The following is a 461,373-nucleotide window of genomic DNA, read 5'->3' on the forward strand; positions in this document are numbered from 1 at the left end:
TTACCCCGTAGGGAGCGATTGATCCTACGGGCACTGGCGATCGAGATCCGGTCGATCGTTTTGCGTTTGCCAAATGAGCAGGAGGTGCTCACCAGATGTTGACCGAACGAGGACTTAGAATTCTCAATATGATCTTAGAGGCCTCCGAACCTTCCTCTTTAAAGGAACTGGCCGATCATTTCGATCTCAGCGTACGGAGTATCCGCTACGATGTGGATCATGTGAATGAGGTGCTGGCGGATGAGGGCTTGCCCACGATCCTGCGCCAGCGCGGTGGTATCCTTTCCATTGAAGAGAAGGAACCGATTAAAAAGTACCTCCTTTCCCTGGATGACTTCCTCTATTCAGTGGATGCAAGGAGAAAGTACATCCTGTGCACCATCGCGCTCACCGGCGAGATCAATATCACAGCGGTGGGCAAGGAGCTGGATGTCAGTCGCACTTCGGTAAAGAACGATCTCGAGGAGATTAAGGTCATTCTCGCGTCCCATCAGCTCGAACTCGTCCAGTCGCACCGGCGTGGCCTTGCTCTCGAAGGAAGAGAAAACGATATCCGGAACCTGCAGATGGAAGTGCTCATGGAGCAGTTAACGGCTTCGGGTGTGATGGATCTGCTGACGGAGCCGGTGCTCGAGGCTTATCTCGAGGGAATCGATGTGTCAAAGGTGGAGGATTTTCTCTACGCCATCGAGCTAGCGACGGACAACATCATTTCCGACCATGCCTATGAGCTGCTAAAGGCCTATCTGATCGTGGCGATCAAGCGCAACCAACATCATGAGAAGCTGGCCCCCTACCCGAATGCAGTCTATTTGGCCTCCACATCGGAGTTCAGGATCATCAGAGAGAAGCTGCATCTCTTCCGAGAAGGCTGCGGTGTGACGCTGAATGCAGATGAGCTGGCGGAGTTCGCGGATCTGTTCATCGGTAGCCCTTCTTATCATTTCCCGAATACCTACTATAAGAACTGGTTCGAGGTGGAGATCATCGTGAACAAGTTGATCGGTCGATTCAGCGCCGCCTACGGACTCGATCTTTCCTATGACAAGGAGCTGATCAAAGATCTGATCATCTTCATGAAGCCCACACTACACAGCCACTACCGGCACATCAAGCACCATCCCTTGGTGGAGGAGGATCCGAGGCGCCTGTACCCTAAGATTTTCGCAATCCTCGAGGATCTTTTAGGGCGTATCGAGGGGTTGCCGGTCGATCATTTCAACGAGGTGGAAAAAGCGCTGATCACACTCTACCTCAGGGCTGCCATCGACCGAAACCAGTACCGGTTGAAGACCAATCGTAAGGTCCTCCTGGTCTGCGGTTTGGGCTACGGAGCATCGAAGCTCCTGGGTCAGCAGATGAAACAGCACTACGATGTGCAGATCATTGATTCGATTCCGGTCCACCACCTGAAGAAGTTTGATCGCATGGACGAGGTGGATGTCGTGGTCACCACGACCAAGCAGGATTTCCCGGAGATCGGGAAGCCAGTGGTGGTCGTGAACCCGATCCTGACGACACGGGATTTCGATATCCTGGACCAGTGCAACTTCCCAAAGATCCGCAAGCGGATACGACTTTCGAAGTTGCTGAGTGCCCTGAAGGAAGATGTGGATTCACAGGTGCGCCGCAAGTTGGTGGAGACCATCAAGCAGGATATGGGTGATATGATTATCGATGATTTGGATCAATCGAAAAGGGGGCTGGTGGAGCACTTGCCGCTCGATCACATGCTCGTGAACGTAGAGGCCGACAGCTGGCAAGAGGCCCTGGCCATCGCCGGCAACCACCTGACGCGACTTGGCTACGTGGAAGACAGTTACACCCGGTCTCTGATCGATAGTTTCGAGAAGTTCGGGTCTTACATGATCATCAAAGATGGCATCGCCATCCCCCACGCAAAAAACGAAAACAATGTGCTCGGAACGGGCTTCGTTCTGATCACATTGAAAAATGAAGTGATGACACCCTTTGACAAGTACTTGAAGGTGATCTTGGCCTTTTCGTCGATCGACAATACAGATCACCTGCACGCGCTGACGGAGTTCTCCAATCTACTGGTTGATTACGATCTTAGGAAGATTTCCAAACAGATCCAGACCCCCAAGGAGCTGCTGACCTACATCCACATGGCCGATGATCTGTCGATGGACTAAACAAAATGGTCGTGACGCTGACCACAGCTCAAAAATAAAAAGCAACATGTCCCCCATTTTTTTTGAGCGGGGGCATGTTGCTTTTTCGTTGACGCGAGTGTGTTACTCCGATCGAGTCAAGGCGACGAGTTTGGCTAGGGTCTTGATATTCCTCACAGTCCCCTCCTGGTCCAAGGGGAAGCTCAGCTTGGAACGGCCCATGCCCTTGGGATAGTGGATGTACAGTTCCCTACCCTGTAGGCTGACTTCCTCTGGTCCTGGATTGTTGATCCTTGACATGAGATCGTCGGGAAGAGGGCTCCTGAAAAACATGACACCTACTTTGGAGGGCTCTGCATCCGGAAAGGGATTGTGCGCAAGTACCCGCTCAAGGTCACCTGCCGTCCGTATCATGACGGGGATATGTTTTTCCTGTCTCTCCTGCAGGGCACGCTCTAAGATTACGGTCAGCTCATTCTCCGTGCGATCGCTCGTGAAGAGGACGTTCCCGCTGTTGATATAGGTGCGCACGTCCCCAAGTCCCAGCTCAACGCAGATCCTTCTGAGCTCTGCCATGGGTAGTTTGTTTCTTCCTCCCACGTTGATCCCGCGTAACAAGGCAGTGTATGTATTCATTTTAATCACTCTCCTATTTTCCTCTACATCGTGACCGGCGACATGATCGGGATTTTCTGTTGCCCCAAAAGGCTGTGAGGTCCACGAACCACTTATTCTAAGCGATCCACTCGCTTCTCCGCGAGCGCCTTGATCCTCTCGAGCGCCCTCGGTAGACGGGTGTCGAAGGTTTCTTCCTGTTCAGCGGGTACTTCGGTCTCTATTGTTAGTGTCGTGGTCCCATTATTTTCAGTGAGGGCATAGCTTTCCCATCCGCCCGTCCACTCCTTCGCTCGCTCTTTTTTCCCTAGTTCTTTAGTATCCGCTTTATGTCTGAACAGCACGTACGCATGAGGCACCAGCTTCTCGACCAAGCTCTTTACTCCGTAGCCATTGACCGACGACATGAAGTGGACCTCGCTTCCCTTTTTCATGGTTCCTTCCATGTACATACCCTCGTCGATCGTGTCCGCCCAGTCGCGAAAGGAGGTATCCCCCCACAGGCTCTTCCATACGATTTCTTTAGGAGCAGAGATCCGGATCGAAAATCGAAGTGTTTTCATCATGTGCGCCCACCTTTTCTCTACATACAGTTAAGGGTCCAAAGTTTCAGTATGAGCCACACCCTTCGATCAACTCCCGTCGTTTCCCCTAGTTCGAAGAGAAAAGGCTTCATTGAACAGAACCGAGGAACACGGCACAAAGGGCAAAGCCCCTTACTGCGTGCGTGAATCCAGCCAAAAGCTCAGGTCCATCTCCTGTTCCTTTCCCTCTTCTGGAAACAAACGACCTGAGACCAGATGATAGCCTTGGTAGGTCAGCTCGTGGGTCATGCGGACGCCGGCGATTACTTCAGAGTAGTTGTCATCCGATTCAAGCAAACGGCGGAGACCAGAGCGTGTGAGGAGCCAGAACCCGCTCACGTCATCCTGTGCGCCGATAAAGGCCATGCTCATCAGTTGCTTTTGCGTCCTCTGGGTCGTTTGCCAGCCCTCATCCCCGCTGCTTTTCACTTCAATGCCCACCGCCTTCACAATGCCGTTTTCCACGACCATCTGGTGGTCGGGCCAGGAGGTCAGGGATTCGATGTGGATCACAGGGCCAGAATCGCTCGTTGCCTTCATCCACTCGCCCTTGCTGGTCAAGCGACGACCGATCTCCGGTGTGTCGGGACGATCGAGGAGGTCGTTGATGTTCTCTGCGTAGGCCGCAGGCGTCAGGTCTCCTCGGTTGACTGAATATTTCGCGCTATGAGCATCACCGGTACGGTTGATCAGCAACATCTGTACGGTGTTTGAGCATCAGCAATACGGTGTTTGAGCATCACCCGCTTAATTATGGGATCTTAGTAAAAGCATGGATAGAAGAGGGCAACCTATCGATAGTTCTTATATGCTACTTGAACACAATGTATGAGCTATGATCATCTAGCTATGTTGGTCTTTCTTGGATCAAACTGATCCTTGCCGAACCGATCATTTCCCATAGGTGACAGGACTGCCCTCATCTTTTATAACGCCATTACCGATAAGCCTACCACCAAACTTCAATGTAGTCTTGTGGAGTTATCGATTGACAAAGCTCTGAGCTAATATCCAGCATTCATTCCATTACGTGAGCATCTCCTTGGACATCATTAACTCTCTCATGTTTAAGGTGCCTGCAAATACCCAATTTGCATTATGGACAATCCGATCCATGATGGCATCAGCATGAATACCACCACCAAGTGATTCATGCCACTCTCCTTTTTTTCTTTGAGTACAGAATATCGTTGAGGCTACATTGTGTCTGAGCTCTATTAGCTCAAAGATAAAGCTATGATCCTGAGCTGAGAGATCATCAAATAACCACTCATCAATAATCAGCAATTCATAACGAGCCATTTTCTTGATCAGTTTTGGTATGCCCAAAGCTTCTAGAGATGCTTCATCCCTTAATATCATTAGGTCTGACATTCTGATATATCTCGTTCTTATACCGAGAGAGCAAGCTTGATTACCAAGTGCGCAAGCTAGATAGGTTTTGCCAGAACCCGTAAATCCATGAAAAACCACATTAGCATTTCTATAGAGGAATTTACAACTGGATAGAGATAGAATTTGATTTTTGTCCAGTCCCCGATTGTTTCCATAGTAGATACTATGTGTAGAAGCATTGGAAATACGGAACTTCGCTCCTTTTTTCAGACGTTTAACTTTATCATTGTGCTTCTTCTCATAAACAACATCAACGAGCAGCCCCATTCGTTCTTCGAAGGATAGCGAAGTAAAATCAGTATTATGCTCCTGAAACTCAAGGGCTTCAACCATCTCATAGAGATTCAGTTCACGTAGTTTGCGGCGTGTTTCTTCTGATACCAATGATCTGATCATTTTTGATCACCACCATAGTACTGAGCTCCACGCACATAACCCGTCGTACCTTCACTTTTAGAAGGAGGATTCTCCTTTGTGGCCATGTAGATGTGATCCTGATTAGATGCGAGTATTGACTTCAAATGTGAATAACGTGGCACTCGAATTTTTTCAAGTGCTAGCGAACAGGCTGCTTCTAACCTTTCACAGGAATATTTTTTACTCAGACGAAGCACGGATAACGAGGGATTGAAAGCCTGACTTTTGGTTTTCATGCTGTTGAAAATTCGATTGATAACTTCTGTTGTAGCGGGACCAATGGATGAAGCCCAGCTTAGAATACTCTCCTCATCCGGATAATTTTGGGTAAAGTAGTCTGGAAGATGCTCCGGACACGTAATCCATTGATGTTTCATATAGTCTGGGGTTCTGGGATAACTCCAGAGTCTCTCGTTCTTTAGGTATATTTCAACAGTCGCCTGATTTGCCTTGATATCTACCTTGGAACCGACATATTTATAAGGGACAGAGTATCGATTTGTCTTGAACGCTACATGACAGTCTGAGTTGACAAGGTGTCCGTATGACCATTCCGAAATCTCATATGGAAACTTGGGCAAGGGCCTTAGTTGTTCTTGTTCCATCTGATAGAAAATGCTGTCTCGGCTACCCTCACGCTTTTGAAAGGGCTTTTGATTATAGTCTTTGAGGTGGTCGTTAACTGCTGCTCTTATCTCATGTAGAGAGTTAAATGAATCATTCCGATGTTTGCCGATAAAGCTCTTAACGCTTTTATCAACGGCACCTTCAACAGAAGCCTTGTGTTTTGGCTTTTTGATGCCTGCTGGCATTATCGCAGTATAATAGTGATTCCCGAATTCTTCATATTGCTCGTTGAGTACTATGTCTCCTTCTTTAGGATTGGTGATCACGCCGGTTTTTAGGTTGTCACAAACGATCCTGACCGTTGAGCCACCAAAATATTCGAACATGTTGACGTTGCAGGTAATCCATGTATCCTGTTTCATATCCAAACATGGTTCAACATAGGTGTATTGACTATAGGGTAGGACTGCAACAAAAAAGAATACTTTGGCTACATCCAGTGTAGTCGGGTCTATTAGTTCTATTGAGGGACCTGCCCAGTCAACTTCACAAGTAACACCAGGTTTATGAACGATATGATTCGTCAGACTATTTGCTTTCACATATGCATTATAGCCTTCACAGAACCTGGTGTACCCCATCGCCATTGCTTCGGAATTTCGGCAGTAGTCACGGTATTCTTGCCATAAGGACTTTAAAGTGACACCAACCTTTTTTAGCTCTCCGTGCACATAAGAATAATCTGGGTTCTCATACAATGATTCGTGCACATGCCTATTAGGATAGAACAATCGATAAACTTCGTCATCCGTTCGATCTCTGACCTCTTCAAATGTCAGATCCATCTCTGCAGCTCGTTTGAAAACCTCACTAACAGAGTGCTGCGACACCTTACGACTTTTGCTAATTGCTCTCTGCGACATGTTGGCATCTCGAAGCTCCATAATGAGCTTCACCGGAATCTTTCTGGCCATGATGGCCTCCCTTCATGAACGTGAGATAATCCTCTCGATTCATTCTACATCCGGTGATGCTCAAACGCGTATTGATGATGCTGATGGGCGTACTGTTCCTATTCTATATAGTGATGCTGAAGCGCGTACTGATGATGCTGAAGCGCGTACCGGTGATGCTCAAACTGCGAAATAATCAGTTGACCGGCAGCTGGGACTGAAGCCCCACCCAGAACAGTCCGAGAAACAGAACTAGATAGATTGCGATGAGCAGCACAATACGCCAGAGCGTTTCTGTGTAGTGAGACAAAGACATGGGTCTCCTCCTTGGTGGTCTAAACCTTGTGTACTCCTGTCAAAGGATTGTCATGTTGCTGGAACTAGGAAAGAAAGGATGGCTCCTGCTATCTCTTCTTACTCTTACCATATTTTAACTTATCCTTGCTGATCCGCCGTCCCTTGACCCAGAGGAAATCCTGTTCGTAGGTAATCTTACGGAAGTTTTCCAGGCGCTTCTGGCCGAGATGGCCGTCGGCCACGGCCGCTTTGACCGCGCATCCTTCTTCTGTGTCATGCCGGCAGTTGTTGAAGTGACAGTAGATCGACCACTCTTCGATGTCTTCGAAGCCTTTTACCGCTTCACCGGACTGATTGATCACGCCGAACTCCCGCATGCCGGGGGTGTCGAGGAGGATAAAGCCCTTTTCAAAGGCCCTTAGCTGTTTACTGGTGGTGGTGTGACCGCCCTTTCCGGTCTTGGGGTTAACTTCTTTGACCCTCTGGATTTCGTCACCAAAGAGGGTATTGACGATGGTGCTTTTCCCCACACCGCTGGAGCCAAACAAGGCGATGGTCTCTCCTTTCCTCAGGAAAGGTGTAAGTTCCTCTAAGCCCACGGCGCCCCGGTAGGAGGAGATGGCGATCACATCTCCACCGGGATGGATCTTCCGGGCAATTTCCTTGTAAAAATCGATGCGGTCAGTGAGGTCGGCCTTCGACAATACGATGGTTACAGGAATATGATCATGCTTGGCCTGCGTGATGTACCGTTCGAGCCTCCTGGGGTTGAAGTCATCGTCGACGGCGGTGACCACGAAAATACGGTCGAGGTTCACGCCGATGGTCTGCTCCTCATTGATGGTACCGGCTCTTCTGCGGACGAACTTGTTCCTGCGCTCGAGCAACTCTTCGATCATATAATTGCTTTCATCGATCTGGCGGATAAAGACCCAGTCCCCGGAGACGACAAAATCGTCGGATCGATTGAAGAGTTTGTTGCTCATCATGCAGCTGATCAGTCCCTCCTCGGTGATGACATCTACGCGCTTGGCGTTAAAGGCCGTGATCACCCGGCCCAGGATCATCCCCTCTTTGGCCGCCCACCTTTCGATTTGCTCATCGGTCAAGCCGTAGTCGGTTAGGTAGCCGAAACCTTGGTCCTTTTTTCTGGTGCTTTCTACCATAAGTCACCCCTTCAAAGAGTATGCTCTCCTACTGGAATAGAAGAGACCTAATCGGATCTTATCGGTATTGACGGTCAACAGGTACAGAAACCCCGTGCAAGGGTCCTCTCGCATTCATGCGTGCAGAGCCACTAGCCATATCTCTCGCTCTGATTTTTCTTCTTCTATTCGCATTGTAACATGCCTGCCTAGTCATTTTCTCTCATTCGGAGGAGGATCGTCCGATCGGTAGGGATATTTAAGAAACATGCAAATCAAGCTTTCTGTAGATATTCCCTGTGTTCACTCGACCTTTCACAATGCCGTCAAAGCCATGTCCTTAGCTCAGGTACGAGTAGGCTGTAGCAATTCAATCTCACCCGTTGCTCCATTGACCCTCACACGTTGTCCATCCTGCAGTACGGACGTAGCAGAAGGAATCCCAACGACGGCAGGAATGCCATACTCTCTGGCAACAATTCCTCCATGACTCATTGGCCCACCGTATTCCATGATCAAAGCACCTGCGATGGCAAACAAGGGTGTCCAAGAGGGATTCGTGCTCTCTGTCACGAGGATCTCACCTTCTTTGAGCATTGTGGTCTTAGGATCGCATACAACCCGGATAATCCCTTCGTAAGAACCTGGTGATAAGGCCAGTCCTTTTAATACGTCAGCGTTAGGGGCGATTACGGTTGATGTGTAATAAGTCGCACCGTTGCTAAGGACCATGCGGGGGATAGACGTGCGTTTCATTTCCCTATCGTAAGTTTTTTTATGCTGCGCTACCAAGCCCTTCAAATCCTGATTACTGAAGATTTCCTCTTCGTAGAGGAAGAAGATCTCTGAAGGGACCCCCAATTGACCTCTGCTCACGAGATTCTCACCTACCTCTAACAGCGCCTTTCTCCCCAGTTCTAAAAATCTAACAATTTCAAACTTGGGGTATTCTCTCATAGCAAGAGCATATCGATAATTCACCATCATCGTATTCATTTTTTCCGCCAAGCGCTTCTTCCCCATCGAGCGTAGATCCTCGCAAATCGCCTCAATCATTTTCTCTGATTCCCTGCGCTTGGCTTCGTGATCTGCTAGGTTTCTCACGTACATCTGATCCACCCTATAGTTTTCTACCAAACCAATTAAATAAGCAGGATCTTCACGCCATCGTTCGGTCCCCAAATCCAACTCTATGTTCGCCCTATGTCCATAGGTTTCTAGGATCTGTTGAAATTCCGGATGTTCAACACTCGTTTCTAAACCTCTTTCATCTAATGACTTGGCATGTTTGTTCAGATCCACCATCATCTTCTGTGTGATACAACCCGGCAGAGACTGGATCAGCTTTGCCGGTTGGTATCTATTGGGGAGATACTTGTCTAAGACTTTCTCAATCTTCGTCAGGTTATTCACATCGATGCAATACATTGCCATGGTTTGAGATAATTTAAATGCTTCGACCAACACCTCTCGTGCGAAAGCTACACGCTCTTCATCCGTTTTCAACCCGTTGAAGATCTCCTCTTGTACTGCGAACGCTTCATGACCAAGAGCACGAATTTTATCATATCGCTCGTCGTTGGGAATCTTATTGGCTTCGCGCAATGTGCCTAGCAAAGACAACCCGTATTTTACAGCTCCCAGAGGAAGTTTGAAGTGATCGCCCTGCTTCTTAAAACGCTTACCATACTTGTCGATCACGCTGTACATAACCCCTTTGAAAGGTAAATCATTACCCGAAAAAGAAGAAGCAAACTGCTTTGCTACAAAATGATTGGACATCAAGTAGGTGATATCCATATACATTCTGTAGGCCGTGTGCTTCACAAAGTCATTGGTCAAGGGGTTCTTCTTGCGAGCTGTCATGACGTTGATGACCGTTGGATACATATTGCTCATTACGCTGAATCCAAGCGGCGTAAACGGCTCTTTCATTCCTAGCAAAACCGTGCCGGCATTCATGTAGGCTCTGAACTTACCATCTTTCGCGAATGTATCCATGGGGAACAATGTCGTGATCTCGCGTGATTGGAGCAAAAAAAGATCCCCGCTTTTATCAAATGCGAATTCAATATCCTGAGGCTTACCAAAATAGTTTTCTACCTTAGCGCAAACCTCAACGAGTTTTTTGAGTTTCTCCTCATCCATTGATCCTTCAGTTAGTGTAGCATCCAGGATTTCACCCGTATGCTTTTCCACGATGTATTGATCGGGTGTCACCCCACCACTGACAATTGCTTCACCCAAACCAAATGCTGTGTTCAGGACCAACTCATCCCTCACACCACTGATCGGGTTCGCGGTAAAGGCGATGCCCGACACCTGTGATCTCACCATTTTTTGAACAACCACGGCATGGGAGTATCCTTCTTCAATATTATGCCTGGCGCGATAGTCTGTCGCCCGATCATTATCCAGCGAATCCCAGCATGCTTTGATCCTCTCTTTCAAATCATTTTTGGTCACATTGAGGTAGGAGGAATACTGACCGGCAAAACTCATACCCGGTAAATCTTCAACTGTAGAACTACTCCTAACGGCTACATGTTCACTGTTCAACTTGTCAAAAGCCTCATAGATGCTTTCCATCAGCATTTCCTCCACCGAATCGAACGAACCGTATGCATCGTAAGCTGTTGAAAGGATCACAAAACCATTGGGTACCTGCATACCTTGATTGTACATTTTGGAAAGATTGTACCCTTTGCCACCCACTAGATCGAAATCCGAGTCGGTGATTCTATCGAACCATTTGATCATCTATAGCACCCTTTCTGAAACAGCCTCTTTCATTGACTGAAGATAGGCTTCTCCCATCTCGACCAAATGCACCGATGGATCCGAAAGACCCAACTGGCTATTGATTAGTGATTCGTTGAATCTAAGCATTTCATAGAAATCACCTTCGTTGTCTTTAACACCGGTATAGATGTATCTAGACATCTGATAGAATCGGATCACTTCCCGACTCCACAGTGTACCCAACTGTTTGGGGTACGATACATGAAACTCTCCATTCCGGATGCCCTGCTGAATCAAACGACAGTAGAAATCCGCGGTTTTTTCTTCAAAAACTTCTCCCATCCGTTTTAGCAACAGATGGTTGCCTTGAAACGTGTAGCGTTTCTTGATCTGATCCCAATTCTGGACGGATGCTTTCTTCACTTCATTCAAGCGGTAAAAGGCCTCGGTGAACTTCTCCACCACCGTGGAGGACTGGTCCTCCAACAGCTCTTCGTAATAATCCGTTACTTCCTCCATAGACATAGCAATTATTCTCTCGAGAATCTCATCCTTGGATTTAAAATGATAGTATAGACCACCTTTTGATGAATCAGCGGCTTTCATGATATCCGAAATCGTAGTTTGATCATATCCTTTTGCTACGAATAAATCACACGCCGCATCGATGATTCGATCCTTTAGTCCCACAGGACGCCCCCCTCTCACCAATAACAAACCGACCGTCGGTTTGTTATGATTTGAGCATATACCTCTTGCTCGCACTTGTCAAAAAATTCTCTCTTTAGGATTATCCTCTGTAATTACTCCCTTACCTCTTTCTTTCAAAAAAAGGACCCTCAAAACCTTGCGATGGCAAGGTTTGAAGGCGAAAAATCTCTGTATGCTATTAAGCGGGAACAAGCAAACACCATGACGTCATCGATCGAAGGGCAATGGAGGGATCCTGCAGGGAGAGACACCGCCCGCTTCTTAATCGGTCCTCAGCTGTCCTCGCGAAGGATCTTCTCCATGGCTTTTCCCCTCGCCAGTTCATCCACCAGCTTGTCGAGATACCGAACCTTCTTGGTCAGGGGCGTCTCGATGTCCTCGATCCGGTAGCCGCAGATGGAGCCCTTGATCAGGTGGGCGTTGGGGTTTAAGGTTGCTCTCTTGAAAAACACTTCAAAGGTCACGGCTTCTTCGATAAGCGCCTGGAGATCGCTATCGTCAAAGCCCGTTAACCAAGTGATGACCTGACGGAGCTCTTCCTTGGTTCTTCCCTTTTTCTCTACCTTGGTGACATAGTGAGGGTAGACTTCTGCAAAGGTCATTTTAGCCATGCGCGCGTCGTGTTCGGCTGTTGTGGTCATTTGATCACTTCTCACTTTCCCTAAAGAAACCTATGGTATCTCTCGCACCGATTGCTTGTATGAAAACCGCAACAACCCTCGGATCGAATTGACTTCCACTGCACTTTTGGATCTCTTCTATCGCCTCAACATGTGTCATTCCTTTGCGATACACCCGATCTTCCGTCATCGCGTCGTAGGCATCCACCACCGAGATGATCCTTGAAATCAATGGAATGTCTGCACCTTGCAGATTATGCGGGTAACCACTACCATCCCAACGCTCGTGGTGATGTAGAATATACTCTGCGATCGGCGCGAGATTGGGACAAGACATGGCGATTCTGTAACCAATCTCCGGGTGTTTTTTCATTTCAGTCCATTCTTCAGCACTTAATTTGCCAGGTTTCTTTAGGATCTGCTCGGCAATACCCACCTTCCCGATATCATGAAGAGTGGCCAAAAGCTCAATCTGTGCAAGCTCAATCTCTGACAGATTGAGACTCAAACCAATTCTTCGCGACAAGAGTGCGAGTCGTTCCGAGTGCTCTTTGGTCTCATGGCTCTTTTCGAGCAGAGTAGCCTGTATGGAAGAGATGATCGCACTGTACGAGCTATTCTTGTCGAGTAGCTTGCGCTGGTTCATAGCGTCTTCAGCTCTGGTAGAAACCTGGGCGAAGTCTTCGCTCTCTGAGATTTTCGTGCTTACACCAAAGGATAGGTTGAGTCGGTAGGCCTCGCTCATGACTTTAGCGTTAAAGGCATCGCAGGCCGCTTGGATGATCTTGAGCCGTTTCAAGGCTTCTTGGACACTTGTTCTTGGCAACAGAATTCTGAACTCATCGCCACCGGTCCTGGCAAGAATATCCTCCTCACGACTACATCGGCTCAAGAGCTCGGCCGCCTCGATGATGATCTTATCCCCCTCTGCAAATCCGAAGGAGTCGTTGATCAACTTAAGGCCATTGATATCGGCTATGATCAGCGACAGCGGTAGCTGGCTCGAAATATCCATTCGACGCAGCTTGTACTCAAAAAATCGACGGTTCAATAGATCGGTGAGTTGATCATAATTGTTCATATGAAGCAAGTCTTCCTCTGCTTTCCTGCGCTCCGTGATATCTTGGATTGTACCGGTAACCCCAACACAATGCCTGCTCTCGTCAAAAGTTGGCCCCACTCGAAAGTCTATGATCCGCTTCTGGCCATCCTTCCTGATGAGTGTTAGCTCAGATTTTTGAATAGACTTTTCGCTTCTGGCTTTTTCAAAAAGGCCGAAGGCATACGCCCGATCTTCCGGGTAGATGAACGCTGTGACCTCGTCCAATGTCCCTGTGAATTCCTGGTCGGTGATTCCAAAGATTCTCAAGGCTTCGAGTGATAAGGTCAAACGCTGACTGACCGTATCATAATCAAAGCTCCCGACATGAGCTATTCTTTGCGCCTCTCTCAGGTTCTTCTCGTTCTTCTTTAGTTCTTCTATTAATCTGATCCGCTCTGTGATCACCTCCGTGTAGACGATGATCCCGCCGATTGACCCATCCGACTCATACCAAGGGCGGCATTCCCATCGCGTCCAATCAGCGGCCCCGTTTTCTCGCAAGTACAAGTCCTTGTCTTTGGAAGAAACCACTCCCTGCAAGGCCTTCTGATGAACATCTCTCCATTTTTGAGGTAAGTCAGGAAAAACCTCATAGTGATGTTTACCAATGATCTCTTGGTCGTCGATACCATAAACATCAAGATACCGCTGGCTAACATACAAATAGTTCAAGTCTCGATCATGCACAGCTACTGCACTTCTGTTGTGTTCGATCACATAGCGCATCAAGTCGTGGGAATGATGGAGCGCATCTTCAATACGTTTTCTGGCTGTAATATCAGCGTCGCTCCCCCGATAACCTGTCAAAATTCCATCTTTGTTGAGTATGGGAAAGCCGTTGGTGGAAAGCATCACGGTATCTCCGGTTTTTGTTACAGCTTTGTTTTCCAAATCACGGAAAAGACCCTTTTGTTCGAAAACGGCAAACACTTTCTGCTTGAACGCCTCACGGTCTTCCTCAGGGTAGAGGTCATAGAAATGAACCTTGCCGATCAGTTCCTCGGGGTGGTAGCCTAGGACTTTTTCACCGACATGATCAACAAAAGTAAACAAACCCCTTTCGTCAACCTCCCAAGTGAACGTACGGCTCTGCTCGCTCAACCGTCTGTACCGACTCTCACTTCTGACGAGCGCCTCTTCCGTCTTCCTCTGTTCTGTGATATCTTGCATGATGCCGTGGGTCTGTATAAAGTCACCATTTGCGTCATAAGCAATTTTCCCTTCGAAGGCTATGAGCAAACGGTGATCGTCACTACAAAGCATTTCAACCTCGCTCTGTACCGTCCCTTCTGTTTTGAAGTCTTCAAAGCGATGGCGAAATGCTTCGACATCTTCCGGGCTGAGGAAATTCCCCAACCACTTGCCAATGACCTCTTCTTTTTTGTATCCAAAAGTATCGAGCCATTTCTGATTCACTTCAACGAAGCAACCATTAGCGTCCAGTGCCAAATACCCCAGTGGGGCTTGCTCAAAAAGAAGTTGAAACTTCTCTTCGCTTTCTTTTAGCCTGCACTCAATTTTCTTCTGCTCCGAGATGTCCTGCGCAGCTCCCCTGAGAGACACAATCTTACCAGAGCTATCTTCTATTGCCTCTCCTCTCACCCACATCCAACCGTTGCTACCATCACTTGTCACCGTTTCGAGCTCTAGCTCGTAAGGCACTCCATTTTTTCTGGTGAGGTCTAGGGCTGTCGATAGTCTCTCCCAGCTTCTCGGAGTGAATAACTTCATATGTTCCCTATAGGGCGGTGGTGGCTCACTCGGGTCAAAACCATACATTCTATAAAGCTCTTCAGACCACACCACTTGGTCCGTCGACAGATCCAGTCTCCATGTTCCTACCCCTGCAATCCGTTGTGACTCCAGTAGATCGTCCATGTTCTGATTGAGTTGGGCTTGATTCTCCAGTAACGTCCTCTCGTTCTTCTCAAATTCTTGATTCAGAGCCTTATGCTCGGTTTTTTCATTTGTCAGTTCAATGATCATCAGGATCATGTCTTTCAGAAATTTCATCGCCGTTTCAACGTTTTCTTTTGATACAACCGGGACTTCCTCTAAGGCTTGTAGATAGGAGAACGCATCAAATCCAAATTCTTCGGCTTGTTTCTTAAAGAATGCAACGTCCGGCTTCTCAAAAAAGAACTGACCTGAATAGAGGTTTGCAACATGCTCCCCACCGAATACAAGCGGTACACTGACATCGATCAAGCCGTTGAAGCACCTGTTGAAATGAAAACGCTCATCTTCACGATTATGATCGGCCAGCAAAAGATCACTGAGCGTGCATTTCGCAGCGGTTTGAGGGTTCTTGCGGTGAAAATCTATACAGATCTTTCTCCAACCCGATTTCGTTAAAACGGTCCCTTCAAGATCCAAAATGGCGGTAACAAACCCTGTCGATTGATTGAAGCCTTCGAGCAAAGCATTCGTCTTTTCGAAATCGAGTTTATCTATGATTCTTGATTTCATCGGTTGATCCCTCTTTTCCTTCGATCATATGATGGAGAGTGGTGAAAAATTTCAATATCTTAGCCCGCAGACCCCTATCTCCGACCACTGCCTAGCCGATCAGATGGCTTTCGCAAGAATCGTTTCCGCTTAGAGGATGTGAAAGAGTATTCACCAGTAATCACCCCATGAAGCGCACTGCCGTTAGGACAGTCTCCCTTATCGGATCCACCTCTGCGTATTGCCTGTAGAAACCTAGGCTTCTCGGGATAAGCATACCACAAATCTAATCGATTTATCCGCATCTTCGCAGCCAGCAACTCCTTTCGCAAAACTTTTGCCTGGTAGAGCCTTCCTTCAGGTGCTCCGCTTTGCTTTTGCATTAAAAATGCACATCGATAGACGCCCTCTGGCTGGAGAAATGCACTATCATTCGCTCGTCTCTTTCAAGCTCGAGTTCGATCTTCCCGTCGAGCGACTCTTTGATTCGCGAGCTCATCTCCCCATGGGCTGGAGAAGCCAGAGAAACGGGATTGAATTGTTCTGCCTGGAGCGTTAATCGAATTCCCCTCTTCTGTATCGTCACTGAGAAGGCGTCCTCCGACACGTCAAAATCCAAGATCTTGCTGCCCTCGATGCTAGAGAAGCGGTACTCTTCCCCCTCGTGGTGGAGGACTAGGAAAAAGCCCTTGGCATACTGTCCGAGCATAGGTACCGTGGCGTAGCTGAAAACGACGGATGTCTTTCCCCGATCACTTGCCTGAACCCACACGTATTCTTTCGGGAAGCCCGTTCCCCAGTCTTTCTCGATATAAGCGTCCGCATCTTGAAGAACCCAGGAACGATCACCGATCTGCAGTCTTCCCTTCACTGTATGGTGCATGCTGATGATCGAATGATTGCACTCGTTGGGTAGATAGGTGAGCCATCCCATGATGTTGGGCTTGAGGAGCGACCGGTTGATGGGAGAGAAATCGCCAAAGTGAAGGGTCCCCTTTACTGGAATGCCTTTCATCACAAAGTCGAGCGTCATACCATCTTTTGATAGCTCGTTCTTTCCAATACGGAGAACGAAGGGATCTTCATCCCACTCTAGTTCTTCGATGGGATAAGAGACATAGGCCGTGCCGTGGTCCAGGTTATCTTGAAACTGCAAAAAAGCGTGTTTGCTTTCCCCGTGGGTCGAGTAACCCCAGATGACAGAGCACATCAACCCACTTTCCCGGTCATCCACCTTGCAGAACCAGCCCTCGAAGGCGTTTTCTTTCTTCAATCCAACCATGATTCCAAATTGATCCATCGTATCAGCCACGCTTTCTTGAATGCTAGTGTACGTCGATTCGGTAAGGGATAGCCTTCACCACTCCACCTATCACCCTTGCCGACTCCTGATCTACCGCTATCGACTAAAGCGAATCGGGATCCCAAACGGATCCCGAACATCGCGAACGCCCTCTGCACACAATGGCGCAGAGGATCTTTTAACCTTCCCTTGGCATGCTTCGATCCCTTGCTTTATGATAAGGCGTTTTCTTCTCCAGAATCGAGTGTGAAGACACAGGTGGCATCGAGCCTTTGGCTGTAGGTTCTCAGCTCTTCGAAGTCAATCTCTTGGGGTAGTGTAAATACGTTCAAATCCGCCCATGGGATTTGATCCGATTCTGTCGCTAGCAAGGATTGTCTCCCTACATCAGATAGCCTGCTGAATTCCGAAACAAGCTCCAGGAACTCATCTGCCTGTTCTCTTTCCGATTCACTTTCGATCTTGGCGACAAACTGCAGATCAGCGTTCCAGTTGAGCTTGAGTTTATAGGCGATGAGCACGGCCAGATCGTTTTCTCCCAGTTCTACATCGATGTCCCAGTTTCCAGCTTGCCTCTCAAACCAGATGTTGATTTTGTTCTTCTTGCCCATTCTCCTGATCTTGTGCTCGTCGACTAGTAAGACGCCGATTCTATTCTCCCTACATGTGTTGATCACGTTCATAATCTTATCCTCTCGTTCGGTGTCCTCAGGCATGGTCAGCAAGATAAAGCTCGGCTTTAAAAAGGAACTTCGGAAGGTCTCGATCCCTGCCGTCAAGTTCTTGGCGAATTCTGCGACGGTGATCAGGGACCAAGTGGCAAAGATTCCCTCGGCCTTAATGGCTTCGACGAAGCGCTTGACCTCCCTGGTCAGCACCTCTTCATTCTCGTCTCGTGTGAGGCCCACGATCTTTAGAAATCCCTTGGGGTAAGAAAGATCTTTGACAAAATCATAGTAGCGATCGGCATGGTCGGGTCTTTCAATGGGAAACAGTAGGTTCGCCTTCCAAACGCGCTCCACGGGTACATCCAGGTTACCGATCTTTTTTACTGCCCATTCGGCCACTGCAACAAAGATACCGCTTCTCACGTCGCCAAAGGGAGCGTTCAGACTGCGCTTGATCAGCATGGTGTGAATCACGACGACCACGGCCACAGCGATCAAGCTGAAGACCGGATTGATGATAAACATCGCGAAGATACAGCCGACCATCCCAAGAAGCGGGACCACATAGGGCACCCTGAAGGTGGGACGGAAGCTGATGAGCTTCAGGTTTTGCTCGATGAAGACCACCATATTGATCATCGTGTAGGTTAACAAGAAGAACATGGTGATCAGCGGTGCGATGGTATTCAGGTCTCTGAGCATCAACACGGCCAGGGTAATGGCCCCTGTCAAGTACAGGGCATTGCGAGGTTCTCCCTTGGGTGAGAGCTCTCCGAACCACTTGCCTTTCGGAAGGATGTTATGGGTCCCCAGGGCCTGTAGGATCCGGGGCGCACCCACCAAGGAGGAAAGTGCCGATGAAAAGGTTGCACCCAATAGGCCGGCCAGTACTGCGGGACCCCAGGCTGCCTTGTCGATCATGATGTTGTAGTTTTCCACAAGTTCTTGTGGCGTAGCAGAACGGGCCAACCAATAGGCCAGCACCAGGTAGACAACAAGGCTCACGCCGATGGCACTCATGGTGCCCAGAGGAATGTTCTTCCGGGGATTTTCCAGCTCGCCCGACATATTGGCGCCCGCCATGATTCCCGTTGAAGCGGGAAAGAACACCGCGAAGATCGCCCAGAATCCGATGCCCGAGAAGTCGTTCTCGACGGAGCCGGGAAACTCCCCCCACCACTGGATGGGGTACTGCATGGATCCCTGCAGGGCCGAGATCCCGATGGACAGCAAGGAAATCCCGATGACACCCAGGATAAAGTACTGGATTTTGAAAGCGAAGCCAGCGCTGGTAAAAGCAATGGCAAAAACGATGGCAAAAACGACCAGATCAACGACCAGGGCAGGGTGTTCTGGAAACAGCCACTGCCAGCCACTACGGAAACCAAAAATATACATGGCCACGGCCAGTGCTTGGCACAGGTACAGCGGGATGCCGATGCTACCCCCGACTTCAAGGCCCAGGGACTGGGAGATCACTGAAAAAGCGCCCCCCGCACCGATCCGGATGTTGGTCGTAATCGATGACAAACAGAGTGCCGTGCATATGGTGATGCTGAAGGCCAAAAGAATAATCAGCCATGCCCCGAGCAGACCCGCGTTACCCACGACCCATCCCTGACGCAAGAACATGATCACGCCCAGTATAGTCAGTAGTGTCGGCAGGAATACACCGGTAAAGGTACCGAATAATTTTGTCTTCTTCTTATCCTCTGCCTGTTTCTTTAGGTTCTTGCTTTCTTGTGGTTCTAAACCTTGCTTTTCACTCATATCGATCCGCCCTCCCTCAGAACAACTTTCACATATTCTTCTTTTACCCCTAGGACGTTAAGAATACGCGTCAACCCTCAAGGCAGGCTACTGCCTATAACAGTGAGCCTCCCGAGGCGCCAATACGGCGGCTCAGAAAGCTCACATTAAAACATCATTCTTTTCTGCTTCGAGGAACAAAATGTTATCGCTCTCTCTAAATTACCATGCCTTGCTCGCAAGCTTTTCAACTCGTGCTCGTTTCCTTTGCTATAGGATCAAAGACTTAGTACCAATTGCCGCTACTAACTCTGATTCTGGTGATGTTTCTTCAAATTCTTCCTTCCTGGGGACAGGTTCTTTCGTTGATGAATCATTAATCACTAATCTCCATAGTTGTTCATTTAACAGAATTGCAGATAATGATCCACAAAGTTTTTTCAACGTGATTACCTGTCCCCGAGGGGAAAAATCGAGCTATAGTTTATAATGCATACCGGGGTGGCCTTCACGCTCGCGGTAGTGGCCTTAATTAAGCGTGAAGGTGGCCCTGTTTCACCGTGTCGATGGCCTTCCGGAATCGTAATATACACTTCACTAACAGCGTGCTACGACACCTTACGACTTTTGCCGATTGCTCTCTGTGACATGTTGGCATCTCAAAGCTCCATAATGAGTTTCACCGGAATTTTTCTGGCCATTATGGCCTCCCTTCATGAACGTGAGATAATCCTCTCGATTCAATCTGCATCCGGTGATGCTCAAACTGCGAAATAATCAGATGACCCCCACTTAGCAGCGATATGTCGCTGCTAAGATTTAAAAAACCCGCGGCAAAATAAGAGAGCACCGTGCGGCAAAACTAGTGAGCAAGGCATGATCGATCAGAGAGCTATAACACTAAGCCTTAACATCGTCACTTCTTTTTCTCATAACATGTCTAATGATGTTATCTAACTCTTCACCCAGCATCTCTTTCGCCGCGGCATAATAATCATTCAGGTTATCAATATCGTCAGGATTTCCCGGCCATAGTACCCTCATGGAATCCCTACTGATAACATCCGTACTAAACCCTTCAGAAATTGTACTTATTGCTACAATGATGTCATCAAAGAGACCAAAGGCATGCATAATGGCTTCGGGTACCACATCAATCGGGGAGACGATGTAAATGATCGCCAATACCAATTTGATTTTGAACCTTTCATCAACCTCTTTCGACGCGAGTAACCTACACAAGTAAACGAATAGATCAGGTAAGATCAACAAGGCTTCTAGAAAACGGTTCTCATATTCGACCTCTAAATGATTTACTTGACTCCTTAACTCCTGATAATGCTTATCTGCTTCCTTCAGTATCCTATCGATCTCCACGTATAGATTTTTACCTCTACTGAGATACTCAAGAACACTACGTATAAATGCATCCATCGTACTTAAAATTCGTTTTCTTATATCATCATCATGAAATGATGAATGCGCTGTAGAGTAGTTTACTATCGGCAATAGGAACTCAGGAATTTTGTTATTGTCGCTCGTAGAACGCATTGATGGTAAATCTTCACCAAAGTCGTCGATGCGATCCAATGATATACCATCCGCACGATGAGAAATATACCTATGCATCGGTGAGCGTTCTAATGCTTCTACAATCATCTGATAATCCAATCGATCAAAATCCTTTGCCTTTCGAACACCCTTTATTTTCTTCAATCCTTTTAGTACATCCTTTAGTTGCTCATCATTATACACATATCCCATTCTATGGCTCCTTCGCAACTCATCCTCACCCGTCAAGCAAGGAAGTTCTAAATTCGGGATTATCATCGGTTTAGAATTTAATCATGCCAACAAACGACCAGCTCAGAGACCAATCCTTTCTAGGTAATCGATAGGGTACACTTTATAATAGTTCGGCCATACGTAACCCTAAAGAGTAAACACTGTAGATGTTACCATAATCAGTTCTCATTTGAATTCTGATTTGATGAAACAAAATGCCATTCAATAGAATACGCTTTACCAGTAGCCGCTCCAATGTTCATCACATATTCCTCCAGCAACTTTTGAGCACGTTGTTGCGCGCTCGCTAACAAGGCCAGATCTTCTTGAGCTGATTGAACCATTCTTTCCTCAGCTTCTGCAAATGCTTGAGATTCATCAACTCCTGTGATGTCTGCAGAGTCCTTGTCTTTGATTAGGTTCGCCTCATTCAGAGCCACTTCATCCACTTCTGTTCTCAGTACCCTAGCTTCGGGCATTGTGATGGTCACTGTATCGTCTTTCACTACAATATCTAGAAGAGATGCGTCTATGCCGATCTCGACTATTCCGCTATATTCTATCCAAAAATGCTTGTCCTTTTTCCACAGCCAGAACCCTTCAGCGTCTTCCTCTTTGAACTTAGCAACATTGTGATAGTAGCAATCCATTACGGCCAACTCACTGATCGTTCTCATTTGAGAGACTTGCGGACTCATCTCTATCGGTTGTGCGCCCAATAGTGCACAAGAACTTATCACCAAGACGATTAACGATAAACTAACTAATAAGAACAACTTCTTCTTATTCATCATCGTTCACCTCTGATTACAATCTCATACTCAGGATCGTACTGCTGAACAAAAGGGCTGATTAGAGCTTCAACTATGTTTACAGCATTTTGTTCCGCCAATTCGAGAATTTGCTCTTCATTTTTACTTTCTCTCTCTACATCCTCTAGGCACGCTTTGTACGCAAGTTTTGTGATCATGTCATCATCAGAGACCTTATTCAAGTAAATGTAATCTAGTGATCCGATATCTACATGAATGTCACCAATTACAATCCCGGGCATCGTAATGATCATTCTCTTGGCCTCGATATCATTGACAATTCCTACCTTCTCAAAATCAAATCCAGCATTCACTTTCGCTTCATAGGATACATAAAAATCGATTTCGCTCTCATTTTCTTCGTTCATCACTTCAGCTACACCATTGTAGACAGCCTGATAAGTGTTCAAATCACTTATGTTGATAATCTTGTTCAAAAATGATACCGTGACGATTTCCTTCTGGGGTCTCAATCCATTTACGTACGAGTAACCACCGAAGGCAACAAGGATGACAATAATGATGAGAACTACCCTGTATGCAGACTTATGCCTAATCAGTTTCTTTAATCGATCCATACTATGTTTTCCATCTCTATCATTGCCCATAAACTCGCTCCTTCCAATTTTAATTAAGCGCCCTCACTTCATACTGTGTAATTTTCGCGACTTGCGTTCAGATCTTAGGAACCGCCTTTGCAGATAAGTAAAGCTTCAACAGATTACGAAGTGAACACTCAACATCACTAAGGAAGCTGGTCTCTTTCATCGTCCACTCCGCTCTTAGTCTGAATATTCTGTTAATTTTGGGCGCAAATTCATTCCGTCTTTTGCTTTTCATTCAACTACTGGACGTCCCTCACAATTCCCACAACCACACCCTCTCTAGCCCGTGTCACAGCGACATACTTCCGACAGGCGATCTGATGGGCTACTCGGCTCTCAGGCCCTTTGAGATAATATCCAGCGTTCTGCGAGTCTGTGATGAAGACATGTCGGAATTCTAGACCCTTTGCTCCTTCTATGGTCACGACGTTAAGCGTGTCGTTGGGCTTCGGGTACACATCATCCACAAGATCTGTGTAAGGTATACCATGGTAGTACAGGACACCCAGTACATGGCTCTTATACTCTGATGTGATCAGTGCGATCTCGTGCAGAGGAATACCCTCCTCTTGGAGTGTACGGATCTCAGCAACGAAGGTATCCATTTGCTCTTTGTATGTCTCAAAAGGCACGACCCTCGGTTCTGGTCCCGTAAGGATACTCTTGTAGCCGTTATGGCTCAACCTCTCCTTATCTGAGTTTCCAAAGTATCCGTAGGCAAAGGCATGGATTTCCTTGGTGGTTCGATAGTTCAACCCGAGGTGAACCGTTCGTCCCACCACGGGAATCCCGGTCTCCTGCTTCCAACTTTTCATCTGGAAGATCCTTTGGTTTTGGTCGGCCAAGATCATCAGGTTATCGGGGCCTTCCTCCACAAGTTGCCCCAAAGCCCTCAATCTGACGGGGGTCAAGTCCTGTGCCTCGTCAATGATCATGTGAGAAAAGCATGCCTCTACACCGGAGATAACTAGCAAGGCCGCCAGATCATCCCAGTCGGCCACATGCAGTCGCTTTTTTTCTTTGTTGACCCACTTGAAGAGATGCCAGAGCTCTTTTCGCTGCCGTAGCGAGAGACGGAATCCGCGCCTGCTTCGATCGGCGGTCAGATAATCTACTTCCTTAGAGTAACCCCGCTGCTGCACCATCACCCGGTACTCATCCTTGGCTTTCGATAATGCTAGCGACAGTCCACAGACCTTGGCACCCTCAACAAAGATTTCCTGGACACGTTTTAATGATACTGTGGGCACCACTTGATTACAGTATTTTTTCAGTGCGCCGCGAATCACTTCATCAGCACTGAGCACTACTATACGATCCGCTATCTCACCATCGCATAACCTTTTGATTTTTTCTTCCATCTGTCGTGCAAGCTTGATGCTGAAACTGCACAGAACCACCTGATCCTCTGGGTAGATCCTGGCCAAGTGGACAGCCCTGTGGAGGGCAACCACGGTCTTTCCGGTGCCCGGACCACCTTCTACCAAGATCGGGCCACTGTGCGTTTTCTCCACCAGTGCCCGTTGGTCCGGGTGGAGGAATAGCGCCAGCCTTCAAAGTCTCCTTCTAACAGTGCTCTCGAGATCGTACCGGGTACAAGTGGGGCGAAGCGCCTCCTGGCTTGGGGATGGTCGATGGCCTCCACCGCTTGCGTCTCCTCCTCATGGAGTTTCGCATAAGCGCCAGTGACATCCAACGACCCGGTCGCTAGATCGATCAAGACCTCGGCGATCTCCTCAGGGTAGATCTCGATAAATGCCATGAACTCTGTATCATCGCATATTCCGCAGAGAAGGTCTGCATGGCTCTCTGGTATACCTAGCTTCTCGAGATCCTTCACCATCACCCCCTTCAGTTCGAGTAGCCCCGGTGGCTGATACTCCGCCATCTGGCTCTCCTGGGCTACAGCTACCCGCTCCTCGACCTTGACCTGATCATAGAGAAAAAGGGCACCGTGAGATTCAATTTCTAAACGCTTCCCCCGGGCCCATGCATAGGCATCATCATGGTGATCAGCATGCAGTAATATCAGATGATCACTCTGATGTGATAACACAATCCTCAGATCCAGTGATGAGCGTACCGTTCGAAAGGTCTCATCACAGCCTTCGCCTGATAAAACGTGCATATGGAGGGATTTGCTCCGATGGTCTTCCGCAAGTTTCTCTAGGGTATCCTGGATACTCTTACGGTCCTTCCTCGAAAGCGGTCCCAAACTCTCTAGAAATGTAGGTGTTATATAGATTCTCATCGACCACTCTCCTTTGCTCACTGATTCACTTTTTAAATACTGATATCGGCCAGAGTAACTCCTTGTCGCTGGCAAATCCACCATTATCGGACACGGACTCACAAAAAACGGACTGAAGGCCACATGGTTCTCAGAGTTTCTTCACTTTCTTCCTTCTTGGGGACAGGTTCCTTAGTGGAAGAAACTCATTTATCGAATCTCCACACCCGTTTATTTCACTGAAGTACAGTGGACTGGCCATAAAGTTTCTTCTTCAAAAGTGCCTGTCCCCGCAGTGTTCACAGTGGACTGGCCATAAAGTTTCTTCTTCAAAAGTGCCTGTCCCTGTGGTCTGGTGGAAACTCTTAACCAAACTGGTGGGGGAATGTTAAACGGAATGGGTGGGCTTTCAAGCCGAAATACTCACTGAAGACCACTCAGATTACTAGGCTTTCTTCACTTTCTTCAGCGATAGGGACAGGTTATTCTGCGGAAGAAACTCATACCATCAGCTTCTACATGCTTTCATTTTACTGAACTACAGAGATTCTATCAAAAAGTTTCTTCGTCAATAGTGCCTGTCCCCGTGGTACGAGAGGATTAGCCCCAGTAATGATGGCCCAATTTCTGAAGCCATCATTGATCGTATTATCCATAATGCTCATGAAGTGATGATTGATGGGAATGTATCTATGCGCGAAAGGCACGGGCTGAACTCCAAAGAAAAATCGAGCTGCAGTTTATAATCCATGGCAGGTGTGGCCTTCACGTTCGTGTTAGTGGCCTAAATGAGCGTGAAGGTGGCCCTGTTTCACCGTGTTAATGGCCTTCCGGAATCGTAATATACAACTAGGCTTGAGGAGCGATTGGTCGATGGGTGAGAAATTGCCGAAGCGAAGACTCCCTCTAACAACAATGCCTTCCACCGAAAAATCGAAGGTCATGTCCTCTTCTGACAGATTGTTCTTACCAATCCGCAAGGTGAAGGGATTTGCCTCATAGGCCAGTGCCTCGATGGGATAAGAGACATAAGCCGTGCCGTGGTCCAGATTATCCTGTTACTGCAAAAAGGCGTGTTTACTGTCGACGGGGGTGGAGTAGCCCCAGATCACCGAGATCATCAACCCGCTTTCCCGATCATCCACCTTGCAGAACCAACCCTCAAAGGCATTATCTTTCTTTATTTCACCATGATTCCAAACTGATCCATCATAGCTTCACACCTTCCCGGTCCTGCTTTCCCCACCTTCATTGATCAGATTTTGGCACTACCTATGCATCATGAGCACCCCATGTTCTAATTGTTTCCGACCATGCTTATAAGCGGAGACCCTAAGCGTCGCGATCGTCTTTCCTCATACAGCATTTCTTATACTTCTTACCACTCCCACAGGGACAGGGAGCGTTTGGACCGATTTTTTCTTTCTTAACTGCAATGTATTGATCCGGTATGGGTATAGTATGCGGTCTATCTAACAGATCAAACATCTCCTGTGGAGTGTGCCCGTTGTTCTCCCAAATCCTCACGTTGTTCGCGAGCTCCATGACCAGCTGCAGAACCTCGTTCATTTGGTCTTCGTCATTGAAGCTGATCTTCCTACGATTGAACTCTGCCATGACCCACTGAATCGAGAAATCGTATCGACAATCCAAGTAGAGATCCTCACAAACAGCCACGGCCTTCTCCTCGTCTTCAAAAATGTGTTTTTTCATATAGGCGATGAGCTTTCGATATGCCTTGTTCTCTTTAATATAGAGTTGATCCACGTATTTTAGTAGCTCCTGCTTCTTTGGAACATAGTAGGGTTTGCCTGCTTTCTTTGCCATGTAGATGTCGAACTCGCCAAACTCATCAATGGATTCGTTAACGAAATGGTCTGGATAGACGTACACGAATCCCTTTTCGAGGTCTTCCGTGGATACGGCACCTAGATCAGCATAAGCAATCTTATCCTCATTCTGCTGATTGTAGATTTCGACAACTTTTTCCTTGGGGACAATACCGTAGAGATTGGTCAGTGCCACAATATAGTCCCGAATCATCTTTTCCGTCAAACTCGATCGCTCCTTTGGTGTTGCGTATTTAGGTTTATCCCTACCTCATTTGGCTAAGATTTCCCTCCGCTACGGAGTAAATATGATTCTCTGATAATCATATCGTCACCTCATTATTACACTATAGCAAATTGAAACCACTTCCTCACATATGATTCGATTTGGCAAAATAAAATCAATGTACCTATTCGTAATCTATTACAACAAAACAAATCTATGAGAAAGAGCAGAGAAGTCGAAGAGATCCTCTCTGCCAAAAATGATTCTTTATTGAGCGTGTATATTGCGATTCTGGAGATAATTTTGATTATTACCACTTTACTTCACTCAACCGACTAGTACTACTATCCTAGCACATAGAGGGGTGGCCTTCACGTTCGTGATAATGGCCTTAATTGAGCGTGAAGGTGGCCCTGTTTTACCGTGTTGGTGGCCTTCTGGAATCGAAATACTCATGCCAAAACGTCTGGCAATGAGGATTGTATTCTTTATTGCCGAGAATTGTACTTCTTGTTGCCAAACACAATTAGTGCCTGTCCTAGATTCATGGGGTAATAATGATTTGCCTTAACATCTCGATGACCTTTTCTACTTCTTTCGAAGCAGAAGCCTTTGGCGAGAATTCTGTGATGACTATACCAGCTATTCTCTTATCGTGGCAAATAGGCTTTAATAACCTGGTGATCGTCTCCATACGAAGACCCTTGGGGCTTGGCATGTATACGCTAGAAAGCTCTGACTCACTGATCACGTCAAGATCCAGGTGTATGAGAACCCTGGCTTCCTCTGATAGATTGGATAGGAACTCTTTCGCAACCTTTTCAGGGTCAGCTACTACCATTGATTTTTCATACTTCTTGACACCCTCAACCGAATAACTTTCATCCAAGGTTTCGGGGTCAAATCCCATGGCGGTCACTTTCTCATTGGTAAAACCTTCGAATGGACTTACCCACTGGTTTTCATGAGTAAGGAAATACAAAGTATAAGCCGTCGCACCCACACATTGTTCTGGAGAGGGTACCGGTAGATGTCAAGTTAGTTGTCCAGATTATCGATTGTGATACTACAAGTAGTCTAAGAGTGCGCTTGCATCTTTTCAATATATTTACATTCGGTTCTAGTATGCTACCCTGCGCTCGAGTTCTCCGTGCTATCATCAAGTTCAGTCTGGTTAACCGGATTCAGATAAACCGTATCTTCAATAGACCAGTTCCTAGTACTGCCTGACCATCTCTCGGGATGAGCAGCTTTAGCGGCTATGTAAATGGCATCTCGTTTTGCCAAGATCTCTTTTCCTAAGCCCTCATGGCGTTGGTGCGGTGTCAGATATTTGATGCCACTGTGCTTATGCGTGTGGTTGTACCAGGTCACTAAATCTTTACACCATGTGCGTGCGTCGCTGAGTGTTGCAAATCCTTTGAACGGATAGTTCGGCCGATACTTGATCGTTCTGAAAACCGCTTCTGCATAAGCGTTATCATTGCTGACCCTAGGGCGGCTACGTGACGGAACGATTCCGAGTCGCTGGAGTGTATCTAGTAGAGCAGCACCTTTCATCGGGCTTCCGTTATCGCTGTGAAGAACCAGGGGCTTTCGATTTAGAGCCAAGTTCTCCTTTAGCGATGCACGACGAATCATTCGGGCTGCATGCTCAGAAGACTCTTCTAAGTGGACTTCCCAAGCGACGATCTTTCGACTGAATAAGTCGGTGACCAGATAGAGGTAGAAGAACAGTCCTTTCACCGGCCCGGGGAGCCAGCTGATATCCCACATCCATACCTGATTGGGACCATTGGCTGAATGCGTTGCCAGCGGCTTACTTTCGGGTTTCTTGGACCTGCCTCGGTGATTCTGCTGCTTATGCTTTTTGAGTACTCTATAGTATGTGGACTCCGAAGCGATGTAAGTACCGCGGTCTAACAAGGTCGGGATAGCGTAGTGAGGGGAAGAACTCTTGAACTCATCGCTATTCATGATTGCTATAATCTTTTCTTCTTCCTCTTCCGTCAGCTTATTAGCGGGTGTAGGGCGATCCGCTTCCGGCCTTTGATCATCGAGAGGTGTCCGCTGATCAGTCCATCGCTTATAGGTTTTCTTCGTAACCCCCATCATGCGGCAGGCCATTTTTAAACGAGCTCCTGCTTCAACTGCTTCGTCAATCAGCGAGATTGCTTTTCTGCGATCAGGGGTGCTGATCATTCTTCCTCGTTTTCCCCCCAGATCGCATGCATCTTTTTTCTGAGCACCAGTAGTGCAGCTGTTTCAGCCAGTGCAGATTCCTTTCTAGCCAGTTCTTTCTTTACCTGCTTGTATTCCTTATCCCGATCTCTCAGCTCTTTGCTCAGGCGCGCTGCCTCGTCTGCTAGTCCACCGTTAGCCGTCATGCAGGCGTTCTTCCAAGCCTCGATCTGCTCAACATAGAGCCCTTTCTCTCGGCAGTAGGCGCTGAGCTCCGATTCGTTTAACGACGCTGTTTCAAGGACGATTTGAAACTTATCTTCCGAACTCCATTTCTCGCTGTTGGTTTCTCCATCGGTGACTACGAACCCTTCCTTCTTGGCTTCTCGCTTCCACTTGTAAAGGGTGTTCTCGGAGATTCCAGTTTCTTTTGAAATGCTGGCAACGCTCTTGTTGGACGGGGGCATCATCATTCTTTTAACCTTGTATTTGAACTCTTTGTCGTACCTAGCCATTGAATTTCCTCCTCGGGGGATCTTGGTTATTACCACTTTACTTTATTCAAGCAGCTGGTACAACTATCCTAACACATAGGGGTACCTTCATGTCGATATGATGATCTATTGATAGCAACTCCGCCTGCTTTCCAAAAACCCCGTAAATGTTTCGAAAGATCCACGCGAGAATACTACAACCACCGCCGATCACGATGGTAAACTTGGAGGCTTTAAACAGTTCATCTACCTTAGCCACTTCATCCCACATGAGTAAAGGTGCGGGCTAATTCCGAATGGGACCGTAATTATGGCGGTAGCTCTCGTTATCGATCTGTACGTCATCTAAATCCATCACTTCATGGTTCTTTTGCAGTGTCTCTAGCAAACCACCATTTCTAAAGGACGATGAACCTAACTCTGTTCCTTTATTGAGCATCCCTACATTAGAGGGTACCCCGATTATTCTTAAGTTCATGCGACCTACTCGTAACTAATAATACCTATTGCAGCTTCTCTGGTTTGATTGCGAATCCTTGAGCCTCACTCAGGTGGTCAGAGCACCACTTGTCGCTAACGAATCCACCGCCATTGTAGGCGACTCACCATGACGAACTGAAGGCCCACTAGATAAGCAGTATAAAACCTACGGGTCATTACGCTTTTGCCTTCATCATCAAGCATTCCGTTATACCATTTCTATACAAGTTAGGGATGTCACCAATTTCTGAATACCCAATTTTCTTGTACAATCTCTTTGCATCCGGATTAAAATCCGATACCACTAAAAATAGTTTTGAGTACTCTTCAAAATAGACATCCTCAACAAACCTCATGAGCCTTTTTCCGATCCCCTGGCCACGACTCTCACTTTTGACAGCAAGCATATGTACGTAGGGAGACGAGTGAAAGATTCCATTGACGATCACCCAAACAAATCCCTTACAGTTGTTATGACTATCGACTGCAACATACAGATCGTTGTCACGAAACCCTTTTTCCAATGCTCTTCGGGCTTTTCCCTTTTCCGAAAAATATCTCTTCCCCAGTTCTGAATTGACCAAGGCATCTTGGCAATCATCCATATGATTTATGCTGCCCTTAACGATTGATATTTCCATATTCAGTACACCCCATTATCATAAGCCTACTTCGCGGTATACCGCGAGAGGTGTTATAATTCTCTCTGATTGACCATGCCTTGCTCGCTAGTTTTGCCACTCGTCGCTCTTCTACTTTGCCATAAACTCAAAGACTTAGTACCAAATGCCTCTACTAACTCTGATTCTGGTCAAGTTTCTTCACTTTCTTCCGCGAGAGGGACAGGTTGTTCCGAGGATGAAACTCATAACATCAATTGCTACATGTACTCATTTTACTGAACTACATAGATCCTCTCGAAATGTTTCTTCAACAAAAGTGCCTGTCCCCGTGATGGATGGCCTCCACCGCTTGCGTCTCCTCCTCATGGAGTTTCGCATAAGCGCCAGTGACATCCAACGACCCGGTCGCTAGATCGATCAAGACCTCGGCGATCTCCTCAGGGTAGATCTCGATAAATGCCATGAACTCTGTATCATCGCATATTCCGCAGAGAAGGTCTGCATGGCTCTCTGTTATACCTAGCTTTTCGAGATCCTTCACCATCACCCCCTTCAGTTCGAGTAGCCCCGGTGGCTGATACTCCGCCATCTGGCTCTCCTGGGCTACAGCTACCCGCTCCTCGACCTTGACCTGATCATAGAGAAAAAGGGCACCGTGAGATGCAATTTCTAAACGCTTCCCCCGGGCCCATGCATAGGCATCATCATGGTGATCAGCATGCAGTAATATCAGATGATCACTCTGATGTGATAACACAATCCTCAGGTCCAGTGATGAGCGTACCGTTCGAAAGGTCTCATCACAGCCTTCGCCTGATAAAACGTGCATATGGAGGGATTTGTTCCGATGATCTTCCGCGAGTTTCTCCAGGGTATCCTGGATACTCTTGCTATCCTTCCTTGAAAGCGACTCCAAGCTCTCTAGAAATGTAGGCGTTATGTAGATTCTCATCGACCACCCTCTCTTGAACAACACGTTCACTTTTCATATACTGATTCCACTCTGAGGACCACCTTGTCGCTGGCAAATCCACCATTATCGGACACGGACTCACAAAAAACGGACTGAAGGCCACATGGTTCTCAGAGTTTCTTCACTTTCTTCCTTCTTGGGGACAGGTTCCTTAGTGGAAGAAACTCATTTATCGAATCTCCACACCCGTTTATTTCACTGAAGTACAGTGGACTGGCCATAAAGTTTCTTCTTCAAAAGTGCCTGTCCCCGCAGTGTGGCTCGCGTGACTGCCACGTATTTTCGACAGGCGATCTGATGGTCTACTTGACTCTCAGGCCCTTTGAGATAATACCCAGCGCTCTGCGAGTCTGTGATAAAGACATGTCGGAATTCTAGACCCTTTGCTCCTTCTATGGTCACGACGTTAAGCGTGTCGTTGGGCTTCGGGTACACATCATCCACGAGATCTGTGTAAGGTATACCATGGTAGTACAGGACACCCAGTACATGGCTCTTATACTCTGATGTGATCAGTGCGATCTCGTGCAGAGGAACACCCTCCTCTTGGAGTGTACGGATCTCAGCAACGAAGGTATCCATTTGCTCTTTGTATGTCTCAAAAGGCACGACCCTCGGTTCTGGTCCCGTAAGGATACTCTTGTAGCCGTTATGGCTCAACCTCTCCTTATCTGAGTTTCCAAAGTATCCGTAGGCAAAGGCATGGATTTCCTTGGTGGTTCGATAGTTTAAACCGAGGTGAACCGTTCGTCCCACCACGGGAATCCCGGTCTCCTGCTTCCAACTTTTCATCTGGAAGATCCTTTGGTTCTGGTCGGCCAAGATCATTAGGTTATCGGGACCTTCTTTCACAAGTCGAGCTAGGGCCCTCAATCTAACGGGGGACAAATCCTGTGCCTCGTCAATGATCATGTGAGAAAAGCATGCCTCTACACCGGAGGTAACTAGCAAGGCCGCCAGATCATCCCAGTCGGCCACATGCAGTCGCTTTTTTTCTTTGTTGACCCACTTGAAGAGATGCCAGAGCTCTTTTCGCTGCCGTAGCGAGAGACGGAATCCGCGCCTGCTTCGATCGGCGGTCAGATAATCCACTTCCTTAGAGTAACCCCGCTGCTGCACCATCACCCGGTACTCATCCTTGGCTTTCGATAATGCTAGCGACAGTCCACAGACCTTGGCGCCTTCAACAAAGATCTCCTGGACGCGTTTTAATGATACCGTGGGTACCACTTGGTCACTCTCATCTTTCAGTGCACCACGGATCACCTCATCAGCGCTGAGCACTACTATGCGATCCGCTACTTGACCATCATCGCATAACCTTTTGATTTTTTCTTCCATCTGTCGTGCAAGCTTGATGCTGAAGCTACAGAGAACCACCTGGTCATCTGGGTAGGTCTTCGCCAAGTGAACAGCACGGTGGAGGGCAACCACGGTCTTTCCGGTGCCCGGACCACCTTCTACCAAGATCGGGCCACTGTGCGTTTTCTCCACCAGTGCCCGTTGGTCCGGGTGGAGGAATAGCTGCCAGCCTTCAAAGTCTCCTTCTAACAGTGCTCTCGAGATCGTACCGGGTACAAGTGGGGCGAAGCGCCTCCTGGCTTGGGGATGGTCGATGGTCTCCACCGCTTGCGTCTCCTCCTCATGGAGTTTCGCATAAGCGCCAGTGACATCCAACGACCCGGTCGCTAGATCGATCAAGACCTCGGCGATCTCCTCAGGGTAGATCTCGATAAATGCCATGAACTCTGTATCATCGCATATTCCGCAGAGAAGGCCTGCATGGCTCTCTGGTATACCTAGCTTCTCGAGATCCTTTACCATCACCCCCTTCAGTTCGAGTAGCCCCGGTGGCTGATACTCCGCCATCTGGCTCTCCTGGGCTACAGCTACCCGCTCCTCGACCTTGACCTGATCATAGAGAAAAAGGGCACCGTGAGATGCAATTTCTAAACGCTTCCCCCGGGCCCATGCATAGGCATCATCATGATGATCAGCATGCAGAAGTACCAGATGATCACTCTGATGGGATAACACAATCCTCAGATCCAGTGATGAGCGTACCGTTCGAAAGGTCTCATCACAGCCTTCGCCTGATAAAACGTGCATATGGAGGGATTTGCTCCGATGGTCTTCCGCAAGTTTCTCTAGGGTATCCTGGATACTCTTACGGTCCTTCCTCGAAAGCGGTCCCAAACTCTCTAGAAATGTAGGTGTTATATAGATTCTCATCGACCACCCTCCTTTGCTCACTGATTCACTTTTTAAATACTGATATCGGCCAGAGTACCACCTAGACGCTATCAAATCCATCATTATCGGTATGAAATCCACAGAAAACGGATTGAGGACCACTCAGACCAGTAGGGTTTCTTCACTTTCTTCCGCGTGAGGGACAGGTTGTTTTGTGGAAGAGACTCAAAACTTCAGCAGCTACATGTACTCATTTCACTGAACAACAGAGATTCTCTCCAAAAGTTTATTCTTCATTAGTACCTGTCCCCTTAGTGAGTGCCTATCCCTGTGGTCCATGTACTCATTTTTCTGCACTACAGAGATTCTCTCGAAAGGTTTTTCATCAATAGGGCCTGTCCCCGTAGTAATATTAAGACCATCTGAACTTATTTAATTGTTAATATAGCTCTTTAATAGCTCAATACACTCAACTTTCTCATATTTATCTAAAGCTTTAAACAACTCGATGACTGATTCTACTCTCAGGTCTTTCATTCTTATCATAACTCTATCTCGATACGAATTAATAATCTCTACATTTTTCTCAAGCAAAAAATCGGGCAGAGATTCCGTACTCATCAAATACGATTGACATTCCTGGGCATTCCAATTACTCAGTATCTCATCAGTACTCAGTTTTCGTGTTTCCATCCAGAACTCATTCTCTTTGTTAATCTCTTTCTCAATCTCTAACTTATAGTTTTCAAACATGTCCACTAAATCAACATCTTCTGAATACTGTTCATACTTTAACTTCAGTTCATCAACTCTAGCAATCCTATGAGCTAAAGAATTATTAGCGTTAATCTCATTAATATCGTAAATGCATGTGGTTAGAGCACGTCCAATGCTTGTTATATACTCTTTTTCATCATGTCGGATTCCTCTTTCAAGTAGATCATTGATTAACTCTCTAACTTCCTTGACATCATTAAAACTCTTAATAGTAAACGCTCTGTCATATATTTGAGTAATCTGTCCAGTGATACTCTCAAGATGACTCTCAATCTGTTCCAAAGTAGCCCTTAAGTCACTCTGATAATTCTTTTTCGTTCGAGCATCCATAATCTTATTCTGCTCAATCAATTCTAGTAATTGATTACCTTCATTCTGATAGTTTAACAGTTCTTCTTGAGTAGAATATTTAGTTGGCCTTGTTACCTTAAGAAATGTATCACATTTCTCTACAGCTTCTTGTACTCTTCTAATTCTTTTTAAATCCCCAGTCGTTTCTTCCATATACTCAAGAGTTTCTACCGCATATTTATCGTAACCAAGTTTTCTAAGATTGCTTGCTATCCTCTCTAGCCATTTTCTATATGGCCCCACATTTGATACAGACATACACTTTTGTTGCTTAATGTAGTTCATATACTTGTCTTCAATTATTTTCTTTCCCTTATCAAATAATTCTTCGATCTTGGCAATCTCATCACTTGGAATAGCAAAACTTCCGGTGTCGTGTTCTTCCGCTTCGACTAACTCTTTTCCTTTTACCATTGCTGTTAGTAAGTACTTAAAATCCAAACCATCTGTGGTTCCTTTATAGAAATCTCCTTGAATACTAACAATTTTGTTTTGAAAACCCTTTAACTGATTGAGGCCAATATCAAGTCGCATGTGTGAAGCCTGAACCTTTTCAAATAAGGATTCGGGCGGGTCATTTTCTAGTTCTAGTGTCTCCAACTTTTGTTTCAATGCAGAGAACCTAGAGAGGTTAGTTTCATTCTCAATTTCATTGCATAGAACTTGGTATTTCTTTAAATATCCCTCGATATTGACCTTGATTATATTTGAATATTCTAACACTTTTAGGTCTATAAACTTATCTTTATAAAAAATGTTACTCCATTCTGAGTTCTTGATAACTTGTTCTTTGTAAAGAATTTTTGCTTCAACTCCTTTCAGTCTTAGATATACAGAAAGAAGCAGTGCAAACGAATAATCATTTAACCCTATAGGCGCGGAAACACATTTACGATAAATAGTGCTCAAAAGTATTTTTGCATCTGAGTAGAAGTGTTTATCTAACTCAGAAAATAATTTGTTCAAGTTCCGATTAGAAGGATACTGCATCTCATAATTCTTATTAAGAACACCCCAACCCACAATAGGATTAACAAAAACGCTTGAAACAATATTTCTCATCTTCTTATCCTGAAGTTGAATCCAAGAATAGTCAATTGCATCTGCAATCATACTTTTTGCAATCAAGCTCAGATTTTTCTTTGGTATAGATAATTGCTTATTTGTAAAACCCTCAAAGGGAAATGGAATTATGTCTGGATATAGCACCTTGAATCTTTCGTTCAAAAGTATTTTCATTCGTTTATCTGTTTTTGTAATACCTTCAGATGCAATTAACTCTCTTTTTGCTTGTAATGCTTTGAACGTTTGTTTCATATCAATATCATTACTGTCTAAGAATCTATCAATGAATCTACGGAACTTCATCGTTTCCTCTTTCGTAAACTTACTGACAATCTTCTCATTTAGTAACGTTTTGTATAGCATCCCATCATTATCATCTAACAACCACATAACTACTGGATACTTATCAATTTTATACTCATTATACAAATCTACAACATCTGTATATGAGTTCTCATCAGATAGGTATACATTAATAAAAACTCCCCGAGCAGAAGTTACTTGAGTACTGTTTTTAATATCTTCAATTAAAGATTTAAAGTAACTTCTGTCTAGTTCTTCAGTTGTTCGAAACTCTTGCTTGTATGTCCACTCATTTGTCCTTATGCTATTAATTTTTCCGAAATCCGTTTGCATGTCCGATAATAATCCTAATTTTTTCTTAACTTCTCCGGTTATCAATGACTCCATGGTAATATAGTCTAATCGATTCCGAACTCTACTAAAGAGTGCTCGAAAATCATTTTCACCCGTAGCATCCTCAACAAAGTCATATACATTTCTGTTCTCATCATAGACAATTACTCCAACACTATTCTCTAGAATTCCGAGACTATCTACAATTGTTTGAATACCACTACCAGACAGCGATGATAATGCTCTTAGCAACTCTTCCTTGGAGTTTACGCTTAATCTCAGGAGCTTAAACACCAGAATTGACGATAGTGTTCTTCTTTGTTTATCATTAAATTTTTCCCCATGTTTGGTGAGAATCCTTTCAAACATGATGCAGTTTTCGCTGCGTTGCCTGCCTTCCTTTTCTGCCAACAATAATTCTGTGAATAACTCTCCTTCAATAATATCAGTTGCAAATATCTCTGGTAAAACAGCCAGCTTTTCAATACTTTTATCTCCAATTTTTTTTATTGAGTCCATAAAGAAATTTAAAGCAGATCGTTGCTGATACCAATCTGATAAACTAGTTAGCAATAAGACAGATAGCGGATTCATTGGATAGATACCGTGTACAAGTACTCCAAAAAATTTCTTCTTCTCTTTCCATACGCCTTTAGTACTCGCATACATTGACCAATTTTTAATATCTTTAAATAATTCGCTATACTTTCTAGTATTCTCCGATGATTGCAAGTTATCAAGGATATAGTCATTGTACATTTGTTTATCTTTTTCTTTAACTAGATTTGCAAATATTGTCTCTAAGTTGCTTGATAAATATAGTTTCTCACCAGATTCATACCTACCTACATACCTAGCAATACTTGAAGACTTGTTCACTCGTGCCATATAAGTTTTTAAATCAGATTGCACAAAGGCGACAAAAATAATATTATTGTTTCCATCTTGTATCGTCTCAAAAATCTGCTGTAAGGCTGAATCACCAGCTAATTCTGGTCTATCTGCAGCAAACTCAATATATCTCCCAAATTCATCAAACAGAATTAGAATTTTATTGAACTCACCATTGTCGCCACATAGTCTTTCATTAAGCTTACCTATTACTTCACTAGCAGTTATCCCTTCATCCCAACGTATTCTTGTTCCATTAATCTTCTCATACACATTGTTGACGCGATTAAAAACGTCATCTCTAAAGATATTACTTGAGATAAACTCATGCAAGCTATCATTAGGTATCAAATCTTCCTCAAACTCTTTCAAAAACTGCTCTTCGTGCAATACATAGTTTCTTTCAATAAAAATTTTTGCAATAGTATATGCTTTTGTGATGTCTGAGAAGAAATCTTCACTATAACCATATGAAGCTAAAACTTTTTTTGCAGTTTCCATGATCTCAATATTCAAATTGAAATCTTTCATTCCATTTAGCACAAGCACCAAGTTCTTCCTATCGTTATTTGACTCAATTACGCTCGATAAGGATGCATCCGCACTTCTTAAATTACTCATAACTCTTTCTACAATATTTTTATCTCGATTCTCGAACAATTTGCCTATCGTGACTGCTAAATGCGATTTACCAGTTCCATACCCAGCAATTGTAAGCATGATGGGGTTGCCATTATCACTATACAACTTCTCCGAAATATGTTTCACATATGTGCATGTATCCATTAACATGTGATCCGAAAACTCAATATCTTCTTCTGTAACACCAAAAAATTCTGGTCCGTGAAATATGAAATTCTCAGCTATGACTTCCGCTTTCTCTTGATAAAACCAATCTACTTGAACAGCTCCCCCAAAAACAACATCATCTCTAATTCTGATTAGCTCTGATAATTTAGGCATATCTACACCCCTTAGATTAATTCAGAATACACTTGTGCTAGCAACTCAACGATACTTCTTTTAAAGACTATCGTTATTGGATTTAGTTGACGGTTAATATTGATCCATTCTCGTTCTGATGCTTCTTCAAGAAACTCTAAAGCTCTCTTCTCACTCCAGTTTAACGCCAAATGCCATTTTAGATCTTCAAAAATCTCAACTGAAGAGTACTCACTTCTGTTAACATCTAGTGATTTCAACTCAATAAATAAGCTGTACAGAATTCCATAGAAGAATTCATCTTCATAATGAAAGCTATAAAATCTTATACAATCTGAAATAACATCAATCAAGCAGAGATTTCCTAAAGAATTATCATTTACGTAAGTAGAATTATATGCTGATAGTTTTGTTGTGTTTCTATAGTATTGGTAGATATCATGTTCAATTACATCTTTACTTATCACTTGTCCATAGCGATGTTGTAATATTCTATTAATAAAGCACCATAGGCTTGATCCTACTTGTGGAGAAGTTAAAAACACATGGCAAATAAGTCTGCTTATCTTCTCTGAGAAAAAAGGATCTTCAACATGTACAAGTTGTCCAAAATCAGTTAGTTTTAAGATGAACTTTCCACTATGAACTTCGTATTTCAACAAATTCATATATTCTGAGTATTTGATATGTGGAACAACCTTTCCTGATGAGATTCCCGTAGGAATCCCAGTCATTCTAGATATTTCATCAACGCTTAGCATTTTTCCACTGTTAGCAATACTCAATATTTTTCCTACATAATCAAAATTGGGGTAGAAAGTCTGGTGGAAGTTAATACTATTGCTTAGCATTATACACTTCCTGGCTCACTTCAATAAAAGCTTCAATTTCTTCTTCTGTTACAAATGGAGATTTTGCTCTTAAGAACTCAGAAGACGAAGCTGTTTTCAATAACATGTCACCCTTACCCAATAAAGTCTCAGCTCCTGAAGAGTCTAGAATCAAGCTCGAAGCATGAGAATCCGAAACTCTTAAACCTACTCTAGCAGTCATATTATTACGAATTATTGTTGTAATAATGTCCGCTCTTGGAGATTGTGTGCATATGATCAAGTGGATTCCTGCTGCTCTAGCCTTTTGAGACAGAATTTTTATTGCACTCTCAAGACGTTTCGCTAAATCCTTATTCTCCTCCATTAACGCTGCATATTCGTCAAATACCATCAATATTCTTTTCATTTTTTTGCCTTTTGTCTTCTTGTTATATGACGACAAATTCTTCGACTTTGACTCCATAAAAGAGATGTAACGTTCATTCATCACAGATACTAATCTCTCAAGCTCTTTAACAGCCTGTTCAGCTTCTGTAATCACAGTCTTAGTATAAGGGCTCTCACTAAATGTGCTTAACTCAATAAATTTTGGATCGACTAAAATCATCTCTACTTCATCAGGTGTATAAATCATCATTACTGAAAGCAACATACTATTTAGCAGCACACTTTTACCACTCCCAGTTTGCCCCGCGATCAATAGATGAGGTGTGTTTGAGTCACTAAAGTCAATTAAGAGCGGATTTCCCAATATATCCGCACCTAATAATGCATAAAACTTCTTGTCCCAATCATTTATTACTCTAGATTCAATTACTTCATCCAGCATGTTTTTTAGTCCGATTGTTTGCCTATTGTCTCTAATGATATCCATAACAATTTTCCCATCTTTGATATAGATAAATGGCTTTTCATTTATGCTTAGCCAATACTTCATATCATTATCATATTTCTTAAGTTGATTAATGTTAACTCCTGTTGCTAGATCTAACTCGATGCGTATTATGTCGGGGCCAAATACAAACCCATTGATGTAGATTTTTGTTTTTCGATCTTTTAACTCTTTGTCTAAACGATCGAGCTTAGACTTCAAATCCATTTCCTCATCTTCAGTAAAAGAGACATTGTGACCATGAAAGATATTTCTGAACTCTTCAAAATGAATCATCCTATCCGATGAACTATAGTTTCTTTTTGCAATTAAAGATTGTGTAATGTCATTTTCATCTAGATGTACCGGATTCCTTTCGACTTCTTTTTTTACTTTCGATGATTCATTCAGTGTTGTAGTTTCAACGATGTTTTTAGTAACAAGCTCCCCAACAAGTCCACTTGTTTCTCCGTAAGGATTAATGTTTTCTGCTGAGATCATATTTGGCTCGACTACAGCAAGATCTTTCTTAGAATTATCGTTATGCATAGAGGAAATAAATTCATAATCAGAATTATCCAAGGTATCTAATAGGAGATTTCTTGTAGTAATCGAGCCAATATTGAAGTGTTTTATCTTGATACCATTATGAATAATATCTAGTTCAAAGTTGTTTGTTTTCTCTAAGTTAAATGAGTAAATGCAATTTGCAAACTGAACACTGTAGAAGTCACCAAAGATACCCATTACCTTCTTAGTGTATTGATCAAGCTCTTCATCATTTAAATTAATTGAGTTCTGTAAGGTTAGAATCTTATACAATTGATTATGCCAATATCTTCTCTTAACTCCTTTGGGCTTATCCCACAGATTCTCTAGTTTTGAAAATCCTGAATAAACTTGCTTTTTTGCTTTATCAATTGCTGTACCCATATAGGTGTTACTACCCATTTTACACTCAATAATTTTAATATTGACTCTTAGTAAAGAGTTATCTGATAAGCTATTGCTTTCACGTGGAACTTCAATCAGTAGAAAATCTGGTCTCATTTGATCATTTCCATAATCAAGCTCTTCACCAAAGATTTGATCATATAAATCCAGACTTAGTAATTTGCGATAATAATGGCTTGACTGATTAGCTGTATCAAGCTCAATTTTTGTCGACAAATAAAAAGCTAAGTAATCTTTTATTGCTTCATCATTGGGATTAATTGCCTTCAGTACTTCGGCACCATCCAGTTTATTAGCATAATCAATACATTTGTTTGCAGCTTTCTTTATCTCTGCGTTATCCCAAGTGCTAAATTCTTTTTTCATTCGCTTCACTAAATGCCGTCTGATATCTGTGAGAATTGCATCGGAAGAAGAAATTGTAGCATTCAGCTCACCAAAATATCCTTCACCTGTTGAATATCCGATTATTTCATTCCCTGTAAACTTAATCAACGACGGGTCAACATTCTCATCCAATATCACTACCCAATTAGATTTTTCATGTAGGATCTTAATTATTTCGATAAACTCTTCCCTAAGCTTACTCTCAGTCTGAATCTGGTAACTTTTCCTCTTGATATGAGGACTCTTAATTGTGGTGATAAGTTGAGTATATTTATCCTCACATTCAAACTGAAGCTGACTAATTGAAAGAAATCGCCTAGTCTGATCATTCTTTGGAATAGGTAAATAAGTACTAGGAAACATCATTTCCATGCTTCTATCTACTTCTATTGGGACTTCTTTGAGTTCAACATCTTCCATAATCTCGAACATAAAAGTAATGTCGCTATCTTGGATTGCATCATCAATTACATGTTTTGAGTTCCCACTTGAATAATCAACATATTGTATTCTTACTAATAAATCAACCAAATCATCTTCTGTGATGTTACTATCAATCCATGATTTTACATAATTATACACTTTGCATCTGTAATCTGTCGTATAAATTACAATTTCTATTCGAATCTCTTCATTTTTTCCCTTATAATCATCAACAATACCTTTTAAAGCTGCAATGATATCACTAAAGTTCTTCGGATTGAAAAACATTATAATTAATCCATCTTGTTTATATGGATAGATTGATAAGTAGTTTCGTATCGTTTTTCTTATATAATTTGAGACTGGTGTTGAAATCAGCTTGCCAGAAACACTTTCTAACTCATCATCCTCTTTCGTGAAAGAAGTGTTAAAATTGACATCCCCTTTTGCTTTTCCAAATAAAGTGGTATAACCATATGATTTCATGGTCCCTTCAAAGCGGTTCATTTCATTTATCGTAGTAGCTGTAGCAGAGGTAATTGTTGCGAGTTGATCTAACATAGCATACTTCTTATCAATGAAATTATTGGAAATTTCTGCATTCGGAAAATCTGTGTTTAAAATCTCGTCGATGCCAATACACAAATACAAATACCTTTGAATCATTTTCTCTAACATTACAGGATGATATGCAGGAATCATTGTAATCTGAGCACCTTTTTTATCTAGATGTTTTTCTTTTGATACGATTGTCATAGCTTTACTAAATCTATATACTTTAGTTTCTAATGAAGAATTCTTTACACTATCTAGCATTATCTCAGTATACTCTCTAAAATGCTTAAAATACTCTCGCGGGATATCACTTTGCATTATCCCCAAAAAGCCCTTTTCTTCTACATTTCTTAAGAGTTTAATGAAACTTTTTCCATAGTGGTACGCTTTTGTATCGAGTGTATCACCGTCAATAGCATTTACATTACAAAACAGATAATCAATTTCTGCCCTATCGTAAACTTCAAAAAACTCATCATCATTGTTTGCCTCAGTGGCAGATTCAAGATCCTCACATACTCCAATAGGTAAATAATGAGAAATCTCATCAATTTTCTTATCCACCAGTTTAGGAGAATCATCAATAATATCAAAAGCACTCACCCATGCGTCTTTATCAAAAATATACCAGACATATCTCTCTGAGCTGATAACTGAATCATCTTGGAAAATCTCGATTGAAAATGTGATTTTTGAAACACTGTCTCTAAAAGCAGCGGCTTTCAATATCCCAGATTTCACTAAATTCTGAACATTATTATTATCAAATGGATCAAACACCACATCATCGATTGACGTAGAAATAAGAAATACATTAAACTCTTCATTGAAATTATTCCTAATAGAAGCCTGAAGTATTGTATCAATACCTTTAATGAAACGTCTTACTTTATTCCACTTTTTCACTAAACCATCTTGATTCGAGTCTTCATCATCAATAACATTCGCAAGTTTAATCTGTTCTATTTCGATTCTAGAAGAGGAAAAATCTTCCTCGCCTACATTCCTTAAAGCCATTACTTGCTTGATGAACGACAAATGTATTGCGTTTATTGGATTCCCATATACTTTGATATCTCGATTCTTTGATTTTTGTGTCTTCCCAACCTTCATTCCTATGATTTTATCTAGAGTAGCGAAATCACATCTAATCAACTTTTCTCGCTTTGCGTCAATGTCTATGCCACTATAATAGTCAATCAAGTCATTCTTAACTTCGGAATAAGTGGTGTATCCTGGAAATACTAACTCAAACTCGCTATCAACATCAAGTCTATATTTCTCATAATATTGGTCAATCTTTTTTGATAGATTAAAGATTTTCTTCGCACTGGGCAGATTATCCATCCCAATTCTTCTGTTAAACTTGTGTGCTTTGTTAAATACCCCAATCCTTTTTGACATGTTAGTTAGTACTCTTGGCTCGATCATTCGAAAACTAGGGAACCCCCAAGCTTCATCCAGACTCTCCAAAATACAACTCTTGATCATTACTTCTTGATCCAAATCAGAATTTTCTTGAGCAAACTTATCAAGCTTAAATAAATCTTTCTCTACGTAGTAAAAAAGATTCTTATATATATTATTTATTGCATCACTTTTCATGTTATGAAAAAACTTTGAGTACTCGTCACCAATAGATCGTTCTATAGTATCCGGAGAGATTGTATAGAAATCTGCCAAGCCTCCAGTATCTACTACGAGTTCAGTTCCCATCAACAGAACGAAAGTTTTTTCATTTTCTATTGAAAGAAAATTTTCGTTTCTCCACTTCGTTAACGATCCATCTACTTCCACATAACCATTCTCATTTAACAACTCAATGTCACGGTGAAAACTCAGGTCTTTTTTCCACTCCAAATATTTCTCGCGAGATAACTTTGCAATAAGGTTTACCTGAGAATCTTTAAGCAATTCTTCAACTTTTTTACACAAATCAAAGTACAAACCAGGACTCTGAAAATTCTCTAACTTGATTAGTGCATAGTCCTCCATATGGTCTAATTGCTTTTCAATTTGACTTACTATCTCATCGACATATCTCATACTACAAAATCCTCCTTGCCATATGGATTATAAACAATTGCTGTAGCATCTGATAGCTCTCTTAAGTAACCATTGTTTCGCAACTGAATAACAAATTCTTCTAGGTTCTTAATCAGTGACGGTGCATAGACCTCTTCAGTGTGTACCCCCCGATAATGCCTAGAGTATTCTTCCTCACGTATGACAATGCCATAATGCTCATATAGTGTACTAAGGAAACTATCTAAAGTAATCGATGTCCCAGGCTCAATTAATGCCAGTACAAAAAAACGCATTATATCATCATTTAGGGACATTCTCATATTACGACCAGTAATTGGAACTATGAGACCGATCTCTTTCCCTAGTTTCCTTAATAATTTATGAGAGTTTGTATAAGCATTCTTTAAGCTCTTAATGTCATCATTACGATCATATTCCACTTGATCATTATTCCCTTCAGCTTTTTTCTTATGCTCTAGTTGCACTGATAATGCATTGGTCATATAATTCTCAATTTCACTATAATACTTAACTGCCATCATTTTGACTTTGTGGTTTACTTTACTAATAGCAGGTACTTGTATCAACCAAATCGGACTGCTTTCATCCTCTCCTATAGTGACAAAATATGCTTCTCTTACCATAAGTCTAAATATCTGCAAAATGATTCCTGTGTTTAGTAATTCGAGTTTTTCAAGTGGATTAATGTCTGTACGCAAAATATTTCTTATTTCCTTCAACGTATATGGAGCTACTTTAGAATAGTTCGCCTTAATCCAATGACATTCCATTTTCTGCCTATGGTATTCCTCAACTGAGTCATATCCGTTATGATCCATGTTCTCGTTTAAGTGTCTACTCCATAAACTCAGAATAAAAGTGGATAAAATTTTAAATTGAGGAAAGGAATTCAGTAAATCATTTATCCCCTTTTCAATTTCCTCAGCAATTACTTGGGCTTGATTATAATCTTCATGTTGCTGTAACCCTTGCAACAAGTGAAGATAGTATACCTCTCCACCTCGCCCTAGAAAACTATGCTTGGTGAAAGCAAAATCTTTATCTACACTTTTGTTTATGGAATCATACTCATAATAGTTCATCGCTTTTCTTTTAGTGTTGTTCTGCGCTTCAGCAAAAACTAGCTCTTTGCTTAGTGGCATCATAGATTGAGCAAACCAACTTCTTTGCTTAGTAATCAAACTAAACCCGTAAAATAGATCTTTTACTCGATGTGCCACTTGGCTAGTCAAATACATCTCCGTTTCAATACTTTCTTCAAGTAATCTATTGATTTCGTGACTAGCTTCTCTGTCAATCTCATGTCTATTCTCATTTTTACTGTTCTCAAAGAAAATAAATCTCTTTAATCCAATATTCGGGTTAGTGAAATACTCAAATCTTTTTGTTTGATCATAATCAATATTTAACCCGCCTTTACCCTTGTTACTGCCTATAAATACTAGCAAGAATTCAAGTAAGTACTCACCAACAGTTTGTCCTTCATATATTCTCTTACCATAAAGTTGTATCGCTAAGTTCTCTTTTGCGACTTCACGCTCATTCTTTAACTCCTGCAGATTCGGATAGTACATTGATTCTCCTCCTCCAAGTTTCAATAAACAAATAGTTTGCCTTCGATTTCATCAACTTGTATGTTCATTTTACATATTCTTTCACCAGTGATTAATAAAAGCGTCATTGCTTCATTGTCATGAACCTGATATTCTTCTAGTATTTGAGTCTTCAATTTTGATACTCCATGAGAGAAACTCGGATCTAGGTTCGTGAAAACATACCCCTCAAAAAACTTAAACATATACACCATGAATTCTGAAGTTATTGGAAACTTAACATTCTTCCCGATTTTTAAGTACATCTTGTTGATAATTCTGCCAGGCTCGTATTTGTGATTATCTTTTTCGATGACAACCTTAATGTCATGTCGTGGTACTTTGGCTATTAGCATTTGCGTATTCTGAACTTCATTGAAATCTTTTCTAAGTGTGATGTATAGACTTTCTTCATCCTTTGTCGGATATACTCCAACAAAGAATCTAAACAACGCTTCAAAAATAATTTTTTCAATTCTTCGCTTTTCTTTTTTAGAAAAATAGTCGTCATTTGTAACTGCCCTATAATAATCCATAAATGGCTCTGATATTATCGAGTTTTCAATTAAATGTTGATCTTCGGGACTATAGGCAAACAGGATGAAATACCTTCTGATTTCATTTCTTAAATTTGATGCTAATGGTAGATTCTCACTAATCCCCACTCCTGATCTCTGAACGAGACTACTAACTCTCTCTTTAACCAAATTAGGAAAGATATCATAATCTTCTCTAACAAATAACTCGTCATCAAACTTGCCGAGCGATTTTTTGTCCATAGATAAATTATTCAACTCTCTGATAGGTTTGATATTCATAGCGTCAAAATTTAAATTTTTTTGATCTCTAAAGCTCCCAAAGAAACCATTAGCGAAAGAGTACTTATTCAAAAGTGAATCACTCCCACTAAAATCTTGAATATTCTTACAGTTTAAGTTGGCAGTTATGCTGAAAGTTATATGCGCTAACATTTGTCGGATGGTCAATCTTGATCCCTTTTCTGATAACCAGTAATATATCAGACTAATTCTCTTTGCCATTAGAATAGGTTTTTCTGTTATCATCTTATAGTTGTTATAGATTGGACACTTTTCTCGATGATTACATATGAAACAATCTTCCCAAAGATCTGTGCTCAATACTTTCGGTAAAATTTTTTCGACAATGTATGAATTTTCGATATTCGCAATATTAATCATTCTAAACTCATATACTTTACTATTTGAGTTAACGACTATCGGTTCACTATCAACACTTTCTATACCACTTAGAATCTTTTTCTCAATATCAATAGCTGAAATATCTTTCTTAAACAACTCCTTAAAGGTATTGATTATTGGACCTGTGTTTGAAACAATAATCGCAGACTTTCCATTTTCTCTGCACTGGAGAAACTTTAGCAATAATTCTCTTTGAGCTTCATTTGATAGTTCGCTCATATCTTTAATGTAGAATAAGTCATTAAAATCATCACTTACTTCCAATGGACGCATCCCTTGATCAAAGTACCCAAAATCTTCTAACACTTGTACAAGTATGCTTGTTTTTCCATCCCCAGCGTGTCCTGTTAGAATAATGGCCTCGTGATTACCCTTGTCATTCTTTAAGTATGATGAGATTTTTTTTGAGATATCTCTCTTAACCTCAATTCTTGAGTAGTAATCTGACATCAACTGAGATTCCGCTAATGTGTTCTTGCTATCACTTTTAGCATTATGCATTGTATTTAGATAATTTATGAACTCATTCATATTCCCAGCCCCTCATCTTTGATACTAAAAAACAACTGATTAAAGTACTTTCCTAGAAAATGTTCAGTTCCTGATAGTTTCACTAAACTCTCAACTAGTTCAATATGAGAACTAGAGTATCCATATTTTCAGAGAACCATAGTTCACTGCTCTAAGATCTCAACGTCAGTCAGTATTTCGCGATCTCTAAGTAATTTAGCCTATCTTGAATGATTATGATGCAATTTGGGTTATCTAAACTTAACCACAGAAATTTGTATAGGTAAAACAAAATCGATTTTTGCTCCGACTATTATTTCTGGTCTCAAATCATCATAAAAGGTGGTATACATCAACGTTACAGTAGTAATCATTGTTCGAAATACTCGCGGCTTTCTTATTCTAACAATCATCCGAAACATGTATTGATCCTCTGATACTAACGGCAGTTTTCTTAACTGGGTATGGTTATAAATAGTACATGCACCATTTTTTTTGATAACCTATGAAACTAAATATTTTTCAGTGCTTGTATAAGAAGATTAATATCATCTTCATTATTCATTTCACTTAAACTGATTCTCACAGTACCATTTGTGCTCTTCGTTTTTAACAAATCATGGATAAGTGGAGCACAGTGGAATCCACTTCTGACTGCAATGTTAAAGTCCTCGTCAAGAATCATTCCTAAGTCATCAGATTTATATTTCTTATGAGTGATCGATACGATTGAGATATGATCATTTCTACTTTCAGGCAAGTAGAGTCGAATATTTTTCAAATGAAGTAAGTTATCAATTAGTAATTTTGTCAAATTAGACATCTTATCATTTAACTTTTCTAAAGTTGTATTATTTATCCATTCTACAGCGAAAAAAAGGCCCGCTAGTGCACTAATATTCGGACTAGCAACTTCGAGATAGCCTTCGTTATCAATATTTATCGAATCCGATCCGGTACCTCCGAGTACTAACGGATTCATGTGAAATGAGTCTCTTTTCACCATCACTCCTACTCCAAAAGGACCATAAAGATGTTTGTGGCCAGCAAAGAAAATACTATCAAATTCCTTGCTGAACCGAACATCCAGTAGACCCAGGGATTGTGACGCGTCAATTATGATTTTACATTCTGAGTTAACTCTTTTGGCGCATTGAGCCAGTCCGAGAATATCCACAATCTTTCCAGTAACATTACTGATGTGATTTATAAAGACGTAATCTGGTTTTTCATGATTTATCAATTGCTGAAACTTGTCATTAATTTGGTTCATTCCACTATCATAAGGGATGGTTATTAACTTGAAACCGATTATCTTCTGATAGTGTCTGAGAGGCCTCATCACAGCATTATGTTCAAATGGAGTAACATAGACATTATCTGATTTCCTAAAATTACATGAAGCTATGATCTGATTAGCTGCATGGGTTGCTGATGGAAAAAAGCTCACCTCGTTACTGGTAGCACTCAATAATTTTGCAATTGATTTTCTTAGGTTTTCTATCATTTCGGAAGCAACACGTGCCTGATAATAACCACCACGTCCTGCATTAACCCCATAATTCATAACAAACTGATTTGTTTCTTCAATAACTGTACTAGGCTTCGGCCAAGTGGTAGCGGCATTATCAAAATATGTTATCTGCCGAACTGATGGACTATTTAACAACTAAACCACCCTATTCTTATTCATCAAATACTTTAGTATTGACTTTCTCTCTTGAGAGTTAATACCTTCTCCATACTCTTCAATAATCTCTTCGAGTTCTCCCAAGAGATTCTTTCCATGATCCGATAAGTCTTCGATGCGAACACTCATTTCGGGTTTTGTATCTTCTGAGCTCCGTTGTGCAACAGATGCAAAGTAATCAAATGCAAGTTTTAATGATTCCTTAAAACCCATAACGTTATCTTCCGTCCAATCACTAATATGAAGTCCCGTTAATTGTTTTGCCAGTTGATTCACAATGTGGTGATCACTATAGGAATCCATCCTAGACACTTCAACTAGTGATTCTACATTGGCAGGTAATCCACCTAATTGAGCAATATGTTCGAATTTCTCGTTTTCATGATGAAGTAGTGAAGATAAACTCCCATCATAATTCGGGTCAATTGTTCGGAGTGCATACTTGATTACTTCAGACTCAAGTTCATCCAGATACCTAGACGATTGGTCCTTAAACTTCTTAATATTCATAAATATTTCCACGTAATCACTGCCCTCATAGATTTCGTAAACAACATTTTGAAAAAATGTACGAGGACTTATGGAGCTTTTTATCATTTCGTTTCGTAACTGTACAATTTCATCTTCAATTGAATTTTGTGTCTTAGCATCTTTTAAAAACCGTTGAGAAACTCTCGGGAGTTTTCTGAAAAATGAACGCATAGCATTATACGCAACGAAATAATGGTTACTCTTAGATTGGTTAGGCTCTGTAAACTCGTGAAACTCGTCTAGTATTAAACTCAAAAGCTTAATCATTTCGCCTTCATTTGGATCATCGCACACGATGGAATAATCTTCAGGATTCGATGTGATTCGATCTAGTATGTTTGACGTTATGACTAGTTCCTGATCCCGATAATATACCGAAAGCTCTTTTAAGTAGTTTTTCATTACGTATGCCAAATAAACTGGAATGATTCCTTCTCGCACTCCATAGGGAGCACTTGTCAATCTGCCCAATAGTTTTGAGAAATTGATTTTTTCATCTATAGATTTTTTGATTTCTTCATCGACCAATTTCAAAACTTCGTTTAGATGATTGTCATTACTACTATTTGACTCCCTTAAACCTTTATTGAGTATCATCACTCTATACAACGTTGCTTCCAAACTAAGTCCTTCTAATTTTTCCGAGAACTCACCAGTATATTCATTTAGAATATAATCAACAATCTCATCTCTTGCTCTCTTAACTTGTGAGGATACATTATGCTTATTGATCAGTTCATTATTTATAACCGGTGTGCGAGGAAACTTCGAGTGAATCACTTTTGAAGAGATCTTTGAAAGTACAGAATCACTTAGTATATCCTTCTTCTTTATAAAATCGTTCTCACTCATATAAAAAGCATAGGTCTCATTTTGATAAAAACTCATTTGTAACCGGTTGTCTATACTTCTGTAATAATCCTCAATCAGAAAGTTCAACTCCCCAATGAGTTCTTCATCATAATCACTCTTTGCTTGTGACTGCAACTTTGAAATGGCGTAGTAATCACTGAGGTCGTCGATAAAACTACTATCAAACCTATTGATACTTAATCTAACGATTACACCCGGGTAATCATCAATCAGTTGATATATTGCTTCTAACAGTTCACGGTTTTCCACAGGATCCATTCTACTCGTATTCAATATATTGATGATTATTCCATCATAATCAGAACCAACATATTGAAGCATAAGATCGCGTAGTTGCTCTGCTTGGGTATCGAGAAGAAAAACATGCTTGAGATAACGTGTCATCTTGTGTTCGTGATTATACTCTCTAGGAAGTGTATACTCAAAAATGAAATTCTCACTCAAGGTTTCCAAGATTTTATCATTATCGAAGCGACTTACCTGCGCATTGTTTATCAGTTCATTGATGTCCTGGGTTCTAGCTGATGTTAGTTCATAAGTCTGATCGTGTTTACTCAATCTAATTTTCCTATTATCAAGAAGTTTATTAAGCAGCTCGCGTGAACGATTTTCATCTATTTGCAATGCAAATCTGATGCTATCCACACTACTACTAATTATCCTCGGATTGTTGATCATTTGAATTAAGCCGATAGATTTTACTAGTCGTTTTTCCATTTCATCAATTTCGGCATCACAATGATACGATACTAATCTATACAGCCGTACGATATTTTCATCATACTTTTCTTTCCTAAACATTGGCTCAAAGTAATCAAATAGAACATCAATCGAAAGAAGTGGTGCTTGACCATCGTTCATCAGATAATCGGTTAAACTTGATCTATCATTTTCATGTAAGAAAGTAAACATACTTCTTTCATTCTGGCCAACTCGCTCACTCATTGCCACTAATGCCCCGACGGCGAATGGGTTCATTGGGAAACACTCATACTTAATCAAGTTAAAAGCATCTGCAAACTCTGTGCTTATCCAAGAAGAACAACCCTTAAGGGTATTCATATCCAATTCTTCATAAACTTTATCGATAAACTCCCTGTAGCCAGGTCTTTTAACAATTGATTCTCCAATCAACTTAACATGTTGTTCTGAGGATACCTGAAAAAACAAATCATTGTAACGACCTTCTACAGCTCGCCATGCATTAACCTTTTCTTCTGAAATCTTCGCAACGTATTGTTCAATGGGTTTATGAGTAATCAAGGTAACTGCCAAGGATGGATTATTACTCCTATCACTCAACTCCGCCAATGTCTGAAGAGTAATCAAATCTTTTGATAATTGATTTGCGCTAATCCTTTCTAAGTACTTACTGAACTCATCGAAAACAATCAAAATACCATTGTATTCGCAACTTTCCTTTAATTGAGAGTTGACCGAAATAATTAATGATTCGATGTCATCACTCGCCAAAGGATTAAACTTCGTACCTCCTGTCAACTGTTCGAAAAACTCGTCAAAGACATCAAGAGAACTATTATTGAAATTCTCAATAGAACGCATAAAAATTTCTAAGTTCTGATCTTTTCGTTCTAAATAAGAAGAAAACAAATCTATGATACTTGGATGCTCTGACTCCCAGCGATCAATTTGTACTAATATTGAATCAAAACGAGATTCATAGTGAATCTTATTTATGCCTCTCGTTTCTAATGCATTACTCAAAGCAACTCTAATCCCTTGATCTATTGATTCGGCTTTCGGATTAACGATTACCGGCATTATACTAGATCCAGTTATGTAGTCGAACAGCTCTCTAAACTCACGATCAAGTTTAGAAAATCTACTTTCGAGGAGCTCAGAATTAATTGAATGATCTAGCAACCCAAGTGCGGCTAAAATGAAATGGCTTTTCCCTTTACCATACGCACCTATAAGTACCCGGTTCTTACCAGATGAGTTTTCTGCTTTAAACCCAGAGATCCCTTTCAAGTAATCTTTCATCATTATTGCTATTTCTTCATTTGGAATGTATTGATTTACCCGCTTTTCATCATCTATGTCATATAGAAGATTGATAGAAAGCCGAAAATCTGAAGATAACTCAAACAACTCTTTATACATGAGCTCCTCCATTCTTCGCATGATAATAATCTAACAAAATATCCTTTCCAGAAATCGATTGATCAGATATAATCACTTGGTTTAATCCTGCTGTTCTCGTAAAAGATAGATATCTGTCCTTAGATAGCTCATCGATGTACTCAATCATTTGTGTTTTATCGAGATTGAATATTCTTCCAGGAGAATTAACTGCAGATACCAAATCTTCTAAAGGGATAAAATGGTTCTTTTTCTTTCCAATAGATTCATTTCTCATTCTGAGAATCGCGTAAAGCACCACCAACTTATCGAGTTGATCAATATCTGGTGTATTCTTTCGATAAACTACTCTCCCATCTACAGTGTTGTCTTTATCAATTAATCCTAGCTTTTGAAATGGAGAACGAAAATTTTCTTCGGGTGATAAGTGCCTAGAATCTTCATTAATATATGTTCTAATTAAGCAAATCACATCATCATTTAATGATTTTGATGAGAATTTCTTCCCATAATCTGAATTAAGCTTCTCGTTGATTTTTTGGAAAATCATTTCTCTTGTAAAAGTCTTTGAATCCATAGTGTTAAAAAATAAGTTCCATGTAGTTGCCAATTCTAAATTTCTAACAAAATGATAGTGTAAGATCCACATTGAGAACTCATCTTGTAAATACTTGTCGTACGTATAGATGACCTTGCCCAATTCATCCGTTAACATAAAAGACTTTTTCTTGCTATCAGATTTATAAGTCTCAATGACGTCCATTGCTTCAAGATAATATTTAATTGCTTTAACCATGGCTGATCCAACACCAAACTCATCGGTTGGAAACTCACTACTAAAAATTTCATTATTCTTATCTACTAGCTCCATTCCTTTGCTTAACCAACCTTCGCGGAGGTAAAAGGAGCTATGACCTTTTAGTTTGATTTTCTTTAGTACCATACAATCATTCCTTTATTTTAACTCGAATAATCTTCTTCAAGTAACATCCGTTATCAAAATGATCAATGCAGTTCAAGCAATGAATACATTTGCTTTCGTCGATAATATATTGTGTATCCTCTGGCTTATAAGTGTTCTCTCGATTCTTCCATGTAACCTTAATGGCATCATACTTACATGCACTTGAACAACCACCACAAGATAGACAAGTCTGATATTTAGTGATTTGACAATCAACCTTTTGCTTGATGTCTATGAAACTCTTAACCCTTCCTTTGGTTATTTGAGGATAGCGTTTATAAATCTTCTTAATGTGCTCCATGCTGATGATCGTTACTTTTAGATTTTTTCTCCCTTTTCTGCCCTGCAATTTTATCAAAGGATTATCATATGAATCTAATACATATACTTCGCCAAGTCTTTTGTCACCTATATCAGTATCAATTCTCCCAAATGGTTTAAAAAGCTCATATAGATCATCTGAAATCTCTCTCGTGAGATGATAATTAAATAAGTTCACTTCTGTTACACAAGGTTCATAATCAACAACGCCATTATTGGAAATTTCCAAACCATTGCCACCTTGTCTAGCTTTCCAGTTTCCACCACTGACATACTCTTCAGGATCACTTTTGTTTGTTTTCTCTGCAAAGTTTATCAGAACTCTATTCCAACGTGCTGAGTCTTCCGGGTGAAAAACGGCAGAAAGATACTCAGCCCAACTACTGTTATTAGGACAGCACCAACAACCCACACGTGAGAATCCTTTTCTGTATGCATCGTTAAAATCAACTCTTCTAGAAAGGATGTACAACCATACATCAAAATCAAGCCAATCAATAATCGGAGATACTACTCTTTGCTTTGCGATCTTTGGACTATCTGATTCACGCTCATACTTATTTCTGTTATTCGATTCGGCTCTTCTAATGCCTTGAAAAGAAAGAATCTTATTGGTGTTCTTAAATGCTCTATCTAGTCGATCTGATATTGGTCCTGTCTTGAAGTACACACAACACCATCTCATCAATCTACTTGGGGGTCCGATCACTTCAGACAGTTCAAAAAAATCATCTTTCTTGTTTTTTGGCTTAAATAGTGGCAAATGTTTCGTTTCTTTTTTTAGTCTCTCAACATACTGATAGGTTTCTGGCATCTCTAAAGTGGTATCACCAAAAAAACGTGGAACTTTTTTATTTGCTAACGACCGAATGACCAAATCATGAACAACAGTAGAATCCTTACCTCCTGAAAATGAAATGAACATTTCGTTTTCAGCGTAATCTGCTGATACTGATTCGATGAAGTTCATGGCTTCGTGTTCAATTCGATTGTATCTATTAGCATTCACTTCGATGAATTTTTGGTGATCCAAGTGAGCATTTTCTTCTAGTTGCTCTAACATAGGGGTAAGCTTTTCCATTTCATCACGTACCATTTCAGGAGAGTAACTCTGCAGCTTTTTCTTAGATACACTAAGTGACTTACCATCAAAATAATAATGTGTCGAACTTGCCCAAACAGATTTCGATTCAATTCTTCTAATCAAATCTTTGTTTGATTTATTCAGAGTCAGTAATGTCATCAAGAAAAGTCTTTCTTCTCCAAATACCGGTCTCAAATCAGTCGATAGATAGCTTGAACTATTCTCCAATTTTTGAGTTTCACAATAATTACATTTAGTATCAAAATGGGGAACATCATGGGTTGAGCAATAATAAATCTCTGATTTGATATTTAAGAAACTGTTGTCATAAACCCTTTTGAAATTGCTATATTCTTGTGATCTTTCTGCTCCTAGCTTCTCTAACTCATTCTTGCAGTAATTACACTTGTTCTTTTCAGGGTCCCGGTACACTCCAGAATCTTCTTGACCACATTGCTCACAAAAGAATTTTATCATTTATGTCATCCTTACTATACTCATGTACTTAAGTGCTCGTGTTTTACTTCACTTCATAAAAATGTTTCGTTTCTTTGGCACACTGGACAAATAAAACCATTGCCATCATTAGAAATGATAAACTTCGAGAGCTGTAAGATGTTTGCAACGGGATCATTTTCAAGATCCCTGTTACATTTAATGCACTTCTTCGGATTAAACGCATGGAACATGCAGTATAACTCTAAATCAGATTCAATTTCTGACTCAGCATCGCTAAACATGTTATGGTTTAAAAACTCAATATCGTAAACACCACTTCCATTTTCATGAAACAGAATCATATTCTTTTCAAAGTTTTTTGAGACAAACCTCTGAGTATGTTGCTGAAATTCATTTCGCCAAGTTATCTTTCCACGATAAGACTTCTGTCTATAGGATATGGATAGTTTCAGCTTAAAAACTTTATCTCTATGCCGCACGAAGATCTTAGTGAAACATTCGTTGAGATCAGCAATTCCAAACTTATCTAATATCTCTTGAGGAACCCCCGTGTTGTTATCATAATAAAATGATTTGTCGATTATCTTTATTAAGAAGGTATCATTAATTACACGCCATGAATAATGCTCTTTAATCAATTATGTCGCCCCCTCAGGTGTCTTACGTCTAGTCAGAGTCTATCATATAATCATCAAGCATTACCCAACCAAAATAAAATATTCCGGTAAACACTCTTCCCAAAAACTCTCAGAATTATCACATCCCAAGAGGGTTATTCTATCGTCCTTTCATAAGCGATTCAAACTCAATAAGGATCTAATTGTATAAAGAGAAGGGCTTCAACGAAAAAATTGAACCCTGCTTAGTTAGTCTCCTTCTACACCCACGCCACCATCTCCTGCTCGAAATTCCTCTACTTTTGTCGAACTCAGCATTATTTCTCTGTCTTTTCTGAACTTTTACTCCTCCGGCTCCTCATCCGCCAGATTTTCCTTCCAGAGCTCATACTTCTTCAGGTCCGACTTGATCTGCTTCCAGGCAAAAGCCACAATCACCGCATCATCACTAAAGCCCGCAAAAGGAATAAAATCTGGTATGAAGTCCAGCGGGGATACGAAATACAAAATCGTTGCCACGATCATCACGATCGACCCCACTGGAATCGCACGGTAAGAACCGTTCACCCAATCCCGCATCAAGGACAACATGGTAGCCATCTCTCCCAGCACACCATCGAGGGGGCCCTTGGCCGCCGACATCTTTTCCGCCGCTTCCTTGATCAACCGCTGCATTTTCTTTGGGTCGTGCAGATAAACCTCTGCCTTCTTCTCTCGTTTCGATAATTGCTCTCTGGCAGTGGTCTCATCCATTTGTTTTTTTGGTTCCATCCTCCTGCTCACCTCTTATCCACGTACTGTTCTCTAAAGACACTCAAGATCATCAACAGTTCCTCATCCAGGTAGCTCTGTACTTGCTTCTTCAAGTGTTCGGGGACATCATAGTAACCTTGGGCGATACTCCCGGCTATGGCCGCCTGGGTATCGCTATCACCACCCAGGCTCACCGCATTTCGGATGGTATCCTCAAAATCCTCCGACTCTAGAAAGGCCACGATTGCCTCTGGAACCGATCCCTGACAGGTCACGTCAAATGCGTATGTCGGTCGGACGCTATCCAAGGTAAAGGACAAAGCGTAGAAGTGGTCTTCTAAGAAATCTTTGATTTTTGCTTTCGACGCACCCGTCCGCGCCAGATAAATCGCCCCGGCCGTTGCCTGCGCCCCCTTGATTCCCTCCTGATGATCGTGACTCACCGAAGCCGTCACCTCCGCAAGTGCCAATGCCTCCTCCAGATTACGTGCCACCCAGGCTGTGGGCGACACGCGCATGGCCGACCCATTGCCAAAAGACCCGTAGGGCTTCGGCTCCTGGGCTTCTAGCCACTTTTTGAAGTTACCGCCGTATCCTGCATTGGGATACTGCCTACCCAAACGCTGCATCTCCTCGACAAGAACCCGCTCCAGCCCCTCTCTACCGGTATCTCTCTCCCACAGTAAAAGAGCAGAGGCCACCGCACAGGTCAATACCGTATCATCGGTAAAACGACCGTGCTCTGAAAAAAACGAAAATGCCTTGGTCTTGATCGGACGCACCTCGTAGACGGATCCCACGACATCGCCGATAATCGCTCCGTACATGGCCTCATTCCTCCTTTACATTTTCACGAACTTCGCCTTGCTACCCGCCGGTGTCTGCTCGATCGTGAGCTTCGACTCGATCCGTTCTTTGAGTTCCGGCACATGGCTGATGATCCCGATCAATCGGCCGTCGGCCTGGAGCTCGATCAACATCTCGATCGCCTGGTCCAAACTCTCCGTGTCCAGCGTTCCAAAACCCTCATCGATAAAGAGCGTGTTCAGCTGGATGCCCCCCGCCGTGTGACGGATGATATCCGACACACCCAGGGCAAAGGCCATGGCCGTCTTGAAACTCTCCCCACCGGAAAGACTCTTCACCGACCGCTTCTTACCCGTGTAAAAGTCATGGACCTCCAGATCCAGACCCGCGTTCTTCGACTTACCTGTGCTGTGCTCCGCCATAAACAACGTGAACCGTCCACCCGTCATGGTCTTCAGCCGTGCATTGGCCGCCTTGAGCACCCGGTTCAAGTAAATCCGTAGCACATAGCTGTTCAGGTGCATCTTTTGGCTGTTCTTACCTAACGCAAGATCCGCCAGGGTTCTGACCTCATGGTAGGCGTTCTCCCGCTCCTCGATCTCTTTCGACAGCCGCTTGGTCTCACGGAGCACATGCCCCATGATCTGCTCATCCGTCACGCGCTTCTGCTCGCGGTCCACCAAATCATCCAGCGCCGTCCGGAGTCCTTCTCGCTTTTCCTTCAGGGCCGACAGATCCACCTCCGCATGTCCCGCCAGCTCCTTGTCTAGGTCTTCTACCTGGACTTGCAGGGCCGCTAGTTGCTTTTGATAGCTCGTGACCTCATGCTCCAGCACCACTGTATCGAGACCTGACAGGGTCTCTTTTTCCTTCTCATAGGCTTCCTTGTCTGCAAAGCCTTCTTTCTCCAAGCCCATATCAAAGGTCTTTTCCGCCTCTTGTCTGGCCACCGTCTGCTCCGCCAGGTCTTTCTCCTTGATCGCGATCTCCGCACGCTTGCTACCTAGTGTTTCGCTCGCCTCCTTGAAGGCTTTTTCCACCGCGTCGATCTGTTTCTTGAGCCTTGCAATCCTTTCGTCCAGGGCACGCATCCGCTCGTCATAGGTCTTTCGATCCGGCAGATCCTCCGGGATCTGCTTTCTCGTCCCGGAAAGACTCGTCTCTGTGATGTCGCGTTTTCTCGTCGTCTCCTCCACTTGTAGGCGCGCCTTCTCCAGCTGGTCCTCCAGCACAGTCAACTGATCTTGCAGATCCGACAGACGCTTCTGGTCTTCCAGCCGTTTTTTCTTTGACCCCTGAAGGTTCCGGTAATGGTCTTGTTCTTTTTTGTGGGCCGCCACAACGCGTGCCAGCGCCCGGTCGGCCTTCTCCCCCGCCTCCAGCGTCACCAGTTCCAGTTGCGACGCCGCCTGGGCCTCGATCACACCGATCTCTTTCTCCAGCAACTGCACCGCCGTCTGGGCCTCTTTCACGGCCTTATCGGCAGCTACCAGGGCCTTTTCCTTTTCCTCCAGAAGGGCCTCTGACACCCGGTCCTCCTCACCCGAAGGGTGAGCCGGCGCCGGATGGTCCTCCGATCCGCAGACCGGACAGGGCACCCCCTCCTCCAGCGCTTCCGCCAGCACAAAGACCTGGTGGGCCAGGTGCATCTCGCGCAGTCTCTCCAGCTCACGGTCCGCCTGCTCGCGCCCCTTGTCCCTAAAATCCAGCGCTTCTTTGGCCTTGGCCAGGAGCTTCCCATGGGTCTCCCGGTTCGTCTCCAGCTCACCATAGGCCTCCAGGGCCTTCTTCTCTTTTCCGAGCTGCCGACCGCGCTCCTCAGAAGTCACCAGCTCGCCACCCACATCCTCCGACGCGCGGATCGACGCTTCCAGTGCTTTGATCTTCTCGGTCATTACCTTCCGCTGGTCTTGTAGCGACTTCAGGACCTTATCTTCCTGGTCCCTCGCTTTCGACAGGCGTTCAATTTCCTTCTCCAGTGCATCCAGGTTCCCGTAGAGCGCCGCCAGCCCCTTGAGCCGCGACTGGACGTCCTGCGCTTCTTCTAGGGCCTTCTGCCACGCTGGTCGTTTTTCGTACTTTTCTTTGGCCTCTGTATAATCTTTCGCCAACTTCTTCTCTGTCTCTTTCAGCGTCTCCAGTTCTTTTTGAATCAAAGCCAATGCTTTCTCCTCGCGAGCGAAAGCCTCCCTTAGCCCCGAGAGGCGCGCCAGGATGCCGAGGCGCTTCAACTGATCCTTCTTCTGGTCAATCTTCTCCCGGTCCTTTTCCAGCGCTTCCAGCGCTTCTTTTCTTTCTTTCAAAAGAGCAAAGCGCGCGTTCTTTTGTTCACCGATGGTCATGGTCGCCGAAAGGGCCTCGATCTCTTCCCGCTGGGCTTCCATCTTTCCCTTCTGAACAGAAATCCGCTCTTTCAAATCCTCCCGCTCGCTCGCGAGGGCCACTAGGAGAGCCTCGTAGTGGCGGTTTTCCTGACCAAGGGCCTCCTCCAACACCTTTTCATTCAGATGGCCCAGCTGATCGAACTGGTTGTTCCGCTCCTTCTCCAGGTCCTTCAGCTCTCCGTAGGCCGTCTTGGCCTGCTGGTCCATGGCGATCTCAAAACGCTTGTAAAAAACCGTATCGAAAATCTCCTGGAAGGCCGCCTCCCGCTTGGCACTATCCGCCGTGAGCAGCTCGCGGAACTCCCCCTGGGGAATCATGATCGTCTGCTTGAACTGATCGTAATCCAGACCGATCAGCGACGTCACCGCGCTGTCGATCTCGCTTTTTTTCGACAGGGTCTTCTCCTCTTCCCCCACGGGATAGAAGGCCATGTCCGTGGACTTGAAACTCTTGGACCCCTCGCTCACCGTCACATCGAGCCCCCGCTGCACGTAGTAGGCCTTACCGCGGATCTCAAAGGTCAGGCCCACCCGGGCCTTCTCCCCTTCCTCTGCGAAATCACTCACCAGGTCGTACTCCGTCTTGTGGGTCCCGCTGGGTTTTCCGTAAAGTGCGTAGGTCATGGCATCGAATATCGTGGACTTCCCCGCACCTGTAGGCCCGGAGATCAAAAAGAGCGATTCTTTTTCAAGGTCCGAAAAATCGATGGTCTCCTCCCGGTAGGCCCCGAAGGCCTTCATCTGTAGTTTCAACGGTTTCATCGGAATTCCCCCCTGGCCAGCTCTTCAATCGTCTCGCGGATCATTGTCTCCTCCGACTCCGACAGCGCCTCTTCCTTGATGGCCCGGTAGAAGTCCCGGACCAGCTCGTGGGCATCCAGATTCTCGATTTCCACCTCTTCATCCATCAGGCTCAGCGTGCCCTCGAAGCCCTCTCGCTCGAGCTCGAGCACATTGGGGTAAATGGCCTTGAGCCGGTTGATGGGATCACGCAGGGCTCCCTTATCCAACAAGCGAATCTTGTAGTAATGATTCCGCTCTTGGTCCTCATAGAAATCGCTTGACAGGAGGGTCTCCAAAGTCCCTTCCAAGAGCCTCAGGTCTCTGGCAGGTGCCAGCGGCACGTGCCGCATCTCAACCAACCCCTTGGGTCCCAGGTCCACCAAGGTGGCGCCGTTGTTGGCCCCCACCTCGGAGAAGGAATACTTCATCAAGCTACCGGCATAGCGAATCCTTTCCCCACCGGCCTTCTGCGGCCGGTGCAGGTGACCCAGGGCCACGTAATCGAAATCCAAAAAATGCGCGTGGCTTACCAGTTCCGTACCGCCCACGGACAGGCTCCGCTCGGAATCGCTCACCTCCACGGATTCGCGTTCCTTGCCCACGAAACCGTGGGCCACCATCACCTGGCGCTCGGAGAAATCGTGGTCCTTCTTGATTTTTTCCACCACGTGGGCGTGCACATCGTCAAAGGTCTTGACCTCCTCGTTACCCGTGACAGCCCGGACCACCGCCGGGATCTCAAAGGGGACCAGGTGGAAGGTCACCGGACCATGGTCATCCGCGAGCTCCACGGACTTCACCCCCGCCTCGAACTTACCGGCGATATGGATGCCCAGGGCATCGAAAAGAGTGGAGCCGAAACCGACGCGCTCGGGGCTATCGTGGTTGCCGCTGATCAGGAGCACCTGGTCCACGGGCGTCTCCTTGACGATCCGAGACAAAGTCCGGTTGAAGAGGTCAACGGCCTCCACCGGTGGCACCCCGCGGTCGTAGAGGTCGCCCGCGATAATTAGCACATCCACTTCCTCGTCCTTGAGCAGCGTCACGAGTTGATCGAGTACCACCGCCTGGTCTTGCGTCATGTGGATCCCGTGGATCAGCTTCCCCAGGTGCCAATCCGATGTATGACAAATGCGCATTGATACGCCCTCCTTCATCACTTAACAGTTGCCCTTATTATACCAGTTTTAACCACTTGCCGTTAGTGGGACCTTTTGTCGATTTCTGTCGATTTAGGACCCTTAGTTCCCTTGAGTTCCGTATGTTCTGTAGAATCGGGTAAGGAGAACGAACCCTTCACCTGTGCAAGCACATCGAAAGACCCCCTACTCCTTCCCCCTGTTCTGGATATGGAAACAAACAGCACCCACGATGGCAAAAGCTAGAAAGAACAGGGTCCTGCTGGGACTGAAATAAAGCGCCATGAGAAAAAGCATGAACAGCATGATTCCCGTCGATGTCGACATCCCATCCTCACCTCCTGATCTCATCTTACCGTCTTTTGCGGCGCTATTTCGTCACAACCCCAAAATAACAAAATTCCTCTATAGATCCATCACCTGCACCTCTGTCCACCCTTTGGAAGAATTCTCCCCTTTGTATTCTGCATCCAATGGGGTAGAAAGTAGATACACCCAAAGAAAGTCAACGAACCCTCCTTTAGGAGTGAATCCCATGAAACGGATCTTTAAAAAATCCCATAGATCACGATTACCCCAGCCCAACACCTGGTGGTTCTTCGCCACCCTATCCCTTGCGAAAATATCCTGGCTACACCTGGTCATCGGTGTGCAGCCCCTGCTTTTTATACCCGTCACCCTTTTCAACGGGGCGACCCTCTTTCTCCTCTACCGGTGGATCACCGTCAGGGGAAAAAAGGTTTCGACCACACGCCTATTGGTCCTACAGCTTGTCATCACCGTTCTCGTGATTGCCGATCTCATGTACTACAGTCATTTCTACACCCTCCTGCCCGCACACAGCATCCTCCAGGTAGGCCAGCTCGGCCCGGTGACGGGAAGCATAGTGGCCCTCTTTCGGCCTACCTACCTGATTATGACCATCGATGTCCTCTACCTCTTGTGGGCCCGCTTGCAAGAAAAAAAGTCCTTTCTACTCGTGCGTCAGAAACTCCGGTTAAAAATAGTCCTGCTCTCCTTATCTATGGTGCTCCTTCTCGGTTACAGTTTTCCCACCTTTCTCGGTGCCGCCGATCACCTGACCCCACAGAACCTGGGGGCCCTTCATTACCACCTCTACGATTTGGTCACACTGACCTTACCGAAACCCGCCGATGAAGACCAGGTGCAAGGCGTCATGGAACCGGTGACCGCGGAGACGGACAATCCCATGCGGACAGGACTTCTTGAGGGAAAAAGTCTGATCGTTATCCAGGCAGAATCCATCCAAGCCTTTGCCCTGGGACGCACCACCGCCGGACAAGAGATCACCCCCACGCTCAACGCCCTCTTAGAGGACGACAGCTTTACTTTCACAAACTACTTCGAACAGGTGGGCTGGGGCAATTCCTCCGATGCGGAGTTCGTCACCCACACGGGCTATTACCCCGCCCTCCAGTCCTACAGCTACGAAGCCTACGAGGACAACCACCTCCGTACGCTGCCGAAGGAACTAAAAAAATCTGGCTACACCACCATGGCCTTCCACGGCAACCGGCCGAGCTTTTGGAACCGCGAGACCATGTACCCAAAGATCGGTCTCGATACCTTTTACAGCAGTGAGAAACTGGACATGGACGAGACCATCGGCATGGGTCTCAGCGACCGGTCCCTCTTCCGCCAGGCCATTCCGATCCTGTCCCGAGCAGAGCGTCCTTTCTACGCCCTTCTCATCAGCCTCACCTCCCACCACCCCTACACCCTGCCGAAAGACCACCGGGGTCTTACCCTCCCCGCTCGCTATGAGGGTTCTGCCCTCGGCGACTACCTGCAGACCGTCCACTACCTCGATGCCTCGCTCGGTGCCTTTATCAAAGACCTCAAGCGCGCCGGACTCTACGATGAATCGGTCATTATCCTGTACGGGGACCACCAGGGACTCGACCACCGCGATCCGGAAGTTGACGACGACATGAGTGACTTCTTGGGGCGTCCCTACCTAGAGGAAGATATGTTCAACGTGCCTTTCATCATCCACATCCCCGGCATGAACCGCACGGAAGGGATCAAAACCGTGGGCGGTCAGATCGACTTCTACCCCACCCTGCGCAACCTGCTGGGCTGGGCGCCGGAGTCCGACCGCTTCATCGGCAAAGACCTGCTGAATGCCGAGGAGGGCTTCGTCGCCAAGCAGGTCCACGTCTCCCGCGGTTCCTTTATCAACGACCAGATCAGCTTCCTCTTTTCGCCGGACGGCATCTTCGAGAACAGCACCGCCCGCGACCGCGACACCGGTGCTCTTGTACCGCCCGAAGTCGGGCGCGCCGGCTACGAACGCGCCATGGGCGAAACCACCCTCTCCGAGTACATCATGGAGAACGACCTTGTCGAAACCGTCACTGAGAAGGGACTTCCCTTTATCCTGGAAATGATCGAGAGCGAAGAAGAATAACCCACCCGCTTCACCCCATCCCACAAGACAAGAGACCGTGTCAGGTACCCAATCAAAGGGCATCGTGACACGGTCTCTTTTACCGGTGGCGCATCCAACATCCGATCCGCCCTCTTTCCTACCTTTCCATAGCCGCCGTTCTGTATCTTTTGATCTGAACTGCATTGAAAAAGACCCAGTCTTTCGACCGGATCATGAAAAGGCTGTTCATCAGTTGACCGAGACCCGCCTGTTCGCCCCGTTGATAATCTCCTCGGGAAAACCCATGGCGTGCAAGAGGCGGATGGCATTTCTCGTTTGCGACACACCCTGGTTGATGATGTAATCGAAAACCACATCCTTTCCCTGCATCCGCTCGGCGAAGTAGTACTTTCCGTACTGCTCGTCCGGGATTTCCGTCAGTTCAGAATCATGAGAGGCCACGATGGCCAGACAGTGCTTGTCATCGAGAAACGCCAGGATCGAAGCCGAGGCCGCCACCCGTTCCTCGTTGTTGGTTCCCCTCAAAATCTCATCGATCATGCAGATCACCAGCCGGTCCTCGTCCAGACTGTCCAGGATCCGCTTGATGTAGCGGATCTCCCTGATATAGTAGCTCTCTCCCGCCATCAGGTCATCCCTGACGGCCATCGAGGTGATGATCTTAGCCCGGGGCAGCACCATTTCGATCGCCATACAGGTGTGGATATTTTGTCCGAGAATAGCGCTCAGGGCAACGGACTTGATAAAGGTCGACTTCCCCGAGGCATTGGAACCGGTGATGATGCAGCTGTTTTCCAGCTCCACCGAGTTGGGCACCGGCTTCTCGATCAGCGTATGGTAGAGTCCTGTCATACGGAGGGCGGTTCGGTCGGTAAATTTCGGTGGACAGTAGTAGGGCAGACTCTCTCGATAGGAGGCCACCGCGATCGCCGCGTCGATCTCCCCCAGTCCCTCGTAAAGGGAGAGAAAAGCACCCTTGTGATCGCGCAAGCGACAAAGGATCCGGTCGTAGGTCACAAAATCCCACAAGGTGGCTCCCACTAAGTAATCGTAGACCAGCGCCACAAGATCTCCGGTGAAAACGGCATCCTTTCTCACCTGTAGGAAACTGGTCGCCTTCCACAGGCGCTTGAAGGGCTTGAGATCCGCAGTGAGATGCGCGAAGATGGCTTCGTTGGTGAACTTCTTCTTGTTCGTCAGGGTGGTCGCGACACCGATCACGCTGTTCACGCACCGGATCATATCGAGGTGCTGTTCGAACCGATTCTTGCCGACGGCATAGAGCACCAGGTTTACAGAGAATACCGAGGCTACTGCCAGTTGTGCCGGAGCGGCTCCCGTGACCAATGCTGTGACCACAGAAGCGGCCAATAGAAGTTGCAAACCCTGCATCACAGGCTTACTCCACAAGCCCATGATCCGGTAAGTGTCGATGTCCTCTAGAAACCGTGGTAAATGATAGCTCTTCCTGTCCGTCCCCAGGTCCGATAGAAGTAGCTGGACCTGCTCGCGTTCTCGATCCTTCGAGCTAAAGTGGTCCACGCGTCTCTCAAAAGCTTCGCCGACTCCAGATGCCTTGGGTAGCCAGTGGAGCCTTGAGAAGAGCACCTGGTCTCCGGCAAAGGAGCGACACCCGTTGATCCGTTTGTACACCTCTTGCATCTCCAGGTCGTTCCAGGTGATGTCATCGATCCGTTCCTCTTCCGGGATCCGGTGGATGAAATGCTCCCAATGGTAGGCGATCTTGTCGAAATCCAGTTTTCTCTCCGCGGGTTTCTTGCCGAACTGTTCCTTGATCGTTACACGCAGTTTCCTTTTATGCAACCTTTTCTCGATGAGCATCAGTCCCTGTACGAAGAACAGAACGCCCATTACAATCCAAATCTGCATGGTCCTACCTCCCATCGGGTGCTAGCTGAGTAGCCCACCGGTCCAGCTCATGGTGCCAAATTTCGTATCATAGCCCGCCCGGATGATCTAACGACTACAAAGCCCCTCCCACACCAAATTGGTCTTTGAAGAAGCGGTACACACGCTCGCTGTACACAGGATCATTTTCCGGATGGAAAAAGTCCTCCCCCTCCAAGATCATGTGGTGGTTGCCCTCCTTTAAGAAGACCTCGACATGATCCGGCGCTACTTCTAGTATTCGCTCGAGATTTTTCACCGGCACTTGATCGTCGCCCTCTGAATGCATAAAGAGAGCCGGTCGATCCCCCAGGTGCTCGATCGCCATCTGGGGTGATCTGTGGCGCGTCGCGCGACCAAAGCGAAGCGTGGTATAAGTTTTCACGATCGGCCGCTGGAAGGTGGTGAAGAGTTTCGGTGCGCCCATCAGCACCATCTGGTCCACGAACTGGTCCTCGAAAGAGGAATAGGCCGAGAGGCTGACCAGGCCGTCGATCCCTGGCAGTTCGCCTACCGCGTTGATCGCCACGGTGCCGCCCATGGACAGGCCGTAAACCACCACGGGTAGGTCTTCGAACCGCGGGTCCGCTTCAATCACTTTAAGGACAGCCCGGACATCTTCCACCTCCGTGAAACCGAGGCCAATCTCCTCACCAGCGCTCGCCCCGTGGGCGCGCATCTCCAAGAGGTAGCTCTCGTATCCCCAGGCTCTTACCATCGCCGCATGACCGTAAAAGGCCGTCACCGATGGCTTGTGAATGCCCGAAAGAAAAATCACGGCACCCACTGGGTCATCTGCTTTTACGCGGTAGACCGCCAGATCAAATCCATCCTCGGTTCGAATATCCATTTTCTCGCTCTCGATCCCATGGTCCTCTGACGCGTGGATTTCACCGAAGGCCACCGGTGAACCGGCCATGTCGTCCACCACCTGGTGAGCGATGAGAAATCCACCACCCACGACCACCAGAACCGGCACCAGAAGGACCACAACTAGTATCTGCTTCCATTTTCTTTTTAACATATGAACGCTCTCCTTTTCTCCTCCCTTCAGAGTATCGCATTCCTCCTGATGTGGGTAGAGGATTTCTCTAGCGACCGACGGATTTAAGATTTATCGGCTCCCGCTTATGATAGGATGGCGCTGGGAACAAATATTCTTTACCATAGAGAAAGGAGCATCCCATGCCACACATCACCCGTTCCGACGTCAACCTGGACTGGGCCCATGCCGGCGTCGTCGAGGTCGGCGACCTAGTCTTCATCAGCTACTGCGTCGGTAACATCGGACAATCTATCGAGCGCCAGGTCCACGGTGCCCTCGACCACCTTGAGAAGCGATTGGCCTCTGTCGGCCTGACGCTCGATTCCGTGGTCAAGGTCGACTGCCTCTTTCGCGACATCTGGCAGATCCCGGTCATGGAAAAGGTCTTCAAAGAACGGTTCAAGGAACAGTATCCCGCCAGAAAGTCCATCCAGACTGCCTTCGCCCACAAGGGCGGGAACGAGGGCCTGCTCTTTCAGCTCGATGCTATCGCCAGCAAATGAACTCCTTTTAACTGAGTGGCGAACTGACACGAAAAAAAGAGGACCATGAATCCCTGCTGCTATCGCAGCTGATGTCCGTGGTCCTCATTGCTTTTTCATTCATTTTTTGCTAAGAGGCTTCTTGTAGCTTCAACTGGGCGACGACCGCCTGTAGGGGGAGGGCCTGGCACAAGCGCAGGATTTTCTCCTCGGCCCGCTGGAACTGCTCGAACAGCCGATCCGAGAGCGTCGGGTCCCCGTAGACCTTCCACGCCGTGGTCTTCACATGCTGGAGGCTCGGGTGCCCGATGAAACCCATGACATCCTTCAGCGGATAGCCGAAGAACACGCCGTACTCTTCCGGCAGTTGGTTGTCGATCAGGCAACGGTGTAGGTGGTCCATATAATCCTCCGCCGTCATCTCAGCTGAAAAACCACGGGAAGTAAGAAAGCGGAGGACGCGCTGGTCTTCGAGGAGTCTTGTCATGGTCTCCAGATGGTAGACGATCACCTTGATCGAGTTGTTTCGGCTGTAGACCAACTGGTAACGAATGCTCTCATGGGTGGAGAAGAGCATCTCCAGGTCCGCCAGCAACCTGTCGACGAACTTAAAGTCTTTTCTGAAACACAATATGTGCATCGGCTTGACACCCAGCAGGGTGGGCCCCAGTCGCATCATGAAATTGATCTCTCGGTATTTCTCATAGGAGGCCAGGCAATCGGCCACGTTGCATAGGGAGGTCATCACATCACCCCTTTCTTGAAAATGATAATTGTTATCAAGTATATTTTACACCAGTTTTCAAGCCTTGTAAATACACTTTTTCAGGGTCCATAGCAGGATCTTACTTTGGGGTATGAGGCCCTCGTTGCGAGATTGGGGGTGGTCAGCTTGTACAAAAACAAGTACAATTTTGGTAGGAGCACCCACGAAAGGAGAGAGAGCAGATGACACAAGTCACCATCACGGAAATGGAGCGCGGCGACTGGCCCTCCGTCAAGCGGATCTACAACGAGGGGATCGAAACGGGCATCGCCACTTTTGAGTCCAAGTCCCCTGGTTGGGAGATCTGGGATGCCCACCACATGCCCACCTGTCGCCTGGTCGCCAAGATCGGTAACGAGATCGTAGGCTGGGCTGCCCTCACCGCTTACTCCCACCGGCGTGTCTACTCCGGTGTGGCTGAAGCCAGCCTGTACATCGGCCGCGATCACCGCGGACAGGGAATCGGTAGCCAGCTCATGGAATCGCTGATCGAATGTAGCGAGGAGAACTTTTTCTGGACGCTCCAAGCAGATATCATTGCCGAGAACTCCCTGAGCCGCACGCTCCTCGAAAACCACGGCTTCCGACTCGTGGGGGTTCGGGAACACATCGCCCGCCGCGAGGGCATTTGGCACGACACCTTGGTCTTCGAACGCAGGAGCACCGAGATCGGCGCAGAGGCCACATAGAACGACAAGACAAGGAGTGTCTTATCATGCCCCTATCCCCCCTTCACATCCTGATCGTGGACGACCACGCTTTCTTTCGTAAAGGTGTGGCCCTCTTTTTAAAAAGTCATCCCGAGATCGGCTCCACTTATGAAGTGGCCTCCGGCCTAGAGGCACTAACATATCTCGAGACTACCGTGCCAGATCTCGTGCTGATGGACCTCATGATGCCCGACATGGATGGCATCGAGACCACCAGGTCCTTGCTCTCTGACCATCCGGATCTCAAGATCCTGGTGATGACCAGCCAGGACACCGGTGACCAGGTGAGAAGAGCCCTTACCGCTGGTGCCGCCGGTTACTGTCTCAAAGACGCCCCACCGGAGGAACTGCTGACCGCCATCACGGCCGTGGCCTCCGGTGGTACCTACCTCGGCCGTGGGATCAACCCCACCACCTTGACAATAACGGAGGATTCCCCCGGCTTAGACGACCTCACCGATCGGGAAAAGGACGTGCTTGCCCTCATTGCCGAAGGACTCTCGAACCGGAGCATCGGGGAGGCCCTCTTCATCTCGGAGACCACCGTGAAAAGCCACGTGGCCCGCATCTTGTCCAAGCTGGAGGTCAAGAGCCGGACGGAAGCCGCCCTGGTCTACAAGGAGCGTGGTTCCTCGTGATGCGCATGGTGGCCGAGACCATGTTGGTGGGGTTTCTAATCGGTCTCGTCATCGCCTCCAGCGCCCAGTGGCTGGGACTGACCTTTCCCATGGACACCCTTTCCCTCCTACCCTTCTATGCCGCCCTCTTGAGCGGCCTGGGCACGGTGGTGGCTACCGGGGTGACCGCAAGGCTCACCCACGCATCGCGTCCCTACGCCCAGATCGCTGGTTTTCTTGCAGCGGCCCTGGTCAATGCCGGTCTTGCCTATGGCCTCTTGACCCTCCACGGGACCACAGCGCTCTCCCCCTACATCCTGATCATCCTGTTCTCGGGTCTGGCCCTGGGGGGCCTCTACGGCCTCTATGCCGACCGCAGGGCCAAGGACCGGGAACGCCTGGAGATGCTCGAGACCTTGGCTGAGAAGAACAGAGAGATCGAGAAGACCACCCGCCTCCTGACACTCTCGGAGGAACGCCGGCGCATGAGCCGCGAGCTCCACGATGGGATCAGCCAGGGGATCCACGGGATGTTGTTTTCCATCGCCACCCTGGAACGCACCCTCGAACCCTTGGGGGAAAAGGAAAGAGACCTCCTCGACCATCTCAAAGAGACCGCGGAGAACACCCGCGACGAACTGAAGAATGTCCTGGAGGCCCTGGCCCCGGGCATGCTGGAAGACCACACGCTGACGGAGGCCCTGCACCTCTTGCTCGACGGGCTCGAGAAACGTTCCGATCTCAAGATCGAGCGCAAGATCGATCCTATCCAGGGCCTTGATCCCCACCTGGAGCTGTCGCTCTACCGAATCGCCCAGGAGGCCATCGCCAACGTCGAGCGACATGCCCAGGCAAAGCGCGTCTCCTTCCTCCTGACCTACGAGCAAGACGTCGTGCGTCTAGAGATCAGAGACGACGGCATGGGCTTTGACACGGAAATGCAGTACGCCGGTCACGGCCTTTCGAATTTACAGGCCAGGGCCAATGAAATCGAGGCTCATCTCACCATTAAAAGTCGGCCGAATCAAGGGACACTAGTCGAGTTAGAGATCCACCCATCATGATCCGCTTCTATTAGCGGATTTTTTTATGCCATTTCATCCTTACGGAGGATGCCCATTTCATTCTTACGGCTGTTTCGGCATAGTTTCGATCCCTGTACACTTAAACCATAAAAGCACGTACAGGAGGTTATCGATCATGTTCAAGAAACAATACCCGCTCCTTCACTGGTGCCTGGTATTCATGGGGCTTCACCTGGTAACTGCACTCATTCTCTACAGGATCTTCGGTTGGTTGTCCGGCCTGTTGCCCGTCGGGCTCTCGGCCCTCGATTTCTACGGGACCTTTTCCCTTTCGCCCGTGGATCACCTGATCCGCGGTCTTGTCCTAGCTCTGGTCCTCTACCCCATTAAGAAAAAGGGCAGGCTCAACTGGAAAAACACCCTCACCGCACTCTTCGTCGTCGGCCTCATCGGCAGTGTAGAACCGCAGCCCGGCACCATCGAAGGACTGATTTACACCATTACCACCCCTTTTGAGCATCTCCTGGTGATTTTGGCAGAGGGTCTCCGGATCCTGCTTTTTCTGATCCTCCTCAGGCGAGGGGGTCTGCTCGATGAAAACCTTGCGGATACCGACATCCCCACACGGTCCTACCGACGTTTCCTGGTCCTCCATCTTGTCACCTACTGGGGTGTGGGCATGCTCTTTTATCAGATCAGCGGTTACGAGGAGGCGCTGGCCACGGACGCCGCCTTTCTGCTCTACAGGGATTTAGAGAGTCTTTCCATGGTAGGTCTTGTCTTTTTCGGTCAGATCTTCCGTGGCCTGCTCCTCGCCGTCTCCATCCTGCGCCTGACGGGGCCACGCCCCTCGACCGGTACCCTCTTTCTCGAGCTCTTCGGTTTAACGGCCCTCGGGGGTCCACTCTTCGCCGCCAGCTTTTTCGACGGACTCCTCCAGGTGGAGAGCATCAGTGGCTTCCTGGCCAGCCTTGTCATTGGCATCCCGGAGATCACAGCCCAGATGCTCGTCTTTTCACTACTATTCGTTCACGGAATTCCTCGAAAGAGAGTCCACCGTTAGCTCACTGACTGCTCTGCACGCATGAATGCGGCAGCTTCCTTGCGCAGATTCTTGTGATTATATTCGAAAATTATATGCAATAAGCGAGGACACCCGTGACTTTAGTCGTGGGATGAACCTGTTGACTTTGTCCTAGAGTCACTGATAAACTAGACATGAACATATATTCTCATAAAATTTTTGCAAGGAGGTGGTTTTTTGTTAAAGCATAGGGCGTACAAGTTCAGAATCTATCCTGACAACGCTCAAAAAGAACAGATCGCAAAGACAATCGGCTGTAGTCGATACATCTTCAATCACTTCCTTCACGAATGGGAAACCGCCTACAAAACCACCGGCAAAGGATTAACCCGCAGCATTTGTTCGCGTCAGCTTCCTTCGCTTAAGAAAGAGCTCTCCTGGCTAAAGGAACCTGATGCCATTGCTCTTCAAGCGTCAATTGAAAACCTCCAAGATGCCTATACACGGTTTTTCAAAGGAGAATCAAAACATCCACGGTTCAAGAGCAAGAAAAATCCCGTCCAGTCTTACAAAACAAAATTCACCAATAACAACATCGAAGTCAAAGGCAACCGCCTCAAGCTTCCGAAACTGGGTTGGGTGAAGTTCGCCAAAAGCCGCGAGGTTGAAGGGCGGATCATGAATGCTACCGTCCGCAGAAATGCTGCGAACAAGCATTTTGTTTCAATTCTTTGCGAAGTCGACATTGAGCCATTAAAAAAGACGGGTTCTTCTGTCGGCATTGACCTTGGACTGAAGGATTTTGCCATTCTTTCCGACGGAACGGTCTATGACAACCCTAAATTCTTTCGTTCGCTCGAGAAAAAATTAGCTGAAGAACAGCGCATTCTTTCTCGCAGAAAAGAGCGAGCGAAAAAAGAGGGACGGAAACTGTCCGAAGCGAAGAACTATCAAAAGCAGAAGCGAAAAGTCTCTCTCCTTCATGAGAAAATTAGGAACAGACGCGAAGACTACCTCCATAAGCTTTCCACCGATATCGTCAAAAGCCACGACGTGATCGGCATCGAAGATCTTCACCTAAAAGGTATGGTGAAGAACAAAAAGCTTTCGAAGGCAATCTCCGAGGCAAGCTGGGGGCTTTTTCGCGAAATGCTCGAGTACAAAGCAGACTGGTACGGTAAAACCGTAGTAAAAGTTGCCCGGAATTTCCCTTCAAGCCAGCTCTGTTCATCATGCGGGTACAAGAACAAAGCCGTTAAAGATCTCTCTGTGAGAACATGGACATGTCCTGAATGTGGCACCGCTCATGACCGAGATGTTAACGCAAGCATGAATCTTCAAACCGAAGCTTTACGGCTTCTAACCGTGGGGACCACGGGGCTAGCCTAATAAACAACTGCCCGTTAGGGCGGTCTTCCTAGGAATCTTGGCACTTCAGTGCCGAGTAGTTCAACTCTTCGTAGATTTTCTCTTTCGTTCTAAGATGATCAACAGGCTTGAAATCGAGGCCGACGTCAACAACGTGGGCAGTAGAAGAATTGCAGAAAAATGTGGCTTTGTTGCCGAAGGAATCAAGAAGCAATCCTCCTATGTGAACGGCACATACAATGACAACGTACTCCTGGCCCTGGTGAAAGAAGACTATCATCGCCTCTACCGCAAAGAAGACTAATAGGGGCGTCAACAAGGGCCTTATCATCCTGCATACTAGAAAAGACCGTTCAGGGGTATTTCCCTCCGAACGGTCCTTCTTAATTGGTAGCTAGTGTAAAGATGCACTTGGTCAGCATTCCCTGCTTATATTCCTAATCCCAGCATTCTTTCTGTGACAGTGGATAACCGGCTTTCAAAGTTGCTACCATTGTACTTGCCCAGAGCGACTTCATCACAAAATTCGCCATCCAACAAGAACTTGACGCGATCGGATACGGAGGCGACTTTAGCATCATGGGTGACCAAGATGATCGTAGTACCTTTGCGATTGATCTCGCAGAAGATCTCCATGATTTCTTTGGAAATCGTTGAATTCAGAGCTCCAGTGGGTTCGTCCCCAAAAATGACGCTGGGCTCATTGATCAAAGCCCTGCAGATTCCCGCACGCTGCAGTTGTCCCCCCGAAACCTGGGTGACGTCTCGATCTCCCAAGTCATGAATCCCCACGGATTTCATCAGCTCGACCGCTCTTTTCGCAATCGCTTCTCTTGATTTTGCGTTCTCGCGAATGGCCGGAAGTATAATGTTATCCATCAGATTCAAATTGCTGAGAAAGGTGGGTTGTTGAAACACAAACCCCATCTTATTTCGTCGCAAATCAGCAAGTTCCCGCTCATGTAGCTTGGTCATCTCTTCCCCTAGGAAGTGCACTTTGCCCTCATCGATGTGGTCCATACCACTTAACGCGTACATCAGAGTTGATTTTCCCGATCCAGAAGGGCCCATGATGGTTAAGAAGTCTCCTGCTTTCACTTCAAGTGAAACCCTATTCAGTACATATCTGGCTCCGTCGATGAACTCAAATTTTTTGGTAATCTCACTACCTTGGATAATCGTCATTTTCTCACCCCTTTATATTGAGAGATATCTCTACGCGTTCCAAATCCCTTGTTCCGATCAAAATGGAGATCCAGACGGTCATACATATGGCCAGTGGTAGTATGAGGTAGGTGAACAGTACATTGATGCTAAAAGTAAAGGCGGTTACGCCAAAGTTCGCGATCATCAGCTCTGCCAGACGCTCTCCTACCGTGAGGGACAAAACAATACCGATTAGAATGGCCAACACCGTCACAATCAACCCTCGATAGATGAACTGAGATCTTAAGTCGACAGTGGTGAACCCCAGTATTTTTAACACAGCTATTTTATAGCGTTCTTTTGCCACAAGCATGCGGATAAACAACACAGTGATCAAGAACACGATGAACAGGGCCACAACGGTGCCCACCAAGGACGCGTTTCTGAATGAAGTCTTCGTCGTACCAAAAGTCTGATCGATAAATGCATCGATATCAGACACCTTTACGGTTGGGAACAGATCTTGATAGTCAGAAACGACTGCAGCTTTTCTAGCCGGATCAATCAAATCAGCATACACAATGCCCCACATGATTTCACTGTTTTCATCAACGAAGCCCGCTTTTGCTGTTTTGCCACCATTCGTCAGATCAGAATAGATGCCACTGATGAACAGCTCTTTTTCCGTTCCATCATGAAAAATCGTTAGGTGCTCACCGACTGACAAGCCCACCTCTTCGGCATTGATCGAAGACAAAGCGATTTCATCCTCGGCAACAGGCATTTTTCCCTCGGTGTACTCAATCGGAAAAGCCTCGTGATCACCTAATTCGATTTTCAACCTCACTTCATTTCCATGTTCATCTAAGGCCGTATAGGATCTAGCAACAAAGACTGAGAATGTTGAGATCCTTGCATCTTGATCCATTTGCATCTCTACACGGCTTAGCACCTTCTCCAGGTTTTCACCTTGTTGTACATCGATCCGAAGGTCACACTCCCCAACCCCCATATAGGTGATAAAGGACTCAGAGTCGATGGTATAGAACATGTTGGTCGGCAGGTTAATGATGAACACACTTAAGATGATCACCATACCCATGGTGAGGTAGAGCTTCTTCTTGCGCCCGATATCCTCTAATGCTAGGAATACATTCGTGTTGCGAATCCTTGTTTTTTCGAGAGACATCTTTAATCTCTTCTTTGGTTGATCGTGAACAACACCGAAACGAATGGATTCCGTTACCGAAACCCTCTTGATCCTTCGCAAGACCATGGAAACATAAGCGGTGACCAAGACGGTAATGAATACCGCGGCGAGTAAGCCCATCGTCATCTCACCCACCAGTGTGGAGGAAATACCCATAAACAATCGTACATTCTCCAAGAGGGCTCCTTTGAGTCCTAAGGATACGATGAATCCCAATAGGGAACCCATTGCAGCGATCAAGAAATATTTAAACAAGTACATTCTTTTGATATCTCTCACGTGGAAGCCAACCGCTTTTAAAACACCGATTTCCTTGTAATCGTCATCAAGCCTTGCCAGTAGCGTGAAACGGATGCATAAGAAGGCTATGATGACCACGATAAAGCTGACCAACAGTATGACAGCCATCATCAGACCGTCGGAGACACCATTGATCATTCTGAACAAAGGGTCGGTCAGTGTTGGTCCATTGGACTCTAATCCACTTTTCACATAATCTGCTTCGAAGGCTTGAATCGCATCGGGTCCGTTTAATCGAAACTCGATCAAGTACTCAACTCTCCCCAGCTCAAGAATGCTCTCGAAATCTGACGCATGAACAAGAAACCGCTTTGATGAAGACAGTGGTGAGTTCATCTGGGCATCTCTCAAGTAACCCTTTACGGAAAAAGGGATCCCGTGAAACGCTATTGTATCTCCGATCTTTATGGAACGATCCTTGAAATAGGCCAGGGGTACAAAGATCTCTCCTTCACGTGCCTGAATAGGTTGATTGTCGAGATCCAAAAGAAAATCAAAATTTTGATTCTGCTTCACGATACCGTTGTCTTGTACCGTATTTTGAAGCGGTCTTCCATTGATCAGCATATGCTCTGCATCAATATTCACAAATTCAACCAGCTGAAAATCCGACACAGATTCATTGGACGCTACGAATCGATCCATCCTAGGATGATCAATACTTCCCGTGTGCATTTGCATGAAATGAGGTGTTTCAGCTGCATTCATCATTAGCTCAATCGAACGCGAGAGATTAACAAATAGAATTGCAGAAAGCGATAGAAGCATGGAAGCTGCCCCAATGAACAGAATCATTGAAATTGTAATCCATCTACTCTTTTTAAAATCATTCTTCACCATTCTGAGTAACATGTTCCACCTCCTGCTCAACGGACAAGACCCTTTTCCAACGACTATGATCCCCTCTTAAGGCAGTTTCGGTATCTCACCTTCACTTGTCAGCCGAACACTGCGGGTTTTTCCAATCATTCTTCCTATCTCATCTACCGTAGTCTACCACACAGAGCAGAGGGAGATGATTGAATTGTCAGATTTTAATACTTTCTCTATTCGAGCTTAATCTCCAGAGTATACCTTTCTCCTTATTCCGATAAAAAAATCTCCCCACGATCACAAATCATCTTGATCGAGGGGGAGATGTTCCACTGAGCTAACCTTTCATCTTCTGCTTAAGTATCTTAAGATTTTTCACGACCTCTTGCGAATAACCATCGATAGCAATCAGCGCCTCATCCGCCTTCTTCAGATCACCGCGGTTGTAGGCGGAGATGGCTTGCTTAGCTGTCTCGTGAAGTCGCTTATGCGGTCTCTCCATCTCGTCCATAATCCTTTTGATTTCTGCACCCGTCACGGTCAGATCATCGACCCACTGGCCCAGCCGGCAGGTGTGGTGATTGCCGACGGTCTTTTCATCGAGGGTCGTGTAGCCCAAGATCATATTGTAGATCCGCCATTTCCACATCATGTGGTCGGTATGGAGAGCTCGATGGATAGGATCTCGTCCGAAGCATTTTGATCCTCCACTATCGACAGACGGATCTCATCGATCTTCTGGGAAATGGTGAAAAAAGCCTCCCCCGTCATCTCGGCCTCGCGGCTCAGAGCATTGGCCTTCTCGTTCACGTCCATCAGGTGAGCCGACATCTCTTGTGTTACAGCCGTCTGTTCTTCCGTATTTGCCGAGATATCCCGGAATCGGTCGCCCACTTCCTCCAGCGATCGAGTGATACCCTCGATCCCCTCGGAGGCTGACCTCATGGTGCTTCTCGACGACTCGAAGGAACGGGAAACGGTGTCCATCCCGTTTGAGGTACTCTTGATCTTATCCGTCAGCGTCGATACCGTCCGCTGGATGTTGATCACCTGCTGGCGCGTGTTCTCCGCTAATTTCCGGATTTCATCCGCCACCACGGCAAAGCCCCGTCCTTGTTCCCCGGCACGCGCTGCCTCGATTGATGCGTTCAGAGCCAAGAGATTCGTCTGGTCTGCCACGGCTTCGATCACGTCCACCATCTCGTTGATCCGTCCGGTTTCCGCCGTCACCTCATCCATGGCACGCTTCACCTTGTCGATCTCTTCAATATTCTTCTCCAATACTTCGAAAGAAGTCTCGATCCCTTGAAGGCTCGAACGGGTATCACCTACCGTCTGGACCATGTTGGTGTTCGATTGTTGCACAAATTCCGCGATGTCTTCTGCCGCCGCTGTCAGCTCCTCGCTACTCGCCGCCACCGTTTCGATCGTTTCCGACTGCGATTTTGCGTCTACAATCATTCCCCGCACATAATCGAGCTCCGTCATGTACTTCAAGAGATCGTTGACGCCACTGAGTGTCTTCAGCGAACAGCTCTCTTGGTAGGTATAGTTTTCTAGCAGTGCATCGTATTTTTCTTCGACTTCCTTCTTCTGAACAGCTTCTGGTGAGATCACCGGGCTCTTTTTCCGACCGAACATGAAACACACTCCTTTTGTTTAAATATTTCGACATTGATAACGATTATTCTCAGTATATCGTTCCACGATGAGAATAGATACAAGTCATCATGCACTCGGCAACATGTGAACCATTCTCAAAATAATCCCCTGCTCATGTATTATGTGCATTTGTCATGTCTCGGTCTACTGGTACTGGGCAATGTGATCACCACCATACCCAGGGAACCGCCAGTCCATGGACAGCACCCCAATAGTTGAACTCGCCATGACTGAATTCACGAGTGTGCGGGCGCGAAATCATCAAGTGGAAAGCCGTTTATTCTATGCGACCTCTCAGGGGTTGCTTTTCTTTGTGATGGTAGTGCTCAGCGAACGACTTTGATCCACTTGATCACGTCTCCCACCCTGTGTTCGACCGTTATGTTTTCGAACCCCGCTCTTTCAATGTTTTTAACCGTCTTTCGGTTAATGTTGGCACCGATCAAGCGGACGACGATCGGGTTCAGTAGATCCATCATGAGTCCAAGAAGGGATTTTTCGCTTCTGACATGCTCTAACATCACGAGCTCTCCTCCGGGTTTCAGCACACGTCTGATCTCCCGGAGACCCTTTACGGGATCGGGCACCGAACAGAACACATAGGTAGTGAAAACATAGTCAAAGCTTGCATCGTCAAAGGCCAAATTTTGAACATCCATCTGCCTCAGCACTGGTGGATTCTTCAATTTCTCAGCCTTTTCCCTAGCCTTTTCCAGCATGCTTTCACTGAAGTCGATCGCCGTGATCTCAGCATCTTCCGGGTAGTATTTCAGGTTCTTCCCCGTCCCGACACCAACTTCAAGCGTTCTGTCGTGCGCTCCACTGAGAATCTCCTGCCTCCAGTTCTCGGGCGTGATCCAGTCCATCGGTTTATCCATCCAATCGTAAATCCTAGACACACGGTCATATCTTTTCTTGATCCTCTTGGTCAGCTGATCCATGTGATCAATCTCCTTTTCTTCGCCCTAGATACCTTGTTGTTTGCCATCTCAATACTTTGACGGCTCTCCCTGACTACATACTATCATGCTCCCTGCAAAAAAAACGCCCCTTCAAAGCACATGCTCGTGCTCCGTTGGGGCGTATCTGTATGCCGATGTGTCCTCGCTCCACCTGAAAGAGAAAGGTATAGGCTCTCTCCGTCCTACGGGATCCTCTTTCGGAGGAGGATGGTGCGTCATAAAACTTGAAGCAGCAATTCTCGAATGGATTCATTGAGCGATGCATCGAAGTCTTGCTTGGATAAAACGTCTTCTAGAGCCTGTCGATCCAGTTGCATGCCCGCGAGAGCTGTTTCGATCTCTTGTATGGGGATTTCCTCTAACAAGTCCGTATAGCATTTTACCTGCTCAATGTGACCATCGATCAGGTCCAGATGCAGACTCATCAGCCCCAGTGGACTCTTATGCTCTAGGATGACAGAAAACTGGGGACTCTCGCCAAAGTTCCAGGACCAGTCTTTGTACTTATCGATGAAAGATTGTATATCCTTTTCCTCTCCAGTGATCCACTCGGTTGCCACCGGCTGATCACTACTCGATATGAAAGCCTCTATCAATGCTTCTTTGAGATCCTCCAGAGTAAGCGTGGGAACCAGCGTCTTGAGATTCACCACACGGGACCGTACAGAAGCAATCCCTTTGGTCTGTAGCTTCAGGGGAGAAACGCTCAGGAAACGCACCATCTCTGGGATCTGCACATCGTAAAGTAAAGTTCCGTGATGACAGTGAACGCCTTTCTCGGTGAAAAAAGCACTTCCAGATATCTTCTTGTCTGCAACCGTCAGGTCATTGCGACCCGAAAAGGCCGCTGTGATCCCCAGGGATTTGAGCGCCTGGATCACGATGTCCATATTATGGCTCACATCGGCTTCTTCCTCCTTTGATAAAAAGGTGAAGTTCAGATTCCCTTCATCGTGGTAGACCGCGCCACCGCCGGATAAGCGACGTACAAGGCGGACTTCCTCCTCCTCAAGGCGATTCACAGGGCACTCTTGGTAAGGATTCTGATTGCGACCAATGACCACTGTGCGCCGGTTCTGCCAGAGAAAAAGCAGGTGCTCATGATCAGCCAGTGTCTCCATCAACCATTCTTCTGATGCCAAATTGACAGCAGGATCCATCGAAGTGGAGAAGACCACACGCAAACGATCAGGCAAAGTGGATACCCCTCTTGTCCACCGATAACAGCGCCTCATGGATAGACTCTGCAGTGGTGGGATGTGCCACGATCACATGCGCCGCCTCATCGATTGTCTTTTTACTTGCCATCAGGTAGCCGACTGTGCTGATGAGATCTGTCGCATGTACCCCCACGATCGTGGCGCCTAAGAGCACCCTAGACTCCGGATCTGCCAGTAACTTCACAAAGCCCTTAGTCTCACCAAGTGCCTGGGCTTTTCCATTGGCTGCGAAGGGGAAGATCCCCAGTTGGTAAGGGATATTCTTTGCGATAGCTTCTTTTTCTGTCAGTCCCACCTGTCCTACAGGGGGCATGGTAAAGATGGCGCTGGGTACGCCGTCGTAGTGCATGCTCGCCTTGACACCACTCAAATGATCGGCAGCCACGATCCCCTGATGGGAAGCTACATGGGCCAGTTGGAGAATGTTCGTTACATCACCGATAGCATAAATTTTCGGATTAGATGTACACATGTGTTCATCCACCTCAATTCCGCTACCTTTTTCGTTTAGCTTCACACCCAGCTTCTCGAGATCCAGGGCATCCAGTGCCGCGCGCCTTCCCACGGCCATGGCCACCCGTTCGCTTGTCAGTAGCATACGTGCACCTTCTTTTTCTAGTGTCACGATCTTCTTGCCATCGAGGCTCTCTTCAATCGACAGGGCTTTAGTAGCCTCATGAAGATGTATCCCCTTCTCTCGAGCAGTCTCACCGATTACCTCAACCACATCCTCATCCAGTAGATTCAAAATCTGCGGGAGGAACTCCACCACATGCACCTCCGTACCGAGTGCATTGTAAAGAAAAGCGAATTCCATTCCGATGACACCGCCACCTATGATGACCATCGAAGCCGGTGCTTTTTCTAAACTGAGCAGCCCACGGTTGTCCAGCAGATCCTCTGCTTCGGCTCCTGGAATCGGCAAACGGAAGGGCTTAGACCCCGTTGCAATGATCAGGTGTTCAAAGACAATCGTGGCATCGAGTTTCTTATTCTTGACCACCAAAGTGGTTTCGTCCTGGACTTCAGCCGTTCCCTGTATGGTGATAATCTCATGGGTTTCCATGAGGTACTCAATGCCCTCCACCAGGGTATCCACCACTTGGTCTTTTCGTTTCATGATTCTTCCCACATCAAAACCAATGTTATCAGCAATCAGACCAAACTCGCAGGCACGGTGCATCTTCTCAAGGAGCTCCACACTGCTCACCAAAGCCTTGGTGGGAATACAGCCCCAGTTGAGACAAGTACCTCCGAGTCTTTCTTTTTCGATCAGGACCACTTTCTTCCCCTGCTGGGCTGCCCTGATTGCCGCCACATATCCACCAGGACCTCCGCCGACAATCGCAACGTCTGCCGTGTGATTCACTTTTTTCGGTGCCGCCAGTCCAAAGGAATAGCTCTTCTTTTTGTCGCCCTTCGCTACACCGGCAACTTTCTCACCTTCGATCGTACCGATCACTTGCCCTTTTTCTACTTTGTCTCCCTCGGCGACCGTCAGTGTTTTTAAAACCCCTTCTACTTCTGAGGTGATCTTAACGGTCCCCTTCTCAGACTCAATGACCAGCACGATATCGCCAGAAGCAATCGTATCACCAGCTTTTTTATTGATCTTTCCCACTTTCCCTGAAGTAGCATGTCCCGAAAGCTTGTGAACCACCAGATTGTGTAACATCATGTATCCTCCTCTTCATGTGGACTCAGACGAAAAAAGGGGCCAAGCCCCTCTTCTCTACTACAGAAAATCGCCTACGAATTCGTCCAGACACTCTTTGAGCAATGTTACAGAATAGGCCATGGACGGCCCGCCGCCAAAGGCCACAGAAACCATAGCCGCCTCAAGGATTTCCTCTCTTGTAGCCCCAGATTCGAGTGCCTTGTACGAATGATAGACGATGCAGTATTCACAACGATTGTAACAACCGATGGCCACACTGATCAGCTCTTTCATCTTTAGATCCAGCGTTCCCGGCTCGTAACTTGCACCCAAAAGACCCATGAAAGCTTCCACATGCTCTGGATTCGTCGCTGCCAAACCCTCTAATCCACCCACAAAATCATTCAGCATTTGTCTCACGTTGTACGCCATTGTATACTCCTCCTTTGAGATTGTTAGCAGTGCAATAATTGCTATGACAAGTAATATACTTAGTATAGCAAGTTGTTCGTTAATTTTCAAACGATTTTTGCAAAAAAAACAAAAAGTCTTTGGCAATTCCAAAGACTCTTCGTCATCCGATCCTCAAGGTCCTTAATCAGACGTTGGATCGTCAATATTCTGAAGCATTTGCGCTAGGACACGTTCATATGCCATTAGGTCATTCTCATCGATTCCTGCGATCAAATCGTTATTGAAGGTCTCCCCAATGGGCAGGAGTTCTTGAATCAACTTCTTGCCCTCAGGTAACAACTCAAGGGTTACCACACGTCGATCTTCCTGGCTGCGCACCCGCTCTACATATCCATCCCTTTCGAGTCGATCGATCAAACGACCTACGCTGGACTCGGCCACGTGCATTTTCTCCGCCAAGTCCTTCTGAGCGATTCCCTCATAGCGGTGGATATAATAAATAGCAATCCACTGGACCCGCGTGACACCTGTATCTTTTAGCCTTCGACCAAAGGCTTCTGAGATTTGCTTGGAGGCATTCTCAGCAATATGGCCCACTCACATATCTATATTGAAAAACACTTGCTCACCCTCTTCCCAAACTCCATTATGGAGGTCACTCTTTTCTCTCTTTTTCGTCTTCTTATCTTTCATTATACATGAATGATAGATCAAAAGAAAACACCCCACAAAAGCACTCCTGCTTTTGTGGGGTGTTTAGCACACAGTTCCCTATTTGATCGGTACCTGCAGTTCTGTCAGCCAATCCTCATCAGACTCCTTGTTCCAAATGCCGTCAATATAGCTCTCTCGGGGATTACCGACCATCTCGTAGCCATTCTCCTCGATCCACTGGAAGAGGTAGGCGTAGGCTTCCCTCAGTCCAGCGTAGGGACCCTTGTGGAGGACTGCCACGACGGTGGCCGACGGCAAGGTCTCGAAGGTGATCGCTTCCGTCCCCACACCAAAATCCGTCACAGCCTCGCAGTGGGCAATGCGCATGTTCTCTTCCCTGTACTCACCGTCGAGGTACTCGATGAAGCAGTACTCGGGCTCTGCGCAGGTTAAGCCAGGGTTGGTCTTCGTCACTTCTTCCCCGATGGCGGGGATCAGTTCAAAATAGCTCTCGTAGTTCGGGGCGACAAGCTCTTTACGGTAGATGATCTGCTCGGGAATCTCCTTGATCACAGCGTTGTACATGGTCATCTCTCCTTCTCTCAGGTTCCGGTTGAAGTAAGCCAGTCGCGAAAGCTGATCACGTGTTTCGGCGAGCTGTTTCTCTAGCATCACCTGACGGCGCGTGATGATCTCCTCCGCACCTTTTCCATCAAGGACCGCTGCAATCTCTTCTAAACTGAGTCCAACCTGCCTGAGGGACAGGATCTGATGCAGCTGTTGCAACTGGTCCGTAGTATAGTAACGGTAGCCGCTCGTCTCATCGATCCGAGCCGGTTTCATAAGACCAATCTCATCGTAGTATCGTAGGGTCTTGACCGTGGTTTTGGTGAGCTTTGAGAACAATCCGATCCGGTACACGTTTCTCACTTCCTTTCGCTTCTATCTTAAGTCTAGAGCCTCCTCCAAGGGGAGAGTCAAGCGATCCAATTCTTAACGTTTTGCGTGGGTTGCGATGGCGTCGCGCAGAAGTGTAACCACATCTTTCCCCGCGCGGTCATTGTAGTACTTAGCAAAGCGCTCATCGGCCACGTACATCTCGGCAAGTCCGATGTGGGCCTCCGGCGAGTAGCTCGGCCAGGTGTAGCCCAGCCACGCCCTGTGCTTCTCATAGACGCGCTTGCCAACTTCACCCTGCACATCTTTCGACCCGACCAGTTCCTCCAAGGCCTCGAAAAGTTCGCTTTCCACCTGCTTCATAGCCTCGAAGTCCGCTTCCGACAGGTTCATGAACTGCTCGTTCGAAGCCGCCACCATCTCCTCACCGTATTTCTCGCGGACCTCCGAGCCGTACTGTTTTTCATTTTTCTCCAGCTGTTCTTTCTTGAATCCCTCGAATTTTTCCTTGTCCGTCATTTCTACCTCTCCTTTGTAGTATCCGATTGTCCTGTCCACTGTCTGGATCAGACGGTCGAGCATCTCGCGCCGTTCGACGAGTTGCTTGCGGTGTGCCGCTAGCGACGCCTGCAGATCGAAATCCGGTCGATGGATAATCGCCCGGATCTCATCCAGGGGCATCTCCATCTCGCGAAAGAGCAAAATCTGCTGCATCCGGTCCACCTCCTCCGGCCCGTAGACCCGGTAACCGGAGGACGCATCCCTGTCCGGTGCCAGCAGGTCGATCTCTTCGTAGTAGCGGAGCGTTCGGGGGCTCACACCCGTCAACCCGGCCATTTCTTTGATTGTGTAAGCGATAGCTGCACCTCCTCACAAGTTCATCTTAAGGGATGACGTAACGTCAAGGTCAAGGGATTCAAGTGAAAAAATTAAACGAGGGACAAAGTCCAGGTCGTGCCGTAGCGATCGACCACGGTCCCCGACCGCCTGCTCCAGAGCGACCCACCAAGCGGGTCCAGCACTCTAACCCCATCAGCCAGTCGATCGAAGCGCTCTTCTAGAGACGGTTCATCATCGAAGCTAAGCTCCAGGTGCGGATGGCACCCGGACCCGGGATCAGCGATCCCGTCTCGATCGGAAAACACGAGGCTCACACCCCCAATCTCCAGGTGCCCCGAGAGCAACCTGGACCTTTCTTCTCCAAGGCTAGGGTAACATGACCCATCATCTCTTCATCCGACAAGATTTGCTCCGCCGGCGAAACACCAAAGGCTTCCGTGTAATACATCATAGCCTCCAGGGCGTTTCTATTGAACTGCATCCGTACTGACAAAACCATAGGGACAAGACTTCCTTTTACTATAGTTTACCATGCTACCGACCCCTATGGCGATTGACCGACCAGAAGGTAAGCTAAATACTTTTGCCAATACTCCGAATCATTACTCTGCTAAAGATTGACATTTCTTTCACGTGGGCGTACGCTATAGATGAACCGTTACGTACATACAGGTCAAAGGAGGTATTCACGTGAAGCTAAAGGGAAAAGTAGCCATCGTCACCGGTGCCAGCTCCGGTATGGGAAGAGAGATCGCCCGCCACTATGCGGCAGAAGGGGCATCGGTCCTGGTCGCCGCCCGAAGAGAAGAACGTCTGAAGTCCCTCGTGGAAGAGGTCGAGGCCGCGGGTGGCGTGATGAAAGCCTGCTCCTGCGACCTGGCCGACCCTGAAGAAGCCGAGCACCTGGTGGACAAGGCCATCAAGGCCTTCGGACATCTGGATATCCTGGTGAACAATGCCGGGATCATGGACAACATGTCCGGGGTGGGCGATGCCACCAACGCCCTCTACCAGAAAGTTTTCGACATCAACGTCCGGGCTCCTTTCATCACCATGCGTAACGCCATCAAGCATTTCGAAGAACGCGGCGGTGGTGTGATCATCAACATCGCCTCCGTAGGCGGCCTCTACGGCCACGTGGCCGGCGCCGTCTACACGGCCAGCAAGCACGCGCTCATCGGTCTGACCAAGAATACCGGTTACACCTACGCCACGAAGAACATCCGCTGCAACGCCATCTGCCCCGGTGCCGTGGCCACCGAGATCGGCCAGACGGAAACCATGCAGGACCTCAACCCGGAGGGCGCCGCCCGCTACGGACTGGGCTTCGCCATGAACCCCAGGACCGGCAAAGGTTCCGAAATCGCCATGGCCGCCCTCTTTCTCGCCAGCGACGACTCATCCTTTGTCAACGGCGAGGCCCTCGTCGTCGACGGTGGCTGGACTGCCTAGACCCTGACCCATAAAAGAACCCCTCTGTTCCTTTCGGGAAGAGAGGGGTTTCTCCTTGCTTTCAAACCATCCGTAATACGCTTACTTCCTATTCTCCGAACAAACCCGGTGCCTCCACCGTCATCAGCGGCGAGATCGGTGTGACCGACACCACCCGGTCCCGGTGGACCGCATGGATATCCGTCCCCACCGCCGCATACTTCACTTGCTCGTTCTGCTCCCAGGCCAATTGAAACCCTTCGTCTAAAGAACGGGTCAGGGGCTTCACGTAACTTCCGAAGTTCATATCGGCCTGCTCGGTCAATCGAACCTCGGTCTCCTGGTCAAGTCCCAAGGGAAAGTTCACATTGAGGATCTTGACCTGTCTCGGGAGTCCCTTCTCGAGCACTTGCTCCACGAGCTGTCGCACGTGGTACTGCTCCGCACACCAGTCGAGCGCTTCAAAGTCTGAAGAACGTTGGTGTTCCAAAGGAATCGCCCTGGAAAAGGCAATCGACGGAATGCCAAAGGTATGGGCTTCAAAAGCAGCTCCCACCGTTCCACTGCAGGTCAGGGCCAGTCCGAGGTTCTCACCGTAGTTGATCCCGCTCACGCAAAGGTCGGGCTTCCGATCGGCAATCTCCACCAACGCATGGGCCACCGCCTGGGCCGGTGAACCCTCGACAGCGTAAGCGTCGATCGATCGACCGTTGATCACCATCGTCCTGCGTTCAAGTCGGCCGACGGTTTCTCCTTTGAGCGAACCTCGCCCCATATTGGTCTGTTGTGACCGCGGGGCAACGACCAGTAGCTCGGCCATGGGCATCAGAGCTTCAATCGCGGCATTTAACCCCGGAGAGGCGATACCATCGTCATTGGTCACGAGAATCAGTGGTTTCATTCGACCGTAGTCTCTCCTTCCGCTGTCTTTACGTCCTTCACTTCTTCCATGTTAGACATCTCGTCAAAACTGGCAGGGTCCCGCATCACCACGAATAACGACGCGATGCTGAGCACACCCAGGAACAGGGCCGGAAAACCACCCAAGTAGGACAACATCTTGATGCCATCGAGACCGAGGGCCGTGATGAAGATCAGAGAAACCGCACCGATGATCACACCCCATGTGATCTTGATGGCGAGCGGTGCTTCCTCACTACCATCCCGTATCCCCGTCGTACAAATACTGGCCATGGCGTTGGTGGTTGAGTCCGTCGCCGTGATGAAAGAGATCATGACGGCGGTCAAGTAGAGGGCGATGAGGACACTCGACAGGGGAAAGGCTCTGAGGACCGCATAGGCAGCCGCTCCCGACCCTTGTTCGTTCATGATCGCCAGCACATCCACTCTACCGGTCAGCTGGAAGTTGATGGTCGTACCCGAGAGAATGGTCATCCAGACCGTACTGAAAACACTGGGCACGATGAAATTCATCATGACCACTTCTTTGATCTTGTAACCGTAGGCGATTCGAGCGAGGAAAACCGCCGCCACCGGCGCCCAGGCCATCCAGTTCGACCAGTAGAACATGGTCCAGTCAGATGCCCAGGTATCCCCTGCCGCCGTACCCGTGAAGAGGGCCTTGGAGAAGAGATTGTCCATGAAACCGCCGAAAGCCTCCGTTCCGAGTCCGAAATTAAAGACCGTAGGACCCAAGATCAAGAGAATCGCGATGATCACGTAATAGATGTAGACATTGATATCCGATAGGATCCGGATTCCTCTCATGAGACCAGTACCGGATGAAATGATAAAAGCAATGGTCCCGAGTACTGTGATCACCACCCAAAGCGTTTTGGAGTTGTCGATCCCCAGTAGTGCATTGAGTCCACCGCCCATGTTCATCACCGCCGTACCAAAGGAAGCCCCGATGCCAGCTGCCACGGTGAAGAGAACGATGGCATCGATGAGACCATTGATCTTTTCCTGGCGTTCTCTCGAAATCAGCGGTGCGATTTGGGACCCCACGCTGAAGGACCGCTTCATGTTGTAGTAAGCGAAGGCAAAGGCGATCGTTGGCACCGCGTAGATGGCATAGGGAACAAAGGTCCAGTGGAGGAAGATCGTTTCCATCGCGAACTTAGCGGCCTCCGGTGACATGGGCTCAATACCGAGGGACGCCGGTGGATAGGCCAGGTGCCACATGGGTTCTGCCGTCCCCCAGAACAAGATCCCAGCGGCTATGGTCGTACACAGGGTAATCGCAAACCACGAAGATTTCTTCAAAAGCGGCTTGGCCTTTTCCCCACCGAGTCGGATGTTTCCAAAGGGAGAGAAGAAGATGAGGACCAGCACGATCACCGATAGGATGCCCGAGATGCTGAACATCCACCCCATGTCCACGACCATGAAATTCTTGGCCATGGTCGTGACCTCTAAAAAGGCACTCGGGTTCAGTCCATTCAGTAGAATGGTCATCAGTAACAAGATTAGCGCTGGAAAAAATACAAAAGGACGTAATTTGTGTTTCGTCACCTGAGCTGTTGTTGTTTTCTGATCATCTGTCATCTTGAATCCCCCCGATGTGAATATCTAGTGTTTTAACCGCCACCACCTCGACCGCCATCCATTAGGATATGAGCAAACAGATGACAGGTTGGAACCCGCCATCTGTTGCATTGAAACTGAAACTCATCTCATTGGTATAGATTTTATGCTGTTACATTACCCGTTTCTTCGGTAAGTTCGTTTGCCTTCTGAGATTTATCAGAAGCTCGTTTTAGGAATATCAAGCTGACGAAGGCGATTCCGAGGAGCACCAAGATATAGGTGAATACCATTTTGTACCCAGCGATCCCAGGGTTCGTATCGAGAATTCTGCCCACGATTTTGAAGTTGAACATATCCGATGTAAAAGCGATCGTAGAGATCAAACCCATAGCGGCTCCCAGCAGACGCTTGGGTGTGCCCACTTCACCAACCGGCGCGAAGTACAGACCGCGCAGTACAAAGGTCATCAAACCGATCAGCGCGATGACCACGCTGATGATCAGGACGAAGGCAGCCGATACAGGTAGGATCATCGTGATTCCGATCAGCACGGCGAGGAAGACAACACTGATCTTCATCGATGGAATCGAAGAACCGGTTCTCGTTGTCAAAAAGGTACCCACGATACCAGATACGGGTCGGAACAGGTGGTTCTTGAAGGTCGCTACCAGCGCCGCTGCCGCAGCAGAGACACCGAAGACTTCCGTCATGAAAGGTGTAAAATAGCTTGATGTTGTATAAACCGTATAGATTGCGAAAATACATACCGCCAGGATCCATGTGATCGGCATCTTGGCCACTTCGAACATGTCCTTGATCACGTTCATACCGTTTTCACGTTCTTCTTCCGCGATGTTGTTATGGGGTACGAAAATGAGGGAGGCGACGCCTGCCAACATACAAAGGCCTGAGTATAAATAGAGTACAACGACAAATCTTTCCGGTGTGCTACCCACGCCAGCGATCATAGCCGTAGCGGTCAAGGCTGCGATCGAAGTGATCACGCCACGTCCACCTTCCGTCAAGGAGAAGAGTTTTCCCTGCTCACTCTTGTCACCGAGCATACTGATGGCCTTCAGGAAGGTTGCCCAGAAGGTAAAGATCGTGGTGATCCCCCAGAAGGCAAAGAGCATTCTGGCACCGTTGAAACTCGGCCATGTGGAAAGGTAGATACCGCCCAACCCCGTACCGATCAGCGAAAAGGCCAGCAGGTACTTGTGCGACAATCGGTCGGCAAGCCAACCACCTGGGATGTAGAAGATAAAGGCCAGCGTACCGTAAAAACTCATCAGTTCGCCGAATTGTTCGTGGGTTAAGTTCAGTCCCTCGCGAAGCGGATCATAAAATGTGTAACGCATGTAGGGAAGTTCAAAGATGATACCAGCAGCAGTCGCGAGGATTGCTACGACGATCCATTTCTTAGTGCTCTCTTTCATGTTTTCCTCCTTATAACCAATACAACACGCAATACGCCAATGAGTTTCAGGTTACAATCATCAGACTTCAGGATGGAATCAACCGAGCATCAATCGTTCAAGATCTTGTGAGAGATTTTCAACAGTTCGTCGGTGTGTGCCGGAATGTGCCGGTAGACTTTCTCGTTGATCTCAGCATAGAGATCCACATTCTTCTCCACGGGGACAAAAGTATCCCGTCTTCTCACCATATGGTCAACGGCCTGATCGCGGTCTTCGTAGATCCCTAGCGCAAGTGCGACGCAGATGGCTGCTCCCATGCTAGCAGAACCATTCACCACGTTCCTGTGCGCCGGAATACCAAAGACATCGGCGAAGATCTGCATGAACAGTTCGCCGTTCGATCCACCACCGCTCACGATGAGATCTTTCATCTCGACACCGCGCTCATCGCACATGGCCTGGGCGCTGTTCTTCATGGTCATGGCGATGCCCTCGAGCACTGAACGGAACATATGCGGTCCCCTGTGGCTACCGTTGAAACCGATCATCATCCCCCGCTCATGGAGATGAGAAGGTCTTGCCAACCAGTGGAGCACCGTGTAGAGACCATTCGAACCCGCCGGCACATCTTGGGCCAGCACATTGAGATATCCTTCAGGTGTCAGACCGCGCTCTTCGGCCCCTCTCACAATATCGGACCCGAGGAGATCCTTGACCCATGTTACCGTCGCCATGCCCCTGCGAATCCCACTGCTCTCGTAGAGGAACTCACCCTTGACCGCTCCAGGATTGCTCCAGTAGGCCGTTGTGTTGGGATCGTTGAAGTCCCCCACCATCATCGAGGTGATGTACGTTCCGAGCGATACCAGGACCGAACCATCGTTCTTGAGTCCTGCGCCCAGCCCTTCGACCGCCTTATCGTTGGCAGTGGTCACCACGGGGATTCCTTCCGGTAGGCCTGTCGCCTCACTAGCGAAGGCATTGACCCTACCCACAACTGTTGCAGGGTCCGCGAGATCGAAAAGCATCTCCCGGGGTACTTGGTAGGCGTCGAAGGTTTCTTGGTCGTCAAACCACTCCAGTGTCATGGGATCAATCGGCCAGGGACCCACGTAATTGCTGCGGGTGTCCTTGGTCTCACCGGTCAAGCGGTGGGTCAAGTACCCCGTCAAGGTTGTTACATAGCGGACGGCATCATCCTCATGTTCATAGGGTCTGGATAACCGGAGGTCCATCCAGCTCTGTACCGGTGAGGCCAGGTTTCCATCCTCCTTGACAAGCGCTCGACAGCAACGGATTGAGCCGAGACCCACGCCGATAATATCCTCCAGATTACCGTGGAATTTTTCGAACATACCTTTGCAGGCGGTCTTAAGGCTATCCCACAGGTCATCGTCCGGGTGCTCTGCCCTGCCCTCGCCATATAAGACGATTTCTTTTAGTTTCGTCGTGTGCGAGCATACTTCCGTGCCGTGAATATCGAATATTGCGACTTTTGTGCTTTGCGTTCCCCCGTCGATCGCTACAATATACTGATCTTTCATTCTCGTCTCCTCACTTCTATCTTTTCGATTGGTTACCGCATCAAGTAGCCGCCGTCGACGGTAAGGACCGTTCCGTTGACGTAGTCTGATGCCGGGCTCGCCAGGAATACCGTTGCGCCCATGAGATCCGCCGTGTCTCCCCAGCGGTTAGCGGGAATGTGCGCTAGGATCTCAGCGTTTCGCTTTTCGTCGCTGCGCGTCATGGCCGTAAGCGGCGTTGCGTAGTAACCGGGAGCGATGGCATTCACCTGGATGTTAAACTGACCGAGCTCATCACACATAGCTTTCGTCAGACCCACGATGCCGTGCTTTGTCGATGCATAGGCCGGCGACCATTGTCCACCCAAGAAGGAATAGAGGGATGCGATATTGATGATCTTACCGCTTTCTTGCTTGATCATATGTTTGCATGACTCGTGGATCATCTCGAATGCGGCGGTCAGGTTGATTGACACCATCTTGTCCCATTCTTTTCTCGTGTACTTCGTGACATCTTGGACGTTGATGCTGATGCCAGCGCAGTTCACCAGAATATCCACACTGCCCCAGGTATCCACGCAAGCATCGACGATCCTCTTGCACTCACCATCAGCCGTGATGTCCGCTTCCACGAATTTGTAAGCGGCACCGGTTTCTTCGATCAACTCTTTCGTGCTACCGTCATCATCCACCAAACTCGCAACCAGCACATTCGCCCCACCTTTGGCTAGGGCTAGTGAGAATGCCTGACCCAGTCCACCGTTACCACCTGTGACAATTGCATTTTTGCCCTCGAGTGAGAAGAAATCCAAACTAAAATCCTTAATATCCATCATTGACCTCCTTATGGTTTTGACACGTTGCTCTGTCGGATCTTTTCGGTGATTCTTTCAACGAACTCCAAGGCGTCCCCTTCCACGACCAAATCGGAGAGGGAGCAGATCGGAGCGTCCTTGTTGGTATTGACCGAGATGATGTGCTCTACATTCTTCAAACCTTCCACGTGCTGTATCGCTCCGTTGATGCCGAGTGCGATGTACAACTTGGGACTGACCGTTTTGCCCGACTGACCCACCTGGATCCGTCTGCTCGCGACCCCTTTATCGATCACCTTCCTGCTGGCCGACACATGGCCCCCCAGGTAATCGGCCAAAGTAGAAAGCTGATCAAACTGCTTGAGCATACCGCCACCACCGGAGATCAGCACTTCACTGTCCCGGATATCATAGGTCTGCGGTTTCTCCTTTGTCTCCAAAAGCTTCAAGCCCTGGTCTCGGACTTTGCGCGGTTTGAACGCGATGATCTTCGTTTCTTTTTCCCGAGCGTCTTCATACTGAAAGACATTGGGTCTGACGCTCATCATCAAGGGTCCCTCGCCCATCTGCTTGATCGCTGCCATGATCTTCCCACTGAAAGCGGGACGGATCATCTCGAGTTGATCGCCTTGGTACTGGATGTCCGTTACATCTGCCACCAGTCCCACGTGCAAGCGCATGGCGAGCCTCGGGGCCAGCATCCTACCTTGATGGGTTGCAGGAATCAAAATGCAGTCGAAAGCATACGTTTCATGCAGCTCCTCAAGAACATCCGTCACCATCATCGCATCGGATTGGAAAACCTTTTCCTCTTCGACATGGATAAATTGATCGAAGGCCCCCTTCACTTCTCCGTAGGTTTGGTTTACACTGACTGCTATGGTCTCGCACGCATCTCCGTAAATACGTCTTGCGACCTCGCGGAGATCCATGGCACTCTTGATATTTTCCGGATCGATGTAAATCATGCATCTCTTCATCTATAAAAATCCTTTTTCTTTTAAGAAAGAGTAGACCCTGTCGATGCCCTGTTCATCGTTGTGGACAACGACCTTGTCTCTCTTCTCATACTTTTTGACGAATGTCCGATTCACCCAGGTGAGTGAACCTTTCATCCCGATTTCCTCGGGGAAAAACCCAAGGTCCCCGTTGTTCAGCGTCTGGATCTGGTCACTCACATCCCTGTTGATATCGGCATACTTGATGTAAGGGAGTTTGTACTTGCTCTCTTTGCTCAAGCTCAGGATACCCGGCAAGTTCATCTCAAAGGTATCGACCGATTGTTCATTGTCGACGGTAAAAACAGCCGCCGAAGCATCCAAACGATCCAGATCGATGTGCATGACATGGGACATCTGTCGGTGGTTGAGCAGTTCTGCTAATTGTCCGGGCACATGTGAGGTGTCGCCATCGATGGCATGTGTTCCGGTCAAGAGCAAATCGTAGGTTTGGCTCTGGATGTATCTGCCTAGGATCTTGCTCGTTGCATAACTATCGCTACCGGAAAAGAGCGGATCAGAAATGTGGATCACCCGGTCGACCCCCATCCGGATCAAATCTTGCAGGATGGGCACGGCAGACTTAGGTGCCATGGTTACCACTTCGATCGCGACGTCTTGTCTCGCTGCCTTTGCTTTCAAAGCAAAGGCAACGCTACAAGCATCCTCTGGATTCAGGATCATCCGGACATTTTCCCGGACAACCGTGTTCCGTTCAAAATCATACTGAAATTTATCCACGTCCGGCACAATCTTCACTGAACATAGAAGTTTCATGGTCCTATCCTTTGTAGATGTATTTTTGAATAGCGTCTTCTTGTGGGAAGATCGTCCCGTAGTTCATGATGCCCTTGGGATCAAAGACTTCTTTGAGCTTCTCGAGCATGTAGAAGGCTGAACCGTGCTCTGCCTTTGACCACTCGTTTCGGAATTTCCCGATGCCGTGGTGGTGACACATAGATCCACCGAACTTAAGCGTCTCTTCCACAATGATCTTTTGAATCGGGTGGTGGTAGACCAGGAGCTCGTCTTCAGGTGCACAGTTGATTTCGTAGTTGTACACGAAGTACATGTTGGTACCGTTGATATAGCTATGTGAGGAGTGACCACCGAGCATCGTCAGTTCGTGGGCACGTGGGAACTCTGTGCGGATTTTGTCGATCACGCTGTTGTAGATTTTGGGAATCGTCTCCCAGTCGGCCGAGATCTCCGTGGTGTAGCCTGCGTGTGAATCGTTCTCCAGCATCCCCTCGAACTCATCGTCGATATCCTGCTGCGACCAGTTGAGGTTCTCAAACCAGTTTTGAATGTGCTTGCTGTCGACCTCTTTGATCACGCCGTCTTTGAATTTTTCAACGGCCTCTTCAATGGCCTTGCCCGTGGCATCTGCAATCCCCTTGGGGCCTTCTGCCATGAACAAGAGGACGCATTTTCCTTCGTAGAAGTGGTAGAAGTGCTGTGCGGCATCTTCCTCCGAATAGGCTCTAGCCACAGAAGGTCTGAATCCGTTGACCATCACTTCACGCAGCACGCTGACGCCGGTTTCAATGTCTTTCACAAGGTATCCGAAGAACTGGTTGTTCTCTGGGAAGTACTTGAAAATCTTCACGGTTACTTCTGTGATGTAGCAAAGGGTCCCCTCGTTACCGATGGCGATGTGTCGGATGTCCGGTCCTCCGGCTCGCCTCGATACGTTTTTGATCCGAGAGATATGTCCATCGGGGAAAACACACTCGAGACCGATGACCATGTCCTCGATACCACCGTAAAGTGTAGAGAACTGACCGATGCTTCTCGTGGCGACTAATCCACCGTACTTGGCAACGGGCTTTGATTGGGGCGAGTGACCAGTCGTGTAACCGATTTTTCTCAGTTCATCCTCTAGATCCTCCAGAGGTACACCGGCCTGAACGGTCGCCTGGCTATTGTAGGCATCAATCTTGATGATCTGGTCGAAATGCAGGGCATCGATTACCAGCGTGGTATCCTTCCAGTTCTCAAGTCCACCCTCGGTTGCTGTTTTGCCGCCTCTGGGAATGACATTGATCACGTTTTCGTTACAGTATTTAAGGAGCATACTCACTTCTTCTGTATTCTTGGGATAGACGATGGCTACAGGTAGCGGAACGTCCAAGACTCTTCGGGCTTTCGCATACTTCTTGTAACGGTCTGCCGATGCATCATAGAGATCTTCTTCATCGGTATTCACCTGTTCCGCGGACAACATTTCTTTCAACTGTTGAATGATCTGTTCTTTTTCCACTGTCGTTTCCTCCTAAATCATTTTCCTTCGATGGTTCCCGTTTTCTTCTGACATAAAATTCTGAATGACATCAAAGTGATGTTTTTAACTTAGGCTCATTATACGTAGTGAAAGGACCCATTGTCAATAATTTTCTGGAAATTTTTCTGATTTTGATTGAATAATGCATACTTTGTGGAAAACTTTCCATCTGATTCTTTTGTATTTTCAGACTTCTACACATTCTGTAGGGATAGTGATATAATGAAAAAGTAAGACAAAATGTAAAATGTTGGAGTTGAAAACATATGATCAAATTGAACATGGAACAACTGAATCCTCTTGAAGTGCAGATTTACGACATACTCTTAGCATACTCGAAATCACACCCCAAATTTCGAATCAATCAAGCTGCAACGTTGTGCGGTTGTTCTGAATCCAAAATTTCGAAGTTCGTAAAAAAGCTAGGCTTTGCAAACTTCAAACAATACCTGGAGTTTCTCTACGGATCGGAGCTACCGGTATCCGAACAATCGAACGAACTGGCGCGTATCGACCAGTTCATCGAAACCTTTGATCCTTCCTTGGTCGAGGAGCTACTGGAGCTGATTCTCACCCACGACAAGATCGTCTTTTTCGGTTATGGACCCTCTCTCCTCTGCGCACAGTATTTTGAATACCGTCTGCGCACCTGTTCGAACAAGATGGCCATGTCCGTTTCCGATGAAATCTCCGTGTCTTCCCTGGTCGATGAGAACACGCTCCTGATCATCTTGACCGTCACCGGTACCTTCCATTCCTTCGAAACCGTTTGCGACAATGCCAAGCGCAAGGGATGTGAAGTCGCCATGGTAGTAGAGGAGTACAACACCGATCTGTTCGATCAGTGCGACAAGATTTTCTGGTTGGCCAAAACGCCCCAACCGAATGATCTGAAGGCTTATGAGAAATCGCGCACCATTTTCTTTGTCTTCCTAGAAGAGGTCATCCAGCGCATCCTACATCATCAGAAAGCTTAGCATACCCCACGAAAAATAGTTCGCAGGAAAAAGGCTAGGGCATCGTTGCCCTAGCCTTGCTTTATGCCTGCGTAAGCGCCTTCGGTTGTCTCCTGCGTTTTGAACCGATCCAGCTCATCACGCTTCCTTCAGATGCTCTGCCACCGTCTTTGCAGTCGCGCTGGTGATCGCAATCCCGCCGAACAGACCCAAGGTCCAATTAGCATCCTCTGGGTTTACTCCTGCCAATAAGAAAAGGATGAACAGTCATCTGTCCATCCTTCGGGTCGTTACGATCGTGCATGATACGGTTCGAGGCGGGTATGAAATAGACAAATCCATAGTCAATGCTCTACTCGATGGTACAAGGGATCTTCAGATGATCATCTGGAAGAACGTATAGTTCAGGAGGAAAAGACCGATCTTGGACAGCGGAATCGCGCGTACACGTGCATCCTCATGAAGGCGCATCCAGCCACCGGTTTCTACCAACCCGAGGACGGATACAGATCCCGTCATACACCCGCCGCCGGCAAAGGAACTCCCGTCGTAAGGTAGGCCGTGGGTCATTTGTCGCGTCAGGCGTTCGATCAAGAGCATCATAGACAGGATGATCCAGACGAAAAAGAAATTGTCCAGTCGATCGGGACGGTAAATGATATAGCTGATCCCCTCGACCACAAGCCATACCGGTAATTGGTTGTATACGATCCATCTCTTCATAAAAATCTCCCCCCTTGTTTCCTTCTCTATACCTATCATACAAAAAAATGGATGTGAAGTTGTTAACACCCCTTCATGACTTTCTGACAATTCTGTCATCTTTTCTTTGACCAAAAGGAGGTTGCCATGCCGTCGATTCTCCCGATCTTGCTCATCGTCTCCATACCGATGATCCTACTGCTTCTCTATTTTCTGATCAAAATGAAAAAAGAACCGGGTACCACAGCGCCCGTGATCTCCCCTTCGGATGCCCTCGCCATGGTGAGGGACAAAGATGCCGTCTTGATCGACGTGCGCTCACAAGCAGAGCACGACTGGGAACAGGTACCGGGCGATGTGCTCATCCCCCTGGACATCCTGGTGGATGAGGTTAAAATCCGATACAGCGACAACACACGACCCCTGATCCTCTACTGCCGCACCGGCAGACGTAGCGCCATTGGAGGTGAGCAGCTTCTCAGGGCAGGCTACGTAAAGGTCTTTGACGCAGGCGGCATCGCATCTTGGGAAGGAGAAAAAACAGGAGACCGCTATCGCACGTGACGCGATGGCGGTCTCTCTCTAGTCTTTTCTCTTGTATAGCAAGGCCGTCACAATACAACCGAACACAAAGGTCGACAAAGCCGTCTCCACCATATGGGAGAAGCGCACGCTGGCCTGAGGAATCAGGGGATTGGCCAGCAGATGACCGATGTTCTGGGGAAGTGCGAACAGCGCCCCTACCAGGAGCATCGTGGGCACTAGGGACCACCGGGAACCGCGGATCACAGGCCAGGCGAAAAGCGTCCAAAGCATCGCACGTAGCACCTGGAAGGGAAAAAGGAATGGGTCCTCCCTGAGCGTCATCATGGTGTGGGTCCAGAAGGGGGCACTCGGCCCCGGGCTTCCGTAGAAAGCCCTGAGCTCAGGGTTCTGCCAGGCGATAAAATACCCTGCCAACCAGTAGACCACCACATAGGCAAAGGCGATCAGCAGAAGTCGCCAGATCACTTGCCCCAATGACCTGATCTGTACCCTGCGGACACTCTCCAGCGTGGATCCCCGTCCCTTGCCAAGGAGCCACACCGCCAACGGCACGTATAAAACGGCCACGGGAAGGCCCATGAGAAACAGTCGCGGTAAGAGCGCCGGATCCACCGTGAGCCCCGAGAGAAAGTACCAGGTCTCGATCTGCATGACAAAGGTGGTGGTGCCGTAATAGGCGAATCCCACCGATGCCATCAGCTTGACCCCACGCCACCGTGAGCTTCTGATCATCGCCGCGATGACCAGGACATGTACCCAGATCACCAGGAGCAGGGCGATCTCCGCCCGCACGGGACCCGGCTCTGGCATGATTTCAGGCAGATACCCGCCCACGAAAGACGATCCCCACAGGTAGATCGCCACAAAGGATACAAACAACGCCGTCCACCGGCCCACTTCTTTCAACACACGCACCATCCAAAACGCCCCCTCTATCCCTTCAGTATATCCCCAGGGACAGCAGAAGTGGGACGAATCAAGAAAATTTAAGATATGAAAGAGCGAAGCCGCGGGGGGGTTACCGGCTTCGCTCTTTTCTTAGCTCCATGGCTCGTTCTATGGTTTGTCTCTTATTCCATCTCAGCGATCATTTTCTCAAGGACCGGGGCCATCTCAGCCTCGTCAGGCCCATCGACCTTCAGGGTCACTTCAGCGCCCTTGGCCGCACCGAGACTCAAGATGCCCATGATCGACTTGGCATTGACCTCTCGGTCCTTGTAGCCGATGAATACCTCGGACTGAGCCTCATTGGCTTTCTTGACAAACTCCGATGCGGGGCGGGCGTGGAAGCCCTGGGGGGCTTGTAGTGTAATCTTCTTCTCAATCATATCAAACAGTCTCCTTCATAAACGCTTCCAGGGTCTCGCGGACCTCAGCTTCGGTCGATAGGTTCATGACTTCTTCCACAAGGGATTGTAAAGCCTTGGTATCGTGGGATCTGACCAGTTGCCGAGCGCGCAGGATGCTGCCGGCAGACATGCTGAACTCATCAAGACCCATACCGAGCAGGAGTGGGATCAACCGCTCATCTCCGGCCGCCTCCCCGCACATGCCTACCATGATTCCTGCCTCACGGCCGGCGTCGATGGTCATCTTGATCAGATGGATTACCGCCGGATCAAAGGGGGAGTAGAGATCCGTCAACCGTTCGTTCATCCGGTCGCAGGCCAGCGTGTACTGCGTCAAATCGTTAGTGCCGATACTGAAGAAATCCACTTCTCTTGCAAAAGCACGTGCCATCACCGCCGTGCTCGGAATCTCCACCATGATCCCACACTGGATCGATGGATCGAAAGTCATTCCCTCGGCTTCGAGCTCGCCCTTAGCTTCCTCGAGTAGGGACTTTGCTTCTCTGAACTCTGCTAGCGTCGTCACCATGGGGAACATGATCTTGATCTTGCCCCGCGTCGAGGCCCTGAGCAGGGCCCGTAGTTGTGTCTTGAAGAGAGCCTTGTCGTCGAGACAGATCCGCAGGGCCCTGTAGCCCAAGAAGGGATTGAGTTCGCTCGCTACGTTCAGGTAGGGCACATTCTTATCTCCACCGGCGTCGAGGGTCCGGATGATCACCGGGCGGCCGTCCATTTTCTCGGCTACCTCGCCGTAGACCGCTGCCTGCTCATCTTCCGAAGGCGGCGTCTTGCGGTCCATGAAAAGAAACTCGCTCCGGAAGAGCCCGACGCCCTCGCCATCGTTGGCAAGGACCGGTTCCACATCCGCCGGGCGGGCGATATTGCCCGCCAGCTCCACGCGTCTGCCGTCCTTCGTAACACTCTCCATGCCGATCAGACGATCGAGTAGCGCCTGCTCCTCGCGTTCCTTCTTCTGCAAGGCCAGGTAATGGTCGATCTCCTCCTGTTCCGGGTTCACCAGGATTTCCCCGGTACTCCCGTCCACGATGATCATTGCGCCGTCCTCGATCTTATGGTCGGCCGACAGGCCCACGAGCGCCGGGATGCCCAGACTCTTGGCGATGATCACGCTGTGTGAGGTCCGGTTCCCCTTCTCTGTCACAATGGCCACCACCTGCTCAGCATCCATCGCCGCCGTCTGCGACGGCGACAGATCCTCGGCAATCAGCACCGTTGGCTCATCGAAATGCGACAAATCTTGTTTTTTCACACCGGTCAGGTGACCGATCACGCGATCGGACACATCCACTAGGTCCGCCGCACGGGCCTTTAGGTACTCATCATCGATAGCCTCGAACATGGCCACCAGCGCATCCGTAGCGTTCTTGAGAGCAAAGGCTGCGTTCAGCGACTCCTTCTCGATCACTTGTTTGGCCTTGCCCGTCCACTCGGGATCGTGCACCATCATCAGGTGTGCATCGAACACCGCAGCTTCCTCGGTCCCCACGCGCTCTTTGGTGCGGTCCCGGATGACTTCTAGCTCCGATGTGGTCTGCGCCAAGGCCTCATCGAGCTTCTGCAGTTCAAGGGCAGGATTTTCGATCGTCTTTCTTTCGATGACCGGCACCTCGTCGATCACACACACGGCGCGACCGACGGCGATACCCCCTGCTGCTGCGATAGCTTTCATGCAAGCCCACCTACGCTTTCTTCAGTACGGATACGAGTCCACCGGCCACAGCTGTTCCAGCAGCGATAGCCACGAGATACATCACAAGATTGGTCACGGCATTCGGGATGAAGAAGACGAAGACACCACCGTGCGGTACGGCTAGGGCTGCGCCAAAGAGCATCGACAGCGCACCGGTCACCGCAGAACCCGCCATGAAGCTCGGAATCATACGCAGGGGATCGGCAGCGGCAAAGGGAATGGCCCCTTCCGTGATAAAGGATGCCCCCAGCGCCCAGGCGGCCTTACCCGCCTCACGCTCATCAGGTGTGAACTTGTTTCTGGCGATCAACGTGGCCAGACCTACGGCCAGCGGTGGTACCATACCGGCTGCCATGACAGCTGCCATGACCTGTGAGGACTGCCCCGCCACCAAGGTCCCCACACCAAAGGTGTAGGCCGCCTTGTTCACTGGACCACCCATATCGAAGGCCATCATCAGCCCCAGGATCAAGCCTAGGATCACCGAGTTCGCACCGGACATGCTAGTGAGCCAGTTGTTGAGTCCCGTGTTGATCGCCGCAACGGGCGTTCCGATCACGTAGACCATACCGAGACCAACGATCAGCGTACTGATCACTGGAAGCACCAGCACCGGCATGAGACCGGCCAGGGACTTCGGCAACTTGATGGTTCTCTTTAGAAAATTAACGGTATAACCTGCGAAGAAACCGGCCAAGATACCACCGAGGAAACCAGAACCCGTGGAACTGGCCAGCATACCACCGACCATACCAGGTACGAGACCGGGGCGATCGGCAATGGAAAAGGCAATGTAGCCGGCTAGGATCGGTACCATGAGCGCGAAGGCCGAGCCGCCACCAATGTTCATGAGCGTGGCCGCCAGGGTCCCCTCCTCTTCAAAAGCCGTGATCCCAAAGACAAAGCTCAGTGCGATCAGGATACCACCGGCGGTCACGAAGGGAATCATAAAGGACACACCGTTCATGAGGTGCTTGTAGGGCCCCTTGCGGTCCCCCTTCTTCTCAGCCTTGGCCGCTTCCACAGCATTGCTAAGATCCTGCTTCTGCCCGTAGACCGATGCCGTCTTCGCCTTCTCAATCAGACCCTTGGCGTCCTTGATCGCATCCTTGACGGGCACCTCGATCATCTTCTTGCCGGCAAAACGCTCCTTGGGAACCGCCGCATCGGCCGCGATGATGACCGCATCGGCCGCGGCAATATCCTCGGCCGTCAGTTCATTCTCCGCACCCACGGATCCGCGGGTCTCTACCTTGATCTCTGCGTTCATTTCTTTTCCTGCGATCTGCAGGGCCTCGGCTGCCATGTACGTGTGGGCGATGCCCGTGGGACAAGCTGTTACAGCAACAAATTTCATCGTGAATACCTCCTTATTCAGCGAGCAGCGCGATCACGGCATCGTAGCCGTCGGCCTGCATCAGTTTTTCTCTCAGATCAGCGTGCATAAGTTTGCGCGAAAGTAGGGAAAGGACCTTCAGGTGATCATCGCTCGCCTTCTCCGGTACGGCCACGAGAAAGAGCAGGTGGGCGGGCTTTTCATCCATGGAATCAAAGTCCACGCCAGCCTCGCTCTTGGCAAAGACCAGGGCCGGCTCTTTCACGCCGTCACTCTTTCCGTGGGGAATGGCGATACCCATCCCGATGCCCGTGGAGTACTCCTCCTCACGCTTGAATACAGCCGCCTGAAAGGCTTCCCGGTCCTGCAGTTTGCCGGCACGGTCGAGCACGTCGACCATCTCTTCGATCGCACCCTTCTTTTCCTTCGCCTGAAGTTCGTTGATCACGAGTTCCTCTGATAAAAGCTGTTTGATCATTGGATTTCCTCCCCTTCTCTCGTCAGTTCAGCTACCTGTACCTGTTCCATATAGTTCCTTAGATTCTCTAGATCCCCCGTATGACTGCCCGGGGTTTCAATGACCGAGGAAGCTGTTGCCACTGCCCGCTTCAATGAGGTGACGGGAGACTCTCCCGCCGCCATGGAGAAGGCGAGACCGCCCACCAGGGCATCCCCAGCGCCGACGGTAGACTTCACGTCCACCTTCAGGGCCCTGGCGAAGTAAACGTTTCTTTCGTCCACCCACAAAATTCCCTCTTCACCGAGTGACAGGACCACACACTTGGCACCAGACACCAGTAGCTCCTCACAGGCTGCAATCTGCTCGGCGCGTCTGGGTAGTTCGCGCCCCACGTGGTCCTCGAGTTCCTTGAGGTTTGGCTTCACCAGGGCAGGACGGGCCTTTAATCCTTCTGTGAAGGACGGCCCGTAGCCATCCAGGATCACCCGGACCGCACCCTCGTGGATCGAGGCGAGGTCTCGGTAGATTCCCTCCGGCCATCCAGGAGGTAAGGAGCCCGAGAGCACCAGCACGTCGTTCTTCTGTAGCTCCTCGCCAACCTTCTCTTTGATAGCATCGAAGGCCCGCGCTTCTCCACTTGGCCCCTTCTCATTGAAGTCTGTGTAAGTGCCACCGGCTTCATCGACAATCTTGATGTTAATCCGTGTTTCACCGGAAACGGGGATACACGCGTGGTCGAGGCCCAGCTGAGTCAGCTGCCTGTCTACCACCGACAGATTCTCTTCTCCCGCGATGAGCAGGGCCTTCGTCTGGCCACCCATCTTCTGGAGTGTTTTGGAAACGTTGATGCCCTTGCCACCAAGTACGGTGACGGTTTCCTTCACCCTGTTGATATGATCGATCGTCAGATGATCAATGTACAGGGTCCGGTCCATGGCCGGATTGAGCGTTACGGTAATAATCATCGGTGCCGTTCACCTCCTGCAATCCACTTTTCCTTGAGCCGATCGTACCCTGGATCCTCGATTTCTGTGTCCGAGATGATTCCATCCAAGGCCTCCAGCGAACAGATTCGGTTGAACTGTGTCCGTCCCACCTTACTATGGTCGAGAAGGCAGTAGCTTTTTTTTGCGATTTTGAGCATGGCCCGCTTGGTCTGGGCCTCCGTGGCGTTGGCCGTCATGATGCCACTGTCATCCACCCCGTTGGCACCGATGAAGGCGTACTGCACACGGAAGGTATCCAGCGTGCGATCGGCCACGGGTCCCACGAGGGCCCGCGTGTTCCAGCGGATGTCCCCACCCGTCAGAATCACGGTGACCTTGGGGTCCTGTTCGTAAAGCAGGGCGATATCGATGGCATTGGTCAGAATCGTCACTTCTCGGTTCTTGAGCAAGCGGGCCAAGGCCAGCGTTGTGGTCCCCCCGTCGAGAACCAGGGTATCGCCGTCGCGGATCATGTCGGCCGCGATCTTGGCGATGCGTTCCTTTTCCTCGCGGTAGCGGTCCACCTTGTCGTAGTAACTGGGCTCTGTCTCCTCATCGAGGAGCATGGCCCCACCATGGGTTCTAAGTAGCAGTTTTTTTTCATCGAGTTCTGCGATATCACGTCGGATCGTGGCCTCGGAGACGTCGAAGGCAACGGCGAGCTCCTGTGTCGTCACCTTTTTCTTTTCTTGTAGCCTGGATAGAATGGCTTGTTTCCGTTCTTCGGCGAACACGAGACGACCTCCCTTTTCACATTTGATCGTTTTGCTTGTTTGTTTATGTTCATATTATATCGTTTATGCACTTTTGTCAACGCTTTCATGGCGAAAAACGAAAATTATCTGTCTATTTTTGCGCATTGTTTATAAATCCAGACAAAAGAAAAGGTGCATTGAAATTTCTCGCACAAAAAAAACGCTCCCCATCATAAGATGTAGGGAGCGTCTGATGATTTTTGCTTATTTTTCGTCCATCAAATCCTGTACTGCCGAGAGATCCCGCTTTCTCTTGACGATTGGGGTCTCGTCTTCTCGGTAGATATTGATCTTTTCCTCAAAAGACTCTTTCCCCTCCACCTGATACAGGATGCCCAGTGGATACTTATCACGCTTGAGCGCTAGGGTCATAGCCGCCGCGTGGTCCGTGGGGTCGTGGTCCTCTAGATAATAGGAGTTCTCCTTGTACCAACGGAAGTTGTTTACCTTGTTGAAAGACACACAGGGCTGAAAGATATCCACGAGGGCGTATCCCTTGTGCTGGATGGCCGCCTTCATGATTTCTGTCAGCTTCTCCACATCTCCTGAAAAAGCACGTGCCACAAAGGTCGCTCCAAGGGAGAGGGCCACGGCCAGCGGGTTAAAGGGTTCGTTGATCACGCCATCCACCTGGACGGGCGTATGGAAATCCATTTGGCTCGTCGGCGACGCCTGTCCCTGCGTCAGACCGTAGACCATGTTGTTGTGGACAAAGTGAGCGATGTTCGGGTTCCTGCGAATATTGTGGATGAAGTGGTTACCACCCTCTCCGTACATGTCCCCGTCACCACCCTCGGCGATTACCGTCAACGCTGGGTTCGATGCCTTGATGGCCACGGCCAGCGGTAGACCCCGCCCGTGCAGGCCATTGAAAAAGTTCGTATTCACATACTGTGGCATTTTGGCCGCCTGTCCGATCCCCGAAGTCATGACCACCTGGGTAGGATCGAGTTCCAGCTCCTGTAGCGCCGCGATGAGCGCCTTGCGGATGCTAAAGTCTCCGCAACCAGGACACCATGCGATATCGATGTTCCGATCAAATTCAAAATTCATCATACGAGCACCTCCTCGAGCATTTCGTCGATTTCTTCGATACTAAAGGGTTCGCCATTGTACTTGAGGATCGAATCATCGGCTTCCACGTCGAGTTCAAGTTTCATTAACTTGGCAAATTGACCCGTGGCATTGTTCTCGATAACCACGATTTGCTCGGCCTGATCTGTCAAATCCAGGATCGAGTTGTGCAGTGGATAGACCTGCTTCACATAGAGGAAAGCCACATCCTCTCTATCGCAGGTATCGATATACTCCTTGAGCACTCCGTAGGTCGATCCCCAGCCGATGATGAGCTTCGCAAAGTTCTCGGGACCGACCAGCTCCACGTCCTGATAATCATCAAGGAGCAGGTCTTCCTTGGCCAGTCGTTTCTCGTTCATATCGATGCGCACGTTAAAGTCCTCGGTGATGAGACCTTCTTCCGTGTGCTCATCGGAGTCCACCTTCACAAGTCCCTTCCCTCTTCCGGGAATTCCACGCGGTGACAGGGGATGGTCGGAAAGCGCGTAGCGTAGATAGGTCTCCTCGGTCTCCACGATGGATTCTTCTAGGTAGTCCTCTTCGAGTTCGAAGCGTTCCATCTGCCAGAAACTATCCACGAAATACTGGTCTGTCAGGATAAAGACCGGTACCTGGTACTTGTCCGCCAGCCAAAAGGCACGCTGTGACAGCTTGATGGCATCCTCAGGATAACCCGGTGCCAGCACGATCCGTGGGAACTCACCGTGGCCGCCGTAGACGGCTAGGTTCAAATCCCCCTGTTCGGTACGCGTCGGTAGACCCGTGGCCGGTCCCGGCCGCTGGGCAATGTGGATCACACAGGGTGTCTCGGTAATCCCCGATAAACTCAGCGCTTCTTCCATCAAGGCGAAACCGCCACCGGAAGTCGTGGCCAGTCCCCGCGCACCAGCGTACCAGCCGGCGACGACCATATTGAGCGCCGCGATTTCATCTTCCGCCTGTTCCACCAGCACCCCGAACTCTTTCGCATGTTGGGACATAAAGACCAACAGGGCCGTGGAGGGTGACATCGGATAGGAGCTGACAAAGTTGCATCCCCCGGCCAAGGCCCCTATACCGACGGCCGCCGTACCGTTTAGGATCTTCAGCTCACTGGCCTTCTCGTTCTTCTTCACGGTCTTGGGCAAGTCGACATCCTCAGATTTCGACCGTCCCATCTTAAAGGCCTCTTTGTTCTCCTCGAGCACCTTTTCTTCCAGATGGCCGAAGCGCTCGTCGATCAATTCATTGCAATAGTCTTGGTCAAACGCCAGAAGACCGGCGATGTAACCGAACAAGATGGTGTTGGCGTAGAGCTTGTTACCCGCCTCTTTCGCCAACTCACCCAGCGGAAAGATCTGTGGCTTTCCCTTTTCTTTCCCCGAGAAGAAATCCTCTTCTCCAAAGATCATCGTTTCCTCCGTCACACGTTCTGTCAAACGATCGTAGGCATGGTCGTTGAGTAGGAAGAGGTAATCGATTTTCTCCTGGTAGGCCATGACCCGCTCATCGGCGAGGCGAATCTCCACGGTATTGTTCCCACCCCGTACGCGGCTCATGATCTCTTTCGTACTGAAAACATAGTAGTCGTTCCCCGCAGCCTCGACGATAAAATCCTCGAGCGTCTGCAGCCCTTGACCGGCTTCGCCAGATAGGACTATGGTCAAACTATGCTGCATAATGGTCCCTCCTTTTCTTTACTTGCACTGGTACATAAATACCCTGTTGTCCTCGGATAAAAACAAAGGGATGCCCCTGACATGAGAAATCCTCCTCCGATCTACTCGGCTGGTAGTCGGAGATCGAATCGGGTATACCTATCAAGGAAAAGATAATATAAGGAGGCAACTTATGAAGACTTATGATCTGGAAAGCCTACAGCGCACCACAAGAGAACTCTTGAAGAAACGCGGTGTCGAGCTCACCGATGTCGCCGACATCGTCTACATGCTCCAGGAGAAGTACAACCCGGGGCTCACCATAGAACGGTGTCTGGAAAGTGTGGAGGCCGTGCTACAGAAGAGAGAGGTCATCCACGCGATCCTGACGGGTGTTGCTCTCGATGAACTGGCGGAGAAGAAGCTATTACCCGAGCCCCTGCAGTCCATCGTGGAAGTGGACGAACCCCTCTACGGTATCGATGAGATCCTACCCCTGTCCATCGTGAATATCTACGGGACCATTGGCCTGACGAACTACGGCTACCTCGATAAGGAGAAAAAGGGGATCATCAAGAAACTGGACGAGCTCAAGGGGAAGGAAGTCCACGTTTTCATGGACGATATCGTGGCCGCCCTGGCCGCCTCGGCCGCCAGCCGCATCGCCCACGACGTAGAAGATTAACGAAACACGAAGCTCCAGATTTCCCAAGGGAAATCTGGAGCTTTCATTTTCTTCACCGCTTCTTTTATCCGCTCTTCCTACACATCACTGCCTAGAAAGGTCCAAAGCCTATGTTGTGGGCGATGACCACCAGGATACCACCGACGATATACTGGACCAGGATCAGCGGTAAGAACCACTTGGCCCACTTCGTCCACGGGATCTTGGCAAGGGCCAAACCCGCCATGAAGTAGCCTGAGGTGGGGGTGAAAATATTGGAGATACCATCTCCCAGCTGATAGGCGAGCACCGCTGTCTGGCGTGTCACACCCACAATATCCCCCAGGGGGGCCAAGATCGGGATAGAGACCGCCGCCTGGCCACTGCCCGATGGAATCAGGAAGTTCAGGAAACACTGGAAGATGTACATGCCCAGTGCAGCGAAGGACGTCGGTAGGCCCGAGACCAGATTAGAGGCAGCGTACAAAATCGTATGCATGATCTGCCCCTCGTTGAGCACCACCAAGATCCCGCGTGCAAAACCGACCACCAGGGCACCGCCGGCGATGTTGGCCATACCGTTGGCCAGGCTCTTGGCAAAACCGTCGAGACCCAGCCCACCCACGAGACCAGCCACGATGGCCATCCCGAGAAAGAGTGCTGAGAGCTCCATGATATACCAACCATACTGGGTCACGCCGAAGACCAAAAGTGCGATGGTGCCTGCTACGATCCAGAGCACCAGCTTGCGCTGCGTGTTAAAGGTTTTCAACGCATCGAGATCAATCTCATCCTCGCGGGCCAGGTCCTCGTGGTACATCAGACTACTCTTTGGATCCTTTCTCACCTTGCCGGCGTACCAGTAGACAAAGCTCACCGAGACCGTCAGCATCACCAGGTACACGAAGATCCGGTAACCCATTCCCGAAAAGAGCGGGAGCTCGGCGATGCCCTGGGCCACGCCCACGGTAAAAGGATTCATGAAGGCACCGGCAAAACCCGCACCCGCACCGAGAAGGACCATGCCGGCGCCCGTAAGCGAGTCAAAGCCCAGGGCCACGGCCAAGGTCACCATGATCGGAATAAAGGGTAGGGTCTCCTCTGCCATGCCGAATACCGCTCCCCCAAGGGAAAAGGCGATCATCACGATCGGCACGATGGCCCGTTCCTTGCCGGCCATGGTCTTGGTGATCCGCCCCAGACCGGCCTCGATGGCACCCGTATCATCGATCACGGCAAAGGATCCACCCACGATGAAGATAAAAAAGATGATCGTGGCCGTCTCCGACATCCCCTTGGGTACGGACTGTAGAAAATCGAAGACACCCAGCGGCTGGTTCTCTACGAAGCTGAAGGTCGTGGAATCTACCACCTCGCGACCGTTGGCCGCCTCCATCATCTCGTACTGGCCTGCAGGAACGATGTAGCTCATGACAACGCCAATTGCAATCAACACCAATAAAATCACGTATACATGCGGTACTTTGAACGCTTTCTCTTCCTTTTTTACGATATCTGCCACAATTTCTCCCCCTCGTTCAATCCTGTGGTTCGTTACAAAACGCTTGAGCAATCTGTTTGTACACTAGCATCCCAGGCACCAGATGTGCGATGGGGATGTGCTCATCTGTCGAGTGCGCCGACGATAGTTTCCCCGGCGCCAAGACGATCGTCGGGATTCCCTCCCGGTCGAAGAGGCCCCCATCGGACCAGGCTGGAAAATAGGTGTGCCTGGCCTTCAACTCCGTCACCGATTCCACCGCATCTGTTGCGATCCCCACCAGCGGGTGGCGCGGATCAATGGACATGGGCGCGTGGACATACCCCTCCTTCATCACGCTCTCCGGCATGATCTCGAGCCTACACTTGAACGTCGGATCCTCGGTGGCCATCTGTTCGATCACCGCCTGAATCTGTCCTGTGATCTCGGCATGGGTTTCCCCCGGTAGCCATCGCCTGTCAAAGGTGATCACGCATTCCCCGGCCACGGTACTGGGTTGGGTTCCCCCGTGGATGGTACCGAAGTTGATCGACCCCTTCCCGATAATCGGGTGGGCGGTCTTCTCGATATGGATCGAAATCTCACGCTGGAGGCGGCTGATGAGCTCGCTGGCATGGAGAATTGCATTGACTCCTTCCGCCTGGTTTCCACCGTGGACTGTCTTCCCCTCAATGGTTAGCGTGTACCACTCGAGTCCCCGGTGGGCCAGGCACAAGCCGAAGTCCGTCGGTTCGCCGATAATGGCCGCATCGACCTCGATCCCCTGTTCCAAAAGAGCAATGGTCCCGAGACTACCGGCCTCCTCGTCAATGACCCCGCCGAAGACGAGATCTCCTTTGAGCGGTGCTCCCTCTCTTTTGATCGCCACCATGGCTGCGATCATACAGGCCAGCGGCCCCTTCATGTCCACGGTACCCCGTCCGTAGAGACGGTCCTTCTCCTCGATCACCTCATAGGGGTGGGCCATCTCATAAGGGGGGACCGTATCCGTGTGGCCCGTGAACAGCAGGCTCCTACCACCACCCCTTCCCTCGAGCCGGGCCACCACATTGCACCGGCCATCGGCCACCGGAATCAATTCCGAGGAAATGCCCTCCTTTTGAAAGAGATCGTGGATATAGGCCGCCGTGGCCGTCTCCTGTCCCTTCACTCCACTGTGGCTCGGACGAGCCACCAGTTCTTCGATCCAGCGGATGATTTCCTTCTCCGACACCGAAGCCCCGTCTGTTTTGAGCTCTCTCTCCATAAACACCCTCCTTTTTTACCTTGTTCAAACTGCGAACAAGATGTTCATATATAGGATTTAATTCATTCTACCATAAATAATCTGAAAAGTACAAATGCGATGTGACCGTTAAGAATTGAGCCGTTAAATGCTCCCTTGAATCCGCTTCTCACCACCTAGTAAGTGTGGTATGATGAAGCATAATATCGTCAGCCTATTAACAGTCGAAGGGAGCTTCTTATGAATCTATCGCGAAAAATCGCCCTGTTCGTTGGGGTTTTACTCTTGGTCGTCTCATTGGGTCTGGGCTTCACCGCCGTCTACTTCGCCAGCGACACGGTGACAGAAGAAGTGGAAACCGCCCTGATTGCGGCCTCCGATACTGGAGCCCGCGAGGTGGAGATTACCGTCAATAGCCATCTGGCGATCTTACAGGAAGTCGCCAACCGCTCGGAGATGACAGGTCGCAGTTGGGCAGATAAACGCAACTCGCTGGCCGCCGACGTCGAACGCCTGGGCTACCTGGATATGGCCATCGTTGATCCCGATGGCACGGCCCGTTACGCCCTCAGCGGTGACGTGGCCTCTCTCGGCGATCGTAGTTACGTACGGCGCGCCTTCGCCGGTGAACCGAACCTTTCCGATGTACTGATCAGTCGCGTCACAGGAGATGCCGTTCTCATGTACGCGGTTCCGATCTACAGCCAAGATCAGGTGGTCTCTGTTCTCATCGCTCGTCGTGACGGGAATTCCCTGAACGAAATCACCGATGGGATGGGCATCGGTCAGATGGGTTACGCCTATGCCATCAACCAATCGGGAACCACCGTGGCCCACCCCGACCGCGAGATGGTCATGAACCAGGTCAATGTGATCGAACGGGCCGCAGAAGACGCCGCCTTTACCGATGTCGCCCGTTCCATCGAAAAGGCCCTGGCGGAAGGCCGTGGTGTGGACACCTACGACTACGCGGGGCGCACGAACTACGTAGCTTATGCCCCTATTCCCGGCACCGAGTGGACGCTGCTCAACGTCGCCGTAGAAGAAGAGGTGCTGGGGAACCTGGCCGACATGCGCAACCTTCTGATGCTCATCACCGGAGGCTTTCTCCTCGCCGGAATCCTTGCAGCTCTCTTCCTGGGATCCTCCATCGCCAAGCCCATTTCCCTTTTATCAGACCGAGTCGAGAAGATCGCTAACTTCGACCTAAGACAGGATACCGAACAAGCCTTACAGCGTTACGGTGACCGTCGGGATGAAGTAGGTACCATCGCACGCTCGGTGGAGAGTATGCAGCAGAAGCTCCGCGGTCTGGTCGAAGAGATCGCCAGTGGCTCTGAAAGCGTCTCCGCCTCGTCAGAGGAGCTCACGGCTACTAGTCTGCAGTCGGCCACGGCCGCTGATGAGGTCGCTCGCACCATAGAGGAAATCGCCCGCGGTGCCACCGATCAGGCCAAAGAAACCCAAGATGGCGCAGAACAGATCCACACCCTCGGCGAAATCGTAAACGAAGACATCCGATTGGTCAACGCCCTCAACCTCTCGGCCGACGAGATGAACCTGCTGAAGGACGCTGGCATCGCTGCCCTCGCCGACCTTCGGGAAAAAACCCGGCAGAACAATGAGGCAGCTCAAGAGGTGCACGAGATCATCTTGGAAACCGACGGCAACACAGAGAAGATTGAACGGGCCAGCGATATGATCAAGTCCATCGCCGACCAGACGAATCTCCTGGCACTTAATGCTGCCATCGAAGCCGCAAGGGCCGGTGACGCCGGCCGCGGTTTCGCCGTCGTCGCTGAAGAGATTAGGAAGCTTGCCGAGCAGTCGAACACCTTCGCTGAGGAAATCTCTGAGATTATCGCTGGACTCTCCCAGCAGACATCCAAAGCCGTGAAGACCATGAACGCAGCCGGTCAGATCGTGACCGCCCAGATGGATAGCATGGAGCAGACCCACACGAAATTTGACGGGATTGCCAGTGCCATCGAAGCCGTGAGACAGATCGTCGACGAACTGAATCACTCGAGCCAGTCCATGACCGAGAAGAAGGAAGAAATCGTCAAGGTCATCGAGAACCTCTCGGCCATCTCGGAGGAAAATGCCGCGGGTACCGAAGAGGCCTCGGCCTCCGTGGAAGAACAAACGGCAGCCATGGCACAGATTGCCGATGCCAGCGAAGGACTTGCCGAACTGGCCGCCCAACTTCAGAATCAGATCCGACAGTTCCAGCTATAAGGAACACCCTCTCCCATGCAAATGAGACCGGTCATCGCACCGGTCTCATTTGTTCTTTTTGGTTTCCAGTACTTTTTACTGTTTTTGATCTCAACAAAAAAGCTTAAAATTCTGTGAAATTTTTCCTATCTTTCCGTTAATGCTGCCTGTCGGCCTGTAGGGTTGTGCTATGCTCTTTCCATAAGAAGACAAGGGAGGAAAAACACATGCACAGCCTCACAAAGGAAAGACTCCTCGTTATTGAGGACGACCGGGAAATCGCCGATCTCATCGGTCGCTACTTGACTGTTGAAGGGTTTGATGTGGACATCGCCTACGATGGACTGCAGGGACTATGCTTTTATCGCGAGCACCGTCATGAATTGATCCTCAGCGACATCGCCATGCCGGGACTCAATGGGCTCGATCTCGTGGGAGAGATCCGGGCCCTGGGCGATCCCGCCATCCTACTTCTCACGGCAAAGTCCAGTGAAAACGAAAAGATCCTGGGGCTTAATGTAGGCGCCGACGATTACATCACCAAACCCTTCTCCATGCCAGAGGTCCTGGCCCGCGTACATGCGCACCTAAGAAGCCAGCGGAGAATACGATCCGGTGCCCGCCCTCTCCACATCGGCCCCTTTGTCATCGATCCCCAGAAGCGTCTGGTCAAGAGACATGGCCTGTCTATTGATTTTCGGCCGCGAGAGTTCGACATCCTGCTGCTCCTCGCCACGCATCCCGACCAGATCCTAAGCAAAGAACAGATCTATGCCCAGGTATGGAAGGAACCCTTCCTGGGCGATGACAATACCATCATGGTCCATATCCGGCGCATCCGGGAAAAGCTCGAATCAGACCCCTCCCATCCCGAGTGGCTCGAAACGATTTGGGGACTTGGCTATAGACTCCGCGGGGAAAGCAGAGAAACCTCATGATCCTGTTCTTGGCCGCGCAGGTCCTCCTTCTCATGCTTTGGTTTCTGCAGTGGCAGAACCATCACCGGCGGGAAGAGTTGCGCAGGGAGACCCTCCGTCTATATGAAGACGGACATCACAATCTCCGGATTCCACTGCGTCTGCCTGCTAAGCCGGACACAAGCGACGCCACGATCAACCGAATTCTCGATACCCACCAAAGGCAGCACCTCCAGATGATACGTCGCGAAGAGCAGCGGGTCCAACTGATCGCTGATCTTTCCCACGATCTGCGCACACCGCTGACTGCTGTTATCGGGCACCTGGAGGCTCTCGATCACGGCGTGATCACAAGGGAAGCCGAACGCACCCGCTACATCGAACGTAGTGCCGTGCGAGCCCGACAACTGGCGAACCATCTCGACCGCCTTTTCACCTACGCCAGGACAGAGAGTGGTGATGACGCCAGGCCGCCTGAATCCTTCGATCTTTGTGCCCTTTTGCGTGAGTGCTTGATTAAAATGTACCTCCAGATTGAGGCGAGAGACGTAAGACCCGAGATTCATCTGCCGGATCGGCCCGTCCAGGTGACCCTCGACCCCACTGCTGTGAAAAGAATCGTGCAAAATCTCCTGGATAACGCCCTCCACTATGGCAGCGAGGGGAAATGGATTCAGCTTCGGCTGGAGGTGCACGGGGAAGACTGTGTCATCACTGTCGCCGACGGTGGCCAGGGGTTCACCCTCCCCCCAGACCGGCTTTTCGAAAGACGTTTTACCACTGGTGGTACGGGTCTCGGACTTGCCATCACTTCTAGGTTGGTCGAACGGTTGGGTGGTCAGATGAATGCCGAGAGTATCCCTTGGCACCAAACGACCTTTTCCGTGACACTACCCAAGTACTGAATCCGCTTTAAGGAACTGTTCAGGTTCTCGTCAGGAACACTTCAGGTTCATGGTGTATCATGGGTTCAGATCAGAAGAAAGGAAAGGAGAACTTATGACCATGATCCGAACGACCCATCTATCTAAGAAATACGGAGCCGTTCCGGCGGTGGAGGAACTCTCCTTGACCGTTAACAAAGGAGAAATCTATGGGTTTCTCGGCAACAACGGGGCGGGCAAAACCACAACGCTCCGCATGCTCCTGGGACTCGTGCGCCCCGACAGCGGCACAATCGAGATCTTGGGGAAGGACATTCAGCCCGGTGAAAAGATGCTCTCTCGTGTGGGCGCCATGATCGAGTCCCCGGGTTTCTACCCGAACCTGACCGCCAGGGAAAACCTGATGATCTTCGCCCACCTGCTCGGCATCTCCAAACAGGATCAGATCGACCGTCTGCTGGAAATGGCTGGTCTCAGCGCCGCGGGAGATAAGAAGGTCGGCTCCTTCTCCATGGGGATGAAGCAACGCCTGGGCATCATCCGGACGCTGATCGCCGATCCCGAGCTCTTGATCTTGGACGAACCCACGAACGGACTCGATCCCAACGGCATCGTGGAGGTGCGCCGGTTTCTCAAAAAACTGAGCCGGGAACGCGAGATCACGATTCTCCTCTCCAGCCACCAACTCTCCGAGGTGGAACTTCTCGCCGATCGCATCGGCATCCTCCACCATGGAAAACTCCTCGACGAAATCACCCTATCGGACTTTGCCCGGTCCAAACGCCGGTACCTGCGGCTCATGGTGGACCGCCCCCCGACGGCTGCTCGCCTCCTCGAACAGGAGCTAATGATCACCGACTACCGTGTCCACGAAGAAGAGCTGCGCATCTATGAACGTCTCGATGAGGCTGCCCTCATCAACCGACGTCTGCAGGAGGGCGACGTGTTGGTGCACCACCTGAGTACCATCAGGCCGACGCTCGAGGACCATTACATACAACTGACGAGCGGGGGGATCATCTCATGATCGGTTATCTTAGGGTAGAACTTTTGAAACTCAAGCGCTCGAACATGCTGTACCTTCTTTTCGCCGGCACCCTGTGCTCACCGCTATTGAACTTCATCGTCTATCGGTCTCAGGCAAAATGGGCGGAGGAAGCCCCCCTCTTCTATGATTTTGTCAACCAGACCATCCTGCTCAACAGCCTGATCATCGGCACCCTGCTCTACGGTTTGTACGCAACTTACCTCATAGAACGGGAGTACAGCGACGATATGATGAAGCACCTCTTTTCCCTGCCCACCGGCCGAGGCCGTTTCCTTTTGGCTAAGGTCTTCATCCTGGCGCTTGGTCTCATCGCCATGGCCACCTCGGGATACGTGACCACGCTGCTCTTTTCCCTTCTCGGCGGATACCGAGAGATCACGATGGTCACCCTCCTCCAGTCTGGCCGGCTCTTCTATACGAACACGCTCCTCTTCCTCCCCCTGCTCATGCCCATCTTTTTCGTAACCCTTCTCTTTAAAAACTTCGTGGCACCGATCGCCGTCGGAATCGTGATCGAGGTGTTCCTCTTCATGGCCACCCAATCGAAGTACATCGCCTACTTCCCCTGGTCGGCCCCCCTGCTCCTCGGAGTGGATCTCAACAGCCAGCATATCGAACTGACGATGGGTAGACCTTCGCTCAGTTTGTATCTCGCCATGGGCGTCGGCGTCTTTTCCTTCCTCCTCTCACTCGTCTATCTCAAGCGGTCGGAAATCTACTGATCAAAATGAGAAAAATCCGCCGGTCAGGGACTGTACCGGCGGATTTCTTCTGCGTATTTGAATAAAATGTCCTTCAGCTCTTCGATGCGTTCCTCGTGGTCCTTCTGCTTGAGGTAGGAAATTGCTACACACACCTTTACCTCTCCCTCTTCGTTGAAAATCGGAATGCCCACACCCACAGCATAGGGGAAGGTTTCCTCGTCGCTCACCACGTATCCCTGTTTTCGGATCTTCTCGTACTCCTTCAGGATTTCGTCCCTTTCGGTCAAGGTGTTCTTGCACACCTTCTCGAAGGTCTGCTGGTCGAGCAGTTCCTCGACCCGATCCTGATCGTAGTAGGCCATCAGGCATTTTCCATAACATCCGCGGTTCATCGGGTAGAAGAGCCCCGGCTGGTAATTCATTTTCATCGGCTGGTTGATCTCCAGCTCGTACAAGGAGATGATCCGCTCGTGGTCCCTGATTGCCAGCCCCACGGACTCGCGTGATTCCTCAGAAATCTTGGACAGCACCGCCGTCAGCTTGTTGTTGAATTGCAGCTGTTTATAGTAGACGGACCCCATCCGGTAGAGTCCCGGTCCCAAGCGATAGGCTTTTTCCTCTTCCTCTTTCATCACCAGGTTGCTGTCGATCAGATCGTCCAGCATCCGGTGGATCGTTGTTCGATTGATCTGGAGCTTCTCCGAAAGCTCGGCCGCTTTGAAGAGATAAGGAGGTTCGCTCAGGGCTTCAAGCAGAAGCGTCGCTTTTTTGATGCTCGATAATTTTTCGCCGGCCATGTCACTCGCCTTCTTTCTTTTTGTCTACCTTCATTATAGGGGAAAATCCCTGTTCTGTCATATGCTCGGCCGGATGAATCTTTTCATTGATTCTCATTTATTCTGTTAACCATTCCCATCCGGTGGTATCTATAGAATAGGCAATTGTTCATAAGTGTAGAGAAAGGATGGTTCCATGGCTAAACTCAGTACGATTGAAGGCGTTGGAGCTGCTTATGAAACAAAACTCAAGGAGGTGGGCATCGGTTCCATCGAAGCCCTTTTGAAAACGGGGGCATCGAAGAAGGGCAGAAAAGAAATTGCCGAGAAGACAGGCATCCAGGAGAAGACGATCCTCACCTGGGTCAACCATGCCGATCTGATGCGGATCAAGGGCGTTGGTGGACAGTACGCGGAGCTTCTGGAGGCCGCGGGCGTCGATACGGTGCCAGAACTCGCCCATCGAAACGCAGAAAATCTTTGCGAAAAGATGAATGAGATCAACGCGAAAAAGAACCTCGTGCGCGTGCCCCCCACCGTGAAGCGCGTGGAGAATTGGGTGGCCGAAGCCAAGGGCCTCGGTCGCATGGTCGAGCATTAAAACGATAGGAAAGGAGCGATCTTTTGGACTTTAAAAAGAAATTCAACGAACTAGCAGGTGACCTCAAAGAACAGTTCAATTTGGACGATCTGGATCTCGACAAGCTGTTGTCCGATGATTTTATCAAGAACAACACGACACTGGAATCGGTTCGCGATTTCATCGATAAAAGCGGATTCAACGTCGAGAACTTATCCGATTTAAAAGACGTCCCACAGGAAAAGCTCGACGGTTTCATCTCGAACGTCAGTGACTTCGATTCCCTCAAGGATATGCTGAACAAAGCCATGAACCGTTAGATAACATGTGAGAGCATACAAACGCCCATCTGAATCGATTCAGATGGGCGTTTTCTTGTCCACTGTGTTGTCATCGGATAAAGGTGAGGGTGCGGTCCGTCGAATCCTCTTCAGAAAAGACGTAACCGAGACCATCGAAGTGCTTCAGGTTATCCACCGTGGTCGGTTTCGTCATGGCGGCAAACCGCAGGAAGGCACCCCTCGCTTTTTTCGCGTAGGTGGCCACTGTCCTGAGCTTCCCATCTTCTCTGCGTTCCTTGATGTCGATGGTAATCAGCCGATCACCCACTTGCTCCCTGTCAATCAGTTTCATGTACTCCTTGGAGGCAAGGTTCACAATGAAGTCCTCCTTGGGAAGTGCGTCCCGAATCGTATCCCGCCAATAATCCACCAGATTGAGGTCCATATCATCCACTAGGTCCAACCGGTAGGGCGCGAAACGTTCAGTCGGCCGTAAGTATCCGTAAAGAGCCGAGAGTATCCAGAGATGGGCATCGAGATAAGCACACTGATCCGGTCGAAGCGAGGCATAGTCCAGTTCCTTGAAGATCAGGCCTGCATAGCCCGGAAGTGCCCGGTAGTAGCCGGGATCCGCAAGGAGTTTCTGCGCCTCCGCGACCACCTGGTCCGAAGCACCGTAGACTTCCTTCAGCTCGTCGTGGTTCATCTGCTGAAGCTTATCTCTCAGGTGCATGGCCTTATGTTGTCGGTCTTCATCCGGCCATCGGCCATCTTGTCTACCACCGAGTTCCATCGTCTTACTGGGGCTGGTGAGAAAAATCATCGCATAACTCCTTTAGTAGATTCTCTTTCATAGGTCGATAAAAATAATAGCCCTGTAGCACATCGCAGCCCTTCGCCTGCAGGTAATGCCACTGCATTTCCGTCTCAACGCCCTCCGCCACGACCTCGAGTCCCAGACCATGGGCGAGGGCCACGATCGAACCCACTAGGTGCTTGCCCTGGTCAGGGTCAAGAAGATCCTCGATAAAGGACTTATCGATCTTCAGCGTGTCGATGGGCAGGCTCCTCAGGTAATTCAGGGAGGAATACCCGGTCCCGAAATCATCGAGCGCCACGCGAACGCCTAAATCCTTCAGGCGGTGCAGCGTTCGCACCACTTCCTCCGGACTCTCGATCAGCACGTGCTCGGTGATCTCGAACTCCAGACTCTTGCCGGATAACCCGGTTTCTGTTAAGATCCCAATGACCTCCTCGACAAAATGTTCCTGGAAGAACTGCATGGGGGATAAGTTCACGCTGACCACCGTATCATGGCCCAGACACATTTGCATCCTCCGGTTCACCTCGCATGCTCTTTTCACCACGTAAGCTCCAAAGGATAGAATCAACCCCGTCTCCTCGAGCACTGGGATGAATCGATCCGGCGATACGATTCCGAATAGCGGAGAAGACCACCGCATGAGGGCCTCAAAACCCCTTATGCGTTCATCGGAACTGCGGATCAACGGCTGGAAATGCACATCGATCTCACCATTTTCCATGGCTCGGCGGATGTGCGTTTCAAAAAGGGCCGTCTCCAGTGTGGACTCCTCCATACCCATATCGAAGATGCGGAAGGTGTTCTTTCCCGCCGCCTTCGCCACGTACATGGCCGTCTCGGCATTCTTGATCAGGGTATCGTAATTGCTCCCGTGGTCGGGGTACACGACACCACCGATGCTGATGGAAATGGAAAACTGAAATTCCTCGATATGGAGCATCTGATCCATGACCTCCGTCAGGACTCTGCTCTTATCGGTAAGACGCTCCCGGTGGCTCTCCACAGGCCCGTGGTTGAAGCTGAGGAGTGCGAACTCATCACCTCCAAGCCGAGCGAATACATCATCCGGCTCCAAGCGTTTTTTCAACTGGGTCACCAGATCGCGAAGTACTTGGTCGCCCACGCGGTGCCCCAGGGTGTCGTTTACCTTCTTGAAATCGTCGAGGTCGAAAAGGAGCACAGCACATTTGTCGCTCCCCGATGCGATCGCCTCTTCCACAGACTCTTTGAAGAAGACTCGATTCGGGAGACTCGTCAGGTTGTCGTAAAAGGCCAACCGTTCGATGCGCTCTTCCTTCTCCACGAGGGGTGTGATGTTGTTGTGGATCACCGTGATCACTTCGATTTCACTGTTGGGGGTGATCTTGGGGGTCATCACAAGATCGTAAACCTTCTGCTCCCCTTCCACTGCCAGGGCCACGCGACGCGAGACAGCACGTCTTTTCTCCTTGACCTCTGTCATCAGATTTTCATAAGCACTGGTCAGCACGGGAGGTGCGCCAACCATCGCGTAGTGCGCGCCAATCACCTGATGCACATCACAACCGATGAGGCCACAAAAATGGCTATTTACCATCTGTATGACCCCCTGACGATCCATCAGAAAGATGACATTGGGAGAGGAGGCCACGATCGCACGGTGTATTTCCAGTTCCATCTCTTGCGACGAGAGCAGTTTTTCTTTTCTTCGAATTTCGTGAAGGAGCACCTTCTGTTCTGATAGGAGTTCCTCAAAAGTCACCCGAAACCGCTCGGCCAAGAAATAGAAAAGACCACCCACCGTAAGGAACAGCATTAGGCGGTTGATGAAAGTCTCGTAAGAGGCGGCATAGTAAAGTACGTCATAGCGGATCTGTAATACCCCCACCACCCACAAGAACATGGTCACAGTGAGTAGGGCCGCCAGCGTCAGGGCCATCCACCGTGCGCTTTCACGGCGCAACAAAAGGGCGCCGAACCCCACGTTCATGCCCATCAAAAACAGACCGGGGCCCGCCATGCCGATAAAAAGGAGGCTAATGCAGCCTAGTAAGGTCAGGATGCTCAAAAAAAACACGAGCAAATGCCTGAGTGACAGTGTGTTCCTTCTGTAGGTCACCACGAGCAACAGCAAATAGACTGGTATCACCGCTAGGGTCAATCCCAGTCGTCCGATGCTCCACTCGCTGATCAGATTGGTCAGGAAGAGGGGTAGCCCCACGATCGACATGATCACGAGTAAATCCCCCACCCATTTTCTGACCAGCACATCCATTTGTGTACCAATGTGTTTCGTCAACGGAAACACCTTCTTCCCTAGCATATTTATACCTCGAAACGATCGGAATAAGCAGCTGATCGGACGACCTTGACCTGTTCATTTTTGCATGAAAAAAGACACCTGCGATCATGTTGATCACGCGCGTCTTTTCTAGCGACAAGCTTTGGCCTTCTGACAGATCAGGTAAACGGCCACGGTATCGTACCGTGCATCATGGGCACGGGCGCCACGTGCATCGTAAAGGTAGTCGAGTGCCCCTTGGATTTCCAGATCACTGATTCCCAAGCGCCCCGTGAGCTTTGACAGCTTCGGGTACCGGTGGAAGCCCAGCTCGGCACCCAGCTCTTTCATCGTACAATACGACCTCGGCACTTTCACACGACTACCCGCGCGTCTGAGTTCGGTCGCAAGGAACTTCGCATCGAAAGCTACATTGTGGGCGACGAACACATCCGCCCACCTCAGGTCCGCCTCGATCTCCGCCAGATGATCGGAGAACAATCGACCCCCGGAGATGCGGCGGAGTCCTTCTACGCTCATCCCGTTCACACGGGCGGCACCGGGCGAGATACTCTCTACCCTGAAGAAAAAGTTCTTAGCTACAGCCGATGGCATTTCATCTGCATCCAAAATGTAAGACAGCTGGCAGATCTGGCCCGGAAAACGATCTGTCGTCTCCGTGTCACAGTACATATACCTCATGAGGTGTCCCCTCCCTTCACCTTGGTCGCGTAATGATGAGCGTAACTTGCGAAGGCGACCACCTGCGAAGCAATCGCGAGGTACAGAAAAATGGTGACGACCATCTGCGCGTCGAGAAGTAGGACCGTAGCGATCGCAAAGAAGAACATAACCGTTGATAATTTACCGAAAACATTCGAAGGAATGACCACCCGCTCTTCACGAATAAAGTACAGGTAGATGCCACCGCCGATCATGAACAGTTCTTTGGCTAAAGGGACGAGCAGAATAACCAGAGGAATGAGTTCGCCTATGTAGAGGGACAAGAGGACAGTCAAGAGCATCAGCTTATCGGCGAGCGGATCCAGTACCGCCCCCAGTTTCGATTGCAGGCGGAACCTGCGTGCGATGATTCCATCGAGCACATCGGTGAATCCCGCCAAGGCGTAGACGAAGAAGGCCCAGCCGTAGGCCCCTGGATCACCCGAGAAGAACACGTTTACGAACACTGGTATGAGTGCGATTCGAAAGAGCGTCAATAGATTGGGTATATGTTTGAGCATTTGGCACCTCTTTCCGTACAGTCTTCTTTTTAGAATGATGCCCTATTTTCGCCCTGCTAATCACCAGGGTGATGAAGCACTTGACAAGAAACCTTATATTTTGTATATTTATATTGCACACAACTAAATTGTACATAAATAAAAAAAGGAGATGTCCTATGGAAAAGCATACACTATCCAACCATGAGCTCATGACCATCGATGGCCACCCGATTAAACTAGATGCCTATCAAGGCAAGGTTCTCGTGATCATCAACACAGCCAGCAAGTGTGGCTTCACCCCACAATATGCCGATCTCGAAAAGCTCTACGAGACATACAAAGCGCGAGGATTCGAGGTGCTCGGATTTCCCTGCAATCAGTTTGCCGACCAAGAACCAGGTACGACCGATCAGGTGAAGAGTTTCTGCGAGCTTAATTACGGGGTCAGTTTCCCCCTCTTTGACAAGGTCCACGTGAAGGGTCCCGAGGCACATCCCCTCTTCAGAGAACTGGTCGCCGCCAAACCCTTCGAAGGTTTCGACCTGTCTCACCCCGGTGGCAAGATGCTCCATGCCTTCCTCAGCGACAGTGCCCCTGCCAGCCTCACGGATGATAGCATCAAGTGGAACTTTACCAAGTTCCTCGTCGATCGTGACGGCCAAGTCGTCAAGCGCTTCGAATCCCCCGTGGATCCATACGATATGACTTCAGAAATCGAGGCGCTGCTCTGATGCGTCGAACCGAGGAACTCCTCAAACTCGATCATCAGCTTTGCTTCTCCCTCTATGCAGCTTCTAAAGCCATTGTGAACGCCTACAAGCCCCTTCTCGAACCGTTGGGCATCACCTACACCCAGTACCTGGCGCTTCTCGCCCTCTGGGAGGAGGATGGAGTCACTGTCAAACACCTCTCGAGTCGTCTGCACCTCGACTCCGGTACCCTCTCCCCCCTGATCAAACGGCTCGAGTCCACAGGACTCCTCTACCGCGATCGTGATTCCAAAGATGAACGTAGGGTCCTCGTCTTTTTGACCGAAAAAGGCATCCGCTTGAAAGAGCGTGCACTGGAGATTCCGGTGAAAGCCTTCGAGAAGAGCGGACTCACTCTCGAGCGCGTGTTGGCGCTCAAACACGAGCTGAACGTCCTCACTGAACACCTGGAGGGTGAATTGAAGGATTAATGCTTTCTTCCGATGTGGTCTTGTGCTAGAATGAGTCTAGTTAAGGAATGGAGGTAATATTTGTGAATCCAAAGGTAAATATTCGTATCGAGGGCTATGGCACGTTAACCGCTGAGCTGTACCCAGAAATTGCACCCACATCCGTCAATAACTTCCTGACACTGGCGGGCGAAGGCTATTACGATGGCCTGATCTTCCACCGTGTCATCCGGGGCTTCATGCTCCAGGGCGGTTGTCCCCAGGGCACCGGGATGGGTAATCCTGGCTACGCCATCAAAGGGGAGTTCAACGCCAATGGCTTCAAGAACGACCTGAAGCACACACCCGGCGTTCTCTCAATGGCCCGGTCCCAGCATCCTGATTCTGCAGGCTCTCAGTTCTTCGTCATGCACGAGACCTCACCCCATCTCGACGGACAGTACGCTGCCTTCGGTCAGGTAATCGATGGCCTCGACATCGTGGACCAGATCGCCAAGGTGAAGACCAACTTTAGCGACCGTCCGCTGGAGGAAGTCAAGATCGAACACATGGAAGTTGAACTGAACGGATACGAAATCGGCGAGATCGAAAAACGCTGATCCGCATCAAAAAAGAACGCCGTCCGGCGTTCTTTTTTTGTCCCTTTTATCCTCTGGGAAAGCGGATCGTGAAGGTCGTTCCTTTGTCCCGCTCGCTCTCGAGTTCAATCGTCCCACCGTGCAGTTCAATCACCTTGCGTGCAATGGCCAGGCCGAGTCCCGTGCCACCGTCAGATTTCCTTGTATCATCTCCCCTTACCAGGGCTTCAAAAATGAGTGGTTGTAGGGCCTCATCAATCCCGACACCCGCGTCTGCCAGGACTACGGTATGGTGATCCTCCGTGCTGATCAGGTTGACAAAAAGGACCGTGCCCGATGGGTTATACTTGATCATGTTGGACAGGATATTGGAAAAGGCCCGCTCCAGCTCCACGCGGTCGAAAGAGAAGAGCGTTTCCTTCTCGGGGAGCGCAATCTGGAGGTCCATCTCTTTCTCCTCGATCTCCCCGTAGAAGCGAATCAAGATCCGCCGGAGAAACTCGCCTAGGTCATACTCGCGTCTGGACAGATCGTACACCGAGCTCTCGAGCTTTGAATACTTGAAAAGGGTATCGATCATATCCGTCATCACGTGGGACTTGTCGAGAATATAGCGAAGGTACTTTCTTTTCTCCTCTTCATTCTCTATGAGGTCTTCGTTTAGCACCTCAGCGTACCCCTGGATCGTGGTAGCCGGTGTCCTCAGATCGTGTGAGATGTCCAGCAGGAGTTTCTTCTTGGACTCACTGATCGCCCGGTTCTCTTCTTCTGCCCTCTCTAGTTTCTCCGCCATGAAGTTGAAATCATCTCTGATCGATTCGAACTCCTCCGCCCCTTTGAATGCCAGCCGTGCATCGTATCGTCCACGCCTGACTTCATCGAGTCCCGATTGCAATTTCTTGAGCGGCCGGAGGATCTTCTTGGTGGTCAGCTGACTAAACAAGACAATGATCGTCAAGAGCGCAGCCACGAAACCCAGGCGCAGTCGGTTCAAACGCATCTCAAGTTTACGTTCGAACTCCGTCCCCCTGAGGGCCATGGGTAGATTGACCCCTAGGCGGATCATCCGTTCGATACGGTTCGGCTTCACGTAGAGGAGCGTGTACGGCTTCCCGTCCGTACCCTCGAACAGATGGTACTCGTAGAGAAATTCCACACCTTTGATTAGCTCGTCTACATTGAGCGCGATGTCATTGAGCTCCGACTGGGAGTAGGCCATCTGCTCGGTTCTTTTCTCGCCACGGACCTTTACCACCTCGTTTCCATCGAGTACTTCCAACCAGCTTTCTGCATCGAGCTCACCCTGGATGGTGATCCCCCCGCTCGCATCGGGGTACGTGATGTCCCCAATCTCGCTCATCATATAGCTGGCCACGTCCGGCGTGTCCGCGATGCTATCCACGAGGGTATTGATCGTGAGCGTGAGGTACAAAAAGGTAGCCACAACCGCCGCACCCAGAAAGATCAGGTAGCGGAGGATCAATGACCAGTAGAGCTTTTTAAAAATTCTAGGCATCATCTTCTCTTGCCCTGGAACTTGTAACCGAGACCACGGACCGTCACGAGGTACTTTGGATCCTTGGGGTCGTCTTCGATCTTATCCCGTAGGTGGCTGATATGCACACGGATTGCGTTCTCGTCCCCGTAGTAGGACTCCTCCCACACGTTCTCAAAAATCTGTTTCTTCGTAAAAACCCTCCCCGCATTGGACATCAGGTAGGTCAGCATCTTGTACTCGGTGGAGGTAAGAGAAATCGGTACATCGTTCTTCAACAGTTCACAACAGTCCAGATCCAAGGACAGTTCCCCCACTTCGAGGGGCGCCTTCCGCTTCGGCTCATCCGGCCCTTCGTCATTGAGTTCATAACTACGGCGCAACTGGGCCTTCACACGCGAGAGAAGCTCTAGCGGGTTGAAGGGCTTGGTCATGTAGTCGTCCGCCCCGATATCAAGCCCCAGCACCTTGTCGGAGTAGTCATCGCGTGCCGACAGGATGATCACGGGGAGATTCTTCTCCTCACGAATCGATTTGATCACTTGAAAGCCACTGAGCCCCGGCATCATGATGTCCAAGATCGCCAGATGGTAGGACTCACTTTGCAGCAGGCCCAAAGCCTCTTTCCCATCGTAGGCCGGCATCACTTCGTACCCTTCTTTCTCGAGGTACAGGGTCATTAGTTCTACGATCTCCCGTTCGTCATCCGCCACTAGAATTCTCGTCATTAAGCTCCCACCCTTCTTCCTTCATTGCACCTTATCGTCCGGCCCTTTCTTCCCCTCGACCCGACCTTTATCCCATTATATCAGAAATGGGCTTCAGCTCGTGATTTCCTTGCGTTTGAACTGCCAAGTGCCCCAAGCTCCGAAGCACAGGATGTACGCCAGCGACTGCAGTGTGATCTCTGTGTAGGCTCCTTGACCAAACCAGGTAGACACGCGTGTAAAGAAGACCAGGGACAAGCTGTCGGGTAGAAGCAGTTCAAACAGGCTCATCCCGATGTACAGGGCAACCCCAAGACCAATGGCCGCTCCCATGTGTTCGAAGCGCGTGAAAAGTAGCAACAATAGCGCGCAAACGCCTGTGAAGGCCAAGGCGGCCATGCCCACTTCAAGCGCCCAGTTGACGATTACAGGGCCCTCAGGGCCCGCTGGAAAACCAAGGGTCGCCACCACCAGGTTCACCAAACCGATGGCCGAGGCCATCAGCACAGCGATCGAGAAAAGAGTCAGTAGTTTTCCCCCGTAAAGCGCCACACGGTCTCGCATCAACAAGGTGTACTTGAGGGTTCCCTCTTTCAGTTCTTCCGTCATCAGATTGGCCACGATCACCGAGAGGACAATATAGACGGTTCCTCCGGACAATCCCTGGGCCATGCTCGTCCTGAGGTAATCCGTACCACTCGTCCCCAGCATCTGCCGGGATAACTCTCCGGCTCCTTCGAGGTTTAGATAGATGACCAGACGCATGATGATGAAGTTGAGTGCAGTGAGCAGGGCCATCAGGCCTATACTGAGCGGAAGCATCTTTCCTCGGAGCAAACGGTACCACTCGCTTTTGAAAACATAAATCATAAGGCATTCACCCCTTCGGTGAGCGAGAGAAAGTAGTCCTCAAAGGGCATACGATTCTTCTCGAGCACTGCCAATTTTTCGCGATCGAACTCCTCGATCAGACGACCATGGTGGATGACCCCCACGCGTGTGTAGATTTTCTGTACTTCACCGAGGAGATGGCTGGACAGCAGGATCGTTTTTCCGTGTGCACGAGAGAGACGCGTGATCAGCTCTCTGATCTCACGCATCCCCGCCGGATCGAGACCATTAGTAGGCTCATCGAGCACCAACAGATCGGGATCGGCGAGCAACGCCCGGGCGATGGCAAGTCTTTGCCGCATTCCCAGGGAGTAACCACCCACCTTTTTCTTGGAGGAACGCTCGAGTCCAACGATCTGGAGAACCTCGCCGATTCGATTCTTCTCAATTCCCCCATGCAGGAGGGACACGACCATCAGATTGTCACGACCGCTAAGATGGTCGTAGAAAGCAGGCGTTTCGATCATGGCCCCCACGCGTCCCCTGGGTCCCCGACCGTTCCAGGCCATGGCCTCTCCCCCAATGTAAACCGATCCCTTTGTCGGCTTCAAAAAACCCAACAGCATCTTGAGCGTCGTGGTTTTTCCAGCGCCGTTCGGACCGAGGAGACAGTAAATCTCGCCCTCCTGGATTGTCAGGTTCACCGAACGGACGGCCTGTTCTTTCCCAAAGGTTTTCGTCAGTCCCCTCGCTTCAAGTATCCATGCCTGTTCCATCACAACATCATCCTTTCGACTACTTCTATTGCTACCATCATATCCCCTATGCGTTAAAGCAGACTTAACCGAACCTTTCGATCGCATAAAAAAAATGACCCCTCGGGGTCATAATTCGTTGGGGTGCAGATAAAAGCGCCCGATAAGCGTCCGCAACCACAGGGGATAACGACGAATTTTCGCGTAGAGATCAAGTTGCAAGTGAAAGGGTGCAAAGTGGAAGGCCACATCCTCATTGTAATAGATCGTGTCGACTTTGCGCACTTCTACAGGACGCCGGTTGCTTCCCCGGTAGAAGCGGAGGCGGTGCGGTAAAGCATAACCCTCCACCTCACGATAACGGTCGTAGCGGACGCGGAAGGGCAGTTCCCTCTGCATCTCGTGATCCCACCGGCTACCGTAGAGGACCGATAGGTGCGCGGACTCGTCAAAGGCTAGGAAAAGACGGTGCTCCTGCGTCCTGTGCTCCACATCGATCGCTAGGTCCTTGGCCGCTTCCGAAGCTTCTCTGTAGATCAAACGGTAGCGCCGCCCGAAGGCCAGCGGCATCAAGGGCATGTCGGCCCACATACTCTTGAGCAGCGATACATCGAGGGCATCGTACTTGAATGTCTTGTGATCAAAACGGAGCCGCCCCTCACCCGATCGAAAATCCTCCTCAATCTCCAAAAAGGGTTTGCCGTAAAAACAGTACCGTACGCGGTGCATGCGCTCGAGACCCGGTAGATAAAAGGTTTCGAAACTCGTGGCCACATCGAAGCCCCACAATCGTCGCTTGCCACGACCGATCAGCACGGCTGTTTGGGTCATTGTCGGATCCTCAGGGGTCACCTGCTCAAGATACCGCGCCATCAGGTCCGGTAAGTCGGCCCGTTTCTCTTCGAAGGCCGTGGTGTTGATCACACCATAGGGACAATAGACCCTGTGGTAGCCCGGCCACTTGATTCCCACGATGAACCACAGATAAAGCATGACCACAAATAAGCAAACGACTTTCAACAACATAACCAGCCTCCTTCATTACCATATATTTACATTATATGGTAGCAGGTGGCTTTTGTCATCAAAAAAAAGCCTGGAAATTATTCCAGGCGGTTTCTTTCTTTGAGATGCATCAGGGTTTCGATGGTCAAAATGGCCTTCCATTCGTCAAGTGCCTGTTCCATACCGTCCACATAAAGCGACGTATCCCAACTGGGTAGCACGGCGAACTCCTCGTTGATCATGGTAGCCTCTTGGTCCAGTTGCGCCTCGATCAAAGGTTCTGGTACCTCGAAGGCATTGACGCCTTGCACCACAAAATCCAGCGGTCGTGCCAGGTACTCTTTACGCCAGGCTTCCGGATCCTCGGGAAGAACAGCCTTGACCGCACGACAGATGCCATCGTAAACCTGCTCTTTCATCTCCTCGCCCACCAAATGGTAGAACCAGACCATACAGAAAACCTCATTGAAGGATGGGTATTCTTCTTTACTTTGAATATAGGCGATCACACGCTCCACCAGATCGTCCACATCGAAATCCTTCAGGTAGTCTCGGTAGAAACTCATGAATCCCGCCAGTTCTATGGTCGGATTCCCCCAGTTGTTATCGATAAGACAGGTACCCGTCTCTTCATTCACATGCCACCAAGGCATATGGTCGTAGTCATTGACTTCGGCTGTCACGGCATACCAACCACCGCGCTCCTCGTCATAGGTGTCCTCTAGGTAATGGATCGCCTTATTGATCGCAATCTGAGCAATCGGGCTATTCCCATACCGGTGCAGGTGCTCGAGTCCCCGGCTGGTGGCCATAGGTGTCGAGGCATACAAACGGAAGTCAGGCTCGTAACCGTTGCCGAAGCCACCATCGGTATTCTGGTACTTGCGTACTTCAGAGATAATGGCACGTTCAGATCCTTCACCGAAGTGGAGGGCAAAAATCTCCCGTTCGATGGCTCTGGAGGTAGAGAACAACCTCACCTGCGTTTGACTGAGCGCGCGTTCTGTTACTTTTACCATAGACCGATCATCCTTTCTCATACCTGCGACAATGATTTCTACCTGGAGATGCATCGATGCACTGGGGTCATATACCTTATTATATCATGTTTTGACCTTTGGCGTGAACGGAGCCCTTTATGAGCACGAAAAAAAGGTCCCCATCGCGTGGGAACCTTTTGGGTTGTGCTATTCGATCAGACCCTTTTCGCGCAGGAACTCTTCTGCGACCACGGCTGGATCCATACCTTCTTCATCCACCATATAGTTGAGTCGCTGTACTTCCTCTTCGTTTGTGATCTGTCCGAGGAGTTCAAGCGCTTCCACTACTTCGGGGTACTCCGTGTAGATTTCCTCTGTGACCACAGGTGCCACGTAGTAAGGTGGGAAGAATTGCTTATCGTCTTCGAGGATTGTCAGATCGTATGCTAGGATCTTACCATCCGTACTAAAGGCATCGATCAGGTCTACTTTCTCCTCGGCGATCGCATTATAACGCAGGCCTGGATCAAGAGCCATCTCTTCTGCAAAGTCAAAATCACCGTAGTGTAGTTTCACACCTGGAAGACCATCTTCACGCTCAAGGAACTCCATGGTAGAACCAAATACCAGTTCGTCGGCTACTGCGGTCATATCCGATACCGTCTCAAGACCGTACTGATCGGCAATCTCTTTTCTCACGCTGAAGGTATACGTGTTGTTGTAGCCGAGCTCTTCCAACCAGTACAGATTGTACTCATCTTCAAAGACTTGAGCCACGTGGTCGTATACCGCCTGGGGATCCGTCAGTCCGGACTCACCGAGCAGTGCGCCGTAAGCTGTACCGGTAAACTCACCATACACATCGACGTCTCCTGATCTCAATGCTTCGAAAACGAGACTCGTGGAACCGAACTCTGTGACGTTGGCCTCGTAGTCCGTCTTCTCCTCGATCAATCGGGCGAAGATCTGTCCTGTGATCCGCTGTTCCGTATAGTTCTTATGTCCTACTTCGATGACCTTGGCCTGTTCGCCGCAACCGGCGAGCACACCGAGTGCAAGTACGCTGACAAGTGCTAAAATAAGTAGCTTCTTCATTTGATCATTCCTCCTCATACTTCGTTAAATCCTACGCTGCGTCTTTTTGACTAGTGATTCCCTCTGGAGTCAACTTCGTTTCAAAGAGTCCCATCAATTTGTCGATGGAAATGGCTAACAGTGCTGTGGGCACAGCGCCTGCGAGGACCATATTGTTGTTCGCCATACTGATCCCTTTGAAGATCATCTCACCGAGACCACCGGCGCCGATCAGGGCCGCTATGGTTGCCGTACCGATGTTGATGACCGTCGAAATCCGGATACCACCCATAATGACCGGTAGGGCCAAGGGGATCTCGATCTTGGTCAAGATCTGATTGGATGTCATACCCATCCCACGCCCGGCATCGATAATCGCTTCATCCACACTGTTGATCCCGATAAAGGTATTCTTGATAATCGGGAGCAAGGCGTAGAGAAAGAGGACAAAGACTGAAGGCGTGTAGCCGATTCCCAGTAACGGGATAATCAGACCGAAGAGCGCAAGCGAGGGGATCGTCTGAAAAATATTGGCGATGCCCAGCACGGGGCCCCTTACACTTCTTTTCTTACTGATCCAGATGCCCACTGGGACACCCAGTATGATCGCCAGGATCACGGCGAGGCCTGTGATCTGGATATGTTGTATTGTCAAGCCGATGAGCTCATCGGACCGCGAGGCCAGGAACTCGAAAAAATTCATTCTATTCATCTATGAACAACCCTCCTCTTACTGGTGTTCTTCTTCGTAGTCGACAACAGCCTTGGTGATGATGTTCAAGATCGATGCGCGGGTGATCATGCCGATCAGGTTCCCATCATCGTTCACAACGGGCAGATAGCGCACCTGCTTCTCTTCCATGAGCTGAAGCACATCCACCATGTTGGTGTGTTGATGAACGGTGATGAAATCTCGGTTCGCGATTTCTTCCATCTTGATCCGGTGCTCACCCTGTTCTCTGAGTGTTTCACGCGTGATGAAACCAAAGGGAGGCTGTGGTTTTTCGCCTTCTTTCTCCACGACGAAGAGTACCTCGAGGTCCTTTTTCTTCATGACCTCCGTCACCTGAGCCGGTGTTCGTTTCTTACCGACGGTCACGAGCGTTTTGTGCATGATGTCGCTGGCAAAAAGCATCTCTGGTGATTTCCAAAGACGATCCTTCCCGACAAAGTACTCGACAAAAGCATCCGCCGGATGCTTCAAGATTTCCTCTGGTGTGTCATACTGTAAGATCTTACCGTCTTTCATAACAGCGATACGATCGCCGATCTTAAGCGCTTCATCCATATCGTGGGTAACAAAGACGATGGTTTTACCCAACTCATCCTGCAACTTCAATAGTTCCTTCTGAAGCTGTTCTCTCGTCAAAGGATCGAGCGCACTGAAAGGCTCGTCCATCAGAATAATGTCCGGATTCACCGCCAAAGCTCTAGCCACACCGATCCGTTGCTGCTGTCCACCGGACAGCTCGTGCGGATACCGGTTGTAGTAATCTTCGGGTGCTAAGTCGACGAGCTCGAGTAATTCGAAGGCGCGCTCTTTTCGTTTTGCCGCGTCCCACCCCTCGAGTTCGGGAATTATCTCAATATTTTTCCCCACCGTTAGGTGAGGCATGAGACCCACTTTCTGGATCACGTATCCAATTTGTCGACGCAGTTCGATCTTGCTTCGCACTGTGTAATCTTCCCCATCGATCAAAATCGTCCCACTGGTGGGCTCGTTCAAACGGTTGATCATCCGCATGGTCGTCGTCTTACCGCAACCGGATTCACCGATCAACACGACGATCTCTCCTGTGTTGATCTGCAGGTTTAACTCCTCGACGACGTTCGTCTTGCCATCATAGGATTTGGTCAAATTCACGAGTTCTATCAATCTCACGACCTCCTCTTTTTCCAACTGATTTCATGTCATATGAACATATGCACACAATTCGCTATTTTATAAACGTATTTTCTCTATTTCAAAGTATATCAGAGGATTGTACAACTGTCAAAAAATGTGGCCATGAAAGCGTTTCCGTATTTTAAAAATCTATAGTTCCGGATTAAACATCATTTTTCATGAAAAAACACCTTCCATTAGTATAGAAGGTGTTGATGTCTACAAATCCAACTCACCAGATCGAATCTGCTCGATCAGATGCTCTACCTTTTCTTTGATCAGATCTCGCGTCTTCCGGAAACCCTCGATGGGGCCGCCCGATGGATCGTCTAGACCCCAATCTTCTTCGTGTTTGCTTGGGACGAAGGGGCATACCACGTTGCAACCCATGGTGATCAGGATATCCAGTTCACTGGGTATGTCGGATAAAAGCTTGGGGTGGTGGTCTGACATATCGATCCCCGCCTCTACCATCACTTCAACGGCTCGTGGTTTGACCTCTGGATACTCCTCGGTCCCGGCAGAATAAGCTTCAATCAGGTCGCCACCCAGTGCCTTTGCCCACCCTTCTGCCATCTGACTTCTACATGAATTGTGCACACATACAAACGCCACTTTATAAGCCATAGAATCCTCGCTTTCACATCACCATTACCTGTTATTCATTCTCATTTATATTATAGTGCATCGCGCGCCCTTCGTCCAATGGGTTAACAAAGGCTTAACAAAAAACGCGCACTTGAAAAGGACGGTCCCACGGGACCGTCCTGACTTTCGATTTAATATTCTCGGACCTTTAGGTAATCACTCGCGCTCTTGAACATCATGCTAGGCGCGTTAATGGTATTGTCGTAGGTCGAATCAATGATCGCCCATCGGTCTTCGTCGGCCAAATAAACTTCGTTCCAGGCGTGGTAAACATCGATGCCGGTTCGGTAGCCTTTGACGAGCTTCGTAGGAATCCCTTGACTTCTCAGCATCGCACCGAGCAGAGCCGAGTAGTCATAGCAGATGCCCGTTCCAGTGGCCAGCACTTCATCGATCACCGGCACGTAATTGGTGTCGATGGTATTGATCTTGTTGTAATCGTAGCTCATCATTCCCACGACATAGTCGTACAGTATTTCAATTTTCTCGCGATCATCCATGGCGCCTGCCACGAGGGTTTCGGCCAGTTTAATGGCTTCCATCTCCGCGTCCCAGTCTACCGGTTGTGCGGACTGGAGGTAAACGCTCGTATCTGCAGTCATCGATGCGACGATTGTCTTGCGCTCAAGCACACTGTACTTGTTACCGCTCGATTGTCTGAGCAGCGTCATGCGGTAGGATCCGCTACCCAGCTGCAGCGGGACATTCAGATTGTTGGCATCAAAGGTGTAGTAGTACTTCGCCTCATCTTTTTCCACCATCAGTTTCAGCGTTTCGCCGGCGGTTTGTCGTTGTAGAGAAACGACACCCTGTGCGATGGCTTCTTCATTGAAAGCTACCTGCGTGTTCGCGAAGGCCACAGCGGTAGTTGATAATATCAGGATCAATACAAATAGGCTGGCGATGAATTTTCTCATCGAAAACTCTCCTTTCGGTAGCTGGCTGCCCCCTATGGGCCCTATAGCTTTGCGTCACCAGATTCCTCTGGTTTTGCCTTTGTCGCTTGAGAGTGTACTCTCGATTGACGTCTATGCAATTAATTGTAAAATATTTCCTAGTGAAAATAAAAAAACTAACCACTTCGGTAGCCAGGCTGCCATTTGAAAGGCCCTGTAGCTTTGCGTCCCCGCATTTCCACGGGTTTGCCATTATCGGAGGATAGTCCTCGCTAATATGTGAATAGTATACCACAGCTCTTTTGTTTATGTCAACCGTAAAGAGGGCGCCGAAAGATAACTTTCAGCGCCCTCTTTGAGCTATCCTTCATGCGATGGAACTTGCCTTCAGTGCAAGGCACCATCGCTTCTGACCAGTGAAAGAAAAGTATTGGTGATTTCTGGATCAAACTGATTGCCCGCTCCAGCTTCGATCTCCTTGATTGCCTCCTCGAGGGATTTCTTCTCTCGATACGGTTGATCGTGAACCATCGTATCATAGGCATCGAGCAGTGCGAAAACGCGATCCACAATCGGGATCTCTTCTCCCTTCAGTCCGCTCGGATACCCACGGCCGTCCCATCGTTCATGGTGGTCGAGCACCAGTTCGTCGATGTAATGGATCTCGTAGATCGAGCTGGCAAGTCGATACCCGATTTCCGCGTGTCTTCTGAGAATCTCCCACTCTTCTTGAGTCGGTGGTTCGCGCTTGAGCAGAAGCTCTTTGGGGACAAAGACCTTGCCGATATCATGGTACTCTGCCAAAAGCTTCAGATCCCGTATTTGCTCATCACTGAGACCAACGGCCTTGCCTACCTTCTCCGACAAACGCTTGAGTCTCGCGAAGTGTCCTTCTGTCTCGACTTCCAGTTCATTCAACCACTGGAGTATATGCCGGACGATCCCTTCCTTCATTTGTTTGCTCTCGATCAACTTGTGATGGTACATCCGATCATCCGCACGTTGGTAGACATCGATCAAATTTTCCCCTTCCTCCGTTTTCTCGGCTACACCGAAACTAATGGACAGGTTGAGGTACTCTAGGGGACGATCGGAACAGGCTGACTTGATCCGCTGCACGATGAGTTCTGCCTTCTCCCGAGGCATCCTCGGTAAGAGCGCTGCAAATTCATCGCCCCCGACGCGCGCCAGGATATCCTCTTCTCTCAGCGATCCCTTGATAATCTTTGCAGATTCACGAAGCACCAAATCACCCGTGCGATGGCCGAAAGCATCGTTGATAAGCTTGAGTCCGTTGATGTCGCCCACGATAATCGTGAGGGGGAGCTGACGCTTGACATCCAGGCGGATCATTTCCTCTTCAAAATAATGGCGATTGTAAATACCCGTTAGTCGATCGATGAACTGGGCATGATGGCGATCCTCTTGCCCTTTTCTCCGCATGTACTCGGGAAAAGAGGGCCCCATTTGAATTTCCTGCTGCTCCGCGTCAAGTGAAGCGCCCCCCATCTGATTGCGTATCTCCGTAATATCAGATAGATACAGATAAAGATGGTTCGGATCATCGGCCATGATTGTAACCAGGTACCAGGCTTCTTTCTCCGGGATATACTTCTCGAACTTCTTGACTGTATTGGGGATCATCGCGTTGTATATATCGTTGAGACGCAGAAAGTGATCTTCATACTCTACCACGAGGTCCGACATCCTGCGACCGATCAGTGCGGTTTTCGGCGCACCAAAAAGCGTTTCAAAATTCGAACTAGCCTCGATAAACAAATAGTCCATGAAATGTCCACTGTTATCGTAAAGCGCCTTGAACTGCATGAACAGATCTTTCTTAGCACTGTATTCCATCATTTTGATCAACTCCTCACGAAATCTTCTACCCTAAAGGTAACACAGGACGATGTCAGCCTTCGTGCGTTTCAATTGCAAGGAGCATAGGAATTCATAACAAAAATCGTTCATATGCGTTACAGCCCGGGCACAAGAAAACCGCTCGCACATTCTTCCGCGAACGGTTAAAACATCATCATCTCAATGCGATTGAAAGAGAAAGACAAGCGGTGAGGCTTCTCGCACTTTTCCTCGAAAGCCGATCGAATACGCTGTTCGATCACCCCAATGTGTTGGTAGTCCGCATGATCGAGCAACATGAGGAGTTGCCTATCGTTCCACTGTGCGTAAAGGTCACCCAAACGCAATGACTCCCCAATCACACTTTTCAACTTGGACATCGCCAGTGCCTTTTCCGCAGGCAAGTCGATCGGCTCCAGGGTTACAAGCGCCAGCATCCGCGTCTCGTCATCCCGTCGTGATTTTCTTTTCTCTACATTGTAAACGAAGCGGAGATACTCGAGATCACAGTAGTATGCGCCACTGGCCTCCTGCTCGGTCAGACGGGCTTCGATACTATTGAGATCCGTCAGCGCCTTCTCTTCGCTCTCGAACTGAATCCTGCGGTAGACAGCTTTCATGGCTGACGTCGGTTTGATATCATAATCCTTGTACAGTTTATAGGTCGTGTACTCATAATGACTGAGAGCCTGCTGTACCAACCCCTTGGCAATCATGGCCTCAAGGTAAAGGATATGGAAACTCTCCTCAAAGGGTTGGAGGGCAATGGCCCGCTCGCAAACCTCCATGATCTCTTCATACCGCTTGCGCTCTTTCAATAGGTTGAGCAGCTTGATCATATTCTGGTAATACAGCCGGGCGTAACGATTCTTGATCGGGACGGTCCAGTCGCCGTAACCACTGGAATCAAGGTACTCTCCCAAATAATACCGTAGTCCATCACGATATCGTTCGATCGCTTTTTCAGGGTTACTATCCACCAGTTCCTTGGCCTCGCGCATGGCAACCTCGAACTGATCGGAATCGACCACGCATCGGTCGCACAACATCAACATGTAGTAACCGTATTCGAAGGTAATATGAAAGATCGGTCCTTCGAGTGGAAGTTCCTCTTCCATCTCCTCTAGCATTTTTCGCAACCGGAAGATCTGGGTTCTGAGGACATTCTTGGGATCATTGTGATCCTTCTCCTCAAACAAATGGTTGACGATCGACTCCGGTAATAACCGCTTCTCGCGAAAGGCAATGAAATACTTGAGAAGCTCCAGGATTCGGTAAGATCGACCCATGGTACCGAGCATGCTCTCCCCCTGGTACAAAATATCGAACTCACCGAAAGTTCGAATAGATATGCTGTTGTCCTGCTTCATCTCCTGATGCGCCATGGAATGAACTCCTATCTGAACATACAATCGAAGGAGGAAGTTCGCATTGCCAAAAAATGGTACAACGGAACCAAACTCCTGGCCCTCAACGGCCAAAAAGATATCATTTCATAACTACCCCAAGCACAATGCTTCAATCTTTTTAAAAAAAACGCACCGGAGGATCCTCCGGTGCGTGGTCGTTGCTTAAGCTTCGTTTTCTGTTTCCGGTGCCTTCAAAGCGATGCCCTTCTCCGTTATCTCGATCAGGTTTTCCTTGAGGAGACGTCCTACGGCCCGTTTGAAAGCACGTTTGGACATCTGTAGCTCCGCCTGGATCCGCTTGGGTTCCGAGTGATCGTTGAGCGGCAGGTAACCGTCTCTGGACTGGATCCGCTTCATGATCTTGTGCGCATCATCATCGATTTGCTCATGCGCAGGTTTTCTCAGGCTAAGCTCCAGCTTGCCATCCTCTCGCACTTTCTTGATGCGAACGGACACGGTATCCCCGGGCTGGTAGTAACCGTAAAGCTCATTATTATGGATCATGCCATGGTACTTGCCTTCCACCGCCACAAAAGCCCCGAGGTCCGAGAAACTGTATAGAATCCCATCGCACTGATCGCCTTCTTCAAAAGGACCGGAACTGGCCAGATTCGTGTATACATTCATCGTGGCCGAGAGCCGATCGCTATTGTCCACGTAAAGAAGGACAACCACTTCATCGTTCTTGCGTACGGTGCCCTTCTGTTCACCGAAGGGCAAGAGGAGATCCTTGTCTAGACCCCAAGCCAGGAACGCTCCTACTTTGGTCACATCGATCACACGCAGGCGACCGACTTCTCCAACTTGCAGGGCGGGTTCCTCCAGCGTCGCAGTCAAGCGATCCTCTGAGTCACGGTAGATAAAGACCTCCAGTTCATCCTCTAGTTGGAAGTCATCGGGGACTTCCTTATTGGGGAGCAGGACCTTTTCCTCATCCTCAAGGTTTTCTTTCAAGTATAGACCGAAGGGTGAATCCTCGGCCACGAGCAACGTTTGTTTGATTCCCAGTGTAATCACGTGCATGCCTCATTTCTTAACACTCTTGCTAACGGACTTCATATCTTTCTATGATACAGGAAAACACGTCAGAACACCAGAATTATTTGATCACCACCGCTGTACCAGAGGCCGTTACCATCAACATGTTGCCACCTTGACCGAGCACTTCATAATCAATATCCACGCCAATCACGGCATTGGCCCCCATGGATCGCGCCCTTTTCTCCATCTCGGCAAGTGCTTCTTCACGCGCCTTGATGAGCTCCCCTTCGTAGGATCCGGAGCGACCTCCAAAGAAATTCGATAGCCCAGCGGCAAAATCCTTGATAAAGTCTACTCCTGCGATGACCTCCCCAAAGACAATGCCCTTATACTCGGCCACGCTCTTGCCATCGATACCCGGTGTTGTTGAAACGATCATAGAATCTCCTCCTTGCTCACTTTACCATATTATGTCATCTCAATCAGTATATCATATTTCCACTGACAACCTTCCAAATTGCAGACAAATTTCATCGATTCTTAAGAATCATTCCGTCTCAAAAAAACACAAAAACACCGCCCCGAAGGACCGTGTTAATATGATGTTCACCGACCAAGCCGTTAAGCCGAGTTCTGTCTTGGACAATCATCTATCTAGGCGCATTGTTGCCAATACGCTCGTGCGACCTACCACTGGGAAGGACGAGCAGCCCCTTTTTTCTCCCTAACTTGGTCTTGCTCCAGATGGGGTTTACAGAGCCACAAAGTCGCCAATGTGCTGGTGAGCTCTTACCTCACCTTTCCACCCTTACCACAATGAAGTGGCGGTATATTTCTGTTGCACTTTCCTTGGGGTCACCCCCACTGGGTATTACCCAGCACCCTGCTCTACGGAGCTCGGACTTTCCTCATGCCATTTGCATGACATGCGATTGCCTAGCTTACTCAATGAACGACTTTTATGATACACTAGGAAAAGAAAAAATGCAAGACCATTAGAACGGAGGATATAGTATGAGATATCAATTGGTCGCCATCGACCTGGATGGTACCCTATTACGTACCGACCACACCATCAGTCCCTATAACCAAAAGGTCATTCGCGAGCTGATTGCCCGCGGTGTACACATTTTGATTGCCACGGGGCGTACCTTCACTGCGGCGAAACAATACCACAATTTACTGGGGCTAGAAAGTCCGATGATCAACTGCAACGGTGGCTTCGTTTACGACCCGGTGGCCAAGGATGCTCTCTTCGGCTATCCGATCAGCAAGCGAGAGCGCATGCGCATCGCAGAGCTCTTTGAAGAAGCCGAAGCCTTCTACATGTTCTATACGGACAACACCATCTATGCAAAGGACCATCGCTACCTCATCGAAAAGTGGGATGAAGAAAACCAGCGTCTCGACGAGGAGAATAAAATCAACATCGTGGTCTCTCAAGATCTTGCTAGTATCTTGAAAGAACTCGATGAACCGATCTACAAATTCCTGGGCATCGAGGAGAACGAATCCAAGTGGCGCGTCCTCTACGATACCCTCAAGAAAGAAAAGGAGCTTGAGGTAGTCAGTTCTTTCAAGGCCGCCATCGACATCATGGAGAAAGGCATCACGAAAGGCAAGGCCCTCCAGAGCGTGGCCGATTACCTCAAGATTCCCATGGAGGCAGTGATTGCTCTCGGCGACAATGACAACGACGCCACCATGCTCGAGGCAGCAGGTCTCGGCATCGCCATGGAAAATGCCACCGACGCGGCCAAGGCCAGCGCCGATGATATCACCCACCACCACGAGGACGACGGTGTGGGGCGCACCCTCAACGATCTCTTTCATCTGAACATCGAAAGGCACCCAGAGTAGGGTGCCTTTTTTAAGTGTTTTTAATGCCCTCCAGGAGCAGGGTGTAGATTTCTCCGGCTTCAAGCCATTCCTGTCTTTGCTCTTCCGAAAGGGTGATGAACCCCTGTAAAAAGACGAGAAAATAGTTCAAGAGCAGTTCAACTGGCATCTGCCGGATTTCACCTCGGACCATCCCCTGCTTGATCATCACCCGCCAAGGTTGCACGACCCCTTCATTGAACCCCTGTTCGGAGAGAGCCGTGTCCGTTGTTTCTGGATTCAGCGCCAGATCAAGGAAGACCCGGTCGAAGGCTTCGCAGTGTCTGGACCGGACCCCGCAGTAGACGTCAATACACCGGATCAACTTCTGCTCAAAAGTCAGGGTTGCATCTAACTGGACCGAGGCGACGCTTTTAAGCTCCCTTTCAATCGAGCTATAGGCTCTATTTACCATTTTTGAATCCTTCATCTCCACACCCCTTTGCATCGAGTGAGCGCTCATTCTATTCTGGCCTGTGAAAATGGGATCATGCGATCCCATTGAAAACGATATCGAGTAGCGTATCACTGAGCTCTGCCGGCGCCATACCCCCGTCGAGCATGGTACCGTAGAGTGGAATCATCAGGTGCATCGAGAGAAGTGTGCTCGTCACCAGCGAATCGGGTACCTCCCGAATCTCTCCATTGTTCAGTGCGTGAGAAACCAAAGAGGTGTAGATCGTCTGTAATTTCTCCCGATAGATACGTCGTGATTTTAACGTGTGTCCCTCGTGGGCAGTGTTCATCTCCGTCAGCAAGAGACGTGAACGCGATGCGTCGGAGAGATAGGCCTCCATCTCATACTGCAAGAGTCGCCTGCATTTCTCTCGAAAAGCGATGCGTGGATCTGACATCTGGACAAAAATCTCGGCGCGATCCTGCATTTCCTTTTCAAAGATATAGTCAAGTATATCATATTTCGTTCTGAAATAATTGTAGATTGTCCCCACCGATGTCTGGCTAGCGTGCACCAGGTCATCGATCGACGTGTAGGAAAAACCCTTCTTTGCAAAAAGCACCACTGCATGCGAATAAATGACCTCTTTCTTGCTCATCGATCCAACCCCTTCGGTCCAGCACTGCTAGAAAATGTCTCTCTATTTCCATGATAATACAATTGCAAAGGTTCCACAACAACCTTTTGCTGGACGGATCATTTCCGGTACACGCTGACTGCTCTGCAAGCATGAATGCGGCAGGCTCCTTGCACCAATTTTTGTGTGGATGACAATTTCACCCCCGCGGTCTATGATCTCTACGAGCTAAAGCTCATCCTCGAAAAATGGCACGCTGGTATGGAAGGCGAGGCGTGTCCCTGGTTCCTCAATAACCACGACCTACCCCGTCTGCTCAGCAGCTGGGGAGACAAGGGCGCCTTCATCTATCAGGGCGAGGAATCGGGATGATCAACGTGGCCTTCGGGCGCATCGAGGACTACAACGACGTGGAGACCTGCAACCGCTACCGGGGTTTTCTCTCCGACGGGCTCAACGAAAAAGAGGCCCTCGAGCTCATCCACATCGGCAGCAGGGATCACGCGATAACGCTCATGCAGTGGTCTGACGCACCACAAGCCGGATTTTCCACCGGCACACCATGGCTCGGTGTCAATCCCAGTTACAAGACGATCCATGTCGCGGCCGACCTTGCCGAACCCGAGGGTATCGATCACTTTTACCAGCGCTTAATCGCGCTGAAGCAAGAAGAACCCACATTGATCCACGGTCGCTTTGAACTCGCTCCTTCCGTCCGCCGCCTCTTGCTGCCCGCCGTCTGCAAGAAGACCGCGAGCTCCTCTGCCTGTAGAATTTCTAAAAAGAGACCGCCACCACCGCCTTCCCGGGAGATCGAGAGGGATTTTAGGTGCTCGAGCAAAACATGGACATGGATCTACATCACGCTTCCTCCCTTTGCGGCCCTGTGGCTCAAAAGGAACTGATTTCGAAGAAAAAAAGCCTCCGATCGCTCGGAGGCTTTTTTCTATGCAAGGTTATGCGTTTTCTTATACTTCTTTGATTTCATCGGCGTAGATCTTCGGAGCGGGTCTCGGTGCCAGCACCACGAAAACAGACATGTCCTCGTCACCATCATTGATCAACTGGAACATCTCCTCACCCTTGGTGTGGATAACGTCCCCGGTCTCCACCGCGTAGGTTTCTCCCTCGACCTTGAGGGTGCCTTTTCCGTTTAACACATGGAGGATCAGGTCGCTCGACTCATGGGTATGTGGGGGGAGCTCCTGCCCGGGACGGAAGTTCAGGACAAAATTCAGTACTTTCTCCTCGTTAAAAAGCAAGCGCTTGGTAAAGGTCTGGTCATTGTATGCGATACGTTCTGCAATCTTCTCAAGTTTCATATGAATCTCCTCTCATTTCCTTTTGATGGTTTTAGTGTACCAGCAATCGGGACCAGGAGATGTGACCTATATCAAATACCCAGCACATTTTTAAAAAGTTCTTCAGAAAAAGGAATCATCGCGCGCTGGTCACCATCGATGGGCAGCAAATAGGCCATGGCATGCTCGCGGCTCTGCACCAACTGGAGCCGATCCCCATCGATTACAATCGCCGCATGGTCCTCGATACCCACTCCTACCTCGTCGGTGCTCCTTAGCGCCACCATATAATCCTTCTGACGCTCCGGATCATTGAAGTGGGGGCACACGTATCCCTTGAATAAGCCGATCCCTGTCACGGCATCGTAGGCGCGTTCCACTTCGCTCACGTCACAATGGGCCCTTTCAAACCACCAAATGGCACCTGCGCTGATGCCCACCAGCACTTTGTTCGTTTCCCGGTAGATGCGTAGTAATTCTGCATCTAGGCCGTAAGCCCGCCAAAGGGCCAGCATCCGCCGGGTCTTCCCGCCACCGATGTAGATGATCTGTGCCCAGTCCAGGGCCCGCCTCATGTCCTCGACGCTGGGACCGTGGCGGATAATCTCGAGAGTACGCACATCGCAACCCAACTGCTCTCCATAGAGAGTGTGAAAGGCCTCGATCCCATCTTCTCGATCCATACTGGCCGTCGGTATGAAGAGGACCGTGGGATGCTCGTGTCCCGACATCTCGACCACATGCCGGTCGATGCTCAGGGTCTCTCCACCCGCCGGCTGTCCACCACCGATCAGTGCCAGTCTACCCACGATCGGATCCTTTCATGCGGATTTTGAGTCCGTAGAGCGAATCACCTATTTCAAAACGCTCGACGCTCTCCAACCCGTAGGTCTCGAGTAAATTGATCACATGGTCGGCTTCGATCCGGTGCTTCACCGGCGGTCCTTGTTTTGTCTCTGCCTTGATGAAATCCACGATACCGAGCCGTCCACCGGAACAGAGGGCGCGCATCATCTCGGCAATATAATCCTCAAGCACAGGGACCTCATGGAGCACATTGACCACCAGGATGAAATTCACCGACCCATCCGGCAGGGAAATGGCTTTGGGATCTGTATGATGGATAATCAGATTGTCGATTCCCAGCGCCTCTTTTTCCCTCGTGATCTCATTGATCATCTCTTCCGAGATATCGAAAGCATGGACCTCCTTGGCGATTCCAGCGGCGGGGATTGAAAAATAACCGATACCACAACCCAGATCAGCCATCCGATCACCAGGCTCTAGCCCAAGTCGCTTCAGCGTTTTCTCCGGTGGCATCGTCCTTCGTCTTTCCGGATTGTCCAGCTTTGCTCTCTTCTTCGGGTCAAATAAATAGGACATGGTGCTCCTCCTCTACTGTACAATCGTTTGTATACAATCGAACAAAATCTGAGCGGCACGTTCTACCGCAGCACGTTCGGTACGCTCATAGGTCTCCTTCGCGCGTTCATCTGCGAAATCTGAGATTGCTCGGATTGACAAGAATGGCACCCCGTGGATGTAGGCGGTCTGAGCCACGGCAGCCCCTTCCATTTCCACGCAGAGCGGATCGAATCGATCCATGATCCGTTCACGGTCTACACTGCCGCGGATAAATCCTTCGCCGGATACGATCCGACCGAAGGACACACCTGCCACTGTGCTCTGGATGGTACGGAGCAAACGCTCGTCAGCAGGATATATCGATCGGTAGGGGAAAAATGTATCCTGCTGCTTTCGGCTCACATCGTGATGCACGAGTTCCGTGGCCACCACCACATCAAGCAGAGCAAGTTCGCGTCCAAGTCCACCGGCGACACCGACGTTCACGATCACATCCGGTGACTCGGTAAGAATGAGCAGTTGGGTGGCCAGTGCTGCATTGACCTTGCCCACGCTACTGGTCATCACTATCCATTGATTACCCTGAAAATGACCTTCGCAAAAAGAAAAGCCCCTGAGTGCAGAGGCTTTTTTCTGTTCGCATCGGTCCACGATCGGTGCTGCTTCGACGTCAAGTGCACAGATGATACCGATCTTCATGGGTTGATTCCTCCCGTTTCTCTTGCGTAGGTCACGAGCAGGTCCACGATGGAGGCCAGTCGCTCGGGATCCACCGCCCGATCCGGCGTATCGTAGACACTGTGCAGGTAAGAAAAATCATCGTGGATCAACGTAACCGCTACCGCTTCGGTCCCAGCGAAAGAATGGTGGTCCGATGCATAATCCTTACTCAAATCATACGCTATATCCAGCTCCTTGGCAAGGTCCCTGAGCGCCTTCTTGAGTTCGACCGCATCGTTCGAAGCCACCAATATCTTGAGCGGTACTTCGCCGGAGGACCCCACCATATCCAGGTTCACGACCTCAGTTCCCCCGGTCAGGGGGATCGGCGGATGGGTAGCGAAATACCGCGACCCCGTGAGAGACTCCTCTTCACCGTTGAAGGCAGTAAAAATCACCGGACGGTCCAAACGCTCACCCGAGAGGACACGTGCCGTTTCGAGCAAAGCGCCAATACCCGAGGCATTGTCCAGCGCACCGGGTTGGTAGGAACCGTCACCGTTGGCCCCCACGTGGTCGAGATGGGCCGAAATGATCAGCGGCGGTGGCCCATCTAGGTCTCCCAGATAGCCGATGATATTGGCCGTCTCTACCTCGACAAGACGATCATCGGCCGATAGGGTCAAGCGTTCCTCCGCCTTTGTCACCAGCACCTCGTAGGTTTCCGGGCTGATGTAGGCAACGAAGGGTCCCATCTCATCGAAATAATCGGTATAGCCGAGGCTTTTGCTCACGGGATAGGTGTCGAGCACCCGATGGTCAAGACCCACCAAGATGGCCTCGTAACCGTGATCTTCAGCGATCAGGCTATTGATCTCGGTGATCGTGGACAGCGTCTCTCCGAGCGCCGGATGGATCACCAAGACGCGGTCCCCGCCGCCAGTGGCCTGCTTCATCTCCTCGCGCGTCGTCGCAAACACCATCTCTCCGCTCCGCTCACCCTGCAGGGCTGATCCTGTGAAGAGGGTCCTGAAACGAAAGTCCTTCAGATGCTCAAAGGTCTCACCAGAGGCAAGTGCCATCACAGGTGGTGAGAGGCGGTGGACCACTTCCTGTTCGTAGAGCTGACGATAGGCTTCCATTCCATCAAAGGACTGCAGCCCGTACTCAGCGAAGAGACCACCGATGTAATCCATGGCCCGCTCGTTTCCCTCGGTTCCGGTCAGACGACCGGCATAGGCCTCTTCCGCCAGTTCCACCACGTGCCCGTAGGCCACCGCACTATCGATCGCCACCGCTTCAACGGTCTCATTGACCACCGGCTCCTCTTGAACAGACACCGGTGTGCATCCGGCGAGCAACAAGAGCACCAACAACCATCCCATGATCCTACGCATACAAATCACCCTTCCTTTGCACTAGCATAGCAGAAAAGTCGTCGGAATTCTTTTAACTTTTCGACAAAAAGAGGGCCCGATTCCTCGGGCCCCTTGAGCGGGAGATTAGAGATCAGCCTCTGTGGCTTAATCGTTAGTTGACGTAATCCTCAGTGTTTTCCATATAATCGTTATAATCGAACCAGATCAGATAGTCTCTATCGAGCAGGATCTGGCCTGCAGCGATCATATCTTCTAGGTCCTCGATTTCTGCCGCATCGTCGTCTTCATCGAGCAAATCGATTTCATCCTGTAGCGCATCCATGCGCGCTTGGATATCGTCGAGCGCTGCTTGCCCAACGATGACGCTATCTTCAAAGCGATCGATCATTGCTTCCACATCAACAATTGCCTCACGGAAATCGTCAGCTGTTGCATCTTCATCATTGAGCAATACAAAGATTCTAAAGTACTTTTTCATCAGGCTGTTTTGTAAACCTTTTGGGTAGTCGCCCTCTTCTTCGCCGTAGTCAGCTTCAGTCACCAACGTGTACAGTGTATCAAGAGCTTCTTCAAGTTCTTCGCGATACATATTGCTGTAGTCGATGAAGTCTTCCGATCGTTCGATCAGATCTTTGAACTCCTCAAGCGTGAGCTCTTCATCTGCAATGAAACCTTCGATATCTTCAATCAGCTCTTCTAGGTCATCTGAAGGATCATCAATCTCTTTGAGATCTGCAAGCAAGAGTCCAAGTTCTTCGATTGCAGACTCACCCAGAATCTCACTGTTGAGATAGGCTTCAAGGGCTGCCTTCAGATCGTCGATTGCTCCTTGGATATCTTCTTCATCCTCTTCAGTGAAAGGTTGGTCGTCTTCATCGTCCAGAGCGTCGAGAACAGCCTCGGCATCTTCGATCTCATCTTCCAATGCTTCGCCAAGATCTTCATCGAATTCTCCAACGTCTGTTCCGTAGTCGTCTTCATCAAGGGCATCTTCAGCTTTATCGATCCAAGCCGCTAGCTTCTCGAGAAGACTCATTTCGGGCGCATTCATCTCACGCTCTGCAAGACCAGGAGGTAAGATTTCTCGCTTGGCCAGTCCATAGGGAAGCTCTGTGCGCTTGGCAAGACCAAAGGGCATCTGCTTGAACTTCTCTTCTAATCGGTGACGACGTGTGTACGTATTCTCATTGCGGAACTTATTCTCGTCGTCGTTGTCTTCGTCTTCTTCTTCTTCGTCTGCTTCGAAAACATCTTCATCATCATAGACCATACCTGACATTGCATCCACATAGTACTCATACTCTTCGTCTTCTGTTTCGAACTCAATCTCATAGAATAGATTGCCGTCTTTCTCTTTGAGTTTGATCTCGAGCTCGTCGACATCTTCTTCGTCGACTTCGGCTTCAACTAAAGCGTTTCCGATTGCTTCCTCTTCATCGATCTCCACTTCCACGTCGTCGACATCCACTTCCACTTCCACTTTCCAGCTTTTGTCCTGACCGCGTCCCTGACCGGGAATGTTCGTGTCTGCAAAGGTCACGGAAACCGCGAAGACCAGTACAAGGGTTAAAACCAGTGTTCTTGTTAAGTTTCTTTTCATAGAAAAATCATCCTTTCTGCCTGTTTTCACTATATCATACGGGCATCAGGATGATTTAGGGTCTTTTTTTGAGATTTTCTTAAAAAAACTTCAGCACATCGGTCTCAACAGTGGAAACAGCCAGGGCTACCTCATAATGCTTCTCTTCAAAGCGCCTTTCCAAGATCTTTCTGAGTTCTTCTCTCATGAGGTGCTCCGTGGCAAAATGCCCTGCGTCGACCACATTGAGATGCAGCTGTTGGGCCCTTTGGGCCTCGTGATACTTCACATCACCCGTGAGGAGCACATCGGCACCGGAGCCCGCCGCAAGCGGGATCAGATCGGCCCCTGCTCCTGTACAAAGGGCCACTTTTCGGATGGGACGATCTCGTCCCTCGACGAACCGCAGGTGGTCGATCCCCAGGTTCATCTTCACATGGGACAGAAATGCCTCCCGCTCCATCGGCTCAGGCAGCACACCCAGAAGTCCTAGTCCCCAGGACGCTCCCTCGAGCACAAGAGCGATCAAATCGTAGGCCACCTCTTCATAAGGATGTGCGTCTTTTACCGCAGCGATCACCGCATCGAGAAGATGCACAGCGACGATGGCCTCTACGCGGGCCTCCTCCACCAAGCTCATCACTCCCACCTGGCCGATGTGAGGCTGTGCTCCCTCCTGAGGACGAAAGGTACCGTGGCCCTCGACCGTGAAGGTGCACCCCTCGTAATCGCCAAGGCGTCCTGCACCCGCATCGACCATGGCCTCTCGCACCGCCTCTGCGTGGGTGAGCGGTACGTAGACGATCAGTTTCTGGAAGCGATCGCTCCCTTCCACAGAGAGCACCTGCCGCTCCGCTAGTCCCAGCTTCTCGAAGAGAAAATCATTCGTCCCACCCTCAGTGACATCCATATTCGTGTGGGCCGCATACAGGGCAATCCGGTTCTCGATCAAACGCAGGACCATGGCGCCCCCCATCGTCTCAGTCGTCACACTGGACAGGGGTTTGAAGATCAAAGGATGGTGGGTGATGATCATATCGGCTCCCTGTTCGATTGCCTCGTCGATCACCGCATCGTTAACCTCCAACGCAATTAAAATCCGGTCCACACGCCCATCGGGGTTGCCCACCTGAAAGCCCACGTTGTCCCAGCTTGCCGCGCGCTGTGGCGGATAGAGCTCTGCCATCACCTTGGCTATCTTTTGTCCATTGACAAACATGCCTTCGCCTCCTTGTACTTCTCGAGCTTGCCCTCGAAACGCCTGCGCGTTTCCATGTCTTTCGACCGTTCGAGCGAACGCAGGATCCGTTCGATCTTCTCGATGCGATGCGAGAGAAAGGCACGCGTCAAGGCATCGTCCTTCAATAGGAAACGGCCGAGCTCATCATCAAAGGTCTGGTGCGGCGTCCCCGACGTAGGTTCCGCCGCTATAATCTCATAAAACTTTTCCCCTTCTCTCGCCAGGGTCTCATCCACGATCTCGTAACCATGGGTCACCAGATACTGCCTCAGTTCGGCCTGGGCGTTCATCGGTTGGAGGACCAACCGTCTGGCGCTCCTGGCCACCTCCACCCCGGTCTCTAAGATCCCGGCGATGAGCAGCCCCCCCATACCCGCGACGGCAATGGTGTCGGCCTCTCCCGGTGCGATGGAGGCTAGCCCATCTCCGATCCGCGCGTCAATCTGATCCGCGTAGCCCTTTTCTCTGGCATTGGCCACCGCTGACTCGAGGGGCCCTTGGTTCAGATCACTGGCTACAGCCCACTCGATCCTTCCGCTCTCGAGAAGGGCGATAGGCAGGTACGCATGATCCGTTCCGATATCCGCAAGACGCTTTCCCACCACATGCAGGGCAACGGCCTGCAACCGTTCGGTCAACACGTCCGACCACTCCTTTCTTCCCCCTTGGAAAAAAGACCCTGCTCTCGCGGGTCTATTCCAGGTAATCTTTCAATTTCTTGCTGCGGGAAGGGTGCTTTAGCTTGCGAAGCGCCTTGGCTTCGATCTGCCGGATACGCTCGCGCGTCACGTCAAATTTCTTGCCCACTTCCTCTAGTGTTCTGGCCCGACCATCCTCTAGGCCGAAGCGTAGTTTGAGTACCTTCTGCTCCCTCGGTGTCAGCGTATCGAGCACCTCGATGAGCTGCTCCTTGAGCATGGAGAACGCCGCCGCATCGGCCGGGGCCGGTGCATCGTTGTCCGGGATGAAATCCCCAAGATGGGAATCCTCTTCCTCACCGATGGGTGTTTCCAGAGAAACCGGCTCTTGGGCGATCTTCAAAATCTCCCTCACTTTTTCCGTGGGAATATCCATTTCCTCGGCAATCTCCTCCGGCTTGGGCTCGCGGCCGAGATCCTGAAGCAATTGTCGCTGGATGCGGATCAACTTGTTGATCGTCTCCACCATATGCACGGGGATACGGATCGTACGCGCCTGATCGGCAATGGCCCTCGTGATGGCCTGTCGGATCCACCAGGTGGCATAGGTTGAGAACTTGTATCCTTTTCTCCAGTCGAACTTCTCAACGGCCTTGATCAGACCCAGGTTTCCCTCTTGGATCAGGTCGAGGAACAACATACCTCTACCGACATACCGCTTGGCGATACTGACCACTAGGCGCAGGTTGGCTTCGCAGAGCTTCTGCTTCGCATACTCCTCGCCAGCCTCCATCCGCTTGGCCAAGTCCACCTCTTCCTCTGCCGTGAGCAGTGGTACCTTTCCGATTTCCTTGAGGTACATCCGAACCGGGTCGTCGGTGCTGACCCCTTTGGGCACAGCGATCTCCGCACTGCTGTCGTCCTTGTCGTCCTTGTCTTCTTTCCCATCGGACTCATCGTCGTCCTGAGCGTCTTTCTCTTTCTCCGTCATGATGTCGATTCCCTCCGATGCAAGCGCATCGTAGATATCATCCATCTGATCCGAATCCAGGTCCACCTCATCCAACAACTTCTCGATTTGGGAATAAGTCAATACGCCGGTCTTTTTGCCTTCTTTCAGCAATTCAACCACGATTTTTTTCGCATCTGGCTTGCTACTCAATTGACCTTCCTCCTTTCCAATGCTCCAGGTGTCTTTCTGCTTTATATTTCTTCTGCTTGAGTGCAGTTTCTCGCACAAACAATGATTGGATACTCTCGGCTAGGGCGGTGTCTTCCGGTCGTTTCTTCTTCAGCGCTTCGTACCGCTGCCGTTCACCCTGGATCTCGATAATCTCTTCCTTCGTCCGCTCGATCTCCAAGCGCTTCATCAAAAGCACCAGTTGGTAGTCATCCTCCGACAACTCGACCTCTTCCTTCAAGAAGGGTTCGATCCGCTGTAGGATCTCTAAATCGAAGAGTTCGGACAGCGCTTCAATGGTGATGACCTTTCCCCGTGTGTAAAAATCATGCAGGGACAAGATCACGCTTCGGATTTCGGCGTCAGCGATAAGCCCCAGATCGTAGGTCGAGAGCAACTCCTCGTAAAGCCGGCGATCGTGCAAACACAGGGTCAAAACTTTCTCCTCCAGCTTCTGCCGAGGTGTCTTTCTGGGTTTTACCCGCTGCTGCCCAGGAGGTTCTGCTTCATTTATACCCCTCGGCCTGTTGTCGAACACAGGTGCATGACCGTAAATCTCTCGAAATAACACCCCGACGCCTAGATTCGTCCGTTCGGCCAGGGCATCGACGTATAGTTTCTTCTCGATCTCATGACCGAGCGCCTTAAAATACGGCTTGAGCTTCTCTAGATAGTCCACGAGATCCGTCTCATCCTTCAACTCCGTCTCAGACAAGAACCGATCCATCAGATAAATCATATAGGGTGGCGCCGCCTCCAGCCGCACCGTGAAAGCCTGCAGACCTTCTTCTCTGACAACATCGTCCGGGTCCTTGCCCTTCGGCAGCACGAGCACCTTGATCTTCGGCACATGGCTCCGTAGGATCTCTATCCCCCGCAGGGCGGCCTTCTGTCCGGCCTCATCCCCATCGTATGCCAAGATGACCTCATCGGCATACCGTTTGATCAAGCGGCCGTGCCCTTCCGTGAGCGCAGTCCCCAACGTGGCCACGACGTTTCTCACCCCTGCCTGGTGCAGGCCGATCACATCCATATACCCCTCCGTGATCACGAGGCGCCTGTCGCGCAGGTGGTCTTTTGCGATATTCAAACCATAGAGGGTTCTTCCTTTATCGAACACAGGCGTCTCCGGCGAATTCAGGTACTTGGGCACATCATCACCCATCACCCGTCCACCGAAGCCTAAAATTCTCCCCCGTACGTCGATGATCGGGAACATCAAGCGATCTCTGAACCGATCGTAGGGTCGGTCGTTCTTCCCCTCGAGCACAAGTCCCGATCCGAGCACAGCCTCGCGGTCATACCGTTTCAACAGCTGGTCCGTCATGAACTGCCAACCGGCTGGCGCATACCCGAGACCAAATCGCTTGGCCACATCGGGTGCGATGCCCCGTTTCTTTAAGTAGGCGAGGGCCTCCGGACTTTTTGCCAGCGCCTTGTAGAAAGCGATTGCCGCCTCCCGGTTCATCTGGAAGATCAGACCGCGTAATTTCTGTAGCTTATCATCTTCCGGCGAGCGCTTCTCCCGGTAATCGTCCATGTTCAATCCGGCACGCTCGGCCAAGATCCCCAGGGCATCCTTGAAATCCACATGCTCAAGACCCATGACCAGATTGAAAACGTCTCCCCCAACGCCGCAGCCAAAACAGTGGTAGAGCTGCTTGTCCTCGGAGACCATAAAGGAAGGACTCTTTTCCTGGTGAAAGGGACAGAGCCCCTTGTAGTTGCTACCTGACTTTTTCAGTTGTACGTAGGACGAGGCCACATCGACCAGGTTCAATCGATCCAAAATGTCCTGTGTCAATCTATTGTCGTATGACTTTGGCATAGTGGCTCCTTTCGCCGCACATTATTCTTTTATATCATATTTCCATGCAAATGAAAAGCATTAGTCCCAAAAGACAGGGACAAATAATGCCTCGAATCGGCGAACGGCATAGCGGTCGCTCATACCAGCGATATAATCGCGTACCGCATCGATTCCCTCACCCTTGAGATAGTCTGAATACCGTTCCTCCGGCATTTCCTCAGGATGTTCCGAATAGTGTCCATAGAGCAAACGGAGAAGCTCGCGCGCCCTCGCCTCCTGGTGCTTCGCCTCATTGTTGAGATACACCTCTCTGAACATGAACCCACGCAAGCGATGGAAATGGTCGGACACCTCCGGCGACAGGGCGATCACGTCACGCTTTGCGCTGGTCTCGATACAATCGATAATCAACCGGTTGATCCGCTCGCTGTGAGTTCGGCCGAGCACCACCAGGTGTTCCTCCGGAATCTCGTCCGCCAGCAGGATCCCCGCCCGGAGCGCATCGTCGATATCGTGATTGATGTAGGCAATCCGGTCGGAAAGCTTGACGATCTGCCCCTCCAGGGTAAAGGGGAGGGCACCACCGCGGTGATTCAGGATTCCATCGCGCACCTCTTCAGTCAAGTTCAATCCATAGCCCTCGTCTTTTCTCTTCTCAAGATAGTCCACCACGCGTAGGGACTGCTCATTATGTTGGAATCCACCCTCGTGGATCTCGTTGAGTAGGGCTTCCCCGCAGTGGCCAAAGGGTGTGTGGCCCAGGTCGTGTCCGAGAGCAATCGCCTCCGTAAGATCTTCATTGAGCCGCAAAGCCCTAGCGATGGTCCTCGAAATCTGGGCCACCTCCAGCGTATGGGTCAACCGCGTGCGGTAGTGGTCCCCCTCCGGGGAGAGGAAAACCTGTGTTTTGTGCTTCAGCCGTCTGAAACTCTTGGCATGTAAAATTCGATCGCGATCCCTTTGATAGGCTGTACGAACCGTGCAGGGCTTCTCCTTGAGTCGTCGCCCTCTGGTCTCTGCAGCCTTCGATGCACGGTCGGATAGTATCTCGTGTTCCATCGCTTCTGTTCTCTCGCGTATCGTCATATTGATCACCTATTCTTTAGTATTGTACACAAAAGTTAAAAGTCCTTCTTTTTTTCGGTTTTTCTATATTTTTTTTTTCGGATTGTCACAAAATACTTTTACATCAAACTAATTCGGGTATGTAGTGCATAAGCAGTTAATACCCTTCGAAAGGATGGTGAAACCCGTGAAAAAGTATATCCTGATCAATGACACGTACAAGCTACAATATGAAAACGGTGAAGTTCTCTCGCTCGAAAAAGGATTGCACCCCCTGTCTGATGACATCGAGAAACTCTTAGAGGAAGAAAAGGTCATCTATGTGAAGCACCACGAAGATGTCCCCAAGGCAGCACTCGCTAACGTCCATGAGGACTGCGTGTACTGCATGGAGGAAGACGAGTTCATCAGTCATTACAAAGAAAAACTAGATAACGACTGGAACACCAAGAACCTCAATGCCAACGAGATCCTAGACAGCCCGATCTTCAGTCACTACGATAACGAAGAGGATACGTATGCCTTCTTCGATGAGAAGAGACAGAAGGATCTCTCCCCAGCGATTATCTACGTGGACGAACTAGGTATGAAATACGTAGTTCGCATCGAAAGCGATTGACAAACGGACCTTCGTATACTAATCTATTAATGAAATAGAGGGAGTAACCTCCCTTCGCACTGTCGAAGGGATCAGGGTCGTCAGGTCGGAAGAAACTTTCCCGGCCCTGGTAACGTATACGCATACGTCTGGTGAGACTCTACGATCACGGTGTGATCGTAGAGTCTTTTTTTGTTCTTTTCACCCACTGCTCACAAGCCAAGAAAGGAGCCCACTCACTTGGAAGCTTTCCTGCACTCATCTTTATCCGAACTGCACATCACCTTTCTATTCGGCATCATCGCCTTCTCGCTCTTCACCCTCTCTAAGGGGGCTGATATTCTAGTGGAAGAGGCCGTGAGCCTATCCATCCACTGGGGTGTCCCCAAGATGATCATCGGGGCCACTATCGTCTCCCTGGGCACCACCCTGCCGGAGGCCTCGGTCAGCGTGATGGCCGCCGTAGCCGGCAATCCTGACCTCGCCCTGGGTAATGCCATAGGATCGATCATCGCTGACACGGGACTGATCATCGGACTGGCCGCCATGATCGGACAGCTACCGGTGGACCAACTGGTGGTCGACAAGCAGGGGAAAATCCAGTACCTCACCGGTATTCTCCTTGCCGTAGTCAGCCTCCCCTTCTTGTCCGCCGGACCCGGCGGGCGTATCGTTCAACCCATGGGCTTTGTCTTCCTGATCCTGCTGGCCCTCTACATTCACAAGAGCCTCGTTTGGGCCAAGGAAGACAATACCGTTGAAGTGCTGATCGAGGAAGAAAAGAGCCCGATCTTCCTGCAACTCTTTAAACTCCTCGTCGGCATCACGCTGGTGATCCTGTCCTCGAAGGTCCTGATTCCGGCCGTCGAGATCACGGCCCTACGCGTTGGCATCCCGCAGAGCGTCATCGCCGCCACCCTGGTGGCCTTTGGCACGAGCCTGCCGGAACTGGTCACCGCCATCACCGCCGTGCGAAAAGGACATGGCGAGCTGGCTGTCGGGAACATCGTGGGTGCGGATATCCTGAACGTTCTTTTCGTCATCGGTGCGGCAGCCGCCGTCACACCCGGTGGCCTCCCCGTTCCCTCTGCCTTCTACAAACTCCAGATCCCCGCGATGCTCATCATCCTCTTTGCCTTTAGGCACTTCACCAAGAAAAAGAATGATACCATCACCACGAAAGAGGGCCTCTTCCTCTTCGGGATCTATGCCGTTTACATCGTGCTCAACTACACGTGGATCTAACCCCTCAAAAAGGTGCCTCTCCAACCGGATGAGGCACCTTTTTTTCCATCCACCCTTCACTCTCTCCGCTTCGCGGGTCATCCCGTCGGGTCCACCACAGCTTGAACTACCCATGAGTGAAGTCACGGGATTCGGTTATCACCTTTTCGCGACGACCACTTTTTCCTGTTTCACCGGCTACCGCTTAGATTGCAGGAGCAACCCAAGTCTTACAAAGCCTCCTACAGAGCTTGGCTCTGCTCACAAATGTGACAGGCACTTCCCGTTGTCCCAACGGTGCAGGTACACTTGATACCACTTATCCTTAAGCTGAGATGCCTAGTGTATCTAAACCCTGTTTTCTGATGTTGATGGCTGCATTCTCATCTCGTTCGTGCTCAGCGCCACAGTGACTACAACACCACTTTCTGTCGTTCAGCGTAAGGGCGATGTGTTTCTCCCCACAGGAAGAGCAAATCTTAGACGAAGCGTACCAACGATCGATCTGTACAAGATGCTTTCCTTGCCACTCAAGTTTGTACTTCAGGAAGGTGATGAACTGAGACCATCCCGCATCTGATATGGCTTTCGATAATTTCTTATTCTTGACCATGCCCTTGATACTCAGCGTTTCCAGTACAACCACTTGGTTTTCGTTGGCCAACCGGGTACTCAGTTTGTGGGCGAAGTCTTTTCGCTGGTTTGCTATATGAACATGAAAATTTGCTATTTTTTGTGCTACCTTCTTGTCATTCTGTGAATCGAACTGTTTCTTTGCCAACCTCCGTTGGAGCCTGGCCAGTTTCTTCTCCGACTCCTCGATGTATTTGGCTCTTTCGGTGAACTCGGTATTTTCACCATTCGAGATATTTATTGTAGATCATCCTGGCACATCCGATGGTCTTGTTGATGAGAATCGCCTGCTCCTCAGTAGGATAAACGCGAAGAACAAGGCCATAGTGTTTCAACTGAAGACCCTGTTTAGCCAATACCTCGTTTCTTACTTTGACTGTCATTCGTTCGCCCATAAATTTCCCTTCTCCTTTTGAGACTGGCGTATCTTCGGATTTGATTTTCATCAATAGATGTGCATGATCCCAGTCGTACTCCGCTTTCAAGAATTTCGAATCTGTGTGTTGCAGCTGACTGCATTCATTTCATTCTTGGCGAATCTTAAATATTATCACTCATCGTATCCTTTTGGTTTACAAAAACCCAGAGAGTTACGACTCGAATGTAGATCGTTACCTCTTCAAAGTTCTTCTGTTAATGAAATCACCTTTCCATTATTCAAATATATGTTCTATTTTTTCGACAGGGAATATTGAGCATATTGCGCGAAAAAAACGCCCTAACTCACGACTGAAGTCACGAGTGTGCGGGCGCTAAATCATCAACGCCCACACACCAACAAACGCCAATAAAAAGAGGTCCCCTCCCCCGACGGACTGGAGAGGATACCTCTTTTCGATATGAACGATGCCGAAGGTGACGATTTCGGCTAAGCCTTGTTACGGATCGCCGCCTGGGCCGCTGCCAGTCTCGCGATGGGCACGCGGTAGGGGGAACAAGACACATAATCGAAACCAAGACTATCACAGAAATCAATGGAGGGTGGATTCCCGCCGTGCTCTCCGCAGATACCAATCTTGAGCTTCTTCACACTTCTCGCCTTGTCCACGGCAATGCGCATCAACTCGCCCACGCCCTCGGTATCGAGTCGCTGGAATGGGTCGTAGGCCAGGATGTTCTTGTCCTTGTAGATCTCGATAAATTTCCCCGCATCATCTCGTGAGTAGCCAAAGGTCATCTGTGTGAGATCGTTTGTCCCAAAGGAGAAGAAGTCGGCCTCCTTGGCGATTTGATCCGCCGTCAGAGCGGCCCGAGGTACCTCGATCATGGTTCCGACACTGTAGGTCACCGAGGACTTGTTCTTCTCGATGATCGCATCGGCCGTTTTCACAATCAGTTTCTTCAGGTTAATCAGTTCTTCTACAACGCCCACCAGCGGCACCATGATCTCTACCGTGGGATGGATGCCACGCTGTTTCACCGCACAGGCGGCTTCGATAATAGCCGTGGTCTGCATCACGGCTATTTCCGGGTAGGTGATCGCGAGGCGACACCCGCGGTGCCCGAGCATGGGATTGAACTCCCTGAGCCCTTCGGCAATCTGGCGGATCTCCTCCACTTCTTTACCACTGAGCTTGGCCAGCTCTTTGATGTCCTTGTCTTCCTGTGGAATGAACTCGTGTAGGGGCGGATCGAGCAGTCGGATGTTCACCGGTCGTGAACCCATGACCTCGAAGAGCGCTTGAAAATCCGATTGCTGGAAGGGCAGAATCTTGGTCAGTGCCCTTTCCCTCTCCTCCCTGGTCGAGGCCAAAATCATCTGGCGCACGTGTAGGATCCGCTCGGCGTCAAAGAACATGTGCTCTGTGCGGCAGAGTCCGATCCCCTCGGCACCGAAATCAATGGCCGCTTGCGCATCCTTCGGCGTATCCGCATTGGTACGCACGTTCAGGCGTCGTACCTCATCCGCCCAGCGCATGACCTTGGCAAATTCACCGGACACAGAGGCTTCGTGCGTTTCAATCGCACGATCGTACACAGCACCGGTGGATCCGTCCAAACTGATCGTATCACCATGCTGGAAAACCCGATCGCCCACCGTCATGGCTCCCAGACTCTCATTTACCTTGATCTCGTGGCAACCGGCCACGCAGCATTTACCCATTCCCCGGGCGACCACGGCAGCATGTGAGGTCATCCCGCCCCTAGAGGTCAGAATGCCTTCGGCATTTACCATACCCTCGATGTCCTCGGGTGATGTCTCCGTGCGCACCAAGATCGATTTTTCGCCAGCTGCCTTAAACAAGAGGACCTCCTCGTTGGTAAAGGCAATCTTTCCCACCGCAGCACCAGGTGAAGCGGGCAGACCCTTGGCGATCGACTTGTATTTCGACAGGACACCCGTATCGAATCCCGGGTGAAGCAGTTGATCGAGCTGGTCCGGATCGACAAGCATCAGAGCCTCTTCCTTGGTCACCTTACCCTCTTCGAAAAGATCAACAGCGACACGGACGGCCGCCTGGGCCGTACGCTTGGCATTACGCGTCTGCAGTAGGTAGAGCTCACCGCTCTCGATGGTAAACTCAATATCCTGCACGTTCTTGAAGTGATCCTCCAGTGTTCTCGTCACCGCGACAAAATCTTCGTACACCTCTGGCATCACGTCACCGAGCTCTTCGATCTTCTTGGGTGTCCGGATTCCTGCCACCACATCCTCACCCTGTGCATTGAGCAGAAACTCACCATAGAGCTCCGATGTGCCCGTGGCGGGATTGCGGGTGAAAGCCACGCCTGTGCCCGAGGTCTCCCCTAGGTTTCCAAAGACCATCGATTGGATGGTCACGGCCGTCCCCATGGCATGGGGAATATGGTTGATCTCACGGTAAATCCTGGCCCGCTCGTTGTTCCAAGAGCTGAAGACCGCTCGGATCGCCATGAGCAGTTGTTCTTTCGGTTCCTGGGGAAAATCAAACCCCTTTTCTCTCGTCACGAGCGCTTTGTAGCCCTCGATGATCGCATCCAGGTCTTCTTCCGTCAGTTCCGTGTCGAGTTCACGACCGGCGTCTTCCTTCTTCGCCTCAAAGATCGCATCAAACTTGGCCTTCTTGATTCCGAGCACGACATCACCGAACATCTGGATAAAGCGCCGGTAGGCATCCTTAGCGAAACGTCCGTCTCCCGTGACATTCTTGAGACCCCCTACGCTCTCATCGGTCAGACCGAGGTTCAAGACAGTGTCCATCATACCGGGCATACTGATGGCCGCTCCACTGCGCACGGATACGAGCAGCGGATCTCTGGGATCGCCCAGCTTCTTTCCTCTTTTCTCCTCAAGTGCCTCGAGATAGCGATCGATCTCCTCCTGGAGTTCATCCCAAATCTGCTCGTCCTCGTCGTAGTAACGGATACATGCCTCCGTCGTAATGGTAAAACCAGGGGGCACCGGTAGACCGATGGCCCTCATCTCAGCCAGGTTGGCTCCCTTACCACCCAGCAGTTTCTTCAGCGAACGATTCCCCTCTTCAAATGCATAAACATACTTTTTCACAACCCTCACCCTTTCTGCTCTCTACCCTTCGATGTATACACCCTTCTTGATGTACTGGATGATCAGCCCCGCAGTCTCCTCGATCGCTTTGTTGGCCACGTTGATCACCGGGCACCCCAATCGAGTATAGATTTTGTTGCTGTACTCGATCTCCTCGTCAATACGGTCCGCACTGGCGTAAGAAGCGGTATTTTTCAGTCCCAGTGCTTTCAAACGTTCCATCCGGATCTCGTTGAGCTTCTCCGTGGTGTTCGTCAGACCCACTATTTTCTTGGGGTCCATCTTGAAGATTTCATCGGGTACCGGCACCTCTGGCACCAGCGGAATGTTGGCCACCTTGATGTTCTTGTGGGCCAGGTACATCGACAGCGGAGTTTTCGACGTACGCGAGATCCCAAGGAGCACCACATCGGCCTTGAGGCAACCGCGGGGGTCCTTGCCATCATCGTACTTCACGGCGAATTCCACCGCTTCTACTTTGCTGAAATACTTATCATCAAGCCGGTGGATGATCCCCGGCTGGTGAAGCGGTTTTTCCTTCAGGAACGTTTCGAAGGTACGAAGCGCCGGTGTCATGAGATCGATACACGGAATCTGGTACTTCTCGCACTCGCTCATGAGAAATGCCCGCAGATCCTCCACCACCGTGGTGAAGACCACGATAGCCCGCTCGTGCTCCCGGGCATCGGCCACCAGATCCATGATCTGTTCCTCGTTGCGGATATATGGGAATTTCTTCAGGATATAGTCGTTATCACGAAACTGTTCTGCCGTGGCTTTGGCCACCTGCTCAGCGGTATCTCCAAGTGAATCCGATGCGATGAATAGGTAATATTCTTTTTCCATAGTAAACCTCCGTTAGCGCACTAGCTCGTAGATGGCCCGCGTGATGCTGGTCTTTGTCACCTTCCCCAGCACTCGGTACATCTCTTCTCCCCCCACGAGGACTGTTTCCACCACGGGGATGCCGTCTATTTCATGTTCGATGATTTTAACGATCGCCTCGATCGCCGGTGATTTGGGTGTCACCGTCACGATGTTTGGCATGCGGGTCATGATCATCCCCACGGGGATGCTGTTGATGTCGCCGCCGGCGACAGTGGCCTTCAGGAGATCCTTACGACTCACAACACCCGCCAGATGTCCGCTCTCCGTGACGATCAGGGCACCTGTGTCCTCCATGAATAGCTGGACCACCGCATCGTACACGGAGGTGTTCACATCCACCATCACGGGCATGCTCTTCAGATCGTCTACCTGAAGCGTCTTCAAATAGTCCTTCAGCGGACCCATGTTCTCGGGCTTAACGTAGAAGTACCCCACCTTCGGTTTCGCCGAGAGGAGGCCCGTCATCGTCAGCACCGAAAGGTCCGAACGGATCGCGCTGCGCGAGAGTCCCAAGCGATCGGCGATCTCTTGCGATGTCATGGGTTCTGATTCCTTTACCATCTCCAAGATGGTCTGTTGTCGATCGTTCAAGTCCATATAGCACCTACTTTTCTTCTGAATATAGTATATATGTTACACTATTCAGCTTTTAACGTCCACTAATCAAGGGAATTTAAACGAAATATTGTAGCATTGTTAAAAAAGTAGCAGCTTATTGTTCTTTCCATGGAGAGGGTCTCTTCTCGAGGAAGGCCTCGATCCCCTCTTTCGCCGAGGGCGTATCAAGGAGCAGGGCGAAATGGTCGTTCGTGGCCTCGAGCGCCCGTTCGAAGGGAAGATCCACGATGCTGTAGAAACTCTCCTTGCCCAGGGCCAATGCCACGGGGTTCTTGTCGGTCAAACGACGGGCCAACCGCAGGGTTGCTTCCTCGAGCTCATCGTGGGCCACCACCTCGTTCACGAGCCCCAGTCTAAGAGCCTCCGCAGCATCGATGGTATCCCCCGTCATCAGAAGCTCCAGTGCTTTCTTTCTGCCGATGGATTCCTTCAACAGCACCGCCGGTCCCATGCAAAATAATCCGACCTTCACAGCCGTCGCACCAAAGACCGCTCTTTCGGAAGCCACGGCGAGATCTGCTGCTGCCACGAGGCCAACACCGTTGGCCACCGCAGCCCCCTGCACCGAGCAAAGGATGGGTTTGGGTATCTTGCGCATCAAGGGAAAGGGACTTTCCATCAACCCTACCCACTCCTTGAGTGCTTGGGCACCGAGTCCCTCGGCATCCTTCAAATCGATACCGGCACTGAAGGCCTTTCCCGAGGCCTTGATCACGATGCACCGGACCTCTGGGTCCTTTCCACAGGTCTCGAGTGCCTCGTTAAAAGCACGGACCATCGCAGGCCGGAAGGTATTGTACGTATCAGGACTGTTCAGGGTGATGATGCCCACCCCTTCCTTCTTATGGAGCTCGATAAATGACGCTGTCATCCGATCACAACCTTTCTCATAGGAGCCCTGGCGATCGAACGATCGACAGAGCGGTGAATCCTCTACTGTATAGTTACCGCCAAGAATACGCGTTCACGCAAAAACTACCCTTCTCCTTGTCGAACTTCTCCTTTAACCCATGAAAAAGATCCCGACCACAGGAGGTCGGGATCTTGGTGGTCCTGCTCGATCGGCTAGGCCCGCTGATAGGCTAGCCAGTAGCCCACGGGTGTAAAGCCAAGGTCGCGATAGAAGGATAGGTCGCTATCCACGAAAGCGCGTTTGGCACCTCGCGAGCGGAGCGTATCGAGCGAACGGAGGAGCGCCGCTCTGGCAAGGCCAAGCTTTCTATGATCGGGATCAGTGACCACCGGCTCCACATAGCCGTACCCCTGTCCTGTCTCGTGCCAGAGGCCCGCGTAGGAGGCGTAGCGACCATCGGGGGCCACGATAACACTCTGCAGCTCCCTGTCGAAGTTCGGGGCCATCTGCATCAGTCGAATGCCCGTGCCGCTTGAAGCCGGCGGTTCCTTCCCGTTGCCAAATCCCCTGTACACCACGCGGGCGATCTCACCGACGCGGTTCTCACGGGTGAGGTCGGTCAGACGATACCCTTCGGGGAGTGGTTCGTGATCCGGGAGTTCCTCGAGATCGATCATCAGGATCGATGTGCGGTCTACCTCTTGGTAGCCCAGGCTCTCCAGATGTTCCGAAAGCACCGCATCGGCGCTCGGGATGATGAAGCGCAGTCTTCCCTTTGTACTCAACTGCTCCTCCGACCGTTGGATAAGGGCTGGTAGGGCCCCGTCGGTTCCCGACAGACGCTGGAGATACGTTTCCCCGAGAAAAAGTTCGGCATGTGCAATCGCTACGATGCGCCCTGCTTCCTCGACGACCGTAAAGCGGTCCTGTTCATCGATCAAACTGCTCTCGATAAAGATCGGATGGTAGTGCATGTAGTGCCAACGAGACGCCGGCCAATTACGGTAGGCCGCCCTCTCGGGCACTCGGGAAGTAGTCAAGAGTTCAAGGACACCCGCTGCATCGTTCAGGCCGTCGTAAGGCCGAATGATCTTCATAGGAGACACCACGCGATCGGTTCTCTTCCCACTTCCCTCAAGTAAGCATTGGCCTTGGAAAAATGGCGACAACCGAAAAAACCTCGGTAGGCAGAAAGCGGGCTCGGGTGCGGTGCTTTCAGGACCAGATGCTTAGGATTCTTCACGCATTTCGCCTTGGCGATGGCGGGGTTTCCCCAGAGGAGAAACACCACAGGCGTATCCAGTGCGTCCACGGCATCGATCACGCAATCGGTGAACCGTTCCCAGCCCCACTTGCGGTGGGCATTGGCTTTTCCCTCACGCACGGTGAGCGCCGTGTTGAGAAGCAGCACTCCCTGTTCCGCCCATTCTATCAAATGACCGTGATCGGGTGGGTCACACCCTAGATCCGCCTCGAGTTCGCGGTAGATATTCTTCAGTGACGGGGGGACCTTGGCCCCCCTTACCACGGAGAAGCTCAGGCCGTGGGCCTGTCCCCTTCCGTAATAAGGATCCTGCCCCAAAATCACCACCTTCACCCGGTGGAGCGGCGTTGCCTGGAGTGCCGCAAACACCTCCCCCTCCGGCGGATATACATCATGCTCTTCACGCTCTTTAGCCAATCGTTCCTGTAGCTCGAGAAAGTAGGGCTTGGAGAACTCTTCCTCCAAAGCCGCCGACCACCCCTTGCCCATGGACCAAGTCATAGACCCTGCCTCCTTTTAAAAAACAGGCGGGAAACCCCGCCTGTTCCATTAGTATGCGAGCTTGTCCTCAAGATAGGTAGCCAGCTCGTCAATTTTCACGCGCGTCTGCTCCATTGTATCACGGTCACGAACGGTGACGGCACCGTCTTCCTTGGACTCGAAATCGTAGGTGATGCAGAAGGGAGTCCCCACCTCATCGTGGCGTCGGTAGCGCTTACCAATGCTCCCGCGATCATCGTAATCCACATGAAAGCGCTTGGCCAACATTGTGTAGAGTTCGCCCGCCTCTTCGTTGAGCTTCTTGCTCAAGGGGAAGATCGCTGCCTTGAAAGGCGCCAGGGCCGGGTGGAAACGCAGGACCGTTCGCTCGGATCCATCCTCGAGCGTTTCTTCATTATAGGCCTCGATCAAGAAGGCCAGGGTCACGCGGTCGGCGCCTAGAGAGGGCTCGATACAGTAGGGGAGGTACTTGTCGTTCGTAATTGGATCTTGGTAGCGCAGATCCACGCCCGAATACTCCATGTGCTGCTTCAAATCGTAATCCGTGCGGTCCGCAATGCCCCACAGTTCACCCCAGCCGAAGGGGAAGCGATACTCGATATCCGTCGTCGCGTTCGAGTAATGGCTGAGCTCATCCTCGGAATGATCGCGAAAACGCACGGTTTCCCCGGTCATGCCCAGCTCCTCCAGCCAGTTCATGCAGTAGGCCTTCCAATACTCGTACCATTTCAGATCTTCTCCCGGCTCGCAAAAGAACTCGAGCTCCATCTGTTCGAACTCGCGCGTGCGGAAAGTAAAGTTGCCGGGTGTAATCTCATTTCTAAAAGATTTACCAATCTGCGCGATGCCAAAGGGAATTTGTTTCCTGCTCGCACGCTGTACGGACTTGAAGTTGACGAAAATCCCCTGGGCCGTCTCCGGTCTCAAAAAGATCTCTGTGCTCGAATCTTCCGTCACACCCTGATGGGTTTTGAACATTAGGTTGAACTGGCGGATGTCCGTGAAATCGTGGCTTCCGCAGTTATCGCAAGCGATGTTCTTCTCTACGATGAATGCCTTCATTTTCTCATTAGACCAACCATCGACGACCACATCTTCTTCCTTGGCCGCGAAATAGTCTTCGATCAGTTTATCGGCGCGGTAACGCGTCTTACAGTTTTTGCAATCCATCAGCGGATCGTTGAAGCCGCCCACGTGACCCGAGGCCACCCAGGCCTGGGGATTCATGAGAATCGCCGCGTCCATCCCCACGTTATACGGACTCTCCTGAACGAACTTTTTCCACCAGGCCTGTTTCACATTGTTCTTGAGCTCTACGCCCAGGGGGCCGTAATCCCACGTGTTCGCCAGTCCACCGTAAATCTCGGATCCCGGAAAGATGAATCCTCTCTGCTTGGCTAGTGATACCACTTGGTCCATCGTCAATCTCTTTTTCTCTGCCATCGTAGCTCCTCCTTGTCCCGGTTCCACAAAAAAAGCCCCCGTCCCTCATAGGGACGGAAGCTATCCTTCCGCGGTTCCACCCTAGTTGACCGGTCTATGATCGACCAGGCCCACTTTGTCAGTTTGTGCTCCGAAGCGCCCTTGGGTCGCGCTGCACCACCGGTTTCCACCACCCACCGGCTCTCTATCGATGCACCTGCGCCTACTCCTCTTCTTCACGGCACGATTGATCCATTAGCTAGATTATACTAGATTTCTTCCTCATCTTCAAATACCTCTTTGATATCATCGACAGTTTCTTCCGCCTGCTCCTTGACCACCTCGGCGGCTTCTTCTGCCTTTTCCTCGTTTTTCTTCATCCGGTCGTGGGCTTCGCGGGCTTTCTTCCGCACGGCATCGATGGAATCATCGGTCACATCCTTGATGTTGACCATGTGCCCATCGTCCCTGACGATGAACAGTTCACACCCTGTGGCCAGTGCCGTCAAGATCGCGAAGATCGTCGCCGGAGTGAAGACCAACGCGCTGATTGCGCCCGCCATGATCGGAACATTCAGCACGACACTGTCATCCTTCTTCACCACGATGCGGTTCACTACACCCTTGTCCACCAGTTCGCGCAGCTTCTTGAAAAGATCTTGCGATGTATCCTCCATGCCAGCTTTGAAAGCACCCTTTTTCTGACGCGTCTCCAGACGAACGATGGCCTCAAGCACATCGCCACCTGTCGCTTCTAAAGCCTCCTTCGCCTCTTTGTAGCTGGCTCCGGTGCGATCGATCACTTCATCGACCATTTCCAGTGTAATCATCATACGTTCTCGCCTACCTTTCTGAAAGCGTTCAAGATCTTCAGACTTCTAAACTCTTTATTACCCAAGTGAAAGCGCAGATAACCATCCAGCAGAAAATTCACTTTTTTGGTGTAGAAAGGATGGATCTCTGTCTTTGATACCGTGATCATCGGTCGCATCGAAAAAAACTGGAGCAATTTGAGCACCGTATCACGCAAGATGATTCCGTCGGAGGCACAACGATCGCAGTGAAAACCGCCGCTCGCGATATCAAAGGTCACCTCGTGGGTAGCCGGTCCTTCGCAAGTCAAGCACTGGGTGAGATTGGGGGTCAACCCCAGGGTATCCAAAAGCTTCATTTCAAAGGCCGCTTTGATGACCTCGTAATCGAAAGACCCTTTTTTCGACAACAGCTCGAGCACCTCCACGAGCTGCGCGTAAATCGGACGGCTGATCTGGCCCTCCTTGTGTGTGAAGTCCACCAGCTCCAAGAAGTACGAGCCGTAGGCCAGTTTCTCAAAGTCCTCGCGTAAGGGGTAGTAGCCGGCGATCACGTCGGCATTGTAGAGCGTGTTGCTGTTTTTTCCCATGAAAATTTCCATATCCGAATGCGTGAACAGCTGGCTGCCCGATGCCTTGGCATTCTTGGGATTTCGCGCCCCGTTACTGAACACCGTCAGTTTCCCCGCCCTCTCGGTGAAGACCGTGAGGATCAGGTCGTTCTCGTCGAAGACCACCCTTCTGATCACCACACCACGTGTTTTATAGGCCATAGCACTGCCGCCTACATCAGCTGCGTCATCATGGCCGTGGCCAGGGTGAAGTAGATCGTCAGGCCCGTGATGTCGATAGTCGTGGTGATAAAGGGGGCAGAGGCCACAGCAGGGTCCACGCCCACGCGCTTGAAGACCAGTGGTACCACCGTGCCGATGGTGGAGGCCGTGAGCATATTGGCCCACATGGCCAGTCCAACGATCACACTGAGCATCAGCTGACCCTCGAGCAGAATAGCAGCCCCCGCGACAATCAGGGAACAGACCATTCCGACCAAAAGGCCCACGGCGATCTCCTGCACCAGGGTCTGGTACATGGCCTTTCCCTGCAAGTTGTTCACCGCGATGCTCCTGACGGTGATCGTGGAGGATTGCGTCCCGACATTCCCACCCATCCCAGCCAAAATCGGCATGAACAGGGCCAGGGTCGTGTTGGCATCCAAGGTGACCTGGTACCTGGCGATCACGTTCGCAGACATCAATCCCCCGAAAATGGTGACGATCAGCCAGGGTAAGCGCGAACGGACGGCAATCCGGATCCTGTGCGATAACGGTTCGTCGTCGAAATCCTCTAGGTCCGAAGAACCGGCGAACTTGAAGATATCCTCTGTGGCTTCTTCTTCGATGACATCGATGACGTCATCGACGGTGATGATTCCCAAGAGGATGTCGCGATCATCGACAACCGGGATCGCCAAGAGGTCGTACTTCGATACGAGACGGGCAACTTCTTCCTGGTCGTCATCCACCTTGGCGGTGATCACATTGTGGTTCATCACATCGCCCACTAGGATCTCCGGTTTGGAAACGATGAGCTGTCGGAGTGAGATCACGCCCTCCAGCTTTCCCTCGTCGTTGACCACGAAGACATAGTAGATGGTCTCCGCGTCGGGTGCTGTGTTCCGAAGTGTCTCGATGGCCGTACCAATCTGATTATCAACTTTGAGGACCACGAAGTCCTTGGTCATGATACCGCCGGCAGAGTCTTCTTCGTAGATCAAAAGCTCACGAACATCCCGGGCATCGTCGATATCGAGGTAACGGATGATCTCGTGACGCCTCTCCTCGGGGAGATCCCCGAGCATATCCACGATATCATCCTGCCCCATGTTCTCGAGGATCGCGCGCTTCTTGCGTGGCGCCATGGTCTGGATGAGCTCGCTGAACAAGTCCGCGCTCAGTTCGGCCAAGAGGTCCGTGGCCTGCTCATCATCGAGCAGTTGGAAGAGGTGGGCGCGCTCTTCTTCCTCGAGCTCTCCGAAAACATCACCGAGGTCAGCGGGGTGCACGTTGAACAAGGTGGCCACAAGATCCTTTTCTCGATTCTCCTCGATCAGTAGTCTGAGCCGTTCAGCAAGCATTTTTGGGCTTTCTTCATGTACTTGCGACACACCGCCACCTCGCTTTCTTATCTGTAACCGTAGTTCTTGAGACTACTGGCGTCATTACGCCATTTGGGCTTCACCTTCACCCAGATATCGAGATAAACCTTCGATCCCAAGAGGACCTCCATCTCCTGCCGTGCGCTTTTACCCACACCCTTGAGCTTACGACCACCTTTACCGATGATGATTCCCTTGTGGGATTCACGCTCACAGATGATCGTCGCCTCGATATCTAGGATTTCCTGTTCCTCTCGCTTCTCGATGCGATCGACTAGGACGGCGATCCCATGGGGAACCTCCTGGTCTAGATAGTGTAGCAATTTTTCGCGGATGATCTCACCCACGATTGCTCGCTCCGGTTGGTCCGATATCATACCGTCGGGATAGTACTGAGGCCCCTCCGGCATATTCTCTCGCAAGACCTGCTTGATAAAGGGGAAGTTCTTCCCCGTGAGGGCACTCACGCTCAAGATGTCGTCGAAAAGATCCATCTCTTTGTAGCTCTCCAGCAGTCTCATGTGGTTTTCCGGCGAAAGCAGATCCACCTTGTTGATGATCAGAATTTTCTTCGTCTTCACCTCGCGCAACTGCTCCATGATGTAAGCATCACCCGGTCCAATCTTCGGTGACTCGTCGACCATGAAAAAGATCAGGTCCACTTCTCTCAAGGTGTCGAGGGCGGTCTTGACCATGTACTCACCCAATTTGTTCTTGGGTTTATGCAGGCCCGGTGTATCGAGGAAAACCACCTGGAGGTCGTTTTCATTGTACACCGCGTGGATCTTGTTACGCGTCGTCTGCGGTTTGTCGCTCATGATGGCCACTTTTTGACCCACGAGGGCATTGATCAATGTTGACTTTCCTACGTTGGGTCGACCGATTACGGTCACGAACCCTGATTTAAACTTGGACATACGTCCTCCTATTCCATATCCTTCTTTGTGAATGCCGCGGGAAGCAGCTCGTCAATCGTAAACACTTTTTCCCCTCCCTTGCCATCATCTAAGATGATCTCAAGATCGCGATGTTCCGAAAACTCGGCCATCACCTGCCGACAGATGCCGCAGGGGTAGGTCTCTTCATGGGTGTGGGAGACGATGGCAATTTTCGAAAATTCCTTTTCGCCCTCACTCACAGCCTTGTAGATCGCCGTTCGCTCGGCACAGTTGGTCGCGCCAAAGGAAGCCGATTCGATGTTGCAACCTGTGTACACCTTTCCGCTTTTCGCAAGGAGCGCTGCCCCCACCTTGAATTGCGAATAGGGCACGTAGGCATTCTCCATGGCCTCGTAAGCCTTATCGATTAGTTCTCTATTCTTCATCAAAAGCACCTCATTCTGTAATCTCACGTCCCGTTTCTACGATCTGAACGAAGGTTTTGCCCGGCTTCGCCACGATCGGTTCCCCATGAACATCTGTCCATCTCGTCGGTTCCCTGCGGGAGCTTTTCTCCCAGGTCACCGGCTCGCGCATCCCATCGCGATAAAAGAACCCTTCACCAGTGCCCACCGTGCCCAGCTGACGACGTCCCACGTCATCGATAATTCTGTGGGAGGTGAACTGCACCAGCACATTCTCAAAGACCAGCGGTTCACCATCGATCTCATCGACATGCGGTTCACCGTTGACCCAGCGCACATAGGCGCCCTCTTCTTCATCATATACCCAGCGAGCCACATAGCCAACGGGATCTGCTGAAGAAGGGGTCTTGTAGACCACCTGAAGTGTCGTGCCCGCCTCCTCCAATGCACCGGGATTCTTCTCAAAATGGAGGAAGTCCACGTCATAAGTCGTCCGAAATCCCTTGCGGTCCGCCTCTGCGTAAATGACCTCCGGGTTGGTGTACATATTGTGGGGAATCTTCTTGTGTTTCTCTCGCCAGAAGACACCGCCACCGGAGCTGAGCGCATCGATATCGGCCATCTTCAGGTTGATCACATCCGTGAGGCCCTGCATAGAACCACCCACGTGCACATAAAGGGGATCAAAGGGGAGGGCCGCATCGATGAAATAGGGTCTCGTGCTACGCACTGGCCCGATGATCTCGGGCATCTCGCTGTGAAAGACCGCCATGTAGCGCGTGATTCTGCCCTCTGCAAGAATTTCATAGACCACATCGGCCCTGGCGAGCCCACTCTGGGGTCTCGCACCGAAGTGATTGTCAAACTGAACGGCGATCGACCGCTGGAGCTCTTCATCCGTTGGTACACCGGTAAGCGGCGCCTGTGGGCCTGTGGGCTCCGGTTCGGGTAATGGTGCAGGGTCCGGCTCGGCTTCCGGTGCGGGTTCAACAACCGCAACGGGCTCGGGCTCCGGCGTCTCCACCGGGGGTGCCGGTTCTTCTGACCCGGCACATCCTGCGATGAACAGGATGGCACCCAAGAGTAGGGGGAACAATCTCCAGCGGCTACTCCACATAACCCGACTCCCTCAAGATTCCCAGGGCCGAGAGAACGGCCTCCTCTTTCTCGCGCATCCGCACCTTTTCCTCTTTCTCCATGTGGTCGTAACCGAGCAGGTGAAAAATGGAATGGGTGGCCAGGTAGGAGATTTCACGTTCGAGGGAATGATCGAAGGCCTTTGCCTGTGCGGCGGCCCGCTCCACGCTTATGACAATATCACCGAGGACAAGCATCCCTTCTCTTGTATCTACCTCGTGTGGTGCTTCTTCCTGGGGAAAACTGAGCACATCCGTGGGGCCCTCTTTCTCGCGATAAGCGAGGTTGAGGCCGGCGATTTTCTCATCGTCCACGAAGACCACGCTTATCTCTACGGGGACCTCGATACCCTCGATCTCCAGTGCCTTCAACAGGCATGCTTCGATCAGGGTCTCCACCTCGTGATCGAGCGTGATTATCTTCTGATCGTCGATGAAACTAATCTCCATCATCGGCGCCTCTCTTTCTGCGACCTCTGGGTCGTCTGTTTCTTCTCTGATTTTTCATACTCGGCGATAATCTTGCGCACGAGATTGTGTCTGACTACGTCGCGCTTGGTCAGGCGGGTCACGCCGATCTCATCCACGTGCTGCAGAACCTCCAGGGCATGGATGAGTCCGCTCTTTCGTCCCGTGGGCAGGTCAATCTGGGTGATGTCTCCGTTGACCACGACCTTCGATCCGAAGCCGAATCGCGTGAGGAACATTTTCATCTGTTCTTTCGTCGTGTTCTGGGCTTCGTCCAGAATGATAAAGCTATCGTCTAGTGTCCGACCGCGCATGTAGGCGAGCGGTGCCACTTCTACCAAGCCCCGCTCCTTGAATTTGATATAGGTATCAGGACCTAAAATATCGTAAAGTGCATCGTGTAAGGGTCTCAGGTAGGGACCTACTTTCGAGTGCAAATCGCCCGGTAAAAAGCCCAGGCTTTCTCCAGCCTCCACGGCGGGGCGTGTGATCACAATGCGGTTGACCTCGTGGTTCTTAAAGGCGCGAACGGCCATGGCAACGGCCATGTAGGTCTTGCCCGTCCCCGCAGGTCCGATGCCGAAGGTGAGCACATGGTTCTGTATGGTCTCAAAATAGCGCTTCTGACCGAGGGTCTTGGGCTTGACAGGCTTGCCCCCGTGGGTCATCACGATCACAGAATCATCCAGTGTACCGAGATCTTGCGAATCGCCCTCGTCCACCGAGCTCATCGTGTAGCGCAGGCGCTGGTCATCGATCTCTTCTCCACGCTCGAGGCTCTCGAGAAGCGCGGTGATGACCTCGGCCGCCTTGTCGATCTGCCTGGGCTCTCCCACGATGGACAACCCCTCGTCGCGGGCGGTCAAGACCACATCATACGTTCTTTCGATGAGCTTTGCGTGTTCATCGAGATTGCCAAAGATCGCAGCCAGCCACTCCGTATCACGAATGGGTAGTTTGCGTTCCGTCGTCAGGGACAAAAAGATCACTTCCTCTTCTATTGGCACTGTCCATTAAAATTATTCTCTATTCTTTATTGTACCACAGGTCGGACCCCTCATGGGTCAAGGCGAAAAAAAGCTGCCCGGATGGACAGCTCTTGTGCTTATGCGTTTAGTTTTTCGCGAACGATTTTAGAGACGAGGCCATTATCCGCGCGACCCTTGGTCTTTTCAACCAGAGCGCCCATCACCTTGCCCATATCCTTCATCGAGCTTGCGCCCGTTTCGGAGATGGTCTGATCGACCAATTCGCGAATTTCATCCTTCGACATTTGCTCCGGTAGGTAGGCCATCAGCACCTCAATTTCAGCGCGTGCTTCCTCTACCAAGTCCTGTCGATCGGCTTTATCAAAGTCTTCGATTGCGCCTTTCTTCTGCTTGATCTGCTTTGCGATGATCTCGTGGACCATCTCGTCGGTCACCTCTTGGCGACTGTCGACCTCCATCTGCTTGATGGCGGCGCGTAGCATCGTGATGACAGACTTCTTCAAAGTGTCCTTTTCACGCATGGCTACCTTCAGATCTTGCATCAGGCGTTCGTTGATCGCCATAGGGCAATCACTCCTTCGCTAGTACTTTTTCTTTTTAGCCGCTTCTGACTTTTTCTTGCGTTTAACGCTGGGCTTTTCGTAATGACGTCGTTTCTTGACCTCATTCATGACTCCGTCCTTTGACGTTTCTCGCTTGAATCGTCGTAAAGCGCTATCGATGGATTCGTTTTTCTTTAAGTCTACTTTAGACATCGGGACTCCCCTCCCTCCGTGTTGATCTATTGCTCCGGTTGAACACGATGTATTCTTCGGAGAGGAAACACTCACCCATTATACACTGTTAGGTGGGTGTTTTCAAGCTAAATTTAACCTGGAGGCCACTGCATGTTACGACCACCCAACAAATGATAGTGCAGATGCTCTACCGTCTGTCCTCCGGCCTCGCCGCAGTTGTTGACCACACGATAGCCCTCCTGTGCAAGATTGAGCTCGCGTGCAAGATCACGCGCGACCATCTGCAGGTACCCCAAGAGCTCTACCTGTTCAGCCGATGCGGCATCTAGAGAGCCGATGTGCACCTTCGGTATGATCAGAACGTGGGTCGGGGCCTGGGGATTCAGATCACGAAAGGCCAAAGCCCGATCGTCCTCGTAAACCACATCGGCCGGGATCTCTTTCTCGGCAATTTTACAAAAGATACAATCCGTCACGGTTCCCACCTCCTTTTCTCAAGGGTTGTGCTCATTATACCAGAGTTACAAGAGGCTGCCCAGTAGTTCTTCAGACGATACCGACTGAATTTCCACGGCTAGGAGGTCACCAGGCTGTGCCTGGACCTCGGGGATCCGTACTCTCAGGTAGTTTTCGGAGTAGCCGCTTGCACCGAGTTCTTCGGAAGCTTCCACCAAAATCACGTGACACGTGCCCGCTTGCCGTTGTAGATACCGACGCCTGCTTTCATCACCCAAAGCGATCAATCGCTTCGAACGATCGGACTTGACCGTGCCCGGTAGTTGGTTCTTCATCTTGGCCGCTGGCGTCCCTTCCTTGGGAGAGTACTTAAACACGTGTAACTCAGAGAAGCCGATGGACTCTACAAAGGCCATCGTGCGTTCGAAAGCCTCCTCCGTCTCACCTGGAAAGCCCACGATCACGTCGGTGGTGATCGCCGGATCTGCAAAATGTGCCCTGAGCAGCGCGATGGCTTCAGCGTACTCCTTAGTGGTGTACCGGCGGTTCATGGTGCTGAGGACACCATCGTCTCCAGACTGCAGGGACAGGTGGAAATGCGGGCAGAGGCTGTCGAGGGCCGATAGCCTTTGGACGAAGGCCGGTGTCACAAGCCGCGGTTCCAGGGAACTCAGGCGCAGGCGTTCCACGCCCGCTACGGCATCCACCGCCTCGAGCAGTTCGATCAGACCGGGGCCCTTGTTATCGAGTCCATAGGAAGCGATGTGAATCCCCGTCATAACGAACTCGCGAACCCCTTGGGCTGCCAGACGCTCTACCTCCCCTAGCACCTGGTTGAGGGCTCTGCTGCGGATGGGGCCCCGCGCGTAGGGGATAATGCAGTAACTGCAGAACTGATTGCAACCATCCTGAACTTTGACAAAGGCCCGTGTGGTTTCCGATAGGCGATCGAGGAACAGATCGTCGAAATCATCTCCAGGGGAGACGGGGTGCACCTGGTTCCGCTCCCGATCGACGCTCTCGATGTAAGCGAGGATCTTGGATTTCTCGTTGGTCCCCAGGATCAGATCCACCTCCTCGATGGAGGCCAGCACTTCACCGGCCACCTGGGCATAGCAACCCACGGCCACCACCAGCGCGTCGGGATTGTTCCCCTTCGCCTGCCGGAGGAACTGTCTGGATTTGCGATCACCGATGTTCGTCACCGTGCAGGTGTTCACCACGTAGACATCGGCCCGGTCCGACCACGCGACCACATCATAGCCTTCTTTTTCAAAAAGACCGATCATTGCTTCTGTTTCATATTGATTTACCTTACACCCTAACGTGTGAAAGGCAACGGTTTTATTCAAGATAAATCTCCCCATTCCCATCCGAGGATCGATAGGAGCACCAAAGGTGCCGTCTCCGTCCTCAGGATCCTGGGCCCGAGTCCCACCACATGGGCACCGGCGGACTCGAGCGCTTCAATCTCATCATCAGCAAAACCACCCTCTGGGCCCACGAAGCACCCAACGCGCGTGGTGGGCTTCTCCACGGCGCTCAGCAGCTCCTTGAGGGAGCGATCGCGTGACCCTTCATAGGCCACGAGGAAGAGATCGTAGGCGGCGATCCGCTCGATCACCGCCGGCAGATCCAGTACGGGACCGACTTCGGTGAGCACCAGACGCTTCGACTGTTTTCCGGCGGCCTCTGCAATCCGTTGCCACCGTTCAACTTTCTTTTCTGCCTTCTGGCCTGTCAACTTGACGACCGACCGCTTCGTGGACACGGGAAAATAGGAGCCCAGTCCGAGCTCCACACCCTTCTGAAGGACCCATTCCATTTTTTCACCCTTGGCCAGTCCCTGGTAAAGATCCATCACCAGCGGTGACTCCGTTGTGGTTAGGACCGTCTCGACCACGTGACCGTGGATCGTCTCCTCCACCCCTTCGATGACTACGCGGTACCGCGTTCCCGAGAAGACCACTTCGATCGCATCACCAGCCACGATCCTGAGCACATCCCGCAGGTGGTGCACATCCTCCGGCGATGTGATGGCCACGTGGCCCTCTTCATCCGGTCGTCGGTCGATGAACACGCTATGCATGCGGATCCACCTCCAGGGTCAAGGCGTACCACTCACCGGCGAGGTGCTTCTCGCGCACGTGCCACCCGTTCCGGGTAACGGCCGCAATGACCTCTTCCACACGGCGATCCAAGATGCCAGAAACAAGCCACAGACCATCGCTTTTAAGGTACGCTGCCGTAACGGGAGATAGGTCGATGATCACATCGGCAATGATGTTCGAGAAGATCAGATCGTAGTTATCACCCACACCGCTGAAAAGGTCTCCCTTGCGAATCTCAACACGATCGGACAGACCGTTGGCCAAGACATTCTCCCGCGCGGTGCGCACCGCTTCTTCATCAATCTCGATGCCCAGGACCTCCGCGGCCCCGAGATGCGCTGCAGCGAGACCCAGGATCCCGCTACCACATCCGATATCGAGGGCGCGGTCACCGGAGTTTACCACGCGCTCGATCACCTCTAGACAAAGCGCCGTGGTCTCGTGTGTACCCGAGCCGAAGGCCCCACCGGGGTCAATCTCCACGACCACCTCACCGGGTGCGGCCTCCACGGTTTCCCAGGTCGGTTTGATGAACAGACGCTTGCCCACGCGAAAGGACTTAAAGTGCACTTTCCATGCCTCCGCCCAGTTCTTACCCGCCATCGGTTGCTTGACCGCTTCGACAAGACCCGGCGCCACTTCGAAATAGGCCTCCAGATCCTCCATGAGATCACTATCGTCTTTTGCAATATAACACTTGATCAGCACCTCATCGTGATCGTAGCCGAGGTTTTCATCGAGGTAATCCCACCGGTCGGGATTATCCTGCAGGTGATCGAGCTCTTTCGGATCTTCGATCACGAGGCCCTCGATTCCGAGGTTCACCAGGGCACCGGACACTTCTTCGACGACCGACGGGTCAATATACAATAAATACTCCATGTAATCCATGCTATCACCTTTTTCTAAAGTTCATAAATTATCATCAACCCATCATATCACTTCACTAGGTCTGTCGCAAGAAAAAAGGACCCCCTAATGGGGATCCTCCTAACTGAATTTATCCTTTACTTTATCGAGAATATTCTTCTCGTTGATCTCCTCGCCCATGGCCTTGGCATACGCCTTCAGCGCATCCTTCTGGGCACGGGTCAGATTCTGGGGAATCTCCACGTAGACGCGCACATACTGATCGCCGCGACCGTATCCGTTGAGCACTTGGATCCCCTTGCCCTTGAGACGGAACTGCTTGCCACTCTCCGTACCCTCGGGAATCTTGAACTTGATCTTGCCATCGAGGGTGGGCACCACGATCTCGGCCCCGAGCGTCGCCTGTGTAAAGGAGATCGGAATCTCGCAGAACACATCGTCGCCATCGCGCTTGAAGATCTCATGTCGTGCCACGCGGATGAGGACGTTCACGTCTCCCCGTGGACCACCCTTCTGACCGAGGTCTCCCTCGCCGCGGATGGCCATTTGCGCCCCCGAGAAGATACCGGCGGGAATCTTGATATCGAGCTGACGCTTTTTCTTCACGCGACCCTTGCCCTTACAGGTGTGACAGGCATTTTCAAAGACCTCGCCCTTGCCTCCGCAGGTCTCGCAGGGACGCACGGAGATCGTCTCGCCAAAGAGACTCCGCTGGGCATATCGCACTTCCCCGGTACCGTTACAGGTTGAACACGTTTCTACCTTGCTACCGGGTTCTGCTCCCGAACCACCGCAGGTTTCACATTCTTCCGTGCGGTAGTACTCGATCGTCTGCGACGCACCGAAAGCTGCCTCTTCGAAGGTCAAGGTGACCTCAACATTGATGTCTCTTCCCTTGACAGGCCCGTTGCGTCGACGTCCAGAGGAGAATCCGCCGAAGCCACCGCCGAACATTTCGTTGATGATATCTTCGAAACCACCGAAGCCACCGCCGAAGCCACCGGCACCGCCGCCACCCATGTTCTGGTTGACGCCAGCATGACCGAACTGGTCGTACAAATTGCGCTTCTCTGCGTTGCTGAGCACCTCGTACGCTTCGTTGGCTTCCTTGAACATCTGCTCCGCCTCTTTGTCGTCGGGATTCCTGTCAGGGTGGTATTTCATCGCGAGCTTCCGATAGGCCTTCTTGATCGCCGCCTCATCGGCGTCCCGGGAGACACCCAGGACCTCGTAATAGTCTTTTTTACTCATGATACCACCTTTCTCTCAAGCCAAGAAGGCACCCTTGGGTGCCTTGTATTGACTTTAGTCAACGACTTCGTAATCCGCATCAACGACATCGTCTTCTGGTGCCGCACCTTCAGCAGCTCCGGCTTCAGAGGCGTTCGCCTGCTGTGCATTCTTCTCGTAGATCTTCTGTGCGATCGGTTGGAATGCATTGGTCAACGCTTCAGTAGCAGCTTTGATTGCCTCGAGCTCATCTGCCTCGAGTGCTTGCTTCAGGTCAGCTACTTTGCCTTCGATATCGGATTTCTCTTCGGCAGATATTTCATCCTTCAAGTCTTCGAGGGCCTTTTCCACTTCGTAGACGAGAGAGTCACCTTGGTTGCGGGCTTCCGCCTTTTCCTTCTCCACCTTGTCCTGCTCCGCGAATTTCTCGGCTTCCTTCACCTTATCATTGATCTCTTCTTCCGAGAGATTCGTCGTAGCCGTGATCGTGATGTGCTGTGTCTTGTTGGTACCAAGATCCTTGGCACTCACGTTCACGATACCGTTCGCATCAATATCAAAGGTGACCTCGATCTGCGGTACACCGCGCTTCGCAGGCGGGATACCATCGAGCTTGAATCGGCCGAGGGTCGTGTTGTCCTTGGCCATCGGGCGCTCACCCTGTAGGACGTGGACATCGACAGCCGGTTGATTGTCCACGGCCGTGGAGAAGATCTGGCTCTTCTTCGTCGGGATCGTGGTGTTGCGTTCGATCAGCTTCGTGAATACGCCGCCCAGGGTCTCGATACCGAGAGAAAGCGGTGTAACGTCGAGAAGCAGTACATCGTTCACATCACCCGAGAGCACACCACCCTGGATCGCAGCACCCAGTGCCACACACTCATCGGGGTTCACACCCTTGTGGGGTTCTTTGTTCGTCATACGCTTCACTGCAGCCTGTACAGATGGAATACGCGTCGATCCACCTACCAAGATTACCTGCTGGATTTCCGAAGCCGAGATGCCGGCGTCTTCCATGGCCTTCTGCATCGGACCGACGGTCTTTTCCACGAGGTGGTTTGTCAGCTGCTCGAACTTCGCGCGGGTCAGATCGATATCCAGGTGAAGGGGACCGCTTTCTGAAGCTGTGATGAAGGGGAGGTTGATGTTCGTGCTCTGCGTTGAGGAGAGCTCTTTTTTCGCCTTCTCCGACGCTTCCTTCAGACGCTGCAGGCTCATGCGATCGTTGCGCAGATCGATACCGTGCTCGTTCTTGAAGGTGTCTGCCAGGTAGTCGATGACCACCTGGTCAAAGTCGTCGCCACCGAGGTGGTTGTTACCGTTCGTGGCCAGTACTTCAAAGACACCGTCACCGATCTCGAGGATCGATACGTCGAAGGTACCGCCGCCAAGGTCGAAGACCATAATTTTTTCCTGGTGATCGATTTTATCAAGGCCATAGGACAGCGATGCCGCCGTGGGCTCGTTGATGATTCGCTTAACTTCAAGACCCGCGATCCGTCCGGCATCCTTCGTCGCCTGACGCTGGGCGTCGGTGAAGTAAGCCGGTACCGTGATGACCGCTTCACTCACCTTTTCACCGAGGTAGCTCTCAGCGTCGGCCTTTAACTTGGCCAGAATCATCGCCGAGATATCCTGTGGCGTGTGGCTGACCCCATCGATCTCCACGTGGAAATCATGACCCATTTCACGTTTGATTGATGCGATCGTGCGATCGGGGTTCGTGATTGCTTGGCGCTTGGCCGTTTCCCCTACCAGTCGCTCACCTTTTTTCGTGAAGGCCACGATACTCGGTGTCGTACGGTTACCCTCCGCATTGGGGATAACAACCGGTTCTCCACCCTCTAGGACCGCCACACAAGAGTTGGTCGTCCCGAGGTCAATACCTATAATTTTTCCCATGATTCATTTCCTCCTTCGTTATTTCGCGACTTTTACCATCGCGTGTCGAATGACTTTGCCGTTCAACGTATAGCCTTTTTGCAATTCTTCAATGACCACTTCCGAGTCCGCGTCCTCCGCGTCCTCCGTCATCACCGCATGATGCAGTTCTGGATCAAAGGGTGCCCCGACGGCTTCAATCCGCTCGAGACCGTATTTGTTGAAAATATCTTGAAAGCTCTTCTTGATCTGTCGAAGCCCACCGAAGAACGGATTCTCCTCTTCGTCTGCCTCGAAGGCTTGTACAGCACGCTCAACATTGTCCATCACCTCGAGCAAATCGAGAAAGACCTTTTCATTCGCAAATTTGTAGATATCCGTTTTTTCCTTTTCCGTGCGTTTTTTAAAATTTTGAAACTCTGCATTCAAACGCAGGAAAGCATCCTTTTGTCGGTCGACCTCTGCCTGTAACTTACCCAGATCGCTCGTCTCCTCTGCTGTTTCCGTTGTCTCTCCCGAGACATCGGTTTGTTCCACCTCGGCCGCTTCTTCACGATCGATGTCCTTTACCTTCTCTTTTTCTTCCATCAAAACCTTCACCACCTTACTATAAATATATGCCCGCGAAAATGTCCGTGAGAGTCTCGCGGATGTATTCAACAACGCTCACGGCAGAACCGTAGCGAATGCGCGTGGGCCCCAGGATCCCCAGCGTACCACGTACCTCGTCGTTGAACCGGTACTTGGCCGTGATGATCGAACACCCATCAAAATCCTCGTGACCGATCTCCTGACCGATCCGTATGCTGATTTCTTCTTCTTCGATACTCTGGATGATCCGGCTGAGCTCACTCTCGCCATCGAGATTCTCCAGTAGGGCCCGCGCCTTCACCACATCCTGAAACTCTGGGGAGTTGAAAATGTTGTTCGTCCCATCGTAAGTGATGTCAAGATCATCCATCTCCGAAAGAAGAGTTTTCAAAAGCGGTATCAAGTAATCGATGATCGGGGCGTATTCCGGATGCCTCGCCTTGAGCTGACTGAGCTTGACCATCTTGATACCATTGAAGGATTCCCCGGAGAACACATTGACGAGGTACTTCGATATCTGATCGAGAATCAACTGATCCGTACCCTTGAGGGGAAGCGGTCTCACTTTATAGATCCCACTGTCCGAGACCAGGATGATCAGAACCTTCTGGTCGTCGATCTTGACGAGCTTCACATTCTCCAGCTTACTCTTAGAAAACTGAGGCAAGGTGACGAAACTCACCAGACCCGTCAGTTCCGCCATGATCTTGGCAGACTGCTTGAGCACATCTTCTACTTCGATCACCCGCTTGGAGAGCAGACTTCTGACCAGTTCCTTCTGTTCGCTGCGCAGAAGCGACTGTTTCATCAGGTTGTCCACGTACAAACGGTAACCGAGTTCGGATGGGATGCGCCCTGCCGATGTGTGCGGCTGGGTCAAGTAGCCGAGCTCTTCGAGATCCGCCATCTCATTCCGGATCGTGGCTGAGCTCACGCCCAGTTCATATTTTTTAGCCAGTGTCCTGGAACCAACCGGATGAGCCGTGCTGACGAAATCATCGATGATGGCTTTTAGAATGCGGAGTTTCCGCTCGTCAATCGTCATAAGATCATCTCCTGTTAGCACTCAGGTATGTCGAGTGCTAATACCTCTGTACATAAGATAACATGCACTCCGGACCTTGTCAAGGCAAAAAGAAAAGGCCCTGGGGCCTATAGGAAAACGATAAAAACGCGATTGGACAGGTCTCTCCCCCTGGAGGTGAGGCGCAGACGTGTCCCCTCGCGAAGGAGCAGACCATCGCGCATAAGTTCCTCCACCTCACGGCGTCTGCCCGCCAGGGGATCGATGCCGTACCGCTCTTTCATCTCTCTGAGATCAATACCCTCCTGCAACCGAAGTCCCAGGATCATCGCTTCGAACAGGCGCTCCTTGCGATCGATCTTCTCACGCTCAACAATCGGTAGGGTCTCGTGAACGGTCAGCTCCTTCATGTAACGGGCTAGATCCGACGTGTTGGCGTACCGATGGGTTCCGAGATCTCCGTGGGATGCCAAGCCCAGCCCGAGGTAGGGCTCCAGACGCCAGTACCCGGTGTTATGCTTGCTCTCGCGTCCGGGCAGTGCATAGTTCGAGAGCTCATAGCGAGCGTATCCTGCACGCAACAAAGATGCCTCCACACGGTGGTCCATCTCACGATCGCGTTCTTCCTCCTCAACAACACCCTCGTGATCAAAAGGTGTCCCTGGCTCCACCTTCAGACTGTAGACGGAAATGTGCTCTGGGCGGAGCTCGATCACTTCGTCGAGCGTCCTATCGAGCATTTTCAGATCTTGTCCTGGAAGACCGATCATCAGATCCAAGCTGATGTTCTCGAAGCCCAGCTTCCGTGCTCGGTGGTAGACCTCGAGGAAGGTTTCCCGATCGTGCAACCTGCCGAGTCGCTGCAGCAAGGCCTCATCCAGAGTCTGCAGTCCGATGCTCAAGCGATCGACCCCCACCTCACGCAGCGCCACCAAGAATGCTTCCGTTGCCGACTCTGGGTTCACCTCCACAGTGAACTCCCGAAGTTGCGACAGATCGAAGGCTTCTCCTAGACCCGTCACCAAACGCCTGATCCGCTCTGGACCAAGAACGCTGGGCGTTCCCCCACCGATGTAAAGGGTCGAGGGTGTATCGATCCTCCCCCTGTAAAGAGAGGCCTCCGTCAGGAGGGCCTCGAGATAGAGATCCATGGAATTGAGCGCCGCGGTAGAGGCAAAATCACAGTAGCCGCATCGCGCCCTGCAGTAGGGAACGTGTACGTAGATGCCCGGCATACGCGACCTACTTGCTCTCGTCGAACTTGAGCACCGCGAGGAAGGCCTGTTGGGGCACATCCACATTACCCACCTGGCGCATCCGCTTTTTCCCCTCTTTCTGTTTCTTGAGGAGTTTCTTTTTTCTAGAGATATCTCCACCGTAGCATTTGGCAAGGACATCTTTGCGCAGAGCGCGAATGGTCTCCCGGGCGATGACCTTGTTGCCGATGGATGCTTGTACAGGTATCGCGAACATCTGACGCGGGATCACATCGGCCAGGCGCTCGCAGATCTGTCTGCCGCGCGATTCAGCCTTGGACCGGTGTACGATCAAGCTGAAGGCATCCACCGGTTCTTTGTTCAGCAGGATATCCATCTTGACCAGATCCGACACCCTGTATTCCTTGAACTTGTAGTCGAGGGATCCGTAGCCGCGGGTCTTCGACTTCAAAGCATCGAAGAAATCGTAGATGACCTCGTTCAGAGGCAGATCATACTCGAGCACCACGCGGCGCTCGTCGAGGTAGTCCATGTGGACCATGTCCCCCCTGCGCTCTTGACACAGCTCCATCACGTTGCCCACGTACTCGTTGGGTACCATGATCCGCGCTTCCACGATGGGTTCCTCCGTGATTTCGATCACCGTGGGATCTGGTAGGTTCGAGGGGTTCTGTACCATGATCACCTCGCCGTCGGTCTTTGTCACCCGGTAGATAACGCCGGGTGCCGTGGCGATGATGTCGAGGTCAAACTCCCGTTCGAGCCGCTCCTGGATGATCTCGAGATGCAAGAGACCCAAGAAGCCGCATCGAAAACCGTAGCCCAAGGCTGCGCTGGTCTCCGGCTCGAAGGTCAGGGCGGCGTCGTTGAGCTGGAGTTTCTCCAGGGCATCTCGAATATTATCCATATGCTCACCTTCGGCAGGATACAGGCCACAGTACACCATGGGCGTCGCCTGTTTGTAACCGGGTAGCGGCTTTTCTGTGGGTCGATCCACGTGTGTGATGGTATCCCCCACGCGACACTCCTTGACGTTCTTGATGCTGGCCGTCAGGTAACCCACATCGCCGGCCTCCAGCTTGTCCGTTGGAATTGCAGCCGGAGTGTACATCCCTACCTCCGTGACCTCAAAGGTTTTCTTCTGTCCCATCATCAGGATCCGGTCGCCTTTTTCCACGGTTCCCTCTAGGATCCGGATGCTGGCCACCGCACCGCGGTAACTATCGTAGTAGGAATCGAAGATCAAGGCCTTGAGCGGTGCTTCGGGTTTTCCCGTTGGTGCGGGCACGCGTTTGACGATGGCCTCGAGCACATCATCGATGTTGAGCCCTTCCTTGGCACTGATCCTCGGGGCATCTTCCGCCACGATGCCCACCAGATCCTCAATCTCTTCGATGACTTCCTCAGGACGTGAGCTCGCCAGATCAATCTTGTTCAGCACCGGGAAGATCTCGAGGCCCTGGGCGTCGGCCAGATACACATTGGCCAGCGTCTGTGCCTCCACCCCCTGTGTCGAGTCCACCACGAGGAGTGCACCCTCACAGGCCGCCAGCGACCGAGAGACCTCGTAGGTGAAGTCCACGTGACCCGGCGTGTCAATCAGGTTCAGGATGTACTCTTCTCCATCCCGTGCCTTGTAGATCAAACGCGTGGTCTGCAGTTTGATCGTGATCCCACGCTCGCGCTCGAGATCCATGCTGTCGAGCACCTGTTCTTTCATCTCGCGTTCGGTCAGCGTACCCGTGCGCTCGATAAGCCGATCGGCCAGGGTGGACTTCCCGTGGTCGATATGGGCGATAATACTAAAGTTTCGAATCCTCTCTCGTCTGATCATAAATGTTCCGGCCCGCAGGGCCGATCCCTCCTTCTATCTATCGTGAAATCGTCACAATCGCATACTCCCCTTGAGTATAACACAAAGTCTCCCGTTTTTGTATCAGGACCCACCGCCAAAGTTATCGACAGGTGATGATTTCTCTTGCACTTTACCTGCCCCCGTGTTAAAATACTTTTGTTAATCGAATGGGGAGGTGAACAACTTGGCAAATATTAAAGCCGCTAAGAAAAAGATCAAAGTCATCAAAAAGAAGACAGCGATCAACAAGGGCGTTAAGACGGGGATCAAATCAGCAGAGAAAAAGGTCTTCGCCGCTATCGACGCCGCGAATTACGATGAAGCCCTCGCTGCTTTCAAGTCTTTCGAAAAGAAGGCAATGCGCGCAGCAGACAGAAACATTCTGCATAAGAACAACGCTGCACGACGCATCTCCAGACTGGAGAAGCGAATCCAGGCCCTCAAGTAAGACTTTGAACGAGCGTTTGATATTCCCCATCATACAGACCGTTTCATTTTCTCGAGAGAATGAAAAAGCGTGCCAAATGGCACGCCTTTTTTCTTTTTTGAACTTATTTTTCTCCAGCCAGTTCAAAGATGAAACGTTCGATCCGCTGGACCGGTTGGACGCGGGTGGACTTCATGTCGCGCTCCACCTGCACCGCCAGCTCTAGAGAACGCCTCAGGCCGGGAAGGTCGCGTCCTGCCGACTGATGGCTTAGTTTCTTGGCCACGTAGGGGTGGATCTCGAGCTTCTCAGCGATCAGTTTCGGTGAGAACCCCTCCTCCCGTAGTATGGCCACCTTGTTCATCAAACGGTACTGGCGCACGATCATGTAGGTGATCATCATCTCGGCAGCGCCATCGGCGAGCAAGGCGTGAAAGAGCAGGAGTGCATCTTTCGCCCGACCTTCGCTCAGCGCATCGGTGAAGAGAAAAATATTGTGCTCAAGGGATGGTTTCACCTCTTCGATCACCATCTCGTCCGTCACGCGGGGCTCTCTGGTGGCCAGGGCGAGTCGCTCCACCAGGTGCTGGAGATCGTAGAGGGTCACCCGGGACCCGTCCTGGGCGTAGCCCGTGCGATCGATCATCGACCGAAGGGCCGTGGTGTCGATCGTCTTCCCCCGTCCCTTGAACTGCTTCGAAAGCCATCCCGTCAACTTTTGCGGTGTCAGCCGATCGAAGGTCACCACTTCCCCGTGCTTTGCACAGGCTTTGTAAAACTTCCGGCGTTTGTCCACTTGCGCGAGGTACAGGATGAAAACCGTGGTCGCGCTGGGGCTCTCGATGTAAGATTCGAGTAGCGCTAGATCGAAAGTTCCGCTGGTTTTCTGCCGTTCAAGAACCACGATCTTACGCTCATCCATCATCGGAAGCGTCTCCAGTGCGTCTGTGACCTGGTCAAAGGTGGCCTCCTCCCCGAACTTTAAAAAATTGAAGGTCACCAGGGATGGCTGCAGCAGCGTGCTTTGCATCTTATCGACCACTTGGTCATAGAGATAACGTTCTTCACCCGTCATCAGGTAAACGGGCGCCACGGTGCCTTGATCTAATGCTTTGTATAGTGCGAAAATATCCATATCAATCAACTCCAACTTCATCGAGTACATAACCCTCTTCAAAGATGCGCAGGACTACGGCGCCCGAATTGGCCGTAACGCGCGTCGTCACACCAAAATAATCAAGCCGGTCCCGCACGCTGGAATCCGGCAGCCCGTAACGTCCCGAGGCCGAGATCACTGCGATTTTCGGCTGCACGCGTTCGAGAAAAGTAGCGCTGCTGCTCGTTTTTGACCCGTGATGAGCAACTTTCAACAGATCGACGCCCGATGTGATCTGGTCGACCAGCGCAAGCTCCGTCTGCCTTTCGGCATCCCCTGTGCCTAGGAAACGAAAGTCTCCAATCGTCACTTCCGTCAACAAGCTCGCTGCATTCGGTTCTTCTTCACCCTGGGCCTGCAGGAAGCGGATTGTCACCCCCTCGGCCGCGATGCCATCATCGCTACCCACCACTCGGATCGCTTGGGGTGCCGTGGCCAAAAGTCCCATCAGCGCCCTTCTATTATATAGGGTTTGTTCCGATAGATAAACCCTTTTCACATCGATCCCGCGAGCTACAAGACGTCCCAGACCACCGTAGTGATCTTCGTGGGGATGGCTTAAAATCAAGTGGTCCAGACAATCGATCCCCTGGAAAAGCAAAAGATCTCCGAGGTCCGTATACGAGCGTGCAGAGCCGGCGTCGATCAGGATGGATTCTCCAGCCGCCGTTTTGATCAGCTGGGCATCGCCATGACCCACATCAAAGAATATGATCTCGGCCTCCTGCGTTCGTCCGGCCCCTAACACGGGGAGGAGACAGAGCAAGAGGAGGACCCTTCGCACCGGGGGGAGACTGCCGGCCTCTAACCCCATGGCCAGAAACAACAGCACGAACAGTGCCACCAAGACGCCCTGCGGAGGCGGCGCCACGAGAAAATGGTAGCCGTTATCGCCAATGCGAATCACCCACCACATGTAGCCCACGAGAGTATCCAGCCAGGTGACCAAGAGTGGCACCATATTCCCTATCAGAAGAAAGCACCAGAGGAGCACCATGATCAGCGGCAAAAGGGGTAACAACAGCGGGTTCATCAGATAACCAGCAGGAGAGTATCCTCGGAAATGGTAGCTGCCGATCATCAAGGTCGTCAAAAGGAGACCAACCCCCACCGCGACGGTCTGCACCCTCTTTTTCCTTACGTAACGCTGGAGAAGGCCGATGATCAAAACCGCACCGAAAGAATACTGGAAGGCCACCTGGTCCACAGTGCTAGGACGAAAGATGACAAAGGGAAAGGCAACGAGCGCCAGCGCCGACAGGAGATCAAAGGGTCGCTTACCATAGAAGCATAGTTCTGCAACCAGCACCAAGCCCACTGCCCGGAGAAAAGAAAGGGAATGGCCGACGAGCAGATAGTAGAAACCCAGGACCCCTAGGGTGAGAACCGTCCCAGGGATACGGTTCTCAAGACTTGCCCGACGCGCAAGGCTGAAGGCGATGCCCACGTGAAGGCCGCTGACTGCGAAAAGATGACCGAGCTGGCTCGCCCGCATGGTCCTCAGATCAGCGGAATCGAAGCCGCCGGTATCACCGGTGAGCAGCGCGTAGAGAGCGGCACCCCTTCTCACGCCAAAGGTCCCCTCGAGCAGCTGCCACCAAGTGTCGAGCAAAACACCGCGCCAGCGGATGATCCCGGTGAACAAACCATCCGCCGCCGAGACAAGCTCCACTTCTTTCGAGATCGCCAGGATGCCCTTCGATCGCAAGTAGCGCCTGTAGTCAAATGACCCTGGGTTTCTGGCACCACCGGGGGCCTGATCCTCGGCCTTCACCGTGACCTTCTGCCCGGTGTAAGGCGCGAGTTCTTCTGCTTTTAAGAGAAACGACCCCACGCGGTAGGTCCCCTCGAACTGAGAAGGCCGTGTGAGGTAGCCCGACGCATTTGGCGCCGGGACCTTGGCGTTTGGCCACATGATCAACAAGAGCGCGAGGCAGACGATTGCCAGGAGGGCCCTCGCGGGAATAGCCAAGGTCAATCCCACAAGCAAGTAGACAGCAAGGGAGACCCAGAGGAGGCCGGCATGATCGGCGTAGACCAAGGTGATGAAAAGCAGCATGAAAATCAAAAGCGGACGTTTCACAGATGGATCACCTCTGTCCACAATGTATCATAATTTACATATTTTTACAACAAATGGGTAAAAAAAAAGCAGGCCACCCCGCCTACTTGTGGTGGGTGGCCAGCTTAAAAGCATCGGTTTTCTCCAGTGCGAGCAGGATCGGAAGTGCAAGCAGTCCCCCGCCCAAAGCTTGTGTGATGTTCCCGGGAATCCCCGCGAGGGCCGGAACCGCACCGTAGAGGAGTGCCTCGTAAAAATAGTATCCGCCGATCATCACCAGTCCGCCGGCGAGCACCGCCGATCCAAAGACCAGGCTGCGTTTGAGCAATGTGACCTCACCCTCACCAATAAAGCGGTGGTAGATCATGCCCACGAGAAAGGCATCGAATCCTTTGATCAGAAAAGTGGGGATCGCATAGTGCGCATACCCCGACAATAGATCGGCAAGGAAGGAACCCACTGCGGCGCTCAGACCACCGGTAACGGGTCCAAGGAGGATACCCGCAAGAATGACGATGGTGTCACCCAAGTGGATGTAACCACGCGTTGGTGTGGGCACCTGGATGATCATGGTCCCGATCAAAACCATGGCCGCCATCAGCCCGGCCAATACCAATTGTTTCAAATTCATTTTCTTCATGTGCAACCTCCTCTGGTGTATTCTTTATAACCAGTATAGCTTCCTTAAAAGGGTCAAGCAATCTATATTGTATCGGTACAAAATAAATAAAAACCCCACACGCCCTCAAATGCAAGGGATGCTGGGGTTTTTAAATTGGGTGCAATATAGCCGAATTGTACCGGTTCAATACTCATACGCCTCGCATGGCTCGAAGGTGGCCATCGATCCGATCACGGGAAGGGCCATCCAGTTCGAACAGTTCGTAGAAACAAATGTCGAGCGATCTGCGTAACCCAGGATCCCTCGGGCGGTCGATCAGACGATGGACCACCTCCTCCACCCGTGTGATCAACCGATTCTCCACCCTCAGCGCATCGGGGAGCGGGATCTCGGAAAGGGGTTTGCCGTAAAGCTCAAGAAGCTCCCCCTTCCTTTTCCCACGGTGCGACAACCAAAAACCGACGACTGAGCTGTTCAAGTACCCGAGCAGAAAACTCAGGGAATAAGGCGAACGGTAGGTACCGGTGATATAGTAAATATCCGCAGATCCGTAGTGTGATCCTTCTGAATAGGCAAAGCGATTGTATCGAGCCCGCTGTGGGCAGAGGATCGCCGGCTCCTCGAAGAGCGTTCGCTTTCTTCCCCACGTTAACTGATACCAGTGGCGCAGTCCTCGCTGCACCTCACGCCTTGCAGACAGTCGATCAGCGAAAGGGGATAGATAGGTGCGCAGGGCATCGGGAATCTCTTCCTCCACAAGGTAAAGCAGTTGGTAAGAGGGACGCTTCTCAATCCGGAAGTCCCCCAGATCGGAGTTCTTGTAAAAGGGCACGAGACAAAGGCCCAGATCGGACAAGCCCTCGAGTTCTGGTGCGCACATCTCGTGCACGAAAACGCCTTGACCCTTCCTCATCGATGGATAGCGTTCCACATCGGGTCCGCGTAGGCGGTCGAAACCCGTGACGATCCCCTGGTTGACAGCGTAGAGGTCACCGAGACAAAAACCGCGCTTCTCCCAAATCGCACCCAGCGTCCTTTTGATGGGAGCTGGCTCAAGCACCAGATAACCCTGAGGACTAAAGAGCATCTCAGGCGGCAGTTCTTCTTCATGAGCCTCCGTTAACTGTCGCGTGGTGAGGTCGTGGTAGGGTGTGACGCCGAAGATCGTGCTGTGCAGACTGGCTCCGGAGAAAAGCTGCTCATCACCGAAGTTCTCGAGATAGGTCAAACGGCTCTCTCTGAGGAGAAACGCCCTGAAGGCCCGAGCACCAGTGGCCGTGAGAAAATAACTGGTCGTAATGAAGGAGAGCACACCCTTCTCGGTGAGAAGAGAGACACCGCGGTAGACGAAAAAATAAAACAGATCCATCTTGGCCTCATATCTCCGGGCAAAATCGGATGTTGTTCTCAGCTTTCGGAAATATGCCTTGTTGTTCTTCTCGCCGAGGTATGGCGGATTGCCGACTACCAAATCAAAGGGTCCCCCCTCGATGGCTGTTAACAGTGCATCGCCGGTGTGCCCTCGTATTTCGATATCGATCCCCTCTTGCTTTGCGAACCGGTAAAGGTGAAAGCGTGCTGCCTGTAGGGCCTCCGGATGCAGGTCGATCAAGGTGAAGGCCATTCGTTCCGGGTGGACACCTGCGGTGACCAGCACCTCGATGAGCGCCACAGGAAAGACCCCCGTTCCCACCGCGAGATCGGCCACCGACAAACCGGAGAGCAGCGGCTCCACCTTGACCAGGCATTCTGTATCGCGCGTCCCCTCAAGGAAAAACCTTCGAAATTTCGTTCCAAGCTCCGGATAACGGATCCGACAAAAGTCCACGAGGCCCTCGGCGCACACGCGTCGTGCCAGTTCTGGATTCGTGTAGTAACTGCCGGACTGCCGACGATAGGCCCGATCGAAAGTGATGTCGAGCCCGTAGGCATAGGCCTCTCCGGCACCCGACGCATCGGCCTGCGTTGCCCCGTCTACCCGGAGAGCTTCATAGGCGTCCGGATAGTCCCGGTGGAATCGATTAACCATCTGCTGAACCATCGTTTCACCTCTTTTTCAAAAATTGGAAAAGAAGCTATAGCCGAAACTAGAGCTTCTTGCGTTTATACCGACCGTACCCGAGCTTCTCCACCCCTTCGATCGATTGGATGATCCGGTCTACCAGCAGATCGATGTCAGGGATACTCGTGTCCACACCTTTTTTCTTGAGATACTTCATGATGGTCACGAGCCGGATGTGATAGCTCGAGGGATTCTTAAAGTAGGGGTGTTTCATCAAGAGCGCGCGAATCTGGTTTTTGTCTACACTCTGCAGATCTACGATCTGCTTGGATTCCATCTGACTTTCCAGATCCTCCAGATACTGTTTTAAATCTTGCGTTGACGCTTTGTTGTCGATGATTTTTCGGATGTCACGGATCATGTCATCCATGTCCATGACCTTATAGGGTTCCCCCGGGTCATCATCGTCGACAAGTGTCATCAAGTCTGTCATGGGTGGTGCTCCTTTCAAAATTTCGTTATGTCCATTTTACAAGCCTTCCCGCCGCTTGTCAATCAGAGCAGATCATCCAGCGTGATCAGGTCGTCCACCAGGTGTCGGATGCTGTCCCCGAAACAAGTCGCCATCAAGGCCTTCGCCCTTTCTCGTAGTTCCGCCGTTCGGGCCTCGACCTCAAGGCGCGACTGCTCCTGTAGGACCTGCGCCACCACCTCATCGCCATCGATCAGGTTGAAAAGATCAAAGTCCTCATCCTCTAGGCCAATGATAGGCTCACATGACTTGTTCCTGGCGAAAGCACTTTCATCTATGATCTGATAGACACTCTGGTAGACCATGTGCTGCTCATCGTAGCTGAGGGTTTCCACAGCTTCGGTCAAAACGTGGTAGATTCCGTACATCAGAAGTGGATGATCCCTGACGAAATCCGCGGGATCGCCGATGAAAGAGTCGGCTTTGATCGCATCGTAGAAAAGTTTGGTCACCTGCTGTCTATAGGTGGTTTCTAGTAGAAGCGGCTCGGAAACCATACGGTACTTTCCGTCTACGCGCTCGAGCTTGAGAAACAGGATTCCCTCCTGGAAGGCGGTCTCCTCTTCAAGCTCAAGATCCGCTTTGGTGAAATGATCTTTCAGCACCGTCTTCCCAGGGACGTTCAACCCTTCGAAAAACGATGTGTACACCTTCGGCGCCTCTCCTGTCAACCGTTCAGCGATTGTCCGGCCTTCCACAACATAATCATACAGGAGAAACTCGTTGAATCCGCCGGCGTCCTTCCCCACGGCCTTTTCAAAGACCTCCTTGGCAGACGCAAGCATACGCTGACCTTCATCGGTCTTGAGATAGGCTACAAAAGCTTCAGTCGTCGGCTGCATTAGGTTACCCCTTTCTTTCGGTCTAATGGTACAATGAAATCACATTATATCGTTTTTTTCGGAATTGTCAAATGCATGGAAGGAGCTCGTCATGAACCTCTACTGGGAAGACCCCTATCGATCGCAAGCCACCACACGTATCCTGGAGCGTCGCGCCACCGACACTGGTGTTGCCCTTCGGTTGGTCGACCGCTTGTTTTACCCCGAGTCCGGCGGTCAACCGGCAGACCACGGCACCATCGATGGCATGGAGCTGATCCGGCTGGAAATGGACGAGGAAAAACTCTGGCATCACTTGAGCCGCGCTCCCGAGGGAGAGCAAGTGACGGTCCGTATCGACGTCAAGCGAAGGCGCGACCATATGCAGCAGCATCTTGGCCAGCACATTCTCTCCCGCGCCTTCGAAGAACTGGCCAAAGCCAGGACCATCGGTTTTCACATGGGCAATCGAACCACCACCATCGACCTCGACCGCTACCTAGCGCCGGAGACCCTAAGGGCTGCCGAGGCCTGGTCCAACCGCATCATCGATGAACACCGCGACGTCCGAAGCTTCTTCCCCACCGCCGAGGAGAAAATATCACTCCGGCTGCGCAAGGATCCCGATGCCCACGAGACGCTTCGGGTGGTACGCATCGAGGGGGTCGATGACGCTGCCTGTGGCGGAACGCATCCTCATAACACTTCCGAAGTGGGACTACTCAAGATCGTCAAGTCCGAGAAGTACAAGGAGGGGATGCGGATCACTTTTCTCTGCGGCGCACGAGCCCGTGACCATTACGCCTTCGAGCATGGGCTCTTACAGAACCTATCCGCACGTCTGGGTACCGGGATGGAAACCCTGCTACCGCGGCTCGACAACCTGCTTGATGACCTAAGCGACTTAAGACACAGGCGGGATACCCTGGTCGAGGAAAAGAGGGTGCGCACGATCGAGACCCTCGCAAAACCCCTCGAAGAAAAGGGTACCTTGATCCACCGCTTTGAAGAGGGGCCAGACTTCTACCGACCCATAGCGGCCACGCTGACCGCCCGTCACCGGGGTGTCCTGCTCTTGTTCTCGGTCGCCGACGAGGGCTACCACTTCATCCTGGCCTGCGACGACACGTCGCAGGATGAGCTACAGCAACGCTTCCTGGCCTTGAAAAGTCAGGCGACGGTTAAGGGCGGGGGGCACCGTCTCATGAAGCAGGGGAGGCTCACCGGGATCACGACCGACACGATCATGCAGCTCTTCTAATGGAAAGGGTGGTCCCGAGGGGCCACCCTTTTCTAACGCCTTCTGTACTGCAATAGACCGGCGCCCACTTCACAGGAGATCGCGCCCATGCCGATCAGGGAGGACAAGTGTGCTTTGATGACGCTCGAGTTGAGCAGGAAACTACCGACGTTGCCCTCCTTGGTTCCAAAGGCATCAGAAGACAACTGCCGGATCGCATCGAAGGAAAGAGCGTCGTCGCTTGTGAAGAAGCCGGCGATCCGTTCGCGGGTTGCGATGATCCGCCGCCGGTTACGCTCGATCAAAGGGCCCGGGTCATCGGTGTAACCGCCGTGGGCCATGACCATTCCGGTGAGCATGAGCCGATCCAAACGGTCGAGCGTCTCGAGCGTCGCATCCACGTCGTAGAGAAAAATCAACTGATGCCGATCGAGCGGTTCATCGCCCATCACAGCATCTGCAGCGTAGAGAATCCCCTCCGGGGTCAGGAGACCGACCATTCCCGGGGCGTGTCCCTTCAGATCGACGAGCTCGAGGTCCGTACCACCTAGCGGCCAGGGGCCGGGGGCGACGACTTGGTCGATGGTCGAGGGGGCCGCGTGGACGAATTTCGAGTCGATCGACTCGAAGGGGTGGGCGCCATAGAGATAATAAGGTTCGTATAAGGGCGACTCGATCAGCGACTTCTCCACTGCCGCTGCGTAAAACCGAGCGTCCGTTTTTTTGCGCACCTTGGCATTGCCCCCCACGTGATCCGCATGGTGATGCGTGGAAAGGACGTGCTGGGGGCCGTCGTTAAGCTGTCTCAAGATCTTGTTGGCCACCGAATCGTCGATGCCCGTATCGATGAGAAGTTCTTCACCGTTCTCCAAGATCACGAGGCCTGCACAGACGACCGATTCGAAATACGCACATGTTTTCGTCAGATCACGTCGTTTCATCGGCTTCCTCCATGTGCTTGAAAGCAGAAGACAACATCAGCTTCAAGCGGTTCACTTGGTTCACTTCACTGGCGCCCGGATCATAATCGATCGGGGTGATGTTGGCATTCGGGAATAGACCCTTCAGCTTCTGGATCATCCCCTTGCCGGTGATATGGTTCGGCAGACAGGCGAAGGGTTGGAGCACGGCAATATTACAGACCTTCGCTTCGAGCAGCTCCACCATCTCGGCCGTGAGGAACCAACCTTCACCCGTCTGGTGACCCAGGCTGATGATGTTTTTCACGCCGTCCGCCAGATGGGTGATCGGCTTGGGTGGTTCAAAACGCACGGATCTTTCGAGCACGCGCTTGATCTCCCGTCTGTAGAATTCCACATAAGCGATGAAGAGATCCGCCCCGATCTTCTGGCGCAGGGAGCCACCCAAGTGCTTGTATCGGAAATCGGCGTTGTAGCCCGTGTAAAGGAAGAAATCCATCAGATCTGGAACAACCACCTCGGCGCCCTCGTCCTCAAGAAAGGTCACGATATCATTGTTAGCCGTCGGGTGGTATTTGACCAGGATTTCACCGACGATCCCCACGCGGGGTTTCGGACGATTGACGATGGGAATTCCATCGAAATCCCTGACGATGCCGGCGATTGTCCTTTTGTACAGTCGGTAGTTCCCCCCGCGGACGGTATCCCTGCAGATGGCCGCCCAGTGTTCGTAGCGTTCGTTCGCCATGCCCTTGACCTCTTCATAAGGACGTACCTTATAGAGCACCCTCATCAACAGATCTCCGTACAAAATCCCCATGCACATCTTCTTGACGAGTCGGGGGCTAAGCTTAAAGCCAGGGTTTTTCTCCAGACCCGTTGCGCTCAGCGAGATCACGGGAATATGCTCGTAGCCCGCATCCTTGAGTGCCTTTCTTATAAATCCGATGTAGTTCGTCGCACGACAGCCGCCCCCGGTCTGGCTGATGATCACACTGGTGTTCGCAGGATCGTACTCACCGGATTCGATGGCAGCCATAATCTGCCCTACCACAATAATCGAGGGATAGCAGGCATCGTTATGGACGTACTTCAAGCCCACATCGATGGCCTTGGTATCGACGGAAGGGAGCACCACCAAGTTGTACCCTTCACCCGTGAAGGCCTCCTGGAGGAAGTCGAAGTGAATGGGACTCATCTGCGGTGCCAAGATCGTGTGGGTCTTCTTCATGGCCTCGGTGAAGACGGGGGTCTCCACGTAAACCGCCTGGGGTTCACCGGCCATCATATCCTCTACACGCTCTTCCATCAGGGCGAGCAGGCTTCGGATCCGGATGCGCGCGGCACCCAGGTTGTTGATCTCATCGATCTTGAGGACCGTGTACAGCTGGTTGTTCGCTCCCAAGATCTCCTGCACTTGGTCGGTGGTCACAGCGTCGAGGCCGCAACCGAAGGAATTCATCTGAACCAGTTCTAAGAGCGGTTCGCGACAAACCAGTGCCGCCGCATTGTAGAGTCGGGTGTGATAGGTCCATTGGTCGATGATGCGTATCGGGCGGTCGACATCTGCCAGATGGCTCACGGCATCTTCGGTCAAGACATGTACGCCGTAATTGGCGATCATATCCGGGATCCCGTGGTTGATTTCGGGATCCACATGGTAGGGTCGTCCTGCCAATACGATGCCCCGCTCGCCAGAGCTTTTGATCTTTTGCAGCAACGCCTCCCCTTTCTGTTGGATATCGCGTTTGAACGCCCGAAGGGCTTCGTAGGCTTCACCTGTCGCCGCCTTGATCTCGGACTTCTGATGACCGAGGGGTGTGAACTCCCCGAGGAGCGCCTTCACCATTGCCTTCTCATCGTAGAGAGGAAGGAAGGGGTGGGAGTAGCGAACCCCCTTCTCCTTCAGAGTGGACATATTACCCTCGATGGTCGCGGGGTAGCTCGTCACCACAGGACAATTGTAGTGGTTGCTCGCCGCATCGGATTCCTTGATTTCGAAAGGAATCGAGGGATAGAAAATCCAGTCCACCTTCTGTGCGATCAAGGACTCGATGTGTCCGTGGGCCAACTTGGCCGGGTAACACACGGACTCCGAGGGAATCGACTCCATCCCCCTCCTGAAAAGTGTATTCGACGAGGGTGGGGAAAGCACAACGCTGTAGCCTAGCTTCGTAAAAAGGGTGTGCCAGAAGGGATAGTTTTCGTAGATGTTGAGCACCCGGGGCAATCCCACGGTGCCATGGGTGGCCCTTTCAAGGGGCAGGGAGGGACGATCGAACAGCTTCTCATACTTATAGCGGTACATATTCTCCGCTTCGTTCAACTGTACGTCTTTCCCAGCGCCACGATCACAGCGGTTACCGGTGATATACTTGGAGCCATCGGAAAAGCGGTTGATCGTCAAGAGGCAGTGGTTTTCACACAGTCGACACCTAGTGTTCGACGTATCATGAGTAAACTGGAGGAGCGCTGGTCGATCGCTCAGTGTGGAGGGTTCCTCTGTTGCACGCTCCATAGCAATCAGCGCCGCTCCAAAGGCGCCCATCATCCCTGCGATGTTGGGTCGCACTACTTCTTTCCCTGTGATGTGCTCGAAACTCCTGAGCACGCCATCATTGAGGAAGGTCCCTCCCTGCACAACGATTCGATTGCCCAGTTGATCCACATTGCGTAAGCGAATGACCTTGAACAATGCGTTCTTGATGACAGCATAGCAGATACCCGCGGCAATCTCACCCACCGAGGCACCTTCCTTTTGTGCCTGCTTGACCTTGGAGTTCATGAACACAGTGCAGCGCGTGCCGAGATCCACCGGCGCCTCGGCAAAGAGCGAACGCTCGACAAAGCTCTCTAGGGGCAGGTTCAAGGTGCTGGCAAAGGTCTCGATGAAACTCCCGCAACCCGACGAGCAGGCTTCGTTAAGCATGATGCTATCGATGGCGCCGTCCTTGACCTTCAGGCTCTTCATATCCTGGCCGCCGATATCGATAATAAAATCCACCGCGGGATCGAAGTAAGCGGCCGCCTTGTAGTGGGCGATCGTTTCGATCTCGCCGTGATCTATATGCAGTGCCGCCTTCACCAGATGTTCACCGTACCCGGTGGAGGCAGAGGATCGGATTTTCTTCCCCTCGGGTAGTTGCTTGTAGATCTCCAGGAGTGCTTCCTGCACGCTGTTCAGGGGCTGCCCACCGTTTCCCTTGTAATAACGGTAGCAGATCCTTCCATCCTCATCGATCAAAATGACCTTTGTGGTGGTGCTCCCCGCATCGATCCCCAGGAACAAGTCCCCGCGCGCTTCTTCGATCTTGATGAACGGAAGATGATGCTTGTCATGGCGTTGGCGAAAGGCCTCATAGTCTTCTTCCGATTCAAAAAGGGCAGGTAGGCTGTTCTTCGATGTGCTCACGTGCGCATCGAGGGCGGATCTGCGGAGCATCAGGTCTTTCAGTGCAATCGGTTCGTCCCCGCGAGAAAGCATGGCTGTACCCTCGGCGACGAACAGATTGGCGTCATCGGGAAAGATCAACCTCTCCTCCGTCAGGTTCAGCGTCTCGATAAACCGTTTCCGGAGTTCTTCGAGGAAGGTCAAGGGTCCACCGAGAAAAGCGACGCGCCCCCTGATCGGTTTTCCGGCCGCAAGACCACCCACGGTTTGATTGACCACGGCCTGGAAGACGCTGGCGGCAATATCCGCCTTGGCGATGCCCTCGTTCACCAGTGGCTGTACATCGGTCTTTGCAAAGACCCCACATCGGGAAGCAATGGGGTACAGGGTTTTGTAACCCTTCGCCAGTTCATTGAGCCCCAGGGCATCCGTGTTGAGAAGCACGGCCATCTGATCGATGAAAGCTCCAGTTCCCCCGGCGCAGACGCCGTTCATACGCTGTTCGATATTGTGTCCAAAATAGATGATCTTGGCATCTTCACCACCGAGCTCGATAGCCACATCCGTATCGGGATGGCGTTTCTCCAGTGCCTCCGAACTGGCGATCACCTCCTGTACGAAGGGCACCTCATAGAGATCACTGACAAGCATACCCGAGGAACCGGCCACACGTACGGTAAGCGTCACATCACCGACGGAGGCGCGGATCGCTTCGAAAAGAGCGACCACTGAGTCCTTGATCTCCGAGTAATGACGTTTGTAATATTTGAATACTTTATCCCCGGATTCGTTGAGAACGACAGCCTTGATGGTCGTCGATCCCACATCGATCCCCAAACGATAGGACGATTTCAAATCAATCACCTTCTATTCTTGTTCATGGAGCCACCGGACGAGATCACCGTAGACTTCATATCGATTGGTTTCATTGAGCACTTCGTGCCGCGCATGCTCGTAGAGCTTATACTGCAGATGTGCTCCCGCATCGCGTAGATGATGGTATGTCTCGAAAAAACCCTTGGAAAAATTGCCGACGGGATCGAGATTGCCAGAGAACATGTACCCCTCGATCGGCGAGGAAAACCCTTGCGGTAACCGTTTGTGGAAGAGGCTTTGGAGACCGTCGAAGAAATGACGGTAGAAACCATAGGTGGGTACAAAACCACACAACGGATCATTGATATACGCTCGTACCACTTCTCTATCGGATGAGAGCCAATCGAAGCTGGTCTCGGCTTCTGGGAAGGCCTCGGCAAATTTTCCAAAGGTCAACCGATGGAGCTTAACGGCCTTTTGATCCTCTCGGCCGAGAAGACAGGCCAGCTTGGCAAAAAGTCTTCCCCCTAAGAGCTCTCCCTTTCTATAATACCCTGTACCGGACAGGATGAATCCCTCGATGCGATCGCTGGCTTGGAGGGCTGCACCTAGGGTCACGAAGGAACCCATGGAATGACCCATGAGATAAGGCTTTCGTCCCTTCTCCAGAGTGACAGCATCCACCACAGCCAGGGCATCGGCCACTAGCGTGTCGAAAGGAACACCCGCACCGAGGGTGTCCGCTTGCAGGGCTTGGGCGCCATGCCCACGCTGATCGTAAAGCGTCACGTCGATACCCTCTCGTGCCATTGCTGAAGCGAACTCAGCGTACCTCGCGAGATGTTCTGCCATTCCGTGGACCAGGACGAGATCTACTTTGCTCTCGCGACCCCTTGTGCCCATGAGCTCTATTAGATGGCCATCCTTTTCAATGCTTTGTATTCTCTTCATCTTCTTCTCACTCCTGTTGTTCATCCAGCGCTAGAATTCCCTCGCAGAATAATTCGACGAAGCGATCGACAACTGTCACGAGCTCGGCTTCATCGAGCAGTTCAACAATCACGGCCGAACCCATGAAGAGTCCAAAGTTCGACGCGATAAACTGCGTGGCGATCAACTCGGGGGTCCATCCTGGCTTTAACCGATACTGTTGTGACGCGATATAGACAGTCAGACGTCCCTTCAATTGCACGGGGAATTTAAAAAGCGGTGAGGTCCACGGCTCTTCTCCTTCTCGCCCCCTTAGCTCCATGAGGATCACCTTGCGGTTGCGAGATAGAATGTTCTGATAATATTGGGCGATTTTTTTTAGATCGACGACCAGATCGCCCACCAGTTTCTCATCAAACAGCGCATCAAAATCCGGAGCAAAGACGTGGCTATCGATGGCGTGTTCGAGCAAGTACCTTTTCTTCTTGAAATGTCGAAAGAGTGTAATCTCGCTAACGCCAGCGCGTTCCGCGATTTGCTTGGTCGTGATCTGATCGTACCCCTCATCGGCAAACAAGGTCATCGCCGCACTAAGGATGCGCGCTCTCGTTTCAGGCTTTGCCATACTACTCCCCCCAGACTTTTATCTACCCATGGTCTCTCCGTTAATGTAAGTGCGTACTAACATACATAGCATAGCACGTGCCACATGCACTGTCAAAGAAATGCCTACGGGAGACCATGGTTTTTTTCTAGCTTCCACCCACCGCTAATGGTAAAATGATAGGGAATACTCCCGAAAGGAGGTCAATTATGACCGTACTCATTACTTTGGCCATTGGCTATCTACTGGGGAGCATCCCCTTTTCCTATCTGATCAGCAAAAGCATGGGCCATATCGATATCCGCGAACACGGTAGCGGCAACTCGGGTACCACGAACGTCATCCGCGTCCTGGGAAAAAAAGCCGGGATCAGCGCTTTCATCGGCGACTTCTCCAAAGGCGTGGCCGCTTCGCTCTTCGGCCTCGCCTTCACAGGTAGCGCGGTCGGTGGCTACGCAGCAGGCCTCGCGGCCGTCGTGGGACATTGTTACCCCTTCTGGATTGGTTTCAGAGGTGGCAAGGGCGTCGCCACCAGCGCTGGTGTCATCATGGGGCTCTCCTGGCAAATGGGCCTGATCCTCCTGGTCTTCCAGGTTGTGGTGATTGCTACTACCAAGTTCATGTCTCTTGCTTCCATCTTGTCTGCCGCACTTTTCCCTGTCCTCACGGCGATTGTCTACGGTTTCAACGGCCCCTTCTACCTCAGCATGGCTTTCGCAGCGCTGGTGATCTACAGACACAGGGCCAACGTCGGGCGCCTGCTCCGGGGAGAAGAATCCAGATTCAAGCTCAAAAAGTAAAGAAGAGCCCGATCGGATCCACCGATCGGGCTCTTTTTCTTACCTTATTATATAAGCAGATGATGCCTATGCGTCCGCGAGTGCCTTTTCAACTAGGTCGAAGAACTCGATCACGTGGATCGATACGCCGCTGATGGCATCCGTGTGTCCCTCGTCATCCGTGTACTCGATGGCAGTGGGATCTTGTACCTCGAGGAGGTACTGTTCTGCAGCTTTCGCCTGCTCGTGCCACTCGGACTGAGCGCCACCCTTTTCCACCATGCCATAGGCACCCGTTTCAGATTGCGTCTTTTTGTCTTCGCCGCCTTCTGCATGGATACCGTTCCAGTTGGCAGCCACGATATAGCCGTTGACGACTGTCACATCGGCCGTGTACTTCCAGCCGTTCTCTGCGAACTCTTCTTCTTCTGCATAGTAGTGCCCATCTTCGTAAGGTCCACGCCCTACAGGTCCCTGCTCAAGCGCTTCTTCGGCAAGGTCAAAGAACTCAACCACGTGGATCGATACACCGCTGATCGCGTCCGTATGACCTTCGTCATCCGTGTACTCAATGGCTGTGGGATCTTGGACTTCCAAGAAGTAGTCTTCCGTTGCTTCAGCTTGTTCGTGCCACTCGGCCTGTGCGCCACCCTTGGCGACCATACCGTATTCACCGGATTCTGAGGACGTTTTCTTGTCCACACCAGCGCTCACGTGAGCCCCGTTCCAGTCAGCGTCGATGATCATACCATCTTCCACTTCGATGGTCACCATGTACTTCCAACCGGAAGACTCGCTGAAACCATCTTCCTGAGCAAAGTAGATGCCATCTTCGTAGGTGCCTTCCGGATCTGTTGCGGGCTCAACATCTGCTCTCACTTCCTCCGGAGCATCGGCTGGTTCCTCTGCCTGCTCATCGGGTGTGGGCTCCTCCGCCGGTTGACTACAGCCAGCCAAAGATCCTACTGTTAAAACAATCACAAACAACAGTGCAAAAAACTTTTTCACTACAAACCCCTCCTTAATCTTGGTAAACATGACGCATTCTAGTGCTTTTGCGTCCCTCCGTGAATAGTATAACGATTTATTTCGATATTGTAAAGCCGTATCGAAAAGGCGTGAAAGCCTTGCAATTGCAGTGCCTGGGAAGGAGTTCAATTGCGTTAACAACTAATAAGTTGGTGATTTTGATAACGAATTACTTTATCCCTTACCCACTCCATGATATAATGTGAACGCAATATATAACGATATCACATAGAGGAGGCGAACGTAGTTGCAGAAAAAGAAAATTTGTATCATCGGCGCAGGGTACGCCGGCGTCCATGCAGCCAAACTGCTTCATAAGTATAACAAAAAGCAGAACAATTTGGAGATCACGCTGATCGATCGACACCCTTTCCACACACTGATGACCGACCTTCACGAGGTCGCTGGTAACCGCATGCCCGAAGAGGGTGTCAAGGTAGATTTGTATCAAACCTTTGCCAAGAAGAGCGTTGATGTTGTGGTGGACGAGGTCACATCCGTAGACTTTGAAGCCAAGCATGTCATCGCCGAAAAAGGTACCTACGCGTACGACTACCTGCTCATCGGAACCGGTTCGAAACCCACGTTCTTCGGCATCCCCGGAGCAGATGAGCATGCGCTCACGCTCTGGTCTTACGAAGATGCTGTTGAGGTAAAAGAGCACATCATCGCCAGCTTCGACAAAGCCAGAACGTTGTCGGACGAAAAAGAGCAGAGAAAATTACTCACCTTCTGTGTGGCCGGCGCTGGCTTCACAGGTATCGAGATGATCGGCGAGTTAGCCGAATGGGTCAAGGCACTTTGCCGAGACTACGATCTCGATCGCGACCTTGTCGATTTGAAGCTCATCGAGGCCGCTCCGAACATCTGTAACATTCTAGAGGAGGATCTCCAGGAAAAAGCGGAGAAACGACTCATCAAGATGAACATCGAGGTCATGAAAAATGCCATGATCACGGAAGTAGGACCGGAGAGCCTCACCATCAACAAAGAGCGTGTGATCCCGACGAAAACCTTGATCTGGACGGCCGGTATCGAGTCGAGCGAGTTTTCTGAGACCGTAGGTCTCACGACAAATCACAAGAAGCGACTCGAGGCTAACGCCTACATGCAGTCCGTCGACCATGACGATGTCTTCGTCATCGGTGATAACGGTTACTACGTCGAAGAGGGCGAAAAGATGGCCTACCCACAGATCGTGGAAGCCGCTCTCCAGACAGCAGAGACAGCCGTTGAAAACGTAGAGAAGCTCATCGAGGACAAATCCGACCTGAAGCCCTTTAAATCGGACTTCCACGGTTTCATGGTCTCCATCGGTAGCCGCTACGCTGTAGCGCATGTCGGTGGCATGAAACTCCAGGGATTCTTCGCTATGGCCGTGAAGCACTTGGTCAACCTGCACTACCTCTGGGGTGTCGGTGGTTTCCAGCTGGTCTTCACTTACCTCATGCACGAGTTTTTCCACGTCAAAGAGAAACGCAGCATCCTGGGCGGTCACTTCGCCAAGAGAGGGCATACTTTCTGGAGCTTCCCGCTTCGCCTCTTTATCGGTTACAAGTGGCTTGAACAAGGACTGCACAAGCTTCCGGATATCATTTCCGATCCGAACAACATCTTCCTGATCCCGGCATCTCCCGATGCAGTTTCGGCTGCCACTGATGCCGCTGGTGAGTGGGCTGATGTAGAAGCACTTTACGTTCCCGAGTGGATCAAGGGCATCTCAGATTTCTTCATGGATCTTATGTTCTACAACCCCGACGGTTCTTTCAACAGTTTCGCTGCTTTCTTCCAAGGCTTCATGATCCTAGCGGAGATCGCCATCGGACTTGCACTGATCGCCGGCCTTTTCACCGTGCTGGCTTCTATCGGTTCCATCGGAATCAGCCTCATGGTATGGGTATCCGGGATGGCAGATCCAGAATTGATCTGGTACTTCTTCGGTTCCTTCCCACTGATCGCAGGTTCAGGTCGTGCACTTGGACTTGACTACTACGTGATCCCATGGCTCAAGGAGAAATGGAAGCACACCAAATTCGCTAGAAAAACCTACCTATATATAGATTAGGAAGATCCATATGACCGAATTGTATCGGACCTACGGCACCCTCTCGACAGATGTAGAGCGGGTCAGGACGACCATCGAGAAAGAAATCCGGTCGGCAAGAGGTCCCATCGCAAAACCATTGTATGACTTATTGGCGTCGGGCGGAAAGATGATCCGCCCCGCCTTTTTATTGCTGGCCGCCAATTTTGGTGACGAGGGTGACAAAGAAGAACTCATTCGCCTCGCCGCCGTGGTGGAGATGCTGCACATGGCCACACTCATCCATGATGATATCATCGATGACTCCAAGATGCGTCGTGGCGTACCCACGGCTCAATCCGCCTATGGGAAGGATCTCTCCGTTTTCTTGGGAGACTATCTCTTCACAAAGTGCTTCATGATGCTTTCGGAAATCGATGATTTTGAACGCTTGCAAAAATTATCGCGGACGATCAGCAGCATCTGCGAAGGTGAGATCTTACAGTACAGCAATCGTTTCAACACCAAGCTGAACTACAAGACCTACCTGCGCCAAATTTCCTTTAAGACAGCGGCGCTGATCGCAATGAGCGGTTACCTCGGTGCCTACAGAAGCGGCGCTTCCGCCAAAGAGACGAAGCTGATCGCACAGATCGGGCACTATATCGGGGTCACCTTCCAGATCATCGATGATATTCTGGATATTGACGATGATTTCGAACGCATCGGCAAAAGCAAATTCAATGATATCAAGGAGGGCATCATCACCCTTCCGATGATTATGGCGCTCAAAAAAGACGACGGCACCCTGGCTGCGCTGCTCGCCAAAGAAGAGATCACACACGAAGAACTCCGTGAGATCGTGCGGCTCGTCAAGGAACTAGACGGCCTCAAGCGTGCTAAAGCTGTGGCCGAAAAATACAAGCGAAAAACCTTCCGGTTCATCGACAAGTTATCGGATAACGAGGCAAAAGCCCACATCCGTGATCTGGCCGAACACCTCATCGGAAGAGATTACTAGACACAACAAAAAACCCCCGCATCCAGCGCCCGAACACGGGATAGGATGCGGGGGTTTTCTCATGCTACTGTAGTCTTTCGAAAACATAGGCCGCGTATGGCACGAGTGTGCAGACCCGGTCTTGAAACACGCAGGGCTCCGCCACATTGGACAGCAGGGGCCTGTAAGCGTCGATGGCCCCTAGGCGTGTCGGCAAGCGGAAGCGGGTTGTTTCACCGAAGAAGTTGGCGATCACGAGAAACCGCTTCCCCTCGTGGCGACGCTCGTAGGCGATCACACGCCCGTGATGGACGTTGACATGGAAAAAGGAGCCGTAAACCAGAGCCGGGGTCTCCTTTCGCCATGCGATCAACCGCCGGTAGAAATGCCAGATGCTATCGGGGTCGTCCTGCTGCTCCTTTACATTGATGGTGGTAAAGCGATTGTTAAGCTTGATCCATGGCGTGACGCTACTAAAGGAGGCATGAGCAGCAGCCGACCACTGCATGGGTGTCCGCGCATTGTCCCTCCCTTTTTCGTGGAGATCCGCCATGAAGTCGTCGTGACTTTTGTGCCCGCCCGTCACGAGATCCTTGTAGCGCTGCATGACAGACAGATCGTTGTAATCCTCCAGCTTGTAATTGTAGGCATTCGTCATGCCGATTTCATCGCCATAGTAAACGAAGGGGGTTCCCCGCTGGGTAAACTGCAAAAGGGCAAGCATCTTGGCGGAACGGCCATGGTAGACACCATCATCTCCCAAGCGGGAGACGGTCCGCGAACTATCGTGGTTGGAGTAGAAGAGCGGCACCCAACCCTCGTGCTCCTCCACCTGTTGCCATCCCCCGATGGTACGCTTCAATCGCTTCAGATCGATCCTCCCGGTCCGCTCATCCCTCGGGACGGAATGGTAGTCGAAATGGAAGGTGAAATCCAGCTCAGCGCGTGCTGGCGCCGTATAGCGCGCCACAGAGTGATAGCTGATCCCACCCGTCTCGCCAATCACGGGGATCTGAGGGTCCCAGCTTTTGATCAGCGCCGCAATCTCCCTGATGTAATCGTGGCCACGCTCTAGATTCTGCACGTAGGGTATGAAGTCCGTGTAAACCTCACCCAGCTTCTGCTCCCCTTCTGGATACCGATGATCCTTGGCCAGGTGGTTGATCGCATCAAAGCGAAAGCCATCGACACCCTTTTCAAGATAGAAGCGGATCACCCCGTGCATCTTTTGGCGAACGCTTTCATTCTCCCAGTTCAGATCAGGCTGTTCCTTGGAAAAGAGATGCAGGTAGTAGGCGCCCACATTGGGATGGTATGTCCAGGCGCTGCCTCCGAAAAAAGAACCCCATCGGTTGGGCGGCCCCCCCGCTTTTCCTGGGTGCCATAGGTAAAAGGCCCGATAATCTGAATCGGGAGCCTCTGTGGCCTCGATGAACCAGGGGTGCAGGTGCGAGGTATGGTTGATGACCAGGTCCATGATCAGGCGAATACCGCGACGGTGGCAGGCTGCCAGCAATCTTTCGAAGGTCTCCATCGAACCGAATTCCGGCATGATCGCGCGGTAATCCGAGATATCGTAGCCATTATCATGATTGGGTGATGCGTTGATCGGGTTGAGGTAGATGGCGTTGATCCCGAGCGCCTCAAGGTAATCGAGTTTCCCGAGTATTCCCTCAAGATCACCGATGCCATCCCCGTTGGCATCACAAAAGCTTCTCACGTAGATCTGGTAGACGATCGCTTCCTTCCACCATACTTTTTTTGAACTTTTCACCACCGATCACCTCATTTCTCGCTTCGTTCCTCTTGCCTAACTCGTGAAGATCAAAAAAGCAGATTGTTTGTTGGACCTTCTGATTGTGATTGAATCACTCGGTAGGCAACCAGTCGTCTAGCAGTGTCCATGTGACCTCACCTGACGCGGTAATGTCATAGGAAAAGAGCAGATCACCCAAAATGTGTCCGTCTTCTGCCGTGGCGTAGACCCAACGATGATTGAGAGGAATCACGCGCGAAAAGTGCATCGTTCCACCGAGCACCGGGTCAAAAGGGATAAGCTCCGGGCGGTTCGTCAAATCATCTATCAGATCATCCACACTACCTTCATAGCCCTTACGCTCGAGTTCCTTCAAAGCAATCGCGTCGAACAGCGGTTGCGTCAGTAACTCTCCTTCTTTCAGTGACAGGGCTTCTTTCAGATCCGCCAGGTCAACTTTGAGCTCGTCCATCAGTTCTTTGTTGTGCTCCACCTCTTCGAGTAACTCCCGATTGGCCGTCTTGACTTCCTCGATATTCGATTTGGCAAGATCATAATTGACCTTCACCACTTCGTACTCGTCCAGAAATGACCGATACGAAACCGCCATCCCTAAGATGACAATCACGAGGATCACGATGATCCCAATATAAACATTTTGATTCTTCATTTGTTCAAACCTCCTTGCCCATCATGTACACGTCCTGACACTGGCCGTGGACCTTTAAGTAACAGCTGACGCGTCCTTCGATAACAAAACCCAACGATGCATAGAGTGCCAGTGCCCTTTCATGGTCACAGCGCACCTTCAGGTTGATTTTCTCAATACCCATTCCAACGAGCCGTTCGATCGCCGCAAGCATCATGTTCCGGCCGATTCCCCTGCCCTGGTGGTCGGCGGACACTGTGATGCCGATCTCACCGTAATGCCGGATCCTTGTGGATTTTCCCCGCGAAAAGGTCACCACACTCACCAGTTCCCCGCCCGTGAGCCCAAGGAGAATCAGGCCGTTCTCCTGCTGATTCAGCTCCTCGATGAGCCGTTCCTGGTCGGTCTTGGTCCTGAGAAAATCACCGGATCCGAAGGTCAGGTTATCGGACTCTCCACCGACTTTCATCGTGTAACGGATGATCTGCTCGGCATCATCCTGTTTTGCCTTGCGCATGATCAGCGAGGCCATCCTATACCCCCCTCACGATCGTGAGGACCATGGCTAGTAGAATCAGCATGGCCCCAATCAAGCCGGAGAAGGTGACCTGCTCTGCCAAGAGGAACACGGCCAATAACAGGGTGAACACCGGCTCACTGAGGAGCAGGAGTCCCACGCTCTCGGGAGACGTGATCCGCTGGGCACTATTCTGAAAATACAGGGTCACCGCTGTCCCCACGATACCGGTGAACAGAATAGCCCAACTATTGGTGCTGAGCAGTCTAAGACTGAAGCCTTCGAAGCCAATGCTCATCACGAGTGACAGGACCATCACGGTCACCAACTGGTAGAGTACAAGTGTCACGTTGTCGATGGTCTTTCCGAAGCGATCGACCGCCATGATATAGAGGGAGTAGAAGATCGCACAACCGATCGCCAGCATGTCTCCGTAGTTGAATCCCAATCCGTCGAGACCGGAGATCAGGAAAAGACCGACGATGCTGAGAAGGACCGAAACACCCACCCAAGGGCTCAGGACACTTCGGTGCACCACCACTTGGAACAGGGGTACGAACAACACGGACATCGCCACGAGAAATCCCGATTTTGACGCTGTTGTATAGGAGAGCGTCGTGATCCCGAAGGTATAAGCGACAAAAATCAATCCGCCGATGAGCAGGGCCGCCAGTGTGTCCCGTCGGGAGAGGGGCCTCAACTTACCTGGAAACAGTGCGTAGATGGCCACGAAAGCCACGCTGAAGCGGCCGAACATCAGGTGATAGGGGGGCAGTGCCCCGATGTGCAATTTGATCATGATGGTGCTTGCCGCCCAGCCGAGTCCGGTGAGCAGCAACATCGCATAGGCTTTATTCCGTTGACGGATAATCGATTCCAATCCTCTTCCCCCCTACTTTTTCACTCTATCTTATCATGACGCCCGAATCCTGTCGACGGATTAAAACCTCTAGTTAACACAAGCTTAACCGCTGCTTAACGTATCCGCAGGGTACAAGTGATAGTATAAGTTCGAAAGTCAGGTGATTCATACGATGTACAATCAAGCGGCGATCGACGCCGGAATCTATACCCTCTATCAACCGATTGTTTCGCTTCAGACCCTTGAAGTATTGGGCATGGAAGCGCTCGGTCGACATGCCCTCTACGATGGTCCGGTGGAGTTGATCCGGATGGCCAGGCAAGCCGATAAGCTTTGGCCACTTGAAAAAGCCTTTCGCCGTTCGGCGATTGCCTCCATGCCGAAGAGCAACTTTCCACCCCTGCTCTTCCTCAATGCCGAGGCGGATCTGACGGAACAGGAGGACTTCGAGACAGGGTTCACACACGGCCTGATTACCGAGAAACACCTCTCACCCACGCGAGTTGTCTTTGAGATTACAGAAAGGGCAGCGATCGACGACCCGATGAACTTCGTCCGGATCCTCGATCACTATCGCGCCCAGGGTTACCGCATCGCAATCGATGACTTCGGTAGTGGTTACGCCGGTCTCAACCGATTGGCCGCCCTGCGACCTGACTTTGTCAAGCTTGACATGGAACTGATCCGCTCGATCGACTGCATGACCTACAACCAGGCGATCATCAAGGGCATCGTGGCCATGGCCGATCATGTCGGTCTCAAGCTCATCGCCGAGGGCATCGAGACAGCAGCCGAATTTCAAACCCTTATGCAATTAGGCGTCCACTACGGTCAGGGATATTATATTGAACGTCCTCGCCCGTCCGGCGCTTTCCGAGATCGAACGATCTACCCCCCTCCTCAAATGGTCGTTTCGATCTAACCATAGATAAAGCTGAGTCCGATGATCGGACCCAGCTCTTTTTTTATTGTCTGAATTGGTATCGGTTACGCTCCCAGGAGGACTCTTCTTCCGATGGGTCCTTCTCTTCGGACTTGTTCTCGTTGTCGTTCTCATCCTCGTCCTCCGGCTCTTCTTCGTCGTCGCCAGAATCCTCATCCGCTGCTTCCGATCCATTGTTCTCTTTTTCTCTTTGGCCCGGCGGTGTGGAGGCCTCTTCCCCCGGATCCGTTTCGCCTATTTCGTCATCTTGTGTTTCTTCTTCAACCTTGGGGCCCTTGGGGCCCTTGGGACCCTCTTGATCGTCCTGTTCCTTGAGCCCTTTCCCACGCGCTGCATCTGCCTTGCGACGAGCCGCTTCTTTCTTTTCTTCCACGAATTGTTCTTGTTCTTCTTTACGCTCTTTTTTCTCAGCTAACCGCTCGACTTCGCGCTCAGCCTTCTCCGCATCGCGTAAGGATTTTTGCTCCTCGACCCGTTCGCGGTTTTCAACAGCGGGTTGCGGTAATCCGTGATTGATCCGTTTCAGATCAGGGGTCTCGAGCGTCTCGATTTCCTCGTTCCCGTTGATCTTGAGAACCGTCTTACCTAGACTGTTCCCCTTTGCATCGGGGACGTCCGAGGTGCCGATCAAGGCGAAGCGATACTCTTCATTCTCCGTAGCGAAGACTGTCAGATGCTCGGACAGCTGCTCTCGGAACTGCTCGTGTTCCGAAGTGAAACCGATTAAGACGGGCGTATCCGTCTCCTTGTAATCGAGCGCTTCCACGCGCTCTAAAATTTGTTCCAATGCTTCTTCTATCGAATCACCGACAAGATCTCTCGATAAGACATCCCGCGCACGTTCATTGAAGGCGCGGTACCGGATGACCTTCTCCTGTTGATCTAAGAACAATTCGAGGCTCGGGTTGATATCAACACTCACGATGGCATAGACCGGTGTGAGGTATGGTCCGATGAACGGAACCGATGCCAAGATCAAGAAGAATGCCAAGACCGCGGCGATTGCGGCGCGTCCGATCGGACGTCGCTTGATGGCAAGATCTTCTTCAAAGAAGTAGATTTCCTCGCCGATCGCTGCGTGTTTCTTCGTATTCAATTTGACAAAGCGTGCGTCCTTCGTCATCACGATGACGTGGTCCGAACCCTTTTCCATCACGATCCCTTTTCTCATCGTGATCAACCGCCTCTCTCCATTTCGTCGAGATACTCGACAAGTGTTTCCAACTCATTGATATACGCCAAGGCCAGTGCATAGATGAAGACCTTGCTACCCTTGACAATTTTTACCGTGGTGCCCGTAACCTTGGCCGTCGCTTTGATCGGCAGGCGCCTCTTTTCCAAGAGCGCCTTGGTCAAGACGATGTTCGATGCCACCTCTTTGGCGATCATCACGGCACGTTGCCGGGTGGGGTATTGTACGGGCGTCGATCGAACCAGGTCTTCAAAACCCATACCGTGTTCCGATAGAATTTGCCTGTACTTCGTGAGCTCCACATTCACCTGCGTGCTATAGGCCACGTCCTCTCTGCCCGACTCATTCACCAGCACCGCGTCGGGTACCGTATCCACCGTCTGTTTTCTGAGTTCATCGAACACACGGCTCTTGATCACCATTTTTGCAAAGGTCAAAAACGATCCGCGGGTCTTTTCATAACGATCGATGGCCTCGTTAAATGCCTCGAGTGCAATGGGGTAAGCCTCATCGTTTTCCACTTCGATGAACCTGCCCAATAGATCCGACAGGTAACGGATTACGAAGGGTTGGAAATCGCGGAGCAAGCGCTCGCGGACCCCCTCGTCATCGTGCGCTTTCACCGCCCGATCATCGGGATGCGCTTCCGGCGCTTCGATTGTCATCAGCCATGAGAAGAACATACTATCCTGCCTCCACGCCGATCTTCCGCCCCTTTCACTATAACCTTACGAAAGATAGCAGATTTTCGGGACCAAAATGCGAAAAAGATGAGTTTCCCCATCTTTTTATTACCAACCGTTCGCTACGTCGTCGGGTTCAGAGGCTATTTCTTGAGCATGATCTCCACGATGTAGTCGTCAGTGGAAGCCATGCCGTCCTTCCCGATCAAGCCCAGATTGTAGATCGTCTGATCCACGTCATCTTCCACGATACCCTCATAGCCCATCACCGTGTGGTTGTGCATCGCCAGAAGGTGTGCCTTGAAGGCCGACTCAACGGCCGTGGCTACCTTGAGGGCGCAAGAGGCCTTGGCACCATCGCAAAACATGCCGGTGATGTCGCCGGCTACGTTCTGGATGGCATACTTAATCTTCTCGACATCCGGATCATCGAGGTAGGTCATGCCGCAACTGGCACCGATGCCGGCCGCGACGGCGCCACAAAAAGCCGACAACCGCCCGAGACGTTGCTTGATGTAGATGGGCATCAGATTGCTCACTGCAAGCGCACGAAGGATTTCCTCCTCCGACTTGCCCATTTCCATGCCGTAGTGATAGACCGGAATGTTGGCGGTGATCCCCTGGTTTCCGCTGCCCGAGTTTGAGTACGCAGGTAAGGGGGCACCGTTCATTCGCGCGTCAGAGGCCGCTGAAGTAGCCGCCACGGCCCTGTTCTTCAGGTCCTTTCCCATGAGTCCGGCTCCCATCTGCTCCTGGTACAAACGACCGATACTCAATCCGTACTCGTGTGCAAGACCCTCTTGTGCCAAGTCGTTGTTCACGATGGCGGCATCCATCAGGAAGCGAATCTCCTCTATGGGTACGTTGTTCGCGTAATCCACAATCTTGGCCACTGAAATCTGCACCACTTTTTCCACATTCCCGTCAACGGCAGCCAAGGCATCCCGAACGATCTCACCGTTTACCGAAAGGGACGCGAGTTCATCGTGTTTGTTAGCGATCACCGCTTTGCAGGTCCCTGCTGTCGTTGTGATCTCCACCGCAGCGTAGACCATCGCCACGCCATCGATAACATCCAACTGGACGTGCCCTGCGTCGACGAATCGGGTGGCTTCATCTATCGCCATGTCCGTCAGTCCCCTGAGCACTTCAAGACCGAGGGAAGCTTGTCCACCGATCGCTCCGAGCGCCGCGGCATAACGAATGCCGATCAGCTGGGTCCCGGGGATTCCCACGGACTTGGCATTTTTAAAAATATTCTTACTGACCTTCACGTCAAGCGCCACCAGGTCACCACTGCACCTTTCCATGGCATACGCCGCTGCCAAAGCAATGGCGATCGGTTCCGTACACCCCAGTGCCGGTTTTAACTCGGTTCTCAAAAGTATCGAATAATCATGCATGACAATCCCCCCATTTACTAGTTCCCTTCTATTATAACGTTTTCTCTTCGTTTCGCCCACCTTTGTCCTGCACAAAAAAGAAACCCCACCGAAGCGAGGTTTATTTCGATGCCACTTTCCGGCCCTTCACGGCCTTCAGCGAATTGTCTTGGGAGCGGTAGGGTTTTCCGTAGACCCGTTCCAACTGTCTGCTCTGAGGGTCATCTCCGGACTGTACCATACTCAGGTCATCGATTAAATGTTCTACAAGAGGAGTTTCGTTGCGTCTCATATCGATCGCCTCCTATTGCATGGTTACCCATTTGTGCAAATATTAATTTTTTGTATTGGATTATTTACAATTTGTTCATATTATTTTTCGTAGAAGATGGCCAGCGTCCCAGGACCCGTGTGCGCACCGATCGCGGGGCCGATGTGCCCCTGGATGATTTCGCCCACGCCCTTTTCCTTGAGTAGGCTCACGATTCTGTCCACATCTTCGGGATTATCGGTGTAGGTGATGCCGATACGGCTTCCCGACAAGCCCCCGCTTCTCTCCTCCATGATCTCGACCATGCGAGAGAACAGTCGCTTCTTCCCGCGCACCTTATCAAAAGGGTTCAAGGCTCCCTCACGAACGTCCAGCAGTGGCTTGATGTTCATGATGTCGGCCACCATCCCCTTGGCGCGGCTCACCCGACCGCCTCTCACGAGGTAAGTTAGGGTATCCACTGTGAAGAGATGCTCTACCGTCGGCGCATAGCTCTCGAGTGTCCCCATCACTTCTTCTAGCGTTGCGCCTTCGTTGAGCCTTTGCGCAGCCTTAAGAACAATCAGGCCGTGACCCATCGAGGCGGCCTTCGAGTCGAAGACAGTGATGGACGCCTCCATCTCTTCTTCCACCAAACGCTTCGCGAGTATCGCCGTCTGGTAGGTACCGCTGAGAACCGATGAGAAAGCTATGTACAGGACCTCGTCCCCTGCTTCCGCAGCCTCTATGAAAGCATCCTGTAGCTCCTTGAGAGGAATCTGGGCGGTCTTGGCCATTTTACCCGCCTTCATCTCACGCATCAGTTCGACAGGATCGATGCCCGTCACCTCTTGATCATCCACGTATACTTTTAAGTCCAACACCTGAATATGATAAGTGTCTCGTATCTCCTTGGGTAAGTCCGATCCACTGTCTGTCAATAGCCTGATCGCCATGCTATCTCTCCTTTCATGATTAGAATCAGTATACCATTTTTACCCTTCTTTAGCGAGACCGAGATACGCACGCTGCATCGACAATGGTATAATGAAATGGATAGCACACGACTTCAGTTCAGGAGGCCACTATGACCAAACGCACCCTACTCTTTATACTCCTCTTATTGGCACTCACCGCCTGCGATCGCCCCGCTCCCACTGCTGAAACCGAGGCATCCATTTCCTATGGTGCCGCCCTTGACCTCAGCCATCAGTTGCATGATCTCGAACGTGAGAAGGACGCTTTAAAAAGCGAGCAGTTCGTCACGATCCGCATCGCAGCCGTCGGCGATCTCCTGATGCACATCCCCGTGATCAACGATGCAGCGATTGGTTCGGGTCGATATGACTTCACCCACCAGTTCGAGGCGATCAGACCCCTCATCGAGGAGGCGGATATCGCCATCGCCAACCTCGAGACAACCTTTACCGGTCCGCAGGTGCCCTATCACGGGTTCCCACGCTTTAACGCACCCGATGATCTGGCCCACAGTCTGGTCGATGTAGGGTTTGATGTGATCACCACGGCGAACAACCATTCCCTAGACGGAGGCATCGACGGACTCGACCGAACCCTCGATGTTCTCGATGACGCGGGACTACAGGCAACGGGTACTTTCCGTTCTTCCGATCCCGTGGCCCCCCTCCTTGTCGAACGGGAGGGTCTACAGATCGGCATCCTGAACTACACCTACGGTACCAACGGTCTGCCGCTCCCCGTAGACCGGCCTGAGGCTGTCAATCTGATCGACACCTCTCGAATCTTGCGGGATGTGACGGCCCTCCGTTCCGCAGACTTGATCGTCGTCGCCCTCCACTTCGGCCACGAGTACCACCGGACGCCCAGCGCCGAGCAGATCGCCTTGGTCGACACCTTACACGCTGCAGGCGTCGATATCATTCTCGGTGCTCACCCCCACGTTCTCCAACCCGCCGAACAGAAGCGGCCCGACCGTTTCACGATCTACTCCATGGGTAATTTCCTATCCAACCAACGTAAACGCTACCAAGATGCAGGCGTGATCGTCGATCTGTTGGTCACCTTCGACCGCCTCAGCGGAAAGCGATGGATCGATGCTACACTCCACCCAACCTGGGTGGAGCGTACAGGAGGGCCCCCGGGTAGCCGCTACCGGATCCTCCCCATAGCGGCCACCCTCGAAGATCCCACGATCAGCGAAGCCTTGCGGCGTAAGCTCATGACCGTTCAACAGGATAGCCTGGGCATCCTAAATAGGGTAGAGTGAAAGTCTCCCCTCACCCCCCCGTTGCACCGTACGTACGGGTCTCGTATACGGCGCCACATCAACGTAGAATCAAATGAACCCAGATAGTAAGTAAAAGATCGACCAGGCCTGGTCGGTCTTTTGTCTTGGTCCCGAGTATCTTGGGATCCAGCGCGTAGTTCACCACGTACATCCCGCACCTTCTATACCACCCTAGTCGAGAGTTGGCTACTTTATTGATCTCCTCGTCCGAGATGCGTCGTTTACGCGTTCTCTGAGTATGGAAATCAATCGATCATGGTTTACTGTATCAAAGTACCTTTTGATGTCTAGGTCAATTACCCACTCGTTCCCTTCGTTGAGGTATTGGAGTGCCTTTTCGACGGCTTGGTGACAGTTTCTGTTCGGCCGAAACCCGTAGCTGTTGTCAGAGAGGTATTTGTCATAGCCCATTGACAGCACCTGTGCCGTCGCCTGTTGTATCACGCTGTCCGCTACGGTCGGTATACCCAGAGGTCGCTTCTTGCCGCTTTCTTTCGGGATGTAGACCCTTCTCACGGGACTTGGCTTGTACTTGCCTACACGGATTTGATCTTTGATCTTGTCTCTGTGTGGGGCGAAATAAGCGTCAAGGTCATCTACCGTCATTTTGTCAATGCCGGCAGCACCTTTGTTGCGCTTGACCGCTTTGATTGCCTCATCCAAATTCTTGTCTTGCAGTATCCAGTCAATGATTTCCATTTGTTGCTCCTCCATCTGTCTATACAGTTATCGGAGACCATCCCACCTACCTTCTGCTTCCACAGGGTTACGTTCCTGTTTGCTCAGCATATCCTCGGTTTCGGACTATTTCAATCTTGCTTTCAGCGATTTGCCAGTACGTTGACATTAGATCCTTTTTCCGGGTGGTGCACCCGGATACTATGATCTCAGCTGACTCCTGGGTGTACGCTTTTTGTCGCACGTGCTTTCGCACGCTACCCAGGCCTCCCGGGGTAAGACACCGTTCTTTCGCCGCACAAGCTCCGGATTTACTCTCTTGGCCTTACGTTTATCTTTTGGGCTTCGGTTTGGTTTGCAACCTTACCCGCCATTTAGCCTTGTATCCGGTTTCTGTTCGTAGGCTCGCTGGCTTTGCTACACCACTTCCTCCCCCCTTGGCATTGCTGCTTCCGGCTTGTGGTTCGCTACACTTGGCGGTAACTACCTGTGCCAAGACTTTCACCTACTAGAACGGTGCCATGCCCGGCACACATGACGAAAGACACCTGCCCGACTAACTCGGCAGGTGTCTTTTTTTAATCGAACTTTCTCAAGTAGCGGCTGAAGGCGAGCAATCCCCCGCGGAGATGATCCGGTTCAAAGGCATAGCCTACACGCAGGGTCTTCCCCATCTCAAAGGCATCCCCAGGCACAAACATCACGCCCTCCTCTGCCATCAGCTCGTGACAGAGCTCCGTGGAGGTCATGGGTAGATCAAAAGAGAGAAGCGCCGTCGTTCCCGCCTCGGGTTTGACGTAATCGATCCGCGGCTCGGTCTTCACCCACTCGTCGAGAATCTTGAGGTTTGTCCGGATAATGCTCCGGTTCCGTTCGAGGAGCACATCGGCGTTCCCCAGGGCAAGGGCTCCGATTCTCTCGTCCAATTTTCCGCAGCTGATCATCATATAGTGTCGCAATTCGTAACAGGCAGCGATCACGTCCTTCGGTCCCGCCACCCAGCCGAGTCGCAGTCCGGCCAAGGAGAAGACCTTGGACATGCTACCCGTGCTGATTCCCTTCTGATATAGATCAGCCACAGAGGGCGAAAAAACATCTTCTTGGGTCAAGTGCCGATATACCTCGTCCGATAGCAGATAGGCATCCGCCACCCTGGCAATCTCCACGATCTCTTTTATAAGTTCCAGATCCATCAGGGACCCCGTGGGATTATTGGGATTGTTGATGCAGATCAATTTGGTCTTCTCCGTCACGAGCGCCGCCAGCTTCTCGAGATCTGGCAGGTAGTTCTTCTCCTTTACCAACCAGTGGACCTTGACCTCTGCGCCTAGCATCTCCGGGATACTCAGGTGCTGTTGGTAGGTCGGGGCCACGACCACCACTTCATCCCCCGGTTCTACCAGGGTCGTGAGGACAAGGGAATTGGCTCCTATGGCCCCGTTGGTAGTGAGGACATGATCACCATCGAGCGTTTCGTAGAGATCTGCGATCCCCTCTCTGAAGGGACGATAACCCGGGATTTCGCCGTAGGTCAGTCGTATCGAGGCCAACTCGGCAAGAAACTCCATTCCCATACCCGTGAGTGCCATGAGTTCTGAGAGGGAGAGCGACGACACACAGGTCTCCGCTAGATTGTACTTACAGTCGTTTTCATATAGATCCATCCATCGTTCAACATCAAAGGGTTTGATCTGCATGGGCTTCCACCTTTCGGTTGTACTATGCGGGTTCCGAGTCCTCCCAGTTATGATAGACATTTTGCACGTCGTCATTTTCATCGAGCAAATCGAGGAGTTTGGTCATCTGCTTGATGTCCTCCTCGTCGGTCAACGGGCTGGTGGTTTGCGGCAGATAGCGTAGTTCGGCCATGTCGAAAGCATACCCCGCTTCTTTCAGGGCATCACGCACCTCACCAAATCCCGTCACCTCAGTGTAGATTTCAAAGTGGTCTTCTTCTACGACAAAATCATCGGCACCCGCTTCGATGCTGGCCATCATCAGCGCCTCTTCCTCGACCTGGTCTCCCTTCTTGATGACAAGCACGCCCAGGTGATCAAACATAAAGGAGACGCATCCGTTTGCGCCGAGATTCCCCCCGCATTTCGTGAAATAATGCCGAATATCCGCCGCGGCACGGTTCTTGTTATCGGTCAACAACTCGATCATGACAGCGATGCCACTCGGACCGTACCCTTCGTAGATGATCTCCTCGTAGCTTACACCCTCGAGTTCGCCGGCGCCCTTTTTGATGGCACGCTCGATGTTGTCGTTGGGCATGTTCTCTGCCTTTGCCTTCTCCACGGCATTTTTCAAGGCTACATTGTATTCAATATCCGATCCACCCTCACGTGCGGCGACACTGATCAGACGCCCTAGTTTCGTGAAGACATTGGCTTTCTTCGCATCCTGCTTGGCTTTACGGTTGATAATCGTTCCAATTCTTCCCATGGTGTCAGTTCTCCTTAGTCATTGAATGCCGGCGGTGCCGGTGGCATCTTGCGTTTGTGTTCCGTCCGGGCGTGCATGGCCTCCAGACGCTTACGGTCCCCTTCATCGATGGTTTTCCCCTCGAGGTAATCATCGATCGTGTCATAGGTCAGGCCCATCTCTTTTTCATCGGTCTGGCCTTCCCACAGTCCGGCCGACGGCGGACGTTCGATGACCGACCGGGGCACCCCAAGGTATTCGGCCCATTCGTAGACTTCGCGCTTCGTCAGGTTGGTGATCGGAAGTAGATCCACACCCCCGTCACCGTATTTGGTGAAGTAACCCGTGTAGACCTCAGCAGCGTTGTCCGTCCCCGCCACGAGGTACTGGCGGCTTCCCGCGATAGCATAGAGCGTGCTCATTCGCAATCGGGCTCTAAGATTGGCATCCGTGAGCTGAGCATTTTCAATGGTCCCGAGTTCTTTTAAAATCGATCGCCAAAGCGTATCGTGTGTCTCCGTCAAATCCACCGTCAAATACGCGATGCCGCAGGCCTTTGCCAGCGCTTCTGCATCCTTGGCATCGCGATCGTTCGATTTACAGGGAAGGATGACACCCAAAGATTCCTCGGGAAAAGCCCTTTTGATCAAGTAGGCCACGACAGAGGAATCGATTCCGCCGGAGAGACCGACGACCATTCCCTTGGATCCTGCATCTTGGACCTGCTCTCTCAGCCAGTGCACCACGTGTTCGATACGACTTTCGATTCGGCTGCTCATAACAAAGAACCCCACTTGTCAAGTTCGACGAGGACACAGTTAAAATAAACGGTCTTCAGTCCCATGACCTCGGCCTTATCCACGATCTCAGGCGTGAAGGTGCCGGGTTGAAACCAGATTCGCTCGATCCCCTGATTCTTCACTTCATCCACGAGGGCGTTCGAGAGCGCCGGAGGTACGACCACATTCACGCAGTCCACCTCGACGGGCAGGTCTGAAATTTGATCGTAACAGGTGACCCCTTCGATCTCATCGTACTTCGGGTTCACCGGATAAACCTCATACCCGAAGCTTCGTAGCTTGTTGAAGATCTTGTTCCCATATTTCGCGGGATTCTGGTTGGCACCCACGACGGCCCATTTTTTCTTCTTTAGCATCTCTTGTATGATTGCTTCCATGTCTCTGCCTCCTTGGTTCTATTGGTCCTGTAGATACCGATCGCCTGCAAACATCAGGTGGTCCAAGTCGCGCTGTTCGATATCGATTTGCCCGGCTGTTGTCGCTTCCAACTGCTCGATCAAGCGATCGACCTTCTCGGGACGACAATATAAAACCATCGCTACACGGGCCTCGAAAAGCGTCTCCCGAATGATCACGGCTTCATTTGTCGTCAGCTGGTACTCAATCTTTCCGTGGTGGGGATAATCGTAAGTGATTTGCATCGGGCGATAGGGTCTTCTTTCGACCACTGTAGACGCCTCGAGACCTGCGCGCGCACTTTCCGTATAGGCACGGACGAGGCCACCGGTACCCAGCTTCGTACCTCCGAAATAACGGGTGACCACCAGGGCCAGGTTTGTGATCCCTTCTTTTTTAAGCATCTCCAGAACGGGTAGTCCAGCAGTCCCCGAAGGTTCTCCATCATCAGAGTAACGCTGGATGCGGTAGGCGGGCCCGATCAGATAGACGGGCACGTTGTGCGTCGCCTCCCGATGCTGTTTCTTGATGGTCTCGATGAAAGCCTGCGCCTCTTCCTCCGTAGTCGCGGGAGTCAGATGAGCGATAAACTTTGATTTTTTGATCTCGATGGTCGTTTCAGAAGATTTCAAGATTGTCTTGAATGCCACCCGCTCACGCCTCCTGTTGCACGAGATAAGCCCGGAAACGACCGCGTTCGATCGAAGGAAGCTCCAATCGGATCAGTGTTCCCTCTTCCCTATGGTCCAGGATGACCACGTCATAATGATTGAAAAGATAAGATTCGAGATCCCCCCTCGTATAGGGGATAAGTAGGGTCACGTCTTCGTAGTCTCCGAAGATTTCCCGGGTGATTGCTGCTATGAGGGCTTCGACCCCCTCGCCCGTACTCGCCGAGATCAGGAACCCAGGACGGGGTAAGGCGGGGATTTCGTCCAATCGATCCGCCTTGTTGTAAACGATCAGGGTCTTCTGACCGCTGTGCCCGATTTCATCGAGGACTTTCTCCGTCACCTTGAGCTGTCTCTCCATCTCATCATTCGATACATCGACAACATGCAGGAGAAGATCCGCCTCTAGGACTTCTTCGAGGGTCGCTTTGAAGGCCTCCACCAGAGCATGCGGTAGTTTCGAGATGAACCCCACGGTATCGTTCAGGATAAAGGTCTTCTTGTCATCGAGCACAACCTTGCGCGAAAAGGTGTCGAGGGTAGCAAAGAGCATGTTCTCCACGTACACCTGTTTCTCGGCATCACCGTGATCACCAATCATCCGGTTCATCAGGGTCGATTTGCCCGCGTTCGTATAGCCGATCAGCGAAACCACTGGGATGTGGTCTTCCTGTCGCTTCTTCCGTTGTGTCTGGCGGCTTTTCTCTGCTTCGCGCAGCCGTCGTCGGATCTCGGCGATGCGCTCGTTGATCCGCCTTCTGTCGAGCTCGAGCTGTTGCTCACCCGGACCCCGGGTTCCGATACCCCCACCCGTTCGACTGAGCGATTTGTTCAGCCCCACGAGGCGCGGTAAACGGTATTTCAGTTGTGCCAGTTCCACCTGCAGCTTTGCGATTCGCGACTCTGCACGACGTGCGAAGATATCCAGGATCAGCGCCGTTCGATCGAGCACAGCACAATCAAGCGCTTCTTCAATGTTACGAAGCTGTGCACCGCTCAGCTCGTCATCGAATACCACGAGATCCACGTCGTTTGATGCTGCGAAATCATGGATTTCCTCGAGCTTTCCCTTGCCGATAAAGGTTGCGGGATGAATACTCTCCCGCTCCTGGTGGGCGATGGCAACAACCGTGCCTCCGGCCGCCTCAACGAGCCCGCCGAGTTCCTCTATCGATTCTGTGATGTCTTCTCGTGAGGATTTGAGCTTCACGCCGACGAGAACGCAACGTTGTTTCTTCTCTTCCATAATTAAAACCTCCATACTCCATATTATATAGCGTTTTCACACGGTCTACAACTCGCGGTGCTAGAATCAGCTCAGTCAATGGTACACCCCAGTAACGTCTGCTTTGGTTTTGTGATATAATAGCTTGAGAATTATATGAAAAGCTTAGGAGGGAATCCCATGTCCAGCGGTAAACAAAATAAGAAAACAAAGAAGCGCTCGGGCTTCACATTTTTAAAATACTTTTTGCTCGTCGTGATCCTCGTGGGGATCTTGGGTACCGGGGCCACCTTGGCCTACGTGAACAGCGTGCTCGGTGAAGTCACGGCCATTGACCCCAGCCGGATCAACGATCTGCTGACCGAGAACTCTGTGGTCCTAGATAGCGAGGGACGCGTCCTCGAGCAGATCCAGAACCAGGGGCTCCGAACGATCGTGACCTACGATCAGATCGGCGACAACCTGATCAACGCCTTTGTCGCCGTAGAGGATAAGACCTTTTTCGAACACAGCGGATTCAACTTCGTGCGTTTGGTCGGATCCGTCGTGGATAGCGTCACATCTGGCGAACGGATCAAAGGTACCTCGACCATTTCCCAGCAGTTGGCCAGAAATCTGTACCTAGCCGATATCAAGTCCGTCCGCACCATCGATCGAAAGATCAAAGAGGCCTACTACGCCCTGCAACTCGAAAAACACCTCAAAAAAGAACAGATCATCGAATCTTATTTGAACACCATTTACCTCGGCTCTTCTTCTAACGGTGTCGAGGCTGCGGCTCAAACCTATTTTGACAAAGAGGCCAAGGAACTCGACCTCGTAGAATCTGCCATGTTGGCGGGTATTCCGGCGAATCCCTTGCGCTACTCGCCCATGATTACCAAGCGGAAAGAAGATGTAGACGATGACGATTATGTGATCGACAACAGTGATCCGCTCTATACCGTCGTTTACAACCCCTCCATGGAGAGTCGTTACCAAACCGTTGTTTACCTCATGCGAGAGAATGGCTATATCACGGAAGAAGAGTACAACATGGCTTCGGAGGTGGATCTGAAGACAAAGCTCAATTACGGCCGTATGGCCGATGAAGAGATCACCTCCTACTTTGCCGACATGGTGAAAGATGATGTGATCGCCGATCTGATGACCACCTACGGCTACACCCGTGAAGAAGCCCAACAATTTCTGTACACGAGTGGTGTGACCATCCACTCGACCATCGACTTCGATATGCAGAAAACCCTGGAGGGTGCCTACAGCGGTGACAACCTGACGCCATACTTCGGCGAACCCACCTATGCAGCGGTGCGGGCCTTCCAGAACCAGTACGGTCTGCAGGTCGATGGGATCATCGGATCCGGTACGCTGGAAAAAATGGCGGAGCTCAATCTCATTGATCTCGGTGAAATGACGGCTACTATCTACCGCCGCGGGATGGAGAAAGAAGAACTCGTCACCATCAAGAAGGCCCTGAAGTCTTTGGATCTTCTCAAGAGCCACGAGTATTTTCCCAAGGTGACCATCACCCTGGATAACAACCGCAATATCGTATCTGAAGAGTCGCGACGCACCCTCCTCTACCCTTATGACCGCCTGGTCAACGGGTCCGATCAGCTGGTGATTCCAGCGGGCGACTACCGCTTCGACGATCGGGGCAACTTGGTCCTCATCAAGAACCGACGTCTCAATTTTTACGACCACTTCGAGAACAACGAGCTTTCCCGCATCCAGGTCGTCGTGAAGAACACCTACAAGTACGACGAAAACCATCCTTCGAATACGCGTAACGGTAACGGTTCCTATAACGTGGTCGACCTGTACTCCTTCGAGGGGCGCGATGTGCTGATCCCCGATGCGTACAAACGTTACGACGATGAAGGGAACGTGGTGGTCGATGCTGCTTTCTTTGAAGAGAACGACGATTTCTACACCACCTCGGATGAAGGTGCTCTACTGATCAACGAGGGGAACTACATCATTTCCACGAGTGGGGTCATCCAACCCCAGTCATCGATGGTCATCATCGATTACCGAACGGGAGAGCTCAAGGCCATCGTGGGCGGAAGGAACATCGCCGGCCAGAAGATCTACAACCGGGCGCTCAATCCCCGGCAACCGGGATCGAGCATCAAACCATTGGCCGTCTACACCCCGGCGATTCACACAAAACAATTTACAGCGGCCACACCGGTGGATGATGTCCCCACCTATCTAGGGGGTGGAAGCGAGCGTTGGCCCCTCAACTGGTACGAGTATGCCTCGGACGGATACAAGTACTGGGGTCTGCAGACCGTTCGAAACGGAATCGAGTACTCGCTGAATGTAGTGACGGCAAAGATCGCCAATGAGCTCGGCGTCGACACGGGCATTGAGTACCTCGAGAAGTTCGGGATCACAACACTTGTCAAAGAAGGACGTACCAATGATTTGAACCTTTCGGCAATCTCGCTTGGCGGTATGACCCGCGGAATCAAGCCCATCGAATTAACGGCGGCCTACGGGGCCCTGGCGAACGATGGGGTGCTCGTCGAAACGATCACCTACACCCACGTGACAGATAGCAACGGCGAGGTCATCCTCGAGAAAAAGCCCCAGAAGGAAATTGTCGTCGATGAGAAAACGGCCTATATCCTGACGGACATGATGCGCTCGGGTGTTACCAGCGGACTATCTACCGTCGCGCAGATTCGACCGCAGAACCAAGGGATTCCTGTGGCCGGTAAAACGGGGACCACTTCGAATAAGCTCGACGCCTGGTTCGCCGGATACACCCCCTACTACGTGGCTACCGTCTGGTTCGGTAGCGATGAGAACATGCCCCTCGACCAGGGCTCGAAAATCAGCGCGCAGTTCTGGTCGCTGGTGATGAAAGATATCCATGCTTCTATGGAGGAGCTGGACTTCGTCGAACCCGAGGGGATCCGTCATATCACGGTAGACACCACCAGCGGCAAACTCCCCTCAGACCTGAGCAGACAGGATCCCAGGGGTACGCTCAGGACAGAGCTCTTCCTGCCGGGCACAGAGCCGCGTGAGTCCGATGATGTCCATGTGCTGGCCAGGGTCGATGTCGAGAGCGGTAAACTTGCCACCGAGTACTGTCCAGAGGATTTGGTCAAGGAAAAAGTGTTTATCGATCCTGTTCCAGGATACAACCCACAGAACCACCTGCTTGCCAATGGAAACCCGATCTTAACACGCGACCATCTCTACCGTTTGCCCAAAGAGGACTGTGATCTGCACACCGGTGAATTGATCGACATTTTCGATCAGGGGAGCTACAATGGCTCGACACGACCGATTATCACCTTCCCCGACGGAAGCAAGATTATCCAGATTCCACTTTACGCGGATCTGATGAACGGACAGAAGATCCTCTTGCCGGTCGGTACGCGGATTCTGGTCGACGGCTCCCTCAGCTTCCCCAACGGTACGCTGATTGAAGCCAGTGAAATCCGACAAATCCACGAAACACCGGCACAATCCACAACGGATCAGCAGCCGCAGGATTCAGAGGACCTACTCGATCAAATGGATCAAAGCTCTGATGAAGACTAGATAGTATCAATCCGGTAGGAGGGAGAATTGAATGATTCTCCCGACCTCCCACACCACCGTGCGTACCCTTCGGTACACGGCGGTTCTATCGCTTAAGTGCTTTCATAATCGCTCGTACTGTTTCAGGATTTCAAAACATCCTGCCTGTACGAGCTTTTTGTTTGTGATGGAACGTACTTCCGGTCATTCGCCATTAGCCCAGCCTGGGATTGCCCAAGTGTGTTCTTGATCGATGCGATGTGGTAGTGATTCAGCCAGCCTATGTGATGGGCTTTGACTTCCTTCACGCATTAGGTCCTCGGTACCCTCTTGTTCGCGACTTTTTCCGAGCATCGACGCTCTGCGCTCCTGCATACTCTTTTAAGTTCCGCACGATCCCTTTGCAGACAGCCCTTTCGGTAGTCTGCTTTCAACACGTCGACCCCCTTCCGGTCGTCACTCAAGACTTAAGATTGTACAGCCCTTCCCAGAAAAAAACGCCTTGTATGATGGCCTCGGCTGACTTCTCACAGCAAGCTTTACTCCATCCTTCGGATTTTCTACCGGATGTCTGTGAGACCTCCCCGGGTGAGAACCATCACTTTCATTCCGTGTAGCCGCTTCATTTACCAAACACAGGCTCCGGGTAGCAGTGGACTTCGTCATATTTTGCAGAGTCGTCCTCCAGATTTGGCCTTATATGAAATTTCTGTTCGTCGGCCCGGAACTTTGCCCGTCAGAACTCCCCGCCCTCACATCCGGCTTCCTTCAGATTCCACCTTGCGGTGGACACCCTTGCCTTCGGCTATCGCTTCCTGCTACCGAGCGCCTAGTGGACTTTCGCCTGCTAGATCGGTGCCATGCCCGGCACACATGAAAGCGGGTCGTTGGTAGTTCCCAACGACCCGCTTCTTTCTTTTCACTCTTTGTTCAAAACCCCATCTATTTCAGGATGCTAGAGCGCGTGCACCTCATCGGGCGTCACACGATACATTTCCTTCGCAGCATAGGCCTTTTCGACGAGATCCGCCACTTTTAGCGCTTCTTCGGAAAGGTGCATCTCTTCCACCGTAGGCTTGATCACTACCTCGTCTGGTAGGAAGACGGTACAGCAATCTTCAAAGGGCAGAATCGATGTTTCAAAGGTATCGATTCGGTGTGCGACTTCGATGATCTCCGATTTATCAAAGGTGATCAAAGGCTGCAGAATCGGCAACGACACCGCATCATTGGTCACACCAAGCCCCTCGATGGTCTGGCTGGCCACCTGACCCAGGTTTTCTCCGGTCACAAGCGCCTGTCCCCCCACTTCTTCAGCCACGCGCTCCGCCAGGCGCATCATGAACCGTCTGGATAGGATCGTTATCTCCCTACTGGGACAATTCTCGGCGATCGCCTGTTGGATCTCGGCGATATTGATGCTATGGAGTAACAAGCGCCCACCGGTGTAGGCCGCGATCTTCTTGGCCAGCGTGAGGACCTTGTCGTGGGCTCGTTCGCTGGTAAAGGGGTAGGAGTGGTAATGCACCGCCTCGATGGTCACCCCCCGCTTGGCCACGAGGTAACTGGCAACAGGGCTATCGATGCCACCGGAAAGCAAGCTCACGGCTTTGCCCGATGTACCGTAGGGCATGCCGCCGAGTCCCTTGATCTCACCTGTGTACAGGTACGTCTTCTCCCGCACCTCGATGTTGACCGTAATATCGGGGTGGTGCACATCCACCTCCAGGGCTTCGAAATGATCATGAAGAGCGCCCCCAACCATCTTACTGATTTCTGGAGACTTGAGGGGAAATCCCTTGTCCGTTCTCCGCGTTTCCACTTTAAACGTCTTGTGGGGCGTATCGCGTAGCACGCGCGTCATTTCGGCAATGGCCAGATCAATCATCTGGTCTACGTCGTTGTCGCATTTTTTGCCCGGGGCCAGGGCCACGATACCGAAGACACGGCGCAAGCGTTCGATCACTTCTGGCCCATCTGGCCTCTTGTGGAAGACGAACATGCGTCCGTGTGACATCTTGAATGAAGCATCCGAGACCCCCTTGAGGGAAGCCTTGATGTTATTGGCCAGCTTGTTCTCGAAATACCGGCGGTTCTTCCCCTTGAGGGCAATCTCACCGTATTTGATCAAAATCATATCAGTCATGCTTTTTGTCCTTTCATGAACTTCCGGATAAAGGGGATCTTCTCATTGAGCACGGCCGCCACCCGGGGCATTTCTTCGGGATCCGTGTCCGCACCAAAACTAAAGCGCAAAGCCCCTTCTAGGTAAGGCTCCGGCAGGCGGAGCGCTTTCATCACGTGGCTGACCGAGGCATCCTTCGAATGACAGGCCGACCCCGTGGATACGTAAATCTTCTGCTGCTCCAGCATATGGAGCAAGACCTCAGCTTTGATGTCGGCGAAGGCGATATTTAGGATAAAGGGTGATTGGCAATCCGATGTGTTGACGATATAATCGGGGACTTCGATGGTCGCGATCAACTGTTCACGTGCAGCTTTGGCATGTTTTACCATCTCGTCGCGCAACGCCATGGTTTCCTCGATCGCTGCACCGAGCGCTAGGATGCCCAGGAGATTCTCCGTTCCAGGGCGTAGTTTCATCTCCTGCCCACCGCCGTTCATCATCGGCTGCACACGATCGGGATTGGCGATGTAGAAGCCTCCGATTCCCTTGGGCCCACCGATTTTGTGCCCTGAAAATGTAAAGGCATCGATTGGCGTCTGTTTCAGATTGATGTCAAATTTTCCAAACCACTGGATGCCGTCCACATGGAAAAAGGGCCGTTGGTTTCGCTTAGCAAGCACCCGCGCGATCTCCTCGATCGGATTGATCACGCCCGTTTCATTGTTGATCGCCATAATGCTCACGAGCACAGTCTCCTCGCGCAGCGCTTTCTCAAGGTCCTCGACCTGAACGCGGCCCTGCCGGTCAACGGGTAATCTCGTGATCTCGAAGCGGTCGGCAAAGGCATCGATGGCATCGCCCACGCTGGCGTGTTCAAAGGCTGAGGTGATCACATGTCCCTTCTTCCCTTGGAGTACACCCTGTAGGACGAGGTTGTTGGCTTCCGTACCACCGGATGTGAAATAGACACGCGTCGGCGAGACGCCCAGTGCTGACGCCACTTTCTCACGGACACCCGTGATCATCCGCTCGCTCTCGAGACCCAGCCTGTGAAGACTGGAGGGGTTCCCATACGTATCGAGAGATCCGATGATCCTCTGTTTTACTGACTCGTGCAACGGCGTCGTCGCCGCATGATCTAGGTAAGGCATTCTCTTCACCTCTCTTCAGTCTTTCATTTTATCCTTTTTGAAGCCGCTTGACAATTGCTTTCCCCGCGAAATAACCACCCATGTGTTTCAAAAATGTTAAGGGTCCAGCGTGGCTTATCATGTACAATGGGAAGAAAGGGGGTAATACACAATGAAAAAAGTAGCTGTCATCTTTACCGGCGGTACCATCTCCATGAAGGTCGACCGCCGTCTTTCGGCTGCCATACCCGCTCTGAGCTCGGAGGAGATCATGGGTATGGTGACCAATATCGACCGGATGGCGGAGGTGGAAACACATGAGTTCTCACGTCTGCCGGGACCACACATGAACGAGGAGAGATTATTCGAACTGTTCCACCTCGTGATCAACCTGCTCGATCGTCAGGATATCGATGGCATGGTCATCACCCACGGTACTGACACACTGGAGGAAACCGCCTACTTCCTCGACCTGCTCGTGGATTCCAAGAAACCCATCGTGATGGTGGCCGCCATGCGAAACTCTTCAGAACTCGGCTACGATGGGCCGAGCAATCTGGCCGGTGCTATCTCCACCGCAATCAGTGAGGAGGCCAGGGGGATGGGGGTGCTCATCGTCCTCAACAATACCGTCAACGCAGCATCCGAGGTAACCAAGTCGCACACCTTGAGTTTGGATACCTTCAAGTCTCTTGAGTTTGGCCCCCTGGGTATCGTCGACCAAAATGAAGTGATCTTTTACCGGACCATCCGAGAGCATCAAACGCTACAGAGCCGTCGGGTGGAAAAGGAAGTCCATCTGGTAAAAGCCGCACTCGGTATGGACGGACGCATGATCGACTACCTCGTGGCCGGGGGGGCCAAGGGACTGATCATCGAGGCCATGGGACGTGGCAACCTCCCTCCTCTTATGGCCAGAAGCGTCATCGAGGCCATGGAAAAGGGCCTTGTGGTCGTCCTCGTCTCCCGGTGTCCCATGGGACGTGTCTATGACTCCTACGGCTACGAGGGGGGCGGCAAGCTGCTCCGCAATGCCGGGGTGATCTTCGGTGGGAACCTCAACGGTCAAAAGGCTCGGATGCAGTTGATGCTCCTGCTCGGCGGGGAGTACTCGCCTGAAGCGATCAAGGCCTCCTTTGAGAGAGATTTCTACCACAAGAAAGTCTCCATCCCTTTCGAAACATAAAATTAGTAGCGTCTGGAGAATCTGCTCCTGGCGCTACTTTCTTATGTGGCCTCTTCTACAACATCCATAATCTCCAGGTGGTAGCACTCGCTCAGATCAATATACTGCTGTGCGACACGGACCATCGGTCGATGCAAAAGAGATTTATTCAGGTAGACCACTTCGCCGATTTCACCATCGCTCAGGACCACTTGATTTCCTATGAGGAAATCGGATAAGTTCTTGATGAATACCTCCGTGATATAGGGGTCCAGCGAGGAGAAACTCTCGTCCTTTAAGATTTGAACAGCCTTGAAATAGCTCTTCCTGGCTTGATAGACACGATTGGATGCGATGGCATCGAATACATCGACGATCGCGATGATCCGCGCGTAGAGGGGGATTCTGGAGCCTATGGCCCCGCTTATGTATCCGGTTCCGTCGTACCGCTCGTGGTGAAAGAGAACACCTTGGATCACCGATTTCGGTAGATTGAACTCCTTCAGCATCTGGTAGGCAAAGGTGGGGTGTTTCTTGATGATCTCATACTCGCCATCGGATAATCTCGCAGGCTTGTCCAAGATGATCCGTGGGATCCGAGCTTTTCCCAGATCGTGTAGAAGACCGCCTAGTGCCACCTCTCTAATGATCTTGTCATCGAGCATCAACCACTTGGCCAGCATTGCGCTCAGGATCGAAACGTTGATCGAGTGCTTCACCGTATACTCCTGGGCACTTTTCAAGCTTTCTAATGTTTTAAGCACGTTCTTCTCACTGATCACGGAGCTGATGAGCTGTTGGTTCTGAAGCTGTAACTTCTCTACATGCTCGTTGATCGGGGCGTAGGGATCCGCGAAGACATGCGTGAAGGTGTCCACCATTTCTTCGTAAACCTGCCGGCGATCAGCAGGGCAAAGCACGGGCTTGTCGGGAGCGGAGTACGTGGGTGCGTCCATGCTCACATAGACGTAATCGATATTACGGCGCATCAATCGTTCTTTGATGGCCGTGGAGATCACAGCATCCTTGGATAGGATCGTGGTTCCCTTCACATCGATGACGTCTCTCGACAGTCTCATGCCTTCTTTCAATTGGTAGGTGGCCAGTAATTTCACGGTAAACGCCTCCTGAAAACTAGCGGATGAATTTTGATAGGATAAAGGTCAGGAGAAATGCTGCGGTCAATCGCATGCCGAGAAGAAAGAAACCGTTGACCCCGATAGCTACGAATAGCAGGGTGTCTTCGATCACAGCGTGACAGGCCGCGAGGAAAAGACTGATGATCAGTAAACTTTGGGCGTCAAGGTCCCCCTCCTTCGCACTGTCTATGATCACACCGGCACCATAGGCCAGTCCGAAGACGAGGCCTACCCCCAGTGGCAATGCTGCGCGGTCGGGAATACCAAGCAAACGTGTCATCGGTCGAAAAATGGACGTCATATGATCCAGCAGCTTCAGATCTCTAACAAACTCAATAGCGATCATCAGCGGAAATACGATAATGGCGATATCAAAGATCGTTCTGGCCGATCCCATCGACGCTTCATGTAAATATGTAATCATCTCGGCCCCCTACATCAAGGCATTGACGAGCAGTCCACCGATGAGGGCCAACAGGATTCTGAATCCCGCGATCAATCGTATGGAGACACCCACTCCTTTGGTCACGGCCGTCTCGACAAAGAGATTGTGAGCGAAGGAGATCATCACCGCGAGCACGGTGGTTTGCGGTATCGTCAGACTCAATGATGCCATGGCACCAATGGCGGCATAGATGTTCAAGACACCACCTAAAACGAGTACGATCGCGGCTTCCCCCGGAAGGCCCAAGTAGGTCATGAAGGGTGAAAACCCATCGGAAATCCATTTCAGTACCGGAGTGTATTTCAGCGCCGTCACAAGAAAATAGACGGGTACAATCATTTTGGTCAAGGTCCAGAGTGTCTCCAACCCCTTGTGCACACCCTTCTGGAGCGTCTTGTGAAATACCATACCATCGGGCTGAGGCCCTTCCCCCTTGTCGTGGTCCATTCTCATGCAGTATTGTTGTCAATTCTCATCTTTTAGTATAACATATAAATAATTTCGTATGGTTACTGTCGTTTAACAAATGTTCTGATAAGGAGGGTGGTATGCAAAGGATCGAACGTCACTATCGACCGCACCCGGATCACCTGGCTTTGCTGGAAAAACTCTTCACAGAACCCCTGGCGATTCTCGATATTGAGACCACGGGTTTTTCACGAACTCATGCAAAAATTATGCTCATAGGGATTATCGTCAAAAAAGGTCCTGAACTTAAGTCATTTCAGCTATTTGACGAGACAGGTACACAAGAAAGGGATCTGCTCACCTCGCTTTTCGATCTACTCCTGACCGAACCGATCGCAACCTACATCACCTACAATGGTCATAGTTTTGACTTTCCCTTCATCAATGCGCGCGCAGCCGCACACGGAATCGAGCACCGGTTGATGAATGGCTTTAATGTGGATCTCTACCGGCTGATCCGAAATCACGTCAACGTGTTGGGGCTGGAAAACTACAAGCTAAAGACCGTAGAAAGATATCTAGGTATCGAGCGCATTGATCTGATCAGCGGTAAAGAGAGTATCGAACGCTACCACACCTACCTGAAGAGCGGAGAGCCAGACCTGCGCGAAGAGATCCTGCAGCACAATCTTGAGGATATCGAGTACCTCGTCCCACTGATTGACATCATCAAGCACCTTCCCGAAGGAGCACTAGAGGCATACATTCCGGTCCATCTCGAGGTACAGGATCGGCACTTCGTCGTTGTTCAGCCTCATATCCGAGGTGACTACCTCCACGCGACAGTCGAGAGCGCCCTGCCAAGTATAGGGCAAATCCGCTTATTTGCCGAAACCTTTCAGCTCGAGTCGCTCGACAGGCACCGCATACGCGTGCAAATCGCCACGGCTTCCCATTTGGTGAACGGGCACTTGCTCACCATTCTAAACCCCCTCCCCCTGTTAGGATGTGATTTTGCAACGCTCGACCCCAAGGAAAGACGTGGGCTGATCTGCTCCTACGACGATCAGATCCAGCATACCGTGGTTGCCAAATCTCTCGGGCAACTACTGGAGCGTCACCTCTAAGAACAACACAGCGCACGCTTCATCGAAGCGTGCCTTTTTTTTTCGCACAAAAAAAAACACATCGCCTTTTCATAATAAAAGCAACGTGCTTTGATGGTGCCCAGAGGCGGAATCGAACCACCGACACGGGGATTTTCAGTCCCCTGCTCTACCGACTGAGCTATCTGGGCAAGTATGGTGGGCATAGGTGGACTCGAACCACCGACCTCACGCTTATCAGGCGTGCGCTCTAACCTGCTGAGCTATACGCCCACTAACAAATATGTAGTGGTCGGAGTGGCAGGATTTGAACCTGCGACCCTCTGATCCCGAACCAGATGCGCTACCAAACTGCGCTACACCCCGTTGAGAATAATGGCAGGGGTGATAGGACTTGAACCCACGACACGCGGTTTTGGAGACCGCTGCTCTACCAACTGAGCTACACCCCTATGTAATTGTTGATCAGCTCATAAAGTTGGTGGGCCTTCAGGGACTCGAACCCCGGACCGTCCGGTTATGAGCCGGATGCTCTAACCAACTGAGCTAAAGGCCCCTCTGGATGAAAACTGTGTGGAAATTGGCGGAGAAGGAGGGATTTGAACCCTCGCGACCCTTGCGAGCCCTACTCCCTTAGCAGGGGAGCCTCTTCAGCCACTTGAGTACTTCTCCATGAAATTGGCGGAGAGGGTGGGATTCGAACCCACGTGGGCTTGCGCCCTAACGGTTTTCAAGACCGCCCCGTTATGGCCACTTCGGTACCTCTCCAAATATATGGTGACCCATCCGCGACTCGAACGCGGGACACCCTGATTAAAAGTCAGATGCTCTACCAACTGAGCTAATGGGTCGTGTAATGGCTGGGGATACAGGACTCGAACCTGTGAATGACGGAGTCAAAGTCCGCTGCCTTACCGACTTGGCTAATCCCCAATGGTAATGGTGGAGGGGGAAGGATTCGAACCTTCGAAAGCTCAGCTAACGGATTTACAGTCCGCCCCCTTTGGCCACTCGGGAACCCCTCCAAAAAGATGGAGCTGGTGATGGGACTTGAACCCGCAACCTACTGATTACAAGTCAGTTGCTCTGCCAAATTGAGCTACACCAGCTTAAAAAAATAATGGCGATCCAGAAGGGATTCGAACCCTCGACCTCTAGCGTGACAGGCTAGCGTTCTAACCAGCTGAACTACTGGACCGCATATGGTGGGAGCAACAGGGATCGAACCTGTGACCTCCTGCTTGTAAGGCAGATGCTCTCCCAGCTGAGCTATGCTCCCATAAATGGTGACCCCTGGGGGAATCGAACCCCCGTTACCGCCGTGAAAGGGCGGTGTCTTGACCGCTTGACCAAGGGGCCAGGTGTGGTAGCGGCGAGTGGACTCGAACCACCGACTCTCCGGGTATGAACCGAATGCTCTAGCCAGCTGAGCTACGCCGCCACATGGTTGCGGGGACAGGATTCGAACCTGCGGCCTCCGGGTTATGAGCCCGACGAGCTTCCAACTGCTCCACCCCGCGACAATCTGGGTAATACTACTTCTATGAAGTTGATGGTGCCGGGGACCGGGATCGAACCGGTACAATCTTTTAGGATCGCAGGATTTTAAGTCCTGTGCGTCTGCCAGTTCCGCCACCCCGGCCAGAGTGGCTCCAAGGGTGGGACTCGAACCCACAGCCTACCGGTTAACAGCCGGTTGCTCCACCGTTGAGCTACCTTGGAATATAATTTGGCAACGTCCTATTCTCCCAGGGGACTGCTCCCCAAGTACCTTCAGCGCTGAGAAGCTTAACGTCTGTGTTCGGGATGGGAACAGGTGTATCCTTCTCGCTATCGTCACCAAATGAATTTCAACGACAAGATAAAGTTTAGCACAGCTTCGAGGCCGTGTCAACCCTCTTGGAGTCTTCATCCACTCAAAATCGCATACAGCAAATCAAAACCAAGTTGTTTCTAAGAAAAAGTGTCTTCTCTTTATGATCTTCTCACCAACCCAAGGTTCGCCTTAGGTCAAGTCCTCGACCGATTAGTACCAATCAGCTAAAAGCATTACTGCCCTTTCACCCTTGGCCTATCAACCAGATGGTCTATCTGGGGTCTTACTCATAAATGATGGGATATCTCATCTTGAGGGGGGCTTCGCGCTTAGATGCCTTCAGCGCTTATCCCTTCCGCACGTAGCTACTCAGCTATGCCCTTGGCAGGACAACTGATCCACCAGCGGTGCGTCCATTCCGGTCCTCTCGTACTAGGAACAGAGCCTCTCAAATATCCAACGCCCACAGCAGATAGGGACCGAACTGTCTCACGACGTTCTGAACCCAGCTCGCGTGCCTCTTTAATGGGCGAACAGCCCAACCCTTGGGACCTACTACAGCCCCAGGATGAGACGAGCCGACATCGAGGTGCCAAACCTCCCCGTCGATGTGGACTCTTGGGGGAGATAAGCCTGTTATCCCCGGGGTAGCTTTTATCCGTTGAGCGATGGCCCTTCCATGCGGTACCACCGGATCACTAAGCCCGACTTTCGTCCCTGCTCGACCTGTATGTCTCGCAGTCAAGCTCCCTTATGCCTTTGCACTCTTTGCGCGATTTCCAACCGCGCTGAGGAAACCTTTGGGCGCCTCCGTTACTCTTTAGGAGGCGACCGCCCCAGTCAAACTGCCCACCTGACATTGTCCCAGAGCTGGATCACAGCTCCTGGTTAGAACACTGGTATGGAAAGGGTGGTATCCAAAGGACGACTCCACACACACTGGCGCGCATGCTTCTATGTCTCCCACCTATCCTGTACATCCCATACCAAAATCCAGTGCCAAGCTACAGTAAAGCTCCACGGGGTCTTTCCGTCTTGCTGCGGGTAACCGGCATCTTTACCGGTACTACAATTTCACCGAGTCCATTGTTGAGACAGCGCCCAAATCGTTACGCCTTTCGTGCGGGTCGGAACTTACCCGACAAGGAATTTCGCTACCTTAGGACCGTTATAGTTACGGCCGCCGTTTACTGGGGCTTCGATTCTAAGCTTCGCTTACGCTAACCTTTCCTCTTAACCTTCCAGCACCGGGCAGGCGTCAGCCCCTATACATCATCTTTCGATTTAGCAGAGACCTGTGTTTTTGGTAAACAGTCGCTTGGGCCTATTCTCTGCGGCCGCCTCAGGCTTTGACACCCTACGCGCGGCACCCCTTCTCCCGAAGTTACGGGGTCATTTTGCCGAGTTCCTTAACAATGGTTCTCTCGCTGGCCTTAGAATTCTCTTCCTACCTACCTGTGTCGGTTTACGGTACAGGCGCCCTAAAAACTCGATAGCGGCTTTTCTCGACAGTTTGAAATCGACAGCTTCGTTACTTAAGTTCACTCCCCATCACAGCTCACCTTTTAACGGGACGGATTTGCCTATCCCATCAAGCTTGCTGCTTGGACGCGCTCTTCCAATCGCGCGCTCTGCCTATCCTCCTGTGTCACCACATCTCTCAAACGCTTCTAAAGCGGTACAGGAATCTTCACCTGTTGTCCATCGCCTACGACTTTCGTCCTCGGCTTAGGTCCTGACTTACCCTGAGTGGACGAGCCTTCCTCAGGAACCCTTAGGTTTTCGGCCGGTGTGATTCTCACACACCTCTCGCTACTCATGCCAACATTCTCTCTTCTATACAGTCCACCATACCTTACAGTACAGCTTCGTCCCGTATACAATGCTCCCCTACCACTAGAAGACCTTAAGTCTTCTAATCCATAGCTTCGGTGGTGGATTTTAGCCCCGGTAATTTTCGGCGCGACATCACTCGACTAGTGAGCTATTACGCACTCTTTCAATGCGTGGCTGCTTCTAAGCCAACATCCTAGTTGTCTAGGCAATGTCACATCCTTTCCCACTTAATCCACACTTGGGGACCTTAGCTGATGGTCTGGGCTGTTTCCCTCTCGACAACGAATCTTATCACACGCTGTCTGACTCCAAGGATAAAGATCACGGCATTCGGAGTTTGATAAGCTTCGGTAGGCGGTGAAGCCCCCTAGGCTAGTCAGTGCTCTACCTCCGTGTCTCATTTCCTCAGGCTAGCCCTAAAGCTATTTCGGGGAGAACCAGCTATCTCCGTGTTCGATTGGAATTTCTCCGCTACCCACAAGTCATCCCAGCCTTTTTCAACAGACATGGGTTCGGGCCTCCACAAAATTTTACTTCTGCTTCACCCTGCTCATGGGTAGGTCACACGGTTTCGGGTCTACGCCATACAACTCGTCGCCCTATTCAGACTCGCTTTCGCTACGGCTACGGTGCTCAAGCACCTTAACCTATCGCTGCATAACGTAACTCGTTGGCCCGTTCTACAAAAAGTACGCGGTCGCAAGTCATGCTTGCTCCCACTGCTTGTAAACATAAGGTTTCAGGTTCTATTTCACTCCCCTCCAGGGGTTCTTTTCACCTTTCCCTCACGGTACTATGCGCTATCGGTCACTTGGTAGTATTTAGCCTTGGGAGATGGTCCTCCCTGCTTCCCACAGGATTTCTCGTGTCCCGTGGTACTCTGGATCGGACGTCGTCCGGGTCCACCTTTCGTCTACGGGACTATCACCCGCTCTGGTGTGCCTTCCCAGGCATCTTCGACTAGACTTATCCCTAAACTTTATTCGTCCGTCCGCAACCCCGAGACCCGTAGGTCTCGGTTTGGGCTCTTTCCCTTTCGCTCGCCGCTACTCGGAAAATCGATTGTTTTCTTTCTCTTCCTCCGGTTACTTAGATGTTTCAGTTCACCGGGTTCCCCCCGTCAGGCTATGTATTCACCTGACGGTCCTCGCGGATGAACGCGAGGGGGTTTCCCCATTCGGACATCCCCGTATCATCGCCTGCTTGCGGCTACACGGGGCTTTTCGCAGCTTACCACGTCCTTCATCGGCTCCAAGTGCCAAGGCATCCGCCTTATGCTCTTACTTACTTGACCTGCTTCACCTTGAGTCGGCGATCAGATCTTTTAAAAAAGAGATTCTCTCTTTCAAATTTTCAGCTTGGTTTTTTTCTTAGATTTTAAGAAGTTTTGCTGTATGCAATTTTCAATGAACAAAAACTATACAAGGGAAAAAATCCCTCAAAACTGAATCGTACGAACGTCTTTCATTAAAGGCTTATTTTTTATGATTCTCCTTAGAAAGGAGGTGATCCAGCCGCACCTTCCGATACGGCTACCTTGTTACGACTTCACCCCAGTCATTGGTCTCACCTTCGGCAGCTTCCCCCGCTTAAAGCGGTTGGATCACTGACTTCGGGTGCTCCCAACTTCCATGGTGTGACGGGCGGTGTGTACAAGACCCGGGAACGCATTCACCGCGACATGCTGATTCGCGATTACTAGCAACTCCAGCTTCACGTGGGCGAGTTGCAGCCCACGATCCGAACTGAGATCGGCTTATAAGGATTCGCTCCTGCTTGCGCAGTCGCTGCCCGTTGTACCGACCATTGTAGCACGTGTGTAGCCCAAATCATAAAGGGCATGATGATTTGACGTCATCCCCACCTTCCTCCGGTTTGTCACCGGCAGTCCATCTAGAGTGCCCAACTTAATGCTGGCAACTAAATGCAAGGGTTGCGCTCGTTGCGGGACTTAACCCAACATCTCACGACACGAGCTGACGACAACCATGCACCACCTGTCATCCCTGTCGACCAAAGGCCGAAAGCTCTGGTTAAAGAGCGATCAAGGAGATGTCAAGATTTGGTAAGGTTCTTCGCGTTGCTTCGAATTAAACCACATGCTCCGCTGCTTGTGCGGGTCCCCGTCAATTCCTTTGAGTTTCAGTCTTGCGACCGTACTCCCCAGGCGGGGTACTTATTGCGTTAACTGCGGCACCGACACTCGCATGCCGACACCTAGTACCCATCGTTTACGGCGTGGACTACCAGGGTATCTAATCCTGTTCGCTCCCCACGCTTTCGTGCCTCAGTGTCAGTTACAGTCCAGAAAGTCGCCTTCGCCACTGGTGTTCCTCCTAATATCTACGCATTTCACCGCTACACTAGGAATTCCACTTTCCTCTCCTGTACTCAAGTCCAACAGTTCCCAAGGCTTACAACGGTTGAGCCGTTGCCTTTCACCTCAGGCTTGATGGACCACCTACGCACTCTTTACGCCCAGTGATTCCGGATAACGCTTGCTCCCTACGTATTACCGCGGCTGCTGGCACGTAGTTAGCCGGAGCTTGCTTCTAAGGTACCGTCACTGCTTCTTCCCTTAGAACAGAATTTTACGACCCGAAGGCCTTCATCATTCACGCGGCGTTGCTGCATCAGGCTTGCGCCCATTGTGCAATATTCCCCACTGCTGCCTCCCGTAGGAGTCTGGACCGTGTCTCAGTTCCAGTGTGGCCGATCACCCTCTCAGGTCGGCTACTGATCGTCGCCTTGGTAGGCCGTTACCCTACCAACTAGCTAATCAGACGCGGGCCCATCCTGAACCGATAAAATCTTTAACGAGCAGGTCATGCGACCTTCTCGCTTCATGAGGTATTAATCACCGTTTCCGGTGGCTATCCCTCTGTTCAGGGCAGGTTGCCCACGCGTTACTCACCCGTCTGCCACTTTCCGCAAGTTCCCTTCCACCGAAGTGTCCGTTCCCTCGCTTCTCGTTCGACTTGCATGTGTTAAGCACGCCGCCAGCGTTCATCCTGAGCCAGGATCAAACTCTTTGAAAAAATTTTGAAACCATAGCTCTAATAAAAATTGACGTTTCGTACGATTCAGTTTTCAATGATCTTTTCCCGTGCCAACCGGTCTCAACCGGCGACTCATTTATCATACCAATTAAGAGATCGAATGTCAACGGAAAACTCAAAGAAGTAAGATTGGCCCTATTCTGAAAATAGATAGGTTGAAAAAGGTCCCGAAAAGGGACCCTTTTAGCTATCTTTTAAAAATGCTCCTCGTCAAGCGTTACCACATTAAAGTAGTCCGGATTCGTGACTTCGTATACGGCGTAACGGGGGTAGATACGTTTTTTCAAGAGAATCTCTTCTCCATGTTTTGAGAAGACGTACCCATTACCGTAGGCATTGTAGAAGTTCCATCCGATGCGATCCATCTCGTCAATCAGCGCTTCGTCACCGTCTGCTCTGCGGGCGATGTACATCAGCGACTTAAAAGACACCCTGGCGATCCGCTTCTTCTCTCCCTCGAGCTTGTAGATCCCGAGCAGGAGATCGAGTACTTTCAGTTCATAATAGACCTTGAGGATCGTCGCAACTGCCAGTGCGATCATCAAGCCTTTGGCCAGACGTTTCATCCATTTGTTCTCTAACAAGTTGTCACCCCTCTCATCACTATTTATATACCATGGAAAATCGTTACCAAACATCAACCGATGATTTCAGCGATTTTCATCTTCTCAGCAGGGTCCTCCAGTTCTTTTCCCGAGCGTGGAATCGCAGGTACTTGATAAGATGAAGGATCCGCTACACGGAAGTCATCTTTATCGATCAGCTTGATTGCTTCTGAATCCTTTTTCAGCCGAACGACCTGTACACCCCTTGCATTGCGTGTGCTCTTCGTATTGACGAGAGCTGTGTTGAACATGACGAAGCGATACTCATCAGGGTGGGCATACCGTACCAAGACGAAATCCGTCTCCTCGCGAACATACCGCACCCCGATCACAGGCGATTGATCGGAATAGGCATTGACCAGCTTTTTACGGTTGAACTTCGTCTGATAACTCTCCAGAGGCACCTTCGAGACCTTCCCGTTTTCATAGGCAAAGATCATATGGCCCTGGAAGTCATTGGTGACCACAGCGTGGAGCACATTTTCCCCCTCGTCCATCTCCAGCACATTGGGCAGGTAGGACCCAAGCCCACTCGCCTTGTGATCGGGTAGCTCGTAAAGCATCCGCTTGTAGACCTGGCAACGGTCGGTGAAGAACAGGATCTCATCCTTGTTGGCACCTTCTGCCTCCATGATAATCTCATCTTCTTCCTTCAACCGGTGAGAGCCACTGGCCCGAAGGGATACGAGGGAGATTTTTTTAAAGTAGTTATGATCTGTCACGAAGACCTTGAGATTGTAATCTTCAATGTGATCTTCCTCATCGTGCTCGATGATCTCCTCCTTGGTTACAATCTCCGTTCTTCGGTCTGTCCCGAATTTTTTTGAAATCCCCTTGAGTTCTTCTTTGATCAAGGCCTTAATGCGGTCGTCGGAAGCCATGATCAACCGCTTCTCTTCGATTGTATCCTCGAGAGCTTGCTTTTCACTCGTCTTCTGTAGGATGTACTCCTGGTTGATATTGCGAAGCCTGAGGTTAGCCACGAATTCCGCCTGCTTCTCGTCGATTTCGAAATGCTTCATTAGTTCCGGAATGACCTCTTTGTCTTCCTTCGTCCTCCGGATGATCGCTATGGCTTCGTCCAGATCCAAGAGCACAGCCTCCAGACCCTTCAGCAGGTGCAACTTGGCACTCATGTCTCGCACGTCATAATCGAGCGCCCGAATGATCGTGTTCTTTCGAAAACGAAGCCATTCATCCAGAATGGTCTTGATGCCCATTACCCGTGGTTTCCCATCGATCAGCATGTTGAAGTTACAGGAGAAAGAATCCTCGAGTGTAGTGTAACGATAGAGTTTGCCCATCACGAGTTCCGGATCAGCTCCGCGCTTGAGATCTAGCGTGATCTTCAAGCCCTTCAAATCCATCTCATCACGCACGTCACTGATTTCTTTCACTTTCTGGGATTTCACTAAATCCACAATCTTATCGATAATCGCCTCGATGGTCGTGGTGTAGGGAATCTCAGTGATCTCAATCATATTCTCATCTTCTAAGTAGCGGAAACGCGCCCTGAGTTTCACTGATCCCAGACCGGTCTTGTAAATCTTAGTCAAGGTGCTCTTGGAATAAATGAGCTTGCCACCTGTGGAAAAGTCCGGTGCCTTGAGGGTCTTGAGTAGATCCATCCCGGGATGGTCAATGTACTTGATCGTCGTCTCACAGACTTCACGGAGGTTGAAGCTGGCGATATTACTCGCCATCCCCACTGCAATCCCACGGTTGGCGTTCACCAGGATGTTGGGAAAAGTCGTCGGGAGCAATGCGGGTTCCTTCATCGACCCATCGTAGTTATCCACCATATCCACAGTGTTCTTGTCGATATCTTTGAACAGCTCTGTACAGATCGAATCGAGCTTCACTTCCGTGTATCGACTGGCAGCGAAAGCCATATCCCGCGATGTGCTCTTACCGAAGTTACCCTTTGAGTCCACGTAAGGATGCAAGAGGGCGTCGTATCCCCGTGACAAACGCACCATCGTGGCGTAAATTGCCTGGTCGCCGTGGGGGTTCAGCTTCATCGTCTGTCCCACGACGTTCGCCGATTTCGTCCGTGCCCCCTTCAGCAGGCCCATCTTGTACATCGTGTAGAGCAACTTGCGATGGGAGGGTTTGAATCCATCGATTTCAGGAATCGCCCGGGAAACGATGACGCTCATCGCGTAGGGCATATAATTCGATTCAAGGGTATTGGTGATCTGTTGTTCAATCACAGCCATGTGCATCGTTCCTTTCCATTATCAACTGATATCCAACTGGTCCAAGTACATCGGGCCGAACTCTTCGATGAACAGCTTACGACTATCGATGTCATCTCCAAGGAGCGTTTCGAATATTCGCTGGGTGCGCTCGACATCTTCTGGCACTACTTTCACGAGACGCCTGGTTTCTGGCGACATGGTCGTTTGCCACATCATCTGGGGTTCGTTCTCACCCAAACCCTTCGAACGCTGGATAGAAATCTTCTTCCCCTTTAAGTTTTCCAAAACCTGTTTCTTCTCTTTCTCGTTATAGGCGAAATGTGTCTCGCCCTTGGCACTGATTTCATAGAGAGGGGACTCAGCGATGAACACACGTCCTTCATTGATCAGCGTCGGCGTCAAGCGGTAGAACATGGTCAGGATCAATGTGCGGATCTGGAATCCATCCACATCGGCATCCGTCGTGATGATCACTTTCGACCAGTTCAGTTTATCCAGATCAAAGGTTTCAAAGTCCTTCGCATGTTTGGATTGGATCTCGACCCCACAACCCAACACTTTCAAGAGATCCATGATGATGTCACTCTTGAATATCTTATTGTAGTCCGCTTTCAGGCAGTTCAGTATCTTTCCGCGCACAGGCATCAAGCCCTGAAAATCAGAATCCCGGGCCATCTTACAAGCGCCTAGGGCAGAGTCTCCCTCCACGATGAACAGCTCGCGTTCTTCCACTTTCTTCGTACGGCAGTCCACGAACTTCTTCACGCGATTAGTGATATCCACCTTGGCTCCCAAGGTTTTTTTCAGGTTCTTCCGTGTCTTCTCCGCCCGTTCCCGGCTCCGCTTGTTGATCAGCATCTGATCGATCACCTTGTCAGCCGTCTCCTTGTTCTCGATAAAGAAAATCTCCAGGCGAGCCCGCAAGAATTCTGTCATGAACTCTTGGATGAACTTGTTGGTGATCGCCTTCTTCGTTTGGTTTTCATAGCTCGTGACCGTGGAAAATGAGTTCGTCACGATGATCAGCGAGTCTTCTACATCTTGGAAGGTGATCCGTTTTTCGTTCTTCGTATACTTGTTGCTCTTTTTGATGAATTTATCGATTTCATATAAAAATGCATTCTTCACCGCTCGATCGGGTGATCCACCATGCTCGAGAAAAGAAGAGTTATGGTAGTACTCGATCAGGTTCACTTCATTATTAAAAGCAAAGGCGACGTCCACCTTCACCCGGTAGGCCGGTTTGTCCTCGCGGTCTTTGCCTGAACCCTCGTCGTGGTAGTTGAAGACATCAGTAAAACCCGTGCCTTCGTTAAGCTCACCCACGTAATCCACGATGCCATTCTCGTAATAAAACTCGTGCACGACCTCCGACACCTCATCGCGCAGGATGAAGGTCACGCCAGCGTTGACAATCGCCTGGCGCTTCAGTACATCTTTGAAGTACGCCAGTGGGATGTCGATGTCCGTGAATACAGAGAGATCGGGCCGCCAACGGATCGTCGAACCTGTCTTGTGTCCACCGTAGGGTTCTTTGTAAAGCCCCCCCACATTCTCACCATTTTCAAAATGCAACTGGTACCTGTTCCCATCTCGGATCACCTCAACATCCATGAACTCAGAACTGTATTGTGTTGCACAGGTACCCAACCCGTTTAGCCCAAGGGAGAACTCATAATGATCGCCCTCATTGTTTTTATATTTTCCACCAGCGTATAACTCACAGAAAACTAGCTCCCAGTTATAACGCTTTTCATTTTTATTGTATTCCACTGGAATCCCTCGACCGTGATCGACAACCGTCATCGATCGATCTTCATGGCGAATCACTTCGATCTCGTCGCCGTAGCCCTCACGGGCCTCATCGATTGCATTCGATAGGATTTCGAAAAAAGCGTGCTGGGCACCCTTCAATCCATCGGAACCAAAAATTACCGCCGGACGCTTCCGAACGCGATCGGCTCCTTTTAAAGCAGATATGCTCTCATTGCCATAGGTTTTTGTCGCCATGCTCGTCACCTCATCTATTCTCAGGTTCTCAATTGTTCCCACCGTTCGAGGAACACATGTTCTCTTTGGATATTATATCGCATCTCCCACCATTTTGGCAAGTTGACCGTCTCAGATTGACTATTGTCCGCCTCGAGCGGATATGTTATAATGAACGAAAGTTTTTTTCTGACACACATCTGTTTGTGTGTCGCGGACAAAGGAGGTTATCCCTTTGCAAAAGAGCCATTATCTCATCGTACACCGCGAGGTCGCTCCCGAGGTGTTTCTCAAGGTCGTTGATGCCAAGGAAATGCTGAACCAAAACAAAGTCTCCAGCGTCACCGAGGCAGTGAAAGAAGTCGGCATCTCCAGAAGCACCTACTACAAGTACGCCGATTTTGTCTTTCCCCTTGGGGAAGGCCCCTTGGGCAAACGCACGACATTAAACTTCAAACTCTTCCACCAGTCGGGCGTACTCTCGAAGATCCTTTCGATGATCGCAGAGCACAACGGCAATATCCTGACCATCACCCAAGATGCTCCTGTTCATCATGTGGCCAACGTGTCGTTGACCTTTGATATCGCGAACCTTGATATATCGCTACATGCACTGATCGAGGATATGAAAGCTCTCGATGGTGTCGAGCAACTGACGCTTATCAACATAGAATAGGAGGACATGCACATGAGAATTGCTATGTTAGGCTTCGGAACCGTCGGTCGCGGAGCCTATGAAATGATGATTCGCAAGAAAGAACTGATCCAATACAAATACGATCGCACCCTCGACGTGGTCCGAATCCTCGTGAGACACATCGATCGCTATCAAGCGGAACCAAATGCTTCTCTCTTCACTACAGACTTCCAGGAAATCATGGAAGCGAAGCCCGACGTGGTGATTGAAGCCATGGGCGGAATCGAATCAGCCTATCGCTATGCACACGAAATTCTATCCGCCGGTATTCATTATATCACGGCCAACAAAGATATGATGGCAGAGTATGGAGATGAACTGTTGAATCTCGCCCGAAAAAACCAGGTGACCATCAAGTACGAGGCTGCTGTCGGTGGCGGTATCCCCGTGATCAAACCCATTAAAGAAAGCCTCGTCGGTAATCGCATCGACCGGATCACAGCCATATTAAATGGTACATCGAACTATATCCTCAGTCAAATGGATTGTGAGGGTCTGCCCTTCGAAACGGTTTTGGCAAAAGCCCAATCACTCGGTTTCGCCGAGGCCGATCCATCGAGCGATGTGGAGGGTACCGATGCGGCACGGAAGCTCGCCATCCTCACGCGTATTGCCTTCATAAAAAAAGTAGAACTCGATCAGATTAGCAAAAAGGGCATCAGTAATATTTCCAAAATGGACATCCAGGCTGCCAAGGATATGGGGTATACCATCAAGTTGATTGCCTACGCACGTTTGCTAGATGAGTGCATCTACGCTACCGTTCAACCCATGTTTATCCCCGCCGATTCGCTGATCGGCCATATCGATAACGAGAACAACGGCATTATGGTCCGCGGTGATGCCGTGGGTGATGTCTTCTTCTATGGAAAAGGAGCCGGCAAAGATCCCACAGGCAGCGCCATCTTTTCTGACCTTGTGGACCTCATGCTCACGAAGCAACTCGAGCCCCTCTACTTCACGGATCGCACCTACCAGATCGCGAATCTCAATCCACTGCCTAGCAAATGGTACCTGCGGATTCACTCCGATGAGCCTCTCGATCGTGCGGTCAAATTGATCGAGGCCTTTGGAGATCGTGCGCTCTCCATTGAGACTGACCTGGCAAAAGGCGCGACGACCCTGATCGTCGAAGGTATCGTGGAAGAACAACTCCTATCCAAACTGGCTATTTTCTCAACAGATCATATCACGCATTATCTCATACTAGAAGAGGAGGAATCAATCGATGTATAGAGGACTCTTGCATAAATACCGACCCTTCCTCTCCCTCGAGGAGCAATCGCCCATCATCAGTCTCAGCGAGGGAAACACGCCGCTGATTCGTGCGCATCATCTTGAAGAGCGCGTACCCGGTCTCGAGGTATACCTGAAATACGACGGTCTCAACCCTACGGGATCTTTCAAGGATCGCGGCATGACCATGGCGGTGACAAAAGCCGTGGAAGAAGGTTCGAAGGCGATTATCTGTGCTTCCACCGGTAACACCTCTGCCTCCGCCGCAGCCTACGCGGCAAAGGCAGGAATCCGAGCCATCGTGATCATACCAGAGGGGAAAATCGCCATGGGTAAAATGGCCCAGGCCATCGCCTATGGCGCCGAGATCATCAGCATCGATGGTAACTTCGATGAAGCGCTCGAAATCGTGAAAGAGCTATCTGATGTGCTCCCCATGACTCTAGTCAACTCAATCAACCCCTACCGCATCGAAGGTCAGCAAACCTCAGCCTTCGAGATCTGTGATGATCTAGAGGAAGCACCAGACGTCCTCGTGATTCCTGTGGGCAACGCCGGGAATATCACCGCCTACTGGAAGGGTTTCAACGCTTATCAGGAGGCCGGGATCATTACCAAAAAACCGAAGCTCTTCGGCTTTCAGGCTAGCGGGGCTGCACCGATCGTCGATGGTGCCCCTGTCACGCACCCTGAAACCGTGGCAACCGCTATCAGGATCGGCAACCCCGCCAGCTGGCCACTGGCTACGGCCGCTCTCGAGGAATCCGGCGGTGCTATCGACAAGATCACAGACGAAAAAATCTTAGAGGGTTATCAAATCCTCGCCTCCTGTGAGGGCATCTTTGCTGAGCCGGCCTCAGCGATCACCGTTGCGGGATTACTGAAGGCCTATGATGAGGGAAAATTCGAAGAGGGACAAAAGGTGGTACTAGTGCTAACGGGCAATGGACTCAAAGATCCCGATACGGCCGTTGCCCTCGGCGGTCAGATCCGCAACATGTCCACAGACCGTCGGGCCATAGCCGATCACCTTGAGGCGCTGCTCAAATGATCTACCGGATCAGCGCCCCCGCAACGTCAGCAAACTTAGGGCCTGGCTTCGATGTCATGGGTGTTGCGCTCGATCTATACAACTGGATCGAAATCGAAAAGGCAAGCACACGAGAAGTGATTTGGGTAGATGATGCTATGCTCTCCGACGATCAGAACCTGGTGAAGATTGCCCTGGATCAAACGCTCGATCAGCTTGGCCATGCGCACCTCGGATACAAGCTCACGATGAAAGAACAACACATCCCCGTTTCGCGTGGACTCGGTTCAAGCGCTGCCGCCATCGTCCTCGGGGTCCTCGCCGCCGATGCACTCAGCGGATCACAGATGACGGAAGCGGAAATGGTCCACCGCGCAGCCACCTTTGAAGGGCATCCTGACAACACGACCCCCTGTCTACTCGGTGGATGCACAGTCAGCCGCATGGATGCGGAGAAGACACATTATCTCAAACTGCCGCTCTCCGAGCGCTTTCTCTTCACTGCACTGATCCCCTCTACCCCCTTATCGACCCAACTCGCCCGAGAAGCCCTTCCCAAACAAGTGCCTTATGGGGACGCGGTTGCCAATCTCTCCTCGCTGGCACTCTTGATCGCCGCGATATATGCAGACCGTAGCGACCTGATTGCAGAAGGACTGCAAGATCGCTTGCACGAGCAGTACCGACGACCGCTGATCGCATCCTACCCTGCGATGGAACCTTACCTTGACGGCGAAGGCATCATCGGTTCCTTTCTTTCAGGTGCCGGTCCTACAGTGATCCTTTGGTGTGAAAAGAAGCCTGCCCTAAAGGGTCTTCCCTCTTCCATCCGGATCGCTCATCTTTCTCTCGATCGTGCAGGCGCACAGGTGGAGGTGATTTCCTGATGGCTCTCATTGTACAAAAGTACGGGGGTAGCTCCGTAGCTAATGTCAACCGCATCCAATCTGTCGCCAAGCGGATTGCCCAGGCGGCTGCAGATGGCAACAAGGTGGTCGCTGTCGTCTCTGCTATGGGGGACACAACCGACCATCTCATTGAAACGGCCTATGCCCTTCACCCTAATCCTCCATCGCGAGAGATGGATATGCTCCTCTCCACGGGTGAACAGATGTCCGTTGCCTTTCTAGCCATGGCCATCCATCACCTGGGGCTCAACGTCCTCTCGCTCACCGGGGCCCAATCGGGTATCCAGACTGACCGCTTCCACAAGAACGCCCGTATCCGTTCGGTGGTTGACGACCGCCTCCGGTCCGAACTCCAAGTACATGATGTCGTGATTGTCGCCGGCTTTCAGGGAATCAACGAACGCGGTGATATCACGACCCTAGGCCGAGGCGGCTCCGATACAACAGCCGTAGCGCTGGCCGTCCAACTCCAGGCTGATTACTGTGAGATCTACACCGATGTGGATGGCATTTACACCACAGATCCCCGAAAAGTTTCGGCGGCCCGCAAACTCGAAACAATCTCCTACGACGAGATGCTCGAGCTCGCACAACTCGGTGCACAGGTGTTGCATCCTAGAAGCGTTGAACTCGCGCGCAACCACAGTATGCCCCTGGTGGTCCGCTCCTCTTTTGATCAGAGTGAAGGCACTTGGGTCAAGGAGGTCGATCAAATGGAAAGTGTAGTGGTTCGAGGGATCGCCCTCGATGATAATATCGCTCGTCTCACCGTGGTCAAAGTCCCCGATCGTCCTGGTATCGCTTTCAACCTCTTCGATCGTCTGGCCAAAAGCAATGTGACGGTGGACATGATCATCCAGAACCTGAATCATGACCAGCACAACGACATCTCCTTCACTGTAGATCGTAATGATCTTCAGGTAGCCAGAGAGGTCTCAGAATCCTTCGTTTCGGATGTCCAAGCGGAAGCACTCTTGGTGGCAGAGGATGTGACGAAGCTCTCCATCGTTGGAACGGGTCTCAGCAAAAATGCAGATGCTGCCAGCCTCTTCTTCGGAACATTGTACCAAGAGGGAATCAACATCGAGATGATCAGCACCTCGCAAATAAAGATTTCTTGTATCATCAAAAAAGAATCCGGTTCACGCGCCCTCAGCGCCCTCCACGAATCCTTTCGTTTGGGACTCGATCCGTCGTAAGACAGATCGGGTCCTTATTTTGTGTTGACCATTTTGTAGCCCACCCCGCGTACCGTCTGAATCAATCCCGCCATTTCCCCGATCTTGCTCCTGAGATGACGGATGTGCACGTCCACAGTCCGCGTATCACCATAGTAGTCATAACCCCAGATTTCATCCAATAGTAGATCGCGAGCGAGCACTTTGTTTCGATTCTCCATCAACTTACGCAACAGTTCGTACTCCTTGAACGTCAGGTGGACCGGTACATCCTCGATGGTCACCTCGTGCTTGTCGAGATCCATGACCAACCGATCGATCTGAAGTTTTTTCTCTTCCACTGACGTGACGGCAGTTTTTTCATAGCGTCGCAACACCACCTTGATTCGCGTCATCAGCTCCCTGATACTAAAGGGCTTCGTGATGTAATCGTCGGCCCCGAGCTCAAGTCCCGTGATCTTGTCCAACTCTGAACCTTTAGCCGTCAACATGATAATCGGTGTGTCTGCTACCTGTTCATCCCGACGGATCACCCGGCATACATCCAAACCATCGACCCGCGGCAACATTAGGTCGAGTATGATCAGGTCCGGTTTCTCAGCCCTAGCCATCCGAATCCCTTCCTCACCATCCCTGGCGATAAGGATGTCATAATGCCTCGTCTCAAGATTATACTTCAGCAGCTCGAGAATGTGTTCATCATCCTCGATCAATAACAATTTCTTGTTGGTGTCCATGCCATTCCCCCTTCGTCACCTTCATTATACCAAAAAAAGGACCTCATGATTGAGGTCCTTAGGATTTGGGCTTGTAAATGTGTATCGGTTGATCGACCGCCCCATGAGCAGCCTCCATAACGACTTCCGATAACGTGGGGTGCGGGTGAATGGCTTTGGCCAGGTCATAAATCGTTCCTTCGAGCTCCATCGTCGCCACCGCCTCGGCAATCATATCCGTAGCATGAGATGCCACGATGTGAATTCCCACCACCTCGCCGTAGTCGGCTTCGGCAATGATCTTCACGAATCCGGTGCTCTCTCCTTCTGCCAATGCTTTTCCGTTGGCCGCCAGGGGAAAGGTCGATACGATAACCTCATCGAACTGTTCACGCGCCTGTTCTTCTGTGAGACCCACCATCCCCACCTCGGGGAAGGAATAGATGCAAGAGGGTACTTTCCCGTAATCGATCGTTTTAGACGCACCCATAATATTCTCAACGGCCACGATTCCCTCGGCAGATGCCACGTGGGCAAGCATATAACCACCGACAACATCCCCAATGGCGTAGACACCCTCTACAGAGGTACGCATATGCTCATCCACACGAATGCCTTTCTTGTTCAACTCTAGGGAGAGGGACTCTATTCCCGAGAGATTCGGGCGTCTGCCGAGACTAGCCAGAATATACGTCCCCTCGATTTCTTTTTCTCCCTTTGCATCACGGTACTGCACGCTAGGGCCGTCAATCTTGATGATCTCTGTTCCCGTTCGGATGTTGACCCCAGTTTTTTTCAGATGTTTCTGTATGGTATCCCGCACGTCTTGATCCTGGCCCGTTAGAATCTGATCGGACCGCTGGAGCATCGTCACCGTCGTCCCGATACTGGAGAAAAACGTGGCGAACTCCACCGCGATGAATCCACCGCCCAAGATCACCAGCGATTCCGGGACCCCATCGATGGAGAGGATACCCGTGGAATCCAGTAGATTTCCGGACTCCCTGGCTTCTTTCAAACCGTCTATCGGTGGGAAGGCATTGGAAGACCCGGTGGCGATAATCAACGATTCGCAGGCAATCTCACCTTCAGCGTACTGGATTTTGTTTTTCGATACTACCTTAGCCTCATAGGGGTACACATCCACCTGGTTTTTTTTCAGCAATTGTTCGACGCCTTTCACGAGTTTGCGTACCACTTTTTCCTTACGCGACATCAAACCGGGCCAATCGATCTTCATCGTATCCACCGAACCGAGATCGATACCGAAGGTACTGGCGTTTTGGATCTGCTGGTAGATTTTCGCCGTGTTCAGTAGCGTTTTGGTGGGAATACAACCGACGTTCAAACAGACACCACCGATAGCATCTCTCTCAAAGAGTGCCACCTTGGCGCCAAGTTGTGCCGCTTTGATCGCGGCCACATAACCACCCGGTCCACCACCGATGATCGCAATATCGTATGTTTTCAAATGGATCGTCCTCCTCCTGCTTCAATTTAATACAATAGCATCCTTTCCGGGGATTCTAGATACGCCTTTAGCGTCTGCAGAAAGCGACCTGCATCGCCGCCATCGATTACCCGGTGGTCAAAGGCCAGAGAAATGGGAAGGATGGATCGGATCACAATCTCGTCATTACGGACCACCGCTTGTTTCTCAATGAGACCGACACCCAAGATTGCCACCTCAGGTGGTTTGATGATGGGAACGCCAAATTTTGCCCCGACAGCACCGTAGTTGGTCACAGAAAAGGTGCCGCCCTTCAGGTCCTCTAGTTTTAACTTCTTCTCTCTCGCCGCCGCGGAAAGTCGTTGGATTTCCCCTGCGAGTCCGAGCACACCCAGGTGGTCTGCCTCACGGATGACAGGCACGATGAGCCCCTCCGGTGTATCAACGGCCAAGCCGATATGACGTTCTTTCTTCATCAGAATCGCCTCGCCGGATTCATCGATACTGGCATTTAGCACAGGGTGTTCCTTGAGTGCTAGCACGAGCGCCCGTATGATCAAGGGGAGATAGGTCAGGTGAATTCCCGCCTCTTCCGCTCGCTCTTCGTTCGCCTTCTTAAAAGCAACTAGTTCTGTAACGTCAAACTCATCCATAGCCGCCGCATGTGGAATCTCACTCTTCGATTGCACCATTGTACGTGCAACGGTTTTCCGCAGCATACTCATGGGACGACTCTCCGCCTCCACAGAGACTTCCTGCGTCTTGGTAGAGGTTTGCTTCTCTTGCTTTTCTTCTTTCTCGCTAGCCTGTGCAGCCTGTCGGATATCCGCCTTCATCACGCGTCCTGCCGGTCCGGTTCCTTTGACCTCATGGATATCCACACCGAGGTCCTTTGCCATTTTCCTTGCCACCGGTGTCGCCAGCACACGTTTTCTCTCTTCCTGTTTCTCCGGGGGTTTTTCTTGGCCTTCATCGCTCGAAGCGATGACATCATCAGAAACATCCAGTTCGCCAACGACACTCGTGGATTCATCTTCACTCACTGACTCCTTCCTGCTACCGGAAGATTTCTTATTGTCTTGGTCAGACAGCTCCTCTGTCTCAGATGATTCCTCTTGCGTCTTAGAGGAGGGCTCTTTGTCTTCAGAGGATTCTTCCTGGGTGTCAGCAGTTTTCTTTTCTTCCTCCCCATCGTCGATCGTCAGGACCACATCACCGACGTGAATCGTGTCGCCCTTTTGAAAGGCCAGGTGAGCTACTTTTCCGTCCGTGGGAGATGGAATCTCGGCCGTTACCTTATCCGTCTCGACTAAGAACAGCGTATCCCCATCCTTCACTTCATCGCCTTCGCTCACCCGCCACTCATAGAGAACGCCTTCGTGTATGCCCTCGCCAATATCAGCGAATTTAACTTCTACCATGGGTTCATCCCTCCTAATACTGAAGTAGCTTCGTCATTCGATCGGCGATTTCCTCGGGATCCGGTAGGTAATGGTGTTCTCCCTTGGGAAGCGGGACGATCGTGTCAAGCCCTGTAATCCGTGTGGGCGGTGCTTCTAAATAGAGGAATGCACCTTCATTGACAATGGCCATCAGTTCGGCGCCAGGGCCGAAGCTCTTAGCGGCTTCATGGACAACCATAAATCGGCCCGTCTTCTGTACCGACTGAATGATCGTTTCTCGATCGATCGGTGAGATGGTCCTCAGATCAATCACTTCGATGCTGGCATCGGTCTTCTCCTCCACGGTGGCCACTGCTTTTTCCACGTCGCGTACCATGGCCCCCCAGCTGACCACAGTGAGGTCTTTTCCTGATTTCACCATGCGCGCTTTGCCAATGGGTAGTGTATAGATGCCTTCGGATACCTCTTGCTTGAACGCTCGATAAATGCGTTTGGGTTCCATGAAAATAACGGGGTCTTCCGATTGGATCGCCGCGGCAAGCAGGCCCTTGGCATCATAGGGTGTTGACGGAATAACCACCTTTAGTCCCGGCAAATGGGCAAAGAGCACTTCTTGGCTCTCTGAGTGGTGCTCGAGCGCGCGCACACCGGCGCCATAAGGCATTCGGATGACCATGGGTACCGTGAAACGACCCCGACTTCTATTCCGCATACGCGCCACGTGTGCAGCAATTTGATTATAGGCAGGGAACATAAAGCCCGAAAACTGAATCTCCGCCACGGGCCTGAGTCCGTTGATCGCCATGCCCAGTGCACTGCCAACAATCGCACTCTCCGCAAGTACCGTGTCGAAGCAACGTTTCTCACCGTACTTCTCCTGCAGTCCTGCTGTCGCACGAAAAACGCCGCCTTCATAACCGACGTCTTCTCCGAAGACAACTACATTCTCATCCTCAGCCATCATCTCGTCCATCGCCAGATTAATCGCTCCGATCATGGTCGTGAGCATTTACTCCACCTCCTCAAGAGCTTTTTTCTTCTCTTGGTACTGCGCCTCCAGATGAGGCGGTCTCTCATGGTACTGATAATCAAAAACATCTTCGAGCGGTACAAGGCCCGAATCTTCTACGCGTTTGAAAACTTCCTTCACTTCAGCGGCGAAGGCCTCGTTCTGCTCTTCTTCCTGCTCTTCAGACCAAAGCTCTTGATCAATGAGGTATCGTTTCATACGTAGGAGCGGGTCTTTTTTCTTCCACTCCTCGACTTCTTCTTCCTCGCGATATTTCTTAGGATCATCGGAAGTCGTGTGTGCACCCAGTCGATAGGTTTCGCACTCGATGAGCGATGGACCTTCTCCTGCACGCGCACGTTCGACCGCTTCTCGCGAAGCCGCCAGCACGGCAAACAGGTCGTTGCCATCCACCTGGATACCCGGCATTCCATAGGCTTTGGCTTTCTCGGCCAAAGTCGGACTAGTCGTCTGTTTCTTTCGAGGCATACTAATTGCATATTGGTTATTCTGAATGATGAAGACAACTGGCGCCTTGAGGACAGCTGCGTGATTCAGCGCTTCGTGGAAATCACCTTGACTCGTACCACCATCGCCCACATAGGCCATGGTCACCTCGTCGAGACCCCGGTAAACAGAAGCGTAGGCTACTCCTACCGCATGCTGTAACTGAGATGCAATCGGTACACTTACCGGTAGCACCTTTACATCATCAGGCATATGCATGCCTGCCTCGTTGCCGTACCAGTAGAGTAGTATTTTTTCCATGGGAACACCTTTGTAAAACCAGGCGCCCAGTTCTCTAAAGGCGCTTACCATCCAATCTTCTTCTCCAGTGGCCGCGATCGAACCCACCTGGCTCGCCTCTTGACCTAAGTTCGGCGCGTAGGTCAGCATTCGACCCTGACGCTGGTATTGTAATGCTTTCGTATCCATCACCCGTGTTTTTAGCATCAGCTTATACAGGTGTAAAAGTTCTTCCTCCGACACCTCGGGAATCGTGATACCCTCGAGTAGTCGGCCGTTCTCATCGAGCATTTCCAGTCGCTTATCTTTCGATGGTTCATGTTTTTCAAAATACATCAGATCGAACCTCCTTTCAAAATGTATATACCCTAGCCCAATTTATGATAATCGTTTTCATATTTTAAATTAAGAAAGGCATCCCGAAGGATGCCTTAGAACACGATTGACGCGATGGCCACTTGATCTGTGGTCGCAAGGTCGATAAAATCATCTCCCGCGAGGACCAATGGCTTGGACGGTGTATACTTGTTGTTCATCACCACACGTGCGACGCGACCATCGTTAAGCAGCACGTGACTGCCAACGTAAAACTGACTGAGTCGCGATAAGAATTTCCTGGATAAGAGCGGGTCGAGACCGGTGAACAGCTGGTCCATCATAGCCTCCGCTGCTTCAAAGGGACTTGACTTGATGCGGTAGACCCGATCGGTGGTCATCGCACTGTACACATCGGCAATAGCTATGATCTTCGCCACCATAGAGATGTTGCTGTTGGTCAGTCCCCTGGGATACCCCGTTCCATCGATCCGTTCATGGTGTTCGTACACACCTTTCAGGACCAAGGGGGAGATGCCAGGTACTTCCGAAAGGATCTTTAACCCGGCCTCGGGATGTCCTTTCATTAGTTCGTACTCCTCAGGTGTCAGTTTGCCAGGCTTATTGAGAATGCCCTCGGGCACACGACACTTTCCCGTATCGTGCAACAGACCGGCGATCGCCACATCGTGGATTCTCTCCTTGGAAAGATTCATCCACTTCCCGATCAGAGCGCTCATGAGGCATACGCGTACAGAATGATCGAAGGTGTACGCATCGGTCACCTCGATCTCCCAAAGTTTTTTCGCCAGGTCATAATTCTTCTCGATCAACTGGATGATCGGTTCAATGGCGACTTCTACCTCATCACGAATCTGACGCTTACCTTCTTTCAAGTTCTTGTAGATCGACTTGAAACTATTGATAGAAGCCTTCATACTCCCCTCGAGTATGTCGCGTTCGAGCTGAATCGATTGTTCCGTCGTATTCGGTACATCGATATAAATATAATAAAGGGTCTGGCCATTGATCTTCCCAATCACATCGGGGGTCAAGACCGTTCCGGCCGGGACCAAGACGACATCCCGATGATCGTGGACATCCTTTGCCACGACCATTCCCTCTTCAAGCTGGTCGACAAATACTCTTATCATCTGTAATCACCACCTTCTTCCATTATAACGCGAACATGAACAGAATGAAATATCAGATTACAATCATTTCATCGTTCCGACAGATCCACCTTCGTGTTGACAAATCCCGCGGCAACCTTTATGATAGATGTGAAATCTCTAGTGAATTACTAGGAATTAAGGAGGTGCGAAATTGATCACGAAAGATCAACTGATCAGTGAGATTCTCAGGGCGAAACCTGAGGCTGCAGAAGTGCTCATGAAAAACGGTATGGGTTGCATCGGATGCCCGGCATCACAAATGGAAAGCCTAGAACAAGCATCGATGGTACATGGAATCGATCTTGAAAAATTGCTCCAAGAGTTAAACCAAGCATAGTAAGATATGAAGGACTCTCCACCAAGGAGGGTTCTTTTCTTTTCGCATGATTAATAGTTCACTTTTTTTATTTCTGAATATTTACAATTTAATGAAAATTTGTTATAATTTTTTACAGGAGGTGGTCATGGATACCAATGCATACACACTACTATTCACAGAACTCCGTCATACTCTTTATCAAACTTGTCATCACATCATGCGGGATCATCACTTAGCGGAGGACCTTGTGCAGGAAACGTATCTGCGCGGACTCAAATACCATCACAAGCTTAGAAATCATTCGAAAATCCGAAGCTATCTGATGCGTATAGCAAAGAGTCTGTGTTACAACCAACTGCGCAAGCGCTCCCGCGAACACGCTGAAGCGGAGATCCTATCGGGTACCCTTGACCTCAACTACTACCGGACCGACTTGAACTTAGAGATACTCAAGCATAGGGAGCACATGTCCAAAAACGTCTACTCGGGCTTCGTCCTCCGTTATTACTACGGCTTCAGTTGGTATGAATCCTCGGGTCAACTGGGTATGAACCCTCACACCTTAAAAAGCAAACTGTATCGTCATCGACAATCGATCCTTCACTCTGGTGCCCTATCGAAGTGCTGGTAGTCTTTGGACGATTGAAACGTCCCACCCCAACGCCAACCGCTTCGTATAAAAATTTCAACTGCAGGGTCTCCCCATTTGAGGAGGCCCTGTTTTTCTTTCGTGCGATCTAGGTACTGTACACCCTCTGCCGGTTGCACGGAATCGCTTCGCACATAAGGGTTCTCCAACGGGTTGAGATCAACAGCCCTCCCGTGGGCATGGAGAGACAAGCGAGAAGTCCCCTCGATCACCCTGTGATTGAACGCACTGGTGATGTCACGGGCCATCAGCTCCTGATCGTCGCCATCATAAAAACAGGCCCGATGGATTCTCCTGATGGGAAAACGGATGCTGTAGAGCCGTGCGAAGATCAAGCCGACCTCCTCTGCTACCTCGCGGTGGACGATCAATTGTCCCTGCTGCTCGATCCCCTGAAAGTCCACGTAGGGAACGGTAACCAACCTGAGCGAGAAGCGATTATCCAGAATCGTAGGATGATAGCTCCTCCCCAGCATGTTGGCGAAGACACCATCCTCTATCGCGGAAACAGCGTACCCCTCATTCCGAATCTGTTGGTTCACCTCGTGTAGGGATTGTTGAAGCCCCAGGTGCTCCTCCTGAGCGTCGGGGCTGAAGAAAAGGGCTGTGGCCACCATCAGCGACAGGATCATCGCTGGGTGAGTGGGACAGGAATCAAACGCCTTTTGCGCGCGTAGTAGATCCGTTCAAAGCCGATCTCGCGTAGGAGCCCGGAGGCGTGAGAAAACCCTGCCCCCACATCTTCCGCTCGATGTGCGTCCGAACCGATCGTTAAGATCTCCCCCCCCAGCTCCTTGTAGTCGTAGAGAACTTGACGACTCGGTAGCGTATCCTTCAGACCGTAAGAACCTCTCAGGCCCGATGTGTTGATTTCCAAGCCAATGTGATGATCGATCAATACGCGCAGGGCTTCCCGCACCATGGGGCGAATCTCCTCGTAAGAAACACCGCGCACCGGTTCATTGTACCGTTTCAGAATATCGAGGTGTCCGACGAACTGGAAACGATCGAAGGCCAGGACGCTGGCGATCAGATCCTCGAAGTAGCCCTCCCACGCTTCCATCGGTGACTTTCCTTCGAAATAGGTCCCAATATACAGATCCTTTTTCTGGATCGTGTGCATGGAGCCCATCACATAGTCAAAATCATAGCGGTCAACCATCTTCCTCAGGTCCTCACCTATGTGAGGCTGAAGGCCCGCTTCGATACCATACAAGACTTGCACACCTTGCGCCTGATCCCTGAGTGCCATCATCTTCTCATTGTAGGCCTCCAGATCCAGGAGAAAGGAGATCGATGGATCCTGGTAATCATAATCAATGTGATCGGTGATCCCGATTACCTCCACCCCGTGCTCCTTCGCATATTGTAGGATGCGCTCCAATGATTCCTCGCTATCTGACGAAAAATTCGAATGAATGTGCAGATCAATTCGCATGATTGGCCTCCTCTGTGCATAGCATTTTGCGATTATCCCTTTCCCTTTATTATAACAAAACTTTGGTCAAAGGGGAGAGAGAACAGCCAGTCTTTTCCATAGAAAAAACTCGCCTAGGCGAGTTAGAAGGGTAGTGCTTCATCGATCTCTGTTGACTCCGATTCTTTGAAATCCAAAAACTCTACATACCGGGCATTCACTTCTGTGACAAAGACACGGTGCCCATCGGGATGATCGTACTGTCCTGTGGAGATCCTACCTGAGATCGCGACCAATCTACCCTTACCGAGATAAGTCACACAGTTCTCCGCTTGCTTGCCCCAGACGACGATCCTCGGGAAGTCCGCCTCTCGTTCCCCCTCGGGTCCTCTGCGATCGATGGCGATGTTGAATCGGGAGTACATCTTACCACCTTCTGTCTTGAACAGTTCAGGGTCTTTGGTCAACCGACCGATCAACGCTACTTGGTTCATGATTACCTCCTTAATTTCCTTTATATGTAAATTATACATTAATTACCATATAAAGTCAAAAAGAAAACGTGGCGCGCCACGTTTACTCCTGTAGGAGGATCCGATCGATCATTTCTTCTGCATACGAGATCACATCACCCGTCACTTGACCGTCACTTTCATCTATGACCGCGAGATAACCTTCCAAGTAACTTGCGAGCGCACTATCCAGCTGTTGCTGGGAGAGCCTCCTGTAAAATCCGCGCTGTTCATCAGTGACCACCCCACTGTGAATTTCAGCAGAAGTGGCGCCGTATAAGAATAATCTGCCGTAGCTTTCGTAAAGCGAACGGATCTCGTCCGATCGTCTCTTCCCCGGATGCGTCTGTAAGAATACCTCGGTGGATCGAATGCGTTTCCACAGGGATTCACGATCGACCGAAAGAAGGCCTTCAACAGCACTCGGATTCGCCCGTTCTTGCGACATGATCTCGATGTAGTCTTTCATGTAAGGAGTTACGTACGGCGTGTAGACCTTGAAGACGCGGAAATCCGTCACGAGGACGAGATCCTGCTCTTCCCAGCGTAACTGGTAGAATGTGTCGATTGTTTTGTGGAGAAAACCCTCTACAAATCCAGGACCCAAGGAGTCGTAGGTGATACGCCCATTTTCATCAAGCGCGTCGCTACTCACTACTCTCTCATCGTAACCGAGGTCTTGGAAGGCTCTTCCATAGGGTTCCTCATAACGGTGGACGACGTCGATCAGACCATCCACCATCACTTCTGCCTCCAACGGGGTCAGGTTTTCAATATGCTCATCAATGTAGGCTTTTAACTCGTGCGGTTCACTCCCCGACACAGACATCTCTTGAAATCGATTGAGAATCTCCGTTTCCGATCCCGACGCTTTCATGTTCGGGGGAGACGATACTGGTTTCGGTGGCTCCTCCGATTGACAAGCTGTAAGCAGGAACAGGAGGAGTATAAGCGCCAGACCTAGGTTTCTTCTCACCACAGCTCACCTTCTGTCCATTCGGTTCGCTGCATCATCAGAAGGAACCAGGGGGCAAAACGATTGGGATCCCTTTTCACTTCCTCCTGGAGGTCGGTGAGATCAACCCAGCGGATTGCATGGACCTCCTGTCTGCAAAAGGGAACCTCTTCGCTCTTCGCTCGGGCGATAAACACATGATCGATCTCTCGTTCGATCAGACCACCTTCGAGCTCGGCTTCGTAGATGAAGACAAAGGCCTCTTCAATGGGTAGAAGGATGCCTAATTCCTCCTGGAGTCTTCGGAGTGCTGCCTCCCGATGGGTCTCCCCGGGATTGGGATGCGTACAACAGGCGTTGGCCCACTTGAGCGGCGCATGGTATTTATCGGCCGCACGTTGTTGCAAGAGCATTCGTCCCTCGCCATCTAATACGAGCACACTGATGGCACTGTGCCAACGCCCCTCGCGGTGTGCCCGGATTTTCTCCATCAACCCCACGCTACGGTCCTGCTCATCGACCAAGACTACATGTGTCATCATCACCCCTCCATCCTTCTTAGCATTTAAGCCATTATACCAAGAAGGGGGGGACCGGGACAAGCTTCAGACGCTCAGGATCTGATTGATTCTCGATGAAAGCTGTTGGTACAAGAGAACTGCCACGACCAGCTTAAAGAGATCGCCAGGGATGAAGGGCAATACACCAATGGTAAGGGCCTGCGGATAATCAATCCCCAGCATCCACATCAGCCATACCGAACCGATCAGATTCACCACAACGATACCAAAGACAAAGGTCCCGAGTCCTATCGCCCAAAGAGCGTTCACTTCTTCCTTCAGCAGGCTCAATCCAACGCCCCCAAGAAGAAAACCCAGGAGATATCCGCCGGTGGGGCCCATCAGCACACCGATCCCGCCGGTACCGCCCGCGAAGATAGGTAAGCCGATCGCGCCCAACAATAGGTAGACGCCCAAAGCTCCGGCCGTTCCCCGCGGCGTCAGTAGGAGCGCCGCTAGCATCACGCCAAGGGTTTGCAAGGTCACAGGTACCTGGCTAAAAGGTAAGGGTATCGAGATCAAGCTTAAGATTGCAATTAATGATGCGAAAAGACCCGACAGGATCATCTCTTTCGTTCTGTTCATAATAGTCAACCACCTCCAAAAACATGTTAACCATTATCGCGCGGTCTGTCAACCACAAAAAAAATAACGTTAACCAAATTTCTCTTGTGCTAAGTGCCATCATCTGATAAACTTTTAACGAATCCAGCCGATGTGAGCCCCTGCTTGCTTTGTTTGGAGACAATCGAGCGCCACCTGACTGAAAAGCTACGGCTGATCACGAAAGGGTCACGCATGAGTATGCAATCAGGCTTAGGCCTGGTACTTTTGACGTGGACTTTTCTCGGATCGCCGGGAGGAGTTTTTTTTATTCTGATAAAGGAGAAGGATACGATGTCGAAACGCATAGCTGTCATCGGGGCCATCTTGGAGGACCCCAGAGAGCAACACGGACGGTTCAATCAAGTCATCACCCAATACCAACACCTGATCTACGGACGCATGGGACTTCCCTTTCATGACGACCACCTGTCAGTGGTTTCCCTGGTGGTCGCTGGATCACTCGACGAAATCAACGGTCTCACTGGTAAACTCGGGGGTATTCCGGGTATCTCGGTGAAAACATCGATATCGAAACGAGAGGTGAACCGATGAACCAGACCATAGAGCATTTGATCGACCGTCTCTACAAGGGGGACACCTTAGAACACCATCTTCTCTCCCGCTTGATCGAGACATTAGATCGGGACACTCGTCCATACCTCTACGAGAAAGCCCTGCAAAAGCGCTACGCCTATTATGGAGATACCGTCTATATGCGCGGCCTGATCGAGTTCTCGAATATCTGTAAGCGACAGTGCCTCTACTGCGGTATCAGTGCCGACAGAAAAGGGATCGCACGGTACCGACTATCCGATCAAGAAATTTTGGATTGCTGTGAACAGGGTTATCGCTTGGGTTACAGAACCTTCGTCCTCCAGGGCGGCGAAGATCCTCATTACACGGATGAGCATCTACAGAGTCTGATCCGGAAGATCAAAGACACCTACCCCGAGGTGGCCCTTACACTATCGATCGGCGAACGTTCACGCGCCTCATACAAGGGGCTTCGCGACGCCGGTGTCGATCGCTACCTGCTCCGTCATGAGACGGCTTCCGAGACGCTCTACAGCCAGCTCCATCCCGATGGATCGCTTGTCGACCGTAAAGCCGCTCTGCACGATCTAAAGGATTTGGGCTATCAGGTAGGTGCCGGTTTCATGGTGGGTCTACCCGGTCAAACCCCAGAGGATCTGGCTACGGATCTTCTCTTTCTCAAGGAACTCGATCCCCAAATGATTGGCATCGGTCCCTTCATACCCCATAGTGCGACACCCTTGAAAGATGCTGAGGGAGGATCCCTAGAGCGAACGCTCGATATGGTTGCCCTCACCCGCTTGCTTTTACCCAAGGCCCTATTACCCGCCACCACAGCCCTTGGTACTCTCGACCCGCTCGGGAGAGAGAAAGCTTTGGCCGCAGGGGCCAATGTCGTGATGCCAAATCTCTCCCCCACGACACAGCGGGAGAAGTACGAACTCTATGAGAATAAAATCTGTACTGGCGACGAAGCAGCCCACTGCCGCCAGTGCATCGAAGGACGGATCAATAGGGCTGGTTTCACTGTAGACCTCGGCAGAGGTGACTACGATGATTGGAGGAAACAACATGTTCATCAAGCATGATCAGATTGAAAACACTCTCATTGCGGCAAAAAAACCGACCACAGAAGCAATCCGTTCGATTCTAGATAAGGCCCGAAAGAAAGAAGGTCTCAGTGAACTAGAGGTCGCGAAACTTCTTCAGGTTGAAGAGACCCCCCTGCTCGATGAGATCTTCCAGGTGGCCGGTGAGATCAAGCAAAGTATCTACGGCAACCGCGTGGTCATCTTCGCACCTCTTTATATTTCAAACTACTGTGTAAACAACTGCACCTACTGTGGTTATCAGCAGTGCAATGACTTCGAAAGACGCAAGCTCCAGAAAGCGGAAATCGAGCAAGAGGTGAAACTACTCGAGAAGATGGGGCACAAGCGGATTGCCCTGGAGGCTGGCGAAGACCCAAAGAACTGCCCCATTGATTACGTGCTCGAAGCTATCGATACAATTTACGGAACAGAGAATGAAAACGACACGATTCGGCGGATCAATGTGAATATTGCTGCCACCACGGTGGTGAACTATAAGAAGTTAAAAGAAAAAGGGATTGGAACCTATATTCTCTTCCAAGAAACCTACCATAAACCGACCTACGAAGCAGTACATCCCCGCTCGCTGAAAGGGGATTACGATTATCACCTGACCGCCTTCGACCGTGCACAGGAAGCCGGAATCGATGACGTGGGGGGCGGAGTGCTCTTCGGCCTCTACGACTACAAGTTTGAAGTTCTTGCCCTTATGCAGCACAATGCTCATCTTGAAGAGCGATTCGGTGTGGGCTTTCACACCATCAGCGTCCCAAGATTAAAAAAGGCAGAGGGTATGAGCTTGGAAGATTTTCCCCACCTGATCGATGACGACGATTTCAAAAAGCTCGTGGCCATCATCCGTCTAGCCGTTCCCTTCACGGGATTGATCCTGTCCACACGAGAATCCATCGATATGCGTCGTGAAGTCATTAACTACGGTGTCTCCCAAATCAGCGCGGGCTCCTGCACGGGTGTGGGGGGCTATAAGGAACAGGCTGAGTCGGGACGGGACGTCAGCCAGTTTGAAGTGGCTGATCACCGCGAGCCCGTTGCCGTGCTCAAGGATCTGCTCGACGCCGACCTGATTCCATCCTACTGCACGGCCTGCTACCGTTCGAACCGCACGGGAGATCGCTTCATGCGCCTGGCCAAATCCGGACAGATTCAAAATGTCTGTCAACCGAATGCCCTCATGACCTTCATGGAATTCATCTGTGACCATGGGGATGAGGAGCTCACCCGTAAGGGCCGAAAAACTATCTACGAAGCACTCGAGACCATTGAACGCGAAGATGTGCGCGACCTGACGCGTGAGAACCTCCAGCGGATCGAAGCTGGAGAACGGGATCTGTTCCTATAAAGAAAGGCCTGCCGAGCGAATACGCTCGACAGGCCTTTTTATCTAGTATCTTTCAACTACATAGCGTTCTTGAAGATGCCGATGACTTCCTTGAGCGTTGCTGTTCTCGGGTTGGTCAACTGGCAAGCATCAGCTTTCGCGTTATTTGCCATCACTTCAAAGTCTTTTTCTTCAACATTTAGATCTGTCAAGCCGGCCGGGATACCAATCGCTGTAGAAAGCTTTTTGATACCATCGATGGCACACTGAGCTGCTTCGAAGGTGCTCATGCCCTCGATATTTTGTCCCATGGCCATGGCTACGTCTTGTAACTTATCGGCACAACCGATCAGGTTAAACTGTTGCACGTGTGGCAACAAGATCGCATTGCACACGCCGTGTGGTAAATTATAGAATCCACCGAGCTGATGAGCCATCGCGTGAACGTAGCCTAAGCTCGCATTGTTGAACGCCATACCTGCTAAGAACTGAGCGTAAGCCATTTTCTCTCTGGCCACCATATCTGAACCGTTGGCTACTGCCACGGGAAGATATCGTGCTACGAGTTCGATAGCCATTAAGGCTGCAGAATCGGTCAGTGGTGTGGCTGCTGTGGACACATAGGCTTCCACCGCGTGAGTCAACGCATCCATGCCCGTGGCTGCCGTGAGCGCAGGAGGCATACCGGCCATTAATTCGGGATCGTTGATGGAGATCTTAGGGGTCACGCGCCAGTCGACAATCGCCATCTTGACCTTGCGGCTCGTATCCGTGATGATGCAGAAGCGAGTCATTTCGGATGCAGTACCTGCTGTTGTGTTCACAGCTACAAAGGGAACCATATCGTTCGTCGACTGGTCGATTCCTTCGTAATCATGGATCTTGCCGCCGTTGGCCGCGAGGAGTCCGACGCCCTTGGCACAGTCGTGCGAGGAGCCGCCACCGAGTGATACAATCGCGTCACAGCTTTGTTCCTTCCACGCTTCAAAACCTGCATCTACGTTCTTATCCGTTGGATTCGGCTCTGCCCCGCCGAATACATACGCTTCGATACCTGCCGCTTCGATGATACCCTTGACTTTGTCCGCCATACCCATTTTCACGAGCCCGGCATCTGTCACGATCAGTACTTTTTTCCCACCAAGGGTTTTTACTTTTTCGCCCACCTGGTTCACTGTACCTGCACCCAATAAGTTCATTGTAGGAATAAAATAAGCGCTCATTGACATAACATGACCTCCCAGTCTTTTCGTTTCTCTCTGTAGTTTTTCATCTTCCATTCGACACACGGCGATTTGCGATCAAAGCCCCTCGGTTGAATGCACCTCCATTTCCTCTTTCTTTTTTACCTCACCCTCCTATAGTGCAAATATGATGCCGACTTTTTCATCGGTTCTATTTGCACGATTGTTTGAATGGTTCAAAGATAGTCTGTTCTTTTTCAGAACATTCAGATACGTTATACCTGGTCTAAAACGGAACATCGTTCCATATTGCATCAGCTTCAATAGCCCACACAGAAATTAAGTAGGCGCATTCGCTTAAGAATGCGCCTCTTACAGATCCGGACGTGCGGGTCATCGCATCCGGCTCCTCCACAACTATCCCCCTTTGGGGTGGTAATCATCGTAAATTTTCACAAGGTCCACAAGACCTAGGAAGTCAAACCATTCATTCGGCATGGCCATATGCGCTTGCTTTGATAGCGAGTTATGCCATCGGCTCATGGCCAGCGGAATGATTCTTCCCCTCCAGCCATTGCGACGCATAGCCTTGTACATTTTCTTTGGTTTTCTCCAGCTCCTCATCTGCACCATGCGAAGGCGCCTTCTTATCCATCTCATAGCATTGGTAAGAAGGGTCTTGATATTCGCGATTGCATAGTAGTTAGCCCAGCCTCTAAGCACTGGATTCAACCGTTCCTTAATGAGGTTTCCTATGTTCACCGTCTGGTTCCTACGGGTGATTTTCTTAACCTTGGCTTTGAAGGTTTTCACCTTCCTTTCCGGCACTCGAATCGTTCCCCACGGGGTAAATTCAAATCCCAGAAAGACGAAACTCTCTGTGTAGCTATCCACGATTTTAGTCTTCTCCGGATGTACCTGGAGTCTATAGGTACCTTCTAGGAATTTATTAATTCCTTGCAGTACGCGTTCCGCTCCCTTTTGAGATTTATGAAACACAATGAAGTCATCCGCATACCTTACCATCTTATGACCTCGTTGGGCCATCAACTCGTCAAATGCATGGAGATAGATATTAGCGAGCAAGGGGCTAAGCACTCCGCCCTGCGTCGTTCCCTTTTCCGTCTCGTGAAAACATCCGTATTCAAGCACTCCTGATTTTAATGTTTTCCTGATAAGATCGAGTACCTCCGGGGCCTCGATTTCTTTTTGGACTTCCTTCATCAAAAGCTCTTGATCTATGGTGTCAAAGTACGATTTCAGGTCTGCGTCTATGACATATCGGTAACCCGATCGTAGGACTTTCTTGATTTCATCCACTGCCATATGCGCACTCCTGTTCGGTCTAAATCCATAACTACACTCAAGAAATTTCCGCTCAAACCGCGGTTCAATCACCAGCCGGATGGCCTGTTGAACAATCCGGTCTTCTACGGTTGGTATGCCTAGGGGCCGTTTCTTCCCGTCCGGTTTATCGATGTACACTCGTTTGACAGGCTTTGGTCTGTAGCTTCCCTGCTTTAGCTTTGCCTGAAGGACTTCTAGATTGTTCTCCAGGTTCTCCTTATAGTCAGAGAGCGTAATACCATCCACCCCAGCGCTACCTTGATTTCGTTTGACTTTCTTAAACGACTCCTTGAGATTCTCCATCTCATAGATTTTCTCATACACGGCTTTACCACCTGTTTTCCTTTGTGTCCTCTTACTCTTACTCGCAGACTGCTTCTTCCTTGTTTCCCATGCTACGTACCGGAAGATATTTATCCGTGTATCGCTTTTCTTTAAGCGTCCTCTGGATTTTCCCCCATAGCAAACGGTGTACCCTTCTGTTCCACCCCGGGTCTTTAGGTCTTTCACCTCGCCGGCTTCTGCTCGCTCGTATCGGTCTTTAGGAGTGCCTTGTCTGACTTATTGTGGGTGCATAGGTCTTCGCGCGCATCTATGGGCCTTTTGGGTCCCATGTGCCCCCGCATTCTGTTGATGCAGGTCATCTATGTGCTGCCCTCCACTTGTCGCCAAGCTTCATTGCATAGACTTCTTCACTACTATACCGCACTCTGACTCCTCACCAGCCATCTAAATCCTCTCCCGCTTTCGCCTTTGATGATTTATACCCTTTCAGGAACCGATGAGGTCTCCATGGGTCACGTCAATATACTTTCCCACTGCCCCAGCCCTCTTAACATCATGTGGATCTGCTTATGGTATTGGAGTCTCCCACACTTTACAAGGTTCTCCTCCAGCATCATGCTACCATGGGTTTTAATTGCAGCTCTGTGCAGTGGTTTGCCTTACGATCCTCCGCACCCCTTTTCGCAAAGACGCACTATCGCTCAGCTATCTGCTTCCGCCATATCGGTGCATTCGGGACTTTCACCCTTTAGTATATTGCGCTGCCACGCGCACAAAATCCCCTTCATCCGTAGATGAAAGGGGATCTAATGGAACCGACTATTGTAAGGACTCGACTTTACGAGCCACCTGATCTAGGAGATCTTCAACTGCGATTTTCTCTTTATTACCTTTTTCACGTCGTGTGGAGAGTTCTACCAGCCCATCCTTGGCATCACGACCCACTACCACTCTCACGGGAATTCCGATAAGGTCTTGATCGGAGAATTTCACTCCGGGCGACTCGTTGCGATCATCGAAGAGTACTTCGTAACCAGCAGAGAGTAAAACTTGGTAGAGATTATCCGCCAGTTCCATCTGCTCGCTTTTCTTTGCATTCACCACCGTCAAATGCACGGTGTAGGGTGCCACCTGAGGTGGCCATAAAATGCCATCTTCATCGTGAAACTGATCGACAAGAGCCGATAGGATCCGGCTGATCCCAATGCCGTAGGACCCCATTTGAAAATGTCTCGCTTTTCCTGTTTGGTCGAGGAACGTAGCATCGATCGCCTTTGAGTACTTATCCCCGAGCTGAAATATATTACCAACCTCTGTTCCTTTATCCAGTGCCACAGGCGCCCCGCAAGAAGGACACTTATCTCCCTCGTGTACCATGAGCAAGTCATCGCAGATCATCATGTCCAGGTCGGCGATCACTGCGTTCTTCACATGGTAGTTGAGCTCGTTAGCCCCTACGATCATACGCGATTTCTCGAGTACGCGACGGTCGGCGATGAGTTCCACGCTCGGATCCAGTCCTTTGGGGCCGATGTAGCCATTGACACTGCCGATACTCTCCGTCTCTTCTGACGTGAACATCACGAACTCATCCTCAGGCAGATTGACGAGTCGCGCGAGCTTCACGAGGTTCAGTTCGCGATCACCCGGGATCACGACGGCAAATTTTCGTTCACCGTTTTTAAAAAGCAAAGTTTTGGCAAATTGATCAGCCGGAACCTCGAAAAACGTCGCCAGCTCATCGATACTCTCGATACCTTCTGTTAGCACACGCTCTTCGGGGCCTTCGAAAGCAGCAACCGTGTTCACATCGTACAAGCTAGAAGCCACTTCATCGGTCGCAGCATAGTCACAGGCATCACAATAAGCGATGGTGCTCTCGCCCACAGGGGTAATGGCGATGAACTCATGGCTCATGTTTCCGCCCATGTTCCCTGAATCACCCTGGACAACTTTGTACTTCAACCCCAATCGATCGAAGGCACTCTCGTAAGCACGCCACATGTTGTCGTAGGAAGCCTGCATACCGTTTTCATCGATATCGAAGGTATACGCATCTTTCATGATGAACTCCCGCGCACGCACGAGGCCGAAACGCGGCCTCCGTTCATCCCGGTATTTTGTCTGGATCTGGTAAAGATTGAGCGGGAGCTGTTTGTAAGACTTCAGCTCGTTTTTCACAAGATCCGTGAAAGCTTCTTCGTGCGTGGGGCCCAGGCAAAACTCTCTGTCTCCCCGGTCTTTCAAGCGGAACATTTCGGGACCGAAGTTTTCCCATCTACCGGAAGCCTCCCAGAGCTCCCTAGGTTGCACAGCGCTCATGAGTAGTTCCTGGGCGCCGTAACGATCCATTTCCTCGCGTACAATGGCCTCTACCTTCTTCAATACTCGGAAACCGAGCGGTAGGAAGGAATAGATGCCGCTGACTAACTTTCGCACCATACCGGCGCGCAATAGATACACTGCGCTCGGGATATCCGCATCATTCGGTACTTCCCGCAACGTAGGCATGTAGTATTTCGAACACTTCATCACTTGTCACCTCATCCTTTGTCTGATATTCCTGTCTATTATACATCATCAATAGTCAGTTGGAAAGCGAGTCCTCCTATACGTTTCATGCCATCTCGGGTATACTAGGATTACGAGGTGACTAGATATGGACGACAAGAAACATAATGAACAAAAAATATGCTTGGGCTACCAACAACGCACGCTTTTCCATGCGGATTTTATGCCCGAGACACCCATGCAATCGACTTGCTACCGGCTTTTTTTTCAACGCTCGGGTCAGGTCTTACTATCGATCGACGACAAAACCTATCGCTTGTTGACCAATGACTTCTTATTGGCTAGACCCGGTACACAGGTCACCATTCAGCCCGGTGATCCGAGTTTCCGTTTGCTCGTGATCGATTTTAGGTTCGCGGTCAACTGCCAGGAAGGGACCGCCTTTCCCGACCGCCTGCAGCACCTTGAAGATCTCCTGTGGTTAAGGGATGAACGCGGTCTCGTGATCGCGCTGCTACAGCGGATTATCGAACGAAATGAGATGGATGATCTCACGGTCCCAGAAGATCCAATCCTATTGAGTGCCTTATTCGCCGAGATGGGCATTCTCCTGATGACGCAAGGAGAGCAGACAGAAGAAAATGCGGGCTACGTCAAACGTGCCTGTTGGTATATCGAGAGGCATTACCACAGGAAACTTTCCGTGGACGAAGTAGCGAATCATCTGGGCATCACCGGCCGTTACCTGCAGTGGTTGTTCAAAAAAGAGCTGGGCGAAACCGTGCTCGAAAGAATCCAGTCCGTCAAGCTCGAGAAAGCCACCGCCCTTCTCGAACACACCGATCACACCATGGTCGACATCGCTGATTTCGTAGGCCTTTCCAATCAACAATACTTCGCAACACTCTTCAAAAAGAAAATGGGGGTAACCCCTTCTGTCTACCGCCGGCAAAAGAGAACTTCCCAAAATTGAACATCGAGATTCCAAAGAACACAGAAAACAGGCAACGTTTTCCCGGTTTGTTTTCCGTATTTTACACATCGAAATCATCTTCATTTCATCATATGAGAAGACAGACTGGCTCACCTGTAGTAAACTGTTCGCAGACCAAGATTTTGCATTCATTCCCCCCTAATGATGAATAGCAATCTTGTTGACGGTCCAACCGTCACAGGAGAACCTCCGGCCATCTGGTGCTGGAGGTTCTTTTTATTGTCCTCCTGCAAAACCTGATGGGAAGCACATAAAAAATCCCCCCGGTGGTCGGAGGGATCTCGTTAGCTTATTGCATCTGGGCTTGAAGGGCGGTGATGGCTACCGTTCCAACAATATCATCTGCAGAACAGCCGCGGCTCAAGTCGTTGATCGGCATCGCCAGTCCTTGACAAATAGGGCCGTAGGCATTGGCACCAGCCAGACGTTGCACGAGTTTGTACCCGATGTTTCCCGCATCCAGGTCAGGGAAAATCAGGACGTTTGCTTTTCCAGCCACCGGTGAATCCGGTGCTTTCTTCTGTCCTACGGCGGGAACGATCGCTGCATCAAGTTGCAACTCCCCATCGACCTTCAGATCAGGCGCCAAGGATTTGGCCAGCTTAGTCGCTTCCACGACCTTCTCAACATCTGGGTGTGAAGCAGATCCCATGGTGGAGAAGGAAAGCATACCCACGATGGGCTCCTCATTTACCAGGGAGCGGAAAGTCTTAGCCGAGCTAATGGCAATGTGGGCCAGCTGCTCAGAGTCCGGGTTGGGATTTAATGCTGTATCACCAAAAATAAAGATACCTTCCTGACCGAATGCAGGATTTGGCACTTCCATCAGAAACACCGCGGATACTAACTTCGTACCCGGAGCTGTCTTTAGAATCTGCAGAGCGGGACGCAACACATTGGCCGTGCTATGAGCAGCTCCGGCAACCATGCCGCCGGCAACTCCTTTTTTCACGAGCATCACACCGAAGTAGAGGGGATCTAAAAGTAGTTCTTTCGCCTCATCCACGGTCATACCCTTGCTCTTGCGAATCTCGGCGAGCGTTTGAGCATAATCATCTAGCGCTTCATAGTTGGCCGGATCGATAAACGTCGCACGACGAATGTCCCAATCGCCAGCTTCCTTCAGAATCGCATCTTTATCTCCCACCAGAATGATATTCGCAATCTGAGCTTCCAAGATTTTCGCCGTGGCTTCAATCGTACGCGGATCTGTCGCCTCGGGCAAAACGATCGTCTGCAGATCGCTTTTGGCCTTTTCAATCACTTTGTCCAAAAATGCCATTCTCCATCACTCCTCATATACTTTTCCTGACAACTCATTTCCCTACTCATTATACCGTAGCAGCTCAATGTATACAATACACACTACCAACTACTTCCTATTCAATAAGTGCAGTTTTTTCGCGTTCTTTAACTTTTCATCTAGGATTTCCAGTACTTTCTGTGAATCAAAGGGAATGATCTGATCCCTGAAATTCTTCTGTGGCAAGAGGATGCTGGTGAACAACCATTTGTACCCCTTTTCAATGTCCTCGAAGGTCTTTAACGCCAAACGAAGTCGATCATTGAACGCCGTATAGGTCCGGTCATCACAATCTGTCTTCACGGTGATAAAGCTCTGTTGGCCATACTGCATAAAGAAATCCTCGTCTTCATAGAAGGCGCGGAGGGCTTCATTGAACGCCCGGCCCTGCAACTCGTGCGCGGCGCCCGTTGGGGGCGCCTTATCCGTCGTCTCCTGATAGAAAGTCAGCATCCAGACGACCAGTTGACTCCCCTCTTCGACTGCATGATCGTAGACCACATTGAAGTAACGCTTGAAATTGTCGCCCCCAGAATCCCGGAGGTACTCTTCCTTATTGCGCATGCGCATGTCGATTCTCGTCCGTAGAAAATCATCTTCAAAGGGCTTAAGGACATAATCATTAATCCCCAGTTTGATACTGTTGACAAAATCACGTCTTTGGTTGAGGCTCGTGAGCACAATCACGGTGACTTCAGGCCATTTCAGTCGGATGTTCTCTAAGATCCGGAATCCCTCGCGATGATTCAGATTGACGTCGATGACCACGATGGCCACCTCGTCGTGGTGTTGCACCAATAAACTCACAGCATCGTACTCCGTCTTCGCAGCATAGAAATCGAGCCCGTGATTCTGGCAAATATTTTTCAGCCTCATGGATATCGGCATATTATTGTCCACATGGATTAGTGCGGGCAAGGCAACCCCCCCTTTGTATCTCCTCAATCCTTATTATACAAGAAAAAGCCCCTAATCTGGGGCTTTTTCTGTGAGAAGGGGTTCGTTTTTCGTGTTCTCGATAATCTCTTTCAATTGCTCCTCAGAAATCACGCCCGGAGCATATCCAAAGTTCGTGCGGTCCTTGTGTACAAAGTATGTTGTGGGAAATCCCGTGACGCCAAAAGCTCCTGCAAGAGATCCCTCTTCATCGAGGATAATCTCAAATCCGTACCCGGCTTCCTCGACAAAGGCTTGCACCTCCTCGGGTTTCTCACCGACATCAACCCCAAGCAGAACCACATCGTCGTATTGGTTCGCAACGGACTCAAGAATGGGTAGTGCATCTTTACAATAAGTACACCATGTTGCCCAGAAGGTCATCATCACATACTGTCCTTCATAATCTGCTAGTTGAACAGAGCTACCATCGAGGCGTGTCATCTCGAAATCAGGTAGTTGCTGGCGTTCGACCTCTTGTTCGGTTTCCTGCTCTTCAGACGGCCCTACTTCTTCCTCAGGAGCAGCAGGTGCCTCAGCTTCGATTTGTACTTCCGGTGGTCCGGCGTCCCCTTCCACACCACCAGCGTTGCAACCGGACAACACTAGACCGATACTCAGTAGCAAGACCCCTGCGATTGTCCATTTTTTCATCTTCATCATCTCCTAAGCATTTAAATACGTGGCGATTTTCGTGATCTGACCGAAGAATACCAACAAGCCAAAGAGGACCAGCACCCAACCGCTGAGTTTCGTGATCTTCTCCAGGTGTCGTTCCGCCTTTGCCAGGAATCCACCAAAGGCATCAATGAACAGGGCCGTTAGGATAAAGGGCAGGCCCAGCCCCAGCGAGTAGACGAGCAGTAGATAGAATCCCCTATCGACTCCTCCTTGTGACGCCATCATCAGAATGGCCCCGAGTACCGGACCAAAACAGGGCGTCCATGCTGCGGCAAAGGAAATACCCAGGAGAAAGGCTCCCCAGGGAGAGTTTCCCTTTCCATAAGACTTCTTTCCAAAGCTCAATTTCGATAGATCCAAGGGGATCAGCCCTGCCATCACCAACCCGAAGAAAATGATAAACAGACCACTGACTCGCGTCACCCACATACGGTAGCGCACGAGCAGATCCCCTATGAAGCCGATGGAAGACCCCATCGTTACAAATATGATGGTAAAACCCAGAACGAACAGAAGGGTCCTTCTGAAGGCCAGGCCTTTACTCGGGGCTGTCACGCTACTGCCCGTGATATACAGGATATAGGCCGGGATCATGGGCAGGATGCAAGGTGATAAAAAGGAAACGACGCCGGCAAAGAAAGCCATGGCCGTTGAAATGTCTGGCGTTTGGATCAGCAAAATCTGATCACCTCCATGCATGTACACCCATCCGTTTGCAGATGAGATTAATATTCATTATACCTTATTTGTTATGCTGAAAGCAAGGGCCTCCCCTAGCCGCGGGGGTTGACTGAATCGAAAAAAAGACCCCGCCTGACTTAGAGCGAGATCTTTTTGCTTCGCGCTGTCTACTCGACCGCTGCCAAGATACGGTCCAGCCCCTCTTTGATGTTTTCAAGGCTCGTGGCGTAGGACAGGCGGATATACTGGTCTGTTCCAAAACCGATACCCGGTATGACAGCAACTTTTTGGCTATCGAGCAGATAGTCGGCGAAATCCAGGGAACCCTTGATTATCTTGCCTCCATAGGTTTTGCCAAAGGTCTTCTCGATATTCACGTAGAGATAGAAAGCCCCGGCGGGTTCAAAGCAAGTGAGGATTCCCGAAGCAGAAATCCGTTCGATCATGTAGTCCCTTCTCTTCTTATAAGCTACGACCATCTCTTCCACCACCGATTGATCTCCCTCGAGAGCGGCGATGCCTGCATACTGAGAAATAGTCGAGGGATTCGATGTTGCGTGAGATTGAATGTTTTTCATCAGATCGGCCAGTTTTTTGTTGGAAGCCGTATAACCCAGACGCCAGCCGGTCATGGCGTAGCCCTTGGAAAAGCCGTTCACAACAATTGTTCGCTCCCGCATGCCGGGCAACTTGGCGATACTGTGGTGTTCACCATCGTAAATCAATTTTTCGTAGATCTCATCGGAAATGACAAACAGATCATGACGAATGGCAAAATCCGCTATGGCCTCGAGGGCCTCGAGGTCGTATACACCCCCCGTGGGATTCGAAGGCGAATTGAGCAGCAGGGCTTTCGTCTTCTTGGTAACCGCGACTTCTAGCGATTCGATGGTATAGCAAAACCCGTTCGCTTCCTCTGTCTTCACCAAAACCGGAACTCCGCCGGCCAAGCGCACATGCTCTGGATAGCTTACCCAGTATGGGACGGGAATCAACACTTCATCCTGCGGGTCCAATAGAGCTTGAAAAATATTATAAAGCGAATGCTTGGCACCATTGGAGACCACGATCTCGTCAGCACTATAATCCAGCTGGTTTTCACGCTCGAGTTTCTTCGCGATTGCCTCCCGTAGCTCCGCCATCCCGTGGGCAGGTGTGTATCCAATGGGTTTTCTCTCGATCGCATCGATCGCTGCTTCTCGAATCATCTCAGGTGTTCTGAAATCTGGTTCGCCCGCACTGAAGCTAATCACATCTTCGCCGGCCTTCTTCATCGCGTTGGCCTTCGCCGTTATGGCCAGTGTGATGGACGGTTCAATCTGTTGCCCTAGTGTTCCATATGGTTTCAAAAGTACCCCTCCTCATACATTGTGTATTTACCCCATCATTTTAACAAATGTAAGGCGAATAGGGTAGGGGAACCTTAAAGTGTTACGCCGATTTCCTTCGTTTTGTTAAGCTTTCTGATGAAGCAACAAATAATGAGTAGGTCTTACAAAAACATAGCAAGGGATTGAATTTTATTGTAAAACCGTATACACTATTTTTAAAGGAGGGAATGTGAATGTCAAAACAAGCAAATATCGACTGGTCGAGCTTACGGTTCGATTATCTGAAAACAGACCTACGTTACGTCTCCTATTACAAGGATGGCAAGTGGGATGATGGCCAATTGGTGGAGGATAACAAAGTCCACATCAGCGAAGCATCAACAGCTTTACACTATGGCCAACAGTGTTTCGAGGGTATGAAAGCTTACAGGACGAAGGACGGAAAGATCAATCTCTTCCGCCCAGACGAGAACGCCAAGCGAATGCAGCGGAGCATGCGCCGCATCATGATGCCAGAAATCCCGGTGGAAAAATTCATCGACGCCGCTATGCAAGTCGTAAAAGCCAACGAGCATTTTGTGCCGCCTTATGGTTCAGGTGCAACGCTCTACCTTCGCCCCTTTGCCATCGGCATCGGTGACAACGTCGGCGTTAAGCCTGCTCCCGAGTACCTTTTCTCGGTTTTCTGCGTACCGGTTGGTCCTTATTTCAAAGGTGGCATGGCCCCAGTGAATTTCATGACGTCTGACTACGATCGAGCCGCTCCCAACGGAACAGGCGCAGCAAAAGTTGGCGGCAACTATGCCGGAAGCTTGCTTCCACACGAGGAAGCTGTTCAAAAGGGTTACGCGGATTGCATCTATCTAGATCCGAGAACACACACGAAAATTGAAGAAGTGGGAGCAGCCAACTTCTTTGGTATCACGGAGGACGGTAAGTTTGTTACCCCCGTCTCCCCATCCATTCTACCGAGCATCACGAAGTACTCGCTGATGCACATCGCCGAGAACTACCTCGACCTTGAAGTGGAAGAGCGAGATGTGCTGATCGACAAGCTCGATGAGTTCACTGAAGCCGGTGCCTGTGGTACGGCGGCTGTGATCACCCCTATCGGTAGCATCATGCACAAAGGGAACGAGCACACATTCTACAGCGAGACGGAAGTTGGCCCCGTGACTAGGAAACTCTACGATACACTCTACGGCATCCAATTCGGCGATGTTGAAGCACCAGAAGGTTGGATCTACGAAGTCAAATAAAGAATAGCCGGTTCTCACCGGCTACCATTCCCCTCGGTATCACCTTTCTTCTGAAAGGCGAAGCCGAGGGTTTTATCTTTCCATTTTCCACCTTTTTTCTGGAGGTATCGCCCCAAGTAATCCACAGGAGATTTGATCAGTGTATTAACGGCTTTCCGTGCATCGCGTCGGGATTTCTTCCGAATGTCATCGGAAAGGGGCTCCCCCATAATCATATAACGATAGGTATTGAGGGTAACGTAGCCCAGGAAATGAGTGAGATAGGCATTGCCATATCCTTGGAGTAACGAGGACACGAAGACATGTGCGAAGGGAATCTTTGTGATCGATTGTTCCGTTTGGTTCTCGACAAACTCGATCAATTCCTCGTCGAACTCCTCGTAGAGACCTGTCACGGCGGCACCTGTGATCACGTTGCGATAGAAAGCCAAGATATCCTTTGGGCTCTGTCTCAATCGCAGGTGTCTGAAAATCTTAGCCAGCAGATCAAGGTTGATCCCCAGGATCAAGAGGGTATCCAACACACCATTCTGGGACAACGCCACATAGGTGAAACAGGCCCGCCCCTTGTCCTTGATCAACTGTTCAATTTCTTCGAAGCGACTCTCGTAATACACCCCCACTGCTTCGCGCATGGCTTCCTTGTCTTCGGCTGCAATGGCCCTGTCAAGGTCTGCTTTCGTAGGATCAGATGGATCGAGATGTTTCCGAACCCTTTTGGCGAGTTTCAGTGTGCTCACCTGGTCTCCACCTGCATAAGAATTCAATAGTGCAACGGGTGGTTGCCTCAAATAGTCGATCATCGGGCGACCTAGGTACCAAGTGAGCAACCCACCGATCAACAAATAAAACACTACATCGAACTGCTCGTTGAGACGATCGAGAGAAGTGCCGATGATGAGCAGTTCTTTTATGAAGAGGTAGACCACGAACACAAAGAAGACCGTCATCACCGTCGAGATTACTTTTCTCATCTTTTTCCCTCCCGATGGGCACATAAGCCATTTGTTTTGTGCCTTTTTTCCAGCATACCACATCGGCCCCTCACGAGAGGAGCCGATGTTTTCCCTAGTATGAAATCTGTCTCAAGTCTCCGCTCACGCGGTCAAGGTAAGCGATGGTAAATGCGTGCGTCTTCAGGTCCGCCTTCAATCGGGCTTGGTACGATTCCTTGGACCAAAGGATCTCCAAGATGTGCGGTTCATTGGTCTCGATGATGGTCATATCCCCGTTGAATGCGGGGTATGTGTTTCGAAAACGCATCATCTCAAACAAATTTTTGACGACAGGACGCTCAACCTCACCATCAATCTCTTCAATCGTGTAGTTGTGCCGGTTGATGTTGCGTCCAATCTTCGTGGCTTCCAAAAGTTCGATGTCATTCTCGCCGGCGAACAACCCTACATAGTAGACCTGAGGTACTCCTGGAGCGAAGAATTGAATGGCCCTTGCCAGGAGATAGGATCGGTCATTATCTCCCAAGGCGGAGTAGTAGGTACAATTGAGTTGGTAGATATCTAGATTTTGATAAGCGGAAGAATTGTACTTTTTCTTCACGTTAGCCCCTTGGTCGAAAAGTGCTTCTTTTGTCCGATCGATCTCCTCCGGCGTCATGAGGTCGACCACGTCAACGACTCCGATACCATCATGGGTATCAAGCGTGGTGTACTGGTTGCGTGGGCATACCTTCATCCAGTCAACAAGACGCTTACGGTCACCGAAATAAAGCGTATGCAGCACCAACATGGGGAGCGCGAAATCGTAAACCCAGTAACCGTGGTCCGCTAGGTTCATTTGAATCGAGTAGTGTTCGTGAATTTCGGGTAAAATGGTCACTTCGTAAGGGGCAACCACCTTCTGAATCATTTCGAGCAGTTCCCAAATCTCCGGTTCCACAAAAAAACAAGTGGTTCCCTTTTTCTTCACGGCATAAGCGAAGGCATCGATACGAACTACCTTGGCCCCCCGCTCACAGAGTCCTCGGAGCTGACCTGCGATGAAGTTTAAGGTCTCTTTTTTGCGAAGATCTAGATCGATCTGCTCTTCATCGAAGGTACACCAAACACGGTCTTCTGATCCATCTGCAAAAGTTACCGATAGAGCAGGAGCCTTCGGTTTCCGCTTGTAGATGATATCGATTTCTTCTTCTGTTGGTCCGTCCTCACCCCAGAACTCGCTGTATCGGATGAAGTAATCCTTGTAGGGTGAAGCGTCTTTCTTCTCGAGAAAGTCTTGAAAATACATAGAGCGCTGTGAGATATGATTGATCATAAAGTCGTACATCATGTCGTAATGCTCGGCGATGGCCGTCACATCATCCCACGTGCCAAACTCCGGTGAAACTTCATCATAGGTCAGGGGCGCAAAACCACGATCTCCCGAGGAGGGGTAGAAGGGCAAGATATGCACGCTCCCCACTACTCCCTTTAAGTGTTGGTCGAGCACCCATTTTAGATCCTTCAGATTCTTCCCCAGGCTATCTGGATACGTAATCAACATCACTTGATTTTTCACGCTCATTAAAATGCCTCCTCACTTCATACTTCGTTACTCTCATTCTACCAAGCATTTCAGCTATGAGGAAGCTCCTCGATCAATATTTAGCATCTTGCACAGTTTTGATGTGTATTTTTTCACTTCTTGATGATTTAGCGCCCGCACACTCGTGACTTCAGTCGTGAGTTAGGGCGTTTTTTTCGCGCAATATGCTTAATATTCCCTGTCAAAAAAAAGAACATATGTTTCAATAACAGAAAGGTGATTTCATTAACAAAAGAGCTTTGAAGTGGTAACGATATACATTCGAGTCGTAACTCTGGGGTTTTGCATACCAAAAAGGATATGATGAGTTACAAGATCTAAGATTCGCCAAGGATGAAATGAATGCAGTTTGCTGTAGCTCACAGATGAGATCATGCACATCTACTGATGAAAATCAAATCCGAAGGTACATCCAGTCTCAAAAGGAGAAGTAACACTTATGGGTAAACGAATGACAGTCAAAGAAAAAAAACGAGGTATTGGCTAAACAGGGTCTAAACTGGACCCTATAAAGTAGACTCTTAAAAAAAGAGACTCTTTATAGGGTCTTCTTGTGTCTAAGGTAAGAATTCAGCCTCCATTACTGGTAAACTGGAGAAAAGGAATCTGAACCGACTCACGAGGAGCTTTACAGAAATATATTTGGAGGAGGAAGCCATGTCAAAACGCATCTTCACAGATGAGCAGGTCAAAGAACTGTCTCATAACCCCTATGTCAAAAACGTCTCCTCGAAAGCGATCACTTACTCAGACGAGTTCAAGGTCCACTTCCTCGCGGAGTGGGAAAAGGGAAAGCCTAGCCTTCAGATTTTCGAGGAGGCAGGCCTCCCGCTAGAGGTTTTAGGGGAGAGGCGTATCCATAACGCCGCCACTCGATGGAAAAAGGTTTATCGAGATAAAGGGATCATTGGTTTGAAGGATCAGCGTAAGGGGGCCTCAGGACGCCGTAGCCTTACAGAACTCTCGACAGAAGAGCAGCTCCGTCGGGCGAAGCAGGAGAATGCCCTCCTGAGAGATGAGAATGAGTTACTAAAAAAGCTCGACTTCGCAGAAAGGAGGGGAAGTGAATTATCCAAACATGAACGATATGCACTCATCCAGCAGATGACGGGTAAGCCAGGTTCGCTATCTGTCAGAGGGGCTTGTCTGATCTTAGAGGTGTCTACATCCGGCTACTATGCGCACGTCTCTCCTGAGAACCAACTCAAACGATGGGAGAAGGAAAAGGATGATCTTTCATGGCGTGACAGCGTGATAGAGGCGATGGCCTACAAACAAGTTGCAAAGGGCTCTCGCGCCGTCGTCATGTACTTCCTGAACACGAAAAGCACGATAGTAAACCGCAAGAAAATCCAACGAATCATGCGGAAGTACGGCCTAAAGTGTCCGATTCGGCGTGCGAACCCATACCGCCAGATGGCCAAGGCCACCAAGGAACACCGCACTTTCCCGAACCACCTAGATCGGCAGTTTGACCAATCGATCCCAGGGAAGGTCCTCCTGACCGACATTACCTACTTGCGAGGGAAGGAAGGCTTCCTAGGCTACCTCTCCACCATTCTCGATGCTACAACGAAGGAAATCCTAGCCTACAACGTCTCTGACCGGATTACCTTGGATATTGCACTCGACACAGTGAAGAGTCTGAAGGCAGATCATGGGAATGATTTACATGCGGAAGCCCTCCTGCATTCCGATCAGGGCTGTCACTACACGAGTCCTATATTCCAGAAATTAGTACGAGAGAGTGGCCTCCAGCAGTCAATGTCCCGCCGTGGAAACTGCTGGGACAACGCTCCCCCTATGTGTTAGGATAGTTGTACCAGCTGCTTGAATAAAGTAAAGTGGTAATAACCAAGATCCCCCGAGGAGGAAATTCAATGGCTAGGTACGACAAAGAGTTCAAATACAAGGTTAAAAGAATGATGATGCCCCCGTCCAACAAGAGCGTTGCCAGCATTTCAAAAGAAACTGGAATCTCCGAGAACACCCTTTACAAGTGGAAGCGAGAAGCCAAGAAGGAAGGGTTCGTAGTCACCGATGGAGAAACCAACAGCGAGAAATGGAGTTCGGAAGATAAGTTTCAAATCGTCCTTGAAACAGCGTCGTTAAACGAATCGGAGCTCAGCGCCTACTGCCGAGAGAAAGGGCTCTATGTTGAGCAGATCGAGGCTTGGAAGAACGCCTGCATGACGGCTAACGGTGGACTAGCAGACGAGGCAGCGCGCCTGAGCAAAGAGCTGAGAGATCGGGATAAGGAATACAAGCAGGTAAAGAAAGAACTGGCTAGAAAGGAATCTGCACTGGCTGAAACAGCTGCACTACTGGTGCTCAGAAAAAAGATGCATGCGATCTGGGGGGAAAACGAGGAAGAATGATCAGCACCCCTGATCGCAGAAAAGCAATCTCGCTGATTGACGAAGCAGTTGAAGCAGGAGCTCGTTTAAAAATGGCCTGCCGCATGATGGGGGTTACGAAGAAAACCTATAAGCGATGGACTGATCAGCGGACACCTCTCGATGATCAAAGGCCGGAAGCGGATCGCCCTACACCCGCTAATAAGCTGACGGAAGAGGAAGAAGAAAAGATTATAGCAATCATGAATAGCGATGAGTTCAAGAGTTCTTCCCCTCACTACGCTATCCCGACCTTGTTAGACCGCGGTACTTACATCGCTTCGGAGTCCACATACTATAGAGTACTCAAAAAGCATAAGCAGCAGAATCACCGAGGCAGGTCCAAGAAACCCGAAAGTAAGCCGCTGGCAACGCATTCAGCCAATGGTCCCAATCAGGTATGGATGTGGGATATCAGCTGGCTCCCCGGGCCGGTGAAAGGACTGTTCTTCTACCTCTATCTGGTCACCGACTTATTCAGTCGAAAGATCGTCGCTTGGGAAGTCCACTTAGAAGAGTCTTCTGAGCATGCAGCCCGAATGATTCGTCGTGCATCGCTAAAGGAGAACTTGGCTCTAAATCGAAAGCCCCTGGTTCTTCACAGCGATAACGGAAGCCCGATGAAAGGTGCTGCTCTACTAGATACACTCCAGCGACTCGGAATCGTTCCGTCACGTAGCCGCCCTAGGGTCAGCAATGATAACGCTTATGCAGAAGCGGTTTTCAGAACGATCAAGTATCGGCCGAACTATCCGTTCAAAGGATTTGCAACACTCAGCGACGCACGCACATGGTGTAAAGATTTAGTGACCTGGTACAACCACACGCATAAGCACAGTGGCATCAAATATCTGACACCGCACCAACGCCATGAGGGCTTAGGAAAAGAGATCTTGGCAAAACGAGATGCCATTTACATAGCCGCTAAAGCTGCTCATCCCGAGAGATGGTCAGGCAGTACTAGGAACTGGTCTATTGAAGATACGGTTTATCTGAATCCGGTTAACCAGACTGAACTTGATGATAGCACGGAGAACTCGAGCGCAGGGTAGCATACTAGAACCGAATGTAAATATATTGAAAAGATGCAAGCGCACTCTTAGACTACTTGTAGTATCACAATCGATAATCTGGACAACTAACTTGACATCTACCGCTCCACAGGAGAGCTACTTCGGTCACTTGAAGGATGAGATCGCTTATGAGGAATGCTGTTCTCTCGAGGAGTTGCAGACGGTTATCGCGGACTACATGGAATACTACAACAACGAGCGGGGCCAATGGAAATTGAAAAAGCTGACCCCGGTTTCTTACCGAAATCAGCTCTTAAAACAAGCAGCTTAGCTCTCTCTTTTTTTAATTGTCCTTGACATAGGGTCCAGATTAGTCTTCAGTTGAAACACTATGGCCTTGTTCTTCGCGTTTATCCTACTGAGGAACAGGCGATTCTCATCAACAAGACCATCGGATGTGCCAGGATGATCTACAATAAATATCTCGATGCGAGGAAAACCTATTATAAGGAGAATGGAGAGAAACTTTCGGTTGGTAGGTACAAGAAGGAGACCCTGGTGCCACTGAAGTCCTCTGAGGACTATGGTTTCTTGAAAGAGGTCGACAAATTTGCTTTAGAAGCGGCTTGTGAAAACGTCGAGAATGCTTACGTCCGTTTCTTCGAGCATCAAAACCGATATCCGAAGTTCAAATCAAAACGTAGCGCTAAGAAGGCCTATACAACCAAGATGACGAATAACAACATCGAAATCATTGGTTCTTCTCACATCAAGATACCGAAACTTGGGAAGGTGTCCATGGCAAAAGTAAAGACAGCAAGAAATAAGGGGATACTCAAGAAAGTCAGAGGGGGTCATGCAAGGATCTTAAAAGCGACGATCACCCTGAAGGGTTCTAAGTATTATGTTTCCCTTGCTCTCGAAGAGACGATCGAGTTGGTAAAGCCCTTGGAGATCCAGAGTATTGACGCTTCGAAAGCCGTCGGTGTTGATCTTGGTCTCAAGACCTTCGCCACCATCTCCAATGGTGAAAACACCGAGTTCATCGAAAGAGCCAAGTTTATCAAGGAGTCGGAGAAGAAACTGGCCATGCTCCAACGAAGGTTGGCCAAGAAACAGCTCGATTCACAGAATCACAAGAAGGTAGCACAAAAAATAGCAAATTTACATGGTCATATAGCAAACCAGCGAAAAGACTTCGCCCACAAACTGAGTACCCGGTTGGCCAACGAAAACCAAGTGGTTGTACTGGAAACACTGAGTATCAAGGGCATGGTCAAGAACAAGAAACTATCGAAAACCATATCAGATGCGGGATGGTCTCAGTTCATTACCTTCCTGAAGTACAAACTGGAGTGGCAGGGAAAGCATCTTGTACAGATCGACCGTTGGTATGCCTCATCTAAGATTTGCTCTTCCTGTGGGGAGAAACACATCGCCCTTACGCTGAACGACAGAAAGTGGTGTTGTAGTCACTGTGGCGCTGAGCATGAACGGGATGAGAATGCAGCCATCAACATCAGAAAACAGGGTTTAGATACATTAGGCATCTTAGCCTAAGCATAAGCGGTACCAAGTGTACCTGCACCGTTGGGACAACGGGAAGTGCCTGTCACATTTGTGAGCAGAGCCAAGCTCTGTAGGAGGCTTTGTAAGACTTGGATTGCTCCTGCAATCTAAGCGGTAGCCGGTGAAACAGGAAAAAGTGGTCGTCGCGAAAAGGCGATAACCGATTCCCGTGACTTCAGTCATGGGTAGTTCAAAAGCGCATCTCTAACTGTCCGCGAATAGGTTCAAACAAAGGAAGACCTAGCAATTCATTGAGCTCCACCCAATCGTAGTGTTCGTGCTCTTCAGATAAGACCACTACGGTCGTTTCTGCAACTGCAGAGAATAATATACCGATGTAGTGCACGTCGCCAAAGAGCCGGGACCAGGTTAAGATCGGTTCGATCGGCTCAACCGTGAGGCCCACTTCTTCCCTTACCTCGCGCTTGAGGGCCTCCAGTGGTTCTTCACCAAAGCGCACTTTACCTCCTGGTAGATCGAGTTGACCGGGGTCAATCCGCTCCTTCTCGGTGCGTCGCAAAACCAAGTAGCGGTCTTCATGGGTTCTGATCAAGGCTTTGACCACCACGCGTGTCTTCATTTTTCCGTGTCCCTTTCCTTCCCGCTCCCATCGATGATGACCTTATTGGTTGGGTCACTCTTAGCTTTGTAAAGCGCCTGATCCGCACGATTCAGATAACCCTTTACCGTGGCATGTTGATCGGGTATACGACTGTCGCAACCGATGCTCAGGCTAGTGGTGATTCTCTCTGAAGACTTCTCCGTACGAACAGCAATCTGCTCGCCGCCTTTCATGAGTTTCTCGGCAACTCTCATCGCACCTTTCGGCGGTGTGTCATAGAGAACGACCACGAACTCGTCTCCTCCGTAGCGTGCAGCAAAATCTGTGCTGCGTGGTAGATCCGCTTGAATCATCTCACCAACATCCCTCAGATAGTCATCTCCGGCCAAGTGGCCGTAGGTATCGTTGATGCGTTTGAATCCGTCGATATCGATCATTAGAAGAGAAAAGTAAGACTGACTGCGCCTGGCCAAGAAGAGTAGCTCCTCTGCAATTGTATCGAAGTAATGACGATTAAACAGTCCTGTCAACATATCGGTTGTGGATAGCATTTCCAGTTGAGCATTGGCTTTCTCCAGACGCTCATTCAACTGTGACAGTTCTGCATTTCGCTGGTGAATCAATCGACCCTCGCGTACCTTGAAGAGCATGAAGGCAAGAAGTGACGCGAGGATTATGTAGATTAGGTACGCTGCCGGTGTACTGTACCATGGGCTGGCGATCTCAAAGGACACGAAAGCCGTATCGCTTACCACATCGTGCACGGTTCTTGCCGCTACCTCGAATCGGTAATGCCCGGGCGGCAGGTTAGAATAGCTCGCGTAATAACGGGTTCCCGCGTTAATCCATTCCTCATCTAACCCGATCAAACGATACCGATAGTGGAGTTTGTCGGGAGAGTCATAGTCAAGGGCAACAAAATCAAAGCCCAGGGAATTCTCCTCCGGAGCAAACACCATGTGCTCACCGTTCAATCTCACACGATCCGGTGATACGGACTCATCGTACGTCCGGACATCGGTGATATAAAGCATGGGTTTGATTGGATTTGTTCGTGCTAATCCATGGGGGATAAAAGTAACCCCATGATTCCCGCCAAATACCAGGTACTCCTCGCGGTAGCGCAATGCGCCTCCGGTGAACTCTTCACCTCCGATTCCGTCTTCGGTGGTTAAACGGAAGGGCGTGTTCCCTTCATCGGGCAAAACCGTAAGTCCGTTATGAGTAGCGAGCCAAAGCGATCGTTGTTCATCCTCTAGAATACCTGTGACCACATTGCCCGATAGGCCGTCCGCCTCCGTGAAGCTAACGAATTGATTCGTCTTTTCAACGTATCTGGCCAGTCCACCTCCGACCATTCCGATCCAAATGTTTTCCTCGCTATCTTGATACAAGCTCCTGATCGTGTTGTTGGCAAGCTGTGCTCGATCGTCTCCATTCCTTCGGTACTGCTGTACGGAATGGTTTGACGGCTCCACTCGATTGAGACCATTGTTCGTCCCGATCCAGACGCGATCATGTGAATCGACGAGAATCGAGTAGACCAAGTTGTCCGATAGCGGATAGTCAGCTTCTTCTCCCGCGGCATACTGGGATAATCGACCTTGTGGCGAGTAGTAGAATGCACCCTGGTGGTAGGTTCCAATCCATAATCCGTCCTGCTTGTCCTTAGCCAGGGCATAGACCAATGTTTCCTCAGGCACAAATGGCAACTTTTCGAAGTCCATCGACTGGGGATTATAGCTGGCCAGACCTTTGTTCGTGCCCACGAGCATCTGCCCTTTCCACTCCAGGATCACGGTCACTTGATCAGAAGGTAAAGAACGATCGTCTCCTGCATCATATTGAAAGCGTTGCAACAGACCGCTTAAGGGGTCGTAACGGTGGAGGCCGCTATTGTATACAGCAATCCACAGGTATCCCTCGGAGTCTTCGTAAAGCGCGTTCACTTTCCCCATCGGCAGGGAATTGGGAACCTCTGGGTCATTCTTCAGTATCGTGTAGTTCTGTTTGCGCGGATTGATCGAGTAAAGTCCACCACCGTTCGATCCGATCCATAGGATCCCGGAGGCATCCTCGTAAAGTGCATAGGCCACGGGATGTCCATAGCCGTTCTCACGATTTCCTGGGTAGTGGTCAACGGTTCCCTCGCTACCGATGCGAAAAAGTCCTCCACCCCACGTCCCGACCCAGAGCGCGCCTGCGTCGGTCTCTTCAACAGCATAGATGCGATCATCGGATAGAGCGATGGTTTCAGTGGCGTATGTCCTAAGATCGACCTGGGTTAAGCTTCCTCCCCATAGTCCTAGGGTCAGAACACCACCGTCAAACTCATCGATTGTCATCACATTAGGACTGGATAAGGTAATGGGCACTTTCTTCAGATTGCCCTCTATGACCTCATATAAGCCCTTGTAGCTACCCAAGTACAGTTTGCCATCCGATGCAAGGTAGAGACTCCTGACGACGTCTCCAGGCACGTCAAAGGTCTCCACCGCATTCGTCTCTCCATCGATACGATTGAGGCCATCCAGTGTACCGACCCAGATGTCTTTCGAGTTATCGAAGGCCATCGCCGTGACAACGGGATTGCTCAACCCATTGTCTTCTACACTGTAATTAATAAACCGGCTCTCACCAATATCCAGGCGACTGATCCCCTGGTAAGTTCCGATCCAAAGCTCATGGGTTTCCTCATCATACATCATTGTCTGAATCAGGTTATGGATCAGTCCATCTGAAACAAAGGGATCGTTTCTGAACGTCGTCATATCCCTACCGTTATAGCGATTCAAACCACCCTGTGTGCCAAACCAGAGGAAGCCATCGCGATCTTGAACGATCGAGGACACCGATAGATTGGACAATCCGATCTCTTTTCCCAGCGCATCAAATGTAGGATCGGCCTTGGTGTCCAGCCCTTCGAAGGCAAAGCCCACGGAAAGAAGGCCTGCGATGAGCATTCCTGCAAGCGAAAGACACAACCCAGGTACTATTCTGTTGACGCTTCTCATCCTTTTCACCCTCTTTCTCCAAAGTAACACTTGGTGAATATATACCACTTTGTTTCCATTTGTCGCAGAACTTCGATCATTATTTTTTCTAAAGTACCTTTGAATGTTTTTTAAACAAAAAAGTGAAGAACCGTATTATCGGATAGCTCCGAAATACGGTTCTTTTTGGTGCGCCCAGAGAGATTCGAACTCCCGACCTTCTGATTCGTAGTCAGACACTCTATCCAGCTGAGCTATGAGCGCACGATGCAATGGTATTTAAAATGGAGGCGGCACCCAGACTCGAACTGGGGGTAAAGGTTTTGCAGACCTCTGCCTTACCACTTGGCTATGCCGCCGAGTGAAATGGTGACCCATCCGCGACTCGAACGCGGGACACCCTGATTAAAAGTCAGATGCTCTACCAACTGAGCTAATGGGTCACTGATAATGGAGCGGGTGAAGGGAATCGAACCCTCGTAGCTGGCTTGGAAGGCCAGAGCTCTACCACTGAGCTACACCCGCATATGATAGAAATGGAGCGGAAGACGGGATTTGAACCCGCGACCCTCGCCTTGGCAAGGCGATGCTCTACCACTGAGCCACTTCCGCATGTTGGTAAAAATTGGTGGAGGGGGAAGGATTCGAACCTTCGAAAGCTCAGCTAACGGATTTACAGTCCGCCCCCTTTGGCCACTCGGGAACCCCTCCATGTGGAGCTGGTGATGGGACTCGAACCCGCAACCTACTGATTACAAGTCAGTTGCTCTGCCAAATTGAGCTACACCAGCATGTGATAAAAATGGCGATCCAGAAGGGATTCGAACCCTCGACCTCTAGCGTGACAGGCTAGCGTTCTAACCAGCTGAACTACTGGACCGTGATTGGTGGGAGCAACAGGGATCGAACCTGTGACCTCCTGCTTGTAAGGCAGATGCTCTCCCAGCTGAGCTATGCTCCCATGGCTCCAAGGGTGGGACTCGAACCCACAGCCTACCGGTTAACAGCCGGTTGCTCCACCATTGAGCTACCTTGGAATATGAACCGGCAACGTCCTATTCTCCCAGGGGACTGCTCCCCAAGTACCTTCAGCGCTGAGAAGCTTAACGTCTGTGTTCGGGATGGGAACAGGTGTATCCTTCTCGCTATCGTCACCGGATTCTTCAATTGTAAGCAAGCTTTCGCTCACTCAAAATCGCATACAGCAAATCAAAACCAAGTTGTTTCTAAGAAAAAGTGTCTTCTCTTTATGATCTTCTCACCAACCCAAGGTTCGCCTTAGGTCAAGTCCTCGACCGATTAGTACCAATCAGCTAAAAGCATTACTGCCCTTTCACCCTTGGCCTATCAACCAGATGGTCTATCTGGGGTCTTACTCATAAATGATGGGATATCTCATCTTGAGGGGGGCTTCGCGCTTAGATGCCTTCAGCGCTTATCCCTTCCGCACGTAGCTACTCAGCTATGCCCTTGGCAGGACAACTGATCCACCAGCGGTGCGTCCATTCCGGTCCTCTCGTACTAGGAACAGAGCCTCTCAAATATCCAACGCCCACAGCAGATAGGGACCGAACTGTCTCACGACGTTCTGAACCCAGCTCGCGTGCCTCTTTAATGGGCGAACAGCCCAACCCTTGGGACCTACTACAGCCCCAGGATGAGACGAGCCGACATCGAGGTGCCAAACCTCCCCGTCGATGTGGACTCTTGGGGGAGATAAGCCTGTTATCCCCGGGGTAGCTTTTATCCGTTGAGCGATGGCCCTTCCATGCGGTACCACCGGATCACTAAGCCCGACTTTCGTCCCTGCTCGACCTGTATGTCTCGCAGTCAAGCTCCCTTATGCCTTTGCACTCTTTGCGCGATTTCCAACCGCGCTGAGGAAACCTTTGGGCGCCTCCGTTACTCTTTAGGAGGCGACCGCCCCAGTCAAACTGCCCACCTGACATTGTCCCAGAGCTGGATCACAGCTCCTGGTTAGAACACTGGTATGGAAAGGGTGGTATCCAAAGGACGACTCCACACACACTGGCGCGCATGCTTCTATGTCTCCCACCTATCCTGTACATCCCATACCAAAATCCAGTGCCAAGCTACAGTAAAGCTCCACGGGGTCTTTCCGTCTTGCTGCGGGTAACCGGCATCTTTACCGGTACTACAATTTCACCGAGTCCATTGTTGAGACAGCGCCCAAATCGTTACGCCTTTCGTGCGGGTCGGAACTTACCCGACAAGGAATTTCGCTACCTTAGGACCGTTATAGTTACGGCCGCCGTTTACTGGGGCTTCGATTCTAAGCTTCGCTTACGCTAACCTTTCCTCTTAACCTTCCAGCACCGGGCAGGCGTCAGCCCCTATACATCATCTTTCGATTTAGCAGAGACCTGTGTTTTTGGTAAACAGTCGCTTGGGCCTATTCTCTGCGGCCGCCTCAGGCTTTGACACCCTACGCGCGGCACCCCTTCTCCCGAAGTTACGGGGTCATTTTGCCGAGTTCCTTAACAATGGTTCTCTCGCTGGCCTTAGAATTCTCTTCCTACCTACCTGTGTCGGTTTACGGTACAGGCGCCCTAAAAACTCGATAGCGGCTTTTCTCGACAGTTTGAAATCGACAGCTTCGTTACTTAAGTTCACTCCCCATCACAGCTCACCTTTTAACGGGACGGATTTGCCTATCCCATCAAGCTTGCTGCTTGGACGCGCTCTTCCAATCGCGCGCTCTGCCTATCCTCCTGTGTCACCACATCTCTCAAACGCTTCTAAAGCGGTACAGGAATCTTCACCTGTTGTCCATCGCCTACGACTTTCGTCCTCGGCTTAGGTCCTGACTTACCCTGAGTGGACGAGCCTTCCTCAGGAACCCTTAGGTTTTCGGCCGGTGTGATTCTCACACACCTCTCGCTACTCATGCCAACATTCTCTCTTCTATACAGTCCACCATACCTTACAGTACAGCTTCGTCCCGTATACAATGCTCCCCTACCACTAGAAGACCTTAGTCTTCTAATCCATAGCTTCGGTGGTGGATTTTAGCCCCGGTAATTTTCGGCGCGACATCACTCGACTAGTGAGCTATTACGCACTCTTTCAATGCGTGGCTGCTTCTAAGCCAACATCCTAGTTGTCTAGGCAATGTCACATCCTTTCCCACTTAATCCACACTTGGGGACCTTAGCTGATGGTCTGGGCTGTTTCCCTCTCGACAACGAATCTTATCACACGCTGTCTGACTCCAAGGATAAAGATCACGGCATTCGGAGTTTGATAAGCTTCGGTAGGCGGTGAAGCCCCCTAGGCTAGTCAGTGCTCTACCTCCGTGTCTCATTTCCTCAGGCTAGCCCTAAAGCTATTTCGGGGAGAACCAGCTATCTCCGTGTTCGATTGGAATTTCTCCGCTACCCACAAGTCATCCCAGCCTTTTTCAACAGACATGGGTTCGGGCCTCCACAAAATTTTACTTCTGCTTCACCCTGCTCATGGGTAGGTCACACGGTTTCGGGTCTACGCCATACAACTCGTCGCCCTATTCAGACTCGCTTTCGCTACGGCTACGGTGCTCAAGCACCTTAACCTATCGCTGCATAACGTAACTCGTTGGCCCGTTCTACAAAAAGTACGCGGTCGCAAGTCATGCTTGCTCCCACTGCTTGTAAACATAAGGTTTCAGGTTCTATTTCACTCCCCTCCAGGGGTTCTTTTCACCTTTCCCTCACGGTACTATGCGCTATCGGTCACTTGGTAGTATTTAGCCTTGGGAGATGGTCCTCCCTGCTTCCCACAGGATTTCTCGTGTCCCGTGGTACTCTGGATCGGACGTCGTCCGGGTCCACCTTTCGTCTACGGGACTATCACCCGCTCTGGTGTGCCTTCCCAGGCATCTTCGACTAGACTTATCCCTAAACTTTATTCGTCCGTCCGCAACCCCGAGACCCGTAGGTCTCGGTTTGGGCTCTTTCCCTTTCGCTCGCCGCTACTCGGAAAATCGATTGTTTTCTTTCTCTTCCTCCGGTTACTTAGATGTTTCAGTTCACCGGGTTCCCCCCGTCAGGCTATGTATTCACCTGACGGTCCTCGCGGATGAACGCGAGGGGGTTTCCCCATTCGGACATCCCCGTATCATCGCCTGCTTGCGGCTACACGGGGCTTTTCGCAGCTTACCACGTCCTTCATCGGCTCCAAGTGCCAAGGCATCCGCCTTATGCTCTTACTTACTTGACCTGCTTCACCTTGAGTCGGTGTTCAGATCTTTTAAAAAAGAGATTCTCTCTTTCAAATTTCAGCTTGGTTTTTTTTCTTAGATTTTAAGAAGTTTTGCTGTATGCAATTTTCAATGAGCGTTTCATATGCGACAAAAGAAATCAAAATGGTGGAGGTAAGGAGACTCGAACTCCTGACCCCCTGCGTGCAAGGCAGGTGCTCTCCCAACTGAGCTATACCCCCAGCTTTTCCTTGTCTCCACGCATCTGGTATGCGTGGCATATGAAATTTTGAGAGTTTGAGCTCTCAAAACTGAATCGTACGAACGTCTTTTCATTAAAGGCTTATTTTTTATGATTCTCCTTAGAAAGGAGGTGATCCAGCCGCACCTTCCGATACGGCTACCTTGTTACGACTTCACCCCAGTCATTGGTCTCACCTTCGGCAGCTTCCCCCGCTTAAAGCGGTTGGATCACTGACTTCGGGTGCTCCCAACTTCCATGGTGTGACGGGCGGTGTGTACAAGACCCGGGAACGCATTCACCGCGACATGCTGATTCGCGATTACTAGCAACTCCAGCTTCACGTGGGCGAGTTGCAGCCCACGATCCGAACTGAGATCGGCTTATAAGGATTCGCTCCTGCTTGCGCAGTCGCTGCCCGTTGTACCGACCATTGTAGCACGTGTGTAGCCCAAATCATAAAGGGCATGATGATTTGACGTCATCCCCACCTTCCTCCGGTTTGTCACCGGCAGTCCATCTAGAGTGCCCAACTTAATGCTGGCAACTAAATGCAAGGGTTGCGCTCGTTGCGGGACTTAACCCAACATCTCACGACACGAGCTGACGACAACCATGCACCACCTGTCATCCCTGTCGACCAAAGGTCGAAAGCTCTGGTTAAAGAGCGATCAAGGAGATGTCAAGATTTGGTAAGGTTCTTCGCGTTGCTTCGAATTAAACCACATGCTCCGCTGCTTGTGCGGGTCCCCGTCAATTCCTTTGAGTTTCAGTCTTGCGACCGTACTCCCCAGGCGGGGTACTTATTGCGTTAACTGCGGCACCGACACTCGCATGCCGACACCTAGTACCCATCGTTTACGGCGTGGACTACCAGGGTATCTAATCCTGTTCGCTCCCCACGCTTTCGTGCCTCAGTGTCAGTTACAGTCCAGAAAGTCGCCTTCGCCACTGGTGTTCCTCCTAATATCTACGCATTTCACCGCTACACTAGGAATTCCACTTTCCTCTCCTGTACTCAAGTCCAACAGTTCCCAAGGCTTACAACGGTTGAGCCGTTGCCTTTCACCTCAGGCTTGATGGACCACCTACGCACTCTTTACGCCCAGTGATTCCGGATAACGCTTGCTCCCTACGTATTACCGCGGCTGCTGGCACGTAGTTAGCCGGAGCTTGCTTCTAAGGTACCGTCACTGCTTCTTCCCTTAGAACAGAATTTTACGACCCGAAGGCCTTCATCATTCACGCGGCGTTGCTGCATCAGGCTTGCGCCCATTGTGCAATATTCCCCACTGCTGCCTCCCGTAGGAGTCTGGACCGTGTCTCAGTTCCAGTGTGGCCGATCACCCTCTCAGGTCGGCTACTGATCGTCGCCTTGGTAGGCCGTTACCCTACCAACTAGCTAATCAGACGCGGGCCCATCCTGAACCGATAAAATCTTTAACGAGCAGGTCATGCGACCTTCTCGCTTCATGAGGTATTAATCACCGTTTCCGGTGGCTATCCCTCTGTTCAGGGCAGGTTGCCCACGCGTTACTCACCCGTCTGCCACTTTCCGCAAGTTCCCTTCCACCGAAGTGTCCGTTCCCTCGCTTCTCGTTCGACTTGCATGTGTTAAGCACGCCGCCAGCGTTCATCCTGAGCCAGGATCAAACTCTTTGAAAAAATTTTGAAACCATAGCTCTAATAAAAATTGACGTTTCATACGATTCAGTTTTCAAAGATCAAACTGCTTGTCACACGCCCTTCGCATTGCTGCTCACGCGTGACTCTCTCGTGTCTTGCGACTTTTATATAGTATCAAATCGCCACGAGTATGTCAACCGATTTTGATGAGGTTTTTGAAGTCTTTCGCTTCGTTCGAACCGCCCTCAATTTCGACGACTTCATTATCTTAGCAAAGGACGTGACACTTGTCAACGAATCTTGAAAAGAAAGTAATCTTCAGAAAACGACGCCGTCGGATTCAATCTATACCCCCATCAATCGACGCGAAACGATGCCAGTAATTTTTTCGTATATTCATTTTTCGTTCGGTTGAATACATCCTCCTTGTAGCCCACCTCTTCCACCTGTCCCTCCTTTAAAACACAGAGACGATTACAAAATTTATTGGCGAGATAAAGATCGTGCGTAATGATCAGGTAGGTGAGGTCCAGTTCCTGCTTAAGCTGATCGAGCAAATTCAATATCTGCCCCTGCATGGAAACATCAAGCGCAGAGACCGGTTCGTCCAATATCACCAAACGAGGATGTGTACTCAATGCTCGTGCGATAATCACCCGTTGTTTCTGCCCGCCGCTCAGCTGATGGGGAAACTGGTCTTTCACCGCAGCGCTCATACCCACTTGATGGAGCAGTTCATCCATGGCTTCCCCAATCGCCTTCCCCTGGAGCCCCCGATGAATTTGGAGAGGCTCAGCCATCAGCTCTTCCACCGTCATCTTGGGATCGAGGGGATTCACCGCCATTTGGAAAACGATCTGCACTTCCCGTCTGTACGCACGGAGCGCTTTTCCCGATAGCGATTCAATCCTTTGATCGCCATAGGCGATACTACCGCTATCCGGTTTTTCCAAGCCGGTGATCAACCGACCGAGCGTACTCTTCCCCGAACCACTCTCGCCAATCAAACCAAAACTGTCCCCCTGATAGAGCAAAAGGGAGACCTCATCTACCGCCCGTATGACACGGTCTTTCGAGAACCAGCCGGTGGGTACAGCATAGTGCTTGCTCACACGCTCGATCGAAAGCATCGTATTTCTATTCATAGAGAAAGCACCTGACCTTTCGATCACCGGTAGAGACCAAGGGGGGGACCGACGCATGGCAAGGGGCAAACGCACTGGAGCATCGATCAGAAAATGGGCAGGCATCGGCACCCACATTCTCGTTAGCACGTCCAGGAATCGCGTAATATCCGGGTTCGGAAGACTCTATCGAACGGACGCAGGCAATCAACTCCCGAGTATAGGGATGGGCCGGCGTGACTACCATTTCTGTGGCCGCACCCTCTTCCATGATCAATCCACCATACATCACATACACGCGCTCACAAAGATAGCGCACGACGTCGAAATCATGCGTGATGACCACCAAAGAGATCCCTTTCTCCATATTGATCTTCTTCAAAAGGTCCAAAACCATTTTCTTCAAAGATGCATCGATGGCGCTGGTTGGCTCGTCTGCAATAATCAATTTCGGTGAGAGCAAGATGCTCATCGCGATAGCTACCCGCTGCGCTTGCCCTCCGCTTAATTTCTGCGGGTACATGGACAGGGTCAGCTCCGGTTCAGAAATACCAACGTCCAATAGCGCCGATACCGCTTCTTCTCTCGTGATGTTCTGACGATGGAGTTTGGCAAAGTCAGCCATCTGTTTCCAAACCGTATGATAGGGATCTAGTGCATCCGAGGCGTGTTGAGGGATGTAGCCAATGTGCCGACCGCGCAAGGCACGCATCTGGTCTTCACTGAAGGTATGAAGGGGCTCTCCATCAAACTGGATCGAGCCCTCAAGTCGAACCATCTTCTCCGCTGGTACATGAAAGATCGATTTCATGGTTACCGACTTGCCGGAACCCGATTCTCCCAAGATCCCAATCCTCTCTCCTTGCGAGATGCAGAGGGAAACGCCCCGTACGACTTCATTGATCCCCTGGACAGAATCGAAACCCAACCGCAATCGATCGATCGACAATAAGCTCATAGTACGACTCCCCTTCTAATAACTATTCTTCATGATGACGTCGACGAGCATTCTGCCCATTTCCTCTCGGTCATGTGAACCTTCTCCGAAGCTCTCTAGATATAATGTCGTAAGCCCGCGCTCTCTAAAGAAGAAAGACATGTGGGCTTCGGGATAATCACTGGTAATCTCGATCCAGTTTTCCGATCGTTTTTCGAACCCATGAACCATTGCGTAACCGAGGTACCTGGAGATGGGAGCCATCTGATCGTTTACCGTCAATCGTTCGAAAGGAAACGCCAGGCCATCGAGATCTAGAAAGAGAGCCGTTTTTTTTGGTGGATAAACAGGATGCGCTGCATAATAAGCACGCCCCTTCTCCCGATCGGAAAAAGCAATGAAGACAATCGTCCTGGAAAGTTGATCTTCATTTGCTTTCAAGGTTTGTACCAGTGATAGAAACAACGACAATTTTTCCTGATCAAAGGCTTGCAAATCACTGTAACTGACGCCGATGACCATCGCCTGGTCTTTGAGGGCATCGTCTTGTCCCGTTATTTGACCGAGAACATTCGCCATCGGTGCTGCATAGGGTGTCGTTTCACTCGCAATGGCAACCGACTCTCCGATCAGTCCGTTCAACCGTTCCGGGTCAATCGCGATAACCGGCAAAGAGGATTCATCCACGAGCGATCCCGTTTCTGACATCCTGGGGACAAGAATCCCAAGGCACCCCCTCTCGAGGAGGGAAGCCATATGGTACCCAACCGCTTCCTGGCCCACCAGCCTTGTGTCGATAAAGGCGAAAGCACTTTCAATGTCCATCTCTGTCGCATCGAATAGTGACAGTGTGACGTCCCTGACTTCTCCCTCTGCTTCAAAGGAGAAGCCGCTGAGCATCGTCACCTCATCCTCTTCTACTTTCGATTCGTTACCATAGAAAACGTCGACATAGCGAGGCAGATACTGTGTGGGCGGATCGAAAGCTTGCGTTCTTATGTCCCCATCGACGGGTTCCAGACCCATATCATCAAAGATACTAGCCAGCTCATCGGCGAAAGATAAGGCGGCATCACTTCCGGCCACAAGGGGACCGTCGTAAGCATCTTCCACTGCATACGGCATATAGGGTGGCGTGTCCTGTTCCAAATACTTGCCAGCACCTAAGAGCAACAGGCTGATCACCACCAGGGCGACCCACTTTTTGTTCCAGTGCAAACGCCTGAACTCTCCGTTGATAAAATGTCGGAAAGCAGGGATGAAACGGCCTTCTCTGTCTTGAAACTTTTGTCTCAAACCCTCGCCGAACAAGTTAAAGGCAAATACACTGATGAAAAACAGGCCGGCGGCTGGAAAGATCAACCATGGCGCAACGCGGATATACTCCTTCGTTGCACCCAACATGCTCGACCACTCGGGTTCAAAGGTTGTATTGTAATAGGAGTATCCAAAGTCTCCCGAGTCTTTGATCAGCCGTAGATTGCCGATGAACACACCAAAAATCCCCAATTGCATCATGAAGGTCAACACACGAGCCACTTCCATGAAAAACAACACGATAATCTCCGGCATGAGATGCGGTAGAAGATTCTTCTTGATGATCTGTCCTCTAGATTTTCCCAGTGCCTCCTCGGCTAGGATAAAGGTCTCCTGCCTCAAGGACCTCGTGCTCAGGGCGATTTGATTCGCCGCGGCAGAAAAACCCACAAGCGTGAGCACGGCTACAAAGAACACGATAGATTGCGCCTTGTACAAACTTTCAAAAAAATCCATCTTGAGCACGAGAATCGCCAATAGTAAAGCTGGGAAAGTGGTGAAGATCAAGTTGAAACGATCGATCAATCCGCTCACGAAGCGGCTACCGTGGCCGGACATCAAGCCAAAAGGGACAGCCAATGCAAACCGGCTGAAGGTAACAATCAGAGCCATCCCCAGCGTCAACCGCGTGCCATAGACCAGGAGGCTTAGAATATCCCTACCCACCTGGTCACTACCCAGTAGATAAGTCGCTCCCGGCGCGTAGGGTGGTGTCTCTAAGCCTAGGCTTCCATCTGCATTCTTAAAGAAGCGGATGATGGACAGTGCGTAAGGATTGCGGTTGGTGAATAGGCCCGGGAACAGCATCAATAGAAACAAAAATAGAATCAACATACCCCCGATGATGAAAGCCCAATTTTTCCTTCTCATCTCTCATCACTCCTCGGTACAATGGCCCGGTGGATCACACTGGAGAGTAGGTGGATGGCGAAAAAGATCACGCCGATCCCCAACGCATAGTAGGTGACCGCGAAGGCATTGTTTCGATTGGCGATCAAGTGAAACATGGCACCCGGGTAGTTGAACATATACTCGACCAGAATGAGGCTGGATAGAAGCATCATGATGATTCCTTTCATCGAAGACAGTATCTTTATGAAAGCGACGAAAGATAGTTTGCGCAGATACACCTGCCCACGGCTCATTCCTCTGTAGTAGCAAGCGATGATATACGGTTTGCTCTCTTCTTCTCGTAGTGTCACGTAGATCATCCGCGAGATGTATATTGAAGGGATGAAGACAAGGGCAAGGACAGGCATAACATAGGTTCGCAGGGTATGCGTGGAAACAAGCTCCATGAGCAGATCCCATCGGGACAAGGTTACGACCGACAGTAGGGCTAACAAACTGATCAGCACATCTGGAATGGAATACAATAAAATGGTCCACAAGGCACCGCCGGATGCACGTTCCTTCGTACGATACCCATCGATCAAACCTCTGATCAATCCGAACAAAATGGAGAGGAAAATCCCACCGACAATCAGAATCAAACTCCTTTTCAAATACAGGTTATACTCCTGATGACCGGAGAGTCCTAACCCAGAGAAAAACCTTACCATGTTTTGCGTGGTGCCCCGCAAGATTTCGTAGAGCGAGAAATTCGTGTACGTCTGCCCACCAAGTGTTTCGAAATTCAAGTTCGGCGGCAGATTCAGCACCCCGTTGATTACCAACAGCACGGTGATCACCGGAGCCAGCGTACCAAAGAGCCCCCTGGAGACTTTATAAAGTGGATGGTGGACCCAGGATCCCGTTGGTCCCACTTTATTCTCACCCAGCTCGCCAATTCCCCACATCAGCAGGTACAAGAAGATCACCACACATAGGTAGGGAAAGTAGGGCGCCAAGAATGTATAGGGAAGATGACCAAAGAGTTCGCGTTCGACATACCGGAGGAGCATATCACCATACGAGGCTAATGCCGTGGAATCGATGATCTCGGAGGTGTCGGCAGCCGTGTATAGCAAGGATCCGATTTCCCGGTTATGTGTGTCTGTGAGGAAGAAGAACGGAGGATATGTATTTCCGATGTGCGTCACCTGATCCAGTGGGACGATCGAATCTTTATCCATTTTTACCGTCACGCCTGTGTCCCGAATGCTACGCATCATATGCGAACCCAGGATATCACTCGTTTTATCGAGAGGATGGTAGTAAATGGACAATCCGAAGGTCTCCGCGTAGCCGACCTTCTCGATCAGAATCGTTTTAGCAGCTTTCCGTCTTTCCTGTCGGGTTTCCAAATAGTTTGACAAGGGTCGATCGTTCACCATCATACCGTTCAAAAAAACGATCTCAATGCTCTCCTGGGGGAGCTCATCCTGGCCTGCTAGCTCCTCGGCTACCGTGAGCAGTAGCGCGCTAGAGGCGCCACCGTTCAAAGCGCCCTCGAAGTGCTCTGTTGTGTCGAGCCACCCTTGTCCATCCATCTCGGTAAGGATGCTCGTAACAATCTCGGGGTTCTCACCCTCGAAACGGGCGATGATGGAAGGTACCTCCGCGATGTGATAGGTGACGGGAATATCCACAGAGATGCCCTGGAGAATACCCAATTTCACCTCACCGAGTACCGTACCCGCCACATTACGCCTCACCGTGTCGTACTCGGGCAACGGGACATCGTAACCATTTTCCAGCAACCGGTCTCGCATCGACAGGGTGATCCGCCCCAGCAAAAGGTCTCCCGAGACTTTATCATCCAGTGATAACCACTTACGATCGAAACTCTCCACCTGCTGCTGTGTCCCTATCCACATCCCATCGGTGTAATACAACAAACCCTCTCCACCGTGCTCGGCCACCCACTCGACATAGGAAGGCGTAATGGTATTGAAATTGGCCACGACCACGCGGCCTTCGATCAATTCGGGATCAATCTCAGACATCTGGTCCTCGATGAAGAGCATCTCTCCCTCAAACTGCAGACCACCACCCCGTCCGTCGAGATAGATTTCAAAGTCTCGAAAAAGTTCGAACCGATTTTCCTTATCGGAAAAATGTCTCTTCTCACCATAAGTTGGAAAGATCATCTCGGTGTACTGTAGGTCATAGATCACGCCCGCCTCTTCCAGCGTTCGCGTGATATAGTCCACCGTCTCTTTACCGCCCGGTTCCAACCACGATCGTCCACCGAGTGAAGGGGACGTGAGCTTATCCAGATGATACATCGATCGTTCTTCCATAGGAAGATTTCTCTCGAAATGCTGGTCGTTCATCCTTGCGAACAACCAACCGATAAGGACCAACAACAACAGGGGTACGATCAATCGCTTCATGCGCTCCAACATAAGAACCCTCCAAAAAAATCCGGTGCGATGCACCGGATGACTTCACTCTTTAAGATGTTTTCGTCTCTTTCACGAGGCTGCTCACTTCAGCGTTTACCCTGCCGGTGATATCGGATTGCGTTGATGTGAGGTGGTTCAATCGATTGACTTCCTCGTCTATACTTCTCAACTCGCCCGCCAATTGGCCCAATATTTCACGGATTTCATCGGCGAAGGACTTCGAGTTATTCGCCAACTTTTGAATCTCCACAGCCACCACCGAGAAGCCTTTACCCGCTTCTCCCGCTCTCGCCGCTTCAATATTGGCATTCAGTCCCAAGATCTTCGTCTTTTGTGCGATTTTGTCTACGTACTGTATGATTTTATCCGATTCTTCAATGTAGGAGTTAGATTTTTCCGTCGTATCCAAGAGGATCTGGCTGATCTCCTCTAAGCTCGCCACGGATTCTTGGCTGCTCGCCATCAGGGCGTCGATTGCCTCTGATGTGGTCGTGATCGCCTCGAGCTGCCTGTTCATCTCCTCCATACGCCTCAAATCTTGATTGACCAGCATCATCAATAGATACGCACCTTGCGAATCGATGATCGTACAGTTTTCAAAATTCTCCCTGAGTAGTTTCATAACATTCTCACTGCCCGTGGCTTCAATGATCACATCTGTCTCCATACACTGGATCGAGAGAAAATCATCAGAATAGGGAATACCCAGCTCTTTCGCCAGCTGGATGCCGGGTGCATCGAAATTTCTGTCTATGATTCGATTCACCCGGATTTCTTCATGGTCCGTTAGGGAAGAGAGTAATGCACGACCACCATCACCCGCTCCAACGATTGCAATTCTCATCTTACGGTTGCCCCCTTAAGTAAAGAAAAAAGTAGTACACTCTATTACAGTCTATTCCATTTTAACATAATTAGACAGGCCAATACAAAAATTTAAGAAGCTCCCGATCTCTCGAGAGCTCCTCTCTGGTCATCAGACTTGCTGCATCCCTAACTCGAAGGCTTTGAGGTTGATTTCCACGTATTTATCCTTCACTACTGCTCTGAGCACAGACTCCCAATCGATGTCCGTTAAGCCCATGGCTTTCACGAGTGCACCCACCATGACGACGTTCATCGTCCGAATATTTCCAAGCCCCTTCGCGAGGTCGGCCGCATCCACAAGCGTGAGATCCACTTTCGATTCTAGCTCGTCGATGATGCCCTCAGGATAATCCACGGAGCCGGTCAGAATCGGAGCAGAAGGCATGCGATATTTATTGATGACCACTTTGCCATCGGGGCGTAAGTAGTCCATCCACTTGACCGTTTCCATTTCCTCGAAGGAAACCAGGATATCGGCTTGGCCAAGTCCGATAATCGGAGAGTAAACTTTCTCTCCAAACCGGACCTGAGTGGTTACAGAACCCCCACGCTGGGCCATACCGTGCACTTCACTCATCTTGACATCGTATCCAGCTTGAATCAATCCAGTGGAAAGAATCTTCGACGCTAAGATGATCCCCTGACCGCCGACACCGGATAAGAGCATATTCTTGATGTTAGCCATGATTACTCACCCACCTTTGCAATGGCATCGAAGGGACAAGCCTGTGCACACACGCTACAACCCACGCACAGCGTCTCGTCGATATGTGATTTCTTCGTTTCTTTATCAAAGCTGATCGCAGGACAACCCGTGCGGATACACATTTTGCAACCGCGACACTTTACTTCCTCCACCTGGTAAACCTTCGGCGTCAGATCGAACTCCTCGAAATCCTCTGTGGAGAATCGCTTCAGTGCACAGGGCCAGCGCGTGATGATCACCGAGGGACCTTCGCTGGCGAGGGCTTGGTCGAGGGCCTTGTTCGTCGCATCGAGATCGAGCGGATTCACCGATACGACGTGATCAATGCCAATAGCTTTCACCAGCTTCGGAATATCGATCTCTTTCACACGATCACCAGAAAGGGTATACCCTGTACCGGGGTTCTCCTGGTGGCCCGTCATGCCGGTAATCCTGTTATCCAAGATCACCGTCACGGTATTTCCACCGTTGTATGCCACGTCGATCAGCGAGTTCACGCCCGTATGGAAGAAGGTCGAGTCACCGATGACCGAGACCACTTTTTTATCTACCCCGTGACGCTCGAACGCTTTGGATGCCCCGTGACCCATGGAAATGGATGCACCCATACAAATCACGGTGTCCGTGGCGTTCAGCGGCTCTGCAGCACCCAGTGTGTAACAACCGATGTCGCCGGTGATCATAACATTTTTCTTCTTGCTCAGGGCGAAGAAGAAACCGCGGTGAGGACAACCCGCACATAAGGTCGGGGGTCTGCTGACAATTTTATCCTCATCAATCTGTACAATCTCGCGTTCCTCTTGGAGGAGTGATTTGGCCACGATATCAGGATTGAGCTCGCCGATGTTGGGGATCAACGCCTTACCCGTGCATGCGATGCCCGCCGCTTTCATCTGTTCTTCCATGAAAGGCTCGAGTTCTTCTACGACGTATAGTGTTTCCACTTCATCGGCGAAGGCCCTGATCTTGTCCATGGGCAGAGGATAGCTAAATCCGATCTTCAAGTAAGAAGCGCTGTCGCCAAAGACTTCCTTGGCATAGTTGTAGGCCACACCGTTTGTCACAATACCAATTTTCTTGTCGTTCCACTCGATGCGATTTAACGGTGTTTCGTTCGCGTACTTCTCTAAAGCGACCAATCGATCTTCTACAATGGGATGCAAGCGTCTTGCATTGGCCGGCGCGGATATGAATTTTTCTGGTTTTTTCTCATAAGGAACAATCGCTTTGTCCTCGCGTTCATCAAAACTCACGATCCCCTTTGAGTGACAGATACGAGTGGTCATGCGGAAGAGAACGGCTGTATCAAAGGTCTCGCTGATTTTGTAAGCTTCTTTGATAAAGTCCTTCGCTTCTTGCGAGTCGCTGGGCTCTACGCACGCAATTTTTGCGAACTTGGCGTAGTAACGGTTATCCTGCTCGTTTTGAGAACTGTGGCAACCGGGATCGTCGGCGCTAATGAGCACCAGTCCACCGGTCACGCCGGTGTAACCTAAGGTGAAGAGTGGATCTGCCGCCACGTTCACACCCACATGCTTCATCGCGGCCAAGGAACGAACGCCAGCAATCGACGCCCCGATGGCTGCTTCGAGAGCTACCTTTTCATTCGGAGCCCACTCTGAAACGATCTCTTCTTTATAGTGAATCACATTCTCCAGGATCTCCGTACTCGGTGTTCCTGGATATGCCGTTGCATAGGTCACCCCTGCCTCATAGGCACCACGGGCTACCGCTTCATTACCGGTCATAAATTCCTTTTTCACGATTCCACTCCTAACCTTCCTTGTGGGCCGCGATCATGCGTCCCAAAGCAATCGAGTAAAGCTTAGCACTAGCACTATCCGCACGCGATACCAAGACGATCGGTGCCTTAGCACCCATAACGATTCCAGCTGACTCTGCGCCAGCCATATAGGTCATCGATTTTCCGATGCCGTTGCCCATTTCAATGGTCGGAACCAATAAGAAATCCACATCGCCGGCGATTTGGCTCTTGAAATTCTTCGTCTCCGCCGCCTCTTTCGATACGGCCAGATCGAAGGCCAGAGGTCCCTCGACGATCCTGTCCTCCGCCCCTTGAAAGAACGATGCCAATTGGGCCGCGTCTACCGTCGCCTGCATCTTGTCCGAGACCTTTTCCTTGGCAGCCAGGCAAGCCACCTTCACGGGGTCTATGCCCAGTGCAGTTCCGACGATCACACCATTCTCCACAATCTGTTTCTTTTGTTCGAACGTTGGTGCGATGTTCATGCCCCCATCGGACAACAACAATAATTTATGGTAGGTTGGTACTTCGTAGATCATGACATGCGATAGCAGAGAAGATGTTCGAAGACCCTTTTCCTTATCGAGGACTGCCTTCATGAGGATTGAGGTGTCGATCAGCCCTTTCATGAGGAAGTCTGCTTTCCCCTCTCGGACGAGTTTCACGGCCTTTTCAGCTGATTCATCGAGCGATTCCGCCTCGTATACATCGTATGCCGAAAGGTCAATGTCCAGCTGCTCTGCCACGAGTGAAATAGCATCGATATCACCCACGAGCTTGGCCTCGATGATGCCTAAATCGCGGGCTTCCTCTACCGCTTCAAGTACATGGGCATCTTCCGCAGCTGCCACAGCGAGGACCATCTGATCCCCGGTTTGCGCGGCTTCGATCAATTGCTTCAGATCCTTAATCACGCGATCCCTCCTGTTAAAATATTTTAGTATACCTTCAACATTTTTCGTAACTCACCCTCATTGTACATGATTTCACAGGGGGGTGCAACAAAAAACACCGCCCTAATGGGCGATGTTCTCTTGTTTCACCTGTTGCAGCCAGGCGCGTGTGATCGGATCATCTTGGAGTTCCAAACTTTTTTCAAATAGAGATTGGGCGGTCCAGGGATCCTTCTCGTAGTAGGTGGCGATTCCCAGGTTGCAAAGCAACTCGTGATCGGTGGGGTTGAGCCCAACGGCCTCTTTGTACAGACGCTTGGCCTGTGTAAAGTCCCCAGTGGCCATGAAGCAAAGCCCCAGCTCATTCAAGGTTTCAAGATGGCCTGTGTTCAGGTCGAGCACTTTTTTCAACACCTTGATCGCGTCGTCAAAGCGCTCGAGCTGACGATAGGCCACCCCGATGAAAAAGTAGAGCTGCCACCAATCATCATGTCGGTCGGCAAGAGGCAATAGCAACTCGAGTCCTTCTTGCGCCCTTCCCGCGAGTACGAGCGAGGTCCCTTCTTCAAAATCTACCTGATGCTCTAACTTCGGCAGATGATCGAGAATCTCGTCGCGCATGGATTCGTTCAGATCTTCACTGGCCAGCGCAGCACGCCACGTTTTCTTCGCCCGTCCGAAGGATTTTTGATTGTAGTAGAGAAATCCCAGGTGAAAATCGATACCACCGAACTCCGGATAGAGCGTCGATAGATACTCGAAGGTCTGCAGGGCGAGCTTCTCAAAAAAGACTTTCTCCCCTTCCGCCGACAGATCGACCAACAAACGACCGATGTTATAATCCACATCGAGGGAAGGACCGTAGACCGATCGGTAACCTAAGAGGAAGAGCAGCGCATCACTGTAACGACCGGCAGTGGCCTCTTCAAGACCGGCGATCAAGAGCGCCTGTCGTTCCTCCTCATCCAATCGCACCAACAACGCGCGATAGCCTGCAGCCGCTTCGATCCCCGGGTCCATGGCCAGAACCCTCAGCATGTTGGAAAAGAGCTCATCACCGCCAAAAGCATCGATGTCTTCACCCATGACCGCCTCGGATACGGTTTTCACCGATACGGGTAAGGGGAGTTCCGGAGGAACCACGCCATCTTTTATCCGCACCTCCCGATCCTCACGCACCTGTACGAAGGCAAGGCGCTCCGCGTATGGTTTGAAGTACGATGAGAGTGCTTTTAGTAAAAAATCCATCTATCTCAGATACCTCCTGACATTCTTATCGATAATCTTTCGCTTGTAAAGATCGAAATAATCGTAGTGATCGGAGCGCAGCACTTTGATCTTTTCCTCGCAAGAGCAGATGTGCACTTCACGAATAAAATCATTGCTCATTTTACTTCCATCACAAGCCACGATGACCTCGCGAATATTGGCTTTCACTATCTTGAAATCCAAGGTTGTATCCTGTGGAACGATGAGGCTTGATTCCAGGGGACGATTGATGCTGTTGTCGTTGGGATGAATCGGTGTGATTTGAAACACATCGAGATCCGAATGCATCACGGCACCACCGGCCCAGATCGCGTAACCTGTGGCCCCAATCGGTGTCGAGACGATAAAACCATCTCCTGTGAAGTAATTGAACGCCTTATCGTTGATGAACATCTTCACTTCCATCAGCTTGGGCTCGAGATGCTTGATCACGATTTCATTGAAGGCAAAGTCCTCGATTACTTTTCCGCGGACCGTCTTTGATTTCACCTTGAGCAGTGGATAAGAGACCACGCGGTAGTTACCGTTCTCCAGAATGTCCATGAGTTCTTCCAGATGATCCGTCATGATGCTCGGTAGAAATCCCAGGGAACCCGTATCGACGCCAATAAAGGGTAATCCCATGGAGCGATACCGTCGGATGGCACTGAGCATCGTGCCATCTCCACCGATTACCACGATCAGGTCGGGATTCTTTCGGGTCAATTGTATCCCGCGTTCTTTGAACAATGTCAGGAGACGGTCTTTCACTTTCAAACTGTACTTCTTGTTGTTGTGGTGGAGTAAAACTCGTTTCATCAGATCGCCTCCTTTCTAAGAAAAATACCTGGAGAACTCTCTTTTCCTACGTGAGGAAGTCGCTAGTTCCCGGAACAAAAAAGCTCTGTAGATCATCAGCACAGCTACGAAGCCCTGTAAGATCAATGATTGAACCAGTAGATAAAGGTAATAACCACCCACGGGAATCTGCCAGACGATCGGCAAGACCCACAGGGCAATCAAGCGGTAAACTGCAAAAATGACCGCCCCGAAGAGGACGTTCGGGATCAACCAATTGAACCAATCGGTTTTGATAAATTGGAAACTAAAGACCACGCTATCCCATTCCGAATAATACTTCTGATAGATGACTTCCGGAAGTGGGTTTAAAAAGAGGATCAATAGCAGGTTTGCTAAGGGGATGAGGTAACCGAACAAGGGGTGGATGAAAGTAAGGGGTCTAGCCAGAATATTCAATCCAAAATTGAAAACAAAGACCATGAAAGCCATGATGTAGACCTTCCTGAGGTAGACGGTAAACCCGGCCTTGAAATCGTCGAAGTCAAAGCTCCCCCGCATGAGGATGCGGTCGATGAGATGCAGGTAATTCGAAATTATCGCAGCCTGCATCAAGTAGAGTAGGATTCCCCCGAGGAAAGACAGGGAGAGCGCCACACGCCCGACGATCAAAGCGACCAAAAGATAGGGCATGCCAACGAGGAGAATCGTCAGATTCTTGCGGAAGGCGGTGAGCGCCTTCGGAATAACTTTTCTATTGACAATCAGCAGATCGCTGAGGTAGGACATATATTTTCAACTCCTCACAGAACAATGGGATGCATGGGGTGTCTACCCAGATAATCGGCTCGACTCCTGTCCACCAGATAATCGACAGCCGTTTCCCCCGGTAAGGGTGGCTGTTCGAAATGAACGAAAACCACTTGCTTCATCGCCTTCTTATCACTCACACCGGACAGGTGGGGCAAGTATCTCTGCCGATGGACAGGATCATTCAGAAACTGATAGCAACGGTTCTGGTAATCTGCGGGCTCTTCTCGCTCGAAGAGCTGCTGGATACCGCGGTAACCAGAAGCCTGCGCATCATAGATCAAGGTCTCCTGGAGGGATGCCTTCTTTGTACCACCCACGCGGTGGATGAAATCCCAAAGCAAACGGCTCTTTTCCGCTTGGCCCAGTGATCGGGAAAGCGCACCGACATCTTGTAGATACCCGCGATAATCCAGTAGAAACCGAGACCAGCTGTTTCCGTACAACGATCGGGTCAACCTTAGAAGGGTCTGTCGGAAGAGCCCGGTGTTGTAAAAACCATCGATCACATGTTCGATATCCGAAAGAACTCCCATCTCCTCATAAGTTAGCCATTTGCTTTGAAGCACCTGGTATGGCGGTTGCAAAGCCGCAATATACCCATAGCGGTCCGCATCCTCGCGAAGAGCAGTACCCCGTATCAATTTCAAGAATCCAAGCTGCATCATATGGGGTTCGAGGGACATCACATCGTCGATGGAGCATAGGAATCGATCGAAGGTTTCTTCAGGTAACCCTGCGATCAGATCGAGATGCACATGGTGTCTATCCAGATCGATCAGCGCTTCGATCGCAGGCTTCATCTGTTCGAAAGGCATCGGGCGGTTGACCGCCTCGAGGGTGGGCCCATGCGTGCTCTGGATACCGATTTCAAACTGAAAGAGTCCCTGACGAGCGGAGGCTAGGATCTCGAGCATCTCTTGGTCGAGCAAATGGGCGGTCATCTCAAAATGAAAATTCGTCTTCCCCCGATCGATCGATACCAGATATGCCATGATTTCCTTGGCTCGTTCTGCACGCACATTGAAGGTGCGATCCACACATTTGACCTGCTTGACCCCGGCCTTAACAAAGGTCAAGAAGTCCTCCTTCACGCGCTCTAACGACGAGAAACGAACCCCCCTTGTCGTAGATGAGAGGCAGTAGCTACAATGATAAGGACACCCGCGGCTGGTCTCATAATACAGGATCCTGTTCTTATACTGTTTCAGATCACCATAAGGCATAGTCTCAAAATCTTTGGGAGGGAGAGGAGGCGCCTGTCCCTGGTCTTTGATGTGATCACCGTCTCGATAGACCAAACCGGGGATCGTGGCGTAAGGCTTGCCACAGGCCAGTTCAACGAGGGCCTTTTCCCCCTCTCCAGCGATAATGCAGTCGACGAAAGACTTCGTTTCAAGCAAGGCCCTGGCGCCAAAACTGACCTCCGGTCCACCGAGCAGAATGCCACCATCAGGCCGCAACCGCTTCAATTCTTCAGCGAGCAAAAGCGTTTCCTCGCGATTCCAGATATAAGTGGAAAAGGCCACCAGATCAGCGTTAGATTCGTAAAGTGTTCTCAAAATAGCATAGACGTCACCATTGATCGACCATTCTCCTACTGAAACACGCACCTTCGCATGACGCAGGGCAGCGGCCAGCTGGTGGATGGCCAGACTCGTGTGGGTGAACCGGCTATTGAGTGTGACGAGGTAAACGTGCACGTTGCCCCTCCTTCCTCCAAAAAAGCTTCTCACCTATTATAACATAGATGTTCAGCGGTTTCCCCCCGCTTTCTTATGGTACAATAGGGGCATAAGAAGGGAGGCGCCAAACGATGGCCATCATGTCTTCACGATTGATTCGACACGAGATTTGCAAAGATGAGTTGAAAGCAATGGGTGCGAACATGCTCGACATCCAGGGCATCATGTACTACGTCAAGTTCAACCTCGAAGGTCACCCCATCTCCTATATGTACCACCTCAAAGAGGATAATACCTTCTACATGGAGCGGATCAAACCCTACACGATGCCACTTGGAGATTACGATAACGAGGAAGATATCGTCGATGTCATCCGCATTGATATCGATCAGTTCCGCAACGCGATGCATTCAAAGAACTTCGAACGGTTCATCACCATCGACGATCATATATCAACCCTCGTTCGCCTCTTTGAGGACCTGTTCCTCTATTACAACATCGATAAACAGGACCTCGATCAACTGGATGGTCGCGTGAACGCTGTGCTTGAAACCATTCTGACGATCATGGAAAAATCCAATCGCGTGTACAAGAAGAAGGATCCCGACGTCCTCAGGGAGCAGTTCGACTTCGATCGCTAATGAAAAAAAATCCCCCCTCATCGAGGGGGGATTTCCTATTACATTTCTTCTGGTGCTCCGAGGCTGATGAGGTACAGACCGTTTTTGATTGTCTGACCTGCCGCTTTGACTAGAGCCAAGCGCGCTTTTCTCAGCTCAGCATCCTCCACTAGGATCGCGTTGTCATGGTAAAACTTGTTGAAAGCTTTGGCAAGATCCGAAATATGACGCGTGACCAGTGAAGGCTCATACTTCCGCGAAGCATCCACGATCACCTCGGGATACTTGGCAATCAATCGAACGACCTCTAACGAAGCTTCATCGTCAAGTAACTGGTAATCAGCTCCTGTGAGATCATAGCCTCCGGCTTTTTTCAAAACGCTCTGGCTTCTTGCGTAGGTGTACTGCACATAAGGACCCGAATCCCCTTCAAAAGTAAGGGTGCTATCCCAGCTGAAGGTGTAATCCTTGATGCGGTTATTCGACAGTTCCTGGAAGACCACAGCGCCGATACCCACCTGCTTGGCTACTTCTTCTTTGTTCTCGAGGTTCGGATTCTTTTCCTCGATGATCTCTTTCGTCTTTTCGACGGCCTTGTTTAGCACATCCTCAAGGAAGACCACGCGTCCGCGCCGCGTTGAAAGCGATCCTTCTTCGAGCGCTACCATGCCGAAGTCTACGTGAGTACAATCGTTATACCACTCGTACCCCATCAACTCAACAATTTTAAACCACTGTTGGAAGTGGAGTCGTTGCTGGCTACCCACAACGTAGATGTTCTTATCAAAATCGTAGTGCTTTTTTCGGTAGATAGCCGCGGCAATATCACGTGTGATATACAGTGTGGACCCATCGGATTTCGTCACGAGAGCCGGTGGCATCCCGTAGGGCTCGAGATCAACGATCTCCGCACCATCGGATTTCTTCAAGATATTCTTCTCTCGCAGTTCGGTGAGCACTTCTGGCATTTTATCGGAATAGAATGACTCGCCTGCAAAGGAGTCGAAGTGTACACCCAGCATCTTGTACACACGATTGAACTCCATCAGGCTCACGTCTTTGATCCACTTCCACAGCTCGTAGGCTTCCTGGTCACCCTGCTCGAGTTTGAAAAACCATGCGCGCGCCTCGTTGTCCATCTCCGGGTTCTTCTCGGCCTCTTCGTGGAACCGCACATAGAGTTTCAGTAGTTCGGGAATCGGATTCTTCTCGATGGTCTCCCGATCTCCCCAGAGCTTGAAAGCTACAATTAATTTCCCGAACTGCGTCCCGTAATCGCCCAGATGATTGATGGCCACTGTATCGTACCCCAGAGCCTGATGGATTCTGTAGAGAGAATTTCCGATCATCGTGCTCCGAATATGACCCATGTGGAAAGGTTTCGCAATATTGGTTGAGGAAAACTCAACGATCACCGTTTGTCCTTTTCCAAGATCCGATTGCCCGTAAGCTTCCCCCGCCTCATTCACCGTCTCCAGTACGGATTTTGCAAAAGTACCAGGGTCAATTTTAAAGTTCAGGTACCCGCCCGCAGCCTCCACAGTGGAGAAAAGTGCATGGTCCTTGAAATGATCAGCCAGGGACTCTGCGATCAACTGGGGACTTTTCCTGAAGACTTTGGCCAGGCGGAAACAGGGAAATGCAAAATCACCCAGATGGGCATACTTGGGATACTCGATGGCCACTTCAATTTCCGCGGCTGTCATCGTTTCAATATGGGGTGCTAGTCCCTTTGCAATTTCTTCCTTAAATTGAATCATGATTTACCTCCTCGTGTCTCTCAAAAAGTCAAAAAATCCCCTACCCCCCTCGGGATAAGAGACGAAAACCGTTGGGTTTCGCGGTACCACTCTTCTTGGCGATCAAACCTGACCGCCCGCTTGATGTCCCGTAAGGGTGGACTACCCGTGGGCCTACTGTCATCTTCTTTCGGCCACACGTCTCCGGGGTGCGTTTCGCGAAGCAAAATCCCCTGGGCTCCCACCAATCCCCAGGTCGCTAAACGAGATCCTTTGCTAGCTACTCTCCCCTTCATCGACACTTTTTCGATGCGTCAAGTTTACCATATTCCGGTGACCTTGACAAGCGCTGAGGAAAGCGTTGGGTTTCCCCCGAAGATGGTTTATAATAAAAGGATAAAGGGGAATCGAAGATCATGAGAAAACAAATATCACTCGTTAAGATACTCATCGGCATCAATATCACGCTCTATGTGGTCACGGTCCTCCTCGGTGGTCCCACCTTGGAGAATCTCATCTTACTCGGTGCAAAGTTCAACCTGCGCATCGCCGACGGGGAATACTACCGGCTGTTGACCAGCATGTTTCTACACGCCAACATCTACCATTTGCTATTTAACAACCTTGCCCTCTATGTCCTCGGACAAGATATCGAGCGCATCTACGGCAAGGGGCGCTTCCTGATTATCTACATGTCAGCCGGTCTTTTCGGAAGCCTCGGGAGTTACCTTTTTAACCCCAGCATCGCCATCGGAGCGAGCGGCGCGATCTTTGGCCTGCTCGGTGCCAACCTCTACCTCTACCATCTCAATAAGGATGCCTACCGCCGCATCTACGGCAACCAGATGATCGTACTCCTCGGCATCAACGTGGCCTTCGGTTTCATGATGCCCCAGATCGACAACTACGCTCACCTCGCCGGACTCTTCGGTGGCTACGCCTGCGCCTGGGCGACGGGAATCCAATTCGAACGTAGGAACGTGAAGATCCGACCCTTTCTGCGCGTGGTCTTGCCCCTCTTTTTCGCCGCCGCTCTTTTCTTCGGCACACAGCTTTACATCGACAGTTTTTCCTACTATTTCGAGTCCGGTATCGATGCCATCCGGCAGAATGATCTCCGGGCAGCACAAGAGTCCTTTGAAAAGGCAAGAGAGCTCAAGCCCGATGACCCGGATCTACTCGAGATCTTACAGTATTTCGAATCCAACTGATCGCAAAAAGGATGGTCCCTCCAACTGGGGGACCATCCTTTTTTTACTTGAGATCTTCTTCCGAAATCACACGGAGACCCGCCTTCATGAGTAGGGCGGCTGTTTTGCCAGGACCCAACACACTCTGGCCGCTGAAAGTACCATCGTACCTCCGGTGCACGCCACAGGAGGGGCTGCCTTCTTTTAAAAGCGCACTATGGGCCCCAACGCGCTTAGCAATGCGCAGTGATCGAACAGCTCCAAGATCGAATGCAGCTGTAACGTCTTCACCTACGGTATTCCTCACACGGTCTCCTGAGATTTCAGCGGGTTGCCTCGGTGTATCGAGCCCGCCCAAGACCTCTGGACAAAGGGCCACGAAGGGTTTTTCTGCCAAGAAAACCTGTACAGAAGCATCGGTTTTTCGCTTGCCATCATAACGACAGGGAATGCCGACGAGACAGGCGCTCACCAACCACATGGCTTACTCCTTCAGCGTGACCACCGTCACACCGGTGCCACCCTCGTTGTACTTCCCATCTCTGAACTCAGCAATCTGCCCGTGACGTTTCACATACTCTTGAACACCTTTTCGGAGGGCACCCGTTCCCTTTCCGTGGATGATGCGAAGCTCCTTGAGGTTCGAGAGCGATGCCTCATCGATAAATTTATCCAATCGCATCCTGGCCTCTTCCAGATCATCTCCGCGCAGATCTATCTCTGTACTCGCCGAACGCCCAACACCGCTGAACCTCCGGCTGGCCTGCGGTTGGGCGGGCTTCGTCTTCTTGCCGATGACCTCGATCTTGTTGAGGGGGACCATCATTTTCATGACGCCCATTTGCACCTGTACCTCATCGGCGTGCTCATCCGCACGGAGGACTTCGCCCTCCTGCCCGAGATGAAGCACCTTCACGCGGTCGCCCACCGCGACGCGCTCAGGCGGCGCTTCGTTCACGACCTCACGATCGAAAACTGTTTCCGTGACTTCACCGAGCTCTTCTCTCAAACGGCTTTTCGCCTGATCGAGTTGATGCTGGTCGACTTTGGCCGTCGATTCCATTTCCCTCAGGGTCTTCATGACCTCATCGGCACTGTCCTTGGCGCGCTTTAAGATGCTACGCGCCTCGTCCTTTGCCTTCTTCACCACCTGATCCCGCTGTGACGACAAGGATTCTCTCTCCTGTTCCAGCGACTTTTTCAAGCGTTCAACATCGAGACGCAACCTCAGCGCATCGTTCCTGTCCTCTTCCGCTTCCTTTCGGTTTCGCTCGATACCCTCGATGATCTCTTCAAAAGCGATGTCATCGTGGTGGACCAGATGTCGCGCTTCATCGATCAGATCGTCCGATAGACCCAATCGCTTGCTGATCTCGAAGGCGTTGGATTTTCCCGGTACGCCGATCAGGAGCTTGTAGGTAGGACTAAGCGTGGCGACATCAAACTCGACGCTCGCGTTCTCAATCCCCTCGGTGATCACGGCAAATTGCTTCAGTTCAGTATAGTGCGTCGTCGCGATCGTCCGGATCCCATCCTTGTAAAGGCGCTTGAGGATGGCCATAGCCAGCGCAGCACCTTCCGTGGGATCGGTGCCCGCACCCAGTTCATCGAAAAGGACCAGCGAACGATCGTCTACACGCTCCAAGATCTCCACGATATTTGTCATGTGTGAAGAGAAAGTGGAGAGGGATTGTTCGATGGACTGCTCATCGCCGATATCGGCAAATACCTTTTCGAAAATTGCCAGCTCCGTCCCGTGATCCGCAGGAACGAATAAGCCAGACTGCATCATCAGCGTCAAGAGGCCGACGGTCTTGAGCGTGACCGTCTTCCCACCGGTGTTTGGCCCCGTGATCAACAGGGTCTTGAAGTGGTCGCCGAGCCACACGTTTGTAGGGACGACTTCCTCAACGGGTATGCTGGGGTGTCTACCGTTGACAATCCGCAGGTAACCCCTCTGGTTGATCTCCGGTCGCACGGCCCCCATATCTAGCGCCAGCTTCGCCTTGGCCAGTAGGAAGTCTAGGGCCTTTAGAAGATTTTCATTTTGAAGGAGAGCCGTCCCAAAAGTGGCGATCCGATCGGTGAATACAGATAAGATCCGCTCAATCTCCTTGCTTTCATCGATATGAAGTTCCCTTAACTCGTTGTTCAGATTGACCACGGCCATCGGTTCTACGTATACCGTGTTGCCACTGGCCGATTGGTCATGGATCATGCCCTTGATTTGCTTCTTATACTCGTTTTTCACGGGGATACAAAACCGCCCGTCACGTATGGTGATCAACCGCTCTTGAAGGATCGAAGCGTAGCGCTGCGAGCTGATCATGCTATCGAGGCGATCCCGAATCGATTGATTCTTCGAGTCGATACGCCGCCGGATCGTGCGTAACTCAGGGGAAGCGTTGTCACTGATCTCCTGATCTGACAAGATTGCAGCCTCGATGTCTTTCTCGAGTTCCGACTGGATCACCAGTCCCTCGGCAAAGCCGAAAAGGCGACCGAATTTCTCTCGCTGGGTGTCCGACTCTGTGAAGAATCTCCTGAGAACACGGGTGGTGCGCAAGGTGTCGCCGACCTGGAGAATCTCCCGTGGTGTTAACGTGCTACCGATGCTTGCCTTTTTCACCGTGGTCCCCATGGGATGCACGGGCCCGAAGGGAATCCCCGCTTTCTCCAGCAGGAGTTGTACCATCTCATCTAGATCGGCGTGCGCTTCTTTGATCGCATAGGGTGACGTCATGGGTTCTAGCTCGTCGATCATCTCGTTGCCGAGGCTGGAGGAAACGTATCCCCGCAGCCGACCGTACACCTTGTCGATCTCGAGCACCCTAAAGCTTCTGGCGTTCACTTCTCATTCCTCCTATCGCACTCCGCTGTAGAAAGCACCACGCGACTCAGGCGTTTCAGGATACGCGCATTCGCGTAAATAGGCTGACAGTACAGCTTCCGTTCTTTCTGCCGACTCATCGGTCAGGATAATCCTGTACCGATGACAAGTCCCCGTGAAATCCTTTGGTTCCAGGTGGATGGGCTCGGGAGCAAACACCTGGTGGTGCTCTTCATCAAGATCCACGTAGGGATACCGGTCTCCGCGTTCGTCCTCTAGGGCCACCACACCTTCTTGCCGCATCGCCCCGCGGTCTCGAATGGTCATCAGGGGGAGCCTGCCGTAGACGATGAGCTCTATCTCGACGCCCGGAACATGTAAGTTTCTAATCTCATCAAGGCTTAGTTCGGGAGATGCTGTCACCACATCCATGCCCCGGTCCGACAGGAAGGTTACCGTCTGCCGGTTAAAAACATTCAATGTGAAGTCAGCGACACTAGCGTGCTCGAGATCGCCCAGGGTGCGGGCAACTAGTGCGCGTTGATCTGCCCTTCCCGTAAAACGCCCGATCCGAAAAATCCGACCGTCTTCAGCGATGGGACCATCGAGCTCCGTGTAGATCGCATGCACATCAAAACGTCGCACCACATCCAGCTGTTCGGCCGTCCGCACCTGCACCACCGCACGCGGTGATGCTTGGATACGTGTGGGCTTTACTGTCTCGAGGGGCTCGAGGCCTTGTCGTTCAGCTCGCTCCGGGTGCCATTGCATCCGTAGGGCCGCAAGAGCCTCCACTGCTTTTCGACGCAGTGCATTGAGCTCGGACACCGGTAGAAAACGATCGGGTACCAAGCGGATCTCCAGTTGTAAAAGTGCATAGGGTGTGTCGCCCATCTTTATCAACTGCTCCCGCACCTTCTCCTCCGTTAGCGGAGCTTTGCGGGCCGGTTGTGCCTCCTGATCTGCAACCACGGTAACGGTCCCTTTGCCATCCGTTAGGGTGAGGACCGGCGGCCCCTGGTCCTCTAGGATGAACTGTCCGGATACTGGTATCGATCGTCTCCCCTCGTGCACACGAAGGGCTAACCGATCGTTCAATCGCACATCGAAGGTCTTGAAAACGTCCGCCCCTCTAGGAACCGCGTGCTTAAAGGGAAATTTAACCAAATCGCCAGAGGCACCCTCTTCCACAGGTTCCCCGCTCATAAAGAGGCGTTCCACACGACCACCCACGCGCCTTCCACCGGTCGTGGATACCTGGATATCATCTTGCGCGGCGAGATCCCCAGACAGCCTAACGTAAAGGTACCCCTCTCGCTCATCTTCCACCCGACCGATGGGAACTCCCCTGTGACCGGGCAAATCGTGAGCGCCCATCTCATGGTCCTTGAACAGATGACCCGTGGTGAATCCACGGTTGAAGAGGCGCGCCAATGCTTCTTTCGCACCGGCTACCACCTGTCCATCGATGGCACGCCGATAGGTCTCCACAACGCCTGCCACGTAGGCCGGTGATTTCATCCGCCCCTCGATCTTGAAGGAGACCGGTGCCAGCGACTTGAGTTCACCGAGGTGATCGAGCACGTTCAAATCCTTCTGGCTCAGATAATGAGTCCGTCCCCTCTTGATTCCCTCCCCATCAATCGCCGTATAGGCCAAGCGACAGGGTTGCGCGCAAGCACCGCGGTTGCCACTACGACCACCGATGTACGCACTCATGAGACAGGCCCCGGAATAAGCTGTGCACAGGGCCCCGTGCACAAAAATCTCCAAGGGTACAGTCGTCTTGTCACGTATGGCGCGTAGCTCCTCGATGCTCATTTCCCGCGCGACCACCACGCGGCTGAAACCCATCTTTTCCAAGAAGAGCACATCCTCGAGGCTCTGCGCGGTCATCTGGGTGCTCGCGTGCCGTTCAAAATCCGGGTACCGCTCGGCCACCACGCGGGCCAAGCCGAGATCCTGAAGGATCAGCGCATCCACATCCGCACGGTAGAGGGTATCGACGATGGCTAGCGCCTCGTCAAACTCCTCCTCTTTGATGAGGGTGTTCATCGTGACATAAATCGCCACGTTGTGATTGTGGGCGCGCTGGACGGCACCTTGCAGGTTTCCCGACTCAAAATTCGTCGCGAACTGCCGGGCGCCGAATCGCTCGACACCCAGGTACACGGCATCAGCTCCGGCGGCAATCGCCGCTTCAAGTGATTCTGGTGAGCCCGCCGGAGCGAGCAATTCTATGCTTAACATACTTTCACCTCAAAAAAGAAAGTGGCTATTACACCACTTTACTGAGTCGATTCATCTTCTTCTTCTTCAACGATGGCCTCGAGTTCCTCGCGTGTGGTGCCGAGTTCTACTTCGAGTCTCTGGACAAAATGATTGGAGTCGCTGAGCTCCCGTTCTTTTTTCTCTAACTCCTCATTGAGGAAATCCATCTTTCGCTTGAGTTTTGAGATGTCACTCTCGTATGCCGTCGATGTTTCGATCAAATGGGTGAACTCCGAGATCATGCGCTCGTAGGCTTTGTTTCTCTGGTCGAACTCACTGGTGACCTTCTGCAGCTCGTCGCGCGTCACCTTGAGCTCATACTCGGGGTCATCGAACCTTTTTTTCATCTCCTCGTAATCGCTTTTCATCTTGTGGTACTCATCGGCGATATTTAGCGCCGTCAATACCGCGATCATCGAGTTCGACAGCTTATCGTTCTTGTCCATGGTTTCGCGCATCTTATCATCCACGTACAAAGCCAGTCGCTGGATGTACTCGCGACTATCCTCGCTCCGCAGGGGGTAATCCTTGCCGAAAATTCTGACGGTAACCTTGTTCATCATGGGCATGGCGCGCACTCCTTTTCCATTGCTCTTTTTCTTAGTATACCATTCTAAAGGAAAAGGTGACAATTCTTATTTGAAGGAGACATGACTGAAGTCACGAAGGTGCGGGCGACACTACCTCAGTTGCGCATCAAATTTCTCGGCTAGAACCGCAAGGATTTTATCGTGATCGGCCGCGACCATATCATCTGTGAGTGTCTTCTCCGATGAGCGGAAGGACAGGCGGTAGGCCATGGACTTCTTTCCTGCTCCCACTTGCTCACCGCGGTAAACGTCAAAGAGCGCCACGCTCTCTAACAGGGACGAGCCCGTCTCTTCAATCGCACTGGCCAGCTCGCCATGGGTCACGGCTTCATCGACGATCAGTGCGAGGTCACGCGTGATCGACGGGAAGACGGGAAGTTGCTCGTATTTTACCTCGCGCCGTGTCATCTGCATCATCAGATTGAAATCAAGCTCGGCAACTTGCGTGCGATTTTTGAGGTCGTAGTGGTCGGCCACGAGGGGGTGCAGCTCGCCCAGGGTCCCCAGAATGTGGTTGCCCCTGCGGATGGTCGCGCATCGTCCTGGGTGGAAGGTCGGATGGTTTTTTTCGCGCTCAAAGACGATACCCTTGATGCCCAGGGCCTTGAACAGTGTCTCAACGGCCCCCTTAAGCGTGAAGAAATCGCGGCCGCCACCGTATAGGCCCATGGACAGCATGCGTTTTTCAATCGGCTCTTCCTCAAGGGCGCCATTGCGCTTGAAGAAAACATTGCCGATTTCGAAAAGCGCTAGCTCTTCGATGCTCCGGTTATCATTACGGTTCATCACCTCGAGTAGGTTGGCCAGTAACGTTGTACGCATCATCGAATACTCTTCACCCAGTGGATTGATCAGTCGGATCCCGTCTCTCAGGAGGCTGTGTTCCGCCAGGCGCAGGGCATCCGACTGTCCTGGGGATACGAATGAGTAGGTCACGATTTCAGAATGTCCCGCTGCTAGCAAAGCATCTTTTGCCAGATCCTCGATTTCCTGGGCATTGGTTTTTCCACCCCATGTATCCATCTTGGGTAGCGTTCGCGGAATCTTGTCGTAACCATAAAGCCGTGCCACTTCCTCGACAAGATCGATTTCTTTCACAAGATCCAGGCGGTGGTGCGGGACCACGGCCACGGGACCATCCACCGATTCTTCCACTGCAATCGCCAGTCGCTCTAGGTAGGTGTGCATCTGCTCCTCATCGATATCGATTCCGATCAACGAGCGGATACGCTCCGGTCTGAAGGCGATGCGCCGTTTCTCCTGGACGACAGGATAGGCATCGGCAATGAAATCGATCACCTGTCCAGCTCCTAAGGCTTCGATGAGTTGGCAAACGCGGTCCGCCACGATCGGCGTCCATTCGCTGCTCACACCTTTTTCGAAGCGGCTGGAGGCCTCTGAACGTAGACCCAGTGCTTTGGAGGTGCGGCGAATCTGGCTTTTCTCAAAGCAAGCGACCTCGATGAGCAGGCGTTCGGTGGTCTCGGTGATCTCAGACTCTTCTCCACCCATCACACCGGCGATGGCTAGGGCTTTCTGGGGATCTGCGATCACCAGCATCTCGTCCGTTAGCGTACGGTCCTTGCCATCGAGCGTTTTGAGAATCTCTGCTTTCTCGGCCCGTCGCACAATAATTTTGCGATCGGCAACTTTATCGTAATCGAAGGCATGAATCGGCTGCCCGAATTCTAGCATCACATAGTTGGTGATATCCACGATATTGTTGATGGGGCGCATACCCGCTTTGATCAAACGCATCTGCATCCAGACGGGTGACGGCTCGATCCTAACGTCTTTGACCAGTCGTGCCATATAGCGAGGGCAAAGATCTTCAGCCACAATCTCCAGCTCTACCCGCTCGTTCTCCAGTGGTGGGACGGGGTGCTCGATGTGCACCTCGGGTAAATGTAGCGGCCGGTCGAAGGTCGCGTGTGTCTCTCTTGCCATCCCGATCATGCTCAAGCAGTCCGGCCGATTGGGTGTGATTTCGAATTCGATCACAACATCCTCGAGACCGAGACGGTCGTTCACATCTTCGCCGGGCACAGCATCTGCATCGAGAATCATGATCCCATCCTTCACTTCCTCAGGGATCAGGGATTCATCGAAGCCCATCTCCTGCATGGAGAGCAGCATGCCTTCAGAGGTTACACCACGAAAATCAGTGGCCCCGATCTCCATGCCCCCAGGCAGGGTGGCACCCACGACGGCCAGCGGTGCTTTGTCGCCAACGTTTAAATTTTTGGCCCCGGTGACAATCGTGCTGGGCACATCGCCACCGGCGTCGACTTTCATCACGAGCAGTTTATCGGCGTCCGGGTGTTCTTCTATCGATTGGATCTCACCCACGACGACCCCCTTGATTTGACGGGAAAAGGGTCGTGCGGCCTCTGTATTCGATCCCGATAGGATCAGCCCATCTTCGAGTGCTTTCAAAGAAAGGCCCTCGATCTCCACATAATCTCTTAACCAGTGTACAGGTACGAACATAAGTCTAGGCCTCCTTAAAACTGTTGGATGAACCGGATGTCATTTTCGAAGAGCAACCGGATATCGTCGATTTCGTGTTTGAGTAGCGTGATGCGATCGAGTCCCATGCCAAAGGCAAAACCAGAGTATTTCTCGGAGTCGATTCCGCATTCCTCCAGCACGTGGGGATGCACCATACCACAGCCGAGAATTTCAATCCAACCGCTGTTCTGGCAGAAACGACACCCTTCACCTCCACACTTGAAACAAGAAACATCCACTTCCGCACTCGGCTCTGTGAAGGGGAAATAGTGAGGTCTGAACTTCGTCTTCGTGTGTTCACCGAAGAGTCGTTTTGCAAAGAGGTCCAAGGTCCCCTTCAAATCGGCCATGGTGATGTGTTCATCGACGACAAGGCCCTCGATCTGATGGAACATCGGGGAATGCGTGGCATCGAGCTCGTCATTTCGGAAGCATCGACCGGGCGCTAGAATCTTGATTGGTGGGTCCATCTTTTTCATCGTGCGGACCTGCATGGGGCTTGTCTGAGTCCTGAGCAACAGATTCTCTGTGATGTAGAAGGTATCGGAAAGTCCTCTCGAGGGATGGTCCTCCGGTGCGTTAAGCGCGTCGAAATTATGATACACCGTGTCGATCTCCGGTCCATCTACGACCTTGAAGCCCATGCCTAAAAATACCGAGGTGATCTCGTCGAGCACCCGGTTCAACGGGTGCTTCTTACCGAGCTCAGTCTGCATGCCGGGCAGGGTTACATCCAGTGATTCTGCCGCGAGCTGCTTTTCGAGGGCTTTCTCAGCTGCCTTCTTCTTCTGTGATTCCAATAATCCCTCAATATCCTCACGCAGGTCGTTCACGAGTTTGCCTACTGCCGGTCGTTCTTCTTTGGGAACGTCTTTCATCCCCTTCAGCAGGCTGGTCACCTCACCCTTTTTTCCGAGGTACTTCACCCGAAGGGTCTCTAGGGACTTTAAGTCCTCCGCCCCTGTGATGGCCGCGCGGGCCTCCTCCAGGAGAGCATTGATCTTCTCTTTCATACTCCCGTCACTCCTCTCATTTTCAAAAAAAAATCCCCCGTCCCCATGGGACGAAGGTTTCATTCGCGGTACCACCCAAATTGCGCCAAAAGGCGCCACTTCTACGGATAACGGCTTGACCGGCTCTCCCTACCACGCTAAAGCGTCTTTCAAGAGAACAGCTCGTGGGTGAATTTCACATCGGTAGTCTCCCAGGGCTCGCACCAAACCGCCCCGTCGCTGAAAGGTTTCGAAGAACCTACCGGCTACTGTGCCCAGTCATCGCTTTTCATTGATATCGGTATTATAACAGATTCCATCAGGCCTTACAAGCCACGCTTTCGCTCGATTCCGTAAATCATGATTCCCGCCGCCATGGCCGCGTTCAATGATTCTGCCTGACCGGCGATGGGGATTCGCACCCGGTGAGTTGCGGCATCCAACAATTCTCCCGATAGTCCCTTGGCTTCATTTCCGATGAGCAACAGGGTCGTCGGCGGATAACAGAGGGCGTCGAAATCCTCATCCCCTGCAGGGGACGAGGCGACGAGCATCGCACCGATTCTTTCGGCAAATGTCACCAGATCTTCCGTCTGATAAAGATGTACATGAAAAATCGATCCCATGCTCGCGCGCAGTGCCTTGTCATTGTAAGGATCACAGGTGCCCTTTGCCAGTACCACACCCCGAACGCCCAGGGCATCGCACGTGCGAAGGATGGTACCCAGGTTGCCCGGATCACGAAGGTCTTCTAGACCCACCCAGAGTCCTTCTGCCTCTTTGATTTCATTTGAGAAGAGCGGCATCTCTACGGCGGCCAATACGCCCTGACCATGTTCGGTTTGGGATAGACTCTCGAAGACAGAACGGCTCACGCGTAGAACCTCCCCTACACGATCAGCCAGATGACGGTTGTCCTCGTACTCCTCGCTCATGACCAGGGCGCGAATGTCGATTCCTGCCAGTAGTGCCGACTCGACGAATCGTTCCCCTTCCACGAGAAAACGCGATTCACGGTAGCGATATTTTTTGGCCTTTAGCTTGGCCAGTGCCTTGATATGTTCGTTCTTGTCCGATGTGATCATTTCACTTCCAGCTTCTTGAGGTCCTCGATATGCCCGATGACGATCAGCGTATCTTCCGCTTCAAAGGTATCCTCCGCACCGATGGTGATGTCGATCTCTTCCCCCCGTCGAACGGCGATCACGTTCACGGCATACTTTTTACGCATGTCGATATCCATAAGCGTTTTGCCTACCCATTCGTCGAGGACACGGATCTCCATGATCGTGTAGTTGTCGGCGAGTTCCATGAAATCGAGGACGTTATTCGTTACCAAATTCTTGGCGATTCGAACGCCCATCTCCATCTCAGGAAAAACCACGCGATCGGCGCCCACTCGTCCGAGAACCTTCGCATGAAGCGAGTTCTGGGCTTTGGCGATAACGTGTTTGACCCCTAGTTCTTTGATCATAAGGGTCACGAGAATGCTCGCCTGGATATCCGATCCGATCGTCACGATCGCCACGTCAAAGTTCCGGATACCCAGGGCCCGCAAGGAGTTTTCATCCGTCGCATCGGCCTGCACGGCGTACGTAACCGTATCCGAGATGTTCTGAATGATCTCCTCGCTCTGGTCCACGACCATCACTTCTGCTTCGAGCTTCATCAATTCTGTGGCCACGCTGCTGCCAAAGCGGCCGCAACCCAAGATGACAAATTGTTTTTTCATAATCGATCGACTCCTAACCTACGGTAATTTTGCCCTGAGGGTAACGGATGAGGGCATGCTTGTCCTGTTGTTTTCTAGCCAGTGCCACGACGATTGTCAGGGGACCCAGTCGCCCGAAGAACATGGTCAGCGTAATAAGTAGTTTGCCAATATCCGTCAGAGAACCGGTGATTCCCATGGAGAGACCCACGGTCCCGAGTGCCGATACGACTTCAAAGAAGATCTCTATGAAACTGTGGCCAAGTTCTGTGATGGTCATGAGGAAGGTGACCACCAGCACCACCGCGATGGCGATCGCGAAGATGACGAGGGCGCGGTTGATGACATCCCGTTCGATTCTCCTGTAGGAGAACTCTACGTCTTCTCTCCCCCTGACCGTGGTGAAGATCATCAAGACCAGCAAGCCGAAAGTGGTGGTCTTGATGCCACCAGCTGTCGATCCGGGTGATCCACCGATGAACATCAGGATGATCGTCAAGAAAAGGCTGGGGGTTCGAAGTGCGTCGGTGGCCACGGTGTTGAACCCCGCCGTCCTGGGCGTCACGGATAAAAACATTGCGCTGAGCGTCTTGGTCTTGAAATCGCTCCCGCCCATGGTAGCAGGGTTATTGAACTCCAGCGATAGGAACAAGAGGAATCCCACCGCCAAGAGGATGCCCGTAACGATCAGGGCGAAACGGGAGTGTAAACTCAAGTCCTTGAACCGGCGGACGTTCACGATATCTATGAGGACAGAAAAGCCGATCCCACCCATCACGATCAACCCCATGATGACCAGGTTGATCGTCAGATCCCCGGCGTAGGGCGTCAGGCTACGAAAGTTCCCGATCAGATCAAATCCCGCGTTGCAAAAGGCGCTCACTGCGTGAAAGACCCCGAAGAAAATCCCCTTTTGTACGCCGAACTCTGGCACGAAACGCAGGCTCAGGATCACAGCGGCTACACCCTCGATCATAAAGGTCCCCACGATGATCGTTCGTGTCAGACGCACAACGCCCGAGATGGAAAACTGGCTGAGCGCTTCGGACATGATGATTCGGTTGCGCAGCCCGATCTTTCGTCCCATGATCAGGGCGACGGAGGTGGTCATGGTCATGATCCCAAGACCCCCAATCTGGATCAAGCCCAGAATTACCGCTTGACCGAAAACCGTCCAGTGGGTCCCGGTGTCCACGACAACAAGACCCGTGACGCAAACCGCACTGGTCGCTGTGAAAAGGGCATTGATAAACCCTACGCTCGATCCGTCCCGAGAGGCCAACGGCAAGGTGAGGAGTATCGCTCCTAAGAGGATTACCGTAGCGAAACCCAACACGAGCACCTGGGCCGGTTGTAATTTTTTATCCATAAATCTCTCTGGTTTCATGAACTCCCTCCCGCATGATTATCTCCCCACATTATACCATTCTTACTATGTAAAAAAAAAGAAAGGTTCTCCAATTAAGATGGAAAACCTTCTCAGCTTATGCTTCTTGTGATTTTGCTACATCCACGAGGGCTTTGAAACCATCGGGATCATGGATGGCCATCTCAGAGAGCATCTTGCGGTTCATATCGAGACCGGCGAGCTTGAGACCATGCATGAACTTCGAGTAGCTCATACCATTCTGACGCGTGGCGGCGTTGATACGAGCGATCCACATTTTACGGTAATCACGTTTTTTCAGCTTACGTCCGACGTATGCTGAACGGAGCGAACGCATAACAGCGGGTTTAGCCGCGCGGAAGACCTTTGATTTTTGTCCGTAGAAGCCTTTCGCCAGCTTCAGGACCTTTTTGTGCTTTCGTTTTGTATTCATACCACGTTTTACTCTAGCCATGGTTGATTCCTCCTTCTAAGTGTTATGCGATCCTATAGGTAGGGCAGCAGCTGCTTGACACGCTTGAGATCCGCTCCGCTGACCATCGTTGATTTGCGAAGGCCACGCTTACGCTTGGAACTCTTCTTTGTCAGGATATGGCTCTTGTATGCCTTATAACGCTTGAGACCACCGTTGGCAGTCTTCTTGACACGCTTCGCAGCACCCCTGTGTGTTTTCATCTTGGGCATTGTATTTCCTCCTTGGCGTTGTTATTGTTTGTTCTTCGGCACGTAGAAGGCCACCATGCTACGACCTTCCATTTTAGGCTTTTTATCGACAGCGGCGTAATCGCCTAACATGTCTTCGAATCGCTTGAAAACGTCGTACCCGAGGTTGGTATGTCCGAGCTCACGGCCTCTGAAGCGTAAAGATACCTTTACCTTATCGCCGTTTTCGAGGAACTTAATCGCGTGCTTGGCCTTGGTTTCCATGTCGTGGTCTTCAATTTTCATGCTCAGTCGAACTTCCTTCAGCGTGACGGTCTTCTGATTCTTGCGAGCTTCCTTTTCGCGCTTCTGCTGCTCGTACTTAAATTTACCGTAGTCCATGATCTTGCAAACCGGTGGTTTTGCCTGCGGCGCAATCTTCACGAGATCTAATTTACGCTCTTGGGCAAGAGCCAGAGCCTCTCTACCTGACATGACGCCGATCTGTTCGCCGTCATCTCCGATGAGTCTTACTTCGCGATCTCGAATGTCCTCGTTGATTTCGTTATGCTTAATAACGTACACCTCCTGGATACTCATTAAAAAAGCGGACACAAGAAGTACTTATGTCCGCAAAAAAATCACCTGAATCGGAAGGGGGTTTCGCCCGTTCCTTGTGTTCGGATGAACCCGGCCGCATTGAGCAACCTAGGTGAGAAGCAGACTTCTTCTTGTTGTTGTTGAACCTAAATTAGGATATCACAGCGCCCTTTAGTTGTCAAGGTTTTTGATCACCGTATTGATGCGTTCTGTGTCTTCCTTGACCAAGCGATCGCGGAACGTTTCAATCGACTGGTTGCCGAGCTCACCTTCGTCACGGCTTCTGACCGACACCAGGTTCTCCTCGATTTCTTTATCGCCGACGACCAGCATATAAGGCACTTTGGCCACTTGGGCTTCTCGGATCTTGTAGCCTACCTTCTCACTTCTACCGTCGATGCCCACACGGATACCGGCTGACATCAGTTGATCACGCATCTTCTCAGCGTAATCGAAGTGTCGATCGGCGATCGGAATGATCGTCACTTGTTCCGGTGCCAACCAAGTGGGGAATTTACCCGCAAAGTGTTCGATCAGGATCCCGAAGAATCGCTCGATCGATCCGAAGGCCACGCGGTGGATTACAATCGGCTTGTGCTTCTCGCCATCTTTGCCGATGTAGTTCAGATCGAAGCGCTGGGGAAGCTGCATATCCAACTGGATCGTTCCACACTGCCAGGTTCTGCCGATCGCATCTTCTAGGTGGAAGTCGATCTTTGGTCCGTAGAAAGCGCCGTCGCCTTCGTTGAGCTTGTAGTCGTACCCCAGTTCCTCGAGCGCACCCTGTAGCGAGGACTCCGCCATGGCCCAGTCCTCGTCAGAACCCATGGATTTCTCGGGACGCGTGGAGAGTTCCACATGATATTTGAACCCGAATTTCTTGTAGATCTCATCGATCAGCAGGCTGACGTTCTTGATCTCATCCTTGATCTGCTCCGGCAGCATGAAGATATGCGCATCATCCTGCGTGAAGGCACGCACGCGCATGAGGCCGTGAAGTGCGCCGGACAGCTCGTGCCGATGCACGCGACCGACCTCAGCGAGACGGATCGGGAAGTCGCGATAGGATCGCATTTCCGTTCCATAGACCAACATGCCACCCGGGCAGTTCATTGGCTTGATGGCGTAATCCGCATCGTCGATCTTCAGTGTGTACATGTTTTCCTTGTAATGGAACCAATGTCCAGATTGTTCCCAGAGATCGCGGTTGAGAATCAGAGGTGTCTCCACCTGCTCGTACTCGGCGCGCGTGTGCACCTCGTGCCAGTAGTCCATCAGTTTGTTCTTGACGATCATGCCCTTGGGTAGGAAAAATGGAAATCCAGGGCCTTCCTCCATCATCGTGAACAGCTTCAGTTCGCGACCGAGTTTACGGTGGTCACGCTTTTTGGCTTCTTCCAAACGGTGCAGGTGGTCCTCCAGCATGCTCTTCTTGGGAAAACTCGTCCCGTAGATCCGCTGGAGCATCTTGCGCTTCTCGTCACCCCGCCAGTAGGCACCAGCAAGGCTCGTTAGCTTGATCGCCTTGATTTTCTTCGTGCTCGGAGCGTGGTGGCCAGCACAGAGGTCGACGAATTCACCCTGTTGATAGAAACTGATCGTCGCATCCTCGGGTAGGTCATTGATCAGTTCCACCTTATATGGTTCTCCGCGTTTTTCCATGAAAGCGACGGCTTCTTCACGCGGCATTTCAAAACGCGAAACCTCGAGATCCTCTTTGATGATCTTGTCCATCTCTTTTTCAATCTTCTCGAGGTCCTCCGGCGTAAAGGTGTGCTCGCTATCGAAGTCGTAATAGAAACCATCATCGATAGCCGGCCCGATGGCCAGCTTCGTATCGGGAAACAAACGTAATACAGCTTGCGCTAGAATATGTGAAGATGTATGGCGATAAGCGTGCTCACCTTCTTCATCCTCAAACTTCAACAGGTTGACCTCCGCCCCATCATCAAGGGGTGTGAAGAGATCGGCCACTTCACCGTCGATTTCACCGACGATCGCCTCCTTGTAAAGACGCCCGCTAATTTCCTTGGCCAGTTCACCCAACGTGGTGCCCTTGGGTACCTCTTTGATCGATCCATCTTTTAACGTTACTTTTACCTTATCCACAGCCGATGACCTCCTTTGTCAAAAATTCAAAAAACCCGTCCCATGACCTTAGGGACGAGTTCTCTCGCGGTTCCACCCTGATTGTACCAGACACGCCAGGCCTCCGGTACCTCTCATTGCTCATACCCCGTAACGCGGGATCCACGCCAACCTTTCCCGAAAGAATCGGTAATCGTTTGGAAGCTCAGGAGCTAGTTTTCGATGGCTCGTTTGCGATTTTTCACCGACCAATCGCTCTCTGACAAAACGAAACCTATCTACTCGTCTCCGTCTACGCTTGCATTCTATTGATAGTCCCATCTTACAACAAGATGAGAAGTTTTGTCAACTGAAAAACTGAAGGACCAGAAGCCCTTGGACCAATCCGATGATCCCGCCCAAGACACCACCGAGAAGTTCGATATGCCTCAGTTCTTTTTTTGCGATGGACAGGATAATGGTCTCAATCCGCATCAAATCGAAGGTGTTGATCTTTTCTTCTATCATGGCGGAGAGATCGATGGTCGTCGCTGCACGGTGGACCAGTTTCTCTGCCATTTCCGTGATGAGCTCCTCCCCCCGTTCATCGACAATCTCGTCCAGTTGCGTCAAGATCATCTCTTGCATCTGGTGCGGTAGAAAGAAGGGCATCTTCTCCTTGGCCAGCGTACGCAGGCGGAGCTTCACGAAAAGGATTACTTCTTCCTTGTCCATCTGCTCGAGAAAATGATCGAGCAGTTCTTCAATACTGAGGAGTTCCGATTCAATGGTCTCCCCGATGCTCCGTGCGATCTCATGCCTGCGCTTGGGTATCAGGCCCTGCAATCGGAAGGGGCCGATGCCCACGGGTTCAAAGGGACGAAAGAGCAATCGAATGGCGAGCACATTGGTCAGGTAACCGATTCCCGCGCCCACCAAAACGAGAAAAATCAGCGCTTTCCCCTGCATGGCCTACGCTTCCTCCTTGAGTGTTCGGAGCTGATCGGCATCAAATGCGTAGCGCGTGTGACAGAAGTGACAGGTGATCTCCGCCCCTTGGTCCTCGTCGATCATCTTCTGCATTTCTTCTTTTCCGAGACTGACCAGAGCGCCCACCATTCGCTCGCGTGAACAATCGCAGCGCAGGGCCACTTCATTCTCGAGCACCAGCCCGAGACCCGAGTGCGGCATCGCCGCTTCGATCACTTCGACACCCTTGTGGTCCTTCATGAGAGAAGAAATCGCTACCATCTGCAGGGCGTCCTTCTCGAGCCGGTCGATTGTCTCCTCCGAAGCATAGGGGAGCGGTTGAACAATCAACCCGCCGGCTGCCACCACTTGACCCTCACCGTCCACCTGTACGCCCAGGTTCACGATCGATGGTTGTTGCTCGCTGGTGGCAAACAGGTTGGCCAGATCCTCGGCGATCTCCCCGCTAATGAGTTCCGCACGGCCTACATAGGGCTCCTTCAAACCATAGTCGCGGATCAGGAACATCTCGCCTTCTCCCACCGCTGCCCCTACGTTCAGTTTCCCGTTCTCTGTGAGCGTGGTCTCTACCACGGGGTGCGAAAGCGTGACCTTCACATTTCCCTTGGCATCGGCCACGGCGATCAGCTCGCCGATGGGTCCATCGCCCTTCACGCGTAAGGTCACACGGTCCTTCTCATTCTTCGACATACGGCCGAGAATGCTAGACGCCGCGAGCATCCTACCGAGCGCAGCAGTGGCCACCGGGCTTGTTCCGTGGATTTTTCTCATCTCCTCCACCATAGCCGTGGCATCCACATAGAAAATGCGGGCTTCCTGATCGGCCGTCATTGCACTGTACACAATACCTTTCATATCATCACATCCTTCTCATGATCAAGAGCATACGCTCCGAAGTCTCGGTGAGCGCTCCGAAACGCTCACCATCCACATATTCAACCATCTCAAACGAAGCCGATGCCATCTGACGGATTTTCTCAAGATCGTGGGCATGCTGTTCGTGGTATTCTTCATATCTTCCATAACAATCCTGCTCTTCCCTGATGAAGAGCGTAAGGGTGAAGGTCAGGCGCTTTGCCTCCTCTTCATAATGATTCTCCCAGATAAAAGCATGCTCTTCTTGGGTCTCCGCGATCGTACGATCCCCGAGTATGTGCTCTAATTTGTAAGGCGTGGAGAGATCAACGATCAACAGACCACCCGGTGCGAGGCCTTCGGTCACTCGATTGAAAAAAATTTGCAGATGCCTATCGTCGAGGTAGTTGAGTCCATCGTTGATCACCGTGATAGCATCCACCGGCCTGGCGAAGGAGAACGCCTCGAGCCTTTGCTCGAAAAAGGGAATCTTGTACCGTTTTTCGGCGGCTTTTTCCTGTGCGCGCATGAGCATGCTCTCCGAGGCATCCATACCGATGACTCGATACCCTCGTTCGTAAAGCGGCAAAGTCATTCGCCCCGTCCCGCAGGCGAGATCAATGATCGTCCGTGCTCCAGGATGATAGGCCCGGATTTTTTCATCGATGACCTGAGCCCAATGCTCGTAATCCATCTCTGCCGTATAGGCATCGTAAACTTCAGAAAATACGTCGTACATATTCTCTCTCCCCTCTATAGACCAAGGAGTTGCCACTGCCAGCGAATGATCACTCCGTAGAATACAGTCACGAAGATCAGAAAGCTCACAACACCAAAGGGAGGCTTGCGACAGCCCTTCCAAAGGGGTGTATCCGCGCTGTAGTGGATTTTCTTCAGGTCCTCGGTGGACAACCGGTAGAACTGTCGCATCGTCTCTTCTGCATCCATGACCACCGTGTCGATCGCATCGTCCATGACCACCAAGTGCTCCTTGCCTTTGGCGATAATCCTGTAAGCCTTGGCCCCGATCCTCAATGACGTGTTCGGCTCAAAGGTTGCTCGACCGTTCCTCAGGCGCTTGAGTTGATAGACCACTACGAACATACCAACGCCTGCCATCAGGGCGAAGACAAGACCCATGTAAAAGAGCATCTTCGGTTGCAGATAAGCCACGGGGTCCACTGCCGTTACGAGTTCAGGGTCCGAAAATACCGTCCCCAGATATCCCATGATGACAGAAACACCGTTGTTCGTCAAGTGGGCGATGATCGCCGGCAGGATCGAACCCGTGAGCTGGACCAAATAGGCAAAAACTATACCCAGGATCAAGGGGCCCAGCAGGTTCTGGGGATTAAAATGAAAGAGCGCGAAAAACAGCGCCGATAGCACTGCTCCCATACAAGGACCCGTGGCCCGCTCATAAGCATCGAGCATCATGCCCCGAAAAAAGATTTCCTCACAAATCGCCGGTGTAATCGCCATGACGAAAAAGAGCAGGAGAAAGGAGGCCAGACTATCCGCTGTGGGCATCTGCTGCGTGAACACTTTTCCGAAGGCACTCAGGAGCGCCATCATGAGTACATTGGCCGCTAGGATCGTTGGTACGAGGAACAAACCCAAAGTAATGACGCGAAAGCTTTCGTCCCATCGAATGGGGCGCAGGCGGAAGGTGGCCACGAGGTCTTTCTTTCGGATGACAGCGTACAGGATCACGGGTGCTGCGATCAGCAAGTATTCCGTGATCAGAATGCCCGAGACGAATCCCCGGGCCTGGAAGGTCGCACCTAGGGTGAGAAAGAGCGCCATGGCGATCACCATAAGGCCATTGGCCTCGCTCAAGGAGAAACCCTTGCGATCAAGCGAACGCATCGTCATTCTCCTCAGGTGGCAACATCCCCTTGGCCACCAGATAGCCCCGATAAGCTTCCATTCCGGTCAGCAGGGCCGATTCGTCGAAATCGAAATGACCGCTGTGGAGCGGTGCACCGGGCTGGTCGCCTGCCGTCCCCACGAAAAAGAATAGACCCGGTCGATTTTTCTGGTAGTAAGAGAAATCCTCGGCCAACATACTGGGTGGAACCTGTTGGATGCGCTCGCCCATGGCCTTTTTGAAGCGTGCGGTCATCTCCTTATCGTTGACGACAGGGGGGTACATATCCCGGAAGGTGGTGCGGACGCGCACGCCGTACCGGTTCTCCACGGAACGACCGGAGGCCTCGATTCGCTCCTTCATCTGGTGGTAAAGCGATTCGTCGAAGGCACGGAGGGTCCCTTCGAGTCGCGCCTTTGCCGCGATGATGTTTCTCCGCTCCCCTCCGAACATCTTGCCCACTGTCACGACAGCAGGTGCAAGGGGATCCACCGTACGTGACACGATGTGCTGCAGCCCCACCAGGAGATCCGCAGCAGCAAGGAGTGCATCATTTCCGAGATGGGGTTTCGCGCCGTGGGCACCCACGCCCAAGATATCGATATCGAACTCACCGGTCATAGCCATGAGCGGGCCGCTTTTCACCCCGATGGTCCCATCCGGCAAATCCGGCATCAGGTGGAGGCCCACCATTTCATCGACCTTCAGGAGACCCGATGCTTCAATCACTTCGGCACCACCCGGTCCCTCCTCTGCCGGTTGAAAAACGAGGACAACGGTCCCGGACAATCGGTCGCGTATGCCCACAAGATATGCGCCCATCGTGAGTAGCGTGGCCATGTGCCCATCATGCCCACAGGCATGCATATGGCCCTGGTGCATCGAAGCAAAGGGGCGATCCGTTTTTTCTTCTACAGGTAAACCATCCATATCCGAACGAAGTCCGATCACCGGACCCAGGTGACTGCCGACGATCTTCGCGAGAAGGCCGGTACCGGCTACCTCTTCTACTGGGATCCCAAGCTTCTCCAATTCTGACTGAAGGTAGTCACGGGTTTTAAACTCCTCGAAACCCCTCTCGGGTATCTGGTGCAGTGCGCGGCGGTGTCGTTTGAGTTCTGCAAGGTAATTCATAAGCACACTTTCCTTCCTGTATAATCATCCTTCGAAATGGTATATATATGCAGTTGCGCACATATCCCTCTCGTGGTAAACTAATACTAATTTTCACAGGTCTATTGTATAGATTCCGCCGGTTCTTTTCAATATGAATCACCGCGGAGACAAAGGAGTGAACTAGAGATGCAAGGAATGAATATTGCGATTGTAGGGGCCACGGGTATGGTGGGCAGAACCTTTTTAAAAGTGCTCGAAGAGCGTAATTTCCCAATCGCCAACCTGTACCCCTTCTCTTCGAAGCGAAGTGCCGGCAGTACGGTCACCTGCCAAGGGCGCGAATTCACCGTAGAAGTCCTCGATGAAACGTCTTTTGATCGTGACATCGACATCGCCCTTTTTTCCGCCGGGGGTGAACTTTCAAAAAAATTCGCCCCTATCGCCGCGGAAAAAGGCGTCATCGTTGTGGACAACTCGAGCGCATGGCGAATGGATCCTGAGGTGCCCCTCATCGTTCCCGAGGTGAATCCAACCGCCATCCACAAGCACAAGGGGATCATCGCGAACCCCAACTGTTCCACGATCCAGGCGATGGTGGCGCTCAAACCCCTCCACGATCGATATGGAATCGATCGGATCATCTTCTCCACATACCAGGCCGTATCTGGTTCTGGTGTGAAAGGAGTCCGTGATCTGGAGGAGGGTATCCAGGGGAAAACAACACACGAAGCATACCCCCACCCCATCTACAACAATTGCCTACCTCACATCGATGTCTTCGAAGATAACGGCTACACCAAAGAAGAGATGAAGATGATCAAAGAAACGAGAAAGATCTTGGACGATGATTCCTTGCGGATCACGGCCACCTGTGTGCGCGTACCGGTCTTTGATTCGCATTCAGAATCCGTGAACGTTTCCTTTAAAGAAGATTTCGATCTCGACGAGGTCCGCAGTCTCTTGGCCAAAGCACCCGGAATCCTCCTTAGGGACGACGTGTCGAACAATGTCTATCCGCTCGCGTCGGAAGCACGTGGCACGAATGAAGTGTACGTTGGGCGCCTCCGACGGGACGAGAGTGCCGATCGTTCGCTGAACTTCTGGGTGGTGGCCGACAACATCCGCAAGGGCGCCGCTACCAACACCGTCCAGATCGCTGAACTCTTGCTCGACACCCTGTAAGGAGGTTTTACCATGGCCATATTCAAAGGTTCCGGCGTCGCCGTCGTTACCCCCATGCACCCGGACGGAAGCGTTCATTACGAGAAGCTAGCCGAACTCATCGATTTCCACATCGATCGGGGCACGGACGCCCTGATCATCTGCGGGACGACGGGAGAAGCTTCCACACTTCACGATGAGGAACACAAAGAAGTGATCCGTTATGCCGTTGCGCATACCAAGGGTCGCCTCCCGGTGATCGCCGGTACCGGCTCCAACGACACGGCACACGCCATCATGATGAGCCGCTACGCAGAGTCCGTCGGTGTCGATGGCCTCCTGCTCGTGACCCCCTACTATAACAAGACCACGCAGCGGGGACTTCTCGCCCACTACCGGGCCATCGCCGACGCGGTCAAGACACCGATCATCCTGTACAATGTGCCGGGCCGAACCGGTGTGAACATCGCACCGGAGACGGTGGCCACCCTAGCGGAACACCCGCAGATCGTGGCCGTCAAGGAAGCTAGTGGGAACATTTCACAGGTCGCCGAGATCGCTCGGGTGATCCCCGAGGACTTTGCCCTTTATTCCGGTAACGACGATATGATCGTTCCCCTCCTCTCCTTAGGGGGTGATGGGGTGATCAGCGTCGTGGCCAATATCCTGCCCACCGAAACACACGACATGGTCGAGAGCTACCTCTCCGGCGATATCAACCGTGCGCGTCAACTGCAGCTAGCCATGAAACCCTTGATTGATTCCCTTTTCATCGAGGTCAACCCCATCCCCGTGAAAACGGCGATGAACCTCATGGGATTTGGTGCGGGTCCCCTGCGCCTACCTCTGTACGAGATGGCTGAAGAGACGAAGGCACGGATGGTCGAGGAGATGAAGGCCTACGGTTTGGAGACCTCTCATGCTTAAAATCCTCCTGGTGGGAGCCACGGGAACCATGGGCCATCAGGTCCACGAACTGGTCAAAGGTTCCGATGATCTGATGATCACAGCTGGCATCACCCATGAAGTACAGAACGATCTGCCCTTCCCCCTTTACACAGGGTTCGACCAGATCGAGGAACCCTTTGACGTGGTAATCGATTTCTCACACCCGCACATGGTCGACCACCTGCTCGATCACCTGGAAACCCATGCGGCCCCCACGGTCATTTGCACCACTGGGCTGAGCGACCTACAAGATAATCGGATCGGCGTCCTCGCTCAGAAAATGCCACTCTTCCGATCCGGTAACATGAGCCTGGGCATTCACGTGCTCACGGACCTGATCCAACGGGCCAAAAAACTTCTGCCCAGCTTTGATGTGGAGATCATCGAGAAACACCACCGCCGAAAGGTCGACGCCCCCAGCGGCACCGCCAAGATGTTGGCGGATGCTCTCGACCCCGATCATACCCACCGTATCTACGGAAGAGAAGGCATCGCGACCCAACGAAAGAAAAATGAAATCGGAATCCATGCTGTCCGCGGAGGGACCATCGTGGGCGAACACGACGTTCTGTTCGCCGGCGATAGCGAGACCATCTGCTTGTCCCACTCGGCCGAATCAAAGGGAGTTTTTGCCTCCGGCGCGGTGGAAGCCGCCCGCTTCCTAGTCGGCGAAGAGACCGGTCTTTACGATATGACCGATTTGATGAAAAAGAAGGAGAATACACATGTCTTATGATTTTACTGATCCCTACCAGATTGCCAAGTACATCAAGGATGCCACCAAGGTCACACCCGTGAAAGCCTACATCCAGGGGGAGCTCAAAGAGATTCCCGAGGGCATCAAGCTCTTCGGCTCGGCTCCCTCCTATGTGGCCTTTGGCGATGCCTCGGTCATCGAAACGCTGCTCGAGAAGAATAAAGCGACCCTCGATGATTACGTTCTCGAAAACGACCGCAGAAACTCGGCCATCCCCCTGCTCGACATCACCAAGGTGAACGCCCGCATCGAGCCCGGTGCATGGATCCGCGACCGCGTGGCCATCGGTGACCAGGCAGTCATCATGATGGGCGCGGTGATCAATATCGGCGCCAGCATCGGCGCCGGTACTATGATTGACATGAACGCCGTTCTCGGTGCTCGTGCCACCGTGGGCGACCGATGCCATGTCGGCGCAGGCGCCGTTCTGGCCGGCGTTCTCGAGCCACCGAGTGCCACACCCGTCATTCTCGAGGACGAGGTGCTCATAGGGGCCAACGCCGTTGTCCTAGAAGGGGTCAAGATCGGAAAAGGGGCTATCGTGGCCGCCGGTAGTATCGTGACGCGCGATGTACCCGCTGGAGCTGTCGTCGCCGGTGTGCCGGCCAAGATCCTCAAGGACAAAGACGCCAAGACCGTGGAGAAAACGAAAATTTTAGACGATCTCCGAGGATAAGAAATGCCTCTCGCAAGCCACAACTTGTGAGAGGCATTTTTTCTTAGTCGACAAAGGCGAAGACGTGATCGATATTCCTAAAGTAATCGCCGTAGTTGAGTCCATAACCCACGATAAACTGGTCGGGAATCTCAAAACCCACGTAATCTGGCTCATAGTCTACCTGGCGTCTCGATGGCTTGTCGAGGAGCACGCAGGACTTGATGCTCTTGGGATTCCGCTCTGAGAGCAATTTCATCACGCTCGTCATCGTGATTGCCGAATCGGTGATGTCATCCACGATCAGCACGTCGTACGTTTCCAGATCACAGGTGACATCCTGGATCACCTTCAGATGGCCCGCGGATTCTTCCGAGTGCCCATAGCTCGATGTGATCATGAATTCGATGCGAACGGGCAGATCGATCTTTCGGACGAGATCGGCCGTAAAAATAAAGGATCCCTTTAGAAGCGAGATGACCAGCAGGTTCTTATCGGTATACGCTTCCGTCAACCGGGCACCCAGTGCCGCGACGCGCTCTTCGATCGCCTCTTTGGAGACGACCACTTCTCTACGCTTTTTTTCGATATCCATATATCCCTCCATCGGTTCGATTAGTAGCTCCTATTTTAGTACACGGACCGGTCAGTGTCAACGTTGAACTCCCCATGGCTGGAGTCGCGGGATTCGGCCACCGTCTTAAGGCGACGACCGCTCCTCAAGAAATATGACAGTTTCTTAAATTGTATGCCTACTCAGAAAATTGTACATTAGTAGAGGGCCCTGCGCTGGGCACACGATACATACATCTGGGGGGATCATATGGACAATCAGCACGTTAAGAAAGCGGTCTCGCTCGAGACCTACGTATTCATCGGAATTTTTTTCTTGGTCTTCGGCTTGATCGGTCGGGAAATGGGCGTTGGTACAATGCTCAATGTCATCATGAAGACAGCCCACGACCTCTTGCTGAACACCGTCTTCTTCATCATGGCCATCGCCGTGCTCGCGGGTGCGCTGTCCGCCCTCTTTTCAGAGTTCGGCATCGTCGCCTTAATCAATCGCTTCATCTCGCCAGTCATGGGGCCCATGTACAATCTACCCGGCGCCGCATCGCTCGGTGCCATCACCACCTACCTATCCGATAACCCTGCGATCATCAGCCTGGCCAAAGATCGCGGCTTTGTAAAATACTTCAAGAACTATCAAACGCCCGCGCTCTGTAACCTGGGGACAGCCTTCGGTATGGGGCTCATCCTGACCACGTACATGATCAGTCTGGGCGACGGTACGGAGTTCGTGGTTCCCGTTGTGATTGGCAACCTAGCCGCAATCATCGGGAGCGTGGTCAGCGTTCGGTTGATGATGCGTTTCACCAAAGCCTACTACCACATCAACGACACCAGCGAGCAGGCGCTACACGTGAACACCAACGATTACCTGACCGTCCGGGAGGTGCGCAAGGGTTCTGCCCTCGAGAGGGCCCTCGACGCGGTCCTCGAGGGTGGAAAAACAGGGGTTGATCTCGGACTCGACATCATTCCCGGTGTTATCATCATCTGTACGATGGTCATGATCCTCACCCTCGAGCCTTCGGCTAGGATCGCGGGACAAGCTGTGTACCAGGGTATAGCCTACGAGGGTATCGGCTTGCTCCCGCGCCTAGGCATGTACATCGAGCCCATCCTGACGCCTCTCTTCGGTTTCCAGAGCCCCGAGGCCCTGGCCTTCCCCATCACCTCTCTAGGCTCCGTGGGCGCCTCTCTGGGTCTCGTGGCCAAGTTCCTGAACGATGGACTCATCGGCGCCAACGAGATCGCCGTGTTCACTGCAATGGGCATGTGCTGGTCCGGCTACTTATCCACCCACGTGGGCATGATGGATGCCCTCGGGGTGCGCCAGCTGGCTTCGAAAGCCATCCTCTCCCATACCTTCGGCGGGCTTGCCGCCGGAATCTCCGCACACTACCTCTTCCTGCTCAGCCAGCTCATCTAATCTGACTGCTCTGCAAACACCACTGTGGTCGGGATTCCTTGCTTGAGATTTTGTGAGAAATGGCTGACAGATGTCACTGAACATTTATTTCGATCCTTTGCTTCGCTAAAGACACGGATGTTCTCGTCAGCACCATAAAAAATACCGCTGGTCAATATTGATCAGCGGTACCTTTATTTGTTTTTCCATATGTCTTCTTGATGGGATCCTCTACATTTTAGGTGAAGGGGTTCCCTACGGTTTTATGCTTTGTGCGCTTCGATCAAGGCAACCACCAGTTCGGCGCTCTTAATGAGATCCTTCACGTAAAGATGCTCTTCAAGCGTGTGAGGCTTTCTTTCGCCGATCCCGAGGTTGACGGCCGTGATTCCGCGGTCGTTCAAGATGTTCGTATCACTTCCACCACCGGAAGCCGTCGTGTAGGGCTTCACGCCGATTTTTTCACAGGCACCCTTCACGGTCATAACGATCTTATCCGAGGCATCGAGACCAAAAGCCGGGTACATGCGCCGATGGTCGATTTCTACCGTGGCGCCATGGGCCGCGGCAGTTTCCTCGAGCGTCCGGATCATGTGGGCGGACTGCGCCTCGAGTTTCTCGTTCACGAGACTTCTCGCCTCGGCCTTCAACATCACTTCCGGCGTCACGATATTCGTCACTTCGCCACCGCTGATCACTCCGATGTTGGCTGTGGTCTCTTCGTCCACGCGCAGGAGCTTCATCTTGGCGATGGCCTCGGCAGCCACGATGATGGCGCTGATCCCCTCTTCTGGAGCCACGCCGGCGTGGGCAGGCTTACCTTTGATCGTCGCGTCGATCTTGTCCTGGGCAGGGCCTTGGATGATAATCTCGCCGATGTTACCACCACTATCAAGAACAAAAGCACGCTTGGCATCGATTTTCGAGACATCGAGGTTCTTGGCACCGTGCAAACCACCCTCTTCGTAGATCGTGAAGGCCACTTCAATCGGCCCATGAGGCTGCCCGCTTTCCACCAGGCTGCGGATAGCTTCCACCACAGCGGCGATTCCGGCCTTGTCGTCCCCACCGAGGATCGTCGTTCCGTCCGAGCGGATCACACCATCTTCGAGCTTGGGCTTGATCCCTCGTCCCGGCGACACCGTGTCCATATGACAACTGAAAAGAATCGGCTCACCATCACAAGTGGCCGGTAAACGTCCGATCACGTTACCCGTGTTCGATCCAACCTTTGGACCGGCATCATCTATGGTCACTTCAAAACCCAGGTCCTTGAGCTCGACCGAGATGAAATCTGCAAAATCTTTTTCTTCTTTTGTGGGGCTATCAATGGTGACGTAGTGCATGAACTGCTCTACCAATCGTTTTTCATTGATCATGATGTACCTCCTTGAATACTCATTAAAAAAAGGGAAGACACCCGTTGATGTCTTCCCTTTTCCGTCTACCTGTGGTGCTGACTACAGTGTCATGAAGGCGTCGGGACCAATCGGTAAGCCCAAGAGGTACCAAGCGGTCATGAGAATCGACCAGCCGATCAAGAACACAATGGAGTAGGGCACCATCGAGGAAATCAACGTGCCGATTCCTGACTCATCATCGTACTTCTGAGCAAAGGTCACGATAACCGCGAAGTAGCTCATCAGTGGGGAAATGATGTTCGTCGTTGAGTCACCGATACGGTAGGCAAGCTGCGTGAACTCAGGTGTGATCCCGAGGCGGAGCATCATAGGCACGAAGATCGGAGCCATGATCGCCCACTTGGCAGATGCAGAACCGATGAACAGGTTGATGAAAGCAGCTACGACGATAAAGGCCAGTACGAGGGGAAGACCTGTGAAACCGATGGAACTAAGGAAGTTCGCACCACCAACGGCCAGGATAATCCCAAGGTTCGTATAGCTGAAGTAGGCTACAAACTGGGCGGCAACGAAAGCGAGGATCAGGTATCCACCCATTGAAGCCATCGCTTTGGACATAAACTTCACGACGTCTTTGTCGTTTTTCACAGAGCCTGAAGCGACACCAAAGACAAGACCGGGTACCAAGAACACGAGCATAATCGTGGGTACGAGACCTTTGCTGATGAAGGCCGACAGATCTCCGGCATTTCGGAGCCAACCGGATTCAGGAACCGTGAGGAAAAGCATGATCGCACCAAAGACGAGGATTGCAAGACCCGCGGCCTTGAGACCTTTTTTCTCTTCAGCAGATACTTCCATAGATTCGATCAGGTGCGGACCCTTGTACTCGCCCAGGCGAGGCTCAACGATGCGCTCCGTCACAAAGGTACCGAGTACCACGAGCAGGAAAGTAGAAGCAATCATAAAGTACCAGTTGCTCGTTGGGAGAATTGTGAGATCGAAGCCACCGACCGTCAGGGCTTCGTTCGTGATCCCAGTGAGCAAGGGATCGATCGTACCGATCATGAGGTTTGCGGAGAAACCACCGGATACACCGGCGAAAGCGGCCGCAAGACCTGCGAGCGGGTGACGATTGAAGCTAAGGAACACAATGGCGCCGAGCGGAACGAGTACAACGTATCCGGCATCAGAAGCCACGTTAGACATGATTCCAGCGAAGACGACCGTTGCCGTGATCAGGCGAGAAGGTGTGCTGAGCACGAGCTTCTTCAACGCTGCTGAGATGAGGCCCGTTCCTTCTGCTACACCCACACCGATCATGGCCACAAGGACCGTACCGAGGGGCGCAAAGCCTGTGAAGTTCGACACGGCTGAGTTGATCATGTACTGTAGACCCGTTGGATTAGCCAGCGATACAGCGTTCACCGTTGCATCGGCACCGGCCTTTGCATCGTAGAAGCTTACCGTCAGCCCTGCGCGGTATCCGATTTCTGAGATCAGGATGATAGCAAGTGACAAGAGTAAAAAGATCGTGACAGGGTGGGGTAGTCTGTTTCCTGAGCGTTCCACAACATTAAGGAACTTGTTGAACAGCCCCGAACGTTTCTGTGCTTTAGCATTCGTAGACATCGATGTACCTCCCATTAAAATTCTTGAACGTTATTATGACATTCGACACAACCACATTATATGCAAGAATTTCAGGAAAGCGTTTTTTATCACATATTTCTCTGATGAAATTAAAAAAAAGTGCTCTTGGACCAACGGTATGTGTTCTTGGGTCGTCCGACCTGCCCGTGCATGGGGATGACCTCGAGTCTTTCATCTTCAATCAGGTGACGCACGTAGCGGTGCACGGTCTGATAGGCCAAGTTGAGGGCGGCGGCGGCTTCATCCATAGTCACGGCCTCCGTCTGCTTTTCGAAATACTCGCTGATCAGCGCCAGAGTGGCAGGACTGATGCCTTTTTCGAGAAAAACGCTCTCCTTCTCCTCAAGCATCTTCTCCTCCACCTCCTGGATCCGAAGGTTGACCGTAATGCGCGCGATCAGATCAGGAGCCTTAATGGGTTTGATCGCGAAGTCCGTGGCCCCTACCTCCATGAAGCGGTCGGCGATCTCCTGTCTTTCATCCACCGTCAGCACCAGAATAGCCATGGCCTGGAATTTTTTTCGGAGCTTTTTTACCGTCTTCAGTCCATCCCATCCTGGCATATGATAATCCACGATCGCCAGATGCGGACGCCAGGTGTGACAGATTTCGTACCCCTCCTCGCCATCCGCACCCGTTCGTACGGCGTGCCCGGCCATCTTGCAGATTTCACTTAAAGTGAACCGAATATCCTCCTCATCATCGATGATCACGATGCGTTTCGTTTCCGTAGCCATTTCAAGCCTCCTCATCCGTCTTAAAGGGTAACGACACAGTGAAGATCGTTCCCTTCCCCACCATCGACTCAACTGTGATGTCGCCACCGTGTTCCGTAACGATTTTCTTGGCAAAGCTTAGTCCAATCCCCGAGCTACCTCGACTCGAATGGCCCATCTCGAATATCTGTTGAAGATGATCCGGAGGAATGCCCATACCATTATCGATCACCCGAATACAAATCCGGTCATCCCTTCGATCGGCCCTGAGTTCAATCCGCTTGAGCTCTTCAGAAGAAGGGGCCAAGTTCGCGTTTTCAACCAGGTTTACGAAAGCCCTGACAACTCGGACGCGGTTGATGGTCAGGGGTGGGAGACCCTCCTTTACATCCTCGATGAACTCGACCCGCTCTTCTTCCATGGGTGACTGCGCACGGATCATGCGAACGAGGTCCTTCACCTGCACCCGCTGTCGCGAAGATTCATAGAGAAAACTAGTGATCATATCTGTCATCTTATCCACGGCCCCATCGATTCGTGACGTGTAGGTCTGGATTTTCTCCGCATCTACCGCCATACCCAGGAGCGAATTCAGGCCTCGAATCGTCACCAGTGGGGTTTTTAAATCGTGAGCCAGTGCATTGATCTCCTCATGAATGCGGCTTTCCATGGCCGTCCCCCTCAGCCGGGTGAGCTCCCGCTCGTTGGCGTGTTGTGTGGCCATCATCTCGAGGTGACGCTTGTGATTGTAGAAGACGCGGGCCGTCAGAAGCGCTGAAAAGAAGAGGGGGACCAAGAAACCCGCTCCGACGAAATTCAATAAGAAATGACTATCGAGGTAATCGCCCGCCACCTTGATGCTCGTGGGCAGATCCGTCGTTCCCATACCATAGGGGTCGAAAAGGGGCATCATGGCCACCCAGGCCGTGGCCACAAAGAGCTGGATCCCGATGACGAGCACGGGAAACACCGCCAGTCCCTTTTCATCCACCGGGGCAATGAAGAGCTGGGTCAGCAGGAGCCCTAGCACCAGTGGGTAAACTTCCATGGGGAGACGGTAAAGTGCCCCGATGGCAAGGAGGGATAGTAACGTGAGACCCATGCCCGTCAAATCGTGTAACCACCCTCGCTTCATTCGAGATAACAACAGGTGGATACCCATGTAGATCATCATCCCGATGGTCGCCGAGGCGAAGGCGCCGATGGCGCCTGCGTAAATAAGATGTCCGCTGTTTCCAGACGTGATCGCCTCCCGAACGGAAACAATGGCCCGCAACCAGAGCCCTTCAAAAAAAGCCGGTAGTAAAAAGCCGAAAAACAAGCAGATGAGTCCGATCGTTCTTTTTCCTGCGTAACGATTCATCGGACCCTCCTAACGAAAAATCGATGCGAGCGGTTCTGAAAACGACGCCACACCTTCCACGAGCGTCAAAGGCACACCGGCCTCCTCGCTCCTGTCGCTGATCCAACCATCGTAGTCGCCTTCAATGGTAGCAATCACATACTCGGACACGTCAATCGATCTCGCCAAGAGTTCATCCGTTTCCCGACCACGGCGTCCCGCACCACCGGGAAAGAGCGTAATCATCGGAAGACCCCGTTCTTCTACGACCGCGTAGAGCAGCTCCAGACGCTCGATCTCGCTTTCCATTTCTTCACTCTTCAGGCGCTCGCCAAAGTCGCTGTAACCGACCACGACCAGGATGGTCTCAATCTCCTCGAGGTCTTTTGCCGTGGCACCGGGCATAAAGAAATTCTGTATACGCAAACCGTTTGCCAGATCCTTGACCAGATAGGTATCCGTGCTCTGACCGGCCGAGGTGATCAGCGCCCGCTCCTCACCAATAGGTCGGGGAAGGGTGGGGAGGGTGGACTCAAAAGACTCACGTTGCAGGGTGGTGTAGGCGTAGAACGTGGAGACCATCAAAAGAAGCAAACCGAGGGCGGGTACCACACCGGCTCTGTTCAGTAGTTTTTTCATTTTACCGTCACCTCATTGAGTAGATCGTTCCCGCTAGCCAGTGGCCGGTAGCCCTGTACTTGCCTAGACACGCCGATAGCTGGCATCGTGTGGACCAGGGGAACAGCCGGGGTTTCTTCGTAAATCATCTCCTGCATCTCACGGTACAAACTGATGCGGAAGGACCGGTCCGTCGTCTCGCGGGCTCTCTTGAGCAGCTCATCTACCTCCGGATTCGAATAAAAGCTATAGTTAAAGGCAATTCCAGGTTTGCGGTGTTCCGAAGTGAAAAAAGTGTAGAGGAAATTGTCCGGATCCGGTTGGTCGGCATTCCAACCGATGAGCGCCAAGTGGTGTTCACCCTCCTTGATCTTCTCGAGGTAATGATCCCAGGGCAGACTGATCACTTCGATCTCGATTCCCGCCGCATCGAACTGGTCTCTCAGATAGGTCGCCAGGCCAAGGGGATCTGGGAAATAAGTTCTAGGTGTCGTCATCACCCAGAGGCTGATCGGTTCTTGTCGATCGCCTGCCGCCTCACCCCAAAGACGCTTGGCCAGGTCAAGATCATAAGACCGCGAAGTGATTTTCTCATGATAGCCCCAGAGTACAGGTGGCAGGAAGGAATGTGCCTCTCTGGCCACGTTTCCAAAGACCTCCTCGATCATCTTCTCCTTGTCGACAAGGTGGGCAATGGCCTCTCGCGCCCGCACATCATCGAAGGGTGGTTTCGTGTTATTGATGGCCAGGTAGCCGAGATTCAGAAACTGCTGGCGGTGGAGGATCAGGTCGGGATCTCCCACCACTTCCTCTGCATCCTGCGGTTTCAGATTGTACGCGATATCAACGGTACCTTCCTCTAGCAAGGCGTGACGATCCTCACTTTCCGGCACGGTGAGAAAGACCAGGCGACCGACCCCGCTAATCTCACCCCAGTAATCGTCATGGCGCTCAAGGACCAGTTCCTCCCCCTGTTCCCAACGGACAAAACGAAAGGGGCCCGTTCCCACGGGATGAAGAAACAGGTCATCATTGTACGTGACGATGGCCTCGGGAGATGCGATGGCAAAGGCCGGCATGCTGAGTGTACTAAGAAAGGGAGCATAGGGCCTTTCCAGAATGATCTCGAGCGATCGGTCGGAGAGTGCTGTCACACTCTCGATAATCCCCGGAAAACCTCCGAAGTTATAGAAGTAGTAGCTGAAATTGCCGCATGAAAGGGGCTCTGGTCATTCATCCACCGCTCAAAGTTGAAGGCGACGGCCTCTGCATCACAAAGAGTTCCATCGTGAAAGGGAACGTCTTCCCTGATCCGAAAGGTCCACCGGAGACCATCTTCACTGCTCTGCCAGGATTCGGCGAGCAGTGGTTGGATCTCCCCACTGGTTTCGTCCGTATAAACCAGGGTCTCAAATAGATTCACCGTGACTTTGAAGGCCTCGGTCTCCGTGGCTGTCGCTGGATCCAAGCCGATGGCATCGTTGGTGCGGGCGATCACAAGCTCCGTATCATCCACCGGTTCTTCGCATCCTATGGTCAAGAGGGTTACCAAGAGCAACAACCCCATCCATCTCTTACTTTTCATTGATCTTCACCTTCCTGTCTTACCACCATTGTACCAAAAAGACAGCACGGGACCCAAGTAAAGAAAAAAAGCCGTCCGGTACGGACGACTCAATCGAGGATAATAATTTTTTTCAGGACCTTCTGCACCATCGGTACAACGAGCATCGATGACGGTACGGCATTGAACAACCCATGACTGAAGTCACGGGATTCGGTTATCGCCTTAGGCGACGACCACTTTTTCCTGTTTCACCGGCCACCGCTTGGATTGCAAGAGCAACCCAAGTCTTACAAATCCTCCTACAGAGCTGGGCTCTGCTCACAAATGTGACAGGCGCTTCCCGTTGTCCCAACGGTGCAGGTACACTTGGTACCGGTTATGCTTAGGCTGAGATGCCTAGCATTTCTAAACCCTGTTTTCTGATGTTCATGGCTGCATTCTCATCCCGTTCGTGCTCAGCACCGCAGTGACTACAACACCACTCTCTGTCGCTCAGCGTAAGGGCGATGTGTTTCTCCCCACAGGAAGAACAAATCTTGGATGAGGCATACCAACGGTCGATCTGCACAAGATACTTTCCCTGCCACTCTAGTTTGTACTTCAGGAAGGCGATGAACTGAGACCATCCCGCATCTGATATGGCTTTCGATAGCTTCTTGTTCTTGACCATGCCCTTGATACTCAGTGTTTCCAGTACGACCACTTGGTTTTCGTTGGCCAACCGGGTACTCAGTTTGTGGGCGAAGTCTTTTCGCTGGTTTGCTATATGGGCATGCAAATTGGCTATTTTTTGTGCTACCTTCTTGTAATTCTGTGAATCGAGCTGTTTCTTGGCCAACTTCCGTTGGAGCTTGGCCAGCTTCTTCTCCGACGCCTTGATGTACTTGGCTCTTTCGATGAACGCGGTGTTTTCACCATTGGAGATGGTGGCGAAGGTCTTGAGGCCAAGATCAACACCGACGGCTTTCGAAGCGTCAATACTCTGGATCTCCAAGGGCTTTACCAACTCGATCGTCTCTTCGAGAGCAAGGGAAACATAATACTTAGAACCCTTCAGGGTGATCGTCGCTTTTAAGATCCTTGCATGACCCCCTCTGACTTTCTTGAGTATCCCCTTATTTCTTGCTGTCTTTACTTTTGCCATGGACACCTTCCCAAGTTTCGGTATCTTGATGTGAGAAGAACCAATGATTTCGATGTTGTTATTCGTCATCTTGGTTGTATAGGCCTTCTTAGCGCTACGTTTTGATTTGAACTTCGGATATCGGTTTTGACGAGTGAAGAAGCGAACGTACGCATCTTCGACATGTTCACAAGCCGCTTCTAAAGCAAATTTGTCGACCTCTTTCAAGAAACCATAGTCCTCAGAGGACTTCAGTGGCACCATGGTCTCCTTCTTGTATCTACCAACCGAAAGTTTCTTTCCATTCTCCTTATAATAGGTTTTCCTCGCATCGAGATACTTATTGTAGATTAACCTGGCACATCCAATGTTCTTGTTGATGAGAATCGCCTGTTCCTCAGTAGGATAAACACGAAGAACAAGGCCATAGTGTTTCAACTGAAGACCCTGCTTAGCCAATATCGCATTCTTTTCTTTGACCGTCATTCGTTTACCCATGAGTACTCCTTCTCCTTTTGAGACTGGCGTATCTTCGGATTTGATTTTCATCAGTAGATGTGCATAATTCCATCTGTGAGCTGCAGCAAACTGCATTCATTTCATTCTTGGCGAATCTAAAATATTGTCACTCATCATGTCTTTTGGGTATGAAAACCCAAAGTTACGACTCGAATGTATATCGTTACCACTTCAAAGTTCTTCTGTCAATGAAATCACCTTTCTATTATTGTAACATATGTTCTGTTCCTTCGACAGGAAATATTGAGCACATTGCGCGAAAAAAAACGCCCTAACTCACGACTGAAGTCACGAGTGTGCAGGCGCTAAATCATCAAATACCCTATGAAGAAGGACTCCGCCCATAGGTTTAAGAAATTCTTTGTGACGCCATGGTAGATGACCGTCATAAAAAAAGAAATGGAAAGGGAAATCCCGAAGGAAGCCAGCATGGCTGACACAATGTTTTCATAGCGTTTGGGAATTTTCATGATACGCCTCCTCGTTTCTGCGTCCATTATAGAATAGCACCTTGTCCACATCAATTTTTTTATGAAAAGTGCACAAAGCGACCCGCATCGCCTCCAATTGTAACCCTCTATCAATTCTCCTAATTTCTTCTAGATATTGACGGTCAGATCAGGGGTTGTTAAAATAAAAGGGACATCGGAAGAATCAGATAACTTGATGTCGACGGTTCACACTTCTATTTTTTGGAGGAATTATTTATGAAAACTGGTACGGTCAAATGGTTCAACCCTGAAAAAGGCTTTGGCTTCATCTCGATCGAAGGAGAGGACGATGTATTTGTTCACTTCTCTGGCATCGTGAGCGAAGGATTCAAGACGCTCGAGGAAGGTCAATCGGTTGAGTTCGAAATCGTTGAAGGTGATCGGGGTCCCATCGCCAGTAACGTCGTAAAACTATAGATCCACCACAAAGCCAAGAAAAGAGTAGAGCCCATGCATGGGCTCTACTCTTTTCTTCATTTTTCGAATATGATGACTTCTTGGTATGATACGCTCGTTTGATCTAGGGCAGATTCAGATCCCTGGGGGATTACAATGGTTTGCGGGTCTCCATCGGATACATAGCGACGGTTGGGATTTTGTCTCATGATCTCCAACCAGTCCGTAAGCTGCAGGTCACCATCACCACTTTGCACACGATTGATTCTCCTGAAATCAAAAGCCTCGTGATAGGGCGGGAACTCCGGTCGCCAGCCCACTTTCAAAATGGCCTCATGGGCATATTCAAAACCTTCGTACTCACCGGTCACCACGTAGGCATCCCGCGCCTCGTCGGAAGGTCGCTCGCCATAGGGGAGAGCTAACCACGCGACACGGTAGTCTGGATCCTCTACCCAGTTTTCAATCTGCCGTGCGTTTTTGCCCAAGGTTTCTAGTATTTCGTAACCACTGAGTTCGTCGAGATGCTCGTGTCCGTAGGAATGATTCCCGATATCCATCCCCCGCTCCACGATGTAATTGATCTTTTCTTCAACATAGTCCGCTTCTCCGAAGGGCGTGTACCCATTGAGAAAGAACGTTGCCTCTAAGTCGAAATCTTCATACCGCTCGTGAAAACTCTCCAAAATCCCTACAACCGAGTCAGGATCAACCACGCGTTCACCATCCACCTCGATATAGCGGAAATTAGTGATGTGCCCGTCGTCGAAAGTTAACACGAAGGGGGTGGTTCCCATGGGGGTAGTCACCCGACCGTTCACATAGTCAGACAAGGAAACGGGCCGATAGCCCTCGTCGTAGAGTGTTTGCAGGTCTTTCTTAAAATCCTCCACACGTCTGGCATAAGCGGTATTCTCTTCGGCTAGGTTATGGTACATAATCACCATCACCTCACCCATTTCGTTGACCGAGTGAGCCCTGTACTCCTCTTCAGTCGGTGGTGCGGGTTCTTCCGGGGTCGTCATTTTCTCCTCCGCGGGTGCAGGTTCCTCTTCCGCAGGAGCTTCTTCAGGAATGGGATGAACCGGTGCAGGTTCTTCTACCACGACCTCGGGCGCTACCACCTGCCCTGCGTCCACTTCATCCGATTCTGCTACTGCGCACCCCGTGAGTAGCACCGCTAGGGTGGCCACGATTAGGATCTTTCTCATCTACAGATCACCTCTACAATTTTCTCGTTTCCTTCACTCTACATTTTTAATATGTACGTGAAGTGAAGTCGAAAGCGGTTCTTTTTCTACCCATTGCTTTATGATATACTGTGAGTGTTGAATACAATGAGGTGGTGCATCATGTTCTCGAACAATACACAAGAAGAAGTTCGTAAAAAAATTACGATCTTACATATTCTCAGTGAGTTTAACCTACCGCTGACCAACGACCAGGCCACCGAGTTTATTCTCGAACACAACCTGCTCAATTATTTCGAACTACAACAGTACCTTTCCGACCTCGTGAAAGGTCAAATGATCGAGGTCTCCGAAAGTGATCAGGAAAAATATTTCGTTCTATCGGAGAAAGGGCGCGATGCCCTCAATTTCTTCGACGACCGACTGGACCAAATGCAGCGGCAGCACCTGAACGATCTGATTGAAACAAAGAAGAAACGCTTCGTCGTTCACACCCGCATCTTTGCCGATTACCAAAGACTCGATGATGATGACTTTCTCGTGCATCTGAGGGTCAACGAAAACGACGCAGATCTGATCGATCTCAAGCTGACCGTCGTATCCAATGAGCACGCCAAGCTAATCTGCCGCCACTGGAAGAACAACGCCCAGTTCCTCTATGGAGACATTTTGGGCCTATTGGTCAGCGAACAGTAGATAACCTTCACGCATGTGAACAACCCCGCTCTTTTCTACAGAGCGGGGTTGTTTTTCCTTACAACCGATGTGCCTCCAAGTCACGACCGAGCTCGGACAAATTGGAGTAGATACGTTGTACGCGCTCCTCGAAGCGGCGGACCTGCGCATCATCTAGGGCGCGACCACCGAGTAGCACTTGGACCGGTAGATCGGCCAGCGCTTCTATCATATGGTCCAATGCGTTTATGTGATCGGGGATTGAAACAGAGAGGGCAACGTGCGTTACCTTCTCCTTCTCGATCATCGCCTGCAAACCGGAGAAAGGTACCGATGACCCGATATACAGGGCACGCCATCCTGACGCTCGGAAGAGCAGGTGCATCATCTTCAGCGGTAGCGTGTGCCTTTCCACAGCGGGCGTAGTCAAAATCACAGTGCCATGGGTTTCTGCTGTGCCTAAGGAAAGCTCTAGTTTCGATAGAACACGCTCGGTGACTGCAGTAGCGTAGTGTTCCGTGGCCTCGGATATCACTTTTCTCTCCCAAAGGGCACCGATCGCTACCATGGACGGTCGAAGGACCCCTTCGAGTAACGTCACTAGAGAATACCCACGACTGCTAAGGCCAAGGATCAAATCGGTCGCCTGCTGTTCTTGATGTGCAACGAGAAGAGAGGTATAGCGATCGATCGCCTCATCTTCCGTCTCAAGGTGCTCTACTACAGCATCTGTCTCTCGCATCGGTTCTCTTCCGAGCAGTTCATCGAGACTTACCAGCAACGTGTCTGCCAAGGCCATGAGCACTCTCTCGCTCGGAAACCGATCGTTGCTTTCATAGTGGGCGATCGTAGACTGGCCAACACCCACAGCCGCACCAAGCGCCTTCTGGTTCATCCGCATTTTCTTACGTTGTCTCTTCAAACGTTCACCGAAGGTTGCCATGTGCATCACTCTCCTTGCTTTGAAAAAAAGGGTGCCGAAGCACCCTCATTAGTTTACCATTTTTTTCGACTTGCTGCATACCCTGCTAATCCGATCATTGATGAGATCAGCAGTGGGAGCATCCCGACATCTCCCGTTTTGGGGAGTGTGGTGTCCTCTTCCACTGATTCAAGTACGAATCCCTGGGGTACGAGCACCTCGTCGATCACGTGGATCACACCGTTGGATGCTTCGATGTCCGCGGCCACGACAGAGGAACTGTTCGCCTTGACACCATCGGAGAGATCGAAAGCAATCGACTCACCCTGTAGTGTGGGGGCTTCGAGTCCATCTGATAAGTCTGAACTCATCACTTGACCGGAGACTACGTGGTACAGAAGTACTTCAGCCAGCTGAGGTTGCGCCATGAGCTCGGCCGGAGTGATGTCCAGTGCTGCCAAGAGCGATTCAAAAGCTGCGTTGGTGGGTGCAAAGACGGTGAAGGGACCTTCACCCTGCAAGGCTTCAACGAGTTCCGCACGCTGTAGTAACATGACCAGCATGCTGAAGTTTTCATCTGAGAGAGCAATATCCACGATATCGGCTTCTGCTTCCTCTTCTTCAGGTTGCTCCAGACTGAAGCTATCGGGGACGAGGACGCTGTCGATCACGTGGATCACACCGTTCTCAGCTTCAATATCAGCTGTAACGACGGATGCGTTATCGATCATAACACCCATTGATAGGTCGACCATGAGGGATTCACCCTGAAGTGTGGGTGCTTCCATACCATCGGAAAGATCTGTACTCATCACTTGGCCGGAGACCACGTGATAGAGAAGCACTTCTGCCAACTGCGGATGTCCCAAAAGATCTCCCGCTTCGATATCGAGTGCAGCTAATAACTCAGCAAATGCTGCATTCGTCGGTGCGAAGACGGTAAAGGGACCCTCTCCTTGCAGCGCCTCAACTAATTCAGCTTCTTGGAGTGCGCTGACCAAAATGGAAAAATCATCATTGGAAACGGCAATTTCGACGATAGACTGATCATTTGCAAAACCGGGGACCGATACGACGATCATCATCATGACGATCAGAAGACTAAACAACCTTTTCATGAGTAGTACCTCCTCAATTCATTATCACAGTAAGTGCTTTCGATGTCTGAATAATATCACGTAATGTAATTTATGTCAAGGATAATTGAAAATAATTCTCAAATTTTCTCGAATATTATTCCTTTATGTGATATAATGCAGTTGGAGGTGAACATGATGATGCGTCGAATCTTTCTCTTCTTGATCATTGCATCCCTTGTCCTGTTGGGCTACAGGGTGTATTCCCTCGAGAAGACACAACGTGCCTACAATGCACTGTCAGATACACACACGGGGATCGAAAGGGCTGCCGTCCGAGAAATTGAGGTTGCAGATGATCGGGTTTCTTTTGATCAGCAGGAGGAGCTTATCACCTACACCCGCCATCCCTTCCGCGACCTCCTCGATGAGAACAGCGACTTTTCGGGGTGGTTACAGGTTCCGAACACGGCTATCTCGTACCCGGTGGTCAAATCGAGCGACAATGAATACTATCTTGATCGCGACTTCTATGGTAACAAAACGCCCGCCGGTTCCATTTTCATGGATTATCGAAACCTCGGGTCGGGTCTAGACACACATACGATTTTGTACGGTCATAATATGAAGGACGGAACCATGTTCCACAACCTACGCTATTTCAAAGACCTCGACTTTTTCCAGAACAACCGCAGGATCACAGTGGAAACACTCTATGGCGAAAAAACCTATGAAATTTTTTCCGTTTACCCTGTGAGCGCAGAAACCTACACCCTTTCGCTTGAGGTGGATCCAGATTATACCGCCTCACTGCTCGATCGATCCATACACGGGACACTTTCCTTAGACATTCCCGCAGAAGCGAAACTACTCACTCTCGCCACTTGTACCTATGAAGTAGACGATGGCCGCCTCATCCTTCATGCCTACGAAATTGAAACACCCCCCGGTCCAGATCTGGACTAGAGGGTGTTTTTTTCTTACTCTCTGCGCAATCGCTTGACCAGTTCGATGATCATCACCGGTGCAGCTCCGCCTGCGAGCACGAGAGCCCAATGGTCGAAACCTATTCCCGTCGTTCCCAGTATGCCTTGCAAGAAGGGCACGTAGAGGGCAACCAACTGCAATGCAACCGAGATCACGATGGCCATCATCATGAATCGGTTTTGAAAGAAGGACTTATCGAATCCACTCGATGCTTTCTTCCGTACGAAAATCAAGTAAAAGAATTGTCCGAAGGCCATAGTGGTAAAGGCGGTGCTTCGTGCCAGCACTTCTTCCGTTCCACCATTGATGAGCAGGAAGAAGACCGCTAGCGAACCCAGCGAAAGCACTAGACCGGACGACCCTATTTCCATCAAAAAGGACTTGTTCATGATGGAGGAATCCGGCTGACGTGGCGTACGATCCATGACAGCCTCTTCGGCGTTCTCCCAGGCCAAGCTCATGGCGGGCAACACATCCACCACCAGGTTCAACCAGAGGATCTGCAATGCCGTGATCGGCATGGGAAGATTCAACAGAATACTGAAGAAAATCACGAGAATCTCGATGAAATTACAGGTGAAAAGGAACTTCACGAACTTCTCAATATTATCGAAAATCACCCGTCCCTCTCGCACCGCGTTGACGATGGTCGAGAACTTGTCGTCTACTAAAATCATGTCGGAGGCTTCTTTCGCCACCTCGGTTCCCCGGATACCCATCGCGATGCCAATATCGGCCTCTTTGAGTGCAGGCGCATCATTCACACCATCACCCGTCATCGCCGTCACGTGCCGATCGTCGTTCAGCGCTTTTAAGATGGTCATCTTATCCCTTGGTGAAACGCGGGCAAAAATCGATGTGTCCGCGATTGTTTGGTCGAGTTCTTCTTCGGACAAAGAGGACAGCTCCGCCCCGGTGATCACATGATCATAGTTGTCGATTCCAATCATCTCCGCTATGGCCGATGCTGTTCGCGGGTGATCGCCGGTGATCATAAGCACGCGGATGCCGGCGTGCTGGGCTTCTTTGATCGCCTGCTTCACATCCTCCCGCGGTGGATCGAGAATCCCCAGCACACCGAGAAACGTCACCTGTCCTTCGATGCTACTGCGAATCCCTTCCTCTGATTGTTCTCCCCGGTAGTCGGGGACGCGACCAACACCGATGGTCCTGAGCCCTTGTGAGGTATAGGTGGTCAGGTCCTCTTCCACCTGCTGCCGCTCTTTCTCCGAGAGCCCCGCCAACTCCATGAGCACATCGGTGGCACCCTTCAAATAAAGGTGGTGGGTACCTTCTTGTTCGTACAGCGAGGCCATGTACTTGTCATCGCTATTGAAGGTTTTCTCCACCACACGATCCCCGATGCGCGACTCCAGCTCCTCACGCACGATCCCTGCCTTTTTCCCGAGGACCACGACGCTACCGTCAGTGGGATCTCCAACAATTTCAAAACCCTTTTCCTCCTCCGAAAGAGAAGCATTACTCGCCAGCACGCCGGCCTCAATGAAGCTTCTGAGCTCATCATCCTTCTCAATATTGACGTCTTCGCCATCGCGCGTGATCTTTCCCTCGGGTTCATAACCGGTACCGGAAACCTCGAAGGAACCTCCGTTCGAGAGGAAGAAATTCTTGACCGTCATCTGATTTTCCGTCAGCGTGCCGGTTTTGTCCGTGCAGATATACGTCGTGGACCCAAGGGTCTCGACCGCCGGCAGGGTCTTCACCAGGGCGTTGTGATCGGCCATGGTCCGCATGCCAATCGATAGCGTCATGGTCGATACCGCCGGTAGGGATTCCGGCACCGAGGCGATCGCAAGGATGATCCCCAGTTTGATCATGGTGGCGACGGCCTCACCGGACAGGATTCCGATGACCACGATGATTGCTGTGATGATTGCACTCACGAAGACGAGGGTCTTTCCCATGCGATCGAGCTGCTCATCGAGGGGAGATTTACGATCCTCTACATTGGCCATCATCTCGCTGATCTGACCGATCTCCGTATCATGGCCCGTGGCGGTGACCACAGCATGGGCATTTCCGCGCGTGGCAGCCGTACCCATGTAGACCATGTTCAGCCGATCCCCCAGTGCGGTCTCCTCTTCTCCCATGAAGGTTTGATCTTTATCTACGGATTCCGACTCCCCTGTGAGCGCGGATTCGATCGCAGCAAAACTCTGCGTTTTGATCAGACGTGCATCAGCGGTGATGGCATCCCCCTCTTCAAGAAAAAGGAGATCTCCCGGCACGATCTTGACGGAGCTGATCTGCTTGGTCTTGCCATCACGAATCACCTTCGCCTCAGTGATGACCATCTCCTGGAGTGCTGCAACGGATTGTTGTGCCTTGTACTCCGAGAAAAAGCCGGAAACGACGGCAATGAGCACCGCGACCAGAATGGCGATGGCCTCAATGGTTTCACCCATGAAAAACGATACGGCCGATGCCAAGAGCAGCAGGTAGACGATCACATTATGTATGTTGCTGAGCAGAATTTCAAACGGTGATACCTGCTCTTCTGTTTCAATGCGATTCTCCCCATGCTCTTCCAGACGCTTCTCTGCTTCTTTCTGGGTAAGGCCCTTCTCAGGATCGGTTTCCACGTTCGTTATCACTGTCTCAATATCTTTCTGATATGCGCTATCGATCAATGCGCTCACCTCTCACTCTCTTCACGATTGCCCGCTGTCTCTTACTTTTAGGAATATACCCTGTCCTCCCCACCTTTAACCGTTTGGTCACAAGCGGAAACCATGACGACCGATCACAATGAAAAAAGCGTTCCGGTCCGTCACACCTCGGGGTGTTCGGATCAGAACGCGATATTAAGCTTGATCGTTCAATGGTCTGACCATCGCGATAACGCGATGCATCTTCTTTCCAAAGGGAAGGGGCTCTGTGCGAAGTACCTCTTGAAAACCCCGGCTACTCCAAAAACGGTAGGCTCCCTCGTTTAACTCGATTACCCCCACGCGGAGTCGATCCAGTCCTTGCGCAGCGGCCTTTCCCGCCAGTCGCTCCACTGCCTCTCGACCAACACCCTGTCCGCGATAGGACGGATCAATCAGGAGCAGGCCGATCAGCGCGGTCTTGTCATCGGGAAATCCCCTCACGAAATCTACAACGCCGATAAGCTTATGCTCTTCGAAAAGTCCGAGGACCTCTTTCGCATCAGCTGCTGTCTCCGGTGGCAGATTTTCGAAGAGTTCATCACAGCTTAGGGGCCTTTTCACCAGAGGCCATGAGAAAATAATCCGCACAACGGCTGTACAAGGTGAAAATTCCCTGTTCTTCACCGCGTTCCAGGGGATTGATCAGCATGAGATTATACCTCTGCCGTGAGTCTTGCGTTCATGTACGTACGGACGGCTCCAATCATGTAGAGCGAGCCAAAGGCCACTAGCGCCTCATCTGAAGCGAGGTCCACCAGGGCATCCTCGGCGGCTTCCTCGATCTCATCAAAGATCACCACATGCGCACGGGGTTTGTAGGTCCAGATCTTCTGCCTGAGTGCTTCGGGGGGGAGCGCCCGTGGATTGTCCGGTCGTGTCAGCACGAAGCTGTCGAAGTATGGAATCACCTGTTTGACCATCTCATCGACCTCTTTATCGGCCAAAATCCCGAAGAGGGCCCGTTTGGGTTTCCCCGGGAGGATCTCATCCAGCGTACGGGTCAGGCCCATGATTCCCGCCAGGTTGTGGGCGCCGTCGATGATGATCATCGGATCTTTCGATAGGATTTCGAATCTCCCCGGCCACTTGGCCTTGGCCAGGCCCCACCGGATGTCTTCCTCCGAGAGCATCACGAGGTCAGCTGCCTGCAGAGCCCGGCAGGTTTCGATCGCCAGGATGGCATTCTCCACCTGGTAAAGACCCACCAGTGTGATTTGGTAGGCATGGTTCTCATAGGAAAACTGGATTCCGTCGAGTCCCTTAGAGAGAATTTTGTGGTGCATGACATCCGCTTGTAAGAGCGGGGCTTCTCGCTCTTCTGCTATGCTTGTGATGACCGCCTCTGCTTCCGGTTCTTGTTTGCCCAAGATCACGGGACGCCCCGACTTGATGATACCCGCTTTCTCACGGGCGATCGCTGCGAGATTCGTACCCAGGTACGCTTGGTGGTCCATGGCTACAGGCGTAATCACCGAGGCCAGTGGTTTTTCAATCACATTCGTGGCATCCAGTCGCCCGCCGAGACCGACTTCGAGCACTAGGAAATCGACCTTTTGACGTTGGAAGTAGAGAAATCCAATGGCTGTGACAATTTCAAATTCCGTTGGGTGTGCATTCCCCTTGTCCAGCAAGCGGTTGACCGCCTCCCTCACCTCGGCTGTGAGTTTTGCGAGCATCTCGCGCGGAATCTCCTCCGTGTTCACCTTGATCCGTTCGGTGAACCGCTCGAGATATGGAGATGTGTAGAGCCCCACGCGATAACCCGCCTGCATGAGGATACTCTGGATGAAGGCCGAAGTGGAGCCCTTACCATTGGTGCCAGCCACATGGACTACCTTTAATTTTTCCTGCGGGTTACCCAGCTCGGCGAGAAGGGCCCGAATGTTGTCGAGCCCTAGCTTCGCGCCGAAAGCGTAGGTTCCGTGGATATACGCTATGGCTTGTTCGTAAGTCATGGTCATCCCCTATCCCTTTAATTTCGCCTCGATACTATCGATGCGATCTCTCAGTGAAGCGAGCATCGTATCATATTTTTCTTTTTTCTCCCGCTCGTCGGCAACGACTTTTTCTGGCGCCTTTTCGACGAAGCTCGCGTTGGACAGTTTTTTCTCCACGCGCTCTACCTCGGCGATCAGTTTTTTCTCTTCGTTCTTCAGTCGCTCGTGCTCTTTCTCAAAGTCGATCAAATCGCTCAGCGGTACGAAGAGCTTGGCACCTTCGATGATCGCGCTCATGCAATCGTCGGGCGTCGTCTCTTCCTCGGTGAGGACCGAAACATCGCTGACGCTGGCAAGAGCCTGTAGATAATCCTGATGGTCCGATAGGATCCGGGCGATTTCCACTTTCTCTGCACGTACGAAAAGCTTTGCTTTTCTGCTCGGCGGTACATCCATGTTGGCGCGTGCGTTTCTCAAGCTCCTGACAGCTGCCATCACCGTGGTCATATCTGTTTCCGCATCGTCATCCAAATGGGTACCGGCTGTCGGCCACTCGGCCCGAACCAACTGGTTTTCCGCATTTGGTAAGAAACGGTAGATTTCTTCCGTGATAAAGGGAATGAAAGGATGGAGGAGCCGCAGGATATCCCCGAGCACTTTGAGAAGGACTTTTTTCGCCGTCTGTTTGCCCGCTTCATCATCGCCGTAGAGGCGCTTTTTGGTTAACTCGATGTACCAGTCACAGTACTCGTTCCACACGAACTCATAGATTTTATCGGCTGCCAATCCCAACTCGAATTTCTCCAGATTTTCCGTGACCTCACCTGTCACGCGTGACAGACGCGAGAGAATCCAGCGGTCGGCCAGTTCGAAGGCTTCGCTCCCATCGAACACTGCATCATCCGTCTCCTCGACATTCATCAGGACGAATCGCGAGGCGTTCCATAGCTTGTTCGCGAAATTGCGCGATGCTTCGACCCGTTCGACCTGGAACTTCACATCGGCCCCTGGTGCATTGCCCGTGGCCAGCATGAAGCGCAGGGCATCAGCACCGTAATCATCGATGATATCCAGAGGATCCACCCCGTTGCCGAGACTCTTAGACATCTTTCGACCCTGTGCATCGCGCACCAGTCCGTGGATCAAGGTGTGGGAAAAAGGTACTTCGCCCATCTGCTCGATTCCACTGAAGACCATGCGCACTACCCAGAAGAAAATGATGTCATACCCGGTGACCAGGACATCTGTTGGATAGAAGTACTCGAGTTCCGGTGTCTTCTCGGGCCAGCCCAGGGTGCTGAAGGGCCAGAGGGCACTGGAGAACCAGGTATCGAGTACATCCGGATCCTGCTCTACGTTCGTCGATCCGCACACTGAACAACGCGTTACCGGTGTTTTGGACACCTCAACGTGTTTGCAATCCTCACAGTGATAGGCCGGTATCCGGTGTCCCCACCAGAGCTGACGAGAGATACACCAATCGCGGATGTTCTCGAGCCAGTGGAGGTAGGTCTTTTCAAAACGTTCGGGCACGAAGGTCAGATCGCCAGATTTCAAGGCATCAATGGCCGGTTTGGCCAGTTTTTCCATGGCCACGAACCATTGTTCACTGATCATCGGTTCCACGACGGTATGACAGCGGTAGCATGTGCCCACGTTGTGGTCGTGATCCACAGTCTTGAGCAGATAGCCCTCTGCCTCGAGATCTTTCACGATGGCCTTTCGGGCCTCGTAGCGGTCCATACCGCCGTAAGTCTCGATCGAAGCGATCACACGCCCTCGCTTATCCAGAACACTGAGGCTCTCGAGCTCATGGCGTTCTCCAATCTCAAAGTCGTTCGGATCGTGCGCCGGTGTCACCTTGAGGGCTCCGGTTCCCTTCTCACTGTCCACGTAAAGATCGCCCACAATGGGCAGCTCGCGGCCCACAAGGGGTAAGAAGGCCTTCTTGCCCACCAGGTGCTTGTATCGCTCGTCATCGGGATGCACGGCGATCGCCGTGTCCCCGAGCATTGTTTCCGGTCGGGTGGTGGCGATTTCAATGAAGCCATCGCCATCGACCAAGGGATATTTCACATGGTAAAAGTGACCGGCTTTCTCTTCATGCTCTACCTCTGCATCCGAAAGGGTCGTACGACAATCCGGGCACCAATTGATCAGACGTTGTCCTCGGTAGATGTGTCCCTGTTCGTACAGGCGGATGAAGACCTCTGTCACCGCTACGTTACAACCGTCGTCCATGGTAAAGCGCTCCCGGTCCCAATCACAGGAGGAACCCAGTTTCTTCATCTGGTTCACAATGCGCCGACCGTACTCGTCACGCCATCTCCAGGCGCGTTCTAAAAAGTCCTCGCGGTCGATTTCGTCTTTCGTGAGCCCTTCCGTTTTTTCCATGTTCTCGAGCACCTTGACTTCCGTGGCAATGCTGGCGTGATCGGTTCCCGGTAGCCAGAGAGCTTCGTAGCCCTGCATGCGCTTGAAACGGATTAGGATATCCTGGATCGTTTGATCCAGGGCGTGTCCCATGTGCAGCTGTCCCGTGATATTCGGGGGAGGTAGCACAATGGTAAAGGGTTTTTTCTCGGGGTTCACATATGCGTTAAAAGCCTTAGCCTCCATCCACGCGTGATAGATGCGATCCTCAAACTGTTTGGGATCGTAGTTCTTCTCCATTTGTATGCTCATCTCGTTTCACTCCTTAGTCTACCCATAATGTGTTCATCGACCAGTTGGCCATTCCGAATCAGCGAAGCACGACGCGTTCCTTCTGAAACAAATCCCATCGACTCGTACAATCGGATGGCCGGCGTATGATTGGCAAATACCTCCAGTTCCACCCGGTCGAGCATCAACCAATTGTCGGCTAACTCCAAGAGGGCTTCCATGAGTTTTCTCCCGACACCCTTTCCCTGGTGATCGGGTGACACCATGATCCCGAGGTGTCCCTTGTGTCGCATCCTGGGGGAAGGGTACTCGTGGAGTCCCGCGACGCCGACGACGGCGCCGTCGACCTCTGCAACGAAGAGATGGTCCTTTTTCGTAAGGTTGTCGATAAAAGCCTGAGAATTGCTCACGCGTTCGGATGCGATGCCGAGAGTCGTGGCATATACCTGCGGATGACGTCGGATGCTGTTGATCGCCGCGGCGTCATCACGGTGAATCGGCCGGATCGTCACGTTCATCTTGCTTCCCTCCTATCTTCATACAACAAAAAAAGCCCCTCTCCCCTGAAGGGACGAAGGACCGCGGTACCACCCTTGTTTCACCGATCGAAGGATCGGTAACACTTGATCCGACTTAACGCGTCGGTGGACGCTTCTCCCTACGCAACCAGTGGTTTTCAGGGGAAGACCTCGAAAGCTACCTTCAACGTTCCTACCCGAAGAATCTCTCAGCCGGTGGATTCTTCTCTCTTAGGGGCGGTCGACCGTTTACTCCTCTTTCTCATCGGTTTCTATTCCCTATCAATTTATAACAAACCGGGTATCCTTGTCAAGTCTCAGACCACATGCACGGAATAGCGGCGTTCAAGGTAGGTGACCAACTCTCGCACCATACCGATCATCTGGTTGTTGAGGACACTCCACTCGTGATGGAAGTTGGCGTAAATCATGCGCTTGATGCTCATGGAGGGCATGTAGGGGTTTCCCTCGAAATTCTGGTCCTCCTTGTAGATGCAAAGACGGGTGATCCGCCCCATCCCTTTGCGTAAAGTGCGACTGTCGATGGCGTAATCGACACTTTCAACCTCGACGATCGCAAACCAAGCGAAGTCGTCGATGCTGCCCTCGATGTAGCCATCGTGGTGATTATCGAGGGTGATTTTAATCTCATGTTGATAGCTCATCGATTTCACATCCTTAAATAAAAAAAGAATACACCTTAATAGATGTATTCCCACATTCAAGCGCTTCAATCGCCAGCGGAATGATTGATGGTCAGATTCCCGACAGCGAAACTCCCTTCGATCAACAATCGACTCGTGCTCTCATCGTAGTTGTCCGTGTACCAGTACCCATCTCGCTGGATCCAGACACCGTTGAGTTCTTCGGACTTTAGCGCCCCGTCTAACTTCACACGTGCGCCTACGTTCTCGTGGATGTCCACAGTGATATCGGAGGCCGCCGCATCGATCGAGAGTGTCGTTTTTGCCGCCCGATCACCAAAAATCAGGTGCATCTGACCCGCTCCCATGTCCAGATCTAGATTCTTCACGGGGATCTCGCTGAAATCTAGGCGCGCATCAATCGCTCCGGTGTTGACCGCGATCGTCCACAGCGCATCGGGCGATAAGTCCACTTGGTAATCGAGAGCGATATCGAACTCAGTGAAGTCGAACCGATCGTTCTGTATCGTATACAGGGGGACGCCATCGCGAAGGGTTTCGCTGACACTGGTGTAACTCGTGGGTAACCTGTAATCCAGAAGGCCCTCATCGGTGCTCTCGAGGCGCAGTCTGCCGGCACCCAAATTCAAGTTGAGCGCCGCCATGTCCGCCCCCTCCTCGACCAGATGGCGTTCCATCTGCAGATCACGTGTGACAAAGGGCAGCGGGGTGTCGGTCTGGTAGCGCAGGTAACCGTAGCCGATGATCACGGCAAAGAAGGCAATCCAAAGGAGGCTTCTCACAATCGGGTGACGGTTGAATATCATGGACAGGCCGATGACCACGAAGATCAGGGGCCAGAGGTCGAAGAAGGCGCGGTGGATCGGAAACTGTAATAGGTCAAATTTGAATGATAACCACAGGGCACCGATGAGCACGAAGATCAGTCCGATGCCGATGTTCTCGCGATTTTGTGCCATCTTGTTCACCTAATCCCTTTTCAGGATCAGTACGGCGCCTACGGCTACGAGAGCAAAGGGCCAGAGAAGATCCATGTCGAACCAAGGGAAGAAACGACGGGCGAAGAAGAAAAACCCAAGGGCAATCAGACCGAGGCCGAGCAGCTTGCTCGAATCACGCTGAGAGGCAGGTGGTTGTGCCTCGCTCTCATCCATCATGCCGTCTCCCTCTTCAATAGAATCGTTTCGTCTTGGGGCCTCTGGAATGATGATCATGGCAATGATGTAAGCGAAGATGCCCGTACCACCGACAAAGACGGCCACAACCCAGAGCAGGCGGATGATGATCGGGTCAATCTCAAAGTACTCTCCGAGTCCCCCACACACACCATCGATGACCTTGTTGTCTCTCGATTTGTACAAGCGTTTATTCATGGGGTTCCTCCTTTTTCGCCTCAACGATCACGTCTTCTTCCGTTGTTTTTCGCTGGGCCGGGGGATTGTAAGGGGCTTCCGGAATGACAATCGCAAAGATAAAATACGCGATCAACGCGAAACCCGCACTAGCGAACCCGAGTAAAACCGCTGCTATTCTGACGATCGTGGGGTCCGCATCGAAATATTCCGCGATCCCTCCGCAAACACCCAATAACATTTTTTGCTTTCTAGAACGATATAATTTTTTCATATGTCTCACCTCACTTGCAGAATATCATAAGCTATCTTGCGTCGCAAGGTAGTTCAGGCCACTTTAAGATAGCTTTAATCTTTTATTAAGTTATCGCTCTCCGCCATCTCTTTTGACTGTCATCTCCATCCTGCTACAGTATTGCTGTGATCGAAAATACTAGTGCCTCCCACAGTATACTATACCCGCGGAACAGCTCTTGATTCATGCACACCCAACCGTTTTCGAAACATCCTTCTCTAGGATCAGCAGGCAAAAAAAGAAAACCTCCTGCCCGGTTCTATCGAGACAGGAGGTTGATCCATTTCGGTCTTACCCATCTAGGGCTTCCCGTTGGCAGGCGCAAGATCTCTTTTTCACAGCGTGATCTTCTCATAGTGACCGATGAATTTCAAGCTCGCCAGACCCACGAAGAATCCTGTGACGATCGAGGTAACGGCCAAAATTGGAAAGTAAGAGAACAGACGGACATTGGAGAAAAGGATACTGGCCATCGCCAGCTGTCCCACACTATGGAAGACCGCACCCGTGACGCTCACCCCAACGGGACTCACGTATTTTCTAAAGAGCACCAGCAAGAGCATCATGCTCACGAAACTGGTGACGCCACCCGCCATACTGTAGAGAAAACCCGTGAAACCTCCCCCGACCACAGATCCCAGGATCACACGGGTGATCACCACGGTGAAGGTCTGTGGAAAACTCAAGGTCAATATTGCTACCATGGTGACGATATTCGCAAGTCCCAGTTTCACACCGGGTGCAATAAAGGGAACGGGAATCATACTCTCGAACACATGTAGCATCAGGGCCATGGACACATAAAGCGCCATAAGTACCATTTTTTTTGTATTTTTTTTCATCTGTACACCTCATTCAAAAAGGGAGGTTCCCCTCCCCTTTTGTGATTCATCGTCCGGCAGCTCGTTTGATGGCCGCTTGGTGTTTGGAATCCACCGCATTGTTGGCGTGGAGCCTACTATCTCTAAAGTGCAGACAGAAGTGTCCATCTACACCATTGTTCTTGATGCGATCGTAGTTGTAACCGTAACCGAAACCATCGGAACGATTGGCTACATAGGCACCCTCCGGCTCAGCATCCAGTCCGGCGTGAGGCATTCCGGCCAAACTAGCGGCAATCACACGTTCGCCAACGTACACGAGCATAGGTCGACGGGTCCACTTGAATCCACCGAAAACCCTGCGGATTGTCTCGGCGTCTTCTCTGGTGAGGGGCTCTACATCGGCATGATTTGATCCGTAGGATACCAGCATATCAAACATCACACCCGTGTCAAGGTCCTTTAGCGTGATCACTGTTTTCCCGCGTTCGAACAGACGTCTTACGTCATTCCACGATAGGTATTCGCCGTAAGAATCGTTGCCAACGCGGGCACGGGATACAAACTCCGTTTTCAGGACGATCCGCTCCTTGGCTACCAAGCGGTTGAGCGTCGTTTCTCCTACGATGCCATCCGCCTCCAGTGCTTCTGCACGCTGGAAGGCCTTGACCGCAGCTTCCGTCTGGGGACCGTAGCGCGTCGAGTAGGTCTCTTCTGAAAAATGGCCTTCGGCGGCCAAGGCTTGCTGGAGAATCCGTACATCCTCGTGTTCCATTCCCGGTTTAAAGAGACGGTTGGTCACACTCCCGAGCGGTTCGGGATCGGCGGCTACAGCGTCCTCCAAGATCAGGTAACCCATCGCTTCAAGGGTATAGAGGGTCTCTTGGCCGATCACGCCGTCGGCGATTAATCCCTGGTCATGCTGAAATCGTTCCACCGCTGTTCTCGTGATCGTACCATAGTATGTAGTGGTCTCATGATCAAAGTAACCCAGTGTCCGCAGGATATCCTGGAGGATGCCCACGGTCTCCGAAGTCATCGACTCCTTGTAAGCATCGATTCCGACCGCGGGAAACAAGGCGGATGACGCCATCTGACTAAGCGTCCCCGGACCAGCGATTCCATCGACAACGAGCCCCTTCTTCTTTTGGAAACTTCGAAGCGCGGTTTCTGTATCGAGACCGAACTGATCATCCACCGCATCAAAAGGAAGGAGTCCCTCGCGTGCGAGAGCGAAATCGACCGCAATCAAGTCGACGCCTTCATCGCCCGCTCGATAGTATCGTTCATCGAAATGATCGAGTACATCCCCGTATGATACCGTGGACAAGAGCCACAAGACCAGTCCACCGGCCAGTATCTTTTTGATCATAGCACCCTCCTTCTTCTCTTTGTTATCCCTTGCCACTCATTATACCAGTAGTGGGTGACATAATCAACGAGCGGATCACGTGAGAGGCCAACAGGAGACCGGCCGTCGGCGGGACGAAACTATTACTACCCGGCACACGACCGCCAACCGATATCGGCTCTTCATCAGAATACACCACCGTCAGATGATCGACCCCACGGCGGCGCAGTTCTTTTCGTATGACCCTTGCCAGAGGACACATCTTGGTTTCAGACAGATCCGCGATCTTCAGCCGTTCTGGGGCCAGTTTATTGCCCGTTCCCATGGCAGAGATCAAGGGGATCCCCAGCTTTTTACAGTGGACAGCAAGCAGGATCTTAGAGGAAACCATGTCGATGGCGTCCACCACGTAATCGAACTCTGCCGTCACAAGGTGGTCGATTGTCGACGCATCGAGTTTCTCTGCCAAGGCCTTTACTTCGATTGAGGGCATGATCAGCTCGCAACGTGCTTTTGATTCTACCGCTTTGAGACGCCCGACATTCTCCGTGTGGGTCTGCAACTGTCGATTGAGGTTGCTGATGTCGATTGTGTCGTAGTCGACAAGGGTGAGTTTACCGACACCTCCCCGACAGAGCGCTTCGGTCACGTAGGAGCCCACACCGCCCAATCCGAACACCGCAACATGAGCACCGGCCAGGCGTTCGATATTCTCCGGGCCGATCAGACGCTCGGTCCTCGTTAAAGCGGGAATGGTCATACTTTCACCGGTTGATCAGCGTTCTGACGGATGATCTCTACGATCACATCAACGGCTTTTTCCATGGCCTGAACGGGGATGTACTCGTGGCGGCCGTGGAAGTTGTGTCCGCCCGTGAAGATATTCGGGCAGGGTAGCCCCATATAGGAGAGACGGGCACCATCGGTGCCGCCGCGGACGGGCACTTTCTTGGGAGTCACCCCCACGGCTTCCATGGCGCGCTCGGCCAGTTCGACGATCTCGAAAACCGGCAGAATCTTTTCCTTCATGTTATAGTAGCTATCCTCCAGGGAGATGTTCACTGTGCCCTCGCCATGTAGCCGATTCAGGTACTCGGCGGCGGCCAGCAGGGTCGCTTTCTTTACCTCAAACTTCTCACGGTCGTGATCTCGCAGGATATACAGCATCTCGGCAGATTCCACGGATCCAGACAGGTGGTTCAGGTGGTAGAAGCCCTCATAGCCCTCGGTATGCACCGGCTTTTCTCCTTCCGGTAGCATGCCGTCGAGAGCCATAGCGATGTGCAAGGCGTTTTTCATCTTGTGCTTGGCATTGCCCGGATGGATGTTCCGTCCCTGGATCCTGACCCTGGCGGTAGCAGCATTGAAGTTCTCGTACTCAAGTTCTCCGATCTCACCACCGTCGATAGTGTAAGCGAAGTCGGCACCGAAAGCCGGTACGTCGAAATGATCCGCACCGCGACCCACTTCTTCATCGGGGGTGAAGGCAATCTTCACCTCACCCCTTGGAATCTCGGGATGGGCGATCAGATGCTCCACGGCCGAGATGATCTCAGCGATCCCAGCTTTGTTGTCGGCGCCGAGAAGTGTCGAGCCATCAGTGGTAATCAGATCCCAGCCTTTGTAGTCGATGAGTTCTGGGAAGTCTACGACGCGAGTGAAGACCTTGTCCCCGAGATGGAGGTCCCCACCATCGTAGTTCTCGATGAGCTGGGGTTTTACGTCCTTCGCGCCATAGTCTGGCGAGGTGTCCATATGTGCAACGAGGCCAATGGTCGGTACATCTTCCACCGTAGCGGGCAAAGTGGCGTAAACATAGCCAAGGCCATTCATCCGGGCGTCCTCAAGACCCATCTCAGTCAGTTCCTTCACGAGGAACTGACCGAGCACCTTTTGACTGGGCGTGGTCGGTACCGTCTTGCTCTCGGGGTCCGATGCGGTTTCAAAAGCTACGTATTGTAAAAATCGATCTTTCACATGCATGGTCGTTTCATCCTCTCAAGCTCTCTACTTTTAGTCGGTCGTAGGCCGCCATGAGTTTCTTCAGGTCGGGGTGATTCGGATCATAGGTCCGTCCATCGATTCTCGCCACGGGCAAAACATCATTGCTAGTTCCAGTGATAAAAGCGGCTTGTGCACGATTGAGCATCGCCTCGTCGATGATTCGCTCCTCAAGCGTGTAGCCCATTTCATCGAGCAAGCGGAGTACTTTCATCCGGGTGATGCCGCTCAGCATGGTCTCGCGGGGTGCCTCGACAAAAACCCCATCCACGATAAGGAAGAAGTTGGACCGGCTACCTTCCGTAACATGACCTTCTCCGTCAGTCACGAGCAGTTCAAAAGCCCCCCGTGCTTCCATGAGCGCCGCCACCCGTTCTTTGTAAGCGCGATCGATGTACTTGACCTCGGGGGTGTGTCGACTCACGTTTCCGACAGTCACCTGCACACCTTCCTCTTTCCTCTGGGCATCGGGGTAATGGCCGATCACTGTGTACAGTTGATCGTGATAATCTCCACCCGAGCGGCCGTACTCGAGGCGGACGTTGATCTGATGGATCTCACACGTGGCAAGTAGCATTTCGATGCGTTGACGTAGCTCCACTTCACCAAAGGGTAGCGGAAACCCTTCTTTCTGCACAGATCTCATGAAGCGTTCATAGTGTTCCGACAAGAACAAGGGCTTTCCGTCGATCGTTCGGATCACTTCGTATACCCCTTCACCCGTGAAGACCATCGGACCCTTGTCCCATTGAAGCGTCCCATCCAACATGAGCATGCGTGCCACGTCCTTTCTCTGTTCATTTCACGTGTCTATTATAACAAAAAAAAGAGCTCATTCGGTGAGCCCTTTTTTTTCGAGAAATTGCAGGATGGTTTCCCTATGTTCCACACGATACCAAATGTAACCATCCAGACCGTGGGGGACAAGGCAACGCACGAGACCCTCCCCCCGGTAAACGACTTTCTTCGACACCTGATTCCAATTCATCTGCCAAACACCGTTCTCGATACCCAGTTTCGAAGGATTCTGGTTGGCAACGCCAGACCGCACGCGAATGAGCATCAATAGAAGGGGAGCCTCGCTAAAGTCCACGCGGAGAGCCTCTTCGGTGAATGTGTACCGAATGATCTGTTTTTTGTCATAGCGTCGAAAGAGAATAAAAAACAGAATCCGATCGAACAGAAAAATCAGAACAAAGTAAAACACAAAGAGTTGGATGGACGTTTCGAATAAAACAAAGGGGCTAGCGGCTTTTCTCAAGACCCCGAGGATCGAAATGACGGTCCCCACCACGGTGCCAATAAAAATCAGGCGCCAACGCTCGCGGTGCAGATGTGCGGATTGGTTGAGGTTTAGCGTATATGTGTAATCGAGCACAGGCATGGGCAGACTCCTTTCTCAAAATACTTTCATACTCATTGAATACCCCCATTCAACCCTGGGAAACGAAAGGCCCGCTGACAAACCCAGGTGCATATAAAGAGAGAGGCCCCAGGGAGCGCTCTCTCAGCTCTTTTTATTCGTTTCGGATCGCTTCGAGGGCACTTAACCGCATGGCCCGACGCGCCGGGTAGTAACCCGAGATCAGCCCCACGGTCGTGGAAAAGGCCAGCGAAGCCCCAATGAGCCAGAGGGGGATGATGCTGATCTTTTCCGGTGCCCCACCGGGACCCATGAAGCCGCCACCCAGGAGCTGTACCCCGAGCCGGTTGATGATCATGGAAAGGCCGAGGGACAGGACGATCCCCAGGAGACCGCCGAAAAAGCCGATCAACCCTGCCTCGAGCAGAAAGAGATTCTTGATGTCGACGAGTCTGGCCCCGATCACCTTCATCACACCAATTTCCTTCGTTCGCTCGTAAATCGACATGATCATGGTGTTGGTGATGCCTAGAGCCGCAACAAACAGACTCACGGCACCGATGCCACCGAGGACGGCCTGGATGACCATCGTGGTCTGTTGCATGGACTCCAGGATATCCGAGAGGCTCCAGGCTTGATAACCCATGGCCTTGATCTGATTCTGGATATCTTGGACGTCATCGATATCGTAAACCTTCACTTTTAAGGTTTCGTATTTGTCCTCGTCCGTCTGGCCCCTGCGATCGTCATTGTTCCGGGGACTTGCGGCCTTCAACTTCTCGACTTCCTCCAGGGCCATATAAGCGTTCCAGTCGATCTCTGTCTGGGTCTGTTCAAAAATCCCCACGACATTGAGGGCAATGCCCTTGGGACGTTGTTCGGACATCTGGGACTCGGGAATCAGCTTAACCGACTGGGTCATCAGGTCCACCTCGACAGGTTCCCACCGTCCCCTGGCCCTAGGATTGTAGAAATTCTGGTTCATGTTCATCCCAAAGATGATTTCATTACGGCCACCGGAAATGGGCAACCGCCCCTCAGCGACAGGGTAATCGAAAGCATGCACCTTGTCGAGGTCCAAGCCGATGATGCTGACGTGTCCTTCGTAGCGACCGACTTTCAGCTGACCGAAGGAACGCATGACCGGCATGACCACTTCAACACCTTCGATGGCTTCGATTTCGGCCACCGCCTGATCGTCTAGCTTGGCCTCACCCGGTCCATTCTCTGAGTATTGTCTGTGTACATCAATTGTGTTGAGACTCCCCATGCTCTCCACCTGGTTGCGGAAGCTCACGTTCATCCCGATTCCTAGCGATAGCATCACCAGTATCGCGCTGGTCCCGATGATCACACCCAGGATCGTCAGGATCGTGCGGGTCTTCCGCCGGATGAGGTTCTTAAATCCCATCCGAATGAGATCCCTAAAGGTCATCGTCATCCTCCGCCATCAAGAGCGCCTCTCGCTTCTTCTTGCGACGACGCACGTAGAATACCATGGCCGCGATAGCCGCCAGGACCACCAAGAGGTACAACCAGGGCGATGGTCCACTGCTTTCCTCACCGGGCATCATGGGTTCTTCTCCGGGGAAAGGTTCCTCGAAACCCGGTTCTCCTGGACCCATGGGCCCTTGCTGCATTTCCGAGACCATCACGGTGAAGGGCACTTCCACCGTGTCCATATTCCCCTGGCTATCTTCAAAGGTGAAGACAACAGCGCCTTCCTTCTGACCAGGAGAGTCGGGAATGATGGTCCCGATGTAATAATCGCTGGCACCGGTGTCAAAGTTGCCTACGAAATAGTTGGAATCCTGCACGGTGAAATCACCGGTGAGCTTGACCATCATATTGTACATCTGGGCTTTACCCATGTTGTAAAAGTCTAGTTGCACTTCTCCCGGGACACCCACGAAGCTCTCCATGGGCAGCATGATATCCGAGGTTTCCAGACGCACGGGCTGGTACACGGGGATCGTGATTTTATCCGTTTCCTCGAAGGGATTGCCCTCACTATCGTAAGCAGCGCCCTCGGCATTTTCATAAGCCATGGTAATGTCCACGTTGTATCCCTTGACCTCTGCGTTGTTCTTGGCCTTGAAAGTCATCTCTGCGACGGCCATATCCGACCGACCGATGGATTTGATGAAGAGGGCGTTGGCCGAATCCACCGGATTGAAAATACCATCCTGTGCCTCGAAGCTCACCTTGATGTTCTTCACGGTCTCAGCATCGGAAGTGTTTCGGATGTTCAGGCGTAGCGTGAAGGTTTCGCCGGCCTGGATCTGATCGCCATCGAAGGCGTAATCCTCGATGATCAGCTTCGGACGTCCCATGGCGCTGGCGCCTTCGATGCCGACGCCCAGGTAATGTTTTTCTTCTTCACGTTCCCCACCGTAGGGTGGATCATAAGCCGTCACCAGGTAGAGATCGTAGAACTCCGTGGCGAGGTCTTCTTTGGCCATGATCTCGAAAATTACGGTGGTCCTTTCCCCCGCTTCCAGGGTGCCGATGCGTTCCTTCGGGGCATCGACAGCCACGAAACCCGTGGGGTATTCCACGGAAGACTCCGCGTTGTACAACGTTTTGTCCGAACTGTTTTCCAGCACGGCGGTCACCGTGAAGGTCTGCCCTGCTGTGACGCGCTTTGGATGTTGTTTGGAGATGACCCTGAGACCATCCCCCGCCGCATCCTGCAGATAGACCTCAAGGGTCTCCGTTCGCTCGTAGGTGTTGCCGTCCACATCGTTGTAGACAAAGGTCAATGTCAATGTCCGGAGTCCCTTGGTGGCGAAGGCGTCAACCGAGAGGTTGTAGGTCACTAAGGCCGTTTCGCGATAGGATAGGTCTTCCACCGCTTTCACATTCACGTCCTGGTTCATCCGCAGACCCTCGCCGGTGCCCGATAGGGTCACGCGCACGTCCTTGGCCTCCAGGGTTCCGTGGTTTTTCAGACGCAGGGCCAGGGTGTCGTTCTCTCCAATGTGAAGGACTTCGTCCTTCGTTAGGAACTCATCGACGGACACCAGTGGTGTCACCTCATTGTTCTCGATACGGATCTCCAGCACGGTCTCCCGCGACTTGTCGATGCCAAAGGCATTGGTATAGGTGAGCCGCACGGGTAGCTTGTAGAGCTGGCTCTTGGCCGTGGTCATCACGCGGATCGAGCCCTCGAGTTCTTCCTGGTCTTTGCTACCCAGCCGAGAGAGGGTTTCGAAATCCACATCGAATACTTTCATATCCTCGGTGTTGATCAGTTCCAAGCTCACGTCCCGCGCGTAGTTCGAGACCTTGTTCTCGAGCTTCAGCGTCACGTCGGTGGTCTTTCCCGCCTCCAGGATCAACCGTTCTGTCAGGATGTGCACCTCCGGTGTGTAGGCCGATTTATCGATGGGTTCGGAATCGTCGCCAGAGGAAGTGCCCGTGGAAAAGTCGGCCAGGCCGGAGAGACTCAACCGTTCCTGGGAGGTCGACGTCCCATCGTCTACTGTAAAAGATAGGGACGTATCCCCGCCCTTGTAGATTAACTCGAGCACAATGGGACTCCCGTTAACCTTGATTTGCGTCAAACCGTTTTGCGGATCAAAATTCGACGTATCCAGCGCGAGGGTGAATTCACCTGTGATTCCCTCGTGTTCAATCGTCACGCTTAGTTGATCGCCCTCTCGGATCCGTTCGTCATCGGGTGTTACTTCGACATTTGTTATGTAAAAATCATCGGCCGCGGCAAAGGTGAAGGATGCGCCGATCACGAAGATCAGCAGCAGTAGAAAAGTGGTGTATCGTTGGGTGCTCATGGGTGGACGTACCTCCTGACCTCTTCTTCTTTCATTTCGATTTTCTGGATGTCACCATCCAAAATGTAGACAATTTTATCAGCATAGCGGGCCACCTCTGGATCGTGGGTGACCAGGATCAGGGTCTGGCCGTCTCTCTTGGCCATCTCGAGCATCAGATCGAGCACTTCCTCAGAGGTCTGGGAGTCGAGATTGCCCGTCGGTTCATCGGCAAAGACGATGGCGGGCCGATTGGCATAGGCCCTGGCAATCCCCACGCGTTGTTGCTGACCTCCGCTCATCTGTGTGGGTTTATGCATCAAGTGATCGCCGAGTCCCACGCGACGCAGGATTCTGGCACCTTCTTTCAAGCGCGCTGCTTCGCCTACGCCCTTGAAAATCAAGGGTAGTGTTACGTTCTCAAGGGCTGTGAAGGCATTGAGCAAATTGTAGGACTGGAAGATAAAGCCCACTTTCTCCCTGCGAAAGAGCGCCAACTTTTTTTCGTTCATTTTCGTGATATCCTCACCGTCCACCAAGATCGTACCCTTCGTCGGTTTCTCCAGTCCCGCCATCATATTGAGCAGCGTGGACTTTCCCGAACCCGAGGTGCCCAGGATACAAACGATCTCACCTTTTTCGATCGTCAGATCGATTCTATTCAGGGCAACGACCTTCTCCGTTCCCACGCGATAGACCTTTCTCAAATTATCTATGCGGATCACATCTATCCCTCCTCAAATTGAGGTTGTTTCCTTCATCACAACGTTCATATTATATCTAATACCTATGCCTTCCGCGTGACTGAAACCTTAAATATTTGTTTAAGATTTTGCACCAGACTGCCTTGACAAGAGGAACATTTGTTCATATACTGATAGTGAACAGATAGGAGGCGTCTCATGCGTAAAAAAATTGTATTTCATTTGGACGTCAACTCGGCCTACCTTTCCTGGGAGGCCGTTTACCGTCTGCAGCACGGCGATCCCATCGATCTGAGAACCATCCCCTCCATCGTTGGCGGAGATCCGAAGACCCGCCACGGAATCGTCCTGGCCAAATCCATTCCAGCCAAGAAACTGGGTATTAAAACCGGCGAATCACTGATGAAAGCTTTTCAAAAGGTGCCTTACCTGACCGTGGCCAAACCGGATTACCATCACTTTATGCAGGCCAGCGAAGCGCTGATGGATCATCTGAGCCTGTACTTCAGTCGGATCCAACCCTTCTCCATCGATGAGTGTTTTCTCGACTACAGCGACGTCAGGGGACTCTGGGGGGATCCCGTCACCTTTGCCCATTATTTGAAGGACGAAATCCACCGTCTCTTTGGCTATACCGTTAACATCGGCATTGGACCGAATAAGCTCCTCGCCAAGATGGCCTCGGAGTTCGAAAAACCCGATCGCGTGCACACGCTCTTCGAGGAAGAGATCCCGGAAAAGCTCTGGCCGCTTCCCGTCTCAGAGCTCTTCATGGTCGGTCGGGCCACCGCCCCGAAGCTTCACCTCATGGGCATCCACACCATCGGTGATCTGGCGGTCTTCGATCTCGATCTTTTGAGCGATCGATTGAAGAGCCACGGCAGGCAGATCTGGGCCTACGCCCACGGGCGAGAAGAAGGGCTTTTTCGACAACAAAAAGACGACCCCGTTAAAGGCGTCGGCAACGGTAGTACCATCAGCTACGATGTGACCGATCGACAGGACGCATACCTGCACTTGCTCTCTCTAACGGAAACCGTGGCCCTGCGGCTGCGCCGCAAGGGATTCTTCTGCAGACTGGTTTCGGTGAGTTTGAAGACCAATGGGTTCGAACGGTGGTCGCACCAGAAAAAACTCGAGCTGCCCACCGACCGAACCGATGAGCTTTTCGGGCACGTCCGGGATCTTTTCGACGAGACCTGGGACGGCTCTACCCTTCGACACATGGCCGTGCGCGTCAGCGATCTCAGGCCCTCGTCCGAACGACAGTGTACCCTGTGGGATCCACCGGATTTCGAGAGAAAAAGACGACTTGACGCCACCCTGGATGCCTTGCGCTGTCGCTACGGGAAACGAGCCATCCAACGGGCTTCTTTTCTCCACAGTGGCATCCGACCGCTCACCGGTGGCGTCGTGGAGGAAGACTACCCCATGATGTCAAGTAAACTCTAGCCGAGGGGAGCGCGGTAGATCGAACGATAGACCAACCGGCCCTCTACCTGCTTGCTCTCCATAAGGTGGAGGGCGTCAACATGAACCGGAACCGGTTGGATTTCCTTCTCGCCAATATCACCCCTCACTTGCCGGGCCAAGGTCAAGTGTGGACGAAAGGGGCGCGGATCCACTTCGTGCTCCAACAGCTCCAGAGCCTTTCCCATGCGCTCCCAGAGCCCTTTGAGCTTGTCCTCTCCTCTACCGGGACCGAGCCACAAAATCTTTTGATTTTTTTTCTGGAAAAATCCCACCTCACGAAAAGAAAAGAGGAAGGGCTCCACACCGCTTACCACGTCGTCGAGTAGTTCCCGTAGTTCCGGGAGTTGCTCTTCGCTTTTCTCCCCGAGAAAATGAAGGGTCAAATGAAGATTCTCCCGCCCCGTCGCCCTGTAGGAGGTGAGAGGGGTCAACAGCTCTTTCTGGATCTTATGTAGTCGGCCTTGCTCCTCTCTCGAGGGCAACACCGCATAGAACAAACGCATGAGCTTACCTCCCGCTTCTTTTTTCAGGCACCTATCCCTCGTCCATCACATTTTAAACAAAAAGCGAAGCCTTCTACTAAGGCCGTGGAGATGAACACCCTGAGTGATCCCTTCGCTCTTTGAAAACGCCTGCTCTCTCGAGAGAGAACAGGCGTTTTTTCTATACAGATCTGGTCTATACTTTCTGTTCGATCGGATACAAATCATGGAAGGCCCGGCGCATGTAGTAATTGAGCGTATTCTCATCAAAATGATTCCGGTCGTGAATTTTACCGACCTTTCTCACCACCGCACGCTTGTCCCCGGGGACAACATAGGCTACGATCGTGGCCTCTACCAGTTCTGTATCACGACTGTAAACGCCGATCTTGATCTCGATGTGCTTTTCCCGCCGGGTCAACTTGATGTAATTCTCCTGGATATGAAACTTGTAGAGATAGTCGTCACCCTCCTCTAGGGTGATTCGACCGTCAGACACCACCATAACATCTGTCAATTGGGTCCCGAGGGATTTGAAATAATCCTCGATAATCTGTTGGACCTGATCGAGCTGCGCCTGCTGTTGACGTTCCTTCGCCAATTCCTCGAGTGCTTCTTCGTAATTTCCCGTTAGTTCTTTGACCAGAGCATCTTTGTAGTTGTAGAAAAAATGAACCGTCATCTCACATCGCCTCCTCGATCCTTCCGGTTATTTTATGATTACCCCCGGTCGACCCACTCAAACTAGATTTTAAAAAGGAGCCATCGTTTGGTGGTCCTTTCGTATTTCAGCTGAAAACGACGCTCCAGGCCATCGATCACGCCCTGGCATTCAAAGAGATCCATCGCGTTGCCCGCCAGTCGTTCTTCGGAAACCGTGACCAATCGATCGATGGTCACCACGCGTTTGATTCCCTCCTCATCGTTCAAGCGAAAACGTAGTGGTCTGATGCTCCCGTTGTCCTTAAAATATGCAATGACCTCAATCGGTTTGGCCACGATTTTCATACCCCTCACCTCTCCTCCATCGTACAGGAACAAATGTTCTTTGTCAAGGTGAAAAGAGCCCCGCCTCAGGCGGGGTTCACATGGACCATCACGTGCTTGACCCGGTCCATTCCGGTCTCGAGACGATCGTGTACTTCCTCGGCGATCGCATGCGCATTTTTGAGCGAGAGTTCAGCATCCACGGCAATCTCCATATCAACATACAATCGATCGGCGTGCTGCCGTGTCCGGAGCGCATCGATGCGAACCACACCGGGGACCTCGTGGGTGATCCGCTCAATTTTCTCGATTACCGACTGTGAGGCCGCGGTATCGATCAACGCCCTCACCGAACTCATGTAGATATCAAAAGCCACCTTGATGATCAGCATGCTGATTGCCACGGAAGCGATGGGATCGAGTAGCGGATAGCCCATTCGAGCCCCGACGATCCCCACCAAGGATCCCACCGAGGAGAGGGCATCACTCCGGTGATGCCATGCGTCGGCGCGAAGCGCACTGCTGCCAATAGCTTCCGCCCCTTTAATGGTATAGCGAAAGAGAACCTCCTTGACAACAATAGACAAGAGAGCAGCACCGATGGCCAGCTGACCTGGCACCACCAAATGTCCTGCCTGGATCTTTTGAATGGCCTCGTAGGCGATGAACACACCGGTGAGGAAAAGTACCGTCGCCAAGAGTTTTCCCATGACAGGTTCGATTTTCTCGTGCCCGTAGGGATGTTCATCGTCGGCTTCCTTTTCTGCAAATTTTACGCCGGCATAGGCGAGACCCGTTGTGAATACATCAGAGACCGAATGCAGGCCGTCGGCCACCATGGCGGTACTGTTTGCCACCAAACCCACAAAAATCTTTACGATGGACAGAAGAACATTCCAGATGATGCTGACGATTGAAATACGTCCGGCGATGCGTGTCTTCTCCATGCTAAAAACCCCCGAGCCAACCGATGAATCTTGCCCCGTGAAGATAGAGCTGTAACAACAAACTCAGGATGCCACAAAGAGCACCGATTTTATAAAAGCGCTCCCATTTTCTCCTGCGCCGGTAGTCTTCCAATTCAATCTGCCAGGCGAAGCGTCGGTTGCTCTGGTCGACGCCCGGGCTTCCGTGGGCCCTCAGGATAGCCTCACGGTTTTGTTTCAATTCCTGGTCCATGATTCTTTCACCCCATTCGTATTTCATCGAGCTGATCGAAGTATCCAGCCAGTTGTTCCCGTTGTGCGCGGTGATGGGTCATCACAAGCACCTGTCGTTTTTCAGCCAGCGCTTCCAGAGCGGGTAAGAAAGCGACGAACCGCTCCTCATCCCAGTGGGCAAACACATCATCCAGAAGAACGGGCAGAGGTCCGAAACGACGATCGTAGTGACTCATGGCCGCCATGCGGAAGGCAAAGAAAATTTGATCGACAGTGCCCTGGCTCAATCCGCGATCGATCGCAATACGATCCCCCGTCTCACGCTCTACCACCAGCTTGTAAGTATCAAAGAAAAGACGCTGGTAGCGTCCGCCCGTGATCCTCCTCAGGTGTTCAGAGGCCAGCTTGAGGATGGGCGGTTGGTGTTCGTGTTTGTACACCTCATCAATATACCGGAGCATGGCAATCTCAAGCTGAAGGTCTTCTTTCTCCCTTTCACGCTCTTCGATCTGGTGGTCAATCGCATCGATTTCCGTCAGCAGTTCCGGCAGGGGGGTCTGATCCGATGCGAGCTCTAGACGCATACGCAATCCGCTCACCTCTTCCACAACCCTTTCGCGCCGTTCTTCCAACTGTTCGAGCTTCGCCTGCGCCTCACCAATTGCCATCTCCGTATCATAACACGCATACCCGAAATGGTCTACCGCAATCTCCTCATCACTTTCTTTGAGGAAAAAGAGACGGGATCGCAATTGTAGGTAATGGTCGATTTTCTCTTTGGCCAGCGTAAGCTCCGGGTCAAAAGCCAGTAGCCGCTTGCGTAGAGATTCCTTTTCTGCCCTTTTCTTCTCCACTTCTTCAGCGGTACTGGCAAAGGTCGCCTCCAGGGAAAGCCGTTCTCCTTTTAGCGTTTCCAATCGGCGCCCCTCCTCTTCGAGGTACTCCGCCGATCGACCGCCGCTAAGCTGGAAAATTTCGGTATTCAGCGCCTCCAGTGTTTCTTGATGCGCCTCTACGGAGGCTTTTGTGGCAAGCCAGCGCGCTTGGCGATCAACGAGATGATCCAATCGTTCTACCAGGGAGGCCGCCGGCGTCCATCGGAAGCCCAGGGCCGACAGCTGGGGGTCAATGGTCCGTCGTTTCTTCTGTCCCTCTGCACGCAGACCTTCGCCGTATTGTTGCGCCTTCTGGATCCGAAGACGCAGGGGGAGGTAGACCCGCTGGTGAAAGAAAAGAGCCGTAAGGGAGAAAATCAAGGAGGAGGCCAACCAGAGCAACTCCTGTTGATACCCATAACCTACCAGTGAAGCTACTGCTGCTAATGAGAGACTCACCAGTCCGGTGCGCCTCAGCGGAAGCTCCATCCGCTGATGGGCCAGCTGCGCTTGCGCTTCCTCACTCAGGCGCTCGAGTTCAGTTGCACGGAGCAACGCCTGCTTGAGATCAGGCCAAGAGATCTCGCAAAGGGCCTCTTGATGTAGCCGGGGCTCTGCCTGGTACGCTTCCACCCACCGGTTCAGAGCTGCTTCCATCTCCTCCTGCTGGATACGCAAACGTTCGACTGCTCGAATTTTTTCGTGCTCTAGAGAAGTGATGCGGAAGCGCTCTTCTACAGCAGGGAGGGCTCCCTGCAGGCTAGTGATCGACCGCTTCTTGTCCACCAGTTGCGTCTCGAGCTGGGCCAGTCCCCGTTCGAGGGCATCGAGGGCTTCCGATTTTTCGATCAATTGATCGAAGCTCATCGTGGTTATCCCTTCTAGCGAGGGGGCTTCTTCGAGACGTTTTTCAATGGACCGAATTTCCTCCCGTCGCTTCTTTTGTTGGAGCGAGCGCCTTGACGTTGCGATACGTTCTTTTTCTTCGACCATCCTCACGCGGAGGGTCTCCCGCTCTTCTACCAGGCCTTCAAGGCGCCTATGGTCTTGTCGTAGTTTTTTCTCTTCTGTCAGCACTGCCCGTTTGCGATCAAGGAGCCCTCTTTTTTCCTCCCGGAGCGTCTTCAAGATGTACTTGCCCCGGTTGTGTGGTCTCCAGATTCCATGTAATGCTGATTCGGCTTCCTCGGCAAGTTCACCAGGCGTCCGGAGAAGATGAGCGGTCTGATCAAAGAGCAATCGGTCCTCTAGTGAGCGCAGTACCTCCTCGCCAAGATCCGGTAGATCCCCCTGTTTCAGGGCGTAAAGATGGCCATAATGCTGAGGATCCAGTTCGATTCCCGGTAGAGATTCATTGCCAATCTCAAGGCTCTGATCCTTACCGTGGAGCTTCCCAAAGACCTCCAGTCCAAGCCTTCGTTCCACATGGGTCCACGGATCCTCACCTTCGATCACCGCTTTGATCGACAATGCCGATTGATCCCAAGGGGCTCGGGGGTGCCGATCGTAACGGGCGGGTGCGTACCCGAACAAAACGGTTTGCACCGCCTCCATCACTGTTGTCTTGCCCGACTCGTTGGGTCCGGTGACAAGATTGAGCCCAGGGCCAAAGCACAGGGGACCCACATCCGACAATCCGCCGAATTTATCGACCGTCAGCTCACGTAAGATCACGATCGATCATCCCCTTTCGTACCAGCGTCTCGAAAACACTGTGCAGCCGTTCTCTATCGGCCCCTCCGATCAGCTTCTTGTGCTCGGGATCCTCGAGCAATGTCGCCTCAAGGCGACCATTCTCTAAATGCTTCTCCAATAGCCAGAGCCAGTTGTCCTCTCCAATCATGCGCTTGGAGCTTTCCCTGGTGATCTTACGGATATGAAGGTCAACAAGTTCCAGACGCTCCGTCAGACTGTCCTCAAGAAACGCCCGATTCTCCTGCACTAACAAGCGTTCCTGTTCGACCGATGTTAAAACAAGATCCAATACCAGAAAATCCGCATCTAGGTCTCCGGTACCAGAAACCACCTGCGTCTCGATTGAGGCGAGGTCATCCACGGTATCGGGCAGCACCACCTTCACCGTCTGGCGTACGACCGTACTGTAGTCCACCGCTTCAAGTGCCAGTCCCGTTTCATCGATTCTCCCGAGGTAACCCCCGCGGGGGCCGACTTCAGTTTCGTCAAGACCCACAAGCGATCCGGCGTAGGCCACCCCTTCTCCGATCCGCTTGCGCTGGTGCAGATGGCCTAGGGCGAAATAGTCATATCCCTTTTCCTCCAGCATGGTACGGGAGACGGGCATGTAATGAGGGTTCTCTAGTCCCGTATGCCCCATGCCCAGTGTAATCCGTTCATCCTGCTTACGAGGATACGTATCGATCACCGGATCTTCGATCCACCGTCGGTCGTACCCGGAACCCACGACCCGATAGAAGGTGCCTTTTCTACTCTTCGCCTCGATCACCACGGCCTCCGGTCGATCGAAAAGGACCACATTCTCCGGTAGCGACAACGAACCGAATCCGCGGACGCGATCACGATGATCGTGGTTTCCGAGGCCATAGAAGACGCGAATGTCTTCTTCCGCCAACCGATTGAAAGCTTTCATGAGAAACGACTCTGTTGCGTACGTCAGGTGCTTGTGGTCGAATAGATCCCCCGAAATCAGGATCAGATCGAGCTCTCGGGCGATGGCGTCCTCCACAGCACGATGCAAGCTGGCTTTGATCGCTTCGTTCAAGCGCCGTCCATGCCGTCGGTGTGTACCATCCAGATGTAGGTCCGATAGATGTAAGAATGTAAGCAAGTCCCTTCCCCCTTATGTTCCTATCATACCACAAAAGGAAAGTTCGTTCTGCAGGCAAGTGGATTTTCTATTTCAATCATCAGGGGATTTCGGTATAATAGATACGAAGACAAAACTAGGAAATGAGGGATAGCCAATGGATGAGAAAAATCAAAATACACCGACGTTCCACATCGCACCCGATGATTCTGATGTGACCACGCCGGAGAAGCAAGAAGGTCCATCACCCGCGGAGACAACCATCCCCACCGAGGAGGAGCGCTCTCCGGAGGATCGTTTCGACGACTACGATGAACCCCTTTTCGACACCCCGCCTGGTGGTGAAGAGAAACCACCTTCAAAATGGCCCCTCTACCTCCTGATCGCCCTGGCCATAGCCGCTGGTATCCTGCTGATCTCCAGAGTATTCGGTGGCGGTGAAGCCGGTCCGGAAGTCAGTGCCAGTGACGAGATCTTTTTCGTCAAGGAAACACTCTCCGATGGGATCCTCTTTCAATTGGCCCCACAATTTGAAGACCAGGTCGATGCTTACCAATGGGAAGTCTACGTTGATGGTGAACTCGTGGATACGTACGATTCGAAAGCCCTTAAACTTCCCACAGAGCTTAAGAATGACTACCGCATCAGCCTCTCGGTAAAATTCAAAGACGGTAGCTGGAGCACACCCTATTCTGAGGAATTGAATGCGGCGCTGGTCAAGCCCGATCCCGATGGGACCCCCGAAGAGGAGGGCGGCGTGATCTACGCTCCCGATCGAGAGGAAGAGGTGCGCTATGATGAGGGACCGGCCACCAGCGACTCCAACCTGGCCAAGACCGGAACACACTCCCACCGCTTCGATCTGACGACCGAGGCATCGACGGCCACGCTCACGATGGAAGGGTTGGAAGCGCGAGAAGGTATGACGCTTTCCTTCTGGGTACGCTCCGACCAGAATACCCTGAGCCAGATTGAACTCAAGGGATACAGCGGTTCTGATCTCTTGCTCGACCGCAGGGTTCCCTATCGACCGAGCAGCATCGACACCTGGGAGATGCTCAGCATCGAAATCGACAACGGACCCATCGATCGCCTTGTGTTCACCGTCTCCGGTGAAAGTACGCTCTGGATCGATGACCTGACCTTCAACATCCTCAAGTAACCCGTTCTCGGGTTGCTTTTTTTGCCACCTCGACGAAAGACCCAAGAGAAAGGAATCATCCTTATGAACGTAGTAGGCAATATGCGCAAGGCCATCCACGAGAAACAATTGATTGAAGCCGGCGATCGTGTGGCTGTCGGTGTCTCCGGGGGAAAGGACTCCATGGCCCTATTGGCCGCGCTCCATGAGTTCCAACGCTACAGTCCCATCCCCTACGAACTGGAGGCCATCACCATTAGCCCGGGCTTCGAAGGGATGGACTTCTCTCCCGTTGAAGACTTCTGCGCAGAACGCGGGATCCACTATACTGTTCACGAGACGAACATCGCCGATGTGGTCTTCGACATCCGAGAAGAATCGAACCCCTGTGCGCTCTGTGCGAACATGAGGCGCGGCGCTTTGGCAGGGGTCATGAACGAAAGAAACCTCAACGTCTTGGCCCTTGGCCACCATGCGGATGACCTGGCTGCCACCTTTTTCATGAACATGCTCTATACCGGTCGTTTGAACACTTTGCCGGCCAAGAGCTATCTCGATCGCTCGAAGATCCACGTGATCCGACCCCTGATCAATGTGCCCGAGAACTGGATCAAAGGATTTATCAAAAAGAAAAAACTCCCCGTTGTGACGAGTACCTGTCCTGTGGACAAGCGCACCAACCGAGAGGATATCGAGCAGTTGCTCAGTGAACTCTACAAAAAGATTCCCATCAGCCGTCAGAATATCCAGACCGCCCTGCGCAACGAAGAACAGTTCAATCTCTTTGAATGACAAAAAAAATAAGCCCTTCGGGGCTTTTTCTATGCATATGAATAGCCGGCCATCTCCGCTCAAGTTCCACTCGATCGGTGATCACCGGCTACAGACCTGATGCTCTGCAATATCGAAATGGCTCATCTCTGTCTTTGGTGGTCTCACCTCGCTTTCCTTGGGTTCGTGAAGGCTTCCTTCCCTATTTTAGCCATTGAGAAGGCCCTTCGTTAATGGCTTACATAAATTATAGCACTCATTATCAGAATATTCAACTATTTTTTTCTCACAGACGGATCACACGGCTCATATCCTGTCCACAACCACTACAATACCCTTGCTCCAGATGGACTGTAGCCTGTCTCAAGTCACGCTCGACCATCAGCTCACCACAGTGATGACAATAGGTATTTCGGTCCGCATCCAGGAAATTTCCCATGTAGACATAAGACAGGTGCTTTTTCGCCTGCGACATGGCGCGTTCTAGTGTTCCCGTTCCCGTCGCCGGTTCCGTCATACGATAGGCCGGGTAGTAACGATTGAGATGGACCGGGCACAGCGGGTCGCGCTCAGCAATCCAACGGAACATCGCTTCCAGGATTTCCTCCTCTGCGTTTAAGCCGTCGATCAAGAGAATGCTGATCTCCACATGAACAGAAGAGCGGAGCAGCCGATCGATCGTTCGTAACACGGGGTCCAAATGACCCTTGCAAATCTGTTGGTAAAACGCATCATTGTACCCCTTGAGATCGATATTCGCCGCGTCGAGGTAGGGGATTAAACCCTCCAACGGTTCGAGCTCCACGTAGCCGTTGCTCACCAGTACCGTCTTCAGATCTGCTTCCTTCAGCGCCCTCATAGCATCGAGCACATATTCATAGGCGATGAGCGGTTCGTTGTAGGTAAAGGCAACCCCGACATTCCCCTCGATACCCTGCGCCCGCTCTACAAGCTCAGCCGGCGAGACGGTGAGCTCTGGAATATTTCCCTGAACGAGCTGATGATTCTGACAGTAATCGCAATCCAAATTGCACCCCGCGCTACCGACCGACAAAATCTGGCTTCCCGGGCAATAATGGAAAAGTGGCTTCTTCTCGATCGGATCCACAGCATAGGCGGCGATTCGCCCGTAGCTGAGCGCATATAACTTTCCCTTGGCGCTGTAGCGCACCCCGCACAGACCCGTCTGACCTGTAGCCAAATGACAATGATGGGGACAAAGGTGACAACGCACGCGGTTCATTCCCAGGCTTTCGTAGTATAGAGCTGGTTCCATCTTTTCATCTCTCCTCAAATGAATGCATTGATTGCGCGCCCCATTTTCTCGACCCGATCATTGAGATCCGCTACCGAGAGGATACTCCCCGGATCATTGGCGATAGCCGTGGTGGCAAAATACGGCGGCAGATAGAACCCCTTGTTGATGTTCAGGGCCCCCAGCAGCTGTTTGGCCACTGAATCCCCACCCGAATTGCCACTCACGAAAATGCCGTAGCAGCTCTTCTCGTAAAAACTGATCCTCCGGTACAAGACTGTCATGCGATTGATCACGGCCATGAGCTTGGCGCTCAGCGCATCATTGTAGTTGGGGCAAAGCCAAAGGATCACATCGGCATTCTCAATCTTGGGCAAGAGTTCCTCTACCATGACACCACCGTAGAAGCAGCTTTTCTCTTCACTGTAGTGCAGGCAGGTTTCATAGGGACAGGCACCGCAGTCTACGATCGTCCCATCCTCAACGTGAAAAGTCTCAATGTTTCCCCGTAGCAGCGGTTCGAGTTTTTTCCAGAACATCCAGGTGTTCGATGTCTCGAAGTTGCTGGCGTGGAGGACCAACAACTTCGGTTGGTCGTAAGTCGGCCGACCGCCCTCCACCAAACGACTGTGGATTCTATCCACCCGCTGGAGAAAAATCTCTTCCAGGGAACCCGACAGCGTTTTCTGCCACGTTTTGAAGTTGATGTATCCAGGCAAAGCCTCCACCAACGGCTGTGGTAAAAAGGCACAACCCCGACGGTTCATCTCGTAGATCACATCTTGGGCAAATCGTTTCGTAAATTGCTCTGAGTCACTGTACAAGATCAGGGCTGCCTCAGATCCCTCGAAAGCATCCTCGGCGTCATGTGCCGACAAGAAGTCGTAAAAGAAAGGATCGATCCCGAACTTGCCACAGTTCAGGAGCAAAAGCAAGGTCCTGTGCTTGGTTTCCATTCCCTCTTCCCACCACTGGGCTCCCAGAGATATGAGCCTTTCGAAGGCTGCTCTCTCCTGATTTTGTGCCACGAGGAACACCTCACGAGCCATAGCTACCTAACTCCTCCGCCGTCTCCAGGATCCGATCGAGCAAACCGGGGCTCAACCGCTTCTTCTCGATCTCTACCCCCCCTGCTCCGAGGCGATTGCGTAGACCGACGGCCACACCCTCGATCATCACCGTACTGTCATGCCAGTGACCGCGCAGTGCGTTCAAAATTGAGAGTGCTCCCGATGAATAGGCGGGGGCAATAAAGGGTTTGAAACCGGTGGCCCGCACAGCCAGATTGGCCGTGACCACCGCCTCGTTCAGCGGTCCATCGATTTCCGGGTGCGTTTCTTCAGGATCGGTGGTCACAATGAGCCCCCTGCCGTGGGGACCGTAGACGCGTCCCTTCGCCAGAAAATCCACATCCCTCTCACTGGCCATATAGGCGGCCCGGGCGAACATCACCCCTAGACCAAACCCCTTGATCTGCTCCGGTGGCAGGATCATGGCTTTGGCCACCTCCTGACAGAGGAGGTCCACGGGATCGGAAACAACGAAAAAGTACCCCTTGAACCGCTGGTCGGCAGCCAGGTGTGCATAGTGGAGCACGATGTCCCGGTTGGCCTCAAATTGTACCATACGGACGTCCGTTCCCTCCTCACCGATAGCAGGGACACCTTTCGAGGCGGTAAAGATAAACACATCTGTATCGAACAGGTTCTCTTCTGTGGCCTTGCTGATCGGTGGGTGCGCAGGTTTGTTCACATCGAGAATCTGTCCCAGTTCCTGTCTCCAGCGCTCGACGCGCTTCTCATCGCGATCGTACAGACGTAACGCCTCGATCACGTCGCCGCCGAGTAAGCGGAGCCCGGTGGCCAAGGTACCGCCCACGTCCCCGAGTCCCAGGAGTGTCACCCGGAACTTCTTCTTTTCGTAAAGATCCGTTTCCAGGGCCTGCCTGAAAAAGGGCGAACCACAATTGAGCAGGGTAAGCTCACCCGCTTCCATCCAATCGACCAGATGGGTCTCAGGAAGCTTAGTGTCCGTCTTCAAAAGCTGCGCCGACAGGGACTCCGGACGCGCGAGTTCTCCCGGGTCCGAGGGCGACCACCGCGCTTTCTCCCAGGGGTCCAGGTGTTTGACAAGGAACTTTCGGTCCTCTGCCTGAATCGCTTCTTCTATGGTTGCTCCTGTGGTCCCGTTGATCGGTTCCTCCGATAAAAAGAACCCTTCCTTCGATCGATAGACTTTCATCGTCTCACACCCTTAATTTTCCTTAGATTGAGGCGTAGAATTGCTTCAGCCGCCTGAGTTGTTCTAGGTCGTCACGCAGGTAGTCACTGGGCTTGATCGTCATATCGTACCGCAGATGATCACCCTTGTAGGGGAGTCTGGGTGAATTTAACACTTCGCCCAGGCGGTAGACCGAGAACAGCCGCTCGTGTGTCTCCTGGTAGATTTCTTCGATCGTCTCCATGATCTCAATGGCGTTTTCGATGGCTACCTCGGAGAGGTAGTAGATCGCCATTTTATCCGCACGCTTGATATAGGAAGCAGAGGCATAGGGTAAGATCATATTCACGGATTGGATGATGTTGTTGAAGTTTGCCTCGCGGTGCCAAACCCCGTCACCGCCCAAGAAGGGGTAAAGCTTGGATTCATAGAACCACACTTTGATCTTCGGGATGAAATAGGCCGAGTCCACCGGGATATCGGCCATCTCCATGATAGCTTTTCCATTTCCCGACATGATGCCCACGATCATTTTTTTCACGGGCACCTTGTACTTTTTCAAGAGTGGCTCGAGCACCTTGATCCGGTAGCCTTTGTTCAACAGATCGTCCACCAGGATCACAGGACGATCGTAGGATTTGATCATCTTGATCTGATTCTCAATATCCAGGTAATAGGGGTAGGACCTGATCGCGTGGTTCTTGAGATTCTTCTCGAAATACTTCTCTACATGAAGCGTTTTGGTCACTGTGTTCGGCAGAATCCAGCGGTTGAAGATCGCGCCGAAGGGCACGCACATGGCTTCGCCTGTGGTCTTCGGCACCAGGGGTGTCGTGGGCATATCGTTCTCATCACAGATTTTTTTGATCAGATTCTCGTAGATCATCATTCGGTCGAAATTCAGCACCAGATTCCCCGGATAGATCCGAGTGATCGCCTGCTGCAGGCGGTTCCGAGAGGACTCAATCACTTCCATCAGCCTCGGATTTGACCGAAAAGGTTGTTTGAACATGCTGGTGATGTCCAGATTCAAGGTAACCGGTGCGGTCATGTCCACAGCGTAGACAATCTCTTTCGTATCCGTAGAGGAGATCTCCATGAATCCCTGGTTCTCCAGGACACGCACCAGCTCCGGTGATAGTTCTGTCTTCACCGCCTCTTTGTAAATGCCGTAAGAGTAGTCCTTGCTCAGGACATAGGAAAGAGTCTCCGTGAGCACGATTTGTTCCATGCGGTCTACCGTGGTATCCCGTGATTTATAGATACCATCGATGACCAGGATTCGACCGACCGAGTGTTCTCTCACATACTCGACCAGACGTTCATCGCGAAATTCCGAATGAATCGCACTCGCTCGCAACCAGTGGAATATGGAAAACCCGATGATCCTGCGGTTTTCTTCGATGCTCCTGAGCACAAGAATACGAAAGTTCAGCTTGTCGATCAGATCCTTGAACCGCCGGTAGGCAACAGAGAAATCCTCGTCCACGATCGTGGCGATCTCCTCCAAGATGGTGGCGCTCGGTTCTTCGATGATTTCCATCGTGATCGACTTGGTCGTCATCACGCTCTTGTAGAGCGGTTCGCGTTGATAAAGGCCCTTTTGGTAGATGTAGTTCTCGCTGAGGGGGTCAATGAGCTCAGAAATATCCCGGTTGTCATCGATGTAATCACGGATCATCGTAGAGGAAATGTGCTCGAACTCCTCTGGCAGTTCGAACACGATGCTATTGGGATGCAGTTGACTCATGATACGGTCGAGCCGTTTCCGATCGCGGTCCGAAGTGATGCTTCCCTTTCTTTCGTAAACAACGTGGGGAATCTCAAAGATTTCAGTGTTTTTCTTTGGATCGCGATAGGCAGAAGCTCCAATCAGAACGTCGCTTCCCACGACGAGGTAGACTTCGCTTTCATTGAAAGCGCTCCTGAGCACCTTCAGATCCACTGCATTGGCAATGTTGATCGAGATGTCCCTCGGGTGTGTGTAGACATCGATTTCACTGGCAATACTCTTCTTGATGATCTCTCTGCGGATGAGATTCGGTTGCGTGCGCTTCGACCAGCTGAACTCATCCACCGCTAGGTACACTTCAAAGCCCTTGTCCCGGATGTCCACGGCAATTTTCTTGTGACTAAGTGTAAAGGGATCAAAAGCACCCGGGAAGAAAGCGATACGCCGTGCCGGTGGCGTGATGATTTCTCCATATTTCAAGCGGTAGTAAGCGATGAACTGGTAGATTTCTTTTAATCCGGCAGAGTTGTTGAAGAAAATCAGATCGATCTTTTCATTGGTATTGACCATCAGGCTCATGATCTTCTTGATCGTAGCCGAGAACATGCGGATCTTGTGGCAGTCATCCAATGTGTCCGCCGCCAAGATCTCATGGCTGAGCACACGGAAGGCCGTCTGGTTCACATGATGCGATTCATGGACGAAACCGGTGAAGAGAAGACCGAAAAGCTTGCGTACGCGCAGACGGTGGATTTCTTCGGTTTCGGGAAAGGCCAGTTCGTATTGGGGATAATTGGCCAGGATCACACCGGCTGTCATGAGCATCAAGGTGATCACTTTGCTATTGGGACTCTTCATCTTGTCGACGAAATCTTCAATGATTTCATCGAGTTCATTGGGTTTCACGTGTAGCATCAGGATCCCCAGGTAATCGGGGATGTACTTGGTGAACTCGTAACTCTCCATCTCCAGGGCCCTGATGAGCTCGACCACGATATCGTTCTTCTGTTCGAAATTCAAATGCCCCACCAGTTCGATCAGCCCTCTTCCGGCCGTATTCCGAACCGTCTCCAGTGCACTCACTTTCAGGAGGTTACACAGGTGCATGGCCGTATAGAACACATCATCATAATCGAACAGGATGGTGTTGCGCATGAGCAACTCGATCTGGAATCGCTTGGCGATATCCAGCGTCGCACTCTTCAAGTTGCTGAGGTAGAGGGTGCTGGTATGTTTCACGTCGTCGATACAGACGTTTTTGAACTCTTGCAGACGATCGCCCTTAACACCCAGGAGTTCCGCGAGCTTTAGTCGAGCGTAATTCTCGGCGGGATCGCCCGTGTTCACAATTGGTCCCTCCACGATCCCTCGGATGCCACGGTTCTCGAGACACGCTTCCTCGATATAGGGAAGCATTTCATAAATGGTGTTGTAGGCTCTGAGCTTAAACTTCTGGTCTTCACTCTCGATGCCACGCATCACAAAATCGATGATCTTGTGCTTCTTCTCTGCCGACATGTAGGCAAAGGGAAGCACCCGGGTCATCTTCAGTAGGTAAAAACGGGTTTTCTCCTCATCCCTTCCGCGCTCGATGTAGCCCAACAAGAGGGCCAGATCCTCTTCTAGACGGTCTGGGTCTAAATAGGTGAAATATGAGGCCACCATGTCACGCAGTGTGTAACTGATGAGCACGCGGTGGCGCTCGATGATCTTCTGCTCAGGGTAAAGAAAGTCATGGATCAACCGATTGAACAACTCCTGTTGCGAATACTCGGGATGGAGCGGGATATCGCAACTCGGTGGTAGCTCTTTCCGGATTTTCTCATCGAAGCTCGCGGTAATCTTTCCGATCAATTCACCACAGTGTTGACGGATATCCTCCTGGCGAGAGGACAATTTTTCATAGAGAAAGCGGATGATAATCTGCTTCTGTTTCTGGGTCATGTACGTGTAGTACTGTTCTAAAATCGCCAGGTAACCGCGTAGACCCGTGGGATCCGAAGCGCTCCGCACGGGCTCGAGCCATTTGTTCAGGGATGACTCATCGCGCAGGCGGTGCAGTAGCTTGATATTGTGGTGGATTGAACTGTAGATGGCATTATCGATCACTTCATTTCCCTGCATGAGCGAGAAATGCTTTCTCTGCTGTACATACTCGTCACCGAGGTCCCCCTCCGCATCGACACGCGTGTTGATCCTCAGATCGTGAAGAAAAGCCTCAAAATCCTGCAGGCTGGCGTAGACCTTTCGATAGCGTTGTTCTTTCGCCTCGTCGACATCTTCCAACTTGGCCAAGATCACATCGAAAGCATCAGCCAAAGAATAGAAGGCCATTTCTTTCCCCTTGGACTTCACCCTGAAATCTGCGTAGATCAGGATCAGCGACTCAATCGGCAGATGCTCAAGTTCTAGGTCCCAAGTGGAGTGATTGATCGCCACATTGCGGATGTAAACGATGCCACGGTCTTCGTACCATTGCCCTGTGTAGTAATAATGATAATGGGCGATTCGGCCCAATTCATTGTCTTTTGTCCCGTACTTTCCGATGTCATGCCCCGCCGCCGCACCGCTCACCCGTCCGAGGTCCACGGGGTAACCGGCCTTCCGCATTTGCCGTGCGACCTTCAGGGCAAGGTGATGTACGCCGCAAACGTGATCGAGTGTTGTGAAACCATAGAGGTCTTGGTTCACTTTCATCATCTCGTAAACATATTCTCTGAAAAAAGCGGCTTTAAAGCGTCGGTATTCTGTAGGATCCTCGAGGGTCTCTTCCTCTTCTTGGGTGAGGAGCGTCAGCGGATAGGATCCCTGCCACGAATCGACCCCTTCCTGCGCTTCATAGATCAACAGGGAGCGCAAAGCTTCCAGATAGAGATGAATTACGCCAACCAAGGGTTCTTCAAAGGTCTCCTTTACTGTCTCTGGAAAAGCGAGTGAACGTGTGTAGGCGTAAATCTTTTCTAGAAACTGCTTGCTCTCCCCGATAGGTGCACCGTAGACATCCTCGATCATCGCTTGATGGAGGGAGAGCACTTCTTCGCTACCGAAGGTACCCCTCTTGACGAGGTCCGCCAGGTGTTTTTTGTATCGTTTGTCCGCCAGATGAGAGGTCACAATCTGTCCGGGTAGCCTGTGGGCGGCGAGAAACCCTTCGTCCAATAGACGCCGCTCGAGTATCAACTGTAATCTTTTGATTGCCATCTGCATCCTATCCACCCCGATCTATACGCTTGTGTAATTCTTTTCGCACTCTATCTATTCAGTTTACCACAAGTGTTCCTTTTTGGTTCGTCAGACTCAATATTCAGATAATTGCTGCCGATAATACCTGTGAAAGGAGGTGCGCTGATGGCTGCAGTCAAATCCACATCCCGGATCTCAGGTGTTGCCAAGGGACCTGATGTACGAACGCTCCCACATCAGGTGGGTCGCGTCGCGACAATTGGAGATGTTACACCTGTCCCCCCCTCGAACAACCAATACCTGGATCTTTCGGAGAACCGGCTTCTCTCCTTCGATGACCTCTACGAGATGATCCAGCGTCAACAGAAAAAATTCCATCTCGACGAGGGAGAAACCATCGAAGACGATGAAACACGCCTGGCGAAGCTCCAACTGATTATGGACCATTTCAATCACGCCATCGATGAGCTGGGCCGTTATGTCGCCAAAGGCGACCATCCGCTCAGTGACAAAGAACGCGATATCATCACGCGCTATCGATTGCCCCTCCATGCCCGCGGTGTTCATATCGGCCGCAACGGTCATCTATCGCTCGATCCTCATGTGGCCACTGACCATCTCGACGCCCTTGATCATCTCCTTTTCGGAGGGCCGGGAAATTTTTTCGACACCTTTTTTATAGCCCTGCACCCCGCTCCGCCTTCCAATAGAGAGCCCTATCATCTCGCGGAAGCACCCCATGGCTTATTCTTCGATCGCAAAGGTTAGCATCCCTCGGTGGAGCTAACCTTTTTCATTGGTTGTCTCCATGCGCATCGCGATGATCTCGGCGCCAACCAACAATACGTAACCGCTGAAGTAAAGCCACATCATGAGGATCACCATGGCGGCAAGAGAGCCATAGACGACGCTGACGTTACTGAAGGTCGTGATGAAAAATTTAAAGACGAAGGTGAGAACGATCCATCCGATCACCGAAAAAGCGATGCCCGGCCAAGCGATCGGAAGCGATACATTTTTGTTCGGTAGAAACAACTGCAGGGATCCGATGATAAAAATGAAGACCGCCGCAGGAAGGAAGAAGCGCAGGATATTGAAAAGAAAGAGGAACTCCTCCGTTAAGTTCACGAACCGACCGATAAAGGTGAAGAATCTTTCTCCCATGTTCGGAAGGGCCAGGGCCAAGATAATCGTGACGACCAGGCCGAAGGTATACGCTACCCCGAGTAACCTCTGGATGACGAAGTTGCGGGTCTCTTCGATCTCATGTACGTTGTTCACTGCCGATTGGAGTGTGCGAATGGCCCGTGAGGCCGAGAATAATGCGAACAAAAGCGAAGCCGACAAGACACCGCTTCCCTCTACGGAAATATAGTCTTCGATGAAATTCAAGAGCACCTCGGTGGTAGAGGGCGGAAAGGCCCGTTCGATCAACCCGATCAACTGGGTCGAGGAGACATCGAGACGACCGATCAAGGTGAACAGGACGATGAAAAAGGGGAAAATCGATAGGGTGAAAAAATAGGCGATCTGTGAACTGAAGGCCGAGAGATGATGGTCCTTCATCCTCTCCAGCAACTGCTTGATCCATTGTTTCATCGTAAGCACTCCTCCCTACTCCGGCATCAAAACTTAATTGTTTATTTATGAGTTCTCTATTCCCATATATACCGTGGTTTGTTATCATGAAAACGAAACCTTTTGAGAGGAGGTCCATATCATGAAAAATCATTTGCCAAAACTGATCCCCCTGGTGATCATTGTGATCCTTTTTCTTGCCATCGGCTCGAATGCCTATTATATTCTGGGTAATGAGGAGCAGGCCGTCGTCGAACGCTTCGGCGAACTCCACCAGGTGGTGGATAACTCCGGTCTGAATTTCAAGATCCCTTTGATCGACCGGGTCTACATCGTGAACACCAATGAGATCTACAGCGTCCAGTATGGTTATCGTCCGAAATCCGAGGCGACGACCAACCAGCCCGCAACCTATGTGAATGTGGAAGATGAAGCGATCGTATTGACGAAGGGCTCCTACCTCGTCAACATCGGCTCCATCATCCAGTACCGCATCACCGATGCGGCCAGCTACATCTACAACGTGGACGACCAGATCGGGACCCTGCGGTTGGCCTTTGAATCCGTTCTCAGGCAGAACATGCAGAATAAAGACCTAGAGAACGCACTGGTGAACAAAGACTCCATCGCTTCGGAGATCCTACCGGAGCTCGCGCGAAAAGTGACGAGCTACGACCTCGGGATCACCATCACGGAAGTAAAATTCACCGACGTGCTACTTCCCGAAAGTGTCCAGCTTTCTTATGACGACGTGAACAACGCTAAGAACGAGAAGACCGAGTACCTCTCTCGTGCGGCCAAATATGAAAACGAAATGCTGCCGAAGGCACGTGCAGAAGCTTACCAGCTCATCCAGGAAGCGGAGGGCTACAAGGCCCAGACAGTTGCCGAGGCCAAGGGTGAGGTCACGAAATTCGTGCAGGTGTACGAGCAGTACAAGAACGCACAGGACATCACCAAGGAACGTCTCTACATCGAAACCATGGAGACTGTTCTCGAGCGCGTGCAAAACAAATATCTGATTGATTTCGATGCTAGTGACAATACCGTCAAGTACCTCCCGCTATCGCCCGATGTGCTGAAGAAGGAGGGGAACTAAGATGCCATTTTTCAATGGACAAGGCGGTCCCAACCAAGGGCCCCAACAGACGAACTCCGATGAGTTCAACCAACGTAGACAAGCCTACAACGAACAGAAGGTCGAAGAATTTAAGCTGCACATGAAGAAGAACCTGCGTCTCTTCGGTCTCTTGTTCCTCGTCATCGCCGTGCTCCTCTCCCTCAACAGCTTCATCTACATTGTTGCCGAGGATGAGGTCGCCACGGTCCGCCAATTCGGCAGAATCACCAAGGTGGTCGTCGATCGAGACAACATCGTGGCCGAGGAGCAGAACGCACTAGATCCCAAATTCTCGGACATCGAGATCGTTAAGGATAAGGGACTCTTTTTCAAAGTACCCTTTATCACGAGCGTAGAAAAGGACACGAGTAAGCTTCTCACCTATATGTCCAACTACGCGCAGATCAACACCCTCGATAAGATCAAGTACCAGATCGCCATGTATGCCCAGTGGGAGATCACCCATCCTGGCCTCTTCCGTTCCTCGCTGGGTACCGTGACAAAGGCCAACGGCTACATCGATGAACTGGCCTATGCTGTGGTCATCGAGAATATCAACAGCCTGAACTCCGCCACCTTCTTGACCGATAAGCAAGAACTCAGCGATGTCCTCGCGGTGGCGATGGCGCGGTTGAACGAACGCGTGGCCTCACGCGGGATCCTGCTCCGCGATATCGATGTCTACCGGACGATCCTGCCGCCGTCTAACCTCGAGTCCACCTACAACAAGATGATCGCCGAGCGTGAAGCCATCGCCCAGCAGATCCGATCCGAGGGACTCGAACTCTATCAAAACACCGTCTCCGATACGGACCGTCAGGTCGTGACGATCAAGGCCAACGCTATCGAGGAAGCCGAGACCATCAAGGGTGAGGCCGATGCGGAAGCTATTCAGATCTATGCCGAGGGATTCAATCGCGATCCTGAATTCTACCGATTCTGGAGAAGCCTGATTTCCTACGAAAAGTCCATCGACAAGGATACAGTCCTCTACATGGATAGCAACAACCGGTACCTGGATCTATTCTCCGGTGGAGAATAATCAAAAATACAAAAGCGTAAGACCACGGTGGTCTTACGCTTTTCTTTATTTTTGGACCCAATCTAACCCCTTGTCTTCACTCCCGCGATATCGAGCGCTCGCCTAGCCAAAAGGGCCGTGGGGTCGATCACGCGATCCGCTAGTCCGAGGAGCTTGAAAATGACCGGGAGCTCTGTACAACCGAGAACCTGGGGGCCCATCTTCCCTTCTTCTGCTTCTTCGATGATGCGCTCGAAGAAAGCCCGATCAAAAGTTGTCTCGCCACTTTTCAAGCGGTAAATTGCATCCATAAGACCCGCTTTCGTCTGTTCATCGGGAGTAATCACTTCAATCCCCCGACTACGAGCGCTCCTTGCATAGACACCCGCCTGGTAGGTGCCCTGTGTGGATAAAAGCAACAGCTTAGAATGACCGGCGCTCGCGACAAAATCGAGCGCTTCCTCGATCATGTGCAAGAATACCACGCTCTTATCCCCATCAATGGTCCGCAGCGCTTTGACCATCGCCGGATGAAAGGTATGCGCCGTGTTGCAGGGCATTGCCAGAACCGTCGCACCACTGCGCACCAGCCCCTGCATCGATTCCAAAAGGAAGGGCAGAGGGTCTTGCCCCCTGCCCAGAAGATACGCCGTACGGTCGGGAATCTTCGCGTTGCTATCGATCAGTACCCGCGGATGCAGTTGATCCGAGAGCGCATCGGTATACGCAATAAGCTTCCCGTAAAAATCCAAGGTAGCCCTTGGACCCATTCCGCCGATGACGCCTATCGTTCTTTCCATCTGATTGCTATGCCATCACGCGATTACTTCTTTCGAAGCGACAGAAAGATCGATCTCGTTTTCAGAGGCCGACACGACAACCGCACAGGAGGCATCCCCGACCACGTTAACAGCAGTTCTCGCCATATCCAAGATCCGGTCGATTCCTGCGATTAGCGCCAAGCCCTCGAGGGGTAGTCCCACCGATTGCAGCACGAGCGTCAACATGATAAAGCCTGCACCGGGTACACCGGCGGTTCCGATCGAACCCAAGGTTGCTGTCAGGATGATGGTCATCATCTGGCCCATGGTCAGATCAATACCGTACACCTGGGCGAGGAACAAGGCACAAACACCCTGGTAAAGGGCCGTTCCGTCCATGTTGATCGTCGCACCTAGGGGCAGAACAAAAGAACTGATCTTTTCCGATACACCCAGATTCTCACGGGTGGCTCGGATGGTCACGGGGAGTGTTCCCGCCGAGCTCGTCGTACTGAAGGCCGTCACGGCGGCCGGTGCAATGCCCTTGAAGAAGGTCAAGGGTGAAATATTGGCAAAGATCTTCACAGCGGTGGAGTAGGTGATCACAGCGTGAAGAATACAACCGAGATACACGGCCAAGATCACCATGCTGAGCGGCATCAGAACATCGAGTCCGTAATTGGCGACCACGGGTACGATCAAGGCGAATACACCAAAGGGCGCCAACAACATGATGAGCGCCGTAAGCTTGTACATGATTTCAGCCAAGCTTTCGAAGAAGGCAGTGAAGGGTCGCGCCTTATCCTTCGGAAGACCCGTGGAGGCTACACCCAAGAAGAGTGCGAAGGCAATGACCTGGAGAATATTCCCACCAACGAGCCCCTGCAGGGGATTCGCAGGAACGATGTTGACGAGCGTCGAGATAATCGATGGCGCTTCGACCACTTCGGCCGAGGCATCGATGGGAATCGATAGACCGATGCCCGGTTTCAATAGCGTGGATAGGAGCAATCCGATGGAAACGGCGACTGCCGTCGTCACCAGGTAGTAAGCCAGTGTCTTACCACCGATGCGACCGAGGGATTTCGGATCGCCGATGCTCGATGCGCCCACCACCAGCGAGGAAAAAACCAGCGGTACAATGATCATTTTGATCAAGTTCAAAAACAGCGTTCCAATCGGTCGGATGTAGGTCTCCGCCAATTGAGGCGACCCCTGCATCAAGAGCCCGACGACAATACCGAGCGCCAGACCGATGAGAATCTTCGTGGTCAGTTGCATTTTTTTCACGTTAACACCCTCCTTATTTCCCAGTCATTCAACCCTTCCCTTCCAACCGGTCTCAGGACCTGTCATGATGATGCCCGCGAGATTGGATAGAATAGATCATGGCATGCTGTCAGCAAGGCTAGGCATGACATACTGTGTCGATCAGCTACCGGTTGCGAGGGGAATTCACTTGGATTGTACAGGAACAAGGACAAGAAAAGACGTGTAGAGACGAAAAAAAGACAAAGTTTTCTGAAGAATCAGAACCCTTTGTCCATCAGTACGGTACTGCTCTCGATAAACTGCTTGATGTGCACCTTACCCCTCCTAGTGGTCAGCCCCTTGTGGTGACGGATTTCCTGGTGTAACTCCCCGTAATCGAAGAGTTGTCCAGACAATTCCTCGAATGTCGGGTTCATAGGATCGGAAACCCCCAGCGCTGCCATCGAGCGAAAGGCCTTGGTCACAACGCGTCGTATGCGCTTTTTCAGTGCGTAGAGCGTCTGTTCATCACAAGCACCATCTGCAATGGCTTCATACAACTCGTTCAGGGTATACTCACCCTTTTGATCTTTGGCCCACAAAACCGCACGGATGATCTCGTCGCACCCGCTGCTACCCAAGATCCCCAGCCGTCCGAAGAGCCGTTTGATCTTTGTGGTGTCTTCCATATCTGGACTCTCCTTGATCGAGCGCAAAGAGCCCATGGCCGCTTCGAACTGTTCAAAGGTCTCCAAGAGCCTCCGCTCTTTCATGACCCTGCGGATCACGGAGACCACCTCGACCACATTGATGGGTTTCGTGATGAAGAAAGCGATATCCTCGAGGTAGGCTTTGGCCATCATTTTCTTATCGGACACCTCCGAGATCATGACCACTGCCGGAGGGTGCAACCGATCAATGCTTCTGAGCACCTCAAGGCCATCGAGATCAGGGAGCAAATAGTCGAGCAGGACCAGATCCGGATTCTCCCTTGCGATCTTCTCCACGCCCTCTCTACCGGATGTCGCCACCGCGACGCAGAGCTCTTCGAAATGTGCCTCAAGGATATCCTTCAGTATGTGCACGATGCTGTTGTCATCATCGATAATCAACACGGACTCCATCTTCTCCACCTCCTTTTGTCAGACGTTCGCTGTCAATCGTCAGCTCCACGGTCGTCCCCTTACTCGGGGTAGAATTGATGGCCAGGGTGCCTCCAAAATAATCTTCCACGAGATGCTTCACATGGGATAAGCCCAAACCTGTGGACATTTTCCCCGTGGTAGCATCATACTTGGTCGTGTAACCGGCATCGAAAATCAAGGCTTTCTTCTCGGGTGCAATGCCCTCACCAGAGTCTTTTACCACCAGATGAATGCCGTCTTTTTCCATTCGTGATGCAATTTCCAGATACCCATAGTTCGCCATGGCCTCAAGGCTGTTGACAGTCAGGTTGTTCAAGATTGAAATGAGAGGATAAAAATCCTCTGTTGTGAAGAACTGATCATAGGTGGAGGAAACCTGGATTCTCATTTTTCGCTGTTCCGCCAAACGCGCCACGTTATCCGTTACGACTTTGAGAATCTCCTCAATACTCGTATGTTTCTTCTCCGTGTCACGCGTAAAAATCGCATCCATTCCGGCGATCACACGCAGGTAGTCCTTCTTGATCTCGTGAATATCCTTGGCGATCTTCAACAGGGGGGCCTTCAGCTGCTCATCCTCCACCTCTTCATAGACATCGTGTGCGAGCGCCATGGTGGCCTCGATATCCTGTCTCGATTTTTTCAAGAGAAACAATTCTGTTTTCAGCCGCGAGATAAAGAGAATCAGCTCTCGGTAGCTTTTCTCTCGTTCGTCTCGTTTCGATTTTCCTATGTAATAACGACCGAGGTAAAAAGAGAACAGCACCATAATCGTCCGCATAGCACCCACCGCGGCAATGGTCATCACCAATCGATCGAAGGGGACCACGACCCAAGTCCGGCGCAAGAAAGCTTCAAATAGATTGGGAATCGTATCGCATACCCAAAGGGCGATGAAAAAGTGAAAGGGCTGGTGGAACGTTTCCCTTACGGACAGGGCCATGAACAGGGCCCCGAACAAGACGTAATAGGATAGCACCGGCACGTAAGTGGAAGCCGATTCAAAAAAAGACAAGCCACTACCCAGTGCATAGACGACGGATCGAAATAGAAAGGTCGATACCCCTACCGAGAGGGTGATGAGCATCACGTTGTAATGTTCAAAGTACACCAAAAAAAGTGACATGAAGAACACCGCCAGGGTCATACGAAAATCTGTCCCTTCCGGACTGATGTAAAACTGCCCCATCAGGACAGAGATCATGCTGATCATGAAGATGTTCTGATATTTTGATTCTCCCCGGATCATGCCTTCCCCCCTTTTTCGGTTGAATTTTCAGTCTTTTTCATTATACCACAACCGATCAGCCGTGAAGCTACTGCCAACACACAACCAGAAAAAGCGCAGGACCCCTTCGTCCTACGCTTTGATCCTATCTAGAAAAGCTTCGAACCCTTCGAAGGAAAGGGACTGCTCCCCATCGCTGAAGGCTTCCTTGGGATTCGGATGGACCTCGACCATCAGGCCATCAGCCCCTGCCGCGAGTGCCGCACGGCTCATGATGGGAATGTACTCCACAAGGCCGATGCCGTGCGAGGGATCGACGATCACCGGTAGCCCCGTCTCATTTTGCATGATGGGAATGGCCGTGAGGTCCAAGGTATTTCGGGTGTAGCGATCGTAGGTGCGGATTCCCCGTTCACAGAGGATCACCTGGTCGTTCCCTTCCTTGAGGATGTACTCCGCAGCCATGATCCACTCCTCGATCGTCGCCGACATCCCACGCTTGAGCAGAATCGGTTGGCGCAGTTTCCCTACCTCAGTGAGCAGCGCATAGTTGTACATATTGCGCGAACCGATCTGGATCACATCCACACGGTCGATGAAAACCTCCAAGTCGTGCACATCCATCAGCTCTGTGACGATGGGCAGTCCTGTCTGCTTTTTAGCCTCAAGCAAGAGCTTGACCCCCTCCTCCCCAAGGCCGCGAAAAGAGCGCGGATTCGTCCGGGGTTTGTAAGCGCCACCCCGGAGCATCGTGGCTCCCCGGTCTTTCACAAATGTCGCGGTCCGGAGGATCTGCTCCCGTGATTCCACAGCACAGGGACCCGCGATAATGATGGGATCACCGCCGCCAACCTGAATCGCACCAACGGAAACCGGTCTTTTAACGGCCATCGGATACCCTCCTCACGCCTTCTGCCGCCAAGTCGAAATCGTGTAACCAATCGGAAACTTGTCGCCCTGCTACCAGGATAGTAGGAGAAAGGTCTGCCAGTGGTGCCAAGACAAAGGCCCGCTCCTGCATGCGCGGATGGGGAATCGTCAGGTCCTCCTCCTTCATCTGCACATCATCGTAGAGCAGAATGTCCACATCCAGGGTCCTGGGACCCCATCGGATCTCACGCCTGCGGTCGAAGGCCGTTTCCACGGCTTGACAGGCTGCCAACAGTTCATAGGGGCTCAGTTTTGTCTGGATCCCGATTACTGTGTTCAGGAAGGCAGGCTGCTCCTCGAGTCCCCAGGGCTCCGTCTCATAGAGCGGTGCCACCGAAAGAATCGCGATATCGGAGGTAGCTGCCAAGGCCGTGATGGCCCCCTCCAATGTCGCCTGTCGATCCCCGAGGTTCGAGCCCAATCCGAGATAAGCTTCAGGCATGTCGCCACCTCTCGATCGATACTTCCACACCTTCGAAAGACATGGGGATCGGCGCCTGTGGTTTTTTCACCGTCACGGCAATGCCCTCGAGCTTTTCAAAGGTTTCAAGCACGCGCGATGCAATCCCCTCGGCCACCGCTTCGATCAGGTCCTTCGGTTCCTTCATCACGGCAGCCACGACCTCACACACTTCTCCGTAGTGGACCGTTTGATCGAGCGCGTCCGATCGACCCGCCGCTTCGAGAGATAGGTACAGATCCAGATTCACATAGAAAGACTGGCCCAGCCGTCGCTCCTCAGGCAGGGCACCATGGTAGGCATAAAAATGCAAGTTTCGAATCCCTATTCTGTCCATGTGATCTCACTCTCTAGAATCGCCCGCGTGACGGCGAGTGCCTCGCGATTCTCACGGACGTCGTGTACGCGAAAAATCTGTGCGCCTGCCATATAACCCATGACCGAAGTAGCCACCGTACCATTGACTCGTTCCTTGGGAGGCACGTCGAGCACCTTGCCGATCATAGACTTGCGGCTTGTGCCCAACAAGATGGGGTAACCCATGCTCTTGAATCGATCGAGATGCTTCATCACGTAGAGATTCTGTTCCGGTGTTTTTCCAAAACCAATGCCCGGATCGAGTGCGATGAGACCTTCGGCAACACCCGCTTCCTTGGCGATGCGTATGGATTTCTCAAAGAAATGCTCGATGGCCTGGAAGATTCCCTCCGGGTAATCCGTCCCTTCCTGGTTGTGCATCAAAATCACGGGGGCACCCATTTCAGCGGCCACACGCGCGAGGTCGGGGTCCTGCTGGAATCCCCAGATATCATTGATGATGTGGGCACCGGCCTCAAGGGCGGCTCTTCCCACCTTCGCCTTGTACGTGTCGATTGAAATGGGCACATCGATCTGCTCGGCCAGGGCCCTGATCACCGGCAGAACACGCGTCATCTCCTCCTCTTCCGTGACGTACTCCGCACCGGGGCGCGTGCTCTCACCGCCTACATCGATAATGTCAGCGCCCTCAGCCACCATATGGCGGGCGTGGGCCACGGCCGTTTCCACCGCGATGTGATCGCCTCCGTCGGAAAAAGAATCGGGTGTGATATTCAAAATGCCCATGATGAGGGGACGTTCTCCGATCTCCAAAGTGTGCTCGCCCATCATCCAGCGTCTGTGGTAAATCGTCTGTCGTTCACACATGGTATCAACCTCCAAAGTTAATCAGCGTAAGTGCTTCGGATCGAGATTTTGCGTCGGTCTTAAAGATGCCCCGCACCGCACTGGTCACCGTTTTCGACCCAGGTTTCTTCACACCGCGCATGGTCATGCACATATGTTCTGCCTCGACGATCACGATCACGCCCATGGGCTCCAATTTCTCCATGATGATATCGGCCACCGTGGAGGTGATCCTTTCCTGTAGCTGCGGACGCTTGGCCACCGTCTCAACCACACGTGCCAATTTGCTAAGACCCGTGAGCCGGCCGTTCTTGGGTATATAACCCACGTGGGCCTTCCCAAAAAAAGGAACGAAATGATGCTCGCACATGGAATAGAAGGGGATGTCCTTCACCAGTACGAGTTCATTGTGATCTTCATCTTCAAAAGTAACCTCCATGTGCTCGCCCGGATCTTGGGTGAGCCCCGCAAAGATCTCTTCGTACATATTGGCGATCCGCTTGGGTGTATCCTGCAATCCCTCACGATCGGGATTCTCACCCATGGCCTCGATCACTTCTCGCAGTGCTGCTTCCATTCGCTTCTTATCCATCTTCAAAACCTCATTTCTATTAGTTCGCGCCCAATCCGCTCCAGTGTCGCTCGATCGGTGCGATACGCATATTGATCGATGCGCGCAACCGGTAACACGCGCATCAGACTATTCGTAAGAAAAACGGCCTCCACATCCTCCAGATCCGACAGGGTGAGCGCTTCTTCCCTAACCCACTTGCTCTCGAGAAGCAAGCGACGAACCGTACCGGGGAGAATCCCCAGGCCGATCGGTGGTGTCAATAGAGCACCTTTGAAAAGGAAAAGCAAGTTGGCGATGCTCGTCTCCAGCAAATGTGACTTATCATCGACCAGGAGCGCGTCTGATGCCCCTGAAGCCTGCGCACCTTCGCGGGCCTCTCGATACGCCCGCCGTTTCGTACGTTTGTGCTCTGCATCCGCGGGTGGAGTCCAGTGTCGGGTAATCAGATCGAACGGCCGGTTCGGGTCGGTGTAAGGTCGCAAGATAGCGCTCAAGGTCCCCTGCTCTTCCAGCAAAAGCTTGAGCCGAAAGGTACCGGTCGGTGGTACCGAGGCGTGCTGATCCAACCAACGGATGTTATCTTTAGCATAACATAAGCCGAGGGCCTTTGCACTCGCCTGCATTCGCTCGAGATGGAGATCCAATCGGCGGATGCTTCCTCCCTCGACCCTCAACGTTTCAAAGAGCTGTGCGCGGCACATCAAGGCTTCTTCGAGAGCGGGGGTGGGCTCTACCCACCATTGTCCCTTCATGCCTCACCCAGAGAAAGGGCTTCGAGCAAGGCCTTCGCCTTCACATGGCACTCGTCGTATTCGAAAGCCGGATCGGAATCGTAGACGATCCCCCCGCCCACATGGCAATAGGCCGTCCCCTCCTGCAACAACAAGGTCCGGATCACGATATTCAGGTCCATGGACATGCCGCTGAAATCAATATAGCCGATGCTCCCCGTGTAGAAGTCCCTGTGTGTTGGTTCGAGCCGGTCGATGATCGTCATCGCACTGATCTTAGGTGCTCCCGTGATCGATCCACCGGGAAAGGTAGCGCGGATTACATCCACGGGCCCCAGTTCCTCTCGTTTAGTCGCCACCACTTTGCTCACAAGATGATGCACCGTCGCGTAGCTTTCAATTTCAAACAACTCGGGCACTTTCACGGTACCCACCTGGGCCACCCTACTGAAGTCATTTCGCTCCAGGTCTACGATCATCAATAGCTCCGAGCGATCTTTCTCCGAACGCTCGAGCTCCTTTCTCAATCGCTCGTCCTCGGCCGGTACGTCGGAGCGCGGCCGGGTACCCTTTATGGGTTTGGTCTCCAGTTCCTGTCCTCTCAACTGAAGAAAACGCTCCGGGGAAGCCGATACCAGATCGAAGCCCTCTCCCTTGATCAAGGCTGCAAAGGGAGCCGGGTTGATCCGCCGCATCTGTTCATAGAGCGTCAGCGGATCCCCCCGGTACGGACAGGATAACCGCTGGGTGTAGTTGATCTGGTACACATCGCCATCCTCAATATGACGTAGGACCCCTTTGATGGCCTCTAGGTATTTCGATTCCGTCATGTTTCGATCGATCGTCAGCGTCCGCTTTTTTCTTGATAGATGACTTTCTACCGGTGTGATCCGCGTGACCTCTTCTGCCCATCGCGCAACACGTTCTTGCCCACCGGGAAAATGCCCTCCATCCGTTACATGAATGGTCCCTGAAACGTGATCGTATACGAGGGCCCCTTCATAGAAACGAAGAAACAGATCCGGTAGTCCCAAATCTTTTTTCTCGCGCTTTGGCAGGTTGACGATTTCGTGGCGCAAGCCGTACCCCAGTGCGCCCACAACACCAGAGATCAGCGGTAGCTCCCCCGACGATTCACTCCGGTGGTAGACCTCCAGCAGTTCCTCGAGCAAATCCAGTGGGTTCTCCTCTCGCACCTCCTCCCGTCCATCGCGGTAACGAAGGACCGATCGTCCGTCCTTCGCCTGAAAAGTGAGAAAGGCATCCCGAAAGAGGAGGCTGTAACGGCCATCCCGCTGGCTTTCCAAAACCATCAGATCGGAGATCGGCCCATAATGATGAACGAGATCGGCAAAGGAGACATGTGCTTTTCTCTCGATTATAAACATGCCTCCACCTCCTTCAGGAAGTTCTCGAGCAGCTGGCGCCCCCCGGATGTCAACAGGGCCTCGGGATGAAACTGTACACCGTGCAACTTCAAGTCTTCCTGCCACAGGCCCATGATCAGTCCGTCGGGCGTCCTTGCCGTGACCTCTATGATGGCGGGAAGGGTCTCTTCTTCCACAACGAGACTATGGTAACGCGTAACCGGCGTCGGATCGGGAAGCCCTCGGAAGATGCCCCTACCCCCGTGACGTACCGGAAAGACCTTTCCGTGGACGGGTACTGGTGCGTGTCCCACCTTCGCACCCAAATGGGTGGCGATGATCTGGTGTCCCAGACAGATCCCCAGAATGGGCAGCTCTCCCTCCAAACGTTTCAGTAGGGCCAGGCTGTTCAACGCATCCCTCGGGTGACCCGGCCCTGGTGAGAGCACGATGCCGCTGTATGACGCGGTTGAGATTTGGTCGGGATCAAAGGTGTCGGACGTCACCACCTCCAGTTCCGCTCCCAAGGCTTTTAGATCGTGTACAAGGTTGTATGTGAAAGAATCGTGGTGATCGATCATGAGTAACAAAGCTTGTGCCCCCTTTGTACATCCTGTATCATGGGGGCAAACACCCCCGTCGGACTATCTCGATTATACTAATCCCGCAGGGTCCCCACAAGATAAAATGACGAGGAGGAAAGTGTATGATACCAGGTGTCACCCTGTATGAGCCCGTGTTCACGGGTGAATCCGCGTCACAACTGATCAACAATCTGGGTATCTCCGCCCTGGAGATGAGCCCGCACGAGCGTCTCTTGTCCAGTGCATCGGCCCAGAAATTATTGGAAAGCCTATCGGTACCCCCGATGCTCACCCTCCACCTCCCCTATCACCATGAACCCTCCTGGGCGGCGGATTGCTTCGATCCCAGCGAGCTATCCACTTCAGAATCTTTGATTCGTTGGTTGGAGGGAGTCGCCGCGCTAGCAGAAACCCAAGACGCTCCCATCCCACTGACGCTCCACGGCGCCAAGACCCAAGAACATGTGACGGCAACCTACCGGATGCTCGACTGGTTCACGAATACCATCGAGAAACGCCACCTGTCCTTACGCCCTTCTCTTGAGAATCTGTACGTCAAAACGCAACAACCCTTCGGGTCCACCGAGCAGATAGAAAAGGCTCTGCGCACCTTCTCACCTCTGCTCGGCTGGACGTGGGATCTGACCCATGACCACCGACGAACCGGTCGTTTTCGTGATCCGGGTCCCTACTTGCTCACCTCCTTGACACATGTGCACCTGCACGGTTTCGATGACCAGGCGGACCACCTCTTCATCGGGACCGGAACCCCCTTCTACGAACCCTACCTCGCACTACTCGAAGAGCGAAAAATCACCCTCCCCTTGATCCTAGAAGTACTGGTCGAGGCGAACTATCCAGAGCAGATGCTGATGGATCTTAAATCTTTACGATTTCGTCACGAAAAACCAGGTGACGGTTCTTGACTTTTTGACGGTGCTCCTGTAACATGGGACATGAACAAAGGATCAAGGTGATGCGAATGGCGAGAAAAGCACGCCAGAAAAATGTGTACAGCACCTACCACATCCTGCAGACAGGTACGGAGGGTCATCTCCTCTTTAGAGATGATGTGGACCGAGAAAGATTCCTCGAGATTCTGTCGAAGGCGAAACGGAAATTCAACTTCAAGCTCTACGGTTATTGCCTTCAGGGCAACAGCTACCAGTTGATTCTCTTCGATAACGGCGGTGATATCTCCAAGATCATGAAGAGCATTAACATTTCCTACGCCATCTTCAGAAAAGCAGATGGTGCCCTCTTCCGCGATCGCTACAAAAGCGAGATCATAGAAGACGGTCGGATGTTACTCGATACCAGCAGGAACATGCACCAGATGACTGGTAAAGAAGCTCTGGAGAACCCATGGTCGAGCTATTGTGCTTACGTCAAAGGGGCAATGGACGACCGTCATCTGTTGGATAGCGACATCGTTTTAAAGATGCTCTCTGGAAATGAAGCAGAAGCTAGCTACCGATACAAACTGTTCATGGAGGAAGAGCCCGAAGATCTCATCTGTGATGACATGGTCTCCAGGGAACTCTATTGCCCTAAGGAGCAACAGTGTATCAGTTCCCTTGAGGAAGCGAGGGAAAGGCTCGGCCATCTGCTCGAAGGAGAAGGGATTGTTTTCGACGAACTGCGCCGCCACAAGAACAAGCGTAACGCCTGGATCAAAGCCTTTCGCCAGAACAGTACGCTCACGCTCAAGGAGCTCGGAATTCTTTTCGGTGGTCTCAGCGAATCTACAGTCTGCAAGATACTGAACAAGTAATGATTTCAAGGCTGGGACAACAAGTGTCCCTAGAAAGCAATCCAATTTTGAGGTGATGAGAATGAGTTTAGGATTAGATTTGAACATCGGCAAGAAGGGTCCGGGGCTTTCTGAAGAAACCCTCTATGAAATGATCGTGATCGGCGGCGGGCCGGCGGGTCTATCAGCTGCCCTGTACGCAAAACGCAAGGGATTGAACGTGGCGATGATCGCAGATAGCATCGGCGGTCAGGTGGCCGATACCACGAGCGTTGAGAACTATTTGGGTTACCCGGAGATCACGGGAGAAGGACTCGTACAGAAGTTCCACGAGCACGTGAAGGGACTCGAAGTCCCCACCAAAGAACACGTGAGGGTCGATCGCGTTGAAGATGGTCCTGTAAAAACGGTTATCCTGACAGATGGCAGCCAGTTCAAAGCCAAGACCATACTTGTTGCCACCGGATCAAACAACCGCAAGCTGGGGATCCCAGGGGAACAAGACTACTATGGAAAAGGTGTCACTTATTGTGCCATCTGTGACGGCCCGCTCTTCGAAGGGCGCGACGTGATTGTGGCCGGCGGCGGGAACAGTGCCGTGGAAGCCGCTATCGACCTCTCGAAAATCGCCAACAAAGTCTACCTGATTCACCGCAGTCAGTTCAGAGCCGACCAGATCCTCATCGATCGTCTGAACCAGCTGGACAATGTGGAGATCTACCTCGAGCATCAGCTCATGGAAGTCCAAGGTGAAATGCTGATGAGCGGTGTGAAGGCTCTCGATAAGCAACAGAATAAGGAAGTCACCTTTGCCGCCGACGGTCTCTTCGTCGAAATCGGTTATGTGCCCAACAGCGCGGCCTTCAAAGGGCTAGCCGATCAGAATGTGCAAGGGGAAATTCTCGTGGACGAAAGAAACAGGACATCCACCGATGGTATCTTTGCTGCGGGCGATGTGACCAACGTTGCCTACAAGCAGATCATTATATCGAGCGGAGAAGGGGCAAAAGCTGCCCTCGCCGCCAACGACTATCTCAATACGTTATAAAGGCACCCGAATAAGGAGGAACATGATCATGAGTTTACTTGATGAAAATGTAAAAGGACAACTGAAAGAAATTTTCGAAGGCTTGAAGGACGATGTGACCATCGCGCTCTTCACCAAAGAGACCGGTTGTGAGACCTGTGCGGATACGAAAGAGTACATGGAAGATGCGGCGGGTCTGTCAGACAAGCTTCATTTCGCTCACTACGATCTCGAAAAAGACGCCGAGCGCGCGTCCGAGTATGGTGTAGACAAGGTCCCAGCAATCGTACTGCTCGATAAAGAGGGTACAGATCACGGCGTGAAATACAACGGCATCCCCGCAGGACACGAGATCAACTCCTTCATCACGGGCCTCATCGAGGTTTCCGGCGGTGGAGAGGTGCTCCCCGAGGCGCTCAAATCACGTGTGGACGCTATCAAGAAGCCTGTGAACATCAAGGTCTTCGTTACCCTCGGTTGCCCCCACTGTCCCGGCGCCGTTTCCAAGGCACACAAACTGGCCCTGGAGAATCCCAACGTACGTGCCGAGATGGTAGAATGCCAGACATTCCCAGATGAAGCGAACAAGTACAACGTCAGCGGTGTCCCGAAAATTGTCATCAACGAGACTGAAGAGCTCGTTGGGGACCAGCCGATCGATGCCTTCCTCGAGAGCATCGAAAAGTTCGCATAAGGAGCTACACTTTTGATAGCCCTGGAACAGATGGAACAGGTGGAGGCCTTCCTCGAAGAGGAGGGGCTCCGCCTTCTCTATATCACGACAACCACCTGTAACGTGTGCAAAAGTATCCTACCGAAACTCGAGACCTTGTTAGAAGCCTTCCCTCACATCGCATCGGCAAAGATTGAAGCCGACCGACTGCAGGAGGCGAAGGGGAAATTCCTCGTCTTCAGCGTCCCGGCGGTTCTCCTCTATTACGAGGGTAAAGAGCTTCACCGTAGCGCCCGGTTCATCCAGTTCGCTGAATTGCGCGCTGAATTCGAAAGATTCACTGACCTCACGACCTGAAACCCAGTTTCAGGTCTTTTTTGTTATAATGGGGATAAGGAGGGGATAATTTTGATTTACAATCTGTTGATCGGCGGCACCCAGGGGGACGGTCTGGCCAGTCTGGGTCAGATCTTGCTCCGGGTATTCGGCCGCCTCGGTTACCACACGCAGTCCGATCGTACCTTTGCATCCCGAATCAAGGGCGGGCACACCAACACGCGCATCACCGTCTCCGATGAGCCGGTGCACAGCGTCCACCGTCCCTACCACCTAATCATTGCGCTCGATGAGAAGACGCTCACGGCCTATCGCGAGGACACCGATGCCAATGCCATGATCTTGACGACCCTAAGCGGTACCGACCACCGGGAGCTCGACCTCACATCCTACACCACGGAAGTCCGCTACCAGAATATCGTTCTACTCGGGTGGGTCGCCGCTTTTTTAGGCCTGCCGCGCGATGCCCTGGTCCATTTTATCAAAGAACGCTTTGAGAAAAAGGGCGACGAGGTCGTGAACAAAAACATTCAGCTCTTCGAGGCCATCTTTGACGAGACCGCCCGGGGGAACGGCCCGGTCTTCTCAAATCTCAAGCGGGAGCTCGTCGCCCTCACGGGCAATGAACTGTTCGCCATGGGTGCACTGATCAGCGGTTGCCGTTTCCATGCAGCCTATCCGATCACACCCGCCTCGGAGATCCTAGAGTATATGGCCAAGGTCCTCCCACGCTACGGCGGCCTCTTTGTCCAAACGGAGGATGAAATCGCAGCGGCCACCATGGCCTTGGGGGCAGCCTTCGCCGGAACCCCGGCCATGACCAGCACCTCAGGACCAGGACTCAGCCTGATGCAAGAGACCCTGGGTCTGGCCATGATGACCGAAACACCGCTGGTCGTCGTCGACGTCCAGCGTGTGGGCCCCAGCACGGGTCTACCCACTAAGCCTGAGCAGAGCGATCTATACGCGGCCCTGTACGGTAGCCACGGCGACGGCTCCCCTATCGTCCTCTGTCCCTATGACTCCCGTTCTCTGCTCACCAGCGCCGGAGATGCCTTCCATCTATCCGGTACCTACCGTCATCCCGTCGTTGTGCTTTCGGATCTAACCTTGGGTCTTTCGATCACCACGATGGCCGTAGAGGAGATTCCTATTGCTCCCGCCATCGAGCGCACTCCCCGTTTGGGTGGTGAGACAACCGTTTCTACCACCGGACTCGAGCACGATGAGACCGGACACGTGAACAATAGCCCAGCTCTGCGTACAGCTGGCGCCGATCACCGCCACGACAAGCTACTCCCGCTCTCCAATGAGAAGGGCTTCGATTTTTTCGGTCCCGACCAGGCCGATACCGTGCTCATCGCCACCGCTAGCCTATACGGGGTTCTGCGCGATTACTTTGATGGGGATCACCGCATCGCCATGCTCACCCGACTCCACCCACTGGACCTCAAGACCCTCGCCGAAATCGATCGCACGTACAAGCATACCATCGTCATCGAAATGAATCGCGAGGCACAGCTCTACAGCCTGCTGGCCCCCCACTTCCACGAAACCGCCCTGCACTCTCTCACCACCTACGATGGTGAGATGCCCACACCCGAACAGATCGGAGGTTTTATCGATGAACACGTATAAAAACGGCATCATGCCCACTTGGTGCAAAGGTTGCGGCCATTTCGGCGTGATGAATGCTCTCGATAAAGCGCTGGTCGAACACAATCTTACCCCGGAAATGACCACCATCGTATCGGGGATCGGATGCTCCGGGCGCATGTCCGGCTACTTCGCAACCAACGGGATCCACGGGATCCACGGTCGGTCACTTCCCATCGCCCAGGGAATCAAACTGTCACGACCAGAGCAAACCGTGATCGCCGCCGGCGGGGATGGTGACGGATTTGCCATAGGGCTCGGGCACACGCTCCATGCCATGCGACGCAACGCCAATGTCACCTACCTGTTGATGAACAACAGGATATACGGTCTCACCAAAGGACACACGAGTCCCCTTTCAAATCGTGATTTCATGACGAAGTCAACACCCTACGGCGCGATCGATATGCCGCTCGATCCGGTGGATCTGGCACTCTCCGCAGAGGCGACCTTCGTGGGGCAGGGGTTTTCGGGAAAACCCAAGGAACTGGTGGAAGTCATTCGACGCGCCATCGAACACCCCGGCTTTTCCTTCGTCAATATATTCTCCCCCTGTGTCACCTTCAATCGGTCTCAGGGCTACCCCTTCTTCAATGAGCGCGTGGAGCTACTTGAAGAAGATACGGATGACTATACCTTGGCTCGCGAGCGATACCGCGCGCATCCTTTCTTTCTGGGTGTGCTCTACCGGGATCCCGACCGTCTCGTGCTCGAGCGTCCCGTGAAGGACCGAGCCCCTACGCTCACCGAACTCCTGGGCGCCTACCGTTAAGGAGACGAAGAAATCCACTAAAAAAAGGAAGGCTGACCTCGAGCATTTCAACGCTCGTCGTCACCCTTCCTTTTTTGTATGCTATTCGATACACCCCTCAGCTTCTCGTACCGACCGAGGTACCAGGCCACCCCCGGTCCCCCAGACCAAATGGATGACGCCGGGGGCGTCCTGGGCTTTGATCGGCACGAAACCGGCTGCAGATGAGGGCTCGATGTAGATACTCTCGGTTCGAAACAATAGCTGTTGGTAATAGGAAAAATCCTCTTCCTTAGCAGTGGCCAGCAGGCGGATCATCGGTCCTACCCGTCGGCTCACCAGACCCGAGGGTCTACCCACCGCGAGGCCATCGGCGATGGTCTGATTGGACAACCCGATCTCCGATACGCTGATCCCATCGTGTTTTTTCGTGTAGAGCCCCAGCAGCATGCAGGGACTCTCCGTAGGTTCTACGAAAATCGGATGCACATGGGGTCCGAAGATTGACTTGAGCCCATAGGCGACGCCACCGGGTCCTCCACCTACACCACAGGGCAGGTACACCTTCAAGGGTGAGTCTTCCCCGATCGTCACTTGTTTTGCTAAGAACTGCTCGGCAACCTCAGGTCCGGCTAGGGTATAGCCTGCGAACAATAATTCGGAAGACTCGTCATCCACAAAATAACTCGTGGGATCGGCTTCTGACAGCCGGCGGCCTTCGTCCACGGCCTCTGAATAGTCACCGCTGTACAAACGTACATCGACGCCTTTCTCTCGCAAGCGATCCACCTTCCAGGGCTTCGCATCGGCAGACATATGAACGATCGCTTGGAAGCCGAAGGCCGCAGCCAGGGTCCCTATGGAGAGCCCCAGGTTCCCCGTTGATCCCACTTGGATCTTGAACTGCGAAAAATAAGACTGAAAAGCAGGTGATGCAAACTGTACCGCGTCCTCTTGGGAGTCAAAAAGCGTCGACTGCATCCCCCAGCTCTCCACACGTGCGAGCACCTCGTATATGCCTCCTCGGGCTTTGATCGATCCTGCGATGGGAAGCTCGCCGTCGATCTTCAAGTACAACTTGCCGGCGAGACCCAACTCTTTTTCAAGCTCAGTGAGCGCCACAAGAGGTGACCGGATCAACCCCTCTGTATCGGGGAAAATGTGCCGGATCAAGGGCTGCATTCGCTCGTAGAAGCGGACAGCTTCCTCGAGGATTCTTCCATCGGTCTCCACGCATGGATCGTAAGCTGTGTTTTCCCATAGGATACGTTCTCTGTTTCGCATCCTTTTTATGAGCTGATCAGTCACCGAGACCCTCCCCTTCCTTCGCTGTAGTAAAAAAACTCAGTTGCTCCTCTTCCTTGGCCTCAAAAGAAGAAAGATAGATCCCGATGAGGCGTACGGGTCGATCGATCACAAGATCCTCCAGTAGTCCCGTTGCAATCTGCAGGATCTCCTCCGGTCGATCTGTCGCGATGGTCGTTCGCCTCTGCCGGGTCACCGTTTCAAAGTCGGCAAATTTTAACTTCAGGGTGATCGTATGCGCCTTCACACACCGTCTTTCGCAGAGCGAGGCCAGTTCTTCGGAATAGGTGTCCAGGTAGGACGTGAGATCTGCACGGTCCCGCACATCAGAATCCAGCGTAGACTCCTTGCCAAAGCTCTTCATCTCCCGTGTTGGGGTGACCTCCCGGTGATCGATCCCCCGAATCCGTTCGAAAATCTCCATGCCGAAACGGCCGAATTGTTCTTCGAAAAAGGTGGGCGGATAGTGCATCAGGTCTGCCACCGTAAATATCCCCAGGGCATTCAGCCGACCGATCGACACCTTCCCCAGGCCGTGGATTTTCTTCAGGGGAAGCGGCGGGAGCATGACCGGTACATCTTCTTCCGCGATCTCAAAGTACCCATTGGGCTTTTCCCACTCGCTGGCCAGCTTCGCTAGGAACTTATTGTAAGAGACCCCGATGGATACGGTCAACCCTTCCGCTTCTTCAATCTGCCGTTTGATCCTCTTGGCGATTAAGGCTGGCGGGTGGTAGACGCGTGTGATATCAATGTAGGCTTCATCGATGGATACCTGCTCCAAGCCCTCGAATTGTTCGCGCAAACGACCGAAGATTCTTTTCGAAATCTGGCTGTACCTTTCGAAATGCGGTGTCAGGACCACTAGGTCGGGATATCGTTTTTTCGCTTGAAAAAGAGGCATCGCACTATGGATTCCATATTTGCGCGCCTCGTAGTTACAGGTGGTCACTACCCCCCGGTTAGATTTCCCGCCGACCACCACCGGCACCCGATTCAGATGGGGTTTGTCAAGCAACTCGACCGACGCGAAGAAGGCATCAAAATCCAGGTGAAGTACGCGTCGTTTCATTTTTTCACGAGTCCGTAGCCACCGTAGAGCGGCTTGGTATCGTGTACCGTGATCACCAGATTCGGATGGACGTCCTTTGCATACTCCACCACCTCGCGTACACGTTTCCGTTTCACGAAGGTGTACAGAATCTCACGATCGAAGTTCTTTCCCCTACCCTGGACGACCGTCACCGCAAATCCCTGCTTGCGTAGGTAATCGGCGATGCTAGGGCCGTAATCAGCCTTCACGATAATCTTGATCTCCGAGAGGCCGATAGCCAATTTTTCTTCCAGGAAACTCCCCGTGAAATTACCCACGGAAAAACCCAGCGCGTAGAAGACGGCCTTAAGAGGATCCGAGGCAATATCGTTCAGCACTGTGCTGACCAGATAGACCCATAATGCCACTTCGAAAAACGCTATGAGCGCTCCGATTCTCCGTTCGCCCTTGTTAATCAGGACCATGCGTAGCGTGGCGAGCGTCACTTCGATTACTTTGGCCACGAAAATGAATAAGTAATTCACGACATCTTCCTCCTCGGGGGATTCCTCTAGTGTGAGATAAAGTCGATCTCTCCCGACTCCACTCCTTCGATCTCGATGAGCAACTGGTTGGGCAGGCAAACCAGGATATCACCCGGTTTAGATTTCTCGCCATCCTTCACACACAGCTGATCCGGGCAGTTGGCCTCGATGATAGCCACGCTATCACCATCGATGCGAATCTTGTTGTAATGCCCATCCTCATCGATCACGATGATCCGCTCTTCGGCCGATGGCAGAGGGTAGGTCCCGTACAACTCATTCTGGTGATTAATCACCACCTGCTTCTGACCTGTGTCGGGAGTCAGGGACCAGATGCCCACGGCCACGGCCGCGATGATGTAAAAGATGATCAATATCATATCGAATCGCTTCATATCTTCTCTCCGTTTATGGTATACTATCTGCGTATGTTTTCAACGTGATGGAACAACTTTCATTATATCGTTTTTTCCCCAGTTAGAAAAGGAGAGAGCCGTGAAGATTCAAAAATTGATCCTGATTCCTCTGCTGATACTGCTCATGTTCACCGGATGCCAGCAAGAAGAGCCGCCTGCGAACGATGCCTACGTGGAGGATAGCCAGCTTGTCATCGGCACCCTCGTGCAATTGCGATTGTACGATGAGACTGCCGCCCCCCTGATCGAGGAGGCCTTCGAGAAACTCGAATCTTACGATACCCTCTGGTCCACCTCGGGAAGCGACTCCATCGTTGAGAAAATCAATGAGGCGCCCGCCGACAAAGTGGTTCCCATCGATGAAGCGACGCGCCGGCTGCTCTCCAGAGGTCTCTACTACAGCGAACTCTCCGAAGGACACTTCGACATCACTGTTTCACCGCTTGTGGACCTATGGGCCATCGGTACCGAGGACCAGCGCATCCCCGAAGAAAACGAGATCGAGGCCGCCCTTGAACGTATCGACTACCGAAATGTCCATCTCACTGACGCGGGTGTGATCAAAGATGAAGATGTGACGTCCCTCGAGCTGGGAGCCATTGCCAAGGGCTTCATCGCCGATGAACTCCGTACCTTCTTTGAAGAGCAAGGCGTGGACAAAGCGCTGATCAACCTCGGTGGTAATATTCTGGTCTACGGAACAAAGGCAGATGGTTCCCCTTGGCGCATTGGGATCCAAGATCCGCTGTCTGCACGTGGTGGCTACCTCGGTACCGTCGCCTACAGCGAAGCGATCAGCGTGGTCACCTCCGGCATCTACGAACGGTACTTTGAACAGGATGGCGTCAGATACCACCACTTGCTCGATACGGATACGGGCTATCCGATCGATAACGGTCTGGCCAGCGTCAGCATCATTAGCAAGAGATCCGTCGATGGCGATGGACTCAGCACAGCAGTCTTTTCCCTGGGCCTCGATGAGGGGCGTGCGCTGGTGGAGACGCTCGATGGCATTGAAGCGATCTTCGTCACCATGGACCAGCAGGTCTACACCACCAGTGGTCTTGGGGATGCCTTCACATTGAGCTCCTCTTCCTACGAGTACGGGGCAGACGAATAGGACCCTGGCCTTCTCCCGATTGAGGAGAAGGTCAAGGTCCCTTTTTTTATCCCACGCGATCGGGGATGTAGCCTTTGAACTGAGAATGATAGAGTTTGGCATAGAGTCCACCGCGCTCGAGAAGCACCTCGTGAGAACCGCGTTCGTTGATTTCCCCTTCGTCCAGCACCAGAATCTCGTCGGCCTTCATGATCGTCGATAGCCTGTGAGCTATCACGAGGGTCGTTCGCCCTTCGGACAACATCTCGATCGCCTGCTGGATGATCATCTCGTTTTCATTATCGAGTGAGGAGGTCGCCTCATCCAGAATCAGGATCGGAGGGTTCTTCAGGAAGACACGCGCGATGGCAATCCGCTGCTTTTGTCCACCCGAAAGTTTAACACCACGCTCGCCCACCAACGTCTCGTAGCCGTGATCGAGGCCCATGATAAAGTCGTGGATATTCGCATGCTTGGCGGCGCGGATAACTTCTTCCATACTGGCCCCGGGCTTCCCGTAGGCGATGTTATCACGCACGGTACCGTAGAAGATGAACACATCCTGCTGGACGGTACCGATCTGCCTGCGCAGCGAGCGCTGGGCAAAGTGACGCACATCGATCTCATCAATGGTGATGGCACCTGATTCGATATCATAGAACCTGGGGATCAGCTTGCTGATCGTTGTCTTGCCAACACCGGACGGACCCACCAGGGCGACAGTTTTCCCGCGGGGAATTTTCAAGTTGAATTGATCGAGCACGGGTTTTTGATCCGCTTCATAACGAAAGGTCACATCGCGAAAGGTAATCTCCCCTCTCAGACTATTCACTTCGATGGCATCGGGGGCATCTTTTACGACGGGTTCTTCCGCCATCACTTCGCAGAACCGCTCGAAACCAGCCATGCCGGATTGATACTGTTGTGTAAACTGTATGAGACGTCGAATCGGTCTTGTGAAGAAACTGGTGTAGAGGATAAAGGCTACCAGCTCACCCATATTGATGAATCCACGGTATACAAACACGCCTCCGATCCCGATGATCGCAATGTTGAGGGAGTCGGTGAGAAAATTGTTCCCGCTCGAGAAAATGGCCATGGCCCGGTAAGCCTCGTTACGTGAATCCCTGTGTTTTTCATTAGAAGACTTAAATGAATCCACTTCGTGGTGCTCGTTGGCAAAGGCCTTCGAAAGCCGGATACCCGAGATTGCATTCTCCACACGCGCGTTAATGTCCGCGTGCTTTTTTCGCACCTGGCGAAACGCCCGCATCATATGGGCGCGTCGGCTGATGGAAAAGAACAGAATGACCAGGACGATCCCGAACATAATCAGAGTCAAGGGTACATTGATGCGAATCAGGATGAAGAAACTACCGACCAGCATCATCAGCGAGATAAACAAGTCTTCCGGTCCATGGTGTGCCAGCTCGGCGATATCTCTCAAATCCCCCACGATCCGGTTCATGATCTGACCGGTCTTGTTGTTATCAAAATAGGAAACGCTCAAGCCTTGCAAATGGCTAAAGAGATCATTGCGCATATCGTATTCCATACGCGCTCCCGCCACGTGACCCCAGTACAAGACAAAGTAATCGCACCCCATGCGGATCAAGTACAGGACCAAGACGAGCAGAGTCATACGGAAGATCATATCCATTCTTCCGTTGGGGATATACTCATTGATAAAATTCTTCGAGACGATGGGAAACACAAGATCAATGGCCGACATGACACTGGCGGCCATTAGATCGAGGAGGATCAACGTTCGATGTGGTTTATAATAGCTGATAAATTTCTTAAGCAAGGTGCTACACTCCCTTCCTTCCCATCTTACACCTCTCACACCCTTTTGTTAACCATCATTTCGACATGCGAAGGAAAAAATGTCCCCTCGATAGCCCACGTCTGCTCGTGCTATACTATAGAGAGAGAAAAGTGAAGGGTGGAGGAAAAGGTCATGGATTTTCGAAGGATCAGAGAACGTATAGCCCACCATCGGGTCTCTCCCGAGGGGAACTACAGGTATTTCAGCATTTTCATCCCCATGATTGAAATCGACGGGAGAATCCATCTCATCTATGAGGTCCGTGCCCATCACCTGAACACCCAACCCGGTGAGGTCTGCTTTCCCGGTGGGGCACTAGAACCCGGAGAATCGCCAGAGGATGCTGCACTGAGGGAGACTTCGGAAGAACTGGGACTCACGCCCGAGCACCTCGAATTATTCGGGGAGATCGATACCCTGATCACTCCCTTCGGCTTGATTTTGAAGGTTTTCGTCGGGAAAATAAACGGTATCGCCTTTGGGGACATTCCCTTCAGCCGCGATGAGGTGGAATCCATCTTCTCCGTCCCCCTTTCGTTTCTACAGAATTCTCCCCCGGAGGAGTACGTACTCGAGACGGAAATGCGGGCGGCCCCGGATTTTCCCTACCACTTGATCGGCGGGGATGGAGAAACCTATAATTTCCGATCTAGTAAGTACCCCGTGCTCTTCTATACTTACGACAGCAAGATCATCTGGGGGATGACAGCCCGCATGACGCGCAACCTAGTAGAAATTCTCAAAAAATAATGATGGCCCATGCCGGAAAGTTTCGCGGTACGGGCCACCTCAGTTATCAGGAGCACATTGAGAAATTTCGTATTCAGTTGTCTCACTTACAGAAGGTTCGATAAGCATACCTCCTAGACTTAGGGTCTTGTTTGTTTGCCATCTGCTACGCAACCGTAAAAGTTTTGCTTTGGGAATCATGTGTATAGACCTACGTCTATGATTGATGTCCCCCTGATAACTATCTATAATAACCCCCCGCTAAGGAGGACTATTATTGATGTTACTGGTTACATACCCGCCTCTAACGATTTCAAACACTAATTCGGCAGCTTCATCTCTTCATTGTATTGGATTTTCTCCTTGTGTGCCACAACACGGCCATCGGTAATCGCGAAGTCGACGGATTGTTCCGCACGGCCTACTCTAAACTCAAGCCGGATATGGTGGTCATCGAGTTTATAAAGATGGTATGAATCTACCTTGTGCCGTTCGAGATACTCTTCATCGAGCACATCGCGCAGAAAGATCATATAAAACACATCGACCCAGTGTTCATCTCGCAGTAGCTGGGAGATGCGTTCGATCATTTTTCGCGTGGTCACGTAAGTCTTCTCCATCTGCATGTACATCCTGAGCGTTTCCAAGAGATATCCTACCACACAGAAGGCGAAGAGTGTGATCAGTATTTGCATAATCACTTCAATCCCTCCGTCCTTGATGATTATCCCTATTGAAAATTGGATAAATAGTAGATGAGTTACCCCAAAAAAGGTAGTACTCTTTTCTATTCTATATATACCACTTAAGTTTTCTAAATATTCAGCCCAAAGGAGCGCATCATGAAAAAGATAGCTGCATTTTTTGACATTGACGGTACCTTGTATCGCGATTCACTCATGATCGAGCATTTTAAAAAGCTCATCCGCTATGAGGTGATCGATCAGTCCATTTGGCACAACCACGTGAAGCCCAAATACCTCGAATGGGAACGGCGCAAAGGCGAGTACGACGAGTACATGGAAGAACTGGCCAAGCTATACATTGAAGCGCTTACGAATAAGAACAAAAACCACCTTCAGTTCATCGCGGATCAGGTAATCAGGCTGCAGTGGGAGAAGGTCTACACCTTCACCCGCGACCGGATTACATGGCATCGCGATGAAGGGCACCTGGTCATCTTCATTTCCGGCGCACCGGATTTTCTTGTATCCCCCATGGCCAAGAAGTACCACGCCGATGCTTACCGTGGTTCTACTTATATGCTAGAGGGTGAGATTTTCACCGGAGAAGTGCATCGGATGTGGGATGCCACCAGCAAAATCAAGGCGATCGATAATTTTGGAGATGTCTTTGGTATCGACTTTGCTGCATCCTATGCCTACGGTGATACGAACGGCGATGTCTCTATGTTGAAACGGGTGGGACACCCGGTGGCCGTTAATCCCACGAAAGAACTGTTGGCCACAATCAAAAACGATCCCGATCTACGAAAGAAGACCCAGATCATCGTGGAGCGCAAGGATGTCGTTTATCATATCGATGCGAACGTGGATTATCTCTAGTGAAACCGCAAGGGGGGATGCAGGGTGTTTGATCTGAATCGTGATGTCAAGACGGGCCACCTCGTTGAAATTGAAACCTCCGACGCAAACGGCGAGACGATGACACTTCGCACCTTGGTTGAAATTCCACCGCGAGATCAGATACTCACATTGCTGAGCCCCATGCGCCACGGAACGACCTTCCCCCTGCAGGTAGGGGCACGAGCCGTCCTCGTTTTTCTACACGAAAAGGCCCATGGGGAGCTTTATGCAATCGATGCACAAGTCTCAGGCCGCGAAATCGTCGAGAACAGACCGCTACATCACTTTCGCCTGACTTCAGAACCCAAGAAGATCCAGCGACGCACTTACTTTCGACTCGACTATGTCACTGAGATTAAAGTACAGGCTGCAGATCGCGAGATGACCCTTATCACCAAGAATCTAAGCGTCGGTGGTTTGCGGGGGATTATACCCAAACGGCTCAAATCCAACGAAGAGATCACACTGTTCTGGACCTTCGATGACCAGGTGATGACCATCAAGGCTCTGGTCCTCGATTGCATCCCAGTGATCGATTCCATCAAGGACCACGATTGCCGCCTGACCTTCCTCAATGTGAACCAGGCGATGGAACATGAGATCATGCATTTTCTTCTTGCCAAACAAGCGGATATGATCCGAAAGGACATCGAGCTCAATCCACCCATGGGCACTCTTGAAGATGAGCGGGTGAGTACCCACGATCGACGCCTGGATGATGATCGCATGGTGTTAATCTACAAAGCGCTCTCAGGCTTCTCCTGGTTCTTCTCCATCCTCCTCTTCTCTACTTTTCTCATGGCGCGTCCCGAGAAGGTCTATGGACTGGACATCTTCTTCGATGTGAAAAAACGGGCGATCTGGAATGTCGAGCGATTGGACCAGGCCCTGGTTGTGGCCCTGGTCACGGTTTTTGTATCGGCTCTGGGTATCCTCATCAATAGTTTGCGCATGAAGCGAAAAGGAGACCGCTGGTCCCTCAGCCTTGTGATCAATCTGATTGTCGGTCTCGTTGGAATTGGCTACTATCTCTTCCTCATCTCATGAGTCTCTCACCTGGTCAACCGCTAGAGCTTTGCTTGGCTATCAGGCTTCTGATCTAAACCTTCTCCCCCCAAAACAAAAAAACGACGGATTTCTCCCAGCGGAGAAACCCGTCGTTTTAATAATGCTGCTTTCGCTTTACTTCTTTCATTTGCTCTTTATGGGCGTACATCCGCCGATCTGCTGCCGAGAGAATTGCCTTGATTTCTTCGGCGGTGTCAGGATAGAACGCCACACCGTAACTGAAGACCACGCGCAGTATTTCGTTCCCCGCCAGCACCGGACGCCAGTCCAGTGCTTTTTGCATTTCTAACATCCGGGCATCGACGGTCTCGCGCATGTCCCCCAACAAGATGGCGATGAACTCATCCCCACCGAAGCGTGACAGCACATCCGAGGCGCGTAATTTTTCTTTCACCGTCGCGGCGAAGGTCATGATGTATTCATCGCCCACGAAATGTCCGTACTTATCGTTCACTTCTTTCAAGTTGTTCAAATCGAACATGACCAGGGTGAATCGCTCGCGGTATCGCTCTGATCGCTGGATCAACTGCTCCATGTACTCTTCCATGTAGTAGCGGTTATAGGTGCCGGTCAAGGCATCGTGTTTGGCCATGAACACCGTCTCCTCGTAAAGCCGGTATTTCGCCAGAGCCACTTCCAACTGACTGTTGAGATACTCCATCAGTGATAGGTCCACTTCGTCAAAGCCGTCCTTTAAAAAACTATCCAGATTCAAACTCCCGTAAAACTTGTCGCCAAAATGGATGGGTGCACTGATCGATGAGTGAATCCTTCGTCGCCCCCTACCCGCTGGCATCAGACGGGTCCGGGATGCTCGGAGATCGAAACGATTGACATCTGCTATCAGCACCGCGCGATCGAGAGCGCCACCCGTCTCCGCGTGAAGGAAAGTATTCTCTATAGGCACTTCGAAGGTTGCCATCTCAGAATCGGTGAATCCTTCGTGGACCATCGGTCTGAGGAGACCATCCGGTTGAACCGCTAGGATGCTACCGGCATTCGCCCGGGGGATCAGATCAATTGCCTCCCGCAGCAAATAGGAGAAGATTTCTGTGATCGGTACCTTCTCCATGATCATCTGGTTGACCTTGATCAGCGAATCCCTCAAGGCCAAGTACTTACGTAGCATTTCCTCTTTTCTGTGGCTTTCCGTGATATCGATACCGCTCCCCAAGAGCACCCGCTGGTCCTGGTAGCTAACCACCTCGCCGGTAAAGCGCAACCAGTGGGTGTCTCCCTTGCGGCTCAAGATGCGCACATCGCTCGGTTCTTCAACAAGCTCGCCAGAGATCATTCTCACCAACACCTTGGCAACCTTGTGCTGGTCCTCGGGGTGCACATGAGACAAAAAATCGCTGCCGACCAGAGAGTTCGCGTTCTCTCCCAAGAGTCTGGCGAATGCACGGTTTGCGTACAACACGCGCGATTGACTCAAGATCACCACAATGGATGATGTGATATCTGCCAACAATTGGAATCCCGCATCTATCTGATCGATCGTTCTCATGCTACACCTCCTTTGCTTTACCCACTATTTTATCACAAACACATCATGCTGACCATCTGCGAAGTGGCTAGGTTGATTATTCAGAAAAAACTGACCTTTACACTCCGCTTTGGTATAATGATGAAAAAGAACCAAGGGGGATTGTGATGAAATCGATAGCTTTCAACGTACAACTGACCGTTGCCTTTCTGCTTCTAGTGGGCATCATGGCCTATGGGATGATGCAGCCAATGATGCTCAGCACATGGGCCATGATCACGGGTGCCACGGCGGTGGTGCTACTCATCTACCTGACGACACTACATAATAAGCAGTACCGCAGTCTTGACGATTACATAGACCGGCTTGAAGCCGGTGAAATCCAACAGGCGTCATCAGAGAATCTGAACCCAGGGATCAAGCGGATCGCCGGACGAATCTTCGGACTGAAGAAATCCAGCCAGCATATGATCGGCGAGATCTCCGTGGCTTCGGAGAAACTGATCGATTCAGTAGAAGAGATGCACCGTAAGTCCAGCGCATTGAAAGAAGCCACTCAATCCGTTCACGCCAACCTCGGAGAGGTCACGGGTTCTGTTGAGAAGCTATCTTACGAAGCCGAGGAACTCAAGGAAAACTCCGATGGGATTCACCGCCGGACCAAGGAGATCAGCCAAGCCATGCGACAGCTCGATCAAAACACCCACGGTATGGTCGATGCGATCGAAGAGAACAACCAGACCATGGTCGAGCTCGGGGATCGCATCAAGGCCGGCGCTGAGAGAAATCTGACGATCTCCTCCGAAGTAATTAATCTCAAGGACGAGATCGAAAAGATCAATGAGATTATCGCCATGATCAACGAGATTTCCGAGAGAACCAACCTGCTCGCCCTCAATGCTTCCATCGAAGCCGCTCGGGCTGGGGAGGCGGGCAGGGGATTTGCTGTTGTGGCCGATGAAATCAGGAAGCTTGCAGAACAGTCGAACGATTTCACGGGGAAGATTGGCGAGATTATCTCGGGTATCACGGTGAAGACAGAGAATGTCTCCAAGAAAATGAAGGCTGAGATGACAGTCTTCAACGAGAACATTGATTTTGCCAACCGCTCGGCCAGCGTCCTGACCAACATGCGCGATCGCTCGAAGGAGACGATCCGAGGATTCCAGAAGATCGATGGGGAAGTGACCGAACAAAATCGTGCCATCGAGGCCATCTATCGCCTGATTGGTGCGATCAACAACAACACGCAAACCATCACGGCCAATATCCAGGAAACCGCCTCCCTCTCCGATCTGCAGACCGAGAACCTAAGTGAACTGGGTAGCCACCTCAACAAGGTCCAGCAGATCAGCGGGGAAATGGGCACCATGGTGACGGACTATGCTTCCGCCATCAAGATTGATTCCGATACGCAGATGAAGATCAAAGCGGCTCAAAAGGATCTCAAGTCCTTCGTAGACAACAAGCCCTACCGTGAACTGAAGAAAGCCGATCTTGTTGCACTCGGAAACCGAGACGATGATTACGAGTTGGTCGCTCTGCTCGATCCCGAGGGAACCGCACACCTCTTCAATATCGATGTAGAGGAATCCCTGGACGTTTCCTACCGCCCCTTCTACAAAACCTGCATCCAAGGGGATCCTTACGTTTCCTCCCCCTATATCTCGTCGATCACAGAGGAATTCTGTGTCACCGTCGCTCTCCCCTACCAGCGTGGTGAGCAGGTCGACGGCATCATCGTCCTTGACATCACCATCTGAAGCCATACGAGAAAAAAAGCTCCTTAGGATCGCGATGATCCTTCAGGAGCTTTTTTCACGTGGTCCTTGGCAATCGCCACCAGGTCACGGTTGAAACCGTGGCGATCGAAATGATCTCGAAGAAGCGGAACACGTGCCTTCGGGTCACCCATACATCGGTAGGTAATCCACCAGAATTCAAGAGGGGCCAGGTAAATCGATACGCCATGGTCGTCCATCACCTCAGCATGGTGCGGCTCAAAGGGATAGGTGAACACGCCGCCTATGAAATGTACGGTATAGGCAGCCATGAGGTCGATCCCCACCCCCTCTACCACAAAGGTCGAAAAATGTTCCGAACGGAACATGGGGTGTGGAGCGATCTTCTCCTCCTTTCCCATCTCCATCAGAATCTCGTGAGCCGAGGTGTAGTCCTGTTCGTCCACCAACAGATCCAGATCACCCGCCCGATCGACAACTCCCTTCAAGTAGAGGAGCATGGAGGCACCGACTTGCCAACGGATTCCCTGCCGGTTGAAGCGATCGGCCACTTGGCGCAAAACCTTCCTCTGAAGGTCAGGCTTCATAGACCTCTCCCGGGGCCAAGTGAATGCCTCGAACACCTTCTAATCCCTTGTAAAAACTATCGGGAGATGAGTCGAGCACTTCAAAGGTCCCGTAGTGCATGGGGATAACCGCTTTCGGTTTGATCATCCTTACCGCTCTGAGGGCATCGTCTGCATCCATCGTGAAGTTTCCCCCGATGGGCAAGAGAGCCAGGTCAATCTCTTCTTCTTCTAACAGTTGCATCTCCATGGTCAAGCCGGTATCCCCAGCATGATAGATCTTCACACCATCGATGTCAAAGAGAAAACCACCGGCAAGTCCACCGTCCTGCATCGTTCCCTCCTCAAAAATTCCCGATCCATGTAGGGCGGGTGTCATCTTGACGGTGCCAAAATCAAAGGCATGCTTGCCACCGATGTGCATGGCATGTCCTGATAACCCCTTGCTCTCTAAATAGGTGATAATCTCAAAATTGGCGACGATGAGGGCACCCGACTTTTGGGCTAGTGCAACCGCATCCCCAATATGATCCCCGTGACCGTGCGTGATGAAAAGGTGTGTCACATCTTTAAAATCATCCACCGTCGCATCACACAGGGGATTGCCCTCGATAAAGGGGTCGATGATCCCCTTGAAAGATCCCTGTTCGATAGTAAAGACCGAGTGTCCAAAATATTGTACTCTCATGATGACTCCTCCTCAAAGAATAGTCCTTGGTATACCTTCTGTTCTTTCAACCGACGATCGATGCCGTTTAGGACCGCACGCTTGTCTAAAATCCACCTGGGAGCGACCAGTTGGTCCTTCTTCCCATCACCCGTCAACCGGTGGATGACAATCTCCGGATCCAAGGCCCCCAAGGCCGACACCACCAGTGCCATGTAAGCTTCTCGTGTGAGCAGGGAGAAGGGACGCTGCGCGTGGATCCGACCGAGTCCTGTCTGTTCGAGTATATGGAGCATGTGGATCTTGATCCCTTGGACCCCCAGCGCATTCACATAATCGATGGTCTCGAGCGTCTCTTCGGTACTCTCCCAGGGCAGACCGAAGATCACATGTACCACCACGTCGATCCCCCGATTTTTGAGCAGGGCAACGGCTTGTTCCACGTCTCCTCGCTTGTACCGGAGTTGCAATCGCTCCATGCTCATGGGATGGGAGGATTGCAAACCCAGTTCTACCCAGGTCAACCGATCGCCGTAAGAGGCCAGAAGATCCGCCGTATCTTCATCGATCAGATCTGGTCGCGTGGCAATGGCCATTCCCAGGATTTCTGGTGAAGCGAGGGCCCGATCATACAGGTCGCGCAAACGATCGGACGGGCCGTAAGTATTGGAGAAACTCTGGAAGTAGGCGATGAACCGATTGGCGCACCATTTCTCCGCCAGCAGAGCCCGTTGTTCCTGCAGTTGCTCCTCGATGTCCAGTTTGCAGTCTCCAGCGAAATCCCCCGATCCGCTTTCCGAGCAGAATAGGCAACCGGTTCGTCCCTTGCTACCATCGCGATTGGGACAAGTGAATCCAGCATCTATCGCCAATTTGACCACTTTGCCTCCATAGCGCTTCTTTAGGGCGTAATCAAGGCTATGGTACCGCTTGTTTCCCCACTGCTGCATCTCCTTTACCCTCCCATCAAGGTGATCAGTACAATTTCCGGTGGGTTGTGCCACCGAAATTTAGCCGGCCCCGTAGCCCCGAGGCCACTGGTCACATAGAGCGTACCCGCCTTCTCCCGATAGAAACCATAGCCGTATTTTGGCATAAACCCTTGTCCCGGCGCATAGAGGACTGGGAGAAAGGGGAGTCGAAACTGTCCTGCGTGGGTATGACCTGCCAAGGTCAACTCCACACCCAGATAATCGATCATATCGAAGAACTGAGGCTGGTGTGTCAGGAGCACTGTGGTTTGCGAGCGCATTTTTTGTAGATCCATGAGGGCGGGTAACTGGTCCGTAAAATAGTAATCCGTCGCCCCGTAAAAGTAGAGATGGTCTCCCCCGCGCTCTACAGCGTACGCTTGATTTTGCAAAACAGTGACGCCTAGTTCTTCTAGGTAAAGCTTCAACGGATCATAGGCCATCCAACGATCGTGGTTCCCATCGACGAAAAGAAGAGGGGCCCGTTGTATGAGATGCTGGAGACCCTCGGCATAAGGCTGCAAAGCTATGGGGTCATCTTCAATGATATCCCCAGTGAAGACCGTCACATCAAAGGTTAGGTCGCGCGTCAGATTTTCGAGGTCGATCGTCGCCCTCTCTGGATCCGATGCGTGGAGATCGCTCATCATCAGGATTCGGTAGCCTTCAAAAGCGGGTGGAAGGTTTTCAATCGGTACATCATACGCACGCACGCGGACTCTGTAGTTGGAGTCATAGTAGGCAAACCCCATAAAGAGCACCAGCATCACCACGGGGAACAGGAGCTTGCGCAGTTTGCTCATGAGGGCGTCTCATTCTCAAAGGACCTCTGGATGAAGGCAATGAATTCTTTTTCAACCATCGTCAGGGTCCGATCCCTATGGTATAAGATTTGTGTGTAAATGCGATCCACGCCTTCGAGTTCCAGTTCTTCTGCCTCGAGTTCTCCCGCCTCGATTTCTGCGGCCACGGCCACCTTGGGAAGTAGGGCGATCCCCATCTGCATGTTCACCATCTGCTTGACCATTTCGATCGACCAGGCTTCGATGCTACTGGCATAAGCCTTTTTCTCACGAATCAAGAAGGCCTCGAACAAAGCGCGGAGCGTACTCCCCCGTCGCATCTGGATGACCTTGCTGACGACATCCTCTTCACGGTCTCTGTTTTCGAGATAAGCAGGCGCACCGACGAAGACCATCTCCTCCTCCACGAGTGTGATCCGATTCATGCGCTCGGTGTCGGCCAAACGGTCGAAAATGATCAAGAGATCAATCTCACCGGCCAATAACATCTGCTGCAGTTCCCGTGTGACGGCGTTGCGCAGAATGATCTCTACATCGGGGTATTTTTCCTTATAACGTTTGAAATGATCCTTCAGACGATAGAGGGCCACCGGTTCATCCACACCCAGGATCATCTTCCCTTTCGATCCATCGTTCAGCTCCGAGATCTTCAGCATGCGATCGTAGATGGCGAACATTTCTTGCGCCATCTGGTATAGAACCCGTCCCTCTTCTGTCACTTGAATCTGACGACCGATACGATCGAAAAGCCGAATCCCCAGGCTCTCCTCCAAGTTTCCGATATGACTGGTCACCGTGGACTGTGCATAACCCAGTGCCTCCGCAGCACGGGTAAAATGCTTCATTTCAACGACTTTTTTGAACGTCTGCAGTTCTCTGATCTCCATGTATCTCTCTCCATTCAATCGATCGAAAAAACCGATCGGTTGCATCATTTCTTTCCATTTGTCATGGACGTCTATTCATAGTATCATAAGTTTGTAGGAAGCAGATGATATCAATTCTCAACACAAGGAGGAGATCTTATGATTTATCAATTCTTCCAATTCTTCAATCGTGACCATCGTGCGATCACGCCCCGCGCGGGAGAAAACTTCGCCGATCTTCAGTATCGAAATTTCCTGGAAAAGAAGCGCATCTCTGAAGCCGACACCTTCTGGATGCTCTAGACTTCCCACACATAACCGATTTTCTTGAACGATGGACAACCGGAGCGAGCGCCTACTCGTCTCCGGTTGTCTTATTTTTTGCCACACAATAAACTTTCAAAAGATCCCGTTCGAACGCCGCTCTGCAATAGCGGATGAAGGAGGCTGTCCTTGGATCGAGCCACTCGGTCTGCTCCACGACAAGGGCCATTTCCATTTCTTCTGCCAACAGGACCAGCGTTCGGTCGAGCGCGGCGAAGAATCTCATTTGAACCATATCGTCGGGACAGTCATCCGGTTTTTTCCCTCCGACGAGATCTGAATAGACGGGTACCAGCCTGCTGAGCTCGGCTAGGTCCATCGGTCGCGCAAGAGCCTTTATGCGATCTCTGCGTTCATGGTACAGGATTTCCAGCCACCTGGCAAGATGGTAATAGGGAAGATCCAACCCTTCCTCTCCCAAGGCCTCGAGCACGATACCCTTTTGCTTCTCGATTCGCGCGATGATCTCTCGGGCCCGCTCTTTCGAAACACTGATCACCCTGCCGTCTCCGCCCAAAATCTCTTCTGGTGGTTGGCTTGTGTTCTTGATCATCTCGAGCCAGGCTTTCGTCTCCTCCGAAGGCGCGATGTTCAGCTCCTCACGTAACACGGTGACACAGCGGTTGTAATGGGAAAGCGCCCCGGCACGATCACCCTCCATCAACAGCAACCGAATGGCCCTCACGTACAAACTTTCATCATAGGGGTTGATCTTGATCATCTCTTCGATCAGCTGGATGCTATCGCGGGTTCGCTCTTTTCTTTCCATGCGATCGAGCAGCGTGTTGAGCAGTTCTGCAAAACGCCTTTGGCTATGCTCGCGCTCATAGAAAACCCAATCGTTAAAATCCAGACATTCCTTGAGATAAAACCCCTCGAGAAAGTCCCCCTTGTAAATGAGCTTGATCTGCTCGAGGGTCTGGAGTTCATCCGCCTCACCGATCACTTCAAGCGCATCCACATCGCTTTCATAGCTAATCTCTTCTCTCAACTGTATCTTGTCCTTACGCGTGTGCAGAAGATTGTGGCCTGTACAGGATTCAACGACCTTATTGATCGACCATAGGTTGTAGCGCAAATTGGAAAAGGCCGCCTCTTTACCGCTTTGTCCCCAGAGCAGGCAGGCCAGGTGATCGCGACTAAAAGAACGTTCACCGTTCACGACCAAATAGGCGATCAGGGCCAAGGACTTCGAACTAAACTGATCCGCAATGCTCTTTCGGTCGAACAAGATGTCTGGGTTCCCAAAGAATTGAAAGGTCAACATGTCTCACACCGCCTCTTGAACAAAAGGCGTCCGTCTTTGAAGGTCATATCTACCTCGAGGTCTTTCAGAGAAGCAGGTGTAGCTTCCAGGGGGTCCCGATTGAGAACCACGAGGTCAGCGCGCTTGCCCACGGACAAGGTCCCCTTGCTCTCTTCTTCGAAACTCGCGTAGGCTGCATTTTTTGTGAAGAAGCAGAGGGCTTCGTAGGCTGTGACGGAAAAAGCTTGTTTGGGATGATTCACGGCACTGTGGATCGCCAGCAGTGGGTTGATTTCAGTGACATCACTATCGCTGCTACCGATAATCGTGAGACCTGCATCGATATAGGCTCTGAAATTGTTCGTCACCAGACTCCGGTTGCCCAGCCGGCGTTCGTACATCCCGCCTTCTACACCCCAGTGGTATTCGAAGACCGGCTGGACGCCGATGATCAGATCAAGGGCCCTGGCACGTTCGATCATCCCTGCATCGGCCAGTTCAAAATGTTCGATCCGGTGGCGGCGTTTGGCCGCCGAATGCGTGCGGTATTTTTCAAATGCCCTGAGTGTTTGGTCGATGGCACGATCGCCAATGGCGTGCAGTGCGATCTGTAGGTTGGCGTCCATGGCCCGCTCGACAAAGTCTTCCAACTCATCGTCCTTGAAATACAAATTGCCATAACCCGCGTCGTCATCACTGTAGGGTTCGAAAAGAGCCGCCGTCCTAGACCCGAAGGAACCATCGACAAAAATATCACCTCCGACCTGTCCCAAACCCTGCTCCACCACTTTACTCACATCATAGGATTGGTGGTAGAGACGAATGTCGATGGGGAATTCCTGCATGTGGTCGAGCACAAAACGAACATCACGGTCGTGAAAACTGAACCCACCCTCCATAGCATGAAGACTCGTCACACCCTTTTCGATTGCCAACTGCAGGGCGCGATTGACGCCGATCTCTCTCTCGCGGTCCGTAATCTTCTCGAAAATCCGATTTCTGAAGAAGGCACTGGCCTTCCCCGAAAGATACCCCTTGGGTAAGTTCCTTTCGTCCCGGGCGATGCCATCGATATGATAGGGCAGATTGACCAGATGCAGTGCCAATGAGTTCACCGCACTCATATGGTACTCGATGCTGTTGATCCACAGTGGATGATCGGGTGCCACTTCATCGAGCTCCCTCCGGGTGGGGAAGCGACGCTCTTCTATACTGTTGATATCATAATGAATACCACGCACGAGCTTTCCCGCGGGTACCTTCAACACCTTTTCGGATATTCGCTCCAGCACATCTCGAATGGATATGGCGCCAGACAGATCAAGTCCCAGCGTGTTCAGACCCGTCTGTACCAGATGCACGTGTGTGTCGTAGAAGGAGGGTACCACTGTCTTCCCCTTCAGATCGACAACTTGCTCCGCCATCTCCTCCACAGCTTCCGGAGTCGTCTGGCCTCCCGCAACGATGAGACCGTCTTTCACCGCTAGGTAACTAAAAACCTCTTCTTCCGTTGCCAAAGACCTGATCTTGCCGTTTGTAAATACGATATCATACATAACACGCCACCACCTCTTACCCTCATTATACCGTATCGAAAAGAAAAGATTGACTATTAAAGTCAATCTCCCAAGAGTTCCTTCATGTATTCGTAGAGCACCTTTGTCGTTGCACTCGCAGACGGTAAGTTGACATACTCATCGCTCGAGTGATAGTTCTCACCATCGGCTCCAAAGATCAGCGTGGGTATCCCCAGGCGCGATCCGATATAGTTAAAATCGCCAATAGAGGAAAAATAACTGATCGATGGTTTTTCACCCAATGTTTGCTCGACCACTTGTGCAAACCGCTTCGCATACGGTTCCTCCGGTGCAACAACATAAGGTAAGAACCCTGCTGTCGCTTCATTGGGTGCTTCTCGAAAGGCCATTTCGTAGGTACAGGTGATGCCGGCACGTTTTGCGGCTGCATCCAGCTCCGCACGCAACGTCTCCATGTTCTCGCCGGGAATCACGTGCCTGAAGACCTTAAAGGAAGCCTGATCGGCTACCGAACATGCGGCTCCTCCACCCTCCATTCCGATCACGCAAATGGATCCTTTTCCCAGATAAGGATCTTCTGGGAGTTCCGTTTCCTTCAGGGCCAAGGCTACCCTCGCTGCATCGAGGATCGCGCTGATTCCTTCCTCGGGATTCGCGGCATGCGCTGCTTTGCCTTTGAAGGTCACCGTGTAGGCATAGCCGCCCCTGGCACCCAAGGAGATGTTCGGAAATGGCATTTTGGAGAAACCCGAAGAGGGCTCGGTCACAATTCCCACATCCGCGCCTTCGCAAAAGCCCGAGTTGATCACCGCATCGGTTCCCAGCCCATAGGGCCCCTCCTCATCAGACACCAGGGAAAAGAGGATGGTTCCCTTGAAATCCCTCACATCCTCTTTGAACTGCCTGAGTGCCAGTAGAATTGAGGCCACGCCCGCTTTCATATCGAGAGCACCTAGACCGTAGAGCCGGTCCCCTTTGATGGTGGCTGCCAGTGGATCGTAAGTCCACCCTTCACAGAGGGTGACGGTATCCAGGTGACCATTCAAGTAAATCGTGGGGCCACCGGGTTTACCCGTGAGTCGGCCCAGGATATTCTTCCCTTTGAAATCCGTTACGCGATCTTCATGGTAGGTCTGTACCTCAGCCTCGATACCGGCTTCCTCAAGCCAATCGGCCACATAGTCGATGATCTGCTCTTCCTCGAAATAAGGGCTGTGGATACCCACGAGCGCACTGAGTAAATCTGTCATCGCTTCGGTCGTTAACCAATGCATAGAATCATTCCTTTTGTCTTCTAGTCGTTGTAAGTTTTGACTGTCGTGATATCGCCTTCTCTGAACATAAACTTATTCGTGTAGGCCAAGAGTAGGGTCATGGCAGGTGCCAGGTAGGCCAGGAAAACCCAAGGTGCGTAAGCCAAGGTGGGTACACCCAGTGCCCCTGTGAAGTAAACGCCACAGAGTCCCCATGGAATCAGTGGTGAGGTGACGGTGGCAGAGTCTTCGCTAACACGTGAACATACCTGGGGCAGGAGCTTCTTCTCTCTGTAGACAGGAACCAACATGCGCCCTGGGATGATGATGGCCATGTACTGGCTGGCACTGAAGGCATTGATCGCGATTGATGATACCACGTGTGTTGTCACGAGACCCGAGACAGAGTGCACGAGCGGCTTGATGCGTTCGAGCAGAACCTCTAACATTTTCGTTTTCTCAAGCAGGCCACCGAGACTCAGGGCGATGAAACCGAGAGAGACCGTCCACATCATGCTCTGGAGACCACCGCGTGAAAGAAGTGCATCGACTTCCGCGATACCCGTATCTGAGACAAATCCGTAGTTGAGCAGATCGAACATAGCACCCGGGGCGATCCCCTGGAAGATCATACCGAAGGCAGCACCCACGAAAGAAGCGATGACCATAACGGCGAGACCACCCATACGTTTCACTGCCAGAACGACCACAAGGATCGGCGGGATAAACGCCACAGGATTGATGAAGAAGTTGTTCCTTAGTCCGTCTAGAATTGTATTGATGTTATTCTGATCGATAGCCGACCCACTGTACCGGAACCCAATGATCAGATACAGGAGCAGGGAAATGATCAGGGCCGGACCAGTGGAGTACATCATGCTGCGGATGTGATCGAAAAGGTCTGCTTCAGCCACGCCTGCGGCTAAGTTCGTTGAGTCCGATAACGGGCTCATCTTGTCTCCAAAGATTGCACCTGAGATAACGGCACCTGCGGTCATGGGAGCTGGAATCCCCAGTCCTAGGCCAATGCCCATAAAGGCAACACCGAATGTAGCACCGGTGGTCCATGAGCTTCCCGTTGAAATGGAGGCAATGGCACAAACCAGACAAACAGTAAATAGGAAGACCGATGGCGAGATGATCTGTAAGCCATAGTAAATCAACGTGGGAATCGTGCCCGCAGAAATCCACGAGGCGATGAGGACACCCACCATCATGAGGATCAACATGGGTAGCATGGCAATTTGACATCCGTACAAGATGCCATCTTGTACTTCATCCCAGGTAAAACCGGAACGCATGGCGACAACGGCGGCCACTGCGGTCACGAGAATCAATGTAATCTGAGTGGTCCAGTTGCTCTTGAAGATAAATACCTGAACGCTCATTGCGACCATAAGAAAGATAATGACGAATAGAGCTCCCCCGACACTTGGTTTTTTGACTTGGTTATCAGACATCTGGAATTCCCTCCCTAAATAAGATGGTAGTATAAACGCATCATCAGGATAACGTATTCATAGATGAAGTTCTGTTGATAATCCGTTGTCGTATCAATTTTTAGAATATTTCATCGAGAGAAATCAACAGATCGTCCCCAATACTAGGGGAAAAGAAAAGAAGATCCCAGAGGATCTTCTCGTCAAACTTCATAATCTTCGTCTTCTTTTCGATTATACCGGAAGATGACCGGGGAGGAACTGAAGGTTTTCCCCTTGAGATACAGTGCCTTCTCTACCGCCACAAGTTCTTGGGCCAGTGCGGTCATCCCCCTCAGGTCCGTAGGTTCCTTCACGATCTCTAGATTGAGATCATAATGGTCACGGTAGTGAACATAGTGCTTCCACAATCTTTGCTTGATCTTCGGCACGCTCGACGGCTTCCTGAGGGTATTCATCACCTGGGACTTGAACGTCTTGATGTAAGCCTCGTCAATGTGCTTTGGCATAGCGGCGAGCTCTTTACCCAGCTGTCTTGCAAAGGGTTCATCCACTTCTTGCACCAAAAACTTCAGTTGATGCCAGACATGATAGAGCTGTCCCTTGTCCTCAATAGGCTCGTCATCGAGCCACAGGAAGGCGAAGAGGCGACGTCGCCAGTCCCACCATTTGATCGGGCTTTGCATGTCATTCGCCGGGATCAGGAAAAACCCTTCTCGCAGGAGCAAGGACCCAAACACCCCAGGGGGATGCCCCAATCGCTTGTTTTTCAGCGATGTGCGGTAGACGCCGCAGCTCGGGCTTCCCTCCATGTAGATGTAAGCCTTGACATCGCCTTTCCGTAGAATCTCCAAGGCCTGTTCACTCGCCCGCATCAAGTCTTCCGTACGGTCTTCACCCTTCCGGTTCTTGACCCGCGCCTCGCCACGCCATACATCATCGCCCGATTTTCCGCGGATAGAGATCGAGGAACGTGGAATGCCCATACCGCTCATGATCTCCGGGCAAACGGGGTAGAATACGAAGGGCTCTGACTCCCGACCGATGTTCTGGAGCATATCCCAACCTTTAGCATTATAACGCACCTTGCAACCATACATGCAGGCGCTGATCCCGATAGGGATCGGTTGATCGATCAGCATACATATCATCCTTTCTCACGAAATTTTAATGAAATCCAAAGGATTTTTCAAGCCTCCTCCGATAGACTGGTACTGGTAAAAGGAAGGAGGAAATGAAATGTTCGAATGGTTCGCCGGCCTGATTCTCATCATCTTTGTATTCAAGGGACTGCTCAAAATCGGCTTCGGTCTGATCAAACTGCTGCTCGCCGTCATCGGTTTCGTGCTGCTGTTTGTTTTTTTTGGCGTCTTGTTCCTACCGATCGTAGTAGCGATCTTTTTGCTCATGGTATTCTTAAGGCTTATCTTTTAAGTAGGGAGGCTTCCCTCCCCACCTTTATCATTCATCCACCAAGTCCGCAAAGAACCTATGCTCCTCTGCCTCCTGTGGTAATGAAGCTAGGAGTCGCTTCTCATCGACCAGCTTACGCACCTTGAGCATCCAAGCGAGATCACCCGTCAACGCGGCACCGACGACACGCTGGTCCTTCACGTAGAGCCGGTGACAAGCTTCTCCTTTTTCGTAAGCTAAGATGCGATCGGGTTCAGACACATCGCCTGCCGAGAACAATTTCACGCCACCGATGTTCAATGTGGCCACCAAGCGCGGTTCGGCATAGGTACTATCGCGACCGGCTAAATTCATACCGGCCACCTTTCCCTGTTCGTTTGAGGCTGTCCATAGTCCATAGACCACACCCTTGTATGCGGCCACGTCACCGGCTGCATACACATCCGGAATGTTGGTGCGCATCCGTTCATCCACCACGACACCTTTATCCACTTTCAGATCGCTTCCTTCAAAGAGAGATAGGTTCGGGCGGATACCTGCCGAGATCACCACGGCGTCGGTCTCCAACCGCTCACCAGTATTCAGTTTGATGGCAGCAACCTTCCCTTCCTCCGATTCGATCTGGTCGCAAGCCGCACCCAGCCGAAAGGTGAGACCTTCCGCTTCGAGCTGTTTCTTCACCCGCTGGGAAAGACCTTCGTCCAGTTGTCTGGGCAATAGATAGGGAAAGAACTCCACGACCGTCACGTCTTTTCCCAGGGATTTCAAAGCGTTGGCCGCTTCTAATCCCAGCAAGCCACCTCCGATGACCGTGATATGTTCTTTCTCCTCAAAATCACGATGCATTTCAATCAGATCATCCAGCGTTCGGAGTGAGAACACCCCTTCGCTCTCGGCTCCTTTGATCGGTGGTACAAAAGGATGCGCACCACAGGCAAGGAGCAAGCGGTCGTACGAATAGGTCTTACCTTCCGCTGTGTGCACCTGTTTCTCTTCGAAATCGATGGTCTCCACTTTGGTTTCTGTCTGCACATCGATCTTACGTTCTTCGTACCAGGATGGTTTTTTTACCATCAGTTCCTCCACATCAAAGTCCGGTTTGGCCAGATAATGCGAAAGCTTCAGTCGGTAGTAGGTTGGATAACGGTCATCACTCAACAGAGTCACTTGCGATTGCTCATCGAACTTTCTAAAGTGCTCTGCAGCGGATAAGCCCGCGATGCCGTTACCGATAATCAATAGTTTCACTACGATCCCTCCTTGTTTCTATACTCTATCGATTAGTTACCCCATGTAGGGTATCGGAAATCAGCGGATGCCAATCCAAAAAATAGAAAAGACCCCCACTCCTTTATGAGTAGAGATCCGCTTGATCCAAACGCTGGTGGATGATCTTAGCAGCATGTACCCCCAAGAGGCCCAGTAAAAAGGTGAGGCCCGTCAAAAATAAAGCCAGGGGCCATCCCAGGGGGCCGAGAAGCATCAATCCCGTGAGATGCGTGGTCACATAGTAAGTCAACAAGAAGCCGATCGAGGGATAGAGAGCCAGTTTCCAGGAGCGCCTCAGATGCAGCATGCGCGCAATCAGGTCTGTGAACAAGCCGGTGAGGAAAATGACCGGACCCATGAATGGACTGACGAGTGTCATCACCAGTCCGAAGACCGCAGAAACCGTCGTCAGAATCATTGGGCGCTTGATCAATGTGTCGGGAAAATACAAACAAAAGGCCAAGTACGGACCCATCAGCAGATACTTCATCCCAGGAAAACCTGTGAACACACCCACCGCAAAGAGAACCCATCCGCCCACGATCATCAACACCACGATCATCGCGACGGTTGTCAGATCACGCGTTTTCATCGTGCCCAAGTCATTCACCTCCTTCCAAACAATCAGTCGAAGAAAATCGTCTCACTAGTCCTCACCTCGATGCCGATTACAAAGGGGGCCAGGGCAAGGATTTCCTCTTTCGATAGTGCCTTTGTACGGAGGACGAACTCCCCGCTGATCGTTAGATCAGCACCCGGTTGGATGCGTCGATCGACCAAGATCGGCTCGATCTCCCCTTCTAGAATACTACGGGCCGTATCACTGGGTTTGATAACGACCTCCGTGACATACGTCGGTATCGCGTGCTCGTTGGTGAGCAGTACCTCATAGCTAAAGCGCTGTAAATTCGCTATCCCCTCGACGCTACCTAAACTCGACGACCAAGCATAACTGAAAAACCCATCCTTCTCATCAGGTGGTGCCTCTTCTCCACATGCCACCAGGACAAGAAGAGAAAAAACCAGCAGACCCATTCCAATGTATTTTCTCAAGGCGAAAACCTCCATTCTCTCTATGAAATGAAATTGTGATACTTCTTTTATTGTATCAGAAAAGGCACACAGATTGCAGAGAGCCCTGAAATTTGCATAAAATGTTGACAAGGTTGCCTCGTTGCACGTAAACTGAAAGTGCGAAAATATAGAAATGAGGGTTTTTGATGAGTGTGATTTCGCTCTGATCGGATGAATTGAAGAGTATTCAGGTGACAGCACCCCGTGGGGGTTTATTTGTCGTACCCGGATACTAGATCCATCAGAACCGAAGAAAGCCACGCGTTCAACCGCGGCTTCGGCCGTGGTTTTTTTGTGTCATTTTTTTAGAAACGTGAAAGGAGCACACCTATGAATAACCCTTATAAAGCCCTCCACTTTGACCTGCTGATCAACGACCTGATCACCTATGCGGCCAGTGGACTCGGTGCCGATGCCCTGGCCACCGTCGAACCAAAAACCTCACTCCAGGCCGTCCAGATGCAACTCGAGGAAACGGAAGAAGCATGTTTGATTCTCAAGCAAAAAGAACATGGTGTCCTGCACGGACTCGTCGATCTCAGACCGCAGCTGAAAAAGTTGTCCATGGCAACAATACTGTCCGTCGATGATCTGCTCAAACTCTCTGCTTTCCTACGGTCCATTCGTTTGATTCGCAAGGATCTCGAGATCTTCCAGCATGATGCACCACGTCTTTTTGCCTATAGTCGGTACCTCCCCCTTCACCAGACCGTCGAACAGGAAGTGGACCGGACCACAGAAGGTAATCGCGTGAGCGACAAGGCCTCTTCCTATCTGGCGACCCTGCGCAAGAAGATTGCCATCATTGAAGCCAGGATGATCTCCAAGGTGGAAAAATGCATCTCTTCTCCAACATGGTCTGCCCTCTTGCAAGAACCCATGTACCAGAAGAAGCACGATCGCTACGTCCTTCCGGTCTTGGCCCAGTACAAACGACAGGTCGATGGTTCTATCGTCGCCACCTCGTCGACCGGTGCAACGGTATTTGTTGAGCCGAACGCTTTGCGACAGCTCCGTGAAGAACTCGATTTGCTACGTCATGAGGAAGAGGCGGAGGTTTACCAAGTGCTCTCCGCGCTCACAGCCCTTTTTCTTGAAATCGAAGGAGACCTCCTTCTCGCGAGAGACACTATGATCAGTATCGACTCGATTTTTGCGCGAGCAAAGTACAGTCGTAAGATCGGCGGAAACGCCATCGCACTCAACACGGTGGATCGCATCGACCTGAAGGGGGCCCGCCACCCCATGTTAGGTGAGGCCTGCAGACCACTCAACATCCGATTGGGCGAGGACTTTCGCACCCTGTTGATCACTGGTCCAAACACAGGCGGTAAGACGGTAGCGCTGAAAACACTCGGCGCTTGCGCCCTTCTTGCGCAATGCGGCATCCTACCACCGGTCCAGCCCGGTAGTACCCTGCCGATTTTCAATCATTTACTAGTGGATATCGGCGATAGCCAAGATCTCTCCACATCACTCAGCACCTTTTCAGGGCACATGACACAGTTGATCGATATGATCGGTCAAGCGGGACCCGGTGATCTCGTGCTCATCGATGAGATTGGAACCGGAACAGACCCTGCAGAGGGGGCCGCGCTAGGCGTGGCCATTCTGGAGGCATTCTATGCCAAAGGAGCACTCACAATGGCCACGACGCATTACGGCGAGCTCAAGGAGTTTGGCGAAATCCACGACGGCTTTGAGAACGGTGCCATGGCCTTCGATGAGGCCTCTCTACAGCCTCTCTACCGTCTGGATATCGGTGCATCTGGTGCTTCCAAAGGATTCTGGATCAGCGAGCGCTTGGGACTCCACCGAAGGATTTTAGATCGCGCCAAACAGTGGCGCGCTGGAAATCGCGTGCCCTCTGCCCCCCTAGACTTCCAAAAGCGGAAGGAACGCACCCTACAGATCAAGGAAGCTGTAGAATCACCCTTCCGCCGAGGCGATCGCGTACGACACCAGGGAACGGAGACCATTGGTCTTTTCTACGATGGTCCGGACGACCACGGCATGACCCAAGTTCTCGTGGACAATCAACTACAATCCATCCATCACCGCCGACTGGAGCTGATCCTGCCGGCCACAGAACTCTATCCGCCCGGGTACAACCTCGATCAACTTTTCAACTCTTTTGCATCGCGAAAGCTGGAGAAAGATTTGCAAAAGGGCCGGTTTAAAGATCTCGAAGAAGTAAATGAAAGGCTCCACAGATTAAAACAGGAGTAGGCATCCGCCTGCTCCTGTTTTTTATTTCCATCTTACTCTTGGTCGCAGCTTGACCCTGAGCTCTCAGCCCTTTAGTTCCTCCAGGAGAGTCTCGAGTCCCTCTTCAAAATGCTGATCGTCTTCCGCCGTTCGTTTTTTGTGCTTTGTATAGCGCTTTTCCTTCCTTCGACGCTCTCGGTTCTCATGACGACGCAAGAGGTGGCCGTCAATATTCTCACGTGTGATCCACTGGCCGTTCACCTGAAGGCCATGGGCTCCCCGGGATAGGATCATCGCGTGCAGACCATAGTCCTGGCTGATCACGACATCTCCTTCTTCCAATGCATTGGTGATGACGAAATCCACGCGATCGACACTCCGATCCACCGTGATCACCTCAACGCCTTCCTGTTCGTTGAACCGATGGGCTATGTTCTTGACAATCGTCACGGGAATGCGGCGCTTCCTCGCGATTTTGATCGTCTCTTTTACCACCGGACAACCATCTGCATCTATCCATATTCTCATACGACGCCTCCTTATTATCTCCAGTTTACCATAGGGACTCGTTTATGACAGGCTAGTGGGGGTAAATAATGATTGAAGTCCTAACGGTAATTGTAAGGAGGCAGAATTATGGATTACTTGACAAAGAATGAGCTGGAACTCTTGATCGAGGGAACCAGCGGGAAGACCCTTTCCATTTACATCCCAACAGAAAAAGTGGGTAGAGAGGCCGAGGAAGGGCGCATACATCTGAAAAACGCCTTAAAAGAAGCGGAAGAAATGCTCGAAAATGCGGGAAAATCGCCCCAGACCATCGATCGTTTCTTGAAAGGAGCTCTTAACCTCACGAATGATTCGATTTTCTGGCAACACCAGAGCGAGGGCTTGGCCCTGTTTATCGACAATGAGGGTATGGAGACCTACCGTCTCCCCATCAAATTTGAATCCTTCGTCGATTACGGTGATGTCCCGTACATCAAACCGCTTTTCCCGCTCTTCGTGGAGAATAAAACGTTTTATGTGCTCGCCCTCAGTCAGAAGAACATTCGCCTTATCCATTGTACGCACTACAATGCCACGGAAGTTCCCTTGAATGAGATCCCCGTGAGCTTAGAAGAATACAAAACCTTCGAAGATCCCAACTCGGGGAAAACCTACGAGCGAAACAATAAACAGATGGACAATCGACAGGCCGCTGGCTACGTCGGACATGGCGTCGATGCCATCGATGAAAAAGCGCAAATGGGTCGCTTTTTCCACGAGGTGGATCATGGCATCGGTGATCTGATCGATGATCCCACGGCACCGATCATCCTGGCGGGTGTGGAATTCCTCACTTCTATCTACCGCGATATCACCACATTGAACGCAGTACTCGAAGAGACTCTCACGGGGAATCCGGACAATAGAAGCGGCGAAGAATTGCGGGATAAAGGGTGGCCGATCATTGCCGATCTCCAGCGACAACACTTCGATCGTATCTTGGATCGATACGGTGTTCTCGATCAAAAGGAACAAGCTTTATCCGATCTCAAAGCCATTGCACCTGCCGCTATCAACGGTAGGATCGATACGCTGGTACTGGCCAAAGACCTTCATCTATGGGGTGACTTCGAATACGAAACACAGGAAGTCAACACCTTTGATGAAAAGCAAGGCATCGATCTGGCCAACTTCTCTGCGCTGCATACCTTTATGAGCGGTGGAACAATCTATGTCGTCGATCGCGAACGCTTACCGGACAGCGAAGACTGCCTGGCACTCCTGCGATATTAAAATCTCTTTGGAGCGTTGTTCTCACAACGCTCCATTTTTTGTTATAATGAATGAATCAGGTGGTGATGCACTCATGACAATCGATCAAATGATCCGACAGGCTGATGACCAACTGCAAACAAATCCCAAACAAGCCTACGGTGTCTACATAGAAGCGTTACAGCTGGCCGAATCACAGGATGACCTGGAAAGGCAGGGCCGAGCTCTGCTTGGGCTTTCGCATGCCTGCAGAACGCTCACCGAGATTCCCATTGGATTCAAATACGCCTTCAAAGCGCTCAACCTCTACAGCCAACTGCAGAATAACCCCGGTCTAGCGAAGGCTGAGAATTTCCTGGGCATCTTTTACTTTTACTCGGGTCTCCATCAAAAAGCCATTTACTATTTTTCCGATGCGCTCATGCACCTCACCAAGACCGCCTCGGATCTTTCCGTCAGAATCAGCGTCCTCAACAACATCGGTGAAGTCTACCGCGATGCGGGAGAATGGGAAGAAAGCCTCCTCCACTACCAAGAAGCATTGGGACTCGCGGAAGAAAATGATTGCTCTGCCTACCGCAGTGTGATCGCGTCGAACGTTGGCGATGTGTACTATCACACCGAAGATTACGACAAGGCGCTTGCTTACTTTAAAACGGCCGTCCTCACTCTAGATGACGATGCCGATCCCATCTACAAGAGCGAAGGGAACCTGCGCCTTGCCAAGGTCTTTTTGGCAATCGGAGATCACGAAAGGGCCAGAGGTTATATTGCCCTTGCCGAGCGCACCATCGCGTCCTCGGCAAATCGTTTCTACCGTATCGATCTACTGAAACAGCAGTACCATCTGGCCAAAGCGATGGGTCTGGATACCGCGCGAGACTACCTCCTTGAGGCAGAACAACTCTCCCATATATCGGGGGCTGAAAAGAAGCGGGCAGATCTTCTGCACCTGCTCGCTGGAGAATTCGAAGTGTCGGGCGAATTCCAGCAAGCCTTGAGAACGTTCAAGGAGTACCACGATGTGCACCAGTCCATCGAAGCATCGCATTTGCACCACCGGCTAGAGATCATGCGGGTAGAGGCGCAGATGCCTGAATCCGGTTACATGGGGCTGGTTTCCCAACCCCATCACTTGAGACGTACCCGGGCTTTACACCAGACGGAAGAGCTCACGAGGCAGGCGATGTACGATGAACTGACGGCCCTGCCCAACCGACGTCTCATTAACCTGACGCTAACCGAGATGGATGGCAGAGAACCCCATGTACCCTATTGGCTGGTCATGCTCGATCTCGATCATTTCAAATGGGTGAACGATGGGATGGGGCATCTCTACGGCGACTCCTGTCTCGTTCAAATCGCAGCCATCTTGGAAACGGCAGCCGTCAACTACCGGGGGTTCGCCGCCCGTTACGGTGGCGAGGAGTTCCTCATGATCTTCCCCAATATCTCACGAGAACATGGTACCGAAGTCTTGGAAACCATCCATCGTCAGATCAAGGAGGCTCACTGCCCCTATCAATACCAGGGACAACACCATCAACTGACTGCAAGTATCGGTGCTGTTTTTAATGAGCACGGAACCCACGACAGTCGATTGCAACTGGAGCTAGCGGATCGCGCACTTTACCAGGCGAAAAAACAAGGCCGCGATCGTATTGTGATCGCCGATTAAGAAGGAATCGACCATGACTACCTATACAATGAGAACATTACTGGCCAAGTTGCCACGACTCTTTTCCGGGTTTTTCCTCGCCGCGCTCGGTATCGTTTTGATGCTGAGGGCCGATCTTGGTATGAATCCGTGGGGTACCTTCACAGCCGGTCTAGTGGAGGTTACCGGGCTTCCCTTTGGGCGCCTATCGCAGATCATCGGACTCATTATCATCATCGGGACCCTTTTTTTCAGGGTGATCCCCGGCATCGGAACCCTGCTCAATATGTATTTCATCGGTCTTTTCATCGATCTGATCATCGCCCTAGAGGTCATTTCCACACCAGAACACTTCATGTTTCAACTGGTCATGAGCATGATCGGACTGGTGATCTTTTCCCTTGGCGTCTATTACTACCTAAGCTGCGGTTTAGGGGCCGGGCCGCGCGACGGTCTCATGCTCACGCTCATGCGCCTGACCGGAAAGAGTACCTTCGTGATACGCACCGCTATGGAAATGACCGTGATGCTTATCGGTTTGCTCCTCGGTGGCCCCTTAGGGGTCAGTACTGTGTTGATTGCCATCGGAGGCGGACGGGTCCTGCAGAGTGTTTTCAGCTTCTACCACTATGACCCGACGGCCATCTCACAGCACTCTGTGGTAAGCCTCATGCGCGAGATCAAACAGTCCCGATAGAGTGTCTATCGGGGATTTTTTTTGTCTCGACAGCTTGATTCTAATTGAAAGTAACAATCAAGTAGTGTTTCTCCCTCTCCGGCATTGACACATGGAAAGAGTAGATGTATATTATAATTAGCATATGCCAATAAAGCTCGAGGAGGTGTAGGATATGGCAAACTTCAATCGCCGGGGTCCTGAGGAAGAAGGCCCTATGACCGGACGTGGTCTCGGTCGCTGTGCCGCAGATGAAGTCGAGAGCCCAGTGAAGGATCTTCCTGACGAACCCATGTTTCCTAGACGTAGAAGAGGTTTCACCGGTCGCGGTTCTCGCCGTGGTGGCAGGGGTTTACGCCGTGGCCCGCGAGGCTTCCGAGGTCGCGAACGCTGGTGATCCTGTGTAAAACCCCTCCGGGGGTTTTTGCATGCTCTGGTCCTTTGTTCACATGTACAGCAAAAAAAAATAGGATTACCCCTTTACAAAAAGATAGAATGGTGTAGAATATAAGATGTGGCGCGCGAGAATGGCGGAATTGGCAGACGCGCAAGATTCAGGTTCTTGTGTGAGCAATCACGTGCAGGTTCAAGTCCTGTTTCTCGCACCATATCAAAAAGACGACCCTTTGCGGGCCGTCTTTTTTTATTGTCAAAAGGAAATTTCGTGGACCGTGATGTCGAGTCCCTCGAGGTACTTGAGAAAATCTTCAAAGCCGAGCACAAGCGTCACGTCATTGCGTCCAGGATGAAAGCTCACATCCCTTTCTCGATCGATCTCCCCGTCTAGGACCAGAACCACTTCCCGGGCCTCATCGCGGAGTAGCGGGAGGGGGCTCACGGCACCCGGGCTCACACCCAAGTACTTGTCGAGTCTTCTCTTGGAGGCGAAAGAGAGACCGGATAACCCGAGCAGTCTGCCGAGCTTTGACAGATCGACCATCTGGTCTTCCAAAGCAACAAGCAAGAGATGGTTCTTACCCTTCCTGTCCCGGAGGAAGAGATTCTTAAGATGCTGGCCGGGTACATCACATGAATAGACCTTAGCCTCCTCTACGGTCGCCACAGGTGCGTGCGTGTGGCGACCGTAAGCGATGCCCAGGTCATCGAGCCTGTTCATGATACGGGTTTCGAGGCTCATGCCTTCACGAGTTTCCTCTGAAACAGGATGAACACAGGCAGAGGAATGACGATCCATCCGAAGCTTTTGATCAGAGAGTTCTTGGCGCGTCGCATCTGTCGTTCCTCTTCACTGCGAATCATGGCTTCATAGTCCGCGCGCAGCTCCTCTTCACTACGTTCTTCCTTTATTTCCCCTTCTTGCGGTGCAGGCTTGTATCTATCGTTACGTGCATACTCTTCATACGTCTGATAATAAGGCGCTGGTGCCACCATATCGGCCAAGGCCATGAAAACGCCTACACTCCCTCCGATGGTCATCATGAGGGTGGCAAAAAGCACTAAATAGAGATACACATTTTTCATCGCTGACGCACTCCCTTCGGGGTCTTGGTTTTTCAGACTTGCGACGATCAGAACTATCACCGCGACAATCACAATTGGAATTAAGATCGTAATCACCATACTCATTCCTTTCTCTCCTCTGGTACACGCATATATTCAACTTCCATCTCGGTTAAAGGCAAGAGCCGCTCTTCCCGGTACTCGATCCCGTCGATCTCGTAGCGGACTTCAATAGCCAGGGTCTGCAAGGCCTGTTCGCCCTCCCAAATGTCGCTGTAGAGATGAGAGTAATGCCTGTGGGAAGCCTCACCAGGCTCATCGACCAATATGAAATGGTCCCCGTGGAAACGGAAGTCTTCCACGGGTGCTCGTACGGTCAACTCGCCGCTGACGAAGCCCAAGTGCTCACCCGTGACGTTCTGAACCCGCGTCTGGTCTGTCAACACGAGCACTTCTCCACCCGATGTGATCACTTGGATCGGCCCCACCATCAGATGGTCCGTCATGATGCTAGCGCGGTGTACGCGTATGGCATTTTCTTCTTCCTGCGCGCACCCACTCACGAGCAGAAGGGCTAAGAACACGAGTATTATCGATAGACTTCTGCGCATTGATTTCACCTCCCGTTTGCTCAAATGATCAATCGGCTGACCATGATGGCCATCATACCGAAAAGGCCCACACCCACTAGGATGCTCCAGAAGATCACATCACCGTTCGTGCGACTCTTCTTGATGATCAGGTGATTGGCCACGCCCGCGACCAGGAGCAAAACCAGGAGGCCAACCATCACCTGTAACAAGGTCTCGGGTGACATGCCTGCGAACAACTTTTCATCAGCTCTCGCCATGGATCCCTGGAAAAAAAAGAGGATGGCCAAAAGGTACCAGGATAGAATATTCATCCGTTTGTTCTTACGACGAAAGGTTTCATCCTTTTGTTCCAAGTTCTTTTGCATCCATGGATTGACTAATGACCAGTATTTTTCATAGACGTCCTCTTTGAATAGCATGACGGTAGGAAGCAGGAAAAAAAGACCAGCAAATAGGTATAGGGCGGCTTGCACGCTAAAGTACATGCCCACGAACAGGTGGAGTGACAGGGGTATGAGTATTAAAAATAGTTTCCACATGGGTTTTGCTTCCTTTCTCTTCTCCTACTATTCTAACACTTGCCGGCGTACCGCCACATTAAATCCATCTTAAAGAAAGGGAGGTGCCCTTTCCCAATCGCTGGGAAGGCACCTCCTTTTCATTTTCTCCTAATCTGTTTCGATGCCGAAATGCTCGAACAAAATTGCCTCTGCCTCGGCATGCCACAGTCCACCGTGGCATGAGCAAATCTCGTGAAGGCCTGCGAAGGGGGATCCTCACACCCAGCTCTTTGAAGTCCGCAATCGCGGTCAGCGGCATCTCGATATGCGGGTAAACGAGTTTCTTTCCACCGGATAGGTCGGGCAACCGCAGGATCGTCTCCGCCGCCGCATTAAGCCCTCCGATGTGGGTGCTCGCATAGTGAACGTTGTAGAGATTGATCGGTGCCGTGAACCCGTGATCCGTCGGACCTGCGAAGAAGTTCAAGCAACCGTCGTTGGCAAACAACCGGTCCGCTTGCTCCACGAGGACCCGCACGGGGGCGTATACAAAGGCATCGTCGAAGCCCCCACCGTCGGTGAGATCTCGTAGCATGGCAATCGGATCCTCTGGCAAAGCGGTGTTCACAGAGTGAAGGGCCACACCTTTCGCGGCGGCTTTCTCGGGTGGCAAGGTTTCTGCGGCGCGTGCCAAGCCGTCGTCATCGATATCCGTCACCACGATCATCGAAGTCCCCTCATCTAATGACCGCGCTTAGTCGATGGCACCCAAGCCCATGGGACCCGCTCCCCCGAGCACGATCATGCGACCACCGGGTTTCGTCCCCATCAAGTGGTTAGGTAGGCGGTTTCCCACTCGCTCAGGAAGTGATTGAAGACATATCGACTACAGCCGATTGTCTTTGCGATCTGTTCCTTTTGAGCGTTGTCAGGATAGATTCTGAACTTGTACGCCTTGTGGTTTAACACCAAGCCACCACCTTGCGAAGATTTTATTGGGAAAAAATGTTCATATCTGGTTTATCAGTAGATCTAGGTCCAAGTCAATCGATTCATCCCACGATTAAAGTCACGGGTGTTCTCGCTTGTTTTATAATAAAAACCCTTCTCCTGTCACGAAATAACCCTGATACGATTGAAGAAGCGGGTGAACGGGGCGATGGATGAATTCTTATCCTTTAAGAAAATTACAATTCTCCCGATACTTCAAGACGCATTGGGGTAATTTTAATAATAGGAGGGATGCTATGAATAAAGAAATGTCACGTAAAGTACTCGAGACCATCAACAGGAACCCCGACAGAGATGCCGCCTTTTACTCAGATCAACTGGGTATTTCTGCCGAGGATTTTGACTCCTACTCTGAACATCTGATGAACAGTGGCTACCTCACCTTCGCTCCACTTTCCAGTGCAGATGAGAAAACAGGGCCATCCATCAACATCAGTGACCTGGGAGCCGAATTTCTAAAAGACCTATAGTCAAAAAAATGAAACCGGGTGCATATTCCTTTTGGAATATGCACCCGGTCTTTCTGCCTTTTAGTCTTCCACCAGAGTGATATTTTTCTCGACAAGTTCGTATAGGTCCTTGCGTCGGTTGCCGAGAAGCGTTACCGTTCCCGTTCGACGGGAGCGTCGCAGGAGTTCAAGATCTAAGTCACCCACCACAACCATTTCAATATTCGGACTGCATTCGCCGAGAATACCATCTCTCGGGAACTCAAAATCTGAAGGCGTGAAGATACCCGACTGAGCGTACTGGATATCCATGTTCTCCGCTTGGGTGAGGTTCCCGACGGTTCCCGCCGTTACCACGTAAACCTGGTTTTCCACAGCACGGGCCTGCGCACAATACCGTACACGCAGATACCCCTGGCGTTCATCGGTGCAGAAGGGTGTGAAGATGATGTTCGCTCCCTTTTCCGTCACGATACGGGCTAGCTCAGGGAACTCGATATCGTAACAAATCAAAATGGCGATCTTCCCGCAATCCGTATCGAAGACCTTGATTTCATCCCCTTCCGAAATCCCCCACCAACGTCGTTCGTTCGGCGTAATGTGCAATTTGTACTGCTTATCGATCGAGCCGTCCCGACGAAAGAGGTATGCAACGTTGTAAACCCGTTCGTCTTCTTCGATGAAATGGGATCCCCCAATGATGTTGACATTATACTTCATGGCTAAACCCTGGAAGAGGTTGATGTAATCATCCGTATAGGTTGTCAGTTCTCGGATCGCCTTGCTCGGCACTTTCTCATCGATAAAGGATAGGAGTTGCGTTGTGAAAATTTCCGGAAAAACTGCGAAATCCGAATCGTAATTAGAGGCCACATCTACGAAGTACTCACATTGATGGGCAAACTCAGAAAAATTATCGATGGACTTCATGAAGTACTGAATTACCGTTGTTCTCACGGGAAAAGAGGTTTTGAAGTGTCGCTTGGATTGCGGACTATAATCGATGTTGTTCCACTCCATCAAGATCGCATAGTGTTCCGAGTCGTCATCCTCTGGTAAATAGCCTTTGTTGATCCGTTTGATGACGAACTCGTTGCTGAGTTGGAAGGTCAGGATCGGATCGTAGATGTTCTTGTAGATGACCTCTTGGACGTATTCCTTGGGCGAAAGCTCTTCGGAGTACTTGTGGTAATTAGGTATTCTGCCACCGATCACAATGCTCTTGAGATTCAATTGTCTGGCAAGGTCTTTTCTCGCCTCGTAGAGCCGACGACCGATTTTCATATTCCGGTAGTCGGGATGCACCATGATCTCGATACCATAGAGGTTATAGCCTTCCGAATCATGATTGGTAATGAAGCCATCCTCCGTGATCTCTTCCCAGGTGTGCTGATCGTCGTACTCATCGAAATTAATGATCAGGCTCGAGCTCGAACCAATGATCTTCCCATCGAGCTCTACGCATATTTGACCCTCTTGGAATCGATTGATATGACTCTCAAGCTGTTCTTGTGTCCAGGGGATCATATCGACAAAACAAAGCTTCTGCAGTGCGATGATCTCGTCGATATCCACCTTCTCTATCGGTCGCACCAGTAATTTTTTTTGAATATTTTCCAGTTCAGGATCCATGATCATGGGTTGACTCCTCCTTTGAAATCATCTTACCCTCCATTCATACCCTCTGCTCATCGAGCTAATCGAAAAGGAGCCGCTTAACGGCTCCCCTTGTGATCCTTTTGACTGAGCAGGTGTCCCTTCAGCTTCCAGCGATTGCATTAATCTTGCTCTTTGTTCCTCATGGTGAGCCATGAGATTACCTGAAAGACAATACCGAAAAAGAAGTTCACGCTATAGACGAGAACGCCCGTCAGCGTGGCCATGAGGATCTCCCAGCCCGCCTGATCGATACTGGCGTATACCGCCATGATCGGCGAGGCGATCAAAAGACCCACATAGCCCATCAGCGCTAGGTACTGCCCCCCAAAGAATCCGCTGATCGTTGCGAAAAGGGCCATGAAAAAACAAATGGTGAAGAAAGGCAGGCTCACACCAATCAACCGATTGGCTTCAGGATAGTTTCCGCCCAGCAGTATGCCCAAAAAAATGATACCAAAGGCTACCAGTGTAACGGCAAGGCCCAGGACCCACCAACGTTTTTCCTTCCTCCCGGGTACTCTCTTCATGAAACGATCCATCGCTACACCCCTCCTTCGATTATCCTGTGCATGATCACATCATCGATGTTCTCGCCGGTCTCTTCATCGCGGTGATGGGCGACGACCCGCCCCGTCTCGAGAAATCCGCAGGCTCTGGCCGTGGCCAAGGACGCCAGATTATCGCTGTAGATATAAGCACGAACGATCTGAATGCCCTCTTCCCTCAATCTTTGGCAGGCAAAATCCGTCAGACCTCGCGCCAAGCCCGTTTCCCGGTGAGAAGAGTCGATCGCAATGGACAAAAAAGCCCAGAACCGTTGGTTCGATCGCTTCGGTCGCTTGGCTTTGATTAGGCCCACGACTTCTCCCTGTGCTTCTACCACATAACAGAATACCCCTTGGCTTTCCAGCCAGTTCTCCAAATCGGAAGCACCGGCATCCACGAAACTCATCATCACCCCTTCTTCACGCAGGCGATCGAAAAAATCTGCCAGTAACGGAACATCTTCCGCTACCATGACGCGGTAGTCAATCACGACGCCACTCCTCCAGATGGCCCTTTAGAGCAGAGCTCAAGATCAGGGTATCCATGCTGAAGGCGATAAAATCAAATCCCTGTTCCCTTCGACGTAGCGCTTCCTCCATAGTGGTGACAAAGATACCGGAGACCACTCTATGCTCTTTGCAAACGGTCAACAGCTCCACCGCAGCTTCTTCGATCCGAGGATGTCGGGTTTGTCCGGGGATGCCAAGAGAGACGGAAAGGTCGAACGGACCGAGGAAAATACCGGTCAACCCCTGGATGGCGGCAATTGACGCCAGGTTGTCCAGCGCCTTCTGGCTTTCCGCCTGTACGATGATCGCCACCTCTCGATTGCTCGATTCAAAATAGGTATCACTCTTTTTGTTCCCGAAGTCAGATGCCCGCGGCATCGCGACGCCACGCCCTCCCCCCGGTGCATAACGCGCGTGATAGACAATCGCACGCGCTTCTTCGGCACTGTCCACTTGGGGTACGATGATGCCCTGGGCACCCAAGTCCAGCGGTCTCAGGATATCCGAACGCTTAGAACCCGAGGTGCGTACCACGGTGCCAAGCCCCCGCACTTCGGCAGCTCTTAACAGGTCGGGCAAACGGTCAAAAGTGATCTGACCGTGTTCTTGATCGAAAATCGCAAAATCATACCCCGCAAGGCCCACGAGCTCCGCAATCTCAGGGCTCGGCAGAGCAACAAAGGGGCCCACCACAGGAATTTTCCCCAGTTTCTTATGTAACATAGGTCACGCCTCCCTTAATGTGTACCGATATGTGGGTTCTTCTTCCCCGGTATCTTCAAAGTAACGCAAGCCGGTGTAATGGAATCCCATTTTCTCCAACAGATGTAGAGATGCTTTGTTATCGAGTGATGCTGCCGCCACGACGGCCGGAGCCGGCGGCTCGAGAAGCGCGCGCTCCATGACAGCACGAATCGCCTCTGTTGCATACCCCTCACCCCAGTGTGCTTTGGCAAAGTGATAGATTAGCTCCACCCTTCCTTCTACCCAGGCGGATTGAAAGCCACAGGCGCCAATCACCTGCTCCGACTTCTTGAGAACAACGGCCATCGGAGCATGCCCTTTTTCCTCCAATAGCTTCTGGTAATAGACAACCGCCCTTATCTCTCTTTCTCGATCGCCAGGACCACCACAGTACCGCATCACTTCTGCATCGCCCCAGAAGGTGAGTATTGCCTCGATATCCGACATCCTCAGCGGCCGCAGACGCAACCGTTCCGTTTCAATGATCATTCTGTCACCCCGCTCTTGATTCCCGCCCCACACAAGGGGATCACATGTATCAGCTCTTGGGATGGGGATACCGCGAGATAGGCTGCAATCGTAGCCGCCGTAGTGGTTTCCACATAGTATCCTCTTCTGGCCAACCAGCGACGAGCCTGGGGAATTTCTGCTTCTTTAGCGATATAAATCGTACCGTCCGTCTCCCGTATAGCCGCAAGAATTTGCTCTTTTCTCTTTGGATCAGCAATGGCGATCCCCTCGGCCATGGTCTTCTTTCGATTTGTCTCCGTATGGTGATAGGCGTCGTAGATCGGTGCACATCCCTCACTCTGAACCGCATAGATCTTTGGGAACAGGGTAATGAGACCCATGCGACGGAGTTCAAGAAAAGCGCGGTAGACGCCCAGGAGAAGTGTGCCGTTTCCCACTGGAACCCAGAAGACGTCCGGCAGACGGCCGTTCATTTGCTCGAAAATTTCATAAACATAGGTCTTTGTTCCCTCGTAAAAATACGGATTGTACACGTGGCTAGCATAATAGACACCGGGGACCGAAGCCGCTTCTAAGGCTGCTCTGGCCGTTGCTTCCCTAGATCCTTCTATCCTGTGGACATTCGCACCGTGGGCCACAATCTGCTGGATTTTCTTCTCGGAGGTAGTCGCTGGTACATAGATGTCACAGTTGATCCCTGCACGCGCGGCATAAGCCGCCACAGCGGTACCCGCATTCCCACTGGAATCCTGTACGATCTGGTTTGCACCCAATGCACTGGCCTTTGCCACGAGGATCACAGCCCCCCTGTCCTTGAAAGAAAGCGTGGGCATCGCATACTCGCACTTGACCAGATGACGGGACCGTTGGGCATCGACGGGACGCAGGGGGGTCATTCCCTCTCCCAGACTGATTTTCTGCCAATCTCTGCGGTCTTCAAAAGGTAGGTAGGCAATGTAACGGAACAAGCTCCATTCGCCATCGAGTATGCGCACGTCGCGCGATAAGGGTGGATTGATGGGTAGAGACAACATCCCCCCGCAATCACAGGTGTTTCTACCAATTTTCGGTCGATAGCGCGATCCACATATTTCGCAAGTCAACAATTTATTCATTCGATCCCTCATTTCCATTCTTTATCATTATACCCCATTCCGACCAAGAATGAATCATTTCTATCGATCCGATTGATTAGGAACCCGCTCAACACGCCCTCTTGAAAATCACCCGAAGTGATCAGGTCCTCCCTGTCTCCGGGCTTTTGTATGGAAGACCGGCCAGGGGGAAAGAGCCCTGTAGAGGAAGACGTCTTTCTCGCTCGTCTGGTAGATACCATCTATGCCGAAGGCGTCAGGGATGACGTGTGGTTGCGCATTGGCCATATGAAGACACTCCTTGATCCCCATGATCAAATGGAAGCGATAGAGCGCTCGGTTTTCATAGGTATCGAACGCTTCGGACAACAACTGATTTTTTCAAAACACTTCCAGAACCGCGGGCCATTGCCCGGAGGGAGGGCACGACCCCAGACAAATCAACTGTCAGCAAGTTTTCTTTCACGGATGAAAAACCTTGTTTTTCATAGAAGGAGATCAGGGAATCATCACTGAATCAGTTGATTGACCAAACCAAGTTTTAGACCCTCATCTCCCAGCTAAAGTAGGGGACGTTCTCACTTAATCTGCATGGTTTCTCACAGAAACAAAAAAATAGCCTCTCGGCTATTTTTAAGGTCTTCGTTTATGCGCTTTCTTTGCCTAGGGTAGACGGTACACCCTTGGGTTGCTCGGCGGGCGTCAAGTAGAATTCTTTGATCAGGAGTACCGTTACCACACCGATGATCAGTGCGAAGGGCAGGCCCGTGATAATCACCGCCGTCTGGAGTACCGTCAGAGCCTGTGTCCCGCCGACGACCAGAAGTACCGCAGCGATCACACCTTCCATCACAGCCCAGAAGACTCTTTGGCCAACAGGCGAGTGGATCTTCCCTCCAGATGCCAGGCTATCGACCACAAGTGAACCGGAATCACTCGATGTCACGAAGAAACTGATGACCAAGAACAGGGCCAGTCCCTGAACCGCCACACTGACCGCGGGTACGAGCAGTGGATGACTCATCAATTCGATCATCTCAAAGAGTGCCGTGCTGATCTGTGCGTTGACAGCAGCACCGAGTGCCCCTTGGGAAGCAGCATCTACTGAGAGGGCAGTCGTTCCAAAGGTCCCCAGCCATAAGATGCTCAAGATTGTAGGCACGAACATCGTGGCGGTAATAAACTCCCGTACCGTCCGCCCCTTGGAGATCTTGGCGATGAACATACCGACGAAAGGACTCCATGAAATCCACCAAGCCCAGTAAAAGATTGTCCAGCCCTGCGCCCATTCGCTATCGAGTAAATGTACAATCGTCGAGGCGCGTATCAAGTCTCCTGCGAAAACACCTGTTCCTGCTACGATATTCTTGATGATCTGTGCCGAGGGGCCGAGGATGAAGATGAGTAGCATCAGTAGTCCCGCCGCACGGATATTCAGTTCACTGAGGAACTTCACTCCTTTATCGATTCCCGACACAACCGAAAGTGTTGCGATCCCCGTAATCCCCGCGATCAGGGCCACCTGGATGTTAATCGAGAAGGGTACCCCGAAAATATAGGTCAAGCCACTGTTGATCTGCTGTACACCAAAGCCAAGTGAAGTCGCCAGTCCGACAAGTGCGGCCAAGACGGCCAGGGTATCGATCAGATCCCCAACGAATCCGAAGATCCGATCCTTGAGAATCGGATAGAAAAAGGATCGAGGCGAGAGCGGCAACTTCTTGTTGTAGGCAAAATACCCGAAGGCCAGGGCGATCATGGTATAAATCGCCCACGGGTGGAGGGTCCAGTGGAAAAAAGTCGTGGCCAGCCCCTGAAGTCCGTCCTTGGCACCAAAGACTGGGGAGTAGGCATCATGGAAGATCGGCTCACCCACAGACCAAAACATCAGGCCGATTCCCATACCAGCCGACATGAGCATGGAGTACCATGCAAAACGCGAGAACTCTGGTTTTGCATCGTCGCCTCCGATACGAATCTTGCCCGATCGATTGAACAGTGCAAAGAGGATCAGTACCACGATGAAGAGATTAGAAGCCATTACGAAAAGGCTGCTGAATCGATCCAGCACAGAACCTTTTAGTGCCTCAAGCGTGGCTGAAGCTGTTTCTATGTTCACAAAGGCATACACTGAAAAGGCTATGAGGACCAGTGCCGACAACAAGGTGACGGTCAAATTCAAATCCAGTCCAAAACCCGTGAAATTCTTGCCATGCAGTTCTTTCCGCTTGGCGATAATCTTCTTTCTACTCATAAACATTCCTCCCATTTGATCGTAATGATGGTTCGTTGCAAAAAAAAAGACACTCTAACTCATCGCTTTTCTAGCGAGAGTTAGAGTGTTTAAGTTTCGCCCTGATTTTCAACGGACTCACTTCACGTCACACCGCTGCATAACGTGTTCCGGCCCCGCGGGAGCCCGGACAAACCCCAGTTCTACGTTCATAAGCTTTTCACCGCTACTCTCACCACTCAAGGAGACTCGACACAGGGCCCCGTCTTAAATGGATCCCATGTGCTCATCCCCGGCTACTGGTAACGGGTAATTCGCATTCACATCAGTTTCAAATGATACTAAATTTCACTCCTTTTGTCAAGGTACAATCCTTGCGCTCATCCCCACCGATCAGACCATGACCGGGGTCTCGCCCTTTCCTTCTCAAGCTTTATCTCCTTTGCTATTGACACAGGCGTTGAAACTCGTTACATTGATTGTTGTGTCTTTCGGTTTTTAGGAGGTTTTTCATGAATCATAAACGCGATAAAAATGCAGTCAATTTTGCCCTGCACCTCGGTAGCCACCTGCTCGCCAGTGGCGCTGAAACCTATCGTGTCGAGCAAACGATCCTTCACCTGTTGAACCACGTAGGGATTCGACACGCTAGCGCCTTCTGCGTCCCCACCATGATCACGGTGAACGTGGACAATGGCGATTGGCATTACCAAGATATGGTCCGGGTGCTCTCTAGAAGAATAGACCTCGAGCGCATCTCTCGCCTCAATCACCTGTCTCGCGACGTTGTCGGGGGAAACCTAACGATCACCGAGGGCATCCGTGCACTCGAGGCAATCGATCGCGCACCTGATTTTGCCGGTATTGTCCGCTATATGGGCGCCGGTTTTGTGGGTGGATTCTTCTCCCTATTGTACGGAGGGGATCCCAGAGAGTTCATCGCCGCCTTTCTCGTGAGCTTCTCCGTAGGATTTCTCCTCGACCGCATGCGAACATCCAACCAATCGACTTTTTTCGAACTGCTCGTCGGTGGTGCGGGCAATGCTCTTTTCGCATTGGTCCTCGTCTACGCCGGCTCTTTGATCGGCCTGACTCTTTCGCTCGATCAGATTATCGTGGGTTCCATCATGCCGCTCGTACCGGGCGTGGCCTTCACCAACGCCCTGCGTGATGCGCTGGCAGGCGACCTGGTTTCTGGAATCGCTCGGATCGGCGAAGCGCTCCTCGTGGCCATCGCGATCGCCATTGGTGTCGGCGTCATCTTCGAACTACGGCATCTCTTGGGGGTGGCCTGATGCTAGCCACTGCTTTTTTTGCCTTCGGGTGTACTTTCGCCTTTGCCATTCTCTTCAATAGTCCGAGGCGCTTGATTCCCGCAACGGCCCTCGCGGGCGCCTTGGGATGGTTAGTGTACGAAGCTTTACTCGGCTGGGGCACCTCGGTACTCATGGCTTCTTTCGCCGCTTCATTGACCGTGGGTGTCGCCGGCGAAATGCTAGCACGCCTGTATAAGGAACCGGCAACTCTATTTGTGATTCCTGGAATCATCCCCTTGGTGCCCGGATACGGGCTCTACGAAACCATGCTCCGGATTATCGAAAAAGAATACGCTGCCGCAGGCGCCATTGGTTTTGAAGCCGTCCTCGGAGCAACCTCCATTGCCTTCGGTCTGGTGCTGAGTCTCTCGGTATCTCATCTGCTCAAGCCCAAAACCCCGAGTCAGGTCGACAAGACCTGATCTCGGGGGTTTTTACTTGACCCTGTACTGTTGAATCGGTTGCCCAGGGGGCACGATCGGAAGAACGTTCTCCTGTGCGCCGATAGCGCACACAATCATCATAGGTTCTTTGCCATTGTATTCGTCGAGCGCTCGTGAGAGTTCTTCGAGGTTCGCCGCTCGCTTTGCCGTGATGCCATAGGCCCCGCATAACTTCACGTGATCGATCACGTCCGGTAGGATGGTTTCGGCGAAGCGCTCCCGCTGGAACATTTCCTGCCACTGTCTGACCATACCCAGGGTACCATTGTGAAAGAGTACCATCAAGAGCGGCAACCGCTGCTCGGCAACTGTCACCAGTTCATTGGCATTCATTCGAAAGCTACCGTCCCCAGTGATCAAAACCACAGGATCCGTCGGCCGCGCCAGCTGGGCTCCGATCGCCGCTCCCAGACCATAACCCATTGTTCCCAGACCACCTGATGTGAGAAAATGTCTCGTCGCCTGAAAAGGCCAGACCTGGGCTGTCCACATCTGGTGCTGGCCCACGTCCGTGACCACTGTTGCCTCGGGTAAGGCCTTCGAGAGCTTCTCCAGAATTCGATGGGGATGGAAGGGATGCTGGTGTCCCTCCATCCTGTTCCTTTCTTTGATGCCTTCGAGCCACGCCTTGTGGTCACCGGACTCGATTCGCTCGGACAATCTTTCGATTGAAGACTTTAGATCACCCAGAACGGAAAGATCCGTCTGGATATTCTTATTGATCTCCGTGGCATCCACATCGAGATGCAGAATCTTGGCTTGTGGAGCGAAGGCCGTCGCATCTCCGATCACGCGATCGCTGAAACGCGCACCCACTGCAATGACCAGATCCGCCTCCGTCACAGCCATGTTGGCCTCTGGAAAACCGTGCATACCCACCATCCCCAGGGATTTTGGATCCTTTCGCGGATAAGAGCCCAAACCCATCAGGGTATTGACCACAGGAATCTGGGAACGATCGACAAAGGCTCGGAAGGCCTCCTCCGCTTTGCCCAGCGCCACACCGCCCCCTGCATAGATCACGGGCCGTTTCGACTCCCCGATCATGCTAGCGGCTTTCTCGACTACCCCCTCAGGAGCCTCGGGATAGGGAGGGACCTCCTCCATCGCCAACCCATGGTAGGCACACGCCTTCATGAACAGATCCTTGGGGATGTCCACGAGAACAGGACCGGGCCGTCCTGAAGTGGCCACTTCATACGCCCGTCGTAGCACCGGTTCAATCTGGTCGACAGATCGGACCAACACGTTGTGCTTGGTCACCGGCATGCTGATTCCCGTGATATCGATCTCCTGAAAAGAGTCCTTCCCGAGAAGCGCTGAGGGAACCTGCCCGCTGATCACGACCAGGGGAACCGAATCCATGAAGGCCGTGGCCAGACCGGTCAAGGTATTCGTAGCACCAGGTCCGGAGGTCACGAAGCAAACGCCCACTTTGCCCGATGCGCGGCTGTAACCATCCGCGGCATGAACCGCTCCTTGCTCGTGGGCCGTGCGACAGTGGTGAAATCGATCCATTTGATCGTACAGGGCATCATAGAGAGGGATCACGGCACCGCCGGGGTATCCGAAGAGTTGTCCGACCCCCAGATCGTGTAGTGTTTCTAGAACAATCTCAGCACCAGTGAACATAGAACCAACCTCCCTCTCATCAGACGACGCAAACAGCACCGCGATCCGCCGATGTAACCAATTTACTATACTTTGCCAGATAGCCCGTCACTTTCTTTTCCGGTGCCTGCCATTTCGACCGCCGCTCAGAAAGGATCCGTTCATCTACCACGAGCTCGAGTACACCCGTCTCGCAATCGTAGCGAATCGTATCTCCCTCTTGAACCAATGCGATCGGACCGCCTTCTGCCGCCTCGGGCGAGACGTGTCCGATGGCCGGTCCACGCGTTCCGCCGGAAAAGCGTCCGTCGGTGATCAAGGCCACCGATCCATCGAGTCCCATGCCGCCCAGTACGGAAGTGGGGGTCAACATCTCTCTCATCCCCGGACCACCACGTGGACCTTCATATCGAATCACCACAATGTCGCCCGAAACGATGACACCCGTGGTGATGGCTTCTACCGCCGCTTCCTCGCTATCGAAGACCCGAGCGGGACCTGAGAACCGCTGCATGTTTTCTACGACAGCCGATTTCTTCACCACCGCACCCTTCGGCGCCAAGTTCCCCCTGAGCACGGCAATCCCGCCGCTCTCAGCATAAGGTGAATCGATTGAACGAATCACCTGTCCATCGGCACCGGGACTTGCTTTGACTTTTTCAGCCAGAGTCAATCCCTCCACCGTCGTAGTCCCGAGGTTCAAATGGTCGCCCTTGGCCAGTTCCGCGAGAACCGCCGCGATACCGCCGGCTCCATCGAGGTCTTCCAGGTGGTCACGCCCCGCCGGCGATAGACGGCAGAGGTTCGGCGTCCGTCTTGAGACGGCATCCACCACGTCGAGATCTAAACCCAATCCTAGTTCTTCAGCGAGAGCAGTCAGATGCAGGACCGTGTTCGTCGAACAACCCATGGCCATATCGGCAACGATTGCATTCTCCAGTGCCTCTTTGGTCATGATCTGGCGGGCCGTCACGCCGCGTCGGAAGAGATCCATCACGGCACGACCCGCTTCCACGGCCATGCGGTAGCGACGTGCGTAGACCGCCGGAACAGTTCCGTGCCCGTCCACCCCCATACCCAAGACCTCCACCATGATGTTCATGGAGTTGGCCGTGAACATCCCCGAGCATGAGCCACAGGTGGGGCAAGCAGATTCTTCCAAAAGGGCTAACTCGGAAAGGTCCATCTTAGCAGCCCTCACGCGACCTACACCTTCAAAGACCGTTGTCAGATCCGTATGACCCCTACCGGCCATCATCGGGCCCCCGCTCATGATCACCGTTGGTAGGTCGAGTCGCGCAGCGGCCATCAGGGCTCCCGGTACCGTCTTGTCACAGTTTGGCAGGATGACGAGTCCATCGAGGGCATGGGCCCTGGCCATCACCTCAATACTGTCGGCAATCAGTTCGCGCGATGCCAAGGAGTACTTCATTCCCTCGTGGTTCATGGCAATCCCATCGCAAACAGCAATAGCGGGAAACTCCAACGGTGTGCCCCCTGCCATTAAAACACCACGCTTTACCTTTTCCGTCAGTTTATCGAGGTGTGTATGACCCGGTACAATCTCATTGAAGCCGTTGACCACACCGATGAGCGGTCTGCCGATCTCTTCCTCCGTGAGGCCAAGCGCTTTCATCAGCGAGCGATGGGGGGCCTTCTCCAGTCCCTTTTTCGCGTCATCTGATCTCATTATTTGATCCACCCCATCATGCCCCTGAGCTTCTTGCCCACATCCACCATAGGATGTTCCAGTTCGCGCTCACGAACAGCGTTAAAGTGTGGTCGATTCATAGCGTTTTCCACGAGCCAATCGCGGGCGAAAACCCCTTCCTGCACTTCCTTGAGGACCTGCTTCATCTCCTCACGTGTCTCGTCCGTGACAATCCGTCTACCGACACGGTAGTCCCCGTATTCCGCCGTATCGGAGACAGAGTACCTCATCTTTTCAAATCCACCTTCGTAAAGAAGGTCGACGATTAATTTCATTTCGTGCAGGCATTCAAAGTAAGCGATCTCTGGCTGGTAGCCCGCTTCCGTCAAGGTATCGAAACCTGCCTTGATCAGTTCCGTTACACCCCCGCACAGCACGGCCTGTTCGCCGAAGAGATCCGTTTCGGTCTCCTCTTTGAAGGTGGTCTCGATGACCCCGGCGCGCAGTCCGCCGATGCCCTTGGCATAGGCGAGTGCAAGATCCGATGCTTTTCCCGTGGCATCCTGGTGGACAGCCATCAGGCAGGGGACACCTTGCCCGCTCTCGAAGACCCGACGCACCAGGTGTCCCGGCCCCTTCGGGGCGACCATGAACACATCCACGTCTGCCGGAGGCTTCACCT

General features: G+C 51.3%; 412 protein-coding genes, 30 tRNA genes, 6 rRNA genes, 1 other RNA gene, 1 pseudogene, 2 riboswitches and 4 other annotated features (1 of these 456 cut by a window edge). Of the genes and pseudogenes, 93 read left to right on the forward strand and 357 right to left on the reverse strand.

Annotation, left to right across the window (positions count from 1 at the left end; all coding sequences use genetic code 11):
* Positions 1-95: 95 nt before the first annotated feature.
* A complete protein-coding gene (locus ACULM0_RS03955; RefSeq protein ID WP_463679170.1) occupies positions 96-2,156 on the forward strand; it encodes a BglG family transcription antiterminator in 2,061 nt (686 codons plus the stop codon).
* A gap of 102 nt (positions 2,157-2,258) precedes the next feature.
* Here the strand turns inward: ACULM0_RS03955 and ACULM0_RS03960 are convergent, their stop codons facing one another.
* The 40 genes from ACULM0_RS03960 to ACULM0_RS04155 form a co-directional block, all read right to left on the reverse strand.
* Positions 2,259-2,771 (reverse strand): DUF1697 domain-containing protein, encoded by a 513-nt coding sequence (locus ACULM0_RS03960; RefSeq protein ID WP_463679171.1) that lies wholly within the window; start codon positions 2,769-2,771, stop codon positions 2,259-2,261.
* A 92-nt stretch (positions 2,772-2,863) separates the two neighbouring features.
* A complete protein-coding gene (locus ACULM0_RS03965) occupies positions 2,864-3,316 on the reverse strand; it encodes a hypothetical protein (RefSeq protein WP_463679172.1) in 453 nt (150 codons plus the stop codon).
* Positions 3,317-3,466: 150 nt separating this feature from the next.
* A complete protein-coding gene (locus tag ACULM0_RS03970; RefSeq protein WP_463679173.1) occupies positions 3,467-4,033 on the reverse strand; it encodes a hypothetical protein in 567 nt (188 codons plus the stop codon).
* Between the two features lie 327 nt (positions 4,034-4,360).
* Entirely contained in the window at positions 4,361-5,125 is a 765-nt protein-coding gene (locus tag ACULM0_RS03975; protein WP_463677638.1) for an ATP-binding protein, read from the reverse strand.
* Positions 5,122-6,687: an IS21 family transposase gene (istA, locus tag ACULM0_RS03980; protein ID WP_463677639.1), complete on the reverse strand. Its 1,566-nt coding sequence runs from the start codon at positions 6,685-6,687 to the stop codon at positions 5,122-5,124. The genes ACULM0_RS03975 and istA overlap by 4 nt, the downstream gene beginning before the upstream one ends.
* 383 nt (positions 6,688-7,070) lie before the next feature.
* The gene (gene rsgA, locus ACULM0_RS03985) at positions 7,071-8,129 is read right to left on the reverse strand and encodes a ribosome small subunit-dependent GTPase A (RefSeq protein WP_463679174.1); all 1,059 of its coding nucleotides are present in this window, start codon (positions 8,127-8,129) and stop codon (positions 7,071-7,073) included.
* 324 nt (positions 8,130-8,453) lie between these two features.
* Positions 8,454-10,868 (reverse strand): PEP/pyruvate-binding domain-containing protein, encoded by a 2,415-nt coding sequence (locus ACULM0_RS03990; protein ID WP_463679175.1) that lies wholly within the window; start codon positions 10,866-10,868, stop codon positions 8,454-8,456.
* The gene (locus ACULM0_RS03995; RefSeq protein WP_463679176.1) at positions 10,869-11,540 is read right to left on the reverse strand and encodes a TetR/AcrR family transcriptional regulator; all 672 of its coding nucleotides are present in this window, start codon (positions 11,538-11,540) and stop codon (positions 10,869-10,871) included.
* Between the two features lie 293 nt (positions 11,541-11,833).
* Positions 11,834-12,202 (reverse strand): DUF2200 domain-containing protein, encoded by a 369-nt coding sequence (locus ACULM0_RS04000; protein WP_463679177.1) that lies wholly within the window; start codon positions 12,200-12,202, stop codon positions 11,834-11,836.
* A 4-nt stretch (positions 12,203-12,206) separates the two neighbouring features.
* Positions 12,207-15,752, reverse strand: a complete 3,546-nt coding sequence (locus ACULM0_RS04005; protein ID WP_463679178.1) for a PAS domain S-box protein — start codon at positions 15,750-15,752, stop codon at positions 12,207-12,209.
* Between the two features lie 361 nt (positions 15,753-16,113).
* A complete protein-coding gene (locus ACULM0_RS04010) occupies positions 16,114-17,031 on the reverse strand; it encodes a tocopherol cyclase family protein (protein ID WP_463679179.1) in 918 nt (305 codons plus the stop codon).
* Between the two features lie 215 nt (positions 17,032-17,246).
* A complete protein-coding gene (locus ACULM0_RS04015) occupies positions 17,247-19,472 on the reverse strand; it encodes an amino acid permease (protein ID WP_463679180.1) in 2,226 nt (741 codons plus the stop codon).
* Positions 19,473-20,351: 879 nt separating this feature from the next.
* Positions 20,352-21,215, reverse strand: a complete 864-nt coding sequence (locus ACULM0_RS04020; protein ID WP_463679181.1) for a YkvA family protein — start codon at positions 21,213-21,215, stop codon at positions 20,352-20,354.
* Positions 21,216-21,415: 200 nt separating this feature from the next.
* On the reverse strand, positions 21,416-22,027 hold the full coding sequence (locus ACULM0_RS04025) for a DUF4230 domain-containing protein (protein WP_463679182.1): 612 nt from the start codon (positions 22,025-22,027) through the stop codon (positions 21,416-21,418).
* Positions 22,027-22,656 carry a DUF4230 domain-containing protein gene (locus ACULM0_RS04030; protein WP_463679183.1) on the reverse strand — a complete coding sequence of 210 codons (630 nt, stop codon included), beginning with the start codon at positions 22,654-22,656 and terminating at the stop codon, positions 22,027-22,029. The genes ACULM0_RS04025 and ACULM0_RS04030 overlap by 1 nt, the downstream gene beginning before the upstream one ends.
* Positions 22,657-22,892: 236 nt before the next feature.
* Positions 22,893-24,167: a UvrD-helicase domain-containing protein gene (locus ACULM0_RS04035; protein ID WP_463679184.1), complete on the reverse strand. Its 1,275-nt coding sequence runs from the start codon at positions 24,165-24,167 to the stop codon at positions 22,893-22,895.
* The gene (locus tag ACULM0_RS04040; RefSeq protein WP_463679185.1) at positions 24,134-24,904 is read right to left on the reverse strand and encodes a type II toxin-antitoxin system RelE family toxin; all 771 of its coding nucleotides are present in this window, start codon (positions 24,902-24,904) and stop codon (positions 24,134-24,136) included. Before ACULM0_RS04040 ends, ACULM0_RS04035 begins: the two co-directional genes overlap by 34 nt.
* Positions 24,905-26,215: 1,311 nt before the next feature.
* A complete protein-coding gene (locus tag ACULM0_RS04045; RefSeq protein WP_463679186.1) occupies positions 26,216-26,938 on the reverse strand; it encodes an SEC-C metal-binding domain-containing protein in 723 nt (240 codons plus the stop codon).
* Positions 26,939-27,482: 544 nt separating this feature from the next.
* Complete coding sequence (locus tag ACULM0_RS04050; protein WP_463679187.1) at positions 27,483-27,848, reverse strand: arginase family protein; 366 nt, start codon at positions 27,846-27,848, stop codon at positions 27,483-27,485.
* Between the two features lie 218 nt (positions 27,849-28,066).
* Positions 28,067-29,140, reverse strand: a complete 1,074-nt coding sequence (locus tag ACULM0_RS04055) for an IS3 family transposase (RefSeq protein WP_463678224.1) — start codon at positions 29,138-29,140, stop codon at positions 28,067-28,069.
* Positions 29,137-29,634: a transposase gene (locus ACULM0_RS04060; protein ID WP_463677604.1), complete on the reverse strand. Its 498-nt coding sequence runs from the start codon at positions 29,632-29,634 to the stop codon at positions 29,137-29,139. Before ACULM0_RS04060 ends, ACULM0_RS04055 begins: the two co-directional genes overlap by 4 nt.
* A gap of 46 nt (positions 29,635-29,680) precedes the next feature.
* Positions 29,681-29,884, reverse strand: coding sequence for an arginase family protein (locus ACULM0_RS04065; protein WP_463679188.1), 204 nt, complete (start codon positions 29,882-29,884; stop codon positions 29,681-29,683).
* A gap of 385 nt (positions 29,885-30,269) precedes the next feature.
* Positions 30,270-30,734 (reverse strand): GNAT family N-acetyltransferase, encoded by a 465-nt coding sequence (locus tag ACULM0_RS04070; RefSeq protein WP_463679189.1) that lies wholly within the window; start codon positions 30,732-30,734, stop codon positions 30,270-30,272.
* Positions 30,735-31,023: 289 nt separating this feature from the next.
* On the reverse strand, positions 31,024-31,668 hold the full coding sequence (locus ACULM0_RS04075; protein ID WP_463679190.1) for a type II toxin-antitoxin system RelE family toxin: 645 nt from the start codon (positions 31,666-31,668) through the stop codon (positions 31,024-31,026).
* Positions 31,669-31,884: 216 nt separating this feature from the next.
* Positions 31,885-33,921: a UvrD-helicase domain-containing protein gene (locus tag ACULM0_RS04080; RefSeq protein ID WP_463679191.1), complete on the reverse strand. Its 2,037-nt coding sequence runs from the start codon at positions 33,919-33,921 to the stop codon at positions 31,885-31,887.
* A gap of 393 nt (positions 33,922-34,314) precedes the next feature.
* Positions 34,315-38,565 carry a hypothetical protein gene (locus ACULM0_RS04085; protein WP_463679192.1) on the reverse strand — a complete coding sequence of 1,417 codons (4,251 nt, stop codon included), beginning with the start codon at positions 38,563-38,565 and terminating at the stop codon, positions 34,315-34,317.
* Between the two features lie 11 nt (positions 38,566-38,576).
* Complete coding sequence (locus ACULM0_RS04090; RefSeq protein ID WP_463679193.1) at positions 38,577-39,395, reverse strand: hypothetical protein; 819 nt, start codon at positions 39,393-39,395, stop codon at positions 38,577-38,579.
* Complete coding sequence (locus tag ACULM0_RS04095) at positions 39,382-44,613, reverse strand: DNA translocase FtsK (protein ID WP_463679194.1); 5,232 nt, start codon at positions 44,611-44,613, stop codon at positions 39,382-39,384. Before ACULM0_RS04095 ends, ACULM0_RS04090 begins: the two co-directional genes overlap by 14 nt.
* The gene (locus tag ACULM0_RS04100) at positions 44,610-46,190 is read right to left on the reverse strand and encodes a hypothetical protein (RefSeq protein WP_463679195.1); all 1,581 of its coding nucleotides are present in this window, start codon (positions 46,188-46,190) and stop codon (positions 44,610-44,612) included. The genes ACULM0_RS04095 and ACULM0_RS04100 overlap by 4 nt, the downstream gene beginning before the upstream one ends.
* A 20-nt stretch (positions 46,191-46,210) precedes the next feature.
* Positions 46,211-47,959: a hypothetical protein gene (locus ACULM0_RS04105; protein WP_463679196.1), complete on the reverse strand. Its 1,749-nt coding sequence runs from the start codon at positions 47,957-47,959 to the stop codon at positions 46,211-46,213.
* A 490-nt stretch (positions 47,960-48,449) separates the two neighbouring features.
* Entirely contained in the window at positions 48,450-49,607 is a 1,158-nt protein-coding gene (locus ACULM0_RS04110; protein ID WP_463679197.1) for an aminotransferase class V-fold PLP-dependent enzyme, read from the reverse strand.
* Positions 49,608-53,156: a hypothetical protein gene (locus tag ACULM0_RS04115; RefSeq protein ID WP_463679198.1), complete on the reverse strand. Its 3,549-nt coding sequence runs from the start codon at positions 53,154-53,156 to the stop codon at positions 49,608-49,610.
* The gene (locus tag ACULM0_RS04120; protein WP_463679199.1) at positions 53,149-54,078 is read right to left on the reverse strand and encodes a DUF4007 family protein; all 930 of its coding nucleotides are present in this window, start codon (positions 54,076-54,078) and stop codon (positions 53,149-53,151) included. The genes ACULM0_RS04115 and ACULM0_RS04120 overlap by 8 nt, the downstream gene beginning before the upstream one ends.
* A 4-nt stretch (positions 54,079-54,082) precedes the next feature.
* Positions 54,083-55,981, reverse strand: coding sequence for a phosphoadenosine phosphosulfate reductase domain-containing protein (locus tag ACULM0_RS04125; RefSeq protein ID WP_463679200.1), 1,899 nt, complete (start codon positions 55,979-55,981; stop codon positions 54,083-54,085).
* A 53-nt stretch (positions 55,982-56,034) separates the two neighbouring features.
* Positions 56,035-56,601 (reverse strand): hypothetical protein, encoded by a 567-nt coding sequence (locus ACULM0_RS04130; RefSeq protein ID WP_463679201.1) that lies wholly within the window; start codon positions 56,599-56,601, stop codon positions 56,035-56,037.
* A gap of 321 nt (positions 56,602-56,922) precedes the next feature.
* Positions 56,923-57,351, reverse strand: a complete 429-nt coding sequence (locus ACULM0_RS04135; protein WP_463679202.1) for a YkvA family protein — start codon at positions 57,349-57,351, stop codon at positions 56,923-56,925.
* A gap of 8 nt (positions 57,352-57,359) precedes the next feature.
* A complete protein-coding gene (locus ACULM0_RS04140) occupies positions 57,360-58,160 on the reverse strand; it encodes an ADP-ribosylglycohydrolase family protein (protein ID WP_463679203.1) in 801 nt (266 codons plus the stop codon).
* Between the two features lie 15 nt (positions 58,161-58,175).
* Entirely contained in the window at positions 58,176-61,286 is a 3,111-nt protein-coding gene (locus ACULM0_RS04145) for an AAA family ATPase (RefSeq protein ID WP_463679204.1), read from the reverse strand.
* A complete protein-coding gene (locus ACULM0_RS04150; RefSeq protein WP_463679205.1) occupies positions 61,283-62,446 on the reverse strand; it encodes an exonuclease SbcCD subunit D in 1,164 nt (387 codons plus the stop codon). Before ACULM0_RS04150 ends, ACULM0_RS04145 begins: the two co-directional genes overlap by 4 nt.
* A 186-nt stretch (positions 62,447-62,632) precedes the next feature.
* Positions 62,633-62,773 carry a hypothetical protein gene (locus tag ACULM0_RS04155; RefSeq protein ID WP_463679206.1) on the reverse strand — a complete coding sequence of 47 codons (141 nt, stop codon included), beginning with the start codon at positions 62,771-62,773 and terminating at the stop codon, positions 62,633-62,635.
* A gap of 208 nt (positions 62,774-62,981) precedes the next feature.
* Here ACULM0_RS04155 and ACULM0_RS04160 point away from each other — a divergent pair, with 208 nt between their 5' ends.
* Positions 62,982-64,877, forward strand: coding sequence for an LTA synthase family protein (locus tag ACULM0_RS04160; RefSeq protein ID WP_463679207.1), 1,896 nt, complete (start codon positions 62,982-62,984; stop codon positions 64,875-64,877).
* A gap of 210 nt (positions 64,878-65,087) precedes the next feature.
* Here the strand turns inward: ACULM0_RS04160 and ACULM0_RS04165 are convergent, their stop codons facing one another.
* Together ACULM0_RS04165 and ACULM0_RS04170 are read right to left on the reverse strand one after the other, a co-directional pair.
* The gene (locus ACULM0_RS04165) at positions 65,088-66,749 is read right to left on the reverse strand and encodes a MutS-related protein (protein ID WP_463679208.1); all 1,662 of its coding nucleotides are present in this window, start codon (positions 66,747-66,749) and stop codon (positions 65,088-65,090) included.
* A 94-nt stretch (positions 66,750-66,843) separates the two neighbouring features.
* Positions 66,844-67,791, reverse strand: a complete 948-nt coding sequence (locus ACULM0_RS04170; protein ID WP_463679209.1) for an alpha/beta hydrolase — start codon at positions 67,789-67,791, stop codon at positions 66,844-66,846.
* A gap of 161 nt (positions 67,792-67,952) precedes the next feature.
* Between ACULM0_RS04170 and ACULM0_RS04175 the strand changes: the two genes are divergently transcribed.
* The gene (locus ACULM0_RS04175) at positions 67,953-68,315 is read left to right on the forward strand and encodes a RidA family protein (RefSeq protein WP_463679210.1); all 363 of its coding nucleotides are present in this window, start codon (positions 67,953-67,955) and stop codon (positions 68,313-68,315) included.
* A gap of 109 nt (positions 68,316-68,424) precedes the next feature.
* Here the strand turns inward: ACULM0_RS04175 and ACULM0_RS04180 are convergent, their stop codons facing one another.
* Entirely contained in the window at positions 68,425-69,039 is a 615-nt protein-coding gene (locus ACULM0_RS04180; RefSeq protein WP_463679211.1) for a DUF3793 family protein, read from the reverse strand.
* A 203-nt stretch (positions 69,040-69,242) separates the two neighbouring features.
* On the opposite strand from ACULM0_RS04180, the gene ACULM0_RS04185 reads away from it, so the two are divergent.
* The 6 genes from ACULM0_RS04185 to ACULM0_RS04210 all read left to right on the forward strand — a co-directional run bounded on the left by ACULM0_RS04185 (position 69,243) and on the right by ACULM0_RS04210 (position 74,108).
* On the forward strand, positions 69,243-69,749 hold the full coding sequence (locus ACULM0_RS04185) for an N-acetyltransferase family protein (protein ID WP_463679212.1): 507 nt from the start codon (positions 69,243-69,245) through the stop codon (positions 69,747-69,749).
* 26 nt (positions 69,750-69,775) lie between these two features.
* Positions 69,776-70,408, forward strand: a complete 633-nt coding sequence (locus ACULM0_RS04190) for a response regulator (RefSeq protein ID WP_463679213.1) — start codon at positions 69,776-69,778, stop codon at positions 70,406-70,408.
* Complete coding sequence (locus ACULM0_RS04195; protein ID WP_463679848.1) at positions 70,408-71,451, forward strand: sensor histidine kinase; 1,044 nt, start codon at positions 70,408-70,410, stop codon at positions 71,449-71,451. Before ACULM0_RS04190 ends, ACULM0_RS04195 begins: the two co-directional genes overlap by 1 nt.
* 136 nt (positions 71,452-71,587) lie before the next feature.
* A complete protein-coding gene (locus ACULM0_RS04200) occupies positions 71,588-72,475 on the forward strand; it encodes a hypothetical protein (protein WP_463679214.1) in 888 nt (295 codons plus the stop codon).
* Positions 72,476-72,673: 198 nt separating this feature from the next.
* Positions 72,674-73,825, forward strand: a complete 1,152-nt coding sequence (tnpB, locus tag ACULM0_RS04205; RefSeq protein WP_463679215.1) for an IS200/IS605 family element RNA-guided endonuclease TnpB — start codon at positions 72,674-72,676, stop codon at positions 73,823-73,825.
* Between the two features lie 37 nt (positions 73,826-73,862).
* Positions 73,863-74,108, forward strand: a complete 246-nt coding sequence (locus ACULM0_RS04210) for a GNAT family N-acetyltransferase (RefSeq protein WP_463679216.1) — start codon at positions 73,863-73,865, stop codon at positions 74,106-74,108.
* A gap of 125 nt (positions 74,109-74,233) precedes the next feature.
* Here ACULM0_RS04210 and ACULM0_RS04215 read toward each other — a convergent pair whose 3' ends face one another.
* The 13 genes from ACULM0_RS04215 to ACULM0_RS04275 form a co-directional block, all read right to left on the reverse strand.
* Positions 74,234-74,989, reverse strand: a complete 756-nt coding sequence (locus ACULM0_RS04215; protein ID WP_463679217.1) for an ABC transporter ATP-binding protein — start codon at positions 74,987-74,989, stop codon at positions 74,234-74,236.
* A 4-nt stretch (positions 74,990-74,993) separates the two neighbouring features.
* Entirely contained in the window at positions 74,994-77,312 is a 2,319-nt protein-coding gene (locus ACULM0_RS04220) for an ABC transporter permease (RefSeq protein ID WP_463679218.1), read from the reverse strand.
* A 298-nt stretch (positions 77,313-77,610) separates the two neighbouring features.
* Complete coding sequence (locus ACULM0_RS04225; protein ID WP_463679219.1) at positions 77,611-77,925, reverse strand: CZB domain-containing protein; 315 nt, start codon at positions 77,923-77,925, stop codon at positions 77,611-77,613.
* Complete coding sequence (locus tag ACULM0_RS04230; RefSeq protein WP_463679220.1) at positions 77,922-78,914, reverse strand: methyl-accepting chemotaxis protein; 993 nt, start codon at positions 78,912-78,914, stop codon at positions 77,922-77,924. The genes ACULM0_RS04225 and ACULM0_RS04230 overlap by 4 nt, the downstream gene beginning before the upstream one ends.
* A 347-nt stretch (positions 78,915-79,261) precedes the next feature.
* Positions 79,262-79,876: a class I SAM-dependent methyltransferase gene (locus tag ACULM0_RS04235; RefSeq protein WP_463679221.1), complete on the reverse strand. Its 615-nt coding sequence runs from the start codon at positions 79,874-79,876 to the stop codon at positions 79,262-79,264.
* A gap of 236 nt (positions 79,877-80,112) precedes the next feature.
* A complete protein-coding gene (locus ACULM0_RS04240; RefSeq protein ID WP_463679222.1) occupies positions 80,113-81,093 on the reverse strand; it encodes a lipoate--protein ligase in 981 nt (326 codons plus the stop codon).
* Positions 81,086-82,795 carry a dihydrolipoyl dehydrogenase gene (gene lpdA / locus ACULM0_RS04245; RefSeq protein WP_463679223.1) on the reverse strand — a complete coding sequence of 570 codons (1,710 nt, stop codon included), beginning with the start codon at positions 82,793-82,795 and terminating at the stop codon, positions 81,086-81,088. Before lpdA (ACULM0_RS04245) ends, ACULM0_RS04240 begins: the two co-directional genes overlap by 8 nt.
* A gap of 57 nt (positions 82,796-82,852) precedes the next feature.
* Positions 82,853-83,206, reverse strand: a complete 354-nt coding sequence (locus tag ACULM0_RS04250) for a carboxymuconolactone decarboxylase family protein (RefSeq protein ID WP_463679224.1) — start codon at positions 83,204-83,206, stop codon at positions 82,853-82,855.
* Between the two features lie 162 nt (positions 83,207-83,368).
* Positions 83,369-83,785, reverse strand: a complete 417-nt coding sequence (locus ACULM0_RS04255; RefSeq protein WP_463679225.1) for a MarR family winged helix-turn-helix transcriptional regulator — start codon at positions 83,783-83,785, stop codon at positions 83,369-83,371.
* A 174-nt stretch (positions 83,786-83,959) separates the two neighbouring features.
* The gene (locus ACULM0_RS04260; protein WP_463679226.1) at positions 83,960-84,763 is read right to left on the reverse strand and encodes a MerR family transcriptional regulator; all 804 of its coding nucleotides are present in this window, start codon (positions 84,761-84,763) and stop codon (positions 83,960-83,962) included.
* 72 nt (positions 84,764-84,835) lie between these two features.
* Entirely contained in the window at positions 84,836-85,597 is a 762-nt protein-coding gene (locus ACULM0_RS04265) for a MerR family transcriptional regulator (RefSeq protein WP_463679849.1), read from the reverse strand.
* Positions 85,598-85,668: 71 nt separating this feature from the next.
* On the reverse strand, positions 85,669-85,893 hold the full coding sequence (locus tag ACULM0_RS04270; RefSeq protein ID WP_463679227.1) for a VOC family protein: 225 nt from the start codon (positions 85,891-85,893) through the stop codon (positions 85,669-85,671).
* Complete coding sequence (locus tag ACULM0_RS04275) at positions 85,890-86,078, reverse strand: hypothetical protein (protein WP_463679228.1); 189 nt, start codon at positions 86,076-86,078, stop codon at positions 85,890-85,892. Before ACULM0_RS04275 ends, ACULM0_RS04270 begins: the two co-directional genes overlap by 4 nt.
* A 191-nt stretch (positions 86,079-86,269) precedes the next feature.
* Between ACULM0_RS04275 and ACULM0_RS04280 the strand changes: the two genes are divergently transcribed.
* Entirely contained in the window at positions 86,270-87,031 is a 762-nt protein-coding gene (locus ACULM0_RS04280) for a glucose 1-dehydrogenase (RefSeq protein WP_463679229.1), read from the forward strand.
* 88 nt (positions 87,032-87,119) lie between these two features.
* On the opposite strand, the gene surE is transcribed toward ACULM0_RS04280, so the two are convergent.
* From surE to ACULM0_RS04320, 8 genes are all read right to left on the reverse strand, one after another.
* Positions 87,120-87,911, reverse strand: coding sequence for a 5'/3'-nucleotidase SurE (gene surE / locus ACULM0_RS04285; RefSeq protein WP_463679230.1), 792 nt, complete (start codon positions 87,909-87,911; stop codon positions 87,120-87,122).
* A complete protein-coding gene (locus ACULM0_RS04290) occupies positions 87,908-89,518 on the reverse strand; it encodes a BCCT family transporter (RefSeq protein ID WP_463679231.1) in 1,611 nt (536 codons plus the stop codon). Before ACULM0_RS04290 ends, surE begins: the two co-directional genes overlap by 4 nt.
* Before the next feature lie 143 nt (positions 89,519-89,661).
* Positions 89,662-90,936: an MFS transporter gene (locus ACULM0_RS04295; RefSeq protein WP_463679232.1), complete on the reverse strand. Its 1,275-nt coding sequence runs from the start codon at positions 90,934-90,936 to the stop codon at positions 89,662-89,664.
* 89 nt (positions 90,937-91,025) lie between these two features.
* Positions 91,026-92,462 carry an FGGY-family carbohydrate kinase gene (locus tag ACULM0_RS04300; protein WP_463679233.1) on the reverse strand — a complete coding sequence of 479 codons (1,437 nt, stop codon included), beginning with the start codon at positions 92,460-92,462 and terminating at the stop codon, positions 91,026-91,028.
* 32 nt (positions 92,463-92,494) lie between these two features.
* Positions 92,495-93,277 carry an SDR family oxidoreductase gene (locus ACULM0_RS04305; protein ID WP_463679234.1) on the reverse strand — a complete coding sequence of 261 codons (783 nt, stop codon included), beginning with the start codon at positions 93,275-93,277 and terminating at the stop codon, positions 92,495-92,497.
* A gap of 8 nt (positions 93,278-93,285) precedes the next feature.
* On the reverse strand, positions 93,286-94,236 hold the full coding sequence (locus ACULM0_RS04310) for an electron transfer flavoprotein subunit alpha/FixB family protein (protein ID WP_463679235.1): 951 nt from the start codon (positions 94,234-94,236) through the stop codon (positions 93,286-93,288).
* Positions 94,237-95,031: an electron transfer flavoprotein subunit beta/FixA family protein gene (locus tag ACULM0_RS04315; protein ID WP_463679236.1), complete on the reverse strand. Its 795-nt coding sequence runs from the start codon at positions 95,029-95,031 to the stop codon at positions 94,237-94,239.
* Positions 95,032-95,035: 4 nt separating this feature from the next.
* Positions 95,036-96,517, reverse strand: a complete 1,482-nt coding sequence (locus ACULM0_RS04320) for an FAD-binding oxidoreductase (protein WP_463679237.1) — start codon at positions 96,515-96,517, stop codon at positions 95,036-95,038.
* 287 nt (positions 96,518-96,804) lie between these two features.
* Here ACULM0_RS04320 and ACULM0_RS04325 point away from each other — a divergent pair, with 287 nt between their 5' ends.
* Positions 96,805-97,515: a MurR/RpiR family transcriptional regulator gene (locus ACULM0_RS04325; protein WP_463679238.1), complete on the forward strand. Its 711-nt coding sequence runs from the start codon at positions 96,805-96,807 to the stop codon at positions 97,513-97,515.
* A 354-nt stretch (positions 97,516-97,869) separates the two neighbouring features.
* Here ACULM0_RS04325 and ACULM0_RS04330 read toward each other — a convergent pair whose 3' ends face one another.
* Positions 97,870-98,217: a hypothetical protein gene (locus tag ACULM0_RS04330; protein WP_463679239.1), complete on the reverse strand. Its 348-nt coding sequence runs from the start codon at positions 98,215-98,217 to the stop codon at positions 97,870-97,872.
* 126 nt (positions 98,218-98,343) lie between these two features.
* Between ACULM0_RS04330 and ACULM0_RS04335 the strand changes: the two genes are divergently transcribed.
* Positions 98,344-98,760 carry a rhodanese-like domain-containing protein gene (locus ACULM0_RS04335; RefSeq protein WP_463679240.1) on the forward strand — a complete coding sequence of 139 codons (417 nt, stop codon included), beginning with the start codon at positions 98,344-98,346 and terminating at the stop codon, positions 98,758-98,760.
* An 18-nt stretch (positions 98,761-98,778) separates the two neighbouring features.
* Here the strand turns inward: ACULM0_RS04335 and ACULM0_RS04340 are convergent, their stop codons facing one another.
* The 9 genes from ACULM0_RS04340 to ACULM0_RS04380 form a co-directional block, all read right to left on the reverse strand.
* Positions 98,779-99,660, reverse strand: coding sequence for a hypothetical protein (locus tag ACULM0_RS04340; protein ID WP_463679241.1), 882 nt, complete (start codon positions 99,658-99,660; stop codon positions 98,779-98,781).
* A gap of 152 nt (positions 99,661-99,812) precedes the next feature.
* Positions 99,813-100,070, reverse strand: a complete 258-nt coding sequence (locus tag ACULM0_RS04345; RefSeq protein ID WP_463679242.1) for an HPr family phosphocarrier protein — start codon at positions 100,068-100,070, stop codon at positions 99,813-99,815.
* A gap of 1 nt (position 100,071) precedes the next feature.
* Positions 100,072-101,781, reverse strand: coding sequence for a phosphoenolpyruvate--protein phosphotransferase (ptsP, locus tag ACULM0_RS04350; protein WP_463679243.1), 1,710 nt, complete (start codon positions 101,779-101,781; stop codon positions 100,072-100,074).
* A 10-nt stretch (positions 101,782-101,791) separates the two neighbouring features.
* Positions 101,792-103,159, reverse strand: a complete 1,368-nt coding sequence (locus ACULM0_RS04355) for a PTS fructose transporter subunit IIC (protein ID WP_463679244.1) — start codon at positions 103,157-103,159, stop codon at positions 101,792-101,794.
* Between the two features lie 13 nt (positions 103,160-103,172).
* On the reverse strand, positions 103,173-103,616 hold the full coding sequence (locus tag ACULM0_RS04360; RefSeq protein ID WP_463679245.1) for a PTS sugar transporter subunit IIA: 444 nt from the start codon (positions 103,614-103,616) through the stop codon (positions 103,173-103,175).
* Complete coding sequence (gene pfkB / locus ACULM0_RS04365) at positions 103,613-104,563, reverse strand: 1-phosphofructokinase (RefSeq protein ID WP_463679246.1); 951 nt, start codon at positions 104,561-104,563, stop codon at positions 103,613-103,615. The genes ACULM0_RS04360 and pfkB overlap by 4 nt, the downstream gene beginning before the upstream one ends.
* Positions 104,560-105,318: a DeoR/GlpR family DNA-binding transcription regulator gene (locus tag ACULM0_RS04370; protein ID WP_463679247.1), complete on the reverse strand. Its 759-nt coding sequence runs from the start codon at positions 105,316-105,318 to the stop codon at positions 104,560-104,562. The genes pfkB and ACULM0_RS04370 overlap by 4 nt, the downstream gene beginning before the upstream one ends.
* Positions 105,319-105,543: 225 nt before the next feature.
* Positions 105,544-106,392 (reverse strand): thiamine pyrophosphate-dependent enzyme, encoded by an 849-nt coding sequence (locus ACULM0_RS04375; RefSeq protein WP_463679850.1) that lies wholly within the window; start codon positions 106,390-106,392, stop codon positions 105,544-105,546.
* A complete protein-coding gene (locus ACULM0_RS04380; RefSeq protein WP_463679248.1) occupies positions 106,392-108,074 on the reverse strand; it encodes a 2-oxoacid:acceptor oxidoreductase subunit alpha in 1,683 nt (560 codons plus the stop codon). Before ACULM0_RS04380 ends, ACULM0_RS04375 begins: the two co-directional genes overlap by 1 nt.
* Before the next feature lie 172 nt (positions 108,075-108,246).
* Here ACULM0_RS04380 and ACULM0_RS04385 point away from each other — a divergent pair, with 172 nt between their 5' ends.
* A complete protein-coding gene (locus ACULM0_RS04385; RefSeq protein WP_463679249.1) occupies positions 108,247-108,738 on the forward strand; it encodes a phosphatidylglycerophosphatase A family protein in 492 nt (163 codons plus the stop codon).
* Between the two features lie 91 nt (positions 108,739-108,829).
* Here the strand turns inward: ACULM0_RS04385 and ACULM0_RS04390 are convergent, their stop codons facing one another.
* Both ACULM0_RS04390 and ACULM0_RS04395 read right to left on the reverse strand, forming a co-directional pair.
* Positions 108,830-110,239, reverse strand: coding sequence for a YfcC family protein (locus tag ACULM0_RS04390; RefSeq protein ID WP_463679250.1), 1,410 nt, complete (start codon positions 110,237-110,239; stop codon positions 108,830-108,832).
* Positions 110,240-110,255: 16 nt separating this feature from the next.
* Positions 110,256-111,464 carry a M20 family metallopeptidase gene (locus tag ACULM0_RS04395; protein ID WP_463679251.1) on the reverse strand — a complete coding sequence of 403 codons (1,209 nt, stop codon included), beginning with the start codon at positions 111,462-111,464 and terminating at the stop codon, positions 110,256-110,258.
* A gap of 219 nt (positions 111,465-111,683) precedes the next feature.
* Between ACULM0_RS04395 and ACULM0_RS04400 the strand changes: the two genes are divergently transcribed.
* The 5 genes from ACULM0_RS04400 (at position 111,684) to ACULM0_RS04420 (ending at position 117,231) form a co-directional block, all read left to right on the forward strand.
* Positions 111,684-113,681: a methyl-accepting chemotaxis protein gene (locus tag ACULM0_RS04400; protein ID WP_463679252.1), complete on the forward strand. Its 1,998-nt coding sequence runs from the start codon at positions 111,684-111,686 to the stop codon at positions 113,679-113,681.
* A 206-nt stretch (positions 113,682-113,887) separates the two neighbouring features.
* Entirely contained in the window at positions 113,888-114,598 is a 711-nt protein-coding gene (locus tag ACULM0_RS04405) for a response regulator transcription factor (protein ID WP_463679253.1), read from the forward strand.
* Positions 114,595-115,482, forward strand: a complete 888-nt coding sequence (locus ACULM0_RS04410) for a sensor histidine kinase (protein WP_463679254.1) — start codon at positions 114,595-114,597, stop codon at positions 115,480-115,482. The genes ACULM0_RS04405 and ACULM0_RS04410 overlap by 4 nt, the downstream gene beginning before the upstream one ends.
* A gap of 100 nt (positions 115,483-115,582) precedes the next feature.
* Complete coding sequence (locus tag ACULM0_RS04415) at positions 115,583-116,488, forward strand: ABC transporter ATP-binding protein (RefSeq protein ID WP_463679255.1); 906 nt, start codon at positions 115,583-115,585, stop codon at positions 116,486-116,488.
* Positions 116,485-117,231: an ABC transporter permease gene (locus tag ACULM0_RS04420; RefSeq protein ID WP_463679256.1), complete on the forward strand. Its 747-nt coding sequence runs from the start codon at positions 116,485-116,487 to the stop codon at positions 117,229-117,231. Before ACULM0_RS04415 ends, ACULM0_RS04420 begins: the two co-directional genes overlap by 4 nt.
* A gap of 23 nt (positions 117,232-117,254) precedes the next feature.
* Here ACULM0_RS04420 and ACULM0_RS04425 read toward each other — a convergent pair whose 3' ends face one another.
* Entirely contained in the window at positions 117,255-118,010 is a 756-nt protein-coding gene (locus ACULM0_RS04425) for an IclR family transcriptional regulator (protein WP_463679257.1), read from the reverse strand.
* 175 nt (positions 118,011-118,185) lie between these two features.
* Here ACULM0_RS04425 and ACULM0_RS04430 point away from each other — a divergent pair, with 175 nt between their 5' ends.
* The gene (locus tag ACULM0_RS04430) at positions 118,186-118,590 is read left to right on the forward strand and encodes a DUF4332 domain-containing protein (RefSeq protein WP_463679258.1); all 405 of its coding nucleotides are present in this window, start codon (positions 118,186-118,188) and stop codon (positions 118,588-118,590) included.
* 23 nt (positions 118,591-118,613) lie between these two features.
* Entirely contained in the window at positions 118,614-118,889 is a 276-nt protein-coding gene (locus tag ACULM0_RS04435; protein ID WP_463679259.1) for a hypothetical protein, read from the forward strand.
* 70 nt (positions 118,890-118,959) lie between these two features.
* On the opposite strand, the gene ACULM0_RS04440 is transcribed toward ACULM0_RS04435, so the two are convergent.
* The 4 genes from ACULM0_RS04440 to pgsA all read right to left on the reverse strand — a co-directional run bounded on the left by ACULM0_RS04440 (position 118,960) and on the right by pgsA (position 123,177).
* On the reverse strand, positions 118,960-119,673 hold the full coding sequence (locus ACULM0_RS04440) for a YaaA family protein (RefSeq protein WP_463679260.1): 714 nt from the start codon (positions 119,671-119,673) through the stop codon (positions 118,960-118,962).
* Positions 119,648-121,951 (reverse strand): putative bifunctional diguanylate cyclase/phosphodiesterase, encoded by a 2,304-nt coding sequence (locus ACULM0_RS04445; protein WP_463679261.1) that lies wholly within the window; start codon positions 121,949-121,951, stop codon positions 119,648-119,650. The genes ACULM0_RS04440 and ACULM0_RS04445 overlap by 26 nt, the downstream gene beginning before the upstream one ends.
* 132 nt (positions 121,952-122,083) lie before the next feature.
* Entirely contained in the window at positions 122,084-122,635 is a 552-nt protein-coding gene (locus ACULM0_RS04450; protein ID WP_463679262.1) for a 3'-5' exonuclease, read from the reverse strand.
* On the reverse strand, positions 122,632-123,177 hold the full coding sequence (gene pgsA, locus ACULM0_RS04455; protein WP_463679263.1) for a CDP-diacylglycerol--glycerol-3-phosphate 3-phosphatidyltransferase: 546 nt from the start codon (positions 123,175-123,177) through the stop codon (positions 122,632-122,634). Before pgsA ends, ACULM0_RS04450 begins: the two co-directional genes overlap by 4 nt.
* A 158-nt stretch (positions 123,178-123,335) precedes the next feature.
* Between pgsA and ACULM0_RS04460 the strand changes: the two genes are divergently transcribed.
* Genes ACULM0_RS04460 through ACULM0_RS04470 form a run of 3 tightly spaced genes read left to right on the forward strand, consistent with a single transcriptional unit; the run spans position 123,336 to position 124,917 of the window.
* Positions 123,336-123,890, forward strand: a complete 555-nt coding sequence (locus tag ACULM0_RS04460; RefSeq protein ID WP_463679264.1) for a glutathione peroxidase — start codon at positions 123,336-123,338, stop codon at positions 123,888-123,890.
* Positions 123,890-124,339 carry a MarR family winged helix-turn-helix transcriptional regulator gene (locus tag ACULM0_RS04465; RefSeq protein ID WP_463679265.1) on the forward strand — a complete coding sequence of 150 codons (450 nt, stop codon included), beginning with the start codon at positions 123,890-123,892 and terminating at the stop codon, positions 124,337-124,339. Before ACULM0_RS04460 ends, ACULM0_RS04465 begins: the two co-directional genes overlap by 1 nt.
* Before the next feature lie 47 nt (positions 124,340-124,386).
* Complete coding sequence (locus ACULM0_RS04470; RefSeq protein ID WP_463679266.1) at positions 124,387-124,917, forward strand: peptidylprolyl isomerase; 531 nt, start codon at positions 124,387-124,389, stop codon at positions 124,915-124,917.
* Positions 124,918-124,963: 46 nt separating this feature from the next.
* On the opposite strand, the gene ACULM0_RS04475 is transcribed toward ACULM0_RS04470, so the two are convergent.
* The 16 genes from ACULM0_RS04475 to rnpB all read right to left on the reverse strand — a co-directional run bounded on the left by ACULM0_RS04475 (position 124,964) and on the right by rnpB (position 140,370).
* The gene (locus ACULM0_RS04475; RefSeq protein ID WP_463679267.1) at positions 124,964-126,415 is read right to left on the reverse strand and encodes a HAMP domain-containing sensor histidine kinase; all 1,452 of its coding nucleotides are present in this window, start codon (positions 126,413-126,415) and stop codon (positions 124,964-124,966) included.
* A complete protein-coding gene (locus ACULM0_RS04480; RefSeq protein WP_463679268.1) occupies positions 126,412-127,119 on the reverse strand; it encodes a response regulator transcription factor in 708 nt (235 codons plus the stop codon). The genes ACULM0_RS04475 and ACULM0_RS04480 overlap by 4 nt, the downstream gene beginning before the upstream one ends.
* A 93-nt stretch (positions 127,120-127,212) precedes the next feature.
* On the reverse strand, positions 127,213-127,968 hold the full coding sequence (locus ACULM0_RS04485) for an ABC transporter permease (protein WP_463679269.1): 756 nt from the start codon (positions 127,966-127,968) through the stop codon (positions 127,213-127,215).
* Positions 127,965-128,705, reverse strand: coding sequence for an ABC transporter ATP-binding protein (locus ACULM0_RS04490; RefSeq protein WP_463679270.1), 741 nt, complete (start codon positions 128,703-128,705; stop codon positions 127,965-127,967). The genes ACULM0_RS04485 and ACULM0_RS04490 overlap by 4 nt, the downstream gene beginning before the upstream one ends.
* Before the next feature lie 108 nt (positions 128,706-128,813).
* Positions 128,814-129,710 carry a DUF6544 family protein gene (locus tag ACULM0_RS04495; protein WP_463679271.1) on the reverse strand — a complete coding sequence of 299 codons (897 nt, stop codon included), beginning with the start codon at positions 129,708-129,710 and terminating at the stop codon, positions 128,814-128,816.
* 77 nt (positions 129,711-129,787) lie between these two features.
* Complete coding sequence (locus ACULM0_RS04500) at positions 129,788-130,708, reverse strand: hypothetical protein (RefSeq protein WP_463679272.1); 921 nt, start codon at positions 130,706-130,708, stop codon at positions 129,788-129,790.
* Positions 130,709-130,876: 168 nt separating this feature from the next.
* Complete coding sequence (locus tag ACULM0_RS04505; RefSeq protein WP_463679273.1) at positions 130,877-131,764, reverse strand: ABC transporter substrate-binding protein; 888 nt, start codon at positions 131,762-131,764, stop codon at positions 130,877-130,879.
* A 31-nt stretch (positions 131,765-131,795) separates the two neighbouring features.
* Complete coding sequence (locus ACULM0_RS04510) at positions 131,796-132,455, reverse strand: ABC transporter permease (protein ID WP_463679274.1); 660 nt, start codon at positions 132,453-132,455, stop codon at positions 131,796-131,798.
* Between the two features lie 18 nt (positions 132,456-132,473).
* Positions 132,474-133,619 (reverse strand): ABC transporter ATP-binding protein, encoded by a 1,146-nt coding sequence (locus ACULM0_RS04515; protein WP_463679275.1) that lies wholly within the window; start codon positions 133,617-133,619, stop codon positions 132,474-132,476.
* Between the two features lie 228 nt (positions 133,620-133,847).
* Positions 133,848-134,255: an arsenate reductase ArsC gene (locus ACULM0_RS04520; protein WP_463679276.1), complete on the reverse strand. Its 408-nt coding sequence runs from the start codon at positions 134,253-134,255 to the stop codon at positions 133,848-133,850.
* A gap of 152 nt (positions 134,256-134,407) precedes the next feature.
* Complete coding sequence (locus ACULM0_RS04525) at positions 134,408-135,193, reverse strand: transglutaminase-like domain-containing protein (protein ID WP_463679277.1); 786 nt, start codon at positions 135,191-135,193, stop codon at positions 134,408-134,410.
* 13 nt (positions 135,194-135,206) lie between these two features.
* Positions 135,207-135,281: riboswitch (cyclic di-GMP riboswitch) on the reverse strand.
* A 75-nt stretch (positions 135,282-135,356) separates the two neighbouring features.
* Positions 135,357-135,433, reverse strand: a riboswitch (cyclic di-GMP riboswitch).
* Between the two features lie 126 nt (positions 135,434-135,559).
* Positions 135,560-137,032 carry an HD-GYP domain-containing protein gene (locus ACULM0_RS04530; protein ID WP_463679278.1) on the reverse strand — a complete coding sequence of 491 codons (1,473 nt, stop codon included), beginning with the start codon at positions 137,030-137,032 and terminating at the stop codon, positions 135,560-135,562.
* A gap of 164 nt (positions 137,033-137,196) precedes the next feature.
* The gene (locus ACULM0_RS04535) at positions 137,197-138,417 is read right to left on the reverse strand and encodes a bacterial transcriptional activator domain-containing protein (protein WP_463679279.1); all 1,221 of its coding nucleotides are present in this window, start codon (positions 138,415-138,417) and stop codon (positions 137,197-137,199) included.
* 186 nt (positions 138,418-138,603) lie between these two features.
* Complete coding sequence (locus tag ACULM0_RS04540) at positions 138,604-139,458, reverse strand: CvfB family protein (protein WP_463679280.1); 855 nt, start codon at positions 139,456-139,458, stop codon at positions 138,604-138,606.
* An 82-nt stretch (positions 139,459-139,540) separates the two neighbouring features.
* Positions 139,541-139,861, reverse strand: coding sequence for a putative heavy metal-binding protein (locus ACULM0_RS04545; protein WP_463679281.1), 321 nt, complete (start codon positions 139,859-139,861; stop codon positions 139,541-139,543).
* Between the two features lie 167 nt (positions 139,862-140,028).
* Positions 140,029-140,370: RNase P RNA component class A (gene rnpB / locus ACULM0_RS04550), an RNA gene on the reverse strand.
* A 66-nt stretch (positions 140,371-140,436) separates the two neighbouring features.
* On the opposite strand from rnpB, the gene ACULM0_RS04555 reads away from it, so the two are divergent.
* Positions 140,437-141,282 (forward strand): Cof-type HAD-IIB family hydrolase, encoded by an 846-nt coding sequence (locus ACULM0_RS04555; protein WP_463679282.1) that lies wholly within the window; start codon positions 140,437-140,439, stop codon positions 141,280-141,282.
* A gap of 10 nt (positions 141,283-141,292) precedes the next feature.
* On the opposite strand, the gene ACULM0_RS04560 is transcribed toward ACULM0_RS04555, so the two are convergent.
* The gene (locus ACULM0_RS04560; RefSeq protein ID WP_463679283.1) at positions 141,293-141,730 is read right to left on the reverse strand and encodes a hypothetical protein; all 438 of its coding nucleotides are present in this window, start codon (positions 141,728-141,730) and stop codon (positions 141,293-141,295) included.
* Between the two features lie 58 nt (positions 141,731-141,788).
* On the reverse strand, positions 141,789-142,355 hold the full coding sequence (locus ACULM0_RS04565) for a TetR/AcrR family transcriptional regulator (RefSeq protein ID WP_463679284.1): 567 nt from the start codon (positions 142,353-142,355) through the stop codon (positions 141,789-141,791).
* Positions 142,356-142,696: 341 nt separating this feature from the next.
* Here ACULM0_RS04565 and ACULM0_RS04570 point away from each other — a divergent pair, with 341 nt between their 5' ends.
* Positions 142,697-143,239: an alpha-amylase family glycosyl hydrolase gene (locus ACULM0_RS04570; RefSeq protein ID WP_463679851.1), complete on the forward strand. Its 543-nt coding sequence runs from the start codon at positions 142,697-142,699 to the stop codon at positions 143,237-143,239.
* Between the two features lie 63 nt (positions 143,240-143,302).
* On the opposite strand, the gene ACULM0_RS04575 is transcribed toward ACULM0_RS04570, so the two are convergent.
* The 11 genes from ACULM0_RS04575 to ACULM0_RS04625 all read right to left on the reverse strand — a co-directional run bounded on the left by ACULM0_RS04575 (position 143,303) and on the right by ACULM0_RS04625 (position 154,572).
* Positions 143,303-143,656 (reverse strand): cupin domain-containing protein, encoded by a 354-nt coding sequence (locus ACULM0_RS04575; RefSeq protein ID WP_463679285.1) that lies wholly within the window; start codon positions 143,654-143,656, stop codon positions 143,303-143,305.
* A gap of 71 nt (positions 143,657-143,727) precedes the next feature.
* Positions 143,728-144,444: a Type 1 glutamine amidotransferase-like domain-containing protein gene (locus ACULM0_RS04580; RefSeq protein WP_463679286.1), complete on the reverse strand. Its 717-nt coding sequence runs from the start codon at positions 144,442-144,444 to the stop codon at positions 143,728-143,730.
* Positions 144,437-145,018, reverse strand: a complete 582-nt coding sequence (locus ACULM0_RS04585; protein ID WP_463679287.1) for a class I SAM-dependent methyltransferase — start codon at positions 145,016-145,018, stop codon at positions 144,437-144,439. Before ACULM0_RS04585 ends, ACULM0_RS04580 begins: the two co-directional genes overlap by 8 nt.
* A 12-nt stretch (positions 145,019-145,030) precedes the next feature.
* A complete protein-coding gene (locus tag ACULM0_RS04590; protein ID WP_463679288.1) occupies positions 145,031-145,699 on the reverse strand; it encodes a 5'-methylthioadenosine/adenosylhomocysteine nucleosidase in 669 nt (222 codons plus the stop codon).
* Positions 145,696-147,057 carry a M28 family metallopeptidase gene (locus ACULM0_RS04595; RefSeq protein ID WP_463679289.1) on the reverse strand — a complete coding sequence of 454 codons (1,362 nt, stop codon included), beginning with the start codon at positions 147,055-147,057 and terminating at the stop codon, positions 145,696-145,698. The genes ACULM0_RS04590 and ACULM0_RS04595 overlap by 4 nt, the downstream gene beginning before the upstream one ends.
* 133 nt (positions 147,058-147,190) lie before the next feature.
* Complete coding sequence (locus ACULM0_RS04600; RefSeq protein WP_463679290.1) at positions 147,191-148,639, reverse strand: hypothetical protein; 1,449 nt, start codon at positions 148,637-148,639, stop codon at positions 147,191-147,193.
* Between the two features lie 79 nt (positions 148,640-148,718).
* Entirely contained in the window at positions 148,719-149,837 is a 1,119-nt protein-coding gene (locus ACULM0_RS04605; protein WP_463679291.1) for a Nif3-like dinuclear metal center hexameric protein, read from the reverse strand.
* Positions 149,813-150,499: a tRNA (adenine(22)-N(1))-methyltransferase gene (locus ACULM0_RS04610; RefSeq protein WP_463679292.1), complete on the reverse strand. Its 687-nt coding sequence runs from the start codon at positions 150,497-150,499 to the stop codon at positions 149,813-149,815. Before ACULM0_RS04610 ends, ACULM0_RS04605 begins: the two co-directional genes overlap by 25 nt.
* Positions 150,500-150,551: 52 nt before the next feature.
* Positions 150,552-151,658, reverse strand: a complete 1,107-nt coding sequence (rpoD, locus tag ACULM0_RS04615; protein ID WP_463679293.1) for an RNA polymerase sigma factor RpoD — start codon at positions 151,656-151,658, stop codon at positions 150,552-150,554.
* The gene (dnaG, locus tag ACULM0_RS04620; RefSeq protein WP_463679294.1) at positions 151,651-153,504 is read right to left on the reverse strand and encodes a DNA primase; all 1,854 of its coding nucleotides are present in this window, start codon (positions 153,502-153,504) and stop codon (positions 151,651-151,653) included. Before dnaG ends, rpoD begins: the two co-directional genes overlap by 8 nt.
* A gap of 60 nt (positions 153,505-153,564) precedes the next feature.
* Positions 153,565-154,572, reverse strand: coding sequence for a deoxyguanosinetriphosphate triphosphohydrolase (locus ACULM0_RS04625; RefSeq protein WP_463679295.1), 1,008 nt, complete (start codon positions 154,570-154,572; stop codon positions 153,565-153,567).
* Between the two features lie 166 nt (positions 154,573-154,738).
* Here ACULM0_RS04625 and ACULM0_RS04630 point away from each other — a divergent pair, with 166 nt between their 5' ends.
* Positions 154,739-155,170 carry a hypothetical protein gene (locus ACULM0_RS04630; RefSeq protein WP_463679296.1) on the forward strand — a complete coding sequence of 144 codons (432 nt, stop codon included), beginning with the start codon at positions 154,739-154,741 and terminating at the stop codon, positions 155,168-155,170.
* Between the two features lie 219 nt (positions 155,171-155,389).
* Entirely contained in the window at positions 155,390-156,394 is a 1,005-nt protein-coding gene (locus tag ACULM0_RS04635; protein WP_463679297.1) for a sodium:calcium antiporter, read from the forward strand.
* Positions 156,395-156,698: 304 nt separating this feature from the next.
* Here ACULM0_RS04635 and ACULM0_RS04640 read toward each other — a convergent pair whose 3' ends face one another.
* The 29 genes from ACULM0_RS04640 to lepA form a co-directional block, all read right to left on the reverse strand.
* The gene (locus ACULM0_RS04640) at positions 156,699-157,247 is read right to left on the reverse strand and encodes an RNA-guided endonuclease InsQ/TnpB family protein (protein ID WP_463679852.1); all 549 of its coding nucleotides are present in this window, start codon (positions 157,245-157,247) and stop codon (positions 156,699-156,701) included.
* Positions 157,228-157,401 (reverse strand): helix-turn-helix domain-containing protein, encoded by a 174-nt coding sequence (locus ACULM0_RS04645; protein WP_463679298.1) that lies wholly within the window; start codon positions 157,399-157,401, stop codon positions 157,228-157,230. Before ACULM0_RS04645 ends, ACULM0_RS04640 begins: the two co-directional genes overlap by 20 nt.
* 473 nt (positions 157,402-157,874) lie before the next feature.
* Complete coding sequence (gene ppdK, locus ACULM0_RS04650) at positions 157,875-160,493, reverse strand: pyruvate, phosphate dikinase (RefSeq protein ID WP_463679299.1); 2,619 nt, start codon at positions 160,491-160,493, stop codon at positions 157,875-157,877.
* A 21-nt stretch (positions 160,494-160,514) separates the two neighbouring features.
* Positions 160,515-161,339, reverse strand: a complete 825-nt coding sequence (locus ACULM0_RS04655; protein ID WP_463679300.1) for a pyruvate, water dikinase regulatory protein — start codon at positions 161,337-161,339, stop codon at positions 160,515-160,517.
* A 12-nt stretch (positions 161,340-161,351) separates the two neighbouring features.
* Positions 161,352-161,978 carry a helix-turn-helix transcriptional regulator gene (locus ACULM0_RS04660; RefSeq protein ID WP_463679301.1) on the reverse strand — a complete coding sequence of 209 codons (627 nt, stop codon included), beginning with the start codon at positions 161,976-161,978 and terminating at the stop codon, positions 161,352-161,354.
* A 115-nt stretch (positions 161,979-162,093) separates the two neighbouring features.
* Positions 162,094-162,870 carry an enoyl-CoA hydratase/isomerase family protein gene (locus ACULM0_RS04665; RefSeq protein ID WP_463679302.1) on the reverse strand — a complete coding sequence of 259 codons (777 nt, stop codon included), beginning with the start codon at positions 162,868-162,870 and terminating at the stop codon, positions 162,094-162,096.
* Between the two features lie 194 nt (positions 162,871-163,064).
* The gene (locus ACULM0_RS04670) at positions 163,065-163,949 is read right to left on the reverse strand and encodes a GNAT family N-acetyltransferase (protein WP_463679303.1); all 885 of its coding nucleotides are present in this window, start codon (positions 163,947-163,949) and stop codon (positions 163,065-163,067) included.
* Complete coding sequence (ung, locus tag ACULM0_RS04675; RefSeq protein ID WP_463679304.1) at positions 163,946-164,617, reverse strand: uracil-DNA glycosylase; 672 nt, start codon at positions 164,615-164,617, stop codon at positions 163,946-163,948. Before ung ends, ACULM0_RS04670 begins: the two co-directional genes overlap by 4 nt.
* Before the next feature lie 48 nt (positions 164,618-164,665).
* Entirely contained in the window at positions 164,666-166,060 is a 1,395-nt protein-coding gene (locus ACULM0_RS04680) for a glycine--tRNA ligase (RefSeq protein ID WP_463679305.1), read from the reverse strand.
* A 248-nt stretch (positions 166,061-166,308) separates the two neighbouring features.
* Positions 166,309-166,872 (reverse strand): DUF4342 domain-containing protein, encoded by a 564-nt coding sequence (locus ACULM0_RS04685; RefSeq protein WP_463679306.1) that lies wholly within the window; start codon positions 166,870-166,872, stop codon positions 166,309-166,311.
* On the reverse strand, positions 166,869-167,624 hold the full coding sequence (recO, locus tag ACULM0_RS04690) for a DNA repair protein RecO (protein ID WP_463679307.1): 756 nt from the start codon (positions 167,622-167,624) through the stop codon (positions 166,869-166,871). Before recO ends, ACULM0_RS04685 begins: the two co-directional genes overlap by 4 nt.
* Before the next feature lie 11 nt (positions 167,625-167,635).
* On the reverse strand, positions 167,636-169,015 hold the full coding sequence (gene mgtE, locus ACULM0_RS04695; protein ID WP_463679308.1) for a magnesium transporter: 1,380 nt from the start codon (positions 169,013-169,015) through the stop codon (positions 167,636-167,638).
* 17 nt (positions 169,016-169,032) lie between these two features.
* Positions 169,033-169,923 (reverse strand): GTPase Era, encoded by an 891-nt coding sequence (gene era, locus ACULM0_RS04700; protein WP_463679309.1) that lies wholly within the window; start codon positions 169,921-169,923, stop codon positions 169,033-169,035.
* 8 nt (positions 169,924-169,931) lie between these two features.
* On the reverse strand, positions 169,932-170,330 hold the full coding sequence (locus tag ACULM0_RS04705) for a cytidine deaminase (protein WP_463679310.1): 399 nt from the start codon (positions 170,328-170,330) through the stop codon (positions 169,932-169,934).
* A gap of 10 nt (positions 170,331-170,340) precedes the next feature.
* Positions 170,341-171,426 (reverse strand): DUF3048 domain-containing protein, encoded by a 1,086-nt coding sequence (locus ACULM0_RS04710; RefSeq protein ID WP_463679311.1) that lies wholly within the window; start codon positions 171,424-171,426, stop codon positions 170,341-170,343.
* Positions 171,416-171,898 carry an rRNA maturation RNase YbeY gene (gene ybeY, locus ACULM0_RS04715; RefSeq protein WP_463679312.1) on the reverse strand — a complete coding sequence of 161 codons (483 nt, stop codon included), beginning with the start codon at positions 171,896-171,898 and terminating at the stop codon, positions 171,416-171,418. Before ybeY ends, ACULM0_RS04710 begins: the two co-directional genes overlap by 11 nt.
* Entirely contained in the window at positions 171,895-172,893 is a 999-nt protein-coding gene (locus ACULM0_RS04720; RefSeq protein WP_463679313.1) for a PhoH family protein, read from the reverse strand. The genes ybeY and ACULM0_RS04720 overlap by 4 nt, the downstream gene beginning before the upstream one ends.
* A 125-nt stretch (positions 172,894-173,018) precedes the next feature.
* Positions 173,019-173,465, reverse strand: a complete 447-nt coding sequence (locus ACULM0_RS04725) for a GatB/YqeY domain-containing protein (RefSeq protein ID WP_463679314.1) — start codon at positions 173,463-173,465, stop codon at positions 173,019-173,021.
* Positions 173,466-173,483: 18 nt separating this feature from the next.
* On the reverse strand, positions 173,484-173,657 hold the full coding sequence (rpsU, locus tag ACULM0_RS04730) for a 30S ribosomal protein S21 (RefSeq protein ID WP_463679315.1): 174 nt from the start codon (positions 173,655-173,657) through the stop codon (positions 173,484-173,486).
* A 113-nt stretch (positions 173,658-173,770) separates the two neighbouring features.
* Positions 173,771-174,115, reverse strand: a complete 345-nt coding sequence (locus tag ACULM0_RS04735; protein WP_463679316.1) for a histidine triad nucleotide-binding protein — start codon at positions 174,113-174,115, stop codon at positions 173,771-173,773.
* A gap of 45 nt (positions 174,116-174,160) precedes the next feature.
* Positions 174,161-175,447, reverse strand: coding sequence for a tRNA (N(6)-L-threonylcarbamoyladenosine(37)-C(2))-methylthiotransferase MtaB (gene mtaB, locus ACULM0_RS04740; protein ID WP_463679317.1), 1,287 nt, complete (start codon positions 175,445-175,447; stop codon positions 174,161-174,163).
* Complete coding sequence (locus tag ACULM0_RS04745) at positions 175,444-176,184, reverse strand: RsmE family RNA methyltransferase (RefSeq protein WP_463679318.1); 741 nt, start codon at positions 176,182-176,184, stop codon at positions 175,444-175,446. Before ACULM0_RS04745 ends, mtaB begins: the two co-directional genes overlap by 4 nt.
* A complete protein-coding gene (prmA, locus tag ACULM0_RS04750; protein WP_463679319.1) occupies positions 176,177-177,097 on the reverse strand; it encodes a 50S ribosomal protein L11 methyltransferase in 921 nt (306 codons plus the stop codon). The genes ACULM0_RS04745 and prmA overlap by 8 nt, the downstream gene beginning before the upstream one ends.
* Positions 177,098-177,196: 99 nt before the next feature.
* A complete protein-coding gene (gene dnaJ, locus ACULM0_RS04755) occupies positions 177,197-178,327 on the reverse strand; it encodes a molecular chaperone DnaJ (RefSeq protein ID WP_463679320.1) in 1,131 nt (376 codons plus the stop codon).
* A 54-nt stretch (positions 178,328-178,381) separates the two neighbouring features.
* Positions 178,382-180,208: a molecular chaperone DnaK gene (dnaK, locus tag ACULM0_RS04760; RefSeq protein ID WP_463679321.1), complete on the reverse strand. Its 1,827-nt coding sequence runs from the start codon at positions 180,206-180,208 to the stop codon at positions 178,382-178,384.
* Positions 180,209-180,226: 18 nt separating this feature from the next.
* Positions 180,227-180,775, reverse strand: coding sequence for a nucleotide exchange factor GrpE (gene grpE / locus ACULM0_RS04765; RefSeq protein ID WP_463679853.1), 549 nt, complete (start codon positions 180,773-180,775; stop codon positions 180,227-180,229).
* A 19-nt stretch (positions 180,776-180,794) separates the two neighbouring features.
* Positions 180,795-181,823 carry a heat-inducible transcriptional repressor HrcA gene (gene hrcA / locus ACULM0_RS04770; protein ID WP_463679322.1) on the reverse strand — a complete coding sequence of 343 codons (1,029 nt, stop codon included), beginning with the start codon at positions 181,821-181,823 and terminating at the stop codon, positions 180,795-180,797.
* 107 nt (positions 181,824-181,930) lie between these two features.
* Complete coding sequence (hemW, locus tag ACULM0_RS04775) at positions 181,931-183,037, reverse strand: radical SAM family heme chaperone HemW (RefSeq protein ID WP_463679323.1); 1,107 nt, start codon at positions 183,035-183,037, stop codon at positions 181,931-181,933.
* 7 nt (positions 183,038-183,044) lie between these two features.
* Positions 183,045-184,853, reverse strand: a complete 1,809-nt coding sequence (gene lepA, locus ACULM0_RS04780; RefSeq protein ID WP_463679324.1) for a translation elongation factor 4 — start codon at positions 184,851-184,853, stop codon at positions 183,045-183,047.
* A gap of 205 nt (positions 184,854-185,058) precedes the next feature.
* Between lepA and rpsT the strand changes: the two genes are divergently transcribed.
* Positions 185,059-185,322, forward strand: coding sequence for a 30S ribosomal protein S20 (rpsT, locus tag ACULM0_RS04785; protein ID WP_463679325.1), 264 nt, complete (start codon positions 185,059-185,061; stop codon positions 185,320-185,322).
* Positions 185,323-185,425: 103 nt separating this feature from the next.
* On the opposite strand, the gene holA is transcribed toward rpsT, so the two are convergent.
* The 6 genes from holA to ACULM0_RS04815 form a co-directional block, all read right to left on the reverse strand.
* A complete protein-coding gene (holA, locus tag ACULM0_RS04790) occupies positions 185,426-186,436 on the reverse strand; it encodes a DNA polymerase III subunit delta (RefSeq protein WP_463679326.1) in 1,011 nt (336 codons plus the stop codon).
* A 1-nt stretch (position 186,437) separates the two neighbouring features.
* Positions 186,438-188,540: a DNA internalization-related competence protein ComEC/Rec2 gene (locus ACULM0_RS04795; protein ID WP_463679327.1), complete on the reverse strand. Its 2,103-nt coding sequence runs from the start codon at positions 188,538-188,540 to the stop codon at positions 186,438-186,440.
* Positions 188,541-188,622: 82 nt separating this feature from the next.
* Complete coding sequence (locus tag ACULM0_RS04800) at positions 188,623-189,159, reverse strand: ECF transporter S component (RefSeq protein ID WP_463679328.1); 537 nt, start codon at positions 189,157-189,159, stop codon at positions 188,623-188,625.
* A gap of 172 nt (positions 189,160-189,331) precedes the next feature.
* Entirely contained in the window at positions 189,332-191,182 is a 1,851-nt protein-coding gene (locus ACULM0_RS04805; RefSeq protein ID WP_463679329.1) for an Eco57I restriction-modification methylase domain-containing protein, read from the reverse strand.
* Positions 191,183-191,228: 46 nt separating this feature from the next.
* Complete coding sequence (locus ACULM0_RS04810) at positions 191,229-191,636, reverse strand: hypothetical protein (RefSeq protein WP_463679330.1); 408 nt, start codon at positions 191,634-191,636, stop codon at positions 191,229-191,231.
* A 62-nt stretch (positions 191,637-191,698) separates the two neighbouring features.
* A complete protein-coding gene (locus ACULM0_RS04815) occupies positions 191,699-192,517 on the reverse strand; it encodes a hypothetical protein (protein ID WP_463679331.1) in 819 nt (272 codons plus the stop codon).
* 91 nt (positions 192,518-192,608) lie between these two features.
* Between ACULM0_RS04815 and ACULM0_RS04820 the strand changes: the two genes are divergently transcribed.
* Positions 192,609-193,757: an alanyl-tRNA editing protein gene (locus ACULM0_RS04820; RefSeq protein WP_463679332.1), complete on the forward strand. Its 1,149-nt coding sequence runs from the start codon at positions 192,609-192,611 to the stop codon at positions 193,755-193,757.
* 32 nt (positions 193,758-193,789) lie between these two features.
* Here the strand turns inward: ACULM0_RS04820 and ACULM0_RS04825 are convergent, their stop codons facing one another.
* The 4 genes from ACULM0_RS04825 to ACULM0_RS04840 are packed head-to-tail and all read right to left on the reverse strand — an operon-like array spanning position 193,790 to position 200,418.
* On the reverse strand, positions 193,790-194,677 hold the full coding sequence (locus tag ACULM0_RS04825; protein ID WP_463679333.1) for an MBL fold metallo-hydrolase: 888 nt from the start codon (positions 194,675-194,677) through the stop codon (positions 193,790-193,792).
* Positions 194,664-198,902 carry an acyl-CoA dehydratase activase-related protein gene (locus tag ACULM0_RS04830; RefSeq protein WP_463679334.1) on the reverse strand — a complete coding sequence of 1,413 codons (4,239 nt, stop codon included), beginning with the start codon at positions 198,900-198,902 and terminating at the stop codon, positions 194,664-194,666. Before ACULM0_RS04830 ends, ACULM0_RS04825 begins: the two co-directional genes overlap by 14 nt.
* Positions 198,903-198,914: 12 nt before the next feature.
* Positions 198,915-199,814, reverse strand: coding sequence for an alpha/beta fold hydrolase (locus ACULM0_RS04835; protein ID WP_463679335.1), 900 nt, complete (start codon positions 199,812-199,814; stop codon positions 198,915-198,917).
* A 7-nt stretch (positions 199,815-199,821) separates the two neighbouring features.
* Entirely contained in the window at positions 199,822-200,418 is a 597-nt protein-coding gene (locus ACULM0_RS04840) for a TetR/AcrR family transcriptional regulator (protein ID WP_463679336.1), read from the reverse strand.
* A gap of 188 nt (positions 200,419-200,606) precedes the next feature.
* Between ACULM0_RS04840 and plsY the strand changes: the two genes are divergently transcribed.
* A complete protein-coding gene (gene plsY / locus ACULM0_RS04845; protein WP_463679337.1) occupies positions 200,607-201,197 on the forward strand; it encodes a glycerol-3-phosphate 1-O-acyltransferase PlsY in 591 nt (196 codons plus the stop codon).
* A 66-nt stretch (positions 201,198-201,263) separates the two neighbouring features.
* Here plsY and ACULM0_RS04850 read toward each other — a convergent pair whose 3' ends face one another.
* Positions 201,264-202,184, reverse strand: a complete 921-nt coding sequence (locus ACULM0_RS04850) for a hypothetical protein (RefSeq protein ID WP_463679338.1) — start codon at positions 202,182-202,184, stop codon at positions 201,264-201,266.
* Positions 202,185-202,452: 268 nt separating this feature from the next.
* On the opposite strand from ACULM0_RS04850, the gene ACULM0_RS04855 reads away from it, so the two are divergent.
* Positions 202,453-204,270 (forward strand): FAD-dependent oxidoreductase, encoded by a 1,818-nt coding sequence (locus ACULM0_RS04855; RefSeq protein WP_463679339.1) that lies wholly within the window; start codon positions 202,453-202,455, stop codon positions 204,268-204,270.
* Between the two features lie 10 nt (positions 204,271-204,280).
* Positions 204,281-205,249 carry a polyprenyl synthetase family protein gene (locus ACULM0_RS04860; protein ID WP_463679340.1) on the forward strand — a complete coding sequence of 323 codons (969 nt, stop codon included), beginning with the start codon at positions 204,281-204,283 and terminating at the stop codon, positions 205,247-205,249.
* A gap of 64 nt (positions 205,250-205,313) precedes the next feature.
* On the opposite strand, the gene ACULM0_RS04865 is transcribed toward ACULM0_RS04860, so the two are convergent.
* The 4 genes from ACULM0_RS04865 to ACULM0_RS04880 all read right to left on the reverse strand — a co-directional run bounded on the left by ACULM0_RS04865 (position 205,314) and on the right by ACULM0_RS04880 (position 209,030).
* A complete protein-coding gene (locus ACULM0_RS04865) occupies positions 205,314-207,002 on the reverse strand; it encodes a glycoside hydrolase family 13 protein (RefSeq protein WP_463679341.1) in 1,689 nt (562 codons plus the stop codon).
* A gap of 94 nt (positions 207,003-207,096) precedes the next feature.
* On the reverse strand, positions 207,097-207,654 hold the full coding sequence (locus tag ACULM0_RS04870; protein ID WP_463679342.1) for a hypothetical protein: 558 nt from the start codon (positions 207,652-207,654) through the stop codon (positions 207,097-207,099).
* A 4-nt stretch (positions 207,655-207,658) separates the two neighbouring features.
* The gene (locus tag ACULM0_RS04875; RefSeq protein ID WP_463679343.1) at positions 207,659-208,165 is read right to left on the reverse strand and encodes an N-acetyltransferase family protein; all 507 of its coding nucleotides are present in this window, start codon (positions 208,163-208,165) and stop codon (positions 207,659-207,661) included.
* A 1-nt stretch (position 208,166) separates the two neighbouring features.
* Entirely contained in the window at positions 208,167-209,030 is an 864-nt protein-coding gene (locus ACULM0_RS04880; RefSeq protein WP_463679344.1) for a DMT family transporter, read from the reverse strand.
* A gap of 154 nt (positions 209,031-209,184) precedes the next feature.
* On the opposite strand from ACULM0_RS04880, the gene ACULM0_RS04885 reads away from it, so the two are divergent.
* Positions 209,185-209,934 carry an EAL domain-containing protein gene (locus ACULM0_RS04885; protein ID WP_463679345.1) on the forward strand — a complete coding sequence of 250 codons (750 nt, stop codon included), beginning with the start codon at positions 209,185-209,187 and terminating at the stop codon, positions 209,932-209,934.
* A 43-nt stretch (positions 209,935-209,977) separates the two neighbouring features.
* On the opposite strand, the gene ACULM0_RS04890 is transcribed toward ACULM0_RS04885, so the two are convergent.
* From ACULM0_RS04890 to ACULM0_RS04910, 5 genes are all read right to left on the reverse strand, one after another.
* On the reverse strand, positions 209,978-211,126 hold the full coding sequence (locus ACULM0_RS04890) for an anti-sigma factor domain-containing protein (protein WP_463679854.1): 1,149 nt from the start codon (positions 211,124-211,126) through the stop codon (positions 209,978-209,980).
* Between the two features lie 5 nt (positions 211,127-211,131).
* A complete protein-coding gene (locus tag ACULM0_RS04895) occupies positions 211,132-211,830 on the reverse strand; it encodes a sigma factor (protein WP_463679346.1) in 699 nt (232 codons plus the stop codon).
* Positions 211,831-211,973: 143 nt separating this feature from the next.
* Positions 211,974-213,233 carry an L-cysteine desulfidase family protein gene (locus tag ACULM0_RS04900; RefSeq protein WP_463679347.1) on the reverse strand — a complete coding sequence of 420 codons (1,260 nt, stop codon included), beginning with the start codon at positions 213,231-213,233 and terminating at the stop codon, positions 211,974-211,976.
* Positions 213,234-213,333: 100 nt separating this feature from the next.
* Positions 213,334-213,504, reverse strand: coding sequence for a hypothetical protein (locus tag ACULM0_RS04905; protein WP_463679348.1), 171 nt, complete (start codon positions 213,502-213,504; stop codon positions 213,334-213,336).
* An 80-nt stretch (positions 213,505-213,584) separates the two neighbouring features.
* Positions 213,585-214,418 carry a DegV family protein gene (locus ACULM0_RS04910; RefSeq protein ID WP_463679349.1) on the reverse strand — a complete coding sequence of 278 codons (834 nt, stop codon included), beginning with the start codon at positions 214,416-214,418 and terminating at the stop codon, positions 213,585-213,587.
* A gap of 131 nt (positions 214,419-214,549) precedes the next feature.
* Here ACULM0_RS04910 and ACULM0_RS04915 point away from each other — a divergent pair, with 131 nt between their 5' ends.
* Positions 214,550-215,707, forward strand: a complete 1,158-nt coding sequence (locus ACULM0_RS04915) for a CapA family protein (protein WP_463679350.1) — start codon at positions 214,550-214,552, stop codon at positions 215,705-215,707.
* Between the two features lie 207 nt (positions 215,708-215,914).
* On the opposite strand, the gene ACULM0_RS04920 is transcribed toward ACULM0_RS04915, so the two are convergent.
* The 7 genes from ACULM0_RS04920 to hflX all read right to left on the reverse strand — a co-directional run bounded on the left by ACULM0_RS04920 (position 215,915) and on the right by hflX (position 221,946).
* Positions 215,915-216,427 carry a reverse transcriptase domain-containing protein gene (locus tag ACULM0_RS04920; RefSeq protein ID WP_463679351.1) on the reverse strand — a complete coding sequence of 171 codons (513 nt, stop codon included), beginning with the start codon at positions 216,425-216,427 and terminating at the stop codon, positions 215,915-215,917.
* 557 nt (positions 216,428-216,984) lie between these two features.
* Positions 216,985-218,103 carry an aminotransferase gene (locus ACULM0_RS04925; protein ID WP_463679352.1) on the reverse strand — a complete coding sequence of 373 codons (1,119 nt, stop codon included), beginning with the start codon at positions 218,101-218,103 and terminating at the stop codon, positions 216,985-216,987.
* 22 nt (positions 218,104-218,125) lie between these two features.
* Complete coding sequence (locus ACULM0_RS04930; protein ID WP_463679353.1) at positions 218,126-218,854, reverse strand: YebC/PmpR family DNA-binding transcriptional regulator; 729 nt, start codon at positions 218,852-218,854, stop codon at positions 218,126-218,128.
* A 14-nt stretch (positions 218,855-218,868) separates the two neighbouring features.
* Positions 218,869-219,612: an NAD(+) synthase gene (gene nadE / locus ACULM0_RS04935; RefSeq protein WP_463679354.1), complete on the reverse strand. Its 744-nt coding sequence runs from the start codon at positions 219,610-219,612 to the stop codon at positions 218,869-218,871.
* The gene (locus ACULM0_RS04940; protein ID WP_463679355.1) at positions 219,609-220,010 is read right to left on the reverse strand and encodes a CoA-binding protein; all 402 of its coding nucleotides are present in this window, start codon (positions 220,008-220,010) and stop codon (positions 219,609-219,611) included. Before ACULM0_RS04940 ends, nadE begins: the two co-directional genes overlap by 4 nt.
* An 18-nt stretch (positions 220,011-220,028) precedes the next feature.
* Positions 220,029-220,679 (reverse strand): YigZ family protein, encoded by a 651-nt coding sequence (locus ACULM0_RS04945; RefSeq protein ID WP_463679356.1) that lies wholly within the window; start codon positions 220,677-220,679, stop codon positions 220,029-220,031.
* Positions 220,680-220,683: 4 nt separating this feature from the next.
* Entirely contained in the window at positions 220,684-221,946 is a 1,263-nt protein-coding gene (hflX, locus tag ACULM0_RS04950; protein ID WP_463679357.1) for a GTPase HflX, read from the reverse strand.
* Between the two features lie 159 nt (positions 221,947-222,105).
* Here hflX and ACULM0_RS04955 point away from each other — a divergent pair, with 159 nt between their 5' ends.
* Positions 222,106-225,486 (forward strand): transglycosylase domain-containing protein, encoded by a 3,381-nt coding sequence (locus ACULM0_RS04955; protein WP_463679358.1) that lies wholly within the window; start codon positions 222,106-222,108, stop codon positions 225,484-225,486.
* A gap of 934 nt (positions 225,487-226,420) precedes the next feature.
* On the opposite strand, the gene thiI is transcribed toward ACULM0_RS04955, so the two are convergent.
* Together thiI and ACULM0_RS04965 are read right to left on the reverse strand one after the other, a co-directional pair.
* Positions 226,421-227,611 (reverse strand): tRNA uracil 4-sulfurtransferase ThiI, encoded by a 1,191-nt coding sequence (thiI, locus tag ACULM0_RS04960; protein ID WP_463679359.1) that lies wholly within the window; start codon positions 227,609-227,611, stop codon positions 226,421-226,423.
* A complete protein-coding gene (locus tag ACULM0_RS04965; protein ID WP_463679360.1) occupies positions 227,608-228,744 on the reverse strand; it encodes a cysteine desulfurase family protein in 1,137 nt (378 codons plus the stop codon). The genes thiI and ACULM0_RS04965 overlap by 4 nt, the downstream gene beginning before the upstream one ends.
* 151 nt (positions 228,745-228,895) lie before the next feature.
* On the opposite strand from ACULM0_RS04965, the gene ACULM0_RS04970 reads away from it, so the two are divergent.
* Positions 228,896-229,909: an asparaginase gene (locus ACULM0_RS04970; protein ID WP_463679361.1), complete on the forward strand. Its 1,014-nt coding sequence runs from the start codon at positions 228,896-228,898 to the stop codon at positions 229,907-229,909.
* Positions 229,910-229,950: 41 nt separating this feature from the next.
* Here ACULM0_RS04970 and ACULM0_RS04975 read toward each other — a convergent pair whose 3' ends face one another.
* The 3 genes from ACULM0_RS04975 to ACULM0_RS04985 are packed head-to-tail and all read right to left on the reverse strand — an operon-like array spanning position 229,951 to position 231,820.
* The gene (locus ACULM0_RS04975; RefSeq protein WP_463679362.1) at positions 229,951-231,003 is read right to left on the reverse strand and encodes an HD-GYP domain-containing protein; all 1,053 of its coding nucleotides are present in this window, start codon (positions 231,001-231,003) and stop codon (positions 229,951-229,953) included.
* Positions 231,004-231,022: 19 nt separating this feature from the next.
* Positions 231,023-231,451 (reverse strand): nucleoside recognition domain-containing protein, encoded by a 429-nt coding sequence (locus ACULM0_RS04980; RefSeq protein ID WP_463679363.1) that lies wholly within the window; start codon positions 231,449-231,451, stop codon positions 231,023-231,025.
* Positions 231,452-231,460: 9 nt separating this feature from the next.
* Positions 231,461-231,820, reverse strand: coding sequence for a nucleoside recognition domain-containing protein (locus ACULM0_RS04985; protein ID WP_463679364.1), 360 nt, complete (start codon positions 231,818-231,820; stop codon positions 231,461-231,463).
* A gap of 200 nt (positions 231,821-232,020) precedes the next feature.
* On the opposite strand from ACULM0_RS04985, the gene ACULM0_RS04990 reads away from it, so the two are divergent.
* Complete coding sequence (locus ACULM0_RS04990; RefSeq protein WP_463679365.1) at positions 232,021-233,007, forward strand: ribonuclease H-like domain-containing protein; 987 nt, start codon at positions 232,021-232,023, stop codon at positions 233,005-233,007.
* A 94-nt stretch (positions 233,008-233,101) separates the two neighbouring features.
* On the opposite strand, the gene ACULM0_RS04995 is transcribed toward ACULM0_RS04990, so the two are convergent.
* The 24 genes from ACULM0_RS04995 to ACULM0_RS05110 form a co-directional block, all read right to left on the reverse strand.
* Positions 233,102-233,177, reverse strand: a tRNA-Phe gene (locus ACULM0_RS04995).
* A gap of 5 nt (positions 233,178-233,182) precedes the next feature.
* Positions 233,183-233,259 (reverse strand) — tRNA-Ile (locus ACULM0_RS05000).
* Between the two features lie 16 nt (positions 233,260-233,275).
* Positions 233,276-233,352, reverse strand: a tRNA-Pro gene (locus ACULM0_RS05005).
* Positions 233,353-233,362: 10 nt separating this feature from the next.
* A tRNA-Trp gene (locus ACULM0_RS05010) sits at positions 233,363-233,438 on the reverse strand.
* 27 nt (positions 233,439-233,465) lie between these two features.
* Positions 233,466-233,542, reverse strand: a tRNA-Ile gene (locus ACULM0_RS05015).
* A 25-nt stretch (positions 233,543-233,567) separates the two neighbouring features.
* Positions 233,568-233,658 (reverse strand) — tRNA-Ser (locus tag ACULM0_RS05020).
* A gap of 7 nt (positions 233,659-233,665) precedes the next feature.
* Positions 233,666-233,754: transfer RNA gene (locus ACULM0_RS05025), tRNA-Ser, on the reverse strand.
* A gap of 7 nt (positions 233,755-233,761) precedes the next feature.
* Positions 233,762-233,837 (reverse strand) — tRNA-Lys (locus ACULM0_RS05030).
* Between the two features lie 6 nt (positions 233,838-233,843).
* Positions 233,844-233,919 (reverse strand) — tRNA-Gln (locus tag ACULM0_RS05035).
* A gap of 7 nt (positions 233,920-233,926) precedes the next feature.
* Positions 233,927-234,011 (reverse strand) — tRNA-Tyr (locus ACULM0_RS05040).
* Between the two features lie 7 nt (positions 234,012-234,018).
* Positions 234,019-234,095: transfer RNA gene (locus ACULM0_RS05045), tRNA-Thr, on the reverse strand.
* A 12-nt stretch (positions 234,096-234,107) separates the two neighbouring features.
* A tRNA-Asp gene (locus ACULM0_RS05050) sits at positions 234,108-234,184 on the reverse strand.
* Between the two features lie 5 nt (positions 234,185-234,189).
* Positions 234,190-234,265, reverse strand: a tRNA-Val gene (locus ACULM0_RS05055).
* 5 nt (positions 234,266-234,270) lie between these two features.
* Positions 234,271-234,345, reverse strand: a tRNA-Glu gene (locus tag ACULM0_RS05060).
* A 5-nt stretch (positions 234,346-234,350) separates the two neighbouring features.
* Positions 234,351-234,427, reverse strand: a tRNA-Met gene (locus ACULM0_RS05065).
* A gap of 3 nt (positions 234,428-234,430) precedes the next feature.
* A tRNA-Met gene (locus tag ACULM0_RS05070) sits at positions 234,431-234,506 on the reverse strand.
* A gap of 33 nt (positions 234,507-234,539) precedes the next feature.
* Positions 234,540-234,628 (reverse strand) — tRNA-Leu (locus ACULM0_RS05075).
* Positions 234,629-234,633: 5 nt separating this feature from the next.
* Positions 234,634-234,708: transfer RNA gene (locus ACULM0_RS05080), tRNA-Asn, on the reverse strand.
* 5 nt (positions 234,709-234,713) lie between these two features.
* A 5S ribosomal RNA gene (gene rrf, locus ACULM0_RS05085) occupies positions 234,714-234,830 on the reverse strand.
* A gap of 162 nt (positions 234,831-234,992) precedes the next feature.
* A 23S ribosomal RNA gene (locus ACULM0_RS05090) occupies positions 234,993-237,932 on the reverse strand.
* 204 nt (positions 237,933-238,136) lie between these two features.
* A 16S ribosomal RNA gene (locus ACULM0_RS05095) occupies positions 238,137-239,676 on the reverse strand.
* Together the 16S, 23S and 5S rRNA genes with 18 tRNA genes alongside form the textbook arrangement of a ribosomal RNA operon.
* Before the next feature lie 215 nt (positions 239,677-239,891).
* A complete protein-coding gene (locus ACULM0_RS05100; RefSeq protein WP_463679366.1) occupies positions 239,892-240,281 on the reverse strand; it encodes a hypothetical protein in 390 nt (129 codons plus the stop codon).
* Positions 240,282-240,334: 53 nt separating this feature from the next.
* A complete protein-coding gene (locus ACULM0_RS05105) occupies positions 240,335-242,521 on the reverse strand; it encodes a DNA gyrase subunit A (RefSeq protein WP_463679367.1) in 2,187 nt (728 codons plus the stop codon).
* A 21-nt stretch (positions 242,522-242,542) separates the two neighbouring features.
* Positions 242,543-244,513 (reverse strand): DNA gyrase/topoisomerase IV subunit B, encoded by a 1,971-nt coding sequence (locus ACULM0_RS05110; protein ID WP_463679368.1) that lies wholly within the window; start codon positions 244,511-244,513, stop codon positions 242,543-242,545.
* Between the two features lie 214 nt (positions 244,514-244,727).
* Here ACULM0_RS05110 and ACULM0_RS05115 point away from each other — a divergent pair, with 214 nt between their 5' ends.
* Genes ACULM0_RS05115 through ACULM0_RS05135 form a run of 5 tightly spaced genes read left to right on the forward strand, consistent with a single transcriptional unit; the run spans position 244,728 to position 249,562 of the window.
* Positions 244,728-245,168: an ACT domain-containing protein gene (locus ACULM0_RS05115; RefSeq protein ID WP_463679369.1), complete on the forward strand. Its 441-nt coding sequence runs from the start codon at positions 244,728-244,730 to the stop codon at positions 245,166-245,168.
* A 12-nt stretch (positions 245,169-245,180) separates the two neighbouring features.
* Complete coding sequence (locus tag ACULM0_RS05120; RefSeq protein WP_463679370.1) at positions 245,181-246,425, forward strand: homoserine dehydrogenase; 1,245 nt, start codon at positions 245,181-245,183, stop codon at positions 246,423-246,425.
* Entirely contained in the window at positions 246,418-247,476 is a 1,059-nt protein-coding gene (gene thrC, locus ACULM0_RS05125) for a threonine synthase (RefSeq protein ID WP_463679371.1), read from the forward strand. Before ACULM0_RS05120 ends, thrC begins: the two co-directional genes overlap by 8 nt.
* Positions 247,473-248,342: a homoserine kinase gene (thrB, locus tag ACULM0_RS05130; protein ID WP_463679372.1), complete on the forward strand. Its 870-nt coding sequence runs from the start codon at positions 247,473-247,475 to the stop codon at positions 248,340-248,342. Before thrC ends, thrB begins: the two co-directional genes overlap by 4 nt.
* On the forward strand, positions 248,342-249,562 hold the full coding sequence (locus tag ACULM0_RS05135) for an aspartate kinase (protein ID WP_463679373.1): 1,221 nt from the start codon (positions 248,342-248,344) through the stop codon (positions 249,560-249,562). The genes thrB and ACULM0_RS05135 overlap by 1 nt, the downstream gene beginning before the upstream one ends.
* 14 nt (positions 249,563-249,576) lie before the next feature.
* Here the strand turns inward: ACULM0_RS05135 and ACULM0_RS05140 are convergent, their stop codons facing one another.
* The 6 genes from ACULM0_RS05140 to ACULM0_RS05165 all read right to left on the reverse strand — a co-directional run bounded on the left by ACULM0_RS05140 (position 249,577) and on the right by ACULM0_RS05165 (position 256,335).
* Entirely contained in the window at positions 249,577-250,278 is a 702-nt protein-coding gene (locus ACULM0_RS05140; RefSeq protein WP_463679374.1) for a response regulator, read from the reverse strand.
* A gap of 58 nt (positions 250,279-250,336) precedes the next feature.
* A complete protein-coding gene (gene lpdA / locus ACULM0_RS05145) occupies positions 250,337-251,728 on the reverse strand; it encodes a dihydrolipoyl dehydrogenase (protein WP_463679375.1) in 1,392 nt (463 codons plus the stop codon).
* A 26-nt stretch (positions 251,729-251,754) separates the two neighbouring features.
* A complete protein-coding gene (locus ACULM0_RS05150) occupies positions 251,755-253,128 on the reverse strand; it encodes a dihydrolipoamide acetyltransferase family protein (protein WP_463679376.1) in 1,374 nt (457 codons plus the stop codon).
* A gap of 13 nt (positions 253,129-253,141) precedes the next feature.
* The gene (locus ACULM0_RS05155; protein ID WP_463679377.1) at positions 253,142-254,119 is read right to left on the reverse strand and encodes an alpha-ketoacid dehydrogenase subunit beta; all 978 of its coding nucleotides are present in this window, start codon (positions 254,117-254,119) and stop codon (positions 253,142-253,144) included.
* Positions 254,120-255,202 (reverse strand): pyruvate dehydrogenase (acetyl-transferring) E1 component subunit alpha, encoded by a 1,083-nt coding sequence (gene pdhA, locus ACULM0_RS05160; RefSeq protein ID WP_463679378.1) that lies wholly within the window; start codon positions 255,200-255,202, stop codon positions 254,120-254,122.
* Positions 255,203-255,297: 95 nt separating this feature from the next.
* On the reverse strand, positions 255,298-256,335 hold the full coding sequence (locus ACULM0_RS05165) for an HD-GYP domain-containing protein (protein ID WP_463679379.1): 1,038 nt from the start codon (positions 256,333-256,335) through the stop codon (positions 255,298-255,300).
* A 172-nt stretch (positions 256,336-256,507) separates the two neighbouring features.
* Here ACULM0_RS05165 and ACULM0_RS05170 point away from each other — a divergent pair, with 172 nt between their 5' ends.
* Together ACULM0_RS05170 and ACULM0_RS05175 are read left to right on the forward strand one after the other, a co-directional pair.
* A complete protein-coding gene (locus tag ACULM0_RS05170; RefSeq protein ID WP_463679380.1) occupies positions 256,508-256,693 on the forward strand; it encodes a DUF1858 domain-containing protein in 186 nt (61 codons plus the stop codon).
* Between the two features lie 127 nt (positions 256,694-256,820).
* A complete protein-coding gene (locus ACULM0_RS05175; protein WP_463679381.1) occupies positions 256,821-257,306 on the forward strand; it encodes an RNA polymerase sigma factor in 486 nt (161 codons plus the stop codon).
* Here the strand turns inward: ACULM0_RS05175 and ACULM0_RS05180 are convergent.
* The 6 genes from ACULM0_RS05180 to ACULM0_RS05205 form a co-directional block, all read right to left on the reverse strand.
* Positions 257,276-257,941 carry a M15 family metallopeptidase gene (locus tag ACULM0_RS05180; RefSeq protein ID WP_463679382.1) on the reverse strand — a complete coding sequence of 222 codons (666 nt, stop codon included), beginning with the start codon at positions 257,939-257,941 and terminating at the stop codon, positions 257,276-257,278. The genes ACULM0_RS05175 and ACULM0_RS05180 overlap by 31 nt on opposite strands.
* An 11-nt stretch (positions 257,942-257,952) precedes the next feature.
* Positions 257,953-258,762, reverse strand: a complete 810-nt coding sequence (locus ACULM0_RS05185) for a histidinol-phosphatase HisJ family protein (protein WP_463679383.1) — start codon at positions 258,760-258,762, stop codon at positions 257,953-257,955.
* Positions 258,763-258,884: 122 nt separating this feature from the next.
* A complete protein-coding gene (locus ACULM0_RS05190) occupies positions 258,885-259,235 on the reverse strand; it encodes a single-stranded DNA-binding protein (protein ID WP_463679384.1) in 351 nt (116 codons plus the stop codon).
* Positions 259,236-259,317: 82 nt separating this feature from the next.
* Positions 259,318-260,229: a hypothetical protein gene (locus tag ACULM0_RS05195; protein WP_463679385.1), complete on the reverse strand. Its 912-nt coding sequence runs from the start codon at positions 260,227-260,229 to the stop codon at positions 259,318-259,320.
* Entirely contained in the window at positions 260,226-260,750 is a 525-nt protein-coding gene (gene idi, locus ACULM0_RS05200) for an isopentenyl-diphosphate Delta-isomerase (RefSeq protein WP_463679386.1), read from the reverse strand. The genes ACULM0_RS05195 and idi overlap by 4 nt, the downstream gene beginning before the upstream one ends.
* 63 nt (positions 260,751-260,813) lie before the next feature.
* On the reverse strand, positions 260,814-261,353 hold the full coding sequence (locus ACULM0_RS05205; protein ID WP_463679387.1) for a biotin transporter BioY: 540 nt from the start codon (positions 261,351-261,353) through the stop codon (positions 260,814-260,816).
* A 312-nt stretch (positions 261,354-261,665) separates the two neighbouring features.
* Between ACULM0_RS05205 and ACULM0_RS05210 the strand changes: the two genes are divergently transcribed.
* The 3 genes from ACULM0_RS05210 to hydG are packed head-to-tail and all read left to right on the forward strand — an operon-like array spanning position 261,666 to position 264,359.
* A complete protein-coding gene (locus tag ACULM0_RS05210; RefSeq protein ID WP_463679388.1) occupies positions 261,666-261,926 on the forward strand; it encodes a TM1266 family iron-only hydrogenase system putative regulator in 261 nt (86 codons plus the stop codon).
* 8 nt (positions 261,927-261,934) lie between these two features.
* Complete coding sequence (hydE, locus tag ACULM0_RS05215) at positions 261,935-262,996, forward strand: [FeFe] hydrogenase H-cluster radical SAM maturase HydE (protein WP_463679855.1); 1,062 nt, start codon at positions 261,935-261,937, stop codon at positions 262,994-262,996.
* Positions 262,980-264,359 carry a [FeFe] hydrogenase H-cluster radical SAM maturase HydG gene (hydG, locus tag ACULM0_RS05220; protein ID WP_463679389.1) on the forward strand — a complete coding sequence of 460 codons (1,380 nt, stop codon included), beginning with the start codon at positions 262,980-262,982 and terminating at the stop codon, positions 264,357-264,359. Before hydE ends, hydG begins: the two co-directional genes overlap by 17 nt.
* Positions 264,360-264,415: 56 nt before the next feature.
* Here the strand turns inward: hydG and ACULM0_RS05225 are convergent, their stop codons facing one another.
* The 3 genes from ACULM0_RS05225 to ACULM0_RS05235 all read right to left on the reverse strand — a co-directional run bounded on the left by ACULM0_RS05225 (position 264,416) and on the right by ACULM0_RS05235 (position 269,686).
* Positions 264,416-265,567 (reverse strand): iron-containing alcohol dehydrogenase, encoded by a 1,152-nt coding sequence (locus tag ACULM0_RS05225; protein ID WP_463679390.1) that lies wholly within the window; start codon positions 265,565-265,567, stop codon positions 264,416-264,418.
* A 372-nt stretch (positions 265,568-265,939) separates the two neighbouring features.
* Complete coding sequence (gene ltrA, locus ACULM0_RS05230) at positions 265,940-267,193, reverse strand: group II intron reverse transcriptase/maturase (RefSeq protein WP_463679006.1); 1,254 nt, start codon at positions 267,191-267,193, stop codon at positions 265,940-265,942.
* Between the two features lie 780 nt (positions 267,194-267,973).
* A complete protein-coding gene (locus tag ACULM0_RS05235) occupies positions 267,974-269,686 on the reverse strand; it encodes a proline--tRNA ligase (protein WP_463679391.1) in 1,713 nt (570 codons plus the stop codon).
* Positions 269,687-269,813: 127 nt separating this feature from the next.
* Here ACULM0_RS05235 and ACULM0_RS05240 point away from each other — a divergent pair, with 127 nt between their 5' ends.
* Positions 269,814-270,638: a helix-turn-helix transcriptional regulator gene (locus ACULM0_RS05240; protein ID WP_463679392.1), complete on the forward strand. Its 825-nt coding sequence runs from the start codon at positions 269,814-269,816 to the stop codon at positions 270,636-270,638.
* 310 nt (positions 270,639-270,948) lie between these two features.
* Here ACULM0_RS05240 and pta read toward each other — a convergent pair whose 3' ends face one another.
* The 5 genes from pta to ACULM0_RS05265 all read right to left on the reverse strand — a co-directional run bounded on the left by pta (position 270,949) and on the right by ACULM0_RS05265 (position 275,609).
* Complete coding sequence (gene pta, locus ACULM0_RS05245) at positions 270,949-271,941, reverse strand: phosphate acetyltransferase (RefSeq protein ID WP_463679393.1); 993 nt, start codon at positions 271,939-271,941, stop codon at positions 270,949-270,951.
* Between the two features lie 90 nt (positions 271,942-272,031).
* Positions 272,032-272,880 (reverse strand): response regulator, encoded by an 849-nt coding sequence (locus ACULM0_RS05250; protein ID WP_463679394.1) that lies wholly within the window; start codon positions 272,878-272,880, stop codon positions 272,032-272,034.
* 51 nt (positions 272,881-272,931) lie between these two features.
* On the reverse strand, positions 272,932-273,552 hold the full coding sequence (locus ACULM0_RS05255; RefSeq protein ID WP_463679395.1) for a TlpA family protein disulfide reductase: 621 nt from the start codon (positions 273,550-273,552) through the stop codon (positions 272,932-272,934).
* Between the two features lie 12 nt (positions 273,553-273,564).
* Positions 273,565-274,257, reverse strand: coding sequence for a cytochrome c biogenesis CcdA family protein (locus ACULM0_RS05260; RefSeq protein ID WP_463679396.1), 693 nt, complete (start codon positions 274,255-274,257; stop codon positions 273,565-273,567).
* A 170-nt stretch (positions 274,258-274,427) separates the two neighbouring features.
* The gene (locus ACULM0_RS05265; protein WP_463679397.1) at positions 274,428-275,609 is read right to left on the reverse strand and encodes a pyridoxal phosphate-dependent aminotransferase; all 1,182 of its coding nucleotides are present in this window, start codon (positions 275,607-275,609) and stop codon (positions 274,428-274,430) included.
* 215 nt (positions 275,610-275,824) lie between these two features.
* On the opposite strand from ACULM0_RS05265, the gene ACULM0_RS05270 reads away from it, so the two are divergent.
* Positions 275,825-276,850 (forward strand): branched-chain amino acid aminotransferase, encoded by a 1,026-nt coding sequence (locus ACULM0_RS05270; RefSeq protein WP_463679398.1) that lies wholly within the window; start codon positions 275,825-275,827, stop codon positions 276,848-276,850.
* A gap of 14 nt (positions 276,851-276,864) precedes the next feature.
* Here the strand turns inward: ACULM0_RS05270 and ACULM0_RS05275 are convergent, their stop codons facing one another.
* On the reverse strand, positions 276,865-277,824 hold the full coding sequence (locus ACULM0_RS05275) for a DUF697 domain-containing protein (protein ID WP_463679399.1): 960 nt from the start codon (positions 277,822-277,824) through the stop codon (positions 276,865-276,867).
* A 94-nt stretch (positions 277,825-277,918) separates the two neighbouring features.
* Entirely contained in the window at positions 277,919-279,370 is a 1,452-nt protein-coding gene (gene gtfA, locus ACULM0_RS05280; RefSeq protein WP_463679400.1) for a sucrose phosphorylase, read from the reverse strand.
* Positions 279,371-280,048: 678 nt separating this feature from the next.
* Here gtfA and ACULM0_RS05285 point away from each other — a divergent pair.
* The 5 genes and pseudogenes from ACULM0_RS05285 (at position 280,049) to ACULM0_RS05305 (ending at position 284,360) form a co-directional block, all read left to right on the forward strand.
* A complete protein-coding gene (locus tag ACULM0_RS05285; protein ID WP_463679401.1) occupies positions 280,049-281,203 on the forward strand; it encodes an IS3 family transposase in 1,155 nt (384 codons plus the stop codon).
* Positions 281,204-281,271: 68 nt separating this feature from the next.
* Positions 281,272-281,769, forward strand: a complete 498-nt coding sequence (locus ACULM0_RS05290) for a transposase (RefSeq protein WP_463677604.1) — start codon at positions 281,272-281,274, stop codon at positions 281,767-281,769.
* The gene (locus ACULM0_RS05295) at positions 281,766-282,839 is read left to right on the forward strand and encodes an IS3 family transposase (RefSeq protein WP_463678224.1); all 1,074 of its coding nucleotides are present in this window, start codon (positions 281,766-281,768) and stop codon (positions 282,837-282,839) included. Before ACULM0_RS05290 ends, ACULM0_RS05295 begins: the two co-directional genes overlap by 4 nt.
* 97 nt (positions 282,840-282,936) lie before the next feature.
* A pseudogene (locus ACULM0_RS05300) lies at positions 282,937-283,131 on the forward strand (IS3 family transposase); the annotation flags it as partial.
* 50 nt (positions 283,132-283,181) lie between these two features.
* Positions 283,182-284,360, forward strand: coding sequence for an RNA-guided endonuclease TnpB family protein (locus tag ACULM0_RS05305; RefSeq protein WP_463679402.1), 1,179 nt, complete (start codon positions 283,182-283,184; stop codon positions 284,358-284,360).
* Positions 284,361-284,559: 199 nt separating this feature from the next.
* On the opposite strand, the gene ACULM0_RS05310 is transcribed toward ACULM0_RS05305, so the two are convergent.
* From ACULM0_RS05310 to ACULM0_RS05445, 28 genes are all read right to left on the reverse strand, one after another.
* Positions 284,560-284,949, reverse strand: coding sequence for an NUDIX domain-containing protein (locus ACULM0_RS05310; protein ID WP_463679403.1), 390 nt, complete (start codon positions 284,947-284,949; stop codon positions 284,560-284,562).
* Positions 284,946-287,945, reverse strand: a complete 3,000-nt coding sequence (locus tag ACULM0_RS05315) for a ligand-binding sensor domain-containing protein (protein WP_463679404.1) — start codon at positions 287,943-287,945, stop codon at positions 284,946-284,948. Before ACULM0_RS05315 ends, ACULM0_RS05310 begins: the two co-directional genes overlap by 4 nt.
* A gap of 166 nt (positions 287,946-288,111) precedes the next feature.
* Positions 288,112-288,188: transfer RNA gene (locus tag ACULM0_RS05320), tRNA-Arg, on the reverse strand.
* Positions 288,189-288,209: 21 nt separating this feature from the next.
* Positions 288,210-288,283 (reverse strand) — tRNA-Cys (locus tag ACULM0_RS05325).
* 8 nt (positions 288,284-288,291) lie between these two features.
* Positions 288,292-288,367: transfer RNA gene (locus ACULM0_RS05330), tRNA-Lys, on the reverse strand.
* An 8-nt stretch (positions 288,368-288,375) separates the two neighbouring features.
* Positions 288,376-288,449, reverse strand: a tRNA-Gly gene (locus tag ACULM0_RS05335).
* Between the two features lie 12 nt (positions 288,450-288,461).
* Positions 288,462-288,536 (reverse strand) — tRNA-Gly (locus ACULM0_RS05340).
* A 14-nt stretch (positions 288,537-288,550) separates the two neighbouring features.
* Positions 288,551-288,635 (reverse strand) — tRNA-Tyr (locus ACULM0_RS05345).
* A gap of 3 nt (positions 288,636-288,638) precedes the next feature.
* Positions 288,639-288,715 (reverse strand) — tRNA-Thr (locus tag ACULM0_RS05350).
* A 12-nt stretch (positions 288,716-288,727) separates the two neighbouring features.
* Positions 288,728-288,804 (reverse strand) — tRNA-Asp (locus tag ACULM0_RS05355).
* A gap of 5 nt (positions 288,805-288,809) precedes the next feature.
* A tRNA-Val gene (locus ACULM0_RS05360) sits at positions 288,810-288,885 on the reverse strand.
* 1 nt (position 288,886) lies between these two features.
* A tRNA-Asn gene (locus ACULM0_RS05365) sits at positions 288,887-288,961 on the reverse strand.
* Between the two features lie 5 nt (positions 288,962-288,966).
* Positions 288,967-289,083: ribosomal RNA gene (gene rrf, locus ACULM0_RS05370) — 5S ribosomal RNA — on the reverse strand.
* 120 nt (positions 289,084-289,203) lie between these two features.
* Positions 289,204-292,142 (reverse strand): 23S ribosomal RNA (locus ACULM0_RS05375).
* A 146-nt stretch (positions 292,143-292,288) separates the two neighbouring features.
* Positions 292,289-292,364: transfer RNA gene (locus tag ACULM0_RS05380), tRNA-Ala, on the reverse strand.
* A 124-nt stretch (positions 292,365-292,488) separates the two neighbouring features.
* Positions 292,489-294,028: ribosomal RNA gene (locus ACULM0_RS05385) — 16S ribosomal RNA — on the reverse strand.
* A gap of 317 nt (positions 294,029-294,345) precedes the next feature.
* A complete protein-coding gene (locus tag ACULM0_RS05390; protein ID WP_463679405.1) occupies positions 294,346-295,134 on the reverse strand; it encodes an ABC transporter ATP-binding protein in 789 nt (262 codons plus the stop codon).
* On the reverse strand, positions 295,127-296,071 hold the full coding sequence (locus ACULM0_RS05395; RefSeq protein WP_463679406.1) for an ABC transporter ATP-binding protein: 945 nt from the start codon (positions 296,069-296,071) through the stop codon (positions 295,127-295,129). The genes ACULM0_RS05390 and ACULM0_RS05395 overlap by 8 nt, the downstream gene beginning before the upstream one ends.
* 15 nt (positions 296,072-296,086) lie before the next feature.
* Complete coding sequence (locus tag ACULM0_RS05400; protein WP_463679407.1) at positions 296,087-298,237, reverse strand: ABC transporter permease subunit; 2,151 nt, start codon at positions 298,235-298,237, stop codon at positions 296,087-296,089.
* On the reverse strand, positions 298,234-300,657 hold the full coding sequence (locus ACULM0_RS05405) for an ABC transporter permease subunit (protein WP_463679408.1): 2,424 nt from the start codon (positions 300,655-300,657) through the stop codon (positions 298,234-298,236). Before ACULM0_RS05405 ends, ACULM0_RS05400 begins: the two co-directional genes overlap by 4 nt.
* A 49-nt stretch (positions 300,658-300,706) precedes the next feature.
* Positions 300,707-301,501: a methyl-accepting chemotaxis protein gene (locus ACULM0_RS05410; RefSeq protein WP_463679409.1), complete on the reverse strand. Its 795-nt coding sequence runs from the start codon at positions 301,499-301,501 to the stop codon at positions 300,707-300,709.
* A 132-nt stretch (positions 301,502-301,633) separates the two neighbouring features.
* Positions 301,634-302,209, reverse strand: coding sequence for an indolepyruvate oxidoreductase subunit beta (locus ACULM0_RS05415; RefSeq protein WP_463679410.1), 576 nt, complete (start codon positions 302,207-302,209; stop codon positions 301,634-301,636).
* 2 nt (positions 302,210-302,211) lie between these two features.
* Positions 302,212-303,993, reverse strand: coding sequence for an indolepyruvate ferredoxin oxidoreductase subunit alpha (gene iorA / locus ACULM0_RS05420; protein ID WP_463679411.1), 1,782 nt, complete (start codon positions 303,991-303,993; stop codon positions 302,212-302,214).
* Between the two features lie 10 nt (positions 303,994-304,003).
* A complete protein-coding gene (locus ACULM0_RS05425) occupies positions 304,004-304,909 on the reverse strand; it encodes a bifunctional enoyl-CoA hydratase/phosphate acetyltransferase (RefSeq protein ID WP_463679412.1) in 906 nt (301 codons plus the stop codon).
* A gap of 102 nt (positions 304,910-305,011) precedes the next feature.
* Positions 305,012-306,136, reverse strand: a complete 1,125-nt coding sequence (locus tag ACULM0_RS05430; protein ID WP_463679413.1) for a tetratricopeptide repeat protein — start codon at positions 306,134-306,136, stop codon at positions 305,012-305,014.
* On the reverse strand, positions 306,137-306,955 hold the full coding sequence (locus ACULM0_RS05435; protein ID WP_463679414.1) for an NAD(+)/NADH kinase: 819 nt from the start codon (positions 306,953-306,955) through the stop codon (positions 306,137-306,139).
* 15 nt (positions 306,956-306,970) lie between these two features.
* Positions 306,971-307,723 (reverse strand): hypothetical protein, encoded by a 753-nt coding sequence (locus ACULM0_RS05440; protein WP_463679415.1) that lies wholly within the window; start codon positions 307,721-307,723, stop codon positions 306,971-306,973.
* 14 nt (positions 307,724-307,737) lie between these two features.
* The gene (locus ACULM0_RS05445; RefSeq protein WP_463679416.1) at positions 307,738-309,447 is read right to left on the reverse strand and encodes a B12-binding domain-containing radical SAM protein; all 1,710 of its coding nucleotides are present in this window, start codon (positions 309,445-309,447) and stop codon (positions 307,738-307,740) included.
* Between the two features lie 113 nt (positions 309,448-309,560).
* On the opposite strand from ACULM0_RS05445, the gene ACULM0_RS05450 reads away from it, so the two are divergent.
* On the forward strand, positions 309,561-310,070 hold the full coding sequence (locus ACULM0_RS05450; RefSeq protein ID WP_463679417.1) for a hypothetical protein: 510 nt from the start codon (positions 309,561-309,563) through the stop codon (positions 310,068-310,070).
* A gap of 38 nt (positions 310,071-310,108) precedes the next feature.
* Here ACULM0_RS05450 and argS read toward each other — a convergent pair whose 3' ends face one another.
* Complete coding sequence (gene argS, locus ACULM0_RS05455) at positions 310,109-311,806, reverse strand: arginine--tRNA ligase (protein ID WP_463679856.1); 1,698 nt, start codon at positions 311,804-311,806, stop codon at positions 310,109-310,111.
* Positions 311,807-311,863: 57 nt separating this feature from the next.
* Positions 311,864-312,093 (reverse strand) — a binding site (T-box leader).
* A gap of 111 nt (positions 312,094-312,204) precedes the next feature.
* Between argS and ACULM0_RS05460 the strand changes: the two genes are divergently transcribed.
* Positions 312,205-312,999 (forward strand): rhomboid family intramembrane serine protease, encoded by a 795-nt coding sequence (locus tag ACULM0_RS05460; protein WP_463679418.1) that lies wholly within the window; start codon positions 312,205-312,207, stop codon positions 312,997-312,999.
* A 43-nt stretch (positions 313,000-313,042) separates the two neighbouring features.
* Here the strand turns inward: ACULM0_RS05460 and ACULM0_RS05465 are convergent, their stop codons facing one another.
* From ACULM0_RS05465 to ACULM0_RS05550, 18 genes are all read right to left on the reverse strand, one after another.
* Positions 313,043-313,459, reverse strand: coding sequence for a 2-thiouracil desulfurase family protein (locus ACULM0_RS05465; RefSeq protein WP_463679419.1), 417 nt, complete (start codon positions 313,457-313,459; stop codon positions 313,043-313,045).
* A 3-nt stretch (positions 313,460-313,462) separates the two neighbouring features.
* Entirely contained in the window at positions 313,463-315,829 is a 2,367-nt protein-coding gene (locus ACULM0_RS05470) for an endonuclease MutS2 (RefSeq protein WP_463679420.1), read from the reverse strand.
* A 12-nt stretch (positions 315,830-315,841) separates the two neighbouring features.
* Positions 315,842-318,058 carry a peptidase U32 family protein gene (locus ACULM0_RS05475; protein ID WP_463679421.1) on the reverse strand — a complete coding sequence of 739 codons (2,217 nt, stop codon included), beginning with the start codon at positions 318,056-318,058 and terminating at the stop codon, positions 315,842-315,844.
* Positions 318,059-318,096: 38 nt separating this feature from the next.
* The gene (gene zapA, locus ACULM0_RS05480; protein WP_463679422.1) at positions 318,097-318,648 is read right to left on the reverse strand and encodes a cell division protein ZapA; all 552 of its coding nucleotides are present in this window, start codon (positions 318,646-318,648) and stop codon (positions 318,097-318,099) included.
* A gap of 111 nt (positions 318,649-318,759) precedes the next feature.
* Positions 318,760-321,159 carry a phenylalanine--tRNA ligase subunit beta gene (pheT, locus tag ACULM0_RS05485; RefSeq protein ID WP_463679423.1) on the reverse strand — a complete coding sequence of 800 codons (2,400 nt, stop codon included), beginning with the start codon at positions 321,157-321,159 and terminating at the stop codon, positions 318,760-318,762.
* A gap of 14 nt (positions 321,160-321,173) precedes the next feature.
* The gene (gene pheS, locus ACULM0_RS05490) at positions 321,174-322,193 is read right to left on the reverse strand and encodes a phenylalanine--tRNA ligase subunit alpha (protein ID WP_463679424.1); all 1,020 of its coding nucleotides are present in this window, start codon (positions 322,191-322,193) and stop codon (positions 321,174-321,176) included.
* Between the two features lie 43 nt (positions 322,194-322,236).
* Positions 322,237-322,464: a binding site (T-box leader), on the reverse strand.
* Positions 322,465-322,498: 34 nt separating this feature from the next.
* Positions 322,499-323,257: a TrmH family RNA methyltransferase gene (locus tag ACULM0_RS05495; RefSeq protein WP_463679425.1), complete on the reverse strand. Its 759-nt coding sequence runs from the start codon at positions 323,255-323,257 to the stop codon at positions 322,499-322,501.
* Entirely contained in the window at positions 323,254-323,907 is a 654-nt protein-coding gene (locus ACULM0_RS05500; RefSeq protein ID WP_463679857.1) for a potassium channel family protein, read from the reverse strand. The genes ACULM0_RS05495 and ACULM0_RS05500 overlap by 4 nt, the downstream gene beginning before the upstream one ends.
* A gap of 10 nt (positions 323,908-323,917) precedes the next feature.
* The gene (locus ACULM0_RS05505) at positions 323,918-325,270 is read right to left on the reverse strand and encodes a TrkH family potassium uptake protein (RefSeq protein WP_463679426.1); all 1,353 of its coding nucleotides are present in this window, start codon (positions 325,268-325,270) and stop codon (positions 323,918-323,920) included.
* Positions 325,271-325,367: 97 nt separating this feature from the next.
* Positions 325,368-325,724 carry a 50S ribosomal protein L20 gene (gene rplT / locus ACULM0_RS05510; protein ID WP_463679427.1) on the reverse strand — a complete coding sequence of 119 codons (357 nt, stop codon included), beginning with the start codon at positions 325,722-325,724 and terminating at the stop codon, positions 325,368-325,370.
* A 32-nt stretch (positions 325,725-325,756) separates the two neighbouring features.
* Positions 325,757-325,954, reverse strand: coding sequence for a 50S ribosomal protein L35 (rpmI, locus tag ACULM0_RS05515; RefSeq protein WP_463679428.1), 198 nt, complete (start codon positions 325,952-325,954; stop codon positions 325,757-325,759).
* A 21-nt stretch (positions 325,955-325,975) separates the two neighbouring features.
* Positions 325,976-326,497, reverse strand: coding sequence for a translation initiation factor IF-3 (gene infC, locus ACULM0_RS05520; protein WP_463679429.1), 522 nt, complete (start codon positions 326,495-326,497; stop codon positions 325,976-325,978).
* Between the two features lie 186 nt (positions 326,498-326,683).
* The gene (gene thrS, locus ACULM0_RS05525; RefSeq protein WP_463679430.1) at positions 326,684-328,621 is read right to left on the reverse strand and encodes a threonine--tRNA ligase; all 1,938 of its coding nucleotides are present in this window, start codon (positions 328,619-328,621) and stop codon (positions 326,684-326,686) included.
* A 47-nt stretch (positions 328,622-328,668) separates the two neighbouring features.
* Positions 328,669-328,904 (reverse strand) — a binding site (T-box leader).
* A gap of 41 nt (positions 328,905-328,945) precedes the next feature.
* Complete coding sequence (locus ACULM0_RS05530) at positions 328,946-329,548, reverse strand: DUF445 domain-containing protein (protein ID WP_463679431.1); 603 nt, start codon at positions 329,546-329,548, stop codon at positions 328,946-328,948.
* A 3-nt stretch (positions 329,549-329,551) separates the two neighbouring features.
* Positions 329,552-330,424, reverse strand: coding sequence for an Hsp33 family molecular chaperone HslO (gene hslO, locus ACULM0_RS05535; RefSeq protein ID WP_463679432.1), 873 nt, complete (start codon positions 330,422-330,424; stop codon positions 329,552-329,554).
* 4 nt (positions 330,425-330,428) lie between these two features.
* Positions 330,429-331,163, reverse strand: a complete 735-nt coding sequence (locus ACULM0_RS05540) for a class I SAM-dependent DNA methyltransferase (RefSeq protein ID WP_463679433.1) — start codon at positions 331,161-331,163, stop codon at positions 330,429-330,431.
* 14 nt (positions 331,164-331,177) lie between these two features.
* Positions 331,178-332,293 (reverse strand): CPBP family glutamic-type intramembrane protease, encoded by a 1,116-nt coding sequence (locus ACULM0_RS05545; protein ID WP_463679434.1) that lies wholly within the window; start codon positions 332,291-332,293, stop codon positions 331,178-331,180.
* Positions 332,280-333,428, reverse strand: a complete 1,149-nt coding sequence (locus tag ACULM0_RS05550; protein ID WP_463679435.1) for a M20 metallopeptidase family protein — start codon at positions 333,426-333,428, stop codon at positions 332,280-332,282. The genes ACULM0_RS05545 and ACULM0_RS05550 overlap by 14 nt, the downstream gene beginning before the upstream one ends.
* A 168-nt stretch (positions 333,429-333,596) precedes the next feature.
* Here ACULM0_RS05550 and ACULM0_RS05555 point away from each other — a divergent pair, with 168 nt between their 5' ends.
* From ACULM0_RS05555 to dapD, 4 genes are read left to right on the forward strand one after another with little or no spacing between them, the layout of a single operon-like run.
* Complete coding sequence (locus ACULM0_RS05555) at positions 333,597-334,592, forward strand: aspartate-semialdehyde dehydrogenase (protein ID WP_463679436.1); 996 nt, start codon at positions 333,597-333,599, stop codon at positions 334,590-334,592.
* Positions 334,593-334,604: 12 nt separating this feature from the next.
* Positions 334,605-335,498 carry a 4-hydroxy-tetrahydrodipicolinate synthase gene (gene dapA / locus ACULM0_RS05560; RefSeq protein WP_463679437.1) on the forward strand — a complete coding sequence of 298 codons (894 nt, stop codon included), beginning with the start codon at positions 334,605-334,607 and terminating at the stop codon, positions 335,496-335,498.
* Positions 335,491-336,255, forward strand: a complete 765-nt coding sequence (gene dapB / locus ACULM0_RS05565; RefSeq protein WP_463679438.1) for a 4-hydroxy-tetrahydrodipicolinate reductase — start codon at positions 335,491-335,493, stop codon at positions 336,253-336,255. The genes dapA and dapB overlap by 8 nt, the downstream gene beginning before the upstream one ends.
* Positions 336,245-336,952 (forward strand): 2,3,4,5-tetrahydropyridine-2,6-dicarboxylate N-acetyltransferase, encoded by a 708-nt coding sequence (gene dapD, locus ACULM0_RS05570; protein WP_463679439.1) that lies wholly within the window; start codon positions 336,245-336,247, stop codon positions 336,950-336,952. Before dapB ends, dapD begins: the two co-directional genes overlap by 11 nt.
* Positions 336,953-336,995: 43 nt before the next feature.
* On the opposite strand, the gene hpt is transcribed toward dapD, so the two are convergent.
* Entirely contained in the window at positions 336,996-337,520 is a 525-nt protein-coding gene (gene hpt / locus ACULM0_RS05575) for a hypoxanthine phosphoribosyltransferase (RefSeq protein WP_463679858.1), read from the reverse strand.
* A gap of 234 nt (positions 337,521-337,754) precedes the next feature.
* Here hpt and ACULM0_RS05580 point away from each other — a divergent pair, with 234 nt between their 5' ends.
* Positions 337,755-338,927 carry a CD0519/CD1768 family membrane protein gene (locus tag ACULM0_RS05580; protein WP_463679440.1) on the forward strand — a complete coding sequence of 391 codons (1,173 nt, stop codon included), beginning with the start codon at positions 337,755-337,757 and terminating at the stop codon, positions 338,925-338,927.
* Between the two features lie 242 nt (positions 338,928-339,169).
* Here the strand turns inward: ACULM0_RS05580 and ACULM0_RS05585 are convergent, their stop codons facing one another.
* From ACULM0_RS05585 to ACULM0_RS05625, 9 genes are all read right to left on the reverse strand, one after another.
* The gene (locus ACULM0_RS05585) at positions 339,170-340,285 is read right to left on the reverse strand and encodes a M20/M25/M40 family metallo-hydrolase (protein ID WP_463679441.1); all 1,116 of its coding nucleotides are present in this window, start codon (positions 340,283-340,285) and stop codon (positions 339,170-339,172) included.
* Positions 340,286-340,366: 81 nt separating this feature from the next.
* Positions 340,367-341,899 (reverse strand): AbgT family transporter, encoded by a 1,533-nt coding sequence (locus ACULM0_RS05590; protein WP_463679442.1) that lies wholly within the window; start codon positions 341,897-341,899, stop codon positions 340,367-340,369.
* A gap of 110 nt (positions 341,900-342,009) precedes the next feature.
* On the reverse strand, positions 342,010-342,657 hold the full coding sequence (locus tag ACULM0_RS05595) for a response regulator (protein WP_463679443.1): 648 nt from the start codon (positions 342,655-342,657) through the stop codon (positions 342,010-342,012).
* 1 nt (position 342,658) lies between these two features.
* Positions 342,659-343,999 carry a sensor histidine kinase gene (locus ACULM0_RS05600; RefSeq protein ID WP_463679444.1) on the reverse strand — a complete coding sequence of 447 codons (1,341 nt, stop codon included), beginning with the start codon at positions 343,997-343,999 and terminating at the stop codon, positions 342,659-342,661.
* Between the two features lie 9 nt (positions 344,000-344,008).
* Positions 344,009-344,617 carry a DUF6305 family protein gene (locus tag ACULM0_RS05605; protein ID WP_463679445.1) on the reverse strand — a complete coding sequence of 203 codons (609 nt, stop codon included), beginning with the start codon at positions 344,615-344,617 and terminating at the stop codon, positions 344,009-344,011.
* On the reverse strand, positions 344,614-345,750 hold the full coding sequence (locus tag ACULM0_RS05610; RefSeq protein ID WP_463679446.1) for an ABC transporter substrate-binding protein: 1,137 nt from the start codon (positions 345,748-345,750) through the stop codon (positions 344,614-344,616). Before ACULM0_RS05610 ends, ACULM0_RS05605 begins: the two co-directional genes overlap by 4 nt.
* Complete coding sequence (locus ACULM0_RS05615) at positions 345,747-346,181, reverse strand: ABC transporter substrate-binding protein (protein WP_463679447.1); 435 nt, start codon at positions 346,179-346,181, stop codon at positions 345,747-345,749. The genes ACULM0_RS05610 and ACULM0_RS05615 overlap by 4 nt, the downstream gene beginning before the upstream one ends.
* 364 nt (positions 346,182-346,545) lie before the next feature.
* A complete protein-coding gene (locus tag ACULM0_RS05620; RefSeq protein WP_463679448.1) occupies positions 346,546-347,784 on the reverse strand; it encodes an RNA-guided endonuclease TnpB family protein in 1,239 nt (412 codons plus the stop codon).
* A 326-nt stretch (positions 347,785-348,110) separates the two neighbouring features.
* Positions 348,111-348,275: a DUF2798 domain-containing protein gene (locus ACULM0_RS05625; RefSeq protein ID WP_463679449.1), complete on the reverse strand. Its 165-nt coding sequence runs from the start codon at positions 348,273-348,275 to the stop codon at positions 348,111-348,113.
* Positions 348,276-348,512: 237 nt separating this feature from the next.
* On the opposite strand from ACULM0_RS05625, the gene ACULM0_RS05630 reads away from it, so the two are divergent.
* Positions 348,513-348,713 (forward strand): cold-shock protein, encoded by a 201-nt coding sequence (locus ACULM0_RS05630; protein ID WP_463679450.1) that lies wholly within the window; start codon positions 348,513-348,515, stop codon positions 348,711-348,713.
* A 56-nt stretch (positions 348,714-348,769) separates the two neighbouring features.
* Here ACULM0_RS05630 and ACULM0_RS05635 read toward each other — a convergent pair whose 3' ends face one another.
* A complete protein-coding gene (locus ACULM0_RS05635; RefSeq protein WP_463679451.1) occupies positions 348,770-349,903 on the reverse strand; it encodes a polysaccharide deacetylase family protein in 1,134 nt (377 codons plus the stop codon).
* Positions 349,904-350,044: 141 nt separating this feature from the next.
* Here ACULM0_RS05635 and ACULM0_RS05640 point away from each other — a divergent pair, with 141 nt between their 5' ends.
* Positions 350,045-350,578 carry a DUF4364 family protein gene (locus ACULM0_RS05640; protein ID WP_463679452.1) on the forward strand — a complete coding sequence of 178 codons (534 nt, stop codon included), beginning with the start codon at positions 350,045-350,047 and terminating at the stop codon, positions 350,576-350,578.
* 58 nt (positions 350,579-350,636) lie between these two features.
* On the opposite strand, the gene ACULM0_RS05645 is transcribed toward ACULM0_RS05640, so the two are convergent.
* Both ACULM0_RS05645 and ACULM0_RS05650 read right to left on the reverse strand, forming a co-directional pair.
* Positions 350,637-351,500: a helix-turn-helix domain-containing protein gene (locus ACULM0_RS05645; protein ID WP_463679453.1), complete on the reverse strand. Its 864-nt coding sequence runs from the start codon at positions 351,498-351,500 to the stop codon at positions 350,637-350,639.
* A 53-nt stretch (positions 351,501-351,553) separates the two neighbouring features.
* Positions 351,554-352,597: a fasciclin domain-containing protein gene (locus ACULM0_RS05650; RefSeq protein WP_463679454.1), complete on the reverse strand. Its 1,044-nt coding sequence runs from the start codon at positions 352,595-352,597 to the stop codon at positions 351,554-351,556.
* Between the two features lie 153 nt (positions 352,598-352,750).
* On the opposite strand from ACULM0_RS05650, the gene srtB reads away from it, so the two are divergent.
* Positions 352,751-353,521 carry a class B sortase gene (gene srtB / locus ACULM0_RS05655; protein WP_463679455.1) on the forward strand — a complete coding sequence of 257 codons (771 nt, stop codon included), beginning with the start codon at positions 352,751-352,753 and terminating at the stop codon, positions 353,519-353,521.
* Between the two features lie 14 nt (positions 353,522-353,535).
* Here srtB and ACULM0_RS05660 read toward each other — a convergent pair whose 3' ends face one another.
* The 18 genes from ACULM0_RS05660 to ACULM0_RS05745 form a co-directional block, all read right to left on the reverse strand.
* Positions 353,536-356,193, reverse strand: a complete 2,658-nt coding sequence (locus tag ACULM0_RS05660) for a cation-translocating P-type ATPase (protein ID WP_463679456.1) — start codon at positions 356,191-356,193, stop codon at positions 353,536-353,538.
* Between the two features lie 174 nt (positions 356,194-356,367).
* Complete coding sequence (locus ACULM0_RS05665; protein WP_463679457.1) at positions 356,368-356,775, reverse strand: GNAT family N-acetyltransferase; 408 nt, start codon at positions 356,773-356,775, stop codon at positions 356,368-356,370.
* A 92-nt stretch (positions 356,776-356,867) separates the two neighbouring features.
* Complete coding sequence (locus tag ACULM0_RS05670) at positions 356,868-358,169, reverse strand: bifunctional folylpolyglutamate synthase/dihydrofolate synthase (protein WP_463679458.1); 1,302 nt, start codon at positions 358,167-358,169, stop codon at positions 356,868-356,870.
* Between the two features lie 9 nt (positions 358,170-358,178).
* Positions 358,179-360,836 (reverse strand): valine--tRNA ligase, encoded by a 2,658-nt coding sequence (locus tag ACULM0_RS05675; protein WP_463679459.1) that lies wholly within the window; start codon positions 360,834-360,836, stop codon positions 358,179-358,181.
* Positions 360,833-361,333: a GNAT family N-acetyltransferase gene (locus ACULM0_RS05680; RefSeq protein ID WP_463679460.1), complete on the reverse strand. Its 501-nt coding sequence runs from the start codon at positions 361,331-361,333 to the stop codon at positions 360,833-360,835. The genes ACULM0_RS05675 and ACULM0_RS05680 overlap by 4 nt, the downstream gene beginning before the upstream one ends.
* 46 nt (positions 361,334-361,379) lie before the next feature.
* Positions 361,380-361,608: a binding site (T-box leader), on the reverse strand.
* 42 nt (positions 361,609-361,650) lie between these two features.
* Entirely contained in the window at positions 361,651-361,998 is a 348-nt protein-coding gene (locus ACULM0_RS05685; protein ID WP_463679461.1) for a hypothetical protein, read from the reverse strand.
* Positions 361,999-362,063: 65 nt separating this feature from the next.
* Positions 362,064-362,957, reverse strand: coding sequence for a LiaI-LiaF-like domain-containing protein (locus ACULM0_RS05690; protein ID WP_463679462.1), 894 nt, complete (start codon positions 362,955-362,957; stop codon positions 362,064-362,066).
* Between the two features lie 9 nt (positions 362,958-362,966).
* Positions 362,967-363,371 (reverse strand): PspC domain-containing protein, encoded by a 405-nt coding sequence (locus ACULM0_RS05695; RefSeq protein WP_463679463.1) that lies wholly within the window; start codon positions 363,369-363,371, stop codon positions 362,967-362,969.
* Positions 363,364-363,624, reverse strand: a complete 261-nt coding sequence (locus ACULM0_RS05700; protein ID WP_463679464.1) for a PspC domain-containing protein — start codon at positions 363,622-363,624, stop codon at positions 363,364-363,366. The genes ACULM0_RS05695 and ACULM0_RS05700 overlap by 8 nt, the downstream gene beginning before the upstream one ends.
* 356 nt (positions 363,625-363,980) lie before the next feature.
* Positions 363,981-364,487 (reverse strand): Gx transporter family protein, encoded by a 507-nt coding sequence (locus ACULM0_RS05705; protein ID WP_463679465.1) that lies wholly within the window; start codon positions 364,485-364,487, stop codon positions 363,981-363,983.
* A 46-nt stretch (positions 364,488-364,533) separates the two neighbouring features.
* Entirely contained in the window at positions 364,534-365,838 is a 1,305-nt protein-coding gene (locus tag ACULM0_RS05710; protein ID WP_463679466.1) for a peptidoglycan-binding domain-containing protein, read from the reverse strand.
* A gap of 22 nt (positions 365,839-365,860) precedes the next feature.
* On the reverse strand, positions 365,861-366,577 hold the full coding sequence (locus ACULM0_RS05715; RefSeq protein ID WP_463679467.1) for a tRNA threonylcarbamoyladenosine dehydratase: 717 nt from the start codon (positions 366,575-366,577) through the stop codon (positions 365,861-365,863).
* A complete protein-coding gene (gene pepT, locus ACULM0_RS05720) occupies positions 366,574-367,800 on the reverse strand; it encodes a peptidase T (protein WP_463679468.1) in 1,227 nt (408 codons plus the stop codon). The genes ACULM0_RS05715 and pepT overlap by 4 nt, the downstream gene beginning before the upstream one ends.
* 7 nt (positions 367,801-367,807) lie before the next feature.
* Positions 367,808-368,593, reverse strand: a complete 786-nt coding sequence (locus ACULM0_RS05725; protein WP_463679469.1) for an aminotransferase class IV — start codon at positions 368,591-368,593, stop codon at positions 367,808-367,810.
* 57 nt (positions 368,594-368,650) lie between these two features.
* Positions 368,651-369,202 (reverse strand): hypothetical protein, encoded by a 552-nt coding sequence (locus ACULM0_RS05730; protein ID WP_463679470.1) that lies wholly within the window; start codon positions 369,200-369,202, stop codon positions 368,651-368,653.
* Positions 369,203-369,335: 133 nt separating this feature from the next.
* Positions 369,336-370,616: an ABC transporter permease gene (locus tag ACULM0_RS05735; protein WP_463679471.1), complete on the reverse strand. Its 1,281-nt coding sequence runs from the start codon at positions 370,614-370,616 to the stop codon at positions 369,336-369,338.
* On the reverse strand, positions 370,606-372,975 hold the full coding sequence (locus ACULM0_RS05740) for a COG1361 S-layer family protein (protein ID WP_463679472.1): 2,370 nt from the start codon (positions 372,973-372,975) through the stop codon (positions 370,606-370,608). The genes ACULM0_RS05735 and ACULM0_RS05740 overlap by 11 nt, the downstream gene beginning before the upstream one ends.
* Complete coding sequence (locus tag ACULM0_RS05745; protein ID WP_463679473.1) at positions 372,972-373,679, reverse strand: ABC transporter ATP-binding protein; 708 nt, start codon at positions 373,677-373,679, stop codon at positions 372,972-372,974. The genes ACULM0_RS05740 and ACULM0_RS05745 overlap by 4 nt, the downstream gene beginning before the upstream one ends.
* Positions 373,680-373,856: 177 nt before the next feature.
* Here ACULM0_RS05745 and ACULM0_RS05750 point away from each other — a divergent pair, with 177 nt between their 5' ends.
* Positions 373,857-375,110, forward strand: coding sequence for a DNA polymerase Y family protein (locus ACULM0_RS05750; protein WP_463679474.1), 1,254 nt, complete (start codon positions 373,857-373,859; stop codon positions 375,108-375,110).
* Here ACULM0_RS05750 and thpR read toward each other — a convergent pair.
* The 7 genes from thpR to ACULM0_RS05785 all read right to left on the reverse strand — a co-directional run bounded on the left by thpR (position 375,107) and on the right by ACULM0_RS05785 (position 381,441).
* Positions 375,107-375,634, reverse strand: coding sequence for an RNA 2',3'-cyclic phosphodiesterase (gene thpR, locus ACULM0_RS05755; RefSeq protein ID WP_463679475.1), 528 nt, complete (start codon positions 375,632-375,634; stop codon positions 375,107-375,109). The two genes, ACULM0_RS05750 and thpR, sit on opposite strands and share 4 nt — an antisense overlap.
* Positions 375,635-375,809: 175 nt before the next feature.
* Positions 375,810-376,295 (reverse strand): hypothetical protein, encoded by a 486-nt coding sequence (locus ACULM0_RS05760; RefSeq protein WP_463679476.1) that lies wholly within the window; start codon positions 376,293-376,295, stop codon positions 375,810-375,812.
* Positions 376,296-376,357: 62 nt separating this feature from the next.
* A complete protein-coding gene (locus ACULM0_RS05765) occupies positions 376,358-376,621 on the reverse strand; it encodes a hypothetical protein (protein ID WP_463679477.1) in 264 nt (87 codons plus the stop codon).
* A gap of 65 nt (positions 376,622-376,686) precedes the next feature.
* Positions 376,687-377,547 (reverse strand): cation diffusion facilitator family transporter, encoded by an 861-nt coding sequence (locus tag ACULM0_RS05770; RefSeq protein WP_463679478.1) that lies wholly within the window; start codon positions 377,545-377,547, stop codon positions 376,687-376,689.
* A gap of 1 nt (position 377,548) precedes the next feature.
* Positions 377,549-377,779, reverse strand: a complete 231-nt coding sequence (locus tag ACULM0_RS05775) for a hypothetical protein (RefSeq protein WP_463679479.1) — start codon at positions 377,777-377,779, stop codon at positions 377,549-377,551.
* Positions 377,780-377,786: 7 nt separating this feature from the next.
* On the reverse strand, positions 377,787-380,309 hold the full coding sequence (locus ACULM0_RS05780) for an AAA family ATPase (protein WP_463679480.1): 2,523 nt from the start codon (positions 380,307-380,309) through the stop codon (positions 377,787-377,789).
* Positions 380,296-381,441 carry a metallophosphoesterase family protein gene (locus tag ACULM0_RS05785; protein WP_463679481.1) on the reverse strand — a complete coding sequence of 382 codons (1,146 nt, stop codon included), beginning with the start codon at positions 381,439-381,441 and terminating at the stop codon, positions 380,296-380,298. Before ACULM0_RS05785 ends, ACULM0_RS05780 begins: the two co-directional genes overlap by 14 nt.
* 136 nt (positions 381,442-381,577) lie before the next feature.
* On the opposite strand from ACULM0_RS05785, the gene ACULM0_RS05790 reads away from it, so the two are divergent.
* Positions 381,578-382,582: a hypothetical protein gene (locus ACULM0_RS05790; RefSeq protein ID WP_463679482.1), complete on the forward strand. Its 1,005-nt coding sequence runs from the start codon at positions 381,578-381,580 to the stop codon at positions 382,580-382,582.
* A gap of 63 nt (positions 382,583-382,645) precedes the next feature.
* Positions 382,646-383,353 carry a tRNA 2-thiocytidine biosynthesis TtcA family protein gene (locus ACULM0_RS05795; RefSeq protein WP_463679483.1) on the forward strand — a complete coding sequence of 236 codons (708 nt, stop codon included), beginning with the start codon at positions 382,646-382,648 and terminating at the stop codon, positions 383,351-383,353.
* Between the two features lie 265 nt (positions 383,354-383,618).
* Here ACULM0_RS05795 and amrS read toward each other — a convergent pair whose 3' ends face one another.
* From amrS to ACULM0_RS05815, 4 genes are read right to left on the reverse strand one after another with little or no spacing between them, the layout of a single operon-like run.
* A complete protein-coding gene (gene amrS / locus ACULM0_RS05800; RefSeq protein WP_463679484.1) occupies positions 383,619-384,608 on the reverse strand; it encodes an AmmeMemoRadiSam system radical SAM enzyme in 990 nt (329 codons plus the stop codon).
* A 14-nt stretch (positions 384,609-384,622) separates the two neighbouring features.
* On the reverse strand, positions 384,623-385,636 hold the full coding sequence (locus ACULM0_RS05805; RefSeq protein ID WP_463679485.1) for a flavodoxin family protein: 1,014 nt from the start codon (positions 385,634-385,636) through the stop codon (positions 384,623-384,625).
* Entirely contained in the window at positions 385,626-386,828 is a 1,203-nt protein-coding gene (locus ACULM0_RS05810; RefSeq protein WP_463679486.1) for a lactate/malate family dehydrogenase, read from the reverse strand. The genes ACULM0_RS05805 and ACULM0_RS05810 overlap by 11 nt, the downstream gene beginning before the upstream one ends.
* 22 nt (positions 386,829-386,850) lie before the next feature.
* A complete protein-coding gene (locus tag ACULM0_RS05815; protein WP_463679487.1) occupies positions 386,851-391,746 on the reverse strand; it encodes a nicotinate-nicotinamide nucleotide adenylyltransferase in 4,896 nt (1,631 codons plus the stop codon).
* A 141-nt stretch (positions 391,747-391,887) separates the two neighbouring features.
* Here ACULM0_RS05815 and ACULM0_RS05820 point away from each other — a divergent pair, with 141 nt between their 5' ends.
* Entirely contained in the window at positions 391,888-392,490 is a 603-nt protein-coding gene (locus ACULM0_RS05820) for a hypothetical protein (protein ID WP_463679488.1), read from the forward strand.
* A 15-nt stretch (positions 392,491-392,505) separates the two neighbouring features.
* Here ACULM0_RS05820 and ACULM0_RS05825 read toward each other — a convergent pair whose 3' ends face one another.
* A complete protein-coding gene (locus ACULM0_RS05825; RefSeq protein ID WP_463679489.1) occupies positions 392,506-393,321 on the reverse strand; it encodes a YihY/virulence factor BrkB family protein in 816 nt (271 codons plus the stop codon).
* Positions 393,322-393,442: 121 nt separating this feature from the next.
* Here ACULM0_RS05825 and hflK point away from each other — a divergent pair, with 121 nt between their 5' ends.
* Both hflK and hflC read left to right on the forward strand, forming a co-directional pair.
* Entirely contained in the window at positions 393,443-394,399 is a 957-nt protein-coding gene (gene hflK, locus ACULM0_RS05830; RefSeq protein WP_463679490.1) for an FtsH protease activity modulator HflK, read from the forward strand.
* Position 394,400: 1 nt separating this feature from the next.
* Positions 394,401-395,462, forward strand: a complete 1,062-nt coding sequence (hflC, locus tag ACULM0_RS05835; RefSeq protein WP_463679491.1) for a protease modulator HflC — start codon at positions 394,401-394,403, stop codon at positions 395,460-395,462.
* Positions 395,463-395,524: 62 nt separating this feature from the next.
* Here the strand turns inward: hflC and cuyB are convergent, their stop codons facing one another.
* The 12 genes from cuyB to ACULM0_RS05895 all read right to left on the reverse strand — a co-directional run bounded on the left by cuyB (position 395,525) and on the right by ACULM0_RS05895 (position 405,633).
* Entirely contained in the window at positions 395,525-396,241 is a 717-nt protein-coding gene (gene cuyB, locus ACULM0_RS05840) for a cysteate racemase (protein WP_463679492.1), read from the reverse strand.
* A gap of 15 nt (positions 396,242-396,256) precedes the next feature.
* Positions 396,257-397,483, reverse strand: coding sequence for a dicarboxylate/amino acid:cation symporter (locus ACULM0_RS05845; RefSeq protein ID WP_463679859.1), 1,227 nt, complete (start codon positions 397,481-397,483; stop codon positions 396,257-396,259).
* A gap of 248 nt (positions 397,484-397,731) precedes the next feature.
* Positions 397,732-398,577, reverse strand: a complete 846-nt coding sequence (locus tag ACULM0_RS05850; protein ID WP_463679493.1) for a DNA-binding domain-containing protein — start codon at positions 398,575-398,577, stop codon at positions 397,732-397,734.
* Positions 398,552-399,847, reverse strand: coding sequence for a sensor histidine kinase (locus tag ACULM0_RS05855; RefSeq protein ID WP_463679494.1), 1,296 nt, complete (start codon positions 399,845-399,847; stop codon positions 398,552-398,554). The genes ACULM0_RS05850 and ACULM0_RS05855 overlap by 26 nt, the downstream gene beginning before the upstream one ends.
* Positions 399,848-399,958: 111 nt before the next feature.
* Positions 399,959-400,717, reverse strand: a complete 759-nt coding sequence (gene aroF, locus ACULM0_RS05860; protein WP_463679495.1) for a 3-deoxy-7-phosphoheptulonate synthase — start codon at positions 400,715-400,717, stop codon at positions 399,959-399,961.
* Positions 400,707-401,198, reverse strand: coding sequence for a 2-amino-4-hydroxy-6-hydroxymethyldihydropteridine diphosphokinase (gene folK / locus ACULM0_RS05865; protein WP_463679496.1), 492 nt, complete (start codon positions 401,196-401,198; stop codon positions 400,707-400,709). Before folK ends, aroF begins: the two co-directional genes overlap by 11 nt.
* Positions 401,191-401,553, reverse strand: coding sequence for a dihydroneopterin aldolase (folB, locus tag ACULM0_RS05870; RefSeq protein WP_463679497.1), 363 nt, complete (start codon positions 401,551-401,553; stop codon positions 401,191-401,193). The genes folK and folB overlap by 8 nt, the downstream gene beginning before the upstream one ends.
* Entirely contained in the window at positions 401,541-402,401 is an 861-nt protein-coding gene (folP, locus tag ACULM0_RS05875) for a dihydropteroate synthase (RefSeq protein WP_463679498.1), read from the reverse strand. The genes folB and folP overlap by 13 nt, the downstream gene beginning before the upstream one ends.
* A gap of 4 nt (positions 402,402-402,405) precedes the next feature.
* Positions 402,406-402,972: a GTP cyclohydrolase I FolE gene (gene folE, locus ACULM0_RS05880; RefSeq protein WP_463679499.1), complete on the reverse strand. Its 567-nt coding sequence runs from the start codon at positions 402,970-402,972 to the stop codon at positions 402,406-402,408.
* Positions 402,973-402,974: 2 nt separating this feature from the next.
* A complete protein-coding gene (locus tag ACULM0_RS05885) occupies positions 402,975-403,706 on the reverse strand; it encodes an aminotransferase class IV (RefSeq protein WP_463679500.1) in 732 nt (243 codons plus the stop codon).
* On the reverse strand, positions 403,703-405,073 hold the full coding sequence (gene pabB, locus ACULM0_RS05890; protein WP_463679501.1) for an aminodeoxychorismate synthase component I: 1,371 nt from the start codon (positions 405,071-405,073) through the stop codon (positions 403,703-403,705). Before pabB ends, ACULM0_RS05885 begins: the two co-directional genes overlap by 4 nt.
* On the reverse strand, positions 405,064-405,633 hold the full coding sequence (locus ACULM0_RS05895; RefSeq protein WP_463679860.1) for an anthranilate synthase component II: 570 nt from the start codon (positions 405,631-405,633) through the stop codon (positions 405,064-405,066). Before ACULM0_RS05895 ends, pabB begins: the two co-directional genes overlap by 10 nt.
* 125 nt (positions 405,634-405,758) lie before the next feature.
* Between ACULM0_RS05895 and ACULM0_RS05900 the strand changes: the two genes are divergently transcribed.
* The 7 genes from ACULM0_RS05900 (at position 405,759) to ACULM0_RS05930 (ending at position 411,853) form a co-directional block, all read left to right on the forward strand.
* Positions 405,759-406,562 carry a hypothetical protein gene (locus ACULM0_RS05900; protein ID WP_463679502.1) on the forward strand — a complete coding sequence of 268 codons (804 nt, stop codon included), beginning with the start codon at positions 405,759-405,761 and terminating at the stop codon, positions 406,560-406,562.
* Between the two features lie 56 nt (positions 406,563-406,618).
* Positions 406,619-407,410, forward strand: a complete 792-nt coding sequence (locus tag ACULM0_RS05905; protein WP_463679503.1) for a transposase — start codon at positions 406,619-406,621, stop codon at positions 407,408-407,410.
* A gap of 61 nt (positions 407,411-407,471) precedes the next feature.
* Positions 407,472-408,437: an FAD-dependent oxidoreductase gene (locus tag ACULM0_RS05910; RefSeq protein WP_463679504.1), complete on the forward strand. Its 966-nt coding sequence runs from the start codon at positions 407,472-407,474 to the stop codon at positions 408,435-408,437.
* A gap of 28 nt (positions 408,438-408,465) precedes the next feature.
* Positions 408,466-409,110, forward strand: a complete 645-nt coding sequence (gene pdo, locus ACULM0_RS05915) for a protein disulfide oxidoreductase (protein ID WP_463679505.1) — start codon at positions 408,466-408,468, stop codon at positions 409,108-409,110.
* Between the two features lie 12 nt (positions 409,111-409,122).
* The gene (locus ACULM0_RS05920; RefSeq protein WP_463679506.1) at positions 409,123-409,446 is read left to right on the forward strand and encodes a thioredoxin family protein; all 324 of its coding nucleotides are present in this window, start codon (positions 409,123-409,125) and stop codon (positions 409,444-409,446) included.
* Between the two features lie 51 nt (positions 409,447-409,497).
* Positions 409,498-411,063 carry a 2-oxoacid:acceptor oxidoreductase family protein gene (locus ACULM0_RS05925; protein ID WP_463679507.1) on the forward strand — a complete coding sequence of 522 codons (1,566 nt, stop codon included), beginning with the start codon at positions 409,498-409,500 and terminating at the stop codon, positions 411,061-411,063.
* Positions 411,050-411,853 carry a 2-oxoacid:ferredoxin oxidoreductase subunit beta gene (locus ACULM0_RS05930; RefSeq protein WP_463679508.1) on the forward strand — a complete coding sequence of 268 codons (804 nt, stop codon included), beginning with the start codon at positions 411,050-411,052 and terminating at the stop codon, positions 411,851-411,853. The genes ACULM0_RS05925 and ACULM0_RS05930 overlap by 14 nt, the downstream gene beginning before the upstream one ends.
* A gap of 81 nt (positions 411,854-411,934) precedes the next feature.
* Here ACULM0_RS05930 and ACULM0_RS05935 read toward each other — a convergent pair whose 3' ends face one another.
* Genes ACULM0_RS05935 through ACULM0_RS05950 form a run of 4 tightly spaced genes read right to left on the reverse strand, consistent with a single transcriptional unit; the run spans position 411,935 to position 415,110 of the window.
* Positions 411,935-413,140 carry a D-serine ammonia-lyase gene (locus tag ACULM0_RS05935; protein ID WP_463679509.1) on the reverse strand — a complete coding sequence of 402 codons (1,206 nt, stop codon included), beginning with the start codon at positions 413,138-413,140 and terminating at the stop codon, positions 411,935-411,937.
* Positions 413,133-414,209, reverse strand: coding sequence for a DNA polymerase IV (locus tag ACULM0_RS05940; protein WP_463679510.1), 1,077 nt, complete (start codon positions 414,207-414,209; stop codon positions 413,133-413,135). The genes ACULM0_RS05935 and ACULM0_RS05940 overlap by 8 nt, the downstream gene beginning before the upstream one ends.
* A complete protein-coding gene (locus tag ACULM0_RS05945; RefSeq protein ID WP_463679511.1) occupies positions 414,206-414,715 on the reverse strand; it encodes a DUF2179 domain-containing protein in 510 nt (169 codons plus the stop codon). Before ACULM0_RS05945 ends, ACULM0_RS05940 begins: the two co-directional genes overlap by 4 nt.
* A gap of 26 nt (positions 414,716-414,741) precedes the next feature.
* Positions 414,742-415,110 (reverse strand): NusG domain II-containing protein, encoded by a 369-nt coding sequence (locus ACULM0_RS05950; protein WP_463679512.1) that lies wholly within the window; start codon positions 415,108-415,110, stop codon positions 414,742-414,744.
* A 100-nt stretch (positions 415,111-415,210) separates the two neighbouring features.
* On the opposite strand from ACULM0_RS05950, the gene ACULM0_RS05955 reads away from it, so the two are divergent.
* Positions 415,211-416,251, forward strand: a complete 1,041-nt coding sequence (locus ACULM0_RS05955) for an FAD:protein FMN transferase (protein WP_463679513.1) — start codon at positions 415,211-415,213, stop codon at positions 416,249-416,251.
* Positions 416,252-416,297: 46 nt separating this feature from the next.
* Here the strand turns inward: ACULM0_RS05955 and ACULM0_RS05960 are convergent, their stop codons facing one another.
* A complete protein-coding gene (locus ACULM0_RS05960) occupies positions 416,298-418,037 on the reverse strand; it encodes an ABC transporter ATP-binding protein (protein WP_463679514.1) in 1,740 nt (579 codons plus the stop codon).
* A 153-nt stretch (positions 418,038-418,190) separates the two neighbouring features.
* On the opposite strand from ACULM0_RS05960, the gene ACULM0_RS05965 reads away from it, so the two are divergent.
* Positions 418,191-418,808, forward strand: coding sequence for an NUDIX hydrolase (locus tag ACULM0_RS05965; RefSeq protein ID WP_463679515.1), 618 nt, complete (start codon positions 418,191-418,193; stop codon positions 418,806-418,808).
* A gap of 299 nt (positions 418,809-419,107) precedes the next feature.
* On the opposite strand, the gene ACULM0_RS05970 is transcribed toward ACULM0_RS05965, so the two are convergent.
* On the reverse strand, positions 419,108-419,488 hold the full coding sequence (locus ACULM0_RS05970) for a hypothetical protein (RefSeq protein WP_463679516.1): 381 nt from the start codon (positions 419,486-419,488) through the stop codon (positions 419,108-419,110).
* A gap of 141 nt (positions 419,489-419,629) precedes the next feature.
* Here ACULM0_RS05970 and ACULM0_RS05975 point away from each other — a divergent pair, with 141 nt between their 5' ends.
* Both ACULM0_RS05975 and ACULM0_RS05980 read left to right on the forward strand, forming a co-directional pair.
* Positions 419,630-420,352, forward strand: coding sequence for an HAD family hydrolase (locus ACULM0_RS05975; protein WP_463679517.1), 723 nt, complete (start codon positions 419,630-419,632; stop codon positions 420,350-420,352).
* Positions 420,353-420,376: 24 nt separating this feature from the next.
* Positions 420,377-421,420 (forward strand): flagellar brake protein, encoded by a 1,044-nt coding sequence (locus ACULM0_RS05980; RefSeq protein ID WP_463679518.1) that lies wholly within the window; start codon positions 420,377-420,379, stop codon positions 421,418-421,420.
* 115 nt (positions 421,421-421,535) lie between these two features.
* Here ACULM0_RS05980 and ACULM0_RS05985 read toward each other — a convergent pair whose 3' ends face one another.
* A complete protein-coding gene (locus tag ACULM0_RS05985; RefSeq protein WP_463679519.1) occupies positions 421,536-422,948 on the reverse strand; it encodes a sensor domain-containing diguanylate cyclase in 1,413 nt (470 codons plus the stop codon).
* A gap of 146 nt (positions 422,949-423,094) precedes the next feature.
* Between ACULM0_RS05985 and ACULM0_RS05990 the strand changes: the two genes are divergently transcribed.
* On the forward strand, positions 423,095-424,690 hold the full coding sequence (locus tag ACULM0_RS05990) for a methyl-accepting chemotaxis protein (RefSeq protein WP_463679520.1): 1,596 nt from the start codon (positions 423,095-423,097) through the stop codon (positions 424,688-424,690).
* Between the two features lie 23 nt (positions 424,691-424,713).
* On the opposite strand, the gene ACULM0_RS05995 is transcribed toward ACULM0_RS05990, so the two are convergent.
* The 5 genes from ACULM0_RS05995 to ACULM0_RS06015 are packed head-to-tail and all read right to left on the reverse strand — an operon-like array spanning position 424,714 to position 428,563.
* Positions 424,714-425,256 carry a nucleotidyltransferase family protein gene (locus ACULM0_RS05995; protein ID WP_463679521.1) on the reverse strand — a complete coding sequence of 181 codons (543 nt, stop codon included), beginning with the start codon at positions 425,254-425,256 and terminating at the stop codon, positions 424,714-424,716.
* On the reverse strand, positions 425,246-425,923 hold the full coding sequence (locus ACULM0_RS06000; protein WP_463679522.1) for a metal-dependent hydrolase: 678 nt from the start codon (positions 425,921-425,923) through the stop codon (positions 425,246-425,248). The genes ACULM0_RS05995 and ACULM0_RS06000 overlap by 11 nt, the downstream gene beginning before the upstream one ends.
* On the reverse strand, positions 425,920-426,852 hold the full coding sequence (gene mnmL / locus ACULM0_RS06005; protein ID WP_463679523.1) for a tRNA modification radical SAM protein MnmL/YtqA: 933 nt from the start codon (positions 426,850-426,852) through the stop codon (positions 425,920-425,922). The genes ACULM0_RS06000 and mnmL overlap by 4 nt, the downstream gene beginning before the upstream one ends.
* 5 nt (positions 426,853-426,857) lie before the next feature.
* Positions 426,858-427,676 (reverse strand): metallophosphoesterase, encoded by an 819-nt coding sequence (locus tag ACULM0_RS06010; protein ID WP_463679524.1) that lies wholly within the window; start codon positions 427,674-427,676, stop codon positions 426,858-426,860.
* Positions 427,673-428,563, reverse strand: a complete 891-nt coding sequence (locus ACULM0_RS06015; protein WP_463679525.1) for a LysR family transcriptional regulator — start codon at positions 428,561-428,563, stop codon at positions 427,673-427,675. Before ACULM0_RS06015 ends, ACULM0_RS06010 begins: the two co-directional genes overlap by 4 nt.
* Positions 428,564-428,701: 138 nt before the next feature.
* Here ACULM0_RS06015 and ACULM0_RS06020 point away from each other — a divergent pair, with 138 nt between their 5' ends.
* Positions 428,702-428,845, forward strand: coding sequence for a hypothetical protein (locus ACULM0_RS06020; protein ID WP_463679526.1), 144 nt, complete (start codon positions 428,702-428,704; stop codon positions 428,843-428,845).
* Between the two features lie 52 nt (positions 428,846-428,897).
* Here ACULM0_RS06020 and ACULM0_RS06025 read toward each other — a convergent pair whose 3' ends face one another.
* The 5 genes from ACULM0_RS06025 to ACULM0_RS06045 form a co-directional block, all read right to left on the reverse strand.
* Positions 428,898-430,133 carry an AfsR/SARP family transcriptional regulator gene (locus ACULM0_RS06025; RefSeq protein ID WP_463679527.1) on the reverse strand — a complete coding sequence of 412 codons (1,236 nt, stop codon included), beginning with the start codon at positions 430,131-430,133 and terminating at the stop codon, positions 428,898-428,900.
* Positions 430,127-431,668: an amidohydrolase gene (locus ACULM0_RS06030; protein WP_463679528.1), complete on the reverse strand. Its 1,542-nt coding sequence runs from the start codon at positions 431,666-431,668 to the stop codon at positions 430,127-430,129. The genes ACULM0_RS06025 and ACULM0_RS06030 overlap by 7 nt, the downstream gene beginning before the upstream one ends.
* A 62-nt stretch (positions 431,669-431,730) precedes the next feature.
* Positions 431,731-432,924, reverse strand: coding sequence for a M20 family metallopeptidase (locus tag ACULM0_RS06035; RefSeq protein ID WP_463679529.1), 1,194 nt, complete (start codon positions 432,922-432,924; stop codon positions 431,731-431,733).
* 20 nt (positions 432,925-432,944) lie between these two features.
* A complete protein-coding gene (gene nhaC / locus ACULM0_RS06040) occupies positions 432,945-434,363 on the reverse strand; it encodes a Na+/H+ antiporter NhaC (protein WP_463679530.1) in 1,419 nt (472 codons plus the stop codon).
* Between the two features lie 182 nt (positions 434,364-434,545).
* Positions 434,546-435,484 (reverse strand): 2-thiouracil desulfurase family protein, encoded by a 939-nt coding sequence (locus ACULM0_RS06045; RefSeq protein WP_463679531.1) that lies wholly within the window; start codon positions 435,482-435,484, stop codon positions 434,546-434,548.
* Positions 435,485-435,581: 97 nt separating this feature from the next.
* On the opposite strand from ACULM0_RS06045, the gene ACULM0_RS06050 reads away from it, so the two are divergent.
* Entirely contained in the window at positions 435,582-435,776 is a 195-nt protein-coding gene (locus tag ACULM0_RS06050) for a hypothetical protein (RefSeq protein WP_463679532.1), read from the forward strand.
* A gap of 27 nt (positions 435,777-435,803) precedes the next feature.
* Here ACULM0_RS06050 and ACULM0_RS06055 read toward each other — a convergent pair whose 3' ends face one another.
* The 3 genes from ACULM0_RS06055 to ACULM0_RS06065 form a co-directional block, all read right to left on the reverse strand.
* Positions 435,804-437,003 carry an NAD(P)/FAD-dependent oxidoreductase gene (locus tag ACULM0_RS06055; RefSeq protein WP_463679533.1) on the reverse strand — a complete coding sequence of 400 codons (1,200 nt, stop codon included), beginning with the start codon at positions 437,001-437,003 and terminating at the stop codon, positions 435,804-435,806.
* Positions 437,004-437,106: 103 nt separating this feature from the next.
* Positions 437,107-437,625 (reverse strand): hypothetical protein, encoded by a 519-nt coding sequence (locus ACULM0_RS06060; protein ID WP_463679534.1) that lies wholly within the window; start codon positions 437,623-437,625, stop codon positions 437,107-437,109.
* 23 nt (positions 437,626-437,648) lie between these two features.
* On the reverse strand, positions 437,649-438,077 hold the full coding sequence (locus ACULM0_RS06065) for a hypothetical protein (RefSeq protein ID WP_463679535.1): 429 nt from the start codon (positions 438,075-438,077) through the stop codon (positions 437,649-437,651).
* Positions 438,078-438,428: 351 nt separating this feature from the next.
* Here ACULM0_RS06065 and ACULM0_RS06070 point away from each other — a divergent pair, with 351 nt between their 5' ends.
* A complete protein-coding gene (locus ACULM0_RS06070; protein WP_463679536.1) occupies positions 438,429-440,327 on the forward strand; it encodes an endonuclease MutS2 in 1,899 nt (632 codons plus the stop codon).
* A 63-nt stretch (positions 440,328-440,390) separates the two neighbouring features.
* Here ACULM0_RS06070 and ACULM0_RS06075 read toward each other — a convergent pair whose 3' ends face one another.
* A complete protein-coding gene (locus ACULM0_RS06075; RefSeq protein ID WP_463679537.1) occupies positions 440,391-440,834 on the reverse strand; it encodes a DUF188 domain-containing protein in 444 nt (147 codons plus the stop codon).
* 108 nt (positions 440,835-440,942) lie between these two features.
* Here ACULM0_RS06075 and ACULM0_RS06080 point away from each other — a divergent pair, with 108 nt between their 5' ends.
* From ACULM0_RS06080 to ACULM0_RS06100, 5 genes are all read left to right on the forward strand, one after another.
* The gene (locus ACULM0_RS06080; RefSeq protein WP_463679538.1) at positions 440,943-442,088 is read left to right on the forward strand and encodes a baeRF3 domain-containing protein; all 1,146 of its coding nucleotides are present in this window, start codon (positions 440,943-440,945) and stop codon (positions 442,086-442,088) included.
* Positions 442,089-442,161: 73 nt separating this feature from the next.
* Positions 442,162-443,745 carry a tetratricopeptide repeat-containing diguanylate cyclase gene (locus ACULM0_RS06085; RefSeq protein ID WP_463679539.1) on the forward strand — a complete coding sequence of 528 codons (1,584 nt, stop codon included), beginning with the start codon at positions 442,162-442,164 and terminating at the stop codon, positions 443,743-443,745.
* Positions 443,746-443,758: 13 nt separating this feature from the next.
* Entirely contained in the window at positions 443,759-444,421 is a 663-nt protein-coding gene (locus ACULM0_RS06090; RefSeq protein ID WP_463679540.1) for a YczE/YyaS/YitT family protein, read from the forward strand.
* Between the two features lie 154 nt (positions 444,422-444,575).
* Positions 444,576-444,797 (forward strand): DUF5320 domain-containing protein, encoded by a 222-nt coding sequence (locus tag ACULM0_RS06095; protein ID WP_463679541.1) that lies wholly within the window; start codon positions 444,576-444,578, stop codon positions 444,795-444,797.
* Positions 444,798-444,921: 124 nt separating this feature from the next.
* Positions 444,922-445,008, forward strand: a tRNA-Leu gene (locus ACULM0_RS06100).
* Between the two features lie 41 nt (positions 445,009-445,049).
* Here the strand turns inward: ACULM0_RS06100 and ACULM0_RS06105 are convergent.
* From ACULM0_RS06105 to ACULM0_RS06130, 6 genes are all read right to left on the reverse strand, one after another.
* A complete protein-coding gene (locus ACULM0_RS06105) occupies positions 445,050-445,538 on the reverse strand; it encodes a YbaK/EbsC family protein (RefSeq protein ID WP_463679542.1) in 489 nt (162 codons plus the stop codon).
* Positions 445,535-445,987, reverse strand: a complete 453-nt coding sequence (locus tag ACULM0_RS06110) for a hypothetical protein (protein WP_463679543.1) — start codon at positions 445,985-445,987, stop codon at positions 445,535-445,537. Before ACULM0_RS06110 ends, ACULM0_RS06105 begins: the two co-directional genes overlap by 4 nt.
* The gene (locus ACULM0_RS06115) at positions 445,984-446,472 is read right to left on the reverse strand and encodes a hypothetical protein (RefSeq protein WP_463679544.1); all 489 of its coding nucleotides are present in this window, start codon (positions 446,470-446,472) and stop codon (positions 445,984-445,986) included. The genes ACULM0_RS06110 and ACULM0_RS06115 overlap by 4 nt, the downstream gene beginning before the upstream one ends.
* A gap of 20 nt (positions 446,473-446,492) precedes the next feature.
* On the reverse strand, positions 446,493-446,993 hold the full coding sequence (locus tag ACULM0_RS06120) for a hypothetical protein (RefSeq protein ID WP_463679545.1): 501 nt from the start codon (positions 446,991-446,993) through the stop codon (positions 446,493-446,495).
* Positions 446,994-447,051: 58 nt separating this feature from the next.
* The gene (locus tag ACULM0_RS06125; RefSeq protein ID WP_463679546.1) at positions 447,052-447,681 is read right to left on the reverse strand and encodes an MDR/zinc-dependent alcohol dehydrogenase-like family protein; all 630 of its coding nucleotides are present in this window, start codon (positions 447,679-447,681) and stop codon (positions 447,052-447,054) included.
* 101 nt (positions 447,682-447,782) lie between these two features.
* Positions 447,783-447,923: a helix-turn-helix domain-containing protein gene (locus ACULM0_RS06130; RefSeq protein ID WP_463679547.1), complete on the reverse strand. Its 141-nt coding sequence runs from the start codon at positions 447,921-447,923 to the stop codon at positions 447,783-447,785.
* A 278-nt stretch (positions 447,924-448,201) separates the two neighbouring features.
* Here ACULM0_RS06130 and ACULM0_RS06135 point away from each other — a divergent pair, with 278 nt between their 5' ends.
* Entirely contained in the window at positions 448,202-448,435 is a 234-nt protein-coding gene (locus tag ACULM0_RS06135; protein WP_463679548.1) for a hypothetical protein, read from the forward strand.
* Positions 448,436-448,495: 60 nt separating this feature from the next.
* Here the strand turns inward: ACULM0_RS06135 and ACULM0_RS06140 are convergent, their stop codons facing one another.
* The 8 genes from ACULM0_RS06140 to ACULM0_RS06175 all read right to left on the reverse strand — a co-directional run bounded on the left by ACULM0_RS06140 (position 448,496) and on the right by ACULM0_RS06175 (position 455,691).
* Positions 448,496-450,052, reverse strand: a complete 1,557-nt coding sequence (locus ACULM0_RS06140; protein ID WP_463679549.1) for a GNAT family N-acetyltransferase — start codon at positions 450,050-450,052, stop codon at positions 448,496-448,498.
* 140 nt (positions 450,053-450,192) lie between these two features.
* Entirely contained in the window at positions 450,193-450,612 is a 420-nt protein-coding gene (locus ACULM0_RS06145; protein WP_463679550.1) for a hypothetical protein, read from the reverse strand.
* 2 nt (positions 450,613-450,614) lie between these two features.
* Complete coding sequence (locus tag ACULM0_RS06150; RefSeq protein WP_463679551.1) at positions 450,615-451,109, reverse strand: N-acetyltransferase family protein; 495 nt, start codon at positions 451,107-451,109, stop codon at positions 450,615-450,617.
* A complete protein-coding gene (locus tag ACULM0_RS06155) occupies positions 451,102-451,851 on the reverse strand; it encodes an HpcH/HpaI aldolase family protein (protein ID WP_463679552.1) in 750 nt (249 codons plus the stop codon). Before ACULM0_RS06155 ends, ACULM0_RS06150 begins: the two co-directional genes overlap by 8 nt.
* Positions 451,852-451,854: 3 nt before the next feature.
* Positions 451,855-452,361, reverse strand: coding sequence for a GNAT family N-acetyltransferase (locus ACULM0_RS06160; protein ID WP_463679553.1), 507 nt, complete (start codon positions 452,359-452,361; stop codon positions 451,855-451,857).
* On the reverse strand, positions 452,358-453,458 hold the full coding sequence (locus ACULM0_RS06165) for a pyridoxal-phosphate dependent enzyme (protein WP_463679554.1): 1,101 nt from the start codon (positions 453,456-453,458) through the stop codon (positions 452,358-452,360). The genes ACULM0_RS06160 and ACULM0_RS06165 overlap by 4 nt, the downstream gene beginning before the upstream one ends.
* A 108-nt stretch (positions 453,459-453,566) precedes the next feature.
* On the reverse strand, positions 453,567-453,725 hold the full coding sequence (locus ACULM0_RS06170) for a hypothetical protein (protein WP_463679555.1): 159 nt from the start codon (positions 453,723-453,725) through the stop codon (positions 453,567-453,569).
* A 358-nt stretch (positions 453,726-454,083) separates the two neighbouring features.
* On the reverse strand, positions 454,084-455,691 hold the full coding sequence (locus ACULM0_RS06175; protein ID WP_463679556.1) for a BCCT family transporter: 1,608 nt from the start codon (positions 455,689-455,691) through the stop codon (positions 454,084-454,086).
* A gap of 491 nt (positions 455,692-456,182) precedes the next feature.
* Between ACULM0_RS06175 and ACULM0_RS06180 the strand changes: the two genes are divergently transcribed.
* Positions 456,183-456,965, forward strand: coding sequence for a threonine/serine exporter family protein (locus ACULM0_RS06180; protein ID WP_463679557.1), 783 nt, complete (start codon positions 456,183-456,185; stop codon positions 456,963-456,965).
* Positions 456,965-457,408 (forward strand): threonine/serine exporter family protein, encoded by a 444-nt coding sequence (locus ACULM0_RS06185; RefSeq protein ID WP_463679558.1) that lies wholly within the window; start codon positions 456,965-456,967, stop codon positions 457,406-457,408. Before ACULM0_RS06180 ends, ACULM0_RS06185 begins: the two co-directional genes overlap by 1 nt.
* Positions 457,409-457,420: 12 nt before the next feature.
* On the opposite strand, the gene ilvB is transcribed toward ACULM0_RS06185, so the two are convergent.
* The 3 genes in view from ilvB to ilvC are tightly spaced (at most 19 nt apart) and all read right to left on the reverse strand, a layout consistent with a single transcriptional unit that may run on beyond the window.
* On the reverse strand, positions 457,421-459,061 hold the full coding sequence (ilvB, locus tag ACULM0_RS06190; RefSeq protein ID WP_463679559.1) for a biosynthetic-type acetolactate synthase large subunit: 1,641 nt from the start codon (positions 459,059-459,061) through the stop codon (positions 457,421-457,423).
* A 19-nt stretch (positions 459,062-459,080) separates the two neighbouring features.
* The gene (gene ilvD, locus ACULM0_RS06195) at positions 459,081-460,730 is read right to left on the reverse strand and encodes a dihydroxy-acid dehydratase (RefSeq protein WP_463679560.1); all 1,650 of its coding nucleotides are present in this window, start codon (positions 460,728-460,730) and stop codon (positions 459,081-459,083) included.
* Positions 460,730-461,373, reverse strand: partial view of a ketol-acid reductoisomerase gene (gene ilvC / locus ACULM0_RS06200; protein ID WP_463679561.1) — the 3' portion only. 343 nt of this gene lie beyond the right edge of the window; 644 of the gene's 987 nt are visible here — the last part of the coding sequence; the start codon falls outside the window, past its right edge; the stop codon is at positions 460,730-460,732. Before ilvC ends, ilvD begins: the two co-directional genes overlap by 1 nt.

It is taken from the genome of Halotolerantifilum yawarlongkerapense (genome assembly GCF_054506745.1).

Bases quoted from the DNA above. Each gene is read 5' to 3' on its own strand.
- ACULM0_RS03955 (WP_463679170.1), top strand. From the start codon at position 96: ATGTTGACCGAACGAGGACTTAGAATTCTCAATATGATCTTAGAGGCC.
- ACULM0_RS03960 (WP_463679171.1), bottom strand. From the start codon at position 2,771: ATGAATACATACACTGCCTTGTTACGCGGGATCAACGTGGGAGGAAGA.
- ACULM0_RS03965 (WP_463679172.1), bottom strand. From the start codon at position 3,316: ATGATGAAAACACTTCGATTTTCGATCCGGATCTCTGCTCCTAAAGAA.
- ACULM0_RS03970 (WP_463679173.1), bottom strand. From the start codon at position 4,033: ATGTTGCTGATCAACCGTACCGGTGATGCTCATAGCGCGAAATATTCA.
- ACULM0_RS03975 (WP_463677638.1), bottom strand. From the start codon at position 5,125: ATGATCAGATCATTGGTATCAGAAGAAACACGCCGCAAACTACGTGAA.
- istA (WP_463677639.1), bottom strand. From the start codon at position 6,687: ATGGCCAGAAAGATTCCGGTGAAGCTCATTATGGAGCTTCGAGATGCC.
- rsgA (WP_463679174.1), bottom strand. From the start codon at position 8,129: ATGGTAGAAAGCACCAGAAAAAAGGACCAAGGTTTCGGCTACCTAACC.
- ACULM0_RS03990 (WP_463679175.1), bottom strand. From the start codon at position 10,868: ATGATCAAATGGTTCGATAGAATCACCGACTCGGATTTCGATCTAGTG.
- ACULM0_RS04000 (WP_463679177.1), bottom strand. From the start codon at position 12,202: ATGACCACAACAGCCGAACACGACGCGCGCATGGCTAAAATGACCTTT.
- ACULM0_RS04005 (WP_463679178.1), bottom strand. From the start codon at position 15,752: ATGAAATCAAGAATCATAGATAAACTCGATTTCGAAAAGACGAATGCT.
- ACULM0_RS04010 (WP_463679179.1), bottom strand. From the start codon at position 17,031: ATGGATCAATTTGGAATCATGGTTGGATTGAAGAAAGAAAACGCCTTC.
- ACULM0_RS04015 (WP_463679180.1), bottom strand. From the start codon at position 19,472: ATGAGTGAAAAGCAAGGTTTAGAACCACAAGAAAGCAAGAACCTAAAG.
- ACULM0_RS04020 (WP_463679181.1), bottom strand. From the start codon at position 21,215: ATGGGATATGTGTATAATGATGAGCAACTAAAGGATGTACTAAAAGGA.
- ACULM0_RS04025 (WP_463679182.1), bottom strand. From the start codon at position 22,027: ATGAATAAGAAGAAGTTGTTCTTATTAGTTAGTTTATCGTTAATCGTC.
- ACULM0_RS04030 (WP_463679183.1), bottom strand. From the start codon at position 22,656: ATGGGCAATGATAGAGATGGAAAACATAGTATGGATCGATTAAAGAAA.
- ACULM0_RS04040 (WP_463679185.1), bottom strand. From the start codon at position 24,904: ATGAGAATCTATATAACACCTACATTTCTAGAGAGTTTGGGACCGCTT.
- ACULM0_RS04050 (WP_463679187.1), bottom strand. From the start codon at position 27,848: ATGGGATTTGACCCCGAAACCTTGGATGAAAGTTATTCGGTTGAGGGT.
- ACULM0_RS04055 (WP_463678224.1), bottom strand. From the start codon at position 29,140: ATGATCAGCACCCCTGATCGCAGAAAAGCAATCTCGCTGATTGACGAA.
- ACULM0_RS04060 (WP_463677604.1), bottom strand. From the start codon at position 29,634: ATGGCTAGGTACGACAAAGAGTTCAAATACAAGGTTAAAAGAATGATG.
- ACULM0_RS04065 (WP_463679188.1), bottom strand. From the start codon at position 29,884: ATGTGGGATGAAGTGGCTAAGGTAGATGAACTGTTTAAAGCCTCCAAG.
- ACULM0_RS04070 (WP_463679189.1), bottom strand. From the start codon at position 30,734: ATGGAAATATCAATCGTTAAGGGCAGCATAAATCATATGGATGATTGC.
- ACULM0_RS04075 (WP_463679190.1), bottom strand. From the start codon at position 31,668: ATGAGAATCTACATAACGCCTACATTTCTAGAGAGCTTGGAGTCGCTT.
- ACULM0_RS04080 (WP_463679191.1), bottom strand. From the start codon at position 33,921: ATGAGAATCTATATAACACCTACATTTCTAGAGAGTTTGGGACCGCTT.
- ACULM0_RS04085 (WP_463679192.1), bottom strand. From the start codon at position 38,565: ATGCCTAAATTATCAGAGCTAATCAGAATTAGAGATGATGTTGTTTTT.
- ACULM0_RS04090 (WP_463679193.1), bottom strand. From the start codon at position 39,395: ATGCTAAGCAATAGTATTAACTTCCACCAGACTTTCTACCCCAATTTT.
- ACULM0_RS04095 (WP_463679194.1), bottom strand. From the start codon at position 44,613: ATGAGATATGTCGATGAGATAGTAAGTCAAATTGAAAAGCAATTAGAC.
- ACULM0_RS04100 (WP_463679195.1), bottom strand. From the start codon at position 46,190: ATGTACTATCCGAATCTGCAGGAGTTAAAGAATGAGCGTGAAGTCGCA.
- ACULM0_RS04105 (WP_463679196.1), bottom strand. From the start codon at position 47,959: ATGAATGAGTTCATAAATTATCTAAATACAATGCATAATGCTAAAAGT.
- ACULM0_RS04115 (WP_463679198.1), bottom strand. From the start codon at position 53,156: ATGTATAAAGAGTTGTTTGAGTTATCTTCAGATTTTCGGCTTTCTATC.
- ACULM0_RS04120 (WP_463679199.1), bottom strand. From the start codon at position 54,078: ATGGTACTAAAGAAAATCAAACTAAAAGGTCATAGCTCCTTTTACCTC.
- ACULM0_RS04125 (WP_463679200.1), bottom strand. From the start codon at position 55,981: ATGATAAAATTCTTTTGTGAGCAATGTGGTCAAGAAGATTCTGGAGTG.
- ACULM0_RS04135 (WP_463679202.1), bottom strand. From the start codon at position 57,351: ATGGAACCAAAAAAACAAATGGATGAGACCACTGCCAGAGAGCAATTA.
- ACULM0_RS04140 (WP_463679203.1), bottom strand. From the start codon at position 58,160: ATGTACGGAGCGATTATCGGCGATGTCGTGGGATCCGTCTACGAGGTG.
- ACULM0_RS04145 (WP_463679204.1), bottom strand. From the start codon at position 61,286: ATGAAACCGTTGAAACTACAGATGAAGGCCTTCGGGGCCTACCGGGAG.
- ACULM0_RS04150 (WP_463679205.1), bottom strand. From the start codon at position 62,446: ATGCGCATTTGTCATACATCGGATTGGCACCTGGGGAAGCTGATCCAC.
- ACULM0_RS04155 (WP_463679206.1), bottom strand. From the start codon at position 62,773: ATGTCGACATCGACGGGAATCATGCTGTTCATGCTTTTTCTCATGGCG.
- ACULM0_RS04160 (WP_463679207.1), top strand. From the start codon at position 62,982: ATGAAACGGATCTTTAAAAAATCCCATAGATCACGATTACCCCAGCCC.
- ACULM0_RS04165 (WP_463679208.1), bottom strand. From the start codon at position 66,749: ATGCAGATTTGGATTGTAATGGGCGTTCTGTTCTTCGTACAGGGACTG.
- ACULM0_RS04170 (WP_463679209.1), bottom strand. From the start codon at position 67,791: ATGTTAAAAAGAAAATGGAAGCAGATACTAGTTGTGGTCCTTCTGGTG.
- ACULM0_RS04175 (WP_463679210.1), top strand. From the start codon at position 67,953: ATGCCACACATCACCCGTTCCGACGTCAACCTGGACTGGGCCCATGCC.
- ACULM0_RS04180 (WP_463679211.1), bottom strand. From the start codon at position 69,039: ATGACCTCCCTATGCAACGTGGCCGATTGCCTGGCCTCCTATGAGAAA.
- ACULM0_RS04185 (WP_463679212.1), top strand. From the start codon at position 69,243: ATGACACAAGTCACCATCACGGAAATGGAGCGCGGCGACTGGCCCTCC.
- ACULM0_RS04190 (WP_463679213.1), top strand. From the start codon at position 69,776: ATGCCCCTATCCCCCCTTCACATCCTGATCGTGGACGACCACGCTTTC.
- ACULM0_RS04195 (WP_463679848.1), top strand. From the start codon at position 70,408: ATGCGCATGGTGGCCGAGACCATGTTGGTGGGGTTTCTAATCGGTCTC.
- ACULM0_RS04200 (WP_463679214.1), top strand. From the start codon at position 71,588: ATGTTCAAGAAACAATACCCGCTCCTTCACTGGTGCCTGGTATTCATG.
- ACULM0_RS04215 (WP_463679217.1), bottom strand. From the start codon at position 74,989: ATGACGATTATCCAAGGTAGTGAGATTACCAAAAAATTTGAGTTCATC.
- ACULM0_RS04220 (WP_463679218.1), bottom strand. From the start codon at position 77,312: ATGTTACTCAGAATGGTGAAGAATGATTTTAAAAAGAGTAGATGGATT.
- ACULM0_RS04225 (WP_463679219.1), bottom strand. From the start codon at position 77,925: ATGATGTGGAAATGGCGGATCTACAATATGATCTTGGGCTACACGACC.
- ACULM0_RS04230 (WP_463679220.1), bottom strand. From the start codon at position 78,914: ATGTTCGGTCGGAAAAAGAGCCCGGTGATCTCACCAGAAGCTGTTCAG.
- ACULM0_RS04235 (WP_463679221.1), bottom strand. From the start codon at position 79,876: ATGGATCAGCTGACCAAGAGGATCAAGAAAAGATATGACCGTGTGTCT.
- lpdA (WP_463679223.1), bottom strand. From the start codon at position 82,795: ATGATGTTACACAATCTGGTGGTTCACAAGCTTTCGGGACATGCTACT.
- ACULM0_RS04250 (WP_463679224.1), bottom strand. From the start codon at position 83,206: ATGGCGTACAACGTGAGACAAATGCTGAATGATTTTGTGGGTGGATTA.
- ACULM0_RS04275 (WP_463679228.1), bottom strand. From the start codon at position 86,078: ATGGTTTTGTCAGTACGGATGCAGTTCAATAGAAACGCCCTGGAGGCT.
- surE (WP_463679230.1), bottom strand. From the start codon at position 87,911: ATGAAACCACTGATTCTCGTGACCAATGACGATGGTATCGCCTCTCCG.
- ACULM0_RS04290 (WP_463679231.1), bottom strand. From the start codon at position 89,518: ATGACAGATGATCAGAAAACAACAACAGCTCAGGTGACGAAACACAAA.
- ACULM0_RS04295 (WP_463679232.1), bottom strand. From the start codon at position 90,936: ATGAAAGAGAGCACTAAGAAATGGATCGTCGTAGCAATCCTCGCGACT.
- ACULM0_RS04300 (WP_463679233.1), bottom strand. From the start codon at position 92,462: ATGAAAGATCAGTATATTGTAGCGATCGACGGGGGAACGCAAAGCACA.
- ACULM0_RS04305 (WP_463679234.1), bottom strand. From the start codon at position 93,277: ATGATGGATATTAAGGATTTTAGTTTGGATTTCTTCTCACTCGAGGGC.
- ACULM0_RS04310 (WP_463679235.1), bottom strand. From the start codon at position 94,236: ATGAAGAGATGCATGATTTACATCGATCCGGAAAATATCAAGAGTGCC.
- ACULM0_RS04315 (WP_463679236.1), bottom strand. From the start codon at position 95,031: ATGAAACTTCTATGTTCAGTGAAGATTGTGCCGGACGTGGATAAATTT.
- ACULM0_RS04325 (WP_463679238.1), top strand. From the start codon at position 96,805: ATGATCAAATTGAACATGGAACAACTGAATCCTCTTGAAGTGCAGATT.
- ACULM0_RS04330 (WP_463679239.1), bottom strand. From the start codon at position 98,217: ATGAAGAGATGGATCGTATACAACCAATTACCGGTATGGCTTGTGGTC.
- ACULM0_RS04335 (WP_463679240.1), top strand. From the start codon at position 98,344: ATGCCGTCGATTCTCCCGATCTTGCTCATCGTCTCCATACCGATGATC.
- ACULM0_RS04340 (WP_463679241.1), bottom strand. From the start codon at position 99,660: ATGGTGCGTGTGTTGAAAGAAGTGGGCCGGTGGACGGCGTTGTTTGTA.
- ACULM0_RS04345 (WP_463679242.1), bottom strand. From the start codon at position 100,070: ATGATTGAGAAGAAGATTACACTACAAGCCCCCCAGGGCTTCCACGCC.
- ptsP (WP_463679243.1), bottom strand. From the start codon at position 101,781: ATGAAAGCTATCGCAGCAGCAGGGGGTATCGCCGTCGGTCGCGCCGTG.
- ACULM0_RS04355 (WP_463679244.1), bottom strand. From the start codon at position 103,159: ATGAAATTTGTTGCTGTAACAGCTTGTCCCACGGGCATCGCCCACACG.
- ACULM0_RS04360 (WP_463679245.1), bottom strand. From the start codon at position 103,616: ATGATCAAACAGCTTTTATCAGAGGAACTCGTGATCAACGAACTTCAG.
- pfkB (WP_463679246.1), bottom strand. From the start codon at position 104,563: ATGATTATTACCGTAACGCTCAATCCGGCCATGGACCGGACCCTGTAC.
- ACULM0_RS04375 (WP_463679850.1), bottom strand. From the start codon at position 106,392: ATGAATTTTGAATTTGATCGGAACATCGATATCGCATGGTGTCCTGGT.
- ACULM0_RS04380 (WP_463679248.1), bottom strand. From the start codon at position 108,074: ATGCAGCATAGTTTGACCATAGTCCTATCTGGCGAAGCCGGTCAAGGG.
- ACULM0_RS04385 (WP_463679249.1), top strand. From the start codon at position 108,247: ATGAAGACTTATGATCTGGAAAGCCTACAGCGCACCACAAGAGAACTC.
- ACULM0_RS04395 (WP_463679251.1), bottom strand. From the start codon at position 111,464: ATGGAGAGAGAGCTCAAAACAGACGGGGCTTCGGTGTCGGAGAAGGAA.
- ACULM0_RS04400 (WP_463679252.1), top strand. From the start codon at position 111,684: ATGAATCTATCGCGAAAAATCGCCCTGTTCGTTGGGGTTTTACTCTTG.
- ACULM0_RS04405 (WP_463679253.1), top strand. From the start codon at position 113,888: ATGCACAGCCTCACAAAGGAAAGACTCCTCGTTATTGAGGACGACCGG.
- ACULM0_RS04410 (WP_463679254.1), top strand. From the start codon at position 114,595: ATGATCCTGTTCTTGGCCGCGCAGGTCCTCCTTCTCATGCTTTGGTTT.
- ACULM0_RS04415 (WP_463679255.1), top strand. From the start codon at position 115,583: ATGATCCGAACGACCCATCTATCTAAGAAATACGGAGCCGTTCCGGCG.
- ACULM0_RS04420 (WP_463679256.1), top strand. From the start codon at position 116,485: ATGATCGGTTATCTTAGGGTAGAACTTTTGAAACTCAAGCGCTCGAAC.
- ACULM0_RS04425 (WP_463679257.1), bottom strand. From the start codon at position 118,010: ATGGCCGGCGAAAAATTATCGAGCATCAAAAAAGCGACGCTTCTGCTT.
- ACULM0_RS04430 (WP_463679258.1), top strand. From the start codon at position 118,186: ATGGCTAAACTCAGTACGATTGAAGGCGTTGGAGCTGCTTATGAAACA.
- ACULM0_RS04440 (WP_463679260.1), bottom strand. From the start codon at position 119,673: ATGATTTTTCTCACCAGCCCCAGTAAGACGATGGAACTCGGTGGTAGA.
- ACULM0_RS04450 (WP_463679262.1), bottom strand. From the start codon at position 122,635: ATGAGGTATATGTACTGTGACACGGAGACGACAGATCGTTTTCCGGGC.
- pgsA (WP_463679263.1), bottom strand. From the start codon at position 123,177: ATGCTCAAACATATACCCAATCTATTGACGCTCTTTCGAATCGCACTC.
- ACULM0_RS04460 (WP_463679264.1), top strand. From the start codon at position 123,336: ATGGAAAAGCATACACTATCCAACCATGAGCTCATGACCATCGATGGC.
- ACULM0_RS04465 (WP_463679265.1), top strand. From the start codon at position 123,890: ATGCGTCGAACCGAGGAACTCCTCAAACTCGATCATCAGCTTTGCTTC.
- ACULM0_RS04470 (WP_463679266.1), top strand. From the start codon at position 124,387: ATGGAGGTAATATTTGTGAATCCAAAGGTAAATATTCGTATCGAGGGC.
- ACULM0_RS04475 (WP_463679267.1), bottom strand. From the start codon at position 126,415: ATGATGCCTAGAATTTTTAAAAAGCTCTACTGGTCATTGATCCTCCGC.
- ACULM0_RS04480 (WP_463679268.1), bottom strand. From the start codon at position 127,119: ATGACGAGAATTCTAGTGGCGGATGACGAACGGGAGATCGTAGAACTA.
- ACULM0_RS04485 (WP_463679269.1), bottom strand. From the start codon at position 127,968: ATGATTTATGTTTTCAAAAGCGAGTGGTACCGTTTGCTCCGAGGAAAG.
- ACULM0_RS04490 (WP_463679270.1), bottom strand. From the start codon at position 128,705: ATGGAACAGGCATGGATACTTGAAGCGAGGGGACTGACGAAAACCTTT.
- ACULM0_RS04495 (WP_463679271.1), bottom strand. From the start codon at position 129,710: ATGTTGTTGAAAGTCGTTTGCTTATTTGTGGTCATGCTTTATCTGTGG.
- ACULM0_RS04500 (WP_463679272.1), bottom strand. From the start codon at position 130,708: ATGGTAAAAGTAACAGAACGCGCGCTCAGTCAAACGCAGGTGAGGTTG.
- ACULM0_RS04505 (WP_463679273.1), bottom strand. From the start codon at position 131,764: ATGAAGAAGCTACTTATTTTAGCACTTGTCAGCGTACTTGCACTCGGT.
- ACULM0_RS04510 (WP_463679274.1), bottom strand. From the start codon at position 132,455: ATGAATAGAATGAATTTTTTCGAGTTCCTGGCCTCGCGGTCCGATGAG.
- ACULM0_RS04520 (WP_463679276.1), bottom strand. From the start codon at position 134,255: ATGGCTTATAAAGTGGCGTTTGTATGTGTGCACAATTCATGTAGAAGT.
- ACULM0_RS04525 (WP_463679277.1), bottom strand. From the start codon at position 135,193: ATGAGAAAATTCATCGCCAGCCTATTTGTATTGATCCTGATATTATCA.
- ACULM0_RS04530 (WP_463679278.1), bottom strand. From the start codon at position 137,032: ATGATGGAATACAGTGCTAAGAAAGATCTGTTCATGCAGTTCAAGGCG.
- ACULM0_RS04535 (WP_463679279.1), bottom strand. From the start codon at position 138,417: ATGGCGCATCAGGAGATGAAGCAGGACAACAGCATATCTATTCGAACT.
- ACULM0_RS04545 (WP_463679281.1), bottom strand. From the start codon at position 139,861: ATGATCGTTTCAACAACACCGGGTATCGATGGCAAGAGCGTGGCCGAG.
- ACULM0_RS04555 (WP_463679282.1), top strand. From the start codon at position 140,437: ATGAGATATCAATTGGTCGCCATCGACCTGGATGGTACCCTATTACGT.
- ACULM0_RS04560 (WP_463679283.1), bottom strand. From the start codon at position 141,730: ATGAAGGATTCAAAAATGGTAAATAGAGCCTATAGCTCGATTGAAAGG.
- ACULM0_RS04565 (WP_463679284.1), bottom strand. From the start codon at position 142,355: ATGAGCAAGAAAGAGGTCATTTATTCGCATGCAGTGGTGCTTTTTGCA.
- ACULM0_RS04575 (WP_463679285.1), bottom strand. From the start codon at position 143,656: ATGAAACTTGAGAAGATTGCAGAACGTATCGCATACAATGACCAGACC.
- ACULM0_RS04585 (WP_463679287.1), bottom strand. From the start codon at position 145,018: ATGTCCTATTTATTTGACCCGAAGAAGAGAGCAAAGCTGGACAATCCG.
- ACULM0_RS04590 (WP_463679288.1), bottom strand. From the start codon at position 145,699: ATGAAGATCGGTATCATCTGTGCACTTGACGTCGAAGCAGCACCGATC.
- ACULM0_RS04595 (WP_463679289.1), bottom strand. From the start codon at position 147,057: ATGCGTAGGATCATGGGATGGTTGTTGGTGCTCTTGTTGCTCGCCGGA.
- ACULM0_RS04600 (WP_463679290.1), bottom strand. From the start codon at position 148,639: ATGAAAAGAAACTTAACAAGAACACTGGTTTTAACCCTTGTACTGGTC.
- ACULM0_RS04605 (WP_463679291.1), bottom strand. From the start codon at position 149,837: ATGTTTGTCAATGGACAAAAGATAGCCAAGGTGATGGCAGAGCTCTAT.
- dnaG (WP_463679294.1), bottom strand. From the start codon at position 153,504: ATGCCAAAGTCATACGACAATAGATTGACACAGGACATTTTGGATCGA.
- ACULM0_RS04625 (WP_463679295.1), bottom strand. From the start codon at position 154,572: ATGACGATACGCGAGAGAACAGAAGCGATGGAACACGAGATACTATCC.
- ACULM0_RS04645 (WP_463679298.1), bottom strand. From the start codon at position 157,401: ATGGGCGAACGAATGACAGTCAAAGTAAGAAACGAGGTATTGGCTAAA.
- ACULM0_RS04655 (WP_463679300.1), bottom strand. From the start codon at position 161,339: ATGGAAAAAGAATATTACCTATTCATCGCATCGGATTCACTTGGAGAT.
- ACULM0_RS04660 (WP_463679301.1), bottom strand. From the start codon at position 161,978: ATGGACTTGAACGATCGACAACAGACCATCTTGGAGATGGTAAAGGAA.
- ACULM0_RS04665 (WP_463679302.1), bottom strand. From the start codon at position 162,870: ATGACAGCGTCATTTATCGAGCTCCATAAGAAGGAAGGGGTGGGCATC.
- ACULM0_RS04670 (WP_463679303.1), bottom strand. From the start codon at position 163,949: ATGAAGATCATTCGGCCTTACGACGGCCTGAACGATGCAGCGGGTGTC.
- ung (WP_463679304.1), bottom strand. From the start codon at position 164,617: ATGACTTGGTCCATGGGCAAGGGGTGGTCGGCGGCTTTGGAGGAAGAG.
- ACULM0_RS04680 (WP_463679305.1), bottom strand. From the start codon at position 166,060: ATGGCAGAGAAAAAGAGATTGACGATGGACCAAGTGGTATCACTAGCC.
- ACULM0_RS04685 (WP_463679306.1), bottom strand. From the start codon at position 166,872: ATGATGATTACACTGGAAATGGTCGATGAAGTGATCGATCGCACCGGA.
- recO (WP_463679307.1), bottom strand. From the start codon at position 167,624: ATGGCCTATAAAACACGTGGTGTGGTGATCAGAAGGGTGGTCTTCGAC.
- era (WP_463679309.1), bottom strand. From the start codon at position 169,923: ATGTCCAAGTTTAAATCAGGGTTCGTGACCGTAATCGGTCGACCCAAC.
- ACULM0_RS04705 (WP_463679310.1), bottom strand. From the start codon at position 170,330: ATGAAGAATAGAGAACTAATCGATAAGGCTTACGAGGCCATGGAGAAT.
- ACULM0_RS04710 (WP_463679311.1), bottom strand. From the start codon at position 171,426: ATGTGGAGTAGCCGCTGGAGATTGTTCCCCCTACTCTTGGGTGCCATC.
- ybeY (WP_463679312.1), bottom strand. From the start codon at position 171,898: ATGATGGAGATTAGTTTCATCGACGATCAGAAGATAATCACGCTCGAT.
- ACULM0_RS04725 (WP_463679314.1), bottom strand. From the start codon at position 173,465: ATGGCGATCAACGAACGCCTGATGCAAGATCTGAAGGTAGCCATGCGT.
- rpsU (WP_463679315.1), bottom strand. From the start codon at position 173,657: ATGTCTAAAGTAGACTTAAAGAAAAACGAATCCATCGATAGCGCTTTA.
- ACULM0_RS04745 (WP_463679318.1), bottom strand. From the start codon at position 176,184: ATGCATAGCGTGTTCATCGACCGACGACCGGATGAAGAGGGCCACGTG.
- prmA (WP_463679319.1), bottom strand. From the start codon at position 177,097: ATGGATTACATGGAGTATTTATTGTATATTGACCCGTCGGTCGTCGAA.
- dnaJ (WP_463679320.1), bottom strand. From the start codon at position 178,327: ATGAGTAAAAAAGACTATTACGAGGTCCTGGGTGTCTCCCGGGACGCC.
- dnaK (WP_463679321.1), bottom strand. From the start codon at position 180,208: ATGGGAAAAATTATAGGTATTGACCTCGGGACGACCAACTCTTGTGTG.
- grpE (WP_463679853.1), bottom strand. From the start codon at position 180,775: ATGGAAGAAAAAGAGAAGGTAAAGGACATCGATCGTGAAGAAGCGGCC.
- hrcA (WP_463679322.1), bottom strand. From the start codon at position 181,823: ATGACGATTGACGAGCGGAAACTCCGCATTCTAAAAGCCATCATCGAT.
- hemW (WP_463679323.1), bottom strand. From the start codon at position 183,037: ATGCCGGGCATCTACGTACACGTTCCCTACTGCAGGGCGCGATGCGGC.
- lepA (WP_463679324.1), bottom strand. From the start codon at position 184,853: ATGATCAGACGAGAGAGGATTCGAAACTTTAGTATTATCGCCCATATC.
- holA (WP_463679326.1), bottom strand. From the start codon at position 186,436: ATGGATATTTTCGCACTATACAAAGCATTAGATCAAGGCACCGTGGCG.
- ACULM0_RS04800 (WP_463679328.1), bottom strand. From the start codon at position 189,159: ATGAAGAAAATGAATTTGAAACAATTGGTATTGGCCGGGCTGATGGCG.
- ACULM0_RS04805 (WP_463679329.1), bottom strand. From the start codon at position 191,182: ATGGTTCAGCAGATGGTTAATCGATTCCACCGGGACTATCCGGACGCC.
- ACULM0_RS04810 (WP_463679330.1), bottom strand. From the start codon at position 191,636: ATGACAGACTTGATGACACTTGTCGACGATGATGACCCGGGGGAACCC.
- ACULM0_RS04815 (WP_463679331.1), bottom strand. From the start codon at position 192,517: ATGCAGCCGACGACTGAAGCTTTTGTAGCCTATCTCAAGACCGATGAA.
- ACULM0_RS04820 (WP_463679332.1), top strand. From the start codon at position 192,609: ATGAACCTCTACTGGGAAGACCCCTATCGATCGCAAGCCACCACACGT.
- ACULM0_RS04825 (WP_463679333.1), bottom strand. From the start codon at position 194,677: ATGAAACGACGTGATCTGACGAAAACATGTGCGTATTTCGAATCGGTC.
- ACULM0_RS04835 (WP_463679335.1), bottom strand. From the start codon at position 199,814: ATGAAGAGAATACAAAGCATTGAAAAGGATGGCCATCTAATAGAGCTC.
- ACULM0_RS04840 (WP_463679336.1), bottom strand. From the start codon at position 200,418: ATGGCAAAGCCTGAAACGAGAGCGCGCATCCTTAGTGCGGCGATGACC.
- plsY (WP_463679337.1), top strand. From the start codon at position 200,607: ATGACCGTACTCATTACTTTGGCCATTGGCTATCTACTGGGGAGCATC.
- ACULM0_RS04860 (WP_463679340.1), top strand. From the start codon at position 204,281: ATGACCGAATTGTATCGGACCTACGGCACCCTCTCGACAGATGTAGAG.
- ACULM0_RS04870 (WP_463679342.1), bottom strand. From the start codon at position 207,654: ATGAAGAATCAAAATGTTTATATTGGGATCATCGTGATCCTCGTGATT.
- ACULM0_RS04875 (WP_463679343.1), bottom strand. From the start codon at position 208,165: ATGGCCTCGCTGATCATGCGCAAGGCAAAACAGGATGATGCCGAGCAG.
- ACULM0_RS04885 (WP_463679345.1), top strand. From the start codon at position 209,185: ATGTACAATCAAGCGGCGATCGACGCCGGAATCTATACCCTCTATCAA.
- ACULM0_RS04890 (WP_463679854.1), bottom strand. From the start codon at position 211,126: ATGAGAAAAGGGATCGTGATGGAAAAGGGTTCGGACCACGTCATCGTG.
- ACULM0_RS04895 (WP_463679346.1), bottom strand. From the start codon at position 211,830: ATGTTCTTCTCATGGCTGATGACAATCGAAGCGCCGGAAGCGCATCCC.
- ACULM0_RS04900 (WP_463679347.1), bottom strand. From the start codon at position 213,233: ATGCATGATTATTCGATACTTTTGAGAACCGAGTTAAAACCGGCACTG.
- ACULM0_RS04905 (WP_463679348.1), bottom strand. From the start codon at position 213,504: ATGAGACGCAACGAAACTCCTCTTGTAGAACATTTAATCGATGACCTG.
- ACULM0_RS04910 (WP_463679349.1), bottom strand. From the start codon at position 214,418: ATGGCGATCAGGCTATTGACAGACAGTGGATCGGACTTACCCAAGGAG.
- ACULM0_RS04915 (WP_463679350.1), top strand. From the start codon at position 214,550: ATGACCAAACGCACCCTACTCTTTATACTCCTCTTATTGGCACTCACC.
- ACULM0_RS04920 (WP_463679351.1), bottom strand. From the start codon at position 216,427: ATGGAAATCATTGACTGGATACTGCAAGACAAGAATTTGGATGAGGCA.
- ACULM0_RS04925 (WP_463679352.1), bottom strand. From the start codon at position 218,103: ATGCAGATCAAACCCTTTGATGTTGAACGATGGATGGATCTATATGAA.
- ACULM0_RS04930 (WP_463679353.1), bottom strand. From the start codon at position 218,854: ATGGGAAGAATTGGAACGATTATCAACCGTAAAGCCAAGCAGGATGCG.
- nadE (WP_463679354.1), bottom strand. From the start codon at position 219,612: ATGAGCAGCCGAATCGAAAGTCGTATCGAACACGTGGTGCACTGGCTG.
- ACULM0_RS04940 (WP_463679355.1), bottom strand. From the start codon at position 220,010: ATGGAAGCAATCATACAAGAGATGCTAAAGAAGAAAAAATGGGCCGTC.
- hflX (WP_463679357.1), bottom strand. From the start codon at position 221,946: ATGGAAGAGAAGAAACAACGTTGCGTTCTCGTCGGCGTGAAGCTCAAA.
- ACULM0_RS04955 (WP_463679358.1), top strand. From the start codon at position 222,106: ATGTCCAGCGGTAAACAAAATAAGAAAACAAAGAAGCGCTCGGGCTTC.
- thiI (WP_463679359.1), bottom strand. From the start codon at position 227,611: ATGACTGATATGATTTTGATCAAATACGGTGAGATTGCCCTCAAGGGG.
- ACULM0_RS04965 (WP_463679360.1), bottom strand. From the start codon at position 228,744: ATGCCTTACCTAGATCATGCGGCGACGACGCCGTTGCACGAGTCAGTA.
- ACULM0_RS04970 (WP_463679361.1), top strand. From the start codon at position 228,896: ATGAAAAAAGTAGCTGTCATCTTTACCGGCGGTACCATCTCCATGAAG.
- ACULM0_RS04980 (WP_463679363.1), bottom strand. From the start codon at position 231,451: ATGATTACATATTTACATGAAGCGTCGATGGGATCGGCCAGAACGATC.
- ACULM0_RS04990 (WP_463679365.1), top strand. From the start codon at position 232,021: ATGCAAAGGATCGAACGTCACTATCGACCGCACCCGGATCACCTGGCT.
- ACULM0_RS05105 (WP_463679367.1), bottom strand. From the start codon at position 242,521: ATGGCTGTGATTGAACAACAGATCACCAATACCCTTGAATCGAATTAT.
- ACULM0_RS05110 (WP_463679368.1), bottom strand. From the start codon at position 244,513: ATGGCGACAAAAACCTATGGCAATGAGAGCATATCTGCTTTAAAAGGA.
- ACULM0_RS05120 (WP_463679370.1), top strand. From the start codon at position 245,181: ATGAGAATTGCTATGTTAGGCTTCGGAACCGTCGGTCGCGGAGCCTAT.
- thrC (WP_463679371.1), top strand. From the start codon at position 246,418: ATGTATAGAGGACTCTTGCATAAATACCGACCCTTCCTCTCCCTCGAG.
- thrB (WP_463679372.1), top strand. From the start codon at position 247,473: ATGATCTACCGGATCAGCGCCCCCGCAACGTCAGCAAACTTAGGGCCT.
- ACULM0_RS05135 (WP_463679373.1), top strand. From the start codon at position 248,342: ATGGCTCTCATTGTACAAAAGTACGGGGGTAGCTCCGTAGCTAATGTC.
- ACULM0_RS05140 (WP_463679374.1), bottom strand. From the start codon at position 250,278: ATGGACACCAACAAGAAATTGTTATTGATCGAGGATGATGAACACATT.
- ACULM0_RS05150 (WP_463679376.1), bottom strand. From the start codon at position 253,128: ATGGTAGAAGTTAAATTCGCTGATATTGGCGAGGGCATACACGAAGGC.
- ACULM0_RS05155 (WP_463679377.1), bottom strand. From the start codon at position 254,119: ATGCTCACGACCATGATCGGAGCGATTAATCTGGCGATGGACGAGATG.
- pdhA (WP_463679378.1), bottom strand. From the start codon at position 255,202: ATGTATTTTGAAAAACATGAACCATCGAAAGATAAGCGACTGGAAATG.
- ACULM0_RS05165 (WP_463679379.1), bottom strand. From the start codon at position 256,335: ATGATAAGAGTATTTGTCGACCAGCTTGAAGAGGGAATGGTCGTGGCA.
- ACULM0_RS05175 (WP_463679381.1), top strand. From the start codon at position 256,821: ATGGATACCAATGCATACACACTACTATTCACAGAACTCCGTCATACT.
- ACULM0_RS05180 (WP_463679382.1), bottom strand. From the start codon at position 257,941: ATGGTGGCCACAGCCCTTTTCTTCAGCCCCGACGCTCAGGAGGAGCAC.
- ACULM0_RS05185 (WP_463679383.1), bottom strand. From the start codon at position 258,762: ATGCGAATTGATCTGCACATTCATTCGAATTTTTCGTCAGATAGCGAG.
- ACULM0_RS05190 (WP_463679384.1), bottom strand. From the start codon at position 259,235: ATGAACCAAGTAGCGTTGATCGGTCGGTTGACCAAAGACCCTGAACTG.
- idi (WP_463679386.1), bottom strand. From the start codon at position 260,750: ATGATGACACATGTAGTCTTGGTCGATGAGCAGGACCGTAGCGTGGGG.
- ACULM0_RS05205 (WP_463679387.1), bottom strand. From the start codon at position 261,353: ATGAACAGAACGAAAGAGATGATCCTGTCGGGTCTTTTCGCATCATTA.
- ACULM0_RS05210 (WP_463679388.1), top strand. From the start codon at position 261,666: ATGTCGAAACGCATAGCTGTCATCGGGGCCATCTTGGAGGACCCCAGA.
- hydG (WP_463679389.1), top strand. From the start codon at position 262,980: ATGTTCATCAAGCATGATCAGATTGAAAACACTCTCATTGCGGCAAAA.
- ACULM0_RS05225 (WP_463679390.1), bottom strand. From the start codon at position 265,567: ATGTCAATGAGCGCTTATTTTATTCCTACAATGAACTTATTGGGTGCA.
- ACULM0_RS05235 (WP_463679391.1), bottom strand. From the start codon at position 269,686: ATGAAGTGTTCGAAATACTACATGCCTACGTTGCGGGAAGTACCGAAT.
- ACULM0_RS05240 (WP_463679392.1), top strand. From the start codon at position 269,814: ATGGACGACAAGAAACATAATGAACAAAAAATATGCTTGGGCTACCAA.
- pta (WP_463679393.1), bottom strand. From the start codon at position 271,941: ATGGCATTTTTGGACAAAGTGATTGAAAAGGCCAAAAGCGATCTGCAG.
- ACULM0_RS05255 (WP_463679395.1), bottom strand. From the start codon at position 273,552: ATGAAAAAATGGACAATCGCAGGGGTCTTGCTACTGAGTATCGGTCTA.
- ACULM0_RS05270 (WP_463679398.1), top strand. From the start codon at position 275,825: ATGTCAAAACAAGCAAATATCGACTGGTCGAGCTTACGGTTCGATTAT.
- ACULM0_RS05275 (WP_463679399.1), bottom strand. From the start codon at position 277,824: ATGAGAAAAGTAATCTCGACGGTGATGACGGTCTTCTTTGTGTTCGTG.
- gtfA (WP_463679400.1), bottom strand. From the start codon at position 279,370: ATGAGCGTGAAAAATCAAGTGATGTTGATTACGTATCCAGATAGCCTG.
- ACULM0_RS05285 (WP_463679401.1), top strand. From the start codon at position 280,049: ATGTCAAAACGCATCTTCACAGATGAGCAGGTCAAAGAACTGTCTCAT.
- ACULM0_RS05290 (WP_463677604.1), top strand. From the start codon at position 281,272: ATGGCTAGGTACGACAAAGAGTTCAAATACAAGGTTAAAAGAATGATG.
- ACULM0_RS05295 (WP_463678224.1), top strand. From the start codon at position 281,766: ATGATCAGCACCCCTGATCGCAGAAAAGCAATCTCGCTGATTGACGAA.
- ACULM0_RS05310 (WP_463679403.1), bottom strand. From the start codon at position 284,949: ATGAAGACACGCGTGGTGGTCAAAGCCTTGATCAGAACCCATGAAGAC.
- ACULM0_RS05315 (WP_463679404.1), bottom strand. From the start codon at position 287,945: ATGAGAAGCGTCAACAGAATAGTACCTGGGTTGTGTCTTTCGCTTGCA.
- ACULM0_RS05390 (WP_463679405.1), bottom strand. From the start codon at position 295,134: ATGAATAGAAATACGATGCTTTCGATCGAGCGTGTGAGCAAGCACTAT.
- ACULM0_RS05395 (WP_463679406.1), bottom strand. From the start codon at position 296,071: ATGAGCTTATTGTCGATCGATCGATTGCGGTTGGGTTTCGATTCTGTC.
- ACULM0_RS05400 (WP_463679407.1), bottom strand. From the start codon at position 298,237: ATGAGAAGGAAAAATTGGGCTTTCATCATCGGGGGTATGTTGATTCTA.
- ACULM0_RS05405 (WP_463679408.1), bottom strand. From the start codon at position 300,657: ATGTTGGAGCGCATGAAGCGATTGATCGTACCCCTGTTGTTGTTGGTC.
- ACULM0_RS05410 (WP_463679409.1), bottom strand. From the start codon at position 301,501: ATGAGAATTGCAATCGTTGGAGCGGGTGATGGTGGTCGTGCATTACTC.
- ACULM0_RS05415 (WP_463679410.1), bottom strand. From the start codon at position 302,209: ATGGCTAACATCAAGAATATGCTCTTATCCGGTGTCGGCGGTCAGGGG.
- ACULM0_RS05430 (WP_463679413.1), bottom strand. From the start codon at position 306,136: ATGGATTTTTTACTAAAAGCACTCTCATCGTACTTCAAACCATACGCG.
- ACULM0_RS05435 (WP_463679414.1), bottom strand. From the start codon at position 306,955: ATGAAACGAGTTTTACTCCACCACAACAACAAGAAGTACAGTTTGAAA.
- ACULM0_RS05440 (WP_463679415.1), bottom strand. From the start codon at position 307,723: ATGTCCTACCTCAGCGATCTGCTGATTGTCAATAGAAAAGTTATTCCG.
- ACULM0_RS05450 (WP_463679417.1), top strand. From the start codon at position 309,561: ATGGCCATCATGTCTTCACGATTGATTCGACACGAGATTTGCAAAGAT.
- ACULM0_RS05460 (WP_463679418.1), top strand. From the start codon at position 312,205: ATGAGAAAACAAATATCACTCGTTAAGATACTCATCGGCATCAATATC.
- ACULM0_RS05465 (WP_463679419.1), bottom strand. From the start codon at position 313,459: ATGTGGTTGGTGAGCGCCTGTCTCGTCGGCATTCCCTGTCGTTATGAT.
- ACULM0_RS05475 (WP_463679421.1), bottom strand. From the start codon at position 318,058: ATGTTAAGCATAGAATTGCTCGCTCCGGCGGGCTCACCAGAATCACTT.
- zapA (WP_463679422.1), bottom strand. From the start codon at position 318,648: ATGCCCATGATGAACAAGGTTACCGTCAGAATTTTCGGCAAGGATTAC.
- pheT (WP_463679423.1), bottom strand. From the start codon at position 321,159: ATGTTCGTACCTGTACACTGGTTAAGAGATTATGTGGAGATCGAGGGC.
- pheS (WP_463679424.1), bottom strand. From the start codon at position 322,193: ATGAAAGAGAAGATCAATGCTCTCCTGGAGGAGGCCCGCGCGGCCATC.
- ACULM0_RS05495 (WP_463679425.1), bottom strand. From the start codon at position 323,257: ATGATCACATCGGACAAGAACGAACATATCAAGGCACTGGCCAAGCTA.
- ACULM0_RS05505 (WP_463679426.1), bottom strand. From the start codon at position 325,270: ATGAAACCAGAGAGATTTATGGATAAAAAATTACAACCGGCCCAGGTG.
- rplT (WP_463679427.1), bottom strand. From the start codon at position 325,724: ATGGCTAGAGTAAAACGTGGTATGAATACAAAACGAAAGCACAAAAAG.
- rpmI (WP_463679428.1), bottom strand. From the start codon at position 325,954: ATGCCCAAGATGAAAACACACAGGGGTGCTGCGAAGCGTGTCAAGAAG.
- ACULM0_RS05530 (WP_463679431.1), bottom strand. From the start codon at position 329,548: ATGCAGGGGAAAGCGCTGATTTTTCTCGTTTTGGTGGGCGCGGGAATC.
- hslO (WP_463679432.1), bottom strand. From the start codon at position 330,424: ATGAAAGGTATTGTGTACAGTGCAATGACGGCCGATCAGGAAGCCCGC.
- ACULM0_RS05540 (WP_463679433.1), bottom strand. From the start codon at position 331,163: ATGTACGACGTATTTTCTGAAGTTTACGATGCCTATACGGCAGAGATG.
- ACULM0_RS05545 (WP_463679434.1), bottom strand. From the start codon at position 332,293: ATGCGTTCGCTTGATCGCAAGGGTTTCTCCTTGAGCGAGGCCAATGGC.
- ACULM0_RS05550 (WP_463679435.1), bottom strand. From the start codon at position 333,428: ATGAATTACCTTGCAGAACTCAAACGACACCGCCGCGCACTGCACCAG.
- ACULM0_RS05555 (WP_463679436.1), top strand. From the start codon at position 333,597: ATGCAAGGAATGAATATTGCGATTGTAGGGGCCACGGGTATGGTGGGC.
- dapA (WP_463679437.1), top strand. From the start codon at position 334,605: ATGGCCATATTCAAAGGTTCCGGCGTCGCCGTCGTTACCCCCATGCAC.
- dapB (WP_463679438.1), top strand. From the start codon at position 335,491: ATGCTTAAAATCCTCCTGGTGGGAGCCACGGGAACCATGGGCCATCAG.
- dapD (WP_463679439.1), top strand. From the start codon at position 336,245: ATGTCTTATGATTTTACTGATCCCTACCAGATTGCCAAGTACATCAAG.
- ACULM0_RS05580 (WP_463679440.1), top strand. From the start codon at position 337,755: ATGGACAATCAGCACGTTAAGAAAGCGGTCTCGCTCGAGACCTACGTA.
- ACULM0_RS05585 (WP_463679441.1), bottom strand. From the start codon at position 340,285: ATGATCAATGAAAAACGATTGGTAGAGCAGTTCATGCACTACGTCACC.
- ACULM0_RS05590 (WP_463679442.1), bottom strand. From the start codon at position 341,899: ATGTCTACGAATGCTAAAGCACAGAAACGTTCGGGGCTGTTCAACAAG.
- ACULM0_RS05595 (WP_463679443.1), bottom strand. From the start codon at position 342,657: ATGGCTACGGAAACGAAACGCATCGTGATCATCGATGATGAGGAGGAT.
- ACULM0_RS05600 (WP_463679444.1), bottom strand. From the start codon at position 343,999: ATGAATCGTTACGCAGGAAAAAGAACGATCGGACTCATCTGCTTGTTT.
- ACULM0_RS05605 (WP_463679445.1), bottom strand. From the start codon at position 344,617: ATGAAAAAACTACTGAACAGAGCCGGTGTGGTACCCGCCCTCGGTTTG.
- ACULM0_RS05615 (WP_463679447.1), bottom strand. From the start codon at position 346,181: ATGAAAAGTAAGAGATGGATGGGGTTGTTGCTCTTGGTAACCCTCTTG.
- ACULM0_RS05620 (WP_463679448.1), bottom strand. From the start codon at position 347,784: ATGGGTAAACGAATGACGGTCAAAGAAAAGAATGCGATATTGGCTAAG.
- ACULM0_RS05625 (WP_463679449.1), bottom strand. From the start codon at position 348,275: ATGAAAATTCCCAAACGCTATGAAAACATTGTGTCAGCCATGCTGGCT.
- ACULM0_RS05630 (WP_463679450.1), top strand. From the start codon at position 348,513: ATGAAAACTGGTACGGTCAAATGGTTCAACCCTGAAAAAGGCTTTGGC.
- ACULM0_RS05635 (WP_463679451.1), bottom strand. From the start codon at position 349,903: ATGAGAAAGATCCTAATCGTGGCCACCCTAGCGGTGCTACTCACGGGG.
- ACULM0_RS05640 (WP_463679452.1), top strand. From the start codon at position 350,045: ATGTTCTCGAACAATACACAAGAAGAAGTTCGTAAAAAAATTACGATC.
- ACULM0_RS05645 (WP_463679453.1), bottom strand. From the start codon at position 351,500: ATGGCAACCTTCGGTGAACGTTTGAAGAGACAACGTAAGAAAATGCGG.
- ACULM0_RS05650 (WP_463679454.1), bottom strand. From the start codon at position 352,597: ATGAAAAGGTTGTTTAGTCTTCTGATCGTCATGATGATGATCGTCGTA.
- srtB (WP_463679455.1), top strand. From the start codon at position 352,751: ATGATGATGCGTCGAATCTTTCTCTTCTTGATCATTGCATCCCTTGTC.
- ACULM0_RS05670 (WP_463679458.1), bottom strand. From the start codon at position 358,169: ATGACTTACGAACAAGCCATAGCGTATATCCACGGAACCTACGCTTTC.
- ACULM0_RS05675 (WP_463679459.1), bottom strand. From the start codon at position 360,836: ATGAGCATACAAATGGAGAAGAACTACGATCCCAAACAGTTTGAGGAT.
- ACULM0_RS05680 (WP_463679460.1), bottom strand. From the start codon at position 361,333: ATGAACGTGACGATCCGGCCGATTCACCGTGATGACGCCGCGGCGATC.
- ACULM0_RS05685 (WP_463679461.1), bottom strand. From the start codon at position 361,998: ATGAGCTATCAACATGAGATTAAAATCACCCTCGATAATCACCACGAT.
- ACULM0_RS05690 (WP_463679462.1), bottom strand. From the start codon at position 362,957: ATGGCACAAAATCGCGAGAACATCGGCATCGGACTGATCTTCGTGCTC.
- ACULM0_RS05695 (WP_463679463.1), bottom strand. From the start codon at position 363,371: ATGAATAAACGCTTGTACAAATCGAGAGACAACAAGGTCATCGATGGT.
- ACULM0_RS05700 (WP_463679464.1), bottom strand. From the start codon at position 363,624: ATGAAAAAATTATATCGTTCTAGAAAGCAAAAAATGTTATTGGGTGTT.
- ACULM0_RS05705 (WP_463679465.1), bottom strand. From the start codon at position 364,487: ATGAAAAAAAATACAAAAAAAATGGTACTTATGGCGCTTTATGTGTCC.
- ACULM0_RS05710 (WP_463679466.1), bottom strand. From the start codon at position 365,838: ATGATCAAAAAGATACTGGCCGGTGGACTGGTCTTGTGGCTCTTGTCC.
- ACULM0_RS05715 (WP_463679467.1), bottom strand. From the start codon at position 366,577: ATGACCATTCCCGCTTTAACGAGGACCGAGCGTCTGATCGGCCCGGAG.
- pepT (WP_463679468.1), bottom strand. From the start codon at position 367,800: ATGCATGTGAAAGATCGATTTTTACAATACGTAGCTTTTGAAACCGCA.
- ACULM0_RS05725 (WP_463679469.1), bottom strand. From the start codon at position 368,593: ATGCTCATGTTGGATGGGACGCTTCAATGGGACAAGGGTCCGATGGTC.
- ACULM0_RS05730 (WP_463679470.1), bottom strand. From the start codon at position 369,202: ATGCCTGTGCTCGATTACACATATACGCTAAACCTCAACCAATCCGCA.
- ACULM0_RS05735 (WP_463679471.1), bottom strand. From the start codon at position 370,616: ATGACCTTTAGGGATCTCATTCGGATGGGATTTAAGAACCTCATCCGG.
- ACULM0_RS05740 (WP_463679472.1), bottom strand. From the start codon at position 372,975: ATGAGCACCCAACGATACACCACTTTTCTACTGCTGCTGATCTTCGTG.
- ACULM0_RS05750 (WP_463679474.1), top strand. From the start codon at position 373,857: ATGCGTAAAAAAATTGTATTTCATTTGGACGTCAACTCGGCCTACCTT.
- thpR (WP_463679475.1), bottom strand. From the start codon at position 375,634: ATGCGTTTGTTCTATGCGGTGTTGCCCTCGAGAGAGGAGCAAGGCCGA.
- ACULM0_RS05760 (WP_463679476.1), bottom strand. From the start codon at position 376,295: ATGACGGTTCATTTTTTCTACAACTACAAAGATGCTCTGGTCAAAGAA.
- ACULM0_RS05765 (WP_463679477.1), bottom strand. From the start codon at position 376,621: ATGAAAATCGTGGCCAAACCGATTGAGGTCATTGCATATTTTAAGGAC.
- ACULM0_RS05770 (WP_463679478.1), bottom strand. From the start codon at position 377,547: ATGGAGAAGACACGCATCGCCGGACGTATTTCAATCGTCAGCATCATC.
- ACULM0_RS05775 (WP_463679479.1), bottom strand. From the start codon at position 377,779: ATGGACCAGGAATTGAAACAAAACCGTGAGGCTATCCTGAGGGCCCAC.
- ACULM0_RS05790 (WP_463679482.1), top strand. From the start codon at position 381,578: ATGGATGAGAAAAATCAAAATACACCGACGTTCCACATCGCACCCGAT.
- ACULM0_RS05795 (WP_463679483.1), top strand. From the start codon at position 382,646: ATGAACGTAGTAGGCAATATGCGCAAGGCCATCCACGAGAAACAATTG.
- amrS (WP_463679484.1), bottom strand. From the start codon at position 384,608: ATGGAACCAGCTCTATACTACGAAAGCCTGGGAATGAACCGCGTGCGT.
- ACULM0_RS05805 (WP_463679485.1), bottom strand. From the start codon at position 385,636: ATGGCTCGTGAGGTGTTCCTCGTGGCACAAAATCAGGAGAGAGCAGCC.
- ACULM0_RS05810 (WP_463679486.1), bottom strand. From the start codon at position 386,828: ATGAAAGTCTATCGATCGAAGGAAGGGTTCTTTTTATCGGAGGAACCG.
- ACULM0_RS05815 (WP_463679487.1), bottom strand. From the start codon at position 391,746: ATGCAGATGGCAATCAAAAGATTACAGTTGATACTCGAGCGGCGTCTA.
- ACULM0_RS05820 (WP_463679488.1), top strand. From the start codon at position 391,888: ATGGCTGCAGTCAAATCCACATCCCGGATCTCAGGTGTTGCCAAGGGA.
- ACULM0_RS05825 (WP_463679489.1), bottom strand. From the start codon at position 393,321: ATGAAACAATGGATCAAGCAGTTGCTGGAGAGGATGAAGGACCATCAT.
- hflK (WP_463679490.1), top strand. From the start codon at position 393,443: ATGAAAAATCATTTGCCAAAACTGATCCCCCTGGTGATCATTGTGATC.
- hflC (WP_463679491.1), top strand. From the start codon at position 394,401: ATGCCATTTTTCAATGGACAAGGCGGTCCCAACCAAGGGCCCCAACAG.
- cuyB (WP_463679492.1), bottom strand. From the start codon at position 396,241: ATGGAAAGAACGATAGGCGTCATCGGCGGAATGGGTCCAAGGGCTACC.
- ACULM0_RS05845 (WP_463679859.1), bottom strand. From the start codon at position 397,483: ATGCAACTGACCACGAAGATTCTCATCGGTCTGGCGCTCGGTATTGTC.
- ACULM0_RS05850 (WP_463679493.1), bottom strand. From the start codon at position 398,577: ATGGAGTCCGTGTTGATTATCGATGATGACAACAGCATCGTGCACATA.
- ACULM0_RS05855 (WP_463679494.1), bottom strand. From the start codon at position 399,847: ATGATCCGGGGAGAATCAAAATATCAGAACATCTTCATGATCAGCATG.
- aroF (WP_463679495.1), bottom strand. From the start codon at position 400,717: ATGGCCGTTAAAAGACCGGTTTCCGTTGGTGCGATTCAGGTTGGCGGC.
- folK (WP_463679496.1), bottom strand. From the start codon at position 401,198: ATGCCTGAAGCTTATCTCGGATTGGGCTCGAACCTCGGGGATCGACAG.
- folB (WP_463679497.1), bottom strand. From the start codon at position 401,553: ATGGACAGAATAGGGATTCGAAACTTGCATTTTTATGCCTACCATGGT.
- folP (WP_463679498.1), bottom strand. From the start codon at position 402,401: ATGTGTGAACGACAGACGATTTACCACAGACGCTGGATGATGGGCGAG.
- folE (WP_463679499.1), bottom strand. From the start codon at position 402,972: ATGGATAAGAAGCGAATGGAAGCAGCACTGCGAGAAGTGATCGAGGCC.
- ACULM0_RS05885 (WP_463679500.1), bottom strand. From the start codon at position 403,706: ATGAAGGGACAATGGTGGGTAGAGCCCACCCCCGCTCTCGAAGAAGCC.
- pabB (WP_463679501.1), bottom strand. From the start codon at position 405,073: ATGTTTATAATCGAGAGAAAAGCACATGTCTCCTTTGCCGATCTCGTT.
- ACULM0_RS05895 (WP_463679860.1), bottom strand. From the start codon at position 405,633: ATGATCGATCACCACGATTCTTTCACATACAACCTTGTACACGATCTA.
- ACULM0_RS05900 (WP_463679502.1), top strand. From the start codon at position 405,759: ATGATACCAGGTGTCACCCTGTATGAGCCCGTGTTCACGGGTGAATCC.
- ACULM0_RS05905 (WP_463679503.1), top strand. From the start codon at position 406,619: ATGGCGAGAAAAGCACGCCAGAAAAATGTGTACAGCACCTACCACATC.
- ACULM0_RS05910 (WP_463679504.1), top strand. From the start codon at position 407,472: ATGAGTTTAGGATTAGATTTGAACATCGGCAAGAAGGGTCCGGGGCTT.
- pdo (WP_463679505.1), top strand. From the start codon at position 408,466: ATGAGTTTACTTGATGAAAATGTAAAAGGACAACTGAAAGAAATTTTC.
- ACULM0_RS05930 (WP_463679508.1), top strand. From the start codon at position 411,050: ATGAACACGTATAAAAACGGCATCATGCCCACTTGGTGCAAAGGTTGC.
- ACULM0_RS05940 (WP_463679510.1), bottom strand. From the start codon at position 414,209: ATGAAACGACGCGTACTTCACCTGGATTTTGATGCCTTCTTCGCGTCG.
- ACULM0_RS05950 (WP_463679512.1), bottom strand. From the start codon at position 415,110: ATGAAGCGATTCGATATGATATTGATCATCTTTTACATCATCGCGGCC.
- ACULM0_RS05965 (WP_463679515.1), top strand. From the start codon at position 418,191: ATGGATTTTCGAAGGATCAGAGAACGTATAGCCCACCATCGGGTCTCT.
- ACULM0_RS05975 (WP_463679517.1), top strand. From the start codon at position 419,630: ATGAAAAAGATAGCTGCATTTTTTGACATTGACGGTACCTTGTATCGC.
- ACULM0_RS05985 (WP_463679519.1), bottom strand. From the start codon at position 422,948: ATGAGAACGATCGATCAGATAGATGCGGGATTCCAATTGTTGGCAGAT.
- ACULM0_RS05990 (WP_463679520.1), top strand. From the start codon at position 423,095: ATGAAATCGATAGCTTTCAACGTACAACTGACCGTTGCCTTTCTGCTT.
- ACULM0_RS05995 (WP_463679521.1), bottom strand. From the start codon at position 425,256: ATGAAGCCTGACCTTCAGAGGAAGGTTTTGCGCCAAGTGGCCGATCGC.
- ACULM0_RS06000 (WP_463679522.1), bottom strand. From the start codon at position 425,923: ATGAGAGTACAATATTTTGGACACTCGGTCTTTACTATCGAACAGGGA.
- mnmL (WP_463679523.1), bottom strand. From the start codon at position 426,852: ATGCAGCAGTGGGGAAACAAGCGGTACCATAGCCTTGATTACGCCCTA.
- ACULM0_RS06010 (WP_463679524.1), bottom strand. From the start codon at position 427,676: ATGAGCAAACTGCGCAAGCTCCTGTTCCCCGTGGTGATGCTGGTGCTC.
- ACULM0_RS06015 (WP_463679525.1), bottom strand. From the start codon at position 428,563: ATGGAGATCAGAGAACTGCAGACGTTCAAAAAAGTCGTTGAAATGAAG.
- ACULM0_RS06020 (WP_463679526.1), top strand. From the start codon at position 428,702: ATGATTTATCAATTCTTCCAATTCTTCAATCGTGACCATCGTGCGATC.
- ACULM0_RS06025 (WP_463679527.1), bottom strand. From the start codon at position 430,133: ATGTTGACCTTTCAATTCTTTGGGAACCCAGACATCTTGTTCGACCGA.
- ACULM0_RS06030 (WP_463679528.1), bottom strand. From the start codon at position 431,668: ATGTATGATATCGTATTTACAAACGGCAAGATCAGGTCTTTGGCAACG.
- ACULM0_RS06035 (WP_463679529.1), bottom strand. From the start codon at position 432,924: ATGCATTGGTTAACGACCGAAGCGATGACAGATTTACTCAGTGCGCTC.
- nhaC (WP_463679530.1), bottom strand. From the start codon at position 434,363: ATGTCTGATAACCAAGTCAAAAAACCAAGTGTCGGGGGAGCTCTATTC.
- ACULM0_RS06045 (WP_463679531.1), bottom strand. From the start codon at position 435,484: ATGCTGATCGATCAACCGATCCCTATCGGGATCAGCGCCTGCATGTAT.
- ACULM0_RS06050 (WP_463679532.1), top strand. From the start codon at position 435,582: ATGTTCGAATGGTTCGCCGGCCTGATTCTCATCATCTTTGTATTCAAG.
- ACULM0_RS06070 (WP_463679536.1), top strand. From the start codon at position 438,429: ATGAATAACCCTTATAAAGCCCTCCACTTTGACCTGCTGATCAACGAC.
- ACULM0_RS06075 (WP_463679537.1), bottom strand. From the start codon at position 440,834: ATGAGAATATGGATAGATGCAGATGGTTGTCCGGTGGTAAAAGAGACG.
- ACULM0_RS06080 (WP_463679538.1), top strand. From the start codon at position 440,943: ATGGATTACTTGACAAAGAATGAGCTGGAACTCTTGATCGAGGGAACC.
- ACULM0_RS06085 (WP_463679539.1), top strand. From the start codon at position 442,162: ATGACAATCGATCAAATGATCCGACAGGCTGATGACCAACTGCAAACA.
- ACULM0_RS06090 (WP_463679540.1), top strand. From the start codon at position 443,759: ATGACTACCTATACAATGAGAACATTACTGGCCAAGTTGCCACGACTC.
- ACULM0_RS06095 (WP_463679541.1), top strand. From the start codon at position 444,576: ATGGCAAACTTCAATCGCCGGGGTCCTGAGGAAGAAGGCCCTATGACC.
- ACULM0_RS06105 (WP_463679542.1), bottom strand. From the start codon at position 445,538: ATGAGCCTCGAAACCCGTATCATGAACAGGCTCGATGACCTGGGCATC.
- ACULM0_RS06110 (WP_463679543.1), bottom strand. From the start codon at position 445,987: ATGAGTATGGTGATTACGATCTTAATTCCAATTGTGATTGTCGCGGTG.
- ACULM0_RS06115 (WP_463679544.1), bottom strand. From the start codon at position 446,472: ATGCGCAGAAGTCTATCGATAATACTCGTGTTCTTAGCCCTTCTGCTC.
- ACULM0_RS06120 (WP_463679545.1), bottom strand. From the start codon at position 446,993: ATGTGGAAACTATTTTTAATACTCATACCCCTGTCACTCCACCTGTTC.
- ACULM0_RS06125 (WP_463679546.1), bottom strand. From the start codon at position 447,681: ATGATCGTGGTGACGGATATCGATGACGACGGCTTGGCACGCGCCGCA.
- ACULM0_RS06135 (WP_463679548.1), top strand. From the start codon at position 448,202: ATGAATAAAGAAATGTCACGTAAAGTACTCGAGACCATCAACAGGAAC.
- ACULM0_RS06140 (WP_463679549.1), bottom strand. From the start codon at position 450,052: ATGATCATGGATCCTGAACTGGAAAATATTCAAAAAAAATTACTGGTG.
- ACULM0_RS06145 (WP_463679550.1), bottom strand. From the start codon at position 450,612: ATGGATCGTTTCATGAAGAGAGTACCCGGGAGGAAGGAAAAACGTTGG.
- ACULM0_RS06155 (WP_463679552.1), bottom strand. From the start codon at position 451,851: ATGTTACATAAGAAACTGGGGAAAATTCCTGTGGTGGGCCCCTTTGTT.
- ACULM0_RS06160 (WP_463679553.1), bottom strand. From the start codon at position 452,361: ATGATCATTGAAACGGAACGGTTGCGTCTGCGGCCGCTGAGGATGTCG.
- ACULM0_RS06165 (WP_463679554.1), bottom strand. From the start codon at position 453,458: ATGAATAAATTGTTGACTTGCGAAATATGTGGATCGCGCTATCGACCG.
- ACULM0_RS06170 (WP_463679555.1), bottom strand. From the start codon at position 453,725: ATGGCCAATGCGCAACCACACGTCATCCCTGACGCCTTCGGCATAGAT.
- ACULM0_RS06175 (WP_463679556.1), bottom strand. From the start codon at position 455,691: ATGAGTAGAAAGAAGATTATCGCCAAGCGGAAAGAACTGCATGGCAAG.
- ACULM0_RS06180 (WP_463679557.1), top strand. From the start codon at position 456,183: ATGAATCATAAACGCGATAAAAATGCAGTCAATTTTGCCCTGCACCTC.
- ACULM0_RS06185 (WP_463679558.1), top strand. From the start codon at position 456,965: ATGCTAGCCACTGCTTTTTTTGCCTTCGGGTGTACTTTCGCCTTTGCC.
- ilvB (WP_463679559.1), bottom strand. From the start codon at position 459,061: ATGTTCACTGGTGCTGAGATTGTTCTAGAAACACTACACGATCTGGGG.
- ilvD (WP_463679560.1), bottom strand. From the start codon at position 460,730: ATGAGATCAGATGACGCGAAAAAGGGACTGGAGAAGGCCCCCCATCGC.